This window comes from Citrobacter sp. Cb028, from assembly GCF_030336705.1.
Classification (GTDB): domain Bacteria; phylum Pseudomonadota; class Gammaproteobacteria; order Enterobacterales; family Enterobacteriaceae; genus Citrobacter; species Citrobacter braakii.
Map to the genome: position 1 here is coordinate 1,145,840 of NZ_JAOWCZ010000034.1, position 461,373 is coordinate 1,607,212.

At 51.7% G+C, this 461,373-nt stretch carries 432 protein-coding genes, 2 tRNA genes, 1 other RNA gene and 8 pseudogenes (2 of these 443 only partly in view); 191 read left to right on the forward strand and 252 right to left on the reverse strand.

Annotated elements, in window-relative coordinates; all coding sequences use genetic code 11:
• The 4 genes from OGV75_RS15155 to OGV75_RS15170 all read right to left on the reverse strand — a co-directional run.
• Positions 1 to 910, reverse strand: partial view of a nucleoside hydrolase gene (locus tag OGV75_RS15155; protein ID WP_286480849.1) — the 5' portion only. It extends 53 nt beyond the left edge of the window; the window shows 910 of its 963 coding nt (coding positions 1–910); its start codon is at positions 908 to 910; its stop codon lies off the left edge, out of view.
• Between the two features lie 17 nt (positions 911 to 927).
• Positions 928 to 1,662 (reverse strand): outer membrane protein OmpK, encoded by a 735-nt coding sequence (locus OGV75_RS15160; protein ID WP_016152869.1) that lies wholly within the window; start codon positions 1,660 to 1,662, stop codon positions 928 to 930.
• Positions 1,663 to 1,693: 31 nt separating this feature from the next.
• Positions 1,694 to 2,908, reverse strand: a complete 1,215-nt coding sequence (locus OGV75_RS15165) for a PfkB family carbohydrate kinase (RefSeq protein WP_046275865.1) — start codon at positions 2,906 to 2,908, stop codon at positions 1,694 to 1,696.
• A gap of 85 nt (positions 2,909 to 2,993) precedes the next feature.
• Positions 2,994 to 3,152: a DUF1427 family protein gene (locus OGV75_RS15170; protein WP_016152871.1), complete on the reverse strand. Its 159-nt coding sequence runs from the start codon at positions 3,150 to 3,152 to the stop codon at positions 2,994 to 2,996.
• 304 nt (positions 3,153 to 3,456) lie between these two features.
• Here OGV75_RS15170 and btuC point away from each other — a divergent pair, with 304 nt between their 5' ends.
• The 6 genes from btuC to selO all read left to right on the forward strand — a co-directional run bounded on the left by btuC (position 3,457) and on the right by selO (position 8,877).
• The gene (btuC, locus tag OGV75_RS15175) at positions 3,457 to 4,437 is read left to right on the forward strand and encodes a vitamin B12 ABC transporter permease BtuC (protein ID WP_032931198.1); all 981 of its coding nucleotides are present in this window, start codon (positions 3,457 to 3,459) and stop codon (positions 4,435 to 4,437) included.
• Positions 4,438 to 4,497: 60 nt separating this feature from the next.
• Positions 4,498 to 5,049, forward strand: coding sequence for a glutathione peroxidase (locus OGV75_RS15180; RefSeq protein ID WP_016152873.1), 552 nt, complete (start codon positions 4,498 to 4,500; stop codon positions 5,047 to 5,049).
• Positions 5,049 to 5,798 carry a vitamin B12 ABC transporter ATP-binding protein BtuD gene (gene btuD / locus OGV75_RS15185; RefSeq protein WP_016152874.1) on the forward strand — a complete coding sequence of 250 codons (750 nt, stop codon included), beginning with the start codon at positions 5,049 to 5,051 and terminating at the stop codon, positions 5,796 to 5,798. Before OGV75_RS15180 ends, btuD begins: the two co-directional genes overlap by 1 nt.
• Positions 5,799 to 5,875: 77 nt before the next feature.
• On the forward strand, positions 5,876 to 6,340 hold the full coding sequence (locus tag OGV75_RS15190; RefSeq protein WP_003832591.1) for an NlpC/P60 family protein: 465 nt from the start codon (positions 5,876 to 5,878) through the stop codon (positions 6,338 to 6,340).
• Positions 6,341 to 6,659: 319 nt separating this feature from the next.
• A complete protein-coding gene (locus OGV75_RS15195; RefSeq protein WP_016152875.1) occupies positions 6,660 to 7,373 on the forward strand; it encodes an EAL domain-containing protein in 714 nt (237 codons plus the stop codon).
• Positions 7,374 to 7,434: 61 nt separating this feature from the next.
• Positions 7,435 to 8,877, forward strand: a complete 1,443-nt coding sequence (gene selO, locus OGV75_RS15200) for a protein adenylyltransferase SelO (protein WP_286480850.1) — start codon at positions 7,435 to 7,437, stop codon at positions 8,875 to 8,877.
• On the opposite strand, the gene OGV75_RS15205 is transcribed toward selO, so the two are convergent.
• The 8 genes from OGV75_RS15205 to ppsR all read right to left on the reverse strand — a co-directional run bounded on the left by OGV75_RS15205 (position 8,874) and on the right by ppsR (position 16,956).
• Positions 8,874 to 9,653, reverse strand: coding sequence for a heme ABC transporter ATP-binding protein (locus OGV75_RS15205; protein ID WP_181635681.1), 780 nt, complete (start codon positions 9,651 to 9,653; stop codon positions 8,874 to 8,876). The genes selO and OGV75_RS15205 overlap by 4 nt on opposite strands.
• Entirely contained in the window at positions 9,646 to 10,638 is a 993-nt protein-coding gene (locus OGV75_RS15210) for a FecCD family ABC transporter permease (RefSeq protein WP_032947022.1), read from the reverse strand. The genes OGV75_RS15205 and OGV75_RS15210 overlap by 8 nt, the downstream gene beginning before the upstream one ends.
• Complete coding sequence (locus tag OGV75_RS15215; RefSeq protein ID WP_047417832.1) at positions 10,638 to 11,459, reverse strand: heme/hemin ABC transporter substrate-binding protein; 822 nt, start codon at positions 11,457 to 11,459, stop codon at positions 10,638 to 10,640. The genes OGV75_RS15210 and OGV75_RS15215 overlap by 1 nt, the downstream gene beginning before the upstream one ends.
• Complete coding sequence (gene chuS, locus OGV75_RS15220; RefSeq protein WP_103283873.1) at positions 11,456 to 12,487, reverse strand: hematinate-forming heme oxygenase ChuS; 1,032 nt, start codon at positions 12,485 to 12,487, stop codon at positions 11,456 to 11,458. The genes OGV75_RS15215 and chuS overlap by 4 nt, the downstream gene beginning before the upstream one ends.
• 47 nt (positions 12,488 to 12,534) lie before the next feature.
• Positions 12,535 to 14,520 (reverse strand): TonB-dependent hemoglobin/transferrin/lactoferrin family receptor, encoded by a 1,986-nt coding sequence (locus tag OGV75_RS15225; RefSeq protein ID WP_286480852.1) that lies wholly within the window; start codon positions 14,518 to 14,520, stop codon positions 12,535 to 12,537.
• 74 nt (positions 14,521 to 14,594) lie between these two features.
• A complete protein-coding gene (hemP, locus tag OGV75_RS23555; protein WP_072034386.1) occupies positions 14,595 to 14,825 on the reverse strand; it encodes a hemin uptake protein HemP in 231 nt (76 codons plus the stop codon).
• A 124-nt stretch (positions 14,826 to 14,949) separates the two neighbouring features.
• Entirely contained in the window at positions 14,950 to 15,996 is a 1,047-nt protein-coding gene (gene aroH, locus OGV75_RS15235; protein WP_286480853.1) for a 3-deoxy-7-phosphoheptulonate synthase AroH, read from the reverse strand.
• 126 nt (positions 15,997 to 16,122) lie between these two features.
• Positions 16,123 to 16,956 (reverse strand): posphoenolpyruvate synthetase regulatory kinase/phosphorylase PpsR, encoded by an 834-nt coding sequence (ppsR, locus tag OGV75_RS15240; protein WP_016152884.1) that lies wholly within the window; start codon positions 16,954 to 16,956, stop codon positions 16,123 to 16,125.
• A 328-nt stretch (positions 16,957 to 17,284) separates the two neighbouring features.
• Here ppsR and ppsA point away from each other — a divergent pair, with 328 nt between their 5' ends.
• Positions 17,285 to 19,663 (forward strand): phosphoenolpyruvate synthase, encoded by a 2,379-nt coding sequence (gene ppsA, locus OGV75_RS15245; protein WP_016152885.1) that lies wholly within the window; start codon positions 17,285 to 17,287, stop codon positions 19,661 to 19,663.
• A 95-nt stretch (positions 19,664 to 19,758) separates the two neighbouring features.
• On the opposite strand, the gene fadK is transcribed toward ppsA, so the two are convergent.
• From fadK to OGV75_RS15270, 5 genes are all read right to left on the reverse strand, one after another.
• Positions 19,759 to 21,405, reverse strand: a complete 1,647-nt coding sequence (gene fadK / locus OGV75_RS15250) for a medium-chain fatty-acid--CoA ligase (protein ID WP_094761876.1) — start codon at positions 21,403 to 21,405, stop codon at positions 19,759 to 19,761.
• Between the two features lie 83 nt (positions 21,406 to 21,488).
• Positions 21,489 to 21,782: a ferredoxin family protein gene (locus OGV75_RS15255; protein ID WP_016152887.1), complete on the reverse strand. Its 294-nt coding sequence runs from the start codon at positions 21,780 to 21,782 to the stop codon at positions 21,489 to 21,491.
• Complete coding sequence (locus OGV75_RS15260; protein ID WP_131345465.1) at positions 21,779 to 23,068, reverse strand: FAD-dependent oxidoreductase; 1,290 nt, start codon at positions 23,066 to 23,068, stop codon at positions 21,779 to 21,781. Before OGV75_RS15260 ends, OGV75_RS15255 begins: the two co-directional genes overlap by 4 nt.
• 53 nt (positions 23,069 to 23,121) lie before the next feature.
• Positions 23,122 to 24,057 (reverse strand): electron transfer flavoprotein subunit alpha, encoded by a 936-nt coding sequence (locus OGV75_RS15265; protein ID WP_019076670.1) that lies wholly within the window; start codon positions 24,055 to 24,057, stop codon positions 23,122 to 23,124.
• A gap of 21 nt (positions 24,058 to 24,078) precedes the next feature.
• Entirely contained in the window at positions 24,079 to 24,843 is a 765-nt protein-coding gene (locus OGV75_RS15270) for an electron transfer flavoprotein (RefSeq protein WP_047500317.1), read from the reverse strand.
• 505 nt (positions 24,844 to 25,348) lie between these two features.
• Here OGV75_RS15270 and OGV75_RS15275 point away from each other — a divergent pair.
• Positions 25,349 to 26,239, forward strand: coding sequence for an AraC family transcriptional regulator (locus tag OGV75_RS15275; RefSeq protein WP_286480854.1), 891 nt, complete (start codon positions 25,349 to 25,351; stop codon positions 26,237 to 26,239).
• A gap of 54 nt (positions 26,240 to 26,293) precedes the next feature.
• Here OGV75_RS15275 and OGV75_RS15280 read toward each other — a convergent pair whose 3' ends face one another.
• The 9 genes from OGV75_RS15280 to ydiK form a co-directional block, all read right to left on the reverse strand.
• A complete protein-coding gene (locus OGV75_RS15280; protein ID WP_003836610.1) occupies positions 26,294 to 27,445 on the reverse strand; it encodes an acyl-CoA dehydrogenase in 1,152 nt (383 codons plus the stop codon).
• Between the two features lie 13 nt (positions 27,446 to 27,458).
• Positions 27,459 to 29,054 carry an acyl CoA:acetate/3-ketoacid CoA transferase gene (locus OGV75_RS15285; protein ID WP_286480855.1) on the reverse strand — a complete coding sequence of 532 codons (1,596 nt, stop codon included), beginning with the start codon at positions 29,052 to 29,054 and terminating at the stop codon, positions 27,459 to 27,461.
• Between the two features lie 156 nt (positions 29,055 to 29,210).
• Positions 29,211 to 29,969: a type I 3-dehydroquinate dehydratase gene (gene aroD / locus OGV75_RS15290; RefSeq protein ID WP_286480856.1), complete on the reverse strand. Its 759-nt coding sequence runs from the start codon at positions 29,967 to 29,969 to the stop codon at positions 29,211 to 29,213.
• A gap of 36 nt (positions 29,970 to 30,005) precedes the next feature.
• Positions 30,006 to 30,872: a quinate/shikimate dehydrogenase gene (gene ydiB / locus OGV75_RS15295; protein WP_016156358.1), complete on the reverse strand. Its 867-nt coding sequence runs from the start codon at positions 30,870 to 30,872 to the stop codon at positions 30,006 to 30,008.
• Positions 30,873 to 30,893: 21 nt separating this feature from the next.
• Positions 30,894 to 32,129 (reverse strand): MFS transporter, encoded by a 1,236-nt coding sequence (locus tag OGV75_RS15300; RefSeq protein ID WP_053390159.1) that lies wholly within the window; start codon positions 32,127 to 32,129, stop codon positions 30,894 to 30,896.
• A 240-nt stretch (positions 32,130 to 32,369) separates the two neighbouring features.
• A complete protein-coding gene (locus tag OGV75_RS15305) occupies positions 32,370 to 33,590 on the reverse strand; it encodes an MFS transporter (RefSeq protein WP_286480857.1) in 1,221 nt (406 codons plus the stop codon).
• A gap of 48 nt (positions 33,591 to 33,638) precedes the next feature.
• Positions 33,639 to 33,995, reverse strand: a complete 357-nt coding sequence (locus tag OGV75_RS15310; RefSeq protein WP_286480858.1) for a YdiL family protein — start codon at positions 33,993 to 33,995, stop codon at positions 33,639 to 33,641.
• Between the two features lie 158 nt (positions 33,996 to 34,153).
• Positions 34,154 to 34,261, reverse strand: an RNA gene (gene rprA / locus OGV75_RS15315) — antisense sRNA RprA.
• 190 nt (positions 34,262 to 34,451) lie between these two features.
• The gene (ydiK, locus tag OGV75_RS15320) at positions 34,452 to 35,561 is read right to left on the reverse strand and encodes an AI-2E family transporter YdiK (RefSeq protein WP_016156362.1); all 1,110 of its coding nucleotides are present in this window, start codon (positions 35,559 to 35,561) and stop codon (positions 34,452 to 34,454) included.
• Between the two features lie 213 nt (positions 35,562 to 35,774).
• Here ydiK and ydiJ point away from each other — a divergent pair, with 213 nt between their 5' ends.
• The 3 genes from ydiJ (at position 35,775) to OGV75_RS15335 (ending at position 39,504) form a co-directional block, all read left to right on the forward strand.
• On the forward strand, positions 35,775 to 38,831 hold the full coding sequence (gene ydiJ / locus OGV75_RS15325; RefSeq protein ID WP_286480860.1) for a D-2-hydroxyglutarate dehydrogenase YdiJ: 3,057 nt from the start codon (positions 35,775 to 35,777) through the stop codon (positions 38,829 to 38,831).
• A complete protein-coding gene (menI, locus tag OGV75_RS15330) occupies positions 38,828 to 39,238 on the forward strand; it encodes a 1,4-dihydroxy-2-naphthoyl-CoA hydrolase (protein ID WP_016152900.1) in 411 nt (136 codons plus the stop codon). Before ydiJ ends, menI begins: the two co-directional genes overlap by 4 nt.
• A 77-nt stretch (positions 39,239 to 39,315) precedes the next feature.
• The gene (locus OGV75_RS15335; RefSeq protein ID WP_286480861.1) at positions 39,316 to 39,504 is read left to right on the forward strand and encodes a YdiH family protein; all 189 of its coding nucleotides are present in this window, start codon (positions 39,316 to 39,318) and stop codon (positions 39,502 to 39,504) included.
• A gap of 67 nt (positions 39,505 to 39,571) precedes the next feature.
• Here OGV75_RS15335 and OGV75_RS15340 read toward each other — a convergent pair whose 3' ends face one another.
• On the reverse strand, positions 39,572 to 40,423 hold the full coding sequence (locus OGV75_RS15340; protein WP_286480862.1) for a Vmh family MBL fold metallo-hydrolase: 852 nt from the start codon (positions 40,421 to 40,423) through the stop codon (positions 39,572 to 39,574).
• Positions 40,424 to 40,545: 122 nt separating this feature from the next.
• On the opposite strand from OGV75_RS15340, the gene OGV75_RS15345 reads away from it, so the two are divergent.
• From OGV75_RS15345 to ldtE, 9 genes are all read left to right on the forward strand, one after another.
• Positions 40,546 to 41,433 carry a LysR family transcriptional regulator gene (locus OGV75_RS15345; protein ID WP_115190640.1) on the forward strand — a complete coding sequence of 296 codons (888 nt, stop codon included), beginning with the start codon at positions 40,546 to 40,548 and terminating at the stop codon, positions 41,431 to 41,433.
• Between the two features lie 376 nt (positions 41,434 to 41,809).
• Entirely contained in the window at positions 41,810 to 42,586 is a 777-nt protein-coding gene (locus tag OGV75_RS15350) for a hypothetical protein (protein WP_284201865.1), read from the forward strand.
• A gap of 342 nt (positions 42,587 to 42,928) precedes the next feature.
• The gene (gene sufA, locus OGV75_RS15355) at positions 42,929 to 43,297 is read left to right on the forward strand and encodes a Fe-S cluster assembly scaffold SufA (protein WP_286480864.1); all 369 of its coding nucleotides are present in this window, start codon (positions 42,929 to 42,931) and stop codon (positions 43,295 to 43,297) included.
• A gap of 8 nt (positions 43,298 to 43,305) precedes the next feature.
• Positions 43,306 to 44,793, forward strand: a complete 1,488-nt coding sequence (gene sufB, locus OGV75_RS15360) for a Fe-S cluster assembly protein SufB (protein ID WP_286480865.1) — start codon at positions 43,306 to 43,308, stop codon at positions 44,791 to 44,793.
• A gap of 16 nt (positions 44,794 to 44,809) precedes the next feature.
• Positions 44,810 to 45,556 carry a Fe-S cluster assembly ATPase SufC gene (gene sufC / locus OGV75_RS15365; RefSeq protein ID WP_016152907.1) on the forward strand — a complete coding sequence of 249 codons (747 nt, stop codon included), beginning with the start codon at positions 44,810 to 44,812 and terminating at the stop codon, positions 45,554 to 45,556.
• Complete coding sequence (gene sufD, locus OGV75_RS15370; protein WP_286480866.1) at positions 45,531 to 46,802, forward strand: Fe-S cluster assembly protein SufD; 1,272 nt, start codon at positions 45,531 to 45,533, stop codon at positions 46,800 to 46,802. Before sufC ends, sufD begins: the two co-directional genes overlap by 26 nt.
• Positions 46,799 to 48,019 (forward strand): cysteine desulfurase SufS, encoded by a 1,221-nt coding sequence (sufS, locus tag OGV75_RS15375; RefSeq protein ID WP_286480867.1) that lies wholly within the window; start codon positions 46,799 to 46,801, stop codon positions 48,017 to 48,019. The genes sufD and sufS overlap by 4 nt, the downstream gene beginning before the upstream one ends.
• 12 nt (positions 48,020 to 48,031) lie before the next feature.
• A complete protein-coding gene (gene sufE / locus OGV75_RS15380; RefSeq protein ID WP_016152910.1) occupies positions 48,032 to 48,448 on the forward strand; it encodes a cysteine desulfuration protein SufE in 417 nt (138 codons plus the stop codon).
• Between the two features lie 118 nt (positions 48,449 to 48,566).
• Positions 48,567 to 49,571 (forward strand): L,D-transpeptidase LdtE, encoded by a 1,005-nt coding sequence (gene ldtE, locus OGV75_RS15385; protein ID WP_286480868.1) that lies wholly within the window; start codon positions 48,567 to 48,569, stop codon positions 49,569 to 49,571.
• 68 nt (positions 49,572 to 49,639) lie between these two features.
• On the opposite strand, the gene lpp is transcribed toward ldtE, so the two are convergent.
• The 3 genes from lpp to ynhH all read right to left on the reverse strand — a co-directional run bounded on the left by lpp (position 49,640) and on the right by ynhH (position 51,800).
• On the reverse strand, positions 49,640 to 49,876 hold the full coding sequence (lpp, locus tag OGV75_RS15390) for a murein lipoprotein Lpp (RefSeq protein WP_003029373.1): 237 nt from the start codon (positions 49,874 to 49,876) through the stop codon (positions 49,640 to 49,642).
• 309 nt (positions 49,877 to 50,185) lie between these two features.
• The gene (pykF, locus tag OGV75_RS15395; RefSeq protein WP_016152912.1) at positions 50,186 to 51,598 is read right to left on the reverse strand and encodes a pyruvate kinase PykF; all 1,413 of its coding nucleotides are present in this window, start codon (positions 51,596 to 51,598) and stop codon (positions 50,186 to 50,188) included.
• A gap of 7 nt (positions 51,599 to 51,605) precedes the next feature.
• Complete coding sequence (ynhH, locus tag OGV75_RS15400) at positions 51,606 to 51,800, reverse strand: protein YnhH (protein WP_242637968.1); 195 nt, start codon at positions 51,798 to 51,800, stop codon at positions 51,606 to 51,608.
• A 374-nt stretch (positions 51,801 to 52,174) separates the two neighbouring features.
• Here ynhH and OGV75_RS15405 point away from each other — a divergent pair, with 374 nt between their 5' ends.
• Genes OGV75_RS15405 through OGV75_RS15415 form a run of 3 tightly spaced genes read left to right on the forward strand, consistent with a single transcriptional unit; the run spans position 52,175 to position 54,692 of the window.
• A complete protein-coding gene (locus OGV75_RS15405; protein ID WP_286480869.1) occupies positions 52,175 to 53,197 on the forward strand; it encodes a methionine ABC transporter ATP-binding protein in 1,023 nt (340 codons plus the stop codon).
• Positions 53,190 to 53,858 (forward strand): methionine ABC transporter permease, encoded by a 669-nt coding sequence (locus OGV75_RS15410; protein ID WP_016152914.1) that lies wholly within the window; start codon positions 53,190 to 53,192, stop codon positions 53,856 to 53,858. The genes OGV75_RS15405 and OGV75_RS15410 overlap by 8 nt, the downstream gene beginning before the upstream one ends.
• A gap of 21 nt (positions 53,859 to 53,879) precedes the next feature.
• The gene (locus OGV75_RS15415) at positions 53,880 to 54,692 is read left to right on the forward strand and encodes a MetQ/NlpA family ABC transporter substrate-binding protein (protein WP_142417867.1); all 813 of its coding nucleotides are present in this window, start codon (positions 53,880 to 53,882) and stop codon (positions 54,690 to 54,692) included.
• Positions 54,693 to 54,766: 74 nt separating this feature from the next.
• Here OGV75_RS15415 and ttrA read toward each other — a convergent pair whose 3' ends face one another.
• From ttrA to ttrB, 3 genes are read right to left on the reverse strand one after another with little or no spacing between them, the layout of a single operon-like run.
• Positions 54,767 to 57,838, reverse strand: a complete 3,072-nt coding sequence (gene ttrA / locus OGV75_RS15420; protein ID WP_286480870.1) for a tetrathionate reductase subunit TtrA — start codon at positions 57,836 to 57,838, stop codon at positions 54,767 to 54,769.
• A complete protein-coding gene (gene ttrC, locus OGV75_RS15425; RefSeq protein ID WP_047417786.1) occupies positions 57,831 to 58,853 on the reverse strand; it encodes a tetrathionate reductase subunit TtrC in 1,023 nt (340 codons plus the stop codon). The genes ttrA and ttrC overlap by 8 nt, the downstream gene beginning before the upstream one ends.
• Positions 58,854 to 59,588 carry a tetrathionate reductase subunit TtrB gene (gene ttrB / locus OGV75_RS15430; protein WP_019076686.1) on the reverse strand — a complete coding sequence of 245 codons (735 nt, stop codon included), beginning with the start codon at positions 59,586 to 59,588 and terminating at the stop codon, positions 58,854 to 58,856.
• 227 nt (positions 59,589 to 59,815) lie between these two features.
• Here ttrB and ttrS point away from each other — a divergent pair, with 227 nt between their 5' ends.
• From ttrS to ydhT, 9 genes are all read left to right on the forward strand, one after another.
• Positions 59,816 to 61,549, forward strand: coding sequence for a tetrathionate respiration histidine kinase TtrS (ttrS, locus tag OGV75_RS15435; RefSeq protein WP_230675865.1), 1,734 nt, complete (start codon positions 59,816 to 59,818; stop codon positions 61,547 to 61,549).
• The gene (gene ttrR / locus OGV75_RS15440) at positions 61,524 to 62,108 is read left to right on the forward strand and encodes a tetrathionate respiration response regulator TtrR (protein WP_016156376.1); all 585 of its coding nucleotides are present in this window, start codon (positions 61,524 to 61,526) and stop codon (positions 62,106 to 62,108) included. Before ttrS ends, ttrR begins: the two co-directional genes overlap by 26 nt.
• A gap of 92 nt (positions 62,109 to 62,200) precedes the next feature.
• On the forward strand, positions 62,201 to 62,410 hold the full coding sequence (fumD, locus tag OGV75_RS15445; protein WP_003029345.1) for a fumarate hydratase FumD: 210 nt from the start codon (positions 62,201 to 62,203) through the stop codon (positions 62,408 to 62,410).
• Positions 62,411 to 62,892: 482 nt separating this feature from the next.
• Positions 62,893 to 63,519 carry a ferredoxin-like protein gene (locus OGV75_RS15450; RefSeq protein ID WP_053389347.1) on the forward strand — a complete coding sequence of 209 codons (627 nt, stop codon included), beginning with the start codon at positions 62,893 to 62,895 and terminating at the stop codon, positions 63,517 to 63,519.
• Positions 63,520 to 63,637: 118 nt separating this feature from the next.
• Entirely contained in the window at positions 63,638 to 65,740 is a 2,103-nt protein-coding gene (locus tag OGV75_RS15455; RefSeq protein WP_046274686.1) for an aldehyde ferredoxin oxidoreductase, read from the forward strand.
• 10 nt (positions 65,741 to 65,750) lie between these two features.
• The gene (locus OGV75_RS15460; RefSeq protein ID WP_016156378.1) at positions 65,751 to 66,416 is read left to right on the forward strand and encodes a YdhW family putative oxidoreductase system protein; all 666 of its coding nucleotides are present in this window, start codon (positions 65,751 to 65,753) and stop codon (positions 66,414 to 66,416) included.
• A gap of 64 nt (positions 66,417 to 66,480) precedes the next feature.
• Positions 66,481 to 67,149: a 4Fe-4S dicluster domain-containing protein gene (locus OGV75_RS15465; RefSeq protein WP_016152923.1), complete on the forward strand. Its 669-nt coding sequence runs from the start codon at positions 66,481 to 66,483 to the stop codon at positions 67,147 to 67,149.
• Positions 67,146 to 67,931: a thiosulfate reductase cytochrome B subunit gene (phsC, locus tag OGV75_RS15470; RefSeq protein WP_053389348.1), complete on the forward strand. Its 786-nt coding sequence runs from the start codon at positions 67,146 to 67,148 to the stop codon at positions 67,929 to 67,931. Before OGV75_RS15465 ends, phsC begins: the two co-directional genes overlap by 4 nt.
• 51 nt (positions 67,932 to 67,982) lie before the next feature.
• Positions 67,983 to 68,747 carry a protein YdhT gene (ydhT, locus tag OGV75_RS15475; RefSeq protein ID WP_394810099.1) on the forward strand — a complete coding sequence of 255 codons (765 nt, stop codon included), beginning with the start codon at positions 67,983 to 67,985 and terminating at the stop codon, positions 68,745 to 68,747.
• Positions 68,748 to 68,756: 9 nt separating this feature from the next.
• Here the strand turns inward: ydhT and OGV75_RS15480 are convergent, their stop codons facing one another.
• From OGV75_RS15480 to OGV75_RS15500, 5 genes are all read right to left on the reverse strand, one after another.
• The gene (locus tag OGV75_RS15480; protein ID WP_016156380.1) at positions 68,757 to 69,434 is read right to left on the reverse strand and encodes an amino acid ABC transporter permease; all 678 of its coding nucleotides are present in this window, start codon (positions 69,432 to 69,434) and stop codon (positions 68,757 to 68,759) included.
• Positions 69,424 to 70,209: an amino acid ABC transporter permease gene (locus tag OGV75_RS15485; protein ID WP_115190632.1), complete on the reverse strand. Its 786-nt coding sequence runs from the start codon at positions 70,207 to 70,209 to the stop codon at positions 69,424 to 69,426. Before OGV75_RS15485 ends, OGV75_RS15480 begins: the two co-directional genes overlap by 11 nt.
• On the reverse strand, positions 70,209 to 71,027 hold the full coding sequence (locus OGV75_RS15490; protein ID WP_016156382.1) for an amino acid ABC transporter ATP-binding protein: 819 nt from the start codon (positions 71,025 to 71,027) through the stop codon (positions 70,209 to 70,211). Before OGV75_RS15490 ends, OGV75_RS15485 begins: the two co-directional genes overlap by 1 nt.
• Before the next feature lies 1 nt (position 71,028).
• A complete protein-coding gene (locus tag OGV75_RS15495) occupies positions 71,029 to 71,862 on the reverse strand; it encodes an ABC transporter substrate-binding protein (RefSeq protein ID WP_016156383.1) in 834 nt (277 codons plus the stop codon).
• Positions 71,863 to 72,066: 204 nt separating this feature from the next.
• Positions 72,067 to 72,207: a hypothetical protein gene (locus OGV75_RS15500; protein WP_016152930.1), complete on the reverse strand. Its 141-nt coding sequence runs from the start codon at positions 72,205 to 72,207 to the stop codon at positions 72,067 to 72,069.
• 331 nt (positions 72,208 to 72,538) lie between these two features.
• On the opposite strand from OGV75_RS15500, the gene OGV75_RS15505 reads away from it, so the two are divergent.
• Positions 72,539 to 74,020: an APC family permease gene (locus OGV75_RS15505; protein ID WP_016152931.1), complete on the forward strand. Its 1,482-nt coding sequence runs from the start codon at positions 72,539 to 72,541 to the stop codon at positions 74,018 to 74,020.
• A 21-nt stretch (positions 74,021 to 74,041) separates the two neighbouring features.
• Here OGV75_RS15505 and OGV75_RS15510 read toward each other — a convergent pair whose 3' ends face one another.
• Both OGV75_RS15510 and OGV75_RS15515 read right to left on the reverse strand, forming a co-directional pair.
• On the reverse strand, positions 74,042 to 74,740 hold the full coding sequence (locus OGV75_RS15510; RefSeq protein WP_016152932.1) for a cache domain-containing protein: 699 nt from the start codon (positions 74,738 to 74,740) through the stop codon (positions 74,042 to 74,044).
• A 24-nt stretch (positions 74,741 to 74,764) separates the two neighbouring features.
• Positions 74,765 to 75,490, reverse strand: a complete 726-nt coding sequence (locus OGV75_RS15515; RefSeq protein WP_016152933.1) for a FadR/GntR family transcriptional regulator — start codon at positions 75,488 to 75,490, stop codon at positions 74,765 to 74,767.
• A 314-nt stretch (positions 75,491 to 75,804) separates the two neighbouring features.
• On the opposite strand from OGV75_RS15515, the gene OGV75_RS15520 reads away from it, so the two are divergent.
• From OGV75_RS15520 to OGV75_RS15535, 4 genes are all read left to right on the forward strand, one after another.
• Positions 75,805 to 77,232, forward strand: coding sequence for a gamma-aminobutyraldehyde dehydrogenase (locus tag OGV75_RS15520; protein WP_286480872.1), 1,428 nt, complete (start codon positions 75,805 to 75,807; stop codon positions 77,230 to 77,232).
• A gap of 11 nt (positions 77,233 to 77,243) precedes the next feature.
• The gene (locus OGV75_RS15525; RefSeq protein WP_016152935.1) at positions 77,244 to 77,717 is read left to right on the forward strand and encodes an ester cyclase; all 474 of its coding nucleotides are present in this window, start codon (positions 77,244 to 77,246) and stop codon (positions 77,715 to 77,717) included.
• 88 nt (positions 77,718 to 77,805) lie between these two features.
• Positions 77,806 to 79,698 carry a flavin monoamine oxidase family protein gene (locus OGV75_RS15530; protein ID WP_019076696.1) on the forward strand — a complete coding sequence of 631 codons (1,893 nt, stop codon included), beginning with the start codon at positions 77,806 to 77,808 and terminating at the stop codon, positions 79,696 to 79,698.
• A gap of 3 nt (positions 79,699 to 79,701) precedes the next feature.
• Positions 79,702 to 80,910, forward strand: a complete 1,209-nt coding sequence (locus OGV75_RS15535; protein WP_204565912.1) for a cytochrome c — start codon at positions 79,702 to 79,704, stop codon at positions 80,908 to 80,910.
• A 47-nt stretch (positions 80,911 to 80,957) separates the two neighbouring features.
• Here the strand turns inward: OGV75_RS15535 and pdxR are convergent, their stop codons facing one another.
• Positions 80,958 to 82,433 (reverse strand): MocR-like pyridoxine biosynthesis transcription factor PdxR, encoded by a 1,476-nt coding sequence (pdxR, locus tag OGV75_RS15540; RefSeq protein ID WP_286480873.1) that lies wholly within the window; start codon positions 82,431 to 82,433, stop codon positions 80,958 to 80,960.
• Positions 82,434 to 82,539: 106 nt separating this feature from the next.
• On the opposite strand from pdxR, the gene puuE reads away from it, so the two are divergent.
• The 4 genes from puuE (at position 82,540) to OGV75_RS15560 (ending at position 86,773) form a co-directional block, all read left to right on the forward strand.
• Entirely contained in the window at positions 82,540 to 83,802 is a 1,263-nt protein-coding gene (puuE, locus tag OGV75_RS15545; protein ID WP_019076699.1) for a 4-aminobutyrate transaminase, read from the forward strand.
• Between the two features lie 175 nt (positions 83,803 to 83,977).
• Positions 83,978 to 85,033, forward strand: coding sequence for an ABC transporter substrate-binding protein (locus tag OGV75_RS15550; RefSeq protein ID WP_181625960.1), 1,056 nt, complete (start codon positions 83,978 to 83,980; stop codon positions 85,031 to 85,033).
• On the forward strand, positions 85,020 to 86,024 hold the full coding sequence (locus tag OGV75_RS15555; protein WP_216424985.1) for a FecCD family ABC transporter permease: 1,005 nt from the start codon (positions 85,020 to 85,022) through the stop codon (positions 86,022 to 86,024). Before OGV75_RS15550 ends, OGV75_RS15555 begins: the two co-directional genes overlap by 14 nt.
• Positions 86,021 to 86,773, forward strand: coding sequence for an ABC transporter ATP-binding protein (locus tag OGV75_RS15560; RefSeq protein WP_286480875.1), 753 nt, complete (start codon positions 86,021 to 86,023; stop codon positions 86,771 to 86,773). Before OGV75_RS15555 ends, OGV75_RS15560 begins: the two co-directional genes overlap by 4 nt.
• Here OGV75_RS15560 and OGV75_RS15565 read toward each other — a convergent pair.
• From OGV75_RS15565 to OGV75_RS15590, 6 genes are all read right to left on the reverse strand, one after another.
• Complete coding sequence (locus OGV75_RS15565; RefSeq protein WP_286480876.1) at positions 86,742 to 87,482, reverse strand: substrate-binding domain-containing protein; 741 nt, start codon at positions 87,480 to 87,482, stop codon at positions 86,742 to 86,744. The genes OGV75_RS15560 and OGV75_RS15565 overlap by 32 nt on opposite strands.
• Before the next feature lie 201 nt (positions 87,483 to 87,683).
• A tRNA-Val gene (locus tag OGV75_RS15570) sits at positions 87,684 to 87,760 on the reverse strand.
• Positions 87,761 to 87,764: 4 nt separating this feature from the next.
• Positions 87,765 to 87,841, reverse strand: a tRNA-Val gene (locus OGV75_RS15575).
• Between the two features lie 199 nt (positions 87,842 to 88,040).
• The gene (locus OGV75_RS15580) at positions 88,041 to 88,523 is read right to left on the reverse strand and encodes a glutathione peroxidase (protein ID WP_016152944.1); all 483 of its coding nucleotides are present in this window, start codon (positions 88,521 to 88,523) and stop codon (positions 88,041 to 88,043) included.
• A 267-nt stretch (positions 88,524 to 88,790) separates the two neighbouring features.
• Positions 88,791 to 89,801, reverse strand: coding sequence for a type I glyceraldehyde-3-phosphate dehydrogenase (gene gap / locus OGV75_RS15585; protein WP_286480877.1), 1,011 nt, complete (start codon positions 89,799 to 89,801; stop codon positions 88,791 to 88,793).
• Positions 89,802 to 89,879: 78 nt separating this feature from the next.
• Positions 89,880 to 90,860 (reverse strand): GlxA family transcriptional regulator, encoded by a 981-nt coding sequence (locus OGV75_RS15590; RefSeq protein ID WP_275262099.1) that lies wholly within the window; start codon positions 90,858 to 90,860, stop codon positions 89,880 to 89,882.
• Between the two features lie 248 nt (positions 90,861 to 91,108).
• Between OGV75_RS15590 and OGV75_RS15595 the strand changes: the two genes are divergently transcribed.
• Positions 91,109 to 91,579, forward strand: coding sequence for a GNAT family N-acetyltransferase (locus tag OGV75_RS15595; protein WP_019076706.1), 471 nt, complete (start codon positions 91,109 to 91,111; stop codon positions 91,577 to 91,579).
• Between the two features lie 98 nt (positions 91,580 to 91,677).
• Here OGV75_RS15595 and OGV75_RS15600 read toward each other — a convergent pair whose 3' ends face one another.
• Together OGV75_RS15600 and OGV75_RS15605 are read right to left on the reverse strand one after the other, a co-directional pair.
• Positions 91,678 to 92,871: an MFS transporter gene (locus OGV75_RS15600; RefSeq protein ID WP_104651758.1), complete on the reverse strand. Its 1,194-nt coding sequence runs from the start codon at positions 92,869 to 92,871 to the stop codon at positions 91,678 to 91,680.
• 141 nt (positions 92,872 to 93,012) lie between these two features.
• Complete coding sequence (locus OGV75_RS15605; RefSeq protein ID WP_104651757.1) at positions 93,013 to 94,149, reverse strand: alpha/beta hydrolase; 1,137 nt, start codon at positions 94,147 to 94,149, stop codon at positions 93,013 to 93,015.
• A gap of 172 nt (positions 94,150 to 94,321) precedes the next feature.
• On the opposite strand from OGV75_RS15605, the gene OGV75_RS15610 reads away from it, so the two are divergent.
• A complete protein-coding gene (locus OGV75_RS15610) occupies positions 94,322 to 95,212 on the forward strand; it encodes a LysR family transcriptional regulator (RefSeq protein ID WP_016152950.1) in 891 nt (296 codons plus the stop codon).
• A 51-nt stretch (positions 95,213 to 95,263) separates the two neighbouring features.
• Here the strand turns inward: OGV75_RS15610 and OGV75_RS15615 are convergent, their stop codons facing one another.
• The 12 genes from OGV75_RS15615 to OGV75_RS15670 all read right to left on the reverse strand — a co-directional run bounded on the left by OGV75_RS15615 (position 95,264) and on the right by OGV75_RS15670 (position 107,643).
• Positions 95,264 to 95,776: a GNAT family N-acetyltransferase gene (locus tag OGV75_RS15615; protein WP_016156401.1), complete on the reverse strand. Its 513-nt coding sequence runs from the start codon at positions 95,774 to 95,776 to the stop codon at positions 95,264 to 95,266.
• 258 nt (positions 95,777 to 96,034) lie between these two features.
• On the reverse strand, positions 96,035 to 97,204 hold the full coding sequence (gene brnQ / locus OGV75_RS15620; RefSeq protein WP_286480878.1) for a branched-chain amino acid transport system II carrier protein: 1,170 nt from the start codon (positions 97,202 to 97,204) through the stop codon (positions 96,035 to 96,037).
• 85 nt (positions 97,205 to 97,289) lie between these two features.
• Positions 97,290 to 98,096 (reverse strand): PhzF family phenazine biosynthesis protein, encoded by an 807-nt coding sequence (locus tag OGV75_RS15625; RefSeq protein WP_047358845.1) that lies wholly within the window; start codon positions 98,094 to 98,096, stop codon positions 97,290 to 97,292.
• On the reverse strand, positions 98,083 to 98,739 hold the full coding sequence (locus OGV75_RS15630) for a helix-turn-helix transcriptional regulator (RefSeq protein WP_047358844.1): 657 nt from the start codon (positions 98,737 to 98,739) through the stop codon (positions 98,083 to 98,085). Before OGV75_RS15630 ends, OGV75_RS15625 begins: the two co-directional genes overlap by 14 nt.
• Positions 98,740 to 98,752: 13 nt before the next feature.
• Positions 98,753 to 99,115 carry a RidA family protein gene (locus OGV75_RS15635; protein ID WP_032947028.1) on the reverse strand — a complete coding sequence of 121 codons (363 nt, stop codon included), beginning with the start codon at positions 99,113 to 99,115 and terminating at the stop codon, positions 98,753 to 98,755.
• 822 nt (positions 99,116 to 99,937) lie between these two features.
• A complete protein-coding gene (locus OGV75_RS15640) occupies positions 99,938 to 100,993 on the reverse strand; it encodes an AbrB family transcriptional regulator (RefSeq protein ID WP_016152957.1) in 1,056 nt (351 codons plus the stop codon).
• Positions 100,994 to 101,028: 35 nt separating this feature from the next.
• Positions 101,029 to 102,261: an ATP-grasp domain-containing protein gene (locus tag OGV75_RS15645; protein ID WP_016156403.1), complete on the reverse strand. Its 1,233-nt coding sequence runs from the start codon at positions 102,259 to 102,261 to the stop codon at positions 101,029 to 101,031.
• Positions 102,262 to 102,269: 8 nt separating this feature from the next.
• Entirely contained in the window at positions 102,270 to 102,899 is a 630-nt protein-coding gene (locus OGV75_RS15650; protein ID WP_016156404.1) for a 2OG-Fe dioxygenase family protein, read from the reverse strand.
• Between the two features lie 146 nt (positions 102,900 to 103,045).
• The gene (locus OGV75_RS15655; protein ID WP_016152960.1) at positions 103,046 to 103,249 is read right to left on the reverse strand and encodes a tautomerase family protein; all 204 of its coding nucleotides are present in this window, start codon (positions 103,247 to 103,249) and stop codon (positions 103,046 to 103,048) included.
• A gap of 14 nt (positions 103,250 to 103,263) precedes the next feature.
• A complete protein-coding gene (locus OGV75_RS15660) occupies positions 103,264 to 104,604 on the reverse strand; it encodes a hypothetical protein (protein ID WP_047417697.1) in 1,341 nt (446 codons plus the stop codon).
• The gene (locus OGV75_RS15665) at positions 104,594 to 106,456 is read right to left on the reverse strand and encodes an FAD/NAD(P)-binding protein (protein WP_149380917.1); all 1,863 of its coding nucleotides are present in this window, start codon (positions 106,454 to 106,456) and stop codon (positions 104,594 to 104,596) included. The genes OGV75_RS15660 and OGV75_RS15665 overlap by 11 nt, the downstream gene beginning before the upstream one ends.
• The gene (locus OGV75_RS15670) at positions 106,453 to 107,643 is read right to left on the reverse strand and encodes an MFS transporter (RefSeq protein WP_046276354.1); all 1,191 of its coding nucleotides are present in this window, start codon (positions 107,641 to 107,643) and stop codon (positions 106,453 to 106,455) included. Before OGV75_RS15670 ends, OGV75_RS15665 begins: the two co-directional genes overlap by 4 nt.
• A gap of 108 nt (positions 107,644 to 107,751) precedes the next feature.
• Between OGV75_RS15670 and OGV75_RS15675 the strand changes: the two genes are divergently transcribed.
• Positions 107,752 to 108,624, forward strand: coding sequence for a LysR family transcriptional regulator (locus tag OGV75_RS15675; protein ID WP_016152964.1), 873 nt, complete (start codon positions 107,752 to 107,754; stop codon positions 108,622 to 108,624).
• Between the two features lie 917 nt (positions 108,625 to 109,541).
• On the opposite strand, the gene OGV75_RS15680 is transcribed toward OGV75_RS15675, so the two are convergent.
• The 5 genes from OGV75_RS15680 to OGV75_RS15700 form a co-directional block, all read right to left on the reverse strand.
• Positions 109,542 to 110,294: an SDR family oxidoreductase gene (locus OGV75_RS15680; RefSeq protein ID WP_286480879.1), complete on the reverse strand. Its 753-nt coding sequence runs from the start codon at positions 110,292 to 110,294 to the stop codon at positions 109,542 to 109,544.
• 290 nt (positions 110,295 to 110,584) lie between these two features.
• Positions 110,585 to 110,746: a hypothetical protein gene (locus OGV75_RS15685; RefSeq protein ID WP_016152967.1), complete on the reverse strand. Its 162-nt coding sequence runs from the start codon at positions 110,744 to 110,746 to the stop codon at positions 110,585 to 110,587.
• Between the two features lie 349 nt (positions 110,747 to 111,095).
• Positions 111,096 to 112,100 carry a tryptophan--tRNA ligase gene (gene trpS, locus OGV75_RS15690; protein ID WP_016156413.1) on the reverse strand — a complete coding sequence of 335 codons (1,005 nt, stop codon included), beginning with the start codon at positions 112,098 to 112,100 and terminating at the stop codon, positions 111,096 to 111,098.
• A gap of 218 nt (positions 112,101 to 112,318) precedes the next feature.
• A complete protein-coding gene (locus OGV75_RS15695; protein WP_286480880.1) occupies positions 112,319 to 114,103 on the reverse strand; it encodes a sensor domain-containing diguanylate cyclase in 1,785 nt (594 codons plus the stop codon).
• 119 nt (positions 114,104 to 114,222) lie between these two features.
• Positions 114,223 to 115,332: an AI-2E family transporter gene (locus OGV75_RS15700; protein ID WP_016156415.1), complete on the reverse strand. Its 1,110-nt coding sequence runs from the start codon at positions 115,330 to 115,332 to the stop codon at positions 114,223 to 114,225.
• Positions 115,333 to 115,535: 203 nt separating this feature from the next.
• Between OGV75_RS15700 and OGV75_RS15705 the strand changes: the two genes are divergently transcribed.
• On the forward strand, positions 115,536 to 116,495 hold the full coding sequence (locus OGV75_RS15705; protein ID WP_286480881.1) for a YbgA family protein: 960 nt from the start codon (positions 115,536 to 115,538) through the stop codon (positions 116,493 to 116,495).
• Positions 116,496 to 116,648: 153 nt separating this feature from the next.
• Here the strand turns inward: OGV75_RS15705 and OGV75_RS15710 are convergent, their stop codons facing one another.
• The 7 genes from OGV75_RS15710 to OGV75_RS15740 all read right to left on the reverse strand — a co-directional run bounded on the left by OGV75_RS15710 (position 116,649) and on the right by OGV75_RS15740 (position 123,170).
• The gene (locus OGV75_RS15710; protein WP_047417681.1) at positions 116,649 to 118,577 is read right to left on the reverse strand and encodes a putative bifunctional diguanylate cyclase/phosphodiesterase; all 1,929 of its coding nucleotides are present in this window, start codon (positions 118,575 to 118,577) and stop codon (positions 116,649 to 116,651) included.
• A 17-nt stretch (positions 118,578 to 118,594) separates the two neighbouring features.
• Positions 118,595 to 119,089, reverse strand: coding sequence for a putative pterin-binding protein (locus OGV75_RS15715; RefSeq protein WP_016152974.1), 495 nt, complete (start codon positions 119,087 to 119,089; stop codon positions 118,595 to 118,597).
• 541 nt (positions 119,090 to 119,630) lie between these two features.
• Positions 119,631 to 120,272, reverse strand: a complete 642-nt coding sequence (locus tag OGV75_RS15720) for a helix-turn-helix transcriptional regulator (protein WP_016152975.1) — start codon at positions 120,270 to 120,272, stop codon at positions 119,631 to 119,633.
• A gap of 124 nt (positions 120,273 to 120,396) precedes the next feature.
• Positions 120,397 to 121,365, reverse strand: coding sequence for a threo-3-hydroxy-L-aspartate ammonia-lyase (locus OGV75_RS15725; protein ID WP_016156418.1), 969 nt, complete (start codon positions 121,363 to 121,365; stop codon positions 120,397 to 120,399).
• A 27-nt stretch (positions 121,366 to 121,392) separates the two neighbouring features.
• On the reverse strand, positions 121,393 to 121,788 hold the full coding sequence (locus OGV75_RS15730) for a RidA family protein (protein WP_019076721.1): 396 nt from the start codon (positions 121,786 to 121,788) through the stop codon (positions 121,393 to 121,395).
• A 245-nt stretch (positions 121,789 to 122,033) separates the two neighbouring features.
• Complete coding sequence (locus OGV75_RS15735; RefSeq protein ID WP_016152978.1) at positions 122,034 to 122,342, reverse strand: monooxygenase; 309 nt, start codon at positions 122,340 to 122,342, stop codon at positions 122,034 to 122,036.
• 36 nt (positions 122,343 to 122,378) lie between these two features.
• Positions 122,379 to 123,170, reverse strand: a complete 792-nt coding sequence (locus OGV75_RS15740; RefSeq protein ID WP_286480882.1) for a PhzF family phenazine biosynthesis protein — start codon at positions 123,168 to 123,170, stop codon at positions 122,379 to 122,381.
• Positions 123,171 to 123,302: 132 nt separating this feature from the next.
• On the opposite strand from OGV75_RS15740, the gene OGV75_RS15745 reads away from it, so the two are divergent.
• Positions 123,303 to 124,001: an RluA family pseudouridine synthase gene (locus OGV75_RS15745; RefSeq protein ID WP_016156422.1), complete on the forward strand. Its 699-nt coding sequence runs from the start codon at positions 123,303 to 123,305 to the stop codon at positions 123,999 to 124,001.
• 38 nt (positions 124,002 to 124,039) lie between these two features.
• Here the strand turns inward: OGV75_RS15745 and mdtK are convergent, their stop codons facing one another.
• On the reverse strand, positions 124,040 to 125,413 hold the full coding sequence (gene mdtK, locus OGV75_RS15750; protein ID WP_016152981.1) for a multidrug efflux MATE transporter MdtK: 1,374 nt from the start codon (positions 125,411 to 125,413) through the stop codon (positions 124,040 to 124,042).
• A gap of 217 nt (positions 125,414 to 125,630) precedes the next feature.
• Here mdtK and OGV75_RS15755 point away from each other — a divergent pair, with 217 nt between their 5' ends.
• The gene (locus OGV75_RS15755; RefSeq protein ID WP_115190610.1) at positions 125,631 to 126,278 is read left to right on the forward strand and encodes a riboflavin synthase subunit alpha; all 648 of its coding nucleotides are present in this window, start codon (positions 125,631 to 125,633) and stop codon (positions 126,276 to 126,278) included.
• 41 nt (positions 126,279 to 126,319) lie between these two features.
• Here the strand turns inward: OGV75_RS15755 and cfa are convergent, their stop codons facing one another.
• Positions 126,320 to 127,468: a cyclopropane fatty acyl phospholipid synthase gene (gene cfa, locus OGV75_RS15760; RefSeq protein WP_016152983.1), complete on the reverse strand. Its 1,149-nt coding sequence runs from the start codon at positions 127,466 to 127,468 to the stop codon at positions 126,320 to 126,322.
• Positions 127,469 to 127,758: 290 nt separating this feature from the next.
• Complete coding sequence (gene punC, locus OGV75_RS15765; RefSeq protein WP_016156423.1) at positions 127,759 to 128,964, reverse strand: purine nucleoside transporter PunC; 1,206 nt, start codon at positions 128,962 to 128,964, stop codon at positions 127,759 to 127,761.
• A gap of 113 nt (positions 128,965 to 129,077) precedes the next feature.
• Here punC and punR point away from each other — a divergent pair, with 113 nt between their 5' ends.
• On the forward strand, positions 129,078 to 130,010 hold the full coding sequence (gene punR / locus OGV75_RS15770; RefSeq protein ID WP_049269567.1) for a DNA-binding transcriptional activator PunR: 933 nt from the start codon (positions 129,078 to 129,080) through the stop codon (positions 130,008 to 130,010).
• Here punR and purR read toward each other — a convergent pair.
• On the reverse strand, positions 130,007 to 131,032 hold the full coding sequence (purR, locus tag OGV75_RS15775; protein ID WP_003832757.1) for an HTH-type transcriptional repressor PurR: 1,026 nt from the start codon (positions 131,030 to 131,032) through the stop codon (positions 130,007 to 130,009). The genes punR and purR overlap by 4 nt on opposite strands.
• 297 nt (positions 131,033 to 131,329) lie before the next feature.
• On the opposite strand from purR, the gene cydH reads away from it, so the two are divergent.
• Together cydH and OGV75_RS15785 are read left to right on the forward strand one after the other, a co-directional pair.
• Positions 131,330 to 131,419, forward strand: a complete 90-nt coding sequence (gene cydH / locus OGV75_RS15780) for a cytochrome bd-I accessory subunit CydH (RefSeq protein ID WP_003029209.1) — start codon at positions 131,330 to 131,332, stop codon at positions 131,417 to 131,419.
• A 176-nt stretch (positions 131,420 to 131,595) separates the two neighbouring features.
• The gene (locus OGV75_RS15785) at positions 131,596 to 132,765 is read left to right on the forward strand and encodes an MFS transporter (protein WP_046276347.1); all 1,170 of its coding nucleotides are present in this window, start codon (positions 131,596 to 131,598) and stop codon (positions 132,763 to 132,765) included.
• 40 nt (positions 132,766 to 132,805) lie between these two features.
• Here the strand turns inward: OGV75_RS15785 and sodB are convergent, their stop codons facing one another.
• Together sodB and OGV75_RS15795 are read right to left on the reverse strand one after the other, a co-directional pair.
• Complete coding sequence (gene sodB, locus OGV75_RS15790) at positions 132,806 to 133,387, reverse strand: superoxide dismutase [Fe] (RefSeq protein ID WP_016152988.1); 582 nt, start codon at positions 133,385 to 133,387, stop codon at positions 132,806 to 132,808.
• A 127-nt stretch (positions 133,388 to 133,514) separates the two neighbouring features.
• Positions 133,515 to 134,345, reverse strand: a complete 831-nt coding sequence (locus tag OGV75_RS15795) for a C40 family peptidase (RefSeq protein WP_019076728.1) — start codon at positions 134,343 to 134,345, stop codon at positions 133,515 to 133,517.
• A gap of 333 nt (positions 134,346 to 134,678) precedes the next feature.
• On the opposite strand from OGV75_RS15795, the gene grxD reads away from it, so the two are divergent.
• On the forward strand, positions 134,679 to 135,026 hold the full coding sequence (grxD, locus tag OGV75_RS15800) for a monothiol glutaredoxin 4 (RefSeq protein ID WP_003832760.1): 348 nt from the start codon (positions 134,679 to 134,681) through the stop codon (positions 135,024 to 135,026).
• Positions 135,027 to 135,080: 54 nt separating this feature from the next.
• Here the strand turns inward: grxD and rnt are convergent, their stop codons facing one another.
• The 4 genes from rnt to OGV75_RS15820 form a co-directional block, all read right to left on the reverse strand.
• Entirely contained in the window at positions 135,081 to 135,728 is a 648-nt protein-coding gene (gene rnt / locus OGV75_RS15805) for a ribonuclease T (RefSeq protein WP_016152990.1), read from the reverse strand.
• A gap of 94 nt (positions 135,729 to 135,822) precedes the next feature.
• Positions 135,823 to 136,230, reverse strand: coding sequence for a lactoylglutathione lyase (gloA, locus tag OGV75_RS15810; RefSeq protein ID WP_046276345.1), 408 nt, complete (start codon positions 136,228 to 136,230; stop codon positions 135,823 to 135,825).
• A gap of 97 nt (positions 136,231 to 136,327) precedes the next feature.
• Complete coding sequence (locus OGV75_RS15815; protein WP_003029197.1) at positions 136,328 to 137,425, reverse strand: alkene reductase; 1,098 nt, start codon at positions 137,423 to 137,425, stop codon at positions 136,328 to 136,330.
• A 54-nt stretch (positions 137,426 to 137,479) separates the two neighbouring features.
• The gene (locus tag OGV75_RS15820; protein ID WP_016152991.1) at positions 137,480 to 138,079 is read right to left on the reverse strand and encodes a TetR/AcrR family transcriptional regulator; all 600 of its coding nucleotides are present in this window, start codon (positions 138,077 to 138,079) and stop codon (positions 137,480 to 137,482) included.
• 101 nt (positions 138,080 to 138,180) lie between these two features.
• Between OGV75_RS15820 and OGV75_RS15825 the strand changes: the two genes are divergently transcribed.
• The 3 genes from OGV75_RS15825 (at position 138,181) to sodC (ending at position 139,972) form a co-directional block, all read left to right on the forward strand.
• On the forward strand, positions 138,181 to 138,420 hold the full coding sequence (locus OGV75_RS15825) for a DUF1289 domain-containing protein (RefSeq protein WP_016156428.1): 240 nt from the start codon (positions 138,181 to 138,183) through the stop codon (positions 138,418 to 138,420).
• Between the two features lie 49 nt (positions 138,421 to 138,469).
• Positions 138,470 to 139,366 carry an aldo/keto reductase gene (locus OGV75_RS15830; protein ID WP_016152993.1) on the forward strand — a complete coding sequence of 299 codons (897 nt, stop codon included), beginning with the start codon at positions 138,470 to 138,472 and terminating at the stop codon, positions 139,364 to 139,366.
• Between the two features lie 81 nt (positions 139,367 to 139,447).
• Complete coding sequence (gene sodC, locus OGV75_RS15835; RefSeq protein ID WP_016156429.1) at positions 139,448 to 139,972, forward strand: superoxide dismutase [Cu-Zn] SodC; 525 nt, start codon at positions 139,448 to 139,450, stop codon at positions 139,970 to 139,972.
• Here sodC and OGV75_RS15840 read toward each other — a convergent pair.
• The 3 genes and pseudogenes from OGV75_RS15840 to OGV75_RS15850 all read right to left on the reverse strand — a co-directional run bounded on the left by OGV75_RS15840 (position 139,948) and on the right by OGV75_RS15850 (position 143,087).
• Positions 139,948 to 141,988, reverse strand: a pseudogene (locus OGV75_RS15840) (FUSC family protein). The gene sodC and the pseudogene OGV75_RS15840 overlap by 25 nt on opposite strands.
• Positions 141,985 to 142,848, reverse strand: a complete 864-nt coding sequence (locus tag OGV75_RS15845; RefSeq protein ID WP_016152996.1) for an efflux RND transporter periplasmic adaptor subunit — start codon at positions 142,846 to 142,848, stop codon at positions 141,985 to 141,987. The pseudogene OGV75_RS15840 and the gene OGV75_RS15845 overlap by 4 nt, the downstream one beginning before the upstream one ends.
• A gap of 2 nt (positions 142,849 to 142,850) precedes the next feature.
• Positions 142,851 to 143,087, reverse strand: coding sequence for a DUF1656 domain-containing protein (locus OGV75_RS15850; protein WP_016152997.1), 237 nt, complete (start codon positions 143,085 to 143,087; stop codon positions 142,851 to 142,853).
• Between the two features lie 192 nt (positions 143,088 to 143,279).
• Here OGV75_RS15850 and slyA point away from each other — a divergent pair, with 192 nt between their 5' ends.
• Positions 143,280 to 143,720 carry a transcriptional regulator SlyA gene (gene slyA, locus OGV75_RS15855; RefSeq protein WP_019076732.1) on the forward strand — a complete coding sequence of 147 codons (441 nt, stop codon included), beginning with the start codon at positions 143,280 to 143,282 and terminating at the stop codon, positions 143,718 to 143,720.
• A gap of 47 nt (positions 143,721 to 143,767) precedes the next feature.
• Here the strand turns inward: slyA and slyB are convergent, their stop codons facing one another.
• On the reverse strand, positions 143,768 to 144,235 hold the full coding sequence (slyB, locus tag OGV75_RS15860) for an outer membrane lipoprotein SlyB (protein ID WP_046276343.1): 468 nt from the start codon (positions 144,233 to 144,235) through the stop codon (positions 143,768 to 143,770).
• 274 nt (positions 144,236 to 144,509) lie between these two features.
• Between slyB and anmK the strand changes: the two genes are divergently transcribed.
• From anmK to pdxY, 5 genes are all read left to right on the forward strand, one after another.
• Entirely contained in the window at positions 144,510 to 145,631 is a 1,122-nt protein-coding gene (gene anmK, locus OGV75_RS15865) for an anhydro-N-acetylmuramic acid kinase (protein ID WP_286480883.1), read from the forward strand.
• A gap of 87 nt (positions 145,632 to 145,718) precedes the next feature.
• A complete protein-coding gene (gene mliC, locus OGV75_RS15870; protein ID WP_131405890.1) occupies positions 145,719 to 146,048 on the forward strand; it encodes a C-type lysozyme inhibitor in 330 nt (109 codons plus the stop codon).
• 58 nt (positions 146,049 to 146,106) lie between these two features.
• Positions 146,107 to 146,763, forward strand: coding sequence for a pyridoxamine 5'-phosphate oxidase (gene pdxH, locus OGV75_RS15875; RefSeq protein ID WP_047358433.1), 657 nt, complete (start codon positions 146,107 to 146,109; stop codon positions 146,761 to 146,763).
• A 126-nt stretch (positions 146,764 to 146,889) separates the two neighbouring features.
• On the forward strand, positions 146,890 to 148,164 hold the full coding sequence (tyrS, locus tag OGV75_RS15880; RefSeq protein ID WP_003836431.1) for a tyrosine--tRNA ligase: 1,275 nt from the start codon (positions 146,890 to 146,892) through the stop codon (positions 148,162 to 148,164).
• A gap of 64 nt (positions 148,165 to 148,228) precedes the next feature.
• On the forward strand, positions 148,229 to 149,089 hold the full coding sequence (pdxY, locus tag OGV75_RS15885; RefSeq protein WP_019076734.1) for a pyridoxal kinase PdxY: 861 nt from the start codon (positions 148,229 to 148,231) through the stop codon (positions 149,087 to 149,089).
• Between the two features lie 83 nt (positions 149,090 to 149,172).
• On the opposite strand, the gene gstA is transcribed toward pdxY, so the two are convergent.
• From gstA to blr, 12 genes and pseudogenes are all read right to left on the reverse strand, one after another.
• Entirely contained in the window at positions 149,173 to 149,778 is a 606-nt protein-coding gene (gstA, locus tag OGV75_RS15890; RefSeq protein WP_016153002.1) for a glutathione transferase GstA, read from the reverse strand.
• A gap of 104 nt (positions 149,779 to 149,882) precedes the next feature.
• Complete coding sequence (dtpA, locus tag OGV75_RS15895; protein ID WP_286480885.1) at positions 149,883 to 151,388, reverse strand: dipeptide/tripeptide permease DtpA; 1,506 nt, start codon at positions 151,386 to 151,388, stop codon at positions 149,883 to 149,885.
• Positions 151,389 to 152,001: 613 nt separating this feature from the next.
• Complete coding sequence (gene nth, locus OGV75_RS15900) at positions 152,002 to 152,637, reverse strand: endonuclease III (protein ID WP_016153004.1); 636 nt, start codon at positions 152,635 to 152,637, stop codon at positions 152,002 to 152,004.
• Positions 152,637 to 153,329, reverse strand: a complete 693-nt coding sequence (locus OGV75_RS15905) for an electron transport complex subunit E (protein ID WP_169330151.1) — start codon at positions 153,327 to 153,329, stop codon at positions 152,637 to 152,639. Before OGV75_RS15905 ends, nth begins: the two co-directional genes overlap by 1 nt.
• Positions 153,330 to 153,332: 3 nt before the next feature.
• A complete protein-coding gene (gene rsxG, locus OGV75_RS15910; RefSeq protein ID WP_286480886.1) occupies positions 153,333 to 153,953 on the reverse strand; it encodes an electron transport complex subunit RsxG in 621 nt (206 codons plus the stop codon).
• A 9-nt stretch (positions 153,954 to 153,962) separates the two neighbouring features.
• Positions 153,963 to 155,015, reverse strand: a complete 1,053-nt coding sequence (rsxD, locus tag OGV75_RS15915) for an electron transport complex subunit RsxD (protein WP_137397051.1) — start codon at positions 155,013 to 155,015, stop codon at positions 153,963 to 153,965.
• Positions 155,016 to 157,133: an electron transport complex subunit RsxC gene (rsxC, locus tag OGV75_RS15920; protein ID WP_286480887.1), complete on the reverse strand. Its 2,118-nt coding sequence runs from the start codon at positions 157,131 to 157,133 to the stop codon at positions 155,016 to 155,018.
• Entirely contained in the window at positions 157,126 to 157,704 is a 579-nt protein-coding gene (gene rsxB, locus OGV75_RS15925; RefSeq protein WP_006684670.1) for an electron transport complex subunit RsxB, read from the reverse strand. Before rsxB ends, rsxC begins: the two co-directional genes overlap by 8 nt.
• Positions 157,704 to 158,285 carry an electron transport complex subunit RsxA gene (gene rsxA, locus OGV75_RS15930; protein WP_003029144.1) on the reverse strand — a complete coding sequence of 194 codons (582 nt, stop codon included), beginning with the start codon at positions 158,283 to 158,285 and terminating at the stop codon, positions 157,704 to 157,706. The genes rsxB and rsxA overlap by 1 nt, the downstream gene beginning before the upstream one ends.
• 76 nt (positions 158,286 to 158,361) lie before the next feature.
• A pseudogene (locus OGV75_RS15935) lies at positions 158,362 to 158,802 on the reverse strand (DUF2569 domain-containing protein).
• 91 nt (positions 158,803 to 158,893) lie between these two features.
• Complete coding sequence (gene ydgT, locus OGV75_RS15940) at positions 158,894 to 159,109, reverse strand: transcription modulator YdgT (protein ID WP_003832804.1); 216 nt, start codon at positions 159,107 to 159,109, stop codon at positions 158,894 to 158,896.
• 293 nt (positions 159,110 to 159,402) lie between these two features.
• Positions 159,403 to 159,528 (reverse strand): division septum protein Blr, encoded by a 126-nt coding sequence (gene blr, locus OGV75_RS15945; protein WP_019076739.1) that lies wholly within the window; start codon positions 159,526 to 159,528, stop codon positions 159,403 to 159,405.
• A 241-nt stretch (positions 159,529 to 159,769) separates the two neighbouring features.
• On the opposite strand from blr, the gene OGV75_RS15950 reads away from it, so the two are divergent.
• Complete coding sequence (locus tag OGV75_RS15950; RefSeq protein ID WP_016153010.1) at positions 159,770 to 160,810, forward strand: oxidoreductase; 1,041 nt, start codon at positions 159,770 to 159,772, stop codon at positions 160,808 to 160,810.
• Positions 160,811 to 160,862: 52 nt separating this feature from the next.
• On the opposite strand, the gene add is transcribed toward OGV75_RS15950, so the two are convergent.
• The 3 genes from add to malX all read right to left on the reverse strand — a co-directional run bounded on the left by add (position 160,863) and on the right by malX (position 164,740).
• Positions 160,863 to 161,864 (reverse strand): adenosine deaminase, encoded by a 1,002-nt coding sequence (add, locus tag OGV75_RS15955; RefSeq protein ID WP_016153011.1) that lies wholly within the window; start codon positions 161,862 to 161,864, stop codon positions 160,863 to 160,865.
• Positions 161,865 to 161,964: 100 nt separating this feature from the next.
• Positions 161,965 to 163,137 (reverse strand): MalY/PatB family protein, encoded by a 1,173-nt coding sequence (locus tag OGV75_RS15960; protein WP_016153012.1) that lies wholly within the window; start codon positions 163,135 to 163,137, stop codon positions 161,965 to 161,967.
• 10 nt (positions 163,138 to 163,147) lie between these two features.
• On the reverse strand, positions 163,148 to 164,740 hold the full coding sequence (gene malX, locus OGV75_RS15965; protein ID WP_286480889.1) for a maltose/glucose-specific PTS transporter subunit IIBC: 1,593 nt from the start codon (positions 164,738 to 164,740) through the stop codon (positions 163,148 to 163,150).
• 169 nt (positions 164,741 to 164,909) lie between these two features.
• Here malX and OGV75_RS15970 point away from each other — a divergent pair, with 169 nt between their 5' ends.
• Positions 164,910 to 165,938 (forward strand): Mal regulon transcriptional regulator MalI, encoded by a 1,029-nt coding sequence (locus OGV75_RS15970; RefSeq protein WP_016153014.1) that lies wholly within the window; start codon positions 164,910 to 164,912, stop codon positions 165,936 to 165,938.
• Between the two features lie 45 nt (positions 165,939 to 165,983).
• On the opposite strand, the gene OGV75_RS15975 is transcribed toward OGV75_RS15970, so the two are convergent.
• Both OGV75_RS15975 and manA read right to left on the reverse strand, forming a co-directional pair.
• Positions 165,984 to 167,492 (reverse strand): YdgA family protein, encoded by a 1,509-nt coding sequence (locus OGV75_RS15975; RefSeq protein WP_200013712.1) that lies wholly within the window; start codon positions 167,490 to 167,492, stop codon positions 165,984 to 165,986.
• A gap of 106 nt (positions 167,493 to 167,598) precedes the next feature.
• A complete protein-coding gene (manA, locus tag OGV75_RS15980) occupies positions 167,599 to 168,774 on the reverse strand; it encodes a mannose-6-phosphate isomerase (protein WP_286480890.1) in 1,176 nt (391 codons plus the stop codon).
• Positions 168,775 to 169,036: 262 nt separating this feature from the next.
• Here manA and fumB point away from each other — a divergent pair, with 262 nt between their 5' ends.
• Together fumB and fumC are read left to right on the forward strand one after the other, a co-directional pair.
• Positions 169,037 to 170,683: a class I fumarate hydratase gene (gene fumB, locus OGV75_RS15985; RefSeq protein WP_016153017.1), complete on the forward strand. Its 1,647-nt coding sequence runs from the start codon at positions 169,037 to 169,039 to the stop codon at positions 170,681 to 170,683.
• Between the two features lie 141 nt (positions 170,684 to 170,824).
• Positions 170,825 to 172,228, forward strand: a complete 1,404-nt coding sequence (gene fumC, locus OGV75_RS15990; RefSeq protein ID WP_286480892.1) for a class II fumarate hydratase — start codon at positions 170,825 to 170,827, stop codon at positions 172,226 to 172,228.
• Here the strand turns inward: fumC and tus are convergent.
• Entirely contained in the window at positions 172,225 to 173,154 is a 930-nt protein-coding gene (gene tus / locus OGV75_RS15995; RefSeq protein WP_286480893.1) for a DNA replication terminus site-binding protein, read from the reverse strand. The two genes, fumC and tus, sit on opposite strands and share 4 nt — an antisense overlap.
• A 73-nt stretch (positions 173,155 to 173,227) precedes the next feature.
• Positions 173,228 to 174,529, reverse strand: coding sequence for a two-component system sensor histidine kinase RstB (gene rstB, locus OGV75_RS16000; protein ID WP_016153020.1), 1,302 nt, complete (start codon positions 174,527 to 174,529; stop codon positions 173,228 to 173,230).
• Between the two features lie 65 nt (positions 174,530 to 174,594).
• On the opposite strand from rstB, the gene OGV75_RS16005 reads away from it, so the two are divergent.
• A complete protein-coding gene (locus OGV75_RS16005) occupies positions 174,595 to 174,939 on the forward strand; it encodes a DUF1294 domain-containing protein (protein ID WP_049041453.1) in 345 nt (114 codons plus the stop codon).
• A 22-nt stretch (positions 174,940 to 174,961) separates the two neighbouring features.
• On the opposite strand, the gene OGV75_RS16010 is transcribed toward OGV75_RS16005, so the two are convergent.
• Positions 174,962 to 175,753, reverse strand: a complete 792-nt coding sequence (locus OGV75_RS16010) for an MBL fold metallo-hydrolase (RefSeq protein WP_200013710.1) — start codon at positions 175,751 to 175,753, stop codon at positions 174,962 to 174,964.
• 190 nt (positions 175,754 to 175,943) lie between these two features.
• On the opposite strand from OGV75_RS16010, the gene OGV75_RS16015 reads away from it, so the two are divergent.
• On the forward strand, positions 175,944 to 176,783 hold the full coding sequence (locus tag OGV75_RS16015) for an aminoglycoside phosphotransferase family protein (RefSeq protein WP_286480894.1): 840 nt from the start codon (positions 175,944 to 175,946) through the stop codon (positions 176,781 to 176,783).
• Between the two features lie 120 nt (positions 176,784 to 176,903).
• Positions 176,904 to 177,932, forward strand: a complete 1,029-nt coding sequence (locus OGV75_RS16020) for a HoxN/HupN/NixA family nickel/cobalt transporter (protein WP_200013708.1) — start codon at positions 176,904 to 176,906, stop codon at positions 177,930 to 177,932.
• A 148-nt stretch (positions 177,933 to 178,080) separates the two neighbouring features.
• Here OGV75_RS16020 and rstA read toward each other — a convergent pair whose 3' ends face one another.
• The gene (rstA, locus tag OGV75_RS16025; protein WP_016153025.1) at positions 178,081 to 178,824 is read right to left on the reverse strand and encodes a two-component system response regulator RstA; all 744 of its coding nucleotides are present in this window, start codon (positions 178,822 to 178,824) and stop codon (positions 178,081 to 178,083) included.
• A 117-nt stretch (positions 178,825 to 178,941) separates the two neighbouring features.
• Between rstA and OGV75_RS16030 the strand changes: the two genes are divergently transcribed.
• Positions 178,942 to 179,277: a GlpM family protein gene (locus OGV75_RS16030; protein WP_016153026.1), complete on the forward strand. Its 336-nt coding sequence runs from the start codon at positions 178,942 to 178,944 to the stop codon at positions 179,275 to 179,277.
• Here the strand turns inward: OGV75_RS16030 and folM are convergent.
• From folM to ydgH, 3 genes are all read right to left on the reverse strand, one after another.
• Complete coding sequence (gene folM, locus OGV75_RS16035; protein ID WP_019076752.1) at positions 179,274 to 179,996, reverse strand: dihydromonapterin reductase; 723 nt, start codon at positions 179,994 to 179,996, stop codon at positions 179,274 to 179,276. The genes OGV75_RS16030 and folM overlap by 4 nt on opposite strands.
• Before the next feature lie 36 nt (positions 179,997 to 180,032).
• Complete coding sequence (locus tag OGV75_RS16040) at positions 180,033 to 181,415, reverse strand: amino acid permease (protein ID WP_016153028.1); 1,383 nt, start codon at positions 181,413 to 181,415, stop codon at positions 180,033 to 180,035.
• Between the two features lie 244 nt (positions 181,416 to 181,659).
• Entirely contained in the window at positions 181,660 to 182,604 is a 945-nt protein-coding gene (gene ydgH, locus OGV75_RS16045; RefSeq protein ID WP_016156455.1) for a DUF1471 family protein YdgH, read from the reverse strand.
• A 525-nt stretch (positions 182,605 to 183,129) separates the two neighbouring features.
• Between ydgH and pntA the strand changes: the two genes are divergently transcribed.
• The 3 genes from pntA (at position 183,130) to OGV75_RS16060 (ending at position 187,414) form a co-directional block, all read left to right on the forward strand.
• Positions 183,130 to 184,659, forward strand: a complete 1,530-nt coding sequence (gene pntA / locus OGV75_RS16050; protein ID WP_029139532.1) for a Re/Si-specific NAD(P)(+) transhydrogenase subunit alpha — start codon at positions 183,130 to 183,132, stop codon at positions 184,657 to 184,659.
• A 10-nt stretch (positions 184,660 to 184,669) separates the two neighbouring features.
• Entirely contained in the window at positions 184,670 to 186,058 is a 1,389-nt protein-coding gene (gene pntB / locus OGV75_RS16055) for a Re/Si-specific NAD(P)(+) transhydrogenase subunit beta (RefSeq protein WP_286480895.1), read from the forward strand.
• Between the two features lie 159 nt (positions 186,059 to 186,217).
• Positions 186,218 to 187,414, forward strand: coding sequence for a multidrug effflux MFS transporter (locus OGV75_RS16060; RefSeq protein ID WP_131379293.1), 1,197 nt, complete (start codon positions 186,218 to 186,220; stop codon positions 187,412 to 187,414).
• Between the two features lie 25 nt (positions 187,415 to 187,439).
• Here OGV75_RS16060 and OGV75_RS16065 read toward each other — a convergent pair whose 3' ends face one another.
• Positions 187,440 to 188,474 carry an AI-2E family transporter gene (locus OGV75_RS16065; RefSeq protein WP_065554464.1) on the reverse strand — a complete coding sequence of 345 codons (1,035 nt, stop codon included), beginning with the start codon at positions 188,472 to 188,474 and terminating at the stop codon, positions 187,440 to 187,442.
• A 138-nt stretch (positions 188,475 to 188,612) separates the two neighbouring features.
• Between OGV75_RS16065 and OGV75_RS23645 the strand changes: the two genes are divergently transcribed.
• From OGV75_RS23645 to mdtI, 3 genes are all read left to right on the forward strand, one after another.
• Positions 188,613 to 188,783: a protein YdgV gene (locus OGV75_RS23645; RefSeq protein WP_085951052.1), complete on the forward strand. Its 171-nt coding sequence runs from the start codon at positions 188,613 to 188,615 to the stop codon at positions 188,781 to 188,783.
• A gap of 107 nt (positions 188,784 to 188,890) precedes the next feature.
• Complete coding sequence (mdtJ, locus tag OGV75_RS16070) at positions 188,891 to 189,256, forward strand: multidrug/spermidine efflux SMR transporter subunit MdtJ (RefSeq protein ID WP_161623250.1); 366 nt, start codon at positions 188,891 to 188,893, stop codon at positions 189,254 to 189,256.
• Entirely contained in the window at positions 189,243 to 189,572 is a 330-nt protein-coding gene (mdtI, locus tag OGV75_RS16075; protein ID WP_046276327.1) for a multidrug/spermidine efflux SMR transporter subunit MdtI, read from the forward strand. Before mdtJ ends, mdtI begins: the two co-directional genes overlap by 14 nt.
• A gap of 34 nt (positions 189,573 to 189,606) precedes the next feature.
• Here the strand turns inward: mdtI and OGV75_RS16080 are convergent, their stop codons facing one another.
• The 6 genes from OGV75_RS16080 to msrP form a co-directional block, all read right to left on the reverse strand.
• On the reverse strand, positions 189,607 to 190,428 hold the full coding sequence (locus tag OGV75_RS16080) for a trypsin-like serine peptidase (protein WP_016156459.1): 822 nt from the start codon (positions 190,426 to 190,428) through the stop codon (positions 189,607 to 189,609).
• Between the two features lie 100 nt (positions 190,429 to 190,528).
• The gene (gene ydgU / locus OGV75_RS23650) at positions 190,529 to 190,612 is read right to left on the reverse strand and encodes a small membrane protein YdgU (RefSeq protein ID WP_049259791.1); all 84 of its coding nucleotides are present in this window, start codon (positions 190,610 to 190,612) and stop codon (positions 190,529 to 190,531) included.
• Between the two features lie 86 nt (positions 190,613 to 190,698).
• A complete protein-coding gene (gene asr / locus OGV75_RS16085; RefSeq protein ID WP_003028934.1) occupies positions 190,699 to 191,094 on the reverse strand; it encodes an acid resistance repetitive basic protein Asr in 396 nt (131 codons plus the stop codon).
• Between the two features lie 137 nt (positions 191,095 to 191,231).
• Positions 191,232 to 192,719 (reverse strand): carboxypeptidase M32, encoded by a 1,488-nt coding sequence (locus OGV75_RS16090; RefSeq protein ID WP_016153037.1) that lies wholly within the window; start codon positions 192,717 to 192,719, stop codon positions 191,232 to 191,234.
• Between the two features lie 46 nt (positions 192,720 to 192,765).
• Positions 192,766 to 193,392 carry a protein-methionine-sulfoxide reductase heme-binding subunit MsrQ gene (gene msrQ / locus OGV75_RS16095; protein WP_019076758.1) on the reverse strand — a complete coding sequence of 209 codons (627 nt, stop codon included), beginning with the start codon at positions 193,390 to 193,392 and terminating at the stop codon, positions 192,766 to 192,768.
• The gene (gene msrP, locus OGV75_RS16100) at positions 193,393 to 194,397 is read right to left on the reverse strand and encodes a protein-methionine-sulfoxide reductase catalytic subunit MsrP (RefSeq protein WP_019076759.1); all 1,005 of its coding nucleotides are present in this window, start codon (positions 194,395 to 194,397) and stop codon (positions 193,393 to 193,395) included.
• 189 nt (positions 194,398 to 194,586) lie between these two features.
• Between msrP and OGV75_RS16105 the strand changes: the two genes are divergently transcribed.
• The 3 genes from OGV75_RS16105 (at position 194,587) to OGV75_RS16115 (ending at position 197,635) form a co-directional block, all read left to right on the forward strand.
• Complete coding sequence (locus tag OGV75_RS16105) at positions 194,587 to 195,309, forward strand: winged helix-turn-helix domain-containing protein (RefSeq protein ID WP_016153040.1); 723 nt, start codon at positions 194,587 to 194,589, stop codon at positions 195,307 to 195,309.
• Positions 195,306 to 196,796 (forward strand): sensor histidine kinase, encoded by a 1,491-nt coding sequence (locus OGV75_RS16110; protein WP_286480896.1) that lies wholly within the window; start codon positions 195,306 to 195,308, stop codon positions 196,794 to 196,796. Before OGV75_RS16105 ends, OGV75_RS16110 begins: the two co-directional genes overlap by 4 nt.
• Before the next feature lie 152 nt (positions 196,797 to 196,948).
• Positions 196,949 to 197,635, forward strand: coding sequence for a CPBP family intramembrane glutamic endopeptidase (locus OGV75_RS16115; protein ID WP_065554462.1), 687 nt, complete (start codon positions 196,949 to 196,951; stop codon positions 197,633 to 197,635).
• A gap of 33 nt (positions 197,636 to 197,668) precedes the next feature.
• Here OGV75_RS16115 and ynfM read toward each other — a convergent pair whose 3' ends face one another.
• A complete protein-coding gene (gene ynfM, locus OGV75_RS16120) occupies positions 197,669 to 198,922 on the reverse strand; it encodes a multidrug efflux MFS transporter YnfM/SxtP(Kp) (protein ID WP_047500485.1) in 1,254 nt (417 codons plus the stop codon).
• Positions 198,923 to 199,029: 107 nt separating this feature from the next.
• Here ynfM and ynfL point away from each other — a divergent pair, with 107 nt between their 5' ends.
• The 3 genes from ynfL (at position 199,030) to bioD (ending at position 202,098) form a co-directional block, all read left to right on the forward strand.
• A complete protein-coding gene (gene ynfL / locus OGV75_RS16125) occupies positions 199,030 to 199,938 on the forward strand; it encodes a multidrug efflux transcriptional activator YnfL/SxtR(Kp) (RefSeq protein WP_047358410.1) in 909 nt (302 codons plus the stop codon).
• A 118-nt stretch (positions 199,939 to 200,056) separates the two neighbouring features.
• A complete protein-coding gene (gene mlc / locus OGV75_RS16130) occupies positions 200,057 to 201,277 on the forward strand; it encodes a sugar metabolism global transcriptional regulator Mlc (protein WP_016153045.1) in 1,221 nt (406 codons plus the stop codon).
• Between the two features lie 125 nt (positions 201,278 to 201,402).
• Positions 201,403 to 202,098 (forward strand): dethiobiotin synthase, encoded by a 696-nt coding sequence (gene bioD / locus OGV75_RS16135; RefSeq protein ID WP_065554461.1) that lies wholly within the window; start codon positions 201,403 to 201,405, stop codon positions 202,096 to 202,098.
• Here the strand turns inward: bioD and clcB are convergent.
• The 5 genes and pseudogenes from clcB to OGV75_RS16160 form a co-directional block, all read right to left on the reverse strand.
• The gene (clcB, locus tag OGV75_RS16140; RefSeq protein ID WP_279267683.1) at positions 202,054 to 203,343 is read right to left on the reverse strand and encodes a voltage-gated ClC-type chloride channel ClcB; all 1,290 of its coding nucleotides are present in this window, start codon (positions 203,341 to 203,343) and stop codon (positions 202,054 to 202,056) included. The genes bioD and clcB overlap by 45 nt on opposite strands.
• A 119-nt stretch (positions 203,344 to 203,462) precedes the next feature.
• Entirely contained in the window at positions 203,463 to 204,077 is a 615-nt protein-coding gene (dmsD, locus tag OGV75_RS16145; protein WP_286480897.1) for a Tat proofreading chaperone DmsD, read from the reverse strand.
• Positions 204,078 to 204,119: 42 nt separating this feature from the next.
• On the reverse strand, positions 204,120 to 204,974 hold the full coding sequence (locus OGV75_RS16150; RefSeq protein WP_155574210.1) for a DmsC/YnfH family molybdoenzyme membrane anchor subunit: 855 nt from the start codon (positions 204,972 to 204,974) through the stop codon (positions 204,120 to 204,122).
• 1 nt (position 204,975) lies between these two features.
• Complete coding sequence (locus OGV75_RS16155; RefSeq protein WP_286480898.1) at positions 204,976 to 205,593, reverse strand: DMSO/selenate family reductase complex B subunit; 618 nt, start codon at positions 205,591 to 205,593, stop codon at positions 204,976 to 204,978.
• 10 nt (positions 205,594 to 205,603) lie between these two features.
• Positions 205,604 to 206,629 (reverse strand): annotated as a pseudogene (locus OGV75_RS16160) (molybdopterin dinucleotide binding domain-containing protein); the annotation flags it as partial.
• A 66-nt stretch (positions 206,630 to 206,695) separates the two neighbouring features.
• On the opposite strand from OGV75_RS16160, the gene OGV75_RS16165 reads away from it, so the two are divergent.
• The 5 genes from OGV75_RS16165 to OGV75_RS16190 all read left to right on the forward strand — a co-directional run bounded on the left by OGV75_RS16165 (position 206,696) and on the right by OGV75_RS16190 (position 212,816).
• A complete protein-coding gene (locus OGV75_RS16165) occupies positions 206,696 to 208,288 on the forward strand; it encodes a site-specific integrase (RefSeq protein WP_310796030.1) in 1,593 nt (530 codons plus the stop codon).
• A 453-nt stretch (positions 208,289 to 208,741) separates the two neighbouring features.
• Entirely contained in the window at positions 208,742 to 209,458 is a 717-nt protein-coding gene (locus tag OGV75_RS16170) for an HNH endonuclease (protein ID WP_052686864.1), read from the forward strand.
• Between the two features lie 812 nt (positions 209,459 to 210,270).
• Complete coding sequence (locus OGV75_RS16175) at positions 210,271 to 210,837, forward strand: hypothetical protein (RefSeq protein WP_259482657.1); 567 nt, start codon at positions 210,271 to 210,273, stop codon at positions 210,835 to 210,837.
• A 425-nt stretch (positions 210,838 to 211,262) separates the two neighbouring features.
• Entirely contained in the window at positions 211,263 to 211,754 is a 492-nt protein-coding gene (locus OGV75_RS16185; RefSeq protein WP_259482658.1) for a hypothetical protein, read from the forward strand.
• Positions 211,755 to 211,826: 72 nt separating this feature from the next.
• Positions 211,827 to 212,816 (forward strand): hypothetical protein, encoded by a 990-nt coding sequence (locus OGV75_RS16190; RefSeq protein ID WP_024262807.1) that lies wholly within the window; start codon positions 211,827 to 211,829, stop codon positions 212,814 to 212,816.
• A 541-nt stretch (positions 212,817 to 213,357) separates the two neighbouring features.
• Here OGV75_RS16190 and OGV75_RS16195 read toward each other — a convergent pair.
• Together OGV75_RS16195 and OGV75_RS16200 are read right to left on the reverse strand one after the other, a co-directional pair.
• Positions 213,358 to 214,782, reverse strand: a pseudogene (locus tag OGV75_RS16195) (molybdopterin-dependent oxidoreductase); the annotation flags it as partial.
• Positions 214,783 to 214,930: 148 nt separating this feature from the next.
• Positions 214,931 to 215,239, reverse strand: coding sequence for a DUF1161 domain-containing protein (locus OGV75_RS16200; protein WP_085951053.1), 309 nt, complete (start codon positions 215,237 to 215,239; stop codon positions 214,931 to 214,933).
• Positions 215,240 to 215,341: 102 nt separating this feature from the next.
• Between OGV75_RS16200 and OGV75_RS16205 the strand changes: the two genes are divergently transcribed.
• Positions 215,342 to 216,052 (forward strand): YnfC family lipoprotein, encoded by a 711-nt coding sequence (locus OGV75_RS16205; protein ID WP_029139534.1) that lies wholly within the window; start codon positions 215,342 to 215,344, stop codon positions 216,050 to 216,052.
• 7 nt (positions 216,053 to 216,059) lie between these two features.
• Here OGV75_RS16205 and speG read toward each other — a convergent pair whose 3' ends face one another.
• Both speG and OGV75_RS16215 read right to left on the reverse strand, forming a co-directional pair.
• Positions 216,060 to 216,620: a spermidine N1-acetyltransferase gene (gene speG / locus OGV75_RS16210; protein WP_286480900.1), complete on the reverse strand. Its 561-nt coding sequence runs from the start codon at positions 216,618 to 216,620 to the stop codon at positions 216,060 to 216,062.
• Between the two features lie 35 nt (positions 216,621 to 216,655).
• Positions 216,656 to 216,997: a DUF1283 family protein gene (locus OGV75_RS16215; protein WP_016153054.1), complete on the reverse strand. Its 342-nt coding sequence runs from the start codon at positions 216,995 to 216,997 to the stop codon at positions 216,656 to 216,658.
• 153 nt (positions 216,998 to 217,150) lie between these two features.
• Here OGV75_RS16215 and OGV75_RS16220 point away from each other — a divergent pair, with 153 nt between their 5' ends.
• The 5 genes from OGV75_RS16220 to OGV75_RS16240 all read left to right on the forward strand — a co-directional run bounded on the left by OGV75_RS16220 (position 217,151) and on the right by OGV75_RS16240 (position 222,897).
• Positions 217,151 to 217,477: a YnfA family protein gene (locus OGV75_RS16220; protein WP_016153055.1), complete on the forward strand. Its 327-nt coding sequence runs from the start codon at positions 217,151 to 217,153 to the stop codon at positions 217,475 to 217,477.
• Positions 217,478 to 217,584: 107 nt separating this feature from the next.
• A complete protein-coding gene (gene rspA, locus OGV75_RS16225) occupies positions 217,585 to 218,799 on the forward strand; it encodes a starvation-sensing protein RspA (protein WP_016153056.1) in 1,215 nt (404 codons plus the stop codon).
• A 13-nt stretch (positions 218,800 to 218,812) separates the two neighbouring features.
• Positions 218,813 to 219,832: a Zn-dependent oxidoreductase gene (locus OGV75_RS16230; protein ID WP_200084058.1), complete on the forward strand. Its 1,020-nt coding sequence runs from the start codon at positions 218,813 to 218,815 to the stop codon at positions 219,830 to 219,832.
• A 53-nt stretch (positions 219,833 to 219,885) separates the two neighbouring features.
• On the forward strand, positions 219,886 to 221,265 hold the full coding sequence (locus OGV75_RS16235; protein WP_286480901.1) for an MFS transporter: 1,380 nt from the start codon (positions 219,886 to 219,888) through the stop codon (positions 221,263 to 221,265).
• A 165-nt stretch (positions 221,266 to 221,430) separates the two neighbouring features.
• Positions 221,431 to 222,897: a mannitol dehydrogenase family protein gene (locus OGV75_RS16240; protein ID WP_131379314.1), complete on the forward strand. Its 1,467-nt coding sequence runs from the start codon at positions 221,431 to 221,433 to the stop codon at positions 222,895 to 222,897.
• Between the two features lie 74 nt (positions 222,898 to 222,971).
• On the opposite strand, the gene ydfZ is transcribed toward OGV75_RS16240, so the two are convergent.
• The 3 genes from ydfZ to ydfG all read right to left on the reverse strand — a co-directional run bounded on the left by ydfZ (position 222,972) and on the right by ydfG (position 224,883).
• Positions 222,972 to 223,175, reverse strand: a complete 204-nt coding sequence (gene ydfZ, locus OGV75_RS16245) for a putative selenium delivery protein YdfZ (RefSeq protein WP_003032393.1) — start codon at positions 223,173 to 223,175, stop codon at positions 222,972 to 222,974.
• A 188-nt stretch (positions 223,176 to 223,363) separates the two neighbouring features.
• Entirely contained in the window at positions 223,364 to 224,050 is a 687-nt protein-coding gene (locus OGV75_RS16250) for a GntR family transcriptional regulator (protein ID WP_016153060.1), read from the reverse strand.
• Between the two features lie 86 nt (positions 224,051 to 224,136).
• Positions 224,137 to 224,883 carry a bifunctional NADP-dependent 3-hydroxy acid dehydrogenase/3-hydroxypropionate dehydrogenase YdfG gene (ydfG, locus tag OGV75_RS16255; RefSeq protein WP_016153061.1) on the reverse strand — a complete coding sequence of 249 codons (747 nt, stop codon included), beginning with the start codon at positions 224,881 to 224,883 and terminating at the stop codon, positions 224,137 to 224,139.
• A 137-nt stretch (positions 224,884 to 225,020) separates the two neighbouring features.
• Between ydfG and dcp the strand changes: the two genes are divergently transcribed.
• Positions 225,021 to 227,066: a peptidyl-dipeptidase Dcp gene (gene dcp, locus OGV75_RS16260; RefSeq protein ID WP_286480902.1), complete on the forward strand. Its 2,046-nt coding sequence runs from the start codon at positions 225,021 to 225,023 to the stop codon at positions 227,064 to 227,066.
• A 166-nt stretch (positions 227,067 to 227,232) separates the two neighbouring features.
• On the opposite strand, the gene OGV75_RS23560 is transcribed toward dcp, so the two are convergent.
• Positions 227,233 to 227,406, reverse strand: a complete 174-nt coding sequence (locus OGV75_RS23560; protein WP_213083734.1) for a YnfU family zinc-binding protein — start codon at positions 227,404 to 227,406, stop codon at positions 227,233 to 227,235.
• Positions 227,407 to 227,805: 399 nt separating this feature from the next.
• Positions 227,806 to 227,901 carry a protein MgtS gene (mgtS, locus tag OGV75_RS16265; RefSeq protein ID WP_003032406.1) on the reverse strand — a complete coding sequence of 32 codons (96 nt, stop codon included), beginning with the start codon at positions 227,899 to 227,901 and terminating at the stop codon, positions 227,806 to 227,808.
• A gap of 486 nt (positions 227,902 to 228,387) precedes the next feature.
• Here mgtS and urtA point away from each other — a divergent pair, with 486 nt between their 5' ends.
• Genes urtA through urtE form a run of 5 tightly spaced genes read left to right on the forward strand, consistent with a single transcriptional unit; the run spans position 228,388 to position 233,855 of the window.
• The gene (gene urtA / locus OGV75_RS16270; protein WP_016156478.1) at positions 228,388 to 229,659 is read left to right on the forward strand and encodes an urea ABC transporter substrate-binding protein; all 1,272 of its coding nucleotides are present in this window, start codon (positions 228,388 to 228,390) and stop codon (positions 229,657 to 229,659) included.
• Positions 229,660 to 229,702: 43 nt separating this feature from the next.
• On the forward strand, positions 229,703 to 231,277 hold the full coding sequence (gene urtB / locus OGV75_RS16275; RefSeq protein WP_286480903.1) for an urea ABC transporter permease subunit UrtB: 1,575 nt from the start codon (positions 229,703 to 229,705) through the stop codon (positions 231,275 to 231,277).
• A complete protein-coding gene (gene urtC / locus OGV75_RS16280) occupies positions 231,277 to 232,350 on the forward strand; it encodes an urea ABC transporter permease subunit UrtC (protein WP_046276388.1) in 1,074 nt (357 codons plus the stop codon). The genes urtB and urtC overlap by 1 nt, the downstream gene beginning before the upstream one ends.
• Positions 232,350 to 233,147, forward strand: coding sequence for an urea ABC transporter ATP-binding protein UrtD (gene urtD / locus OGV75_RS16285; protein WP_016153067.1), 798 nt, complete (start codon positions 232,350 to 232,352; stop codon positions 233,145 to 233,147). The genes urtC and urtD overlap by 1 nt, the downstream gene beginning before the upstream one ends.
• 9 nt (positions 233,148 to 233,156) lie before the next feature.
• On the forward strand, positions 233,157 to 233,855 hold the full coding sequence (urtE, locus tag OGV75_RS16290; RefSeq protein ID WP_286480904.1) for an urea ABC transporter ATP-binding subunit UrtE: 699 nt from the start codon (positions 233,157 to 233,159) through the stop codon (positions 233,853 to 233,855).
• 40 nt (positions 233,856 to 233,895) lie between these two features.
• On the opposite strand, the gene ydeE is transcribed toward urtE, so the two are convergent.
• Positions 233,896 to 235,083, reverse strand: coding sequence for an efflux MFS transporter YdeE (ydeE, locus tag OGV75_RS16295; protein WP_047359042.1), 1,188 nt, complete (start codon positions 235,081 to 235,083; stop codon positions 233,896 to 233,898).
• Positions 235,084 to 235,281: 198 nt separating this feature from the next.
• Here ydeE and eamA point away from each other — a divergent pair, with 198 nt between their 5' ends.
• Positions 235,282 to 236,181, forward strand: a complete 900-nt coding sequence (gene eamA / locus OGV75_RS16300; RefSeq protein WP_019076776.1) for an O-acetylserine/cysteine exporter — start codon at positions 235,282 to 235,284, stop codon at positions 236,179 to 236,181.
• Between the two features lie 31 nt (positions 236,182 to 236,212).
• Here eamA and marB read toward each other — a convergent pair whose 3' ends face one another.
• The 3 genes from marB to marR are packed head-to-tail and all read right to left on the reverse strand — an operon-like array spanning position 236,213 to position 237,298.
• Positions 236,213 to 236,431 (reverse strand): multiple antibiotic resistance protein MarB, encoded by a 219-nt coding sequence (gene marB, locus OGV75_RS16305; RefSeq protein ID WP_016153071.1) that lies wholly within the window; start codon positions 236,429 to 236,431, stop codon positions 236,213 to 236,215.
• Positions 236,432 to 236,461: 30 nt separating this feature from the next.
• Positions 236,462 to 236,845, reverse strand: coding sequence for an MDR efflux pump AcrAB transcriptional activator MarA (marA, locus tag OGV75_RS16310; RefSeq protein WP_003032424.1), 384 nt, complete (start codon positions 236,843 to 236,845; stop codon positions 236,462 to 236,464).
• 18 nt (positions 236,846 to 236,863) lie between these two features.
• Positions 236,864 to 237,298: a multiple antibiotic resistance transcriptional regulator MarR gene (gene marR / locus OGV75_RS16315; RefSeq protein WP_016156485.1), complete on the reverse strand. Its 435-nt coding sequence runs from the start codon at positions 237,296 to 237,298 to the stop codon at positions 236,864 to 236,866.
• Between the two features lie 257 nt (positions 237,299 to 237,555).
• Here marR and OGV75_RS16320 point away from each other — a divergent pair, with 257 nt between their 5' ends.
• Positions 237,556 to 238,221 (forward strand): MarC family NAAT transporter, encoded by a 666-nt coding sequence (locus tag OGV75_RS16320; protein ID WP_016153073.1) that lies wholly within the window; start codon positions 237,556 to 237,558, stop codon positions 238,219 to 238,221.
• A 35-nt stretch (positions 238,222 to 238,256) separates the two neighbouring features.
• Here the strand turns inward: OGV75_RS16320 and OGV75_RS16325 are convergent, their stop codons facing one another.
• Together OGV75_RS16325 and ptrR are read right to left on the reverse strand one after the other, a co-directional pair.
• Positions 238,257 to 239,453, reverse strand: coding sequence for a sugar transporter (locus OGV75_RS16325; protein ID WP_019076778.1), 1,197 nt, complete (start codon positions 239,451 to 239,453; stop codon positions 238,257 to 238,259).
• Positions 239,454 to 239,674: 221 nt separating this feature from the next.
• Positions 239,675 to 240,550, reverse strand: a complete 876-nt coding sequence (gene ptrR / locus OGV75_RS16330) for a putrescine utilization regulator PtrR (RefSeq protein ID WP_047417518.1) — start codon at positions 240,548 to 240,550, stop codon at positions 239,675 to 239,677.
• Between the two features lie 102 nt (positions 240,551 to 240,652).
• Between ptrR and sad the strand changes: the two genes are divergently transcribed.
• The 6 genes from sad to OGV75_RS16360 all read left to right on the forward strand — a co-directional run bounded on the left by sad (position 240,653) and on the right by OGV75_RS16360 (position 246,792).
• Positions 240,653 to 242,041 carry a succinate-semialdehyde dehydrogenase gene (sad, locus tag OGV75_RS16335; RefSeq protein ID WP_075848226.1) on the forward strand — a complete coding sequence of 463 codons (1,389 nt, stop codon included), beginning with the start codon at positions 240,653 to 240,655 and terminating at the stop codon, positions 242,039 to 242,041.
• Positions 242,042 to 242,216: 175 nt separating this feature from the next.
• Positions 242,217 to 243,143, forward strand: coding sequence for a glutaminase B (glsB, locus tag OGV75_RS16340; protein ID WP_016153077.1), 927 nt, complete (start codon positions 242,217 to 242,219; stop codon positions 243,141 to 243,143).
• Positions 243,143 to 243,502: a DUF4186 domain-containing protein gene (locus tag OGV75_RS16345; RefSeq protein ID WP_279268004.1), complete on the forward strand. Its 360-nt coding sequence runs from the start codon at positions 243,143 to 243,145 to the stop codon at positions 243,500 to 243,502. The genes glsB and OGV75_RS16345 overlap by 1 nt, the downstream gene beginning before the upstream one ends.
• 81 nt (positions 243,503 to 243,583) lie before the next feature.
• Positions 243,584 to 244,111, forward strand: a complete 528-nt coding sequence (locus OGV75_RS16350) for a GNAT family N-acetyltransferase (protein ID WP_200046704.1) — start codon at positions 243,584 to 243,586, stop codon at positions 244,109 to 244,111.
• 106 nt (positions 244,112 to 244,217) lie between these two features.
• Complete coding sequence (locus OGV75_RS16355) at positions 244,218 to 245,669, forward strand: tagaturonate reductase (protein WP_016156489.1); 1,452 nt, start codon at positions 244,218 to 244,220, stop codon at positions 245,667 to 245,669.
• 208 nt (positions 245,670 to 245,877) lie between these two features.
• Entirely contained in the window at positions 245,878 to 246,792 is a 915-nt protein-coding gene (locus tag OGV75_RS16360) for a bestrophin family protein (protein WP_131345752.1), read from the forward strand.
• Here the strand turns inward: OGV75_RS16360 and OGV75_RS16365 are convergent.
• A complete protein-coding gene (locus tag OGV75_RS16365; RefSeq protein ID WP_016153082.1) occupies positions 246,789 to 247,166 on the reverse strand; it encodes a GFA family protein in 378 nt (125 codons plus the stop codon). The genes OGV75_RS16360 and OGV75_RS16365 overlap by 4 nt on opposite strands.
• 131 nt (positions 247,167 to 247,297) lie before the next feature.
• Positions 247,298 to 248,056, reverse strand: coding sequence for a trans-aconitate 2-methyltransferase (gene tam / locus OGV75_RS16370; protein ID WP_016157955.1), 759 nt, complete (start codon positions 248,054 to 248,056; stop codon positions 247,298 to 247,300).
• Positions 248,057 to 248,513: 457 nt separating this feature from the next.
• Here tam and OGV75_RS23655 point away from each other — a divergent pair.
• Positions 248,514 to 248,606 (forward strand): annotated as a pseudogene (locus OGV75_RS23655) (alpha/beta hydrolase); the annotation flags it as partial.
• 218 nt (positions 248,607 to 248,824) lie between these two features.
• Here OGV75_RS23655 and OGV75_RS16375 read toward each other — a convergent pair.
• Positions 248,825 to 249,541, reverse strand: coding sequence for a YebC/PmpR family DNA-binding transcriptional regulator (locus tag OGV75_RS16375; protein WP_016153084.1), 717 nt, complete (start codon positions 249,539 to 249,541; stop codon positions 248,825 to 248,827).
• Positions 249,542 to 249,996: 455 nt separating this feature from the next.
• Between OGV75_RS16375 and OGV75_RS16380 the strand changes: the two genes are divergently transcribed.
• Together OGV75_RS16380 and OGV75_RS16385 are read left to right on the forward strand one after the other, a co-directional pair.
• A complete protein-coding gene (locus OGV75_RS16380; RefSeq protein WP_016153085.1) occupies positions 249,997 to 250,284 on the forward strand; it encodes a VF530 family protein in 288 nt (95 codons plus the stop codon).
• A gap of 12 nt (positions 250,285 to 250,296) precedes the next feature.
• On the forward strand, positions 250,297 to 251,664 hold the full coding sequence (locus OGV75_RS16385; RefSeq protein ID WP_049271533.1) for a glycoside hydrolase family 10-like protein: 1,368 nt from the start codon (positions 250,297 to 250,299) through the stop codon (positions 251,662 to 251,664).
• A gap of 65 nt (positions 251,665 to 251,729) precedes the next feature.
• On the opposite strand, the gene OGV75_RS16390 is transcribed toward OGV75_RS16385, so the two are convergent.
• Positions 251,730 to 253,673, reverse strand: coding sequence for a methyl-accepting chemotaxis protein (locus tag OGV75_RS16390; protein ID WP_016153087.1), 1,944 nt, complete (start codon positions 253,671 to 253,673; stop codon positions 251,730 to 251,732).
• 155 nt (positions 253,674 to 253,828) lie between these two features.
• Positions 253,829 to 254,158 (reverse strand): acid-activated periplasmic chaperone HdeB, encoded by a 330-nt coding sequence (hdeB, locus tag OGV75_RS16395; protein ID WP_003019999.1) that lies wholly within the window; start codon positions 254,156 to 254,158, stop codon positions 253,829 to 253,831.
• A 400-nt stretch (positions 254,159 to 254,558) separates the two neighbouring features.
• Here hdeB and OGV75_RS16400 point away from each other — a divergent pair, with 400 nt between their 5' ends.
• The 7 genes from OGV75_RS16400 to OGV75_RS16430 are packed head-to-tail and all read left to right on the forward strand — an operon-like array spanning position 254,559 to position 261,476.
• Complete coding sequence (locus OGV75_RS16400) at positions 254,559 to 255,425, forward strand: MurR/RpiR family transcriptional regulator (RefSeq protein WP_220755801.1); 867 nt, start codon at positions 254,559 to 254,561, stop codon at positions 255,423 to 255,425.
• Between the two features lie 14 nt (positions 255,426 to 255,439).
• Positions 255,440 to 256,027 carry a D-alanyl-D-alanine dipeptidase gene (gene ddpX / locus OGV75_RS16405; protein ID WP_016156534.1) on the forward strand — a complete coding sequence of 196 codons (588 nt, stop codon included), beginning with the start codon at positions 255,440 to 255,442 and terminating at the stop codon, positions 256,025 to 256,027.
• A 15-nt stretch (positions 256,028 to 256,042) separates the two neighbouring features.
• Complete coding sequence (locus OGV75_RS16410) at positions 256,043 to 257,605, forward strand: ABC transporter substrate-binding protein (protein WP_181599248.1); 1,563 nt, start codon at positions 256,043 to 256,045, stop codon at positions 257,603 to 257,605.
• 44 nt (positions 257,606 to 257,649) lie between these two features.
• Positions 257,650 to 258,672 (forward strand): ABC transporter permease, encoded by a 1,023-nt coding sequence (locus tag OGV75_RS16415; RefSeq protein ID WP_016153091.1) that lies wholly within the window; start codon positions 257,650 to 257,652, stop codon positions 258,670 to 258,672.
• Positions 258,669 to 259,565, forward strand: coding sequence for a D,D-dipeptide ABC transporter permease (gene ddpC / locus OGV75_RS16420; protein WP_016156536.1), 897 nt, complete (start codon positions 258,669 to 258,671; stop codon positions 259,563 to 259,565). The genes OGV75_RS16415 and ddpC overlap by 4 nt, the downstream gene beginning before the upstream one ends.
• Positions 259,562 to 260,548, forward strand: coding sequence for an ABC transporter ATP-binding protein (locus OGV75_RS16425; RefSeq protein ID WP_016156537.1), 987 nt, complete (start codon positions 259,562 to 259,564; stop codon positions 260,546 to 260,548). The genes ddpC and OGV75_RS16425 overlap by 4 nt, the downstream gene beginning before the upstream one ends.
• The gene (locus OGV75_RS16430; RefSeq protein WP_016156538.1) at positions 260,541 to 261,476 is read left to right on the forward strand and encodes an ABC transporter ATP-binding protein; all 936 of its coding nucleotides are present in this window, start codon (positions 260,541 to 260,543) and stop codon (positions 261,474 to 261,476) included. Before OGV75_RS16425 ends, OGV75_RS16430 begins: the two co-directional genes overlap by 8 nt.
• 28 nt (positions 261,477 to 261,504) lie before the next feature.
• Here OGV75_RS16430 and OGV75_RS16435 read toward each other — a convergent pair whose 3' ends face one another.
• Positions 261,505 to 262,395: a LysR family transcriptional regulator gene (locus OGV75_RS16435; protein WP_016153095.1), complete on the reverse strand. Its 891-nt coding sequence runs from the start codon at positions 262,393 to 262,395 to the stop codon at positions 261,505 to 261,507.
• A 142-nt stretch (positions 262,396 to 262,537) separates the two neighbouring features.
• On the opposite strand from OGV75_RS16435, the gene OGV75_RS16440 reads away from it, so the two are divergent.
• Genes OGV75_RS16440 through OGV75_RS16465 form a run of 6 tightly spaced genes read left to right on the forward strand, consistent with a single transcriptional unit; the run spans position 262,538 to position 268,254 of the window.
• Positions 262,538 to 263,245, forward strand: a complete 708-nt coding sequence (locus OGV75_RS16440) for a CoA transferase subunit A (protein ID WP_016153096.1) — start codon at positions 262,538 to 262,540, stop codon at positions 263,243 to 263,245.
• Between the two features lie 2 nt (positions 263,246 to 263,247).
• Complete coding sequence (locus OGV75_RS16445; protein ID WP_053389799.1) at positions 263,248 to 263,904, forward strand: CoA transferase subunit B; 657 nt, start codon at positions 263,248 to 263,250, stop codon at positions 263,902 to 263,904.
• A 10-nt stretch (positions 263,905 to 263,914) separates the two neighbouring features.
• On the forward strand, positions 263,915 to 265,120 hold the full coding sequence (locus OGV75_RS16450) for an acetyl-CoA C-acetyltransferase (RefSeq protein WP_286480907.1): 1,206 nt from the start codon (positions 263,915 to 263,917) through the stop codon (positions 265,118 to 265,120).
• Positions 265,110 to 266,033, forward strand: a complete 924-nt coding sequence (locus tag OGV75_RS16455) for a 3-hydroxyacyl-CoA dehydrogenase family protein (RefSeq protein ID WP_218733807.1) — start codon at positions 265,110 to 265,112, stop codon at positions 266,031 to 266,033. Before OGV75_RS16450 ends, OGV75_RS16455 begins: the two co-directional genes overlap by 11 nt.
• Before the next feature lie 44 nt (positions 266,034 to 266,077).
• Complete coding sequence (locus tag OGV75_RS16460) at positions 266,078 to 267,472, forward strand: GntP family permease (RefSeq protein WP_196615732.1); 1,395 nt, start codon at positions 266,078 to 266,080, stop codon at positions 267,470 to 267,472.
• A gap of 11 nt (positions 267,473 to 267,483) precedes the next feature.
• A complete protein-coding gene (locus tag OGV75_RS16465; protein WP_049271553.1) occupies positions 267,484 to 268,254 on the forward strand; it encodes a 3-hydroxybutyrate dehydrogenase in 771 nt (256 codons plus the stop codon).
• Positions 268,255 to 268,301: 47 nt separating this feature from the next.
• On the opposite strand, the gene OGV75_RS16470 is transcribed toward OGV75_RS16465, so the two are convergent.
• Complete coding sequence (locus OGV75_RS16470; RefSeq protein ID WP_019076792.1) at positions 268,302 to 268,733, reverse strand: OsmC family protein; 432 nt, start codon at positions 268,731 to 268,733, stop codon at positions 268,302 to 268,304.
• A 227-nt stretch (positions 268,734 to 268,960) separates the two neighbouring features.
• Here OGV75_RS16470 and sra point away from each other — a divergent pair, with 227 nt between their 5' ends.
• From sra to OGV75_RS16485, 3 genes are all read left to right on the forward strand, one after another.
• Positions 268,961 to 269,101, forward strand: a complete 141-nt coding sequence (gene sra, locus OGV75_RS16475) for a stationary-phase-induced ribosome-associated protein (protein WP_006684530.1) — start codon at positions 268,961 to 268,963, stop codon at positions 269,099 to 269,101.
• Between the two features lie 179 nt (positions 269,102 to 269,280).
• A complete protein-coding gene (gene maeA, locus OGV75_RS16480; protein WP_016153104.1) occupies positions 269,281 to 270,978 on the forward strand; it encodes a malate dehydrogenase in 1,698 nt (565 codons plus the stop codon).
• A 309-nt stretch (positions 270,979 to 271,287) separates the two neighbouring features.
• A complete protein-coding gene (locus OGV75_RS16485; protein ID WP_286480908.1) occupies positions 271,288 to 273,003 on the forward strand; it encodes an ABC-F family ATP-binding cassette domain-containing protein in 1,716 nt (571 codons plus the stop codon).
• A gap of 69 nt (positions 273,004 to 273,072) precedes the next feature.
• On the opposite strand, the pseudogene OGV75_RS16490 reads toward OGV75_RS16485, so the two are convergent.
• From OGV75_RS16490 to fdnG, 5 genes and pseudogenes are all read right to left on the reverse strand, one after another.
• A pseudogene (locus OGV75_RS16490) lies at positions 273,073 to 273,673 on the reverse strand (inorganic diphosphatase); the annotation flags it as partial.
• A 187-nt stretch (positions 273,674 to 273,860) separates the two neighbouring features.
• Positions 273,861 to 274,319, reverse strand: coding sequence for an IS200/IS605 family transposase (tnpA, locus tag OGV75_RS16495; protein WP_286480909.1), 459 nt, complete (start codon positions 274,317 to 274,319; stop codon positions 273,861 to 273,863).
• A 194-nt stretch (positions 274,320 to 274,513) separates the two neighbouring features.
• Positions 274,514 to 275,170: a formate dehydrogenase-N subunit gamma gene (fdnI, locus tag OGV75_RS16500; RefSeq protein WP_016153106.1), complete on the reverse strand. Its 657-nt coding sequence runs from the start codon at positions 275,168 to 275,170 to the stop codon at positions 274,514 to 274,516.
• Positions 275,163 to 276,047, reverse strand: coding sequence for a formate dehydrogenase N subunit beta (fdnH, locus tag OGV75_RS16505; RefSeq protein ID WP_016156544.1), 885 nt, complete (start codon positions 276,045 to 276,047; stop codon positions 275,163 to 275,165). The genes fdnI and fdnH overlap by 8 nt, the downstream gene beginning before the upstream one ends.
• Before the next feature lie 13 nt (positions 276,048 to 276,060).
• Complete coding sequence (gene fdnG, locus OGV75_RS16510) at positions 276,061 to 279,108, reverse strand: formate dehydrogenase-N subunit alpha (RefSeq protein ID WP_286480910.1); 3,048 nt, start codon at positions 279,106 to 279,108, stop codon at positions 276,061 to 276,063.
• Between the two features lie 287 nt (positions 279,109 to 279,395).
• Between fdnG and yddG the strand changes: the two genes are divergently transcribed.
• The 3 genes from yddG to OGV75_RS16525 all read left to right on the forward strand — a co-directional run bounded on the left by yddG (position 279,396) and on the right by OGV75_RS16525 (position 282,340).
• On the forward strand, positions 279,396 to 280,277 hold the full coding sequence (gene yddG / locus OGV75_RS16515) for an aromatic amino acid efflux DMT transporter YddG (RefSeq protein ID WP_016156546.1): 882 nt from the start codon (positions 279,396 to 279,398) through the stop codon (positions 280,275 to 280,277).
• A gap of 459 nt (positions 280,278 to 280,736) precedes the next feature.
• Positions 280,737 to 281,816: a porin OmpD gene (gene ompD / locus OGV75_RS16520; protein WP_095715978.1), complete on the forward strand. Its 1,080-nt coding sequence runs from the start codon at positions 280,737 to 280,739 to the stop codon at positions 281,814 to 281,816.
• 83 nt (positions 281,817 to 281,899) lie between these two features.
• Positions 281,900 to 282,340, forward strand: coding sequence for a GFA family protein (locus tag OGV75_RS16525; protein ID WP_016153111.1), 441 nt, complete (start codon positions 281,900 to 281,902; stop codon positions 282,338 to 282,340).
• On the opposite strand, the gene OGV75_RS16530 is transcribed toward OGV75_RS16525, so the two are convergent.
• Complete coding sequence (locus OGV75_RS16530) at positions 282,341 to 283,828, reverse strand: MFS transporter (RefSeq protein ID WP_047417428.1); 1,488 nt, start codon at positions 283,826 to 283,828, stop codon at positions 282,341 to 282,343.
• Positions 283,829 to 283,945: 117 nt separating this feature from the next.
• On the opposite strand from OGV75_RS16530, the gene OGV75_RS16535 reads away from it, so the two are divergent.
• From OGV75_RS16535 to OGV75_RS16565, 7 genes are all read left to right on the forward strand, one after another.
• Entirely contained in the window at positions 283,946 to 284,524 is a 579-nt protein-coding gene (locus OGV75_RS16535; RefSeq protein ID WP_016153113.1) for a TetR family transcriptional regulator, read from the forward strand.
• Between the two features lie 212 nt (positions 284,525 to 284,736).
• Positions 284,737 to 286,122, forward strand: a complete 1,386-nt coding sequence (locus tag OGV75_RS16540) for a NarK family nitrate/nitrite MFS transporter (protein WP_047358146.1) — start codon at positions 284,737 to 284,739, stop codon at positions 286,120 to 286,122.
• Between the two features lie 113 nt (positions 286,123 to 286,235).
• Positions 286,236 to 289,976, forward strand: coding sequence for a nitrate reductase subunit alpha (locus OGV75_RS16545; RefSeq protein WP_181627397.1), 3,741 nt, complete (start codon positions 286,236 to 286,238; stop codon positions 289,974 to 289,976).
• Positions 289,973 to 291,517, forward strand: coding sequence for a nitrate reductase subunit beta (gene narH, locus OGV75_RS16550; protein WP_286480912.1), 1,545 nt, complete (start codon positions 289,973 to 289,975; stop codon positions 291,515 to 291,517). The genes OGV75_RS16545 and narH overlap by 4 nt, the downstream gene beginning before the upstream one ends.
• Positions 291,517 to 292,212 (forward strand): nitrate reductase molybdenum cofactor assembly chaperone, encoded by a 696-nt coding sequence (gene narW, locus OGV75_RS16555; protein ID WP_151222656.1) that lies wholly within the window; start codon positions 291,517 to 291,519, stop codon positions 292,210 to 292,212. Before narH ends, narW begins: the two co-directional genes overlap by 1 nt.
• Entirely contained in the window at positions 292,209 to 292,889 is a 681-nt protein-coding gene (gene narI / locus OGV75_RS16560; protein WP_003833047.1) for a respiratory nitrate reductase subunit gamma, read from the forward strand. The genes narW and narI overlap by 4 nt, the downstream gene beginning before the upstream one ends.
• A 135-nt stretch (positions 292,890 to 293,024) precedes the next feature.
• Positions 293,025 to 293,918 carry a PhzF family isomerase gene (locus tag OGV75_RS16565; protein ID WP_286480914.1) on the forward strand — a complete coding sequence of 298 codons (894 nt, stop codon included), beginning with the start codon at positions 293,025 to 293,027 and terminating at the stop codon, positions 293,916 to 293,918.
• 57 nt (positions 293,919 to 293,975) lie between these two features.
• On the opposite strand, the gene nhoA is transcribed toward OGV75_RS16565, so the two are convergent.
• Complete coding sequence (gene nhoA, locus OGV75_RS16570; protein ID WP_286480915.1) at positions 293,976 to 294,821, reverse strand: N-hydroxyarylamine O-acetyltransferase; 846 nt, start codon at positions 294,819 to 294,821, stop codon at positions 293,976 to 293,978.
• A gap of 157 nt (positions 294,822 to 294,978) precedes the next feature.
• Between nhoA and OGV75_RS16575 the strand changes: the two genes are divergently transcribed.
• Positions 294,979 to 295,551 (forward strand): flavin reductase family protein, encoded by a 573-nt coding sequence (locus tag OGV75_RS16575; protein ID WP_016156553.1) that lies wholly within the window; start codon positions 294,979 to 294,981, stop codon positions 295,549 to 295,551.
• 39 nt (positions 295,552 to 295,590) lie between these two features.
• Here OGV75_RS16575 and pptA read toward each other — a convergent pair whose 3' ends face one another.
• Together pptA and OGV75_RS16585 are read right to left on the reverse strand one after the other, a co-directional pair.
• Positions 295,591 to 295,818: a tautomerase PptA gene (pptA, locus tag OGV75_RS16580; RefSeq protein ID WP_016156554.1), complete on the reverse strand. Its 228-nt coding sequence runs from the start codon at positions 295,816 to 295,818 to the stop codon at positions 295,591 to 295,593.
• A 34-nt stretch (positions 295,819 to 295,852) separates the two neighbouring features.
• The gene (locus tag OGV75_RS16585) at positions 295,853 to 296,905 is read right to left on the reverse strand and encodes a LacI family DNA-binding transcriptional regulator (protein ID WP_502873976.1); all 1,053 of its coding nucleotides are present in this window, start codon (positions 296,903 to 296,905) and stop codon (positions 295,853 to 295,855) included.
• A gap of 271 nt (positions 296,906 to 297,176) precedes the next feature.
• Here OGV75_RS16585 and OGV75_RS16590 point away from each other — a divergent pair, with 271 nt between their 5' ends.
• Positions 297,177 to 298,373: an L-talarate/galactarate dehydratase gene (locus OGV75_RS16590; protein ID WP_016153126.1), complete on the forward strand. Its 1,197-nt coding sequence runs from the start codon at positions 297,177 to 297,179 to the stop codon at positions 298,371 to 298,373.
• Positions 298,374 to 298,446: 73 nt separating this feature from the next.
• Positions 298,447 to 299,757, forward strand: coding sequence for an MFS transporter (locus tag OGV75_RS16595; RefSeq protein WP_016156557.1), 1,311 nt, complete (start codon positions 298,447 to 298,449; stop codon positions 299,755 to 299,757).
• Between the two features lie 67 nt (positions 299,758 to 299,824).
• On the opposite strand, the gene OGV75_RS16600 is transcribed toward OGV75_RS16595, so the two are convergent.
• The 8 genes from OGV75_RS16600 to OGV75_RS16630 all read right to left on the reverse strand — a co-directional run bounded on the left by OGV75_RS16600 (position 299,825) and on the right by OGV75_RS16630 (position 307,142).
• On the reverse strand, positions 299,825 to 300,442 hold the full coding sequence (locus tag OGV75_RS16600) for a glutathione S-transferase family protein (RefSeq protein WP_016153128.1): 618 nt from the start codon (positions 300,440 to 300,442) through the stop codon (positions 299,825 to 299,827).
• An 83-nt stretch (positions 300,443 to 300,525) separates the two neighbouring features.
• Positions 300,526 to 301,299 carry an amino acid ABC transporter ATP-binding protein gene (locus OGV75_RS16605; protein WP_016153129.1) on the reverse strand — a complete coding sequence of 258 codons (774 nt, stop codon included), beginning with the start codon at positions 301,297 to 301,299 and terminating at the stop codon, positions 300,526 to 300,528.
• Complete coding sequence (locus tag OGV75_RS16610; RefSeq protein WP_016153130.1) at positions 301,283 to 302,209, reverse strand: amino acid ABC transporter permease; 927 nt, start codon at positions 302,207 to 302,209, stop codon at positions 301,283 to 301,285. The genes OGV75_RS16605 and OGV75_RS16610 overlap by 17 nt, the downstream gene beginning before the upstream one ends.
• Before the next feature lie 9 nt (positions 302,210 to 302,218).
• Positions 302,219 to 302,728: a GNAT family N-acetyltransferase gene (locus OGV75_RS16615; RefSeq protein ID WP_016153131.1), complete on the reverse strand. Its 510-nt coding sequence runs from the start codon at positions 302,726 to 302,728 to the stop codon at positions 302,219 to 302,221.
• A gap of 10 nt (positions 302,729 to 302,738) precedes the next feature.
• Positions 302,739 to 303,671 (reverse strand): ABC transporter substrate-binding protein, encoded by a 933-nt coding sequence (locus OGV75_RS23660; RefSeq protein ID WP_019076809.1) that lies wholly within the window; start codon positions 303,669 to 303,671, stop codon positions 302,739 to 302,741.
• A gap of 12 nt (positions 303,672 to 303,683) precedes the next feature.
• Positions 303,684 to 304,997 carry an LLM class flavin-dependent oxidoreductase gene (locus OGV75_RS23665; RefSeq protein ID WP_016153133.1) on the reverse strand — a complete coding sequence of 438 codons (1,314 nt, stop codon included), beginning with the start codon at positions 304,995 to 304,997 and terminating at the stop codon, positions 303,684 to 303,686.
• A 25-nt stretch (positions 304,998 to 305,022) separates the two neighbouring features.
• Positions 305,023 to 306,144 carry an amidohydrolase gene (locus OGV75_RS16625; protein ID WP_016153134.1) on the reverse strand — a complete coding sequence of 374 codons (1,122 nt, stop codon included), beginning with the start codon at positions 306,142 to 306,144 and terminating at the stop codon, positions 305,023 to 305,025.
• Entirely contained in the window at positions 306,144 to 307,142 is a 999-nt protein-coding gene (locus OGV75_RS16630) for an MsnO8 family LLM class oxidoreductase (protein WP_200100680.1), read from the reverse strand. Before OGV75_RS16630 ends, OGV75_RS16625 begins: the two co-directional genes overlap by 1 nt.
• A 516-nt stretch (positions 307,143 to 307,658) precedes the next feature.
• Here OGV75_RS16630 and OGV75_RS16635 point away from each other — a divergent pair.
• Entirely contained in the window at positions 307,659 to 309,200 is a 1,542-nt protein-coding gene (locus OGV75_RS16635) for a methyl-accepting chemotaxis protein (protein ID WP_286480917.1), read from the forward strand.
• 280 nt (positions 309,201 to 309,480) lie between these two features.
• Entirely contained in the window at positions 309,481 to 310,923 is a 1,443-nt protein-coding gene (ansP, locus tag OGV75_RS16640; protein ID WP_047358134.1) for an L-asparagine permease, read from the forward strand.
• Between the two features lie 41 nt (positions 310,924 to 310,964).
• Here ansP and OGV75_RS16645 read toward each other — a convergent pair whose 3' ends face one another.
• Both OGV75_RS16645 and yncE read right to left on the reverse strand, forming a co-directional pair.
• On the reverse strand, positions 310,965 to 311,186 hold the full coding sequence (locus OGV75_RS16645; RefSeq protein ID WP_003020157.1) for a YgdI/YgdR family lipoprotein: 222 nt from the start codon (positions 311,184 to 311,186) through the stop codon (positions 310,965 to 310,967).
• Positions 311,187 to 311,322: 136 nt separating this feature from the next.
• Positions 311,323 to 312,384: a 7-bladed beta-propeller protein YncE gene (gene yncE / locus OGV75_RS16650; RefSeq protein WP_046275590.1), complete on the reverse strand. Its 1,062-nt coding sequence runs from the start codon at positions 312,382 to 312,384 to the stop codon at positions 311,323 to 311,325.
• Between the two features lie 260 nt (positions 312,385 to 312,644).
• Here yncE and pqqU point away from each other — a divergent pair, with 260 nt between their 5' ends.
• Positions 312,645 to 314,756 (forward strand): TonB-dependent receptor PqqU, encoded by a 2,112-nt coding sequence (gene pqqU, locus OGV75_RS16655; protein WP_286480919.1) that lies wholly within the window; start codon positions 312,645 to 312,647, stop codon positions 314,754 to 314,756.
• Between the two features lie 30 nt (positions 314,757 to 314,786).
• Here pqqU and curA read toward each other — a convergent pair whose 3' ends face one another.
• Together curA and OGV75_RS16665 are read right to left on the reverse strand one after the other, a co-directional pair.
• On the reverse strand, positions 314,787 to 315,824 hold the full coding sequence (gene curA, locus OGV75_RS16660) for an NADPH-dependent curcumin/dihydrocurcumin reductase (protein ID WP_046275592.1): 1,038 nt from the start codon (positions 315,822 to 315,824) through the stop codon (positions 314,787 to 314,789).
• Positions 315,825 to 315,882: 58 nt separating this feature from the next.
• A complete protein-coding gene (locus OGV75_RS16665) occupies positions 315,883 to 316,458 on the reverse strand; it encodes a helix-turn-helix domain-containing protein (RefSeq protein WP_286480920.1) in 576 nt (191 codons plus the stop codon).
• A 37-nt stretch (positions 316,459 to 316,495) separates the two neighbouring features.
• Between OGV75_RS16665 and OGV75_RS16670 the strand changes: the two genes are divergently transcribed.
• Positions 316,496 to 317,014, forward strand: a complete 519-nt coding sequence (locus OGV75_RS16670; RefSeq protein WP_047358131.1) for a GNAT family N-acetyltransferase — start codon at positions 316,496 to 316,498, stop codon at positions 317,012 to 317,014.
• Complete coding sequence (locus OGV75_RS16675) at positions 317,011 to 317,460, forward strand: DMT family transporter (RefSeq protein WP_200047874.1); 450 nt, start codon at positions 317,011 to 317,013, stop codon at positions 317,458 to 317,460. Before OGV75_RS16670 ends, OGV75_RS16675 begins: the two co-directional genes overlap by 4 nt.
• A 66-nt stretch (positions 317,461 to 317,526) precedes the next feature.
• On the opposite strand, the gene OGV75_RS16680 is transcribed toward OGV75_RS16675, so the two are convergent.
• Both OGV75_RS16680 and OGV75_RS16685 read right to left on the reverse strand, forming a co-directional pair.
• The gene (locus OGV75_RS16680; RefSeq protein ID WP_016153143.1) at positions 317,527 to 317,760 is read right to left on the reverse strand and encodes a YdcY family protein; all 234 of its coding nucleotides are present in this window, start codon (positions 317,758 to 317,760) and stop codon (positions 317,527 to 317,529) included.
• A gap of 17 nt (positions 317,761 to 317,777) precedes the next feature.
• The gene (locus OGV75_RS16685; protein ID WP_016156573.1) at positions 317,778 to 319,376 is read right to left on the reverse strand and encodes an ABC transporter substrate-binding protein; all 1,599 of its coding nucleotides are present in this window, start codon (positions 319,374 to 319,376) and stop codon (positions 317,778 to 317,780) included.
• A 282-nt stretch (positions 319,377 to 319,658) separates the two neighbouring features.
• Here OGV75_RS16685 and OGV75_RS16690 point away from each other — a divergent pair, with 282 nt between their 5' ends.
• From OGV75_RS16690 to OGV75_RS16700, 3 genes are read left to right on the forward strand one after another with little or no spacing between them, the layout of a single operon-like run.
• Positions 319,659 to 320,966: an SrfA family protein gene (locus OGV75_RS16690; RefSeq protein WP_200103929.1), complete on the forward strand. Its 1,308-nt coding sequence runs from the start codon at positions 319,659 to 319,661 to the stop codon at positions 320,964 to 320,966.
• A gap of 4 nt (positions 320,967 to 320,970) precedes the next feature.
• The gene (locus OGV75_RS16695) at positions 320,971 to 323,952 is read left to right on the forward strand and encodes a virulence factor SrfB (RefSeq protein ID WP_046275606.1); all 2,982 of its coding nucleotides are present in this window, start codon (positions 320,971 to 320,973) and stop codon (positions 323,950 to 323,952) included.
• Entirely contained in the window at positions 323,949 to 326,108 is a 2,160-nt protein-coding gene (locus OGV75_RS16700) for a virulence factor SrfC family protein (protein ID WP_286480922.1), read from the forward strand. Before OGV75_RS16695 ends, OGV75_RS16700 begins: the two co-directional genes overlap by 4 nt.
• Positions 326,109 to 326,127: 19 nt before the next feature.
• On the opposite strand, the gene OGV75_RS16705 is transcribed toward OGV75_RS16700, so the two are convergent.
• Positions 326,128 to 326,301 (reverse strand): GhoT/OrtT family toxin, encoded by a 174-nt coding sequence (locus OGV75_RS16705; RefSeq protein ID WP_016153148.1) that lies wholly within the window; start codon positions 326,299 to 326,301, stop codon positions 326,128 to 326,130.
• Between the two features lie 192 nt (positions 326,302 to 326,493).
• On the opposite strand from OGV75_RS16705, the gene yncL reads away from it, so the two are divergent.
• A complete protein-coding gene (gene yncL, locus OGV75_RS16710) occupies positions 326,494 to 326,589 on the forward strand; it encodes a stress response membrane protein YncL (RefSeq protein ID WP_071524268.1) in 96 nt (31 codons plus the stop codon).
• Positions 326,590 to 326,708: 119 nt separating this feature from the next.
• Here the strand turns inward: yncL and OGV75_RS16715 are convergent, their stop codons facing one another.
• Positions 326,709 to 327,488, reverse strand: coding sequence for an AraC family transcriptional regulator (locus OGV75_RS16715; protein WP_046275598.1), 780 nt, complete (start codon positions 327,486 to 327,488; stop codon positions 326,709 to 326,711).
• A gap of 101 nt (positions 327,489 to 327,589) precedes the next feature.
• Here OGV75_RS16715 and OGV75_RS16720 point away from each other — a divergent pair, with 101 nt between their 5' ends.
• On the forward strand, positions 327,590 to 328,717 hold the full coding sequence (locus OGV75_RS16720; RefSeq protein WP_131350821.1) for a multidrug effflux MFS transporter: 1,128 nt from the start codon (positions 327,590 to 327,592) through the stop codon (positions 328,715 to 328,717).
• A gap of 194 nt (positions 328,718 to 328,911) precedes the next feature.
• Here OGV75_RS16720 and patD read toward each other — a convergent pair whose 3' ends face one another.
• The 8 genes from patD to OGV75_RS16760 all read right to left on the reverse strand — a co-directional run bounded on the left by patD (position 328,912) and on the right by OGV75_RS16760 (position 336,748).
• On the reverse strand, positions 328,912 to 330,339 hold the full coding sequence (gene patD, locus OGV75_RS16725) for an aminobutyraldehyde dehydrogenase (protein WP_016156580.1): 1,428 nt from the start codon (positions 330,337 to 330,339) through the stop codon (positions 328,912 to 328,914).
• Positions 330,340 to 330,360: 21 nt separating this feature from the next.
• The gene (locus tag OGV75_RS16730; protein WP_003020204.1) at positions 330,361 to 331,167 is read right to left on the reverse strand and encodes an ABC transporter permease; all 807 of its coding nucleotides are present in this window, start codon (positions 331,165 to 331,167) and stop codon (positions 330,361 to 330,363) included.
• The gene (locus tag OGV75_RS16735; RefSeq protein ID WP_016153152.1) at positions 331,157 to 332,101 is read right to left on the reverse strand and encodes an ABC transporter permease; all 945 of its coding nucleotides are present in this window, start codon (positions 332,099 to 332,101) and stop codon (positions 331,157 to 331,159) included. Before OGV75_RS16735 ends, OGV75_RS16730 begins: the two co-directional genes overlap by 11 nt.
• Positions 332,102 to 333,118 (reverse strand): ABC transporter ATP-binding protein, encoded by a 1,017-nt coding sequence (locus tag OGV75_RS16740; RefSeq protein ID WP_016156582.1) that lies wholly within the window; start codon positions 333,116 to 333,118, stop codon positions 332,102 to 332,104.
• A gap of 16 nt (positions 333,119 to 333,134) precedes the next feature.
• Complete coding sequence (ydcS, locus tag OGV75_RS16745; RefSeq protein WP_075848180.1) at positions 333,135 to 334,280, reverse strand: putative ABC transporter substrate-binding protein YdcS; 1,146 nt, start codon at positions 334,278 to 334,280, stop codon at positions 333,135 to 333,137.
• Between the two features lie 329 nt (positions 334,281 to 334,609).
• A complete protein-coding gene (locus OGV75_RS16750; RefSeq protein WP_286480923.1) occupies positions 334,610 to 336,019 on the reverse strand; it encodes an aminotransferase-like domain-containing protein in 1,410 nt (469 codons plus the stop codon).
• A 92-nt stretch (positions 336,020 to 336,111) separates the two neighbouring features.
• Positions 336,112 to 336,528 carry a type II toxin-antitoxin system HicB family antitoxin gene (locus OGV75_RS16755; protein ID WP_131341011.1) on the reverse strand — a complete coding sequence of 139 codons (417 nt, stop codon included), beginning with the start codon at positions 336,526 to 336,528 and terminating at the stop codon, positions 336,112 to 336,114.
• A 31-nt stretch (positions 336,529 to 336,559) separates the two neighbouring features.
• Positions 336,560 to 336,748: a type II toxin-antitoxin system HicA family toxin gene (locus OGV75_RS16760; RefSeq protein WP_049259794.1), complete on the reverse strand. Its 189-nt coding sequence runs from the start codon at positions 336,746 to 336,748 to the stop codon at positions 336,560 to 336,562.
• Positions 336,749 to 337,011: 263 nt separating this feature from the next.
• Between OGV75_RS16760 and OGV75_RS16765 the strand changes: the two genes are divergently transcribed.
• The 4 genes from OGV75_RS16765 to OGV75_RS16780 all read left to right on the forward strand — a co-directional run bounded on the left by OGV75_RS16765 (position 337,012) and on the right by OGV75_RS16780 (position 339,970).
• Positions 337,012 to 338,415: a cytochrome ubiquinol oxidase subunit I gene (locus OGV75_RS16765; protein WP_016153156.1), complete on the forward strand. Its 1,404-nt coding sequence runs from the start codon at positions 337,012 to 337,014 to the stop codon at positions 338,413 to 338,415.
• Positions 338,415 to 339,425, forward strand: a complete 1,011-nt coding sequence (cydB, locus tag OGV75_RS16770) for a cytochrome d ubiquinol oxidase subunit II (RefSeq protein WP_016153157.1) — start codon at positions 338,415 to 338,417, stop codon at positions 339,423 to 339,425. The genes OGV75_RS16765 and cydB overlap by 1 nt, the downstream gene beginning before the upstream one ends.
• Positions 339,425 to 339,550 carry a DUF2474 domain-containing protein gene (locus OGV75_RS16775; RefSeq protein WP_003020230.1) on the forward strand — a complete coding sequence of 42 codons (126 nt, stop codon included), beginning with the start codon at positions 339,425 to 339,427 and terminating at the stop codon, positions 339,548 to 339,550. Before cydB ends, OGV75_RS16775 begins: the two co-directional genes overlap by 1 nt.
• Positions 339,551 to 339,739: 189 nt before the next feature.
• Positions 339,740 to 339,970, forward strand: coding sequence for a DUF2554 family protein (locus OGV75_RS16780; RefSeq protein ID WP_286481018.1), 231 nt, complete (start codon positions 339,740 to 339,742; stop codon positions 339,968 to 339,970).
• Positions 339,971 to 339,973: 3 nt separating this feature from the next.
• On the opposite strand, the gene OGV75_RS16785 is transcribed toward OGV75_RS16780, so the two are convergent.
• A complete protein-coding gene (locus tag OGV75_RS16785) occupies positions 339,974 to 341,935 on the reverse strand; it encodes a peptidase U32 family protein (RefSeq protein ID WP_019076832.1) in 1,962 nt (653 codons plus the stop codon).
• A gap of 79 nt (positions 341,936 to 342,014) precedes the next feature.
• Positions 342,015 to 342,551, reverse strand: coding sequence for a helix-turn-helix domain-containing protein (locus tag OGV75_RS16790; protein ID WP_016153160.1), 537 nt, complete (start codon positions 342,549 to 342,551; stop codon positions 342,015 to 342,017).
• A 105-nt stretch (positions 342,552 to 342,656) separates the two neighbouring features.
• Between OGV75_RS16790 and OGV75_RS16795 the strand changes: the two genes are divergently transcribed.
• Complete coding sequence (locus OGV75_RS16795; protein WP_286480924.1) at positions 342,657 to 343,823, forward strand: benzoate/H(+) symporter BenE family transporter; 1,167 nt, start codon at positions 342,657 to 342,659, stop codon at positions 343,821 to 343,823.
• Here the strand turns inward: OGV75_RS16795 and OGV75_RS16800 are convergent.
• A complete protein-coding gene (locus tag OGV75_RS16800; RefSeq protein ID WP_046275602.1) occupies positions 343,806 to 344,675 on the reverse strand; it encodes an AraC family transcriptional regulator in 870 nt (289 codons plus the stop codon). The two genes, OGV75_RS16795 and OGV75_RS16800, sit on opposite strands and share 18 nt — an antisense overlap.
• A 184-nt stretch (positions 344,676 to 344,859) precedes the next feature.
• Here OGV75_RS16800 and OGV75_RS16805 point away from each other — a divergent pair, with 184 nt between their 5' ends.
• Positions 344,860 to 345,768 (forward strand): DMT family transporter, encoded by a 909-nt coding sequence (locus OGV75_RS16805; RefSeq protein WP_016153163.1) that lies wholly within the window; start codon positions 344,860 to 344,862, stop codon positions 345,766 to 345,768.
• Between the two features lie 34 nt (positions 345,769 to 345,802).
• Here the strand turns inward: OGV75_RS16805 and OGV75_RS16810 are convergent, their stop codons facing one another.
• From OGV75_RS16810 to tehA, 3 genes are all read right to left on the reverse strand, one after another.
• A complete protein-coding gene (locus tag OGV75_RS16810) occupies positions 345,803 to 346,477 on the reverse strand; it encodes a DUF3313 domain-containing protein (RefSeq protein ID WP_286480925.1) in 675 nt (224 codons plus the stop codon).
• Between the two features lie 155 nt (positions 346,478 to 346,632).
• Positions 346,633 to 347,229: a tellurite resistance methyltransferase TehB gene (gene tehB, locus OGV75_RS16815; RefSeq protein ID WP_049282403.1), complete on the reverse strand. Its 597-nt coding sequence runs from the start codon at positions 347,227 to 347,229 to the stop codon at positions 346,633 to 346,635.
• On the reverse strand, positions 347,229 to 348,230 hold the full coding sequence (gene tehA / locus OGV75_RS16820) for a dicarboxylate transporter/tellurite-resistance protein TehA (protein ID WP_049270261.1): 1,002 nt from the start codon (positions 348,228 to 348,230) through the stop codon (positions 347,229 to 347,231). The genes tehB and tehA overlap by 1 nt, the downstream gene beginning before the upstream one ends.
• A gap of 113 nt (positions 348,231 to 348,343) precedes the next feature.
• Between tehA and ydcK the strand changes: the two genes are divergently transcribed.
• Complete coding sequence (gene ydcK / locus OGV75_RS16825; protein WP_286480928.1) at positions 348,344 to 349,324, forward strand: YdcK family protein; 981 nt, start codon at positions 348,344 to 348,346, stop codon at positions 349,322 to 349,324.
• Here the strand turns inward: ydcK and rimL are convergent.
• The 5 genes from rimL to OGV75_RS16850 all read right to left on the reverse strand — a co-directional run bounded on the left by rimL (position 349,316) and on the right by OGV75_RS16850 (position 354,571).
• Entirely contained in the window at positions 349,316 to 349,861 is a 546-nt protein-coding gene (gene rimL, locus OGV75_RS16830; RefSeq protein WP_286480929.1) for a 50S ribosomal protein L7/L12-serine acetyltransferase, read from the reverse strand. The genes ydcK and rimL overlap by 9 nt on opposite strands.
• A gap of 102 nt (positions 349,862 to 349,963) precedes the next feature.
• Positions 349,964 to 350,188 (reverse strand): HP1242/YdcH family protein, encoded by a 225-nt coding sequence (locus OGV75_RS16835; RefSeq protein ID WP_003833168.1) that lies wholly within the window; start codon positions 350,186 to 350,188, stop codon positions 349,964 to 349,966.
• 167 nt (positions 350,189 to 350,355) lie between these two features.
• Complete coding sequence (locus OGV75_RS16840; protein ID WP_029139548.1) at positions 350,356 to 352,011, reverse strand: glucan biosynthesis protein D; 1,656 nt, start codon at positions 352,009 to 352,011, stop codon at positions 350,356 to 350,358.
• A gap of 193 nt (positions 352,012 to 352,204) precedes the next feature.
• Entirely contained in the window at positions 352,205 to 353,548 is a 1,344-nt protein-coding gene (gene hglS, locus OGV75_RS16845; protein WP_286480930.1) for a 2-oxoadipate dioxygenase/decarboxylase HglS, read from the reverse strand.
• Positions 353,549 to 353,668: 120 nt separating this feature from the next.
• Positions 353,669 to 354,571: a manganese-dependent inorganic pyrophosphatase gene (locus OGV75_RS16850; protein WP_286480931.1), complete on the reverse strand. Its 903-nt coding sequence runs from the start codon at positions 354,569 to 354,571 to the stop codon at positions 353,669 to 353,671.
• A 230-nt stretch (positions 354,572 to 354,801) separates the two neighbouring features.
• Here OGV75_RS16850 and OGV75_RS16855 point away from each other — a divergent pair, with 230 nt between their 5' ends.
• Positions 354,802 to 355,725, forward strand: coding sequence for a LysR substrate-binding domain-containing protein (locus OGV75_RS16855; protein ID WP_286480932.1), 924 nt, complete (start codon positions 354,802 to 354,804; stop codon positions 355,723 to 355,725).
• 45 nt (positions 355,726 to 355,770) lie between these two features.
• Here OGV75_RS16855 and OGV75_RS16860 read toward each other — a convergent pair whose 3' ends face one another.
• The 10 genes from OGV75_RS16860 to hrpA all read right to left on the reverse strand — a co-directional run bounded on the left by OGV75_RS16860 (position 355,771) and on the right by hrpA (position 369,935).
• The gene (locus OGV75_RS16860; RefSeq protein WP_016156598.1) at positions 355,771 to 357,459 is read right to left on the reverse strand and encodes a methyl-accepting chemotaxis protein; all 1,689 of its coding nucleotides are present in this window, start codon (positions 357,457 to 357,459) and stop codon (positions 355,771 to 355,773) included.
• Positions 357,460 to 357,628: 169 nt separating this feature from the next.
• On the reverse strand, positions 357,629 to 358,747 hold the full coding sequence (locus OGV75_RS16865; protein ID WP_016153173.1) for an S-(hydroxymethyl)glutathione dehydrogenase/class III alcohol dehydrogenase: 1,119 nt from the start codon (positions 358,745 to 358,747) through the stop codon (positions 357,629 to 357,631).
• Between the two features lie 32 nt (positions 358,748 to 358,779).
• Positions 358,780 to 359,055, reverse strand: a complete 276-nt coding sequence (locus tag OGV75_RS16870; protein WP_003833178.1) for a metal/formaldehyde-sensitive transcriptional repressor — start codon at positions 359,053 to 359,055, stop codon at positions 358,780 to 358,782.
• A 339-nt stretch (positions 359,056 to 359,394) separates the two neighbouring features.
• On the reverse strand, positions 359,395 to 360,696 hold the full coding sequence (locus OGV75_RS16875; RefSeq protein ID WP_286480934.1) for an AppA family phytase/histidine-type acid phosphatase: 1,302 nt from the start codon (positions 360,694 to 360,696) through the stop codon (positions 359,395 to 359,397).
• A gap of 278 nt (positions 360,697 to 360,974) precedes the next feature.
• A complete protein-coding gene (locus tag OGV75_RS16880; RefSeq protein WP_286481019.1) occupies positions 360,975 to 362,243 on the reverse strand; it encodes a Y-family DNA polymerase in 1,269 nt (422 codons plus the stop codon).
• 2 nt (positions 362,244 to 362,245) lie between these two features.
• A complete protein-coding gene (locus tag OGV75_RS16885; protein WP_016153176.1) occupies positions 362,246 to 362,665 on the reverse strand; it encodes a translesion error-prone DNA polymerase V autoproteolytic subunit in 420 nt (139 codons plus the stop codon).
• Positions 362,666 to 362,836: 171 nt separating this feature from the next.
• Positions 362,837 to 363,367, reverse strand: coding sequence for a cytochrome b561 (gene cybB, locus OGV75_RS16890; protein ID WP_019076843.1), 531 nt, complete (start codon positions 363,365 to 363,367; stop codon positions 362,837 to 362,839).
• Positions 363,368 to 363,516: 149 nt separating this feature from the next.
• The gene (gene aldA, locus OGV75_RS16895) at positions 363,517 to 364,956 is read right to left on the reverse strand and encodes an aldehyde dehydrogenase (RefSeq protein ID WP_286480935.1); all 1,440 of its coding nucleotides are present in this window, start codon (positions 364,954 to 364,956) and stop codon (positions 363,517 to 363,519) included.
• Positions 364,957 to 365,155: 199 nt separating this feature from the next.
• The gene (locus OGV75_RS16900; protein ID WP_016156603.1) at positions 365,156 to 365,947 is read right to left on the reverse strand and encodes a YdcF family protein; all 792 of its coding nucleotides are present in this window, start codon (positions 365,945 to 365,947) and stop codon (positions 365,156 to 365,158) included.
• A gap of 85 nt (positions 365,948 to 366,032) precedes the next feature.
• Positions 366,033 to 369,935: an ATP-dependent RNA helicase HrpA gene (gene hrpA, locus OGV75_RS16905; protein WP_286480936.1), complete on the reverse strand. Its 3,903-nt coding sequence runs from the start codon at positions 369,933 to 369,935 to the stop codon at positions 366,033 to 366,035.
• Between the two features lie 201 nt (positions 369,936 to 370,136).
• On the opposite strand from hrpA, the gene azoR reads away from it, so the two are divergent.
• Positions 370,137 to 370,742, forward strand: a complete 606-nt coding sequence (azoR, locus tag OGV75_RS16910) for an FMN-dependent NADH-azoreductase (protein ID WP_006684422.1) — start codon at positions 370,137 to 370,139, stop codon at positions 370,740 to 370,742.
• Between the two features lie 43 nt (positions 370,743 to 370,785).
• Here the strand turns inward: azoR and OGV75_RS16915 are convergent, their stop codons facing one another.
• The 4 genes from OGV75_RS16915 to OGV75_RS16930 all read right to left on the reverse strand — a co-directional run bounded on the left by OGV75_RS16915 (position 370,786) and on the right by OGV75_RS16930 (position 374,257).
• Positions 370,786 to 370,971: a hypothetical protein gene (locus tag OGV75_RS16915; RefSeq protein ID WP_016153181.1), complete on the reverse strand. Its 186-nt coding sequence runs from the start codon at positions 370,969 to 370,971 to the stop codon at positions 370,786 to 370,788.
• Positions 370,972 to 371,098: 127 nt separating this feature from the next.
• Positions 371,099 to 371,422: a YdbL family probable chaperone protein gene (locus tag OGV75_RS16920; RefSeq protein WP_016156611.1), complete on the reverse strand. Its 324-nt coding sequence runs from the start codon at positions 371,420 to 371,422 to the stop codon at positions 371,099 to 371,101.
• 7 nt (positions 371,423 to 371,429) lie between these two features.
• The gene (locus tag OGV75_RS16925; protein ID WP_016156612.1) at positions 371,430 to 371,621 is read right to left on the reverse strand and encodes a YnbE family lipoprotein; all 192 of its coding nucleotides are present in this window, start codon (positions 371,619 to 371,621) and stop codon (positions 371,430 to 371,432) included.
• On the reverse strand, positions 371,618 to 374,257 hold the full coding sequence (locus tag OGV75_RS16930; RefSeq protein ID WP_101700494.1) for a YdbH family protein: 2,640 nt from the start codon (positions 374,255 to 374,257) through the stop codon (positions 371,618 to 371,620). The genes OGV75_RS16925 and OGV75_RS16930 overlap by 4 nt, the downstream gene beginning before the upstream one ends.
• A gap of 690 nt (positions 374,258 to 374,947) precedes the next feature.
• Between OGV75_RS16930 and ldhA the strand changes: the two genes are divergently transcribed.
• Both ldhA and hslJ read left to right on the forward strand, forming a co-directional pair.
• Positions 374,948 to 375,937, forward strand: coding sequence for a D-lactate dehydrogenase (ldhA, locus tag OGV75_RS16935; protein ID WP_286480938.1), 990 nt, complete (start codon positions 374,948 to 374,950; stop codon positions 375,935 to 375,937).
• Between the two features lie 112 nt (positions 375,938 to 376,049).
• A complete protein-coding gene (gene hslJ, locus OGV75_RS16940; RefSeq protein ID WP_016153186.1) occupies positions 376,050 to 376,469 on the forward strand; it encodes a heat shock protein HslJ in 420 nt (139 codons plus the stop codon).
• Between the two features lie 13 nt (positions 376,470 to 376,482).
• Here hslJ and OGV75_RS16945 read toward each other — a convergent pair whose 3' ends face one another.
• On the reverse strand, positions 376,483 to 376,749 hold the full coding sequence (locus OGV75_RS16945) for a putative hemolysin (protein WP_003020360.1): 267 nt from the start codon (positions 376,747 to 376,749) through the stop codon (positions 376,483 to 376,485).
• A gap of 274 nt (positions 376,750 to 377,023) precedes the next feature.
• Here OGV75_RS16945 and nifJ point away from each other — a divergent pair, with 274 nt between their 5' ends.
• The 4 genes from nifJ (at position 377,024) to uspF (ending at position 382,922) form a co-directional block, all read left to right on the forward strand.
• Positions 377,024 to 380,548 carry a pyruvate:ferredoxin (flavodoxin) oxidoreductase gene (gene nifJ, locus OGV75_RS16950; protein ID WP_286480940.1) on the forward strand — a complete coding sequence of 1,175 codons (3,525 nt, stop codon included), beginning with the start codon at positions 377,024 to 377,026 and terminating at the stop codon, positions 380,546 to 380,548.
• A 366-nt stretch (positions 380,549 to 380,914) separates the two neighbouring features.
• Positions 380,915 to 382,048: a porin OmpC gene (gene ompC, locus OGV75_RS16955; RefSeq protein ID WP_016156616.1), complete on the forward strand. Its 1,134-nt coding sequence runs from the start codon at positions 380,915 to 380,917 to the stop codon at positions 382,046 to 382,048.
• Positions 382,049 to 382,193: 145 nt separating this feature from the next.
• Positions 382,194 to 382,406 (forward strand): KTSC domain-containing protein, encoded by a 213-nt coding sequence (locus tag OGV75_RS16960; RefSeq protein WP_016153189.1) that lies wholly within the window; start codon positions 382,194 to 382,196, stop codon positions 382,404 to 382,406.
• An 81-nt stretch (positions 382,407 to 382,487) separates the two neighbouring features.
• Complete coding sequence (gene uspF, locus OGV75_RS16965; protein WP_016153190.1) at positions 382,488 to 382,922, forward strand: universal stress protein UspF; 435 nt, start codon at positions 382,488 to 382,490, stop codon at positions 382,920 to 382,922.
• 329 nt (positions 382,923 to 383,251) lie between these two features.
• Here uspF and OGV75_RS16970 read toward each other — a convergent pair.
• The 4 genes and pseudogenes from OGV75_RS16970 to OGV75_RS16985 form a co-directional block, all read right to left on the reverse strand.
• Positions 383,252 to 384,307: pseudogene (locus OGV75_RS16970) on the reverse strand (IS3 family transposase).
• Between the two features lie 277 nt (positions 384,308 to 384,584).
• Positions 384,585 to 384,998, reverse strand: coding sequence for an aegerolysin family protein (locus OGV75_RS16975; RefSeq protein WP_065554835.1), 414 nt, complete (start codon positions 384,996 to 384,998; stop codon positions 384,585 to 384,587).
• Between the two features lie 568 nt (positions 384,999 to 385,566).
• Positions 385,567 to 385,902 (reverse strand): YecR family lipoprotein, encoded by a 336-nt coding sequence (yecR, locus tag OGV75_RS16980; protein WP_065554834.1) that lies wholly within the window; start codon positions 385,900 to 385,902, stop codon positions 385,567 to 385,569.
• A gap of 100 nt (positions 385,903 to 386,002) precedes the next feature.
• Positions 386,003 to 386,221, reverse strand: a complete 219-nt coding sequence (locus OGV75_RS16985; protein ID WP_200013674.1) for a hypothetical protein — start codon at positions 386,219 to 386,221, stop codon at positions 386,003 to 386,005.
• A 70-nt stretch (positions 386,222 to 386,291) separates the two neighbouring features.
• On the opposite strand from OGV75_RS16985, the pseudogene OGV75_RS16990 reads away from it, so the two are divergent.
• Both OGV75_RS16990 and ttcA read left to right on the forward strand, forming a co-directional pair.
• Positions 386,292 to 386,651: pseudogene (locus tag OGV75_RS16990) on the forward strand (tyrosine-type recombinase/integrase); the annotation flags it as partial.
• Between the two features lie 49 nt (positions 386,652 to 386,700).
• Positions 386,701 to 387,636 carry a tRNA 2-thiocytidine(32) synthetase TtcA gene (gene ttcA, locus OGV75_RS16995; protein WP_016153195.1) on the forward strand — a complete coding sequence of 312 codons (936 nt, stop codon included), beginning with the start codon at positions 386,701 to 386,703 and terminating at the stop codon, positions 387,634 to 387,636.
• A gap of 49 nt (positions 387,637 to 387,685) precedes the next feature.
• Here the strand turns inward: ttcA and dbpA are convergent, their stop codons facing one another.
• From dbpA to OGV75_RS17015, 4 genes are all read right to left on the reverse strand, one after another.
• On the reverse strand, positions 387,686 to 389,059 hold the full coding sequence (gene dbpA / locus OGV75_RS17000; RefSeq protein ID WP_016153196.1) for an ATP-dependent RNA helicase DbpA: 1,374 nt from the start codon (positions 389,057 to 389,059) through the stop codon (positions 387,686 to 387,688).
• A 28-nt stretch (positions 389,060 to 389,087) separates the two neighbouring features.
• On the reverse strand, positions 389,088 to 389,255 hold the full coding sequence (gene ynaL, locus OGV75_RS17005) for a proline-rich small protein YnaL (RefSeq protein WP_016153197.1): 168 nt from the start codon (positions 389,253 to 389,255) through the stop codon (positions 389,088 to 389,090).
• Between the two features lie 275 nt (positions 389,256 to 389,530).
• The gene (gene zntB / locus OGV75_RS17010; protein ID WP_016153198.1) at positions 389,531 to 390,514 is read right to left on the reverse strand and encodes a zinc transporter ZntB; all 984 of its coding nucleotides are present in this window, start codon (positions 390,512 to 390,514) and stop codon (positions 389,531 to 389,533) included.
• A 156-nt stretch (positions 390,515 to 390,670) separates the two neighbouring features.
• Complete coding sequence (locus OGV75_RS17015; RefSeq protein WP_286480941.1) at positions 390,671 to 391,780, reverse strand: methyl-accepting chemotaxis protein; 1,110 nt, start codon at positions 391,778 to 391,780, stop codon at positions 390,671 to 390,673.
• A 410-nt stretch (positions 391,781 to 392,190) separates the two neighbouring features.
• Here OGV75_RS17015 and OGV75_RS17020 point away from each other — a divergent pair, with 410 nt between their 5' ends.
• The gene (locus tag OGV75_RS17020) at positions 392,191 to 394,305 is read left to right on the forward strand and encodes a putative bifunctional diguanylate cyclase/phosphodiesterase (RefSeq protein WP_286480942.1); all 2,115 of its coding nucleotides are present in this window, start codon (positions 392,191 to 392,193) and stop codon (positions 394,303 to 394,305) included.
• A 67-nt stretch (positions 394,306 to 394,372) separates the two neighbouring features.
• Positions 394,373 to 395,605, forward strand: coding sequence for a GGDEF domain-containing protein (locus OGV75_RS17025; RefSeq protein ID WP_019076853.1), 1,233 nt, complete (start codon positions 394,373 to 394,375; stop codon positions 395,603 to 395,605).
• Between the two features lie 12 nt (positions 395,606 to 395,617).
• Here the strand turns inward: OGV75_RS17025 and smrA are convergent, their stop codons facing one another.
• Complete coding sequence (gene smrA / locus OGV75_RS17030) at positions 395,618 to 396,181, reverse strand: DNA endonuclease SmrA (RefSeq protein ID WP_049282427.1); 564 nt, start codon at positions 396,179 to 396,181, stop codon at positions 395,618 to 395,620.
• 213 nt (positions 396,182 to 396,394) lie between these two features.
• Between smrA and ogt the strand changes: the two genes are divergently transcribed.
• The 3 genes from ogt to uspE all read left to right on the forward strand — a co-directional run bounded on the left by ogt (position 396,395) and on the right by uspE (position 398,959).
• Positions 396,395 to 396,910, forward strand: coding sequence for a methylated-DNA--[protein]-cysteine S-methyltransferase (gene ogt / locus OGV75_RS17035; RefSeq protein WP_075848156.1), 516 nt, complete (start codon positions 396,395 to 396,397; stop codon positions 396,908 to 396,910).
• A gap of 194 nt (positions 396,911 to 397,104) precedes the next feature.
• Positions 397,105 to 397,857 carry a fumarate/nitrate reduction transcriptional regulator Fnr gene (gene fnr / locus OGV75_RS17040; RefSeq protein WP_003020397.1) on the forward strand — a complete coding sequence of 251 codons (753 nt, stop codon included), beginning with the start codon at positions 397,105 to 397,107 and terminating at the stop codon, positions 397,855 to 397,857.
• Between the two features lie 151 nt (positions 397,858 to 398,008).
• On the forward strand, positions 398,009 to 398,959 hold the full coding sequence (uspE, locus tag OGV75_RS17045) for a universal stress protein UspE (protein ID WP_286480943.1): 951 nt from the start codon (positions 398,009 to 398,011) through the stop codon (positions 398,957 to 398,959).
• Positions 398,960 to 399,007: 48 nt separating this feature from the next.
• Here uspE and OGV75_RS17050 read toward each other — a convergent pair whose 3' ends face one another.
• On the reverse strand, positions 399,008 to 399,268 hold the full coding sequence (locus tag OGV75_RS17050) for a DUF2534 family protein (protein WP_003020403.1): 261 nt from the start codon (positions 399,266 to 399,268) through the stop codon (positions 399,008 to 399,010).
• A 243-nt stretch (positions 399,269 to 399,511) separates the two neighbouring features.
• Between OGV75_RS17050 and OGV75_RS17055 the strand changes: the two genes are divergently transcribed.
• Entirely contained in the window at positions 399,512 to 400,543 is a 1,032-nt protein-coding gene (locus tag OGV75_RS17055) for a mechanosensitive ion channel family protein (protein WP_094169159.1), read from the forward strand.
• Between the two features lie 201 nt (positions 400,544 to 400,744).
• Here OGV75_RS17055 and OGV75_RS17060 read toward each other — a convergent pair whose 3' ends face one another.
• Complete coding sequence (locus OGV75_RS17060) at positions 400,745 to 401,152, reverse strand: cupin domain-containing protein (RefSeq protein ID WP_172864449.1); 408 nt, start codon at positions 401,150 to 401,152, stop codon at positions 400,745 to 400,747.
• Positions 401,153 to 401,367: 215 nt separating this feature from the next.
• Positions 401,368 to 401,751, reverse strand: a complete 384-nt coding sequence (locus OGV75_RS17065; RefSeq protein ID WP_080860668.1) for a VOC family protein — start codon at positions 401,749 to 401,751, stop codon at positions 401,368 to 401,370.
• Positions 401,752 to 401,868: 117 nt separating this feature from the next.
• Between OGV75_RS17065 and OGV75_RS17070 the strand changes: the two genes are divergently transcribed.
• Positions 401,869 to 402,639, forward strand: a complete 771-nt coding sequence (locus OGV75_RS17070; RefSeq protein ID WP_286480945.1) for a DeoR/GlpR family DNA-binding transcription regulator — start codon at positions 401,869 to 401,871, stop codon at positions 402,637 to 402,639.
• 107 nt (positions 402,640 to 402,746) lie between these two features.
• Here OGV75_RS17070 and mppA read toward each other — a convergent pair whose 3' ends face one another.
• Positions 402,747 to 404,360: a murein tripeptide ABC transporter substrate-binding protein MppA gene (gene mppA, locus OGV75_RS17075; protein ID WP_016153209.1), complete on the reverse strand. Its 1,614-nt coding sequence runs from the start codon at positions 404,358 to 404,360 to the stop codon at positions 402,747 to 402,749.
• Between the two features lie 184 nt (positions 404,361 to 404,544).
• Here mppA and mpaA point away from each other — a divergent pair, with 184 nt between their 5' ends.
• Positions 404,545 to 405,273: a murein tripeptide amidase MpaA gene (gene mpaA / locus OGV75_RS17080; RefSeq protein ID WP_046274548.1), complete on the forward strand. Its 729-nt coding sequence runs from the start codon at positions 404,545 to 404,547 to the stop codon at positions 405,271 to 405,273.
• Here mpaA and ycjG read toward each other — a convergent pair.
• On the reverse strand, positions 405,248 to 406,213 hold the full coding sequence (gene ycjG, locus OGV75_RS17085) for an L-Ala-D/L-Glu epimerase (protein WP_016153211.1): 966 nt from the start codon (positions 406,211 to 406,213) through the stop codon (positions 405,248 to 405,250). The genes mpaA and ycjG overlap by 26 nt on opposite strands.
• Before the next feature lie 115 nt (positions 406,214 to 406,328).
• On the opposite strand from ycjG, the gene tpx reads away from it, so the two are divergent.
• Positions 406,329 to 406,835, forward strand: a complete 507-nt coding sequence (gene tpx / locus OGV75_RS17090; RefSeq protein ID WP_016153212.1) for a thiol peroxidase — start codon at positions 406,329 to 406,331, stop codon at positions 406,833 to 406,835.
• 677 nt (positions 406,836 to 407,512) lie between these two features.
• On the opposite strand, the gene tyrR is transcribed toward tpx, so the two are convergent.
• The 4 genes from tyrR to pspE form a co-directional block, all read right to left on the reverse strand.
• Positions 407,513 to 409,057, reverse strand: a complete 1,545-nt coding sequence (gene tyrR, locus OGV75_RS17095; RefSeq protein WP_016153213.1) for a transcriptional regulator TyrR — start codon at positions 409,055 to 409,057, stop codon at positions 407,513 to 407,515.
• A 147-nt stretch (positions 409,058 to 409,204) separates the two neighbouring features.
• Positions 409,205 to 410,266 (reverse strand): YcjF family protein, encoded by a 1,062-nt coding sequence (locus OGV75_RS17100; RefSeq protein ID WP_016153214.1) that lies wholly within the window; start codon positions 410,264 to 410,266, stop codon positions 409,205 to 409,207.
• On the reverse strand, positions 410,263 to 411,660 hold the full coding sequence (locus tag OGV75_RS17105) for a YcjX family GTP-binding protein (protein WP_016153215.1): 1,398 nt from the start codon (positions 411,658 to 411,660) through the stop codon (positions 410,263 to 410,265). Before OGV75_RS17105 ends, OGV75_RS17100 begins: the two co-directional genes overlap by 4 nt.
• 142 nt (positions 411,661 to 411,802) lie before the next feature.
• On the reverse strand, positions 411,803 to 412,120 hold the full coding sequence (pspE, locus tag OGV75_RS17110; RefSeq protein ID WP_286480947.1) for a thiosulfate sulfurtransferase PspE: 318 nt from the start codon (positions 412,118 to 412,120) through the stop codon (positions 411,803 to 411,805).
• 228 nt (positions 412,121 to 412,348) lie between these two features.
• Here pspE and OGV75_RS17115 point away from each other — a divergent pair, with 228 nt between their 5' ends.
• The gene (locus tag OGV75_RS17115) at positions 412,349 to 413,359 is read left to right on the forward strand and encodes a LacI family DNA-binding transcriptional regulator (protein ID WP_286481021.1); all 1,011 of its coding nucleotides are present in this window, start codon (positions 412,349 to 412,351) and stop codon (positions 413,357 to 413,359) included.
• Between the two features lie 29 nt (positions 413,360 to 413,388).
• Here the strand turns inward: OGV75_RS17115 and OGV75_RS17120 are convergent, their stop codons facing one another.
• The 15 genes from OGV75_RS17120 to pspA all read right to left on the reverse strand — a co-directional run bounded on the left by OGV75_RS17120 (position 413,389) and on the right by pspA (position 427,808).
• Positions 413,389 to 414,294 (reverse strand): OmpG family monomeric porin, encoded by a 906-nt coding sequence (locus OGV75_RS17120; RefSeq protein WP_286480948.1) that lies wholly within the window; start codon positions 414,292 to 414,294, stop codon positions 413,389 to 413,391.
• 69 nt (positions 414,295 to 414,363) lie between these two features.
• Entirely contained in the window at positions 414,364 to 415,446 is a 1,083-nt protein-coding gene (locus OGV75_RS17125; protein WP_016153219.1) for an ABC transporter ATP-binding protein, read from the reverse strand.
• A 10-nt stretch (positions 415,447 to 415,456) separates the two neighbouring features.
• Positions 415,457 to 416,125: a beta-phosphoglucomutase gene (pgmB, locus tag OGV75_RS17130; protein ID WP_046274543.1), complete on the reverse strand. Its 669-nt coding sequence runs from the start codon at positions 416,123 to 416,125 to the stop codon at positions 415,457 to 415,459.
• Positions 416,122 to 418,398 (reverse strand): glycoside hydrolase family 65 protein, encoded by a 2,277-nt coding sequence (locus OGV75_RS17135; RefSeq protein ID WP_286480949.1) that lies wholly within the window; start codon positions 418,396 to 418,398, stop codon positions 416,122 to 416,124. The genes pgmB and OGV75_RS17135 overlap by 4 nt, the downstream gene beginning before the upstream one ends.
• Entirely contained in the window at positions 418,395 to 419,450 is a 1,056-nt protein-coding gene (ycjS, locus tag OGV75_RS17140; protein ID WP_016153222.1) for a D-glucoside 3-dehydrogenase, read from the reverse strand. The genes OGV75_RS17135 and ycjS overlap by 4 nt, the downstream gene beginning before the upstream one ends.
• A gap of 10 nt (positions 419,451 to 419,460) precedes the next feature.
• Positions 419,461 to 420,249, reverse strand: a complete 789-nt coding sequence (gene ycjR / locus OGV75_RS17145; RefSeq protein WP_047358100.1) for a 3-dehydro-D-guloside 4-epimerase — start codon at positions 420,247 to 420,249, stop codon at positions 419,461 to 419,463.
• A 16-nt stretch (positions 420,250 to 420,265) separates the two neighbouring features.
• Positions 420,266 to 421,318: a D-guloside 3-dehydrogenase gene (gene ycjQ, locus OGV75_RS17150; RefSeq protein WP_286480950.1), complete on the reverse strand. Its 1,053-nt coding sequence runs from the start codon at positions 421,316 to 421,318 to the stop codon at positions 420,266 to 420,268.
• Positions 421,319 to 421,345: 27 nt separating this feature from the next.
• Positions 421,346 to 422,188 carry a carbohydrate ABC transporter permease gene (locus tag OGV75_RS17155; RefSeq protein ID WP_003020474.1) on the reverse strand — a complete coding sequence of 281 codons (843 nt, stop codon included), beginning with the start codon at positions 422,186 to 422,188 and terminating at the stop codon, positions 421,346 to 421,348.
• Positions 422,175 to 423,056 (reverse strand): carbohydrate ABC transporter permease, encoded by an 882-nt coding sequence (locus OGV75_RS17160; protein ID WP_003840754.1) that lies wholly within the window; start codon positions 423,054 to 423,056, stop codon positions 422,175 to 422,177. The genes OGV75_RS17155 and OGV75_RS17160 overlap by 14 nt, the downstream gene beginning before the upstream one ends.
• Before the next feature lie 20 nt (positions 423,057 to 423,076).
• A complete protein-coding gene (locus tag OGV75_RS17165; protein WP_286480951.1) occupies positions 423,077 to 424,369 on the reverse strand; it encodes an ABC transporter substrate-binding protein in 1,293 nt (430 codons plus the stop codon).
• Positions 424,370 to 424,385: 16 nt separating this feature from the next.
• Positions 424,386 to 426,092: a sugar phosphorylase gene (locus tag OGV75_RS17170; RefSeq protein ID WP_286480952.1), complete on the reverse strand. Its 1,707-nt coding sequence runs from the start codon at positions 426,090 to 426,092 to the stop codon at positions 424,386 to 424,388.
• Between the two features lie 164 nt (positions 426,093 to 426,256).
• A complete protein-coding gene (pspD, locus tag OGV75_RS17175; RefSeq protein WP_047500373.1) occupies positions 426,257 to 426,487 on the reverse strand; it encodes a phage shock protein PspD in 231 nt (76 codons plus the stop codon).
• Positions 426,488 to 426,501: 14 nt separating this feature from the next.
• Positions 426,502 to 426,861, reverse strand: coding sequence for an envelope stress response membrane protein PspC (gene pspC / locus OGV75_RS17180; RefSeq protein ID WP_057101433.1), 360 nt, complete (start codon positions 426,859 to 426,861; stop codon positions 426,502 to 426,504).
• Complete coding sequence (pspB, locus tag OGV75_RS17185) at positions 426,861 to 427,085, reverse strand: envelope stress response membrane protein PspB (protein WP_016153227.1); 225 nt, start codon at positions 427,083 to 427,085, stop codon at positions 426,861 to 426,863. Before pspB ends, pspC begins: the two co-directional genes overlap by 1 nt.
• Positions 427,086 to 427,139: 54 nt before the next feature.
• The gene (gene pspA, locus OGV75_RS17190) at positions 427,140 to 427,808 is read right to left on the reverse strand and encodes a phage shock protein PspA (protein WP_016153228.1); all 669 of its coding nucleotides are present in this window, start codon (positions 427,806 to 427,808) and stop codon (positions 427,140 to 427,142) included.
• Between the two features lie 155 nt (positions 427,809 to 427,963).
• Between pspA and pspF the strand changes: the two genes are divergently transcribed.
• Entirely contained in the window at positions 427,964 to 428,953 is a 990-nt protein-coding gene (gene pspF, locus OGV75_RS17195) for a phage shock protein operon transcriptional activator (protein ID WP_029139556.1), read from the forward strand.
• A 105-nt stretch (positions 428,954 to 429,058) separates the two neighbouring features.
• Here pspF and OGV75_RS17200 read toward each other — a convergent pair whose 3' ends face one another.
• Positions 429,059 to 429,967 (reverse strand): SDR family oxidoreductase, encoded by a 909-nt coding sequence (locus OGV75_RS17200; protein WP_016156638.1) that lies wholly within the window; start codon positions 429,965 to 429,967, stop codon positions 429,059 to 429,061.
• Positions 429,968 to 430,751: 784 nt separating this feature from the next.
• On the opposite strand from OGV75_RS17200, the gene sapA reads away from it, so the two are divergent.
• Genes sapA through sapF form a run of 5 tightly spaced genes read left to right on the forward strand, consistent with a single transcriptional unit; the run spans position 430,752 to position 436,034 of the window.
• Positions 430,752 to 432,395, forward strand: coding sequence for an ABC transporter substrate-binding protein SapA (gene sapA, locus OGV75_RS17205; RefSeq protein WP_016153232.1), 1,644 nt, complete (start codon positions 430,752 to 430,754; stop codon positions 432,393 to 432,395).
• Entirely contained in the window at positions 432,392 to 433,357 is a 966-nt protein-coding gene (gene sapB, locus OGV75_RS17210; protein ID WP_003020545.1) for a peptide ABC transporter permease SapB, read from the forward strand. The genes sapA and sapB overlap by 4 nt, the downstream gene beginning before the upstream one ends.
• Positions 433,344 to 434,234, forward strand: coding sequence for a peptide ABC transporter permease SapC (gene sapC / locus OGV75_RS17215; RefSeq protein ID WP_053388556.1), 891 nt, complete (start codon positions 433,344 to 433,346; stop codon positions 434,232 to 434,234). The genes sapB and sapC overlap by 14 nt, the downstream gene beginning before the upstream one ends.
• Positions 434,234 to 435,226, forward strand: coding sequence for a peptide ABC transporter ATP-binding protein SapD (gene sapD / locus OGV75_RS17220; protein WP_016153234.1), 993 nt, complete (start codon positions 434,234 to 434,236; stop codon positions 435,224 to 435,226). Before sapC ends, sapD begins: the two co-directional genes overlap by 1 nt.
• A 1-nt stretch (position 435,227) precedes the next feature.
• Entirely contained in the window at positions 435,228 to 436,034 is an 807-nt protein-coding gene (sapF, locus tag OGV75_RS17225) for a peptide ABC transporter ATP-binding protein SapF (protein ID WP_286480953.1), read from the forward strand.
• A gap of 38 nt (positions 436,035 to 436,072) precedes the next feature.
• Here sapF and OGV75_RS17230 read toward each other — a convergent pair whose 3' ends face one another.
• Positions 436,073 to 436,762, reverse strand: a complete 690-nt coding sequence (locus OGV75_RS17230) for an EAL domain-containing protein (RefSeq protein WP_053388557.1) — start codon at positions 436,760 to 436,762, stop codon at positions 436,073 to 436,075.
• Between the two features lie 441 nt (positions 436,763 to 437,203).
• Here OGV75_RS17230 and fabI point away from each other — a divergent pair, with 441 nt between their 5' ends.
• The 7 genes from fabI to osmB all read left to right on the forward strand — a co-directional run bounded on the left by fabI (position 437,204) and on the right by osmB (position 445,317).
• Complete coding sequence (gene fabI, locus OGV75_RS17235) at positions 437,204 to 437,992, forward strand: enoyl-ACP reductase FabI (RefSeq protein ID WP_053388558.1); 789 nt, start codon at positions 437,204 to 437,206, stop codon at positions 437,990 to 437,992.
• A gap of 199 nt (positions 437,993 to 438,191) precedes the next feature.
• Complete coding sequence (locus tag OGV75_RS17240; RefSeq protein WP_286480954.1) at positions 438,192 to 439,337, forward strand: carboxymuconolactone decarboxylase family protein; 1,146 nt, start codon at positions 438,192 to 438,194, stop codon at positions 439,335 to 439,337.
• Positions 439,338 to 439,426: 89 nt separating this feature from the next.
• The gene (locus OGV75_RS17245; RefSeq protein WP_047358091.1) at positions 439,427 to 441,361 is read left to right on the forward strand and encodes an exoribonuclease II; all 1,935 of its coding nucleotides are present in this window, start codon (positions 439,427 to 439,429) and stop codon (positions 441,359 to 441,361) included.
• A 265-nt stretch (positions 441,362 to 441,626) separates the two neighbouring features.
• On the forward strand, positions 441,627 to 443,618 hold the full coding sequence (gene pdeR, locus OGV75_RS17250; RefSeq protein ID WP_047358151.1) for a cyclic di-GMP phosphodiesterase: 1,992 nt from the start codon (positions 441,627 to 441,629) through the stop codon (positions 443,616 to 443,618).
• A gap of 182 nt (positions 443,619 to 443,800) precedes the next feature.
• On the forward strand, positions 443,801 to 443,983 hold the full coding sequence (locus tag OGV75_RS17255) for a YciZ family protein (RefSeq protein WP_016153241.1): 183 nt from the start codon (positions 443,801 to 443,803) through the stop codon (positions 443,981 to 443,983).
• Positions 443,984 to 444,077: 94 nt separating this feature from the next.
• Positions 444,078 to 444,830: a DNA-binding transcriptional regulator YciT gene (gene yciT, locus OGV75_RS17260; protein WP_016153242.1), complete on the forward strand. Its 753-nt coding sequence runs from the start codon at positions 444,078 to 444,080 to the stop codon at positions 444,828 to 444,830.
• Between the two features lie 268 nt (positions 444,831 to 445,098).
• A complete protein-coding gene (gene osmB / locus OGV75_RS17265) occupies positions 445,099 to 445,317 on the forward strand; it encodes an osmotically-inducible lipoprotein OsmB (protein ID WP_003020583.1) in 219 nt (72 codons plus the stop codon).
• Between the two features lie 90 nt (positions 445,318 to 445,407).
• Here the strand turns inward: osmB and yciH are convergent, their stop codons facing one another.
• The 5 genes from yciH to pgpB form a co-directional block, all read right to left on the reverse strand.
• Positions 445,408 to 445,734, reverse strand: a complete 327-nt coding sequence (gene yciH / locus OGV75_RS17270; protein ID WP_016153243.1) for a stress response translation initiation inhibitor YciH — start codon at positions 445,732 to 445,734, stop codon at positions 445,408 to 445,410.
• A complete protein-coding gene (pyrF, locus tag OGV75_RS17275) occupies positions 445,735 to 446,472 on the reverse strand; it encodes an orotidine-5'-phosphate decarboxylase (protein WP_143329715.1) in 738 nt (245 codons plus the stop codon). It lies immediately after the preceding gene.
• Between the two features lie 189 nt (positions 446,473 to 446,661).
• On the reverse strand, positions 446,662 to 447,831 hold the full coding sequence (gene lapB / locus OGV75_RS17280; protein ID WP_016153245.1) for a lipopolysaccharide assembly protein LapB: 1,170 nt from the start codon (positions 447,829 to 447,831) through the stop codon (positions 446,662 to 446,664).
• Between the two features lie 6 nt (positions 447,832 to 447,837).
• Positions 447,838 to 448,146: a LapA family protein gene (locus OGV75_RS17285; protein ID WP_006684318.1), complete on the reverse strand. Its 309-nt coding sequence runs from the start codon at positions 448,144 to 448,146 to the stop codon at positions 447,838 to 447,840.
• Between the two features lie 149 nt (positions 448,147 to 448,295).
• On the reverse strand, positions 448,296 to 449,060 hold the full coding sequence (gene pgpB / locus OGV75_RS17290) for a phosphatidylglycerophosphatase B (RefSeq protein ID WP_080860080.1): 765 nt from the start codon (positions 449,058 to 449,060) through the stop codon (positions 448,296 to 448,298).
• 202 nt (positions 449,061 to 449,262) lie between these two features.
• Between pgpB and ribA the strand changes: the two genes are divergently transcribed.
• Positions 449,263 to 449,853 (forward strand): GTP cyclohydrolase II, encoded by a 591-nt coding sequence (gene ribA / locus OGV75_RS17295; protein ID WP_016153247.1) that lies wholly within the window; start codon positions 449,263 to 449,265, stop codon positions 449,851 to 449,853.
• A 50-nt stretch (positions 449,854 to 449,903) separates the two neighbouring features.
• Here ribA and acnA read toward each other — a convergent pair whose 3' ends face one another.
• The 5 genes from acnA to topA all read right to left on the reverse strand — a co-directional run bounded on the left by acnA (position 449,904) and on the right by topA (position 457,256).
• Positions 449,904 to 452,579, reverse strand: a complete 2,676-nt coding sequence (gene acnA, locus OGV75_RS17300; RefSeq protein WP_016153248.1) for an aconitate hydratase AcnA — start codon at positions 452,577 to 452,579, stop codon at positions 449,904 to 449,906.
• 267 nt (positions 452,580 to 452,846) lie between these two features.
• Positions 452,847 to 453,017 (reverse strand): YciX family protein, encoded by a 171-nt coding sequence (locus tag OGV75_RS17305; protein ID WP_019076874.1) that lies wholly within the window; start codon positions 453,015 to 453,017, stop codon positions 452,847 to 452,849.
• 3 nt (positions 453,018 to 453,020) lie between these two features.
• A complete protein-coding gene (locus OGV75_RS17310; protein WP_165500010.1) occupies positions 453,021 to 453,182 on the reverse strand; it encodes a YmiA family putative membrane protein in 162 nt (53 codons plus the stop codon).
• A 293-nt stretch (positions 453,183 to 453,475) separates the two neighbouring features.
• Positions 453,476 to 454,450 carry an HTH-type transcriptional regulator CysB gene (gene cysB, locus OGV75_RS17315; RefSeq protein ID WP_016153251.1) on the reverse strand — a complete coding sequence of 325 codons (975 nt, stop codon included), beginning with the start codon at positions 454,448 to 454,450 and terminating at the stop codon, positions 453,476 to 453,478.
• Between the two features lie 208 nt (positions 454,451 to 454,658).
• Complete coding sequence (gene topA, locus OGV75_RS17320) at positions 454,659 to 457,256, reverse strand: type I DNA topoisomerase (protein ID WP_286480955.1); 2,598 nt, start codon at positions 457,254 to 457,256, stop codon at positions 454,659 to 454,661.
• Between the two features lie 397 nt (positions 457,257 to 457,653).
• Between topA and OGV75_RS17325 the strand changes: the two genes are divergently transcribed.
• Positions 457,654 to 457,905, forward strand: coding sequence for a YciN family protein (locus tag OGV75_RS17325; RefSeq protein ID WP_003020616.1), 252 nt, complete (start codon positions 457,654 to 457,656; stop codon positions 457,903 to 457,905).
• Positions 457,906 to 457,958: 53 nt separating this feature from the next.
• Here the strand turns inward: OGV75_RS17325 and sohB are convergent, their stop codons facing one another.
• Complete coding sequence (gene sohB, locus OGV75_RS17330) at positions 457,959 to 459,005, reverse strand: protease SohB (RefSeq protein WP_016153253.1); 1,047 nt, start codon at positions 459,003 to 459,005, stop codon at positions 457,959 to 457,961.
• Between the two features lie 210 nt (positions 459,006 to 459,215).
• Between sohB and OGV75_RS17335 the strand changes: the two genes are divergently transcribed.
• Together OGV75_RS17335 and cobO are read left to right on the forward strand one after the other, a co-directional pair.
• Complete coding sequence (locus OGV75_RS17335; RefSeq protein WP_016156651.1) at positions 459,216 to 459,977, forward strand: YciK family oxidoreductase; 762 nt, start codon at positions 459,216 to 459,218, stop codon at positions 459,975 to 459,977.
• Entirely contained in the window at positions 459,974 to 460,564 is a 591-nt protein-coding gene (gene cobO / locus OGV75_RS17340; RefSeq protein ID WP_286480956.1) for a cob(I)yrinic acid a,c-diamide adenosyltransferase, read from the forward strand. Before OGV75_RS17335 ends, cobO begins: the two co-directional genes overlap by 4 nt.
• A gap of 83 nt (positions 460,565 to 460,647) precedes the next feature.
• On the opposite strand, the gene rluB is transcribed toward cobO, so the two are convergent.
• Positions 460,648 to 461,373 carry the 3' portion of a 23S rRNA pseudouridine(2605) synthase RluB gene (gene rluB, locus OGV75_RS17345; protein WP_006684306.1) on the reverse strand. 150 nt of this gene lie beyond the right edge of the window, so the window shows 726 of its 876 coding nt (coding positions 151–876); the start codon falls outside the window, past its right edge; it ends in the stop codon at positions 460,648 to 460,650.

Here is a 461,373-nt window from a genome sequence, read left to right on the forward strand (position 1 = left end):
CCCGCTCAATAAATTTTGCGACCTGAATGACGTGACGGCGGTTATCAAAACTCCAGCTCAGATTGTCATTGATCAAAGGGGATGTACGGTATTCACAGGTGAACCAGTCAGGATTCAGGACATAGCCAACCGTAGTGATATCCCAAATGACTTTGCGGGATGCAAAACCAATCCAGGGGCATCGCGGGGCAATTTCAGCAAAGTAGCTACCAATGCGGCTGGTCTCTGCAAAATAGTGCTGCATCTCTGGGACCGATGAGGCCATAGTGTTAGCCACGCCAAAGCAGGGGATTTGGGTGAGCGCTACGCCGCTATCAAAAAGTACCCGACTCGCCGCAATGTCCTGCATCAGGTTGAATTCATGATTATCTTTCCAGGCATAACTGTTACCCCCAAGCCAGATGACATGAATCTTTGTGACGATGTCCGGCGCGAGGAGCAGTGCGTTAGCGATATTGGTCGGCGCGGCGATTGAGAGTACATGTAATGTTTGCTCAGCCGTTCTTGCCCGGTTAATCAAATCCTGTACTGATGCTGACATCTCCGGCTGGTTGCTATCTTTCAGATAGCGTGTTGAACCCTGGAATATTTGCGGTATGTTTTCGCGGCGGGGGAGTTTGTTAAATACGCGATAGATCTCATCGACGCTCAGTTGCATGCCTACTGCGGGATCGTCAACATATGTGTGCGAGCCCTCTTTACCAAAATAGTGGTTGGTAAACGGAGCGGCGTAAACAGCTTGCAGATCGAGGCGCTCCGGGTGCAAGAATGCCCAGGCAATGGCCATCTGATCGTCAATTTCATTGTAGGTATCGCTGTCAATAACGATAGGCACTTTGCCATACTTAGGTGGCGTAATTAAGGTAATACGCTGCGCTGAAGTTAATTCAGGCCAGTGGATACTTAACATCGTTAATGTTCCTTAAGTTAGAAGTCGTAGGCCAGTCGATAAATGAGAATATCGCCATATCCATCCGCACCAAGTTTGTTATAAAAGTACCGATACATTAATGTGGTGGATATATGAGGCATGATTTTCCAGGTAATATTCAGGCCGCCGTTTAAACCATTGCTACCATGATTGTTAGCGGTATAGTCATCATTACGGTCAAGTTCTATTTCATTCCAATTGGACAGTAAGAAGTCCTGGTTGAGAAGATTGAAAGCATAACCAGCGTTCCATCCAATTGAGAAACCATTGAGTCCATTAATATCATAAGCTGGGCCAAAATTACTGTGCGCGGTAATATACTGACGAGCAATCCAGGGTTTAAACCACCATCCATCGCCTTTCAGGTCGGTATAGCCAAGCCCAATAAATTGATTCGTCTCTTTAAAATTGGGACTTTGCGAATTATAGACTTTTGTAAATAAGCTGGCACCTGTTTTCCAGAGGTAGGTATGGATTTCACCATTCGCAGTCTGCCCCTGATTTCCCTCGTCATCTAGAATATTTTCAAAATCATAAAAACCGTACATTTCACCCCAATCAAAACCAATACCTCCCTCAATACCAATTAAGGCTTGTTCATATTCGAGGTCTTTAACACCGGCATCCCAGGATTGATAGTCAAAATGTATATTTCCCCAACCGTATTGTTGTTCAGCTAATGAGGAAAAAGCTACGCACGATAATAAAGCCCCGAAGGCGATTTTTTTCATTTTATATCCCTATTTTTGTGGTGGGTTAATATCAGTATTTAGTACAAGCTAATCGTTTTAATACGAGTTCATGGGATGGCATATTGGCTGCGCCTTCACGCTCTACGGCCAGTGCTGCAAATACACAGGCGTAATGAATTGCGTTGGCAATATTTTCTCCACAGGCAAGTCGTGCAGCGAGTGCACCATTAAATGCATCACCGGCGCCGGATGTATCAATATTAACGGCGGGATATGCCGGGAACTGTTGGTGAGTAGAACCATCAAATAACCAGCACCCATCTTTGCCTAACGTAATTAGAATATATTGTGGTCCCATTTGGTGCATGGTTTCGGCGGCCTGACGAATATCGTCTGGCGTACGAATAGCCTTGCCAATTATCGCCTCTGCTTCTGTGAGGTTTGGGGTCAGGATGTGTGTCCAGCGGAGAAGATCTGTCACTTCCTTGCGCCATGGTGCTGGATTCAGGATTGTCATCACCCCGGCGGCATGTGCGAACTTAATAGCTTGAGCTGTAGCATCAGGATTGTTTTCCATCTGCGTCAAAAAAACATTGGCGGTGCCAATCTCGTCATAACAGGATATAATTTCTTCACTCGTTATTTCCTGATTAGCCCCTGGATTAATAACGATTACATTATCGCCAGCTTCTTCGGATATCATCACTACGGCACTGCCGGTTGGTGCATCATTTTTGGTAAAGATGGTTAGTTTTTCTAATCCTACGCCATTTAAAAAATGCTGGGCTTTGGTTGAAAACTCATCTTCACCTAATTTGACTGTAAAATAAGTGCGAGCATTGGCTTGTGCGGATGCTATCGCCTGGTTGCTGCCTTTCCCTCCGGGTAAACAACAGGAAAAAAGCGCGCGCGTGGTTTCTCCTGAAATAGGAAAGCGGTGAAGCCGATATACTAAGTCGGTATTAAATGAACCCAGAATGTAAACTTTCCCATTGTTTTCGTTCATTGATATTTCTCGTTCGATCTTTGATTGGTTAATGATGATGTTTTGGTGCAAATAAAGAGAGTTGTTCTCATATAATGGGAATGCATTGTCGTGATTATATACAGCACCTCCATAGCATGAGCGGACATGTCCTGTTTTTACGAGGTCATTGATGTCGCGGCGGAGTGTTCTTTCCGTAACATCAAGTACCTTAACAAGAGATGATATTTTTACACTTCCTTGTTTTTTGAGTAGTGTTAAAATATAGCGAAGACGCTGTTTTTTGTAACGACAGGGCATCTAATCCTCACTTTTCATGAATGTGATGAGAGGTCCATGTAATAAGTTTATTTTGTCTATACGTTAATTTCTTTGGTGAATGAATTTATTTGTTGAATAAATAATTAAAGATCTGATTACCACTAAGTACACCGATGATACCAAATACACCAGGCCAGGCAGCAGGGGCTGGAATGGGGAGTTTTATTAATGTAAATATGAAACCAATAATTGCACCGGCAATAAGCGAAAGAATTATATCCATAAGATAATTCCTGAGGGTGTTATGATGATATGAAGACTACACAATATATTTACGTATTGATGAGAAGACAATCACACAAAACTTCTGCAACCGGACATCTTGTCCGGTTGTGGTTATTTATTTAATCTCAGGAACGATATTAATAATGACAGCTACTACCTGGTATTGCTGCCAGCATTGCATTATGCAAAAGACTAAGGTTCATGCTGTTTTGGGCCATTGCCTCATTTGCGGTAGAGCTTCCTTCCATGTTTTTTGCTTTCATCGTAAAATTAATGAGATAACCCATAAAAAAAGTATAAACATGCAACCTTTTGCACAATTACAACGTCGGCGAGACCGATACTGGTTAGGCACTTTATCGCTGTTGCTATTGGTCATGCTCGTGATTAGCTTATGCGCAGGAGAACAGTGGATCGCCCCCGGCGACTGGTTCAGCGCCCGCGGCGATCTGTTCGTCTGGCAAATCCGATTTCCCCGTACCCTCGCCGTTTTGCTGGTAGGCGCTGCGTTGGCCTTATCTGGCGCAGTGATGCAAGCTCTCTTTGAAAACCCGCTCGCAGAGCCTGGATTACTGGGCGTGTCTAATGGTGCGGGGGTCGGGCTCATCGCGGCGGTGCTGCTGGGGCAGGGGCAGCTCCCCGGCTGGGCGCTGGGTTTATGCGCCATCGCTGGGGCGCTGATTATCACGCTTATTCTGCTCCGTTTTGCCCGCCGTCATTTGTCTACCAGCCGTCTGCTGTTGGCGGGGGTGGCGCTGGGGATTATCTGTAGCGCGCTAATGACATGGGCCATCTACTTCTCCACTTCTTTTGATTTGCGACAGCTAATGTACTGGATGATGGGGGGCTTTGGCGGCGTTGACTGGCATCAGGCCTGGCTCATGGTGGCGTTGATTCCGGTGCTGGTGTGGATCTGCTGTCAGTCGCAGCCGATGAATATGCTGGCGCTGGGGGAGACTTCTGCACGTCAGTTGGGATTGCCGTTATGGTTCTGGCGCAACCTGCTGGTGGTCGCCACGGGCTGGATGGTTGGCGTAAGCGTGGCTCTGGCGGGAGCGATTGGCTTTATTGGGCTTGTGATCCCACATATTCTGCGGCTGTGCGGCTTAACCGATCATCGCGTGTTACTGCCGGGCTGCGCGTTGGCTGGCGCTATCGTGTTACTGTTGGCTGATGTTGTCGCGCGTCTGGTGCTGGCCTCGGCTGAGCTGCCAATTGGCGTGGTGACGGCCACCATGGGCGCACCGGTATTTATCTGGCTATTGTTAAAAGCCGCGCGCTAGAACGCGTTGATTCGGTCTATGATTAAAAACTGAAAATCCACCTGTTGTTCTGGAGATGCTATGCAAAACACTATCCTCGATACAGACGTGACGACCATTGACGGCAAGGTGACCTCACTGCAGCCGTATGCCGGAAATGTGCTGTTAATCGTCAACGTTGCTTCAAAATGTGGGCTAACGCCGCAATATGAGCAACTGGAGAATCTGCAGAAAGCCTGGCATCAGCAGGGCTTTACCGTTCTTGGGTTCCCCTGCAACCAGTTTCTGGGCCAGGAGCCGGGCAGTGAAGAGGAAATAAAAACGTACTGCAGTACCACCTGGGGCGTTACCTTCCCGATGTTCAGCAAAATTGAGGTCAACGGCGAGGGACGCCATCCGCTGTATCAGAAACTGATTGATGCCGCGCCAACCGCCGTTGCGCCTGCGGATAGTGGATTCTATGAGCGTATGGCGAGTAAAGGTCGGGCGCCGCTCTACCCGGACGATATTCTGTGGAATTTCGAGAAGTTTTTAGTGGGTCGGGATGGTCAGGTACTGCAACGATTTTCACCCGATATGACGCCTGAGGATCCTGTTCTGGTGCAATCCATCAAGACGGCGCTGGCAAACTAATGTCTCGATTGATGCAGCTACAGGACGTAGCAGAATCGACCCGACTTGGCCCGCTTTCTGGTGAGATAAAAGCAGGGGAGATCCTGCATTTAGTGGGGCCTAACGGCGCAGGAAAGAGCACGCTGTTGGCGCGAATGGCGGGGCTGACGACCGGCAAGGGCAGCATCACCTTTGGTGATGTGTCATTGGATGAATGGCCGGCAGCAAAGCTGGCGCAATATCGTGCTTATCTTGCGCAACAGCAAAACCCACCGTTTGCGATGCCGGTCTGGCATTTTCTGACGCTGCATCAACCCGATAAAGCACGCACCGATCTGTTACAGGAAGTCGCCGATGCGCTTGGGCTTGGGGATAAGCTGGGACGCAGCGTGAATCAGCTCTCCGGCGGTGAGTGGCAGCGCGTGCGCCTGGCTGCGGTTATCCTGCAGATTTGCCCACAAGCGAATCCATTCGGCCAGCTTTTGCTGCTGGATGAGCCGATGAACAGCCTGGACGTGGCGCAACAAAATGCGCTGGACCGGATGCTGGGTCAGCTGTGTTTGCAGGGCATCGCGATTGTAATGAGCAGCCATGACCTTAATCATACCTTACGTCATGCGCACAAGGCCTGGCTCCTCAAACGCGGGAAGCTGCTTGCCAGTGGTGCTCGTGATACGGTACTAACGCCGGCCAATCTGTCTGCGGCTTATGGCGTGAACTTCCGTCGTTTGGATATTGAAGGCCACAGAATGCTCATATCAACCACTTAAGTTAAATGGGTTCTTGAAAATCATATAATTTCCACGCTAAATTGACATAAAAATATAATTCAGAGGATTCGTCCTGAATGCGCTTTTGGCTTCTTTTCATCACAGCATTGTTTTTGGCGGGCTGCAGCAGCCATCGTGCTCCTGCGCCAAATGCCCGCTTGTCGGATTCTATCGCCGTTATCGCCGGGCTTAATGACCAGCTACAAACCTGGCATGGCACACCCTATCGTTATGGCGGCATGAGCCGTAGCGGAGTGGATTGTTCTGGATTTGTATTGATGACAATGCGCGATAAATTCGATCTGCAACTCCCGCGTGATACGCGCACGCAATCAAAGATTGGTACCGAAATTGATAAAGATGATTTGCTGCCCGGCGATCTGGTGTTCTTTAAAACCGGTTCTGGGGAAAGCGGTCTGCATGTCGGAATTTACGACACCAATAATCAATTTATTCATGCCTCAACCAGCCGTGGTGTGATGCGCTCGTCACTGGACAACGTTTACTGGCGCAAAAACTTTTGGCAGGCGCGACGTATTTAATCCTCATCAGTCACGAGGCTGCCTACGGCTGAGCAGCCTCGACATTTCCATTTGTTAGTAACTTCTTATTTCTGCCGCCAGCCGGACAATACCCCTGAACATTAAGAGCGTATCTTGCTAAAAATATGATTTATTCCGAGATATTAAAAAGTGCAAAGCTGGATATTCGCTTATAATCAGGATAAGCTAAAAAAAAGGGATTCGATTTACTGGCTATAAAGGGAAAAATGAAAGGGCCTCTACTTGCATCAGCAATAACGTATTTCTCCATCCTTTGCTACAGGATGCCGGATAACACCTATGCAGAGGGGCTGGCACGATGATTGTTTCAATGGATACTCTTTACCATTCAGAGTTCTCTTTTCTCCCTGCGAGAAACGAAAAAGGCGATCTTGAATACGTAGATATCATTACCAGTTTTGCCAGTGCGCAGGGGGATGTGCGTATACCCACCGAGCTGGTCCTACCTCGGATGTCGGACGAAGAGCAATGTCGCTTATTTACCGAAAAGCTTGAATTAATCGAAACGTGCCAACATTTTTTTATTCAACGAAAGGTTTCTGCCTGGATTAATTTAACGCCGGCAATTGCTAATACTTTATTATCAGATACTAAATTTGCTTCACAAGTTGAACGATTGTCATTTCTGGAACTGGCTATTAATGAAAACTATCCAGAGTTAAATAATGGAAAAGCGAATCCAACGCTGGCAGCACTGGCGGCGCGATTTCCATTAGTACTGACAAACTATGGTGCTGGTGGCATATCAAATCGGGCAATTTTTGATGGGCTGTTCAAACGCGTCGTGCTCGATAAAAACTTTGTTCAACAAAGGATTACACATATTTCGTTTGAGCCCTTTATGCGGGCTATCCTGGCACAGCTATTTCCCAGCAGTGAGTCAATTATCATTAGCGGTATTGATACACCCGAGATGTTAGCGCGCGTACTGCCTCTGGGATTCAGCGCCATGCAGGGCGCGCTGTGGCCTGCTGTGCCCCCCGCGCAGATAATTTCGCTCGCGAAGATATAACCCTTATATTTGCTGGTGTTTAACAGGCTTTTAACAGTCTACACTAGAGACAGGAGGCCCTATGACCCTGTCTTTTACCACCCGCTGGCGTGATGAATTACCAGCAACCTATACAGCACTTTCACCCACTCCCCTGAAAAACGCGCGCCTGATCTGGCATAACGCTGCGCTGGCGGAGCAATTAGCTATTCCAGAGACGCTATTTGATATTCCGACCGGAGCCGGTGTTTGGGGCGGTGAATCGTTGCTTCCCGGGATGTCGCCGTTAGCGCAAGTTTATAGCGGACATCAGTTTGGCGTCTGGGCGGGCCAGCTTGGCGATGGACGCGGGATCCTGTTGGGCGAACAACAGCTCGCTGACGGCTCAACGTGTGACTGGCACCTGAAAGGCGCCGGACTTACGCCTTATTCCCGTATGGGGGATGGTCGCGCCGTACTGCGCTCGACAATTCGCGAAAGCCTGGCCAGCGAAGCGATGCATTACCTGGGAATACCGACCACGCGGACATTGTCGATTGTTACCAGCGACACGCCGGTGTATCGCGAAACGGTAGAATCAGGGGCGATGCTCATTCGCGTGGCGCAAAGCCATATGCGCTTTGGCCATTTTGAGCATTTTTACTATCGCCGTGAGCCGGAAAAAGTGCGCCAGTTGGCTGACTTTGCGATTCGCTATTATTGGCCGCAATGGCAGGAAGAAGCCGATAAGTATCAGCTGTGGTTTAACGATGTTGTCACGCGTACTGCGACGTTAATCGCGGACTGGCAGGCGGTAGGATTTGCGCATGGTGTCATGAACACGGACAACATGTCGATTCTGGGACTGACGATGGATTACGGCCCATTCGGTTTCCTTGATGACTACGTGCCCGATTTTATCTGCAACCACTCAGACAACCAGGGTCGATACAGTTTCGATAATCAACCGGCCGCGGCGCTTTGGAACCTGCAACGTCTGGCGCAAACTCTGTCGCCATTTATCCCGGTCGAGGCGCTTAATGATGCGCTGGACAGTTATCAACTGGCGCTGTTAACTCGCTACGGTCAGCGGATGCGACAAAAGCTTGGCTTCTTTAGCGAGCAAAAAAACGATAACGAACTGCTTAGTGAACTGTTTAACCTGATGGCGCGGGAAAGAAGCGACTATACGCGAACGTTTCGCATGCTCAGTCAGACGGAACAACACAGCGCGCAATCCCCGCTGCGCGATGAGTTTATCGAACGCGCAGCGTTTGATGACTGGTTCACACGGTATCGCTCACGCCTGCAGCAAGACAACATTGCCGACGCAGTCAGACAAACGCAGATGAAGGCGGCTAATCCGGCGATGGTATTACGTAACTGGTTGGCGCAACGGGCGATTAATCAGGCAGAGCAGGGGGATTACGCCGAGCTGCATCGGTTACACGAAGCGTTGCGTACCCCATTTGTCGATCGTGATGATGACTATGTCAGCCGTCCACCTGACTGGGGCAAACGGCTGGAAGTGAGCTGTTCAAGCTAAGGGGCCAGAAACACCTGCGGGGATCCGTTGGCCGGATGCTGCCCAACGTGTACCTGCGCGCCATACCAGCGCTTCAGGTCATCGGCCTGTAACACGGCCTCTGGCGTTCCCTGCGACACCAGCCTGCCGTTGTGCAGCAACACTATTCTGTCTGCCCACAGTGCGGCGAGATTCAGATCGTGAAGCACAATGCACACATGCAGCTCTTGTGAAGCGGTAAGCGTCTTCAGCAAGCGCAACAGATGCTGCTGGTGGTAAAGATCCAGCGCAGAGGTCGGCTCATCAAGGAATAACCAGCCGCGAGGCGCGCCGTCGCACCAAAGTTGCGCCAGTGCACGGGCTAACTGTACTCGCTGTTGCTCGCCGCCGGAAAGCGCGGCGTATTGCCGGCCCGCCAGCGGTGTACATCCGGTCATTTCCATCACCTGAGCGATAAGTCGAGGTTCCGACCGCGAGGTCCAGGGCGTACGCCCCATCGCTATGACGGCCTCTACCGGCCAGTCAAATCCCAGTTGTGTTTGCTGGCGCATCACCGCCCGATGCCGCGACAGTGTTTGGCTATGCCATTCATCCAGCGGTTTACCCGCCAGCACGCAGCGCCCTGTAGCCGGTTTCAGAAAACCGGTCAGCAGGCGCAGCAGGGTGGATTTCCCCGCACCATTTGGGCCGATGAGCGCCACCAGTTCACCTTTTTCGAGAGCAAGAGTGACGTCGTCAATCACCGCTCTGCCCGCGACGCGATAGTGAAGCCCTTCAGCGATGAAATGTTCAGCCATGCGGTCCTCGCTGACGAAAAATAAGCCATAAAAACCACGGTGCGCCCAGAAGACTGGTTAGCAAACCGACCGGCATTTCCGCAGGCGCAACCGCCGTACGGGCCAGCGTGTCGGCTATCAGCAATAAAAATGCGCCCGCCAGCACGGAACCTGGGATAACGGCCCGATGGTCTGAGCCGAGCCACATGCGCATCAGATGCGGGATAACCAGCCCGATAAAGCCAATTACGCCGCTTACCGCCACGGCTGCGGCAACCAGCAATGCGCTACAAAGTAGCAAAACACGCTGAACGGTACGCACATCTACGCCGAGGTAATGCGCCTCTTCCTCACCTAACTGCAGCAGGTTCAGCGCCGGTGCCAGACGCCAGATGATCAGCACCGTCGGGACAGTCAATGAAGTGACAGCCAGCAGCGTGGACCATTGCGCGGCCCCCAGACTGCCCATCCCCCATAGCGACAGCTGGCGCAGTTGCGCGTCATTACTGACCCACGACAGAACGCCAACCGCCGCCCCGCACAGCGCGTTGATGGCAATACCGACCAACAGCAGACGTGAGAGTGAAGCGTCGCGTTGTTGGCTAAGGATAAAAATAACCACCGTTGCCGCCAGCGCACCGAGAAAAGCGGCCAGCATGGGGGCGTACAGCATCAACAGCGCGGGCAAAGAGACCGGCAGCACTACCCACAGGGCGACGGCGCAGGCGGCTCCGCTGCTTATCCCCAGTAATCCCGGATCGGCAAGCGGGTTGCGAAACAGGCCCTGCATCACGCAGCCCGCGAGCGCCAGAGAACCGCCAATCACCAGCGCCAGCAAGACGCGGGGCAGGCGAATGGTGAGCCAGATTTGACGCAGTGCCTCATCGCCATCACGCCACAGCAGACTTACCGGCAGGCGCAACGCGCCAAAACCGGTAGCCATGATTGTCATCACGACCAACATGAGTGCGAGTGTCCATAAAGAACAACGGATACGTCGCGACATCAGGGCAATTGCTCAGCTTTAGCGCGAAGCTGCAAAATGGCCTGCGGGGTGCGTACGCTAAAGCCGAGCAGCGCCATATCGTCAACCCGCAATACCTGTTTATTCCGTCCGGCAGGCGTCTGCGCCAGGCCCGGCAGCGCCCACAGGTTATCTTCGCCACCCATCGCCTTAACGCCGTCCTGTGAAATCACCACCAGATCGGGCTGGCTGGCAATGACACCTTCCTGCGACAGCGGCTGATAGCGGTTAACACCCTGCATTGCGTTGCGCAAACCGGCGGCACGAATAGCTGCATCGGCTGCGGTTTGCTGGCCCGCTGCCATCGCGGTCATCCCGCCATGATTGAGAATAAACAGTACGCGTTTGTTAAGTTCAGATGACGGCAGCGCCGCCAGTTCCTGACGGAAGCGGGTGCGCAGCGTTTCGCCATCGGCTTCCCTATGGGTGGCTTCGGCGATGACGCGAATTTTTTCATCAATCACGTTAAGCGCGTTGCTTGCCGGGATCGTCACAACCCTGACGTTGCTCTGTTCGAGCTGTTTTAGCGCCAGAGAGGGCTGCGCCTGCGCGCTGGCAAGGACCAGCGTAGGACGGGTGGCAAGGATCCCTTCGGCGTTGAGTTGGCGCAAATAACCGACATCAGGTAGGGCGTTTGCTGCTTCAGGCCACTGGCTGGTGCTGTCTCGCGCCACAAGGGAAGACTGTGCTCCCAGTGCGTATACAATCTCGGTGACATCGCCACCGAGAGCAACAACCCGTTCCCTGGACGCAGCCATCGCGACGATGGGCAGTAGCGCAATCAGGACCAGCAGTTTTTTCATGCGGCCAGCCCCTTCGGCGTCAGTGCGTCAATTTGCGCGCGCCATTGCGTCTGCTCCGGTTCGCCTTCCGTTCGTTGACCATACAGCTGGGCGATTTGCGTGCCGTCGGCAGCAAACAGTTCCAGGCTGGTGACGTGGCCATCGGCGGTCGGTTTGCGCGTTACCCATGTTTCTGCCACGCTCTCTTCCAGCAGGTGTAAGGTAAATGTCGGGTTGAATATATTCAGCCAGCCTTTCATCGGCACCAGTTTTTCTATCACACCGGTAAAAATCTGTACGCAGCCACGATTACCCACAAAGACCATAATTTCATTGCCATCCTGGCGCGCGGTGTCGAGTAACTGCGCCAGAGCGCTATTTGCGACTTTACAGGCCAGATCGTCGCCCACCAGGTTAAACGCCTGTTGGCGGGTGAGATCGTAGCGTTTCAGCAGACCGAAGAACTGGTGTACATCGGTCATGGCTCGCCACTCTTGATCAACGGTCTGCGCATCGACCGTGACGGTGGCTGGAGCAGAAGGGGTGGCGGGTTGCAGCGCCAGAGGCGGGTTTTCAGCGAAGATGAAACGGGTCAGCAACGCAGCCCATTCCTCAATGAGGGTATTCTGTGTGGCATAGACCTTCAGCAGCGCATCCCCCTGATGGTCAAAGAACTGAATGCTCTGACGCTCGCCGTGGGCGGTTGTTTCGCTGATATGGAACACGCTTGCCCACTGATTGAGGAACAGGCGCAGGTCGAGGGCGCGCGGATTGAGTACCAGTCCGGCATGACCGTTCAGGTGCTGATTGGTAAACGCACCAACCTGCTCATGCACCGCATATTCGTTGCGGCATATACATTTGGTTTCGCCGACGGCTTCCAGTGCGCCGAGGATTTCACGCACTTCGCCACGTAAGCGCCAGGCGTCATGACCGACGCGCGCGAAGGTCAGTTCGGCTTCGCTAATATTCATCAATCCCGCAATATCACGTGCGTATTTGCCAGGATTTTCTTTCTTCAGTTCCAGCCAGCGCGTGTAATGATTCATTGTCTCTTCCTTCCAGATTGCTGCCCCGGCGAACCGGGGAAAAGTGATTACCACTGATAACTCACGAAAATTTTGCCATTACGACCATCCTGCGGAATGCCCTGCGGCGACCAGTACTCTTTGTCGAAGGCGTTGCCCAGTACCAGCGTGGTGGTCATGCCTTTCAGCGCTTGTTGGCCCTGATAGCTCACGTAGAAATCGTTTACCGCATAACCGGGCTGTTTCGTGTAGCTGCTGCTGATATGCGTTGAACGGTCAGCAAATGTACCTATCCAGCCAACGGAAAAACCGCTGTGCGCAACCGGTACGTTCAGTTTGCTGGTGACGGTATCCGGGTTAATGCTGGAAATGTATTCGCCGGTGTCTGTATCTTTGCCGCGCGTACGGTTATAGGCCATGTCGAGGCTGAACAGATCGGCGGAATATTTCGCCATCACGTCCCAGCCCCAGATTTTGGCGTTGGGTACGTTATAGGACATGGTTGTCGCGGCGGCGAAGTCGACGCTGGTGGAGATGTAATCTTTCGCTTTGGTGTCGAAATAGCTGGCTTTAAATTCGAGCGCATCGCTCGCCATCAACAGATCGTCAAAGCGCAGGCCAAATCCGTATTCCTGGGTTTCGTTGGTTTCCGGGCGTAGGTTAGGGTTCGGCACCCAGTAGTTGGTGTAAAAACGGCCAATCGAGAAGTGTTTCGCATCGTTATACATCTCGCCCATGGTCGGCGCACGGAAGGCCTGAGCGTATGAACCGAACAGCATCAGCCAGTCGGTTGGCGCAACGGTGAGCCCGGCGCGGGACGACCATTTATCGGCATCGACATCTTCATAGCCGTCGCTGCTGCCGCGATAAGAGTCATAACGGGTACCGCCCAGCAGCGTAACCGGCAGGTCGCGCAGGGTGATTTCATCTTGTAGCCAACCGGAGCTGAAATCGATTTTTGCCTCCGGGAAACCGGTGGTTGCGCCGCCTGGCTGTTGTTCCTGACGATAGTATTCCCCGCCATAGGTCAGCAGGTGAGATGCAAAAGAGTCGGTAAACAGGCGGCTGCGGTTGTCGATTTTGCCGCCTTTGATGGTTTGTTTGCGAAACTCGCCGGTGTTATCCGTGTTTTGCGCATTAATGCGTGCTTCGGACCAGTAGACGCGGGCATCCGCGTTCAACCAGTCATTGTCTGCTGGAGCAATCGAGTAGGTCAGTTGCGCGTCGCGCTGGATGGTTGAGCGATCGGTCATCGGGTTGCTGGTGGCATCCGCCGCGCTGGTTTGCGGGTTTTTAGGTTCACGGGCGTCATTGTTGTAGTAACGCAGCGAGCCGGCCAGCGTCTGGGCGCTGTCAATTTTCCAGCTGCCTTTCGCCAGCATATTGTTAATCGCTTCGTCGTTTGGTGCCGTAGTGCCGTTGCTCTGGCGCAAATCACCGCGATCGCGACTGGACCAGGCAAGCAGTCCGTCCAGCGTATCGGTGCGACCAAACGCGCTGGCGCCCATACCGAGGCTGTGATCGCCGGTTGCCGCGGTACCGAACACGCGATAACCGCTGTTTTGACCGGCTTCCAGCAGATCTTTGGCATCCGCAGTGTCATAGGCGATCACACCACCTAACGCGCCGCTACCGTACAGCAGTGCAGAAGGGCCACGGACGACCTCGATGCGTTTGATCAGCGCCGGATCGAGGAAGGTACTGTTCAGGTGTCCGGTGTCGGTTCCCTGACGAACGCCATCAACCAGCACCAGAACGCCACGTCGATCGTAGCCGCGCAGATTCACGTCCTGGCCGTTAGTACGACCGGTGCCGTCAAGGGTCAGGCCCGGAACCGTACGCAACAGGTCGGCTGCCGAGCTGGCGGTCTGGTTTTCCGGCGCGGTGGCATCAATCACGCTGACCATCATCGGCGCTTCAAAAGCACTACGGGCATTGCCGGTAGCGGTGACGGTCATATCTTCTACCGCCGCATACGCGACGGCGGGCAGGTTACTGATAATCGCCAGCGCCAAGAGCGAAGGGCGCAGGGATGCAGTGTGCAGGTGTGGCATAGCAACTCTCCATTAGGAAATCGAAAAGCGCTGGCTGCCTGGGTACTACCTGGGTGGCTGGCGAAAAGTGGTGTTTATTTGGTCAGAATGAGTTTTCCGGCTTGTGTCTGGCGCAGCAGATAGAGCTGACCATCGTGTTCTATGATCACGCGCCCCTCTTTGCCCAGCAGACTTTTACTGTCAATTCGGCGCTCGTTTGGCGCGACGGCAGGCGGTGTTTTTTCTTTTGCGGGCGTTGTTGTGTTATCCATACGTGAATAGTGTTTAAAAATAACAATCAATTTAACAATGATAATCATTATCATCAAACTGCAAAATTGCGGCAAGCCTTTTTGTGAAATAATTGTGACGAGAATAGATTTTGTACAATAAGGAGGGGGAAAACAAAGGATTAGCACCGGGCAACGTGATGTTACCCGGCGAACAGCATTAAAAACGGCTATCAACCGCAGAGGCGAGTTTTTCAACCAGCAGTTCAGTATCTTCCCAGTTCAGGCACGGGTCGGTAATGGACTGGCCGTAAACCAGCGGCTGGCCGCTAACGATTTTTTGCGTACCTTCACGCAGGAAACTCTCCGCCATAATCCCGGCAATCGCCGTCGAACCATTGCGAATTTGCTGGCACACATCATCACAAACGTCTAACTGACGACGATGCTGCTTCTGGCAATTGCCATGGCTAAAATCGACCACCAGATGTTCAGGCAGGGAAAATTCGTGCAGGGTATCGCAGGCGGCGGCAATATCTTCAGCATAATAATTCGGCTTTTTACCGCCGCGCATGATGATATGCCCGTAAGGATTACCGCTGGTCTGATAAATGGTCATCTGGCCGGTTTTATCCGGAGAGAGGAACATATGGCTGGCACGGGAGGCGCGAATCGCATCGACGGCAATACGCGTATTGCCATCCGTACCGTTTTTAAAGCCGACCGGGCAGGAAAGCGCAGAGGCCATTTCACGGTGGATCTGGCTTTCGGTGGTGCGCGCGCCAATGGCTCCCCAACTGATTAAATCGGCAATAAACTGACCGGTCACCATGTCGAGGAATTCTGTTGCCGTGGGTACGCCCAGTTCATTGACCTGCAACAGCAGTTTGCGCGCCAGTTCAATGCCGTGGTTCACGCGGTAGCTGCCGTTTAAATCTGGGTCGGAAATTAAGCCTTTCCAGCCCACTACGGTGCGCGGTTTTTCAAAATAAGTGCGCATCACGATTTCCAGACGCGCCTGATGTTTTTCGCGCAGCGCCTGTAAAGGCGTCGCGTATTCCATGGCGGCATCAAGATCGTGAATCGAGCAGGGACCTACGATCACCAGTAAACGAGCGTCTTCACCATTTAATATTTTTTCTATCCGGCGTCGGGAGTCCGTAACATGACGGGCGACGGAGGACGAAACAGGATGCCGTTGCGCAAGCTCTGCTGGAGTGACCAGGTTGTCAATACGCGCAGTACGGAGTTCATCGGTTCTGTTCATTACTTGTCTCAGAAATTTGTTGCTTCAACGGCAGGACTACCGGGAAGTGATGTATATCACAATATCATACTCATCCTGCCTGGTGGCGAGCATAATAACAAAAAATCGAACCAATGCACTAGCATTCTAGTACATGCGGCGATTCAGCCCCATGATGTCGAGGATCTTGGTAGCAATCTCTTCTACCGAATAATTGGTACTGTTCAGCCATGGGATCTGGTTTTTCCGGTACAGCGCTTCCACCTCAGCAACCTCCATCCGGCACTGGCGCATCGAGGCGTAACGGCTGTTTTCCCGGCGCTCTTCGCGGATGGCCGCCAGGCGCTCAGGGTCAATGGTCAGGCCGAACAATTTATGCTGTAACGGCTTCAGGGACGCTGGCAGCACCAGATTATCCATATCATCGGCAATAAAGGGGTAGTTGGCCGCGCGAATGCCAAACTGCATGGCCAGATACAAACTGGTCGGGGTTTTACCGCAACGGGAAACGCCAAGCAGGATCACCTGCGCCTGATCGAGGTTGCGCAACGAAATACCGTCGTCATGAGCGAGGGTATAATCAATGGCGGCAATGCGCGCGTCGTACTTGTTAAGGTTGCCGGGGTTCAGGCCGTGGGTACGATGGGCGATCGGCGTAGGGTCGAGCTTCATCTCTTGTTGCAGTGGGGCAACCAACGCCTGCACGATATCCTGACAAAATCCTTCGCTTTGCAAAATGATCGAGCGAATTTCCGGCAAAACGATAGAGTAAAACACCAGAGGGCGCACGCCAGTTTGTTGATAGATCGCGTCAATCTGGTCTTTAACCGCTCGCGCACGACTCTCATTTTCCACAAACGGCAGCGTAATGCTGCTGATCGTAACCGGAAATTGCGACATTACCGCGTGGCCCAATACCTCGGCGGTGATGGCCGTACCATCAGAAATATAAAATACGTGACGATCAACAGCATTATCCATTTTGCTCATCCTGGGGCAGACATAATTCTCTGAAAGCATAAATTAAAATTCGCCAGAAGCGAATATTGCTGCATCTATTTTGTAAAATGAAACGGTATTTTTATATTTAATGAAAAGTACATTTCATTTTTCGGAACAAATGTTTATACCGGTAGTTTTTGTGGTGATCCCCTGTGGCTCGCGGGTTTGCGCAAATGCGGAAACAATCTGAAAAAATAAAAAATAAAGTTGCTTGAACGATTCACCGTTTTTTTCGCTGAAGTAAATATGCAAAGATAATTACGCAAAATTGAGTTTCCTAACCTCGTTCATATATAAGGATTGTTCGATGTCCAACAATGGCTCGTCACCGCTGGTGCTTTGGTATAACCAACTCGGCATGAATGATGTAGACAGAGTTGGGGGCAAAAATGCCTCCCTGGGTGAAATGATTACTAACCTTTCCGGTATGGGTGTTTCCGTACCGAATGGTTTTGCAACGACCGCCGATGCGTTTAACCAGTTTCTGGACCAGAGCGGTGTAAACCAGCGCATTTATGAGCTGCTGGATAAAACGGATATTGACGATGTCACCGAGCTTGCGAAAGCCGGCGCACAGATCCGCCAGTGGATTATCGACACTCCTTTCCAGCCGGAGCTGGAAAATGCCGTCCGCGATGCCTACGCGCAGCTGTCAGCAGACGATGCCCATGCCTCTTTTGCCGTGCGCTCTTCCGCCACCGCAGAAGATATGCCAGATGCGTCATTTGCCGGTCAGCAGGAAACCTTCCTCAACGTCCAGGGATTTGATGCCGTACTGGTTGCTATCAAACACGTCTTTGCCTCGCTGTTTAACGACCGTGCAATCTCTTATCGTGTTCACCAGGGTTATGACCATCGTGGCGTGGCGCTCTCTGCTGGCGTTCAGCGGATGGTGCGCTCAGACCTCGCGTCTTCCGGCGTAATGTTCTCCATCGATACCGAATCCGGTTTCGATCAGGTGGTGTTCATCACTTCCGCATGGGGCCTGGGCGAGATGGTTGTGCAGGGTGCCGTTAACCCGGATGAATTCTACGTGCACAAACCGACTCTGGCGGCAAACCGTCCGGCGATCGTCCGTCGCACAATGGGTTCGAAAAAAATCCGCATGGTCTACGCGCCAACCCAGGAACACGGCAAGCAGGTGACGATTGAAGATGTACCGCAGGAGCAGCGCGACATTTTCTCCCTGACCAACGCAGAAGTGCAGGAGCTGGCGAAGCAGGCGGTACAGATCGAGAAGCACTACGGTCGTCCGATGGACATCGAATGGGCGAAAGACGGTCATACCGGCAAACTGTTCATTGTGCAGGCGCGTCCGGAAACTGTGCGCTCGCGCGGCCAGGTGATGGAGCGTTATACGCTGCATGCTCAGGGTAAAATTATTGCTGAAGGTCGTGCTATCGGTCACCGCATTGGCGCGGGTCCGGTCAAAGTCATTCAGGACATCAGCGAAATGAACCGTATCGAACCTGGCGACGTCCTGGTTACCGACATGACCGACCCGGACTGGGAACCGATCATGAAGAAAGCGGCGGCGATTGTCACCAACCGTGGCGGTCGTACCTGTCACGCGGCGATCATTGCCCGTGAACTGGGGATCCCGGCCGTGGTTGGCTGTGGTGATGCCACCGAGCGTATGAAGGACGGTGAGAAAGTCACTGTCTCCTGTGCCGAGGGTGATACCGGTTATGTTTACGCTGAGATGCTCGACTTCAGCGTGAAGAGTTCCAGCGTGGAGACCATGCCGGATCTGCCGTTGAAGGTGATGATGAACGTGGGTAACCCGGACCGGGCTTTCGACTTCGCCTGTCTGCCAAACGAAGGTGTCGGCCTGGCGCGTCTGGAATTTATCATCAACCGCATGATTGGTGTACACCCGCGTGCGTTGCTGGAGTTCGATGACCAGACGCCTGAGCTGCAAAACGAAATCCGCGGCATGATGAAAGGTTTTGATTCCCCGCGTGAATTCTACGTTGGTCGTCTGACGGAAGGGATCGCCACGCTGGGTGCGGCGTTCTATCCAAAACGCGTTATCGTGCGTATGTCAGACTTTAAGTCCAACGAATATGCCAACCTCGTCGGCGGTGAGCGTTATGAGCCGCATGAAGAGAACCCGATGCTGGGCTTCCGCGGGGCGGGCCGTTACATTGCTGATAGCTTCCGCGACTGTTTCGCGCTGGAATGTGACGCAGTGAAACGTGTCCGTAACGATATGGGCCTGACTAACGTAGAAGTGATGGTACCGTTTGTACGTACCGTTGCCCAGGCGAAAGCGGTAGTGGAAGAGCTGGCGCGTCAGGGGCTGAAACGCGGTGAGAACGGACTGAAGATCATCATGATGTGCGAGATCCCGTCCAACGCCTTGCTGGCCGAACAGTTCCTTGAGTACTTTGACGGTTTCTCCATCGGTTCAAACGACATGACGCAGCTGGCGTTGGGACTGGACCGTGACTCTGGTGTGGTTTCTGAACTGTTTGACGAGCGTAACGACGCGGTGAAAGCGCTGCTGTCGATGGCGATTCGTGCAGCCAAGAAACAGGGCAAATACGTGGGTATTTGCGGTCAGGGTCCATCCGATCACGAAGACTTCGCCGCCTGGCTGATGGAAGAGGGGATCGACAGTCTGTCGCTGAACCCGGACACCGTCGTGCAGACCTGGCTGAGCCTGGCTGAACTGAAGAAGTAACATCATGCCGGATGGTGGCGTAAATGCCTTATCCGGCCTACGGTTAGTATGCAACGTAGGCCGGATTAGAGGTGTTAGCATCGCCATCCGGTACTTTACCCTTCAACGCTTTCCACACTCTCCACGCTTAAACGCTGAATGATATCCTGACGCAGCTGGTATTTTTGTACCTTGCCTGACGCCGTGCGCGGTAACGTTTCGACAATGACGATGTGTTCCGGATATTTATACTTTGCCACCCGTTTGCGACTAAAAAAGGCCACCACTGATTCCAGCGACAGCGAATGATGCGGCGGTTTCAGCACCACATAAGCGCACGACCGTTCACCTAACCGATCGTCTGGCATAGCGACAACGCAGGCATCATGAATGCGCGGATGCTGCAATAAAATATCCTCCACTTCGCGGCTGCTGATGTTTTCCCCACCGCGCACAATAATATCTTTTTTACGCCCGGTAATTTTGATGTATCCCGCTTCGTCCATGCGGCATAAGTCGCCACTGTAATACCAGCCATCTTTGTCCAGCGCGCGGGCGGTCAGTTCCGGCTCATCGAGGTAGCCCATAAAAACATTGGGACCACGCGAGGCCTCTTCACCTTCGACCCCTGCAGGCAACGTATTGCGCGCTTCATCGACGACTTTAATTTCCACGCCTGCGGCGGCATATCCATCGGTGTTCATTATGCGTGAAAGTGAATCGTCGAGATTGACCAGCGCATGCGGCGAGCTCTCCGTCGAACCATAGATGCTTAACAATTTAATGCCGCGCTGTTGGCAGTCATGGGCAATCTTTTGCGGAATGGTGGTGCCACCGCATAAGAAAAAACGTAGTGATGTGAGATCACAGGGCCGTTTTTCCAGGCTACACAACATGTCGTAGACGAAGGGGGTTGCACCGAGCACGCAGGTACAGCGTTGTTGCTCGAGCAGTTCCAGACAGGCGGTTGGGGTGAATATATCCAACAAAACGCTGCGTGCGCCGATTAAAAACGGCGCGGTAACGCCATGCAAAAAACCGGTAGCGTGTCCCAGTGGGGCGGGCATCAAAAACACATCCTGCCAGGTGAGATTGAGTCGGGCACAGTAGGCGCGTTCGCTGGCAAGGATATTGTTGTGGGTTAACATTACGCCTTTCGGCATTCCCTCGGTCCCGGAGGTAAACAGCACGGCAGCCAGTTCATCGGCGTGAACGTTAATAACCTGGGTTAATGGCGGAGCCAGAAGCAGTTGGCTGAACGCCAGCGAGGCGGTGGCCGGTGCCAGTTTATCTACGGCGACAATCTGTTGCAGATGCGGCAACTGGTTTTGCAAGGGGAGGATCAGATCGACCGGTCGGGTCTGTTTAAACAACGTCGGTGCGAAAAAAATCTTCGCTTTGCATTTGTTCAGTACCCATACCAGTTCAGCTTCGCGCCAGGCAGGCAGCAGTGGTACGGAAACGGCCCCGGTTTTCAGGCAGGCCAGATAGATAATGGTGAACTCGCACCAGCCAGGCAACTGAAAGGCAATGCGATCGCCGGGTTGGATCCCGCAGGCTACAAACCAGGTTGCCAGACTGCTGGCAGCATCGTCGAGTGCAGCGTAGGTATATGAAGCGCCATGATTATCAACCACGGCGATTTTATCCGGCATGGCTCTGGCGGTTTGGTGCCAGTAATCGCCAAGCGAAGCATCTCCCCATAAACCCAGTTGTCGCCAGGCCTGGCGACGTTCGGCGTTAAACGTAAGTGTGATACTCATGAAGTTATTCCCAGGATTATTTCGGCATACATCTGACCGGATGGCCAGGCGGGGCCAATCCGGCGTACAACATGCAAAATCCGTTAGCCGTAGCGGAAATCAACGCCAAATGTTCCGAGCGGGTATTCCCATTGTGTGAGGATCGTGTCACCGCACAGCACCCGGCAGGTGCCGCACTCCAGGCAGCCTGCGGAATCAAAATGAATATTTCCACTCTCATCCTGTTTATACAGTCCGGCGGGGCAGGCTTTCAGCAACTTGCGAAATTCATTAAGGTCGGGATGTTCAGCCAGAATGATGTGCGGGTGGCCTTCATCAACATTAAATTTATTGACGCCCAGTTTGACGTCGACGTTAACGTTAGTGTCCTGATTCATAGTGCGGTGGCCCCCTTGATGCCGTCTTTCAGTAAGTTCATCAGCCCAATCTGCCTGGCATGGGACATGATCATCTTGCGAACGGGCTGATTTGGGCTTCCGTCGACGGTAAACATATCGTTCATGATATCGGCCACCATGCGGGGATATTGGGTAAACAGGCGCGGGTTTTCCATCAGCGCCGGGATCTTGCGAAAATGCTGCAAATCACGCATCACACAGCCCTGTTCGAGGGCGCGTTTGTAATCCATCAGGCTACTGGCCGAGTAATCCTGGCGCTCTTTTGCTGCAATGGCTGTTTGGGCGGCGGCTTCTGCGGAAGCTATCGCCAAATCCATGCCGCGCACGGTATAACCCAGATTCAGGCAGAAACCAGCGGCATCGCCGACGATCATTACCCCGTCATCAACCAGTTTCGGAACCATTGCCAGACCGCCTTCCGGTACCATATGTGCGGAATACTCCAGCAGTTCTCCGCCGGCAATCAGCGGACGAATAGTCGGGTGTCGCTTAAAGTCTTCCAGCATTTGCGGAATGCTTTTCGTGGCATGGGCAATATCCCCCAGACCACACACCAGGCCCAGAGAGATGGAATCCTGGTTGGTATACAGAAATCCGCCTCCCATCAGTCCATCAGACGGTGAGCCTGCGAACAGCCAGGCTGCACCTTCGTTGCCTGACAGATTGAACCGATCCGCAATCACCGCCGACGGTAAGCCGATCAGCTCTTTTACGCCAACGGCATAGTGCTGTGCAGAAGAGGGGGGAACCATCCCCAGCGACCGTCCCAGCATAGAATTAACGCCATCGGCAAGGATGACAATATTGGCTTCAAGGATATCGTCCCCGGCTTGCACACCGGTGACCTTATTGCCTTCGCGAATTAGCGCGTCGACGCGCACGCCGGGGATGAACTGCACGCCAGCCTGTTCCGCTTTTTCCATTAGCCATGGGTCAAGCCGGTTGCGCAAAACGGTATAAGAGTCCTGCTCTGGCACGTTGTCTTTTTCACGATGGAAGTCGAGGGTAACGGCGCTCTCTTCGGTCAGGAAGGAGATTTTTTCGCGGGTGACTTTACGTTCGAGAGGCGCTTCCTGCGCGAATCCGGGCATGATGCGCTCAAGGCTATGCGCGTAGAGTCTCCCGCCGGTCATATTTTTACTGCCCGCACTGTTGCCGCGCTCAATGACCAGTACGTCCAGTCCGGCCCGGGCCATAACGTAGCCTGCCATTGTACCCGCTACACCAGCACCGACCACAATGGCATCAAATTTTTCATCTGACATGCTTTATGCTCCTTTCCCGCCGCGAGGGCAGCGGGAGATGTGCGTTAACGGGATTAGCGGCTGAGATGGTCGATAAGGGCCGGAACCACTTTGTAGATGTCGCCCACCAGACCGTAATCGGCGTAATTGAAAATAGGGGCTTTTTTATCTTTGTTGATGGCGACAATGACTTTCGCGCCGTTACCGCCGACCATATGCTGAATTTGTCCTGAGATGCCCAGCGTGAGATACAGGTCTGATTTCAATAACACGCCAGAAACGCCAATGTAGCGTTCGCGTTCCATCCAGTTTTCGCCTTCGGCAATCGGTCGTGAACAACCCACTTCAGCACCCAGCACCGATGCCAGTTGGCGCACCATTTCCAGATCGTTTTGCGCCACCAGGCCGCGACCCACACCCACCACGCGCCTGGCTTTGCTGAGATCCACGCTGCTCACGGATTTGGCGCGACGCTCCAGGCACATCACTTCATGGTGCGGCGCGATGTACGTTGCTGAGACAACCGGGCAGTTGTGTGAGGCGTTTTCCGCGACCGGTTCAAGCTGGCCTGGAGCAAGCGTGATAATCGCCAGCGTACTTTTGATTTTTTCTTTGCCAAATGCCAGACCACCATACATCCGGTGTTCGGCGAACAAAATGCCTGCATCCAGCGTTACCGATGTGGCGTCGTTCACCATCGCTGCGTTGAGCTGAATGCTTAAGCGTGCGCCAAGGGATTTGGCTCGTTTAGTCGCGGACATCAGCAGCAGCCCGGCGTGTTCCTGCATCAGGGCGGCGATGGTCTCAGCGTAATTTTCAACACGCTGTAAACCGGAGGTTGCGTCGAGCACGACTATCTTATCGGCGCCCAGGGCTTGCAACTGATTGGCCTGGTCGCTGCCTTGTACGATAAGGTGAACCTGCTCACCCCACAGGCGAGCGCCGGCCATTAATTCTGCATAGCGTTCTACGTTATCGCTGAACACCCAGACGTTGGCTAATTTACTCATGATGATTTCTCTCCGTTGGGCTTAGTTCAGGGCTTTTTTCAGGTGTTCAGCCAGTTCGGCAATGGCTTCTGCTGAGTCATTTTCCAGAATGATGTGCTGACGTTCGGTTTGCGGCGGCACGGTGAGGCTCACCAGCTCCGCTAACGGTGACGCAGGTATCCAACCAATATCGCTGGCTTGCCACGGGGTGACCGGTTTTTTACCCGCGCCCAGAATCGCCTTCATCGAGGGAATACGCGGTGTGTTGATATCCGACGTCACGCACAGTACGGCGGGGAGCGGCAGATCAATTACTTCGACTTCATCTTCAAGCGTGCGCTCAACCACAAGGCGGTCGCCATTACGTTGGATGCTGCTGACGGCATTAATCACCGGGAGCTGTAATAGTTCCCCAACCAGTAAGCCGACCTGCTGCGCGTAGATATCCCCCGATCCTTCACCGAACAGCATCAGGTCGAAATCCATATTGTTGGCCGCACAGGCCAGCGCCTGAGCGGTATCCCGGGGTAATGAATGCTCCAGTTGTGGATCCTGCACCATATACAAACTGTCCGGCCCGCGGGACAGCACGTCTTTACGCACTTTGGAGTTTTGTAGTAGCGACCCGCCCACCGTTAAGGCGACGATTTCATCACCCTCCGCGCTAAGTTGCGCTGCGGCCTCTATCGCATTTAAGTCAAACTGGCTGATTTTGGCATCGGCCCGGTCAAAGTTAAGCGAGCGCTGTGGGGTAACAACAATGTCCTGTTCTTCAGGCACCAACTTAAAGCAGGTTATTATTTTCATGGCATCTCCAGTGATTCTCGTGTGGATGATGACGTGGTGCGTCATTATCGACAGTAGGGAAAATTGACTGAAAATAGTGTGCGACAGAGGGAGGGCTGTTTTCGACGGGGAAATCTGTTTTCATTGCCAACAATCTTGCAAAAAAAACGTCCCGGGAATGCCTGGTTTATCAGCAATAATCAGACGGTGCGTCCCAGAGGAAGAAACGGGAACACAAAGACAGTGAAAATAATTGCGAAATGCATCATGTTTTTAATCGCCTCTGCGCTGAATTTGTTTCTTATATGTAAATTATTAATGCAGGCTTAATAACATTTATTCTTTTTGATTATTATAAGACGCAAATAATCAATGGCAGCAATGTACCAAAGCAAAAGGTGTCATCTTGCAGACGGGGCAAATAATTTTGTTTCGCCGGGAAGGAATAACGTTGTATAACGTCATTATCATTTTTATTTTCTGATATTAATAATCCCCAAATTGCTGCCTTTAGGTGGAGGTTGTCATGTATCAACGCTGCTTTGATAATGCCGTGGAGACCCTTTTTGAACAGGGGAAAACCCCAAGATTCTCGCGATTCGTCATCAGTGATGACCCTAACTGGGAGTCGGGTCATCACGTTCACGATAATGAAACAGAGCTTATTTATGTCAAAAAAGGGGTCGCAAGATTAATTATCGATTCGTCGCTGTATGTCGCGCATGCCGGGGATATTGTGGTGATAGAGCAAGGGCGACTCCATGCGGTTGCTTCGGATAGTAGCGCACCTGCAACGACTTACACCTGCGCGCTCTACGGTTTTCGTTTCAACGGCTGGCAGGATAATCAGCTATTGCAGATGCACTCGTGTCCGGTGATTAGCGTTACTCTGGGGAAGGAGGTTATTAAGAGTATCTTTAATGAGTTGGGGGTTATGCTCCCCCAGAGCAAAAATAACCTGACATCTTCAGCCTACGACGCTTTTGCTTATGCTCTAACCGTTTTATTTTACGAAAACTTTAAAAATGCCTATCGTTCTGAGCAAGGTTATATTAAAAAAGATGTCTTAATTAAAGATGTGCTGGTTTATTTAAATAATAACTTCCGTGAAAAAATTACTCTCGATCAGTTATCCAAAAAATTCCGGGCCAGCGTGAGTTATATCTGCCATGAATTTACTAAGGAGTATCGAATTTCGCCGATCAATTATGTGATTCAGCGACGAATGACCGAGGCGAAATTTGCCCTGACGAATACGGAAGCTTCGTTAGCGGAAATCTCCTGGCGGGTAGGGTATGAAAATGTCGATCACTTTGCCAAACTCTTTCAGCGGCATGTAGGTTGTACCCCCAGTGATTATCGCAAGCAGTTTAAAAATAATCTGGTTGAGCAGGAGTGCTTGATGCCAGAGGTCTGATTATCCTGGCTCGTGCCGGAAAACGCTTGTGCGCTATCCGGCACGGATTATCGCTTACTTATTCTGATAATCTTTCAGGATTTGGCGTCCGGCGACGTAAATCATAATTTCGTCGGTGCCGCCGCCAATGCGCTCGCAGCGAACATCGCGCCAGAATCGGGAAACTCGCGCTTCATCGGTGTAACCCAGCCCGCCCATGATCTGAATGGCGTCATCAATCACTTCCATTGCCGTGCGGGCGCAATACAGTTTTGCCAACGCCGCGCTGGTCCGCAGCGACTGTTCCTGATCGGCCTGCCAGGCGACTTTCAATACCATATTGCGCATGTTTTCAATTTTAATCGCCATCAGCGCCAGTTTTTCCTGGATCATCTGGTTATGGCCAATCGGTTTACCAAATGCGATACGCTGGTTAGCATAACGGGCGGCATCTTCGAAGGCGCACTCGGCGAAACCGGTACTACGCGCGGCGTTGATTAACCGTTCCATCTCAAAGTTGTACATGACGTTGAGGAACCCCATGCCTTCTTCGCCGACCATATCGCTTTCGTCTACTTCAACATCATCAAGATAAACTTCGCAGGTGCTGAGCATGTGCCAGCCGATTTTATGCAGCGGATTAACCTTAATGCCGGGTTTCTTCGAATCCACCCACCACAGCGTAAAGGCTTTCTTCGGATCTTTCGGCTCCGGATCGCGAGCCAGTACCAGCATATAAGGATACTCTTTAGCGCCGGTGATAAAGGTTTTTTGCCCGTTGAGATATACCTTGCCGTTCTTGCGGGTGTAGCTGGTGGTAGCGCTGTTATTGTCTGAACCTGCTCCCGGTTCGGTTAATGCCAGCGCATAAGCCGGATCGCCCGTTTCCATGGTGCTTTCTGCCGTTTTACGTAACTGCTCGGCGGAGCCAAAACGACGCATACTGTGAATGCACTGACCGTTCGTGATTAAAAAAGCGGGTGCGCCGCATTTGGAAACTTCCATCAGTGCCAGCATCTGCGTGACGTAATCTGCCGGGATACCGCCGAATTCTTCCGGAACGCCCAGCATTGAAATACCGTTGTCCGCAAGGGCGCGCATAAACTCTTTCGGATAGGTAGCCGTCTGATCGCAGGTACGGAAATATTCCTCCGGGAAATTGCTGGTAATCAGTTCGCGAATGCTGGCAAGCAGCAGCTCTTGTTCTTCAGTTAATGAAAAATCCATCAGGGTACTCCTTTTAATTGGCGGCATCGGGCAATATAAAACCCATCGAAGCATCGATAAATAATCTTTCGTCCATCAGTTTCAGTTCCGGAGAAATAACCGGAGGGAAATCCATTTTGTCCAGAATGTCTTCCTGTAAAGAGACTCCTGGCGCAATTTCGACTAAATGAAGACCATCTTCTTTTAACGTAAATACAGCACGCTCGGTGATGTAACGCACATCCAGTCCGCGCTCGAGTGCAATTTTTCCGCTGAAAGTGACTTCAGGTAATGCGTTGACGAATTTTTTCACCCGGCCTTCCTGTACGATATTTAATTTGCCATTGGCAACTTCCGTTTTCAGGCTTCCGGCAGTTAACGTGCCGCAAAATATTATTTTCTTCGAGGTGGCGCTAATATCGATAAAACCGCCGGTCCCCATAATTTTGCCATTGAATTTATGTACGCCGACATTGCCGTGGCGATCCACTTCGGCGAAGCTTAAATAGCAGACATCCAGCCCACCGCCGTGGTAGAAGTCAAACTGGGAGGTCATATCCAGAATCGCGCGGGTGTTGACGTTGGCGCCAAAAGCGATGCCCTGGGAGGTAATTCCGCCAATCGGGCCGGTCTCGACCGTCAGAATAAAGTCGTCAGCGCAGCCTTCTTCGCGAGCAACGAGACCAATACCATCGGCGATACCCACGCCAACGTTGCCGACCGCGCCTTTACGCATTTCGAACAGAGCGCGTCGGGCCACCAGTTTACGCTGATTGAGCGGCAGGGCAGTCTGCTGGCTGTCATCAAGGACAAAATCGCCCGAGATAAAGCGGTTAACCGGCGCACCGCCGTACAATTGAGTTTGATCGGGATCGATGACCACAATATCGACCAGATAGCCCGGAATACGCACGGCTTTTGGGTGCAGTGTGGCTTTCTTCACCATTTTTTGCACCTGCATCATGACGATACCGCCGTTGTTGTGAACGGCCTGAGCAATCACCAACGCGTCGAGATACATAACTTCATCTTCAAACGTGGCGTAACCTTCGCTGTCGCAGGTGGTGGCGCGAATAAAGGCGATGTTTGGCGCAATGGCTTTGTAGTAGAGGTACTCTTTGTTATCAATTTCCACCAGCTTGATCAGATCTTCGGTGGTCACTTCATTCAGCTTTCCGCCCTGTTGGCGGGGATCGACAAATGTTCCGATACCGATCTCACTCAGAATACCCGGCTGGTGGGCTGCCGAGGCACGCAGAGTCTGGGTTAATACGCCCTGAGGATAGTTATAGGCGGCAATTTTATTCTGCTCAGCGAGGTCGGAAATTCGTGGTGATTGTCCCCAGTGGCCGCATAATGCCCATTTGACTAAACCTTCCTGAGCTAACGGGCTAATTCCACGGTCAGCACGGTCACCTAATCCCGTTGGGCTAATCAATGATAAGTTTCGGGGTGAATGTGCGTTTTTATATTTTTCAGCCAGCGCATTAATTAATGTTGTTGCTTCGAGAATACCGCCACCTGCGCCTAATACACAGAGCGTTGCCTCATCAGGAATATAATTAATGGCATCCACTGCGGATAATACGGGGACCCGACCATCAATGCGTTCTGGTCTTGATAATTTCATGTGAACTCCAGATTATATGCGTGCGACTACCTGTCGCTATATTCGACAATAATAATGTGAGTTATTTAATAATGTCCGGCCATCTGCCCGATATTCGTGATTAAGCGAATATCTGGGGCAGGGCATTACTGATATTAATATGGATAAACAGTACTATTACGCCTGATGCAATATGGTCAAAACGGTACGTAGGTCGGTGACCGAAATTTGCCCAGGGGCAGAGGCTTTTTTCACCGCGCCAAAGGTTGCCGCTGAACCGAAAACCTCACCGGACAGACGTGAAATCACCCCTGTTTTGGCCATCGACATGGTAATGATCGGGCGATCGGCATAGCGTTCCTGCATTTCCAGAGTTGCGCCAAGCAGGGTCAATACATCCATCTTGTTTTGCGGCATCAGGGCGATTTTCGGGATATCAGCGCCAAGCTCCTGCATTTTACGCAGGCGCAGGACAATCTCTTGTGCCGCTGGCGTCTTATGGAAATCATGATTCGACATAATGACGGCGACATTTTTTGCATGTGCATATTCGACGGTGGCTTTAATCAGTTCGTCACCGGTGAAAAGCTCCAGGTCAATCATATCGACCAGACCGCTATCTACCGCCGCACGGTTTAGCGCAATATAGTTTTCGACAGCCAGCGCCTGTTCACCACCTTCTTTGGCACTACGGAAGGTGAACAGCAGCGGTTTGTCAGCTATCACATCGCGGATGGCGCGTGCAGCTTCCAGTACGGCATCAACGGAGGACACCTCGGTGAAATGGTCAACGCGCCATTCCAGAATGTCGAAATCCGCCTCGCGATAGGCCAGCGCTTCGCTTTTTACCGTTGCGATGTCTTTACCCATCAGTGAGACAATGATCTTCGGCGCACCCTCGCCAATGACGAGGTTTTTTACGGTTACGGTTTTCATCGATTACCCTTTAAATATTTTACAAATGCTTGCCCATCAGGCTGCAAAACCCATAACCTGTTTCACATACTCAAGAGGAAAATCTTTCCCGGTCCAGAGTTTAAACTGTTCAGCCCCTTGCCATAACAACATGCCGTAACCATCAATCGTTTTGCAACCGGCAAGTTGTGCCTGTTGCAATAATTTGGTCATATGCGGGTTGTAGACGCATTCAGTCACCAGCAGATCTGGGCGTAGCAGGGAAACGTCGGTCACCAGAGATTCGTTCTCCAGCGGCTTCATTCCCACTTTCGTACCGTTAGTCAGAATATCCGCGCTGGCCAGTGCGTCCGCAAAAGCCTGTCGATCGTCGAGATCGATAACGGTGACCACGCAGTCGGTATTTTCATTAACACGTTTGGCGAATTCCTGCGCTTTGGCAAAGAACTCATCTTGACGGTTAAAGAGTTTGATTTCTTTGATGCCTTCAATCGCCGCCTGGGCGCCAATGGCCGTTGACGCGCCGCCTGCGCCCAACAGTACCATGGTTTTACCCCTGATATCGAAACCGCTTTCCTTGATGGCGCGAATATGCCCCGTGCCATCAGTATTGTAGCCGCGCAGGTAACCATCATCATTGACGATAGTATTAATCGCGCCGACCAGTTTGGCTGCAGGCGTTAATTCATCAACATATTCACATGCCAGTTGCTTGTTGGGCATTGAGACTCCGGTACCGCGCATTTTTAAGGCCTTCAGCCCGGCAATCGCATTAGCAAACGTGGAGTTATCGACTTCAAATGCCATGTAGGTAAAAGGTAATCCCGCTTTTTCTAATGCCTTATTTTGCATTTCAGGCGACAGGCTGTGTCTGATAGGGTAGGCCATCAGACCAATCAGTTCATATTTTGCAGTTACGTCCATTTGATACTCCTTCTAAGCAATTTATTGAAAATAACGTTCGCCCAACCGCACATCATTTTTGGGAATATCAAATACGCGGTAGTAACGAATAAAGACGATGATGGCGGTGATGAAGGCCAGCAAAGCAAATGCGAGGTCCAGCAAAATGATGTACTGCAGGCCAATGTTAGAAAGGTATCCGGTGATTAATGGGATAATAAAGTTGGCTACGCCCCCCATCATCATATAAATACTGGTGACCTTGGCTTTGCTCCTGGGGAAAAACTCTGACATCACCGAAACGCCGAGCTGTAAAATACCGCCTGCGGCAGAAAACCCGATAAGAAATGAACCGGCGTTACACACCAATGGGGATGGATATAAATAGATAACCGCTGCGGTGAGGGTTGCCAGCCCGGCGTTAAACACATTCGCCCAAATGGGTCGAACCATTTTCTTGAGCAGTACAGCAAAAATAAACACGCAGACCAGCGATCCCATACTGTAGTAAGAGATGGTTTTCAGCGCGTCGGCTTCTGCCATGCCGGCAAATGCCATCGCATATTTCGGCATCCAGACTACGATGACGTAAAAGGTAGAAAATGCGGCCACCCCAAACATAACGGAGGCTACACCTTCCAGCCAGACCAGCGGTTTACTGTTCATCTGTGGTAGCTCTTTTGCAATGCCCGCATCCACCATCTGGCTGGGGAAGCGGCTTTTGAGCAGCATCAACGTTATGACGACGAACAGTACCCCCGGGATAATGACCGCATAGCCATACCAGATATGGTTGAGCAGCATGGTGCTGACGACGATGGGGTAGATCATCTGCCCAAATGAGACCATCGCTTTAACCAGGATAACCGCTGATCCAGACGCCTTAGGGAAGCATTCCATCAATGCCGGATAGCCCCCTGTATCCAGGGCCGAGTTAGCGACGCCGACACAAACAGCGAGAATAAAGGCAATCATCAGATTCGGGCTGGCGGGAATGCCGAAGAAAAACAGCATGTACAGAATTGCCCCTAACAGAATGATAGCCCGTCTACCAAATTTATCTGAGAGCACGCCAAAGAATAAAATACTCACCAGGCGACCAAGACCAATGCCGGAAATTAAATAGGCTATCCCAGCATTGTCGGTGGAGAATTTTTCTGCAAGAGAACTCATGTTTTGCGCCAGTGTAATGACGCTAATGCCGTGTAAAAAATAACTTAAATAAATACAGATTATCGCCAAAAGAAATGGCGTATTAAAGGTCTTATTTTGAGACATGTTCACAACTCCTTGCGGATTTTAAAATTGTTCTGTGCTCGTCGATTTTGTTTAAATTGCGGCGACCTTGTGATTAATATACCGGGGTGCTGATATTGTGCCTACATAGCATGGCGTTTAAGTTACCAGGTATGTTGCATGCTCAACTGTGAAACTTAATTCTTTCAACCAACATTTTGCTGAAGTTTTAAAACCGCGACCAATTATTTTGCAACGGGGGAGAACAATATTGCATCCGCGTTATTTTACGACCGTCGCCATGTTTAGTTGCTGCTTTGTCGCGATACGGCTGCGATAGCCAATAAACAATGCTAACAGGAAGCCTACCGCGGCTATGCCGGTATCAAACCACATGATGTGAGCAATGCTGGTCTGCGAGAGTCTTGCCGTTATCAGTGGGATGGTGAAGGTCGCAATGCTGCCCGCGCTGTAGTAAATCCCGGTGGCTTTGCCCTTCGCATCGGGAAAGCGTGCGGCCATCAGCGTTAAACCGATTTGTACAACGCCTCCGGCTGAAGAGAAACCGATGACAAACGCGAAGACGATCACCATGTAGATCGACGGATGCAGGCAGACCATCAGCAATGCGATAAATGAGATAAAGGTGTACAGCATTAACAGAGAAGTTGCGCGCCCCGTCTTTCGTGCCAGTGGCGCGGTGATCAACACACACAGTAGAGAACCGCAGGTGTAAATGCTTAACAGCTTGATCGATAAAGTGTAGGACATCCCGGCGACAAACTGTCCGTATTGTGCTAACCACTGGCTTATCAGATAAAATGTCGCCATGGCGATGTAGCCGTACAGAGTGTAACTGGCGAGATCGAGAAGAGAACAACGATGTTCAGATTGTATGCTTTTCTGTTCAACGGGTAATGCCTTGAGGGGGGCTTGATGCCCAGGATGGGCCGGGAATCGACAGCGAAACAAAAATACGCCATTGATTAGCATTACCGCGGCCGCCACAAGGAAGGACCAGCCAAACCAAAGTTCTGCCCACACCAGCAGACTGATAATCATCGGCAGCAGAAACTGACCGATGGAAACAAACGCTTTAATTAAGATATTAGCCGTGCCGGGAGAGCGGGGAAACGCCTCCATCAGGCTGGGGTAAGTTCCGGCGTCAAGAAAACTGTTTGCCATTCCGGCTAAAAATCCAAAAGTATAGGCAATATAAATGCTGTGAGTATTGATGATGCCTACAAAGAACAGCAGGTAGCAGACCATACCGAAAATAATAAACGGTCTGCGGCCATAGCGATCGGAAAGCATGCCCGCCACCAATAACACGCTTAAACGGCCAATGCCGAGTGAGGAAATAACAATTGAGACGCCTGCGGCATCGGTGTGCCACTGTTGTTCCAGTGAAGACATATTGAGGCTCATCAGAATGACCCCCATGCCGTGTACCAGGTAATTAAAGTACAGCCCTATCGCAGTGGAGAAATAGGTGTTTTTCATAATATGTTACTCAGCGAAAAGGCTAAATGAGTGTGGCGCTGCGGTCTCTTAACACAAACGCTCAAGGTCGTGGGCATACAGTTCAACAGCGGCCGATTGATAGATTTTCCAGTCGAGAAAATCATCGTGCTGATAAACCGCCTGAAAAGAGATCAGATCGGGAAAGAAACGCATGGTGTTATTACCGATACGGTTATTTATTTTTTCGATAATGGCGTTAATTCTTAACTTTCGTCTGGCTTTCATTTCTGCACAAATGCGCGTGATGTCTTCCGGGATTTCCCTTTCGCCATTCTCCCATTGTTGCCAGGCGGCAACATTGTGATTCCGCGAGATATACATAGCGCTTTCTTCTACCGTCATAGCAAAAATATGGCGGATAGCCTGGAGTTCTAATGCGTTCATTATTTGATCACCTCATAAAAGACGGTGGAATAGTAATAACATTGCTGTGGATATTTCGGCTTGAAGAGAGTCACAGTATCTTGTGCAATATTATTTGTTTATCAACGGGGAAGAGCGGAGCTGTGGTGCGGTAAGGTTGGTGGCGAGGCGCGCCAAGGACAAAAAAAAGCCCATCGTGGGAGATGGGCAAAGACTACACACAGCAATTCGTTGTTTCACTCAGGGGATTTCCATGCTTATAAATCAATGTGTTGATCTAAAGCCATGGGCTAATAGTAGGCATACTGATTTTTTACGTCGATCAGATTCATCTCAATAGTTTAAAAACTGTAAATAATTTGCGAAGCAAATGAGTATTTAAAGAAGGATAACGTTGGGTCTTATTCAGTAAGCGGGCGGAATTGATTAGTATTGTTAAACAATCAGGCGGCGGTGCCGCCTGACGAGGGATTGGGATTACTTATTGCGTTCGATTTCAGCAATTTCTTCGAGGATTTCGTCGGGATCGCTACCTGGCGCAGGGGCTTCGTTTACCCAGGCGGAGAACAGACGCCAGGACACGGCCAGTACCACCGGGCCGATAAACAGACCAATCATGCCGAAGGCAATCAGTCCGCCGATGACCCCTGAGAGAATCAGGATCAGTGGCAAATCGGCCCCCATGCGAATCAGCATCGGGCGAATAACGTTATCCAGCGTTCCGACCACGCCGCTCCACACCAGCAGCACCGTGCCCCAGGTTGAATCGCCCGTCCAGTACAGCCAGATAATGGCCGGGACCAGCACCGGCAATGGTCCCAGTTGCACCAGACAAGACAGGATCATCAATACCGCCAGCAGCGTGGCGTACGGCACGCCGGTTACCGCCAGACCAATGCCACCGAGCACTGCCTGCACCAGCGCGGTGACCACAACGCCTAATGCGACGGCGCGAATGGCTTGTGCTGCCAGCAGAATGGCGGCATCGCCACGTTTGGATGCCAGGCGACAAGCGAAGTGGCGAATACCTAACGCCACCTGTTCACCGCGCCAGTACAGCAGGGCGCTGAACAGCAGCATCAGACCACAGTGCATCATAAAGCGGCCAAGATGTGCAGCCTGGCCAACAAACCAGGTCGTCGTTGTGCCGATATAAGGACGAACCTTGGCCATGATGGCCGCGCCGCCCATATCCAGCAGACTGTGCCACGCGGCATACAATTTTGCGCCGACCAACGGAATACTGTTCAGCCACGCCAGATCCGGCAGGGTCATATCGCCTGCGGTTACGGCATGGATCAATGGCCCGCTGCCATCAACAATGCTATTGACCAGTAGCGCGATAGGAATGATGAACAACAGCACCAGCAGCAGGGTCATCACCAGCACAGCCAGCGAGCGACGGCCCCAGAGCAATTTTTGTAAGCGTAGCAGGATCGGCCAGGTCGCAATGACCACCGTCCCCGCCCATGCAAAACCGAGGATAAAGGGCTGAACAATCCAAAGACAGGCCACAATCATGACGGCTAAAAACAGCGCCGATAGCAGCACTTGTGCAATATCCTTGGGCTGGCGGAAATTTACCATAAATACTTTTCACCTTTGTCTTTGCGCCAGAACGTTGACGCGACGTGAACACTTAAATGACACCCTGTAATGATGAGCAATTTCAGCGGTTTTTAACAGGCGGATTCTGCCTGTAAATCTGCTGAGCGTATTAGAAAAAAATGTGATACAACAAACAAAGCAACACGCAAACGATTAAATTCACAACACAGACCGCAGGAAAGGGTCACTATAATGATTCCACAAATTTCTCAGGCGCCAGGTGTCGTTCAACTGGTGCTCAATTTTTTGCAGGCACTGGAGCAGCAAGGATTTACGGGCGATACGGCAACGAGCTATGCCGATCGTCTGACAATGTCGACGGATAACAGTATTTATCAGCTGCTTCCTGATGCTGTCGTATTCCCTCGTTCAACCGCAGATGTGGCGCTCATCGCTCGTCTGGCGGCGGAACCTCTTTTCTCTTCGTTGATTTTTACCCCACGCGGCGGCGGCACCGGGACCAACGGTCAGGCGCTGAATCAGGGCATTATTGTTGATATGTCCCGCTATATGAGCCGCATCATTGAAATCAATGCGCAGGAAGGTTGGGTGCGGGTCGAAGCCGGGGTGATAAAAGACCAGCTCAACCAGTTTCTGAAGCCTTACGGCTATTTCTTTGCCCCCGAGTTATCCACCAGTAACCGGGCAACGCTGGGTGGGATGATCAATACCGACGCATCCGGACAAGGCTCGTTGGTTTACGGTAAAACCTCCGATCACGTGCTGGGTATCCGCGCGGTGCTGATGGGCGGCGATATTCTTGATACCCAGCCAATGCCGGTCGAACTTGCCCAAACGCTGGGTAATAGCAACACCACTATTGGCCGCATTTACAAGACGGTTTATGAGCGTTGCCGCGACAACCGACAGCTGATCATTGATAAATTCCCGAAACTTAATCGCTTCCTGACCGGTTACGATCTGCGGCACGTCTTTAACGATGAGATGACCGAATTTGATTTAACCCGCATTCTTACCGGCTCTGAAGGTACGCTGGCGTTTATCACCGAAGCCCGTCTGGATATCACGCCGCTACCCAAAGTCAGACAACTGGTTAACGTTAAGTACGACTCTTTCGACTCGGCATTGCGTAATGCCCCGGTGATGGTGGAAGCGCGCGCGCTGTCGGTAGAAACCGTCGACTCCAAAGTGCTTAACCTGGCACGGGAAGATATTGTCTGGCACTCGGTAAGTGAATTGATTACCGATGTGGCGGATAAAGAGATGCTGGGTCTGAATATTGTGGAGTTTGCCGGTGACGATGAAGCATTGATTGATTCGCAGGTCAGCGCACTGTGCGAACGGCTGGATGGCTTAATTGCGCGTCAGGAAGCGGGTGTTATAGGCTGGCAGCTATGTACCGAGCTGGCAGGCGTCGAGCGCATTTACGCGATGCGTAAAAAAGCTGTCGGTCTGCTGGGGAATGCGAAAGGGGCCGCGAAGCCGATTCCGTTTGCTGAAGATACCTGCGTTCCGCCGGAACATCTGGCTGACTATATTGCCGAGTTCCGCGCGCTGCTCGATAGCCACGGCCTGAGTTACGGCATGTTTGGTCACGTAGATGCAGGCGTGCTGCACGTCAGACCGGCGCTGGATATGTGCGACCCGCAGCAGGAAGTGCTGATGAAACGCATTTCTGACGATGTTGTCGCGCTGACGGCAAAATATGGCGGTCTGCTGTGGGGCGAGCACGGGAAAGGTTTTCGTGCAGAATATAGCCCGGCGTTCTTCGGTGAGGAATTGTATCGCGAACTGCGTAAAGTGAAATCGGTGTTTGATCCGCAAAACCGGCTCAATCCGGGCAAAATCTGTCCACCGGAGGATGTTGATGCGCCGATGATGAAAGTGGACGCGGTGAAGCGCGGAACGTATGACCGTCAGATCCCGCTGGCCGTACGCCAGGAGTGGCGTGGGGCGATGGAGTGTAACGGCAACGGGTTATGCTTTAACTTTGATGCGAAAAGCCCGATGTGTCCGTCGATGAAAATCAGCCTCAACCGTATCCATTCACCGAAAGGGCGAGCTACGCTGGTGCGTGAATGGCTGCGTCTGTTGGCAGATCGCGGGATTGACCCGCTACAGCTGGAAAAAGAGCTACCGGAAAAACGTGCCAGTTTACGTACGCTGATTGCCCGTACCCGCAACAGCTGGCATGCGCGCAAGGGCGAATACGATTTCTCGCACGAAGTGAAAGAGGCAATGTCGGGTTGTCTGGCGTGTAAAGCCTGTTCCACACAGTGTCCGATTAAAATCGATGTGCCGGAGTTCCGCTCACGCTTCCTGCAGTTGTATCACACGCGTTATCTGCGGCCGTTGCGCGATCACATGGTGGCGACCGTTGAGAGCTATGCGCCGTTAATGGCGCGGGCGCCCAACACGTTTAACTTCTTCATCAACCAGCCGCTGGTGCGTAATCTGGCTAAAAAGCACATCGGCATGGTCGACTTACCGCTGCTGTCTGCGCCGTCGCTTCAACGTCAGTTAGTTGGCCATCGTTCCGCTAATATGACGCTGGAACAGCTCGAATTACTCAGCCTTGAGCAAAAAGCCCGTACGGTGCTGGTGGTGCAGGATCCGTTCACCAGCTATTACGATGCACAGGTGGTGGCTGATTTTATACGTCTGGTTGAAAAGCTGGGTTTGCAGCCGGTACTGCTGCCGTTCTCGCCAAACGGCAAGGCTCAGCATATTAAGGGCTTTTTAAACCGTTTTGCTAAAACCGCAAAGAAAACATCTGAGTTTCTCAATCGGGTGGCGAAGCTGAATATTCCGATGGTGGGTGTCGATCCGGCGCTGGTGCTTTGCTATCGCGATGAATACAAACTGGCGCTCGGGGAACAGCGGGGCGATTTCCATGTGTTACTCGCCAACGAATGGTTATCGACAGTTGTGGAGTCACAGCAGTCAGTCGCTGTGGGCGGTGAACCGTGGTACTTCTTTGGACACTGTACCGAAGTGACGGCCCTGCCGGGCGCGCCTGCTCAGTGGGCGGCTATTTTTGCCCGCTTTGGCGCAAAGCTGGAGAACATCAGCGTAGGGTGCTGTGGCATGGCGGGCACCTATGGCCACGAAGTGAAGAATCATCAGAACTCACTGGGGATCTATGAGCTATCATGGCACCAGGCAATGCAACGATTGCCGCGTAACCGTTGTCTGGCTACCGGATACTCCTGTCGCAGTCAGGTTAAACGCGTTGAAGGCACGGGCGTTCGCCATCCATTACAGGCACTGCTGGAGATTATAGGATGATCTGGAAACGTGAAGTCACACTCGAAGCGCTCAACGCCATGGGTGAAGGAAATATGGTTGGGCTGCTTGATATTCGTTTTGTGCACATTGGCGATGACACGCTGGAAGCCACAATGCCGGTAGACCACCGTACTAAACAACCATTTGGTTTGCTGCACGGCGGCGCGTCCGTAGTGCTGGCTGAGAGCATTGGTTCGGTGGCTGGCTACCTGTGTACTCAGGGTGAGCAGAAAGTGGTGGGCCTGGAGGTCAACGCCAACCATATTCGCTCGGCGCGGGAAGGGCGCGTCAGAGGGGTATGTCGCGCGGTGCATACTGGCTCTCGTCATCAGGTATGGCAAATCGAAATCTTCGATGAGCAGGGACGATTGTGCTGCACGTCGCGTCTGACGACAGCAATTTTGTGATGCATATTGCTTTTGGTCATTATCTGCACAGGGAATGGTGTTATACTGTGCAGGTTTTGAACACAAGCGAGGATGATATGTCTACCCAATTAGACCCGGCCCAACTGGCAATGGAGTTTTTACGTCGTGATAAAACCGATCTTTCACCAGCTCAGTACCTGAAAAGACTGAAACAGTTAGAGCTGGAGTTCGCGGATTTATTGACGCTTTCTTCGACTGAACTAAAAGAAGAGATCTATTTTGCCTGGCGCATGGGCGTTCATTGATTCCGGTATGCTTATCGTAATGAAACCCCGACACGCGTTCGGGGTTATTTTTTGCGTTAAATCTCAATCACCACTTCATCTCACCAGTATTAACCTTCGCACTTAGCTCCAGAGAACTTGCGTCTGCAAGACCTGGCCATGTCGCGGTAATGGTTTTAATCACATAATCCGAACCTTTCTTCGCCCCTAACGCCTGCTCAAACGATTGCAGATAGTCCTGTGTGAAGCGAATCGCTTTATCGCCCGCAGGGCGTTCGCCGATGTAATGCCCCGGGACCACCTGGGTGGGTTGTAACTTCTGCATTTCGCTCAGTACGCTACGCCACGCGCTACGCTGTTCTGCAGATTGCGTATCCGCCGTCCAGACGTGTATACCAGACGCCACTCCGGTACCGCCAATAATGGCACGGTTCGCCGGGATCCAGACGTAGGCTGCATAATCATTAGGGTGGCGCAGTTCCAGCGCTTCACCATCAACTGTGAAATACGTTTGCGTTGTCGCTTGCGGAACAGTGAGCGATGTTGGTGCGCCATCCTTCATTTGCGGACCCCAGAATTGCAGTTTGGCCTCTTTGGTGGCACGGATATGGTCTACTACGTGCGGTGTTGCCAGGACTTTTACCTGTGGGAAGGCTTTGACGATAGGCTGCAGTCCGAAATAGAAATCCGGATCGCCGGAGGTGATCACGATGGCCTTCAGCGTTTTACCGCTGGCGCGAATCATCTGCACCAGCTGTTCACCATCTTTAGTACTGAACTGTGCGTCAAACAATATTGCTTCTTTCGGTCCTGAAACCAGCGTTGAAGAGACCGGGAAAATAGCCTTGTCCTGTGGATTGTAGACGTCCAGCTGTAGCGTCGCGGCAAAGGCTGAAGAGGCGAACAGAGGTAACAGCAGGGCCAGCGTTTTAACTTTCATGCCAGGTATCCTTGTGCAGGAAATTGTCTTTTGATAGTTCCTGTATTTTAAGGAAATTCGGATCTGTTAGAATTCCCTTATTAGGACATGCTGAGTTTCATAAAACGATCGGATGGGATGCAATGGACAGAGTGATGGCGGCAACGGTATTCAACCATATCTGTGATTTGGGCAGTCTGAGCGCCGCCGCGCGTGCGCTGGGGCTTTCCCGTCCGATGGTCAGTCGTTACCTCGACGAGATGGAAAAATGGGCGGGTGCAAGGCTTATCCATCGCTCGTCGCGCCGTCTGACGATCACGCCAGCGGGTGAAGAGGCATTAGTGAAAACGCGTTCTCTGGCGCAGCTTTCGCTGGATATTGGTGCCGCCAGCGCCGCGCAAATTCCTTCTGGCACGCTACGCGTGGCCTGTGCGCATTTTACAGCTATGCATATTTTAGCGCCGGTACTGCCCGCGTTTCTGACGAAGTATCCGCAACTGCGTATCGAGGTGGAGATCAATAATCAACCGGTAAGCCTCGTGGGAGAACGCATTGATGTGGCGATCCGTATAACGGAAAACCCTGAACCTGGAACTATCGCCCGTCGCCTTGGCGACTGTAAATCGGTACTGTGCGCGTCTGTAGAGTACCTGCATCAACATGGCACTCCTGAGACTATCGACGACCTTACGCGGCATAATTGTCTCTACTACAGCGGGTTTGCCGGAAAATCCTGGCACTTTCTGGATGCCCAGGGACGGGCTGCCGCTGTTGCGATTAAAGGCAATTTGAGCGCCGGGATCTCTTCGTTGCTCTGTGAGTCGGCGTTGGCGGGAACGGGCATTGCGCTGGTGCCGGAACTGGAGGCGCGGGAAGGGCTGGCACAGGGAAAACTGGTTAGACTCTTGCCCGAGCTTCAACCAAAAAGCCTGCCAATTTATGGTTTATATCTTTCGCGGGAGCATCAGCCTGCAGGACTGCGCCTGTTGCTGGACGCGCTCAGTGAAAAACAGCGCCTAATAATTGATTGAATACGCTTATAAAATAGTCAAATCGCAATTTGTGTTAAACAAAACATATCCGGAAGTGAGATTATTCTTATCGCCCCTTCAAGAGCTAAGCCATCGTGAGTGCCGGAGATAAGCGCCGGATGGGGCCGGAACCCTTAAGCCTGCCAGCAAGCAGCCTTAAGGGTTTTTTGTTGTCTTCACGTAGTGCCCGAACGGGATTGTACCTACTTGCCGTGAGTCTGCAGACCGATGTTGTCAAAAAATAGCCGTGGTGACATTTAAGTTTAAAGAATCATAACCGCTTTATATCGCACAGAGAATGCAGAACAGACCCTTTGGTAAATCATTACTGTGTGCGCTGTTCTGGTCACCGTGAAACGTTAACCGGGTTTAAATAATGGTAGAGAATCTTGTTTTCAATTATAAAAATCAGACACCGATTCACTATCGATTCAAACCGGCCTCCAGAGATTGTCGGCATTTGTTGATTGTCATGTCTGGATTTAATATCCCGGATGCTACCATCTATGATTTTGTCATGCTTGACCATTGCCATTCTGCAATTCTATGGATTAAAGATGATTTTGGCGGTCTGCCAGCTTATTACTTGTGTAATAAAATGAATTTCGATATTGAGCAGGGAGTTAGTCTACTCATGCAGGGGGTGATTGATTTTGTAAAACCCTCTAACACGACTATTCTTGGTGCTTCCAAAGGCGGGTCGATGTCGATGTATTACGGCATTAAGCACAACATTCGGAACATCATTACAGCAGTCCCCCAGTTTTACATCGGTAGCTATGTTGCAAAAGGATATTGGACGCACGTCGGACAAGAGATGATGGGCACCATCTCGCCAGCGAATATTAATAAGCTGGATAATATGCTGCAGGATGTTATCTACAGAGATAAACATAAAACTGCGAATATCTATCTTTTCACCTCACCAAATGATAAGCAGTTTCCTGTTGAGATTGCGCCAAATTTAGCACTGTTGCAGGAATATAATCATTTCAATCTTGTGGAAACCAGTTCATCCTTTGCAACCGAACATAATCAAATAACACGATATAACTTAAATGTTATTTTATCCATCATCTATCAGCTTGAAAATAATATAACCCCTGCCTACGGGCGAGTGAAAAATGGCAATGGGTGGTTAGCCAGTCGTTAACTTTTGTCCGTTCACCGCTCTGCGAATCTCATCTCTGATAACTCCTTGGTTAGGTATAGCCTGACAGAGGAAGTTACCCCTTCTATCACAGAAATAGTCATTTTCTATACATCTTTTGATTATCGACCTGTCTCGCCGATTGAAATTACTTAATCCATTATTAATCAATACATTGAACAAAAAAATCCATCCCTGTTAACCCACGCAGCAGGGTCTATGCTTAGTAAAAGGGGTCAAAAAGGGCGATTAACCCGAATGCCCCTGCTGTTGAGGGGTTGAAGTGATAATCATTATCACTAACATGTTGTTATAGCTTGAAAGCTAGTGACTCGAGGTAACCCTATGGAATTGCATTCAGGAACATTTAACCCGGACGATTTTGCCTGGCGAGGTCTGACGTTAACGCCAGCGGCTGCGGCGCACATCCGCGAGCTGATGGCAAAGCAACCCGACATGTTAGGCGTGCGTTTAGGCGTGAAGCAAACGGGATGCGCGGGATTTGGCTACGTGCTGGACACCGTTCGCCAGGCTGAAAAAGACGATCTGCTGTTTGAAACGGAGGGGGCCAGACTTTATGTACCGTTACAGGCGATGCCGTTCATCGACGGCACAGAAGTCGATTTCGTGCGCGAAGGATTAAATCAGCTATTTAAATTTCATAACCCGAAAGCCCAGAACGAATGCGGCTGTGGCGAAAGTTTTGGGGTATAGGCGGTACTATGTCTCGTAATACTGAAGCAACTGACGATGTCAACACCTGGGCTGGCGGGCACCTTAATTACAAAGAGGGCTTCTTCACCCATCTACAAACCGATGAGCTGGCGAAAGGGATCAACGAAGATGTCGTGCGCGCGATTTCGGCAAAACGTAATGAACCCGACTGGATGCTGGAATTTCGCCTGAATGCCTTTAAAGCGTGGCTGACCATGGAAGAGCCGCACTGGCTAAAAGCGCATTACGATAAGCTGAACTACCAGGAGTACAGTTATTACTCCGCGCCGTCCTGCGGTAATTGCGATGAAACCTGCGCGTCTGAGCCGGGCGCGGTGCAGCAAACGGGGGCGAATGCGTTTTTAAGTAAAGAAGTTGAGGACGCATTTGAGCAGCTTGGCGTGCCGGTCCGCGAAGGCAAAGAGGTGGCGGTTGATGCCATTTTTGACTCGGTGTCGGTGGCGACAACTTATCGCGATAAACTGGCGGAAAAGGGCATTATTTTCTGTTCGTTTGGTGAGGCGATTCACGATCACCCTGAGCTGGTAAAACAATATCTGGGTACGGTTGTCCCGGGTAATGACAATTTCTTTGCGGCGCTGAATGCGGCGGTGGCCTCCGACGGCACGTTTATTTATGTCCCGAAAGGTGTACGTTGCCCAATGGAACTGTCGACCTATTTCCGTATAAATGCGGAAAAAACCGGTCAGTTTGAACGCACCATTCTGGTTGCGGATGAGGGCAGTTACGTCAGCTATATCGAAGGCTGTTCAGCCCCGGTACGCGATAGCTACCAACTGCATGCCGCGGTGGTGGAAGTCATTATCCACAAAGATGCCGAAGTGAAATACTCGACGGTACAAAACTGGTTCCCTGGTGATGGTAACACCGGCGGCATTTTGAACTTCGTCACCAAGCGCGCTCTGTGCGAAGGCGAAAACAGCAAAATGTCGTGGACGCAGTCGGAAACCGGCTCGGCCATTACCTGGAAATACCCAAGCTGTATTCTGCGCGGCGACAACTCTATCGGCGAATTCTACTCCGTCGCGCTGACCAGTGGTTATCAGCAGGCCGATACCGGCACCAAGATGATCCACATCGGCAAGAACACCAAATCGACCATTATCTCGAAAGGGATCTCCGCGGGACACAGTCAAAACAGCTATCGCGGCTTAGTGAAGATCATGCCGACCGCAACCAACGCCCGCAACTATACCCAATGCGACTCGATGCTGATTGGCGCGGATTGTGGAGCGCACACCTTCCCGTATGTGGAGTGTCGTAACAACAGCGCCCAGCTTGAGCATGAAGCTACGACCTCGCGCATTGGTGAAGACCAGCTGTTTTACTGTTTGCAGCGCGGCATCAGCGAAGAGGATGCCATTTCGATGATCGTTAATGGTTTCTGTAAAGACGTGTTCTCTGAACTGCCGCTGGAATTTGCCGTTGAAGCGCAAAAACTTCTCGCCATAAGTCTTGAACACAGCGTCGGTTAAAATTTAAGGAAAGCACATGTTAAGCATTAAAAATTTACAGGTCAGTGTGGAAGATAAGGCGATCCTGCGTGGGCTGAGCCTGGATATTGGCCCCGGAGAGGTACACGCCATTATGGGGCCGAACGGTTCCGGGAAAAGTACGCTTTCCGCAACGCTCGCCGGGCGCGATGACTACGAAGTCACCGGCGGGACGGTAGAATTCAACGGTAAGGATTTACTGGAACTGTCACCCGAAGACCGGGCCGGTGAAGGGATCTTTATGGCATTTCAGTATCCGGTAGAAATCCCCGGCGTCAGTAATCAGTTTTTCCTGCAAACGGCACTGAATGCGGTGCGCAGTTACCGTGGCGAAGAGTCGCTGGACAGGTTTGACTTCCAGGATCTAATGGAAGAGAAAATCGCGTTATTGAAGATGCCGGAAGATTTGCTAACGCGTTCGGTCAACGTTGGTTTCTCAGGTGGCGAGAAAAAGCGTAATGACATTTTGCAAATGGCGGTGCTGGAACCTCAGCTGTGCATTCTTGATGAGTCGGACTCCGGGCTGGATATCGACGCGCTGAAAGTCGTTGCGGATGGCGTGAACTCGCTGCGCGACGGGCAACGTTCATTCATTATCGTCACCCACTATCAGCGCATCCTGGATTACATCAAACCCGATTATGTGCACGTTCTCTACCAGGGGCGAATTGTGAAATCCGGTGATTTCACGCTGGTCAAACAACTGGAGGAGCAAGGTTATGGCTGGCTTAGCGAACAGCAGTAACGTGCTGCAACAGTGGCATCATCTGTTTGAAACGCAAGGGGAGACGCGCTCGCACCATGCCCAGCAGCACCTGCAGCAGATGCTGCGTTTGGGACTGCCAACGCGTAAGCATGAGGACTGGAAATACACGCCGCTGGAAGGATTAACCAACAGCCAGTTTGTCAGTCATGTCACTGAGATAACGTCCGCCCAGTGTGAAGCGTTAGCGCCAGCTATTGATGCTGTCCGCCTGGTGTTTGTTGACGGGCAATTCTGTCCAACGCTCAGCGACAGCGTGGAAGGTAGCGGTTTTAACATTACCGTTGATGATGTGCGCCAGTCGCTACCGGCGGCTATCCAACCGGAAGTCTTTCTGCACCTGACCGAAAGCCTCTCCCGCAGCGTAACGCACATTCAGGTGAAGCGTAACCAGCGACCGGCAAAACCATTGCTGCTGCTGCACATTACCCAGGGGCTGGCGGGCGAAGAGGTGAACACGGCGCACTATCGCCACCATCTGGACCTGGCAGAAGGCGCAGAAGCCACCGTCATTGAACACTATGTCAGCCTCAGCGAATATCGCCATTTTACCGGTGCACGATTAACGATGAACGTCGCGGCAAACGCACACTTGCGCCACATCAAACTGGCGTTTGAGAATCCGCTCAGCCACCACTTCGCGCATAATGATATTCAGTTGGGCGCTGATGCCACGGCCGCCAGCCACAGCTTTTTACTCGGTGATGCGGTGTTGCGCCATAACACCAGCACCCAGCTTAACGGCGAAAACACCACGCTTCGGCTTAACAGCCTGGCGATGCCGGTGAAAAATGAAGTCTGCGATACCCGCACCTGGCTTGCGCACAACAAGGGATATTGCAACAGTCGACAACTGCATAAAACGATTGTCAGCGATAAGGGGCGCGCGGTATTCAATGGCCTGATCAACGTCGCTCAGCACGCCATTAAAACCGACGGTCAGATGACCAACAATAATTTGCTGCTCGGAAAACTGGCGGAAGTGGATACCAAGCCGCAGCTTGAAATTTATGCCGACGACGTGAAATGCAGCCACGGGGCGACGGTAGGGCGGATCGACGACGAGCAGATGTTCTATCTGCGTTCGCGCGGGATCGGCCAGCAAGATGCCCAACAAATGATTCTCTATGCGTTTGCCGCTGAGCTGACTGAAGCCCTGGGCGAGGAAACGCTGAAACAACAGGTCTTGGCACGGATCGCCCAACGCTTGCCGGGAGGCGTAGCATGACATTTCCCATTGAAAAAGTGCGGGCTGATTTTCCGGTCCTGACGCGTGAAGTGAACGGTTTACCGTTGGCGTATCTGGATAGCGCCGCCAGCGCGCAAAAGCCCAACCAGGTGATTGATGCCGAAGCCGAGTTTTACCGTCATGGCTATGCCGCGGTCCACCGCGGGATCCATACGCTGAGCGCGCAGGCCACGGAAAAAATGGAGAATGTGCGCAAGCTCGCCTCGCTGTTTATCAACGCCCGTTCAGCTGAAGAACTGGTGTTTGTTCGCGGCACAACGGAAGGTATCAACCTGGTGGCTAACAGCTGGGGCGGCAGCAATGTGCGGACGGGCGATAACATTATCATCAGCGAAATGGAGCACCACGCCAATATTGTGCCCTGGCAGATGTTGTGCGCCCGCGTAGGTGCAGAACTGCGCGTTATTCCGCTCAATACAGAGGGGACGTTGCAACTGGAAACGCTGCCGACGCTGTTTGACGATCGCACGAAACTGCTGGCGATTACCCATGTGTCTAACGTGCTGGGCACGGAAAACCCATTGGTTGAGATGATTGAGCTGGCGCATCAATACGGCGCGAAAGTGCTGGTGGATGGCGCACAGGCAGTTATGCATCATCAGGTTGATGTGCAGGCGCTGGATTGCGACTTCTATGTTTTCTCTGGGCACAAGCTCTACGGGCCAACCGGTATTGGCGTTCTGTATGCCAGAGAGTCGTTGCTGCAGGAGATGCCGCCGTGGGAAGGCGGTGGGTCGATGATTGCGACGGTGAGCCTGAGCCAGGGGACGACGTGGGCCAAAGCCCCCTGGCGGTTTGAAGCCGGAACGCCAAACACCGGGGGAATTATTGGACTCGGCGCGGCTATTGAATATGTTTCCGCGCTGGGGCTTACTGAAATCAGCGAATATGAACAATTCCTGATGCGCTATGCGCTGGAACAGCTGGCGGATGTGCCGGATTTAACGCTCTACGGGCCGGATAATCGTCTGGGGGTGATTGCGTTTAACCTCGGCAAACATCACGCCTATGACGTCGGGAGTTTTCTTGATAACTATGGCATCGCCGTGCGGACAGGGCATCACTGCGCTATGCCGCTGATGGCCTACTATAACGTTCCTGCGATGTGTCGGGCGTCGATTGCCATGTACAACACCCACGAAGAAGTGGATCGCCTGGTAACGGGACTCAAGCGTATTCATCACTTACTGGGATAACAGGGAGGCGTTATGGCTGCGCTACCGGATAAAGAAAAGTTGTTGCGTAATTTTCTGCGTTGCGCTAATTGGGAAGAGAAATACCTGTACATTATTGAACTGGGTCAGCGTTTGCCGGAATTAAACGACGACGATCGTAATACGGAAAATAGCATCCAGGGCTGTCAAAGTCAGGTATGGATTGTCATGCGTCAGAATGCTGAAGGAATTATTGAATTACAGGGCGACAGCGATGCGGCAATTGTGAAAGGGCTTATCGCTGTCGTATTCATTTTATATGACCGCATGACGGCCCAGGATATTGTGAATTTTGATGTGCGTCCGTGGTTTGAAAAAATGGCGCTCGCACAGCATCTCACACCGTCTCGTTCACAAGGGCTGGAGGCGATGATTCGGGCTATTCGCACCAAAGCCGCAACTCTTAGCTAAACTGATAAAACACGTCAATTTTCAGCTCGACGTGAAAGAGTGAGGTAGTGCAACGCAGTGACTCGTAGGCCGGATCGGGCGCTCGACGCCGTCCGGCAGGAACGCCAGGGGGGTGAGTATGAAACGCGCGTCTGTTATTACGTTAATGCTAATCGGCGCTTACAGCGCTATTCAGGCCGCATGGGCGGTCGATTATCCTTTGCCTCAGGCGAACAGCCGTCTTGTTGGGCAAAATCAAACTTACACCGTGCAGGAAGGCGATAAAAACCTACAGGCGATTGCCCGTAAGTTTGATACCGCCGCAATGCTGATCCTTGAAGCCAATAATACGATTGCCCCCGTACCTAAACCCGGAACGCTGATTACTATTCCCTCGCAATTACTGCTACCGGATGCACCCCGAGAAGGCATTATTGTGAATCTGGCGGAACTGCGTCTGTATTACTTCCCGCCGGGAGAGAATATTGTTCAGGTTTTCCCAATTGGTATCGGTTTGCAGGGGCTGGAAACGCCGGTAATGGAAACCCGGGTTGGGCAGAAAATCCCGAATCCGACCTGGACCCCTACAGCAGGCATCCGTAAACGCTCTTTGGAGCGCGGCATAACATTACCGCCGGTAGTACCTGCCGGGCCAAATAACCCGTTAGGACGCTTTGCACTGCGTCTGGCGCATGGAAACGGTGAATATCTGATCCATGGCACCAGTGCGCCTGACAGCGTGGGACTGCGCGTAAGTTCTGGGTGTATTCGCATGAACGCGCCGGACATCAAAGCACTGTTTGCTCAGGTCCGGACAGGAACGCCGGTTCGGGTGATTAATGAGCCGATAAAATATTCGATAGAGCCGAACGGAATGCGCTATGTCGAGGTGCATCGACCGCTGTCGTCGGAAGAGGAGCAAAACGTCCAGACCATGCCGTATGTGCTGCCAGCCGGTTTTACCCAGTTTAAAGACAATAAAGCCGTGGATAACAGTTTGGTGGAAAGAGCCTTGTATCGTCGTGCGGGCTATCCGGTCACCGTAACGGCCGGGCAAGCGTCGGTCGTAAGCAATGGCGCGGAAGTGAAGTCTGCACAGAATGGCGTGCCGGGAGAGGATGCAGAGGTGCGCGCTACGCAATAACAGGGAAGGGAAATTCAGAGCAAAAAAAATGGCGCACAATGTGCGCCATTTTTATTACACAGATACTATTACTTGCGGTATTTAGTAGCTGCGTTGTCCAGACGCTGGTTAGCGCGAGCTGCGTCATCTTTAGCAGCCTGAACGTCGGAACGCATTGCGTTCACGTCGTTGCTCAGCTGGTCAACTTTAGCGTTCAGAGTCTGAACGTCAGAAGACAGCTGATCGATTTTAGCGTTGCTGGAGCAACCTGCCAGCAGAGTAGAACCCAGGATTACCGCGCCCAGTACCAGTTTAGTACGATTCATTATTAATACCCTCTAGATTGAGTTAATCTCCATGTAGCGTTACAAGTATTACACAAAGTTTTTTATGTTGAGAATATTTTTTTGATGGGAATGCACTTATTTTTGATCGTTCGCTCAAAGAAGCATCGAATTGTGCAAAAACGGCTAAAAACCCGAGTGAAAACAGAAAGCTTCCATCGGATTCATCTTAGATAATCACGGATTAGATAGTGAAATCCGATTTGATTTTTTATTAATTGTAGCTATCGATAAAATAAAAAAAGCGCCACCAGGGCGCTTTTTTAAGCAAATTAATTCGCGTTGGAATTATTACAGCACGTGAACGGATGCCGTGTTGGTCGTGCCGCTCGGAACCAGTGCACCGGAAACCATCACCACAACGTCACCTTTCTGAGCCAGACCGCTTTCCAGAGCGACTTCTTTACCCAGACGATAGAAATCATCGGTAGAGCTGATTTCTTTAACCACCTGTGCAACAACGCCTTTGCTCAGCACCAGCTGACGCGCGGTAGTTTCGTTGGTGGTCAGCGCCAGGATGGTGGCATCCGGGAAGTATTTACGTACTGCGCGAGCAGATTTACCGCCCTGGGTTGCTACAACGATCAGCGGAGCATCCAGTTTTTCTGCAGTTTCAACCGCGCCACGGCAAACGGCTTCGGTGATGCGCAGTTTACGGCTGTCGTTGTTGAAGTCCAGACGGCTGGTCATCACGCGGTCGGTACGCTCACAGATGGTTGCCATGATGGTGACGGCTTCCAGCGGGTATTTACCTTTTGCAGACTCGCCAGACAGCATGACTGCATCGGTACCGTCGAGGATGGCGTTCGCTACGTCACCGGCTTCAGCGCGGGTCGGACGCGGGTTTTTGATCATGGAGTCCAGCATCTGGGTCGCAGTGATAACGACTTTACGTGCACGGATACATTTTTCGATGATCATCTTCTGCGCGAAGATAACTTCTTCAACCGGGATCTCAACGCCCATGTCGCCACGAGCAACCATGATGCCGTCAGATGCTTCGAGGATTTCGTCGAAGTTGTTCAGGCCTTCCTGGTTTTCGATTTTGGAGATGATCTGGATGTTTTCGCCGCCGTGCGCTTTCAGGTGCTCACGGATTTCAACGACGTCAGAACGTTTACGGATAAAGGATGCTGCAACGAAGTCAACGCCTTGCTCGCAACCGAAGATCAGGTCCTGTTTGTCTTTTTCAGCCAGTGCTGGCAGCGCGATGGAAACGCCCGGCAGGTTAACGCCTTTGTTTTCGCCCAGGTCGCCGTTGTTCAGCACTTTACAGATAACTTTGTTACCTTCGATAGCGGTAACTTCCATGCCGATCAGACCATCGTCAACCAGAACGGTATTGCCGACGGACAGATCTTTAGTGAAGCCTTCATAAGTAACAGCAACGATTTCGTTGTTGCCGACAACGGATTTGTCGGTGGTGAAGGTGAAGGTCTGGCCCGCTTTCAGGGAAACGTCGTTACCGCCTTCCAGTTTGATGGTACGGATTTCCGGACCTTTGGTGTCGAGCAGGATTGCGGCTTTCTTGCCGGTTTTGCTCATGACGTTGCGCAAATTCTTGATGCGCTGACCGTGTTCTTCATAGTCCCCGTGGGAGAAGTTCAGACGCATGACGTTCATGCCCGCGTCCAGCATTTTGGTTAACATCTCTTCGGATTCGGTTTTCGGACCGATGGTGCAAACAATTTTCGTCTTTTTCATGACAGTCTTAGTCTTTAAGTTGAGAAGGATATGGAAATCTGGCTCCCGCCGCGCACGGACGGGAAGCTAAACCTGAGTTACGAAAGTTGTGATGCCTCGCTCTAAGGATAGGTGACATCGAAAGAGCGTGCAGAGGAATGTGTGCTTGTGTTTCAGCCCAACGGGATGGTGAGTTTTGTAGTCGTTGAGTTTTACAGGTCAATGTGCTGAAACCATTCAAGAGACAATTGGCGCGCATTATACGCTGAAAATTATCAAAAAGGAAAATGGAAACAGCGTTTCAAAACACTTCTGTGCAGTTTTACAGAAAATATTCATTAATTTGTTTCCAGGTATGGATAAAGAGGTTGTTCGCAGCAGCATTTGTTGCGCAACAAGGTGTAATTGTCATCCCAATCCCTGACTTTTTGTGTATAACGCCGAGCAAACCGACATATTTCTAAAAGTTATATCAAATGCGTTTTAATTCATTTTAAAAGCCAATCTCACTGATTACACTCGTTTGGACATCCATACTGCTAAACAGCCAAAAGCGCTAGCAGCAGAACAATAAGCAGCAGCGGATACCTAAACGACATGATTGTCCTGAAAAATATTTCGAAAGTGTTTACGCCAGGCAGGCTTGCCATTACCGCTGTCGATAACGTCAACCTGACGGTTGAACAGGGACAGATTTACGGAATTATTGGTTACAGCGGGGCGGGGAAAAGCACCTTAATACGCTTACTTAATGGTCTGGAAAAACCGACTTCAGGCAGCGTAACGATTAACGGCCACGATATCTCTGCCGCCCGTGGGGAATCTTTACGTCAGGCGCGACTGAAAATCAGCATGGTGTTTCAACACTTCAATTTGCTGTGGTCACGAACGGTTAGTGAAAATATTGCGTTCTCTATGCAAATTGCTGGAGCGCCAAAAGCATCAATTAAAGCGCGAGTTGCTGAACTGATTTCGCTGGTGGGGCTGAGCGGTCGTGAAAATGCGTATCCGTCCCAGCTTAGCGGTGGGCAAAAACAGCGGGTAGGAATTGCCCGTGCGTTGGCGAACAATCCTGACGTTCTGCTGTGTGATGAAGCCACTTCGGCGCTGGATCCGCAAACTACCGATCAAATCCTCGATTTGCTGCTCGATATTAATCGCCGCTTCAAATTAACCATTGTGCTGATCACGCATGAAATGCACGTGGTACGCAAAATCTGCGATCGCGTCGCGGTAATGGAAAACGGCAGGGTCGTTGAGGAAGGCGACGTGCTCAACGTCTTTACCCATCCCCAACTGCCGATCACCCGACAGTTTGTTCGTCAGGTGAGTCAGTACACCGAGGAAGACGAGTTTAACCCACAGTTGGCCAGCGAGCTGGGCGGTGTGGTGATCAAGCTAACGTTTACCGGGCAACGTACGCATCGGCCTGTGGTTGGCGAATTGACCCTGCGCTATGGCCTGCCGTTTAACATTTTACACGGCAAGATGACGCAAACCGCGCACGGCGTGTTTGGTCAGCTTTGGGTGCACGTTGTGGCTTCTGAGGAACAATTGAACAATATTTTGGCCGATCTGCGCCAGAGCGACATTGAAGGCGAGGTAATCAACCATGGCTGAAGAACTGTTTCCTCATCTGAAGTGGGAGCAACTGCTGGCAGCAACCCAGGAAACGCTCTATATGACGGTCCTTTCTGGCGCAGCGACCTTTGTCCTGGGCGTTGCACTTGGTCTGGCGCTGTTCCTGACCGCACGCGGCGGACTGTTTCACAATCGCGCGGTGTATAGCGTTATTTCGCTGGTGGTGAATATCTTTCGTTCCATCCCGTTCATCATTCTGATCGTGCTGCTGATCCCGTTTACCAAAGCGATGGTTGGCACCATTCTCGGCGCTAATGCCGCGTTGCCTGCGCTGATTGTAGGGGCCGCACCGTTTTATGCGCGTCTGGTCGAAATTGCCCTGCGTGAAGTCGACAAAGGGGTTATTGAGGCGACGCGTTCGATGGGCGCACGGCTAAGCACGCTTATTTTTCGGGTTTTACTGCCGGAATCCTCTCCTGCTCTGGTGTCCGGGATCACCGTGACGCTGATTGCGCTGGTCAGCTACAGCGCGATGGCAGGGGTGATTGGCGCCGGTGGTTTAGGGAATTTGGCTTATCTGGAAGGATTCCAGCGCAACCACAGCGACGTCACGCTGGTGGCGACGGTGACGATTTTGCTCATTGTCTTCATCATCCAGCTTTGCGGCGATGTGATCACCTCTCTGTTAGATAAACGCTAATAAAATACGGAAACCATTATCATGAAAAAATCACTGACGTTACTCGCCGCAGCAACCTTAAGCGCCCTGAGCTTTGCCTCCTGGGCAGATACTCTGACCGTTGGCGCCTCAAACGTGCCGCACGCGGAGATCCTTGAGCAGGCTAAGCCTATTCTGGCGAAGCAGGGGATCGATTTAGAGATTAAACCGTTCCAGGATTACATTCTGCCCAACACCGCGCTGGCTGGCCGTGAGATTGACGCTAACTACTTCCAGCATATTCCGTACCTGAACAGCGTGATTAAAGATCATGCGGGCGATAAAACCTATGATTTCGTCAGCGCCGGAGCGATTCACATCGAGCCAATTGGGATCTATTCGAAAAAAGTGAAATCGCTTAAAGATCTGCCGGAAGGCGGCAAGGTCATCATGCGCGATGCGGTATCTGAAGAAGGCCGTATTCTGTCGATTTTCGAAAAAGAGGGCGTAATCAAGCTGAAGCCGGGCGTGGATAAAGTCACCGCGCGCATTAGCGATATCGTCGAGAACCCGAAAAAACTGAAGTTCCTGCCTAACGTGGAAGCCGCGCTGTTACCGCAGATGTATAAGAATGACGAAGGCGATGCGGTGGTGATTAACGCCAACTACGCCATCGACGCCGGGCTGGATCCGGTGAAAGATCCTATCGCCGTCGAAAGTGGTGAAAACAACCCGTATGCCAACATCATTACCGTGCATCGTGGCGACGAGAAGAAAAAAGATATCGTGGCGCTGGTTGATGTCCTGCACTCAAAAGAGATCCAGGACTGGATCCGCACCAAATATAAAGGTGCGGTGATCCCGGTAAATAACTGATCCGCTGGCGTTGCCTTATCCGGCCTACGACGTTCTGTAGGCCGGATAAAACGCGTTGGCGTGGCCATCCGGCGCTAGAGTTTCACTCGCTCAATCCTCGCTGGTAAACCCTGGCGCACCGCTGCACCTGACACCCAGTCAAGCCAGGTATTGGCTACCTGCCGGGTAGGATCCGCAAAGCCCAAATCGTTGAGATTAATCCCCGACCTTATTTGTGCGTCAAACGCCATCGGCTTGCCGTCGAGCGTATGCTGCGCCGCGCCCATTTCTTTATGCCCATAACCGTGTTCAATGGCGATCACGCCCGGCATCACGCCATTAAGCAGGCTTATCTGCGCCTGCGCCTGACCGCCAGGCGTGGTGATACGCACCATATCGCCGTGCGCTAAACCATATCGTTGACCATCCTGCGGATTAAGCGCCACCAGATTAACCGGCTTCAGATGATGCAAACGTGGGATCACCGCCGTGGCGCTGGACATGGTATTGGATTTAAAAGAAATCAGTTTCAGCGGCCACTCTTGTTCCGGGAACAACTCCTCGACCGCACGCCCATCTGACAGGCGTGAAGGATACCAGGCCGGGCAGCCGCTGTAGCGCTCGCCGGTAATTGCATGGCGGTGCGCGGCGACGTCCGCATTCCAGATTTGTAGCGGTTTTTCCCACGCATTGCCTATCCGATTCTCAACCCGCCCGCTGTTGTCTGGCGCAAAACGCCCACCGCGGGAGTAGATAAACGCCACCCGGCTGATTTCATCGGCTTTCAGCGTTTGGGTCATCACTGGCACGATCCGCTGTACCCCAGTCAGCGCTATGTCTTCCGGTTGCGCTTCAGCGACTGGCGCTTTGCCCATAAACGCAATATTGGCGGCGAGTCGCAGGTAGTAATCTTCCGCACGATTCAACGGATAGTGATTGCCCTGCGGATCGGTAATCGCATTGTCACCAAATCCGGGGAGCCCGATACGTTTTGCCACTGCGATACAGAAAGATTCCATCGAGGCGGGTTGACCATCAGCGGTACTGCTGGTTGCCGCTGTCACTACCGGCCAACGCGCGGTGGTGGCTTTACTGGCAACGCCGGCCCACGGGGCGCTGAATCCCCAACTTTCGAAGTTGTGGGTATCCGGCACGATGTAATCAGCCAGCGCCGTGGTTTCGTTCATAAAGGCGTCAATAGCGATAAACAGCGGCAGACGCGCAGGATCCTTGAGCTTTTCTTCCGCCACGCCGCGCAACCCTGCGATGCCGTAGAACGGGTTAGTCATGTTGGAGATCCAGGCTTTCAGTGGATAAGGGTAGCCTTCCAGCGCCGAGACGAGGAGTTCGGTAAGCTGGCCTGCGACAAACGGATACCACGGAGCTTTGGCCGGGAAGGGCGATTGTCCGGCCGCCACCTTATTGCGATACTCTTCGGAAGACTCATAAGCAGTTTTACTGCGCGCGATGCTTAATCCTTTTGGTTTTACCTTCCCGGAGAAGCTGTCCATGTTGTAGCGCGGACCGTCGGTGGCGCCATTGAACTTGCCGCCGCCGACAAATACGCCGCCTTCAAGACTGAGATTGCCAATCAGCGCATTGAGCATCATCACCGCCCAGGCGTTATAAAATCCATTGCCTGCCATCATTCCACCGTGCGTAATCACCGCTGCCTGGCGGCCATGGCGGGTAAACGCGTCGGCCAGGGCGCCAATGTCAGCTTCAGACACACCGCATTGCTGGCTGTACTGCGTCAGCGTTAGTTTCCCGGCGGACTCTTTCAGACACTGGAAGCTGCTTTTTACCGTCACCGTCTGACCGTCTGCCAGCGTGACCTGGCGGGTGACGAACAGCTGCGCGCGTGGGCAACTGCTGGCGGCGACAATTTCGCCGGCCTCGTTAATGACCACCGGCTCCTGGGCGGCGTTTGCACTCAGGTGCGCGAGGGTTAAATGCTGTCCGGCAAGGGTTGGAAGCTCATCGGTAATCACCAGATGCGTGGCGTTAGTCCAGCTTTTTTCCCCGGCCTGCTGCATGGCCTGTACGCCGGGAATGGTGAGATAATCGGCGTTATAACGCTGTTTTTCGATAATCCAACGGATCATCCCCATCGCCAGCGCGGAGTCACTTCCCGGTCGTACAGGCTGCCAGTGGCCGCGATTGTCAGCCTGCACCGTGGTCAATGGCAGGGCCGGTGCCACCACCACGTAACGGAAGTCGTCGCGTAAACGGGCGCTGGCCAGTTGGCGAGCCTGGCGCTTAAACGGGTTACCGGATTGCGCCGGAGACGTTCCCATAAATAGCGCGAATTTGACATTGTCCCAGTCGGGCTTCACATGGGTATTTTTATCCAGATCGCCCATTAACGCACCGGAACCGGCCCGGTATGCCAGACCACAGTAAGCGCCATGAGCGCCGAAGTTTTTACTGCCAAAACTATTTAATGCAAAGCGGCGCAAAAATGAATCACGTCCTTCATCGCTGGTATTGGTGACCAGCAGTTGATTGGATTTAGGGCCATAGCCGGGATGCCTGGCATCAAGTGGCGTGTTGGTGTCATGGATTGCCCGCAAGCCGTCAACGTGGCCTTCACCAAATAAGTCGCCGCCTTCCACCACCTCTTTGATCAGCTGTTCGAAGCTGATGCTCTGCCATTTTCCCTCACCGCGTTTGCCGACACGTTTCATGGGCTGGAGAATGCGTAACGGGCTGTATAAACCTTCAAGTAAGGTTGCGCCACGGGCGCAGGCCGTGGAACGCGCGTCAAGACCCGTTTCGCCCGCCAGTTGTTCCATTGCGGTGGCAAAGGGGACGGAGGCGTCAATATGGTGCTCGTGAGACAATGGGTGATAGGGGTTGCCCGCAATGCGCAACACCTTGCCTTGTTCGCTGTCAACGCGCACCCGCACGCCACACTGCGTCCAGCAGCCGAAGCACTGTGTCATGGAGATAACCTGCTGCGGGTTCTGCTGCCAGCGCGGCTGGGCATTGGCTTCGGGGATGAGGGCGTTACCAAAGATGCGGTCTCGGGTAATTTTGCCCGAGGAGCCGTCCAGCAAACCGTCTATCGCGCGCTTTGCCACATCCCGATAACTCAGGCCAAAAGTCACCATGCCACCTACGGCAAGGCCTACTTTAAGCCACTGACGACGGGTTAAATTAGCCATGTTGCATTCTCCTTGCGATCGCGTTCAGGGCTTCACGAACAATAATGATCAGTGCTATCCACAGGCCGAAGGTGCCCACAATGGCCAGCCAGCCATCGGTACCACCGGGCAGGGTGTAAGGATTAAACAGCGCGTTAAATTTCGGTACGGTCTGCACCTGGATAAGTAACGTCCAGCGCATCAGCCAGCACAGCGCCATCGCGCTAAATGCAAGTAATATGCGCAGCGGCAGTGATAAGGGGTTACGGAGCACCAGCCCGCACAGGACAAGCGAAACAAGCCATAGCGCAACCCAACCGATAGCGTAGTGTCGTGCTAACGGGGCAACGTTCAGCCATTGGCGAATAGCCGAACCGGAAAGCGTGTTGCCGCTCACCCATATCACCACGACTAAAGCCAGTACCATCAGGGTGACTGTCTGCCCCCACGCCAGTTTGCGGGTCAATGTTCCTTCGCGTTTTGTCGCGGCGATGAGCAGGGCGAGAAACGTTTGCAGCGCGCTGAGGAACATCGCAACCGGAAAGGCGTAGCTGAACCAGACGGGACGCGCCTGCACTACCGACACTTCGCGGCCGGTGTATACCAGCAACCCGATGGCTGACAAGGCGCTACCTATCGCCAGCCACTTAGTGACGCTGTAACTTTTAAGCGTTAACCGTTTAACATGCTGCGCCAGAAACCACAGACCTAAGAAGCCGGTAAATAGCGGTAAAAACAGCGCGCCCCAGGGCATCCAGGACCACGGCGTCGGCCAGGCGTAGAAATGCCAGACGCGGGCGGTTTGGTGTAAGTCAGCGGTCAGCGCCAGCGGCGCGGTAATCGCGCAGGTCAGGGCGATTAACAGCGTCAGATTTTCCAGCTCCGGCATCTCTTGTTTACGCCAGTGAAGTACGCAGGCGAACAGCGCGGCGCAGGCGGCAATGCCGATGAAAAAGAAATATTGTACGGCCCAAGGTAACCAGCTTACGTCCTGGGGATGGGCCAGAACCTCTTCAATAACCAGTGAATGGTTCATTTAAACCTCCTGCCAGAGAGCGGGTTGAGCACGTCCCATCAACGGGGTTACGAACGCTTCGTCCAGACCCAGATAGAACACGTGCGGTGATGTCCCGTTTTCCGGTTTCAGGACTTTGATGGCGTCATGGTGTTCACGCAGCATTTGAGAAATCCGGCTGTGCGGATCTTTGATATCGCCTATGATGCGCGCGCCGCCGACGCAGGATTCCACGCAGGCCGGGAGCAGGCCAGCTTCGAGGCGATGAACGCAAAAGGTACATTTATCGGCGGTTTGTGTTTCATGGTTGATGAACCGCGCATCATAAGGGCAGGCCTGCACGCAGTAGGCGCAGCCCACGCAGCGCGTGTTGTCGACCACCACAATGCCGTCTTCGCGTTGGAAGGTAGCCTGTACCGGGCAAACGGGCACGCAGGGAGGATTATCACAATGGTTGCACAGCCGCGGCAGCAGGACGTTGGTGACGCTCTGCTGACCTTCAATCTGCACCTGGTACTGGTTAACGAGGGTGCGAAATTCACCCTGCGGCGTCTGGTTTTCAATGGCGCAACTGACAGTACAGGCCTGGCAGCCGATACAGCGTCGCAGGTCAACCAGCATGGCGTAGCGATGCTGAAGTGAGCCTTCATGGCGTTCAGGCGAGAAGGGAAATTGCGCCTGAGCCAAGGGTACCAGTGATGCGCCAGCGGTCAGGACGCCCAGTTGCTGGAGAAACTGCCGTTTACTGCTGTCCATATTTTCTCCCGTCACGATGCAACAACGAAACATTGGTCACGCCGTTGGTTTGCGTGTGATGAATAAAGAATCTTGATGATTTACAGTGTAAAAATCGTGACGGGGGGTACTCTATTGTGGTTAACCACATACCCGGCTTGTTGTTGATCTAAAACAACATAATTGACAGGGATAATTGAGTGGGACTCAACGTAGCAAAATGTCTGACGGTGCTGGTGTCGCTATGGATGCTAAGCGGTGTGGTCAGGGCTCAGACATGGAACATTGGCGTTTTGGCGATGCGTGGGGAGGTCTCCACGCGTAATCACTGGCAGCCGCTGGAAACCCTGTTGAATCAGCAAATTCCCGGCGAACAGTTTCATATTCAACCGCTGGACCTGCGGCAGATGCAGGAGGCGGTGAATCGTGGAACGGTACAATTTGTGGTCACTAATCCGGCGCAATTTGTTCAACTAAACAGCCGCGCTGCGCTACGCTGGCTGGCGTCACTCCGTTCTACTCGCGGGGGGAAAGCCACCAGTAATGTGATTGGCAGCGCGATCCTCGTCAGGCGCGATAGCGGGATAACCTCCGCACACGATCTGATCGGCAAAACGGTGGGTGCCATTGATGCTCAGGCATTTGGCGGCTATTTGCTGGGATATAAAGCGCTCAGCGATGCCGGGCTGCGCCCGGAGCGCGATTTGCGCCTGACGTTTACCGGATTTCCCGCCGATGCCTTACTCTATTTATTACGCGAAAAAGCCGTGCAGGCGGTGATTGTGCCGGTGTGCCTGCTGGAAAAAATGGACGAAGAAGGGCTTATTCGTAAAACAGATTTTACGGCCGTGCTTAACCATCCTACGTCGATTCCCTGTTTAACCAGTACGCCGCTCTATCCTGACTGGTCATTTGCGGCACTGCCTGCGGTAAGCGACGAGCTGGCCGATCGCGTCACGCGGGCTCTGTTCAACGCGCCGCAAAACGCGACGTTTCGCTGGGGGGCGCCCGCCTCGACCCGCGAGGTGGAAGCGTTACTGCGCGATGTCCGCCAGCATCCGCAGCAGCGCCAGCTGTGGCTGGATGTCAAAAGCTGGTTTATTCAACATCGGCTGGCGATGGGGGCCGCGGCTCTCGTACTGTTGTTGCTGACGCTCAATTACATCTGGGTGATGCTGCTGGTCCGCCGACGCGGCAGGCAATTGGAGCGAAACAACGTATTGTTGCGCAAACAGGAACAGGAGCTGGAAACCGCTCGCCAAATGAGCGTGCTTGGCGAGATGACGTCGGGTTTTGCCCACGAGCTCAATCAGCCGCTATCGGCTATCCGTCATTATGCGCAGGGCTGTCTGATCCGCCTGCGTAGTCAGGATCAACAGCATCCACTGCTGCCCGCGCTGGAGCACATTGATACCCAGGCGCAGCGGGGGGCTGATACGCTGCACAATCTTCGCCAGTGGGTCAGCCAGGCACAGGGCAATCCGGTGATGACCGATGACTGGCAGGTCGTCAACGTTCATGATGCTATTCATCACGTCTGGCAATTATTACGCATGCCACAGCAATTCCCGGCGGTAGCGCTGCAAACGCAGATCGGTAAGGCGTTAACATTAACGTTGCCAAGTGTTCTCCTCGAACAGGTACTGGCCAATGTGGTTCTCAACGCCGCCCAGGCGGGGGCAACCACCGTGTGGTTTAGCGCTCAGCGTGAGGATGGTGATGTGAGTATTCAGGTGCAGGATAACGCCGGAGGTATTGATGAGGTGCAGCTGTACCAGGCTTTTCAACCGTTTATGACCACCCGTAAAGAGGGCATGGGGCTGGGGTTAGCCATTTGTCAGCGGCTGGTGCGCTACGCAAACGGAGACATTGAGATCAAAAATCATCAGGCTCCAGATGAAAAAGCGGGCGTGGTAGTGACATTACATTTTAAGCAAAACCCGGAGGGAGGCCGTCGTGGCAATCATTCATCTGCTGGATGACGATATTGCCGTCACCCAGGCTTGCGCGTTTTTACTGGAAAGTCTGGGATATGAGGTGTGTTGCTGGGAGCAAGGCGAAACATTCCTCACCGAGGCAAATCTGCATCAGGTGGGCGTACTTTTGCTGGATATGCGTATGCCTGTACTGGATGGGCATGCTGTGCATGAAGCCATGCGCCAGCGTGAGAGTACGCTGGCGGTGGTATTTCTCACCGGGCATGGCGATGTGCCGATGGCGGTTGAGCAAATGAAACGCGGTGCGGTCGATTTTTTGCAAAAGCCGGTTTCCGCCGCGCCTCTGCAAGCGGCGTTAGAGCATGCAGTGCAGATTTCTCACGCCGCCTTTTCGCGACAAGAGATCGTGGTTTGCTATCAGCAGCTTACGCCAAAGGAGCGAGAACTGGCGCAACTGGTAGCAAAAGGGTTAATGAATCGGGAAATTGCTGATGCTATGAATATTGCCGTGCGCACGGTTGAGGTTCATCGGGCCCGGGTGATGGAAAAAATGCAGGCGGGGAGTCTTGCTGAACTGGTTAATCGACTGCAGAGGATTCAGTAAATTTATGACATTTATTTGATTTTCATTGAATTTTGTCTAATCCGTCAGACTGATATATGCTGTTGGTTTGAGTTAATGACGAGCGGGAAAAAATGGGAAATCAGACCAAAGACGATGAGTTGTACCGTGAAATGTGCAGAGTAGTCGGTAAAGTAGTGCTGGAAATGCGCGATCTGGGACAAGAGCCTAAGCATATCGTCATTGCGGGAGTACTGAGAACCACCCTCGCCAACCAGCGCGTGAAGCGCAGCGAGTTAGAAAAACAGGCTATTGAGACCGTAATTAAAGCATTAGCCGGTTAATCCACAAAAAGAGGATGGTGGTCTCGTTCGCCGTCCTTTTATTCTCGTCACGTTAATTTATCAATATATATAATTTAGTGCTGCAATTAGAGGCGTAATCTTCGCTGTATATTAAGTTATATTCCGAGTGATATATTAAAATATATATGCGAGTAGAGTCACAAATATTTGCAAAGCATGTGAAATATTATTTCAACTTATCTTAATGATAATAAATCTCACTCCACATTAATTATTTCCCTTCCGTTTTTTAATTGATGACGATCAAAACTATGAGCGCTGAATAACCACATTATCTTTACGCCTAACCCTAAAGGATTAGATTCATTCAGTTTAACCACCGTCATTTTACGCGATCAGGTTAGGGCAAAAATTTACGTGTTGTTGGCAACATTAACCGCCCGAAATGGCTTGAGCTGCACGGGTTTAATTTAGCCTGGAGGTGTTGCTAACACAGCGTTTGCGAAGAGGATGCGAAATAAATGAATCAGGTTGATCGTCAATTTTTAGATTGTGGTTTAACGCGGCTTGAATTTCTGCGGATATCAGGAAAAGGTTTGGCGGGATTAACCATCGCCCCTGCACTGTTATCACTTTTTGGTTGTAAGCAGGAAGATATCGACAGCGGTACCGTGGGGCTTATCAATACGCCGAAAGGGGTGCTGGTGACCCAGCGAGCGCGCTGTACTGGCTGCCACCGCTGTGAAATTTCCTGTACCAATTATAACGATGGTGCCGTGGGGACTTTCTTTTCCCGTATAAAAATCCATCGCAACTTCTTCTTTGGCGATGATGGCGTCGGGTCCGGTGGCGGACTGTATGGCGATTTAAACTATACCGCTGATACCTGTCGTCAGTGCAAAGATCCGCAATGCATGAAGGTCTGCCCCATTGGCGCTATTACCTGGAAACAGGAAGACGGCTGTATTGCGGTGGATCATAAACGTTGTATTGGCTGCAGTGCTTGTACCACCGCCTGCCCGTGGATGATGGCGACCGTGAATACCGAAACAAAAAAATCCTCAAAATGTGTGTTATGTGGGGAGTGCGCCAATGCTTGTCCGACTGGGGCATTAAAAATTATCGAGTGGAAAGATATTACTGTTTGATAGATAGCAGGTATGCCTGATACGCGCCATTAATTGCCAAAAATATCGCAGTTTTGCAAAAAAACTGCCTGAAGGATGGCGGGTATATCTATTAAACCTTCTTGCAAAGGAAAACATGATGGCTAATGGTTGGACAGGTAATATTTTACGGGTCAATCTCACCACGGGGAATATCACCCTTGAAGATTCCAGTAAATTTAAAAAATTTGTCGGCGGGATGGGCTTTGGTTATAAAATTATGTACGACGAAGTTCCGCCAGGCACCATGCCTTTCGATGAAGGGAATAAACTGGTTTTCGCCACCGGGCCATTAACGGGCTCTGGTGCCCCTTGTAGCTCCCGCGTCAATATCACCTCCTTATCGACTTTTACCAAAGGCAATTTAGTGGTGGATGCTCATATGGGCGGCTTCTTTGCTGCGCAAATGAAATTCGCCGGTTACGACGCCATTATTATCGAAGGCAAGTCCGCGACGCCTGTCTGGATCAACATTAAAGACGAAAAGGTCAGCATCGAAAAAGCCGATTTCCTGTGGGGTAAGGGAACGCGCGCCACAACCGAAGAGATTTGCCGCATTACCAGCCCGGAAACCTGCGTCGCCGCTATTGGTCAGGCGGGTGAAAATCTGGTGCCGCTCTCCTGCATGATCAACAGTCGCAACCACAGCGGAGGCGCAGGTACTGGCGCGGTAATGGGGTCGAAAAACCTGAAGGCTATTGCGGTAGAAGGGACCAAAGGGGTCAATATTGCCGATCGTAAAGAGATGAAGCGGCTCAATGATTACATGATGACCGAGCTCATCGGTGCCAACAACAACCACGTTGTGCCAAGCACCCCGCAGGCCTGGGCAGAATACTCTTCGCCAAACTCGCGCTGGACGGCCCGTAAGGGACTGTTCTGGGGCGCGGCAGAAGGGGGACCAATCGAAACCGGGGAAATCCCGCCGGGTAACCAGAATACCGTGGGTTTCCGTACCTATAAATCCGTGTTCGATCTGGGGCCAGCCGCTGAGAAATACACGGTCAAAATGAGCGGCTGCCATTCATGCCCCATTCGCTGTATGTCGCAGCTCAATGTCCCGCGGGTGAAAGATTTTGGCGTGCCAAGTACCGGCGGTAACACCTGCGTGGCGAACTTTGTCCACACCACCATTTTCCCCAATGGCCCGAAAGATTTCGACGATAAAGACGATGGGCGCGTGGTGGGAAATCTGATTGGTCTGAACCTGTTTGATGATTATGGCATCTGGTGTAACTACGGGCAGTTGCACCGTGATTTTACTTACTGCTATTCGAAAGGCGTCTTTAAGCGCGTACTGCCAGCTGAAGAGTATGCGGAGATCCGCTGGGATCAGCTGGAAGCGGGCGATCCTCATTTTATTAAGGATTTTTACTACCGGTTGGCGCATCGCGTGGGGGAACTCAGCCATCTTGCGGACGGATCGTATGCCATTGCTGAACGCTGGGATTTGGGCGAAGAGTACTGGGGTTATGCCAAAAATAAACTGTGGTCGCCGTTTGGTTTCCCTGTCCACCATGCAAACGAGGCCTCTGCACAGGTGGGGGCTATCACCAACTGTATGTTTAACCGTGACTGTATGGCGCACACCCATATCAACTTCATCGGTTCCGGTTTACCGCTGAAATTACAGCGCGAAGTGGCGGGCGAGCTATTTGGTTCGCAGGATGCATACGACGAAACCAAAAACTACACCCCGATCAATGCCGCCAAGATCAAATACGCCAAATGGACGCTGCTGAAAGTCTGCCTGCATAACGCGGTTACGCTGTGCAACTGGGTGTGGCCGATGACGGTTTCACCACTCAAGAGCCGTAACTATCGCGGAGATTTGGATCTGGAAGCAAAATTCTTCCAGGCGGTCACCGGCGATGAAACCACGCAGGAGAGTCTGGACCTGGCCGCTGAACGCATCTTTACCCTGCACCGTGCCTATACGGTCAAATTGATGCAAACCAAAGATATGCGCAATGAGCACGATCTCATCTGCTCCTGGGTGTTTGATAAAGATCCGAAGATCCCGGTCTTCACTGAAGGGACCGACAAGATGGACCGGGAAGATATGCGTCAGTCGCTGACGATGTTCTATCAGGAAATGGGCTGGGATCCAGAGCTGGGTTGCCCAACGCGTGAAACCCTGAACCGACTCGGACTTGAAGATGTAGCCGCTGATTTGGCTGCACAAGATCTGTTGCCGGCGTAAGGAATGCGAGATGACTAACGTGAGCGACGTTCTGACCCCCGTTGAGGCGTTTCCTGACGAAGTGGATAGCCGAAAGAGACAGTGGCTGCAGGCGTTTCACCCGCCTGTAGAACAGATGAATGCGCCCCAGGTTCAGGAACCAGCCAGCCCGGAGTTGATTGTGGCAGATTTTATCCGTCAGCATTCAGCATCGGGGCAACTGGTGGCGCGCAGTGTCTTTTTGCTGCCGCCTTATTCGGTTCCTGAAACCGATCTTTCCGCGCTGCTGGATGTGCTGGGCCAGGACGCGAATGGTGCGGATATCACCTGTGTGCAGGGTGCGGAAGAAGCATATTTCTATTCGACGCAAACCATGACGGCAAATTACGCCGACATGTGTGTGCAGGTGGTGGAAAACGACATCTGCCGTGCGATTGCCGAGGCGGTACGCTTCGACTGTCGAACGTATCCTCGCCCTTATAAGGTCGCCATGTTGACGCAACCGCCGTATCGCTTTGAGTCTCAACAGATTGCCGCTGCGCTCACGGCCATGGAAACGCATCCCGATTATGCAGATATACGGACTGTGGAATCGTCAAATGCGGAGCCTTATTTGTTCAGCGAACGTTTTATGAGTTATGGCAAAGCGTACGGCCTGTGCGAATGGCTTGAGGTTGAGCAGTATCAGAACCCCTGAATTATTCAGGTTGATGTCATGGAACGTGTGGACGACCACTGTCACAGTATTAGAGGATAACCCGATGTCCTTCACCCGACGAAAATTTGTCATTGGCATGGGGACGGTGATTTTTTTCACTGGCCCAGGTCAAAATCTGTTAGCGAGTACCAGGAGTTCTAAAGACGTACATTACGTCATGATTCACGATGAATCACTGTGTAACGGATGTAATATCTGCGCCCGCGCATGCAGGAAAACCAACCATGTTCCTGCGCAGGGTAGCCGTTTGTCGATAGCTCATATTCCGGTTTCGGACAACGACAACGAAACGCTGTATCACTACTTCCGTCAGTCCTGCCAGCACTGTGATGATGCTCCCTGTATTGAGGTGTGTCCGACCGGCGCCTCATGGCGAGATGACAACGGCATTGTGCGGGTAGACACGTCTTCCTGTATCGGCTGCAGTTACTGTATTGGCGCGTGTCCTTATCAGGTGCGCTATCTCAACCCGCAGACCAAAGTGGCGGATAAATGCGACTTCTGCGCTGAATCTCGTCTGGCGAAAGGTTTCCCGCCGATCTGTGTTAACGCCTGCCCGGAACATGCGCTGATTTTTGGTCGCGAAGATAGCCCGGAAATTCAGACCTGGTTGAGAGAAAATAAGTATTACGAGCATCAACTTGCAGGCGCCGGGAAACCCCATCTGTATCGTCGGTTCGGTCAACATTTGATTAAAAAGGAAAATGTATGAACGCGTCGCAGAATGCCGAACAGTTTCACGCCCAGCTTGCGCAGTATGTTCCCCTGTTTTCACCGGACTACTGGCCTGTGTGGTTGGTCATCGCCGGGTTAATGCTGGTGGGGATGTGGCTGGTGCTGGCGCTACACGCCATGCTGCGCTTTCGGGCCGCGCATAAAGTGTCGGCAGGGCACGGTGAGAAAGTCTATTTATACTCGAAGGCCGTTCGTTTGTGGCACTGGTCGAATGCGCTGCTATTTCTGCTACTTCTGGTCAGTGGCCTGGTCAATCACTTCTCCGCTGTCAGTGCGTCGGTGATGAAAAGCCTGCTTACCGTGCATGAGGTCTGCGGCTTTTTGCTGCTTGCCTGCTGGATTGGCTTTGTCCTGATCAATCTGATTGGCGGCAACGGGCATCACTATATTATTCAACGTCAGGGCTGGATCGGACGAGCGCAAATACAAACGCGTTTTTACCTGTTTGGCATTATGCAGGGCGAGTCACACCCATTCCCGGCATCAAAGCGTTGTAAATTCAACCCGCTACAGCAGGCGGCCTATGTTGGCGTGATGTACGGCTTACTGCCACTGCTGCTGATCTCAGGGTTGTTATCGCTCTATCCGACGGTTGTCGGTGACCTGTTCCCCGGCGTGCGTTACTGGTTGCTCCAGGCGCACTTCGCGCTGGCAATAATCAGTCTGTTTTTCATTTTTGGGCATCTTTATCTCTGCACGACAGGTCGTACGCCGGGCGAAACCTTCAAGTGTATGGTGGATGGCTATCACCGGCATTAAGCGATGATGATTACGCGAAGTGACTTACGGGCCTGGCGCGTTGGGCCCGTAATGTATCGCTGGTTTCTACGCGCGTTTCCAACTGGCGGAAGCTATGCTGATGTCCATCGTGCGCTCCAGCGGGATGGGTATACAGACTGGGCAAATAGCCTGGTGGAATACGGTTGGTCAAAATGGCGGGAAGAGGCGAGTTTTGCCCAGCAGGATATTCGCGCGATGGGGAATATTTCCCGTGTGCAAACGGCGGGGGAAATCAGCCCTCCGCTGGCGAGTGCGGAAGATAATGCCCGATTCAGTTGTGCAGGCGATAACGTTAAAATCACCAGCGCCGGGTATGCCGCACAGATCGCCAGCGCAGGTTACAGCGCACGTATTGGTAGCGTAGGCTATAACGCGCATATCGGCAGTTCAGGCGATCGCGGGCGAATTGCGGTTGCGGGAAATTCGGCACGTATCAGTAGCGTGGGTGACGGGACGCGTATCGCCAGTACCGGCATGCGCGTACGCATCAGTTCGCTCGGCGACAGAAATCGGATTGCTTGCGGTGGTGATTTAACTCAGTTGGCCTGTTTTGGCGCAGAGTCTAAAATCGCCAACTGCGCCGACAACATCCACATTATTGCCAGCGGAGAGAACGCCGTTGTTGCCAGTACCGGTGTTGTCGATTCGATAATACTCGGTCCCGGCGGCTGCGCGGCGCTAGCCTATCACGATGGCGAGAGAATGCGTTTTGCGCTTGCCGTTGAGGGGGAAAATAACATTCGGGCGGGCGTGAAATATCGGCTCAACGAAGACCACCAGTTTGTGGAATGTTGAGCCGTGATCTCATTTTAACGCGAAGCGGCGTTGGGTGATTTTCTCCAGACTCAGGCACAGTAGGTAATAGACCAGTCCCGTAAAAATAAAAATGGCTGCCGGATAGATTTGTACCCGGCTGTTAACCTGACCCGCAACCGTTGTGAGTTCCGGCACGTTAACGATAAACGCCAGCGATGTGTCCTTCAGTAATCCAATAAAAATCCCCGTCAGCGATGGCAGTACGTTACGCAGCACCTGCGGCAATAAGATAAGCCACAGGGCCTGATACGGGCGAAAACCCTGAACCACGGCAGCATCATATTGCCCGCCAGGCAGCGCGCTAATTCCTGCATACACTGAGTGCATGACCGAGGCGGCGGTGAACCATGCCAGCGCCAGCGTCACGGTAACGGCTCCGGGGAGATCGCTTCCGGTCAGCATGGGTAGCAAATACCACATCCAGAAAATCACAAAGATTAGCGGAATGCCGCGAATAAACTCCGCCCAGATAAACAACCCGTTGCGAACCGTGCCAGGAAAACGCCAGGCGCAGCAGGCAAGAACTATCCCACCAGGCAAGGCCAGCAGCGCCGCGCCGAGAGCCATCAACAAAGTGAGCAGAACGCCGCCGGGTTGTCCCTGGGCCACCCGTCCCCACAGGAGATAATCAAGATTGTCGGTAATGACCGAAATGTTAGCGATCATGCAGTGTGCTCCTGACGCTGAAGATACGCGTTTTAACCTTGGACGATTTACCCGATGCAGGCCGTGGGCCAAGACGCGTAAGCAGCATACCCAGAATGATGCCGGTGAACAGATAGAGCGCAGTGCCAACAGCAAAGGCTTCCAGCGCGTGCGCGTTGTAGCTCTCAATTTGCCTCACCTGGTAGGTTAGCTCAGCAAATCCAATACCACTGGCAAGCGAGGAAAGTTTCATCAGGTTAAGGTATTGCCCAACAATGGGTTGCCAGGCGTTCGCCAGTCCCTGAGGAAGCAGAATGTGACGAAACGTCGCCCAGGATGAAAAACCCTGCGCCACGGCAGCCTCACGTTGTCCGGCATAAACCGCCTGTAAACCAGAGGCGATCTCCTCGACCAAAAATGCCGAGGTAAATATGCCCAGCCCCCATGCTGAACAGATAAACTCTGGTGTTAACCACCAGACATCGCCTGGCAGAATAGACCAGGGATGCTCTGCATTGATGAAGGTAATGACGTTGCGGGGCAGCCAGTTCCATGCGGCAAAATACCAGAACATCAGTTGCACCAGTAAAGGCGTGTTGCGAAACACCGAAACCCATACACTGACCACCGCTTTGTTGAAGCGATGGCCCGTCAGACGCAGGCCGAGTAGGAAGATGGCAATGAGCGTGGCGAGTACGACACCTGCCAGTGTCACCCAGAGCGTGGTGAGAAAACCGGAAATTATCCATTGCAGAGGTTGCCCGCTCAGCACTCCCTGCCAGTCCATTGCAAGCATTATAGCGATGACTCCTGGTGTAACGGGTCGAGCACTTTTTTCAGGAAACGCTGGGTTCTCGGGTGCTGTGGTCGGGTGAAAAAATCCTCCGGCGCGGCCACTTCAAGAATTTCTCCGCCATCGATGAATACCACGCGATCGGCAATCTCACGGGCAAAATGCATTTCATGGGTCACGACGATCATGGTGATACCGCTGTGGGCCAGGTTTTTCATCACCTGTAATACCTCGCCGATCATTTCCGGATCCAGCGCGGAGGTGGGTTCATCAAACAGAAGGATTTGTGGCGATGAGGCCAGCGCGCGGGCGATGGCCACGCGCTGTTGCTGCCCACCGGACAACTGTGCGGCATAGGCGCTCGCTTTTTCTGCCAGTCCCACCTGATCCAGCAATTCGAGTGCCCGACGCGCGGCTGCCGCCTTGTTCCAGCCGTGAACATATTCCAGCGCCAGCGAGATGTTCTGATGCGCTGTCAGATGCGAATAGAGATTGAATTGCTGAAAAACGAAACCGATACGGCTGCGTAACTGGCGTAATGCTGCCCCGCGCAACTGACTAATTGGTTTGTCATCAATGAAAATCTCGCCACCGCTGAGCGACTCAAGCTGGTTGATAAGGCGTATAAGCGTGGATTTTCCCGAGCCAGAAGGGCCCAGAATAGTCACCACTTCACCGGGTTCAACTGACAGGCTGACGCCGTTAAGTACGGTGTGAGTGTCAAACTGTTTGATGACATTGCGCAGTTCGACGCTTGCCTGGCGCAAATGGTTAAAATCCGCCGCGGAAACTGCACAACGATGAAACAGGGCTGAGAGCATATTACTTCGCTTCTATTTTAAAGGCGCGGGGTTGCGGATTTTTGGTTTCAGGGCCAAACCAGACATCATAAATTTTTGCCGCCTGCCCGGTAGATTCCAGCCTCAAAAGCTCATCATTGACGGCTTTTAACAGCGCTGGCTCACCTTTTTTCACTCCCACGCCAATCTCTTCTTTGCTCAACAGGTCAGGCAGAATTTTGAAATCTGCTTTATCCGGCGCACCGCTTAATAGACCGGCCAGAATCGTACTGTCTTGGGTGATGGCCTGAACATTGCCATTGCGTAGCGCGGTTAACGCCAGTGGAATATCGTCGTAGGCCAGCACACGTGACTGCGGGAAGCGCTGATGTAGCGCCTGCTCACCGGTAGTGCCTTTCACCGCACCGATTCGCGCTTTGCTGTATGCATCGAGCTGGTCCGGGGATTTGGCCGGTACCAGGAACTGCTGCCCGGTAACAAAATAGGGGACGGAGAAGTCAATGACCTGCGCCCGCTCAGGCGTAATCGTGATATCCGCCACGATTAAATCGGCTTTACCGGATTGTAATAATGGAATGCGGTTTGCCGGATTAGTCGCCACCAGTTCCAGTTTTACGCCGAGGGATTTTGCCAGCGCTTCAGCAAAATCAACGTCATAGCCGACAATCTTATGCGTTTTGGCATCGATGGAGCCAAACGGCGGATTCGCGTCGAATGTCGCAACTTTTACTACACCTGCGGCTTTGATATCGGCCAGTTGGTCAGCCTGAGCCTGCGAGGCGGCAATGCCGGTGGCCAGCAGCACACCGAGTGCAAGCAGTGTTTTTTTAGCGCGGTAAGTTTTCGTTGCCATCATGATGTAAATCCCTGTCGTTTTTGGTTTGTGCTTTTTACGCTCCCATAACTTACGTTCAGGACAAAATAAGAAAAAATTCTTATCTATTTACAAAATGTTATTAGTGAAAGCGGTGTTAACAATGGGTAAACGCAATGGGAAATGTAGATAAGAGGAGGGGCATAGTCTGGCGGTAAAAAAACCGGCATTGCGCCGGTTTGGAAATCAGATTTTACAGGCGTCGCCGCAGTCATTATCAGCAATAATGTCCTGCGCTTTCTTGTCAGCATCTTCCAGACGTTCAGCATTACGCTCTTGCGCTTCTTCCAGTCCATCAAAGACCAGATTATCGAGATCAATTTCCATCATTCACCTGCTCAGGTTCAGCGTTTAACATCACATTATTATATTGCAAAAATGTTGCTTAACAGCAGCGATTCTTGCTACTTAGCGTCGAACTCAATTCGGGGTGCCTGTTTACCCGTCAATTGACCAACAGTTCGCCATTGCTAAAGAACCGTGAAGCGTAAATACCGAAAAATGCTTGTGCCCTCGACTGTTCTACTCCCACTTTTTCATTAACGTGATGCGCGATCATTTTTAACAAATTAGCGACAAAATCACTATACATATAACTTAATATCTTTTATACATTAATTGTTCAACCCTGCGACTATTCCACAAAAGAGAAAGCTATATGGAACAGACACCTGATAAGAAAAACGATAATTTTCAAAAAGATGGCAAAGAACAGTTCAATCGCTCGATCGGTCTTATTTCAAACTTTGCGTTGGGTTTTACCTACCTTTCGCCGCTTACCGCCGTCTATTCGCTGTTTGCACTGGCCGTAACGCTGGCGGGGCCGCCCGCAGTCTGGTGGATTTTAATCGTCGCATGTGGACAACTTTTAGTGGCGTTGGTGTTTGGTGAGGTCGCTTCCCAGTATCCGATAACCGGCGGGCTTTATCCGTGGGCCAGAAGGTTATGGGGCAAGAAATATGCGTGGATCGCTGCCTGGATTTACCTGTGGGCACTGGTGGTCACCATTACGTCAATCGCGGAATATACTTCAACATTTGTTGAGTCGCTCTTTCACTATGGTCAGACGCCAGCCACTATGTTGGCGACTTCCGTCCTGCTGCTGCTTTTGATGATGGCTGTTAATATGTCCGGGACTAAAAATCTGGCTCGGGTCGCAAAAATTGGCTTCTGGTGTGAAATCGTTAGCGTGATTGCGCTGGGAATTTATCTGCTGATATTCCACCGTTCGCAGCCATTCTCCGTAATTTTTGATTCGATGGGCGTGCTGGCGCATGACGGCAGCTATTCCACCGCATTTATGTCTGCCGCGCTGATGGGGCTGTTTATGTTCTTTGGCTTTGAGGCCTGTGGTAACGTTGCGGAAGAGGTACAGAATCCAAGTAAAAAGATCCCGGTTGCGATGATTTTAAGCATCGTATTTGGTGCGATTTCGGCGATTATTTCCGTCATGGGATATCTCCTGGCTTCACCAAATCTGGTCAGTATCGTGAATGGCAAAACGTCTGATCCCATTCCGGCCATCCTTAATGAAGCACTTGGTGAAACTGGCGCAACTATCTTTATCATCGTCGCGATTGTGGCGATGCTGTCGTGCATTTTGTCTCTGCAGGCTGCGTTAAGCCGTCTTATCTTTTCTTTCTCCCGCGACAGAATGCTGCCGGGAAGTGAGTGGATGTCAAAGATCTCTAAAAATGGCGTTCCGGATAATGCGATGGTTGTTAGCTGTCTGCTGCCAGTCATCATCTGCGTTTGGGTCTATTTCCAGCCAGACAATCTGTCGCGTATTACCGCGTTTGCCGTCATCGGTATTTATATCTCGTTCCAGATGGTTGTGCTTGCCGCACTGCGCCAGCGCCTGAAAGGCTGGAAACCGGCAGGGGAGTGGACCATTGGCGGTTGGGGCGTGATTGTGAACGTGCTGGCGCTAGCCTATGGATTGTGTGGGATCTGGTTGTTGGCGCAACCGGCAGACAGCAGCGATTTCATCGACCGTTGGACGGTACTGTTCGGCCTGGCGATTGTCGTTGGCTCCGGGCTTATCTATATGTTCCTGACCCGACCGTTTGGTCGCTCTGCGGCTCCGGAAAACGACGCCATTGCCTACGCTAACAAGCTGAATATGGGGCAGGATAACTAAATACTAAGGGCCTTCGGGCCCTTAGTTTTGATAGTGATAAAGGATAAAGTAGTCGCTCTGATAAACAACGGTACTGTTTGCGGGAGAGAGTAATTCACCCACGCGAAAACGTGGCCAACTGGAAAAGATAATTCTGTTTTCCAGATTGGTCAGAATGACATAGTCAGGATGAGCGCAGGAAAGCAGTTCGGCCTCTATCTGACTGACCAGCAGATCGACGGCGGCAACGCCAAGAAACTGATCGTTGTAGTAGATCGGCACTGCCGAGGTCAGGGTGTAGGAAATATTGCAGATATAGTCGACGTAGGGACCGTGGATATAGGCTTTTCCTGCCGGAGGTGAGTGCTTAAACCACTCGAAGGTTCTGAAATCCAGACGTTGCTGGGTGGCCTGATCTAAATCGAGGTGCGCCTGACTCAAACCATTATCTTTCTTATACCACCATTCCAGCAGCCAATACTCTTTTGTGGTGGCAGTGCTCTCAATATGGCTGGCGAACCCGGCCCCTGAACAGTAATGATTGTTACTGAGGGTGCGCTTGATGTGTTGCTGAACGGTAGATCTCACCGATGGATCGAGGACAACTTCTGCTGAGGCCTTTTGCACCCCGGAAATCGCCTCATGGATGCTCCTCGCCAGCGCAACGGTAGAATCTACGGTAGAGGCGGTAATATCATCAATCTTACGAATTAATGCGCTTAAGGATGTCGAAGAGCTCATTGTCTGTCCTGCCTTCACTGATTGTCAGTTCGAGTTATATTTCAGCTTTTTTTCAATAAGGTAATAGGTAAACGAGTCGATGATCCGTGTGGCAAGCTGCACGGATTCTGCCTCGTTGTGAGCCGCCAGCGCATCGGCCAGTGCCGAGTAAAGCGCAATAATTTCGGCATGAATGTTGTCTGCGCGATAAAGTATCGCCACCAGCGATGCCCATTCAGCCTGGACCTGCAGCTCCTGATTGGCCAGTCGCGCCGAATGTGAACTGGCAGCTATCGCCAGTAGACAGCGCATATCGGCCTGGGTCATCAGCTCTGGTGAGTTTGCCTTGCTGAGCACCTCAACAAACTCGCGAAATTTGGCGATATCCGCGCCGGTCATCCGTCTGGAAGCCAGCCTTGCGCTATGGCTGATAATGGCGCAATGCATTTCGCCCAGGTCAGAAAGATAATCCGTACTGATCGCTTTGAACGGATGCAGGGCGCTGTTTTTGCCATCAATATTTTCGCAAACGAAGCTCCCGCCATTACGACCACGAACCGTATGGATAAGATTATTAGCCCGAAGCGTGTTTAGCGCTTCTCTGATAGTGATATGTGAGACACCCATCATTTTTGCCAAATCAGTTTCGTTGGGGAGCTGTTCTTTTGGCTCCAGCAACCCCGTGATAATGGCGTTTGACAGGCGCTGCACTATCTGGTCTGAACGACTGACCTGCCCGATAGGCGCAAATATGACCGCGTGAGTAATCATAATCTTTTCTGCACTCAATTCCCTGAAACAACGACCATTTTTAACACATGCCCGTCAGGCAAGGAAGGTAAGAATGGCCGAGTTATTTTACATGCCTATGCGCAACGTCACTGCACAAGCGGATGTGTGTCCCGATAACCTCATGATGAGCTGAGCAAACGCGTTGGCTAACGATGAAAAGCCTTATCTCGAAAATGTAAAAATTAAGTTAAAAATGCGAGGCTTATCATAGTGTCAATGTTGCGCATTTGAAAATCTTTTACAATATATATATTACATAAGATTCTTTATGTATTAACGGGCAGGAGACAGACATGAAAACCCTGAAGCATTTTATTAATGGGCAATATGTAGCAGGTCGTAGCGAAGATACCTTCGAACTGGTGAGTCCGGTCGACGGCGAAACGTACGCATTATCACCCAACGCCAATGCGGAAGAGGTGGAGCAGGCCTACTCGGCGGCAGAGGCGGCGTTTAGCATCTGGCGAAAATCGACGCCGGCACAGCGGCAAAAGGCGTTATTGCAGCTGGCAGATGAGATTGAACGAAACGTTGAGCGGCTGGTGAACGCGCAGAGTCAGGAGACCGGTCAGCTTCGCCATTTTATTGAGAAGGAAGAGATCGCGGCATCCTGCGATGCCATCCGCTTTTTTGCCGGTGCGGCGCGCTGTCTTGAAGGGAAAGCGGCAGGGGAATATTCCGCCGGGTTTACCTCGACTATCCGCCGTGAACCGCTGGGTATCGTTGGACAAGTCACGCCATGGAACTACCCGTTCATGATGGCGGTATGGAAGATTGCGCCAGCGCTGGCAGCAGGCAATACGGTCGTATTAAAACCCAGCGACACCACGCCGGTCAGCACGCTGCTGTTAGCTGAACTGGCCGCGCCGTTGTTCCCAAGAGGGGCGTTTAACGTCGTATTAGGTAAAGCCAGCACCGGTTCGCTGGTGGTTTCAAACCCGAAGGCCTCACTGGTTTCGATTACCGGTTCGGTCCGCGCGGGTCTACAGGTTGCGGCTTCGGCAGCGGCGAACCTGACCAAGGCACATCTGGAATTGGGCGGGAAAGCGCCTGCGGTGGTGTTTGCTGATGCAGATATGGACAAGGCGATCGCGACGATCACCACGGCAGGCTTCTTCAATGCCGGCCAGGATTGCACGGCGGCTACGCGTATTCTGGTCGAACAATCCATCTACGCTGAATTCCTGGAAAAGCTGGTTCAGAAAACGAAGAGTATTAAATTTGGACCGCCAGCGGATCAGGCTGCGCTATATGGCGCATTGAACAGTAAAAACCAACTGGAGCAGGTGAAAGGCTTTATTGCGCGTTTACCGGCACATGCAAAAATTGAAACGGGTGGGCGTGCCGGGCCAGGTCCGGGCTTCTATTTTGAGCCGACGATCGTCTCCGGATTGCATCAACATGACGAATCTATTCAGCATGAAGTATTTGGACCGGTAATGACTATTCAGCCGTTTTCGACTGATGAAGAGGGTCTACACAAAGCGAATGATGTGGAATATGGTCTGGCCGCCAGCGTCTGGACCAGTAACCATGGTCGCGCACAGCGCTTCAGCATTGACCTCGATTTTGGCACCGTGTGGATCAACAATCACATTCCTCTGTGCGCCGAAATGCCGCACGGCGGGTTCAAAAAATCGGGTTATGGCAAAGATCTCTCATCCTATTCGCTCGAAGAATATACCCGGGTGAAACATATCATGTGTGACATTTCTGAATAGAGAGGATGTCGATGAAAACATTAAACATAGCGGTGCTTTCATTCGTGATGTTCTCGGGCTATAGCCTGGCAGAAAGCACATCGCTGAATACCGTTAAAGAGTACATGGCGGCCTGGAATGCACACGATGCTTCGCGAGCCGCGCAATATCTTGCTGATGACGCAGTCTATTATGATGCCGCCGCTGGCGAACCGATAAATGGCAGAGAAAAAGCTGAAAAAGAGGTTATCGGTGCCTTTATTAAGGCGGTGCCAGATCTGAGCTGGAAAATGGTCGGCAAACCCGTTTACGACGAAGATACCGTGGCGTTTCGTTGGGAATTTTCAGGCAAAAATAGTGGCGAATGGGCAGGGAGTCCGCCGACAAATAATCCGATAAAATTTGAAGGTGTCAGCTATATTCATGTTAAAGCAGGTAAAATCACCTGGCAAGGCGATTATTATGATTCTAAAAAACTGGATGAAGAGTTAAAGCCAGGGAAATAGTCGGCTGTACCCCTTTATTACTATTAAGGGGGACATCTCTTATTTGTGTCGTATTTAGGGCAGTGTGTAGCAATAAGGAAAAAAGTTAATGGCAATTACCAGACGTGATTTTCTCAACGGCGTCGCGGTGACTATTGCGGCGGGGCTTACCCCGCTGGAATGGGTCAGGGCGGCAGGAAAGGGAAACGCATTTATAGATGGAAATTATTATCCGCCAGGGCTGACGGGGCTGCGGGGTAATCATCCTGGATCGTTTGAAATGGCGCATGCAGTAGGCCGCGAGCATAAACATTTTGATTTAAACGCTCTGCCCGTTGAGGAAGAGTACGATCTGGTGATTGTGGGCGGCGGTATTAGCGGGCTGGCTGCCGGTTGTTTCTGGCGCCAGCTTGCCGGTCAAAATAGCCGGATCCTGATCCTCGATAACCATGACGATTTTGGCGGGCACGCCAAACGTAACGAATTTACGAGCTCAGGTAAGAAATTACTCGGCTATGGCGGTAGCGAAGCATTCCAGTCGCCCGCGCACAATTTCAGCCCTGAGGTGCAAAAACTGATGGAAACCGTGGGCGTCAGCGTCACGCGGTTAAAAGAGAGTTTTGACGTAAACTTCTACCCCGACTGGCAGCTCAGTCGTGGCGTGTTCTTCGACAAAAAGAATTTTGGCGAGACAAAAATCGTCAGCGGCGATCCGGGGCGCGCGGTATCTGATGATATCCCGCCGAACAGGCTCAATGGCCGTAAAATTGAAGACTTTATCAATGATTTTCCGCTAAGTGAGCACGACCGAAAGGCGTTGATCGACCTGCACGTCCATCCTGGCGACTATCTTCCGGGCATGACGGTCGATGAGAAAATGGAATGGCTGGATACCCACAGCTACAGTGAATTTTTGGCCACAAAAGTTGGTTTGAGCAAAATGGCGCTGCTCTATTTTCAGCAGCGTTCTAATGACTTCTTTGCCATCGGCATTGAAGGCATTTCCTGTAGCGATGCCAGGGCGTGCGCATTACCCGGCATGGAGGCGCTGGGAATACCGCCGTTGGACGGTGAGTCGCTGGCCGACCTCGAAGAGCCGTATGTTTACCATTTCCCTGACGGTAACGCCGGGCTGGCCCGACTGTTAGTCAGGTATATGCTGCCGGATGCGCTACCGGGTAACACGATGGAAGACTCTGTCCTTGCCAGACTGCATTACGAAAAGCTGGATCTGCCGGAAAACACCACGCGCTTGCGTCTGAATAGCACGGTGATTAATGCGGCCAACACAGAGGATGGCGTGGTGGTGACCTATCTGCGTGACGGCAAAATGCATCGCGTGCGCGGTAAAAACACCATCATGGCGGGCTATAACATGATGATCCCGTATCTGGTGCCTGAGATGCCGGAACAGCAGCAGGCGGATCTCAAACTGAACGTGAAGGCACCGCTGGTGTACACCAACGTGGTGGTCAAAAACTGGCAGGCGTTCAAACAGCTTGGCGTGCATGAATTTTACTCTCCGGCGGCACCTTACAGCCGGATTAAGCTCGACTATCCGGTCAGCATCGGCGGGTATCAACACCCGGCCTCACCGGACGATCCGATGGTCATTCACATGGTCTATGTGCCTACTTATCCGGGCAGTAATTTGTCGGCCAGAGAACAGTTCCGTCTGGGGCGAGCGTATTTACTGGGGACCACATTTGCGACGCATGAGGAGATGATTCGCTCCCAGTTACAGGAAATGTTTGGCTCAACGGGCTTTGATAATCAACGCGATATCTCCGCCATTACGGTTAACCGCTGGGCGCATGGCTATGCGTATTACGCCAACGCGTTGTTCGATGATATGGATAAAATGCCAGAAATTATCGAGCGGGCGCGTCAGCCAGTTGGTCGCATTGCCATCGCTAATTCCGATTCTGACTGGGGCGCTTATGCCCATACGGCCATCGACCAGGCATGGCGTGCGGTTAATGAACTCAAGGATATGGGGTGATCTATGCGTAATGTAACCGTTCTTGCCGCCTGTTTGTTTACCGCCTCTGTGAGTGCAGCGGAATCTAATGGCGAATATATCGCCCGTATCTCTGACTGTGTGGCCTGTCATACCACCGAAGGGGGGGCGGCGATGGCGGGTGGCAAAAAGTTTCCTACTCCGGTAGGGGATATTTATTCGACCAACATTACCCCAGACAAAGCCCAGGGTATTGGTAATTACTCATACGAGGATTTTGACAAGGCCGTACGTCAGGGAATTGCCAAAGATGGTCATCCGCTCTATCCGGCCATGCCTTATCCCTCTTACGCGAAACTTTCTGATGACGATGTACAGGCGTTGTATCGCTATTTTATGCATGATGTCACCCCCTCTGCGCAGCCCAATAAAGAGAATGCCATTCCGTGGCTACTCTCCGCCCGCTGGCCGCTGCATATCTGGAACTGGCTATTTACCGACGCGCCAGCGACGGCTGTAGAACGTGCAAAAACGGATGACAACGCTGCGTTAGTAAAACGGGGCGCTTATCTGGTGGAAGGTCCCGGACACTGCGGTTCTTGCCATACCCCGAGAGGCATGGCGATGAACGAAAAAGCGTATACCAATGCTGATGCCGAGTACCTGAGCGGCGCGATGATCGACGGCTGGTATGCGCCTTCGCTGCGCGGCACGGGAATGTCTGAGCAGGAATTAAAATCGCTGTTGCTGACCGGTAAAAGCAAGCATGCCGCGGTTTCAGGTTCGATGGCTGAAGTCGTTACGCAGAGTACACAGTACCTGACCGATGACGATGCCACGGCGATCGCGCAATATCTGCTGAGCCTGAAAAGCGTGAAGCCTGAAACGGTGCGCGCAGCGGCAACTACGGTGTCCTGGTCGAATTCACCCGAGGCGGGCAAAGTGACCTATAACAGCTACTGCTCAACCTGTCACGGTCTGGAGGGGAAAGGTACGGATGATAACGCACCTTCTTTGATCAACAATCCGCTGGTGATGGTTGATGACCCGACGCCGCTATTCAGAGTGATTGCCCACGGCGCAGAAACACCGACAACGCGTGGCAGCGTCTCCTTTAAGATGCCGGCTTACGGTGGCATGTTAAGCGACAACGAAATGCGCGACGTGATTAATTACGTGCGTAAAAGTTGGGGAGAAGGGAATGGCGAAGTGAGCCAGGAGGACCTGGCAGGGATTAAAAAAGCGTCACATTAAACAGCATGTCGGATGGACAAGGTGCTTGCAGCGCCATCCGGCAGTGCTTAAACGGTGTTTACTCTGATAATACCCACCAGTCGGGTAAACGCCGCCGCCATTTCATGCTCTTCGATACTGGCAAATCCCAGCAGCAGGCCGCTGCGTTTCTCTTCATTCACGTAGTAGCGAGACAGCGGGCGCACCAGCAGCCCTTGCGCATTTGCCTGTTGGGCAATGACAACGTCATCGCTCCCGACGGGCAACTGTAGAATCATGTGCAGCCCGGCGTTGCTGCTGAAGGAGCCAAGATACTGCTCGCCCAACTGGCGACTGATAAGCTCCACCAAGGTTTGGCGGCGACGACTGTACAACTGGCGCATTTTACGAATGTGCGCCGCGTAGTAACCCTCGCGGATAAACTCCGCCAGCGCTGCCTGAATCAACAAATGTCCACCACGATAGAGGTCGTTATGAACCTTCTTCAGCGGCGCGGCGAGCGGTTTGGGCAGTACCACATAACCGAGCCGCAGTGCGGGATAGAGTGTTTTACTGAATGTCCCGATATAGATGACCGGCGTCTCTTCTTCCAGACCCTGCAATGATGGAATTGGCTGGCCGGAAAAGCGAAACTCGCTGTCGTAGTCATCTTCCACTATCCAGCTTCGCGTTTCACGTGCGCGAAAGAGAAGTGCCCGACGGCGGTTGAGGCTCATTACCGAACCGAGCGGATATTGATGTGACGGTGTCACAAAAATCAGCTTTGGCGCAGATTCGCCAGCCTCCAGCGGCACCATACCTTGTTCATCAACCGGGATCGCCGAAAAGTTAACCGCATTGATGCGCAGAATATTTTTGATTCCCCAGTAGCCCGGCTCCTCAATCCAGGCGTTATCCCCCGGGTTGCATAGCGTCCGGGTCACCAGATCCAGCGCCTGGTGAATACCTTCAGTAATCAGAATTTGCTCCGGTGAACACCGCACCCCGCGTGCGGTGCGCAGATAGTCTGCCAGCGCTTCTTTCAGCTCAGTCACGCCGCCTGCGGCATCGTACGTGAGAAACTCCGGGCGCAACCGTCTCGCCAGCCGATCCTGAATTTTTTTGAGCACCCGGTGAGGGAAATGCTCCACATCAGGCACGCCTGGAATAAATGCGCCCCATTGACGGGGGCTGGCGCTGGCATGGCCCAGCAGCTCAAGGCAGCGGGCAGATAAGCGGGTGTGATCCTCCAGTGCGGCGGCAACGGGCTCTTTGTGGGGGCGCAGGTCGAGATTGTCCAGCACGCTGTCGGTGACAAATGTGCCGCTGCTGGTGCGCGCGGAAATATAACCTTCGGCCTGCAATTGCTCGTAAACCCGCAGGACGGTATTGCGTGATAGCGTCAGTTCGCCTGCCAGGTCACGCGACGGAGGCATTCGGGTCGCCGGTTTCAGGCTACCTTCGAGGATGCAACTGCAGATGGCGGCATACAGGCGACGATGCAGCTTTTCATCGGTCTGCTGGCTAAATGCCTGCTTGATCACATCTCCGGCAAGTGAACGCATTTGGATCCTTAAAATAAAACGATTTGGCTCTCGATTAAAGTACCAGATGGCGTCTAAATTTAAAGGGTAATTCAACCTAAATGTATTAATGGACAAGGTGTAGAGAATGAACAATAAAAACCTGCAACAACGTCGTCTGGATGCCACCCCGCGTGGCGTGGGTGTAATGTGTGATTTTTATGCCCAGTCAGCAGAAAACAGCACAATTACCGATATCGAAGGCAATCAGTACATTGATTTTGCCGCCGGGATTGCCGTGCTGAACACCGGACACCGTCATCCTCGCCTGGTGCAGGCAGTCGAAGCGCAACTGCAGGCTTTTACCCATACGGCTTATCAGATTGTCCCGTACGAAAGCTATGTGTCTTTGGCTGAGAAAATCAACGCCGTTGCGCCAATCGACGGCAAGCGCAAAACCACATTCTTCACCACCGGGGCTGAAGCGGTCGAAAATGCGGTGAAAATTGCGCGCGCACATACCGGCCGTCCTGGCGTTATTGCTTTTGGCGGCGGTTTTCATGGGCGTACCTACATGACGATGGCGTTAACCGGCAAGGTGGCGCCGTATAAAAAAGGGTTCGGCCCGTTCCCTGGCTCCGTCTACCACGCACCGTATCCTTGCGAGTTGCAGGGGATTTCTACGGCGGACTCCATCAAAGCGATTGAGCGCCTGTTTAAAGCCGATATCGATCCCACCCAGGTCGCGGCGATTATTTTCGAACCCGTCCAGGGTGAAGGGGGCTTCGTGGTGGCGCCGCCGGAGTTTGTGGCTGCCATCCGCCGTATTTGCGACGAGCATGGCATCGTGATGATCGCCGATGAGGTGCAAAGCGGGTTTGCCCGTACGGGCCAGTTGTTTGCGATGGACCACTACGCTGACAAAGCTGACCTGATGACTATGGCAAAAAGCCTTGCAGGCGGCATGCCGCTGTCTGGCGTCGTGGGCAAAGCTGAAATTATGGATGCGCCTGCGCCGGGTGGTCTGGGCGGAACCTACGCCGGAAACCCGCTGTCAATTGCGGCAGCTCATGCGGTGCTGGATATTATTCGTGATGAACAGCTGTGCCAGCGTGCGGCAGCTCTTGGCGAACAACTGCGCGCCACTCTGACTGACGCGCAAACCGGGTGTCCTGAACTGGCCGAAGTGCGCGGCTTAGGCTCTATGATCGCCGCTGAATTCTGTGATGCAGCGACGGGAGAACCCAACGCAGCCGCCGCACAACGCGTGCAGAAGAAAGCCCTTGAGCAAGGATTACTGCTGCTGACCTGTGGTCAGTATGGCAACGTTATTCGTTTCCTTTATCCGCTGACGATCCCGCAGGATCAGTTCGTCAAAGCGCTCGATATCATTAAAGCGGCAACCAAATAATCCGTTAGTCCTGGTGTTACCCACAGCCGACGGTGGTCATCACCGTCGGCTTTTTTGTCGGCATAAATTGATCTTCCTCGTGTGTCGTGCGGTATTTATCGCGAATGGGTTGCCTGTTATATCGTTATATAATTTAATACACATCGTTTTTACTCCGCTATCCAGATGGTATCCCATGTTAACTTTCCGCTCTTTTGTGCTGGTATGCGCCAGCATGTTGTTTGCGTTTTCTGCCCAGGCCGACCGTACGATCACCGACCAGCTTGGTCGTCAGGTCACGATTCCGGACCACGTCGACAAAGTGGTCGTGCTGCAACACCAGACGCTGAATATTCTGGTCCAGCTTAATGCTCAGCAGGACATTATTGGCGTGATGTCGAGCTGGAAAAAACAGCTCGGGCCTGAGTTTGCGCGCTTTATGCCGGCAATTGCCACATTGCCGACGCCGGGCGATCTCACCAGCGTGAATATCGAAAGCCTACTGGCGATTCATCCACAGGTGGTTTTTGTCGCCAACTATGCGCCTGCGGAGATGATCCAGCAGATTCAGAACTCCGGTATTCCGGTCGTGGCAATCTCATTGCGCAAGGATGCAGCCGGGCAACAGAATAAAATGAACCCGACAATGGCCGATGAAGAGCAGGTCTACAACGAAGGGTTAAAGCAGGGGATTCGCCTGATTGCGGACGTCGTGGGGCGCAAACCGCAAGCTGAGACGTTAATCGACTACGTTTTTGCGGCGCGGGCAAAATTCAATGCGCCGGTCGCAAAAATCCCGGATGCGCAAAAAGTCCGTATTTATATGGCTAACCCCGACCTGATGACTTACGGTTCCGGGAAGTACACGGGACTCATGATGCAGCACGCGGGTGGGCTAAACGTGGCGGCTGCCAGTGTAAAAGGCGCCCGTCAGGTTGCGCTGGAACAGGTATTGGCGTGGAACCCGCAGGTAATTTTTGTTCAGGATCGCTACCCGCAGGTGGTAACGGAGATCCAAAACGATCCTAACTGGCAGGGGATCGATGCGGTAAAAAATCATCGCGTCTGGTTGATGCCTGAGTACGCCAAAGCCTGGGGCTATCCGATGCCTGAAGCGTTGGCGATTGGTGAGCTGTGGATGGCCAAAAAACTGTACCCGGACGCCTACAAAGACGTGGATGTTGATGCGCAGGCGCAAGACTACTATCAGCGTTTTTATGGTGTGAACTGGCAGCCTGATGCAGTTAAGTAAGCGCATTTTACTCCAGCAACCACTCTTAATCGCGACGGTCCTGTTGCTGGGCCTTGGTTCGTTGTGCCTCGGACAATATCCGCTGTCGTTAAGCGAAGTCTTTTATCACCTGATGCACTATAGCGACGCTGAAGGGATTGCCGGTCAGGTTATCTGGACGGTCAGGCTACCGCGAATTCTGATGGCGCTGCTGGCGGGTGGGGCGTTAGGGTTATGTGGCGCGACGCTGCAAGGGGTATTTCATAATCCGCTGGTCGACCCGCATATTATTGGCGTGACGTCCGGGGCCGCTTTTGGCGGAACGCTGGCTATTCTGCTCGGCCTGTCGCCGTGGTTGATGATGGGTTCAACGTTTTTCTTCGGTCTGACGGCGCTGGTCCTGGTGTATGCCATTGCTGCGCTGCAGGGGCTGGAGAATACGCTGGTGCTGATCCTGTCGGGTATCATTTTGAGTGGTTTTTTTGCCGCGCTGGTGAGCCTGATTCAGTATCAGGCTGATACCGAAGAAACGTTACCCAATATCGTGTTCTGGCTGCTCGGCAGCTTTGCGACGGCTAACTGGCATAAAGTTCTGCTGTTGGCGATTCCAGTCGGTATCGCTGCGACAGTTTTGTACCAGCTACGCTGGCGGATAAACCTGTTATCACTCAATGATAAAGATGCCCGATCGCTAGGCGTCGCGGTGGTTCCTCTGCGACGCAGCGTTTTGCTGTGCTGCGCTTTTTTAGTTGCCGCTCAGGTAGCGGTCAGCGGCAGTATCGCCTGGGTTGGGCTGGTTATTCCGCATCTGGCGCGTTTGCTGGTGGGGGTTGATCATCGTCGTCTACTGCCGTGCGCCTTCTGGATGGGAGGCGGTTTTATGATTGTGGTGGATGATATTGCGCGTACCCTGATGCACGCGGAGATACCGCTTGGGATCATCACCGCATTATTCGGCGCGCCGCTGTTTGCTTTTTTACTCATCCGCTCCAGCCGCCGGGAGACATCATGAAACCTGCCGCATTGCGTGTAAATACGCTTACCTATGGGTATCGCGCGCCGCTATTTGAGCCGCTTACATTCAGTTGCCAGAAAGGTGAGATCTGGGCTGTGCTGGGACGTAACGGCCTGGGTAAAAGTACGCTGCTCGATACGCTAACCGGCACGCTACCAGCTTTGGACGGCAGCATTGAAATTGACGGCGGGATAGGGATTGTGGCGCAGCATTGCCACCTGCCATTTCCTTATACGGTGAGCGACGTGGTGCTGATGGGGCGGGCACAGCACGTGAAGCTTTTTGCGCAACCCAGCCAGCAGGATCAACAAAGAGCGACCCAGGCGCTGGAGCAGTTAAATATTGCCCAGCTTGCTTCCCACTCGTTTAGCTCACTTTCCGGGGGGCAACAGCAACTGGTGATGATAGCCCGGGCGCTGGTGACGGAGTGTCAAACGCTGCTGCTTGATGAGCCGTGCTCCGCGCTGGATCTCGCCAATCAGCAGGTGGTGCTTCAGCTCATCAGCGATCTGGCCCATCTACAGGGATGCAGCATTCTTTTTTCGACCCACGATCCGCTGCATGCGTTACAAATAGCCACCCATACTTTGCTGCTGCTCACCGAAGGAAAATGGCGGGCAGGGCCAACGGACAGCATTGTGACGGAAGAGAATCTGTTCCAGGCCTATGGCTTACCGCTGCGAAAACTCAGTCTGGAGAACCACCCGACGCCGTTTATCGCACCGCTGTTTTCTGTTCGTCGTTAAGAGGTAAAAACCCGGCGGCGGTAAGAAACGCCTGACCGCCGTCGGAGAGCATGAATTTAACCAGCGCCATCACCTCGTTGGATGCGTCGAGCACCGCCAGTTGGTATTCGCAGCGAATATTGTGCTCATCAGGGATAGCTACATAATGCACGTCGGGTTGGGCGCGCAGCGTATTCGCGTAATGCGCGTAGCCGATAAACAGATCGGCCAGTCCCTGGCGAAGGATCCAAGCGCTCGCCAGTTCACCAGACGGGATTTTCACCGTATCACGCCCACCAACCAGCGGGATGGCGCGCGCCCTAAGCTGTTGTCCGAGTCCTGGCTCCAGTACATCCATATTGTCGAAAAATGCCCAGGTATAGTCTCCGGAAGGGTCGCAGCCGGGCGTGGATGTACCTATTCGTAGCGTTGGGTCGCGGAGCAAATCCAGCCAGGCGCCGTTTCGGTTGCTGACCAGACTCAGTTGATTCCAGCTAAAGGTTTGCGTGAGGACAGCTTTTTGCAAAGCCAGCAGGCGTTGCGGGTGCTCCCGATTGGCTGAGGCAAAGAGCGCACACGGTTCACCGGCTTCAATACGCTCGCGTAATAAACCGGCCGGACCATATTCCACCTTCACGTCTATTCCGCTATGGCGCGAGAACTGGCTTATCAAAGGGGCAAATGCCAGGCGTAAACTGCCCGCGGCAAACAGAAGAATGGAAGAGGGCATGGTATCCGATCTCTGGCGAAAAAGGGTTTGCGAAGAGGATAAATGATACGCGCTGAGCATAGAGTTTAGAAGGCTTTGGCGCATCGCTTTGTGCCAGCATCATACGGAGTAATGATTAAGCTTAAGGTTACGAACAGGAGGCAATAAAAAGAAATTATGAGGTGTAGCGAAGGGAAATAGCACCAAATCATAGAAATAATTTGGTGCGTCCGAGTGGACTCGAACCACCGACCCCCACCATGTCAAGGTGGTGCTCTAACCAACTGAGCTACGGACGCAAGATGGTGCGTTCAATTGGACTCGAACCAACGACCCCCACCATGTCAAGGTGGTGCTCTAACCAACTGAGCTATGAACGCAATGTTGTAGGTGACAACGGGGACGAATATTAGCGGCACAGACCGAATGAGGCAAGAGGGAAATAGCATTTTTCTTCCTGAACTCACGCGATTGCAGAGTAATTAAGCAAGTTGATTATATTTTGTTGATTTTGCAGCGTGTTTTTTATTCAGACAGTGCGCTGGGGCATAATGGGGACGGTTTGAATGACAGGTGCGCTCAGACTTTAAGCGCAGCAAGGATCGCGGTTTCTATTTTCTCAGGGGTAGTGAACGGCGCAAAACGCTTGAGCGGTTTGCCGTCACGCCCGATCAGGAACTTAGTGAAATTCCACTTGATACGCCCACCCAGCACGCCGGGTAATTCGTTTTTCAGGTAACGAAACACCGGATGCGTAGCCGCACCGTTGACTTCCACTTTCTCAAATATCGGGAAGCTCACACCGTAGTTGATGTGACAGGTTTGCGAGATTTCGTCGGCCCCGCCGGGCTCCTGATTACCGAACTGGTTGCAGGGGAAACCAAGCACCACCAGACCCTGCGCGGCGTACTTCTTGTAAAGCGCTTCGAGGCCTGCATATTGCGGCGTGAAGCCACAATGGCTGGCAGTATTGACCACCAGAACCAGTTTGCCAGCATAGTCGGCCATAGAGACGGGCTCACCATGCAGACGGGTGGCTGTAAGTTGATAAAAGGTGATCATGCCGGAATCCTCAAATAAGATCGCATTACTCATTTTATTATGGTCGCAACTGTCTGATTAATAAACTGACCGTTGAAGTGCTGGCGATTTATTATTTTGTCGGGTTATCGCTAACGTTTTTAAACGCGTCACCCTAGCAGCATCGTAAGGTGACGACTAAAAATGGGGGACGTGACGTTGTGGGCGATTGTCACTGGGACAAACACGTAACAGATATAAAAAAATCCACGCCTGGCGTGGATTTAGAGAGAGTGTGAGAGCAGGGGATTAACGTTCGTGCCTTGCCATTAGCAATACCAGGTCGACGAGGCGATTAGAGAATCCCCATTCGTTGTCGTACCACGCCAGAATTTTGACCATATTGCCGCCAATCACCAGCGTTGACAGGCCGTCGATGATGGATGAGCGCGGGTCACCCTGGTAATCGCTTGAGACAAGCGGTTCATCGCTATAGCCGAGGATCCCTTTCAGTGGCCCTGTCGCAGCGGCGTCACGAAACGCATTATTGACCTCCTCTGCTGTTACATCCCGCTCAAGCGTTACGGTCAGGTCGACAATGGACACCACCGGAACCGGTACGCGCAGCGAGTAACCGGTTAAGCGACCATCCAGCTCCGGGATGACTTTGCCAAGCGCCTTCGCGGCACCGCTGGAGTAGGGGACAATCGACAATGCAGCGGCGCGGGCACCACGAAGATCTTTTTCCGGCTGGTCGTGCAGCGCCTGGCTGTTGGTATAGGCGTGGGTGGTATTCATCAAACCATGCTTAATGCCGAAATGTTGGTGCAAAACCTGTGCGGCAGGTGCCAGACCGTTAGTGGTGCAGCTACCGTTGCTGACGACAAAGTGTTTATCCGCGGAGTAGAGGTGATCGTTAACGCCCATCACGATGGTTAAATCATCGTTCTTACCGGGGGCGGAGATAATCACTCGTTTTGCGCCACCGCTGTGGATATGCACCGCCGCCTTGTCACGTTCAGTGAAGAAGCCGGTTGCTTCAATGACAATATCGACTTCACGCTGACGCCATGGGATGTTGGCTGGGTCGCGTTCGCTGAACACGGTAATGGATTTACCGTTAACCACCAACTGCCCCTCACCGGCGGTGACGTCGGCGTCGAGTTTACCGAGCAGCGAGTCGTATTTCAGCAGATGCGCCAGCGTTTTCCTGTCTGTCAGATCGTTGATTGCCACGATCTGGATCTCCGGGTTACCCAGTGCAGCACGCAGTACGTTACGTCCGATACGGCCAAAACCGTTAATACCGACCTTTACCATGATGAGCTCCTTATCTGTTGTCTCTGGAGTAAATTTAGGCCGGTCACGTGTTGGCGTAAATGACAAAAAAGGATCACTTTACGCCATTTTACGACAGTGAAAGCGCTGGCGATATTCACCAGGCGTCAGGTGAAGCTGTTTTTCAAACAGCCTTCGCAGGTTAATGCTGCTACCAAATCCTGTTTGTTCGGCGATACGCTCCAGCGTCTCGTTGGTCTGCTCCAGACGCTGTCGGGCAGCGGCCAGACGGGCTTCGGCCACGTAGCGTGCCGGTGATGCGCCCGTTTCTCGGGTAAACACGCGGGTGAAATTACGCGGACTCATGGCGACTTTTTCCGCCAGTTTATCCACACTGAGATCGGCGGTGAGGTTCTCAAGCAGCCAGGCGAGCAGATCGTTAATCGGGCCCAGGGTGCTGGTCTGCTGAAGGTTGTAGCGGCTAAACTGGAGTTGTCCCCCGGGACGGCGCAGGTACATGACGAAATCCTGAGCGACGTCGCGCGCCAGACTGAAGCCGTAATCTTCTTCAACTAACGCTAACGTCAGGTCAAAGCCGGAACTGACGCCACCTGATGTCCAGATATGTTCGTCCTGGATATAGAGCGGACCGCTTTCGACGCGCACCTTTGGGAATTCTGCCTGCATGGTTTCCAGTAGCTTCCAGTGGGTGGTGGCTCGTCTGCCGTCCAGCAGCCCGGTTTCTGCCAGCAGCATCGCGCCGCCGCAAATGGATGCAATGCGGCGGGCGTGGGGAGCGGCAAGGCGTAGCCAGTCAACCACCGCAATCCCTTCCTTCGGGTTTTGACCTCTGCCAGTGATGATGATGGTATCGAGAGGTTCGCGAGGATCTATCTCATGCAGTCGATGATCTGCCAGTAGATTTAGGCCGGACTGACCATGGATCACCTGATGCGGTTGCGTTGTCGCTAACTGAACCTGGTAACACGTCTCCGTAGCGCCTTTGGGATGCAGGCGGTTGGCCTGCATCAGAATGTCGGCAATACCGGCGGACTCAAACAGCATACCGCCATCGGGAACAATAATGAGTATCTTCTTCATGTCCTGAAAAGTAATCTTTTTACACAATAAGTCAATGTTACATACTCAAATGGAAAAAGTCTTACCCGTGGCGCAGCGACATTACCGCCACAGGCCGATGGTTTGATGTTGACTCAACGGCGTTGCCTGAGCATCTCCCTTGATTAAGAATGGCGTTGCATTGACCCATTAAAATCACCGCGAGGAGCTGACGCTCCGCTGCACCAAAAATGGACTTGTTCTACAAGTCACTCTCCTGACGAGGTCTTATGAAAATCAGAAGGTTTAGTAATGGAGATGAAATTTCGTTATTCAGCGTCTTTTTATCTTCTGTACATACCCTCGCATCACATTACTACACACAGGAACAAATAGATGCGTGGGCCCCAACGGATATCGACCCGGAACAATGGGCCAATCATATGAAAGAATTACGCCCCTTTGTTGTTGAAGTGGATGGTGAAATAGCTGGATATGCAGATGTTCAGCCAAATGGGTACATTGACCATTTCTTTGTCTCGGGAACCTACCCGAGACAGGGAGTAGGGACACTATTGATGAATCGCATTCATGAAGAAGCCAGACAACGTGGAATTGGCGAACTGACTTCAAATGTCAGTAAGGCTGCGGAGGCGTTCTTTCTACGACACGGTTTTCATGTTGTGGAACGTGGGTTTCCTGCCTGTCGCGGAGTGACATTACAAAATGCACTGATGCGAAAATATTTGGTGAAAAAATAGAAGATAACTGGGCTAAAGGTCCGCGATCAGCGAGGGCGGACACTCGGCTCTCTGCCCTATGCCATGACAGAGAGCACGCCAGAAATGAATGGATAGTTCTAGTTTGCTTTGCTGTTTTGACGGGATGTGACAATCGTCATTGCTGCCGCCGCCAGAAGTAAGAAACCACTCAAGCCAAAAGTACTGCGCCATCCCAGAGTGTCGAATACCAACCCACCTGCCGTTGAACCCAGTGCAATTGATAGCTGGATCACCGCAACCATTAAGCCACCACCCGCCTCTGCATCTTCGGGTAGTGCCCGCGCTATCCATGTCCACCATCCCGTTGGCGCAGCCGTTGCTAGTAGTCCCCACAGGCTGAGCAATACGGCAACAGCCCAGATGCTGTGTCCAACCAGCAGTAACGCCCCGGCTGTCGCTGACATAAGCAGGGGGATCATGATTAAAGTTTTATAAAAACATGTGTTCAGGAATATTGATACGGCCAGTGTGCCGACAAAACCCGCCACGCCTATTGCGAGCAAAATCAGAGAGAGACCAGAAGGGCCTACGCGGGTTACGGTTTCAAGAAAGGGGCGCACGTAGGTAAATAAGGCAAACTGCCCCATGAAGAAGAGCCCGCAGGCCAGGAGTCCCGCAGGGACAATGGTGATGCGGAACAGATGATGCATAGATTTCTGGGATTTTTGTTTTTTATCGTTTTCCATCGATGGCAGGCTGACCCACTGCCAGATGAACGCGGCTATAGCCAGGGGAACGAGGCATAAAAAAGCCCCTCGCCAGCCCACGGTCGTCCCCAGATAGCTGCCAAGCGGTGCCGCTACAACGGTAGCCAGCGCGTTCCCACCGTTAAAAATCGCCAGCGCGCGGGGAACCTGATGCTGCGGAACGAGCCGAATGGCGGTTGCAGCAGACATGGACCAGAATCCACCAATGACCACCCCAAGCAGGGCCCTCCCCAGGATATAAACCGGGTAGCTGGGTGCCAGGGCGACGACTATCCCCGATATGGCCATTAAAACCGTCAGCCCCTGCAGGAGATGTTTTCGGTTCAGATCTCCGGCAATATGGGAGATAGTCAGGCTGGTAATGACCGCCAGCGCGCCAGAGATTGCAATTCCCTGGCCAGCCAGCCCTTCGGTAATGTGTAAATCACTGGCAATAAGCGTAAGCAGGCTGACCGGCATAAACTCGGAAGCGATCAGCACAAACACGCACAGCGTCATGGCAAACACGCCCCCCCAATGCGCATGCTTTTTTTCGTAATGCGGTTTTAGTCTTACTGTGGACATTATCAGATCTCTTAATATCGAATCGGCCAGGTTCAGGCGCAGTCCGGACAGACGTCATTCAGGAAATCACGTCAAAACATGGATGAAAATGATCTGCAGGCGATTTACAGCCGCCTGCAAATATCAGGCGGCTTGGGGCGGTTATCTTAGGTTGGTATTGAAAAACTGCTCAAATTTAGCAAACGGAATCTTACCCGCAACGTTGTCGTACAGATCAACATGATTTGCCCCCGGCACAATCACCAGCTCTTTCTCATTGCTGCCGATCGCCCTAAAGGCATCTTCAGCAAAATAGCGTGAATGGGCTTTTTCGCCGGTCACGATAAGCGTGGGGATAGTGACTTCATTGGCGTAGCTCAGCAGTGGCATATTCATAAATGACAGCGGCATCGTCGCATTCCAGGCCCCGGTTGAGTTGACCGAACGCGCATGGAAACCACGCGGCATGCGATAATAATCAAAGAATTCTTTCAGAACCGGATTAGAATTTGCGGGTAACGTTTCTGGCAGAATACGTTTCGACGTACTGACGTCCCCCTTTTCATCAACATAAATGTCATGCCCGCCGGGCGCGAAAGCTCCGTTCTTCGCATCTTCCCAGCGCTGTGCGTTCAGATACTGTAATACGGCGCGACGATCCGCAGTGGTATAACGGTCTTTACCATCACCTACGCCATGCCCCATCGCACGGCTCATGTCATACATCACGCTGGTCGCCACTGCTTTCACGCGGGTATCCATCGTGGCGTCGTTTAAGGCCATCCCGCCCCATCCGCAGATACCCAGTAATCCGATACGATTTCGATCAACCTCATTTTGCAGGCCAAGGAAATCAACAGCCGCGCTGAAATCCTCGGTGTTGATATCCGGAGAGGCAACGTTACGCGGATAGCCACCGCTTTCCCCCGTATATGAAGGGTCAAAAGCCAGGGTAACAAATCCCTGCTCAGCCAACGTCTGCGCATACAGACCGCTGGACTGCTCTTTCACCGCGCCGAAAGGCCCGCTGATGGCAATGGCCGCCAGTTTGCGCTCGCCGCGATCCTTTGGAATGTAGAGATCACCGACCAGGGTGATCCCGAAGCGGTTCTGAAAGGTTACTTTACGGTGATTAATTTTCGTACTTTTAGCGAAGGTTTTATCCCATGTCTCGACCAGTGAAACTGGCGCGTTCGGATTGGTTGTATTGGCATAACTCATCGTTGTAACTCCACTTAATGATGCGCAGAGCAGCATGGCTGGTATCGCGGCTGTCAGTTTTTTGGTGAAGGCAGTCATCAAAATCCCCTCATAAAACGTGATAGATACAGGTTTCATACGGACAACACTGCTGTGCTTTGTTGCAATGCGAGCATTATAGTGAGCAGTAATAGTGCTTATTAGAGGGGTAAAATTGCTAGAATTAATACCATATTGTTCTAAATAGTGATGCGATAGCGAGGGAAACGTGATGGCGAAACGGGAAAACTATAATGATTTATACCTGTTCATGCAGGTGGTGCGGGAAGGGAGTTTTACCGCTGCGGCGCAACGACTCGGCCTGGCACAATCAGGTATAAGCCGTTCTGTACGCGAACTTGAAGAAAGACTGGGCGTTCAGCTTCTGGCTCGCACTACGCGTAGGCTATCGCTCACCCATGCCGGCGAACAACTCTACCGTACTATTGAGTCAGGATTCGACGCTTTAGATATGGGGCTTGCCACGCTGGCCCATTATCGCCAGTCCCCGTCAGGTACGGTACGGATTAATGCCAGTCAGCACGCTATTGATAAACTGCTCCTGCCAAAGCTTGCGGTGTTTAAGCAACGCTATCCTGACATCCGGCTGGAACTCATCAGCGAAAGTCGGTTTGTCGATATTATTGCGGAAAGATTCGATGCCGGTGTACGTCTCGGACCGGAAGTTGGCGGTGGCATGATAGCGGTCCGTATTTCCCCCGATATGGAGATGGCCATTGTTGGTACGCCAGAACACTTTCGCCGTTATGGCTTTCCACAAGTCCCGGCAGATTTGGCGGTTCATCCCTGCATCGCTTATCAATTTGGCGATGGAAGCCTCTATACATGGGAGCTTCAACAGGATGGTAAAAAAATAACGCATCAGCCGCAGGGACAATGGGCTTTTGCTGACAGTTATATGGAAGCCAAAGCCGCCAGACTGGGGCTGGGGCTGGCTTATGTTCCGGAAGAACTGGTGTCCGATGATTTAGAAGAGGGTTCACTCATCAGAGTTTTACAACGTTACAGTCAACGCCTGGAAGGCTCATTTCTCTATTATCCGCACCGCAATGTGTCACCCGCTCTGCGAGCAGTTATCGATACACTGAGAATTTATGAATGAAGGCCAGGCTGCACACGTGTCAGGGTAACGGGTCTTAGCGAGGAGCGGGCCTTATATACACATCCCCATTAACTTGAGTATGCTCCTCTGTGAATTTGTTTCGAAAATGATGTCGCTGATGTGTTTCATTCCCTGCTTTTTATAGAATTTTTGAGCACGTTCATTTTGTTCAAGAACCTCCAGCCATAAATATTTTTTCCCCTGACTTCGGGCAAGATCTATGACTTTATTAAACATTAGTTGACCGTAATGCTGATTCGTTTTGGTTGGGGCAAGGTAGAGTTTATTAAGTAAAACACCGCTGATGTCTGTATTCGGGATAGTTGCTTGCCATGTTAGCTTCACAAAACCAATCGGCTGCTCGATTTCAACTATATACCAGCTAATGTTTTTATCATTAATACTCTGCTCAATAACAGGAAGTGAATATTCACCCTCCAAATAATTATCAAATTCTGATTCTGACTTCCACATATGCTTAAAGTGCGCAGTATAGAAGCGGTAGCCAAGCTCATTTAGTAATCCCGAATCGGCTAATGTTGCTTGTCGTATGATTAAAGACATGGGATAGGCCCTTACTTTATGAGAGAAAAGTGATATTAAATTTGTAATATATACGGCCTGTTAAGTCTACATGTCCGTTGTGACTGTCTTACCCTCAAACTTTGAATACGCAATCTAAGGTCTGAAGTTGGTGGAGCTCGACCATTAAGTTATTTTTTATCGATGTTAGCTTCTGGCTCGAAGCAGACAGGCCAACTGATTGCCTGGTCTGCTTTGAGCGAAAATGAAAAGACATCTTCCGAACTTGCGGCTGTTCATTCAGGATTTTACAAACAAGCTCATTATTCCCACTGCCAGGGCGCTATAGAAAAGCAACTGATACAGATTCGTCGGCACTTCTGTCCATTTTCTAACGATGCCCAGCGCGACCACGACCAGCGCAGCCGGGTAAATGGCGCACAGCACGGGAACCGCCATTGCGGTGAGGGAATTCAGTCCCAGCACGGCAAGTGCTGCTGACACCATCAGGGAGAGCGTCACCAGCAGCCCATAAGACGCACCGGTTGTCTGGTTGAAATAGCGCGCCGTTCCGGTTGTCAGACCAATGGCCGTGACCAGACAGGCGAGGGTAATGATCGCCGCCAACAACACCCGGCCATAAACGCCAAAAACAGTCTCGACATAGGCGCTCATCACCTGCATACCATTCGTTGCGCCCCGCACCGGGCTGTGGGACCCCATCGACAGATAGCAGATATAAATCACGGCCAGACCTGCAGCGGCAATAAAGGCTGCAGCGGTGGAATGGGTGAAGATGCCCCGCGGATGGTGGATCCCGCGCTGCTTAAGCGTGTGGGTGATAATGGCGCCAAAGCACAGCGCACTGATCACATCCAGGGTCTGATAACTGTTGACGAACCCTGTATCGAACGCGCGAGTTTGATACGCGGTTGTGGCGGTCGTGAGGTCACCAATCGGATGTAACCAGGCACATATGCCGATAAAAATCAGGGCACTAATTTTAATGGGCGAAAGGAAGAAACCGACGATTTCCAGCAGTTTTCCCGGCTTAGCCAGCGTCGCGCCAGCAAGGCCAAAGAACGCGGCGGAAAATATAATCTTCTGCATCAGGGAACTAGCTGCGCCATCGGTGATGACTTCGTAGCTAATCGTCGCGGTGCGTGGCGTACCAAATAAAACCCCCAGCGTTAAAAAGCAAATGCCAATAAAAATCAGGCTCGGCCATTTGCCTAAGGGTTTCGTTAATTCCGCGATATCACCGCCATTAATGGCAAGGGAAATAATCGCCAGCGCCGGGAACAGAACCGCTGTGATGATAAAGCCAAAGCCTGCATTAAAGGCGTTTGCGCCAGCCTGCATGCCGACCAGCGGCGGGAATATAATATTGCCTGCACCCAAAAAAAGCGCAAGGGTCATCCCGCCAAGAGCCATTGTCTCTGGCAATGAAAGTCTGGTGTTTGCTGTCATTATTAACTCTTATTTTATATAAACATCATGCTTTGGAAGGCGTGGTCATTATATGCCTGGTTACCGTTCCGGTCATACATCGTCATTACAACTGGAATATTCCTTCGATGGTCATACGAGCGAAGCCATGCAATTCCACGCGCCCGTCATCCCGAACCACGCAGCGCAACGCCCCTTTACGCTTCCCGCCTTGTTGAGCGGTCAGGACATTTTTACCCGTACGCGCCGCCCAGAACGGGGCGAGGAAAGTGTGTGCCGACCCGGTGACGGGATCTTCGTTCACGCCGACCTGCGGGCCGAACCAACGGGACACAAAATCAAACTGGTTATCAGCGGCGGTCACGATCACGCCGCGGGTGTCGAATACCGCCAGCTTGTTGAAGTCAGGATTAAGCCCGTCGATGATGGTTTTGTCATCGACCAGTACAATCAGATCGTCCGATTTCCACACCCCGATAACACCGTCGGTAATGCCGAGGGCTGCCAGCAGCCCATCAGGAGTATCAATCTTTATGGCCGATTTAGCCGGGAAGTCCATGCAGAGTTCGTCCCCGTTCTTACTCACCGTCAACAGGCCGCTGCGGGTGTGGAAGCTGATAGTTTCTTGTTGGTAGCCAAGCTTGTTGAACAGCACCCAGGATGCAGCGAGAGTGGCATGACCGCACAAATCCACTTCAACCGCAGGCGTACACCAGCGCAGTTGATAACCCTCCTCGAACGGCACAAAAAACGCGGTTTCAGAAAGATTATTCTCCGTGGCGATGGCTTGCAGAACAGCGTCAGGCAGCCACGCAGTTAACGGACAAACGCCCGCCGGGTTGCCGCCAAAAGGTTGAGAGGTGAAAGCATCAACCTGATAAAAAGGAATTACTGTGGTGTCAGACTTTGTCATTTAATTTATCCAGATAGTTGTAAACGGTGTATCGGGTGACGCCCAGCGCTTTAGCGACATGATTAACGCTGCCTTTAATCTTGAAAAAGCCCTGAGCATGTATTTCAGAAATAACCCGTTTTCTGAAATCAATTTTATTTTCTGAACCCGTGGGTCTGAATTTCGAAATAACGTCATCCAGAGATTTATCCTGAATATCACCTAGCGGATTTTCCGGCGTTTCAGCCGCGGCGGCCGGATGGAGTAAATAGTCCAGGTCGCGTTTGAGTTTTGATACCACATCCATATCGACGTTAATGCAAAAAGCCACTAACGGCACGCCGTCCTTGCTGTAATAAATCGTCGATGCGCTATTCAACGTGGTGCCAGAGAGAGTGGTGGTGGTATATCCACTGAATACCTGACTGGGAACACGCTGCGAAGCATCCAGTAAACCTAAAAATCCCGTGTCATTTTCCGGGCCGGACAACAGCGCATCACCGGGTTTCCTGCCGCTGACGTGTCCATTAATGATGTTTATCACGGACGATTCGGGGCGGGTAAGGTCATGCAGAACCGCTTCTGTGTTTAAGGGAAGCGTGGTTCTCAATGCCTCAAGCGAAGCCGTCAAAATAGTGATTAAACGTTCACGTTCGTCTTTCATTTTGCTCTCTCCATCAGACAACGGCCTGGACTTCTATTTCGACGTCTAAATCAAATGCAAGGTGGCTGGTGACGACGCTCCTTGCGGGGAAACCTTCCGGGAAGAACGCGCTGTAAGCAACATTGAATTCGCTAAAGTGCTCCATGCTGCTTAACCAAACCTGGACTTTCACAATGTGGTTCAGCGTCGTATGCGCCCGCGCCAGAGTTTCCCGGATGGCGTGCATGATATGCCGGGTCTGCTGGGTGACAGATCCATACAACGGTTCACCTTCGGGGCTCATGGCGACATGGCCTGAAAGAAAAACAAACCCGTTCACCTGCACGGCGTCTGAAAAGGGAAAAGGCTTGGTCGTGGGGTAGCGTACGATAGACATGTGTCAGATTTGCCCTAAAGAAAGTGTAGTAGCACGGTAGCATGACTTTATTTTAAATTAAACAAAATTATTATTTTAAACATTTGTTGATTTTGTGGTTTTCCTGCATCTCCACTAGCTGAGCATCGACAGATGCTTTGTTGACGTGATGGGACATGTTCTGACCCGCGTTTAAGTTCTGTAAGGACAAGCTCGTCTGTTTCTGGTACTGATCGGATAAGCTAACTGAGCGAATGTCCGTAGTGGGCGAGGAGCGGAAGTTAGTCTCGTAAGCACAAAAGCAGTCAGTCGGAAGCTCTATAAAAGTGAATGATTCGTTTTGCAGGAATACTTACACCGCCAGTTAGTTTGAAAATGGTGCAATTTCTCAACACAGGGTTTACCCAGATGGCTATGTCACCACCTCCTATTTTTGAAGGCAACGACTATTACAGCGTCTCTGAAGAATTTTTTAGCAAATTACCAGCTGATCTAAGAGCGCCTTTTGAACAAATAATGAAGAAAGGGGCGGAGATTATTAGCGGTTGCGATAAAGAGATTGAAAGTCTGATTAGACTTATAAAGGTAATACCTACTACAACAAGCCTTAGTTACATTTATCGTCGGCTTCGTACGACCAAGTTTGAAATAACTACTGAATCGATGATGGAACAGGAGATGTTAACAACCGCTTTTGTGGTCAGCTACGCACGTTTGTTCGCCAAAAGCAATGGCACTTGCGTTCTCCAGCGGAATGATCTCCCTGTCCACCTACGGGCTGTTCATGATGAGCTGTATAAAATTCGCAACGAACGTTATGCTCATAACGGAGGTCATAACCCCCTACAGCGGCCTCGTCGGCTTACTGGTTTTAGCGCTATTACCTTCTATAACCTCTCTTTTGCGGTAGATAACTATTGCAGGGATCGTTTGGATGAGCAACATGCGTATAATATGGCTTGCCATCACAAAACTCGCATTCGCGTTAAGCGCCAGTGCCGCAAAGGACATTGATTCCACGCTCCCGGGAACCCAGGAGAGCATCAATACATAAAATGGATAATCCAGAAGATGCGCCGCTGTAAATGCCATCATGACCGTCACACCCAGTCCAATAGCAATGAGCTGTATTGAAGACCAAAGATGACGCAAAAATGCAGTCAACGTAAACGCAATAAAATGATGCCCCAGTAATATGCCCATCAGGATCATACTGAACTGATTGAAAATATCGGGAAAAAACACAGTCTGAGATGACAAAGGGTGCAGGAGTGCTGCACAAAGCAACGACGTGATCATAAAGGGCGCAGGAAAGTGGAAGCGTTCAAGGCATTTGCCCAACACATAGCCCGCAAAGACAATGCCCAATAGCCAGAGCACATTAGTCGTTGCAAACAATACAGGCGGCATGGCCATATGGGTTTGCGCACCGCCGGTAATATATCCGGCAAATAAGGTCAATGTGATGAGCCGAAGCGAGTGCGAAATGATAATTTTTTGCGGCGGCGTTTTAACATGGGACGCTAGCGCTAATACCGCTGCCATTGCCCCCGGAACGGCGCCCAATAACGCCTCTTCCTTACTCCAGCGTAATCGGTGAATACACCACAAGTAGCATGCGGTGAATTGCAGGGATAAGCATACTAATAACAACACCAGTAAAAATGCGATATTTCCTTGCGCCCCAAAAGAAAAATCGCGAAATAAAAGACCAATTGACGTACCAAGAGAGAGTTGAATCACCGTCAGGCTGCCCGGCAGTACTGGCACAGAAAGACCGGTACGTTTTAACACCAGCACGGTAATAAGGGGGCCAAACATCATACCTAACGGAACGTTGCAATAGGTAAAACCCAACCCAGCCAGGATACAAAGAGCAAAACCTAACAATAATTTCATACACCTTTCTCCTGGCTACCGGGAGTGTTAAATACTCAGTGAACGGTTTCGTTAACCCAAAGGGTATTTTCAGCAACCCATTGGGTCAATGCATCAAGACGTTCGTGTATTTCCCGGCTGGACTCCGCTTGAACAATAGCACTCACGATCTCGCCATTTGTTAATTTCATCGCGTCATATTGGCGGCCGACGACACCTGTTGCCCGATATTTAACCACAAAAGGCAATGGACATTTTTCCGCAATAGAGAGGAGCGTGCCCTGTGCAGGCGGCACATTTAATTGGCCAACCCGTAAAACGGGTTGTCTTTGCGATAAATCCTGCGGATAGATTTCGCATAAACTGGCTTTAAGCCAGGTCATTCGAGGATCAAGACCAAAAGCGGCCCCTAATTCTTCATTGACAAAGCAGCCACCTAATCGGCAAGCAAGCTCGCCAAAAATAATGTTGTTATCTTTATCAACAAAAACTTCAAGGTGAAGCAATGCGTTTTCTTCCGTTGGAAAAACCTCTTCAGCAAGATATTTGGTGTAGGCAATCAGTTTACGATGCAGCGGCGTGTCATCTTCCATAACCAGACCTAATGTTTTCCCGGATAGAAAATCCAGGCAGGAGACGGTTGCACGAGATGCAGAAACAAATATCGCCTTTCCTTTTAAATACAACGCATTAATTTGATAAGCTTCGCCTTCGATAAATTTTTCAATGAGCAGATTGTGATACTCTGGCGGCTTAACCTGCGCCAGATATTTATAAAGCTGGCCTTCATTTTTAAGAACCACCACGCCCTGTGATCCACGCCCATCATTAGGTTTGATGACGCAGGGATATCCCTGTTCGGCAATGAATCGCGCCATCGCAGTCGCACTGTCGACGCGTGCCATAGCAGGAACCGGTAACTGATGAGACTGAACAAGCGATTTCATCATAAATTTATCACGGAAGAACATGGCCTTTTTTTCACGGTCGTGTGTCAAACCCAGACGATCGCTGATTCGCGCGGCCCTCAGAACATCGATTTCGGCGAGGTAAAAGATACCCGTTGCTTTATTGTCCTGGGCGTAGTGGTAAATATCCATTTCCACGAAGGGATTATCATTAAAGTTTTCATAAAAAAGGAAAGAAAAACCTGCCCCCATATGATCAAGAATATTATCGATCTGGCTTGCGCACGTTGCAATCAGAACCGGGGCCACTGATTGCAATGACTGCCACTCTTCACGTGAGTGCTGAAAAATAATTTTTGGTGGACACAGCAAGATATTCATTGTTTTTCTCATTCAATATCAAATGTAATGACAAATACATCCCGATAACCTTTTCCTGGCAACAAAGGAACCACTGCCGCGGTATAATGCTGATAATTCACATCATTGAATATTACTGCATCGCCCGCATGCAGTTTGAACGTAGAGGCATCATTGCCCCCATCATGATTAGGAATAAGCGTGGTTTCTCCACCAGTCACATTCTCAATTTCGCTGCAATAGATTGCAATGTACTTAAAACCATCTTTATGAATACCCTCTGGAGCGGGATATCCAGGCCTTCGGTCATCTGTCGTTATTCTTATTTGATGAATGCCAATATTGTAAGTCGTGTCTGGAAGCAATGGCAAAAGCTTACGAAACACCAGATTCATCACTTCTTCAGCAACGTCTTGTTTTATTTCTGGGTATTTTCTTGCAATACCGCCAGCGTAATTGTTCAGTTTTTCCGCTTGAAAAAACTCACCCACTGCGCACAGATCAAAATACTTTTCACGTCCGGCCCTGGCCTGCATGTAACTTCTGAACCGAAAAATACCATCTTCAGCCTTAAGCCACGGATCGGGTAGTAATTCATCAAAACTATTTTTGACTTTCGCTGAAGTCTTCCCCAGTCGAATATGATGATAGGCGTGCATAGATAACGTCCTTAATACGGTAGTTTGAGCAGTCTACTTATAAGATATGAAATGCATATCCAACAATAAATAATATTGCAGACTCTTTTATACTGATAATCTATGGGCAAAAGTAAGGAGGCAGGCTCCTTACTTTTTAAGTCACTCTACTTGCTTTTTTTACGTAACTCCGTCACTGGCACGCCACCAATTCCCCAGTTATCAGTCTCCACTTCATCAATGACCACGATGGTTGTGCTGGGGTTTTTATTCAGGACATCAACCAATAGTTGTGTCACTCCCTCCATTAATTTTTTCTTTTGCTGATCGGTAGCACCTTCATTAGTAATTTTAATATTTACGTAGGGCATATGAACTCCTTTTATTAGATGATTTTTGACATTGCACCAAGATAAACAAGTGCAAAGAGATTAAACGATAGAACATAACCGTAGTGCATTTTAAAACTGGTGTTACTGGGTGATACATTCAGACTGTTTGCGGCGAAAATAGCATTGATCGATACGGGAGAAATAAGCTGAGTTGCAATAAATAAGCAAATCCATATCTGATAATCAACCATCCCCCCCGTAAGATAATCAGAAAATATCGACCATGCGATACTAAAGATAATCAGTGGATGGATACCTAATAAACCAAAAAGCGGTACGATGAACAAAATAATCGCGTAGATCTGCAACGTTGTCAGCCCGCCAACATAAGCAGTGATACCCTCAGGTACATGGGAAAAAAGCAGCCAACAAACTGAGGTCAACACACTACAGCTTAAAAGCAACAATACCTCACCGGATATATTCTGTGCTGATTCAGTTAATTGCTCAGCCCAGGGTTTATCCTTTTTAACCAGATGATCGACAACAAAGAGCACGACTGCTGTAAAGGCAATACTTTGCAGTGAATTAAGATTCAGTACCGTTAATGAAAAAATGAATACTCCCCAGAACAGACCTACACATAGCAGGATATACCGCATCCCATCACGGCTGGGTGTCACCGTCTCGTTTTCAGCGATTACCGTCACTTTTGCGCTTTGGTTGAACAAGATACTGAATAAAAAGAGAGGGATACCCACCAGCATCGCCTTAAGATGCGGTACGTCAGGCATTGCCGCCCAAACGGCAGCAGCGCCGATGGTGGTTGGCATCAGTACCATCGTAATGCATACGGTGCGCGTAATAATCTTTGCCAGGTTGAATCTTGGCCCAATAACTGACTTGAGGCCATCGAGCAGCAATGATATTGCCCCCAGACTCATTGGCCATGTTAAGAACGCCGTCAATAACGTAACCCCAAAAGTCATGTTCGATGTTTTTCTACGCGAAAAATATCCTCCCAGAACAGCTGTAAAATTAAGAGAGGCCATGACTTGTCGTAATAAGGCAATACCAACAAGCAGTAAAATCACATCAAAATATCGCGAAAAAATTGCAGGGAGCACAATGCCTTTCAGGTTGTTTGTAGCAAGAAGAAACATCATCGAGCAGAGAAAAATAATCACACCACTTCTGGCGGATGATTTTTTTGACCAGAAAGCAAATGTCGATGCGAAGTAGAGCACGGCGGTAACTCCCGCAATAGCCGACATCGCCGCATGTTTATCCGTCAACGCACAAGCGAACAGAAATACCAGCAATGATGTTATCGCTAACGCAGGTTGCAATGATTGCCACGCCTTGCCACGGGCCTGGATTTGCTCAGTCTGCATTTATCGCTACCTCTGGCTGAGCCTGCCGCACCATCATTTGATGATACATATCTGCGACACAACGGCCTGCATCAACCAGGAATCTTGAATTAACCAGCGGACGTGGCAGGACGTAGGTGTAAAAATTCGCGCCTTCCGCAGGATTGCCCAGCACCCAAAAAGTCGTCTGCGCTTCCCCCATGCGATTAATAGGATGCTGGCATTGATCGATATCCAGCCCACCCGGGTGATACCCCTCATTCATAAATGGACGAACAATACCATTGGCTGTCATATTTCTGATTAACGGTGAAGCGTCATGTAGTGGCGAAAAACTGGCAATTTTCGCCTTGATTAAAACATCAGCCTGAATCTCAGTACTCTCTTCTTTAAAAGGTGAGTGAACTTCGAATTTTCCTTCGCAGTCGTTCAATACTAACCTTGAATCTTTACCACCGGCCAGACTCACCACATTCGCTTCCATTAATGCTAATAGTTGTTCATTTCTTAACTTCGGCGGGCCAACGGCAATGCGGTTAAAAATAGGATTAAAATGCTCAAGGAAATACTGATGTGACCGCGATTCAAGCCCTGAATTATCAATCGCTTCTCGTAAAATATCCCTGACATCACGAATAATGTCTGTCGCCGCTTTGATCGGGCCATGGACATTGCCCTCCTCAGACTCCTGGAGATCTTTACGCAGGAAATACATAAACCATTGAGTATAATCCTTTAAACTCAGATGTTCCTGCGATTGATGTGGATAAAGCACACTGTCAATTACCGCGATGTCTTCAGCGCTCGGTTCATAAGAGCCAGCATCTAACCACTGCCCATTTAGGGTTGAACGATAGGCATAACACATTTCTTTATGCAGTAAGGGGAAAACTTGTTCAAGAAAATCGATTTTTGAAGATCCTTTCTCAAACACATTTTTCAACCGCAATTCTCTGATAGCCATTGCCGTTAAGAAGCGTGGGGAGTACTGCCCAGAAACGCCTTTTTGATTCGCGCCGCGACTGCTAAAAGGTAGAGCCTTACGTGAATAGATAAAAATACCCGGTTCTTTTCCGGAAGGATGATAGCGAAGTTCACCCTCTTCCCGGCTAAATTTTCCACCCCTGCCGATAGTGAGTTGCGAAATGACATCATAGGCAGTCAGACCAATACCCTGAACAATCACATTTGATTCCGCTGTTATTTTATTCAAATTATTTATTGGATAAGGAGTCGAATAGTAGTCCAGGCGTTCATTTTTCTTATAATTATTGGCAATAAATCGTTCAACAAGATGATCGTCAAACGTTTTGGCGTTGTCGCTGTGACCAGTGGTTAAATAGACGTAATCGGCCACCACACGCTGACTGTCTTCCAAGACAATAATAGACTTCGCATCGTCCTGAATCAGAATGTTGTTGGCCTGCTGATTTATCTGTGTAACCGAGATATTGTCAGGCAAACTTTTGATAATTTCGTGATAAAACCAATTTAAGTATTCACCTAATAATCGACGAGGTAAATAATCGTTGGCGTCAATTGGTTTGCCAGCCACGTCTTTTAAATAACGGCCATCAACATTTTTATAGCCCTGCTCATTAGCCCACTGATGAAAACATGGCCCTGAACGGAAAGATCCGGCATTTTTTACCGTTGCATCACCAAATAATGTTATCTGGCAAGCAACGGTGTTAACCAATAAATGGTCGGGCTGCGATAAACTGTGCGCACCTACACCCATCGCATTTTTATCAACGATAACAATATTAATATGTTCATTCTGTTTACGTTGTGCATGCTGAGCACAAATCCTTTCCAGAATACTAAGCCCCCGAGGTCCCATTCCTATAATAGCAACGGTTGTCTTTTTCATTCTTTGCTCCAACTTTGAGAGTATTTAACTTTGCTGTGTTGAACATAGCTAATCCCTGCTGCGATAAATAACGCACAAGCGCCAGATAATATTGAAATAGTCATCCCGTTTTTATTGTTCTGAAACGCACTCACGATTAATGGCCCGGCAATTTGCCCAATGCCATATGTTAACGTCACCAGACCCAGAAGATTAATTTTCTGTGGTGCAGAAATCTTTTTCGCGAGTGGCATAACGAGAGAACTGGTTCCCATGAAAGTTGCACCAAAGCCAATACAACTCAAGGTCAATAAAAGCGGGGAATGGATAAACGAGGCCATCACAACGCAGCTCGCCTGCACAATTAAGTTAACACTCAGGCAGGACAATATGCTCCACTTGCGTGCAGCCCATAACCAACCATAGCATCCTGGGATAACGGCAAGGCCAACAATAGACCAGATATGGTTGGCCAGAAATTCATTACCCACTCCCCGGGCCATTAAAGGGAGATAAGTAGCTACAATGATATAACCGAAGCCTGCCAGTCCATATAACAATGCTAAATTCCACCACTGGATGTTCGGCTCGGATGACGAAGCTTTTTTCTGAGGAGGTAGAACGTGTTTATTTGCAGGCAGCAATATAATCAGCGCGATGAAGAGTACAGCTGAAATGATTGACGCGCCGATCCATAGTAGCTTTGAATTTAATGCATATGCGATACCGGCTATAACATATTCATTGCCTATAAAAATACCCACCCCGACGCCGGCAAACAAAGAAGCAATGACAAACGGATTATGGGTATGCTGTAGCATAAGCATCGACCCGAATATCATCATGCCTGCGCTGGCAACACCGGCGAAAAATCGAATAACAATTACTATATCAGGGTGCGTGACTACTGCCATCGCAAAAATAAGCAGGCCGGTGACTAATGCAGCACAAATTAACATCGTTTTGATATTCTTCAGGCCACCAAAAATACCAAACGAGAACAGGAGGCTGCCAACCAGGTATCCGGCGTAATTCGCGCTTGCGATTAACGATAATTGCGAAAAATTAAAAATGCCTTCATGCAACATGACCGGCAGCATCGGAGTATATAAAAACCGACCAATTCCCATCCCCAGCGTTAAAACAATCATACCGAAGACAGCCGTGCTCAACTGGCGATGGCCAATAACATTGTGATCAAGATCCATTTTTCAGGCTCAATATGTCAATCAGATTTGATTGTTATGTTACATAAAGAAATGATAATAAAAAGTTAATAAAAATGACGAAAACCTTCACTTTGAGTGACAGACACGATGAACAGTACCTCATTAAATTTGTTTAAAACCGTCGCGGAAACCGGCTCTATCACCGCAGCAGCCCGTAATCTGCACTGCGTTTCTTCAAACGTCACGACGCGGCTCAAGCAACTGGAGTCCAGCCTGGATGTTTCGTTGTTTGTTCGCGAGAAGAATCGTCTTCACATCACCCCTGAAGGTGAACTGCTTCTGCGTTACGCTAACAAAATCCTCGCGCTTTTAGACGAAGCCGAGTTGTCTATGCAGGGAACGAAAGCGGCTGGCCCTCTGCGCATTGGCGCAATGGAAACCACTGCCGCCGTCCGACTTCCTGCTTTGCTGGCAAACTTCCACCGTGAAATGCCCTCCGTAGAATTAAACTTAAAAACGTCACCGACAGATGTGTTAGTTCGTCAGATCCAGAATAGTGAACTTGAAATTGCCTTCGTCGCTGACCACAAGGCGTTGCACGTAGACAATTCAAGGCTACAAACGCAGGTGCTGTGTCAGGAAACCCTGGTTCTGGTTACGGCCGCAGAGCATGGTGATGTCGTGACGGGAGCCGATCTGGAGGTGACAAGGCCGCTCGTCTTTGTGAAAGGATGTAATTATCGTTCCCGGCTTGGGCAATGGTTACGGCTACAAAATGTCGATTATGACGACCCGCTGGAGTTTGGTTCTTTTCAGGCAATACTTGGTTGCGTAAGTGCCGGAATGGGCATTGCATTATTGCCTGAGAGCGTCGTCAAACAGTATGAAACGAGCTTCCCCATACGGTGCCACTCTATTACTCCTCACATTGGTAATGTCAATACTATGATGATATGGCTTAAAAATCGTGAGGTTAGCCGGGTATTGAATTGCTTTGTTTCCTTTGTTTCATCCCACTGAGGTATTCCACAACCATATTGTGCCGTTAGGACTTTTGGGCTGGTAAATACTCTATATGGATCTATTATCGATGCAGGCTTTCAGTTTCAGGATTGACTAATGCAATTTAATAGAGTTGCTGAAGATTTCTTTCCTGGGATTGGTCAAGAAATTTGACCACTGTTTTGTAGTAAGAACGGCATCTGCTCTCTGATTCGTTCGTTGCCAGTCTGCCATTGCCACAGAGCTGCTGTTGCAGCCCTGACAACCTTAGACTTCAATCGATTCAGAGATCTCTAACGCATCATCGACTTCAATGCCCAGATAACGGCGATCCTGTTGTGCTCCAGCATCCTGCACGGCAATTTACCCTGACGGGGAATAACATGTTGATATGCAAAAATGTTCCTAACAAAATTGATTTCAGTTACATCGAGGCTAACGGCTACGATCCCTTTATGCGTGATTTCATCAAAGGTAAAACCTATCCGTATGGTGAGTGGTAGGACATAACGATCAGAAAAATCATAAGGATCTGCTTGAGATCCTTTTGAGCATCAATCTGATTGTTTGACGGGTTAGACTTCTATATTTTTTTAAATGTTTCATTTTGCAAGTTCGCTCCCACCAGGTCAGCTATGACCGATTTTGGCATGGAACGGCTACGCTGACAGACCCAAGGACTGCCACGAGTAAGACTGGCAGTAATACTTTTCGACGCTTGTCATATCGCTTGTGGTAATAGAGGCGCAAAATCCCTCAAGTCAGGGGCTAATGTGTTTTATTACTTTTGGATTTCATCATTTCATAGCCAAACTATTCTAATCATTTTCAGCTTCCTGCCAGAAAGCGGGAAAAGTACTATTGTTCAGGCTTTAACAAAACAGTTAAACGCTCTGTACTTGAGAAGAGCTCCAATGATTATTATCTTGGGGGAGTTAGCAACGCCAGCCCCTGGCACTCAGTTTCTCGCGAGTTGGACCTTGAAAGTAGATACTACCTATATGGCAACTACGCGGTTGAGCGAGCACAAAACGAATTGTTTCCCAGACTGAGCGTCCATTTAATAAACGTTCCCCCATTCTGGATTGACTATCAACAAACGTATCTAACCCGGTAAGTTCGAAATCCGGTGGATACAACCCGGTCACACGTATATTTTCTTCGGACAACTGGTGTGACAGTTTAGATGTGAATCCGCTAAGCCCGTGTTTGCTGGCAAAAAAAGCGGGATGCGCAATTGAATCCGTAAAATTCGGAATCCCACATGAAGATATTATTGAGACGACATCCGCGCTTTCTGAACGTCTTAACCCAGGCAACAATGCATGAGTCAGTAAAATCGCACCTGTCAGTCCTGAACTGACGGTATTGATAATTTCTGCGTCTGGTTGATCGTCTAACGTTCCTGACAGCCACTGGGCGGCATTGAGGATTAAAATGTCGATGGGCTTGTCTGAAGTTAACAACTGTGAAGAAAACTGCGAAAGGGATTCAGGCTGGGTTAAATCACAGATATATCCTTTTGCAATCCCGCCTTCAGCCGCGATGATACTGCAAGTTTTTTGAATATCATCAGCACGCCGCGCGCAAAAATCCACCTCGACGCCTTCTCGCGCCAGCCACACGCACAGCGCCTGGCCAAATCCTCCGCCTCCACCCGTAATTACAGCTCTTTTACCTCTTAGCATCTTCATCCATCCTTTTCTTTATGACTATGTGTGGATATAGATATACATGAGGAGGTGGATTGGCATCTTTCAATTAGTGCCATTTTTACATGAGGAATAGGGATAGGGGACTTGCAAAGCCAGCGTCTGGCGCGGAGCGGACTGAGCGTTAGGTTATTATATTCTCTGCAAGGATATGTATGCGCTGTAAACCAATTTTAATTGTGCTATTTAGTCAGTAAATTTGCTTAAAATACCATTCATCTTCTGTTTATAAAGACAAGAAGATGGATGTATTAATCATTTAGATATCAGTAGCCTGCAGCCCTGTTGGCTTCTTTGATGCGATTGTTTCTTGCGTCTTTATCGTGTTGGTCTTTTGCCTGCATTATCCCACTTGCAGCATCCACCCAATCATTTGCGGTACAACCTGATAATACCATACTCAACATTAATGCAAACGCATACTTCATTTTAACTCCATCATTCATTATTGTATAAATAGCGTCTGTGTAATGCTCAATGTATTTAACGCTAATGCGGTTAATTTAACAAATAATCATATCTCAGGCAAGGTGAGGATTTCGAACCCGTACATGTAATGGGTAATTCATAATGATTAGCTGAAATAATTGAAGGGGCAGGGTAGAAATAGCACTGCATAAAAAACGACATATCGTCTTGAGTGGATTATTAAACAGCGAATTAATTAGCCTCTGTGACAGAGGTTATCTTTACGCGTCAACGCATAGCTGCGCCACTCCCGGCGATTGTCATTCGTCGGGAGCTATCTTTAATTATCGAACCTGTAGTGCTTCGAGTTCAGAACACCGGCAAACCCAGTCCTTGCTTTACTTCTTTTAATGTCTGCTGCGTGACCTCGTGCGCCTCTTCGCTTCCTTTTTTGAGCATCGCCATCAGCATTCCTTTATCCTGGATGTAGGTTGCCCGCCGCTCGCGCATCGGGGCGATAAGCTCCTGCAAGCACATCTCCAGCTCGTTTTTGCATGTCCGGTCACCCAGCCCGCCGCGCTGATAATGCGCTTTCATCTCCGCCACTTTTGCTTTATCCGGATGAAAAGCATCGAGGTAAGTAAATACCATATTGCCGTCAATCTGCCCCGGATCGGACACTTTTAGATGATTGGGATCGGTGTACATTGCGCTGACCGCATGATGAATAGCCTCTTCGCTGGCAGACAGGAGTAGTGTGTTGCCGAGCGATTTTGACATTTTGGCATTACCGTCGATCCCTGGAAGACGGCTGGTCTCACTCAGTAGCGCTTTACAATGCGACAAGACAGAGGTCGGTAACAGACTATTCATCTTATGCACGATCTCATTGGTCTGTTCGATCATGGGCAACTGATCGTCGCCGACGGGAACCACCTCGGCTTTGAAGGCGGTAATATCTGCCGCCTGGCTGATGGGATAAACCAGAAAGCCAACCGGTAACGAGCGGGCAAATCCTTTCTGCGCAATTTCGTTTTTGACCGTAGGATTTCGCTCCACGCGAGCCACGGTAACAATGTTCATATAAAGCGCGGTCAGCTCAGCGAGGGCGGGCAGGGCCGACTGCAGACAAATGGTGGTGAGTGACGGGTCGATTCCTGCGGCGAGGTAATCAGCCAGCACTTCGGGAATATTGTTGCGGATCTTTTGTGGTGTGCTGCCGTTATCGGTTAGCCCTTGCAGGTCAGCAACCAATATAAACTGCTGATAATCATGTTGCAGCGTGGCGCGCTGGCGCAGAGAGCCAACATAGTGGCCGAGATGCAGCGGGCCAGTGGGACGATCGCCAGTGAGGATGATAGTTTTGTTGTTCATGTAAGACTCCTTAATCAAAAAACCGAAAGGGGTCTTTAAATGCAAATAACCGCCTTTCGGCGGTTATTTAAAATGGGGAAAACACATTCTGACCGCCTTTAAGAAGGCAGCCACCACAGGTTGTGATTAAACGCGGTGATATCGTGTTTTGTGTTCATCCAGTCAACATATCACCGCCTGGCGCAGAGGTAAAGCAATGCACGGCGTACTGACGTATCTTAGCTCGCTTCCAGCATGCCAAAGCTCACGATGCGCGAACGGCCTAACTCTTTCGCGCGATACAGCGCCACGTCTGCGGCGCGCAGAAGATTGTCGCTCTGGGCGTGCTGCGGATAGCTGGCAACGCCGATAGAGACATCAACGTGACCAATCTCTGAAAGTCCAAAGCGCAGCGACAGTTCGCGTACACCATTATAAATATCTGTCGCAAAGCGGTTGGCGGCCTGCTCATCCGTATTGGCCAGCAACACCAGAAACTCTTCACCGCCGTAGCGGAAGGCCATGCCGCTGTCATGGACAACGCGCTGAATAGTGGTGGCGATACTTTTTATTACGCTATCGCCCGCCTCATGGCCAAAGCGGTCGTTAATATTTTTGAAATGATCGATATCGATCATCAGGCAACTGATCGGCTCTTTGTTACGCACTGCCTGGCTCATCTGGGTACGCAGCGTATCTTCCAGATGGTGACGGTTGCGCAGGCCGGTTAGCGGGTCGTAGAGCGCTTTCTCCAGCAGCGCATCACGCAGGCGCTGGTTGGCTAACGCCAGACCGAGTGCTTCCGCCATCAGTTCCAGATACGCGCGAGAGGGAGCGGAATCATTGCTGAGGTTCTGGAATGAGAGCAGGCCGATGGCTTCACCCTGGGCAATCAGTGGCACGCACAGGGTATGCTGCTGGCATGATTCCGGTAGATGGTAGCAGGCGATATCGGGTTCGCCTTGCACCGGTGGATGGCTCTGACCGCGGCGCACTGCCCAGCATTCGTCCGGGTGGAAAGCATCCGCTTTGCCCTGCGGTGAAAGCCATTGCGCAACGCAGCGCATCTGCCAGGGCTCTCGATCCAGTATGTAAAGTCGCCCGGCAATACCGGGAGCAACATTCGGCGCAAACAGCTCTGCCACATTAATGACATCGGCAAAATTCTCGCAGCCTTGCAAACGTTGAGTCATACGTGCGAGCAGCTCGCGGATTGCCCAGTCGGCGTCTCGTTCTTTCTCCAGTCGCTGACGTGCCAGGCCGTTCTCGCGAAAAATGCGGATCGCATGCGCCATATCGCCGATTTCGTCGATCTGATTAAAGCTGGGTGTCTCAACGGCGTAATCCTGCGACGCCAGACGGTTAACCACATCGCTCAAACGCACCACGGGACGCAGTACGCGGCGTTTTAAAATAAAGCCGAGAACGAACAAAAATAGCAGCGCCGTCAGCCCGACCATCACTTCCGAAGCCGTACGTAGCGTGCGCGAAGTCTGAGTGGCATCTTCAATGGTGTTGCGTACGCGGCTGTCGAGTAACTGACGGAAATGATCTATCCGGTCCTGGGCTCGCTCCAGTTCCTGTTCATAGGATTTGCCATACAGCAGGGCGATGGCCTGCGACTCTTCTCCGCGCGTGACGCTGGCAAGCGCCGCAGCTTGCTCATCCTGCAGGGCATCAACAATCTGTAGCCCTTCATGCAATAGCGCCAGCTCTTCATCCGTCGCCCCAATGTCTTTTAGTTTCGACAGTCGCTGTTCAACGGCTTTCAGCGACGCTTCTTTCTGGCGGTAGGCGTTAAGCGCTTCCGGGTCTTTTGCAATAACATATTCGCGTGCCAGACTGGACAGCGACCAGGCATCGAGCTCGACTTCTTCGGTCAGTTGATCGAATTGATAACGCTGCTCCACCACCTGGCGTTCGGTGTTATCGGCGCTGGAGGCCATCAACATGACAACGCCGGAGGCAATGGTCAGACACACCGTCGCGCTGTAGGCCCAGTTGGTGATTGTGGCAATTCGCACTGATTAGTTCCTTCTGCGACGATTAATGAATAAGCATGATTGAAATTATAGGAAACGTATGATTTTGCGTGAAAATAAAAAAGGCGGTCTCAGGACCGCCTTCTGTTATCGTCCTGCCATCATAAATCTGGAGGATTTTTTCCTTCTTCCATAAAGGCTTCGTCGATTCCTTCCACGTTACCTTCATGATCGCGCCCGGAAAACAGGTTCCAGCAGGTAATGAACAGTGCGGCAATCAGGGGGCCAATCACAAAGCCGTTAATGCCGTAGATCTCCATTCCGCCGAGAGTGGAAATCAGAATCAGATAATCCGGCATTTTGGTGTCTTTACCCACCAGCAGCGGGCGCAGGATATTGTCCACCAGCCCGACGATAATCACGAAGAAGCCAACGATAAACAGCCCTTGCCACAGCTGGTGCGTGGCGAAGAGGAATATTGCCGCAGGTACCCAGACGATCGCTGAGCCGACCGCGGGCACGAGGGAGAGAAACGCCATCAGCGCGCCCCACAGGACGCTGCCGTCGATGTCGACAATTGCAAACGCGATGCCGCCAAGAATACCCTGAACCAACGCCACGACCGCCGTGCCCTTGACCGTTGCCCGCGTCACGCCGACGAATTTGGCAAACAGGTGCTGTTTGGCAAAATCAGAAAGCGGTAATGAGTCCAGAATCTGGCGCACCAGGTACGGCCCGTCCTTCAGTAAGAAAAACAGCAGATACAGCATGATGCCAAAGCTAATAGCAAAGCCGAATGTCCCTTTACCAATCAGGAACGCGCTGCCGGCGAGGTACTGTCCACCCTGCAGTACAACGTCGGACAGTTTTTTCTGGATCTGCGCGACGTTATCCAGATTATGTTCTGCGAGGAATCCTCTGGCCCAGTCAGGAAGATACGAAATAATGGCGGTGACCACTTCCGGGAACTGAGTGTCGTTTTGTTGTAATTTGGCATACACCACGTTCAGCTCAATAGCCAACGAGGAGAAGATCACCATCAGTGGGATAAAAACAATCAGACAGATGATGCCGATGGTGAGCAGTGACGCCAGCCCGTTACGTTCGCCAAGCGCGCTGCGCAGTCTGTTTTTCACCGGGTTAAAGATGGTGGTTAAGATTGCGGCCCACAAAATGGCAGAGAAATAGGGAGACAACACATCGAAGAACGCCCAGGTCACAAGGGCAAGTATGAAAATGAAGAAACCTTTAGTCAGTCCGTTAAATCGCATTAGTGAACCCTGTAATGAGAAGCAGTCCCGACTATAGAACCGTTCAGGGGAATTACCAACTTTCGCTGCGCATATTTACTTAAATTGGTTAACCTGTTTTTCGTAGGGAGCCTGCTACAGATAAATAACGTACGCTATGATTTATTAGTGAAACAGTCATACTTTTCTTCCCGAAAAAGGGCGTCAAAAAAAGAGGGGGCGTTATGAACACTCAACCTGTCATCGGGATTAGTGGATGTTTAACCGGCTCAGCCGTGCGATTCGACGGCGGGCATAAACGGATGGGGTTTGTGATGGACGAGCTGGCTCAGTGGGTGACTTTTAAACCTGTCTGCCCGGAGATGTCCATCGGTTTGCCTGTACCACGCCCCGCGTTGCGTTTGGTTCAAACCGCCCAGGGGAATATCCGCATGTGTTTTAGCCATGCGCCTGGTGAGGATGTCACCGATAAAATGTCCGATTTCACCGCTTCATATATCAATGGGCTTGGCGGTCTGTCGGGTTTTATCGTCTGTGCTAAATCACCGAGCTGCGGAATGGAGAGAGTGAGGCTGTATGACGAAAAGGGAAATCGCGGGCGAAAAGAGGGAACCGGTCTGTTTACCGGCACCTTAATGGAAACCTACCCGTGGTTGCCGGTCGAAGAAGATGGCCGCTTGCACGATCCGGTGCTGAGGGAGAACTTTGTCGAGCGAGTGTTCGCGTTACATGAGCTTAATATACTGCGAGCCTCTGGTCTTACTCGCCACGGTTTACTCAACTTCCACAGCCGCTATAAGCTCCAGCTTTTGGCTCATCACCAGGCGGGTTACCGGGATATTGGCCCTTTCGTGGCCTCGCTCCATCAGTGGGATAATTTGGACGCTTTTTTCGTGGTATATCGCGAAAAGCTAATGGCGATCCTCAAAAAGCCCGCCTCACGGAAAAATCACACCAACGTACTGATGCATATTCAGGGCTACTTCCGCGATCGGTTGAACACCCGCCAGCGCGGAGAGTTGCGTGACGTTATCCTCAACTATAGCGGCGGACTGCTGCCAATATTGGCGCCACTGACTCTGCTCAAGCACTACCTTGCTGAATACCCAGACAGCTATTTGCTCACCCAGAACTATTTTGATCCTTATCCGAAGGATTTAGCCCTACGGTTAATGATTAATTAGCCTGATGGCGAGTAAATCTGGGGCAGAAATATCCGTTGTTCGCGAAGGTTATCCCTGCCGTTTTCTGATGCGTTTAAGCAGGGATAATTTTCACGGTGTGTAATCGATGAGAAAATGCGGCCCGCACCCACGGGCAAATGTGCCGACCGCGATTTAACCGTTTCTGATTTCCTCATCGATACAAGGCTGAGGTTTGCCAAACAGATATCCTTGCGCGAAATCGCAGCCCAGAGCCTGAAGTCTTGTCAGTTGCTCCTGCGTTTCAACACCTTCTGCAACAGCCTTCATATTGAGAGATTTCGCCATACCCGTGATAAGTTTGATGATAGTCAGGGCGTCTTCCTGTGTAGATATCGAATGCACAAAGGACTTGTCTATTTTAATTTTATCGAAGGCAAGTCTGCTGAGGCGCGAAAGAGAAGAGTATCCGGTACCAAAATCATCGATGGAGATTTTTACCCCCAGGGTCCGGAGCTTATTAAGCGTATTTATCGGTGTAGCACTCTCGGTAAAGAGAGAGGATTCAGTCACTTCCAGTTCGAGGCGGTCAGGTGGAAGTCCAGTTTCTTTCAGAATGGTTAACACGATTCCTGCAAAGGCCTTGCTGCTTAGCTGGACAGGGGAGACATTGACTGAAATTTTAGCCGGAACCGCCCAACCCGCGGCTTCCCTGCAGGCAATTTCCAGTACCGCTTTCCCCATCTCATTAATCATCCCTGTTTTTTCAGCAACAGGAATAAAGCTATCCGGCGACAGGAGGCCCTTGAGAGGATGGACCCAACGAATTAGCGCCTCATAGCTGTATATTTTCTGACTGAAAGAATCGACAATAGGCTGGTAATACACCACGAACTCTTTGTTCACTATTGCTAATGCCATATCATGCTCAAGCGTTCTGCTTTCCTGCAGTTTTTCTAACATTCGTTGCCGGAAGACTTTTATCTTGCCAGAGCCTTCATTTTTGGCTTCATAAAGGGCCAGATCGGCAAATTTATAAAGATAGTCAGAGCGACGCTCATTTTCTGAGATAACAATGCCAACACAGGTGGTTATGTTGATAATTGTGTTGTAAATGGTGTAGGGCTGGCTGATAAACTCACATATTTTCTGGGCTCGCGAAACGGCCCGACTTTCTGTCAGACCACTTGAGAGAAACGCAAACTCATCCCCGCCTAAGCGATACAGCGTATCCGACGTAAGGCTTGTCGAAATCAGACGATCCGATATCTGGCGCAGTAACATATCACCGGCATCATGACCATACGTATCATTGACCTCTTTGAATCGATCTAAATCAAACAACATCACAGTCACAGCATCGTTATTTTTCTCTGCCATTTCGATTGTTTTATTTAAATCGCTCCAGAATAGCTGGCGGTTATTCATCTCGGTGAGCGAGTCATGGTAGACGTCATATTCCAGTTTGGCATTCTGAATTTGTAGCTTTTCCTTCGATTTCTGCAGTTCTTCGGCAAGACTCTTGACCTGAAGGTGCGCCCGCAGAATATTTCTGTTTTGATAAAAAATGAGTACACCCAGAATCGCACTCAGTATTATTAGCAGTACAGATGTCGTTGAGTAAATATAGTACAGCGTTTGAATTTTTTGGTTGGCGTTATTAATCGAGTTAACATCTTTGTTTAATGCGCCGGATGAAAGACGTCCAAGTTGTGCATCCAGGGTATGCATTTTTTTCAGATACGCCTGGAGTGCTGGACGGTTCATTTTCTCGAGATTATCATCCAGATAACTAAGGGTATTTTCAAGTGTTACCGCTAGCTCACGGTGGGCTATATTGCTTTCTATGTAGCGCCCCAAATCACCTTCTTTTATCAAATCACTCTGGCTGAGCATAATGTCGAGACGCATGCGTACATCATCAAGATTCATCGTATCATCGATAGTGTAAAGACCAAGCAACGATTCAAATCGGTAATATTGAGATACCAACTGAGCGGCAGACCAGGAATCGGTGTAGTGAGTCAGTTTCTGTAGCTCTTGTTGCCTTTCATGCACGAGGAAAGAGATATATCCGGTCGATATAAAAAGAAAAAAGATGATGCCAGCCAGTATTCTGTTCATGATGTTCCTCTGAACGCTTACTCAATATCCATACTACTGACCTGCCATGCAGACCTTGAATAATAAATCTGATTATTTAGTTCCGGCATGCTGTCATAGGGGTACACAATGAATAATGGGCCCTTATCACGGATGCGCATATATTTTCCGTTGATTTTTAAAGCAAGGATGGCATTGTATTTTTTGAAATCACTGAGAGGGATAACGGTGGTGTAGTCATTAAGCGCAGTAACCTTTACAACGGAGCCGCTCGCTCCAACATAATCCATGAGTTTTTGTAGTGGAATACCCGTAAAGGTCGTACGTCCATTATACCAGGGGGAGGTGGTCTGAAAACTTACCATGCCCAGCTTCTCAAGGCTGGCGGTATCAAAAACCGCTTTCCCGTCTTCATTTGTATTTTCAATATTACCGGATAACGTTAAAAGAACTTTACCGGTGGGCCTGGAAAGTTCACCCGCCCAAAGCTGGGTGGAGAGCACAACGCTTACCAACATGACTATTAACCGCATTCTAACCTCACCAATCAGCCGGATGTAAAAGAATTATAATTTAGATATCACGCTATTTATATATTCCGCCTGTCTATTATTGATGATGTGAAGTTGTCTGTATTTTAATTCATTTAAATCAATGGGTTGCCATGCTTAATGGTTATGAATATTTATTAAATCAGGCGAAGTCTGTTATTAACGGACGGTGATTTTTGTTGTGTCTGTACAAAAAACACTCACTCTGTGGTTGTTAAAAAATCACACGATCATAAAGGTTTATTTTTTTGTGCAGCGACAGGGAATCGTTGTTTTATCGGCGGGTAACCTTGTTGAATAAATCGAACTTTTGCCTATTCCCGGGATTAGATTACACAGGCGTAGCAGACGTTCAAAAATAGTCAATTATCAGGAATTCAAAATATGCAAAATCACCTACGGGATCGTCAGCAACTTAATGAACTTATCAATGGCTGGATACACCGAGATTGGGGGAATATGCCGCGCTGGCTTGCTGCATGAGCCAGGCGGATAAACCTTGCTGAGCGCCGCATAACCGGGTTTATTCGCCAGCCTGAGCCGACTGGCGGGCATACAGATACGCGGTCGCTCTGGAGACGCCCAGATGCTGCGCCACAGTGTCCATAGATTTTCGTACGTTCAGCAAACCGTCTTTGCGTAATTGTTGAATCAGTCGTTTACGGTCTTCAGGTTTCAGGGCGCGGGCCGTCGTTGCGCATTTAGCGGCAAAGTCATCGATACGCTGGCGGATGACTTCGTTACTGCCGGGATCGATATGTTCCTTAATGGGAGAGTCAGCGGTTTCAGTAAAACGCGCAAGGGCACTCTGCATGCCACGAAACAGCGTCATATCCACGTTCAGACAGAGTGCTGCTACGTATTTGCCTTCATCATCCTTGATGCCGATGGAGGTACTTTTCACCGGGCGGCCATCGGCAAACTGGTTGCTGTAGTTGGCTATAATGCTGGGGAATTCAGGCGATGCGATTCGCGCCAGACCCAGTTCTGTTGCCGGTTGGCCGGGTTCTCGTCCGGACAGGTTATTATGGATGGATAAAATGGCATGTTCAGGATTTTTGAGATCATGAACCACCACTTCGCAAAACGGAGAGAAGGTCTCGCTCAAGCCCCTGGCGATAGTGTCAATTTGGCTGAGAAGTGAGTTGTTATCGGTTTTTGGCATGCCAGTCTCCTGCGGTGATGCCTGTTGCCATGATTGCGGGCAGTTTACAGTGAGCAGGGTTCGCTTTTCCAGACGCGAGTGTTCAGACGGTAATAAGGTATCCGCATGGCAGATACCTTCTTGATTACCCGGCAAGGAATTCACTGTAGCGGCTGATATCCACGTTCCCACCGCTGATGATAATGCCGATTTTTTTGCCGCGAAGTTCAGCTTTGCGCGCTCTGGCGGCGGCAAAACCCAGACAGCCAGTCGGCTCCACGACAATTTTCATTCGCTCAGCGATAAATTTCATCGAGGCGACTAATTCATCGTCTGAGACAGTCAGAATATCGTGCACATTTCGCTGGATAATCGGAAACGTAATATTCCCGAGATGTTGGGTCTGAGCACCGTCAGCAATGGTTTTCGGCGTATCGATATGAACAATCTTTCCGCTGCGAAACGATTGTTGACCATCGTTTCCTGCCTCCGGCTCGACACCATAGATGATGCAGTCAGGTGACAGATGTCTGGCTGCCAGTGAGGAGCCCGAAAGCAGGCCGCCACCGCCCAGACACACGAAAAGAACGTCTAGCTGACCCACTTCTTCAATCAGCTCTTTTGTGGCGGTACCCTGGCCCGCAATCACGTGCGGATGGTCGTATGGCGGGATCAGCGTCAATCCTTGTTTCTCTGCCAGCTCCCGCCCGATTTTTTCACGATCTTCGGTATAGCGATCGTAAATCACCACATTTCCACCATAGCCTTTTGTGGCTGCAACTTTAGCCGCCGGGGCATCATGCGGCATGATAATCGTCGCCGGGATCCCCAACAATTTTGCCGACAGGGCAATGGCCTGCGCATGGTTGCCGGACGAAAAGGTGACGACGCCCGCAGCGCGTTGTTCTGGCGTGAACTGGCGTAACGCATTCATGGCTCCGCGAAATTTAAACGCGCCCATTCTCTGGAAGTTTTCGCACTTGAAGAAAACTTCAGCACCAAATTCGTCATTAACCGTTCGGGAGGTCATCACCGGCGTTTTGTTGGCATAGTCTGCGATGCGCTCTGCCGCGGCGGCAACATCGTTATAATCAGGCAGTGTCATTTCAGTCATTGTTGTTCACCTGTATGTCGTTAAACGTCATGCTTGTGGGGCCAGGGCAATAGCTTCAACTTCCAGCGCGAAACCATAATGAAGCTCTGCAACGCCCGCTACCGCGCGGGAGGGCCGGAAATCACCGATCCACTCCCCATAGATTTTGTTAAACGTTGGCCATTGGTTGATATCTGTTACATAGACGCGTACTGACACCAGGTGCTGTCGAGAAACCCCAGCGCCAGCCAGGCAGGCATCAATATTCTGCAGTACCAGCCGCGTCTGCTCTTCAAAAGAGGCCTCGGTTTTTTTTTCGCCATCACTTGTGACCGGCAACTGACCAGAAATGAAGACGAATCCGCCAGCCGTTGTACTGTGTGAGTAATGACCTGCAGGCGGAAAACCTCCTGCAGATGAGTTCAATGTAATGTCCACGGACATAAGAGAATCTCCTGTAGTTAGTGGTAATTCATTTTGTATAAAATAATACTGTTTGTATTATTTTATACGCTTTCAAACCGCGTTCGGCTAGTGATAGTTTTCACAGGTGATGATTTTGTGAACTATGGCAAACGTGACCCACGTTATATAGCTATCCTGGCGCGGTGAAAGAGGGGGAACGCTTTTGATGAGGGTAAAGCAGGGGAGTGAAGAAGCGCCCCGGGGCGGGGCGTTAAAGCCAAAAATTAGCCGATATGGCCGTGGTTAATCTTACTTAACGGTTCATTGATATCGAAGATTTTGCACGTCACGTCTTCCACACCCAGGTGCTTCAGGCGGGCCGTGTGTTTTTTGATATAGGCCAGAGCGCTGTCTTCATCCTGAAACAGGTAGATGCCACCCGCTTCGTGGTTTGCTGCGTTCTCGGTCCAGATTTTCCAGATGAAACCCGGTTCCTGGTTGATGGATTCGGCCAGTTCAACAAGCTGATGTGACATCTCAGCGCCAAACGGACCAGGAAAATCAAAGTGTATCTGCACGAGTTTGTTTGCCATAAATCCTCCATGGATTGGTTAATTTGGGTAAGGCTGCTAGCGTAACAGCACTTTACCCGTCAGATAAGTTACTGCTTGTCCACCAATATAAACACGCGTTCCTGTCAGCTGGCAGCGTAAATCGCCGCCGCGTTCAGAGACCTGGCGCGCCAGCATCTGCGTTTTATTCAGTTTTGCAGCCCAGTAAGGAATCAGCATGCTATGCGTCGAACCGGTAACCGGGTCTTCCGCGACCGCTTCACCCGGGCAGAAGAAACGGCTGACGAAATCGTATTCCCCGTCACCCGGCGCGGTGATACATACCATTTTCCCGAGGGGAATCATGGCGTGGATATTCGGGCGCACAGCCTCAACCTGCTGTTGATTCTCCATCACGACCATGTAATCGCGCGCGACGCGCACTTCTTTATATTCGGTGATGCCCAATGTTTCCAGCAGTAAGGCGGGCGGTTGGGCAGGTTCGCTTTGCCAGGCAGGAAAATCAAGCGTCAGCCAATCACCGCTGCGCGTGACCGTCAGTGGACCCACAAAACGGGTGGCAAAATGGATGGTCGCTTCCGGGAAATCCAGATGTTCAAAGATGACATGTGCGGCGGCAAGCGTGGCGTGCCCACACAGATTAATTTCGCCTTGCGTGGTAAACCAACGCAGCTCGAAGCCATTCTCATTGGCGACAAAAAAAGCGGTTTCCGACTGGTTATGCTGCTGTGACATTTTTAATAATATTTCATCGGGCAACCAGTCATCGAGCGGGCATACTGCTGCGGCATTACCGCCAAACGTCGTAGTGGTAAAGGCATCTACCATGTAGAAATCGATTTGTTGCACGGTGTAACCTCTCATCGCACTCAGGATATCCCACACTCTATCATGCAATGATTGTCATTGGTTAAGCGCCCTGATTCGCCAGTGTGGTAAAAATTCGCTATCATCCGTTTCCACACTTCATCCTGGCCGCTCATGTCTACGATCCTCGATACCTTTATTGCCCCGCCTTGTCATGAGGAGATAGCGATCCTCTATCAGGACGAGCATCTGGTGCTTATCAATAAACCCACCGGACTGCTTAGTTTGTCGGGGAAAAACCCGCAGAATCTCGATTCGGTACATCACCGGCTGGTACAGATTTACCCCGGCTGTACGCTGGTACATCGGCTTGATTTTGGGACGTCAGGGCTGATGGTGATTGCCCGTAACAAGGCTATCAACGCCGCGCTTTGCCAGCAGTTCAGTCAGCGCGCGGTAAGCAAGGTGTATAGTGCGTTGCTGTGCGGGCATCTGAAAAACGATGAAGGCGTTATAGACGCAGCGATTGCCAAAGACCCGGCGCTGTTTCCACTGATGTCGATTTGCGCCATTAACGGTAAACCCGCGCGCTCGCGCTATCAGGTTATTGAGCGTTTTCATCATCGCCAGCAAGATGGGACATTACTCGCTTTGACGCGGGTACGGCTGACACCTGAAACCGGGCGTACCCACCAGTTGCGGATCCACTGTCAGCAGTTGGGGCATCCCATTTTGGGGTGCGATTTATATGGTGGGCGTCTGCTGCCAGGCACCGAACGGACGTCGAGACTGATGCTGCATGCCAGTGAACTGCATTTCAGGCATCCGGTCAGTCAGGAATGGATGACGGCCCAAAACGCCAGCCCGTTTTGAGGATATAAAAAAGCCGCCAGATGGCGGCTATTTGGGGATTATCGTGCGGCGCGTTGTAAAATAACCGCTGACGGCTGGCGCTGCAGAAAACGCATCCGCAGCATCATCAACACTGCCGCAGAGGTCAGGCCGATAATAAAGCCCATCCAGAATCCTGCCGGTCCCATCCGGTCAACCACCAGATCGGTCAGCGCCAGAATATAGCCGCTCGGCAGACCCAGTACCCAGTATGCCGTAAAGGTAATAAAGAAAATGGAACGCGTATCTTTATAACCACGTAGGATACCGCTGCCAATAACCTGGATAGAGTCCGATATTTGATACACCGCGGCCAGTAACATGAGCTGCGCTGCCAGAGCGACAACTTCCGGGTTATTGTTGTAGAGCAGGGCAATGTGCTCACGGAATGTCACGGTGAAAATCGCCGTCACAACCGCCATGCAGACGCCGACGCCCAGACCTGTTCTGGCTGCGGTTTGCGCATCCAGCGTGGAACCCTGGCCCAGACGATAACCGACTCGAATGGTGACGGCCGCAGCCAGAGACATCGGCAGGACGAACATTAACGAGCTGAAGTTGAGCGCGATCTGGTGTCCGGCCACGTCGACAATCCCCAGCGGGGAAACCAGCAGCGCCACCACAGCAAACAGCGTCACTTCGAAAAATAACGCCAGCGCGATAGGTAAACCCAGCTGTACCAGGCGCTTCATTACGGCGGTGTCCGGTTTCTGGAAACCACGCTCATTACGGATATCACGCATCGAGCGTGCGCGTTTAACGTATGACAGCATGGCGATAAACATCACCCAGTAAACCGCCGCCGTTGCCACGCCGCAGCCCACGCCGCCAAGTTCCGGCATGCCAAAATGCCCATAAATGAAAACATAGTTAACAGGAATGTTCACCAGCAGGCCGAGAAATCCCATCACCATCGCCGGTTTGGTTTTGGCCAGACCTTCACACTGGTTACGGGCTACCTGGAAGAACAAATACCCCGGCGCGCCCCACAGCAACGCGCGCAGGTAGCCGACGGCTTTATCCGCCAGCGCTGGGTCGATGTTATGCATGGAGCGAATAATGTATCCCGCGTTCCAGAGCACGATCATAATCAGAATGGAGACGCTGCCCGCCAGCCAGAAACCCTGGCGTATTTGATGGGCAATGCGATCGCGGCGCCCGGAACCATTGAGTTGCGCAATCACTGGCGTCAAGGCCAGCAGCAGTCCGTGACCAAACAAAATGGCCGGCAACCAAATAGATGTGCCAATGGCGACGGCCGCCATGTCCGTGGCGCTGTATCCGCCCGCCATGACGGTATCAACGAATCCCATTGCGGTTTGAGCGATTTGCGCAAGAATCACCGGAATTGCCAGAGCTAATAACTGACGCGCTTCACTTACATACTTTTGCACGTGTACACCACTATATTGTTGTTATTTGAGAGACTAAAAAAGCCGCCTTATATGGCAGCAAGGAGAAAAAGCAGGGGAAATTTCAGTCTATTGTAGCGAGGAATACGTAATTCTCCAGTGAAAAAACAGGCAGTAGCGGCGCATTGCTGGCAACCTGAATTTCCACCTGCTATTGTGCTGTGCAGAGATGTCTTAATTCAGTTCAGGAGTTAGAAGTATGTTTACGGGTATTGTGCAGGGCACCGCGAAATTGGTGTCCATTGATGAAAAACCAAATTTTCGTACGCATGTTGTGGAGTTACCTGAATATATGTTGGATGCGCTGGAGACCGGCGCATCGGTTGCCCACAATGGGTGCTGCCTGACGGTAACCGAAATCAACGGTAACCAGATAAGCTTTGATCTGATGAAAGAAACGCTGCGTATCACCAATCTGGGTGACCTGAAGGTTGGGGATTTGGTCAACGTTGAGCGTGCGGCAAAATTCAGTGATGAAATTGGCGGACATTTAATGTCGGGCCATATTATGACGACCGCCGAAGTGTCGAAAATTCTGACCTCGGAGAACAACCGCCAGGTGTGGTTTAAAGTTCAGGATCCGTCGCTGATGAAATACATCTTGTACAAAGGATTTATCGGAATTGATGGCATCAGTCTGACGGTCGGTGAGGTGACTCCGACGCGTTTCTGTGTGCATTTGATCCCGGAAACGCTGGAACGTACGACGCTGGGTAAGAAAAAGTTAGGCGCGCGGGTCAATATCGAAATCGATCCTCAAACCCAGGCGGTGGTTGATACCGTTGAGCGCGTACTGGCGGCGCGTGAAAGCGCCATCAGTACCGTAACGGGTGAGGCGGGAGCCTAAGCCAGAGTGTAAAACCCCCGTTGGCACGGGGGTGATAACGATTAGCGGGGAACGCGCAGGCCGTGTTCAACGCCGCGGGAAAAAACCACCTGCCACAGCTGAATGTCGCGAGCACGAAACGCACCGGCGCACGCGTTCAGGTAATAGCTGAACATCCGTTTAAAGCGTTCGGTATAGTTATCGGCGATTTCAGGCCAGGATCTCATGAAACGCTCGTGCCATGCCATCAACGTTGTATCGTAATCCGCGCCAAAATTATGCCAGTCTTCCATCACAAAATGCGGCTCGCTGGCGTTGGCAATCTGGCGAACTGACGGTAAACAGCCGTTCGGGAAGATATATTTATTGATCCACGGATCAACGTTATTGTCGGTCTTTTTAGAGCCGATGCTATGCAGCAAAAAGAGGCCGTCGGGTTTTAAATTACGATCAACCACTTCAAAATAAGTCGCGTAGTTCTTCGGCCCCACATGCTCAAACATGCCGACGGAGACAATGCGATCAAATTTGTCGTTAAGGTCGCGATAATCCTGCAGCAAAATTGTGACATCCAGCCCCGCACAACGCGCCTGCGCCATTTTCTGCTGTTCTGCCGAAACGGTCACGCCCACCACGCTAACGCCATATTGTGACGCCATAAACTGGGATAAGCCGCCCCAGCCGCAGCCAATATCGAGCACCCGCATGCCTGGCTTCAACTGCAGTTTTTCGGCAATCATTTTTAGCTTCGCCTGTTGGGCAGATTCCAGGGTATCGGCATCTTTCCAGTAGGCGCAGGAATACTGCATATAAGGGTCCAGCATGCGGGTAAAGAGATCGTTGCCCAAATCGTAGTGTTCTTTGCCGACGACCCACGCACGTTTTTTGGTCTGTAAATTGAACAGGCGAGCCGTGGCGATACGTAGCGTGTCTTTAAAGTGGCGGGGGAGTTGGTTTTCAAGACCGGCGCGCAGGACTTTACAAAAAAACATGTCCAGCCGGTCGCATTCCCACCAGCCATCCATATAACTTTCACCCAACCCTAACGATCCTTCCTGCAATACGCGTTTGAAAAAATCGGGGTTCGTTACGCGAATATCTGCCGGTGCCGGACCATTAATGGTAATACCTGCACGGCTTAATAATTCATTGGTGATGCGGTACCAGTCATCATCCGGTACGCTGACGTCTTCTATACACGATGAACTCATAGCTTCTCCATCACTGGTCGGTGATCAGAACCTTAAAATAGCGTAGACGCTTTTTTGGGCTTTGTGAGAACTCTCACGGAATTAATCCGCGAATCTATAATCCGACGTAGAACAGAGGAAGGGAGGAACCCTTGCCGAAAAGACCATCCATGGGAAAACGGGAACGTTCTTGTCCCCGTTAACACATAACAATTATCGTTTTTTTAACAACCGGAAATCAGTATAGGCCTGAATTTTTGACGATTCAACCAATAAATATTAGCAGGCTAATCAATTATTCGTGGCGATTACTAGTGAGACTCACCGTGGGCAATTTGCGCCCGATCATCTGTGTGCGGGGCGTTAGCCTTCTGCGACTGCATTTTGTAACCCGCGGCCGCCAGCAGCACCGTTGTCAGCATCACGCTGGTGGTGGTGAGCAGCGGGGTGGCGATCAACCAGGAAACCACAAGGCTTGCCAGGAAGCATAAACCCAGTTGCAGTGTGTTCTGCAATGCTGCTGCGCGTCCCGTAGCTTGTGGGAAAGGACGTAACGCCTGAGCCACAACAATAGGGTAGATTGCTCCATTGGCAATCGCCATAACGCAGAATGGGATGAGGATTTCAGCCAGCGCAACATGGTGAATAAAGCCGGTTGCCCAGGTGGCCACTACGCTAAAGGCATACAGAATGAGTAACCAGGGCAGCAACTGACGGCCCTGCCATTTTTGCAGCGCAGCGCGGCAGCCGTAACCACCAATTAAGAAAGCGATGGTTTGCGGAACATAACTCAGGCCAATCACCGCCGGACTGTAGCCCATTTCGCTGAGGATGAACGGGGAACCCGTCAGCCACGCGAAGAAGCTCGCGGAGCAGGCGGCATAAATCAGCACGTTTCCGCGGTAAACTTTTGAGCGCAACAGGGTAGCGAAAGTCAGTTTATCCTGGCTGTCGTCGCGTGCTTTAGCTGTTGGTTTTAAGCGCAGAGCCGGAAGCATCAGGATTAGAGTAATGGCAAACAGGGTGGCGAAAATGGCCTGCCAGGAAAAATGTACCAGGATCCAACTGCCTAATAACGGCGCTAATGCCGGGGATAACCCGACCAATGGCATAATGGTGGCAAAGATGCGGTTTACTTTTTGTGAAGGATAATAATCGGTGACCAACGCCTGCCAGATAACCGATGCCGCACAAACGCCAACGGCCTGAACAAAGCGCAGTACCAGCAGACCGGTGGCATTTTCAACCCACAGCATGCCCAAACTGCCCAGCGCGAAGATGGATAAACCCAGCAGCAAAACAGGCTTGCGACCATAATGGTCAGAGAGCGGTCCCCACAGAAGTTGCGCGACGGCAAAACCCGCTAAGAATAAGCTAAGGCTGGCGCTGACGGCAGATGCAGGCGTCTGCAGATCGGACTGAATTGCGGCGAAGGCGGGCAGATACATATCCGTTGCCAGAAAGCCGAGTACGCTAAGACCCGCCAGCCAGACTAAAAATCCTTTCCCAGGTTGCATCATCATTTCTCTTTTTTTAGCAGTAGTACAATGCCGCTGAGTGTAGTGAGTGTAATTCTTGCTGTGAAACGCTAATATTTGCTTACTGATTTCAAATTTTTTGTAGGCAGAACATGTGGTCGGAATATTCACTTGAAGTTGTGGATGCGGTTGCGCGTAACGGTAGCTTTAGTTCGGCCGCGCAGGAGTTGCACCGCGTACCCTCGGCGGTAAGCTATACCGTACGTCAACTGGAAGAGTGGCTGGCGGTGCCGCTTTTTGAGCGACGCCATCGGGACGTGGAATTGACGCCTGCCGGTGCATGGTTTCTCAAAGAAGGCCGCTCTGTTATCAAAAAAATGCAGATCACCCGCCAGCAATGTCAGCAAATTGCCAACGGCTGGCGCGGGCAGTTGGCGATCGCGGTAGATAACATTGTCCGCCCGGATCGTACCCGACAGATGATCGTGGATTTCTATCGTCATTTTGATGATGTGGAGCTGCTGGTTTTCCAGGAGGTGTTTAACGGTGTCTGGGATGCGCTGTCCGATGGGCGCGTTGAGTTGGCAATCGGCGCCACGCAGGCGATTCCGGTGGGGGGGCGCTATACCTTCCGCGACATGGGAATGCTGAGCTGGAGCTGCGTGGTGGCAAGCCATCATCCGTTGGCGTCAATGTCCGGACCGCTAAGCGACGACACGTTGCGCAACTGGCCGTCGCTGGTGCGTGAAGACACGTCGCGGACGCTTCCTAAGCGTATTACCTGGCTGCTGGATAACCAAAAGCGCGTCGTGGTGCCTGACTGGGAATCTTCTGCTACCTGTTTATCTGCAGGTCTGTGCGTGGGCATGGTACCGACGCATTTTGCCAAACCGTGGATTGATAGCGGCAAATGGGTCGCGCTACAGCTGGAGAATCCATTTCCTGATGCCGCATGCTGCCTGACCTGGCAACAGAACGATACGTCGCCGGCATTGAGCTGGCTGCTGGACTATTTAGGGGATAGTGAAACACTGAATAAGGAGTGGTTGCGGGAGCCCGATGAGGCTCCCGCACAACAGTCTTAACGACGGTAATCGCGGAACGGGCCGTCGGCAACGGAGCGGCGTTCTACCAGGCGCGGATGAACCTCGATAGACTGCGACTCTTCACGTTTATTCACGATACGGTCTAACAGCATGTTGAAGGCCGTTTCCCCCAGTGAATCTTTAGGCTGGTGAATGGTCGTCAGAGCCGGCGTGAAGAAGCGGGCGTTGCGCACGTTGTCGTAACCGATGAGCGAAACATCCTGCGGTACGCGCAGTCCCATCTCGTCAGCGGCGCACAGCGCACCCATCGCCATGATATCGCCACCGCAGAAGACGGCGGTCGGACGATGCGACTGTGACAGAATTTGCTGCATGGCGCGATAGCCCGATTCAGGCTCAAAATCGCCCTGCACAATCCAGTTTTCAGGAACTTTAATCAGCGCTTCTTCCATCGCTTTCATAAAGCCTGCCAGACGCCCGGCTCCGGTATTACGCTCCATTGGGCCTGGGATCACGCCAATCTCACGATGACCGCGTTCTACCAGATACCGACCCGCCATGTAACCGCCTTCGAAGGCGTTATCAATGACCGTATCGGTAAAGTCGGCTTTAGCTTCGCCCCAGTCCATGACGACCATCGGAATATGGCGGTACTCTTCGAGCATCGAAAGCAGCGACTCCGGATACTCAGAACACATCACCAGCAGACCATCAACACGCTTTTGCGCCATCATTGACAGATAAGCCTGCTGTTTTTCGAGACTGTTCCATGCGTTACCCAGAATCAGGGTATAGCCTTTCTGGAAACAGTTTTTCTCAACGGCTTCGATAATTTCAGCGAAATAGGCCGCTTCGCTGCTGGTGGCCAGCAAGCCAATAGACTTGGTGTGATTCACCTTCAGGCTGCGCGCCACGGCGCTCGGAGAATAGTGCAGCTCTTTGATCGCCGCCCAGACAGCATTACGCGTTTCTTCCGCGACAAAGCGCGTCTTGTTAATTACGTGTGATACGGTTGTAGTGGAAACGTTTGCTCGCTTCGCTACATCTTTAATTGTTGCCATTACATCTCACTCCAGACCATATCCTAAGCTCCTGAGAATACTCCAGGTAAACGTTTGCCTTAACACACCCTTAGCGCAACGTAAGGGTTGCGGCACGCCGGGAAAACGACACGGAACGTCAGGAAGGGGTCAATGGCCGGTACGCTAATCAAGTAAGCGTGGAATTTTGTCTGATCTTAACGAAAAGGGGAAGAGTTAAAAGCAGTTATCAATATAAATCGTGAGAGATTTTTGCTTTCAAGTGTGTAAAAATGCGCAATATCACTTTTTGTGTGGGAATAAAAAGGAGAAAACTTGATGAGCACCGATCTGAAATTTTCGTTAGTGACTACCATTATTGTTCTGGGTTTGATCGTCGCGGGTGGCCTGACCGCAGCGCTGCATTGATTTCCCCCGAGGGAGTTCGCTCTCCCTCATCCTTTCCGCTTGCCTTTCCCGTCGATTGTTTGCGAATAAGCAAAAGTCTTTTGCAATTTTGTTAACTTTATTAATTTTGCGATCAATGTCATGCTTTTGACTCTTATTTTATGTCGCGCCCCGGCTCGACGTTACGGAGTCGAAATATGAAACTCAATTATCCTTTACTGGCGCTGGCGATCGGCGCGTTTGGCATTGGCACCACTGAATTTTCGCCAATGGGATTATTGCCCGTCATTGCCAAAGGTGTGGATGTCTCGATTCCCGCGGCCGGAATGTTAATCAGCGCGTATGCGGTTGGGGTGATGGTGGGTGCTCCGCTGATGACATTACTGCTGTCCCATCGTGCGCGACGTAATGCGTTGATATTCCTGATGGCGATTTTCACGCTGGGCAACGTGCTTTCGGCTATCTCGCCGGATTACACCACCCTGATGTTATCGCGTATTTTGACCAGTCTGAACCATGGGGCATTTTTTGGTCTTGGCTCCGTTGTCGCTGCAAGCGTAGTACCCAAACATAAGCAGGCCAGCGCCGTGGCAACCATGTTTATGGGGTTGACCATTGCCAATATTGGCGGCGTTCCTGCGGCGACCTGGCTTGGTGAAACCATCGGTTGGCGTATGTCATTTATGGCAACGGCGGGTCTGGGCGTCATCGCCATGGTCAGCCTGTTCTTCTCATTACCCAAAGGTGGGGCGGGAGAGCGCCCGGATGTCCGTAGCGAACTGGCGGTACTTATGCGTCCGCAGGTGCTGTCGGCGCTGCTGACGACCGTTCTGGGAGCCGGGGCGATGTTCACGCTTTATACCTATATCTCACCAGTGTTACATACAATCACCCATGCCACACCGGCGTTTGTGACCGGTATGCTGGTGCTGATTGGCGTTGGCTTCTCAATCGGTAACTATCTTGGTGGCAAACTGGCTGACCGTTCCGTCAACGGTACGCTGAAAGGCTTTTTACTGCTGCTGATGGTTATTATGCTGGCCATTCCTTTCCTGGCGCGTAATGAGCTGGGTGCGGCAGTTAGTATGGTGGTCTGGGGGGCAGCGACGTTTGCGGTCGTTCCGCCGTTGCAGATGCGCGTGATGCGTGTTGCCAGCGAAGCGCCTGGATTATCATCGTCAGTCAACATTGGCGCGTTTAATCTGGGGAATGCTCTGGGTGCCGCAGCCGGTGGGGCGGTGATTTCCGGTGGGTTGGGCTACAGCTTTGTTCCGGTGATGGGGGCAATTGTGGCGGGGCTTGCGCTACTGCTGGTCTTTATCTCGGCGCGCAAACAGCCTGAAGAGGCTTTCACTACCGCAAATTAATGCTAAAACGCAGAAGGGTTCTCCTTCTGCGTCATCTTTTTTATGCTGCGAAGTTCTTCGCAACAAATTCCCAGTTCACCAGCGCCCAGAAGTTTTCCAGGTAGCCAGGACGGGCATTGCGATAATCGATGTAGTAGGCGTGTTCCCATACGTCAACGGTCATCAGCGGCGTCGCGTCGGTGGTCAGCGGTGTACCTGCATTGGAGGTGGAAACGATAGCCAGTTTGCCATCCGTTCCTTTTACCAGCCAGGTCCAGCCAGAACCGAAGTTTTTAATAGCGGCATCGGTGAACTGCGCTTTGAAATCCGCAAAGCTGCCAAAGGAGGCGGCAATTGCTTCGGCCAGTTTACCGGTAGGTTCGCCACCTGCGTTCGGTGCCAGGCAGTTCCAGTAGAACGTGTGGTTCCATACCTGTGCTGCGTTATTGAATACACCGCCTTCAGAGCTACGTACGATCTCTTCCAGTGATTTGCCTTCAAACGCCGTGCCTTTAATCAGGTTGTTCAGATTAGTCACGTAAGTTTGATGGTGTTTGCCATAGTGATATTCCAGCGTTTCGGCAGAAATGTGCGGTGCCAGAGCATCTTTGGCATACGGTAATGCAGGTAATTCAAACGACATTGCTTCTCTCCTTATTATTTGTATTGAGTACACACAATAGCCTCATTGTGAGTAAGGATAGGGTAGCAAATTGAAAGGTTATGCAAAAGAAGAACTTACCCTACAGCATGTACTGTAGGGTAAGTTTTTAACGAATTGTTTTTGGCGTCATTACCCGACGAGCGCCCACATAGTGGCGCTGCCAGTAATCTTCACTCAGAGAGGTGATTTGAATTTCCTGGCCGCTGCGCGGTGACTGAATAAACTTACCGTTGCCAACATAAACGCCAACGTGATCGGCAGTTCCACGCCCCTGGGTACGGAAAAATACCAGATCGCCATTTTTCAGTTCGCCACGTTCAATCGGCGCGGCATCGCGCAGATGATACATTTCGTTCGCTGTACGTGGAATGCGGAATTTCACCAGATCTTTATAGGCGTAATAGACCAGACCGCTGCAGTCAAACCCGGTTCTTGGTGAGGTGCCGCCCCAGCGATAAGGCTTGCCGATTTGGTTCATCAGCGTGGACATGGCGGTTTTAGTGGCTTTCTGCACTTTCACTTTATGCGCGTCAGCCAGCGTCGTTGGTGCGGTGGTTTTCACTTTTACACAGCGCGGCTTATGGCCTTTGCGCGGCGTGCATTTTTCAGTCCAGGTAACGGCAGCGGTTTGTGCTGCGGTGTTTTTACCACGACGGTTTGCTGTTTTAGTCGACTTTGCCGGAGCGGCAGTACGATGTTTAGAAGAGGAAGCGGTTTTGGTGCTGGTTTTGCTGGTGGTCTTTGTCGCCGTTTTCTTGCTGGTCTTTGTTGTTTTTTGGCTGGTTGTTGCGCTTTTCTTTTTATCTACCGTTTTGATGGTGTGAGAATGGGTAGGTGTCGTCCTGGCCTGCTTGGAAGCATGAGCCATGGGCGTAAAGGGCAGTGTAGTAAAAAGTAAAGCACAGAGCGTGATCGAGATTCGGTTTATCCGCGCCACTGAGCAATCCTCTGGTAAGGCAGGTCTATCATGCCTGCGTGTGATTTTCAAAACTTGATGATTCTAATCTATAGAAAGAGGGAAAGTTAATAGCTTTTTTGTTTAAAACTACGTTTCGTAACCGACCGCAAAAAAAATCAGCAATTAAAGTTGGCGTTGGTGAACGAATAATCAAATCCACAGGCTTTAAAGGGCTAAGTGAGATTGTGAATGCAACTTTTGGCGTCAGGGGATAAAATAATAACGCGTAATGAAAATGTTATTTTCCGTTGCCTGTCTGACCCGCTACAATGTCAGACTACTGCCGTAAAAGAAGTTTAAGGAAGCAAGATAATGAGCACCACTATCGAAAAAATCCAGCGCCAGATCGCTGAAAACCCGATTCTCCTGTACATGAAAGGTTCCCCTAAACTGCCAAGCTGCGGTTTCTCCGCTCAGGCTGTGCAGGCGCTGTCCGCCTGTGGTGAACGCTTTGCTTATGTTGATATTCTGCAGAACCCGGATATTCGCGCCGAGCTGCCGAAATACGCAAACTGGCCAACCTTCCCGCAGCTGTGGGTTGATGGCGAGCTGGTTGGCGGCTGTGACATTTTGATCGAAATGTACCAGCGCGGTGAGTTGCAGCAGCTGATTAAAGAAACAGCGGCGAAATACAAAACCGAAGAGCCGGACGCTGAATAATATCAGCGTAAATAAAAAAGCGACCTCGTGATGGTCGCTTTTTTTATCGGTCCGTTATGCCTCTTCAGGTACGGGAAGAGGCCAGCCGCCGAGACGTTTCCAGCGGTTAACAATTTCGCAAAACAGCACGGCCGTCCGTTCGGTGTCATACAGCGCCGAGTGCGCCTGAGTCCCGTCAAATTCCATTCCTGCCGCCAGGCACGCTTTCGATAACACAGTTTGCCCCAGAGACAGGCCGCTTAAGGCCGCAGTATCAAAGGTAACGAACGGATGAAATGGATTACGTTTGAGCGAGGCGCGTTCTGCAGCGGCCATCATAAAACTGTGGTCGAACGTAGCGTTATGCGCCACCATGATCGCCCGATTGCAGCCGCTGTCTTTAATGCCTTTACGCACCATTTTAAAGATGGCATGCAGAGCGTCATATTCGCTGACCGCTCCGCGTAGCGGATTGTTAGGGTCAATTCCGTTAAAGGCGAGGGCTTCCGGCTGCAAATTCGCGCCTTCAAATGGCTCTACGTGGAAATGTAACGTCGTGTCCGGCATCAGCCAGCCTTGTTCATCCATTTTCAGTGTGATGGCTGCGATCTCAAGCAGCGCATCGGTTTTGGCATTGAACCCTGCGGTTTCGACATCAATGACGACAGGATAAAAACCACGAAAACGGTCACACAGACCGGAAAGTTGAGCGTTATCGGACATCTGGGTCTCTTAATACGGGAAAATTGCAGCGCGTATTATGGCAAAATGATGAGTATAAAACTACGGGCACAGACGATCTGCGCCCGTGGGGAGGTTAGTCGCCCAGGCCGCGCCCGGCGTCTTTCTCTTCGATCAGTTCAATTTTGTAACCGTCTGGATCTTCAACGAACGCGATTACGGTGGTGCCGCCTTTTACCGGACCGGCTTCACGCGTGACGTTACCGCCATTCTGACGAATACGTTCACAGGCTTCGGCTGCGTTGTCTACGCTCAGGGCGATATGGCCGTAGGCAGTGCCCAGCTCATACTTGTCGACACCCCAGTTATAGGTCAGTTCGATCACGGCTTCGCTGGTTTCAGGGCCGTAGCCGACAAAGGCCAGGGAGTATTTGTATTCAGGGTTTTCGCTGGTACGCAGCAGCTTCATGCCCAGCACGTTGGTATAAAACTCGATGGAACGCTGCAGGTTACCCACGCGCAGCATGGTATGAAGTAAACGCATCTTTTTCCCCTTCGAAAATGGCTAATACATTCAAAATGTTGTTTTAGTATAGCGGCGTTGTTACGCCGCTATCAATGGCAGAACGGAGTTTGTGACGTTAGAGGGTAGGATAATCGGTGTAACCTTCCGCGCCGCCGCCGTAGAAGCTTTCGGCACGTTGCGGATTCAGCTCCGCTTTACGCTGCAGGCGCGCAACCAGATCCGGGTTTGCGATATAGGCGCGACCAAAAGCAACGGCGTCGATCAGGCCTTTCTCGATCAGTGCTTCTGCTTTTTCAGGTGTGTAGGCACCCGCACCAATGATCGGACCGTGGAAACGTGCACGAACTTTTTCGCGAAACGCATCGGAATACGGCTCGCCGCCAGCCCAGTCCGGCTCAGACATATGCAGGTAAGCGATTCCGCGCTTGCCCAGTTGTTCAATCAGATACAGCGCATCGGCTTCTTCGTTCGGGCCGTTGTCAACGTTCTGGAATGAGCCAATCGGAGAGACGCGAATACCAATACGGTCGGCACCCCATTCTTTAATACCGGCATCGACAACTTCCAGCACCAGACGCGCACGATTTTCGACGCTACCGCCGTATTGATCGGTACGCTGGTTAGACGTTGGCGACAGGAACTGGTGCAGCAGATAGCCGTGAGCGGAGTGCAGTTCAACCATGTCGAAACCCGCTTCGCGCGCGTTGGCAATCGCCTGACGGAAGTCATTAACGATGCCGGGAATTTCTTCCGTTTCCAGCGCACGCGGCATTGAGGTATCCGCACGCGTTGCCAGACCATTTTCATCACGAAGTGAGGTCCGGGTACCGGCGCTAATCGCGGAAGGTGCGACCGGTGCCTGACCGTTGGGCTGCAGACTGGCGTGAGAGATGCGCCCGGTATGCCACAACTGGACCGCAATATGACCTTGCTCCGCATGTACGGCAGCGGTGATTTTTTTCCATGCGGCAATTTGCGCTTCGCTGTGTAAGCCGGGGGCCCCCGCATAGCCTTTCGCCTGTGCGGAAATCTGTGTAGCTTCACTGATGATAAGACCCGCGCTGGCGCGTTGACGGTAATACTCGGCCATCAGCGGAGTAGGGATGTCGCCAGGCTCAATGCTGCGCAGACGCGTCAGTGGCGCCATGAATACGCGGTTTGCTGCCGTAATAGCACCCACTTTCAGTGGGGAAAAAAGTTTTTCAGATGACATATGGCACTCCTGAATAGACCGGTCGTCTAGTAATAAAAGAAATAAAAACGCCTGTTAAACGGCAGGCGTAGTAATGATGGTTTTAACGTGCGCCAGCGCATTTTCCAGCGGGGTGGCGCTACGAGAAATCTTGGCCTGCAGGTTGGCGCCCAGCCACAGAGCATACAATACCTGCGCCTGTTGTAACGGCTCGCCAACAAAGGACAGACAATGATTTGCCTGACCTTTCTCCAGCGCCTGCGCTAACAGCGCAATAATGTGCCGCGCGCCTTTATCCATCGCCGTGCGCATATCTTCTGACAGATCGCACACTTCGGCGGACAGTTTTACGGTTAAACAACCGCTGATAATGCCGTGCTGGCTAAACTGGTTCAGTGTTTCCTGATAGTAGGCCAGAATGCGGTCGCGATAGTTTCCTGCCCCCGTATCAAAGTGCGTAGCCAGTCGCTGATGATAGGCCGCATAGTGGCGTTCCAGCATCGCAACACCGAACGCTTCTTTAGAGCGAAAATAGTGATAAAACGAACCTTTGGGGACTTCAGCGGTTTTCAGTAGTTCGCTTAAGCCCATACCGGTGAAACCGCGCTGCATGCACAGCAGTTCGCCAGTCGCCAGCAGATGTTCGCGTGTATCGTGTTCAGTGATTTTGTTCATGGAAAGGAGTGTAATAGACCAGTCGGTCTAATGCAATAGCGCTTGCGAGAAATTCAGTTAACGTCTTCAATAGGTATATCAATCTTACGAAAGGAGGGGATGTGGCCGAACAGCTGGAGTTTTTCCCCGTCCAGAGCCCATGCCGTGGAATATGTCAGTCTGACGAGCGCGGTTTTTGCCGCGGCTGTTTTCGCAGTCGGGATGAGCGTTTTAACTGGCAAAAGATGAGCGATGCCGAAAAGCAGGAAGTGCTACGGCTTTGTCGTCAGCGCCTGATGCGTAAATTACGAGCAAACAAAGCCAACCCTTCGGAAGAACCGCAACAACCTTCACTCTTTTAAAAGCGTAATTGCGTATACTCGATGCACATTCACTTATAAGGAAGCTGCTATGGTTCAGCGTATTACTATTGCGCCGCAAGGTCCGGAATTTTCTCGCTTTGTAATGGGGTATTGGCGCCTGATGGACTGGAATATGTCCGCGCGCCAGCTAGTCAGCTTTATTGAAGAACATCTGGATCTGGGTGTTACCACCGTCGATCACGCCGATATTTACGGCGGATACCAGTGTGAAGCGGCGTTTGGTGAGGCACTGAAGCTGGCTCCGCATCTGCGTGAAAAAATGCAGATTGTTACCAAGTGCGGGATCGCCACGACGGCACGCACGGAAAATGCGCTGGGTCATTACATTACCGACAGCGCGCATATCATTGCCAGTGCGGAAGCATCGTTGAAGTTACTGGCGACCGATCATATTGATTTGCTGCTCATCCACCGTCCCGATCCGCTCATGGATGCGGACGACGTAGCCGACGCGTTCAAAAAATTGCACCATAGCGGAAAAGTGCGTCACTTTGGCGTATCTAACTTCACCCCGGCACAGTTCTCACTGCTGCAATCGCGTCTGCCGTTCACGCTGGCGACTAACCAGGTTGAGATCTCACCGGTACATCAGCCGCTCCTGCTGGATGGTACTTTAGATCAATTGCAACAACTGCGCATTCGTCCGATGGCCTGGTCCTGCCTCGGCGGTGGTCGTCTGTTTAATGACGATGCGTTCCAGCCATTACGTAATGAACTTGCCACAATCGCAGAAGAGTTAAACGCGCAGTCCATTGAGCAGGTGGTGTACGCCTGGATTTTACGTCTGCCGTCTCAGCCGCTGCCGATTATTGGCTCAGGGAAGATAGAGCGTGTACGCGCCGCCGTTGAGTCTGAGTCATTGAACATGTCTCGCCAGCAGTGGTTCCGTATTCGCAAAGCTGCGCTGGGTTACGACGTACCGTAATCGCGTTTTTGACGCTTCTCCGTTCAAATTTGTGTCACTGGTTTACACTTATCAATCAGACACCTTTTGGACGGAGGTCTTATGAAGCGTTTGAGTTTGGCCATTATTACTCTACTCGCCTGTGCAGGTGCGCAGGCTGCCAGTGAAGAAAAAGTGACAATGAATCTGGTAACGTCGCAAGGCGTCGGCCAGGCGATTGGTACGGTCACTATTGCTGAAACCGGGAAAGGGCTGGAGTTTACGCCCGATCTGAAAGCGCTGCCGCCGGGTGAACATGGCTTCCATGTGCATGCGAATGGCAGTTGCCAACCGGCGATTAAAGAAGGAAAAGCCTCAGCCGCGGAATCGGCTGGAGGCCATTATGATCCGCACCAAACCGGCAAGCACGAAGGTCCGGAAGGCGCAGGCCACATGGGCGACCTGCCGCTGCTGGTGGTGAATAACGACGGTAACGCCACAACACCGGTCATTGCGCCGCGGCTGAAAACGCTCGATGAGGTTAAAGGCAAAGCGCTGATGATCCATGTCGGTGGCGATAATATGTCCGATCAACCAAAACCGCTTGGCGGTGGTGGAGCGCGCTACGCCTGTGGCGTTATCAAATAATCAATTGCCTAGCGTACCCGGCGGAGGCGCCTGTTCGAGCTGCGAAAGCGAGCAGTGTAGTCGCCAGATAAGCGCCGACAGTTCCTGCGCCGCAGGTTGATGATGGTGGGCGAGCGTGTCGCAAATACGCTGTAGCTCACTCAGCGTGGCATTCAGCGGTCGTTGCTGGACGCCGCGCTCACTCATTACGTCGCGAAGCAACGAAATACACACGTCTCTGACGCGAGCCAGAGGATCTGAACGCACCTCCCAGGTGCGCAGTTGCCACACCACGTGTGAGCAGTTCAGCAAGACAACCCCCCAACGCAATAGCCAGCGTCGCGCCAGGGCATCCTGACTGTTGCTGAGCTGGCTGACGTGGTGATAGGTCAGCGACTCAAATTCGTTTTCACTGAGCGAGGGATGTCGGCTGAGCTGATCAACAAAATCCCGGCGCAGGGCGCGAATATGGCGGCGACCTTTCCGCGCATCCGATCCAGGCCGCAGAATGGCGAATGCCAGCCACGATAGCGCCACGCCGGTGATTTTCGCCATATTGTCATTCAGGAAATCAGCAAAATCATAAACCGGCGGATTAGTCACCGCGATAAACGATCCCATAAACACGATTAGCTGTCCCCAAAGACCCGCCAGCGCTGGCATTTGCAGTTTCAGGAGTTGCATGGTAGCGAGCAGCGGGAAGAGAAACAGAATGAATTGCCAGAGGTCAGAGATTTGCACCATCAGGCCAAACTTAACCACAAAGCTAAACAGCGACAGCAGAACCAGCGTGCGCATCAGCAAAGAAAGCGACTTAAACGGCGTGGCTACGGCGGAATAGAGCACGCTGCTGATGGCCGCGAGCGTTAGTGCGCCAGAGCCTGATTCCCATTGCGCGCCAATGCTCCATGCGCCGATAAGCATCAGGGTACAGAACGTACGCAATCCGCTCCAGAGGGCTTCCGCATTATCGGTATGACGGGCAAGTCCTGGCGTGCGGGCGATAGTAATACGCTCGGCGGTAACGCCATTTTCCAGTAAATGCAGATAATGACTGCTGCGTAAGTACAGCCGACAAAAATAACGCAGTCGTTGCCAGAAGGCGACGTGCCGATAGTCGCGCGCATCGAGAGGACGCAGGGGGGCGATAATACGCGCGACGGTGTAGGTGTCGGTATTGGATTTGACCAGCTCGCTGAGCAGTTGTTCGATGATTTGCCGGGTATTAGCCGGGGGAGTGGGCCAGTTCAGGAGCATCCTGCGCAGACTGGATATCACGCTGGTCATACGTAACTGCTGATGCAACAGCGAATTGAGCAACGCATTTTGACGGCGAAAACGGTAGTGACTCCAGAACGCCTGAATACGCAGCAGGTTCATGGTCAGAATCTGACCGATAACACCTTCATGGGCTGTGCGAATCGCATCCGTTGTCTCCGGTTGCCAGAGTAAGCTGGCATGCTCCAGTAAACGCGAATGCATGTTTTTCAGCGCGGTAAGCAATGTGGTGCCATCGGAGGTGCTGGGGAGGATCATCATCATCATGCCGCCGCACAGGATACCGACGATGACCTCGCATACGCGGGCCTGAGCGATATCCCACAACTGCGTAATCTCTATGGTATTGACCATGGGAAAAGCAATGATCGCCGCCGTATAACCGGCCAGCTGAAAGGCGTAGGCGACGTTATTGGTGAAGTGCGCGCAGGCCCAGGTACAAAAACCGATCCACACTGACATGCTCAGCAAAAACAACCACGGCTCATTGAGGGTATGACCGGCAATAATCAACGCGGCGGTGGCACCCAGTAAGCTACCCGCAACACGACCCAGACTTTTGCTGATAACCCCGCCGACGGTGGGAAAGCTGACCACTGCCGCCGAGGTCATCGCCCAGTAGGGCTCATCCAGATTCAGGTAATAGGCGAACGTTAACGCCAGACACATCGCAATGGTATTTCGCAACGCATAACGCCACTGCGCTACCGTGGCTTTAAACCACGGCCAATGGCCTGGCATCAGGTGGGACAGTTTCATTTACGCTGGCCGATAGACACGCTGCAGGTCGTACCAGAAACCAGGGTGACATCCTGCGGCAGAGCGTCGAATTCGATGCGGACCGGAACGCGTTGGGCCAGACGCACCCACGGCACATTGGGTTTGATGTCGGGAATCAGGCCGGAATCGCTTTCCACACTTTGGTCGTAGATGGCGCGACCAATACTGGATACGTGACCCTGTAACTTTATGTTGCCGCTGTAGAGCGTGATAACCGCAGGAGCACCTTCACGAATGTGGCGCAACTTGGTTTCTTCAAAATACCCCATCACATAGAAAGAGTGGCTGTCGACAAGGGCAAACAGGGGCTTACCGGTTGAGGCGTAGTCTCCAGTACGAGTTGAAAGGTTGGTGACCCAGCCCGCTACGGGCGCTTTGACCACCGTCTGCGTCAGTTGCCACTGTGCCTGGCGCAGGCTGGCCTCGGCTGCTTCAACGCTGGCCTGCATGGCTTTCACGTTGAGGTTAGCAGTATCCAGATCTTCGGCTGAGATATAATTTTGCGATAAATGACGGCGGCGGTTGGCTTCGTTATTGGCTTTCGCCAGATCGGACTGTGCCTTCGCCAGCTGCGCTTGCGCATTCAGTTCAGCAATGTGAAACGGCGTCTTGTCGATGATAAAAAGGACATCGCCTTTGTTCACAAACTGGTTATCTTTTATATTGAGTTCGCTAATGCTGCCTGAGACCTGCGGCGTGATGCTGACCTGCTCAGCACGCACTTTGCCATCACGTGTCCAGGGCGATTGCATATAGTAATTCCACATCCACCATCCGGCGAAAACTGCGATGGCAGCGACTATAATGGTGGAGAAGTATTTAATGGTTTTAAGCGACATAATCACCACACAATCAGCATTACAAAGGCCAGACATACGCAAAGCGTAAAGAGTGACAGATCCATTAACAGGGGATGCCAGATTTCGCCGGAGTAAATCCAGTCGCGTAGCAGGCGATGAACAATCAGCCAGAGAATAAATCCTGCTACAAACGCCTTGAAAACAGGAGGGAAGTAGACAGATGCTCCGATCATTAAATCTTGTAGGGGCAATCCTGTTGCATTAAACATAAACTTCACGGGCAAAATCCTTGGCGGAAGAGAGCATTGCTATAGGTTTAGCAAAAAAGAGACAATGAGTCTCTGTAACGCATAATGTCTGAAAAAATGTCAGCCGGTAAGCAAATTTGGCAATACATTTGTTTTGGGAATACAAATGCTGCACACTATTCTAAAATCAGCATAATAACTTAGCAAGCTAATTATAAGGAGATGAAATTGGAATCGCCATTAGGTTCTGATCTGGCACGGTTGGTGCGCATTTGGCGTGCTCTGATTGACCATCGCCTGAAACCTCTGGAGTTGACGCAGACGCATTGGGTTACGCTGCACAACATTCATCAATTGCCGCCTGATCAATCGCAGATTCAGTTGGCTAAAGCGATTGGCATCGAGCAGCCTTCGTTGGTACGCACGCTTGACCAGCTGGAAGAAAAGGGACTCATTTCACGACAGACTTGCGCCAGCGATCGTCGGGCAAAGAGAATTAAACTGACAGAAAAAGCAGAGCCGCTGATTGCAGATATGGAAGCGGTTATCAATAAGACGCGTGGAGAAATTTTGGAAGGGATTTCAGCTGAGGAAATTGATCTGCTGATTAAACTGGTCGCCAGACTGGAACACAATATTATTGAACTGCAGTCACAGGGCTGAAACGATAAGATGACGTGTGGCCAGAGCCTGACCACACGTGTATTCGATTAGCGTGGAGACACGGTAACCTGGCTGCCGTTGTTAGCCATAACAACGCGCTGGCCAGCTGAGAACTTGGTTGCACCCTGTTTCTGAACCACCATGATGGTATTACCGTCGTCCTTACGGATTTCCAGTTCTACACCCTGGGTTTTATTCATCGCACCTTGTACGCCTTGACCCGCTACGCCACCGGCAACTGCGCCAGCCGCCGTGGCTAATGAACGACCCGTACCGCCGCCGACGGTGTTACCCAGGAACCCGCCGAGTACCGCACCACCAATGGCGCCAATCACGTTTGCGTCATCGCCACCCTGGATTTGCACCGGACGAACATGAACAATTGTACCGTAGGTAACGTTCTGAACTTGTTTCGCTTCGGATGCGGTGTATACGTCGCCTGAAAGGCTATCATTGTTAACGCAGCCCGCCAAAGACACACCCATTAATGCAACAATCAGCACACGTTTAATCATTTACAAATCTCCTTTAACACCACGAAACGCTAATAAAGCACCCTTCATGGCTAAATTATATGGCACTTGTGAGCCTAAGGTCACATGTTCTACTGGAACAATATGAAAATCTTAACCGAAATCGGATATACCGAGTATAAACGAATCATTCATATAATTGATGTAATAAAGCGTCCATTGTAATGATTAGCCCTCAAAAATCATTAAGGAAGCATGGCATTAGTCGGCACTTTATGGTTGAGTGTCAAGGCTAATTTGCTTAAAAGGATGACATATGAAATCGGGCCGTTTTATCGGTGTAATGTCTGGAACCAGCCTTGATGGCGTCGATGTTGTGCTGGCGACAATAGATGAAACGATGGTTGCGCAACAGGCGAGTCTGACCTGGCCTATCCCTCTCCATATAAAGCAGGCGATCCTGGATATCTGCCAGGGGCAGCAGCTTACGCTATCGCAGTTTGGCCAACTCGACGCACAGCTCGGTTATCTGTTTGCCGAGGCGGTGAATGCACTGTTGGCACAGGAAAAATTGAAACCGCAGGAGATCGTTGCGATTGGCTGTCATGGGCAAACCGTGTGGCATGAACCGACGGGAATCGCGCCGCACACGCTGCAAATTGGCGACAACAATCAAATCGTTGCGCGTACCGGGATAACGGTGATCGGCGATTTTCGTCGCCGCGATATCGCTCTCGGCGGGCAGGGCGCGCCGTTGGTTCCCGCTTTTCATCAGGCGCTGTTGACTCATCCAACGGAGCGGCGGATGGTGCTAAACATCGGCGGAATTGCCAATCTGTCTCTGCTTATCCCACAGCAACCCGTTCGCGGTTACGACACCGGGCCGGGCAATATGCTGATGGATGCCTGGATCTGGCGGCAATGCGGCCAACCCTACGACAAAGATGCGCAGTGGGCCACATCGGGAACGGTGATCCTGCCTTTACTGCAAAATATGCTTAACGATCCTTATTTTTCTGCGCCTGCGCCGAAAAGCACTGGCCGCGAGTATTTCAATTATGGCTGGATAGAACGTCATATGGCGCAGTTCCCGGGAATAAGCCCGCGGGATGTGCAGGCGACGCTTGCCGAACTGACGGCCGTGACCATTTCCGAGCAGGTCTTGCTAAGCGGAGGCTGTGAACGGCTAATGGTATGCGGCGGCGGCAGCCGTAATCCGCTGCTGATGATGCGTCTGGCGGCGTTATTGCCAGGGACAGAGGTCACCTCAACCGATGAGGCTGGGATCAGCGGCGATGACATGGAGGCCCTTGCTTTTGCCTGGCTGGCGTGGCGAACGCTGGCGGGATTACCGGGAAATCTGCCTTCCGTGACCGGCGCATCAGAACCGAGCGTTTTAGGGGCGATTTATCCTGCTAACCCACGAACTCAGAGTTAACTGAAATTATTCAGCGCCATATGTCGATAAACTAGGGATATTAGGGAGGGTGCCATTACCCTCCAGGACCAGGAAAGTCTTCAGGATATGGCTATGAAAAAACTGTTGTTAGTGTGTCTGCCGGTACTGCTTAGCGGGTGCAGCGTGTACAACCAATTTGTCGAGCGTATGCAAACGGATACGCTTGAATACCGCTGTGACGAAAAACCGCTTTCCGTGAAGCTGAACAATACCCGTCAGATGGCGAGTTTTGTTTATGATAATCAGCTATTGAACCTCAAACAGGGCGTGTCGGCATCAGGTGCTCGCTATACCGATGGTATTTACGTCTTCTGGTCTAAAGGCGATGAGGCAACGGTCTATAAACGAGACAGAATTGTGCTAAATAACTGTCAGTTACAGAACCCGAAGCGTTGAGATTTTCACCTGGGCGGCGCACAATAGCGTCACCCACTGACAATCCGTAGCCAACATCATGTCTGATAACGACGAATTGCAGCAAATCGCGCATTTGCGCCGTGAATACACGAAAGGCGGTCTCCGCCGCCGCGATCTTCCCTCCGAACCCCTTGCGCTGTTCGAGCGCTGGCTGGGGCAAGCCTGTGACGCCAAACTGGCCGATCCCACAGCGATGGTCGTTGCTACCGTCGATGAAAACGGTCAGCCTTATCAGCGTATCGTGTTGCTCAAACATTATGATGACAAAGGGCTGGTGTTCTATACCAACCTCGGTAGCCGTAAGGCACATCAGATTGAGAAAAACCCACGCATCAGCCTCCTGTTTCCCTGGCATACGCTGGAACGGCAGGTGATGGTGATCGGCAAGGCTGAGCGCCTTTCCACGCTGGAAGTGGTGAAATACTTCCACAGTCGCCCACGTGATAGCCAGATTGGCGCCTGGGTCTCTAAGCAATCCAGTCGGATCTCCGCGCGCGGTATTCTGGAAAGCAAATTCCTCGAACTGAAGCAGAAGTTTCAGCAAGGGGAAGTTCCACTGCCCAGTTTCTGGGGAGGCTTTCGCGTGAGTATTGAGCAGATGGAGTTCTGGCAGGGTGGCGAAAACCGTCTGCACGATCGTTTTTTATACCAACGCGAAGATAACGCGTGGAAAATTGATCGCCTGGCCCCCTAAAGATGCAAAATTCTTGTTTTAAGCGCTGGTGCTGAACAATCCGGCGCTTTATTCTATGTTTCTTTCGCATCAGGCGAAAAGTCGTGTACCGGCTAAGGTGCAGTCGTTTTATACATGGAGATTTTGATGGCAAGCAGTAACTTGATTAAACAATTGCAAGAGCGGGGGCTGGTGGCCCAGGTGACGGACGAGGAAGCGTTAGCAGAGCGACTGGCGCAAGGCCCGATCGCGCTCTATTGCGGCTTCGATCCTACCGCTGACAGCTTGCATTTGGGGCATCTGGTTCCATTGTTATGCCTGAAACGCTTCCAGCAGGCAGGCCATAAGCCTGTCGCACTGGTGGGTGGCGCAACCGGTCTGATTGGTGACCCGAGCTTTAAAGCCGCCGAGCGTAAACTGAATACCGAAGACACCGTGCAGGAGTGGGTGGATAAAATCCGCAAACAGGTTGCGCCGTTCCTCGATTTCGACTGTGGCGACAACTCGGCGATTGCTGCGAACAACTATGACTGGTTTGGCAGTATGAATGTACTGACTTTCCTGCGTGATATCGGCAAACACTTCTCCGTTAACCAGATGATCAACAAAGAAGCGGTGAAGCAGCGTCTGAACCGTGACGATCAGGGGATCTCGTTTACCGAGTTTTCTTACAACCTGCTGCAGGGTTATGACTTTGCCTGCCTGAACAAACTGCACGGTGTTGCGCTGCAGATTGGCGGTTCTGACCAGTGGGGCAATATTACTTCGGGTATCGATTTGACCCGTCGCCTGCACCAGAACCAGGTGTTTGGTCTGACCGTTCCGTTGATCACTAAAGCTGACGGCACGAAATTCGGTAAGACGGAAGGCGGCGCTGTGTGGCTGGATCCGAAGAAAACCAGTCCGTACAAATTCTACCAGTTCTGGATCAATACCGCCGATGCGGATGTTTATCGCTTCCTGAAATTCTTCACCTTCATGGACATTGAAGAGATCAATGCGCTGGAAGAAGAAGATAAAAATAGCGGTAAAGCGCCGCGCGCCCAGTATGTTCTGGCTGAGCAAGTAACGCGTCTGGTTCACGGCGAAGAAGGGCTGGTAGCGGCAAAACGTATTACCGAAAGCTTGTTCAACGGTAATCTGAGCGATTTGAGCGAAGCGGATTTCGAACAGCTCGCGCAAGATGGCGTGCCGATGATCGAGATGGACAAAGGTGCCGATCTGATGCAGGCGCTGGTGGACTCCGAGCTGCAACCTTCTCGCGGCCAGGCACGTAAGACTATCGCGTCTAATGCGGTGACCATCAACGGTGAGAAGCAATCCGATCCGGAATATTTCTTCCAGGAGAGTGATATCCTGTTCGGGCGCTACACCTTACTGCGCCGTGGCAAGAAGAACTATTGTCTGATTTGCTGGAAGTAAGATTTAGTTAGCAGGGGCGTGGGAAACTACGCCCCTTTATTTTTTCAGGGTTGTGGTAAGTAAAATGAAGAATATCCTCGCCATCCAGTCCCACGTTGTTTTTGGTCATGCGGGCAACAGTGCAGCAGAATTTCCAATGCGTCGTCTTGGCGCAAATGTCTGGCCGCTGAATACCGTTCAGTTTTCTAACCACACACAGTACGGCAAATGGACCGGTTGCGTTATGCCGCCGAGTCATCTGACTGACATTGTCCAGGGCATTGCCGATATCGATAAACTCCAGACTTGTGACGCAGTACTGAGCGGCTATCTTGGCTCGGCTGAACAGGGCGAGCACATTCTGGGTATTGTACGCAAAGTAAAAGCGGCCAATCCGCAGGCGAAATATTTTTGTGACCCGGTGATGGGCCATCCGGAAAAAGGGTGTATCGTCGCGCCGGGCGTAGCGGAGTTTCATGTGCGCCATGCGCTTCCGGCCAGCGATATTATCGCCCCGAATTTGGTTGAGCTCGAAATTCTGTGCGAGCATGCGGTGAACAATGTCAATGAGGCCGTGGCGGCAGCGCGTGAGCTCATCGCTCAGGGACCAGAAATTGTGCTGGTGAAGCATCTGGCTCGCGCGGGTATCAGCGCAGATCGTTTCGAGATGCTGTTAGTTACTGCTGAACAGGCATGGCATATCAGCCGACCGTTAGTCGATTTTGGTGCTCGTCAACCGGTTGGCGTGGGTGATGTCACCAGCGGCTTGTTGTTGGTTAAACTGCTGCAGGGCGCGTCTTTACAGCAGGCGCTGGAGCACGTGACGGCGGCGGTGTACGAAGTGATGATTGCCACCAAAAAAATGCACGAGTATGAGCTGCAGGTTGTGGCTGCGCAGGATTGTATCGCGAAACCTGAACACTACTTCAGCGCGACGCAGCTGTAACCAATGCCCGATGGCGCTCACGCTTATCGGGCCTGCGTTTGGCTGAAGGCCGGGTAAGCGCAAGCGCTACCCGGCAACAACAATTAATTTAACCCTTCTGCTTTCAACGCCGCGGCAACCGCCGGACGTTCAGCCATACGCGCCATATACGCATCGATATTGCTTAATCCTGCCATATTCAGCTTAACCGCATAGGCCCAACGCAGCACGGTGAACAAATAGGCGTCCGCAATGCTGAAGCGCGAACCGCAGATCCATTGGTTATCTTGCAGCGCGTCGTTCACATACTGCATTTTTTTCTCCAGCAGCGCGCGAACGGTTGGCTTGAAGTCTTCCGGCGTATCGGGACGGAACAGTGGGGTAAAGCCTTTATGCAGTTCTGTCGCAATGTAGTTAAGCCATTCAATGGTTTTGTAACGGGAGAGGCTGCTGGTCGGGGCAAGGAGTTGACGGTCTGGAACGGTGTCCGCCAGGTATTGCATGATGGCGACGCCTTCGGTCAGTAGCGTACCGTCATCCAGCAGCAGCGCGGGAACTTGCCCTTTTGGGTTTACCGCGAAAAAATCATCGCCGTTTTCCAGACGCTTCTTCATCAGATCAACACCATCCAGCGTGAAATCTTTACCGCTCTCACGAAGTGTGATGTGGGAAGCAAGAGAACAAGCGCCCGGTTTGTAGAACAGTTTCATCGGTAACTCCTTTTGGCTGAGGTATATCGTATGGTAGTGCTAGCTCAGGCAAAAAAAAAGCCGCTAACACCAGTTAGCGGCCTGAAAAAGAGTTTCCCTGAGAATTACGCTGTCGCGGCCTTAGAGGCTTTCTCATTGACGTCATCGTCCTGAGTCATACGATTCAGTTTCGGTGCCGTCAGTAGCATCAGAACAGCGATAACAGCCGTAGCAACACCAATCTGCAGGAACACACGACCGTAGACTTCAAGGGACATCAGCGGGTCAGTGACGTTCTCTGGTACAGCCATCATGTTGGCTACGTAACCACCGATGATGTTTGCACCGGCAGTGGTCAGGAACCAGCTACCCATGATGAAGCCCATCAGGCGTTGCGGAACCAACTGAGCCACCATTGCCAGACCCAGACCGGAGATCATCAGTTCACCGATACTTTGCAGACCGTAGCAGATGATCAGCCAGTTAACGGAAACGATGCCCGCATCGGTAGCGAATTTAGCACCCAGAGGCAGGATCAGGAACGCACCGGAACACAGCACCATACCAATCGCAAACTTGGTTGGCATCGGCAGGGTATCGCCCATCTTGTTATAGATAGCGGCGAGGATTGGGCTACCAATGATGATCCAGAACGGGTTCAGTGCCTGGTACTGCTCAGGTTCGAAAACAATGCCAAGAATAGAGTGCTCAACGTTACGAATCGCGAAGAAGTTCAGTGAGGTCGGCATCTGGCTGTACAGCACGAAGAAGATAATCGCTTCCAGCATCAGAATGAAGGCGACGATCATTTTACGACGCGCAGCACCGTGCATGGTGAATGCTTCTTTACCGAAGATAAACACGATACCCAGAGCAATGACGCCCAGAACCATACGAGCGATCTGCTGGTTGTGCAGCAACCAGGTTGCAATAGCGATCAGTACCACGACGCCAACAATAGTCAGCAACAGGTTACGGAAGTTGATCGGCTCAAAGTCAGGTTTAGAACCGTACTGTTTAACCCAGCGCTGACAGAATGCGAAGTTAACAACGGTAATCAGCATACCCACGACGCTCAGAGCGAACGCGGTGCTCCAGCCGTAATGCGCAGCCAACCACGGTGTTGCCAGCATAGAGAAGAATGAACCGATGTTGACGGACATGTAGTACATGGTAAATGCACCATCAAGACGCGGGTCATCTTTGGCATAGCAGGTAGAGAGCAGGGATGATGGGTTTGCTTTAAACAGGCCGTTACCGACCGCGATGGCCGCCATGCCCATATAAACGATACCTGCATCGTGACCAGACCATGCTACCAACGCATAACCGATGGCCAGGACAACGGCACCCAGCATAATGACACGTTTTGTACCCAGAACTTTATCACCTAACCAGCCGCCAATGGCAACCAGACCGTACACCAGGGCGCTAAAGGACGAGAAAAGGGTGATGGAATCCGCTTCTGACATACCCAGTTGTTTAACCAGGTAGACGGCCATAATTCCTTGCAGGCCGTAATAACCAAAACGCTCCCACAGCTCAATAGAGAAAATGAGATAGAACGCTTTTGGTTGTTTGAAGGCGTTTAAACTTACGCTTTCTGTTGGTTTATTGTTTGCAGTAGACACTTTTACCTCTTTTTTTACATCCCATATCAACGGGGGTGTTCAGGCACGTGATGAGTCAAGTTCATCCGTCCGATTGTTATAGTGGGAGGGGAAACGGCAAGTAATGTTCACTATCTTGACCATTCAGACAAGTGGTTTGTAATAATCTGTTACATATATCATGACTGGTGAAATCATCGGGACTGTGAAATGTTATCTAGCGTTAAATTTCTTCATTTGAAAAATGGCAGATTTTTACACTGTTTAATCAGGGTAAAAACCGCAATGTGGCGATATGTTCTGCTATTAGCGCTTGAATCCAGTGATATAGGCCATTATCTGAAAAATAGCCAGTGTAATGTTTTGTTTAGAAACTGTTCAGTTAGGTCATCTGATTGTCACTTTAACTAAAAAATAAATATTTTTTAACATTGTGTTATCTGGATGATCTGGATCACGTATAGATAGAAATTTCTTTTACTAAAAAAACGATTAACCTGCTCAGGTGTTAATTAACAAGAATATTGCATTAGATATGCGCGGTTGAACGGCATCATTGTCGGGAAAATAAACTCAGGGGAGTGCATAACTAATCGTTATGTTTGCGAGGGGCAAGCAGTATGCCCCGGCAGCATCAGATATCGACTTTCTCTTTGAATTCGCAAAGATCTTCGATAATGCAGGAACCGCATCGCGGCTTTCTGGCTATGCAGGTATAGCGGCCATGAAGAATTAACCAGTGATGGCAATCGACTTTAAATTCACTGGGTACGACTTTCAGCAGCTTCTCTTCAACCTGCTCTACGTTTTTACCCGGGGCGAACTGGGTACGATTACAAACGCGAAAAATATGGGTGTCTACGGCAATAGTGGGCCAGCCAAAGGCGGTATTTAACACCACATTAGCCGTCTTTCGCCCAACCCCGGGCAGGGCTTCTAATGCGGCCCGGTCTTCAGGCACTTCACCATTATGTTGCTCCAGCAGAATGCGGCAGGTTTTAATCACGTTCTCCGCTTTGCTGTTAAACAAACCGATTGTCTTGATGTAGGACTTAACCCCTTCAACGCCAAGCTCCAGCATCGCGGCTGGCGTATTGGCGATGGGGTAGAGCTTAGCCGTCGCTTTATTGACGCTGACATCGGTGGCCTGCGCGGAGAGCAAGACTGAAATCAGCAGTTCGAACGGCGATGTAAAATTTAGCTCGGTTGTCGGATGCGGATTGTTCTCACGCAGGCGCGTCAGTATTTCCAGCCGTTTTGCTTTGTTCATTACACATTCCCTGTTTCACCGACCGGACTGTCCGTGACAGCGGCCTCGGCACGACGTTTCTTCATTTTCTCATCAATCAGATACTTAACAGCCAGCATCAGACCCAGGCCAATAAACGCGCCTGGTGGCAGCATGGCCAGCAGAAACGGCGTATCGGTATGAAAGATCTCAACGCGCAATACTTTGGCCCAGCTACCCAACAAACCGTCTGCGCCATCAAAGAGTGTACCGTTACCAATTATTTCACGTAGCGAGCCCAGAACAAACATGGCGCCAGTTGCGCCCATGCCGATGGAAAAACCATCGAGTGCGGATAGCGCAGGGCCTTTTTTGGCTGCGAAGGCTTCAGCGCGGCCAACAACAATACAGTTGGTCACAATCAGCGGGATAAAGATGCCCAGAGACTGATACAGGCCAAAAGCGTAGGCATTGATCAACATTTGCACCGCGCTCACCACGGAGGCGATGATCATGACATAAATCGGAATACGTATTTCAGGCGGTGTCCAGCGACGAAGGGCAGAAATCGTCAGGTTCGTCAGCGTCAGGACGAGCGTAGTCGCGAGTCCCAGGCCCAGCGCGTTAGTGGCGGTCGAGGTGACGGCCAACAGCGGACACATCCCGAGTAACTGCACAAGCGCGGAGTTATTTTTCCATAATCCTTGGACAATAACGTCTTTAATTTCGCTCATGGTTTATTCTCCACAGGCGCTAAGTTGAGGAAGTTGCGTGGGCAGCGTCTGCGCATACAAACCGGCGCGTTTTACTGCATTAACTACCGCACGCGGCGTAATGGTTGCGCCAGTAAACTGGTCAAAGTCGCCGCCGTCTTTTTTCACCGCCCAGTGAGCGTCGTTACCCGCAGCGATCGTTTTGCCGCTAAAGTGGGTGATCCAGTCGGACAGTCGCAGTTCGATTTTATCACCCAGCCCTGGCGTTTCATGATGTTCGGTCACCCGCGTACCCAACACGGTTCCCGAAAAATCGATACCAACCAGCAGTTGAATCGCCCCGGAATAACCATCTGGCGCCGTAGCTTCAAGAATTGCTGCAACAGGACGATCGTCCTGGCGGGCAATATACACTCGGTGAGTGCCTTTGCCCAACGCCTGCGCATCGACCAGATAACAACTTTCGGACAAGTTATTATTGTAGCGATCGCCTGGCAGAACCTGATCGAACAGCGTTTTTTGCTGCAGCGCGGCCTGTTCATCAATGGTGGACTTGGTTAATTGATTGATTGCCGCGGTTAACCCCGTCGAGCCCGCTGCAAACAGCGCCAGAGTAATACCGTGTTTACGAATCGTTTTCAGCATAGGGAGTCCTTAGCGATGTCCGTACACGCGAGGGCGGGTGTAATAATCAATCAGGGGAACCGTGATATTTGCCAGCAATACGGCAAAAGCCACGCCATCAGGATAACCGCCAAAACTGCGAATCAACCACACTAACAGGCCCGCAAGTGCGCCAAAAATCAGGCGGCCACGGTTGGTTGTTGATGCTGTAACGGGATCGGTAAGAATAAAGAAGGCACCCAGCATGGTCGCGCCGGAAAGTAGGTGCAACTGAGGCGAGGCCAGCGAATCTGGCGAGAAAATCCAGCCTAAAGTGGCACAAACTGCGAGCGACAGCAGGAAGCTAACCGGGATATGCCAGCGAATCGCTTTCTGCCATAGCAACACGACGCCGCCCACCAGCCAGGCAAGGTTAACCCACTGCCAGCCAGCGCCTGCAAGCATGCCGCTGTAGATTGGGTATTGCATCACCTGCTCAACAGTACGTCCCGCATGCAGCGACGTCTTAAAGGTATCGAGAGGTGTTGCCTGACTGATACCATCAATACCCATACGCAGCGTGTTCATATCCCCGCCGCTGGCGGTATGTCCGCTAAAGATAACGTTCAGGGCGTCAAAAAAACCAGGCACAGTCGCCGCAATTTCATGCGGCGGCAGCCAGCTTGTCATCTGTACCGGGAATGAGATAAGCAGCACCACGTAACCAATCATGGCGGGGTTAAACGGGTTCTGACCGAGGCCGCCATACAGCTGTTTAGCAATGATAACGGCGAATACCGTGCCTAAAACTACCATCCACCAGGGGGCGAGCGGGGGAATACTCACGGCCAGCAGTAACCCGGTGAGCAACGCGGAGTTGTCTTGTAAAATCGCGACAATGGGTTGTTTGCGCAGTTTAAGCACGCCCGCTTCGGCGGCGATAGCGCTGATGGCGGCCAGAACTATCTGGAACAACGTACCCCAGCCAAAGAACCACAGCTGAGCGGCGATCCCCGGCAATGCAGCCAGTAACACCAGCATCATGATACGCGATGTCTGGCGCTGGTTATGGGTATAAGGAGAGCTTGCTATTCTGAATACCATTTATTCCTCGTTTACAACCTGCTGCTGGGCGGCTTTCTTTGCCTGAGCGCGTGCAATAGCGGCCGCGACGGCGGCTTTACGCGGATCCACCGGTTCGGCTGTTTCCGTAACCGTCTGCTGCTCGAGCTTGCGAGCTTTGGCGCGGGCGATAGCCGCTTCCACGGCGGTTTTACGCGGATCCACCGGTTCGGCCGTTTCCGTTACGGCTTCCTGCTCAAACTTGCGGGCTTTGGCGCGGGCGATAGCCGCTTCCACGGCGGCTTTACGCGGATCCACCGGTTCGGCTGTTTCCGTTACGGCTTCCTGTTCAAGCTTGCGGGCTTTGGCGCGGGCGATAGCCGCTTCCACGGCGGCTTTACGCGGATCCACCGGTTCGGCTGTTTCCGTTACGGTTTCCTGTTCAAGCTTGCGGGCTTTGGCACGAGCGATTGCCGCTTCCACTGCAGCTTTACGCGGGTCGACCTCTGTGCTGCTGCCTCCAGCTTGGGGAGGGTTTTCCATCCGGGTTGCGCGAGCTTGCGCCTTACGCGCCTCGCGTGCGGCAATCACGGCACTATTGTCAGGTTTTTCGCCAGCCTGAATGACTACCGGCTGCATTGCCTGAGCCTGCTTTTCTTTTACGCGAGCCAGCGCGGCGGCAATGGCATCATGATCTTTAGCCGCAGGCTGAACGGCAGCGCTTTTGTGACGTTCAAGACGAGCTGCTTTTTCACGTTCTAGTCTCGCCTGTCGGGCTTCAAATCGCGCTTTCGCTTCAGCGGCACGTTTTTCTTCCTGACTAATGGCATAAATCTCGGCTTTTTCCTGACGGAAATACTGCACCAGTGGAATATTGCTTGGGCATACCCAGGCGCAGGCACCGCATTCAATGCAGTCCGCGATATTGTGCGCTGTTGCTTTGTCGTGCTGCTGCCCTTTACTGAACCAATAAAGCTGTTGCGGCAGGAGATCGGCCGGACAGGCATCGGCGCATGCGCTACAGCGAATGCAGCCTTTCTCTTCCGGCGTTTCTCCCATTTCACTGGCAGAGGGCGCCAGAAGACAGTTGGTTATCTTCACCACCGGTACATCCAGCCACGGCAGCGTAAAGCCCATCAGCGGCCCGCCCATAATCACCATCTGGTCGGCGGAAGGGCAGAAGCCCGCGTCGTTGAGCAGATGACGAACCGGCGTGCCTAAACGCGCCCAGACGTTGCCCGGACGGCTGACGGCTTCGCCGGTCAGCGTCACGACACGCTCGGTAATCGGTTCTCCGTCAATCACCGCACGTTTAATCGCGTAGGCGGTTCCAACGTTTTGCATCAGCACGCCGATATCTGAAGAGCGTCCCCCGTGGGGAACCTGCTTGCCGGTCAGGATTTGCGTTAACTGTTTGGCCCCGCCTGACGGGTACTTGGTGGGGATCACGCGTAAGCTGATATCGTGTGAATCAGCCAGCACCGCGCGCAGCATGGAAATTGCCTGTGGCTTGTTATCTTCAATGCCCAGTAGAATTTCGCGTGGCTGAAGAATATGCGCCAGGATGCGGATACCTTCGACGACCTGCGCCGCGCAGTCCTGCATCAGGCGGTCATCAGCCGTAATGTACGGCTCGCATTCAGCAGCGTTAATGATCAGCGTTTCAATTTTATCTCCGCCGCCCTGCAGCTTAACGCCGGTGGGAAAACCCGCGCCACCCAGTCCGGCGACGCCGAACTGGTGAATACGTGTGATCAGCTCTTCCCGGCTGCGGGAACGGTAATCGGCCCAGCCGTCTCGCTCAATCCAGCGATCTTCGCCATCGGCGTCAATAATAACGCTCAGCTCAGCTAATGCCGATGGATGTGCAGTAGAATGCGGCGCAATAGCAACAACGGTGCCTGACGTTGGCGCATGTACCGGAAGCATTTTACCACGCCCAAGGGTTAACGCCTGACCACGCAGCACGGTGTCGCCAACGTTTACGCACAGCTCACCCTCCGCGCCAATATGTTGTTTCAGCGGAATAACAAAGCGTGGCGCCAGCGGAACCTGTCGCAGCGGCGTACCGTTCGACTGGGTCTTCATTTCTGGTGGATGAATGCCGCCATCAAAGTCCCAGATTTTGTTTTTTCTGAATGCAGAGAATAACTTAAACATGTTGTTCCACGGGAATGATGCGCACAGGGATGGTGTTTAAATCCCATTTCCAGCTATCAGGTGTCTCGGCCACCGGGCGTAATTCGATACATTGCGTCGGGCACGGATCAACGCACAGGTTGCACCCGGTGCAGAGATCGCTCATCACCGTGTGCATGGCGCGGGTCGCGCCCACGATCGCATCAACCGGGCAGGCCTGAATGCACTTTGTACAACCGATACAGTTATTTTCATCAATGACCGCCAGCATACGCACGGGGGTAACATCGTGTTCATCACCATCAATCGGCTGCGGGTCGACGTTCAGCAGGGCGGCAATTTTTAACATCACCGCTTCGCCTCCGGGTGCGCAACGGTTGATTTTTTCGCCCTGAGAGCCGATCGCTTCAGCGTAAGGATGACAGCCCGGATAGCCGCATTGTCCACACTGGCTTTGCGGGAGAATTTCATCAATTTTCTCCACGACAGGATCATCTTCGACGGCAAAACGTCGTGAGGCGTAACCCAAAATAGCGCCGAACGCCAGACCCAGTAGACTCACTGCGGCAACGGCAATCCAGATAGCATTCATTACAACTTCACCAAACCACTAAAGCCCATAAAGGCCAATGACATTAAACCAGCGGTAATCAGCGCAATCGCATTACCGCGAAACGGAGCAGGCACGTCCGCCACGGCGAGGCGTTCGCGGATGGCGGCGAACAGTACCATCACCAGCGAGAAACCGACGGCGGCGGAAAAACCGTATAGCGCCGACTGTAAAAAGTTATGACCGAGATTGATATTCAGTAACGCCACGCCTAATACCGCGCAGTTAGTGGTGATCAGCGGTAGGAAGATCCCCAACAGGCGGTAAAGTGCAGGGCTGGTTTTGCGTACAACCATCTCGGTAAATTGCACGACGACGGCGATGACCAGAATAAAAGCCAACGTGCGCAGATAGATGAGATTGAGTGGAATGAGGATCCAGGTGTCAATCAGCCATGCGCAGATGGATGCCAGTGTCATGACAAACGTCGTGGCAAGGCCCATACCCATTGCGGTTTCCAGTTTTTTGGAAACGCCCATAAACGGGCAGAGCCCCAGAAACTTGACCAGTACAAAGTTATTGACCAGTACAGTTCCGACAAACAGCAGCAGGTAATCAGTCATTTTTCGGCCTGAAATAAAAAAGCCGCCTATTATCTGACAATCTACAACAGGCGACAACAGGTTAACTGTAGGGTTATTACGGATTCACAAACGTCGATTTAACGCGTTGCGAGCGTTTGAAATAGGGCACCAGCAGTGCTGCAGCCAGCAATGGGAACAGCAGTTGGCGCACGGCAAAGGCGTCCGGAACCGGTGAAAACGCAAACGCTTTAATCGCCAGTAACACGGAGATCAGCAGCCATAGAATATAATGCTTAGGCACACAGGCTCTGCGTTTGAAAAACGCAATCGTCAGCCACAGCGTGTAATACCACATGGCAATCGCGGTAATAAAAGAGACGCCCCATAACAGCAAATTTGCCGTACTTTACGCACCCAGCGTTTGGAAGGTTTGCGGTGTAGCCAGCGCAGTGACATAAAGTAATAACGCCAGCGAAGCGCTCAACAATGCGACTAACAGCCAGGCCAGTGGCCCAAGTAGCCAGCCCCCGATACGTTGTGCCGGTGTGGTAGTCATCTCTTCTCCAGGTTTACGCGCGCAATCAAACATGCCATTCATTTTGGGGCAATTATTATAAAGCTTTTAACGTTGAGCGCTACTTTCTTCTTTATTGCACGTAATGCCAGACTGATTTGGGTACCTGACCAACATCAAACAGACGACCTCCTGAGATAAGCTCGGCACGGCGATGGTCTGCAGCGCGATACATATTGATAATGTCGCTATCGTCGGTGAGCGTGTAGTTAAGATGGTCGAACAGTTTTTCCAGACTTTCGAGTGAACTGATTTTGCGGAATTTTAATAAGTAATCCTGAACAGTCATAAATGGAAATCCATATTAATAAAATAATACCAACGGAGTAGTAAATATAAATAATAAACAACATGCACAGGTAAAAGCGGATTGACGCGCAAATGTGAGAAGAGTGTTCATACCTGTGGAAAAGCAGGCGCTATGCGCACCTGCGGTAAGGGTAACGCGCTTCGCTACAGCAGGCAATATGCACCGGAGTGGGATGCGGCATTATTCTCTTTTTTTGACAAAATTCGATCTTTTGCAGCCAAACCCTGCCGTTACTCGATGTTAATTGCCGGGTTATAAGGGACTGCAGATGCTTATTTCTTCTGAACAGCAGCAACGGGCTCCGGTGGCTGGTAATTGTCAATATGATTGGCAACACCCAGCAGGATCACAGAGACGGTGAGAACAATCCAACCTGCTAATTCAATAAGACGATTCATTACTGATGACATTTGCTTTGATTTATCCATAAACACAGGCTGCAAATGTTACTAATCTCTCAATAATACAGCAAGATAATTGGGAACGATTTCTCCCTCTTTTTCGCTGCAAGTTAAGCATAAGTGGCATATGTTTGACTTAAGTTAATAAACAACCTTTGTAGCGCAATGGTTATTAAACTATTGAGACGTTGCAGGGTATGGTGTGAAATAGGTCAGTCCTGAATTGAGAGGCTATAACATGAGTGACAACATCCGCGTTGGGCTAATTGGCTATGGTTACGCCAGTAAAACCTTCCATGCCCCCCTGATTGTGGGCACACCGGGCCTCGAACTGGCTGCGGTTTCCAGTAGTGATGAAGCAAAAGTGAAGGCAGACTGGCCAACGGTGGCGGTTGTTGCTGAGCCTAAACACCTTTTTAACGATCCGAATATCGACCTGATTGTGATCCCCACGCCTAATGACACTCACTTCCCGTTAGCGAAGGCTGCACTGGAAGCGGGCAAACATGTGGTTGTTGATAAGCCTTTTACCGTGACACTGTCACAAGCACGCGAACTGGATGCGTTGGCGCGTAGCCTTGGCCGCGTGCTGTCCGTTTTCCATAACCGCCGCTGGGACAGTGATTTTCTGACGTTGAAAGCCCTGCTGGCGGATGGCGTTTTGGGGGAGGTGGCGTATTTCGAATCCCATTTCGATCGATTCCGCCCGCAGGTTCGTGATCGCTGGCGTGAACAGGGGGGGCCGGGAAGCGGCATCTGGTATGATTTAGCACCGCATCTTCTGGATCAGGCGATTAACCTGTTTGGTTTGCCCGTCAGCATGACGGTAGACCTGGCTCAGCTCCGCCCAGGTGCGCAAGCGACGGATTACTTCCATGCCATCCTGACTTATCCGCAGCGTCGTGTGATTCTGCACGGCACCATGCTCGCTGCCGCTGAGTCGGCCCGTTATATCGTGCACGGTTCGCGTGGCAGCTATGTGAAGTATGGTCTTGACCCGCAGGAAGAGCGTCTGAAAAATGGCGAGCGACTGCCTCAGGAAGACTGGGGTTACGACATGCGCGATGGCGTGTTGACGCGAATAGAAGGCGAAGAGCAGGTTGAAGAGACCTGGCTGACTGTACCGGGTAATTACCCGGCGTACTATGCTGGCATTCGTGATGCGCTAAATGGTCACGGTGAAAACCCGGTACCGGCGAGACAAGCTATTCAAATCATGGAGCTGATTGAGCTGGGTCTTGAATCGGCGAAACATCGCTCGACGCTGTGCCTTGCCTGATTAGGCAAATGCCGGATGGCGATGCTCAGCATCTCATCCGGCACTTTAACCGTCACGCTGCGGCGACTTTCTCGCGCAGGGCACGTTTTTCTTCGTTACTCAGAAATGCCATTTCCAGGCCGTTGATTTGCGCCTGACGGATCTGTTCGCGCGTGAGTCCTGCTGCTGGCGCGGCAATGGTGTACTCGTGAATAATATCCACACCCTGTACCGCCGGATCGTCCGTATTCAAGCTGGCTAAAACGCCATGCTCAAGGAATGTTTTCAGCGGGTGGGTTGCCAGAGAGGCGACGGTGCTGGTCTGAATGTTCGATGTCAGGCAGGATTCGATGCCGATACGGTGTTCGGCGAGGTAATCCATCAATGCACGATCTTCAACGGCTTTTACGCCGTGACCAATACGTTCTGCGCCCAGCTCTTTAATGGCCTGCCAGATACTTTCTGGTCCCGCGGCTTCGCCCGCATGCACGGTAATACGCCAGCCGGCGTCGCGCGCCTGATTGAAATGCGACAGGAACAGACTGCCCGGGAAACCCAGTTCGTCACCCGCCAGATCCAGTGCCGTAATATGGTCTCGGTGGGCTAACAGCGCATCCAGTTCCTGCAGGCAGGCGGCTTCGCCGAAGGTACGGCTCATAATGCCAATTAAGCGAGCTTCGACGCCAAAGGTCTTGCAGCCCTCGCGTACGCCGGCAATGACGGCTTCAACCACGCCCGCAACCGGGAGCTGATGCGCCATCGCCATATAGCCGGGTGAAAAACGTAATTCTACATAGTGCAGACCGTTACGTGCTGCATCCTCAATATTCTCAAATGCCACGCGGCGACACGCATCCAGCGAGGCCAGTACCTTCACGCCCCAGTCAAGCTTGGATAAAAAGCTCACTAAATCCGGCTCAGTTGATGTGACTTGCACATGAGGGATCAGCGTCTCCAGCGTTTGTGCCGGAAGCGTTAAATTGAACTGACGACCCAGATCCAGGATCGTTTGGGCACGGATGTTACCATCAAGGTGGCGATGGACGTCGGTCAGGGGGAGGGAAGTATCAATCATGGTCGCACTCGTGTATTTAGGTAAAGTGCGTCGTATTATATGAAAAAATCGGGATAAAAAGCTATGTTGCGCAATGAATAATTTCATTGCGCAAACTTAATTAACGTACAGAACGGATGGCGTTAATCAGCCCCTGAACGCCTTTTTCAAGCTTGGATCTTGGGCATCCGGCATTGAGGCGTACAAAACCGCGACCTTCTTCTCCGTAGGTATATCCCGGCATGATAGCGACTTTCTGCTGGTGGATGAGAACATCCTGCAAGGCATGGTCATCAATATTGAGCGGACGCAGGTCAATCCATGCCAGATAGGTGGATTGCGGAATCTGCCAGTTGAGTTCGGGGAATGCGGCATTAAGCTCACACGCAACGTAATGCAGATTGCTGGCAAGATAATCGCGCAGCGCATCAAGCCAGCTTGCACCCTGTTGATAAGCGGCAATATGTGCGCTAAGCGCCAGCACCGCAGGCGAGGAAAGACCATCGCGGCCTTTTAACGCGCTGAGGTAATCGTTGCGGCTTTGAGCATCTTCAATGAGTCCGTAAGCCCCGGTTAGTGCCGGAATATTAAAACTCTTTGAGCCGGAAGTGAGCAGTGCCCAACTGCCACGCGCGACGTTACTCCACGGGATGTGCGGTCGGTCTGACCATACCATATCCATATGAATCTCATCAGAGATGACTTTTACACCATGGCGCTGACACAGTTCCGCCATGGTTTCCAGCTCGTCGCGCGTCCACACTTTACCCGTTGGGTTTTGTGGGCTGCAAAGCAGAAGAATTTTGCTTTCAGGTCGAGACAGGGCTTTCTCCAGCGCAACCATGTCACAAAACCAGCCGTCGGCGCGTTTTTCCAGTCCGACTGCGCGTACCTGGCGCTGATTACCTTCAATCGCTTTGTAAAACGCATCGTACGCCGGAGTATGGATAACCACCGCATCGCCCACGGATGACCACTGGCGGATCAACTCCGACACCATATAGATGACCGAGGGGCCATATACCAGTGACTGAGGATCTATTTGAGTGTTATGCCGCGAAAGAAACCAGTGGCTTATCGCCGCCAGAAACTCATCGTTTTTCCAGCGGCTGTAACCCAGCACGCCATGTGACAGGCGCTGAGTCAGCGCCTCCAGAATGCAAGGTGCGGTGGCAAAATCCATATCGGAGATGGTGAATGGCAGCAGGTCGGCTGAACCAAAACGGTCGGCAACGTAATCCCACTGAGTACACCAGGTACCGTGCCTGTCCACAACCTTTGAAAAATCAAACATATTTTTGTCCTTAAGCCTGTACGGTGTTCATCAGAACCGCGATCTCGTCTTTCACTGACTGGACCTGCGGACCGATAACGACCTGAAGGTTATGCTGATTGAGTTGTACTACGCCAATGGCACGATTGTCCTTCAGAGCCTGTACGTTAACAAGCGACATATCTTTCACTGACAAGCGCAGACGGGTGATGCAGTTATCGAGGCTGACAATGTTTTCCGCGCCGCCCAGCGCCGCCAGAATAGCAGGGACGTTGTAACCTGATTTACCAGGCGCTCCGGCCATTACTTTTTCGATATTGCTGGCAATTTCGACTTCACGGCCCGGCGTCTTCAAATTGAAACGCGTGATGGCGAAGCGGAAGATCACGTAGTACACCGCAAACCAGATAGCCGCGACAACAGGGACCAGGTACCACTTGGTGGACAATCCGTGCAGGATGCCGAACACCACGAAGTCAATCAGGTTACCGTCAGTGTTACCGATAGTGACGCCAAGCACTGCCATCACGGTGAAGCCAAGACCGGTTAGCAGGGCGTGGATTACATACAGAACCGGAGCGACGAACAGGAATAAGAACTCGAGTGGTTCGGTTGTACCGCCTATGACACAGGCAATCAGACCAGAAATTAATAACCCTTTAATTTTATGACGATTTTCAGGACGTGCGCAGTGGTACATGGCTAATGCTGCACCCGGTAAACCGCCGAGGAACGTCGGCATTTTACCCTGGGACAGGAAACGTGTTGCGCTTTCAGAGAAACCTTGCGTTGTCGGGCAGCTCAGTTGGGCCTGGAAAATAGTCAGTGCGCCGCTCACGCTATGGCCGCAGACTTCCTGTGTGCCGCCAGCTTCGGTGAAGCGAATGAGTGCCACCAGAATATGGTGCAGGCCAAAAGGCAGCAACAGACGTTCACCGGTACCAAACAGCATAGGACCAAATTCCCCCGCGCTATTGATGATGTGACCGAGTCCGGTAATGCCCATGGCGAAAACTGGCCAAATCAAGGGAATGACCAACCCGACCAATCCCATCACCACCGAGGAGATGATAGGCACAAAGCGCGTACCACCGAAAAACGCCAGCGCATCCGGCAGACGAATGTTGTGGAAGCGTTCATGCAGCATCCAGACAATGATCCCGGCAATAACGGCACCGAGGATCCCGGTGTCGATCGACTGGATCCCCAGAATGTTTTGCACGTTGTTGGCTTTCAGGATCGCCGCATCTGTGGTGGGTAAGATACCTTTGGCGGTTAACCAGAAATTGACGGCGAGGTTCATGACCGCATAACCGACAAAACCGGCAAACGCCGCAACGCCTTTGTTCTCGCGCGCCAGGCCCAGAGGAATGGCAATACAGAACATGACTGGCAGGAAGCTAAACGCAAATGAGCCAACTTTACTCATCCAGGTAAAGATGGCCTGAAGCACCGGATTCCCCAACGCCGGGATCAGCGTCAAGACATCATGGCTACTCAACGAGCTGCCGATCCCCAACATGATCCCGCAAAATGAGAGCAGCGCTACAGGCAGCATAAAGGTTTTGCCCAACTGCTGGAAAAATTCCCATAACGTTATTTTTGGTGTGGTTCTCGCCGTCATCAAACGACTCCTTGTAAAGGCTAGCTGACTAATGATGGCGAGAAGATAAAACGTTTTACCTAATTTTAGTGCGGTATAAATCACATTATCGAACGATAATAGGGGGTATAAATATAAGTGATTGATAAAACGTTTTATCCGTCACGTTATCAGGGAGTTTTCTGTTTTTATGGCTATAGCCAAAAAAATAACCATCCATGATGTTGCGCTGGCTGCGGGGGTTTCGGTCAGCACCGTCTCATTGGTGCTCAGTGGAAAAGGGCGAATTTCATCAGCGACTGGGGAACGGGTGAATGCTGCTATTGAGCAACTGGGGTTTGTGCGTAACCGCCAGGCATCAGCGCTGCGCGGCGGGCAGAGCGGAGTAGTTGGTTTGATTGTACGCGATCTTTCAACGCCGTTTTACGCCGAGCTGACGGCGGGTCTGACGGAAGCGTTAGAAGCGCAGGGGCGCATGGTCTTCTTACTGCACGGCGGTAAAGATGGGGAGCAGCTGGCGCAGCGTTTCGCGATGTTACTCAACCAAGGGGTAGATGGCGTGGTCATTGCCGGGGCCGCTGGCAGCAGTGATGCACTGCAACAGTTGGCCGCTGATAAAGGGATCCCGGTGGTATTTGCATCACGCGCCAGCTACATGGATGACGCAGACACCGTCAGGCCCGATAACATGCAGGCTGCACAGTTACTGGTTGAACATCTTATCCGCCACGGACACCAGCGTATTGCCTGGCTGGGCGGGCAGAGTTCTTCATTGACTCGCGCAGAGCGCGTCGGCGGTTATTGTGCAACCTTACTAAAATATGGTTTACCGTTTCATAGCGACTGGGTGCTGGAGTGTTCATCCAGCCAGAAGCAGGCCGCAGAAGAGGTAACGGCGCTGTTACGCCGCAATCCCACGATCAGCGCGGTGGTGTGCTACAACGAAATAATCGCCATAGGCGCCTGGTTTGGCTTGATGAGAGCAGGACGTCAGAGTGGCGAAATTGGTGTCGATCGCTATTTCGAACAGCAAATATCGTTGGCCGGATTCGCTGATGTGGCGGAAAACGCGTTGGACGATATCCCGATTACCTGGGCCTGTTCGCCCGCGCGTGAAATGGGATACACCCTTGCTGAACGTATGCTACAACGCATTGCCCACGATGAAGGTCATTCACGCAATCTGACGCTTTCCGCTCGTCTGGTGGCGGCGAAATAAAAAAGCCCGATAAACACTGTTATCGGGCCTGTCACTGACGAGTGATTATTGTTGCGGGATGGCAGGGGCATCCGGCTGTGTAAGAGAAGGCATACCGAACATACCAACAAACTCATCCAGCGGCATTTTTTGTCCGTTCAGCGTCACCTGGCCGTTTGCGTATTGCAGGCTGGTACCGATAACGTTGTCCTGCAAAGTCGTAATGCGGAACATCTGCCCCATCGCCGCCAGGCCATTAACCTGTTGCTTCGCCAGACCAGCCGCTTCTTCCTGCTGATATCCTTCCAGTTTGGCAATTTGCGTCATGAACTCAGTCGCCATATCGACAGGGATGGTCAGTTTCGCATCCAGCGATTTGACGGAACGATCCACTTCCTGGGCCAGCGTTTGCGGCTCCACCGTGTTTGCGGTCGGATCTTTTAGCAGCAGTGACAGATTAAATGTGGTTTCACCTTTTGCATTCTTCCAGCTCAGTGGAGCAATGGTGACAACCGGTTCGCCTTTCATCAAAATCGGTAGCGCACTAAAGAAGGCTTCGGTGACTTTCTGCTGATAAAGCTCAGGATTTTGGACCACATCAATCTGCGCCATCAGCGCTTTGGTTTGGGCGCTGTACTGCTGGCTGAACTTGTGCAGTGCTTCACCGTCAATCTGGCCAACTTTCAACGTCAGCTTACCGCTCCCCATATCCTGGCCCTGCAATTTAAGGCTGTTCAGGGTGTAATCCAACTGGCTGTTGACGGTTTTGCCATCGTTAATCAGATCGGATTTGCCATCGATACCCATGCCTTCCAGCACCGCCAGCTCTTTGCCCTCGACTGAAATCGACAGTTTTTCGAGGGACAATTTCTGATCGCCGATGCGCTCACCAAAGCTTGCGATACTGCTGGAACCTTCAGTTTTCAGGTTATTGAAAGTAACTTGTACTTTCTGATCATACTCATTGACGGCATTGACCAGGCCACTTTGCGCCTCGCCAGTCAGCGACACCGCATTACCATCCTTATCTGCCGTAAACTGGAACTCCCCGCCACTAAAGGCCACTTTTTCGTCGCCTTTCTCGTAGTTCAGCGGTTTGAGGGAGAGATCGGAACGGGTATCCCCACTGTAGCCAATACGGGAATTAATGATGAATGGCGTCTCACCTTTGGCAATATCAAACAGCGGTTTCGTCACGTCGTTATTGACCAGCGTCGTTTTCACGGAGGCCATTGCCGGAACAAGATTCAGTGATTTCAGCTGAGCCAGCGGGAAAGGACCGTGATCAACGGTTTCATTCAGGACGATGCTTTGTCCCGGTTTCAGCCAGGAATCTGCCTGCCCGGCAACAGGTTTCACCACCAACTGCAGTTGGCTATTGAACACGCCGCGCTGGTAGTTTTGATAACTCAGTTCAATGCCCGCCTCTGGGGAGTAGCGTTTTAACTGATCGTTTGCCTGCGTCACCATCTCGGCGAGATGCGTTTCGAGTTTCTTTCCTGTGTACCAGGCGCCGCCCGTCCAGACGATACCCAGTGCAACCACCACACCCGCAGCTACCAGCGATTTTTTCATTTTGATATCCATAAAATAAAACCAGGCGTTTGAAGACGCCTGGAGGAGTGACATGTCTTTAACTCACTACAGCTTAGCAAGAGTTGTTAAAAATATCAGTATCTTGCTACAGCTTGTTATAAACCCGAGCTAAACGGCCCGTGCCGCTGATGTTTACCGGCGATTCATTCGCGCTAATAAAGGCCGACTCACCCGGCTGCAGCACCAGACGCTGCTCGCCCTTGCTCAGCACGGCTTCACCTTCGATGCAGAACAAAATGGCCGCACTTTGCTGGCTGATATCTGCGCCATTGGCGGTCAGTTCATGTAAGGAGAACGCGAAATCGTCGACCGGAATGGGGAAGTCCAGTTCGCTGTCAGTCTTAACTGGCGTGGTCAGCAGTTGATTGGCTGGCTTGGCGATAAACTTAACGTTGGCGACCAGCTCCGGGATATCAATGTATTTTGGCGTCAGTCCGGCGCGCAGCACGTTGTCCGAGTTAGCCATTACCTCCAGCGCCACACCTTGCAGGTAGGCGTGTGGGGTTTCGGCAAATAAGAACATCGCTTCTCCAGGATTGAGTTTCACCACATTGAGCAGCAGCGGGGAGAAGAGCCCGCTGTCATTCGGATAGAAATCGGCGATCAGGCGAATGGTTTGCCACGGTTCACCCTGCTGGCTGTTCAGCGCCGATTTCAGGATCGCCAGCGCATGGGATTTCTCCTCATCCTGCATATTCAGCAAGCTGGCGAAAAGATAGCTCAGACGTTCCGCGCTCGGTTCCTGCAGGAAATGCGCAATAGCCGGATGCGCGGCGGAAACCGGTTGTAACAATGCGACAATGTCAGAGAACTCGCGGAATGCGTTCATCGCCAGGAACGGTGTCAAAGCAAAAACCAGTTCCGGTTTGTGGTTAGGATCTTTGTAATTGCGCTCGGCGGCATCCATCGGGATCCCCGCCGCGTTTTCTTTGGCAAATCCGATTTCAGAGTTGTGCTTGTTAGGATGAACCTGAATCGAAAGAGGTTGCGCGGCGCACAGCACTTTAAACAGGAAAGGCAGTTCACCAAAGCGTTTCGCAACGGCATCGCCTAACAGTGCGGATTTATCGTGTTCGATGACATCACGCAGAGCGACCGTCTGGCCGTTAGCGTCCAGAACCTGCGAACTGCTTTTCGGATGCGCGCCCATCCACAGCTCAGCCATCGGTTGCTGAGTGGGGTTGGCAATCCCATAAAGTTCCGTTAACGCAGTTTTACTTCCCCAGGCGTAGTTCTGCACTGAGTTGATGAGTTTTTGCATTCTCAAGCCCTGTTTCAATGTGGAATTTTCTACGGCTATTAAACCAAGAAACCCTGAGCGAAGTAACCTGCACATGTAAAAAGTCGTACTTGTCTCAGTTTTTGTTAAAAAATTGTGTAGGATATGGTGACTCGCTTTTAATACCCTGAGTAATTCCGGTTGCAGAAAGCCTTTCCTTCTACAACCCGACCTGCGGCAGGGAAGCAGGGCAATGGAACATCTGCCCAGAGAATAACCAGACCGAGCAGTAAGTGAGAGCACAATGTCAAACAAACCCTTTCATTATCAGCATCCTTTCCCCCTCAAAAAGGATGATACCGAATACTATCTGCTGACCAGCGACCATGTCTCCGTTGCCGAATTTGAAGGGCAGGAGATCGTTAAAGTCGCGCCGCAAGCCTTAACGCTGCTGGCTCGTCAGGCCTTCCATGATGCATCGTTTATGCTGCGTCCAGCGCATCAGCAGCAGGTGGCCGACATTCTGCGTGACCCGGAGGCCAGCGAAAACGACAAATATGTGGCCCTGCAATTCCTGCGGAATTCTGATATTGCGGCAAAAGGTATTTTGCCGACCTGTCAGGACACCGGCACCGCGATTATCGTGGGTAAAAAAGGTCAGCGCGTCTGGACCGGCGGCGGGGATGAAGCTGCGCTGGCGCGCGGTGTGTATAACACCTACATCGAAGACAACCTGCGCTATTCACAAAACGCCGCGCTGGATATGTATAAAGAGGTGAACACCGGTACCAACCTGCCGGCACAGATAGATTTGTATACCGTTGATGGCGATGAATACAAATTCCTGTGTATTGCCAAAGGCGGTGGTTCGGCGAACAAAACCTATCTGTACCAGGAGACCAAAGCGCTGCTCACGCCGGGCAAATTAAAAAATTACCTGGTTGAGAAGATGCGAACGCTGGGAACAGCGGCTTGCCCGCCGTATCACATTGCGTTTGTGATCGGTGGAACCTCAGCGGAAGCCACGCTGAAAACGGTGAAACTGGCGTCGGCTAAATATTACGATGAGCTGCCGACCGAAGGTAACGAACATGGTCAGGCATTCCGCGATGTGGAGCTGGAAAAAGAGCTGCTGATTGAGGCACAGAATTTGGGGCTGGGCGCGCAGTTCGGCGGGAAGTATTTCGCTCATGATATCCGCGTGATCCGCCTGCCGCGTCACGGTGCGTCGTGTCCGGTTGGTATGGGCGTTTCTTGCTCAGCCGATCGAAATATCAAAGCTAAGATCAACCGTGAAGGTATCTGGATCGAAAAACTGGAGCATAATCCTGGCAAATATATACCAGAAGAGTTGCGCCAGGCGGGAGAAGGCGAAGCGGTACGCGTTGACCTCAATCGTCCGATGAAAGAGATCCTGGCTCAGCTGTCGCAATACCCGGTTTCTACACGTCTGTCGCTTAACGGTACCATCATTGTTGGCCGTGATATTGCGCATGCGAAACTGAAAGAACGGCTGGATAACGGCGAAAGTTTGCCGCAGTATGTTAAAGATCATCCGATCTATTACGCTGGCCCGGCAAAAACGCCGGAAGGCTATGCCTCTGGTTCGCTTGGACCAACCACGGCAGGGCGTATGGATTCGTATGTTGACCAGCTTCAGTCCGCAGGTGGCAGCATGATCATGCTGGCGAAAGGCAACCGCAGCCAGCAGGTGACCGATGCCTGTCATAAGCATGGCGGCTTCTACTTAGGCAGTATCGGCGGCCCGGCAGCGGTGCTGGCCCAGGGCAGTATCAAGAGTCTGGAGTGTGTGGAATACCCTGAACTGGGGATGGAAGCCATCTGGAAAATTGAAGTGGAAGATTTCCCGGCGTTTATCCTGGTGGATGACAAAGGCAACGATTTCTTCAAGCAGATTCAGACGTCGCAGTGCGCACGCTGCGTTAAGTAACGTCAGCCGCCCTTCGGGGCGGTTTTTTTTACCGCACGAACCACCAAACGACAGATTAATCCTCGTTAATACTCATAAGACCAATGCAAATGGGCAATGTCGAAACATAACCTAATCAATTGTTAATGTAAGGAGCAGGTAATGGTAACGGTACGCCGCGAGAATGATTCAATGGGGGCGATTGATGTTCCAGCCGATAAGCTTTGGGGCGCGCAAACTCAACGTTCGCTGGAGCATTTTCGTATCTCTACGGAGAAAATGCCGGTCTCGCTGATCCATGCGCTGGCGCTGACGAAACGCGCTGCAGCAAAGGTTAACCAGGATCTCGGGCTACTGGCGGAGGATAAAGCCAGGGCTATTATGCAGGCCGCAGATGAGGTGTTGGCGGATAAACACCGCGATGAGTTTCCGCTGGCCATCTGGCAAACCGGGTCAGGTACGCAAAGCAATATGAACATGAACGAGGTGCTGGCAAACCGGGCCAGCGAGTTGCTGGGCGGCGTGCGGGGGATGGAACGGAAAGTTCACCCCAACGATGATGTTAATAAAAGCCAAAGCTCGAATGATGTGTTCCCGACCGCAATGCACGTTGCCGCGCTGCTGTCACTGCGTAACTCACTGATCCCGCAGTTAAATGTGTTAACCAAAACGCTCAGTGATAAATCACACGCTTTCGCGGATATCGTCAAAATTGGTCGTACACATCTGCAAGATGCAACCCCGCTTACGCTCGGCCAGGAGATTTCCGGCTGGGTGGCAATGCTTGAACATAACCTCAGACACATTGAAAACAGCTTACCCCACGTGGCGGAACTGGCGCTGGGAGGAACCGCGGTAGGGACCGGACTGAACACGCATCCGGAATATGCCCGTCGGGTCGCGGATGAATTGCGGGACATTACCTGTGCGCCGTTCGTTACCGCACCGAATAAATTTGAAGCGCTAGCTACCTGCGATGCACTGGTTCACGCCCACGGCGCGCTAAAAGGGTTGGCGGCATCGCTGATGAAAATCGCCAACGATGTGCGCTGGCTGGCATCCGGTCCACGTTGCGGGATTGGCGAAATTTCGATTCCTGAAAATGAACCGGGCAGCTCCATTATGCCGGGTAAGGTCAATCCTACCCAGTGTGAAGCGCTGACCATGCTTTGCTGTCAGGTAATGGGCAACGATGTCGCCATCAACATGGGCGGAGCGTCAGGTAATTTTGAGCTCAACGTTTACCGACCAATGGTCATCCACAATTTCCTGCAGTCGGTGCGTCTGCTGGCTGACGGTATGGAAAGCTTTAACGAGCACTGCGCGACAGGAATCGAGCCTAATCGTGAACGAATCGATCAACTGCTCAACGAGTCGCTAATGCTGGTGACCGCGCTCAATACCCATATCGGTTATGATAAAGCCGCTGAAATTGCCAAAAAGGCGCACAAAGAGGGGCTGACGTTAAAAGCCTCCGCCCTGGCGCTGGGGTATCTAACCGAAGCGGAGTTTGACAGCTGGGTACGCCCGGAACTGATGGTTGGCAGTATGCGGTCAGGCAGTTAATCCGCAACGTACAGGTGCAGCCGGGGAATAATCAATCTCAACGGCTGCGCCTGAGGTTTAAAACGATGCTGAACATTGTCGGCATCATAATTCAGTAACTCGCCGATATCTGGTACGGTCATGCCGTTTTCATTGTTGAGCAACGCGATCAAGGGCGTCGGGCAGGCATATTGCACCTGCTTTTGTTCTCCTTTGTACCAGACGCGGGCGATGGGCTGCACCTTTACCGGCCGTTTAATCTTCAGGCGCGCCTGCTGGCCCAGGGCGGCGACATCCTGATATTCCCGTTCAAGCTTCGCCTGCCACTCTTCCCGCGTCCAGGGATGTACGCTGCGCGGCGACGTCAGGCTTTTTTCCAGTTGTTGCAGTACTTCATCGCGTTTCAGATTTTTAATAATGTGTTTGTTGGCCCAGCCAAATCGCAGGGTGGCAGGCTCTCTGACAAGGGTGAGCGTACGATAGGCATTCAGCGTAATCAGTCCCGGCAGGTGGCGATGCACCCATTCAAAACGCGCTGCCGGTGCCAGCCCTGATTCCACCGTGACAATGCGCTCGAAGGTGGTTTTTAGCTGGTTAATACGCTGTATTTGCTCTTCCAGAGCGTGCTGAACTGCGTTATCTACCTGATAACACAGTACGCCTGGCAGGCGGACGGCCGCTTTGCTGCTACGATTCTCGGACTGTTGCTGGATAAACAGATGACGATAGTGGCGTAGCGCCAGCGTTTCAGCCTCTTTACCTAAATGTTGCTTAACATCAATGTTCTGCAGTGGGGCATGCTCTGCCTCTTTGGCCACTTCCGGTAACGAGAAGACGCGCGCAATCAGCAGCGTCTGCTGCAAAAGATTGTCGTTCAGAAGCGCCAGCTCTTGCTCCATCTGGCGGAAGGTGCCGTTCAGGCGGTCGACGAGATCGTAACGGGCCATAGATTTACCATTTTAGTTACAACATACTTTTTTATAGCACAACCTACACCATTTGACCACCGAGCCGAATGGGTCAGGCAGCTGAAATTTCAGGAATGTTATGCCAGACGGGCCAACTGAAACAAAAGCGGGCGCCGCCGAGTTCACTTTCATCACAAACGACCGTACCGCCCATAGCCAATGCGATCGAGTGAACAATGGCTAGCCCAAGCCCGCAACCACCGGTCGCCCGGTCACGGCTGGGGTCAAGGCGTACAAACGGTTCAAAAACCTGTTCGCGAGCGTCTGGAGCAATACCGGGACCGTCATCTTCCACAACCAGCGTCGCCTGATTGCCGTTCAATAACAGGCTTGCTTGCACCGTAGACTGGCAATAGCGCAGGGCGTTATTCAGTAGATTATCCAGTACGCGCTCCATCAGGCGCATATCCAGCGCGCCGTAGTCGCCAATATTAAGATGGCGTAAGCGCACCGCACGCTCAGGGTTTACGCTTTGCACATCCTCCAGATGGGTTGTCAGCCAAACGGCCAAGTCCGGTACGCTGAGCTTCAGTTCATTTTGCGGGCGGTCCAGCCGGGCATAGGTCAGTAATTCTTCGATTAACCCTTCCAGTTGACCAATATCGCGATTCAGCGCCTGGGATTCCTGCGCGGTGAGGTTATCACTCATTTCCAGACGATAACGTAGGCGTACCAGTGGGGTACGAAGCTCATGGGCAATGCCATCGATAAGTTGTTTCTTACTGGCGATTAGCGCATTGATATTGTCTGCCATCTGGTTAAACGCGATACCCAATCGCTCAAAGCTGGAACCGCTGTCAAAATGGAGGCGTTCGCCCAGATGTCCTTCCCCAAAACGCTGTGCAGCAGCTTCCAGTCGCAGCATTTCCTGCCAGTGCGGTCGCATCCAGATAAGTACCGGAAAGGCCAGCGAGATGGCAATAAACGCCATCAACGCGATGTCCAGCAAGCGCATTTGATGGAGAAAATAGAGATAGGGAAGCGGGCCGACGGCCAGCACGTAATGGCTGCGTGGGATCCGTTGAATAAATGTGTACTGATCGTCAAGCGCCACGATATCGCCTTCGCGCAAACGTTGCATTGTTTGAACGTCCAGCGTGTACTTATTTAGCGGTTCAACGCGCAGGTCAAAGGAGAGGTTCAAATCCATCTCCTTCAGCGTTTTACCCCAGTCACGTGGCGGGATCTCGCGAAGCTCGCTGCGCATCAGGTATAACGAGCTTTTCATTAAATCGTCGAGCGATTGTCTGCCTGCGCGCTCTGCGGTGAATTTATAGACCAGGCCGACCAGCAGGGTCATCACCAGAAAGCAGACAAACAGCAGGAGATAAAACTGTACAAACAGCTTCTTCATAAAAAATCACCGAATACATAATATAATGCTCACCGATACTCTCAAAATTGCTGTGATATAAAAATATGAATTTCAATCGCTGTTGTTATTTACTACTTATTTTCGCAGCGTTAGGCTGCATTTTCACCTCGCATCCCTTTGTTATATGGTTTTTGCTCGCCAACATACTGACGTTGGCAATGTACGGTGCGGATAAAATGGCAGCGCGCAGGGCCTGGCGCCGAGTACCAGAGTCCACTTTGCTGCTGTTTGGCGTTGTTGGCGGGTGGGGGGGCGCGATAGCCGCTCAACAACTCTTTCGCCATAAAACACAAAAACAGCCATTCAAAACCTACTTCATTATCAGTGTGATAGTGAATGTGTCTGTCATCGGAGCGGCCTATCATTTCTATCCCATTTCATCCTGGTGAACGTCAGTGACAGGCAGCCTGCTTACTTGAGACAGGAAACGTACTTTTCACCTGAGCGCTGCACGATGTCATCGGCATTTTTCGTTATGTCTTTCCCTTCAAACGCGCCATAGAGTTGCTTAAATTTCACCGTACTCAGGCGGTGGGTAATGTCGCTGACCGTTGCGGCTGGCAATGGCAACATATTGGGGTAGCTCCACATAAAGGAGACGGCATGCGCCCCAGGGGTGACCTGAACGATATCGCCGGAAAGCACCACGCCTTCATCTCGCGCCCAGTGCAGAACGCAGCCGCCAGCAAAGTGTCCGCCGAGGCGTATCACACTGACGTCGCGTGTCAGTTCCAGGGTGTCGCCATCCCAAAATTTAATCCATGGGCTGTCGCGCATTACCCACTTGCGGTCGTTGGTATGGAGATAAATGGGAGCGTTAAATTCGTCAGCCCAGTCTTGCATGGTGGTGTAGTAATGAGGATGCGAAATCGCGATGGCCTTAAGCCCGCCCAGGGACGTTATTAGCATTTTTGTGGCGTCGTCGAGCGTGGCAATGCAGTCCCATAAAATATTGCCTTCCGGAGTACGCAGAATAAACGCCCGTTGATCAATTGCAAAACCAGGAACGGTGCGGATGCTGAGGAGGGCGCTGTCATGCTGCCGCCACTTATTTGTGTGCGAAGCACAAAGTGCGACAAAATCGACCCATTCCTGCCCGGTCGCGGGAACATACTGACGTTCGTCCTGGCAGATATCGCAATGTTCAGGAAGGGCGTCTGCCACCTCATAGGATGTTCCACAGGCTTTGCATAACGTGATCATCGTGTCTTCCTCTCTTGAAAAAACACAGTCAGCATGGCACACCGATACGCAAGGGTGTGGTCTTTCGTGCTCTACACGATAAGCCAGGAATGGTGGGCGTGGGTCGTTGTGGCCCAACCAGCAGAAAGCAGGAATAATGTCTACACCGTCCCTGTCGAGAGTCATTTCCGGCGAAAAATGAGGATAATGTTTGGAAAATAGTCTGTTCAACACCTGGCTCAGCCGTTGGGGACTTACTCCTGATGGCCAACCGTTTGAGACGCACACATCACAGCTTTTGCCCGTGGTGACCAAAGATGGTCAGAAAGCCATACTCAAACTCACCGACGATGACAGTGAACGAAACGGCTGCGAACTAATGGTCTGGTGGAACGGGAATGGTGCTGCGAAAGTGCTTGCTCATGCAGCAGGGGCGATTCTGTTAGAACGTGCAACAGGGGCGGGGTCTTTAGCGGACATGTCCTGGTCTGGCAATGATGCGCAGGCCTGTCGCATTATTTGCCATGCAGCCAGTCGACTCCATCTCCCCCGGAATGCGTCAACGCCTGCGTTAACACCGCTACTTTATTGGTTTCGCGATCTGGCTCCTGCCGCGAAAAAGCATGGCGGCATCCTGACGCATTGTGCAGAGGTGGCAAACGTATTGCTCTCCTCTCCCCAGAATGAAGTCGTATTGCACGGTGACTTACACCACGGCAATATTCTTGATTTCGGAACGAAAGGATGGCTGGCTATCGATCCTAAAGGGCTGGTGGGCGAGCGTGGCTTTGATTACGCCGATATTTTTACTAATCCCGATCTTGCCGATCCCACCAAACCTGTCGCCATTGAGCCAGAAAGATTCGCACAACGGGTAAATATTGTGTCTGAAATCGCGAGGATTGAACGGCAACGTTTGCTGATGTGGATTATTGCCTGGTGTGGGTTGTCGTCTGCCTGGTTTCTGCAAGAAGGAGACTGCGCCACGATACCCCTGCGCATCGCAGAGTTAGCGAGCGCGGAACTCGCTTTTGGGGGTAATCAATTTTGATCTACGACACTGGGCTGGTAATTCTTTAGAGTTATCATTAGCCTGGTAAATGTTTTATTAATCAATCAGTGAACGGCGGTGTAATGTGTTTTTTAGCGCAAATTTGACAGGCTGTGAGCAATGAACGCATTGTTTTTATTATTAAAAAAACGCCCGAACATTATTTTGTTGATGGTCTTACTCATCGGGGCAAACATCGTGGCGTGGCTGTGGGCTTACAGCGCGTTTAGCAACAACACGTCGTTACTGGCGCTTAGTTTGATCGCGTGGTGCTATGGTTTGCGCCATGCTGTTGATGCCGATCATATCGCCGCGATAGATAGCGCTACGCGTAAACTCATGCAGCAGAAAAAACGCGCCCTGACGACGGGAGCCTGGTTTTCTCTGGGGCATTCTACCATTGTGGTACTGGCAAGCATTGGCATTGCGTTGACCACCAGCGTGTTTAAGCAACACATGGCATGGTTTCAGAATGTCGGCGGTCTGATAGGTACCACGGTCTCTGCCGTATTTCTGCTGATTCTGGCTACCATTAATCTCGTTATATTCTGTCATGTCTGGAAGGCTTTTCGTCATCTAAAACGCACCGGTACTTACGATGGCACCACAGAGGAAATGACAGTTTCAGGCCCGCTGAACTGGCTTTTCCGCTCGGCGTTTCGGCTGGTAGGCAAAGACTGGCATATGTATTTTGTCGGCTTTTTGTTTGGCCTGGGTTTTGATACCGCTACTGAAATTTCTCTGCTCGGAATTTCTGCTTCAAGCGCGTCCAGTGGCATGTCGGTGTGGTCAATTCTCGTGTTCCCGACGCTGTTTACCTGCGGCATGGCGCTGATTGACTGCCTTGACAGTATCCTGATGGTTGAGGCCTACGGATGGGCATTCAATAAGCCGCAGCGTAAGCTCTATTACAATATGACCATCACCGGGACCTCGGTAATTGTTGCGCTTTTTATTGGCGGGCTGGAGGCGCTGGGGCTTCTCTCTGACGCATTTTCGCTCCAGGGAGGTTTGTGGGATACCGTCAGCGAGTTGAGTGACCATATGGGGAATGTCGGGTTTGCGATTATTGGCGTCTTTATCGGCTGCTGGATTATTTCTGCAATAAATTACCGTTGGAAAAAATACGACGGGCTGACGTTTAGTTGACACAAAAGAAAGCCTTCCGTGCAAGGGAAGGCTTGGATCTTACTTGAGGGCTGACTAATTCGCGGTGATGATACTCACCATCTTCATCACCCAAATCTGGATGATATTAAAAGTGACGGTGTAACGTATAATGGTCGGCCCGGAGGGATTACATTTGAGGTTCATCGTCCCAGGCGTGCGGTGCGAACAGATAACCTTTGTTGCGCACCGTTTTGATTCGATAGGGTTCAGTCGCGTTATCGAGCAGTTTTTTGCGTAACCGGGAAATCGCGACATCAACGCTGCGATCCATGCCGTCATAACTTACGCCGCGCAGGTTCTTCAGCAGCGCATCGCGGTCCATAATTTGCCCGGCATGGGTTGCCAGCTCCCACAGTAATTCAAAATCTGCGGTGGAGAGTGAGACTTGCTCGCCGCCGAGCAGCACCGAACGATTGGTTGGGTCGATAGTGAGTGTGCCAAAGCGCAGCGTTGTGTGCGGCGTGATGGTTGCCGCCTGAATGCCTTTAGACTGGACTGAGTGTTCATTCTGGCGCAGATGCAGACGCAGGCGAGCAAGCAGTACAGCTGGCGGCGTTGTCTTCAGAATATAGTCACAGGCACCCATTTCCAGCGCCAGAATATGGTTCATATCGCTGTCCAGCGAGGTGAGCAGGACAATTGGACCCTGCCAGCGTCCGCGCAAATCGCGGCAGATAGTCATCCCATCTTTGCCCGGCAGCATGATATCTAATAACACCAAATCGGGTTGAACTTGCAGGATTTTCTCCTCGGCCAAATCACCTCGAGGCTCAACGATAACCTCAATATCATGCCGGGCCAGATAGGCTGCAATCAGCGAGCCAACTTCGGGATCATCTTCAACAAATACGATGGTGTTCATATCATTCATTTTGAATATAAAACGCCAACATACACCGCCCCGGTTTTTCCTTCCATTAATCTTTTCTAAACAAGAACGCTTCCGTTATGCTAGGGGCTGATGTTATTGATGTGTTAAGGCAGAGTGATGGGACTCGTTATAAAAGCGGCGCTCGGTGCGCTGGTGGTGGTGTTGATTGGTGTGCTGGCGAAAACAAAGAACTACTATATTGCCGGATTAATTCCGTTGTTCCCGACCTTTGCGTTGATTGCCCACTATATCGTGGCCAGTGAACGTGGGATCGAAGCGTTGCGTACAACCATTGTCTTCAGCATGTGGTCGATTATTCCCTATTTTGTCTACCTCGTTTCGCTGTGGTATTTCACCGGATTTATGCGCTTACCCGTTGCGCTCGGCGGTTCAGTGGTGTGCTGGGGCCTGAGCGCATGGTTGCTTATTTTTTGTTGGATTAAACTGCACTAACGCAGATGACGTCCGCCATCAAGGGCAAAACTACGCCCGGTGACAAAACAGCTGGTCAACAGATAGTCAATTAAATCAATGACCTCTTTTTCACCCGGCGCTGTTTTCATCAGTGATTTGTTCAATGCCTGCTGACGATACTCTGCATCGTCACCCTCGTTAAACAGGATTAGCGAGGGGGCAATCGCGTTCACTTTCACTTCCGGTGCCAGTTTGCGCGCGAACGAGCGGGTCATGTTGTCCAGCGCCGCTTTGCTGGCAGCATAAGCAATGTGCTTATCGCTGCCACGCTCTACAACATAATCCGTAAAATGGATAATATCGCTGGCCGCGTGTCCATGCCCGCGCAGCAATCCTTCCAGCGCGTGGTTGAGCAGGTAGGGGGTATTGACGTGAATCTGCATCATGGCTGACAGCACTTCGGTTAACGGCGCACCGGGCTTTTCTGCAAGCCAGGCACTGGCATTATGCACAATACCGCGCAGGCCATCCGTCTGTGCTTTGACCTCATCCGCAAAGGCCAGTACGCCTTCATCGGTGGAAAAATCAGCCTGGATACACAGCGCCCCCGCATCTCGCAGGCCATCAATAGCCGGATAATGCGTGCGGTAGCTAACGATAACTGGCTGTTTTTGATTAATAAAGTGCCATGCGACGGCGAGGCCGATACGTCGACCTCCTCCGGTGATAAGAATTGGCAAAGGGGGTTTTTTACCCATCGTAATCTCCATGTGTCGCGAACGATGGGGACAATGTTACCCCATCAACATCCAGGTCGCCGGAACAGCAGCAACAAGCAGCAGGCCGATCAGCGCCATTTCCTGGCGTTTTAATACGTTTTCATGCGCGTGTGTTTTACGGGCATAAAGGAAGACCAGCAGCCCTGGCGCATACAGCACCACAGACAGCAGCAGGTGCATCGGACCTGACGCATACAATAACCATATGCCATAAATACTCGCTCCGATACCGACAGCCTTATGAATTGGACGAGTGGCAATTTTCAGCAGAAATGCGCCGACCAGTAAATAGGGCACCAGAATCATTTCTGAGGCGATGGTTAATAACGTATTGTAGTCGGAACCTGTGAGCCAGATCAGCACCAGGCAAATCTGTACGCAGATGTTGGTCAGCCACAGCGACGCCGATGGCGCGCCTTGCGCGTTCTGCCGCGCAAAAATGCGTGGAAACGCTTTGTGCGTGGAGGCGAGGAACGGCACTTCCGCCGCCATAATCGTCCAGCTTAAATAAGCACCGCACACGGAGACAATCAGACCTGCGGCAATAATAATTTCCCCCCATGGCCCCATCATTTTCACCATCAGACCGGCCATTGACGGGTTGCGGATCTCCGCCAGTTCGGGACGTGCGACAACGCCCAGAGACAGCAGGGTGACAAGCAGGTAAACGCCCAGCGCGGCGAGTACCGCCAGCAGCGTAGCGCGTCCGACGTCGCGTTTGTTTCTGGCACGAGCTGAAACCACCACCGCGCCTTCCACACCGATGAAAACCCACAGGGTGATGAGCATGGTGTTTTTTACCTGCTCCCAGACGGGAACGCCCAACGCTACGCCGGTAAAATCGAGGGTAAAGGTGTCGAGCTTAAACAGCATAAACGCCAGCACGATAAACAGACCAAGCGGCAGTAATTTCGCCAGCGTCGCCACCAGGTTAATACTGGCTGCCGTTTGCACACCACGCAGCACCAGAAAATGGACTACCCACAACAGCACCGATGCGCCAACAATCGACTGCCAGGTATTACCGTCGCCAAACAGACGTAACTCCGGCGTGTCGGTAAAGAAGCTGAGCGCAGAGAAAACGATCACCAGATACGAAACGTTAGCGATAACAGCACACAGCCAGTATCCCCACGCGGAGCAGAAGCCAATCAGCTCACCGAAACCTTCACGTGCATAGGTAAATATGCCGCCATCCAGTTCAGGACGGATACGCGTCAGAATCAGCATGGCAAAGGCGAGCAAAAGGATACCCGCACCGGTAATCGCCCAACCAATCAGTAATGCAGCCGGGCTTGCTACCGCCGCCATATTTTGTGGCAGGCTGAAAACACCAGCGCCGAGCATTGAGCTTAAAACCAGCGCGGTGAGTGCGCTCAGACCCAATTTCTTTTCCATTTGTATCCAGTGACAAAAACGAGAGTGAGAGAATAATTATTTTGGCAAACCGCATAAAAATGGTGAAAGCCACTAAGGCGCGGGATTTTACGGAGAGAAGAGAACGCATGCAATGGGGATAGAGAGATTTGTGACTAATAGTGTGAAAAGTAGTCTTAATACTGCTGTTTTTGTTTCGCCCGAGGGGAGGATGGCGGGAAATTATCAGGTCTACAAGGCTGTAGACCTGATAAGGTACTGAGTATTACTTATACAGGTCAGCGCTGATGGTCATGTTATTACCACGTTCAGACCACTGGCGGGTGATGTGATAATACTTAGCGCCTTTCTTCGCTGCGCGTTTGGCAACCTGGTAAGAGATTTCAGTCATGTTGCCATAGTTACCGGTGAACTTGATGCTGTCGAACGGCACCATCATAGCGGCGGTTGCTTTGTTCAGTTCTTCAACTTTGGTTCCATCCGGCAGCGTGACAGTGTAACGCCCACCTTTGGTGGATTGCGTTTCGAAGAAACGACCGACTTCAGCGCTCGGAGACGCGGTAGTCGCAACGCCTGGGATCTCAACTTTCTTCGCGGCTTCGCCACCGGCAGCTAATGCGGCACGTCCGGCATCTGAATCTGCTGGGATCGCATCAGGGCTTTGTACTACGCGTTTTTTCGCATCAGCTTTATAGATAAATGCGGTAATACGCTGGTTGCCGCCCTGGTTGGCATCGACCTGGCGCACGATGTAGAAGGAGTAAGCGCCTTTCTCTTTCGCTGCTTTGGTGATGGCATCGTTCACTTCAGGCTGGCTGCGGTAGAAACCCTGCACCGTAACGGTATCGAATGGTTCTATCAGAACGGCTTGATCTTTCGGTAATTCCATAACGCCGTTAATGACACGGTTTTTGGACGCTTCCGCTTTTTCAGCATCGGCTTTATAGATGTCGGCTACAACGCGCCAGTTACCGCCGCTGCCAAAATCTGAGGTATCAACAACATAAAAGGAGGCTGCACCGTCTTTATCTGCACGGCGTGATACGGCGGTCACCGCGTCACCGATAGCATTAAAACGACCGGTAACCACAATGCGGTCATAGGGTTTCAGGGCAGCCGCTTGCTCCGGCGTCAATTCTGTCGCTGCATTTACAGAAAAAGCAGTCGCAGAAATAAGTGCGGACGCCAGGAGAGTGTTCTTAAGCTTCATAAAAATAATCCTTCGCCTTGCGCAAACCAGGTACTGGTATTGTTATTGACTAGAAACGTCGCTGATTATTGCATTTAAATTGTGTCAGTGTCTGCGTCATTTTTCACTCATCGTGCCACGTGACGTAACAACACAGATAACATTTTGTGATATGTCGAAAATTTCGGCGTTTGGCGACCAAAACTGATAAAGCAGTTGAATTTCATAAGTTAATTTAATGTTAATCAATTGTTTTTGGCAGGCACGTAATCATGTTTTGCCGCTTCGCTTGAGCGAATTATCAGCCTTTGTGGGCTATTTTTAGGGTATTTTATCTGCCAGCGGTTCGATTCATCTCTATTTCGCGAATTTCATAATAAATACTGTTTTTTGGCGCTAGATCACAGGCGTCATTTTCAGTAGGTTATACAGAGTTTGTTACTGTTTTATTTTATTGGGGTAACACTGACCTCTTTCGAGAGTGCGCGCATGCCTCGTGCGAACATTGATAAACCATCATCACAAATACAGATGGAAGGGAACATTATGCGAATTGGCATACCAAGAGAACGGTTAACCAATGAAACCCGCGTCGCAGCTACGCCGAAGACGGTTGAGCAGCTGCTTAAGTTGGGTTTCAGCGTCGCGGTTGAAAGCGGTGCAGGTCAACTGGCAAGTTTTGACGATAAGGCGTTTGTACAAGCAGGCGCAGAAATTGTTGACGGAAATGCCGTCTGGCAGTCAGAGATCATCCTGAAGGTCAACGCGCCGGAAGAGGCGGAAATCCCGTTGCTCAACCCGGGCACGACGCTGGTGAGTTTTCTTTGGCCCGCGCAAAACCCTGAGTTATTGCAAAAGCTGGCAGAGCGCAACGTGACGGTTATGGCGATGGACTCCGTGCCGCGTATTTCGCGCGCGCAGTCGCTTGATGCCTTAAGCTCGATGGCGAATATCGCCGGGTATCGGGCCATTGTTGAAGCCGCTCATGAATTTGGCCGCTTCTTCACCGGCCAGATCACCGCCGCGGGCAAGGTTCCACCTGCCAAGGTCATGGTGATTGGTGCGGGTGTGGCTGGTCTGGCAGCTATCGGTGCGGCAAACAGCCTGGGCGCTATCGTTCGTGCTTTTGACACTCGTCCGGAAGTGAAAGAACAAGTTCAGAGTATGGGCGCTGAGTTCCTCGAACTGGACTTTAAAGAAGAGGCCGGCAGCGGCGACGGTTACGCCAAGGTGATGTCCGAAGCGTTCATCAAAGCTGAAATGGCGCTCTTCGCCGCACAGGCGAAAGACGTTGATATTATCGTTACCACCGCGTTGATTCCGGGCAAACCGGCACCGAAACTGATCACCCGTGAAATGGTCGATTCGATGAAGGCGGGCAGCGTGATTGTCGATCTCGCCGCGCAAAACGGCGGTAACTGCGAATATACCGTGCCCAACCAGGTGACCACCACCGAGAACGGGGTGAAGGTTATCGGTTATACCGATCTGCCAGGCCGACTGCCGACGCAGTCTTCCCAGCTTTATGGCACGAACCTTGTTAACCTGCTCAAGCTGTTGTGTAAAGAGAAAGACGGCAATATCACCGTCGATTTTGACGACGTGGTCGTACGTGGCGTTACGGTGGTTCGCGAGGGTGAAATCACCTGGCCTGCGCCGCCGATCCAGGTTTCTGCTCAGCCGCAGGCTGCGCCAAAAGCCGCGCCCGCGCCGAAAGAAGAGAAAAAACCGGCCTCACCGTGGCGCAAATATGCGTTGATGGCGCTGGTCGTCATACTGTTTGGCTGGCTCGCTGATGTCGCGCCGAAAGAGTTCCTGGGTCACTTTACGGTGTTTGCGCTTTCCTGTGTAGTGGGTTACTACGTGGTCTGGAATGTGTCGCACGCGCTACACACTCCGCTGATGTCCGTGACGAACGCTATCTCCGGGATCATCGTTGTCGGGGCGTTATTGCAAATTGGCCAGGGTGGCTGGGTGAGTTTCCTGAGCTTTATCGCGGTGCTTATTGCCAGCATTAATATTTTCGGTGGCTTCACCGTGACTCAGCGCATGCTGAAAATGTTCCGGAAAAACTAAGGGGTAACATATGTCTGGAGGATTAGTTACAGCTGCATACATTGTTGCCGCGATCCTGTTTATTTTCAGCCTGGCGGGGCTTTCGAAACACGAAACCTCTCAACAGGGTAACAACTACGGTATCGCCGGGATGGCGATTGCGCTGATTGCCACGATTTTTGGCCCGGAGACCGGCAACGTTGCGTGGATCCTGGTGGCGATGATCATCGGCGGCGCGATTGGTATTCGTCTGGCGAAGAAAGTCGAGATGACCGAGATGCCGGAGCTGGTGGCGATTCTGCACAGCTTCGTCGGTCTGGCGGCGGTGCTGGTGGGTTTCAACAGCTACCTGTATCACGACACGGGCCTGGAACCGATTCTGGTGAACATTCACCTGACGGAAGTGTTCCTTGGTATCTTCATCGGTGCGGTGACCTTTACCGGTTCCGTGGTGGCGTTTGGCAAACTGCGCGGTAAGATCTCCTCTAAACCGCTGATGCTGCCGAATCGTCACAAAATGAACCTGGCGGCGCTGGTTGTTTCTTTCCTGCTGCTGGTGGTGTTTGTTCGTACCGAAAGCGTGGGTCTGCAGGTTCTGGCGCTGCTGGTGATGACCATTATTGCGTTAGCTTTTGGCTGGCATCTGGTGGCGTCCATCGGCGGTGCGGATATGCCGGTCGTCGTTTCAATGCTTAACTCCTATTCAGGATGGGCGGCGGCGGCGGCGGGCTTTATGCTCAGCAACGATCTGCTGATCGTCACCGGTGCGCTGGTCGGTTCTTCCGGTGCGATCCTGTCTTACATCATGTGTAAGGCGATGAACCGTTCGTTTATCAGCGTGATTGCCGGTGGCTTTGGTTCTGACGGTTCTTCTACGGGGTCTGATGAAGAAGTCGGTGAGCATCGTGAGATTAATGCGGAAGACACGGCAGAAATGCTGAAGAATTCGCACTCCGTGATAATCACCCCGGGCTATGGCATGGCCGTGGCACAGGCGCAATACCCGGTTGCTGAAATCACCGAGAAACTGCGCGCGCGCGGCATCAAGGTACGTTTCGGTATTCACCCGGTAGCAGGGCGCTTGCCAGGTCATATGAACGTGCTGCTGGCGGAAGCCAAAGTACCCTATGACATCGTGCTGGAAATGGATGAAATCAATGATGATTTCGCCGATACCGATACCGTGCTGGTGATTGGCGCCAACGATACGGTAAACCCGGCGGCGCAGGACGATCCGCGTAGCCCAATGGCCGGTATGCCGGTGCTGGAAGTATGGAAAGCGCAGAACGTTATCGTGTTCAAACGCTCTATGAACACCGGCTATGCTGGCGTGCAGAACCCGCTGTTCTTTAAAGAAAACACCCATATGCTGTTTGGCGATGCCAAAGCCAGCGTGGATGCGATCCTGAAAGCGCTGTAATCGTCAGCGCAAACCAAGACGGCCTCTGCGGAGGCCGTCTTTTTAATACTCCGCTATTCATGATTACCGCTCATAAACCCATACGGTTTTAACCGTCTAATCACCGTAAAACGCCGTGTATATACTGCTTCCTGACTTTTTAGAACATAACAGGGCGCTATGAGTACACGTAAACATGCCTCGTCGGCGGCTATAGCAAGCCAGACTGGTCTTACTTTTATTCTGATCCTCAGTGGCCTGATGGCCTTTGCCTCGCTTTCCACCGACATTTATCTTCCGGCAATGCCGACAATGGCAGAGGATTTGCATGGCAATGTAGAACTGACGATCACCGGTTTTTTGGTAGGTTTCGCCATTGCGCAATTGATTTGGGGGCCGATAAGCGATCATCTGGGACGGCGTAAACCGCTGTTTATTGGCATGGTGCTTTTTATCATCGGCTCCGCAGGATGTGCGATGTCCACGAGTATTACGCAAATTGTTTTCTGGCGAGTTTTTCAGGCGTTTGGGGCCTGTACCGGACCTATGCTGGCGCGGGCGATGATCCGCGATCTCTTTGCACGTACTCGCGCGGCGCAAATGCTTTCAACTCTGGTGCTGGTCATGGCGATTGCGCCAATAGCAGGACCGTTGATTGGCGGACAAATTATTCGCCTGAGCACCTGGCACTCTGTTTTTTGGCTGCTGGCGGTGATAGGGGCGCTGATGTTTATCTCCTTAAACTGGCTGCCGGAAACATTGCCGGAAGAGAAACGGGTGAAAGCTTCTTTAGCTGGCGCATTTCGTAATTATCGTTCGTTATTCGCCAATGGACGTTTTATGCGCTACACCCTGAGCCTGACGTGTTATTACGTTGCCGCGTATGCGTTTATTACCGGTTCGCCGTTTGTTTATATTAGCTATTACCATGTTGAACCACAGCAATACGGCTGGCTGTTTGCGCTCAATATTGTCGGAGTCATGGTCATGAGCGTAGTAAACCGTCGTCTGGTGCAACGGCATTCTCTGGAGCAACTGCTAAAGTATGCGACGATGCTGGCGGCGCTGGCTGCAGTGGCGCTTGCGGTGCTGGTTAAGCTGGAGTCAGGTGGCGTTGAGGCCATTATCATCACCGTTTTTCTGTTTTTCTCAATGAATGGCATTATTGCTGCTACTTCAACCGCTGCTGCGCTGGACGCAGTACCGAGCATCGCCGGTTCAGCCTCCGCGCTGATTGGCGCGTTACAATACGGTAGCGGCATTATCTCGTCATTGCTGCTGGCCGCCTTCAGCGACGGAACGCCATGGACTATGGCCTGGATAATTGCGTTATTTACGTTGTGTAGCGCCGTTCTGGCGCTACGGGCTAAACGATAAAAATGCCCGCAATGGCGGGGCGAATTCACTCTTTATTGAGATCGCTCAGCAACACGGCAATGCTTTGACCACCGTTGGTTTGCTCAAGCGCGATTTTCACGATGATGGTCAGCGGCACAGAAAGCAGCATCCCGACAGGCCCCAGTAACCAGCCCCAGAAGATTAACGACAGAAACACCACCAGCGTAGACAACCCAAGTCCACGTCCCATAATCCGCGGTTCGAGGATATTCCCGAACACCAGGTTAATGACCAGATAACCTGCGAAAACCACTAGGGCGTCATAAAGGCCGCTAAATACCAGCACCTGAGCAATAGGGGGAATGGCGGCCAGCACCGAACCGATATTAGGAATATAGTTGAGCGCAAAGGCCAGCAGTCCCCAGACAAAAGCGAAACGCACGTCGAGTGCGGCGAGCATGCCCCAGGCCACCAACCCGGTCACAATGCTGATCGCCGTTTTGAGCACCAGATAGTGGGAAACACTGTCGATGGCGCGTTGAATCGCCGCCATTCCCTCAATGGGACGACTCATCATTTGTTTGAGTTTGTTGGGTAACTGCGGTACTTCCAGCAGCATAAAAACCACCGTCAACAGCAGTAAAAATATCGATGACATGGCATTAGACAACTGCGCCAGTAAATTGGTCACCAGCGTCATTGCCGCGTTCGGGTCGATATATTTGACGAGTTCATCCACGGAAACGCCGATCCCTACGCGCTGTAACCACGGCTCAAGGTTTTTGAGTGGGATAACCAGTGAAGAGCGATACTGCGGCAGCGTTCGCGCAAGCTCATTTAAGGATGTACCTAAATACGCTAATAGCAACACCATTAGCATCACAATAATAACAATGAGCAATGATACCGCTATTACGCGCGGTATGCGAAGTTTGACCATCCGCTGCACCACGGGGTTAAGCACGACGGCAATAAATAACGCCAGAATAAATGGGACGATGATATCTGCGGCAACGCGGATGCCGCTCAGGATGATAACCAGCATGCCCAGCATAATGACTATTTTTAGGCCGTTAAGCGTGATGATCGGTTTCGCCATGTGTATTCCTGCATTTTTCATTTTTGAATCTGAATAATAATGTGATTTGCGTCGAGCCGTTATAACAAAAATCAAATGGGGCAGGTAAAGAAGTGAAAAGACTTTGAGTTCGCATTGAAGCTATGGTACAAATCATCTGTGTTTAACTACCGAGGACAATTATCATCCGCGATGATGAGAAGCAACACTGCGGATAATTGTAATATTATGGACAATATGTTCAGGATGTTTTTGCGTTTACCTTCACTTCTTCGTACCTCCTCCACTTTCTTGCTTGCGGGTGAGCAACACTGGCGCAACGCGCTTTAGTCCCTTCTTCTGCCTGAGCTGGCGCTGTGCGCTGAGCTAACTAATTTTATTTTTTGGTTTACTGCATGCAGTAGGCCCAAAGGACTATATTCTCAAGCAGGAGAAGCATTATGTTTTACTGGATATTATTAGGTCTGGCCATCGCGGCTGAAATTACTGGTACGCTGTCAATGAAATGGGCAAGTGTCGGTCATGGTAATTCGGGCTTTATTTTAATGCTGGTAATGATTGCCTTATCGTATATTTTTCTCAGTTTTGCCGTTAAAAAAATTGCCCTTGGTGTGGCCTATGCCTTATGGGAAGGTATCGGTATTTTATTTATTACGCTGTTCAGCGTGCTGTTATTTGACGAAACCTTGTCCACGATGAAGGTGGCTGGACTGGTCTCGCTGGTGTTAGGTATTGTGCTGATTAAATCCGGTACACGAAAACCGACAAAGGCGGGCAGAGAGGTGAGCCATGCAGCAGTTTGAGTGGGTTCACGGCGCATGGCTTGGCATAGCCATTGTGCTCGAAATCGTCGCTAACGTCTTTTTGAAATTTTCAGATGGGTTTCGCCGCAAGACTTATGGCGTGCTGTCGCTGGTAGCCGTGTTAGCGGCCTTTAGCGCGCTGTCCCAGGCGGTAAAAGGTATCGACCTTTCTGTTGCCTACGCCTTGTGGGGCGGCTTTGGGATTGCTGCGACGTTAGCGGCAGGTTGGGTATTGTTTGGTCAGCGCCTGAATCATAAAGGCTGGATCGGTTTGGCGCTGCTGCTTGCCGGAATGGTGATGATTAAACTTGCCTGATCTCAGTGCTGCCCGTTACTACGGGCAGCATAGGTTATTCGTTCGCCAACTCATCCAGCTTATCGCGAAAACCGGTCACGGATATGGCGCGATTATCGGCCCGCCAGCGATCTTTCGCCGCCGGAGCGGAGCTTTGTACGCCAATCAACTGCCAGCCAGTATCTGTCTTCAACATCAATGGTGAACCGCTGTCGCCCGGGAGTGTGTCGCACTGGTGCGACAAAACGGTATTCTGCGCCCAACCGGTCACCACGCAATCCTGATGCGTGTACAAGTCATCGAGATGATCTTCCGGGTAACCCGACTGCGTAACTTTACGATCTGCGGTTTTCAGCGCCGCGGTTAATGCCGCTTTATCACCTTCAAATAATGGCAGCGGTGTGATGCCAGAAGGTGGGTAACGCAGCACCACCAGACCAAAATCCCACGGGGCCGCGGAAGGCGGCACAATCCAGCCATCGCCATCGGCTTTTAAACGTTTTCCGAGCGAGGGATCAACCCGTCCTTCAATGCCGTGGATCTCGTAGCGCCAGACACCCTTTTTCGACACGAAGCGTAATGCCACGGCTTTATCCGGCTTGCCTTTCGGGGGGGTGAGTAGGCAGTGTCCGGCAGTCAGTGCCAGTCGTGGTGAAATGAGCGTGGCAGTACACAGGTTACCGCTGGCGGTTTCCAGTTGCCCGATAGCGTCCCAAGGAGATTGCGTTGGGTCAGTCACTTTTATGCGATCGTCATGACCAAAAAACAGCGTTTTTACGTTTTCTGCTTCAGCGCTGGCCGTTGCAGGCTGGTCCGCATGCGCAACGACAGGAAGTAAACAAATTGAACCCAGTAACACAGCAATGGTTTTATGCATATCACACTCTGGTGGGGAATTATGATTTTTAACAGCAAACCCTCAGTTAATACTATAGACGGGACGGCGGGAAAGTGGGAGCAAAATCAGATAACTACACTCAGGATAGATAAAAATGCATGGCAATGAGGGCGCAAATTATCAGGGTAATAAGAATGAACTCAAAGCGGTAATGTGACACCATTTTACCCTCCAAAAGGCGGCGCTAAATCAGGTCGATTTAGCGCCGTATGCTATGGCGTGGGGGACGCCATAGTAACTACAAATGTGTTATGCAGCAGGTTGAGCAGCGGGTTTAGCGGTGTCGTGTTTTACGGCTTTTTTGGTGTGTTTTTTAGCTGCCTGAGCTTTCTGCTCTGGTGCTTTTTGTTCTGCAGCGGGTTTGGTCGCTGCTTTTTTGGTGTGTTTTTTAGCAGCCTGAGCTTTCTGCTCTGGCGCTTTCTGTTCTACAGCCGGTTTTGTGGTGGATTTTTTAGCGTGTTTCTTGGCAGCCTGCGCTTTCTGCGGCGCTGCTTTGTGCTGTTTTTTATGATGAGTGGTTTTTGCCGGAGCTGCTTTGGTGGTTGCAGCAGCAGCCGGAGCGGTGGTAGCAGTTGTTTCAGCAGCAAATGCAGCAGAAGACAGACCCATAGCAGCGGCAACAACCAGAGCTAATACTTTTTTCATTCTCATACCCTCGATTTGGTTTTTCATTCAACCCCACTGCGGGGCCGTTGAAATAACTATATCGCTGTAATCACAGGGCTTCCGTGAGTCATTGGTTTCGGCGTGTAACGATATGTACAATGACTCACGGTATGAGATTACAAATAGCGGGCTTCCAGGTGAGCGCGGAAATAACGGCTGCTGAGCGGCTCTCCGGTGGCCTGGGTAATAAGCTGTTCAGTGGTGAAACGGCTGCCATGCTGCCAGATATTCTGACGTAACCAGTCAAACAGGGCACCAAACTCACCTTGCGCAATAGACTGCTCTAAATCAGGCAATGCGCGCTTAGCGGCACTGAATAACTGCGCCGCATACATGGCGCCTAAAGTATAGGAAGGGAAGTAGCCAAAGCCGCCATCGGTCCAGTGAATATCCTGCATACAACCGTTACGATAGTTGCCGATGGTTGACAGCCCCAGCCAGGACTGCATTTTCTCATTCCACAATGCCGGGATATCATCCACTTCAATATCGCCATTAATGAGCGCGCGTTCGATTTCATAACGCAGGATAACGTGAGCAGGATAGCTCACCTCGTCGGCATCAACACGGATAAAACCGGGTTTAACCTGCTGGTTCCAGGCGATGAAATTGCTTTCTTCAAACGCAGCCTGATCGCCAAAGTGGCGCGTCACAGCAGGAATTAACCGCGTCAGAAATGCTTTACTGCGCCCCAGTTGCATCTCAAAGAACAGACTCTGGGACTCATGAATGGCGGTTGAGCGTGCCAGGGCGATAGGTTGCCCTGACCAACTGTGCGGCAGATTTTGCTCATAGCGGGCGTGACCGGTTTCATGGATCACGCCAAACAGCGCGCTAAGTAATTCGTTTTCATCATAGCGGGTGGTGATACGCACATCTTCAGGTACGCCACCACAGAAGGGGTGCGCACTGATATCCAGTCGACCAGCCGTAAAATCGAATCCCAACTGCGCCATCGTTTCAAGGCCCAACTCTCGCTGGATTGCGGTTGGGAAAGGCCCAACCGGGGCGATGAGCGACTGCTGAGACTGCTTTACCACCACCTTGTTGAGCAGATCCGGTAACCAGCTTTTAACGTCTGCAAACAGGACATCCAATTGGGCACTGGTCATCCCTGGTTCGAATATGTCCAGTAGCGCGTCATAAGGCGAACAGCCTGTGGCTTCCGCACGCAGCCGGGCTTCTTCACGACTGTGCTTCACGACCTCTTTCAGGTTTTCGGAAAATCCCTCCCAGTCATTGGCTGGTCGCTGGCTGCGCCAGGCATGCTCGCAGCGGCTACCCGCGAGTGATTTCGCTTCTACCAACGATTCAGGTAGTAAGGATGCCTGATGATGCAGTCGCGACATTTCGCGCAGGTTGGCTTGCTCAACATCGTTAAGGTCTTCCTGTTGGGCTGCGGCGATCCACGTTGCCACCTTCGGGTCGGTTAACAACTGGTGCTCAAGCACGCTCAGCTCGGCCAGTGCTTCGCCGCGAGCTTTGCTGCCGCCAGATGGCATCATGGTAAACATGTCCCAACTGGCGATTGCCGAGAGGTGGGAGAAGCGAGAGAGCCGCTGGAACGTGCGGGTGAGCTGATGGTAATTATCATTGTTACTCATTTTTTGTTCTCGTTCTGTTTAGGTGTGATGAGAAGTTTACCGTGATTCATTCACTTTTCATAAACACACCTTTGTACCCGACTTTGCGTAACAGCTTTTTATAGCGAAAAGCCAGTAGCACGAGAAAACAGAGGGCATAAATAATGGGGAGCGGTGATAACACTTTTACCGACCACAGATAATGCAGCGGAAGCAAAACGGCCGCCAGGTAGACGTAGTTGTGCAACGTTTGCCAGCGTTTGCCCATTTTACGCTGCGCGGCTTGCGTGGAGGTCAGCGTCAGCAGGAATAAGATTATCCAACCAGTCATGCCCAACGTTAGCCATGGGCGTGAAACCAGTTCACGTCCCAATAATCCCAGATTTTGTATACCCAACTCCAGCAGTGCATAGCTGGTCATATGCAGCGTGGCCCATGCAAAACACCATAACCCTAATAATCGACGGGTGCGATACAACAACGGCTGCTTTGCGTAGCGGGCAAGCGGTGACACCAGCAGGGTAGCAAGCAGAAACTTCAGCGCGGTGATGCCCGTAAAGTGCTGGATATCTTTACCCGGGTCGGCCCCCAACTCACCATGCTGCGCGGCCCAGAAGAGCCATAGCAGGGGTAATAAACCGGCGAGATGCAGCAGTACTTTCAGGCCGGTTATCTGTTTTGCGGTTAACCTCACTTAAAAATACTCCCGTAGATCCATGCCCTGATATAAAGAAGCCACCTCATCGGCATAACCATTAAAAGGCAACGTGGGCTGTCGCTGCACATCGAGAATGCCACCCGAACCGATAAAACGTTCCGTGGCCTGAGACCAGCGGGGGTGATCGACTTGCGGATTTACGTTGGCGTAAAAACCGTATTCGTTAGGTGCCGACATATTCCAGGTCGTCGGCGGCTGTTCACGCGTCAGCTTAATACTGACTATCGATTTAATGCCCTTGAAGCCGTACTTCCAGGGTACGGTCAGGCGTATTGGCGCTCCGTTTTGCGGCGGCAACGCTTTGCCATACACGCCCACGGTCAGAAGGGTAAGCGGGTGCATGGCCTCATCCAGACGTAAACCTTCAACATAGGGATACTTCAACCCGCCACCAATGAAGCGATCTTTCTGGCCGGGCATTTCATCAGGCGCGTAGCGTGTTTCAAAGGCGACGTATTTGGCGTGGCTGGTGGGCTCAACCAGCGCCAATAATTTATGCAAAGGAAAGCCGACCCACGGTACAACCATCGACCACGCCTCAACGCAGCGCATCCGGTAAATACGCTCTTCTAATGGAAAACGAGTCGTCAGCGCATCATGATCCAACGTTAAAGGTTTGTTCACTTCACCGCTGATGGTTAACGTCCAGGGATCGGTTTTCAGGCTACCGGCATTCGCGGCAGGATCGGCTTTATCCAGACCAAATTCGTAGAAATTGTTGTAGCCCGTTACCTTGTCTTCCGGCGTCAAGGGCAGATTGTTTTGCCAGATCTCTGGTTTTGTGAACTCGAGCGGTTTGCCCGCTGGTGCAGACGGGCGATCGTTGCCTTTAAACCAATTCAGCAGACCGGCCTGTGTCGGGGAAGAGAACGAAGCCGCCGCCGCACCTATCCCAAGAGCTTTGAGGATCTGTCGTCGTTGCATAAAAAAAACGGACTCGGCGGTAACATCAGCTTCCCGAAGTGGATGTTTTTTTTGCATAACTTTTCCTTTTTATTTTCATGTTAAGGAAAACAAATCGACGTTTCCCTGTTGATGCCTGACCTATCTATAACGACATACTGGACGCATGCGTATCCCTGATTCCTCACGAAAAGTTAAAAATTTTGTGATAACTTCCGCCCCTTGCCTGAGGTAAGCTTTCAGCATGACGAGAGGGGGATGACACTGATGGCTGGCGCGAAAAAGATATTTTTGGTGGAAGATGACAGCGATATCGCCTCACTTTTGCAACTTAGCCTGAAGGATGAGGGGTACGAAATTATTCATGAGGCTGATGGGGCACGTGCGGTCGAGCTACTGGAGAAGCACGTCTGGGATGCCGTTATCCTCGATTTAATGCTGCCGGGCGTGGACGGTCTGGAGATATGTCGTCGCATTCGGCAAATGAGCTTCTATCTACCTGTCATTATTATCAGCGCTCGCACCAGTGAAACTCACCGTGTACTGGGGCTGGAAATGGGCGCCGATGATTATTTAGCCAAACCTTTCTCGGTGCTGGAATTGATGGCCCGGGTGAAGGCGTTGTTTCGCCGTCAGGAGGCGATGAGTCAGAACCTGCGTATGGAGGCGGGGATTATCACCGTCCATGGTGTGGAGATTGATCCATTAGCCCGGGAAGTCCGCCTGCAGGGTAAATCCCTCGATTTAACGCCGCGTGAATTCGATCTGCTCTATTTTTTCGCCCGCCATCCCGGGGAGGTCTTTTCGCGTCAGGCGTTGTTAGACCAGGTGTGGGGCTACCAGCACGAAGGATATGAGCATACGGTGAACAGTCATATTAATCGCCTGCGCACCAAAATTGAAAAAGATGCTGCGGAGCCGGAAATTATTCTTACCGTTTGGGGACGAGGCTATAAGCTTGCTGCGGTTAACGCGGAGCATCAACCATGATTTATCGATTGTCGCTGAGCCAGCGTCTGACGCTGGTCTTTACCGCTATTATGTTGATTTGCGCGGTTGCGGTCAGCGTTGTCCAGATCCGCAGCAGTAAACAGTATGGCGACGCCATGGTGCAAAGGCTCTCGCTGGAATTGGCGAGCAAGATTGTCAAAAGTGAGTCGCTTATTGATGCCAGCGGGCAGGTTAATCGGCAGACCTTAAAAGGACTGTTTAATCACCTGATGACGCTCAACCCTAGCGTGGAGCTGTATCTGGTTTCACCGTCAGGCGAGATACTTGCTGATGCCGCTCCGCCTGGGCATATTCAGCGCCAGAACATTAGCGTACAGCCGATCCAGGTTTTCCTTAATTCGGACGAGTTGCCCGTCTATGGCAATGATCCGCGCAGCAGCCTGCAAAAGGTATTCAGCGCCGCGCCAGTTTTATTTAACGGCAAGCTGCATGGCTATTTATACATTATTCTCCAGGGCGAAGATCTCAATATGCTGGCGAATACCGCCTGGCAAAAAACGCTTTGGAACACCGTGACCGGGACGTTAATACTGGTTTTATTAGCCGGTGCAATCGCGGGGTACCTGGTGTGGAGATGGGTGACGAATCCGGTGAAAAGGCTGACCGGACAGGTGGTTAATCTGGAGCAGGACAGCATTAGCGTCATAAAACAGCTGGCGCAGAAAAAGCCCGATTTAACTCCGGCGAATGAAATTGCGTTGCTGAACAATGCATTTATTGAGTTAGCACAGAAAATTGCCCACCAATGGGATTTATTAGCTGACAGCGATCGTCAGCGCAGAGAGTTTATCGCCAATATTTCGCACGATTTACGTACGCCGCTCACTTCACTGCTGGGGTATCTGGAAATGCTGTCGCTGAAAGCCGATACGATGACGCCGGAGGAAAACCGGCATTATCTAAGCATTGCACTGCGCCAGGGGCATAAGGTTCGTCATCTGTCACAACAGCTTTTTGAGCTGGCGAGACTTGAGCATGGCGGCATAAAACCACAGCGTGAACGTTTTGCTATTGGCGAGCTGATCCAGGATGTGGCACAGAAATTTGATCTACCCGTTGCCACGCGTCATTTGCAGTTGCATCTTGACGTAATTGGTCCGTTGCCGCTGGTGAATGCCGATTTATCGATGATGGAAAGAATCGTCACTAATTTGCTGGATAACGCTATCCGTCATACGCCTGACGGGGGCGAAGTGTGGCTAAAAGTCTGGCGTGATGAAGACCGCTTGTTAGCAGAAGTGCAGGACAGCGGGCCTGGCGTCGAAGAGGCTGTTCGCGAAGTATTATTTCAGCGCCCGACGGCGTTACTACCCCGTGAGCAGCGGGCTGAGCGTGGTGGTCTGGGCTTACTGATCGTGCGCAGAATGCTCGAACTGCATGGGGGAGATATCCGCCTGATTAATTCAACGGCAGGGGCCTGTTTCCGTTTTTCGTTGCCGCTGGCGGAATCCCCACTGAGTAGCTGATGAGAATGTTCCGCTGAAAAGAGTCTGTAACGCTATACGCGTTGTAAACCGTGGGCATTGCGTAAAAGTTGGTAGGTTGTCAGTGATAATGAGAATTTTTATCATATATTGATAATTCATCAAGTTATCTTTGATAAGCGCAAGGAGATCGTATGTCACAGGATGCCGACAACCTGTATATCGTCAGGACCAAAGCGGTTGCTGGCTGTTTTACCATGTTTTTGCTGATGTTTGGCCTCACGTTTATTCCGTTGTTTTTCCCCGCCAGTCAGGTTCTGCTTGCCAAAGGGCTACTTTTTCCGCTGCTGTTTGCGCTGGAATTTGTTGTGCTGGTCCCGCTGTATTACTTCTTCTTCAGAAAAAGAGAGGGGCTGGGAAAGGGAATTTTCAACGCCAGGTGGTTTGCCATTTTGTTCGTGGTGCTGCTGTTTATTCAGCTTATCCTGCCATGGTTTCTGGGCCTCAGACAAACCGAAGCGTGGGTAACCAGCCAGATATCCCTAAACAGCTACGCGCTGTGGTTATCCACTCTGACCCTGATATTTATTGCGCCAGTGTATGAAGAGATTGTTTTCAGGGGCTGTTTATTCAACGCATTCCAGTATTGGTTCAATAATAAAACCTGGCTGTCGTCGGTGGTGGTATCGGTCATTTTTGCCATCATGCATACGCAGTATGTGGATCTGCGCACGTTGCTGATGCTGTTTCTTGTTTCGCAGGTTTTGATCATCGCCAGACTGAAAAGCAACGGCCTGCTGATGCCGGTTATGCTGCATATAGCGATGAACGGGACGGTTATTGCCCTGCAAATGGGGGCTCAGACGTTACAGCATGGCTGATGAAGGCGATGCCCGGAACCCGGGCATCGTGGATTATACGTGCAGACGATGGTGCAGACGTGCACCGACCAGCAACGCCAGCACCAGCATCAGGGCGATAAATCCGCCCACGCCGTTCCAGCCGTAGCTGTGCCAGAATACGCCACCCAGCGTACCGGCAATACTGGAACCCAGATAATAGCTGAACAGATACAGGGAAGATGCCTGGCCTTTAGCGCGTTTTGCCCGTGGTCCAATCCAACTGCTTGCCACAGAGTGCGCGGCAAAGAACCCGGCTGAAAAGAGCAGCATCCCGGCGAAGATCAGCCACAGCGACGTGAACAGGGTCATCAACAGTCCAATCAGCATCACGCCGGTTGAAAAGAGCATTACCGGACCACGTCCATAGCGGGTGGTCATCGACCCCGCTTTCGGTGAGCTCCAGGTCCCGGTCAGATAGGCCACGGACAACAGACCGACAACCGCCTGGCTGAGTTCCCACGGCGAGAGCATCAGACGGTAGCCGATGTAATTAAACAGCGTGACAAACGACCCCATCAGTAAAAAACCTTCCGCAAACAGCAGCGGCAACCCTCTGTCGCGCCAGTGCAAACGAAAGTTGATAAACAGCGTTTTCGGTCGCAGCGACGTTGGTCTGAAATGACGAGATTCCGGCAAGATTTTCCAGAACATCAGCGCGGAGGCGAGGGCAAAACAACCGATCGCCGCCAGCGCGATACGCCAGTTAAAAAAGTCGGTAAACACGCCGCTTATTAAACGGCCACTCATACCACCAATCGAGTTACCGCTGATATATAAACCCATTGAGAAGGCGACGAAGCTGGGATGTATTTCCTCGCTCAGATAGGTCATTCCCACTGCCGCCACGCCGCTGAGCGAAAGTCCTATCAGCGCACGCATGATTAAAATACCGTGCCAGCTGGTCATCATCGTCGAAAGCAACGTACAGCAGGACGCGAGCAGCAGGGCGGTCACCATCACCGGCTTGCGGCCTATCGCATCGGAAAGTGGACCGGTAAACAGTAAACCGATCGCGAGCATCGCCGTTGAGATGGAAAGCGAAATACTGCTGCTGGCGGGAGAGACCCCAAACTCGTGCGAGAGCACTGGCAGTATGGGTTGCACGCAATAGAGGAGAGCAAATGTCGCCAGCCCGGCAGAAAACAGCGCCAGCGTGACGCGCATAAATGGGGATGTTCCGCGTTTGATAAAACTATCCGGCGGGGTAACTCTCTGTTCATCAACATCGCTTGTCGGCGCAGTATCGACAGTGGTTGTACGGCTCACTTGAAATCCTTGCTCAATCAATTACCTCTACATGACTAGCTTTAAGAGTATGAAAATCACATTATTCTGTCTAATATATTAATAATCTCAAATGATATCTTAAAAATATGAATATCGAGCTGCGTCATTTACGTTACTTTGTAGCGGTTGCCGAAGAATTGCATTTTGGCCGGGCGGCGGCACGGCTGAATATTTCGCAACCGCCGCTGAGCCAGCAAATCCAGATCCTCGAGCAGCAGGTCGGCGCCCGACTTCTGGCGCGCACTAACCGCAGCGTGGCGCTGACCTCAGCCGGAAAGCAGTTTCTGGCAGACAGCCGGCAGATCCTGGGGCTGGTTAATGAGGCCGCTGCCAGGGCTGAGCGTCTGCATCTGGGTGAAGCGGGGGAATTGCGTATCGGCTTTACGTCATCGGCACCGTTTATCAAAGCGGTTTCAGATACGTTATCCCTCTTTCGCCAGAGCTACCCCGCTGTACATATGCAAACCCGTGAAATGAACACGCGCGAGCAAATTGCCCCGCTCAATGAAGGAACGCTGGATTTGGGACTTCTGCGCAACACGCAGCTTCCGGAAACGCTGGAGCGTGAAATCATTCTGCATGAGCCGCTGATGGCGATGATCCCGCGCGCGCATCCGTTGGCGCAAAAGCCCGTGGTCACATTGGCGGAGTTGGCCAATGAGCCATTTGTCTTTTTTGATCCGCATGTGGGGACGGGGTTGTATGACGATATTCTTGGCCTCATGCGTCGCTATGGACTGAAGCCGACCATCACTCAGGAGGTTGGCGAGGCGATGACTATCATCGGGCTGGTGGCCGCAGGATTAGGCGTTTCCATTCTTCCCGCTTCCTTTAAACGGGTGCAATTGTATGAAATGTGTTGGATCCCGATAGCGGAAGACGATGCCGTTTCGGAAATGTGGCTAGTGTGGCCAAAACATCATGAGCAAAGTCACGCCGCGCAACGCTTTCGCGAGCAACTGCTGGCGGCCGTTCAGGCGATTAATTTAGTTTAAAAATGGGCGAAAATGTGCAGTAAATCACAAGGCTAAGTAAAAAGTTGACGGAAGCCATTGAAGTGCTTCACCATAGCCCGCAGATTATTTCGGAGCGCGAAAATAAAGGGAGTAAGTGGTGGTTGCTGATAGTCAGCCTGGGCATATCGATCAAATTAAGCAGACCAATGCGGGCGCGGTTTATCGCCTGATTGATCAGCTGGGTCCGGTATCGCGTATTGATCTCTCTCGCCTGGCACAATTGGCGCCTGCCAGTATTACTAAAATTGTCCGCGAAATGCTCGAAGCGCACCTGGTGCAAGAGTTGGAAATCAAGGAAGCGGGCAGCCGTGGACGTCCGGCCGTTGGGCTGGTTGTGGAAACGGAAGCCTGGCACTATTTATCCATTCGTATCAGTCGCGGCGAGATCTTTCTGGCGCTGCGCGATCTGAGCAGCAAACTGGTGGTTGAAGATTGTCTTGAAATGGCGCTGGTCAGTGAAACACCATTGCTGGAACGCGTTATTACCCAGGTCGATCAGTTTTTCATCCGCCACCAGCAAAAGCTGGAGCGCTTAACCTCCATCGCCATTACTTTACCCGGCATTATTGATACTGAAAACGGTATCGTTCATCGCATGCCATTCTACGACGATGTCAAAGAGATGCCGCTGGGTGAAGCGCTTGAAAATCATACCGGCGTGCCGGTCTATATTCAGCACGATATCAGCGCCTGGACTATGGCCGAGGCGCTTTTTGGCGCATCGCGCGGCGCACGCGACGTCATTCAGGTGGTGATCGATCATAACGTGGGGGCCGGAGTAATCACCGACGGTCATCTACTGCATGCCGGCAGCAGTAGCCTGGTGGAAATTGGTCATACCCAGGTGGACCCCTACGGCAAACGCTGCTATTGCGGCAACCATGGTTGCCTGGAAACGATCGCCAGCGTCGACAGCGTGCTCGAACTGGCACAGGTACGCTTGAAGCAGTCAATGAGTTCTTCTCTACACGGGCAACCGTTAACGGTAGACGCGCTGTGTCTGGCGGCGATGCAGGGGGATTTATTGGCGAAAGATATCATTAGCGGCGTCGGGACCCATGTCGGACGGATTCTTGCCATCATGGTGAATTTGTTCAACCCGCAAAAGATATTGATTGGTTCGCCGCTCAGTAAAGCGGCGGATATTTTGTTTCCCACTATTGCTGACAGCATTCGTCAGCAAGCGCTCCCGGCCTACAGTCAGCATATTGTCGTCGAAAGTACGCAGTTCACCAATCAAGGGACGATGGCAGGGGCGGCGCTCGTGAAGGACGCGATGTATAACGGTTCTTTGTTGATTCGTCTATTACAGGGTTAACATTTTTTAACTGTTGTACGAAAAATTGCGCTATCTCAAGCCGATTCTCGTCGTCATACCTTAGACTTTCTCCACTGTATTATTTTCCTGACTTATATTTTCAAAGCATAACGGTGGAGTTAGTGATGCTGAAGCGTTTCTTTATTACAGGTACAGACACTTCTGTTGGGAAGACCGTGGTTTCCCGCGCATTACTACAAGCGTTAGCGTCAGGGGGTAAAAGCGTTGCGGGCTACAAACCCGTGGCTAAAGGAAGCAAAGAGACACCTGAAGGTCTGCGCAACAAAGATGCGCTGGTGCTGCAAAGCGTGTCCACTATCGAACTGCCCTACGAGGCGATCAACCCGATTGCGTTGAGTGAGGATGAAAGCAGCGTAGCGCATAGTGGTCCGGTCAATTACACCCTGTTATCCAACGGCCTCGCAAGCCTCAGCGAAAAAGTGGATCACGTTGTCGTGGAAGGCACCGGAGGCTGGCGGAGCCTGATGAACGATCTGCGTCCGTTATCTGAATGGGTGGTGCAGGAACAACTGCCGGTGCTGATGGTGGTGGGTATCCAGGAAGGCTGTATTAATCATGCCATCCTCACCGCACAGGCGATTGCCAGCGACGGACTGCCTTTGATTGGCTGGGTCGCGAACCGAATCAACCCAGGGCTAGCGCATTATGCGGAAATCATTGATGTGCTGGGCAAAAAATTACCCGCACCGCTGATCGGTGAACTGCCTTATCTGCCTCGCGCAGAGCAGCGCGAGCTGTCTCAGTACATCCGTCTGTCAATGCTCGGCAGCGTGTTGTCGGTAGATAGAGTCCTGGCGTAACGTTCGCGACAGCACAGACGCCACCACACAGGCAATCAGCAATCCGGGGAGCAGACGATACTCCCCGGTCATTTCACAAACCATCAGTGTCGACATTATTGGCGCATGCGTGGTCGCTGCCAGCAGCGTGGCCATCCCCGTTAATCCCAGCAGAATGGCAATCTCATCCGGACCCGGAAGCCATAATCCCCACACTCGTCCCAGCAGCATACCCACCGAAAGACCGACAAACAGCGTTGGCGTAAATACACCGCCAGGCGCACCGGAACCACTGCTGGCAAGCACCGCCAGTAATTTGCAGATGAAGATCCCGCTCACCACGGCCAGCAGCGGTGGGGAGAGTAAATATGACTGCACCACGCTGTAGCCGTTACCCCAGACCGCAGGCGTGAGCAATGACAGCAGGCCAACGATCAGCCCGCCGAGCGCCAGTTGCCACGGGGGCGAGAGTTTTAAGCGCAAAAACCCATTATGGCTGGCGGTCATCAACCACATGAATAGCGGTCCGCAAACGCCGGCAGCCAGACCGGTGCTGATGATCATGACGTATTCCAGCGCATGCAGTTCCCGTGTGAAGTGCACGGCATACAGCAGCGCATTGCTGGCGCTCAACATATTGGTGGTGAGCAAGGCGACGACGGCGGATACCACCACCGGTCCCAGTGAAGCGAGGATCAGCGTGCCAAACAACACTTCAGCAATAAATAGACTGCCCGCCAGTGGGGCATGATACGCTCCGGCCATACCCGCAGCGGCTCCGCAGGCAATCCATAACTTCCATTCCGTGCGCGGGGTGAAGCGTTGAGCAAAGCTGGAGGCTGCCAGCGCTGCCAGTAAAATCATGGCACCTTCGCGCCCGATGGCGCTCCCGCTGGCGACGACCAGTAACGAGGCCAGCGATTTCACCAGGCTTGCACTGACGTCAAATTGTCCGTTAGTTTGCAAGGCTTCCATGTAATCAGTGGGAGCCTGCGGGCGTAACCGGTTGAACGTTTGCCATCCCCAAAGCAGCAAACCCGCCGCCAGCCCTCCTAACGCAGGTGTCAGCATGCGTCTTACAGGGGAAAGGTTTGTTGCCGCGTTGACCAGACTCCCTGTGTCATTGCTCAGGAACAACCATTCAAGAAGGAGCATGGCGTGGCGAAATCCTGCGACGGCCAACGCAGCAAGGATACCAATCAGCGCAGCAATCAGCAGGCGGCGGAACATGGCGCGCAGGTCAGGATAAGCATGTAAATGATGCATGAGTGGCCAGACAGGAAATTTCAGACGCTTTATTTTGCGGCTATTTGGCAACAGAAGCAAAAGCTCAGCGTGCGCAACAGGATGCTACACAGGCAGGACAAATCCTGCCTGTGGTGAAACTAACGAAAAAGTGGCTTATCGGCTATCGGGATCAGTAACTGCGACTGCCATTGCGCCAGCGTCAGACGGGCCAGCTCCCCCAGCGCCTGGTAAAACGGGTGATCAGCTTTTTCGATAAACACATCAAGGAAGCGGGATGACCACGGGAACAGATGCCAGGCCAGCAGCTGTTCGCACTCGGTGTGGCGTTCATTTTCAGCAAGCCAGGCCGTCAGCAACAGCAGTGCACCAAAGTGATCTTCTGGCTCATTTTGCTGCATGGCAAACTGGATGCCGTTGTTCCGCATCCACTGACGGAGTGCCAGCGTAGAGTCGCCAAACAACACGTTTTCACGATCCAGCCAGACGGATCCCCAGGGCGGAGAGGGTAGCGCATATGGACCGACAAACAGGCGTTGCCAGGCCTGCGGGAGAGGCTCATCGACCTCGGCTTGTAGCCGTGCAGCCAGCGGGAAAAGCATTGCCTGATCGAGCGGCCACTGCGCCTGCCAGCCATCGGCTCTTAACGCGCTGACTAATGCAGAGGCTTCCGCGCTATCTGGCGCATAGTAAAACAGTGCGCCGAGTACACGCGCCGCGGTAGAAAAGTTGTCACCTTGCGAAAAATGGGTCATGCAAACAATCCTGAACAGTGCGGGTTGCCCCGCACCCGAAAGTTAACCTGCAACAGCCATTCCGACTGTCATATGTAAACCGTAAAACAATCCGCGGCCAATGATTTCACCGGCGAGGACTAACACTAAGCCCAGCGCCAGGCCGCCGACGGACGGTGCTTTACGACGAATAAGCGGGCATATCCAGCAGCCCAGACCGGCGGCCAGCAGAATGATGCGCCAGACCTGCAAGCTTCCGTAGTCGGGAACCAGCGCGCTGGCGGATTGCACCGAACTGTGGATCCCGCCGAGAGATAGCCCCTGCAGAACAATAACCACCACGATCACCAGTAGGGCCAAAACGCTTACGTAGGCGAATCTGGCGGTGCCAAAGGAAACACCCGCAGCACGCAGCAGCAGGGCGGCAAACAGCGGTCCGCTTAGCAACATCGTCATAAAAAATGCCACCGTAGTGTAGCCGTTATACCAGGTCGGGACAGTGTCTATCTGGTAGACGCTGGTCATCGCCAGCACAAATACCAGACCCAGCAGCATGCCCACCAGCAGCCAGATTTTACCTAACGCTGCGGGCATTTTACCGAGAAACGCCACCAGCCACCACAGGCCACCGACGGCGAAAAACAGTGAACCACTGGCGATTTCGTTACTCAGCGCAGATGCGCCAACTCTGTTCAGCGAGTTAAAGGCGCGCAGTGGCGAACCCAGGTGCATTACCGAGGCGAGAAAGGCGATGCCCATCACCAGCCACAGAAAAAACATGCTGCGCACGATACGTTGTTTTGCCACCTCGTCTTTAGCGGTCAGCCAGCCATAGCCACTCACTATCAGCGCCCCGGCCACGCACTGGCCCAGCACCGTAAACAGGACCAACGGCCATTCATGCCATCCATTGCCCATGTTACACCTCCTGCGGATTCGCCAGATAACCCGTGGTATCCCCGGTCGGGCGGCTATTGGCGTTGGGTTTGATCACAATACTCGGTTTGGTGAAGTGCGCACCTGGCAGCGGAGCGACCGCCGCCAGCTCACCGTGCTTTTTGCGCAGCTCATCAATTGGACCAAAGTCCAGCGCGCGCAGCGGACAGGACTCGACGCAGATGGGCTTTTTGCCGTCGGCCACGCGGTCATGACAGCCATCGCACTTGGTCATATGACCTTTGGCGGCATTGTACTGCGGTGCGCCGTACGGGCAGGCCATGTGGCAGTAGCGACAGCCTATGCATATGTCTTCATCCACCACCACAAAACCATCTTCACGCTTATGCATAGCGCCGCTGGGGCAAACCTTGGTGCAGGCCGGATCTTCGCAGTGATTACAGGCAATGGAGAGGTAGTAGGCGAAGACATTCTGTTGCCAGACGCCGTTATCTTCCAGCCAGTCGCCTCCAGCGTATTCGTAAATACGCCGGAAACTGACGTCGGGATTGAGATCCTTGTAATCTTTGCAGGCCAGCTCGCAGGTTTTACACCCCGTGCAACGGCTGGAATCAATAAAAAATCCATACTGAGTTGTCATGGGTTAGTCCTTATGCCTTCTCGATCTCGACCAGGTTAGTATGCTGTGGGTTGCCTTTTGCCAGCGGCGACGGGCGCTGAGTTGTCAGCGTATTGACGCAGGCGCCATGGTCAATCTTATCGCCAGCCATATCGGCATCATGCCATGCCCCCTGGCCCATTGCGCTTACTCCGGGCAAAATTCGTGGCGTTACTTTTGCCGGGATACGCAGTTCACCGCGATCGTTAAAGACTCGCACCATATCGCCATTTGCAATCCCCCGTTTTTGGGCATCGACGGGATTGATCCATACTTCCTGACGACAGGATGCCTGGAGAACATCGATATTGCCGTAGCTGGAGTGGGTGCGGGATTTGTAGTGGAAACCAAACATCTGCAGCGGGAATGAACTGCGTTTCGGGTCATCCCACCCTTCAAACGTGGATGCATAAACGGGAAGCGGACTGATTACCTCGTCCTTTTGCAGTTCCCATGTACTGGCAATTTTCGCCAGTCGGCTGGAGTATATTTCAATCTTGCCAGACGGCGTTTTGAGCGGGTTGGCCTGTGGATCCTCGCGGAATTTTCTATAGGCGACAAAGTGCCCATTAGGATCTTTGCGTTTATAGATCCCCATTTTTTTCAGCTCGTCATAAGTCGGGAGCGCGGGGTCTTTAGCCAGCATTTTTGCATACAGATACTGAAGCCACTGCTCCTGTGTTCGGCCTTCAGTAAACCGTTGATAGACATCATCGCCAAGACGTTTTGCGACTTCACTCATTATCCAGTAGATCGGTTTGCGCTCGAACTTAGGCGACGTCGCGGGTTGAATAAAAATGAGGTAACCCATGTTGCCTGCATAATCGTTAGGAATGATGTCTTCCTGTTCGACGGTCATTAAATCAGGCAGCAGAATATCGGCATATTTGGCCGAAGAGGTCATGAAGTTTTCGATGACCACAATCATTTCGCATTTCGTGTCGTCCTGAAGGATCTCATGCGTTTTATTGATATCTGAGTGCTGATTGGTGATGGTGTTGCCCGCGTAGTTCCAGATAGACTCCATTGTCAGACGGATGGATGGACTTGAAGTAGTTGACTCAATGCTACTTAAGGTCCTGATATGACTGACATTAATCATGATAATACTGTATTTCCATCCAGTTCTTTCTCTGGGTCTCCCTATCTGTATCAGCAAGTCTACACCTCAAGTCCTGACACAAGGCTGACACAAATCAATCTACTCGGCGTAGCTAAGCCTCAGTTAGTCCGTAGAGCCAATGGTCGATATACTATCCGCTTCAGACTCAAGGGACAGACCACACCGTTTCTTTCAGTATCGACCCGCAGCACAGACAGGAGAGTAGCCAAAATGCGTCAGAGAGAGCTTGCAGCCACAGCTAAGGCCTTCATGTTGGATAGACCTGAAGTCTCGCTACAGGAGCTTACGGACCACCTCCGGTCTATGGCTGAGCAGTTCCTGACAGACGCTAGTGATGACTACTGGAATGGACTTGAGGTCGCTACTCTGGTGGACGAGAAGTCGAACCTGAAGGAGCTAGCAGCTACGCAGGCTCTGAGTCTGGACCAGCAGAAGGGCATAAGGTTAGCGCTTGAAGTCCTGACCGCAGCACAGCAGAGGGTAGACACTGGTGATACCTCTGGCCTGATTGATATTGTGATGAATAACCCTACGGATTACTCAACTATATGCGACTCTATGGCAATTCTGAGTAACGAGCAGGGAGTCAGCCCAGAAGTATTCACGCAGGAGCGCCAACCTGAGGTCGCTATCTGTAGTTTTTCTGAGCTTGTGTCCTCACTGCTGGCTGAGAAGGTCCAGACCCTGAAGTCCTCCAGCTACAAGGACCTCTCGTCCTCACTAAATACTGTCTCCCGGTTCCTGCCTGAAGACATGGACCTGATGTCTCGCTCTGAGTGGCTGGCTGTCAGGGACGCTATGCTGGCTTCTGAGGTGAGACCATCGACAATCAACAAGCTGCTGACCAAAGCGAAGATGTGTCTCGATTATGGCCTGATGAATGGGCAACTTGAGGGCCGCAACCCTATTGAACGGATGAAGCTGACCAAGGATATCGACTCCAAGCGTAGAGCATTCACTGACGAGGAGCTGGAGAGACTTCTTGTCCGGGTAGAGGCTGAGTATCAGTTCACACGACATACCGCTCACACGACCTCTGAGGCTCGCAGGTGGGCGACTCTGGTCTCTGTGGTCACTGGTGCTCGGTCTGCTGAGGTCTGCCACCTGACTAAACGTGACATTGTAACCTTGGACAATGGACTGGTCTGTATCGACATTAATGAAGATGGGGACGGGAAGTCCGTAAAGAACAAGCATTCAGTCCGACTTGTACCGCTGACCGATGGCGCTTATGGGTTTGACCTGACGTCCTTCCTGTCGTGGGTAGACGCTCAGCCTGATGATGGTCCTCTCTTCGGGATGACACCGAGCGCCTACTCTAACTGGTTTAACTCAAGGGTCCTGACTGAGGCCCTGCCAGACGCTGATAACGTCTCGCTTCATAGTCTGAGGCATTGGCTGGCGACCCGTATGAAAGAGCGTGGAGTCAATCTGGTGGACGCTCAAGGCATCTTAGGTCATAGCTCGCAGTCAATCACTTACGACCTGTACGGGAAGGGACACGCGGTAGGACGTCTGGCTGATGCGCTGGCTGTAGCGTTGTCGACCCCGTAGTCCTTGAGTGGGCGGTAAGCGATGGGTCGTTAAGGTGGGCGACCCTTAGTCCCTAGCGGTAAGCTCACTTTTCAGCTTTTCATTTTCTGCTGATAACCGCCAGTTGTTCCATTCCAGCTTTTCTATTCTTTTTGTCTGGGACCATATATGCCCAAGTAACGCTAGCAGGATGACACCCAGCCCAATTATTGTCGCCATGTTGAACTCGCTTAGTGTTTGAAATAAAAGTCATCTTAGGTCTCTCTACATGATTTATATGCTTTTGTCAAGGGAATCTATAAGGAGGGGCTTAACTATCACAGTAGGATGGATTACATCCTCACTATCAGGAGATTAACGTTAGCTGCTCGCCACCTCACAGCCTCGCCTCTGGTCCTTTGCGGAGCGTCCATGCGGGAAGTCTTCCACACTTAATCTAATCACATCGTTAACCTTTCCACGGAGGGACATCACATGTCTAAACGCTACGAGTCCGACACTTTCCGCACTCGCCTGTACGACTATCTAACTTTCGACTCAACCATACCGGAGCTACTCCGAGTTAAGAAACCTTACGGCAAATCCAGGCGTGCAACCGGAGAGCCTGTGAGTTTCGCTGTAAGTGAGCAAGGCTACGCCAATGTGAATGTACTGGGTAAGACCTATCGTCGCTCCAGAGTCATCTACAGCCTGTGTAAAGGCCGCATCCCTGACGGGTACGTGGTAGACCACATCGACGGTAATCGTCTCAATGACCATCCTGACAACCTACGGGTCTGCACGTATCAGGAGAACCGATGGAACGCAGATAGTCACGGCGGTAAGCGTCAGAACTATTTGCCTAAGGGCATTAGCTACTACGCCAAAGCTGACCAATATCGGGCTATGCTTCGTCTTAGCGGTCGACACTACACGCGGTTGTCGCCTTCAGTCTCCGACCTGATTCTCTTCCTTCAGGAGCTGCGTCAAGAACATCACAAGGAGTTTGCTTTTGATGGTTGGACCGAGTGGACGGAGAAGGACCAGAAGGCTGCGGACATCAAGTACCAGACTGGACCTGTCCTCGGTAAGGTATTGACTGGCGGTAAGCCAGCTCACGTCCGACTAAACCGCGCTACTGGTCAAATGTACAGGCAAACAGCCGATGGTAAGCGACATTCGGTAGCTGAGTCTGACCTTATTCAACTGTGAGTCATTAGGCTGAGAGCGGCGCCTGCTCTGGCCTGTAATAAACTCTCACTAGTAGGAAGAACGGGCAGACACTGAGACCAGACCAACCAGCGATGGGGGGTAGGGGGGCAGACCAATAGATGCCGACTTAAGGTTAGACTTAAGTTAAGACCTAAGGAGGCAGACTGAAGTTAGTACCTTAGGCTCATCCAAAGTCATTATTATGATTGTGGTAACACAATTCCTATTACTACCTACAGTCCAGACTTCAAGCATCGGGACCCTGTATACATTGGGTCGTTGCTTGCGGTTGGGTATGTATGTATGACCAGTGGTAGGGCTTAACTATCACTGTTAGAAAGATTACACCCTCACTATCGGGAGACCATACATTCCGCCTCTGGTCTTGATGCGTCAAGTTATGCGGAAGCTCTCCCGACATTAAGTCTTTCTCCTAAGTAAGCAAGGCCAGCAGTCCGCCTCTGTCAGACCTCCTGTATCGACCTCCAGCTCGTTAGCGTTCTTTAGTCGTCTCATTGGCTTAAGTCTATCACTGCTCACCATCTGGAGTCCTTACAGCTCGTCCTGACATGCGGCCTGCAACCTTCGTCTCTATGGTCGAAGAACTTAACGCGCTCAAAACTGAGCAGTCCTCAAAAGAGGAAAATTTCCTTTTATTAGCCGCTATGGTCATCTCTGGTTTTCACACGACCTCATCAATCCTCAAGTCTTTCTGTATGTCTCCTGTTGCCTGTGAGTCTCCCTATCGTTGGGGGCTTGAGTAGGCTTTCAGGGTGTGACTTCAGGAGACATAACAAAAGGAGTACAACGATATGTCAAAGCTTAACGCTAACCACATCATCTACATCGATGGTCAACCATTCAAAGCGAATGAGGACGGGATGTGGAACCTGACCGAAATCTGGAAGACCCTGGAGCTGCATCGCGGGAAGTCTCCCTCCGAGTGGAGGACCAAAGACGCTAAGCGTTTCTCTACCGTCCCGCAAAAAATGCGGTCCGCTCGTAATGAGCTGGGTCATGATTATATTCTGGCTGACAAGCAAGTGACCATGAAGTATGCCGGATGGGTCTCTCATGATTTCGAGGACATGGTCTACGCTGCCTTTGAAGCTGTTCTGGCAATGCCTGAAGTCCAGACCGTTGTCGTTAACAAGATGGTTGAGCTGGGCTATCACGCCGAAGTTGAGCTACTGGAGCGACACTCTAACGCTGACCGAGACTACGCCCATCACCAGATGTCTACCCTGTTTAGCAAAGCGGACGGACGCAAGCCTGAGCGACTGTATAAGGCTGTTAAAGCTGGTCACATGACCAAAGGTATGGCGCTGAGTCTCATCCCTACAGGGAGCGTCTGGGCGTCCCGAGTGGAGGGACTCTAAGATGATTGACCCTCGTACACCTATCGGCAAAGCGACCCTTCGTTACCGTGGTCTGCCTACACGTCATCTGCTGTCCCTGCTGAGACTTGGAGTCGAAGACCCCGAACGCCCGTACTACAGTCGAGACGAGCTGATAGCTATGTTGGTGGACCGTGATTTAGACAATCAGTTACGCCGAGCCTTTGCGAAGTCTAGCGCAGCTAGTGAACTGGAGTCTTGAACCTTATGGGGCAGAAAAACCGCCGCATAAACCTATCGTCTGCTGACCGAAGTTTCGACGCATTGAGCCAGACGGAAAAGTTTTCCTGCTGGTAAACCACCTTAATTTAAACACCTTTTGAGAATGACCGATGCGGGGAGACCCGTAGGCATAACTGTGTCTGCGATACCGATAGTTCTCACCTTCTCAATAGGAGTACTACCTTATGTTATTCAACAACAACGACTGGACACTATCAGTCACCGACATCAATCCCTATGAAAATACTGTGAGTCTGGACGGTCAGTCCTATCCGCTGTCTCTGGCGATTAAGACCCTGATTCCGGGCTACCTGTCAGGCTTACCGTCCACCAGCCGCGAGGCGATGGAGTTACTGGAAGCTCTGGCTGAAGCTGGCGTGACCATTGGCAACTTCTTCAGTAATGACCTGATGACCGCCTATGGTCGCCGCCAGCAGAACAAGCGAGCCGAAGCTGAGCGTATTGCTAAAGAGCAGCGCATTCAGGCTGAGCGTATGCGTGAAGAGAACATGACTGATGCAGAGTGGCAGAAAGAGCTACAGCGCCGTGAACAGGTCAAAGCTGAACGCCGGACCTATGGTGAGCACCTCCGCAGTGCTACCCATTCCGCTGGGCGCTCCCGTGCTTCTATGGTCGCTGACATTGAGTCCACGGACAACTGGATGGACAGCCTCTAAGACACAGACACACAAGTGGTCCTGACCTGATGTCGGGACCCACAGTATCCAAACTTATTCAGGAGATTGATTATTATGACGATTAAAGACGCTTTTCAGTTCGGCATTGAGCCAGTACGTATCACCGACACCGACAACATTCAGATTAACGAAGGTTTGCCAACTAACGCAGACCCTCAGGTCTACGCCTTTGAGCTGGCTAAACTGGTTAAGACAATGCTGAATGGTGTGCTGAAATCCGCTCAGGAGAACATCCCGTTCCCTGTAGAAGTCCTGCCTACCCGCAATAGCCTGCCTACTCCAATCATTGCTCACACTCTGGCTGACCGCTCTGTGGTCGTTCCTGTCCGTGGTGGTAAGCGACCTGAAGTCGTGACCGTTCCGTCTGGACAAGAAATCGTGGTCGAACCAATCGAGCAGGCTATTCTCATCTCTGAGCAGACCAAGCTCTGGGACGCCAAGTCATCCACCGGATTCACTCAGGGCACACTTCAGCAGGACGCTATGAACATCTGTGAGAATGTGGTCCGTACCATCAACGCTCGCATGGTCGACGTTCTGGAGTCCTCCAAACTGTTGAAGACCGTAGAGCTTCCGGTCCTGACTGGCAGCCTGACCGCTAAGGCAGACACTATCATGGACGCTCTGTATGACAACACCGAATCTTCTTTCGGTTCTGAGGTTACTGATTACGGTATCATCGCCCATGAGTCACACCTCAAGGCTCTCTCCCGTCTGGCTGCTAAGCAGGGCTTCGGTGGTGAAGACGCTATCGTCGATATGCTGGGGACTGATATTGCGTATTACAACGGTGAAGACCGTGGCGTGTTCATGATGGCTAAGCGTTTTACGGCTCTGAGCTTCGGTTGCTTCCGCCACGATGGCGAAAACATTACGGCGGTCCTGTCCCGTGATGGTGACTCTCAGTCTCACTCTCTGGAAATCCTCGGTAAAGTGTTCGTTGTCGCTGAAGCTGCTACGACCGTCAAGATGGGCACTGGCTCAGCTACTGCCGTCCTGCCTGTAGTCAAACGCCTGAAGTTCACCAAGACCGAAGCGTAAGACCAATGGGTAAGAGGTAAGTCTGGACTGAATATCAGCAGGACTTCAGGTGGTGGGTTATCACTGTGATTAACTAACTATGGTCTGGACCAATGGTCTGGACCTGTTGTTAATGTAATGATATAACATAACAGATAAGGGGGCTTTATGTCTATGACTTCCGCAGACCTGAAGTCCCTCCTGACTCTGGTCTATAAACTCGTGTTCCTCTCTGTGGGTCTCTACATGGTCCTCTCTGGTCGACTCGGTGTGGATGTGTTCGACACTCTGTCTAAGGCTGTGGGTGGACTTCTAGGTCCTTAGGTTTGGACTCACAGTGGGACCGATGGTTTCTGACAGAAAAATGTGAATGACCATCTAATACATTAAGCCAGCAGACTTCCCCCCATAGTCCCGCCTCAAGTCCAGACCGAGGCCACCGGGGGTCCTGACCAGCCGTCTAGACATCCCGTCTAATGACACAAGTCTGGCACAAAGAATGACACAAGGTCTTGACTCAATGCAGGACCTCAGGCCTACTAAGGGTCCGCTTCAAGTCCTTGAAGTTCCAGATAAATTTAATCGGCACGTCGAGCTTATCTTTCCCACGTACGCCATCGCGGGTAGCGGTCATTTCCGGGCCCCGGACGATTGCGTCGGTCCAGCTAAAGCAGGATATCTGGGTCTTAATGGGATTTTCTGGCAGCGGCATACGCTCAATCGTGATGGTGTAGGTTGATTCTCGTGCACCGCTATTGCCGCCGTTGATGCCAACGTTGCCGGTCAGGATCGGCAACATCGCGATTGCGCGTGAGGTCAGCTCGCCGTTAGCCTGGCGTTGCGGACCCCAGCCCTGACAAATATATGCAGGTTTGGTACTGCCGATTTCCCGAGCCAGTTTGATAATGCGCTCGGCTGGAATCCCGGTAACATGTGAGGCCCACTGGGGAGTTTTAGCGATACCGTCATCGCCGTTGCCCAAAATATAGGCTTTGTAGTGCCCATTAGCGGGTGCGTCGGCGGGCAGGGTTTTCTCGTCGTAACCAATGCAGTATGTATCCAGAAACGTCTGGTCAACGAGATCTTCGTGAATCAGGACCCAGGCGATTCCGGCTACTAATGCAGCATCGGTGCCTGGACGAATAGGGATCCATTCATCTTCACGACCCGCTGCGGTATCGGTATAACGCGGGTCGATGACGATCATCCGGGCATTAGAGCGCTCCCTGGCCTGTTCCAGGAAGTAAGTTATTCCACCTCCGCTCATACGCGTTTCGGCGGGATTATTGCCGAACATCACCACCAGCTTCGTGTTTTCGATATCGGAGGTGCTGTTGCCTTCGTTTGAACCATAGGTATATGGCATTGCCGCCGCGATTTGTGCGGTACTGTAGGTGCCGTAATGACTCAGGAATCCGCCATAGCAGTTCATCAGGCGAGCGACCAGCGAGGCATAAGGGGAGGAGCGAGTAATGTTACCGCCTACAATGCCAGAGGTGTAGTTGATATACACGGCCTCGTTACCGTATTTGTGCACGGTATTTTTCAAACTGGCACTGATGGTGTCCAGTGCTTCCTGCCAGGTTATACGCTCAAATTTACCTTCACCGCGTTTGCCCACGCGCTTCATGGGGTAATTCAGGCGATCCGGATGATTGATCCGTCGACGGATTGAGCGCCCACGCAAACAGGCGCGAACCTGGTGTTGACCATAGATATCGTCCCCGGTCGTATCGGACTCCACCCAAACGACTTCATTATCTTTAACGTGGAGTTGCAGGGCACAACGGCTGCCGCAGTTTACGGAACAAGCGCCCCAAACCACTTTTTCTTCAACGGGTTGTATCGCCTGCTGTACCGCTGCGGCGGCAGTGCGCATTCCGAAAGGTAACGACAGCCCACCCGCGGCAAGCGCCAGCGAACCGATTGCCGAGGATTTCACTAACGTCCTGCGGCTAATGCCTCCATATTGCTCAGTTTTTGACATTACTCACCCCATTATAGTTATCGCTATATATTAATTTCTATAACGAAATTAATAGCATGCTAATAATGGTTTGAGTTTACCCACTTATGGGTATGTCATCTTAATGCATATCAAACTGGAGTGACCCTCCGCGTACGGAGGGCGTGATTTATTGCGGTTCGGCGACGTGCCCGTCCTGGGCAGGGGTGCTATTGGCAGGGGCGTTGCCACTGTTGGTTCGGGTATAGAGAATTTTGTGCGTATCGTTTGCACAATGTCCCACGACCAGTGAATCAGGCTGATCGGCCTGATCGTTGGGGACAATGTTCAGCGTAAAGCTGGATTCAGCAACGCCATTATTAATGATGCGCTGTTCGATATCACTTTTCACACGTTCACATGACGCCGGTGCCGCCAAAACCTGCGGGGACGCGACGGCCAGTAAGAGCGCGGCAATTCCTGTTATGTATTTCATCATCAGCTCCTTTATGATCGACCTGGACTAAGATTAGCATTTCTGGTGTAAATAACTGTATTTGCTAATATGATTGAGAATTATCTTCTTATCCCGGTGAAAAATGTGAAGAAAAAGATCTTATTAGGTTTCCTGTGCGTCGTGCTGGCCGGGTGTGATAACGCCAAAGGCCTGGATTCCTTTACGCCGGAAATGGCCAGTTTTTCCAATGAATTTGATTTCGATCCGCTGCGCGGGCCAGTAAAAGATTTCAGCCAGACGCTGCTTAATGACAAAGGTGAAGTCACCAAGCGCGTTGTCGGTACGCTCTCACAGGAAGGGTGCTTCGATACGCTTGAATTGCATGATATCGAAAGCAATACCGGCATGGCGCTGGTCCTGGATGCTAACTATTACCGGGACGCCAAAACGCTGGAAAAACGGATCCGCTTACAGGGTAAATGTCAGTTAGCAGAACTGCCTGCGGCGGGCGTGGTATGGGATACCGACGATAACGGTTTTGTCGTTTCCGCCACGGGAAAAGAGATGAAGGTGCAATATCGCTATGATGCGGAAGGCTACCCGCTGGGTAAAACCACCGTCAATAAGGACAATACCTTGCAGGTTGATGCCAAACCGTCGGTTGACCCGTTGAAGAAGCTGGATTACACCGCGGTAAGCCTGCTCAATAACCATCCGTTAGGTAATGTAAAACAAACGTGCAAGTATGATGACTATGCTAATCCGGTCAACTGCCAGCTTGTTATCGTTGACGAGAGCGTGAAGCCGGCAGTTGAACACCATTACTCGATTGAAAACACCATCGATTACTATTAGTCAGTCTTTATTGAGCGGTAGGTTGCAGCAGGTTGGGACCTGACGTTTTATGTTCTACCAGATACTGCTGCTGGAAGATACACATGCGGATTGTGTTGCGGTATTGACCGTTGATAAAGAATTCATGAATCAGTTCGCCTTCGACCATAAAGCCGAGTTTACGGTAGATGTGGATGGCTTTTTCGTTCTCTTTATCAACGATCAGATACAGCTTATATAAGTTAAGTACGGTAAAGCCGTAATCCATCGCCAGCTTAGCAGCCCGGGAAGCCAAGCCTTTGCCCTGATACTCCGGCGAAATAATGATCTGGAATTCTGCCCGGCGGTGCACATGGTTAATTTCAACCAGCTCCACCAGTCCGGCTTTTTCACCGTCGCATTCCACAACAAAGCGACGTTCACTTTGGTCGTGGATATGCTTGTCATACAGATCTGACAGCTCAACAAATGCTTCGTAAGGTTCTTCAAACCAGTAACGCATTACGCTGGCGTTGTTATCAAGCTGATGGACAAATCGTAAATCTTCACGCTCCAGCGGGCGCAACTTAACACTGAGGGCGCTAGTCATATCGTATCCTTTCAATATCTTTCAAAGTGCAATCATTATGGGGCAACGGTGCGGCCAGTGCGGCGGTCGAGGCAGCGCAGGGTGTTGGGCTCCCAGTACGCATTAATATTAGCGCTCTGTTCGCATTTATCACGGCTATCGAAAGCTGCGTCGGTTTTGTCCCACTCTTTCTCTGCACGCTTGTTGACCTTCTGGCGTAACTGACGCGTATCGTTCCATTGTTCCTTTTCCATTGCTGCCTGTTGACGACTTTGCGCACTGTCCCCGGATTCAATGATCAGTTTACTGGTTTCAGCAAATGCGGAAGAGGTGTACACAGCCGCAGCCAGCGTCAGCATAGCCGTCAGGCACAGGCGTTTGGTCAGTGTAATATTCATGGTGAATTCCTTTTATGGGAAAGGGGAAAAACAATAAAACAGGGTTAAATTCTACACTATTCCGGCTTGCGGGCATACCCACTCAGCGGAGATGGATACGCTAACGACATTCTGTCGTATCATGGTTAAACCGAAGGTAACTGAATAACATCAATGCTTAAGACCACATTCCTTTTTTTCATCACTGCGTTATGCGAAATCATTGGCTGCTTTTTACCTTGGCTCTGGCTTAAGCGAGGGGCTACGGCCTGGCTGCTGATACCCGCCGGGATGTCACTGGCCTTATTCGTCTGGTTACTGACGCTACATCCGGCAGCAAGCGGGCGTGTGTACGCGGCCTATGGTGGAGTTTACGTGGTGACAGCGTTGCTTTGGCTACGTATTGTTGACGGCGTAAAACTTAGCCTGTACGACTGGTCAGGCGCGCTGGTGGCATTGTGCGGCATGCTGATTATTGTGGCTGGGTGGGGGCGCGCATAGCGCCTTTTTTGTGATCAATCAGCGTTTTTTTGATCTTCATACTTGTATGGTAGTAGCTCAGTTGGGTAAATTTCCTGCATCACAAGAACAAATGCAAGGAATAAGAAATGAAGATTGTTGGGGCTGAAGTGTTTGTCACCTGTCCGGGGCGTAATTTTGTCACGTTGAAAATTACGACAGACGATGGGATCACTGGGCTGGGAGATGCCACGTTAAACGGACGCGAGTTATCCGTAGCGTCCTATCTGAAAGATCATGTTTGTCCGCAACTGATTGGTCGCGATGCGCACCGAATTGAGGACATCTGGCAGTTTTTCTACAAAGGCGCGTACTGGCGTCGTGGTCCGGTCACCATGTCGGCGATTTCCGCGGTGGATATGGCATTGTGGGACATCAAAGCGAAAGCGGCGAATATGCCGTTGTACCAGCTGCTCGGCGGTGCATCTCGTGAAGGCGTTATGGTTTACTGTCACACCACAGGCCATACCGTTGATGACGTACTCGAAGATTATGCGCGCCATAAAGAGATGGGCTTTAAAGCAATTCGCGTGCAGTGCGGCGTGCCGGGTATGAAAACCACTTACGGTATGTCTAAAGGCAAAGGACTGGCCTACGAACCCGCCACCAAAGGGCAGTGGCCAGAAGAGCAGTTATGGTCAACGGAGAAGTATCTCGATTTCACACCAACACTGTTTGAAGCCGTGCGCGACAAGTTTGGTTTCAACGAACATCTTCTGCACGATATGCACCACCGTCTGACGCCAATTGAAGCGGCCCGTTTCGGCAAAAGCATCGAGCAATACCGTCTGTTCTGGATGGAAGACCCAACCCCGGCTGAAAACCAGGAATGCTTCCGCCTGATCCGCCAGCATACGGTCACGCCGATTGCGGTAGGGGAAGTTTTCAACAGCATCTGGGACTGCAAACAGCTTATCGAAGAGCAATTGATCGACTATATCCGCACCACCATCACCCATGCGGGCGGTATCACTGGCATGCGTCGAATTGCCGATTTCGCGTCGTTGTATCAGGTACGTACCGGTTCGCATGGACCTTCCGATCTGTCTCCAGTATGCATGGCCGCCGCGTTGCACTTTGATCTGTGGGTGCCGAACTTCGGCGTACAGGAATATATGGGGTATTCCGAGCAAATGTTGGAAGTGTTCCCGCACAACTGGACCTTTGATAACGGCTATATGCATCCTGGAGACAAACCAGGTCTTGGGATCGAGTTTGATGAAAAGCTGGCGGCGAAATATCCGTATGACCCTGCATATCTGCCTGTTGCTCGTCTGGAAGATGGCACGTTGTGGAACTGGTAAGGAGTGATTTGCTATGAAAAGTATTGTGATTGAAAAACCAAATACGCTGAATATTGCCGAGCTACCGGTACCAGAACCCTCTGTAGGCGAAGTCAGGGTTAGGGTGAAACTGGCGGGAATTTGTGGTTCTGACAGCCATATTTATCGCGGACACAATCCATTTGCAAAATACCCACGTGTGATTGGCCACGAGTTTTTTGGCGTGATTGATGCGGTAGGTGAAGGTGTTGACCGTTCGCGAATGGGCGAGCGAGTATCCGTTGATCCGGTTATCAGTTGCGGACATTGTTATCCCTGTTCAATTGGTAAACCTAACGTTTGCACATCGCTGGTGGTGCTGGGCGTGCATCGCGATGGCGGTTTTAGCGAGTACGCTGTCGTGCCAGAGAAAAATGCCTGGACGATCCCCGATGCCGTGCCTGATGAGCATGCCGTTATGGTTGAGCCTTTTACCATCGCCGCAAACGTAACCGGGCAAATAAATCCAACAGAAAACGATATTGCGCTGATTTATGGCGCGGGTCCTATGGGGCTGACCACCGTACAGGCGCTTAAACGTGTCTATAAAGTAAAAACCGTGGTGATTGCTGACAGAATCGATGAACGCCTTAGCATGGCGAAGCAGTGCGGTGCAGACTGGGCAGTCAATAATAGTCAGCAATCGTTGCAAGATTTCCTGACGGAAAAAGGGCTAAAACCGACCATCATCGTGGATGCCGCTTGTCATCCATCTATTTTACAGGAGGCTATCACGCTGGCATCGCCAGCCGCGCGGATTGTTCTGATGGGCTTCTCCAGCGATCCTTGTCAGATTGTTCAACAAGGCATTACCGGGAAAGAACTTTCAATTTATTCCTCAAGATTAAATGCGAACAAATTCCCGGTTGTTATTGATTGGTTAGTCAACGGACTTATCGATCCTAACCAACTTATTACCCATACTTTTGACTATCACCACGTTACCGACGCAATTGAATTGTTTGAGAAAGATCAGCAGCACTGCTGCAAAGTTTTACTCACATTCACTGAATAATATAAATAACTGCGAGTAAGTGGTACGCATCTTACCTCTTAGAGATAGCCAATATGAATCAAGAAAAACACGAAAGATCAACGAAGGATCTGGTCAGAGCCGCCGTATCCGGATGGTTAGGTACTGCGCTCGAATTTATGGATTTCCAATTATATTCTCTGGGGGCCGCGCTGGTATTCCATGAGATATTTTTCCCGGAACAGTCTGCAGCGATGGCGCTCATTTTAGCAATGGGTACCTATGGTGCAGGATATATTGCTCGTATCGTCGGAGCATTTATATTTGGCAAAATGGGAGATAGCATTGGGCGTAAAAAGGTGCTGTTTATTACCATCACCATGATGGGGATCTGCACAACATTAATCGGCGTACTGCCAACGTATGCACAAATCGGTATCTTTGCTCCCGTATTGCTGGTGACGCTGCGTATCGTACAAGGGCTTGGCGCGGGGGCTGAAATCTCGGGCGCAGGGACTATGCTTGCTGAGTATGCGCCAAAAGGCAAACGCGGCATCATTTCCTCGCTTGTCGCCATGGGGACAAACTGTGGAACCCTTAGTGCAACTGCTATCTGGGCGGTGATGTTCTTTGCTCTTGACCGGGAAGAACTGTTAGCCTGGGGCTGGCGAATTCCGTTCCTGGCAAGTGTTGTGGTAATGATTTTTGCCATCTGGTTACGTATGAATCTCAAAGAAAGTCCGGTATTTGAGAAAGTTAATGATGAGGAAAATTCTCCAGCATTAAATAATTCGTCGGAAAATACACTAGGGGCGATGTTTACCAGTAAATCCTTCTGGCTGGCAACCGGTTTACGGTTTGGACAGGCGGGTAACTCTGGGTTAATCCAAACCTTCCTTGCTGGGTATTTAGTGCAGACGTTGTTATTTGATAAATCAATACCCACCGATGCTTTAATGATTAGTTCGGTACTAGGATTTATTACGATACCGCTGCTCGGTTGGTTGTCTGATAAGTTTGGTCGCCGGTTGCCTTATATTATTCTGAATATTTCGGCAATTATTCTGGCTTACCCAATGCTCTCAATCGTCGTGGATAAAACGTATAGTCCGGGCGTTATTATGACGGCACTGATTGTTATTCATAACTTTGCCGTATTGGGATTATTTGCTCTCGAAAATATTACCATGGCTGAAATGTTCGGTGCCCGTAACCGATTCACACGCATGGCGATTTCAAAAGAGGCGGGTGGGCTGGTTGCCGTTGGTTTTGGTCCGGTTCTGGCTGGTATCTTCTGTAACATGACTAACTCCTGGTGGCCAATTCTGGTGATGGTCATTGCCTACTCACTGATCGGTTTGTTTTCCGCGCTGCTGATGCCAGAGGTGAAAGACCGCGATCTGAGTGCGCTTGAGGATGCTGCCGAGGTGAGTAAAGCCGATAAGGTGCGATGTTCAGCGACCCAGGCAAGCTAATCCACAGCAGCAGCATGAACGGAGGCGCTCGTTCTCCGTTTATGCTGGTACACAGCTTTAAGTGATGTCATACCAATCATAAAAAGCTTAATGCAAATCAAAACATACAACCATACAGGCGTTACTCTGAATCAATCCTGATTTCATTGATAAGTAGGTCATACCATGCAAAACAAGCTCTTAACGGCAAAGGCTGCAGTTCCCGACTACGATCGTACAAAACTGGTTCCGCGTATTGTTCATCTGGGGTTTGGCGCATTTCACCGCGCACATCAGGGGGTTTACGCTGACATTCTCGCTGCAGATCACGGCAGTGACTGGGGCTATTGCGAAGTGAACCTGATTGGCGGCGAGCAGCAGATTGCCGATCTGAAACAGCAAGATAACCTGTATACCGTTGCAGAAATGTCTGCGGATGCTTGGACTGCAAGAGTCGTGGGCGTGGTGAAAAATGCGCTGCATGCGCAGGTTGATGGTCTGGAAAGCGTACTGGCTGCGATGAGTGAACCGCAGGTTGCGATTGTTTCCCTGACCATTACCGAGAAAGGGTATTGCCATTCTCCGGCGACCGGTCAATTGATGTTAGACAACCCGATGATTGCCGCCGATCTACAAAATCCAAAACAGCCAAAAACTGCGCCAGGCGTTGTGGTTGAGGCGCTTGCACGCCGCAAAGCTGCGGGTTTGGCCGCCTTTACCGTGATGTCCTGCGACAACATGCCGGAAAACGGTCATGTGATGCGCAATGTTGTCACCGCGTATGCCCGGGCGGTAGATGCGGAACTGGCTGCGTGGATCGAACAACATGTCACATTCCCGTCGACAATGGTTGACCGCATTGTCCCTGCAGTTACCCAGGATACGCTGGACAAAATTGAACACATCACCGGCGTACGCGACCCGGCAGGCGTGGCATGTGAACCGTTCCGTCAGTGGGTTATAGAAGATAACTTTGTCGCTGGTCGCCCTGAATGGGAGAAGGCGGGAGCGGAGCTGGTTGCTGATGTCATTCCGTTTGAAGAGATGAAACTGCGTATGCTCAACGGCAGCCACTCTTTCCTTGCTTATCTGGGGTATCTGGCGGGATATCAGCACATTAACGATTGCATGGGCGATGAAAATTATCGCCTCGCCGCGCGCGCGCTGATGTTGCAGGAACAAGCGCCCACGTTAAAAGTGAAAGGTGTGGATCTTCCGCACTATGCCGATCTGTTAATTGAGCGCTACAGCAACCCGGCACTGCGTCATCGCACCTGGCAGATCGCGATGGACGGCAGTCAAAAACTGCCGCAGCGTATGCTGGACTCCGTTCGCTGGCACATTGTGCACGGTAGCCACTTTGAACTGCTGGCGCTGGGCGTGGCTGGCTGGATGCGTTACGTCGGCGGTGTGGATGATCAGGGCCAGGCGATTGAAATCAGCGATCCGCTGTTACCGGTGATCCAGAAAGCGGTGCATAGCAGTAACGAGGGCGAAGATCGTGTCCAGGCGCTGCTGGCGATCGATGCTATTTTTGGTCGTGAACTGCCGCAGGTAGAATTGTTCAAGAATCAGGTCACACAAGCCTATCTTGCTTTACTGGCTGAAGGGGCGAAAGCAACCGTTGCGAAGTATGCAGCAAAACTGAAGTAACGAGAACATCATTTAAGTCGCCATCTGGCTATAAACGGGCCAGATGGCGCATTGTTTTCTGGCATTCACACCAATTAGTTCATGCCCAAACGAATCAGTTCGAGGGGAGCATATTTACCTTCACACCCTTCGATTTCCACTGTTTTCCCGCGGCGAATTTGCTCAGCGGTCAGGCCATCGGTATCTATCGCTGTAATGCGGCCTGTAAGTCCGGTGTCGCTAATCATGACGCGGCTGCCAGTGGTGATTGCGTTACGGTTACGATCGTATGTTTTCATGGTGTTTTCTCCTTTCCAACTTACCGTCAAAGCCCGTGGGCTCTAGTCCCACGTAACGGGCGCAATATAAATACGCTTCTCGTTAATGATTTTTTTTGTTTTCGATCAAAATCACAGCTTTTTTTGTGCAGATGTGCGGGAGAGGGGAAGGCAGGAGAAACTCACCTCGGTGTGAGGTGAGCGTAATATTAATCTTCGCTGAACCAGTCGCTATTTTCCTGACGGATTAGCTGAACGGACTCACCAATTTCCTGGAGATGCAGCATCATTGCGCGCTCTACGGCATCGCCATCATGTTTCTCAAGTGCGGTAAAAATATCGTGATGCTGACGCAGCAGCATTTCAGGCGGAGAGATATGATCCAGGCTCATATAGCGAACGCGGTCAATCGTGGCCTTAATATTCTCAACGGTGTCCCAGGCGAGCTGGCACTCGGCGATTAAAGCCAGTTTCTGATGAAATTCGTCATCTAGCTGGAAGAAATCATTGATTTGTTTTCGATCAATCGCGATGCGTTGCTGATGCAGATTTTGTTCGAGCTGATAGCACTGTTTATCAGTGATCAGTGATGCGGCGCGGCGGACCACGGCACATTCAATTGCCTGGCGAACAAAACAGCCGTTCTGCACCTGCGACAGCGAAATTTTGTTTACGTAGCTGCCACGCTGCGGGCGGATCTGAATCAGACCGTTCTCTGCCAGTTTGATGAATGCTTCTCGTACCGGCTGGCGTGACACATTAAAGCGTACGGAAACCTCTTTCTCCGACAGCGGCGTACCGGGTGCAATCAGACAGTGCACGATATCTCGACGAAGAATACGGTAAATCTGTTGATTTACCGGTTGTGTAGGGTTGAGCTGCGTTTCTACGGTCATTCATTCTTACTTTTTAGAGAGTTAACCCGGAGATCTTATCACTTATTTCAGGCTATCTATACCCGGCGCAAGGCCGGGCAGAGAAATTAGCTCCGATGAATACTCAGTCCGGCAAAAGACTGTGTGACAGGCATCATTTCAAGGGTGTTAATGTTGACATGAGCGGGTAAAGACGCCACCCACCATACCGCTTCTGTAACATCTTGCGGGGTCAGCGCAGTGGTATTTTCGTAGGCTTTTTCAGCTTTAGCGTCATCGCCTTTGAAACGTACGTTAGAGAATTCCGTACCGCCAACCAGACCCGGTTCAATGTCGGTAACGCGAATCGCAGTGCCGTGTAAGTCAGTACGTAAATTCAGGCTAAACTGGCGAACAAACGCTTTGGTCGCACCGTAGACGTTCCCGCCAGCGTATGGCCAACTACCCGCGGTAGAACCGATATTGATAATATGACCGCGGTTGCGCTCAACCATGCCTGGCAGAACGGCACGGGTCATATAAACCAGGCCTTTGTTGTTGGTGTCGATCATATTTTCCCAGTCTTCAACGCTGGCCTTGTGGGCTGGCTCAAGGCCCAGCGCCAGACCCGCGTTGTTGACCAGAACATCAATATCGCGCCATTCAGCGGGTAAGGCGTTCAGCATCTCTTCAATTGATGCACGATTACGTACGTCCAGTTGCGCGGTATAGAGGCGGTCACCCAGCTCATCTTTGAGTTCCTGCAGGCGCTCCTGGCGGCGTCCGGTGGCAATAACTTTATGCCCATTCTCAATAAAACGACGCGTAATGCACTCACCAAAACCTGCGGTTGCTCCGGTTACTAAAACGATCATCTCACTGTTCCTCAACGCTTTTTATGTAGTACTACCATAGCACGTCATTTCCGTTCAGAGCTATTCCTGCTTAACGCGATTGCGGTCGATTCCCGGGAAGTCTACTCTGGTAAACAAATCGTTTTCAGGAGTGAAAGATGTCGTTAACGAATCCATTTTTACACCACAGCACATTGCCGTATCAGGCGCCGCAGTTTGATCAGATCGACGTGCAGCATTATCGTCCAGCGTTTGATGAAGGCGTGCGGCAAAAACGCGCCGAGATCGACGCTATTGTGCAAAACTCACAGGTTCCTGATTTTGCTAATACGTTGTTGGCGCTTGAACAAAGCGGGGGGCTGCTCACGCGCGTGACCAGCGTTTTCTTCGCGATGACGGCGGCGCACACCAACGATGAACTACAGCGCCTTGACGAAGAGTTTTCCGCAGAGCTGGCGAACCTTGCCAATGATATTTATCTCAATGGCGCGCTTTTCGCCCGTGTCGAAGCCGTCTGGCAGAGGCGTGGTACGTTAAGTCTGGATAGCGAATCAATACGTCTGCTGGAGGTTGTGTATCAGCGTTTTGTACTGGCCGGCGCCCGTCTGAACGAGACCGATAAAGCCAAACTTAAAGCGCTCAATACGGAGTCAGCCACGCTGACCAGCCAGTTCAATCAACGGTTGCTGGCAGCAAACACGTCAGGTGCTATGGTGGTGGATGATATCCGGCAGCTGGAGGGGCTGAGCACAGAAGAAATTGCCGTTGCTGCCGAAGCTGCAAGGACGAAAGGGCTTGAAGCGCGTTGGGTTATCCCGCTATTAAACACAACACAGCAACCGGCGCTTGCGGTTTTACGCGATCGTCAGGCCCGCGAAAAACTGTTCACCCGCGCATGGATGCGGGCTGAAAATGATGATGGCAACGACACGCGAGCTATTATTCAGCGACTGGTAGCAATCCGGATGCAGCAGGCGCAACTGCTTGGTTTTGCCAATTACGCAGCCTGGAAAATTGCCGACCAGATGGCAAAAACGCCGGAAGCGGCACTGACATTTATGCGATCTATTGTTCCAGCCGCGCGGGCGCGGGCGTTGGATGAGCAGGCTGAAATCCAGAACGTTATCTTTCAAGAACACGAGTCGTTTAGCGCCGAGGCCTGGGACTGGTCGTTTTATGCCGAGCAGGTCCGTCGTGAGAAATATGACCTTGATGAGGCACAGCTCAAACCTTACTTTGCCCTGGATTCGGTGCTGAACGAGGGCGTTTTCTGGACGGCCAATCAACTCTTTGGCATCAAATTCGTTGAGCGATTCGACATTCCGGTTTATCACCCGGATGTTCGGGTATGGGAAATATTCGATCATGATGGCGTAGGGTTGGCGCTATTTTACGGTGATTTCTTTGCCCGGGAATCAAAAAGCGGCGGAGCCTGGATGGGCAATTTTGTTGAGCAATCGCTGCTTAACGAAACCAAACCGGTTATTTACAACGTCTGTAATTATCAAAAACCTGCGCAGGATCAGCCTGCATTGCTGCTGTGGGATGATGTTATTACGCTATTTCATGAATTTGGACATACGTTGCACGGTCTGTTCGCCACTCAGCGTTATGCCACGCTTTCTGGGACCAACACTCCGCGTGATTTTGTCGAGTTTCCTTCACAGATCAACGAACACTGGGCGAGCCATCCTCAGGTCTTTGCCCGTTTTGCCCGACATGTTGATACCAGGGAGCAAATGCCGCAGGCATTGCGGGATAAAATGCAGCGGGCCAGTCTGTTTAACAAAGGTTACGACATGACCGAACTGCTCAGCGCGGCATTGCTGGATATGCGCTGGCACTCTCTGGAGTTGAGCGAGTCATCTCATCCGGTCGATCAATTTGAACTGCAGGCGCTGGCGGCGGAAGGTTTGGATCTCAAGGCCGTGCCGCCGCGTTATCGCAGCAGTTATTTTGCCCATATCTTCGGTGGCGGTTATGCCGCAGGTTATTATGCCTATCTGTGGACGCAAATGCTGGCCGATGACGGCTACCAGTGGTTCGTAGAGCAGGGCGGATTAACCCGTGAAAACGGACAGAAATTCCGCGAAGCAATTTTGTCCCGCGGAAACAGCACTGATTTAACTGAACTTTATCGCCAGTGGAGCGGGCGTGAACCGCGCATGGAACCCATGCTGGAACATCGTGGCTTGAGCGCTTAAGACAGGTCAGCCAGAAAATTGAACCGGGCGTGGTGCCCGGTTGTTAGCTGGATTTTTTCTTCAGCAAAATGAATCGTTGTTGGGTATTGATGCCTTGCATCTCATAGAGACGCTCGGGTAGGGAGTGCTGCTGGTGAAAGGTCGGCATTGTTTTCCTGTCCTTACGTTACTTGACTGGTTTGCTTTGGGAAGGAAGGTAGGTATTGCCGCAGTTGGGGCAGACTAACGTTATGTTGTTTTTTATTCTCGACAGGCTGTGCATTGACTGGCGGCAGCAGTGAGGACAGGTACTTTTCACTGGTCGTAAAGTACGCATCTTAATATCTTTGAGTATCGACATATTGATTGTCCTTGTGATGGGGTGCTTACCATACACTATGAAGCAATAAATAGCTCATTTTATAACCATGGCGATGACATGGATTACTGTACGGTTTGCAAGAATCTCATTAGCGGCCAACATCACTTATAGAAGGTAGTTACGTTTCGTTTAACGTTCATTGGGGTTGTCGATGATAGATTAGCCAACTATCCGTTATCTTCGCAGGGAATTGCCAGGTAGCGTATAAAAGCAAAACACAAATCTATCCATGCAAGCATTTACCGCTGGTTTATCCGGCGGTTTTTTTTATCTGTACATCAGGGAAAAGGTGCCGGGAGGGGGAATTCAGGTAAAAAAATGGCCCCTTGTGCAGCTACGCAGCAAGGGGCCGGGTCGGTTCAGGACTATCTCCGTTCATCAATCATCCCATCTGTGGCTAAAATACGCGGCCAGGAAACCGGAAAATAAAATAATTCCCAGAACAGCCATAAAAATATTCATATTACCCAGCATAGTAAATGCTCCTTTATTTGTGAGTTTCCTCTCTTACCTTAAGTTCACCTCGCTTATGACTATAGTAGCAATTCAATCTTAAACAAAGGCTGAACTGTGTGATTATTTCGGCGGAAAAGTAAAATTTTGACGTGATTACGTCGGGAAAAATAAATAATAGTGACAAGGCACGGTTATCTGCGAACAAATAACCACGTTTTTATACTGGGGCACGCCGTTATGACCGTGTGTGACAGACACAGATTGTTGCACGTTTATAATGCAGAGTTGTCTCATTGTGGTTCAATCTTTCACGCGATTAATCCTTCTGGCGGCAAAAATTAATACTGATTTTTGTGCCTAAAATTCTAATTCATTGATTTTATATGATGTTTGAATATCTGGCATCGTTTTTGCCTTATCACTTCTGAATACCCTTAATTTGCACCGTTTTGTCTGCCCGGCTGCACCGGAGCTTTCAACAAGACTAATTTCAGGAGTGAAACTATGCAGCGTCGTACATTTTTAAAAGCTTTTGCGCTTTCCGCCTCTGTTGTCGCAATGGGAATGAGTTTTAGCGTTCAGGCGGCCGACACTATTAAGGTTGGCATCATGCATTCGTTATCCGGCACCATGGCTATTTCCGAAACGCCGCTGAAAGATGTGGCGTTGATGACTATTAATGAAATCAATGCGCAGGGCGGTGTGTTGGGCAAAAAGCTGGAACCGGTGGTGGTTGACCCGGCTTCGAACTGGCCGTTATTTGCTGAAAAAGCACGTCAGTTACTGAGCCAGGACAAGGTAGCGGCGGTTTTCGGCTGCTGGACATCGGTTTCGCGTAAATCGGTTTTACCGGTATTTGAAGAATTGAACGGTCTGCTGTTTTACCCGGTGCAATATGAAGGTGAGGAGATGTCACCTAACGTCTTCTATACCGGCGCTGCGCCTAATCAGCAGGCGATCCCGGCGGTTGAGTATCTGATGAGTGAGGACGGCGGCAGCGCTAAGCGCTTCTACCTGCTGGGTACGGACTATGTCTATCCGCGTACGACTAACAAAATTTTACGCGCCTTTTTGCATTCGAAAGGCGTGGCCGATAAAGACATCGAAGAGGTGTATACCCCATTCGGACACAGCGATTACCAGACCATTGTTGCCAGTATTAAAAAATTCGCCGCAGGGGGAAAAACGGCGGTGGTATCGACCATCAACGGGGATTCTAACGTTCCATTCTATAAAGAGTTAGCGAACCAGGGCCTGAAAGCCACGGATGTACCGGTGGTGGCATTCTCTGTGGGTGAGGAGGAGTTGCGCGGTATCGATACTAAACCGCTGGTGGGCAACCTGGCTGCGTGGAACTACTTTGAGTCCGTAGATAATGCGGCCAACAAGAAGTTCGTCGCGGATTACCGGGCGTATGCCAAAGCGCATAAGCTGCCGAATGCTGATTCGGTGGTGACCAACGACCCTATGGAAGCCACTTATGTTGGCCTGCATATGTGGGCGCAGGCAGTAGAAAAAGCCGGAACTACCGACGTGGATAAAGTCCGGGCGGCTATGGCAGGACAATCATTCGCGGCACCATCAGGCTTTACCCTGACCATGGATGCGACCAACCATCACCTGCATAAACCCGTCATGATTGGCGAGATTGAAGGCAACGGCCAGTTTAACGTGGTGTGGCAAACCGAAGCGCCGGTTCGCGCCCAGCCGTGGAGTCCGTATATCGCCGGTAATGATAAAAAATCTGAACAGCCCGTTAAAACCGCCAGCAACTGATCTTACGCCCTCCTGCGGGAGGGCTACGCTTTGGAGAATGCTCATGAAAGCCATGCGCTTTATTCGTGGTGTGTTGTTGCTGACGTGGCTTTTGCCGTGGATAGCGCAGGCCGCAGATGCCGATACCTTTACCGTCGCCAACCGGACTCAGCAGGCCGCCTTGCTAGAACAATGGTCGGTAAAACCCGACGTTCAACGCTTGCCGGTGCTCAAAGCGCTGAGTGATGAGAACCTGCTGACAGATAACGCGAAAAACGCGTTCATCATGAACGGGTCGCACGTACAACCGCTAGGAACGGCGGCAGGTCCGAACGGCGAGCTAAAAAAAATCCGCCTGACTAACCGCCTGCGTAATCTGGTTGCCGGAACCTTGGCCGTCCACCAGCTATTAAGTGACAGCGTCACGCAAAGGAGCGGGGCAGCGCGTACATTACAGCGTGAGGCCCAGCCGGGGATGCTGCCGTTTTTGCAGCAACGACTGGCCCAGGAGCCCGATGCTGGCGTGAAATCTTTACTGGCTATTGCACTGGCAAACCTGCAACTGACCAGTACTTCGCCTGAGATCAGACGTCAGGCAATCGAACTGCTAGGGGCGTCGAACGATCCTGAAACCCAGGCGCGCCTGCAGCCATTCACCCATGCTGAACATGAACCTGATGCCCGCGTTCGTGCTGCCGCTGACGAAAGCCTGAATGCCATCGCGCATCGCATGAAGGTTGGCGATCTTCTTGGACAGGCATTTATGGGATTGTCGCTGGGCTCCATTTTGCTGCTGGCGGCATTGGGTCTGGCGATAACCTACGGCTTACTTGGCGTCATTAATATGGCGCATGGTGAGATGTTAATGCTCGGCGCTTACGGTACCTGGATGGTGCAACAGCTGATGGGCCAGTTTTTCCCGCAATGGTTGGCCTGGTATCCGGTTATTGCGCTTCCGGTCGCCTTTTTGCTTACCGCTGGGGTCGGAATGCTACTCGAGCGCGGAGTGATCCGCCATTTATACGGGCGTCCGCTCGAAACCCTGCTGGCAACGTGGGGGATCAGTCTGATGCTTATCCAGTTAGTGCGTATGTCCTTCGGCGCGCAAAACCTTGAAGTCGCTAATCCGGAATGGCTTTCCGGGGGCATTCAGGTTTATGCCAATCTGATTTTGCCGTGGAACCGAATTGTGGTGTTTGGCTTTGCCATTCTGGTGCTGTTCTTCACCTGGCTGTTGTTGAATAAAACCCGTCTCGGACTGCGCGTACGTGCGGTGACGCAAAATCGCAATATGGCGGCCTGCTGCGGCGTACCTACCGGACGTGTGGATATGCTGGCCTTTGGTCTTGGTTCAGGGATTGCCGGACTGGGGGGCGTAGCGCTCTCGCAGTTAGGCAACGTAGGACCGGAGCTGGGGCAAAGCTACATTATCGATTCGTTTCTGGTGGTGGTGCTGGGCGGCGTGGGACAACTCGCGGGGAGTGTAGCCGCTGCGTTTGGGCTTGGGATTTTCAACAAAATTCTTGAGCCTCAGGTGGGAGCTGTTCTCGGTAAGATTATGATCCTGGTGCTGATTATTTTGTTTATTCAGAAACGTCCTCAGGGGCTGTTCGCGTTGAAAGGGAGGGTTATTGACTGATGACGATGCCAATGACATTAACGCTGGCGCGTAAAGCGCCGCGCGCGACACGTATCCTGGGGCTGGGTTTACTGCTGGCGCTGATTATTCTGCCGTTTCTGGCGCTGTTACCTGCGGATCATCCGCTGGCCATATCGGTGTGGACATTGACTCTGGCCGGGAAAATTCTCTGCTATGCCATTGTGGCGGTGGCACTGGATCTGGTGTGGGGCTATGCGGGAATGCTCTCGCTGGGCCACGGTATTTTCTTTGCGCTGGGGGGATATGCGATGGGAATGTATCTGATGCGCCAGGCTTCCGGCGAAGGATTACCGGCCTTTATGTCGTTTCTGTCGTGGACCGAGCTGCCCTGGTTTTGGTGGGGAACGCAACATTTTATCTGGGCGATGTTGCTGGTTGTGCTGGTGCCGGGCCTGCTGGCGCTGGTATTTGGCTGGTTTGCCTTCCGTTCAAAAATCAAAGGGGTCTATTTCTCCATCATGACTCAGGCCCTGACTTTCGCCGGGATGTTGCTGTTTTTCCGCAACGAAACCGGCTTTGGGGGAAATAACGGTTTTACCGGTTTTACCACCATTTTGGGATTTCCGGTAACCGCGACCTCAACCCGTATCGCGCTGTTTCTGGCGACGGTCATGCTGCTGGTGCTGGCAATATGGCTGGGACTGGCGCTGGCCCGCAGTAAGTTTGGTCGAATTCTCACTGCCGTGCGCGACGCCGAGAACCGTCTGATGTTCTGTGGTTACGATCCGAAAGGTTTCAAGCTGCTGGTGTGGACGCTTTCCGCCGTGCTGTGCGGCCTGGCGGGGGCGTTGTATGTTCCGCAGGTGGGAATCATTAACCCCAGCGAAATGTCGCCGACCAACTCGATAGAAGCGGCGATTTGGGTTGCCCTTGGCGGGCGTGGAACCCTGATTGGCCCGGTATTTGGCGCCGTACTGGTGAACGGCGCTAAAAGCCTGTTTACCGTCATTATGCCGGAATACTGGCAGCTGTTTCTTGGCCTGATCTTTATTGGCGTTACGCTTTTTTTGCCTCGTGGCGTGATGGGTCTGTTTCGCAAGGGAGACAAATAATGCAGCCAGATGAAGGGCTTTTTACTCGCCAGATGCCAGGCGATCGGTTTCGCAACCAAACGGACCCGGTGCTCCAGTTGGAAAAAATTAACGTTAACTTCGATGGCTTCCAGGCGTTAACGGATCTCACGCTCAATATTGGCGTTGGGGAGCTGCGTTGCATCATTGGTCCCAACGGTGCCGGAAAAACGACGCTAATGGATGTTATTACCGGCAAAACCAGGCCGCAAAGTGGTCGGGCGATATACGATCAGTCGACCGATTTAACAACGCTGGATCCCATCGCTATTGCACGTCAGGGAATTGGGCGGAAGTTTCAGAAACCCACGGTATTTGAAGCGTTAACGGTAGAGGAGAATCTGGAGCTGGCGCTGAAAAGCGATAAATCTGTCTGGGGCTCTTTACGGGCGCGCCTCACCGGCGAACAACGGGATCGTATAGATGAAATACTGGCGCTGTTGCGGCTGGGCAACGAGCGGGCCCGCCGCGCCGGGCTGCTTTCTCACGGGCAAAAACAGTTTCTCGAAATTGGCATGCTGTTGGTACAGGAGCCGCATTTACTGCTGCTGGATGAACCCGCGGCGGGTATGACGGATGCGGAGACGGAATACACTGCGGAGCTGTTTCGTAAGCTTGCCGGGAAGCACTCGCTGATGGTTGTTGAGCACGATATGGGATTTGTCGAAACCATTGCCGATCGCGTCACGGTCTTACACCAGGGACGCGTTCTGGCTCAGGGAAGTCTGCGCGAAGTGCAGGCCAACGAGCAGGTTATTGAAGTTTATCTCGGGCGTTAAGGAGCACAGATGTTGCAGGTGAAAGAACTGAATCAATATTATGGTGGCAGCCATATTCTGCGAGGTGTGAACTTTGAGGCGCATATCGGCGAGGTGACATGTCTTCTGGGGCGTAACGGCGTGGGGAAAACGACGCTTCTGAAGTGCCTGATGGGGCTTATTCCTGCCCGCAGTGGGAGTGTGTTCTGGCAGGAGAAAAATGTCACTCACTGGAAGCCGCATCAGCGGGTCAGGGCCGGTGTGGCGTATGTACCACAGGGTCGCGATATTTTCCCGCGTCTGACGGTAGAAGAGAACCTGCTGCTCGGCCTTTCCCGTTTTTCAGCACAGGAGGCCAGACGTGTGCCGGATGATATCTATGCGCTCTTTCCGGTTCTACAGGAGATGAAACATCGGCGGGGCGGAGATTTGTCCGGCGGGCAACAGCAGCAACTGGCGATTGGACGAGCGCTGGCCAGTCGCCCGCAGTTGTTGATCCTCGATGAGCCCACGGAGGGGATCCAGCCGTCAGTGATTAAAGAAATTGGGCAGGTGATTTCTCAACTGGCGCACCGGGGTGACATGGCCATTTTGCTGGTGGAGCAGTTCTATGATTTTGCGCAGCAACTGGCCGACAAATACTTACTCATGTCGCGAGGCAGCATTATTCAAAGCGGTGACGGTAAAAATATGGAATCCGAAGGCGTTCGAGGGCTGGTCGCCATTTGAGATTCGCGACAGAGCGGCTTTGGCTCTGTCGCGATCATCATTAGCAGACCGCCGTCTGGCCCCAGGGTTTGGCGCGCATGCCTTTTATCATTAGCGCCCAGGCAAGAACGATCGCCACCATCAGCGCCACAAACAGCGACCACGGCGGCAATGTGGTTAAAATGACGCCGCTGACTAATGGGTTTACCGCTGCGCCCAACCAGCCTAACGACTGGGCGGAAAAATAGCTGGCTTTCATTCCTGCAGGCGCGATGTTGTCGATGAGCATGTATTCACCCGGCGCGTAAATGACCTCACCGATAGTGAAAAAGGCCGCAGAAATGCCCCATAACACCAGGTTGTTGCCGGAGAAGGTGAAGCCAACCAGACCGACCACAAAGAACAGCGTGCCTACAGTCATTAGCGGGCGGATATTGGTGGCGGTGAGCCTGCGCCCGAGGGCATATTGCAGTGATACCACAATGGCGGCGTTAACAGGCAGGACGACTGCCACCACTTTCTCGGCAAAATCGCCGTCTGCAACCACCATAACGTATTGCGAAATACAGGACGCAAAGGCACCACCAACGAATGACGCCAAAAATGCTGACAGCGTAAACCAGAATAATGCTCTGTCGCGCAGCAGTACCGAGGGGGACCAAACTGCGGCGTTCAAACCTTCTGATGCTGCTGGTGAACGTTTTACCCAGGTCTGGATAAACACCAGAGGGAGTGCTGAACATGCAGCAGCGAGCCAGAACGGCAGGTTAATGCTTTGCATCACCAGTAGCGTGCCCAGCGGTGGGCCTACGGTCCAGCCGATGTTCAGCACGGTATAGTTAAGCGAGAAAATTTTTGTCTTGTTGGTCGCCGAGAGATTATCGGCAAACCAGGCTTTCAGCACCGTGGCGAAGACGGAGTAGGCGCAGTTGATCAGGGCAAAGAGCAAAACCACTACCACTACGTTATGCACCAGTGGAATAGCAATAAAGCCAGAGGCAAAGCCGCAGATAGCCAGCAGCATATAGCGTTTTTTATCAAACTTGTCGGCCAGAATACCAAAGCCAAGGCTGAACACGACGCCAATGGTCAGTGCGACCGTCATCGCATAACCGATCAGGTCGACGCTCAGATTGTACTGTCGGCTGAGGTAGATCGTCATAAAGGGCAGCGTGGCGCCACGCCCAATCGTTAATAACAATGATGACGCGAGTAACGCGAGAGTGGACCTTCTCAGAGAGATATTCATTTTCCTGCCCGACAATGCATGTTGTTATGTTTTTTTTAGATATCAGAAACAAATAGCATGCTAAAAGTGTGATGTACACTCAATAAGTTGTCCGAAAATGCCCTGTGTGGCCTACCTGAATTAATGATCTGTTACGGCACAACGATTTCCGTTACTTTAATTTGTTTACAAAAATTTAATATTCGCAGGGGCGGTGGTATGTCGCGTAAAGACGGGTTATTAGCGTTACTGGTCGTTGTGGTTTGGGGGCTGAACTTTGTCGTCATCAAAGTGGGGCTACACAATATGCCACCCTTAATGCTGGCTGGGTTGCGTTTTTTACTGGTGGCATTTCCGGCGATTTTCTTTGTTGCCCGGCCGAAAATTCCGCTTTCACTGCTGCTCGGCTATGGGCTGACCATCAGTTTTGGGCAGTTCGCGTTTCTCTTTAGCGCCATCAAATTCGGTATGCCTGCCGGGTTAGCTTCTCTGGTATTACAGGCTCAGGCGTTTTTCACCATCATTCTGGGGGCATTCGCCTTTGGTGAACGTCTGCAAGGTAAACAACGGGTAGGAATTGCGCTGGCCATATTTGGCGTGCTGGTGCTGATTGAGGCCAGTCTGAACGGACAGCATGTTGGCATGCTCGGTTTTATGCTGACGCTGGCGGCGGCACTAAGCTGGGCCAGCGGTAATATCTTTAATAAAAAAATCATGCAGCATACGTCACGCCCGGCGGTGATGTCGTTGGTGGTATGGAGTGCGTTGATTCCTGTTGTCCCATTCTTCCTCGCCTCAATACTTCTCGATGGCCCAACGCAAATTATCCAAAGTCTGGTGACGATAGATATGACCACCATTCTGTCACTGGTTTATCTGGCGTTTGTGGCAACCATTGTGGGTTATGGCATCTGGGGATCTTTACTCGGGCGTTATGAAACCTGGCGTGTCGCGCCGTTGTCGCTGTTGGTGCCGGTTGTTGGACTGGCGAGCGCGGCCGTGCTGCTGGATGAAACGCTTACCGGATTACAACTGCTCGGTGCGCTGCTGATCATGGCTGGATTGTACATCAATGTGTTTGGCTTTCGGTTGCGTAAGACTGCGCAGGCGAGAGGGTAAAAAAAAGCCCCGCAGTGACGGGGCAAAAAAATTACAGGTTGCGCATATTGTAATAAGGCACACCTAATTCGTCGGATTTGTCGCTGCCTGCACCCATATGATTAAAATCGAACGGGGACCGATCGTGCGCAGGCGGCATAATCATCGCGTCACGACTGTTTTGTGTGGCAGGCTGCGCGGTCTGTTCCGCCATGCTCTGGCCCGAAACAACATACAGCAGGGCCAGCATCGCATAAGACAGAAGTTTCATGATTTCCTCGGTTACGTCGTTAACTGGCGATTAGCAATTACATTGATTGAGTGGCAGCAAATAGCGTGATTCGCCGTGCATATTCGTCATACGGTATTTATGCGGCGGAACATCAAAATAGTTTTTGAATGTCCGGGTCAGCGTTTGCTGGGACTCAAAGCCGTAACGCTCCGCCAGATAAAGGATCGGCTCGTTACTCTCTTTTAATTTTTGCGCTATTTCAGTCATTTTACGGCTACGGATGTATTGGCCCAGTGAATGACCGGTTTCTTTTTTAAACATCCGTTGCAGGTGCCATTTGGAGTAACCTGAACGCTCTGACACCTTTTCCAGCGAGAGCGGCGATTCAAGGTTATTTTCGATCCAGTCCAAAATGCTATGAATAGTGATTGTGTCAGTATTGCGTCTGGACATCGTCATACCTCTTTCTGTTTACGGCAGGATTTTCTTCAGCAAATGCTCAAGCGTGGTCACTTCATCCGCCGTTAAGTTTTTTGTTAGTTCCTGGTGCAGGTCTTGCCCTACTAATTGATGACACTGCTCGCAAATTGCCGCGCCATGCTCGGTGAGTTTCACCAGCACGCCTCGCTTGTCATGTGGATTCGGAAGCCTTTCTATCCAGCCTTTACAGGCCAGCCTGTCCAGCATCCGCGTCAGGGCGCCGAGATCGACAGACAGCACTTTTTTCAATTCGACAGGGGTAATACACACCGCGCAACGGATGGAGCAGAGCACCTTGAACTGTGATGCCGTGATATCCAGCGGTGACAGATAGTCGTTTAGCAAACGATCTTTTTTCTGATTAACCATGTAGATCAAACGACCCAGTGGGATGATTTCGTTAAACAGATCACTGGTGCTTTTCACAATGGTTGCCCTGGCAAGTAGTTAGTCACGGCTGATATTATTGCTTAGGCAAATATAAGTCAAATGAATGGGTCAGCAAATGCCACGTTTTGCTAAATCATCAGACTCAATTTTTGGCGAGTGGAATTTTAACGGTTTGAAAATTATGGCTTATACGTGCGGATGAAAAATGAATCCTTACACCGCGAAAATGGCTTATCTCCCGGATTTCACCGTATACTTGCCGTTGACGATTAACGCACAGGAAAGATGACATTATGATGGACTTGTTTAAAGCAATAGGACTGGGGCTGGTAGTCCTGTTACCGTTGGCAAACCCGTTAACCACCGTGGCGTTGTTCCTCGGCCTTGCCGGCAACATGAACAGCGCAGAGCGTAACCGTCAGTCACTCATGGCGTCCGTTTACGTGTTTGCCATCATGATGGTGGCGTATTATGCCGGACAACTGGTGATGAATACCTTCGGGATTTCGATTCCCGGGTTACGTATCGCGGGTGGGTTAATCGTTGCATTTATCGGCTTTCGAATGTTGTTTCCACAGCAGAAGGCACATGACTCTCCGGAAGCGAGAAGCAAATCAGAAGAACTGGAAGATGAACCGACTGCCAATATTGCATTTGTTCCGCTGGCCATGCCAAGCACCGCGGGTCCGGGTACGATTGCAATGATCATCAGCTCGGCGTCCACCGTGCGTCATGGGGCTGAGTTTCCGGACTGGGTGATAATGGTCGCACCGCCGATTATTTTTGCGGTGGTCGGGGTTATCCTGTGGGGCTGTTTGCGCAGTTCTGGCGGGATCATGCGCCTGGTCGGCAAAGGCGGTATTGAGGCGATCTCCCGTCTGATGGGCTTCCTGCTGGTATGTATGGGCGTGCAGTTTATTATTAACGGCGTGCTGGAAATCATTAAAACTTACGCTTAAAACAACGTGCCCGGTATTGTCTACCGGGCACGCTTTTATGAATGCTGAGGCTGCTCTTCCAGTGATACTGGCCATTTACGGAAGATAATCACCGACCATATGAACGCAACAACCGCAGGCACTGCACCTACGTAACCAATCGTAGACATTGACCAGTGCAGACTCACCTGATTTCCCACCAGTGCGCCAGCGCCTATCCCGATATTAAAGATACCTGAGAAAAGGGCCATTGCGACGTCGGTGGCATCCGGGGCCAGCGCCAGCACTTTCACCTGCATACCCAGGCCTATCAACATAATGGCGATGCCCCAGAATATACTCAGGACGGCCAGATGCATTTCGCTGTCCGCTGCGGGCAGTAACAGCACCAGGCACACCGTCAGCAGAGCAATGGCGCTACTAATCAATACGGAAGCATGTTGATTACCCAGCTTGCCAAAAATGACGCTACCGACAATACCCGCGCCACCCAGAACCAGCAGCAGCACGGTGGCAAAGTTTGCGCTCAGCCCGGCGACGGTCTGTACAAACGGTTCGATATAGCTGTAGGCCGTGTAATGTGCGGTGACCACAATCACCGTCAGCAGATACAGGCTCATCAATGCCGGACGGCGGAATAAAACCGGCAGGCTTTTTAATGAACCGGAATGCTCACTGGGTAATTTTGGCAGGAGCTTAATCAAGCAAAGTAGGGTGACTAACGCCCCCATACCGATGGCGAAGAAGGTGGTACGCCAGCCAAAATACTGACCAACGATGCGCCCGATAGGCAGGCCCAACACCATCGCCAGCGCGGTACCGGTCGCAATCAGGCTGAGAGCCTGCGCGCGTTTCCCGGCTGGAGCGAGGCGAATCGCCAGCGATGCGGTGATCGACCAGAAAATAGCGTGGGCAAAAGCAATACCGATACGACTGATCACCAGCACGGTAAAATTCCATGCCAGGAAAGAGAGAACGTGGCTGGCGATAAAAACGACAAACAGGCAGATCAGAAGTTTGCGGCGTTCTACCTGGCTGGTAAGCAGCATGAAAGGCAGCGACATCAGGGCGACAACCCAGGCGTAGATCGTCAGCATGATCCCGACCTGAGCGGTCTGCATATTAAAACTTTGTGCGATGTCGGATAACAAACCGACAGGGACAAACTCAGTGGTATTGAAAATAAAACCGGCAATGGCAAGCGTAACTACCCGAAGCCACGCGACCTTGCGGGAAACAGTGTCTGTTGTCATATCAATTAGGTGGATTAGCTGCGAAAAGGTAAGGCCACGATCTTAAAACTTTTGCTGGCTAAAATACAATCATTTCGTGATGCTGATCTCATTTCATTGACTAGGTGGCAAAATTGACTGCCGAACATTCCGCGTAATTTTAACTGTTTCATTATTAATGAAATTCCGGGCGTGTGAATTCACCCGGAACGCTATTGATGGCGTTGTTTGAGAATCGCGAATTATTCCGCGCTTTTCGACAACTGAGGGTTCAATACCTCAATAAACGCTTCCAGTTGCCTCGTCATTGCCCCTCTGCGCCAGACCAGCCACGTATTCAGCCAGCGCCAGTTTTCGCTTAGCGGCCAGGCGTGGACCTGATGGTGTCCTGGCATGCTCTCCAGCATCGAACGCGGGATCAGCGCGATACCCGCACCGGCAATGACGCAAGCCAGCATGCCGTGATACGACTCCATTTCATGAATGGTGCCGGGCATTGCGCGATCGGCATGAAACCAGCTTTCAAAATGGCGACGATAGGAACAGTTGGCGCGAAAGGCGTAAATGCTGCAACCGTTAACATCGCTGGCCCGCTGGATAGGGGGATGACCGTGCGGAGTGACTATCATCATCTCTTCACGGTAGACCGGCATTCCTTCAAGACCTGGATGAGTAATTGGGCCGTCGACAAAGGCGGCGTTCAGCGTCCCGTCGAGCACGCCGTCCAGCATCGTGCCTGAAGGACCTGTCGCCAGTGCAAACTGAATTTTGGGGTAACGCTGATTGTATTCAGCCAGCGTGGCGGGGATCCGCACAGCGGCAGTACTTTCGAGCGAGCCAAGAGAGAACAACCCCTGCGGTTCATCGCCGGCGACGACCATTCTCGCCTCGTCAACCAGGGCGAGGATCCGCTGGCTGTAGCGTAAAAAATTGTGCCCGGACGGGGAAAGCCGCAAACGCTGATTTTCACGAATAAACAGATCGACGCCAAGGTCGGCTTCAAGCTGGCGAATACGGGTGGTGAGATTGGATGGCACGCGATGCACCTTCGCGGCGGCCTGCGTAATACTGCCTGTCTCCGCGACGGCGTTAAACATTTCCAGTTGCGTCAGATCCATAATATTCTCTATTCGTGAATGGTGTGGTTAATATTATTCATTTTTCAGAAAGAGTAAATATGCGCATGATATGACCATACCCTGCGATAAAGAGAGGCACTTATGACTATCACAGCAGCAACACATGCGATTTCCGTTAACCCTACCAACGGTGAAAGGTTGGCGGCAATGCCGTGGGCCAGTACTGAAGAGATTGCACATGCGCTGAGCCTTGCCGCGAATGGCTGCCGCGAATGGAAACACACTGCCGTTGAGCACCGTGCGCAAACGCTGCGTCATATCGGGCAGGCTCTGCGTCATCGCGCGGAAGAGATGGCGCAGTGTATCTCACGTGAAATGGGGAAACCCATCAAGCAGGCGCGTGGTGAAGTTGCCAAATCAGCCGCATTGTGTGACTGGTACGCCGAACATGGACCGGCGATGCTCAACCCGGAACCTACGCTGGTGGAGAACAACCAGGCGGTGATTGAGTATCGCCCCGTTGGAACTATTCTGGCGATCATGCCGTGGAACTTCCCGCTCTGGCAGGTACTTCGCGGCGCCGTTCCAATTCTGCTGGCCGGAAATGGCTATCTGTTAAAGCATGCACCAAACGTAACCGGCTGTGCTGCGATTATCGCGCAGGTTTTTGCTGATGCGGGCGTTCCCGCGGGTGTTTATGGTTGGGTGAATGCCGATAACGCCGGGGTAAGTCAGATGATCAATGACCCGCGTATCGCGGCGGTAACGGTGACGGGCAGCGTTCGAGCCGGTGCGGCGATTGGTGCTCAGGCGGGTGCGGCGCTGAAAAAATGCGTGCTTGAACTGGGGGGTTCCGATCCGTTTATTGTTCTTAATGATGCTGACCTCGATCTGGCCGTTAAGGCGGCGGTCGCCGGTCGTTATCAGAATACCGGGCAGGTTTGTGCGGCAGCAAAGCGCTTTATTATCGAAGAAGGAATTGCGGCAGAATTTACGGCTCGTTTTGTGGCGGCCGCGAGCGCGCTCAAAATGGGCGACCCGCTGAACGAAGAAAACGATCTGGGTCCGATGGCAAGATTTGATCTGCGCGATGAGCTGCATCAGCAGGTCGAAGCCTCCCTTGCCGAAGGCGCGAGGCTACTTCTCGGCGGGGAAAAAATCGCGGGTCAGGGCAATTACTATGCCGTGACGGTTCTGGGTGATGTCACCCCGGAGATGACGGCTTTTCGTCAGGAGCTGTTTGGCCCTGTTGCAGCGATTACCGTTGCAAAGAATGCGGAACATGCCTTAGCGCTGGCTAATGACAGTGATTTCGGCTTATCAGCCACGGTGTTCACCGCGGATGAAGCTCTGGCGCAGAAGATGGCGTCACGCCTGGAGTGTGGGGGCGTATTTATCAATGGTTACAGCGCCAGCGATGCCCGCGTTGCTTTTGGCGGCGTGAAGAAAAGTGGTTTTGGCCGCGAGCTTTCACACTTTGGTCTGCATGAGTTTTGTAATGTACAGACCGTCTGGAAAAACCGCCTCTGATGTTGTGGGTGCCTCCGACGGGGGCACCGGCCTTAATTCTGCAATGTTTCTGTCTACGGCATGAATCTCACCCGCTCATGCAGACCGTGGGCAGATTCCGCCTTCCGGCCTGACGCTGCGTATTCAGCTCTGTTATACTCGCAGGCCTTTCATACCTGCGAGCAAGGAGCATGTTGTGGCCAGGGCCATGGACAATTCAATTTTAGAGACCATTGTGCAGCAGGTTCGTCCGCTGATTGGTCAGGGTAAAGTCGCTGATTACATTCCTGCCTTAGCTTCTGTCGACGGTTCAAAACTGGGTATTGCTATTTGCACCGTCGATGGACAGCACTATCAGGCGGGGGATGCGCAAGAGCGCTTTTCTATTCAGTCAATTTCAAAGGTGCTCAGTCTGGTCGTGGCGATGCGTCACTATCAGGAAGATGAGATCTGGCAACGCGTCGGCAAGGATCCTTCCGGTCATCCTTTCAACTCCCTGGTGCAGCTGGAAATGGAGCAAGGGATCCCACGCAATCCCTTTATCAACGCCGGGGCGCTGGTGGTTTGCGATATGCTGCAAGGACGTCTGAGCGCACCGCGTCAACGGATGCTGGAAGTGGTACGGGCGCTAAGCGGCGTTTCGGATATCGCCTATGATGCGACGGTGGCGCGTTCTGAGTTTGAGCACTCGGCGCGTAACGCGGCTATTGCCTGGTTAATGAAGTCCTTTGGCAATTTTCACCACGACGTGACCACCGTTTTGCAAAATTACTTTCACTACTGCGCACTGAAAATGAGCTGTGTGGAGCTGGCGCGCACGTTCGTCTTTCTGGCGAATCAGGGACATGCTTTTCATCTTGCAGAGCCCGTGGTTACGCCTATGCAGGCCCGGCAGATCAACGCGCTGATGGCGACCAGTGGCATGTATCAGAACGCAGGGGAATTTGCCTGGCGAGTGGGCTTACCGGCGAAATCTGGTGTGGGGGGCGGTATCGTGGCTATCGTGCCTCACGAGATGGCGATTGCCGTCTGGAGTCCGGAACTGGATGCGGCGGGAAATTCGCTGGCGGGTATCGCCGTGCTGGAGCAATTAACGCAACAACTGGGGCGCTCGGTTTACTGATGAACACGCTCGATCCTCTTTTTGCCCGGCTGGCGAAATCAACGTTTCGCTCGCGGTTTCGCCTTGGCCAGAAAGAAAGGCAGTATTGTCTGGATAAAGGCGCGCCGGTTATCGAACAACACGCCACGGATTTTATTGCCAAACGGCTGGCGCCCGCGTTTCCTGCCAATGACGGTAAGCAGACACCCATGGGCGGGCATCCGGTATTTATCGCTCAACATGCCACGGCGACCTGTTGTCGGGGATGTCTGGCGAAATGGCATGATATCCCTCAGGGTGTGGCGTTAAACGATGAACAGCAGCGTTACGTTGTCACGGTTATCTACCACTGGCTAGTGATCCAGATGAACAAGCCATAGATAACATAATCCTATGATATGACTCCTTGTGTTGTGCAATTGTTAAAAGCAGTATGAAGGGGTCATTCTAAGGAGAAAAAAATGGCTTCCTGTAAACCCTGTTTTGTGCTGAGCTCGGCCCAGATTCTGTCGAGAATCGATGAATTCAGCGACATCCTTGAAACATGCGTCAATGATGGCGCCTCTGTCAGCTTTATGCTCCCTTTTAGTGGTGATAAATCACGGCCTTTCTGGATAAGTGTCGCGCAAAGCGTTGACCGTGGAGAAAGGATTGTTCTGGGTACGCAGAACGCACAGGGGGTGCTTGTCGGTACCGTCCAGCTCATTATCGATCAACCCGAAAACCAACCTCATCGTGCTGATGTCGCCAAGCTGCTGGTTCACCCCTCAGCGCGGCGCGGTGGTGTTGCCCGGACGTTGATGAACGAACTCGAAAACTGCGCGCGTCAGCAAGGGAAAACGCTGCTGGTGCTTGATACAGCGACGGGGAGTGACGCTGAGTTGTTCTACCACAATTGTGGATGGCAAAAAGTAGGGGTGATACCGGACTATGCAAAAATGCCTGACGGGAAGCTGACCGGGACCACACTTTTCTACAAAACTCTCTAATTTGTCGCCGGGGATTGATCAAAACAGGGTTTCAATGTATTAAAGTTTGCTAACCTATTGGACCAATTCAATCAGGTTGTATGACTAATTAAAAAGGGAACCCATTGTGCAAACACTAAATCGTCGCGATTTCCCCGGTGCTCAGTATCCTGAACGCATTATTCAGTTTGGTGAAGGAAACTTCCTGCGCGCCTTTGTTGACTGGCAAGTCGATTTGCTGAACGAACATACCGATCTGAACGCTGGTGTAGTCATTGTTCGTCCTATCGAAAGTACCTTCCCGCCATCGCTGAGTACGCAGGATGGTCTCTATACCACCATCATTCGTGGTTTGAATGAGAAGGGCGAGGCCGTAAGCGATGCCCGTTTGATCCGTTCGGTTAACCGCGAAATCAGCGTCTATAGCGAATACGATGAGTTCCTGAAGCTGGCGCATAATCCAGATATGCGTTTTGTGTTCTCCAACACGACTGAAGCGGGCATCAGCTACCACGCGGGCGATAAGTTTGAGGATGCACCGGCGGTGAGTTATCCGGCTAAACTGACCCGACTGTTGTTCGAACGCTTCAGCCATTTTAATGGCGCGTCGGATAAAGGCTGGATTATCATTCCTTGCGAACTGATTGATTACAATGGTGATGCGCTGCGTGAACTGGTCCTGCGCTACGCTCAGGAGTGGGCGCTGCCGGAGGCATTTATTCAGTGGCTGGATCAGGCCAACGCATTTTGCTCCACGCTGGTGGACCGCATTGTTACCGGTTATCCGCGTGACGAAGTGGAGAAACTGGAAGCTGAGTTGGGCTATCACGATGCCTTCCTCGACACTGCAGAACACTTCTATCTGTTCGTTATTCAGGGACCGAAGTCATTAGCTGCAGAGCTGCGTCTGGATAAATATCCGCTCAATGTCCTGATTGTTGATGACATCAAACCGTACAAAGAACGGAAAGTGGCGATTCTCAACGGGGCACACACCGCACTGGTTCCCGTTGCCTGGCAGGCAGGGCTGGACACCGTGGGTGAGGCGATGAATGACGCAGAGATTTGCGCCTTCGTTGAAAAAGCGATTTATGAAGAGATCATTCCGGTACTGGATTTACCCCGCGATGAGCTGGCGTCTTTCGCCAGCGCGGTGACCGGTCGATTCTGCAATCCGTACATCAAGCATCAGTTGCTGTCGATTGCCCTGAACGGCATGACTAAATTCCGTACCCGTATTTTGCCGCAGCTGCTGGCAGGGCAACAGGCCAGCGGTAAGCTGCCGGCGCGCCTGACGTTTGCGCTTGCCGCGCTGATTGCTTTCTATCGTGGAGAGCGTAACGGTGAGGCTTATCCGGTCCAGGATGATGCGCACTGGGTGGCACGTTTTCAACAGCTGTGGTCCCAGCATCATGACCGCCAGATAAGCACTGAAGAGTTAGTCAAATCGGTACTGGGCGTTAAAGAACACTGGGAACAGGACCTGACTCAGGTTTCCGGACTCGTGGAGCAGGTTTCAGCCGATCTGGATACCATTCTGGCCAAAGGCATGCGTGAAGCCGTTAAGCCATTGTGCTAAGAAGACAACCCGGCTCAGGCCGGGTTTTTTATAGAACATTCTTTAGTTACAACATACTATTGTTTATTAATAACTACACCGTTCTGTAACTCCGGTGCGTGGTGGTTCTGGCAGAGCAAAAGTTGTTTAGTTAATGTTGCGATTAACTTGCAACATTGATCATGATCGCGTCTAATGTGATGGATTTCACACTTTCCCGAAGAAAACCATGATCGTTCGCCCCCAACAACACTGGCTACGCCTGATATTCGTCTGGCATGGGTCGGTATTATCTAAAATCTTTTCACGACTGCTGCTGAACTTCCTGCTCTCCATCGCCGTTATTATCATGCTTCCGTGGTATACGATGCTGGGAATCAAATTCACCCTGGCGCCATTCAGCATTCTCGGCGTGGCGATTGCAATCTTTTTAGGTTTTCGCAATAACGCCTGTTACTCACGTTACGTTGAGGCCCGACACCTGTGGGGGCAGTTGATGATTGCTTCCCGATCGCTACTGCGTGAGGTAAAAACCACCTTACCGGACGACGCCGAATTAGGGCAGTTTGTTCGTCTGCAAATCGCGTTTGCCCACTGTTTACGCATGACTTTACGTCGAAAGCCACAGGCAGAGCCGTTGGCGAAGTACCTCAGCGAGAAAGATCTGCAGACGGTATTTGCCTCACAATCTCCAGCAAACCGCATTTTGTTGTTGATGGGAGAGTGGTTGGCCGTGCGCAGGAGTAATGGTCAACTGTCAGACATATTATTTCATAGTTTAAACAATAGGTTAAACGATATGTCTGCGGTACTGGCTGGTTGTGAGCGGATTGCGAATACGCCGGTCCCGTTTGCTTATACTTTGATCCTTCATCGCACGGTATACCTGTTTTGTATCATGCTGCCATTCGCGTTAGTGGTGGATCTGCACTACATGACACCGTTTATCTCGGTGCTTATTTCCTATACGTTTATCTCGCTCGACACGCTTGCAGAAGAGCTTGAAGATCCGTTTGGCACAGAGAACAATGACCTGCCGCTGGATGCGATTTGCAATGCGATCGAAATCGATTTGCTGCAGATGAACGATGAAACAAATGTGCCAGCAAAACATATGCCTGATAAGCATTACCAACTAACTTAGTTTCGTTCGTTTTGCCACCAGGCTGGCTGCATATCGGAAAACGAATGAAACTCTGGCGCCAGGTCTTCATCGTTAGGGTCATCAAAAGCCCCGGCTAAAAGTGCAATTACTGGGGCATCATCAATAGCGCCCACGGAACTGCCGCACTGAGGGCAAAAGGCTCGACAACTCGTTTCTGATGAGCGCCAGGTTGTCGGTTTTCCGGCTTTTCCCGTCCATTCTACATTTTCTGCATCAAACTCAATCCAGACGACGGTCGGTGCGCCCGTATGTTTCCGGCATATATCGCAGGAACAGGTATGGGAATTATTAGGACTGCTGGCCGTGAAGCGGATCGAACCACAAAGACACCCACCAATGTAGACTTTAGACATAACAACTCCCGTCAGAAACACGTGGCAAGACACTAGCAGATGCCTCGCATTGTCACTAGATCCTTATGTTAAAAAGGCGAGGGCGCTCATAGGCGATCCTCTATTCCTGTGATCTATCTGATGATAAATGCTTAATTATTGCGTCGCGCAACAATAAACAATCGGGGAAATGCCAGTAAAATTTTGCCATTTTCCTGCAGTGGATATTGCTCCTGAAGTAGTTCGTGGTAGCGCGCCAGATACTGACGTTGCTCGCTTTCTCTCAAATCCTGCAACCAGGGGCGCAGGCCTGTAGAACTTACCCAGTCGATAATTGCTTGATGAGAATCCATAATGTGATAATACGTGGTGCGCCAGATATCCACCTCACAGCCAGTTTCGGTCAAAATATCATAGTAGGCATGTACGCCAGGAAGTGGCGCACGACCCCGGTCCGGGAAACCCTGTTCATAAGCCACTTCGCGCATCAGAACATGCGTGGGTTCCAGCCAGTTATCCGGCATTTGTACGGCCAGAACGCCGTTGCGACCCAGCAGCGATACCAGGTTCGGCAACAGTTCATAGTGATCGGGTACCCATTGTAAAGACGCATTTGCGTAAAGCAGATCCACAGGATGCTCGGGCTGGAACTGACTGATATCCGCTTCAATAAAATGGCATTGCGGTAATGCGTTGCGCGCTTCATTCAGCATGGCGGGTGAGGAATCAACCCCGGTTATTACAGCCGAAGGCCAGCGCTGATGCAGTAATGCCGTGCTGTTTCCCGGACCACAGCCAAGATCAACAACTGAACGAACACTCTCTAACGCCACTCTGTTGAGTAATTCCGCTGCGGGTCTTGAACGTTCAGTTTCATATTGCAGATAAAGCGAAGGGTTCCAGTCAGCCATGAATGAATCTCCAGTATGAGAGAAAAAGGCAGAAAGGACCGCATAAGTCCTTGCCGGTGAGCCATTTCATTTAGAAGATTATATGAAAATGAATGATAAGGGCAGAAATATGCCAGGGAGACAGATTGGCATGTCTGTGGTTTGCCTGCGTGAAATACAGTTATCGATTTTGATGTTCAGTGAGTGATGCGGCACAGGTCGAAAATGGTTAGCGCTGGTAACGGCATTTTAAAAGAGGTTTGGCCATCATTATCGAGCAGCACAAGGATTACTATAAAGCATCAGATTCTACCTTACTCAATGCCAGTGCGCATAATGTATATTATGTTAAATGCAATTTGGTATTTGATGGATGCTTAGTTCATACCCCTTAGCTGACGCCGTTCCATCAAATCCTTACCCTTCCCTTATCTGCTACGGTAACAAGTTTTCGTCAGATGACCCCGAATGCAGATCCCTCTTTAGCCATTCTCAGTTTGGCGGTTCCGGTTGGTACACAGTGATGAAAAACGATAAGGTCAGAGCTGTTGTCGCCTTCGAGTCAGGAAGCCAGGAAGCAGTTTTTTTCATTCCTGGAAAAGCTCCCACTGCTAATCCTGACTGAAAACTGCTGGACATGACTGTCTGCCTTGAGCAAAAGCAGACAGTCACTTTGATTTTCTACCGTAAATTTTTTCTTTTTTTATAATCAATGTATCGGGCTAGATATTTTTGTAACAACTTTATAAGTTAAAGATCTGCCGCAATAACAGATTCCTTTATTTATAATTAGAGGTTTGCAACGTTGTGATAGACTTTTTGAACATCATCGTCATCTTCAAGGGCATCAACGAGTCCTGCAAAGATTTCTAAATCTTCTGGCGAAAGTTCAACTTCTGATTGAGCAATCATTTCTAATTCTGTCGTTGAGAATTCAGTAATCCCTGCGGCTTTCAGGGCTGCAATTCCTTTATGAAGGTCTGTAGATTCAGTATAAATAACGATGTTTCCCTCTTCTTCGGTTACATCGCGAACATCTACATCAGCATTAAGCAAAATTTCAAAAATATGGTCAGGATCTGTTCCTGCAAATACAATCACCCCGGTATTGTCAAACATATAGCTGACAGCACCTGCCGCTCCGATATTCCCGCCTTTTTTATTGAAAATTGAGCGGACATTAGCAATCGTACGGTTAACATTTGACGTCAACGTTTCAGCGATAATCAGTGAACCACTTGGACCAAAGCCTTCATAGCGCCCTTGCACGAACGTTTCATCGCTGCCGCCTTTGGCTTTATCAATTGCTTTATCAATAACGTGTTTGGGAACCTGTGCTTGTTTCGCACGTTCAATAACGAATTTTAAAGCTGAGTTTGATTCTGGGTCTGGTTCACCTTGTTTGGCAGCAGCATAGATTTCTACACCGAATTTTGCATATATATTAGACGTTGCACCGTCTTTAGCAGTTTTTTTAGCAACAATATTTGCCCATTTACGTCCCACTGGAATAGTCTCCTCAGAAATTCATTTACATTACATGCAGATTAATAGCCTGCAAATTTTTCCGCAATATTATATCATGATATGTAAACTCTCGTCCATGAAAAACAAAATATCCATGTTTTACTAAATGTTACTTTAATTTTATCAATAGTTAACATTATGGATATGTTATTTTCGTTTTTTTTAGATCTTTTGTTTTTTTTATTTTAATAGTCGAATGACAGCGATAATACATAAATAAAGAGAAACTGGAGTAACAATCCAGGTATAAATACCCACTTAAGATTAATGAATGCATCTAATCCAGATCTTTTCTTCAGCAATGTTTGGCTGATGTTTACTTCTTAATCATGAAAGCCTGAGGAACAGATGCCATTGCTGGTCGCCCCGCTTTCTTGTAACCTTCTTCCCGTTGCACTACTGACAAAATCTGGAACCACTGAACTGGACTTCATATGAATGCTCATATTTCTAAAGACCCTTTACATGGCGTAACGCTTGAAATGCAGGTCAATGCACTGGTTGATCGTTATGGTTGGGCTGAGCTGGCGCAACGCATTAATATCAACTGCTTTAAAAATGAGCCGAGCGTTAAATCCAGTTTGAAGTTTCTGCGCCGCACGCCGTGGGCGCGGGCAGAAGTTGAAGCGCTGTACCTGGATTCTCTGCATGATCTGGCCTCAAATAACACCACCGAACCGGCGTTCGATCCCTGGGCTAACAGCCGCAACAAGAAGAATTAAGAGCAAAATCTGATGTCAGCATCCGGTTTTATTTCAGCAAATTATCAGAAAAAACTGGCGAATATTCTCGCCCGTTCCCGAGCCTGGCTGCCGCGAACCAACCTGAAATGGTTCGCGCTGCTCGTAGGCAGTATGTTGCTACTTGGCAGTTGTTCTTCACAGCCGCCCGGTTCAAAAATCACCCCACTGCCCCCGGTGGGCAATCCACAGCAGAGCAAGGAGCCGGTACGCGGTATATGGCTGGCAACGGTTTCGCGTCTTGACTGGCCGCCGATTTCATCCGTCAACATCAGCTCGCCTGCCGTTCGTATCAGCCAGCAGCAAAAGGCGCTGACTGACAAGCTGGATAACCTGAAACGTCTTGGTATTAACACCGTTTTTTTCCAGGTGAAGCCCGATGCCACTGCGTTGTGGCATTCTACAATCTTGCCGTGGTCAGATACCCTGACCGGTAAGATTGGTCAGGATCCTGGTTACGATCCGTTACGGTTTATGCTCGATGAAGCGCATAAACGCGGAATGAAAGTCCATGCCTGGTTTAACCCCTACCGCGTGTCCGTTAACACTAAACCGGCAACGGTTACCGAATTAAACAACACGCTGTCACAGACGCCTTCCAGCGTTTATGTCCTGCATAGGGACTGGATCCGTACCTCGGGCGAGCGTTTTGTGTTAGATCCCGGTATTCCCGAAGTGCGTGACTGGATAACCAGCATCGTGGCTGAAGTGGTTGAGAATTACCCGGTTGACGGCGTGCAATTCGATGATTACTTCTATACCGAGTCTCCCGGCTCTGCGCTCAACGACAGCCAAACCTTCAGAAGATACGGCCAGGGATTTGTCTCCAAAGCTGACTGGCGGCGCGATAACACGCAACGCCTGATCGCTCAGGTTTCACGAACCATTAAGAAACTCAAACCTGAAGTTGAATTTGGCGTCAGCCCTGCGGGCGTGTGGCGCAACCGTTCGCACGATCCGGCGGGCTCCGACACGCGCGGCGCGGCAGCCTATGATGAATCGTATGCGGACACCCGCCGCTGGGTGCAACAAGGCTTGCTGGACTACATCGCCCCGCAGCTGTACTGGCCTTTTGCCCGCGACGCGGCGCGTTACGATGTGTTGGCGAAATGGTGGGCCGATGTCGTCAAATCAACCAACACCCGCCTGTATATTGGCGTGGCGTTGTACAAAGTCGGTGAGCCGTCGCGAAAAGAACCTGACTGGACGGTCAAAGGCGGTGTGCCGGAGCTGAAAAAACAGCTCGATCTGAACGAGTCTGAACCGCACATTAACGGCACAATTTTGTTTCGCGAAGATTACCTTAATCAGCCGCAAACGCAGGAAGCCGTGACCTATATTCGCAGTCGTTGGGGGCGTTAATGGTCGTCCGTATTGGATTTTTAACGCAAGAGCGTCCGGTAATACGGACGCTCTTAACCGATCCATCAGGCAACTGAAGGCTCAGGCAATCTGAATGATGAGACCAGCATCGCCAGCTGTTCCGCCTCCTCTTTCAGCGCCTGCGTTCGCGCGGCGGCATCATCTATTAACGAGGCGTTTTGCTGAACGGTGCTGTCCATTTCGGTAACAGCCAGCGTAACTTCGGAAACGCCCTTGCGTTGTTCTTCACCCGCAACGCGTATTTCCCCCATTAACTGACGTACCTGACGTACATTACTGACCAGTTCTCCCAGACGTTCGCCCGCATTGTGAATTTGCTGACTTCCGCTACCTACATGAGAAACGGATTCATCAATCAACGCCTTTATTTCCTGCGCGGCGGTGGCGCTGCGCTGGGCCAACGTGCGCACTTCGGAGGCCACAACGGCAAACCCTCTCCCGGCATCACCTGCTCTGGCTGCTTCAACCGCGGCATTCAGGGCGAGAATATTGGTCTGGAACGCAATGCTGTCGATAACCGCGACAATTTCCACCATTCTGCCGGATGAGGCACTGACGTTATCCATTGTAGAGATAACACCCTGCATAACATCGCCGCAGCGGTTGGCCGTTTGCGCGGTGCTATCAGAGAGTTCATCCGCCAGTTGTGTATTACTGGCATTTTGATGAACGGTCGCATTTAACTGTTCCATCGCCGCCGAACTCTCTTCCAGCGCAGCGGCCTGTTGCGTCACGCGAGATGAAAGTTCCATATTACTGTCTGCCAGGCTGACAGCGTTATTCGCCACCACTACGCTACTGCTTCTGACGGTGATCAGGATGGCTGAGATTTTATCGACGAACAGGTTAAACGCTTCGGCGATAGCGGAAATCTCATCTTTGCCACGGACATCCAGGCGACGGGTAAGATCGCCTTCTCCCTGCGCAATGTCATCGAGAGCCTGACGGGTATCATCGAGACGTGAAATCAGTCGGCGAACCACCAGCCAGGATCCCACCAGCAACAGGGTCATGATCGGGATCAACACTTCCAGCACGTCCTGCATCATCACTTTGGCAAGGCCGACGATACGCGATTCAGGCGTCGCAAGACCAACAACCCAACCGGTATCCGCCATCGGGAACAGCATCACCCGTGAAGCCGAATTCAGGACGTTATCATTTGCAAGCGTAATCGTTTTCACCCCGTCCGCTGGGCGCAGAGATTTCAGACCGTTTTCCACCGGGATAAGCCATTGCGCGCTTTGCGCCAGATCGTTAATGGTTTTATATTTCGCCAGATCGGCCTGCGGGAAATAGAGAATTTGTCCCTGCTTGTCCACCACAAACGCGTAACCACCGGTGCTGTTTCCCTGCTGCTGCATGAAAGTGGCGACGTTATCCAGGCGAATATCGGTGGTGGCGACACCGGCAAACTTGCCCGCCAGTTGATAAGGTACGCTGCACGTCACCATGTTGACGCCTGAACTGGCGTCCTGGTAGACATCAGACCATAAGCAACTGTTTTGTGAATGTCCTTTAGCATGCTGATACCAGTTTTCATTGTGGTATCCGCTTGACCCTTCGACGTTATAGTCGTTGGAATACACCAGTTTACCTTCAGCATTACGCGCCCAGAAAAAGCTTCTTTTCTCCACACCTGCGGTGAAAGCGTCTGGTTCTGGCCAGATACCGCCGCCGGTAATAATCGAATCTTTATCTTCACCAATCAGATGCGGAACGACGCTTTGGTAAAGAGATTCATCATTTGGCAGCACCTCAGCCAGTCGTGACAGGCTAACGGTCTCACCTTCAATTCGGGACAATACGGTACTCAACTGGCGGGTTAAACCTTGCCCTGTTTCTTCGATCAGGGCGGTGTTGATTTCAACGACGCGCGGTTGACCACGCCAGAGCATAATCACCACAATAACAAGGGTCGTGACTGCAAGCAGCAGAATGCCGCCGATGGTTAAACGCGTTGAAATACGAGTAGGATACCAGGCCATACAAACTCCTTCTGCAAAAGGCTAACTTTTATCCAGTATCGGCACAGGCGTTTATATCTTTATAAAGTTTTCTTAAGTATCACAAAATAAATAGGTGACATTGTCACAAATAGCAAAACCCAGCACTTTGGCTGGGTTTTAATAATGACTTAATCTTATTTGGATAATTCTTTTTTGATTTCGTCTTTTATTTTACTTAATTCGCTCTGCGGATGTTTTTTACAAAGTTCAACAGTCAGAGGAACTGCAGTCGTCACGGTTTCGTTATAGTCTACGTAATCGCCACCCTTGAAATCTTCGTCTTCATTGAGCACCCAGAAAGCCACCGGGGCCATAGTTTGCGGGTTCAAATCAATAAACTCCTGGCAATTCATGCCTTTTGGAGTCACTTCAGTTTTAGCGTTATCAGTTGCTGCATTGACGCTGACACTGGTTAACAGCGCTGCGACCAGAATACCTGCTGTAGAAAGGGAGAATTTATTCATTGTAGTACTCCATTTATAATATAAATAATATCTACACTTGCGCTTCAAACCGTTAATGTAGTTCGCAAAAAATAATACCCCTAACGTCATAAGAATAAAGATTGCCACCATTGATATGGCTGAAATTTATATTTCACATTACTGATTCTGATGTCTGGGCGTAAAACGTGACCACAATGTGATCGTTCCGACGAAATCAGCAGATTCATACCCCTCTTCCCCTGTCCCTGCACCAAAACTGAACTACGCTGCACAAATGTTGATCATTAGTTAACGGACATGGGCTGATTTTTAACAAAAATGGTCAGCGTGCCGCTGTTACCAACATGGCACGCGTCCTGCATTGTTAATTTGCTAACAGTGAACCGTACTCTGACAAACAATTAACAGCGAGAAGGTAATGACAGCGAAACCGGAGTTATTTACCCGTATAGAGCAGACCTTTAGCCAACTGACGCCCAGCGAAAAGCGCGTGGCCGGGTGGCTGTTAGCCCATGCTGTGCAGATCCCTTTTGAAACCGCGGATGGTATTGCTAAAGCGACCGGAACCAGCGGCATTACCGTTGGACGCTATCTGCGTAAACTGGGTTTTCGCAATCTGGAAGATGCAAAAGCCAGCCTGCGGGAGCTACCCGTCGTCGCCTATCAACCTTGGGGGATGAACGAGCGGCTGGACTCCTGGCACCAGCAACAAAGCCTGCCAGATCGCGCGCAGCAGTCGCTGTTACTGGAAATCGACGCCATTACCTATGTCTATCAACTCGCGCAAGGCGAAACGTTTTTACGCATAGCGCAGCGGCTGGCGCATGCGGAAGCCGTGTATATCCTTGGGATCCAGTCCACCCGCGGGATCGCTAACGCCTTTTTCAGTCACCTGGAATACCTGCGGCCTAAAGTCAGCTACTCCGAAGGGCTTTCCGGCAGTTGGGTCGAGTCGCTGAATTCAGGATTCACCCAGCCTTACGTGGTGATCACCGATATGCGCGCCTATTCCGCTATCTCGCGACAATATTGCCGCGTTGCCACAGAACGCGGCATTCCGCTGGCGTTAATCACCGATGTGTGGTGCCCGTGGGCCAGAGACTATTCCATTGACTTACTTCAGGTGAAAACTGACACCGGACATTTCTGGGACTCACTGGCTCCGGTGAGCTGTCTGTTCAACTTATTACTCTCTGCGGTGGTGGCACAACTGGGTGACTCCCTCGCAGAACGCCTGCAAACCAATCGCCAGTTACAACAACAATTTGGTCAATTCGAACAATAAACAGGAAACGTGCTATGTCAGAAACCCCAGAACTGGTCGATCTGTCGGTGATATTCCCGTCGCTGCATATCGATCTTAAATACGCTACGGCAGACAACATTACCGGCGCCCCTATCTACCGGGAAGCTCGTTGCCTGTTGCACACCGAGGCGGTCACTGCGCTGGCGAAAAGCATCAGTATTGCGCAACTGGCAGGCCTGAAACTTGTGGTATACGACGCGTATCGCCCGCAGCAGGCGCAGGCGGTGCTGTGGAATGCGTGTCCGGATCCTCAGTATGTTGTCGATGTGGCGATAGGATCCAATCACAGCCGCGGGACGGCCATTGACGTTACGCTAATGGACGATCGTGGCAATCTTCTCGATATGGGCGCCGGCTTTGATGAGATGCACGACCGTTCCCATGCCTGGCACCCTTCTGTTCCTCCGGCTGCGCAGCGCAACCGCCTGCTGCTCAATGCCATTATGTTCGGCGGCGGTTTTGTCGGTATCACCAGCGAGTGGTGGCATTTTGAATTACCTGATGCCGCCCGCTATCCGCTGCTTGACGATCAGATAGATTGTTACACTGTCACACCCATAACAACACAACATTCCCTTTAATTCTGGAGCCTGGTTATGAAGACTACACCTGCGTTAAACGCGTTTTTTCGCCCCGCTCTGATAGCCGTTGCGCTGGCGTTTGCCCTGCCCGCTGCGCAGGCCGCCGTTCCCAAAGATATGCTGGTGATCGGCAAAGCTGCCGACCCGCAGACGCTCGATCCCGCCGTGACCATCGATAACAACGACTGGACGGTCACCTATCCCTCTTATCAGCGGCTGGTTCAGTACAAAACGGATGGCGGTAAAGGCTCCACGGAAGTTGAAGGCGATTTGGCCAGCGGCTGGAAGGCCTCTGACGACCAGAAAGAGTGGACGTTTATCCTGAAAAACGATGCCAAATTCGCCGACGGAACGCCGGTGACGGCTGATGCGGTAAAGCAATCTTTTGAACGCCTGCTCAAAATCGGCCAGGGGCCTGCAGAAGCGTTCCCAAAAGATCTGAAGGTCGAGGCTATCGATAACAATACGGTGAAGTTTACCCTCAGCCAGCCATTTGCGCCGTTCCTGTATACGCTGGCCAATGATGGGGCTTCAATTATTAACCCGGCCGTCTTAAAAGAGCATTCCGCAGACGATGCCCGCGGATTCCTGGCGCAGAATACGGCAGGCTCCGGTCCCTTCATGCTCAAAAGCTGGCAAAAGGGACAGCAGTTGGTGCTGGTTCCTAACCCATATTATGCCGGTGCAAAACCTGCGTTTAAGCGGGTTTCGGTAAAAATCATCGGTGAAAGCGCCTCTCGCCGTCTGCAATTGTCGCGGGGTGATATCGACATTGCCGATGCGCTTCCGGTTGACCAGCTTGCCGCCTTAAAACAGGAAGGCAAAGTTAACGTGGCGGATTATCCCTCGTTGCGCGTGACCTATCTGTATCTGAATAACAGTAAAGCGCCGCTCAATCAGGTGGATTTACGCCGCGCCATCTCGTGGGCCACCGATTATAAAGGCATGGTAAACGGGATCCTGAGCGGCAACGGTAAGCAAATGCGAGGTCCGATCCCTGAAGGCATGTGGGGTTTTGACGACAAGGCCATGCAGTACAGTTTCGATGAAGCCAAAGCGAAAGCGGCGTGGGAGAAAGTTGCCACCAAACCTGACAGTCTGAGCTTCCTGTACTCGGATAATGACCCCAACTGGGAACCTATCGCGCTCGCGACCCAGGCAAGCCTTGGCAAACTGGGCATTAAGGTGAAGCTGGAAAAACTGGCGAACGCCACCATGCGTGACCGCGTGGGCAAAGGAGATTACGACATTGCCATTGGCAACTGGAGCCCTGATTTCGCCGATCCGTACATGTTTATGAACTACTGGTTTGAGTCAGATAAGAAAGGCTTGCCGGGTAACCGTTCGTTCTATGAAAACGGTGAGGTCGATAAGCTGTTGCGTAGCGCGCTGGCCACGACCGATCAGGTTGCCAGAACCAATGACTACCAGCAGGCGCAAACTATCGTGATTGATGAAGCCGCCTACGTCTATTTATTCCAGAAAAACTATCAGTTGGCGATGAACAAAGACGTCAAAGGATTTGTATTCAACCCCATGCTGGAACAGGTCTTCAATATCTCCACCATGAGTAAATAAGCCACGTTAATGCGGAGCCGCTCTGGCTCCGCAAGGGGAAGCTAATGACGTTCTGGAGCATTTTACGCCAGCGATGCTGGGGACTTATTCTGGTGGTTATCGGTGTTTGCGTAATCACTTTTATTATTTCGCACCTGATACCTGGCGACCCCGCGCGGTTATTGGCGGGCGATCGCGCCAGCGATGAAATTGTCGAAAATATTCGCCAACAGTTGGGGCTGAACCAACCGCTGTATGTCCAGTTTTTTCGCTATGTCAGCGACATTTTTCACGGCGATTTAGGCACCTCTATTCGCACCGGACGTCCGGTGCTGGATGAGCTGCGCATCTTCTTCCCCGCCACCCTTGAGCTGGCTTTCTGCTCATTGTTGCTGGCGCTGGTTATCGGTATTCCTTTGGGCATTTTATCTGCGGTCTGGCGCAACCGCTGGCTAGATCACCTCGTTCGTCTGATGGCAATCACCGGTATCTCCACGCCAGCATTCTGGCTGGGGCTGGGGGTTATCGTGCTGTTTTATGGTCATCTGCAAATTTTACCCGGCGGTGGACGTTTAGACGACTGGCTGGATCCGCCAACTCACGTCACCGGGTTCTATCTGATTGATGCACTGCTGGAAGGCAATGGCGAGGTCTTTTTCAATGCGCTTCAGCACCTGATCCTGCCATCACTGACGCTGGCCTTTGTGCACCTGGGGATCGTTGCCCGCCAGATTCGCTCCGCCATGCTGGAGCAACTGAGTGAAGATTACATTCGCACCGCTCGCGCCAGCGGGTTGCCGGGCTGGTACATCGTGTTGTGTTACGCGTTGCCAAATGCGCTTATCCCCTCGATAACCGTTCTCGGCCTGGCATTGGGCGATCTGCTCTACGGTGCGGTGCTGACTGAAACGGTCTTCGCCTGGCCGGGAATGGGCGCCTGGGTGGTGACGTCGATTCAGGCGCTCGACTTCCCGGCGGTAATGGGATTTGCCGTGGTGGTCTCTTTCGCCTATGTGCTGGTTAACCTGGTGGTGGATTTACTCTACTTGTGGATCGATCCACGAATTGGACGCGGAGACGCACAATGATGCTCACACAAGAAACGCCAGCCGCGCCTCAGACAACACGCCGTCGCACGGACTGGGCTAAACTGTTCTGGATGATGAAAAGCAGCCCGCTGACGCTGGTTGGCGGGGTCATCATTGTGTTGATACTGCTGCTGATGGTGCTGTCGCCGTGGATAACCCCTCACGACCCTAATGCCATCAATTTGAGTGCGCGCCTGCTGCCCCCGTCAGCCGCTCACTGGTTTGGTACCGATGAAGTCGGCCGCGATCTGTTCAGCCGCGTTCTGGTGGGTAGCCAACAATCGGTCGTTGCGGGGCTGGTCGTGGTGGGTATCGCCGGGGGATTGGGTTCGCTGCTGGGCTGTTTGTCTGGCGTCATGGGCGGACGCGCCGATGCAATTATTATGCGAATAATGGACATTATGCTGTCCATTCCCTCGCTGGTGCTGACGATGGCGCTGGCCGCCGCGTTGGGTCCAAGCCTGTTTAACGCCATGCTGGCGATTGCTATCGTACGTATTCCGTTTTATGTACGCCTCGCACGCGGTCAAACGTTAGTAGTGCGCCAGTTTACCTATGTGCAGGCGGCGCGGACCTACGGCGCATCACGCTGGCATCTGATTAGCTGGCACATTTTACGTAACTCTCTGCCCCCGCTAATTGTGCAAGCGTCGCTGGATATCGGCAGTGCGATCCTGATGGCCGCTACGCTCGGATTTATCGGTCTGGGCGCACAGCAGCCCAGCGCTGAATGGGGAGCGATGGTCGCAATAGGCCGTAACTATGTGCTTGATCAGTGGTGGTATTGCGCTTTCCCCGGCGCCGCCATTCTGATTACCGCCGTGGGCTTTAATCTCTTTGGCGATGGTATTCGCGATCTGCTTGACCCGAAAGCCGGAGGAAAACAGTCATGACACAACCCGTGCTGGAAATCGAAGATTTGCATTTGAGTTTTCCCGGCTATAAAGCTGACGTGCATGCGCTTAACCATGTATCGCTGCATATCAACCGCGGAGAAATCGTTGGCGTGGTTGGCGAGTCCGGTTCCGGTAAGTCCGTGACGGCCATGCTCACCATGCGTCTGCTGCCGGAAGGCAGTTATCATATCCACCAGGGACGCGTTTCGCTGCTGGGGGAAGATGTGCTCAATGCCAGCGAGAAGCAAATGCGCCAATGGCGCGGCGCACGCGTAGCGATGATCTTTCAGGAACCCATGACGGCGCTGAATCCGACCCGACGCATCGGTCAGCAAATGGTGGAGGTTATCCGCCATCATCAGGCGTTAAGCCGCACGGATGCCCGTCAGAAAGCCATCGCTTTACTCCAGGAGATGCAAATCCCGGACGCGGCGGAAGTCATGAAGCGTTTCCCGTTTGAGCTTTCCGGCGGGATGCGCCAGCGCGTAATGATAGCGCTGGCCTTTTCGTGTGAACCGGAGCTTATCATTGCCGATGAACCGACCACCGCTCTGGACGTCACGGTGCAACTGCAGGTGCTGCGTTTGCTGAAGTTAAAAGCGCGAGCCAGCGGGACAGCCGTGTTATTTATCAGCCATGATATGGCGGTGGTTTCACAGTTATGCGACCGGTTGTACGTCATGTATGCCGGAAGCGTGATTGAGAGTGGCCCAACGCAAACCGTTATTCAACGCCCGACGCATCCCTATTCCATTGGTCTGCTGAAATGCGCGCCGGAACACGGCGAGCCGCGCGCATTGCTGCCCGCCATTCCCGGCACCGTGCCGAACTTAACCTGCTTACCGACGGGATGCGCGTTTCGCGAGCGCTGCTTTGCCGCTGGCCCCCGTTGTGAAGAAACACCTGCGTTACGCAGTCAGGGAGGCGGGGATCAACAATCTGCCTGCTGGTATCCGCAACTGGAGACAACACATGTCTGATTTTTTACTGGCGCTGCAGAATGTTCATGTCAACTTCCCTGCGCGTAAAAACTGGCTCGGCAAGGTAACGGAACGGGTGCATGCACTCAATGGTCTGGATTTACAGATCCGTCAGGGGGAAACACTGGGGATTGTTGGCGAGTCCGGTTGTGGAAAGAGTACGCTGGCGCAACTGCTGATGGGGATGCTGAAACCCAGTCAGGGCAACTATGCGCGCCGTGGTGACAAGCAGCATACCGGTATGCAAATGGTCTTTCAGGATCCCCTTTCATCGCTGGATCCGCGCTTACCGGTATGGCGGATTATCACCGAACCGGTGTGGATCCAAAAACGTCCTGCAGAACGTGAGCGCCGTATGCTTGCTGAAGATTTGGCGCGACAAGTGGGGATTCGTCCTGAATATCTCGACCGCCTGCCGCATGCGTTTTCCGGTGGACAGCGCCAGCGTATTGCCATCGCCCGGGCGTTGTCATCAGAGCCGGACGTGATTGTGCTTGATGAACCTACTTCGGCGCTGGATATCTCCGTGCAGGCACAAATTCTCAATCTGCTGGTGTCATTGCAGGCGCGCAGAAACCTGACCTACGTGCTGATCTCGCACAACGTGTCGGTGGTCCGCCATATGAGCGACCGCGTGGCGGTGATGTACCTTGGGCAAATTGTTGAGCTGGGCGATGCGCAGCAGGTACTCACGCAGCCCGCCCATCCCTACACGCGGTTATTGCTGGATTCGGTCCCTAAAACGGGAGCACCGCTGGCGGAGGATTTGGTGTTACGGAAAACCGAACTACCGGGGAACCGAACGCTGCCCCAGGGTTGTTTTTTCCGTGACAGATGCCCACTGGCGACCAGCGGCTGTGAGAAGAAACAGGCATTGCTGAAAAGTGATAGCGGTGGTGAAGTTCGCTGCTGGCGGGCGGTTGCATGAGCTGAGCGGTTGGCGTATTGCGTTCGAGTCAGGTGCAATACGCCTTTTTCAGTGAATCCACCAGCACTTCAGAAGCGGTAGATAACTTATGATGCGCCGAACGCAAAACGCCGATCCGACGCTGGATCACCGGCGTATCCAGATCGATACAGGTTGCGCCCAGCTCTGTCATTTGCGTGCGGCACAATGCGGGCACGGCGCTGCCGCCCAGTCCGCTCGCCACCAGGCGACCAACCGTCACCAGTTGATGGCTCTCCAGCGCCACTTCCAGCGTATGCCCACTTTGCACCAGCTGTTCTTCCAGCATCAGGCGCACGGCGGAAGGACGTTGCAGGGTGATAAAATCCAGCGTCAGCAATTCGCGCCACGCAATACGATCCCGGCCCGCCAGTTTGCATGTCGGCGGAACAATCGCGATAAAACGATCCACGCCGAGCGGGGTGAAATGCAGATGCCCTGAAGAGTCCGGCTCAAAGGCAATGCCCATCTCCACCCGCCCTTCACTGACCATCTCAATCACTTGTTCGTTAATCACGTCATGTACCGTTACGTTGATCCCGGAGTAGGAATCACGAAACGTTTTCAATACCGATGGCAGGACGTTAGCGGCGAATGAGGGCATGGCGGCAATAGAAATTTTCCCGCGCTGCAGCGTAAAGCGCTGACGCATTGCCTCTTCCGTATTCTCCCAGTCCGCCAGCAGCTGTCGCCCCATGTTGAGCAGCGTTTCTCCCTCCTGCGTCAGGGTCACTTTGCGGGTGGTTCTCAACAGTAACGCCCCGCCCAGTGAATCCTCCAGTCCTTTAATCGCCAGGCTTAAAGCGGGTTGCGACATATTCAGTCTTTCACTGGCATGAGCAAAATTCAGAGTGTGAGCTACCGCTAAAAACGCGCGTAACTGTTTGATGCTCATTCCCATTTCGCATTCCTTTAACTTGTTGAATACCTTTAATTAACATTAAATTGATAAAAAAACCCAATGAGTGAGTCACAAATTTAAAATTAACAAATCATTTTTCACCCCCAATGATGTCGGCAAGGACAACAGGAGGGGCAAGTGTATGGCTGGACTGGATAAACGGGTTGCCACCTATCAAGAGGCGCTGGAAGGACTGACCGATAACATGACGCTGCTGGCGGGCGGTTTTGGCTTATGTGGGATCCCTGAGAACCTGATTGCCGAAGTACGCCGTCGGGAGGTTCAGGGGCTTACGGTTGTGTCAAACAACTGTGGCGTGGATGGTTTTGGCCTTGGCGTTCTGCTGGAAACGCGCCAGGTACGCAAAGTGGTCGCATCTTATGTAGGTGAAAACGCCCTGTTTGAGCAGCAGGTTCTCAGCGGTGAACTGGAAGCTATCCTGACGCCGCAAGGCACGCTGGCTGAGCAGCTGCGCGCGGGCGGCGCGGGGATCCCGGCATTCTTTACCGCGACCGGATACGGAACCCCGGTCGCGCAAGGGAAAGAGGTTCGCGAGTTTGCCGGACGCCCTTACATCTTAGAGCAGGCGATAACCGGTGATTTTGCGTTGGTTAAAGGCTGGAAAGCCGACTGGTACGGCAACGTTATTTATCGCCACACCGCACAGAATTTTAATCCGCTGATGGCTGCCGCTGGGCGTATTACCGTCGTGGAAGTTGAAGAAATTGTCCCTCCCGGAGAGCTGGACCCCGCCGCAATTCACACCCCCGGAATTTACGTTAACCGCATTATCCAGGGGCAGTTTGAAAAACGTATTGAACAACGCACCCTGCGCCAGAAAGGAGCCTGACCATGTTAACGCGTGAACAAATGGCGATGCGTGTCGCCCGCGAGCTGCGAGACGGTTATTACGTCAACCTCGGGATTGGTATTCCTACTCTGGTGGCGAACTACATTCCTGAAGGCATGGACGTAATGCTGCAATCGGAAAACGGCTTGCTGGGTATGGGCCCGTTTCCCACGGAAGACGAAATTGATGCTGACATGATCAACGCCGGGAAACAGACCGTGACGGCGCGCAAAGGCGCGGCGATCTTCGACTCGGCGCAATCCTTCGCCATGATCCGCGGCGGTCATGTCGACCTGACGGTGCTCGGCGCGTTTGAAGTGGATGTTAACGGCAATATCGCCTCATGGATGATCCCCGGAAAAATGGTGAAAGGCATGGGCGGCGCGATGGATTTGGTTGCCGGAGCCGACAACATCATCGTAGTGATGACGCATGCCTCTAAAAGCGGCGAGTCGAAACTGCTTCCCGCCTGCACCCTGCCGCTGACCGGCGTGGCCTGTATTAAACGCGTGCTTACCGATCTGGCGCTGCTGGAGATTGCCGATGGGGCGTTCATTCTGCGCGAGCGAGCGCCGGGCATCAGCGTGGATGAGATTGTCGCCAGAACCGCCGGCAAGCTGATCGTTCCCGAAAATGTCCCCGAAATGCAATTTAGCTGAGGAGCTGACCATGCAGGATGTTGTTATTGTCGCGGCAACGCGCACCCCAATTGGCAGTTTTCATGGCGCGCTGGCTCCGCTTTCCGCGGTTGAACTAGGTTCAGTGGTGATCCGTTCGCTGCTGGAAAAAACCGCAGTGGCACCTGAGCAAATTGATGAAGTGATCTTCGGCCAGGTTCTGACGGCAGGCTGCGGCCAGAACCCTGCCAGGCAAACGGCGTTACGCGCAGGACTGCCGGTCACCACGCCCGCGTTAACCCTGAATCTGGTGTGCGGCTCGGGCATGAAGGCGGTGCATCAGGCGGTCCAGGCGATTCGCTGCGGCGATGCGCAAATTGTGATTGCCGGTGGGCAGGAGAGCATGAGCAATGCGCCCTATTTCCTCGACGGCGCCCGGGCGGGACTGCGGCTCGGTCATGCCAGCATGAAAGACAGCGTGGTGCATGACGGTCTGTGGGATGCGTTTAACGACTATCACATGGGGATTACCGCGGAAAATCTGGCGGATAAGTTCGTGATCGGTCGCGAGCAGCAGGACGCCTTTGCCCTGCGCTCACAGCAAAAAGCGGCCGCCGCCATTGAAGCCGGTCGTTTTAGCGCGGAAATCACGCCAGTCAGCGTCCCGCAGGGCAAAAAACCGCCGCGTGTCGTGGATCGTGACGAACAGCCTCGTCCGGATACGCAGGCCGAAAAGCTGGCGCAGCTCAAACCAGCATTTCGCCCAGGTAACGGCACGGTGACCGCCGGGAATGCCTCTTCAATCAACGATGGCGCCGCCGCGGTGATGTTGATGAGCGCCGCCAAAGCAGCAGAACTCAATCTGCCGGTTCTTGCCAGAGTGGCAGGTTACGCCGTCTCCGGCGTCGACCCTGCGATTATGGGCATTGGGCCGGTAGAGGCATCACTTCAGTGCCTGAAGCGAGCTGGCTGGACGTTGAATGATATCGATCTCATTGAAGCCAACGAAGCCTTTGCCGCGCAAGCGCTGGCGGTTGGCGAATCCCTGAACTGGGACAGCAATCGGGTGAACGTAAACGGCGGCGCGATTGCGCTGGGCCATCCCATTGGCGCGTCAGGTTGCCGAATTCTGGTGACTTTGCTGCACGAAATGGCTCGCCGTAACGCCGCCAAAGGGCTGGCTACGCTGTGCGTAGGCGGCGGTCAGGGGGTGGCGCTGGCGGTTGAGCGCCCGCAGGAGGTATCTCATGAAAAGTAAGCATATCTGCGTACTGGGCGCGGGTTTAATGGGTGTCGGTATTGCCACCCACTTCGTCCGTTATGGTCACGATGTCTGGCTGTACGACACTGATAGCAACCGTATTGCAGACATTGGCGCAGTTGCCAGCGGTATTCTGGATGAACTGATTGCCACCGAACAGTTTCCTAAAAACGACAAAGCACAGGCTGTGAGTCGTCTGCATGGTACTACCTCGCTGCACGATATTGCCGCGTGCGGGTTACTGATCGAAGCCATTCCGGAGCGACTCGAACTCAAGCACGCGTTGTATGCACAACTGGAAGCACTGATCGCGCCTGAGGCCGTCATTGCCAGTAACACCAGCGGCCTGCCGCCGGATGCGCTGGCAGAGAAGCTCGCCCATCCTGAGCGGTTGTTAATCGCCCATTTCTGGCACCCGCCGCATTTTATTCCACTGGTTGAGATTGTACCCGGCACGGCCACGAAGCCGGAATATCTGCAGGAGCTGCAACAACTGCTGCTTTCGATGCAGTTGGAAGCCGTCGTGCTCGACCGCGCCGCGCCGGGGTTTGTCGGTAATCGCCTGCAGTTCGCTCTGCTGCGTGAAGCGTTGCATATCGTAAAAAGCGGGATCGCCAGCGCAGAGGTGGTGGATCAGGTAATGCGCGCCTCGCTCGGTCGCCGCTATGCGATGGTCGGTCCGCTGGAGGCGGCGGATATGACCGGACTTTCTACGGTACAGGACATTTGTCGGCATCTGCTACCGGAGCTGGCAACCGGGAGCGACATGATGTCTCTGGTCGCTGACAAGGTTGCTAACGGTGATACCGGTTTGCGCAGCGGTCAGGGATTTTATCGCTGGGATGATTCGCGCAAGGAATATATCCAGCAACGCAGAGAGCATCAACTGCGCTTTGCCCTGAAACCGTAACTTCTCTTTCTGTACCCCCACTATAACAATGATATTGAGGAGTCATGATGAGTGTATTAATCGCCCTGGCAGCGTTGGGCCTGCTGATGCTGGCAGCCTATCGCGGATATAGCGTCATCCTGTTTGCCCCCATCGCGGCATTAGGTGCTGTATTGCTCACCGAACCCAGCGCCGTCGGCCCTGCCTTCACCGGCCTGTTTATGGAAAAAATGGTCGGTTTTGTGAAGCTTTACTTCCCGGTGTTCTTACTGGGCGCTGTGTTTGGCAAGTTAATCGAGTTATCGGGTTTTTCTCGCTCCATCGTTGCCGCCGCCATCAACATTCTCGGGCGTCGTCACGCCATCCCTGTGATTGTGCTGGTGTGTGCACTGTTGACCTACGGCGGCGTATCGTTGTTCGTGGTGGCATTTGCGGTGTATCCGTTTGCGGCGGAGCTGTTCCGTCAGAGTAATATTCCGAAGCGCCTGATCCCAGCCACCGTTGCGCTGGGCGCGTTTTCCTTCACCATGGACGCTCTGCCAGGCACGCCGCAGATCCAGAACATTATTCCGACCAGCTTCTTTGGAACTAATGCCTGGGCCGCGCCCTGGCTGGGTTTGATCGGCTCTCTGTTTATCATCGTTGTCGGTCTGGTTTATCTCGAGCGCCAGCGTCGTAAAGCGCAGGCAAAGAATGAAGGGTACGGCACTGAACTGTTAAACGAGCCGGAAACGCCGGATAACATTAACCTGCCGAACCCGATAATTGCTATCTCTCCGCTGATCCTGGTTGGCGTTTTTAACCTACTATTTACCCACTGGATCCCGCAATGGTATGGCGCTACGCATCAACTGGAACTTCCGGGCCTTGCCAAACCGATTACCACCGAAGTCGGTAAAATCACCGCTATCTGGGCGGTAGAAGCGGCGCTGATTTCTGGGATCCTGCTGGTGGTGCTCTTCGGCTATCGCAACATTAAAGGTCGCCTGGCGGAAGGGAGCCGAACGGCGGTTGGCGGCGCGATCCTCGCGGCCATGAACACCGCATCAGAATACGGTTTTGGCGCAGTGATCGCCGCCCTGCCAGGTTTCCTCGTGCTGTCAAAAGCGCTGGCGGCCATTCCCGACCCGCTGCTCAATGAGGCTATCAGTATCACTACGCTTGCCGGGATCACCGGTTCAGCGTCTGGCGGGATGAGTATTGCCCTCGCCGCCATGTCTGACACTTTTATTGCCGCCGCCCATGCCGCCAATATTCCCCTCGAGGTCTTCCACCGCGTGGCGTCAATGGCCAGTGGTGGTATGGATACCCTGCCACATAACGGTGCGGTCATTACCCTGCTGGCCATAACCGGTCTTAGCCATCGTCAGGCGTACGGCGGGATATTCGCCATTACCGTAATTAAAAGTCTGGCCGTGCTGTTTGTTATCGGCGTCTTCTACACCACCGGAATTGTTTAAGGAGAATCATCATGAACTTAACGGGAAAAACCGCTCTGGTTACCGGCTCTACCAGCGGCATTGGATTAGGCATCGCACAGGTGCTGGCGCAAGCGGGCGCTACCCTGATCCTTAACGGATTTGGTGATGTGGAAGCCGCCAAAGATGCCATTGCGCAGTATGGCAAAACGCCAGGCTATCATGGCGCGGACCTGAGCGATGAAGCGCAAATTGCCGACATGATGCGCTATGCCGATAGCGAATTTGGCGGGGTGGATATTCTGGTCAACAATGCCGGGATCCAGCATGTTTCACCGGTGGAGACCTTCCCGGTTGATAAATGGAACGCGATTATCGCCATTAACCTCTCTTCTGTCTTTCATACCACGCGCCTGGCGCTTCCCGGCATGCGTGCGCGTAACTGGGGACGCATCATCAATATCGCTTCTGTTCATGGCCTGGTGGCTTCAAAAGAGAAATCCGCCTATGTGGCGGCGAAGCACGGCGTGGTGGGATTAACCAAAACCATTGCGCTGGAGACCGCGCAGACGGGTATCACCTGCAATGCGCTGTGCCCCGGTTGGGTGCTTACGCCGTTGGTCCAGCAGCAAATCGATAAACGTATTGCCGAAGGCGCTGAGCCTGACGCCGCGCGTGACGCCCTGCTGGCGGAAAAACAGCCGTCGCGCGAATTCGTCACGCCGCAACAGTTGGGTGAGCTTGCGCTATTTTTGTGCTCAGACGGGGCGTCGCAGGTGCGTGGTGTGGCGTGGAATATGGATGGCGGCTGGGTGGCACAATAAAGATATCTGGTGCCGGATAAGACCCCGTCGCATCCGGCACACCATCTTTACGATTTTAACTGATAATCCAGCGTGATTTCCGCGTTCAGTACCTGTGATACCGGGCAGCCGGCTTTTGCTTTCTGGATGATGCCGTCAAACGTGGCGGCATCTATCCCCGGGACGCTCACCTGACTGTGTAGCGCGACTTTGGTGATAGCAAATCCGGCATCCACTTTATCCAGAGAAACATCGGCAGTGGTATCAATGGCATCTGGGGTAAAACCCGCTTCGCCCAGCATGAGCGAAAGCGCCATTGAGAAGCAGGCTGCATGCGCCGCGCCAATCAACTCTTCAGGATTGGTGCCTTTCGCCCCTTCAAATCGGGTATTAAACCCATACGGTTGCTGATTCAACACCCCACTTTCGGTCGACACGGTACCTTTACCGCGCTTAATATCGCCTTCCCAGTGTGCCTGACCTTTCTTATGGATAGTCATTACCGCTCTCCTGTGTTGTCGTTGGAGTTACAAGTATAGGACGGCTGAGAAAAAGCATGGCACATACGGGATAGTTCTCATTTGCCGCTTAAGCATTGACCTTTCAGCTGAAATGACCGACCATCCAGAAAGCCGCTATTTTTAACATCGGCTTTCTATCAGGTTGTATTTCGTCCGTTCTCATACGGACTCGCCCTTGAAACCAGTAACAGGATTAAGGAGTTAGAATGAAATCGAACCGTCAGGCCCGTCATATTCTCGGACTGGACCACAAAATCTCAAACCAACGCAAAGTCGTGACCGAAGGTGACAAAACCAACGTGGTCAATAATCCTACCGGAAGAAAGCGCCGCGCTGACGGCAAATAGCCTTTCGCACGTCTGACTGAATAACGAGATAAACACCATTGCAACCGCAGTGGTGTTTTTGCTTATAAAACCCCTTAACCCATTCACAATGCTTTATACTTCGGCCGTTTCCCTGGCGGACAGGCCACATACGATCATAAAGAGTGCCAGGGACGGTTATTCAAAAAAGAGTGAGTGACATGGAAAACGAAACTAAAAAACTGCGTTCCCTTTACATCCCCTACGCTGGCCCGGTTCTGCTGGAATTCCCTTTACTGAATAAAGGGAGTGCTTTCAGTGCGGAAGAACGCCGTAACTTCAACCTGCTGGGGTTACTGCCGGAAGTGGTCGAGACGATTGAAGAACAGGCTGAACGCGCCTGGATCCAATATCAGGGATTCAAAACCGAAATCGATAAACATATTTACCTGCGCAACATCCAGGACACCAACGAAACCCTGTTTTACCGGCTAGTGCATAATCACCTTGATGAGATGATGCCAGTTATCTATACCCCAACGGTCGGCGCGGCCTGTGAGCGTTTCTCCGAGATTTATCGTCGCGCGCGCGGCGTGTTTATCTCTTATCAGAACCGCCACAATATGGACGATATCCTGCAAAACGTTCCTAACCACAATATCAAGGTCATCGTTGTCACCGATGGGGAACGTATTTTGGGTCTTGGCGATCAGGGGATCGGCGGGATGGGTATTCCAATCGGTAAACTGTCGCTGTATACCGCGTGTGGTGGGATCAGCCCGGCCTACACCCTGCCGGTGGTACTGGACGTCGGAACCAACAACCAGCAACTGCTCAACGATCCGCTGTATATGGGCTGGCGTAATCCGCGTATCACCGATGATGAATACTACGAATTTGTCGATGAATTCATCCAGGCCGTGAAGCATCGCTGGCCGGACGTGCTGTTGCAGTTTGAAGACTTCGCACAGAAAAACGCCATGCCGCTGTTGACCCGCTATCGCGATGAAATTTGCTCGTTTAACGACGATATTCAGGGTACCGCTGCGGTAACCGTTGGCACGCTGATTGCGGCCAGCCGTGCTGCCGGTAGCCAGTTAAGCGAACAGAACATTGTCTTCCTCGGGGCAGGTTCCGCCGGTTGCGGAATTGCCGAGCAGATCATCGCGCAAATCCAGCGTGAAGGTTTAAGCGAAGAAGCGGCGCGTCAACGCGTGTTTATGGTCGATCGCTTCGGCCTGTTAACCGATAAGATGCCGAACCTGCTCTCTTTCCAGACCAAACTGGTGCAAAAACGCGAAAATCTGCAGCACTGGGATACGCAAGAAGATGTGCTGTCGTTACTCGATGTGGTACGCAACGTTAAGCCGGACATCCTGATTGGTGTTTCCGGACAGACTGGCCTGTTTACCGAAGAGATCATTCGCGAAATGCATAAGCATTGCCCGCGTCCGATCGTCATGCCGCTGTCTAACCCGACTTCCCGCGTAGAAGCCACGCCACAGGATATTATCGCCTGGACCGAGGGTAACGCGCTGGTTGCGACCGGTAGCCCGTTTGCACCGGTACTGTGGAAAGAGAAAATCTATCCCATTGCCCAATGTAACAACGCCTATATCTTCCCGGGTATTGGTCTGGGGGTCATTGCTTCTGGCGCATCGCGTATCACCGATGAAATGCTGATGTCGGCCAGTGAAACGCTGGCGCAGTATTCACCGCTGGTGCTCAACGGCGAAGGACTGGTGTTACCTGAGCTGAAAGATATTCAGACCGTTTCCCGCGCCATCGCGTTTGCCGTCGGTAAAATGGCCCAGCAGCAAGGCGTGGCGGTGAAAACCTCCGCCGAAGCGCTGCAACAGGCGATTGACGATAATTTCTGGCAGGCAGAATACCGCGACTACCGTCGTACCTCTATCTGACGGTTTGCCCGGCGGCACTCTGCTGCCGGGCGCTCAGAACTTGCGCGACTGCGTGACTTACGATTACACTTTCACCATCGATTAACATTTGGAAAATAATAAGGAGGATACTTATGCTGTACTGTGAACGTTTTATCGTTTCACATGCTTTTGGCGATCGCCAGTGCTCAAGCGTTATCGGTATCGTGCTGCGATAACTTCTGCTTGAGCGAAGCTAACTTCTAAATCCCCTTCTCTCGGGCTTACCGGGTTATCGTCAGCGATGTTTGACGAGGCGTTTTTACGCCTGTAACTCTTGAGTAAGCAACAATGAGCACATTACTAACCGCACAATCCTTACACGTTGATACGGCATTCGGCACGCTATTCGACGATCTTTCCTTTACCCTGAAAAAAGGCGACCGCATCGGGCTTATCGGCTACAACGGCTGCGGCAAAAGCACGCTGTTAAAACTGCTCGATGCCACAATTTCGCCGACCAGTGGGGTTATCGCGCAGGCAAATCACTGCCATCTCGCCCGTGTAGAACAACATCTGCCTGACGAAATACTGCCGCTCACGCTGCAGGAAGCCGTTCTGGCTCAACTGCCCGAGCATGAACGCGCAGGTCAGCAGTGGCGAGTTGAAGCACTGCTCGCCGAAATGGGGTTCACGCCGGAGAATTTATCTCTGACAGCACACACGCTGAGCGGCGGCCAACACACGCGTCTGTTATTGGCGCGGGCGCTGATGCGAAACCCTGACCTGCTGCTGCTGGATGAGCCGGGTAACCACCTGGATCTGCCAACATTACTGTGGCTGGAACAGTTCTTACAAAACTGGTCTGGCAGTTTTGTGGTGGTTTCCCACGACCCGCAGCTGTTAGACGCGGTGACTCACGGAACCTGGATCCTGCGCGATCGAACTCTTCATGCCTTCGATCTGCCCTGTAGCGCGGCGCGTCAGGCTCTGGCAGAAAGAGACACCAGCGATGCTCTGCGCCATAAGGCTGAGCAAAAGGAGATAGACCGGGTGACCGCCAGCGCCAAACGGCTGGCTACCTGGGGGCGGGTCTACGACAACGAAGATCTTTCCCGCAAGGCCAAGCAGATGGAAAAACAGGTACAGCGCCTGAAAGAGGTACAGACTGAAGTGACGTCAGGAAGTCAGTGGACACTAACATTGCAGGGAGATGCCCTGCGTGCGGATCGTTTGCTGGAGATGACTAATCTGTCCGTGGCCCCTGCTCCCGACGCTGATACGCTGTTTTCCATTGCCGGTCTCCGGTTAAAAAGCGGCGATCGCGTGGCGATTGTCGGGCGCAACGGTTGTGGGAAATCATCGTTGTTAAGGCTTATCTGGCAACAGTTTCACTCACAACTGGCATCACCTTCACTGGTGTTGCACCCGCGCGTTACGTTGGGGTATTACGACCAGACGCTGCACCAACTCGCAGATAACGATTCGTTATTTGACGCGCTGGAGCCGTTTGCTCCGCAGCCTGATATCCGCAAAATGGCGCTGATTAGCGCGGGTTTTCCGTGGGTTCGTCACGCGCAGCGGATCAGTTCCCTAAGCGGCGGTGAGCGCTCCCGGCTGCTGTTTGTTGGGCTAACGCTTGCGCGCTACAGCCTGCTGATGCTCGATGAACCGACCAACCATCTGGATCTGGAAGGTAAAGAGGCGTTAGCAGAAACGCTGCAAAGCTATAACGGCGGCGTGTTGTTGGTCAGTCACGACCGTCAGCTTATCAGCCAAAGCTGTAACCGGTTTTGGCTGATTGACAAGGGCGAACTCAGTGAATGGCACGATCTGGACGCGGTCAATGCGCGTATTCGGGAAACATCCTCGGAGATAACCGTTCCCAAAACGGTGGTCGATGCTAGAGCCGAAATAAGCGGTGACAGCGATGGATTGCTGGAACAACTTCTTGAGCTGGAGCAGCGTCTGGCTGACGATCTTGCCCGCAAGCCGAAACATCAAAAGCCGCTGTTACAGGCGCAATGGCGTGAGGAGATTGAGCGCCTGAACTCACAACTGGAGTAAACCGTATTGCCGGATGGCAGCCTACATCAGCAAAATGCGCGTGTAGGCCCGTCATCCGGCTTATCTTTTGTTATTGCGGTTTTTTCTCTTTCCAGGCATCCCAGGCCTGCTTGATCTCTTGCTTTGCCGTAGCGGCGTCATTGAAACCGTTTAATTCGACCTTCTTGCGCCCTTCCGGCAGATCTTTGTATACGCGGAAGAAAGATTCCAGACGTTGAACTTCAATCTTGGGCAGGTCGCTTAACTCTTTGATGTTGTCATAAGTGGGGTCAATTTTGCTGGCCGGAACGGCGACAATTTTATCGTCCTTTTCACCGCCGTCGATCATCTTCAGTACGCCTATAGCCCGCAGCTTAATCAACGTTCCCGGGGCCAGCGGCGCGCGGGTATAAAAGATAACATCCAGCGGATCGCCGTCACCGGCTAAAGACTGGGTTAGTGAACCGTAGTTGGCGGGATAGGCAACCGGCATTGACTGGAAGCGATCGGCCACGATAAAACCGGTTTTGGCGTCGGTTTCATATTTAATCATTCCACCTGCCGGGATTTCGGTTACGGCATAAAACTCTTCCGGGTTATTTTCCGGCTGAGGAAATTCGAGGATGTTCTGCGCCTGAGCGGACGCACAAAGAAACGCGCTGACTGCGAGTAATTTTTTCACCAGATGCATTGTCTTTTAACTCTTCTATTATTGGAAAGACAATACCTTACGTTCAGCAGATGACAGAAACATGACGTTTTTTTGGCAAATAAATATCCTCCGGCATAGCCGGAGGTTTTTCGGATGCGCCTATAAGGCTCTGTTACCAGCCGCGCCCTAACAGGCGCATACGATCTGACATTTGCATCAGACTTCGTTACTTACGGCCCGTAAACGGGCTACCCGCATAAGGGATCGATAACTGCTCACCCATTTTATCTTCTGCAAGCTGGTGCTTTATGTATTCCTGTATCTTCACCGTGTTCTTACCCACCTTATCTACGTAGTATCCCCGGCACCAGAACTCTCTATTCCTGTACTTGAATTTCATATCCCCAAACTGTTCATACAGCATCAGACTGCTTTTCCCTTTCAGATACCCCATAAAGCCGGATACGCTTATTTTGGGTGGGATTTCCACAAGCATATGGATATGATCCGCACAGCATTCCGCTTCCAGGATCCGCACGTTTTTCCACTCACACAGCTTTCTTAAGATGCTGCCTATCGCCCTGCGTTTCTCCCCGTAGAATGCTTGTCTTCGGTATTTGGGCGCAAAAACTATGTGATATTTACAGTTCCATCGGGTGTGCGCTAAGCTCTTTTCGTCCCCCATTGGGACCCCCTTTTGATTTCTTGTTAAACATTTGCAGTTGCCAGACCGCAATGTGTTTTAACAAATCAAAAGGGGTTTTAATAACTGGCCCAAAGCTGAAAGCTTTCCGGAACCCCCAGCCTAGCTGGGGGTTTTCTGTGCACAAAAAATGGCGCTACAGGTGTAGCGCCATTACGATCAGGGCACGTCAGGAGTTAGTTAACCCCTTCCTCGCTCTCTTTTTTCGCTTCTTGTCGTTCAACTTCGCGATACCAGCGTGGGTGATGTTTCTTCGCCCAGCGACGGCTCACTTTCCCTTCAACCATGCCTTTAATCGATCCTTTCACCCAGAATGCCATATACATGTGGATGAGGATGGCGTGCATCAGGATAATCCCCGCAGCCGCATGGATAAGCAGGCTATAGCGCACGACCTGCATCGGGAAGAACTGCGCAAAGTACGGACGCCAGATAATGATGCCGGTGATCAGCAGCACGAAAATCATGCTCATGATCGACCAGAACATCATTTTCTGCCCGGCATTGTATTTACCCACGTCCGCCACTTTGTGTTCATTGCCTTTCAGCACTTCCACAATGTTTTTCAGCCACGGGATATCTTTTTTATCCGGGATGTTGTGGTGAACAAAGCGTACAAACATGAACATCAGCGCCACAAAGATCAGCAGTCCGAAGAACGGGTGCAAAATGCGCCCCATCTGCGGCGTACCGAAGGTCTGCGTCAGCCATTGCAGAGTCGGGAAGAAAAACGAAATCCCCGACAACGCCACCAGGAAGAAGCAGATCACCACCGTCCAGTGACAGGCGCGGTCGATAAACTTCGTGCGCACAATCATTTTCGACTTACTCATGATGATCCTCCTCGTCGTCGTCCACTTCCTTATTCGGACCGATACCAATGTAGTGGTAAATCAGTCCGGCGAAGGTGGCGATAAATCCGGCAGCGGCCAGCGGTTTCAGCGCCCCTTTCCACAGATTGATAGAGGTATCGATCTGCGGTTCTTTCGGCAGGCCGTGATACAGCTCCGGCTGGTTGGCATGATGCAGAACGTACATCACGTGCGTGCCACCCACACCTTCCGGGTTGTAGACACCGGCATGTTCATAACCGCGTGCTTTCAGTTTTGCCACACGCTGTTCGCCCATTTCCAGCATTTCCTGCTTGGTGCCGAAATGGATTGCCCCGGTCGGACAGGTCTTCACGCAGGCAGGTTCCTGCCCGACGCTGACGCGGTCCACACAAAGCGTACATTTATATACGCGGTTATCCTCTTTATTGAGGCGCGGAATATTAAATGGACACCCGGCAATACAGTAGCCGCAGCCAATGCAGTGCTCTGACTGAAAATCAACAATCCCGTTGGCGTACTGGATGATAGCCCCGGCAGACGGGCATGCCTTCAGGCAGCCCGGATCTTCACAGTGCATACAGCCGTCTTTACGAATCAACCACTCGAGTTTGCCGTTCTGTTCGGTTTCGGTAAACCGCATCACCGTCCAGGACTTGGCGCTAAGATCGGCAGGGTTGTCATACACCCCGACGCAGTGGCCGACTTCATCGCGGATATCATTCCACTCTGAGCATGCCACCTGACAGGCCTTACAGCCTATACAGGTGGAAACGTCGATCAGCTTTGCGACCTCAGCTTTGTAATCACGGGCCTGAGGCGGCGGCGTGATGGCGTTTGTTGCGGACCGTTTGATGATGTCCTGCGTTTCCATAGACATATGTTCGCCTCCCTTACGCCTTCTCGATGTTAACTAAAAACGCTTTGTATTCCGGCGTTTGCGAGTTTGCATCACCGACATTCGGCGTCAGGGTGTTGGCGATATAGCCTTTACGCGCGACTCCTTCAAAGCCCCAGTGGATCGGGATCCCAACCGTTTCAACCTGCTGACCGTTGACGTGCAGAGTACGCAGACGACGGGTAACCACGGCAACTGCGCGAATAAATCCACGCTTGCTGCTAACTTTGACGTGATCACCGTTGGAGATCCCCTTCGCTGCCGCCAGCGTTTCGCTGATTTCCACAAACTGCTCTGGCTGGGCAATCGCATTCAGCAATGCGTGCTTGGTCCAGGTATGGAAATGTTCGGTCAGACGATAGGTCGTCCCGACGTACGGGAAGTCCTGTTTCGTGCCCATGCGTAACTTATCCGCTTCGTACAGACGCGCTGCCGGGTTGGAGATCACGTTCGGATGCAGCGGGTTCGTACCCAGCGGCGTTTCCATCGGCTCGTAGTGTTCCGGGAACGGACCTTCCGCCATCTTATCGATAGCGAACAGACGACCCAGCCCTTCCGGCTGCATAATAAACGGATTGGTGCCACTGCCCGGTGCTGCGGTGTTGAAGTCCGGGATATCGTTCCCCGTCCACTTCGTGCCGTTCCACTGGATCAGCATGCGTTTTGGATCCCATGGCTTACCTTGCGGGTCCGCCGAAGCGCGGTTATACAACACGCGACGGTTTAACGGCCATGCCCAGGCCCAGCCCAGCGTATTACCGAGACCTGACGGGTCGGCGTTATCGCGATTGGCCATCTGGTTGCCCTGCTCGGTCCAGCTACCGGTATAAATCCAGCAGGACGATGACGTAGACCCATCATCGCGCAGAAGCGCAAAGCTGCTGAGTAACTGGCCTTTCTTCGCAACCAGCACACCGTTGGCATCATAGAGATCTTCCAGCGCATAGCCGTTGTTCTCTTTTGCCACTTCCTCGGAGTGCGGTTCGTCCGGCTGCTTATAGTTCCAGCTCATTTTCAGCACGGGTTCTACGGCTTTACCGCCTTCAGTGCGATACATGTCGCGCAGACGGTGATAAATACCGGCCAGAATTTCGCCGTCGTTGCGGGCTTCACCCGGGGCATCCTGACCTTTCCAGTGCCACTGCAGCCAGCGACCGGAGTTGGCGATGGAGCCGTCCTCTTCCGCAAAGCAGGTGGATGGCAAACGGAAGACTTCGGTCTGAATAGAAGCCGGATCAACGTCGTTTGATTCACCGTGGTTCTGCCAGAACGTAGAGGTTTCGGTCACCAGCGGATCGATAATCACCAGATACTTCAGTTTGCTCAGGCACTGCACCACTTTGTTTTTGTCCGGGAAGGACGCGACCGGGTTAAAGCCCTGACAGATGTAGCCGGTGACTTTCCCGCTATCCATCATGTTGAAGTATTTGATGACGTCGTAGGACTGATCCCACTTCGGCAGCCACTCAAAGCCCCAGTCGTTTTCTTTCTGCGCCGCATTGCCGTAGAAAGATTTCATCAGGCTGACGAAGAATTTCGGGTAGTTGCCCCAGTAGTTCACCTGATCGGCCAACGTCGCTTTTGGCGTGTTAGCAGCCAGATAGGTTTGCAGATCGGCCTGTTTCTCTGACGGCAGCGTCAGGTAGCCTGGCAGACTGGTAGATAGCAGCCCTAAGTCGGTTAAACCCTGAATGTTGGAGTGACCGCGTAAAGCGTTGACCCCGCCACCTGCCATCCCCATGTTGCCGAGCAGCAACTGGATCATCGCCATGGTACGGATGTTCTGCGCCCCGACGGTATGCTGTGTCCAGCCCAGCGCATACAGGAACGTGGTGGTGCGATCCGCTGCGCTGGTGGAAGCCAGCACTTCGCAAACTTTCAGGAAGTCTTCTTGTGGCGTACCGCAGATGTTTTCCACCACATCCGGCGTGTAGCGGGAAACGTGCTGTTTTAGCAGATTCCAGACACAGCGAGGATGGCTTAACGTTTCATCGCGTTTCGCGTAGCCGTTTTCATCGAACTGGTAGTTCCAGGACGATTTATCGTATTGGCGTTTTTTCGCGTCGTAACCGCTGAACAGGCCGTCTTCAAAAGCAAAATCATCCCGCACCAGCAGGCTGGCGTTGGTGTAATGCTTAACGTATTCAGCGTTGATTTTTTTGTTTTCAATCAGATACAGCAAGACGCCGGACAGGAACGTAATGTCCGTGCCGGAACGAATTGGCGCGTAAATATCCGCTACCGAGGCTGTACGTGTAAAACGGGGGTCAACAACAATTAGCGTGGCATCATTGTTGTTTTTAGCTTCCATCGCCCAGCGGAATCCCACCGGATGTGCTTCAGCGGCGTTACCGCCCATCACCATCACGACGTTGGCGTTTTTAATATCAACCCAGTGGTTGGTCATCGCACCGCGACCAAATGTTGGAGCAAGACTTGCTACCGTTGGTCCGTGTCAGACGCGCGCCTGGTTGTCTACTGCCAGCATGCCGAGTGAGCGCACAAATTTTTGCGTCAGCATGCCGGTTTCATTACTTGCCGCAGATGCGCACAGCATCCCGGTAGAAAGCCAGCGGTTTACCGTTACGCCCTGCTCATTCTTCTCAATAAAGTTGGCGTCGCGGTCAGTTTTCATCAGCTTCGCGATACGGGTGAAAGCCTCATCCCAGCTGATACGCTGCCATTTGTCGGAGCCTGGAGCGCGATATTCCGGGTAACGCAGACGGTTTTCACTGTGCACGTAGTCCAGTAATCCTGCGCCCTTAGGGCATAATGCCCCACGGCTCACCGGATGATCCGGATCCCCTTCAATATGGTAAATCGACTCTTTGGCGTTTTTTGCTCCATCTCCCAGGCTATACATTAATAGCCCGCAACCTACGGAACAGTATGTGCAGGTGTTTCGGATCTCTTTGGCGCGCAACAGCTTATAGTTTCGCGCCTGAGCCAGTGCCATTTTGGGTGCAAAACCCAGAGCGGCTACTGTTGTTCCCGCCATACCGCCCGCGCAGATTTTAAAAAATTGTCTGCGGCTGACGTCCATTGCTTTCCTCTTTTTTGCAGGGATTCGTACAGGAAATCTCTCAAATTGCGCCAGCGCGGCATGATTGAAAGATGACATGTACAACTTCGCGACGAAACTATCAGCTATATCCATATTTTTTTTGCGTCAAATCAATAACGAAACGGTTCCGCTACTAAATAGTGCACTTCGCTTAACCTTTGTACCCATAAGGGAGTAGACAAAAGGGAATTAATTAGCGCGCTACGGTGTAAAGGTGCTATACATTTCAGCTTAATTTTTGCCAGTACCATGGACAGACAATCAGCATGACAAAACAAAAAGCAACGTTAATTGGGCTTATTGCCATCGTGCTCTGGAGCACGATGGTCGGGCTTATTCGTGGGGTAAGCGAAGGACTGGGGCCGGCAGGCGGCGCGGCGATGATTTTTACATTAAGCGGCCTGTTGCTGATATTTACCGTCGGATTCCCAAATATCAGAAAAATTCCTGTGCGATATTTAATCGCCGGTAGCGTGCTTTTTGTTAGCTATGAAATATGCTTAGCGCTGGCCCTGGGCTATGCCGCCACTCGTCACCAGGCTATTGAAGTCGGTATGGTCAATTATCTCTGGCCAAGTCTGACAATATTATTCGCCATCTTATTTAATGGCCAAAAAACAACCTGGTTGGTGATTCCCGGATTAATCATCGCATTGACCGGGGTTTGTTGGGTGTTGGGGGGCGAAAACGGCCTCAATCCTGGAGAAATTATCAGCAATGTTGCCAGCAGTCCGCTTAGCTATTTCCTCGCCTTTCTCGGCGCTTTTATCTGGGCAACGTATTGCACGGTGACCAATAAATATGCAAAAGGTTTTAACGGCATCACCGTGTTCGTTTTACTAACGGCGGCAAGTTTGTGGGTTTACTATTTTATTACGCCTCAACCGGAAATGGTTTTCAGCACTTCGGTGACGATTAAAATGTTCACTGCAGCATTAACGTTAGGATTTGCCTATGCCGCGTGGAATATTGGCATTTTGCATGGCAACGTGACCGTTATGGCCGTCGGATCTTATTTTACTCCAGTGCTGTCCTCTGCGCTGGCGGCAGTGTTGCTCAGTGCCCCGCTGTCACTATCCTTCTGGCAAGGAGCGCTGATGGTCTGCGCGGGGTCTCTGCTTTGCTGGCTGGCAACACGCCGTGCCTGAAAAAAAGTCGGGTTTTATCACAAACAAATAAAATCCGGCTATACTTTAGACAATTTAATGAATAATAATTGTTCATTCCACTGCGGTTTATGTTTATATTTGTTTAATTAAATGTTAAATGCATGGAAATTAATTAACACCCGAAAGTATTACTCGGTCATCTATATCTCTTCACATGTATATATTACACCTGCGAAACTAACGCCATTTAAATCATAGCCTGCACAATAGTTCCCCATGTAAATATACCCATTCCGATCTGTCACATATTAAGATTAATACAATCAGCTATATTATGTAGATCTGGATCACACAACTTCAAATATTTCGCAATATTATGAAACTTATTATTGAACTTATACCACTGCGTCATTTAAAAATGGTTTGCCATTGACGAACCCCTTCGTTTAGCAATGGTTTAGGAAACACACCAAGAAATAATTATAAGGATTATTTAGAATGAAACTTAAATTAGTTGCAGTGGCAGTGACTAGCCTGTTGGCGGCAGGTGCGGTAAACGCAGCTGAGGTATATAACAAAGACGGTAACAAACTGGACCTGTACGGTAAAGTTCACGCTCAGCACTACTTCTCTAACGATACCAGCAGCGATGGCGACAAAACTTACGCGCGTCTGGGCTTCAAAGGCGAAACTCAGATCAACGACCAACTGGTTGGTTTTGGTCAGTGGGAATATGAATTCAAAGGCAACCGTTCTGAAGATCAGGGTTCCGACAAAGATAAAACCCGTCTGGCATTCGCTGGCCTGAAATTCGCTGAATACGGTTCTTTCGACTACGGTCGTAACTACGGCGTAGCTTACGACATCGGCGCATGGACCGACGTTCTGCCAGAGTTCGGTGGCGATACCTGGACCCAGACTGACGTCTTCATGACTGGTCGTACTACTGGCGTTGCAACCTACCGTAACACCGACTTCTTCGGTCTGGTTGAAGGTCTGAACTTTGCTGCTCAGTACCAGGGCAAAAACGACCGTAACGACGTTCAGGAAGCTAACGGCGACGGCTTTGGTCTGTCTACTACCTATGAGTACGAAGGCTTCGGCGTAGGTGCAACCTATGCGAAATCTGACCGTACCGACGAGCAGAACAACCATAACAGCATCTTCAAAGCTAACGGCGCAAACGCTGAAGTATGGGCTGCTGGCCTGAAATATGATGCGAACAACATCTACCTGGCAACCACCTACTCCGAAACTCGCAACATGACCACCTATGGCTCTAAAGTTGCTGGTATCGCTGAGAAAGCACAGAACTTTGAAGCAGTTGCTCAGTACCAGTTCGACTTCGGTCTGCGTCCGTCCGTTGCTTACCTGAAATCCAAAGGTAAAGACATTGCAGTCTTCGGCGACCAGGATCTGGTTGAATACGTAGACCTGGGCGCGACCTACTACTTCAACAAAAACATGTCCACCTTCGTTGATTACAAAATCAACCTGCTGGATGCCAACAACTTCACAAGAGCTGCCGGTGTAAGCACTGACAACATCGTTGCTGTTGGTCTGAACTACCAGTTCTAATTTTGTTGTAGTCTGAATACAAAGCCAGTCCTTCCAGGGCTGGCTTTTTCTCTTAATGTAGACTCGGTCATAAGGAGTATGCCGTGCAGACATTCACTGGTCGTTGTCTTTGCGGACAGAGTCATTTTACCGTCGACGTCGAAATGCTGGATGTCTATGCCTGTCATTGTACGCTCTGCCAGAAGTGGTCAGGTGGCATCGCTATGTATCTGGAAGCCAGCGCTCAGCCGCTGATGTCGCCAGATTCAGCAGAACCTTCGCACTTCCCTTCTTCAAATCGTGGTGAACGTTTCTTCTGTTCCGGTTGCGGGTGCCCGCTGTGGTTTACCCTAACGGGTAGCGATCGTTATTTTGTGCCGTGGACGCTGCTGGAGCTGAATGAGGTGGATCGCCGCCGCCTGGTTTTAGCGGCAGAGATCTATACGGAAACACAGCCTGCGTTCTGGAGGCTGACGGGGCAATACGCTCGACTGAGTGGGAAAGAAGTCGAAGAGATGGATTACCCCTGTCATTTAGCCCATTAGTTATTGACGCTGTACCTTTGCCAGACTGAACCACATTCCTACCGCTAATACGATAAGCATGCTGCCGGCGCTGCTTAAGGCCACGCTGTGCGACCAGGTAAAGGCTTCTTTAGCAGCCGACAGCAACGCCTCACTCAGCGACGACGGGAGCGAGTGCGCCAGTTGCACCGCCTCACCCATTGACGATGAGGCTCGTTCTATCTCCTGTGGATTAAGTCCGACAGGCGGCAGAATCGAGGCTGAAAAGCTGCGGCTCAACAACAAACCAAAGATAGCGATCCCAAGCCCGGCCCCCAGTTCATAAGCCATTGTCTCAATGGCGCCCGCGGCTGCGGCTTTTTCTGCCGGGGCTGCCGCCATGATAGCCGCCGTTGAGGCCAGCAGCGCACTGGCGGCGCTGAAACCGAGCAAAGCCATTAATATCCAGGCTTGAATCTGCTGAGTACTGAAATCTGTCATCGCCAGGCCGTAAAAACTGACGGCGCTAAGCGCCATACCCGCCGTTGCCACACAACGTAATCCCAGGCGTGACACCAGCATACCTGCAATGGGGCCGCTGAAGCCGCTTGCCAGCATCACCGGCAGCATAAACAGTCCCGCCTGATACGGTGTTAAACCATGAACAAACTGTAGCTCCTGAGCCATCAGTAACTCGAAACCCACCAGAGTTATCATCGCGGTCATCGCCATCACAACGCCGCTTAAGATGATGCGATGCGTGAACAGCCGCATATCTATCATCGGGCGGGAAGCGGCAAGCTGGATGCGGACAAACTGCCACAACAGTAACGCGCCGGTTAACAGCGTCAACGCAATGGCAGCGGTCGCCGTATGCCCTTTCAGCGCGGTTTTAGCGCTGTAAACCAGCAGCAGAATGGCGACAATCAACATTACCGCATGACCGAAATTTAACGACTGATCGCGACGTCCGGCCTGGCGCGGCACTAAGCGTGCGGTTAAGGCCATTACCACCAGGACAATCGGCACATTAATTAAGAACACGGATCCCCAGTAGAAGTGCTCCAGCAGCATTCCACCAACCAGTGGGCCAAATGCCGCACCGCCGGAACCCACGGCCGCCCAGACACCGAGCGCCATATTGCGATGCCGTTGCTCAGCGAATGTGGCGCGAATACCCGCAAGCGTTGCCGGAACAATCATCGCCGCCCCAATCGCCAATACGGCCCGAGTGGCAATCAGCCAACCCGCGCTGTGGGCAAAGGCAGCGGCCAGCGATGCGAGGCCAAATAATCCGCCCCCTAACAGCAGCAAACGTTTAAAGCCGATACGATCGCCCAGCGCGCCCATTGGCAATACCATTCCGGCCATTACCAGAGAATAAATATCAATGATCCACAGCAGCTCGTTACCACTGGCACCCAGCGTCATACTCAGCGTGGGCGCGGCAACGTGCAGCACCGTTGCATCAATCGCAACAGGGATGTAGACCAGTACAATAATGACTAACGTTAACCACTGACGAAACATAAAACTCCCTAACGAAACTGAAACTGGACACGTGTCCAGCTTTAGCGATCCTACGGAAATTTGAACGTATGTCCAACTTTTTGTTAGACTGCGTGCTATACGGGTACAGGAGGAAAGATGAGCTATCTGAATCGGGACGAACGTCGGGAAGTCATTTTGCAAGCGGCCATGCGTGTCGCGCTTGAGGAAGGATTTACTGCGATGACGGTGCGGCGTATTGCCACGGAAGCTCAGGTGTCCACCGGGCAGGTACACCATCACTTTACCTCTGCGGGTGAGTTAAAATCCCTCGCGTTTGTGCAACTGATACGGACCCTTCTGGATGCCGAACAGGTCAGTGATAACGCCAGCTTCCGCGAACGACTGCATGCTATGTTGGGCAGCGAAGATGGCGGGTTCGAACCCTACATTAAACTGTGGCGCGAAGCGCAGGTCCTGGCGGATAAAGATCCGGAAATCAAAAGCGCCTACCTGCTAACCATGCGGATGTGGCATGAAGAAACCGCCGCTATCATCACTCAAGGACAGAGTGCAGGTGAATTCTCAGCAATACCGGATGCGGCCGAGGTGGCCTGGCGCTTAATCGCATTGGTTTGCGGCCTGGATGGCATCTATGTCTTAGGCATTGAGGAAATGGCCGACCCTGCATTCGAACGCCATTTGGATCGTATGATTACGTTAGAGTTAGTTAATTGATGTTATAGATGAATTAATAATACATCTTTTATTTTTACAATTGGTAACACTTAAGCAACATGTAATTCCCTCATCACGCCGCGTTATTGCGCTTTTTTATCTATTCTTTCAGTCAATATTCCCAAAACTTTTCAATAGTTTCTAAAAAGAACTCGCGCGGCGCTGTATGCGTTTATTTCTTTTTCATGAACGGCATGGGCATGGAGAATAATATGTCAGCATCAAATGAGAAAAATAATCGTTATCTTTTAACTGACTGGAAACCGGAGAACCCCGCCTTTTGGGAAAACAAAGGTAAGCATATTGCACGCAGAAACCTCTGGATATCAGTAAGTTGTCTGTTGCTGGCGTTCTGCGTCTGGATGTTGTTTAGCGCCGTGGCCGTCAATCTGAATAAAATTGGTTTTAATTTCACCACTGACCAACTGTTTTTATTAACGGCATTGCCTTCTCTTTCTGGCGCAATATTGCGCGTTCCCTACTCCTTTATGGTACCTATATTTGGTGGGCGCCGGTGGACCATTTTTAGCACGATTATTCTGGTTATTCCCTGCGTCTGGCTCGGTTTTGCCGTGCAAAATAACGCTACTCCGTTTGGCGTATTTATTATCATTGCGCTGATGTGTGGTTTTGCTGGCGCAAACTTTGCCTCCAGCATGGGTAATATCAGCTTTTTCTTCCCCAAAGCTAAACAAGGCAGCGCATTAGGCGTTAACGGTGGTCTCGGCAACCTTGGCGTCAGCGTGATGCAGTTGATCGCGCCGCTAGTGATCTTTCTGCCTATCTTTACCTTTTTGGGCGTACAGGGCGTACCGCAAGCCGACGGCTCGTTATTGTCGCTGGCCAATGCCGCATGGATTTGGGTTCCGTTACTGCTGATAGCCACCTTAGCAGCAGGCATGGGAATGAACGATATTGCCAGTTCGAAGGCCTCAATTGCTTCCCAGTTGCCGGTCCTCAAGCGTTTTCATCTGTGGTTATTAAGCCTGCTGTATCTCGCCACCTTCGGTTCATTTATCGGCTTTTCGGCAGGCTTTGCCATGCTGGCGAAAACTCAGTTCCCGGACGTGAATATCCTGCAACTGGCGTTCTTCGGCCCCTTCATCGGCGCTCTTGCGCGATCGGCAGGCGGCGTGATCTCTGACAAATTCGGCGGTGTGCGCGTCACGTTAATTAACTTCATCTTTATGGCGTTGTTTAGCGCCCTGCTGTTCCTCACCCTGCCTGGGTCAGGCGAAGGAAACTTTGTCGCCTTCTACCTGGTGTTTATGGGCTTGTTCCTGACTGCGGGTCTGGGAAGCGGCTCAACCTTCCAGATGATCGCGGTGATCTTTCGCAAAATCACCATATACCGGGTGAAGCTGCACGGTGGTACTGAAGAACAGGCCCAACGTGAGGCGGTAACCGATACCGCTGCCGCGCTGGGATTCATCTCTGCTATTGGCGCTGTGGGGGGCTTTTTCATCCCCAAAGCGTTTGGTTCATCGCTGGCGCTGACCGGCTCTCCGGTGGGCGCAATGAAAATATTCCTCGTGTTTTACATCGTCTGCGTGCTGGTGACCTGGCTGGTCTATGGCCGTAAATCACAAAAAAAATAACAAAATGGATACCGCAGGATTGGACAGTTCGATAGGCCGGATAAGGCGTTAACCGCCATCCGGCCTACCGTTCGATTCACCGTCGGCAATATTCTCAAAGCAGGAGTTATGTCATGAGTAAACTGTTCGATCGCTTTCGCTACTTTAAACAAAAGGGCGATACGTTTGCCGATGGGCACGGGCAAGTGATGCACACCAACCGGGACTGGGAAGACAGCTATCGTCAGCGCTGGCAGTTCGACAAAATTGTGCGTTCTACCCACGGCGTTAACTGTACCGGCTCATGCAGTTGGAAAATCTACGTCAAAAACGGACTGGTGACCTGGGAAACGCAGCAAACCGACTACCCGCGTACCCGCCCTGATCTGCCAAATCATGAACCCCGTGGCTGCCCGCGCGGTGCCAGCTACTCCTGGTATCTTTACAGCGCCAACCGTCTGAAATATCCCCTGGTGCGTAAACGTCTGATCGAACTGTGGCGCGACGCCCTGTCCCGCCAGCCCGATCCGGTGCTGGCCTGGGAATCCATTATGAACGACCCGCAAAAATGCCAGAGCTACAAGCAGGTACGCGGGCGCGGTGGTTTTATCCGTTCCAACTGGAAAGAGCTTAATCAGCTCATTGCTGCCGCCAACGTCTGGACGGTGAAAACCTATGGGCCGGATCGCGTGGCCGGTTTCTCCCCGATCCCTGCTATGTCGATGGTCTCCTATGCCGCAGGCACACGTTATCTTTCGCTACTGGGCGGAACCTGCCTGAGCTTCTATGACTGGTACTGCGACTTACCGCCTGCATCACCGATGACCTGGGGCGAACAGACCGATGTTCCAGAATCCGCCGACTGGTATAACTCCAGCTACATCATCGCCTGGGGGTCAAACGTGCCGCAGACCCGTACCCCGGATGCGCACTTTTTTACTGAAGTACGCTACAAAGGCACCAAGACGATTGCCATTACGCCGGATTACTCGGAAGTCGCCAAACTGTGCGACCAGTGGCTGGCCCCCAAGCAAGGGACAGACAGCGCGTTGGCGATGGCGATGGGCCACGTCATTCTGAAAGAATTCCACCTCGACAATCCCAGCGATTACTTCATCAATTACTGTCGTCGCTATACCGATATGCCGATGCTGGTTTTGCTGGATGCCCGGGAAGATGGCAGCTACGTGCCAGGGCGCATGATGCGCGCCTCAGACCTTGTCGATGGTCTGGGCGAAAGTAACAATCCGGAGTGGAAAACCGTGGCCTTTAACACTGCTGGCGAACTGGTGGTCCCGAACGGGTCTATCGGTTTTCGCTGGGGCGAGAAAGGTAAATGGAACCTGGAGCCACTGGCGGCTGGCGCTGAAACAGAACTTTCCCTCTCGTTGCTTGGTCAGCATGATGAAGTGACCGGCGTGGCATTCCCCTACTTCGGCGGCAACGAAAACCCACATTTTCGCAGCGTGAAACAGGAACCCGTGCTGATTCGTCAACTGCCGGTAAAACATCTTACCCTCGCCGACGGCAGCCGTTGCCCGGTGGTAAGCGTCTATGATCTGGTGCTGGCGAATTACGGCCTCGACCGTGGTCTGGATGACGCTCATAGCGCGCAAGATTACGGCGAAGTGAAAGCCTACACCCCGGCCTGGGGAGAGCAAATTACCGGTGTCCCTCGTCGTCATATCGAACAAATCGCCCGTGAGTTTGCCGATACGGCGCACAAAACGCATGGCCGTTCGATGATTATCCTCGGGGCTGGCGTCAACCACTGGTATCACATGGATATGAACTACCGTGGAATGATTAACATCCTCGTGTTCTGCGGTTGTGTGGGACAAAGCGGCGGCGGCTGGGCGCACTATGTGGGTCAGGAGAAACTGCGTCCGCAAACCGGTTGGTTGCCGCTGGCCTTTGCGCTGGACTGGAACCGCCCGCCGCGTCAGATGAACAGCACCTCGTTTTTCTACAATCACTCCAGCCAGTGGCGTTATGAAAAACTCACCGCTCAGGAACTCCTCTCTCCGCTGGCTGATGCGTCGAAGTTTAGCGGACATTTGATCGACTTTAACGTACGTGCAGAAAGAATGGGCTGGCTGCCGTCCGCGCCGCAGCTCAACCTCAACCCTCTGACCGTCAAAGCAAAGGCAGAACAAGCGGGAGTGTCGCCTGCGCAATACACTGCACAGGCGCTGAAATCGGGTGAAATTCGTTTTGCCTGCGAGCAGCCGGATAGTGGTAACAACCATCCGCGTAATCTCTTCGTCTGGCGCTCTAACCTGCTCGGCTCCTCCGGTAAAGGGCATGAATACATGCTCAAGTATCTGCTGGGTACCGAAAGCGGGATCCAGGGGGAAGCGCTCGGTTCAAGCGAAGGTATTAAACCTGAAGAGGTGGAATGGCAGTCCGCGGCGATAGAGGGCAAGCTTGATCTGCTGGTAACGCTCGATTTCCGTATGTCGAGTACCTGCCTGTTCTCCGATGTCGTTTTGCCGACCGCCACCTGGTATGAAAAAGACGATATGAACACCTCGGATATGCATCCGTTTATTCACCCGCTGTCGGCGGCGGTCGATCCTGCGTGGGAATCGAAGAGCGACTGGGAAATTTATAAAGGCATCGCCAAAGTCTTCTCTGAGGTTTGCGTCGGGCACCTTGGGCAAGAAACGGATGTGGTATTGCAACCGCTGCAACACGACTCCCCGGCAGAGCTGGCGCAGCCGTTTGACATTCAGGACTGGCGTAAAGGCGAATGCGATCTCCTCCCGGGGAAAACGGCGCCCAATATTGCCGTCGTGGAACGTGACTATCCCGCCACCTACGAACGCTTCACTTCGCTCGGTCCGCTAATGGACAAGCTCGGTAACGGCGGGAAAGGTATTACGTGGAATACCCAGGCGGAGGTCGATTTCCTCGGCAAGCTGAACTACACCAAACGCGAAGGCCCGGCGAAAGGCCGACCACTGATAGACACCGCGCTGGATGCGTCTGAGGTTATCCTCGCCCTGGCACCGGAAACGAACGGTCAGGTGGCGGTGAAAGCCTGGGAAGCGCTGGGAGCGATGACCGGACGCGACCATACGCATCTGGCGTTGAACAAAGAAGACGAGAAAATCCGTTTTCGCGATATTCAGGCGCAGCCGCGCAAAATCATCTCCAGCCCCACCTGGTCCGGGCTGGAAAGTGAACATGTCTCCTATAACGCAGGCTATACCAACGTCCACGAGCTGATCCCGTGGCGTACCCTGTCCGGTCGCCAACAGTTGTACCAGGATCACGCGTGGATGCGAGCCTTTGGTGAAAGTCTGGTGGCATATCGTCCGCCTATCGATACCCGTAGCGTCAGCAATATGCGCGAAGTTCCACCTAACGGCTTCCCGGAAAAAGCGCTCAACTTCCTGACTCCGCATCAGAAATGGGGGATCCATTCTACCTACAGCGAAAACCTGCTGATGCTGACGCTGTCGCGCGGCGGCCCCATTGTCTGGATCAGTGAGACCGATGCTAAAGAGCTAGGCATTGAGGATAACGACTGGATTGAAGCCTTTAACGCCAACGGCGCGCTCACCGCGCGGGCTGTGGTAAGTCAGCGCGTGCCGCCGGGAATGACCATGATGTATCACGCTCAGGAGCGAATCATGAATATCCCTGGCTCGGAAGTCACCGGTATGCGCGGCGGGATCCATAACTCAGTCACCCGCGTCTGCCCGAAACCCACGCACATGATCGGCGGCTATGCGCAACTGGCATACAGCTTCAACTATTACGGCACGGTCGGCTCTAACCGCGATGAGTTCATCATGATTAGAAAAATGAAAAATATTAACTGGCTGGATGATGAAGGTCGCGATCAGGTACAGGAGGCGAAAAAATGAAAATACGCTCACAGGTAGGCATGGTTCTTAATCTGGATAAGTGCATCGGCTGCCACACCTGCTCCGTCACCTGTAAAAACGTCTGGACCGGACGTGAAGGGATGGAATATGCGTGGTTTAACAACGTTGAGACCAAGCCAGGCATTGGCTATCCGAAAAACTGGGAAGATCAGGACGAGTGGCAAGGCGGCTGGGTTCGCGATGTTAACGGGAAGATAAGGCCGCGCCTGGGCGGCAAGATGGGCGTTATCACCAAAATTTTTGCTAACCCGGTGATCCCGCAAATCGATGATTATTACGAACCCTTCACCTACGATTATCAGCATCTGCATAGCGCGCCGGAAAGCAAGAATCAGCCCACCGCACGTCCGCGTTCGCTGATAGATGGCAAACAGATGGACAAGATTATCTGGGGCCCTAACTGGGAAGAGTTGCTCGGCGGTGAGTTCTCAAAACGTGCCCGCGACCGTAACTTTGAGAAAATGCAAAAGGAGATGTACGGGCAATTCGAAAACACCTTCATGATGTATTTACCGCGCTTGTGCGAACACTGCCTGAACCCAAGCTGTGTCGCCACCTGTCCGAGCGGTGCCATCTATAAGCGTGAAGAAGACGGCATCGTGTTGATCGACCAGGATAAATGTCGTGGCTGGCGCTTGTGCATCAGCGGTTGTCCGTACAAAAAAATCTACTTTAACTGGAAGAGCGGTAAATCAGAAAAGTGCATTTTCTGCTACCCGCGTATTGAGTCCGGCCAGCCGACGGTATGTTCGGAAACCTGCGTGGGACGCATCCGCTATCTTGGCGTATTGCTGTATGACGCCGACCGCATCGAAGAAGCAGCCAGCACCGAGCATGAGACCGATCTCTACGAGCGTCAGTGCGATGTGTTCCTCAATCCACACGACCCGGCGGTCATTGAAGAGGCGTTAAAACAAGGTATTCCGCACAACGTCATCGAAGCGGCCCAACGTTCGCCCGTTTACAAGATGGCGATGGACTGGAAGCTGGCGCTGCCGCTGCACCCGGAATACCGCACCCTGCCGATGGTCTGGTATGTACCGCCGTTGTCGCCGATTCAGTCGGTCGCTGACGCGGGGGGACTGCCGCACAATGGCAACATTCTGCCAGCGGTTGAATCACTGCGAATTCCGGTTCAGTACCTTGCCAACATGCTTAGCGCGGGCGATACCGGTCCGGTACTGCGGGCGCTAAAACGAATGATGGCCATGCGCCATTATATGCGTTCTCAAACCGTAGAAGGCGTAACGGACACCCGCGCGATTGAGGAAGTGGGTCTGACCGTTGAGCAGGTTGAAGAGATGTATCGCTATCTGGCCATCGCCAACTATGAAGACCGCTTCGTGATCCCGACCAGCCACCGTGAAATGGCGCGTGATGCGTTCCCGGAGAAAAACGGTTGCGGATTTACCTTTGGCGACGGCTGCCATGGTTCAGATACCAAATTCAACCTGTTTAACAGCAGCCGTATTGACGCCATCGACATCACCGAAGTGCGCGATAAAGCGGAGGGTGAATAATGCAAATCCTGAAGGTTATCGGCCTGCTGATGGAATATCCCGACGAGTTGCTGTGGGAGTGTAAAGACGAGGCGCTGGCGCTTGTGGCCAGCGATGCCCCAATGCTTACCGAATTTAGCCAGGGGCTGCTCAATGCGCCATTACTGGATAAACAAGCCGAATGGTGTGAGATATTTGACCGGGGCCGGGCCACCTCTCTGCTGCTGTTTGAGCACGTGCACGCCGAGTCTCGCGATCGGGGCCAGGCGATGGTTGATCTGTTGTCTCAGTACGAAAAGGTCGGACTGCAGCTCGACTGCCGCGAACTGCCGGATCATCTGCCGCTGTATCTTGAGTACTTAAGCGTGTTGTCGGAAGCGGAGGCCAAAGAAGGATTGCAGAACGTCGCACCGATTCTGGCGCTGCTAGGGGGGCGTTTGAAACAGCGTGATACGCCGTGGTATCAACTGTTTGACGCCCTGCTACTGCTTGCCGGAAGCCCTCTTTCAAGTGACAGCGTCACTAAACAGGTTGGCACGGAAACCCGCGACGATACCCGACAGGCGCTGGATGCCGTCTGGGAAGAGGAACAGGTGAAGTTTATCGAGGATAACGCCACCGCCTGTGACAGTTCACCGTTACAAAACTATCAACGACGCTTTAGCCAGGACGTGGCACCTCAGTATGTCGACGTCAGCGCGGGAGGCCCGAAATGATACAGTACCTGAACGTCTTTTTTTACGATATCTACCCGTACCTGTGTGGCACGGTGTTTATCCTCGGCAGTTGGCTACGCTATGACTACGGGCAATACACCTGGCGAGCCTCTTCCAGCCAGATGCTGGACAAACGCGGCATGGTGTTATGGTCAAACCTGTTCCACATCGGCATTCTGGGGATCTTTTTCGGGCACTTGTTTGGCATGTTAACCCCGCACTGGATGTATGCCTGGTTCCTGCCGATTGCGGTGAAGCAGCAGATGGCGATGATCGCCGGTGGGCTCTGTGGCGTGCTGACGCTGGTCGGTGGCGCTGGCTTGCTAGTACGTCGTTTGACCAATCCGCGCATTCGTGCAACCTCCTCCACTGCCGATATCCTGATCCTCTGCGTTCTGCTGATTCAGTGTATCCTCGGCTTAACCACCATCCCATTCTCTGCGCAGCATCCCGACGGCAGTGAAATGCTGAAACTGGTAGGTTGGGCGCAGTCGGTGGTGACCTTCCAGGGCGGCGCGTCTGCACATCTGGATGGCGTGGCGTTGATTTTCCGTGTGCATCTGGTTCTGGGGATGACTATCTTCCTGCTGTTCCCGTTCACACGCCTGGTTCACGTGTGGAGCGCGCCGTTTGAGTACTTTACCCGCCGCTATCAAATAGTGCGTTCACGCCGATAAATTCGCATTGAAATGTCGGGTGACGACACGCCTTATCCGGCCTACAACCAGGCACCGTAGGCCGGATAAGATAGCGATCATCGCCATCCGGCATTTTGCACGTTATGATGCTTCTCCATTCCAGGGAGAACGTTAATGAAACCACAGGTTTACCACGTCGATGCCTTTACCTCGGTACCCTTTCGCGGCAATTCAGCAGGTGTGGTTTTGCATGCTGACGGACTGAGCGAAACACAGATGCAACTCATTGCTCGCGAGCTGCGTCATTCGGAAACCGCTTTCCTGCTGACCAGCGACGACAGCGATGTTCGCATCCGCTATTTCACGCCGACGGTCGAAGTTCCTATCTGTGGGCATGCTACCGTCGCTGCACATTATGTGCGGGCAAACGTGCTTGGCTTGGGCAACAGTACAGTCTGGCAAACCTCGCTGGCTGGTCGTCATCGGGTGGATATCGAAGCTACCGGGAATGACTATCGTATTAGCCTTGAACAAGGCGTACCCGGATTTGAACCTCCGCTGGAAGGGGCTATTCGTAGTGCGATTATCGAGGCCCTATACCTGAGCGAAGACGATATGCTGCCAGGCTTGCCGATTCAGGTTGCTACCACCGGGCATTCGAAAGTGATGATTCCGCTCAAGCCCGAGGTGGACCTCGACGCCCTTTCCCCTGATTTGCAGGCTTTGACAGCCATCAGCCAACAAATTGGCTGTAACGGCTTCTTTCCTTTTCAAATCCGCCCGGGCGAAAACGCCACCGATGGCCGCATGTTTTCGCCTGCAATTGGGATTGTGGAAGACCCGGTTACCGGCAATGCCAACGGTCCAATGGGCGCGTGGTTGGTTCATCATGGGCAGATGGCGCATGATGGGAAAACGTTACGTGTTCAGGGACATCAGGGCCGTGCGCTCGGGCGCGACGGTATTGTTGATGTGACGGTGACTATCCGTGATAACCAGCCAGAAAAAGTCACCATTACCGGTTCGGCGGTGATCCTGTTTCACGCAGAATGGGCGATAGATTTTTAATTGTTCCCGTAGGCCGGATAAGGCGATTACGCCGATCCGGCACTAATCCCGATGCCCCTATTTCCCCGCCTCCGGATGCGTATCAAACGCCGCCATTACCGTCGCCAGCTCATCCTGGGTAAACCCATGCTTCACGTCATCCACGCCCAGGCCAAACCGCTCATGCAACAAAGCATACAGACTGGGGACGTCAGGCAGATTAATCTGTTCTACCGCGTGTCCATCCTGATAATGGGTGAAATGAAAATTGGTTAACGTTAATTTCCCGCCGTCGGGCAGATGACGACACATCAGCAAATGATGGCGAAAATGTGATTGCGGCCAGTGAGCGGACCAGAAGTTGCCTATCAGATAATCGCTCTGATGCTGTACGACAAGGTCGAAACGGTACATTGATTGCCAGTGTTCGTGATGACAGAACTGTAGGATCCAGTCTTCACCTTCCTGAATCAGCCGATATTCGCCGTGTGGTGTCTTCTGCTCAATGTTCGCCTGTAGACGAATCGGCGCCGTCAGCGTCTGCCCGCCGAAACCAACGTCGGCGATCCACTGCTCTCCCTGCAACTCAACCAGCAACAGACGATGCGTGCGTGGTGGCAGGCTTGACGGGTTCGCCAGTACCACACGTCCGAGCAGACTGCGTACGGTAAAACCGATTTCGCGTAGCGCTCGCTCAAATACTCCGTTCTGTTCAAAACAATAGCCACCGCGACGCGCCGTCACCAGCTTCTCCTCCAATGACAAATCGTCAAGCTGCATCTCTCTTGGAAGCAATACATCCAGGTTTTCAAAAGGTATGGCGGCGTTGTGCAGTAAATGCAGCGCCCGTAAGGTTTCAATGTTGACCCTGGCCAAATCTGACCAGCCAATACGGGCAAAATAAGCGGTTAAAAAAGGCGTCATACGGAGTTCCTGTTCAATTAATGCAGTACTTATAACGCATTTTTAATTTTGCGCCGTCGATTTTGTGCGTTGTTCCTCCAGACGAGGCGACAAAATCGCTAATACCGTTAATATCTATGTTTATTGTGGTGTGTTATCTCTCAGCCAAGGAGCATCCATGAGCCATTTTCGTCCGATCGAATTAAAACATGCCAGTCGGTTGCTAAATCACGGCCCAACGATATTAATCACCAGCCGGGATGAGCATACCGAGCGGCGAAATGTGATGGCTGCCGCGTGGTCAATGCCCGTGGAGTTTGAACCACCGCGGATCGCTATTGTTGTCGACAAGACCGCCTGGTCACGTGAGCTCATTGAACGTAGCGGCAAATTCGGCATCGTTATTCCGGGCGTTGCCGCCGCCAACTGGACCTGGGCCGTAGGCAGCGTTTCCGGTCGTGTGGAAGATAAATTCAACTGCTACGGCATTCCCGTGGTGCAGGGACCGGTACTGGGTTTACCGCTGATTGAAGCAAAATGTCTGGCCTGGATGGAGTGTCGCCTGTTGCCTGCCACTGCGGCACAGGAAAAATATGACACGCTATTTGGTGAAGTGGTCTCGGCTGCCGCTGATGAGCGAGCCTTCGTGGAAGGACGCTGGCAGTTTGATGATGGCAAGCTCAATACCCTGCATCACCTTGGGGCCGGAACGTTTGTCTCCAGTGGAAAACTCATAACAGCAGCTGAATAATGGCACGACAAAACGGGCGGAAAATCCGCCCGTTTTGTCTTACATGCTGTAGCCGGGTTTTTTAATCAACCTGGCCATCTGCGGCGCAATCTCCGCATCCCACACGCCCTGCCACGCCTCGGGTTCAATTTCATTAAGCGCCACGCTCACTGAACTGTCTTTGCTTTGCAAATGACGAATAATGACGTCGGTAATATCCGCCGCCAGCGCGGATTTTTGTTCGTCGTTCAGGTCGCGAGGAAAACATTTGATATCGACGTGCGGCATAGCAGATTCCTTATTGTTTTGGGATGCAGGTAACTTATGCGGATTCTCGTTCCACCAGGTGAAATCCAACATCAATGATATCGTCTTCACGCGGAATTTGTTCGATACGATCGGCAAGCAGAGAGGCGGCGCGTTGTCCAATAGCCCGTCTGTCGACGCTGACGGTGGTGATGGCAGGTCGGTTACTGGCGGCAAAGTCGAGATCGCCAAAACCGATTACCGCTAATTCCTGCGGCACGCGTAGACCACGGCTTTCGGCTTCCATGATCGCCCCCTGGGCTAACATATCTGAGCTACAGACGATGACATCAAACGCGCGTTCAGCCAATAGCTGTGCCAACCCGCTACGCCCCAATGCCAGAGAGGCAGGAAGCGGGACATCCACCTGTGTGCAAGCCGCGATACCATGACGACTCAGCGCATCGCACAGTCCTTGTTTACGCTGGCCTGCCCGGCGATCGGCGGTCCATAGCAAACCAGGACGGCGATACCCTTTGTCCAGCAAATAGTCTGCTACCGCCTGCCCGACTTTTTCATGCGAAAACCCCACCAGCATATCGATGGGCGTTGGCGTTAAATCCCATATTTCCACGACCGGGATGGCCGCATTAAGAATCACCTTTTTCAGCTCGGCGGTATGATGGATACCGGTGAGCACTACACCATCCGGGCGACGAGAAAGCAGCGTCGCCACCAGCTCAGCCTCTGTTTGCGGCGTATAACCCGACACGCAGAGCAAGATGTGGTATCCGCGTTCAGCCAGTTCATCGCTTAATGACTGGATGGTATCGACAAACATATTGTTGTTAATTTGTGGGACAACCACAGCAATAAGCTTACTGCGACGCGACGCCAGCCCCCCGGCCAGCGCGTTGGGAATATAGCCAGTGGCGCGTACCGCCTGCATCACTTTTTCTACTGTTCTCGGGCGCACCAGTTGCGGGGTATTCAACGCCCTGCTCACCGTCATGGGCGACAACCCCGCGGTACGGGCAACATCTTCCAGCGTGGGTGCGCGCGGAGGTCTGGGATTTTTCACTGTCGATGCCCTTGTCAAAAATCGCTGATTTATCCTGGCATTATTCATCATGATTTCGGCTATTGCCAGCGCCCCTCTACGATAACGCTGAGAAAACAGCAGCTTAGTTAATTAGCGTCATCTGAAATGATAGCGCCATCATAATGACTTGTGCATTTACCCATAAAGTATTGGAATGTGATGCTGTTTACAAGTTACTGCCCTTTTGTCTCAGTATTTGTGAGCGATTGTTCAAAACGCATTCAATTCGCTGGCGCAATGATTGCGCTAACACTAAAAATGTTAGCGCAATCATTTGTTATCACCAGGAGAGATTAAAATGTCATTAAGTGCGAATTCCGATGCCGTAACGTATGCCAAATCAGCCAATGCAAAAACCGCGGCTGAAACCGGCGACCGTATCGAGTGGGTTAAGCTGTCCCTGGCTTTCCTTCCCCTGGCAACACCCGTGAGCGATGCCAAAGTGCTGACCGGTCGCCAGAAACCCCTAACCGAAGTTGCCATTATTATCGCGGAGATCCGCAGTCGCGACGGGTTTGAAGGCGTTGGATTTAGTTACTCCAAACGGGCTGGCGGCCAGGGAATCTATGCTCATGCCAAAGAAATTGCCGATAACCTGTTAGGCGAAGATCCAAACGATATCGACAAGATCTACACCAAGCTGCTGTGGGCTGGCGCTTCCGTAGGGCGCAGCGGCATGGCGGTTCAGGCTATCTCCCCTATCGATATCGCCTTGTGGGATATGAAGGCCAAGCGTGCAGGGTTGCCGCTGGCAAAACTATTGGGTGCACACCGGGACTCCGTGCAGTGTTACAACACCTCCGGCGGATTCCTGCATACGCCGCTGGATCAGGTGCTCAAAAACGTCGTTATTTCCCGTGAAAACGGCATTGGCGGCATCAAACTCAAGGTTGGTCAGCCAAACTGCGCCGAGGATATTCGCCGCTTAACCGCGGTGCGTGAAGCGCTGGGCGATGACTTCCCGCTGATGGTCGATGCCAATCAGCAGTGGGATCGAGAAACCGCCATTCGTATGGGGCGAAAAATGGAGCAGTTCAATCTGATCTGGATTGAAGAGCCGCTGGATGCCTACGATGTGGAAGGTCACGCCCAACTGGCCGCCGCGCTTGATACCCCGATTGCTACCGGTGAAATGCTGACCAGCTTCCGCGAACATGAACAGTTGATCCTCGGTAATGCCAGTGATTTTGTGCAGCCCGATGCACCGCGTGTGGGGGGAATTTCACCGTTTCTGAAAATTATGGACCTGGCGGCGAAACACGGTCGCAAACTGGCTCCGCACTTTGCCATGGAAGTTCACCTGCATCTGTCCGCCGCTTACCCGCTTGAGCCATGGTTGGAACATTTCGAATGGCTGAACCCGTTATTTAATGAACAGCTTGAGCTGCGCGATGGGCGGATGTGGGTTTCCGACCGTCACGGTCTGGGATTCAGCATCAGCGAGCAGACACGCCGCTGGACGCAATTAACCTGCGAGTTTGGTAAACGTCCTTAATTTATTTGGCGGGTAAGTAATACCCGCCCTCTTCCCTACAGAAACGCTCTCAACCTTATGAAAGGAGTGGGTGATGAACACAATAATAAAGCGCACAAAAGTGCGTTACGGTATTTTGATATTTCTGTTTCTTGCCACCGTATTTAATTACGCCGATCGCGCGACGTTATCCGTCGTGGCTCCGATTATGAGCAAAGAATTAGGTTTTGATCCCGAAGCAATGGGGCTGGCCTTTTCTGCCTTCGGTATTTCTTATGTCATTATGCAATTGCCTGGCGGCTGGCTACTTGATCGCTACGGTTCTCGTCTGGTATACGGCTGCGCCCTGATTGGCTGGTCACTGGTGACCATGTTTCAGGGCACCATTTATCTGTATGCCAGTCCACTTGTGGTATTGATAATCTTACGTTTACTGATGGGTGCCATTGAGGCTCCGGCCTTTCCTGCCAACAGCCGATTAAGCGTGCAGTGGTTTCCTAATAATGAACGAGGATTTGTCACCTCAGTTTACCAGGCCGCGCAATATATCTCGTTAGGGGTAATTACACCGTTAATGACGATTATTTTGCATAATCTCAGCTGGCACTTTGTTTTTTATTACATCGGGGCGATTGGCGTTATTCTTGGCATCTTCTGGCTGGTAAAAGTCAGAGATCCTATGCATCATCCGAAGGTAAACCAGCAGGAAATTGACTATATCCGGGAAGGCGGTGGCGAACCGTCGCTGGGAAATAAAAAAGAGCCACAGAAGATTACCTTTGCGCAAATAAAAAGCGTCTGCGTCAACCGCATGATGATTGGCGTTTACATCGGGCAGTTCTGCGTGACGTCAATCACCTGGTTCTTCCTGACCTGGTTTCCTACCTATCTGTATCAGGCTAAAGGAATGTCGATCCTTAAAGTGGGGTTTGTCGCCAGTATTCCTGCTATTGCCGGTTTTATCGGTGGATTGTTAGGGGGCGTTTTTTCAGACTGGCTATTAAAACGCGGCTACAGCCTGACGGTTGCTCGTAAGCTACCCGTTATCTGCGGAATGTTACTTTCCTGTGTCATCGTTATCGCTAACTACACCTCGTCAGAATTTGTGGTTATCGCGGCGATGAGTCTGGCATTTTTCGCCAAAGGCTTTGGCAATCTGGGATGGTGCGTACTTAGCGATACTTCACCAAAAGAAGTGCTCGGCATTGCTGGCGGCGTATTCAATATGTGCGGCAATATGGCGAGTATTATCACGCCGCTGGTGATCGGCGTCATTCTGGCGAATACCCAGTCATTCGATTACGCCATTCTGTACGTCGGTTCGATGGGGCTGATTGGCCTGATTTCTTATCTGTTTATCGTGGGGCCGCTGGATCGTATTACGCTGAGCCCGTCCGTCGCGTAATGTAAGCTTATGGCGATAGTTCGCCCGCTGTTCCGGGATTTGCACTCCTGCGGAACAGCGTTTTTTTTTAAATAATCTTATTATTTTTCAGTACAGTACGCAGTCGCGGGTGCTGGCAAACCGCGTCAGCGATGGCGCTGATATTGGGCGTGTTGTCCTGAAACCAGTCATGCCCCGGCCCCCAGGTGCGCATAACGGCAATATAAACGTCCAGCAGTGTTAGCTGATCGCCAAACGCGTACGGCTCAGCGCTTAGCTGGTCGTTCAGCCACATATAAAGCGATTTGCGGTACTCAATACAGTTCTTTTTTAACTGCGCCGCGGCGTCTGGTACCCAGCGTTGTGGATAATCGGCATAGGTAAACGTTGGATAGACATTTGCCACCAGCCATATCAACAGACGCTGAAACTGCTGGCGCTCAGCGTGCCCAACGGGTGGCGCAAGTTCAGGACAACGATCGAGGATCATCAGGGCGATCGCCGCCGTTTCCGTCATCACGTTACCATTTTCCAGTATCAGTGTGGGCACCTGGCACAGCGGATTCATTTTTTTAAGCAACTCCCGCGAAGGCCCGTCGCGGTCAAAACCATCAACATCAATAAAGCTGTAAGGGATCTCCGCCAGTGTGAGCATCACTTCACTGATGGCCGATCCCCAGCCCGGCACCCCATAGACCTTAATCATGCTGCAACCCCCCAAAGTTAAAACCCTAAGTGTAGAGCAGCATTCGTCAGTCTATGCAGACCAGCCTATCTTTCCCTTGAAGTTCACAGCACTTTCGACAAGAACTGCTGGGTGCGCGTGTGGCGTGGATGATTCAGCACCTGCTCGCTGCTGCCCTGTTCGACGATTTTGCCATCGACCATAAACACCACCTGATCCGCCACTTCCCGGGCGAACCCAATCTCGTGCGTCACCACAACCAGCGTGGTTCCCGACTGCGCCAGTGCTTTGATGACATCCAGAACTTCGCCTACCAGTTCAGGATCCAGCGCTGAAGTGGGTTCATCAAACAGCATAACGCGTGGATTTAGCGCCAGCGCACGGGCTATAGCGATACGCTGCTGCTGACCGCCGGAGAGATGACGCGACCAGGCATCGGCTTTATTACGCAGGCCAACGGCATCAAGCAGAGTTAATGCCCGCTCGGTGGCGGCTTTACGCGATGCCAGACCGTGCGCAATGGGCGCTTCAATCAAATTCTCCAGCACCGTTAAGTGCGGAAACAGATTAAAATTCTGGAACACATAGCCGACGTTAACGCGCTGGCGCAAAATTTCCGCCTCTTTCAGCTCATACAGTTTGTCTCCCTGCCGACGATAACCAATGTAATCGCCATCGATTTGAATAAACCCTTCATCGACGCGCTCCAGATGGTTGATCGTCCGCAAGAGTGTGGATTTTCCTGAACCGGACGGGCCAAGAATAACCGTTACCGTTCCGGGAGGGATCTCCAGCGACACATTATCCAGCGCTTTGTGGCGACCGAAGTATTTGCTGACGCCGGTAATGGAAATATGGCCTTCAGGCGAGTGGGACATGGACGGCCTCCTGCTGCGGACGTTGACGGTTGCGTTTTTCTGCACGACTCACCCGGGCGGTATTGATTGCTGAACGTCGCTCGCTGCGGGCCAGCGCGCGTTCGACCAGGTGCTGAATTAACGACAGGACGCTGGTGATCACCAGATACCACACCGCACCCACCATCAACAGCGGGATCACTTCCTGCGTGCGGTTGTAGATCATCTGGATGGTGTAGAACAGCTCTGGCATTGCCAGCACGTATACCATCGCCGTCCCTTTCGCCAGACTGATGATTTCATTGAAGCCAGCAGGCAAAATAGTACGCAGCGCCTGCGGCAGAATAATCCGCAGCGTACGTCGCCATGCGGGTAAGCCCAGCGCTGCCGCTGCCTCGTACTGGCCATGGTCAACCCCTAAAAATCCACCACGAATAATTTCAGCGGTATAGGCGCTTTGCACCAGCGTCAGGCCAACCACCGCGGTGGAAAACTGGCCGAGCACATTGATGGTCTCAAAACTGCCCCATTGAATGGGAGTAAACGGAATACCAATCGCCAGCGTGTCGTACAAATAGGAGAAGTTGTACAAAACGATGAGCACCACAATCAGCGGTAACGAACGAAACAGCCAGATGTATCCCCATGCCAGACCGTTCAGCAACCAGGAAGATGAAAGCCGTGCCAGCGCCAGCAGACCACCGATGATAATACTTAACAGCGTACCGATAAGCGTCAGTAGCAGAGTTTGCCCAAGGCCGGACAAGATAACTGGATCAAAGAACCAACGGGCAAACACGCCCCATTCCCAGCGCGGATTAAACGCCACGGACTGGATAATCACCGCCAGGACAAACAAGGCAATGACTGCTCCTGCGGTGCGCATCGGATAGCGCGCCGGTACGACTTTAATACTCTCCGTCGTTTTCATCTTCTCTCCTCAGGCTATTCTGGCCTGACCGGCGATGGTCAACAGTTTGGTAAAGCGCAGCCGGCCATCAAACGGTGGCAGGCTGTACTCTTCGGGATCGCGCGCTGTATCAAATTGCGGATCGTAGCCCTGGCTTAAATAAAGTCGCACGGCCTCCGGCTGGCGAAATCCCGTGGTCAGATAAATCCGGCTGTAGCCCGCCAGCAGCGCCCTGCGTTCCAGCTCCTGCACCACGCGCGCCGCCAGCCCCTGCTGACGCAGGCTGCTTTTCGTCCAAATGCGCTTAATCTCGGCGGTGTCTTTGTCGTAAGGTTTGTAGGCCCCGGTGGCGATAATCTCGCCGCTGCGCTCCAGTACCACGAAAAGTCCCTGCGGTGCCAGATACCATTCGGTCAGCTCCACTTCAGCGTCGCGAGAAAAATAATCGCCATAGCGAGCGGCATATTCACCGAACAGACCGTTCAAAATTGGCTGCAGCTCGCTGGCTTCAGGTGAGACCACGCGAAATTGATCGCTCACGATGACCTCCTTAGTCGCCTAAACCGGCTGGATTGATTTCAGATTGCGGAATACGTTCCACCCCTTCTCCCCAGCGGTTCAGCACCTTGTCATAGTCGCCGTTGCCAATTACGCCGTTGAGGGCGGTTTGTACCGGCAGAACCAGACCGCTGTCCTTTTTCAGCGTCACAGCGATGTGTGCCGCTTTTGGCCAACCGCCATCAACGCTGCCCACCCGTTGCGTTTTACCGTTGAGTGCAGCTTTCCACGCGCCGATAACGTTAGGACCGAAGTAAGCATCGGCGCGGCCTGACTGCAGAGCCAGGGTTTGCGCGGCATCATCTTTGGTATACACCGGCGTAAACGGCTGCAACCCTTTCTTCACGTTCTCATCGTTCCAGGCGAGCAGGATGGCTTCCTGATTTGTCCCCGAACCGACGATGATGCGCAGACCGGCGATATCTTCTGCCTGCTCGATTTTCTTCAGCTTACTGCCGGTTTTGACATAGAAGCCAAGGGAGTCCTTACGATACGTCGCGAAATCGAATTTCTCTTTGCGGGCTTTGGTGACGGTAATATTGCTGATCGCGGCATCATATTTGCCGGACGTGACGCCCAGCGGCCAGTCTTCCCATGACGTGGGCACGACGTTGAGTTCCAGCCCCAGACTGTCAGCCACCAGACGAGCGATGTCCGCCTCGCTGCCGATCAGTGTCTTATTGTCATCGGCAAAGACGGTCAGCGGCGGCTGGCTTAACCCGGCAATCGCCACGGTGAATTTACCCGGCACGGCCAGGTGCAGGTTCGCGGGCAACTGCGCAATCGCCTGCGGATTTTTTGCCGTATTGATTGGCGTTTTATTGGCTTCCAGGCTTACGCCCGTACCGTTAATAGTCACATCATTTGCCCAGACGTTAGCGCTGAAAGCCAGTGACAGCGCGAGGAAGACTGATTTTTTCTGCATAGCGTTTTTCTCTTATTGTGTGAATTGGTTTGCAGGTGTCGCGAGTCCCAGGCTTGCGCGCAGGGTCGTACCGGGATATTCATGGCGGAACAGGCCACGCGCCTGAAGCACGGGGACAACCTGTTCGACAAAACGTGGGAAGGTATCTGGCGTTCCACCCTGGATGATAAAACCGTCTGCGGCTTTTTCGTCGAACCACTGCTGAAGACCATCGGCAACCTGTTGCGGCGTACCGCTGAAACGTGGGCGTGGACTGGCCGCTTCCAGAGCAACCTGGCGTAGCGTTAAGCCACGCTCACGCGCGTTGCGTTTGATCTCATCAGTCGTACTGCGAAAGCTGTTTTGTCCAAGGGAACCCAAATCCGGGAACGGTGCGTCCAGTGGATATTGGGCGAAATCATGATGTTCAAAATAGCGGCCCAGGTAGTTCAGCGCGTCGGTAATAGAGACCAGCGCAGCGGTAGTCTGATACTGCTGCTCAACATCCTCTGCGCTGTCGCCAACAATCACGCTGACGCCCTGGAATATATGCAGTTGTTCGGGATGTCGCCCGGCGTAGGCCAACTGGCTTTTTACATCCTGATAGAACTCTTTGGCCTCCGCCAGCGACTCCTGATGGGTAAAAATAGCATCGGCATGCTGCGCCGCCAATTTCTTACCATCCTGTGAGGCGCCCGCCTGGAATATAATCGGACGGCCTTGTGGCGTGCGCCCAATATTTAACGGCCCTGCGACCTGAAAATAATCTCCATGATGGTTAAGCGTATGCAGTTTTTGCGGATTAAAAAATTCTCCGCTTGCCTTATTACGGGTAAAAGCATCATCTTCCCAGGAATCCCACAGTCCTTTCACCACCTGTAAATATTCATCGGCGATACGATAACGCAGGGCATGTTCTGGATGCTGGGCACGGGAATAGTTTTTTGCCGAACCCTCCAGAGGTGATGTGACCACGTTCCATCCGGCTCGCCCCTGGCTGAGATGATCAAGGCTGGCGAACTGCCGTGCGGTAGTAAACGGCTCGCTGTATGACGTGGATACCGTGCCAACCAATCCCAGATTCTGGGTAATGCTGGCCAAAGCAGATAATACCGTCAGCGGCTCAAAGCGATTTAAAAAGTGTGGAATTGATTTTTCATTAATATACAGACCATCGGCGACAAAAATAAAATCCAGCTTCCCTTTTTCCGCAATAAGCGCCGTCTCTTTGACAAAATCAAAATTAATACTGGCATCGGCCTGCGCCGCCGGATGACGCCATGCGGACATATTTCCCGCTGCGCCATGCAGAATAGTGCCGAGCCGTAGTTGCCGATTTTCAGCCATAATAACCCCTACCCAACAGGTAAACTTAAAGATGTGCGAATGCCGTTTTTGCTAACTGTGCAAAGTAATGCGCGGCAGGTTCAATTAAACGTTCGTCCGGATTAAAGCCCGGGTGATGTAATCCGTATTCACTGGCGCTGCCAATACTGACAAATGCGCCAGGCGTATTTTGCAGATAGACGGCAAAATCCTCGCCGCCCATATGCAGGTCGGCATGATGGGTGGTGTAGCCTGATTGTTTCGCCACGGCGGTGGCGATATCGGCCCAACGTGCATCGTTTACCAACGCGGTCGGCCCCGCATGCCAGATAACGTCGATTTGTGCGCCAAAGGCGTGGGCAAAACCGGCGGCGATGTCATTAACCCGTGCTTTAACCTGCTGCTGCACCGAAGTCCGGTGCGTTCTGAGCGTCCCTTCCAGCTCAACGGATTCTGGCAACACGTTCCATGTATTTCCTCCCTGAATACGGGTCACGCTAAGCACCACTGAATCCAGTGTGTTAACGTCGCGACTGGCAACGCTTTGCAACACCGTGACCAGTTGGCTGGCGAGCAGGATGGCATCTCTGCCTTCATGCGGACGCGCCGCATGTGCGCCCTTGCCATTAATACGCAGCACGAAGCGATCGACGTTGGCATAGAACGCACCGCCGCGTGTGGCAAATTCCCCCACCGGTAAACCTGGCTCATTGTGCATGCCAAAAATAGCCGCAACGTTGTGCAGCGCACCGGCGCGGATCAGCGTTTTTGCGCCACCGAAACTCTCTTCAGCGGGCTGAAACAAAATACGTACTCGACCCGGTAAGTGTGTTTCCTGTTGTTTAAGCAGCAGCGCGGCGCCCAGCATGACGCTGGTGTGGACGTCATGCCCGCAGGCATGCATCACTCCCGGCGTGAGGGAGCGAAACGGCACATCGGCGCTTTCTTCTATCGGTAGCGCATCGATATCCGCTCGCAGCGCGATGACATCTTCTCCCTGCCCGATTTCCGCGACCAGACCGGTTTTCAGGTCGAACGGCAAAATCTCGACGTCCGCTGCGTGCAGCCAGGCGTGAATGCGCGCCGTCGTTGCCGACTCTTGCAGGGAAAGCTCCGGGTGCTGGTGTAATTCACGACGCCAGTTGATAAGCGTTGAGGCCAGAGTCATCAGAGCACCTCCACGGCGTTATGGGCTTGCGCCAACAACCGCAGCGATGTCAGACGCGCGTGACCTTCCGCCACTGGCGTGTCGATAATGAACTCCTCAATGCCAAATTGCGTATGCAGGGCATTCAGCTTCGCCATCACCTCCTGAGCCGTGCCGTGTAACAACGCCTGCTCACGACGCGCGATTTTGCGTGGCGGACTGCCGGCCTGCGCGGCGAATGCCAGCGCCTGCTCTTCGCTGGCTACCGTGACACGTTGACCATTCTCCAGCTCCACGCCCCAGATTTGCACGTTTTCCGCAAGCTGCGCGGCGGTATCGCTACTGTCAGCCACAATCACCTGGACGGCAACTATCGTCGGACGTGCGCTGTGGGTCTGCCAGAAGGACAAAACGTCACGCAATAACGCGCGGTCACCGTTGAGGTGTGCCGCGAAGATAAAATGCCAATTGAATTGCGCTGCTAACTGTGCGCTTTGCACACTGGCTCCCAGGACAAATCCTTCCGGCGGTATCGGTGGGATTGGCGTCGGAAATACCGTTTCCCCGCTTTCCGTGCCGCTCAGCGTCAGCCAGTCGTTAAGCTGGGAAAGTTGGTCGGCAAAACTGCCTTTTTCATCCTGATGCACTCCTTGCTGTAGTGCCTGAGTCGACAGTGGTAAGCCGCCAGGGGCTTTCCCTACGCCGAGATCGACACGCCCGGGTGCCAGCGAGGCCAGAAGATTGAAGTTTTCCGCCACTTTGTACGGGCTGTAATGTTGCAGCATCACGCCACCGGAGCCTACGCGAATACGCTGGGTTTGCCCGAGGATCCAGGCAATCACCAGCTCCGGTGATGGGCTGGCCAGCTGTGGCGTATTATGGTGTTCAGCGATCCAGAAACGATGGTATCCCCACTCTTCTGCCCGCTGCGCCAGACGTAACGTCCGGGCAAGCGCCATCGCGGCGGTTTCACCTTCCCCGAGGGGGCTTTTATCCAGAATACTCAGGCGATATGACATCTTACGGGCCTATGCTTGTTAACATGTCATTATTATTAAATTATCAGATAACCATGCAGAAACATTTAATTCACATTTGCTCAGCTAAAAAGTAGATAACCAGCCCTGACGCTGTCAGGGTTAAAATTCGGATCGCCTTGTACTGGTCGGAACACGAAACTGAAAACACGCGGAATGTATGGCCTACAAAATATAATAGGGTCGTTGGTCTCACGGGAATAACATCCAAATCATTTCATGCCAGTTTTCTTTTTGCGAAAACGTTTTTTAACGCGATTTACGTTAAGTCAGGTTAAATGACTTAAAACGTTATGCGGTTGTATAAAATGTTTCAGTTTTATGACCCTGAATGAATATTCCACAGAGATTTTTTAATTTAAATACTTCCACAGAAATGATGATTAGTAGAGAATGCAGCGTTTCTTATTAAAACGGTTTAAAACGGCTTTTTAATATTCCTCCCGATTTTATTGCGGGGATTTTTGTATGGATTATACATATCATTATGGGGCCTCTATGAAAAGTAACATGCCCGTTACACAAATTGAGCACGCACTTAACGACAAAGCGACGCTGCTTTCAACGACGGATAAAGAAAGTCATATTACCTACGCTAACTCTGCTTTTATCGATGCCAGCGGATTTAACGAAGATCAATTAATGGGCGAAGCGCATAATATTATTCGCCATCCTGACATGCCTCCCGCTGCATTCGCCGATATGTGGTACACGCTACAGCAGGGAGACAGCTGGACGGGTATGGTGAAAAACCGCCGCCAAAATGGTGACCATTACTGGGTTCGCGCCAACGTTACGCCGGTCTGGCACAATGAAAAACTCACCGGTTACATCTCAGTGCGTACCGTTCCTTCGCGTGATGAAATAACTCACAGCGAAAGTTTATACCAAAAAATGAATAGTCAGCAGTTTAAAGGCTTTCGACTTTTTAAAGGGATTATCATTCGTCGCGGCTTATTGGCATGGACTTCCATGTTTAAATGGCTGAATATCAGCCAGCGCGTCAATTATTCTTTAGGGGTGACGGCCCTGCTCGCTTTGCTATTTATCTTCGCACCGTTTAATCCATTTATTGAGTCGGGTGGCTTGCTGGTGTTATTTCTGGCGTTAGCTATTTACCTTAAGTATCAAATTTGTCAGCCAGTTAATACGCTCCTGACGCAAATGAAGAAAGTGGTGTCCGGTCGTAAACCTGATAACTGTCATTTAAATCGGGTGGATGAGATCGGAATGCTAATGCGACTGGTTAATCAGTCCGGGCTTAATCTGAATTCTCTGGTCGATGACGTCAGTACGCAAATTTCCGGTATTCGCGCTATCAGTCAGCGGGTGTCAAAAGAAGGTACGGCGCTGCATCAGCGTTCAGAAGAAACCTCTGCCGACCTGCAACAAACCGCTGCGGCCATTGAAGAAATTGGTAGCGCGGTACAACAAACCGCTGAGACGGCAGCACATACCATGACCATGGCCGATAAAACCAGCGCCAACGCTGCAGAAGGCGGCGATATCATGAAACAAACTATCGCCATGATGCAGGCGATATCGCGTGACAACGGGCAGATCGTTGACATCATTGGCGTGATCGACAGCATTGCCTTTCAGACCAATATTCTGGCGCTCAATGCCGCGGTTGAAGCCGCGCGAGCCGGGGAATCCGGGCGTGGCTTCGCCGTTGTCGCGGCAGAAGTCCGCAATCTGGCCCAACACTCGGCGTCTGCGGCAAAAGAGATCAAACAGCTTATTGAGAAGAACGTCGCCAATGTTAATAGCGGCGTCAAAATGGTGGAGCAAACAGAAACGCATCTCACCGGGATGATTGGGGATGTACTGCAGATGTCGATGATGATCAAAGACATTAGTCTGGCCACGCGTGAGCAAACCCAGGCTTTGGATCTGATTAACGATTCAATTTCACGCGTTGGCACCATGACACACAATAATGCCGAGATGGTGGAGCGCGTCACCGACGCCACCGCCGATCTGACCCAGCGTTCATCACGCTTACAGCAGGCCGTTCAGGTCTTTGGCGTATCGGCATAACGTTACGGCGCTTATTGGGTGAATGTCTCGATAAGCGCACTCCTCTACAGGTATAAACGCCCTTCTCCTTTATTGGCTGAATCGAGGCCACACCGCGCCAGTACCGGCTGCATAAAAATGCTGAATTCTTGTTACCGGGGCTTTGCGGAACCAATCAATTGAATGTAGGATGCTCGGCCGGCAGTTTTCCCCCGTAACACAATGAAGGGTAAGGCTGTTTTCGCCGCAGCAGGTGCGGCAAAAAGGATGTTGTATTTTTGTCAGGTCAACAGGAATCGTAATGAACACAAACAACACGCAAGCCGCGGAACAACATGCGGCGAAACGACGCTGGTTGAATGCTCACGAAGAGGGGTATCACAAAGCGATGGGCAATCGACAGGTACAAATGATCGCCATTGGCGGCGCAATTGGTACCGGGTTGTTTTTAGGGGCAGGCGCACGCCTGCAGATGGCCGGCCCGGCTTTGGCGCTGGTCTATCTGGTATGCGGTATTTTTTCGTTCTTTATACTGCGCGCGCTCGGCGAACTGGTTTTACATCGCCCTTCCAGCGGTAGCTTCGTTTCCTACGCCCGTGAATTTTTAGGTGAGAAAGCCGCCTATGTGGCTGGCTGGATGTACTTCATCAACTGGGCGATGACCGGCATTGTCGATATCACCGCGGTGGCGTTGTATATGCACTACTGGGGCGCATTTGGCGACGTGCCGCAGTGGGTGTTCGCCCTCGGCGCGCTGGCTATTGTCGGTACCATGAACATGATCGGCGTGAAGTGGTTCGCGGAGATGGAGTTTTGGTTTGCGCTGGTTAAGGTACTGGCAATTGTGATCTTCCTGGTGGTGGGTACCGTTTTTTTAGGTACCGGAAAGCCGCTGGATGGTAACGCCACGGGTTTTCACCTGATTACCGACAACGGCGGCTTCTTCCCGCATGGCCTGTTGCCTGCGCTGGTACTGGTACAGGGTGTGGTTTTCGCCTTTGCCTCTATTGAACTGGTGGGTACCGCCGCCGGTGAGTGCAAAGATCCGCAAACGATGGTGCCGAAAGCAATCAATAGCGTTATCTGGCGTATTGGTCTGTTTTATGTGGGTTCTGTCGTGCTGCTGGTTCTGCTACTGCCCTGGAACGCCTATCAGGCGGGGCAAAGCCCGTTTGTGACCTTCTTTTCCAAACTGGGCGTGCCGTACATTGGCAGTATCATGAATATTGTGGTGCTCACCGCGGCGCTTTCCAGCCTTAACTCAGGGCTGTACTGCACCGGGCGTATTTTACGCTCCATGTCGATGGGCGGTTCGGCACCGAAATTCATGGCTAAAATGAGCCGTCAACAGGTGCCCTGGGCCGGGATCCTCGCCACGCTGGTCGTGTATGTCGTCGGGGTATTCCTGAACTATCTGGTGCCGTCACAGGTGTTTGAGATCGTGTTGAACTTCGCGTCATTGGGCATTATTGCGTCGTGGGGATTTATCATGGTCTGTCAGATGCGTCTGCGCCGGGCCATAAAAGAAGGTAAAACGGCAGACGTCAGCTTTAAACTGCCGGGCGCACCGTTTACCTCGTGGTTAACGCTGCTGTTCCTGGTGAGCGTACTGGTATTGATGGCGTTTGACTATCCAAACGGCACCTATACCATCGCGTCATTACCGCTGATTGCCATCCTGCTGGTCGCGGGCTGGTTCGGCGTGCGTAAACGCGTTGCAGAGATCCACCGCACCGCGCCATAACGGCAGAAGGCCTGACAGGTTAATCCTTCAGGCCTTCTTTTTTAGTTCGCTTCAATCAACTGCGCTACGTCGTTGCTGTTAATTTCCCGCGCATTCCCATCCTGATCGGTATAGCTGGTCATTCCCGTGTCTTTATCCAGTTTTGGCTTACCCTGGGTGGTGATGGTTTGTCCGCTTTTGGTCGTCATGACGTAATCGGTGGTGCATCCTGCCAATGTAAACAGCATTACGCCTGCACAAAGACAGATAAATGGCTTTTTCATGGTATTCCCGTGTTATTCAGTTAGCCGTTGAGGGCGTAGTGTAAGTCCCTGAAGTAGGTCAGGCTACTGGCGGGGTGTAACGAGGCGTATCGGGGGATTTACAGAAGTGACAGGAGGGGTTTCCCCCTCCGGTTAATTACAGCGCAATACGAATAACATCGTCCGGCTGGGTGGCTTCCTGCTCGCGGGTGGACTTCTGTTTCACGCTCACGTACAGGGTTTTACCGTCGGCGGAGAGCGCCAGGCTATTCGGGAATGTTGGGGTCTCGAACGTTTTAACGACTTTATAGCTTTTCGCGTCGATCACGCTCACTTTGCCGGCCTGACGATGGGTCACGTAGGCCTCGTTACGCGCCGGGTTAAACAGCACGGCCAGGGATTCCGGCGCGGCGACTTTTGCCAGGACGTTGCCATTACGGGTGTCGATTACCAGCACTTCCGCCGCTTTAGAGTCGGTGACAAAGGCGCGGTTGCCCGCCGTGTCCAGGCTCAGGTTGATGAAGAAATGCTCTTTTCCATCATCCAGCAGCTTTTTACGGCTGAGAATTTTGTTGGTGGTGGTATCGATGGTGATGAATTCACCGTCCGCATTGGCGGTGTACAGGCGTTTAGCCTTGCTGTCGACAGCCAGAGCGGTGCTCATTTTGCCGGTATTTTGAATGGTGTCCTTCAATGTAATGGCATCACCGTCCACCACCCAAATCACGCTCTCTTTACCAATACCGCTAATGTATACCGTGTTGGTGGCGTCATCGGCGACCAGCTCACGCGGCTGCAGTGGGCGAACGTCTTCGGAACGCTTACGCGCATCCAGCACCAGACGTCCTTTCACCGCGCCCGTTTTGGCATCCATTGCCGTCACCGCGCTGTTTACCGTGTTGCCGAACCACAGCGTTTGCGTGGCGTTGTTGATGGTGGCGCCAAACGGTTTGAGATCGTTATGAATAACCTGAGTCACTTCGAGGGTGACCGGGTCAAGACGGTAAACCACCCCGCCGGTATCCAGTTTGCGGCTCTGCGAGGTCGCCAGCCACAGCGCGTTCTCTTGCTGGCTGTATGCCATTTCATAGGCGCCTTTGCCCACGGCTTTGCGCAGCAGTTCTTCTGCAGCCTGCGTAGTAAAAGATGATGCAACGAGCAGTGAACCTAACAGTAAAGAACCACGCAGACGCGGCGAAAACAGATGACGTAAAGACATGACGACTCCCTTTGATAAATTCGTTTGTTACTGCTTCACATAGCTTCAATGAGCAAAATCATGGTTTTGCCTTTTTTAAGAATGAGAATAGTAATCATTATTCATCTCAAAGTGGAGCACTTCTTTACATATTGACTACAATCGTTGTCATTGCCCGAAAAACTAGCGCAATCCAGCAGCGCTGAAATTCATCTTTTATAAAAAAATTCACGCGCTTATCGCCGGTATTACGGCGTAAGCATCATTAACTGGCCTTGTTCATGACGATTTTTGCATTCCGCTACACTGCACTTCCTGTTTCTTTACTGCCTGTCTTCCTCTCGCCTTATGCCGTGGCAGAAAGTGATCAAACGCTGATCGTTAGCGCGACACCACAGTCCGTTTCTGAACTGGACACCCCTGCCGCCGTCAGCGTCGTTGACGGAGAAGATATGCGTCTGGCAACGCCGCGAATTAACCTGTCTGAATCCCTGACCAGCGTCCCTGGGCTACAGGTGCAAAATCGGCAGAACTACGCTCAGGATCTCCAGTTGTCGATTCGCGGATTTGGTTCGCGAACCACTTATGGCATCCGCGGCATTCGTTTGTATGTCGACGGGATCCCGGCAACCATGCCGGATGGGCAGGGTCAAGCATCCAATATTGATATCAGCAGCGTACAAAATATTGAGGTTTTACGCGGCCCCTTCTCTGCTCTGTATGGCAATGCGTCTGGTGGAGTGATGAATGTCAGCACTGAAACGGGACATGAGCCGCCAACCATTGAAGCCAGCAGTTATTACGGCAGTTTTGGCAGTTGGCGCTACGGGTTAAAAGCAACGGGCGCACTGGGAGATGGTACACAGCGAGGGGATGTGGATTACACCGTTTCAACAACCCGGTTTACTACCCATGGTTATCGCGATCGCAGCAGCGCACAAAAAAATCTGGCCAATGCCAAACTGGGCGTGCGCATGGACGATACGAGCAAACTAACCCTGATTTTCAATAGCGTAGAGAGTAAAGCTGACGATCCTGGTGGTCTTACCGAGTCGGAGTGGCAGGCCAATCCGCAGCAATCTCCCCGCGCTGAGCAATACAACACGCGAAAAACCATCAAGCAGACCCAGGCGGGGTTGCGCTATGAACGCCAGCTTAGCGCGAAGGATGATATCAGCATCATGACTTATGCGGGCGAGCGTGAAACCACTCAGTATCAGTCGATCCCGATGGCCCCGCAGTTAAAACCCTCTCATGCCGGAGGCGTTATTACCCTGCAACGTCATTATCAGGGGATAGACAACCGCTGGACTCACCGTGGCGAGCTGGGCGTACCCGTGACCTTCACCACCGGTCTGAATTACGAAAACATGAGCGAAAACCGTAAAGGCTATAACAACTTTCGCCTTGATGATGGCGTGCCAGAATATGGTCAGAAAGGCGACTTACGACGTAACGAACGTAACCTGATGTGGAATGTCGATCCCTATCTGCAAACCCAGTGGCAATTAACGCAGAAACTCTCGCTGGATGCCGGGGTTCGCTACAGTTCGGTGTGGTTTGATTCTAACGATCGCTATATTACGCCCGGTAACGCAGATGACAGCGGTGACGCCAGCTATCACCAGTGGTTACCTGCCGGATCGTTAAAATACGCCATCACCGATGCCTGGAACGTCTACCTGGCCGCGGGACGTGGGTTCGAAACGCCCACCATCAACGAGTTGTCTTACCGCTCCGACGGCCAAAGTGGGATGAATTTTGACCTACAGCCTTCCACAAACGATACCGTGGAAATCGGCAGTAAAACGCGTATCGGCGATGGGCTGTTTACCGCAGCGCTATTCCAGACCGATACCGATGACGAGATCGTGGTTGACAGCAGTAGCGGCGGGCGGACAACCTACAAAAACGCTGGAAAAACCCGCCGTCAGGGAGGTGAGTTATCCTGGGACCAACGCTTTGCCGCAAGCTGGCGCGTAAAAGCTGCATGGACCTGGCTGGATGCGACCTACCGCAGCAACGTCTGTGGCGATCAAAACTGCAACGGCAACCGCCTGCCTGGCATTGCGCAAAACATGGGATTTGCTTCGCTGGGCTACGTGCCTGATGAAGGTTGGTATGCGGGAACTGATGTTCGTTATATGAGCAACATTATGGCCAATGATGAAAATACGGCGCAAGCCCCGTCCTATACCGTAGTGGGTTTAAATACCGGCTATAAATTTTATTATCGCAGTCTGATGATCGACCTGTTCGGTCGGGTGGATAATCTGTTTGATAAGTCCTACGTCGGTTCGGTGATAGTGAATGAGGCAAATGGTCGATATTACGAACCGGCGCCAGGACGAAACTATGGCGTAGGGATTAATCTGGCCTGGCGTTTTGAGTAACACTGGCGGGAATGACTCCCGCCATCCGTTTTACGCATCGTCTGCAAGACGAATCACCACTTTACCGAAGTTTTTGCCGGTCAGCAGGCCGATAAAGGTCTGCGGCGCATTTTCCAGACCGTCGGTGATTTGCTCGCGGTAATGGATTTTGCCCTCTTTAACCCAGCGCCCCATCTCCCGCTGAAACTCCTGAATGCGGTGACCATAATCCTGACCAATGATAAAGCCCTGCATCCGGATTCGCTTTTTCAGCAGCGTTGCCATCAGCAAAGGTAATCTATCGGGTCCGCCAGGAAGTGTTGTGGCGTTGTAACCGCTGACCAGTCCGCACAGCGGAATGCGCGCAGAGGTATTGAGTAATGGCAGAACGGCGTCAAATACCTTGCCGCCGACGTTTTCGTAGTAAATATCGATCCCCTGCGGACAGGCTTTTGCCAGCTGTTGCGCAAAATCTTGCGCATGGTGATCGAGGCAGACATCAAAGCCTAATACCTCGGTGGCATGTCGGCATTTCTCTGCCCCGCCTGCAACCCCGATCACCCGGCAGCCTTTGAGCTTACCAATCTGCCCTACCGTTGCGCCAACCGGGCCGGTGGCGGCGGCCACAACCAGCGTTTCCCCTGCTTTTGGCTGACCAATATCCAGCAGCCCCATATAAGCAGTAAACCCTGGCATCCCCATCACTCCCAGCGCCCAGGAGGGATGTTCAGGATTATCGCCAAGCTTCACCAGCCCGTTACCGTCGGAGATGTCATAGTCCTGCCAGCCGCTGTAGCTCAGCACCCACTCGCCTGGCTGGTAATCAGGATGGTTGGATGACACCACGCGACTCACGGTCCCGCCAACCATCACGCCGCCAATCTCTACCGGCGGGGAGTAAGACGGCTCATCGCTCATGCGTCCACGCATGTAGGGATCGAGGGAAAGAAAAATGGTGCGCAGTAAAACCTGGCCTTCACCCGGCGTTGCCACCTCATCGTCTTCAAGACGGAAGTTTTCCGGGACCGGCGCGCCATGCGGGCGGGAAGCCAGTACCCAGCGGCGATTGCGATTAGTCTGTTGACCCATGATGTGCTCCTCTGCTTTTGGCATGATTCCATCAATAGTAGCAGCCTGTGCCCGCCAGTTAGCTGACGACATGATTTAACCGCACAACCAGGTAAACGCAGGGTTGTGCGGTTTCATTGATAAACCGACAATCATTCGGCGGACCAAGCTCCAGGCAATCGCCAGCCCGCATTTCATGACGCACGTTCCCTTCCACAAAGACCAATTCCCCCTGCTGTAGCCAGATAAGTTGTCTTGCCTGCACGTAGGAAGAGGCTGGCATCGGGATATCGCTTCCGGCGGGCAATTCTATCTGCACCAGATCAATAGGCAGATCGCTGCGCGGTGAAACGTGGCGGCGCAGATAGTGGCTTTGCGGGTCGTGCCAGACAGGCTGATCAGCGAAGCGCAGCAGCTTGCCCTCCTGCATTTCGGCCCGCGCTATCAGCATAGACATGCTGATACCAAAGGCACCGGAGAGCCTGCCCAGCAGCGTGGCCGTTGGGCTGCTCTCACCGCGCTCTATTTTATGGATCATCGCCCGCGACACGCCTGCGCGTTCAGCGAGTTCCGTCAGAGACCACCCTCGAGACTCCCGCTCAATGCGAATTCTTGCACCGATCCGTTGATTTATGCTGTCTTCAATAGTATTCATATTGTAATACTATAGTGAACAATCCCTGAGGTTCAACATGTCCATTCGATTTGCCAGCAAAGAAGACTGTGCCGCCATTGCAGAAATCTACAACCACGCGGTACTGCATACGGCGGCTATCTGGAACGATCAAACGGTCGATGCCGAAAACCGTATCTCATGGTATCAAGCCCGCCAGTTGATGGGCTATCCGGTGCTGGTGAGTGAAGAGAATGGCGTGATTACAGGGTACGCCTCCTTTGGCGACTGGCGTAACTTTGATGGATTCCGTCATACCGTTGAACATTCGGTGTATGTCCATCCTGCTCATCAGGGTAAAGGTCTGGGACGAGCGCTGCTCAGCAGGTTAATAGAAGAAGCCCGCGCGTGCGGCAAGCATGTGATGGTTGCGGGCATTGAGTCTCATAATCAGGCGTCGCTGCATCTGCACAGCACGCTGGGTTTTAAAACCACCGCGCAAATGCCACAGGTTGGCACGAAATTTGGGCGCTGGCTGGATCTGACTTTTATGCAGTTGCAGTTAGACGATCGCCGCGAACCGGATGCCAGCAGATGAACCAGACGCTAACCCTCTCCTTTCTGATTGCCGCAGGTATTGGTCTGGTGGTGCAAAATACCTTGATGGTACGCATCACGCATACGTCCTCGACGATTCTCATCGCCATGTTACTTAACTCGCTGGTCGGGATCGTGCTGTTTGTCAGCATACTGTGGTTTAAGCAAGGTATGGCGGGGTTTGGGGAACTGGTTTCCAGCGTGCGCTGGTGGACGCTAATCCCTGGCTTGCTGGGATCGTTCTTTGTTTTTGCCAGCATCAGTGGATACCAAAATGTGGGTGCAGCAACCACTATCGCGGTGCTGGTGGCCAGCCAGTTAATCGGCGGACTGGTGCTGGATATTCTGCGCAGTCATGGCGTGCCGCTGCGGGCGTTGGTGGGGCCGGTCTGCGGCGCGGTGCTGCTGGTCGTTGGGGCCTGGCTGGTGGCGAGACGTTCGTTTTAATTGCGCTTATCCGGCCTGAACATGCAGGCCGGATAAGATGTTACTTCGCCATCTGGCCACAACGAATTAAAGGATTGTGCCGCCTTTGGTCAACTGTTCGCGACGGGTTTCCATATCCTCTTTATGCTGACGGCCATGATGTGCGATAGCCGTACGCAAACGCTGTTGCTGGGTGTAACGTTCTTCCCGGCTCAGCACGACATCATCGCTGAGTTCAATCAGCAATTCATTCATATGCGTAATGACGCTCTCTTCAATGGCGGCATCAACACGTGCGCTGACCTCATCCAGATGCGACATAACCTCTCCTTAACTCATTAATTTAATTTTGCTTTTGAAAAATCGCTGCCCATCAGGCTAACGCTGTATCCGCTGACGTTGCTGCGCGTCGCGTAAAACGTTTTCCCGTTTGCCAACGCAATCCACGGAGCCTGCTGGTAGAAAATCTCTTGCGACTGCTGGTAAAGCGCGGCGCGTTCTTCCGGTTTACTCACCAGTTTCGCCTTTTGAACCAGCGAATTATACTCTTTATCGCACCAGCGCGCGGCGTTAGATCCGGTTTTAATGCTGTCACAACCCAGCAGTACATCGGCGAAGTTGTCCGGATCGCCGTTGTCTGACATCCAACCGAACAACGCGGTGTCATGCTCACCTTTACGCATTCCGGAGAGATATTCGCCCCACTCGTACGACACAATTTTCGCCTTCACGCCAACCTTCGCCCAGTCGCTTTGGATCATCTCGGCAATCCGTCGGGAGTTCGGGTTGTATGGGCGCTGAACCGGCATTGACCACAGCGTCGCTTCAAAGCCGTTTTCCAGTCCCGCCTGTTTCAGCAGATCTTTCGCTTTTTGCGGGTCATAAGCGTAATCCTGCAGATCTTTATTGAACCCCAACATATTCGGCGGAATTGGCGATTTTGCCACCGTACCGGAACCTAAAAAGACGGCGTTAATAATGGCCTTTTTGTCTGTCGCGTAGTTAAGCGCCTGACGCACCAGCACGTTATCAAACGGTTTTTTCTCGGTATTAAACGCCAGATAGCCGACGTTCAGCGCTTCAACCGAATGCAGCGTCAAATCTTTATTCTTCTTAATCTCGTCAAACTGTACGGGCGCAGGCGCCGGAATTATCTGGCATTCATTGGTTTGCAGTTTCGCCAATCGGGTCTGAACGTTTGGCGTGATTGAGAAGATCAGGTGCTTCGTGGGGACGGCGCCGTCCCAGTAGTTGGGGTTGGCGAGATAGCGGATTTGCGAATCCTGCTTGTACTGCTGCAGCACGTATGGCCCGGTGCCAATTGGCCAGTTATCGACGTTTTCCGGAGTGCCTTTTTTCAGCATCACGTCGGCATATTCCGCAGAGAGGATGGAGGCAAAATCCATTCCCCAGTCGGCAAGAAACGCGGCGTTAGGTTCATTAAGGATAAACTGAACATGATAATCATCGACCTTCTTCACTTCTTTAATCAGTTTATCCAGACCGACATCGTTGAAGTATTCGTAGCTTCCCTGAGAAATTTTGTGGTATGGATGATCGGCATCTTTCTGTCGTAATACCGAGAAAACCACGTCATCAGCGTTGAAGTCACGGGTTGGTTTGAAGAATTTATTACTGTTGAATTTCACGCCCTGACGCAGGGTAAAAGTGTAGGTCTTACCGTCCGGCGAAATCGTCCAGTCCGTTGCCAGAGACGGAACTGGCGTATTTTTTACCGGATCAAAGTTGATGAGTCGGTTGTAGAGCACCTGTGAGCTGGCTACAAACGATGGACCGGAACTGGCGATTTGCGGGTTAAATGACTCTGGCGACGCTTCTGAGCAGTAAATGAGAGTGTCAGTATTGGCCGCGAACGCCGCGCCTGATGGTAAGACGGCGCTGAGCGCCAGCGCGAGTAACGTTTTCCTTGCAATCATGGTTATAAGCCTTCTTATTTTATTATTAACCGGGATATCAGAGCATAGCTGACAAAAACTGACCAATAACAAATCACTATCAGGTTATTCTAATCCGGTGTATTTCGCTGAATAATTCATCACCCTAAGCGAATTAATTTCCCTTAAGTCTTTTTCAAAACGTCAAGATTTTTCCCGGCACTCTATGCCATGAAAATTCGCCCCTTTTTGCCTCTCTTCCACCGTTTGCTCGTTTTTATAAAACGTAAAGTAGATACGTGAAGAAGTCTAAGGGGTAACAACGTGGCAAAAACTCTCTTGCGCAGCGGCAATTTGGATGACTATCAGGCCGTGGGCGGCGGTGGTCAGGCCGTGTTTGATTCAGCATTGCAAATTCGTGAAACGCTTCGCCTGCGTAAACAGCAGGCGATGGTGGATTGTCTGGCGATCCCACAAATTAACGACAACGGCGATCGCGTTGACTGGTATTCGCCGATTGAAGGGAAAGCCGTTGCATGGAAAGCCGCTGATGAAGAGGCCCGTTTTCGTGCGCTGCGCTATCTGGGAAGCACGCTGGAAAATGCGGCGGCGCTGAGCCGTAAAAGTCTGCAATCGGGTAAAACCTCCCTGCAACTGTTTGGCTCACTGCTGGAAAAAGCCATCCAGTTTCCTGGTGAGAATCACGTGTTTCTGGTTGAAGGTAAACCCGTTATTACGTTCTGGGGTTTCGTCAATCTGAATGAAAATCCTCGCGACGATGTGCTCGATTGCCTGCGCCTTGCCGATATTCCTCCGGTCGTCACCGTAGCGGAGCCTGAGCCGGAAGAGGAAATCACTGCCCAAATCACCTTCGCCGAGGCCGAGGCGCCTTTGTTGACTCCAGTGGTTGAGCTACCTAAACCGGCTGAACCTGAACCACAACCCCCGGTCGTTGTTAACGAACCTGAAGTCTCGCCGCCGCTCGCACAGAAGAAACCCGCACGCCGCCTGCCGCTGTGGAGCCTGCCCGTTGCCGCGGTGATCATTGCAGCCATGGTTGGGCCGCTGCTGTGGAAGCAACAGCCCACCCCGCCCGTACCCGCTGTTCCCCCTGCAGACGTCGCTAAGTCAGATATAGCACCGCTGCCAGAACTGACATCTGCACTGCCGCTGCATCGGGCTGAAGTGGTTCCGGCTGCGAAAAAAGAAAAACCTGTCGAGGGACCGGTCGTGATCGCCGCGATTCCAAAAGATGCGCTGGTGATGGATGCCAACCAGATGAAGGCAGGAACGACGCGTTTTCTCAACGGTAACTGGCGCGTAATGGTTGATGTTAAAGATCCGGTTAGCGGTAAAGCGCCGTCGCTGCGCTATCAGATCCAGGCCAATAAAGGCACGGCGCGCGTGGTTCATGGCGACAATATTGTTTGTCGTGCCGAGATTTTCTCCGGTTTGCATCAGTCAGGTGAATTAATGATTAAGAGTCGCGGGAATGCCCGTTGTACGGACGGGTCACGTTATCCGATGCCGGAAATTACCTGCAAAGCGGGAACCAATGACGTCGCCGCCTGTACCGCACGTTATGACGATCACGCGGAAATCCCTCTGACGATCAAAAAGATAGGTGCCTGATTTTATGTTGGTGAATCTGTGTGACTACAAACAAAGCGTGACGCTCATCGCCAATAGCGGTGTGCAATTTCTGGATTTTGGCCTGACGCCGCAGGAATCTGCGCATCATGGCCGCTTTGTGCGCAAAACGGCAAATGGTCCCCTGCTGCGGCTGGATTTCGATCTGACAACCGGGCGTTATACCTTACCAGGCAGCACCGGCGGTCAGCCCGAAGTGGTGAAGCCGGAAAGCACCCAGAAGCTGCATTATTCGCTGGACGTGCTCGACGGTGTCTGGCTGCCGCTGCCGTTCCTGCGCTTTAATCCGCCGCGTACGTTCGTTGAAGGCCCGGATAACTGGGCGCGCGTACAGGTGCGAAAGCTGGCGCAACCTGACAGCGCGGGCAACACCCACCGCGTCACCGTGGCGCTGGACAGCCAGCTCACTGAAAATGCCCCTGCGGCGTTAACCCCCAACGAAAATGACCTGCTGAACGGTACGCGATTTGCGCTGGCCTGGCATGACAACGAAATTGCCGATTTCCTCGACCAGACCTGGATTGACGGCTGGTTGCGCGAATCCTTTATGCATCATGTCACACAGCATGAGAACCGCTCAGAACAAGAGATCCAGCAGGCACTGCGTAACTTTGAATATCAGGCGCACTGGCTGAATGTGCTGACCCTGTTAGGCGAGCAGCTTTCCGTCCCGGAAGTGAAACTGGTCACGCATACCCTCAGCACGCCCGCCATTCCCGTTGATCTTATCCTGGATATCGGTAACACCCATACCTGTGGCGTCCTGATTGAAGATCACGGGGATGCCAATGACGGACTGCGCCAGACAGCCGAATTGCAGGTGCGTTCGTTAAGCGAGCCACAGTTTCTCAACGATCCGTTGTTCACCAGCCGACTGGAGTTTTCCGAAGCGCGTTTTGGTAAGCAACACTTTTCCGTGGAGAGCGGTCGTGATGATGCCTTTATCTGGCCGTCGATTGTCCGCGTTGGCGATGAAGCCCGAAAGCTGGCGATGCAGCGCATGGGCACTGAAGGCAGCAGTGGGATCTCCAGCCCGCGCCGTTATCTGTGGGACGAAACGCCGGTGTTGCATGACTGGCGCTTTAGCCAGATGAATGGCAAAACCCAGCGCGAACCACTGGCTACCGCCTTCCCGCTGATGAACCTGATGAACGATGACGGGCAACCGCTGTTCAGCCTGCCGCAAGATGATCGTCTGCCGGTATTCTCACCGCAATACAGCCGCAGTACGCTGATGACGCATATGTTGTGCGAAATACTGGCCCAGGCGCTGGGGCAAATTAACAGCGTAGCGACGCGTTTGCGCCTCGGATTCCCGGCATCTCCTCGTCAGTTGCGTACGCTGATCCTGACCCTGCCGTCGGCGATGCCCAAACAGGAGCGTGAGATTTTCCGCCTGCGCATGTTTGAAGCTATTGCGTTGGTCTGGAAAGCGATGGGCTGGCACCCGCAGGATGAAGACTTCACCACCCGTAAACAGCAGGAAAAGAGCGTGGTTCCCGTACCTGAGATCCAGATGGAATGGGATGAGGCCAGCTGCGGGCAACTGGTGTGGCTGTATAACGAAGCTATCTCTCACTACGATGGCCACACCGAATCGTTCTTTAACGCCCTTGCCCGCCCGGACCGTCTGCCGGAGCCTGGTGAGACTAAAGGTCGTGCGCTGCGCGTGGCATCGATCGACATTGGCGGCGGGACAACGGATATGGCCGTCGTCCATTACCAGCTTGATGACGGCGTGGGTACAAACGTCAAAATTACCCCGCATCTGCTGTTCCGTGAAGGCTTTAAGGTTGCGGGCGATGACATGCTGCTGGACGTGATTCAGCGTTGCGTGTTGCCTGCGCTGCAAACCCGCCTGCAACAGGCTGGCGTGACCGACGCCGCCGCATTGCTGGCTACGCTATTTGGCGATTCCGGGCGCATCGACACCCAGGCGATTTTGCGTCAACAAACGGCGTTACAACTCTTTATGCCGCTCGGTCATGCGGTACTTTCAGCCTGGGAACAAAGTGATATTAACGATCCGGTAGCGGGTCTGCATGCCACCTTTGGCGAACTCCTGAGCCAGCAACCAACGCGCAACGTACTGAATTACATCCAGCAGGCTATCGATCATGCGTTGCCTGCGGGATCGCCAGCGTTTGATGTGTTGAGCGTGCCGTTACAGGTGCAGTTCCGGCAGTTACAAGAAGCGTTACTGGCGGGCCAGTTTACCCTGACCTCCCCACTGCACGCGGTCTGTGAGGCCATTTCACACTATCGCTGCGATATTTTATTAGTGACCGGCAGACCCGCCTGTTTACCTGGCGTACAGGCGTTGATCCGCCATCTGCAGCCCGTTCCGGTTAATCGTATGATCTGGATGGATAACTACCGCGTACATGAGTGGTATCCGTTCAGCCAACAAGGGCGGATTGGTAACCCCAAATCCACCGCAGCAGTTGGTGCCATGTTGTGTAGCCTGGCGCTGGATCTACGCTTGCCGCGTTTCAACTTTAAAGCTGCCGATATCGGCGCTTACTCGACCGTACGTTATCTCGGCGTGTTGGATAATACGGTCAATACGCTGCGTGATGAGAACATCTGGTATCACGATATCGATCTGGATAAGCCCGGCGCGAAGCTGGATGCCCGCCTGCACTTCCCATTGCGCGGCAACGTTACGTTAGGTTTCCGTCAACTGGCCAACAGCCGTTGGCCTGCCACACCGCTGTATACGCTCAGCATAAATTCTGCCGAACTGGCAAAAACCATCGCCGGAGATGGCGTGTTGAATGTACGGCTGCAGCTACGCGGTGGTAGCAAAGAAAGCGGCCCGGAATTTTTCGTACTGAGCGATGCGTGGTTACAGGATGGCACTCCCGTTGCCGCCAATGCCTTAACGTTAAAACTGAATACGCTGGCAGACCGACGCCATAGCGGGAGCCATTACTGGATTGATAGCGGGAGCGTGTACCTGAAATGAGTAAGATGTTAAACACCGCGCAGGCCGCCATCGAGTGGGTAACTGATACCCGTCAGCGTGCGGCGCGTCTTGATGATGAAGCGGATGCCCTGTTGGCACAGCTCACCCTGGCCGCCGTTAATGAGTCTGCATTGAAGACAACCTTTTCATCGCGAGGATGCGTTGGGCTTTACGGACATTCGCAATCGGCAAAAGCGCACCTGCTCACAGCATTGTGCAGCAACGCCAATGGCAAAGTGAATATCGTTACCCCGGATCGCAGCTTTGATTACTTTTCACATATTAATCCTGGTCATGCGCCAACCAATATGGCGATCCGCTTTACGCGTGATGAAAATCCGCTCGATGGTGAATGGCCGTTGCGCCTGCGGCTACTCAGTGAAGCCGAACTGGTACAGCTATTTATTACCCAGTTCTGTGCGCTTGCGGACAACCGCCAGGTCGAGAAATCGATTATTGAGGCGCGCCTGGAAAAATGGCAAACGTTGCGCCAGCGTCATCCGGTGCCGGGCATTACCGCGCATGATGTCGCGGCAATTGGTCGTTTCTGGCGCGCCTGCGTACCGGCCAGACAACAGCAATTTGACGACGCGCTATGGCATCAGTTTGCCACGCTGCTACCCGCTCTGGATCTGACTACCCGGGCAAACGCCTGGGCGTTACTGTGGGGAGAACAACCAGAGTTGACGCAACAGTGGTTGGCGCTGGCGCATACGCTGCAACAAACCGGGAGCGCGCAAGAACTCGCGGCTCCGCTGAGCCTGCTGGTTGACCATTTTGGTTTACCTGCCGAGAGTTTCCTGACTCAGGTAGCATTGAACGGGAATGAGGCGCAAAGCGATGTGGTGGTTCATCCAATAGAAAATGATCAGTTGCTCAATGCGGTCAGCCTTTCTCAGGCTTCGCTGGCGCTGCTCACGCGCGAGCTGGTCCTGACAGTTGAAGACGCGGTACTGGAAAATGTCGATCTGCTGGATATTCCCCTCGCCCCGGATGTTCATCCCCATCCATTGTGGCAGGCCAAATTAGGCTGGATGCTGGAACATTATCGCCAGCATCTGCAACCGGATGTACTTTTAATCTGTAATGCGGTATCTACCCGCTCCCAGACGCCCGCCATCACCCGCAAACTACTGGGCTGGGTTAACGACACTCAGCCCGTACATGACGCCGCATTGCCGGGAGTGGTCTGGGCCATTACTCCGCAGGATGCGCGGTTTAGCACTCAGCAAAATCTTGATGAATCTGTGCAGCAATTAATGGGCAAGCCCGGACTGCACTGGGGCACGCTGCAGGCGCTGGATAAACACAGCTTACAACGCCTCGTCGAATGGCTGACTCAGGCAACCTCGCCCCAGCAACGCTGGGCGAGATTGACCTCCCTGCGTGAGCAGCACCAGCAGCGCGTACGCGAAACCCTGATCGGCTGGATTAATCCCGTTGAAACCGAATCGGGTAGCAATGAGTCGGTGATCCGCCAGCTCCAGGCCCAGGCGGCAAAGCATGGCGAACTCCTGGACGGTTTGCTCCCGCCGATGCGCCTATTTGAGTCGCTGCTGCGTGTTCAGCAGCCGCGCGAGGAACAGGTGAGCGGATTATTTAATGAAGAGATTGACCTGTTTGCCGAGGTGCGTGACACACCGCACTCGCCGGAAAGCAAAGAGACCGGGTATCAGGCGCACAAAATGTGGGTTAACCACGTGCGCCAGTGGTGTCGCGATGAAAATAATGCGCGCCGTTTACGCCTTGAGCCGCGTACGCTAAGGCAGGTTGCTGATATCCTCGTTACCACCAGCTATCGGCTGGAGATGCCGCAACGCTTACAGCGCATTATGCAGCGAGAAAACGTCTGCGCCGCGCAGCTTCACGCCGATATTGGGGATTTTATTACCTGGCTTGGATTTGCCAGCGTGGCAGAGGAACAGCGTCCGGCCAGCAGGATCCAAAAAGGATCGGCTATTTTTAGTGCCCCGGCGCAACAGCCGATGTTACGGTTGACGAAACTGGATGAACAACCTTCGCATGGCGCAAGCCGTTACGTTTACGACTGGCTGGTTGCTTTGTATACCCGCGCCAATGAAAACGTGGGATATCAGCATCCGCAGGATGTTTGCGCAGCCGACAAAAAACGATTAGATGCCCTGCTTTCCTCCTGAAACGGCGTTTACGCCGTCATCAGAAGAGAGAAAACATTAACGCGACGGGAAAACTCATCGGCCAGGTCGCCCCGACTAATACCGCGCTGAGAAAACGAATCCGCTTTTTATCGCGGGAAAGAAACCAGGTGATGATTGCCGTGATAGCGGCCATCACCGCATAAAAAACCAGCATTTTTTGGTACAGAGACATGTCAGGCATCCGGGCCGAAAGGTAAAATCGCGCGCAATATGCTCTTTTTCATGACCCACATCAAGTTTTATTAATTATTTTAAGAGAAACGCCGGTAAAACAAGCCGTTTTCATTATGTTCAGAATCCGTACTATTGCGGATAGTTATAACCCGTACTATACCCATAAGGGTTAAAACGAAAGGTGGCACAAATGAATGTTTCCAGTAAAACTGTGGTGCTGATAAATATATTTGCTGCTGTAGGACTTTTCAGTCTGATTTCCGCAAGGTTTGGCTGGTTTGCTTGATGTCGTTCTTCTTGATTAATTGCAGCGTCCGCTGGCAGAGAGGCTCTTCTCTCTGCCATTAGTACACGATTTTCCCACTCTCCTGCCACCCGGTAAATTATCCTTAGTATGTAATACCCCTAATCCTTCTGCGGCATTATATTGCCCGCATAACGGCTCGGTGTTGTGCCGGTATGCTGATGGAAAAAAGCGATAAAAGCACTGTCACTGACAAATTCCAGATATTGCGCCACCTGGCTGATCTGCCCCCCGTCAGCCAGCATCTCCATGGCTTTTAATAGTCTAAATTGCTGCCGCCAGCTCTGATAATTCATCCCGGTATCCCTGGTAAATATTCGACTGATCGTCCTCTCGCATGCCCCAACCCGTTGGGATAATTGATTTAGTCGTGGTGGCAATTCGCCCATACGAACTCCTTCAAGCCACACGTTCAGCCGTGGATCTGAGGGAAACTGCAACGTCCAGTTTTCACTGCGGGCGGCCCGCATTTCCTCACAGAAAACGGTGATAAGACTGGCCTGCTGCGCGGCAGGCATTTCCCATGGCCAGAAAGCCATACGTTCTATTACTTCAAAAAAGAGAGGATTAACGTCGACTATCTGCAGCGGTAATTTAGATAACGGCAATGTAGTTGAAAAATACAACGAACGATAAGCCATCACGCCACGCATTATGGCGCGATGTACCGTACCAGCCGGGATCCAGACCGCGCGCCGTGGCGGTAGCAGACACAGGGCATGCTCCAGCTCAATCGTAATGCTTCCCGCTGCCGAAAAAAGTAGCTGATGACGAAGATGGCTATGCCGGCCGGAATCGTGTACGCCCATCTCGGAGGCAATCCCGATTACCGGTTTATCAAAGCTATCCGCATCGAAATCATCATCCGGGGCAATTTCCATTATCTGTCCGATATTTGATATTTAAAGTCTTGATAATGGTAATGCGACACCTCCCTTTCAGCAATAATGCCCGCCAGTTTTCTGTCTCTCTGGATATTGCTATGAACACTCTTCGCCGCCCGCCGCTATGGCTTCTTACTTTGCTGATTATGTTTCCACAACTGGTGGAAACCATTTATAGCCCGGCATTGCCAGGAATCGCCACGTCTTATCACGTAAGCAGTGAGCGCGCGGCGCAAACACTCTCCGTTTATTTTATTGCCTTCGCCATCGGCGTGGCGATGTGGGGTTGGCTGAGCGACTGCATCGGTCGACGTTGGGCGATGCTGGCAGGACTTATCTGCTATGGGTCAGGTTGTGCCCTGGCCGTGGTTGCCACTGACTTCAGCGTTTTGCTGCTGGCGCGGATGATCTCAGCCATCGGCGCGGCTGCCGGGTCAGTGGTGGTACAGACCATGTTACGGGACACGTATGAATCAACCGCGCTATCCCGCGTCTTTTCCGTGATGGGCGCTGCGCTGGCATTGAGTCCCGTTTTCGGCCTGCTAAGCGGAGGTTGGCTGGTCAGCCTATATGGTCATACCGGTGTATTTATTGCCCTTGTGCTGCTGGCGCTGCTACTGCTACTACTGACTGCGACCATGCTGCCAGAAACCCGGCCCGAAAATACGCTCAGCCCCAGCCTTGCTGCACTGCTCTCCCGCATGATGCGTGACCGCGAACTGTGGAAAAATACTATGCTGGTTGCGCTGCTGAACACCATGCTGTTTAGCTATTACAGCCTGGCTCCGTTTCTTTTCGGGCAATTGGGATGGAGTTCCAGAGCCTTTGGCTGGACGGGGGGATTACTTGCGTTTGCTTCGCTGTCGGGCAGCCTGCTGAACCGGAGATTATTGACGACGGACCTGACGTCGGAACAGAGGGTACGTTATGCCTGTGCGCTGGCAGCATTGTCAGGCCTCGCCGCGTGGTGGTTACAGCACTCCGCGTGGATTCTGATACCGGTTTTCGGCGCGGTGATTGCCTATGGCATCGCGATCCCTAATGTGCTGAGTCAGGCCCTACGCCACTATCGTGAACAGGCCGGGGCCGCCGGTGCATTATTCGGATTAAGCTATTACCTGTTGCTGGGAATGATGCTGGGGGTGGCAGGCATGGTGCAACAACTGGGGCTGGTTCTGAGCGTCTGTGCGCTACTCGCCTGGATTTGCAGCTTGCGCCGCGGATAACCGGATGACGATCCTGAAAGCACAAAGCCCTGACATTAATAAGCCGGGGCTTTGTTGTATTAATAGCCTGACCTCGCGGATATTTCCAACTTACCGCCGTCCGATGGCGACGAGGCCAGTGGCGCGAATAATATAGACACACGTTTGCCAGTATTTAGCTATCCGTGCCGCATTTATTGCTCGCGCTTCAGATATTACTCATGCTTGATCATGACATGGCGAACAATCGTGTAATCTTCCAGCCCGTATACCGACATATCCTTACCATAACCAGACTGTTTTTGTCCGCCGTGCGGCATCTCGCTGACCAGCGTGAAGTGGGTATTGACCCAGGTGCAACCATACTGCAGGCGGGCGCTAAATCGATGCGCGCGCCCCACATCCCGAGTCCAGACGGAGGATGCCAGGCCGTATTTTGAATCGTTAGCCCACGCCAGTACCTGATCTTCATCCTCAAATACGGTGACGCTGACCACCGGACCGAAAACTTCCCGCTGCACGATAGCATCTTCCTGCTTCGCCCCGGCCAGCAGCGTCGGAGCAAAATAGTAGCCTGCGCCGTCCACTTTTTTACCACCGGTGATGACTTTGATATGCCCCAGTGCTTTAGCTTCATCGACCGCTTTAGTCACGCGATCGAGGTGCGCCTGCGAGCTTACCGGCCCCAGCTCCGTCGATTCGTCATTCGGTGCACCGATTTTCAGGCTGGCAACCGCGGCCCCCAGTTTCTCAACCAACGCGTCATAAATGCCTTTCTGGGCATAGATTCGACAAGCGGCGGTACAGTCTTGTCCGGCGTTGTAATACCCAAAGGTTCGCACGCCGCTCACCACCGCATCCAGATCGGCATCATCAAAAATGATGACCGGGGCTTTGCCGCCCAGCTCCATATGTGTGCGCTTAATCGAAGGCGCGGTGTGCTGGATAATGTGTTCACCTGTCGCAATGGAGCCGGTCAGGGAAACCATCCGGACTTTTTCATGACCGGTCAGCGGGTCACCCACCGTTTTGCCACGGCCAAACAGCACGTTGATAACGCCAGGCGGATAAATATCTTTGGCAAATTCAGCCAGTTTAAGTGCCGTTAGCGGGGTAATTTCTGACGGTTTAATCACCACACAGTTACCCGCCGCCAGCGCCGGTGCCAGTTTCCACGCCGCCATCATCAGCGGGTAGTTCCACGGCGCGATAGAGGCCACCACGCCCAGCGGATCCCGACGAATCATCGACGTATGCCCTTCCAGATACTCTCCGGCCGCCTGTCCTTGCAGGGTACGAGCTGCCCCGGCGAAGAAGCGGAAAACGTCGACGATTGCCGGAATTTCATCGTTAAGGACACAGTGCAGCGGCTTACCACAGTTAAGCGATTCCAGCTCAGCGAAGGTTTGCGCGTTATCGGCGATAGCATCCGCCAGTTTCAGCAGCAGTTCGGAACGGACTTTCGGTGTGGTTTGTCCCCAGGTGGCAAATGCGCTGTCTGCTGCACGTACCGCCGCATCAACCTGCCCGGCTGACGCCTCGGCAATCTCCAGAATGCGTTCTCCAGTGGCAGGGTTATAGACTGGCTGCTTTTCACCTTCACCGTTGACCAGCTCGCCATTAATCAGTAATTGATGTTGCATAGCAATTTCCCATATCGTCGTTTATTTACCGTTTCCGGCGAGAGTGTCGCCTTCACGCGTTAGCCACCAGGCCCCTAAAATTGGCAGTGTTGTCACCAGCATTACCAGCAATGCCACAACGTTGGTGACAGGCACATCTCGTGGTCGACCCAGTTGATTGAGCAGCCACAAAGGAAGTGTTCTTTCATGTCCGGCGGTGAACGTTGTCACGATGATTTCATCAAACGACAAAGCAAACGCCAGCATCCCTCCCGCCAGCAGTGCCGATGCCAGGTTTGGCAGCACGACATAACGAAAGGTTTGCCAGCCGTTGGCGCCAAGATCCATAGACGCTTCAACCAGACTCCATGAGGTACGGCGAAAACGCGCCACGACGTTGTTAAATACCACCACCACGCAAAACGTCGCATGGCCGACCACGATGGTGAGAAAACCGGGTTCCAGGTTGATAGTTTTAAACGCCGTCAGTAGCGCCAGACCGGTAATAATCCCCGGCAGCGCGATCGGCAACAGCAGCAACAGCGATATTGCGCTTTTACCAAAAAAGTCCCTGCGCCACAGTGCGGCAGCGGCCAGCGTCCCCAGAACGAGAGCAATGGCCGTCGACAATGCAGCGATTTTAAGTGACAACGTCACCGATTCCAGAATGTCGCTACGTTGCGCCGCAACGCTAAACCACTTCAGCGTTAACCCCTGCGGTGGAAAACTAAAAGCAGCCTCCTCAGTATTAAAAGCATAGGTGGCGATGATGAGGATGGGAAAGTGCAGGAAAATAACCCCGCCCCATGCCGCCAATTTGAGTAACCAGGGCGCGCGTTCAGAGTGCATCGAAAGCTCCCAGACGCTTCACGAACGCCAGATACAGTGCGATTAACACAATCGGCACCAAAGTAAATGCCGCCGCCATCGGCATATTGCCGATCGCCCCTTGTTGCGAATACACCATATTGCCGATGAAATAGCCTGGCGGCCCCACCAGTTGCGGCACGATAAAATCGCCCAACGTCAGAGAAAAAGTAAAGATCGACCCTGCCGCGATACCGGGTATCGCCAGTGGCAGGACCACATAGCGGAAAGTCTGATGCGGACGAGCGCCCAAATCAGCGGAGGCCTGTAAGAGCGAAGGCGGAAGTCTCTCCAGCGCGGCCTGTACCGGCAGGATCATAAACGGCAGCCAGATGTAGACGAACACCAGAAAACGCCCTAACCCTGAAGTCGACAACGTATTGCCGCCGACCGCAGGCAGCGTCAGGAACGAAAGCAGCAGAGGCTCCAGTCCCAGATGAGTTAAAAACCACTGCGCCACCCCGTCTTTAGCCAACAGTAACGTCCATGCGTAGGCTTTAACAATGTAGCTGGCCCACATCGGCAACATCACAGCAATGTAAAAAAAGGCTTTCATTTTGCCACTGGTATATCGCGCCATATACCACGCCATCGGAAACGCCAGAATCGCGCTGGCAATGGTGACCGCCACCGCCATCGTCAGGGTACGCAAAATGATGTCGTAGTTGGCGGGATTAAACAGCGCCTGCAAATTCGCCAGCGTCAGGTCGGGCGTGACCGACATGGTGAAATCATCGAAGGTATAAAAACCTTGCCACAACAGCGTCAGTAATGAGCCGAAGTAGACGATCCCAAACCACATCAGCGGTCCGAGGAGCAGCAAAAACAGCCCCAGACCTGGATTACGCCAGAAGAACCCTGAGATCCGGTTCAGACTTGTCGACTGTGGAGGCGAATGTAAGACATTCATAGCCATTCACCTCTCCTCAACCAGCGGTACCATCACGTCGCGTGACCACGATGCCATCACCTGTTGACCCGGCGACAGCGTTGTCGGCAGCATTTCTCCCGTCAGGTTCGCCTGGCTAACCAGCAATTTTTCACCGCCGACAAGTTTCAGCTCAAAACGTGTCGCGGCACCCTGGTACTGCACCGCCTGGATAACCCCCCGGGCCTGGACTTCACCACTGGTATCATTCAAGCGAATGTGTTCCGGACGCAGGGAAAACATACCCTGTAGCCCGCAAACGTTCGCTGACATCGTTTCATCAAAAACATTTGACGTCCCGACGAAACTTGCCACAAACGGTGTGCGCGGACGCATGTACAGTTCACGCGGAGAATCCACCTGTTCGATGCGACCATTATTAAACACCGCCACACGATCGGACATCGACAGGGCTTCACCCTGATCGTGGGTGACAAAAATGAAGGTGATACCCAGGGATTGCTGTAGCTTTTTCAGTTCCAGCTGCATCTGCTCACGCAGCTTAAGATCCAATGCCCCGAGCGGTTCATCCAACAGCAGGACCCGCGGTTCATTGACCAGCGCGCGGGCAATCGCCACGCGTTGCCGCTGACCACCGGAGAGTTGCGATGGTTTGCGTTCATAAACAAAACCGAGCGCAACCTTATCCAGTGCTTCACGTGCTTTAGCGTGACGCTGTTTTTTATCAATACCTTTGACCATCAGCCCGTAGGCGACATTGTCGAGAATCGACATATGCGGGAATAGCGCATAATCCTGAAATACCGTATTGACGTCCCGTTCCCAGGGCGGCAATTCGCTGGCCTGCTTACCAAAAATGGTGATTGCGCCGCCTGACAGTTGCTCAAACCCTGCAATAAGGCGCAGACAAGTGGTCTTGCCGGAGCCGGATGGCCCCAGCATAGAGAAAAACTCACCGTCGTTAATCGCAATACTCACCCCATCAACTGCACGAACATCCCCGTACAGACGCGAGACGTTATGAAACTCCACTGCGTACGTCATAAAACCCCCAGCGGAATTAACGACCGCCCATAATGGCGATGTAATCCTGCGTCCAGCGACTGTAAGGAACGAATTTGCCACCTTCTGCGATCGGCGTTTTCCAGAAGGCAATTTTGTCAAAGTAGCTATAGCCGTTGGTTTCACAGCCCTTTTCACCCAGCAGCGGGCTGGCTTTACAACCTTCAGGCACGACTGGCAGAGAACCAAACCAGGCTGCGACGTCGCCCTGAACTTTCGGGGTTAATGACCAGTTCATCCATTTGTAAGCGCACACCGGGTGTTTGGCTTCGCTGTGCAGCATGGTGGTATCTGCCCATCCGGTAACCCCTTCTTTTGGGAAGACCGTGGCAATAGGCTGGCCTTCTCCTTTCAGGGCGTTCGCCTGATAAGGCCAGGCGCTGGACGCCACCACACCTTCGTTTTTAAAGTCGCTCATTTGCACGGTGGTATCGTGCCAATAGCGATGGATCAGCGCGTGTTGATCGCTCAGGACTTTGATCACCGCCTGATACTGTTGTTCGGTGAGCTGATAGGGATCGGTAATGCCCAGTTGCGGCTGAGTCGCCTTAACGAATAATGCAGCATCGGCAATATAGATCGGGCCATCGTAGGCTTGAACGCGCCCTTTATTGCTTTTTCCGTCCCCAAGTTTTTGCTCAACAAATACCACGTTCCAGCTATCCGGCGGTGTTGGGAAAATTTTGGTGTTGTACATCAGCAGGTTTGGCCCCCACTGGTACGGTGTGCCGTAAACTTTTTCGCCAACGTTAAACCACTCGCCTTTTACCACGCGCGGATCGATGCTTTTCCAGTTAGGGATCAGCGCGGTATTAATCGGCTGAACGCGTTTTCCCATAATCAGACGCAATGAGGCATCACCGGAAGCGGTAACCAGGTCGTAGCCGCCTTTTGCCATCAGGCTGACCATTTCATCAGAAGTGGCCGCTGTTTTAACATTGACCGCGCAGCCGGTCTCTTTCTCAAACTGCGAGACCCAATCATATTGTTTATCGGTCTGTCCACGTTCGATGTAGCCCGGCCAGGCAATAATATCCAGACGGCCTTCCGGTTTATCTAAGGATGTCGGGGGTTCGGCTGCTTGTGCAGTCATCAGCGTCATACTGAGTGCGCACAGGCTACTGAGGGCAAACTGCTTGCTCATAACGTCTTACTCCTGTCTAAAAAATATTGAGCGGCAGCCTTGCCGTAAATATATGTCCTTTCCTAAAAATAGTCGGGGTGTTGTAAGCGTTCCTGCTGGCGCAAGGAAATTTAATCAGGTTGTGAGCTAACGCTCATTACGCTACTGATGCTGAACGGGAGCTTTAATCTTCTGGAGTATAGACAAGGAGTTAGGTGCAACGGTGGCAATAGTAAGAACTATTGATTTTTTGTATGGTAGCACCCGATATAAATAACATCGGGGTTAGGTATTCTCTATTTCGAAAATAAGAACGCGCTATTCTTTTATATTGAATAGCGCGTTACGTTTTATTTCATCATCTCGCGAATTAATTTTCCCAGCTGTTTCACAGCCTGTTCCTCACGCTCTCCCCAGTGCCATGCGGTATTAAAGCGAAAAAAACGAGTCCAGCTCCCCGAGGTCGAAAACATTTTTCCCGGTGCAATGCTGATATGGTGCGCCAGTGCCTGGGTGCTGAGCACGCCTGCATCAAGCGGTTCAGGCAGTTCCAGCCACAGAAAATAGCCGCTGTCGTTATGGTGAATTTTGACTTCCGCCGGAAGATGGCGCAGCAACGTTTGCCAGGCCTGCTGTTTGCGTTCCGCCAGTTGACGGCGTAAGCGGCGCAGATGCGCGTCATAGCGCCGGGTTGACAGATAATCCACGAGCGCAAGCTGCATGGGGGAACTGGTGGATAACGTGCTCATGAGCTGGAGTCGCTGAATACGTCGAGCATGCTTCCCGGCCGCCACCCAGCCCACGCGAAATCCGGGCACCAGGCACTTCGAGAAGGATGAACAATGCAAAACGCTGTCGGCGCGATCCCAGGCTTTGGCAGGCAGTGGTTTTTCGCGACCAAAGTACAGCTCGCTGTAGACATCATCTTCTATCAGCATTACATGATATTTTTCCAGCAATGCGACCAGGTGCGCCTTTTTCTCTGGGCTGAGCGTAAAACCCAGCGGATTTTGGCTGTTGGTCATCAGCCAGCAGGCTTTTACCGGATACTCCTGCAACGCTTGCTCCAGCGCGGTAAGATCGATCCCCTCTTTCACGTCGGTGGCAATCGAAAGCGCCTTCAGCCGTAATCGCTCCAGGGCCTGCAACGCCCCATAGAAACAGGGATTTTCGACAATCACCCAGTCTCCCGGTTCGGTAACCGCCTGCAGGCTCAGGTTGAGGGCATCCAGCGCACCGGTAGTGATGACAATTTCATCAGGTGAAATGGTCATCCCCTGTTGAGCATAGCGGCGGGCAATGGCATGGCGCAGCTCATCATTTCCCGGCGGCAGGTTTTCTATCACGCTCATGGCGGTCGCGGTTTTACTGACCTGCGCCAGCGAGCGGTTCAACTGCTGGAGGGGAAACAGACGCGGGTCGGGGAATGCAGAGGCAAATGGCATCACTGACGCATCCCGGCTGGCCTGCAGCATATCAAAAATATAGGTGTTGATATCCACCGCTTCATCGCGCATCACCTGCGCCTGCGGCGCTGCCAGCTCACGTTCAGGGCGCGCGGCAACATAGTAACCCGACTGCGGCCGGGCGATAATCCGGCCCTGACTTTCCAGCAACTGATATGCATGTCCGACGGTCATAAAACTCATGCCGCTGCTGACCACCTGCTCGCGCAAGGATGGCAAGCGATCGCCGGGCTGCCATACGCCAGACGCGATTTGAGCGCGAATTTGCTCAGCCAGTCGCAGGTATTTTTTCATTTTTCGTCCTGATAATTGGTGTCGGTGACACGCACTGTATATATCAGTTTACATAATCAGGGCATTTTTTATAACTGTTATATTTAACAGTTTTACAACATTGTTACTGACAGCTCCTTGCCTAAGGCGCGTGCAGCTATTTGCACAGCATCAATTTTTGTCGCGTGTTTTAAATCGAACAAACGGGTAATTTCCTGCTTAGGCCTGCCGATCCTGTTTGCCAGCTCCTGCTGGGTGATTTTTGATTCAAGAAAGGCATTTAACAAAAGAACCTTCGACGCAATGCTCAGGGGGATTTCCACATAGTCACCTTCAGCGCCAACCGCCGAAGGTAAAGGAATCGGTTCGTTATCGTCGAAATAGAATTCAAAAGCGGTCACCAATGCAGACTGCGCAGCCTGCAAAGCCCCATGACGGGTTTCGCCCTGGGTTAATGCTTCAGGAATATCCGGGAAAGAAACCACGAATCCACCTTCCACGGCGGGGATTAGATTAACGGGATAACGCATGATTTTTTCGAAATCTCTCATATAATTAACCTCATATAGATGATGACTGTAAACCAAGCTGCTTCAGGATCGATTTTCGCAAGGCTTCTTTTATTTCATCACCAGGATGCCTGGGCATAACGCTACGCCTTCCCTGATACCTCAACTTCAGATGATTTGAGCCGTTTGTAACAGCCACTCCCTGAGATTCAAGCCAGCGTCTGAACTCACTTTGCTTCACTGCGCCTCCCTGTCGTCTATTATACGCACAAAGTAAACATTTATGATTACCTTTTCATTACCTCGCTAGTGATAGCGTAAAATCACTCGCATGGGGAGGACGCGATTCAATAACAGGAATCCAGGTTCCAGATTTCATATCAGCCAGGCCAACCTATAACAGCGCGACAACTGTTATGGTTAAAAAGAACTGTTCTGTTTCTGCCTTCCATTGCTTCGCAGCCTTAGAATTGCGCTAAATCAATTTTGCCTGCGGAGCTAAGCATGTTCGGTCTTGACGCGTTTCACCTGGCGAGGATCCAGTTCGCGTTTACGGTATCCTTTCACATCATCTTTCCGGCGATTACCATTGGCCTCGCCAGTTATCTGGCGGTGCTCGAAGGGTTATGGTTAAAAACGAAAAATCCGACCTGGCGCTCGCTATACCATTTCTGGTCGAAAATATTCGCCGTAAACTTTGGTATGGGCGTGGTTTCCGGGCTGGTGATGGCTTATCAGTTCGGCACGAACTGGAGTGGTTTTTCCGAGTTCGCCGGTAGCATCACCGGGCCGCTGCTGACCTATGAAGTATTAACCGCCTTCTTCCTCGAAGCGGGCTTCCTTGGGGTAATGCTGTTTGGCTGGAATCGGGTTGGCCCAGGACTTCACTTCTTCGCGACCTGTATGGTTGCGCTGGGTACTATTATTTCTACCTTCTGGATCCTCGCCTCCAACAGCTGGATGCAAACGCCACAGGGCTATGAAATTGTTAACGGGCAAGTTGTTCCCGTCGACTGGTTCGCCGTGATTTTCAATCCGTCATTCCCTTATCGTTTGCTGCATATGTCCGTTGCCGCCTTCCTGAGCAGCGCGCTGTTTGTCGCGGCATCAGCCGCATGGCATTTATTGCGCGGTAATAGCACGCCAGCAATTCGCGCTATGTTTTCAATGGCGCTGTGGATGACGTTAATCGTCGCTCCGCTGCAGGCCTTAATTGGCGATATGCACGGGTTGAATACGCTGAAGCACCAGCCTGCAAAAATTGCGGCGATTGAAGGACACTGGGAAAATCCGCCCGGTGAACCGACCCCGCTGCTGTTGTTCGGCTGGCCGGATATGGAGCAGGAGCGCACCCGCTATGGGCTGGAAATCCCGGCGCTGGGCAGCCTGATCCTGACTCATAGTCTGGATAAACAGGTCCCGGCGTTAAAAGAATTTCCGAAGGAAGACAGGCCCAATTCCACCATCGTGTTCTGGTCGTTTCGCATTATGGCAGGGTTAGGCATGCTGATGATCCTGCTGGGCGCGTTTGCCCTGTGGCTGCGTTATAAGGAGCGGCTATACACCTCACGTCCTTTCCTGCGTTTTGCATTGTGGATGGGGCCCTCCGGTCTGATTGCCATCCTTGCTGGCTGGGTGACCACCGAAGTTGGCCGTCAGCCGTGGGTGGTTTACGGTTTGCAACGTACGGCGGATGCGGTTTCCGCACATGGTGATTTACATATGAGCATCAGCCTACTGTCTTTCTTTGTGGTGTATAGCTCGGTGTTTGGCGTGGGTTACAGCTACATGATCCGCCTGATCCGTAAAGGACCACAGGAAGATGAGCCGACCATTCCACCAACAGGCACGCCGGCGCGGCCGCTTTCTGCTGTCGTTCTCGATTCTCAACCGGAGGCACACCGCTAATGGGTATCGATTTATCAGTTATCTGGTTTGTAATTATCGTGTTCGCCACGCTGATGTATATCGTGATGGACGGTTTTGATCTCGGGATCGGTATTTTATTCCCTGCGATTTCGGATGCGGATGACCGCGATGTGATGGTCAACAGCGTCGCCCCGGTATGGGACGGTAATGAAACCTGGCTGGTGTTGGGTGGCGCCGGATTATTCGGCGCTTTTCCCCTGGCCTATGCGGTGATTGTCGATGCGCTGACGATCCCATTGACCCTGATGCTCATCGGCCTGATATTTCGCGGCGTCGCGTTTGAGTTTCGCTTCAAAGCCACGCCGGCGCATCGACCATTCTGGGACAAAGCTTTTCTCGGCGGTTCAATCCTCGCGACATTCACTCAGGGTATTGTGGTCGGTGCCGTACTCAACGGGTTTTCCGTCACCGGACGCAGCTACAGCGGCGGTCCTTTCGACTGGCTGACCCCCTTTACCCTGTTCTGCGGCGTGGGCCTGGTTGTAGCCTACGCCCTGTTGGGGGCAACATGGCTGGTGATGAAAAGCGAAAATCCGTTGCAGGATAAAATGCGCTGCGTGGCAAGAAAACTGCTGCTGGCGATGCTGGTTGTCATTGCCATTATCAGTCTGTGGACGCCGCTGGCGCACAGCGCCATTGCCGAGCGTTGGTTTAGCCTGCCTAATCTGTGGTTCCTGATGCCGGTTCCGCTCCTGGTTGCGCTGATTAGCCTCTGGCTGTGGCGCTCGCTGGGTCAGCAAAACAGCCATACGCTGCCTTTTGTATTGACGCTGGGGCTGATTTTTCTCGGGTTCAGCGGGCTGGGGATCAGTATCTGGCCCCACATCATTCCACCGTCCATTACGCTGTGGCAGGCGGCAGCTCCGGCGCAGAGTCAGGGCTTTATGTTGGTTGGCGCGCTGCTGATTATCCCGATAATCCTGGTGTACACCTTCTGGAGCTACTACGTTTTCCGCGGCAAAGTTCAACATGGTGAGGGGTATCATTGATGCAACAAACAATCTGGAAACGCCTGATGTGGCTGGTGATCCTCTGGGGCGGCAGCGTGCTGGCCCTGGCCGCCGTTGGTATGTTCTTTCGTCTCCTGATGACGGCCGCCGGATTTAAATCCTGATTCTCTCTCTGATAACAACCGGGCAGCGCTGCACTGCCCGGTTGTGACAAATCCCAACGTTATCTAAACAAAAATGTAAAAAACATCGAAATGACAAAACAGAGATTGTCATTAACCCGATTAAAATATTGAATAGTCACATGGCGAAATTATCGTCAATTCCGCAGCTAACGTACCAGAGGGTGCATGATGTTTAAGAAAGGGTTAACGGTGTTATTGCTGGCCAGCGCGCTTTTTTCCGGTCAGCTTCTCGCTACTAATCAGGGAAATGAATATCTTCAGGTGCAGGATGCCGATCACTTATTACGACACACGGCCGACAGCGATGAACTACGAATGACGGCGGAAGAATCCGCCGCCGATCTTCGCGAACACCATTACTGGCAAAAATCACGCAAACCCGATACACATCAGAGCTAACCGTTAGCTTTTACGCTTTGGCAACGTTTTCAGCAGTTCTTCAGGGCTGACGGAAGCCACCACGCTGCCCGGCAACGGCATCTTCAGAATGTGATGTTTCATCTTGCCGATCACGTGCATTTCGCACGGTCGGCAATCAAATTTCAGCGTCAGGACCTCATCGCCGTTAACCAGCTGCATCGGCGTGGCTTTCCAGCTTTTGATATTTCCTTTCGCCTGTTTCGGACACAGGTTAAACGCAAAACGCAGGCAATGTTTGGTGATCATCACCGGCACATCGCCCTTTTCTTCATGCGCCTCATAGGCGGCATCAATCAACTGCACGCCATAACGGTGATAAAACTCTCGCGCTTTATGGTTGTAGACGTTAGCCAGAAAGCTCAGATGCGTTTGCGGGTAAACCGGCGCCGGCTGGGCAACCGGTTTACGGCGACCGCGCTGATAGTTTTGCAAACGAGCTGCATCCAGCATGTCGACCGCTTCACGTCGCAGCTGATTCAGTTGACCGTTCGGCACGAACAATGCTCCCGGCAGATTCACCTGAATATTACGGGCGTAATACAGCGTTTGTCCCAGTTTTGCCAGGCCATCCTGCAGGTTGCTCAACGCTTTTTCTGCATTGTTCGCTTCCTCAAACTGGCCGTCCAGCGTATGGGTGATACTCACCCCCTCCTCACTGGTGAGCGTCAGGATCAACTGTTCCTGCCAGCCGCCCAGCTCAATATCGACCGCGACGCGGCGTTCGCTGGAGGTTTTGGTCAACGCTTGCTGCCAGTTATGATCGAGATTGCGGTTCAGCGGATGGTTGGCGCGCACTTTGTGCAGGTCGGCGGGCATTTCATTCGGCCACACCCGATAACGATTGTGCCCCGTTTTTTCAACGGTGTTGGCGCGAAATCCGACGACCTCACGCTTGATTAACACGTTCAGACCATCCCCGTTGGCCAGCGGTTCTGTTACCTCAACATCGAGATGATCTTTTGCCACCTTCAGGACTTCGCCAACCGGCAGACCGATGAACTTTGGTGAGTCGAATGCGCCGATATCCCCCTTACGGGCATTCACAAAATAATCGGTGCTGCCGCGATGGAAGGTCTTTTCCGTGGATGGAGTAAAGAAATGTTCGGTACGCCCGGCTGAAGAACGGGCAAGATCGCCGCGCTCTTCAATAATGGCGTCCAGCATCTGACGATAATGCGCGGTAATATTCTTCACATAGCTCATGTCTTTATAGCGCCCTTCAATTTTGAAGGAGCGCACGCCTGCGTCAATCAACGCGCCGAGGTTGGCGGTCTGATCGTTATCTTTCATCGACAGCAGATGTTTTTCATAGGATACGACGCGCCCCTGATCGTCTTTCAGGGTATACGGCAGGCGACAAGCCTGAGAACAGTCACCGCGGTTAGCGCTACGTCCGGTTTGCGCATGTGAAATATAACACTGGCCTGAATAGGCGACGCACAGCGCACCGTGAATGAAAAATTCAATAGTCGCATCCGTAGCCTGATGGATGGCGTTTATTTGCTCAAGGCTCAGTTCGCGCGCGAGGACAATTTGGGTGAATCCGACGTCAGAAAGAAACTTCGCCTTCTCGACGCTGCGAATATCACATTGGGTGCTGGCGTGCAGCTCAATGGGAGGAATATCCAGCTCCAGAATCCCCATATCCTGCACAATCAGGGCGTCAACGCCGGTCTGATACAGATCGGTAATTAATCGCTGTGCGGGCTCCAGCTCATCATCATGCAAGATTGTATTCAGCGTCACAAAGATTTTCGCCCCGTAACGATGCGCAAACGGCACCAGTTCGGCGATATCTTTCAGACTGTTACTGGCGTTATGACGCGCGCCAAAACCCGGTCCGCCAATGTAAACGGCGTCAGCACCGTGCAAAATGGCTTCACGTGCAATGGCGGTATCCCGGGCCGGGCTTAACAATTCAAGGTGATGAGGCTGCTGGCGCATACAGTTGTTACCATCCACAAGTGGTAAAAATGGCGGCTATTGTAGTCACAAGCGCGGCTTTTCGGAATAGTTTTCCCGATTAACCGCGCGGGTAATGGATCAGGGAATGAAAGTGAACCGTTTGTTCGCTACTGTTACGGTAGCTATGCGCCCTGTCTCCCGCAAAACGCACCCCCTCGCCGGATTTCATGGTGCGCCACTGCCCCTCAATACACATATCCAGCAGCCCATTTATCACCACCACGTGCTCTATAACGCCGGTTTCATGCGGAGTCGATTCACTGAGTGCGCCGGGTGCCAGCTGTATCGAAAAATGATCGAAGCACAGCTGTGGGTCCCACGGAAACAATGGCGTGACGACCATCGCCTGCTGCTGGGGATCGAATGTTGGCGCGCCGTCTGACTCTGGCGGTGAAATAAACGTCGAGAATGGCACGTTCAGTCCGGTAGCAATTTTCCACAATGTCGCCACCGTTGGGCTGGATTCGTTGCGCTCAATCTGCCCCAACATGGCTTTTGACACGCCGGTTTCCTCCGCTAAACGTGACAGGCTCCATTCCCGCTGGTGACGTAGCGTGCGGAGCGTTGTGGCCAGATAGTGGGTTAAGTTTTCCATTTTTCGCCTTCCTGACTCTCCTTTCTCAAGGCTACAGCTTAGCACTTGTACGCTATAACGCACAGTGCTACATTGATTGACCGTTATAACGCACACGGAGTGACTATGCGCGCATTTTCCATCCCACTACCCACCGTATTATCGGGGTTTGTGGCCGTCCTGGTCGGTTACGCCAGCTCGGCTGCCATTATCTGGCAAGCGGCCCTGGCCGCAGGTGCGACCACCGATCAAATCGCGGGCTGGATGACCGCGCTGGGGATTGCAATGGGCGTCAGTACGCTGGCGCTGACGTTATGGTATCGCGCTCCTGTGCTCACGGCCTGGTCAACACCTGGCGCCGCGCTGCTGGTTACGGGTCTGCACGGGGTATCGATTCAGGATGCTATCGGCGTTTTTATCGTAGCTAACGCGTTGATTGTGCTGTGCGGCATAACCGGATTGTTTGCCCGTCTGATGAAAATAATCCCCCACTCACTGGCATCAGCCATGCTGGCCGGGATCCTGCTGCGCTTTGGTCTGCAGGCCTTTAATAGCCTCAACAGTGAGCTTATTTTGTGCGGTAGTATGCTGGTGGCATGGCTGGTATTTAAAGTCACAGCCCCACGGTACGCGACGATCGCCGCGATGCTGGCGGGTATCGCTATCGCGCTAATAAAAGGTGACATTGTCACAAACGGAGTGGATTTGTCGCCGGTCATGCCTGCGTTTATAGCCCCACACTTTTCATTTGCCCACAGTATCAGCATTGCGCTACCGCTGTTTCTGGTTACTATTGCTTCGCAAAATGCCCCAGGTATTGCCACTATGAATGCGTCGGGCTATTCATTACCCGTTTCACCGCTCATTATCTTTACCGGCCTGCTGGCGCTGATTTTTTCGCCGTTTGGCGTCTACTCCATCTGCATTGCCGCCATAACCGCCGCAATTTGCCAAAGTCCCGAAGCGCATCCTGATGCCAAACGACGCTGGCTCGCCGCCGCCGCGGCTGGCGTCTTCTATCTTCTGGCTGGGGTGTTTGGCGGTTCAGTCACAGGACTAATGGCGGCACTGCCCGTAAGCTGGATCCAGATGCTGGCCGGTCTGGCCTTGCTCGGGACGATTAGCGGTAGTTTGTATCAGGCGTTGCATAATGAAGCGGAACGCGACGCAGCCATCGTTACGTTTTTGGTCACGGCCAGTGGCCTGACGTTATTGGGGATTGGATCTGCATTCTGGGGGCTGGTCGTAGGCGGTATCTGCTACGCCGTGTTGACGTTATTTCGCCGCACGTAGCTGCGTTGGCGTTTTACCGGTTACCTGTTTAAATCGGTTACTAAAATGGCTTGCCGAACTGAATCCGCAGGTCATCGCAATATCTGACAAACTGCGTGAAGTGTAACAGACCAGATGCTGCGCCAGCGCCATACGACGTTGCATCACGTACTGATGCGGTGCCATATTCATCGACTGGCGAAACATTCTGGCAAAATGGAATTCGCTAAGCGCCGCCTCGCTAGCCAGATCGTTCAGGGTGATTGGGTACGCCAGATGCGCGTCAATATAGGCCAGCACGTTACGCAAGGTGACGGGCGCGAGTCCCCCGGTGACGGTGGGCAGTCGCCATTGGACGTTGCTGTAATGCTGGATCAGATGCGTTAACAGTAGCGAAGATGCCGCGCTGAGCGTGAGGTGATTGGCCGGTTGCTGCCAGTCGTTATCAAGCAGAAACTGACGGTAAACCGCCGTGATCCCCGGGTCACTGCCAAACGTGTGCTCGTCCAGCGTGAAGCTATAGGGGCTTTTATCCCAGACTTTTTCACCCACTTCGCGTAGATGTTCGTCGGTACAATAGAGATGAACAAAGGAAAGATCGTCGCGGATATCCCAACTTGACTCGCTCTCTTTCGGCATCAGGCAAAAACGGTCCGGTCCGCCGCCATTCTTCCAGCCCCCCGCCGTTTTGTGGTAACTCTCGTAGCCATCCGCGATATATAAACTGAGCGTATGGTGATCGCAATACTGGGTGATGGTATCGCGCTTGTTTGACCAGGCCGCCAGTTGGATCCCTGAATGTAACGCAACCGATTCATGCAGCACGGCATTATGTTTGCGTAAGTTTTCAAAGGCATCGTAGGGCTGAGGCATACCATCACATTCAAAATAAGTTAGCAGGCTTTCAGTCTATAACAGCCACATATTGTTAACAGCTTCCTTTTCGCTTTTACGCTAAAAAAGCGCAAGATTTTGCAAGTCCGCCGCAAACCGATGAAAGCCTCCTGCCGCCAGACATGACACAGTGTGAACCTGAATCCAAAAAAGAGAGAGTTGTATGAACGCACTGTTGTACTGCCTGGTGGTGGTAATTTGGGGAACGACATGGATTGCGATTTATTTGCAGCAGGGCCCGGTTTCTGCGCCGGTTTCTATCTTTTGGCGCTTCGCCGTTGCCAGTTCGCTGATGATAGTGATCCTGCTGGTTAGCGGTAAATTACGCAAACTGTCTGGTCGCGATCATCTGTTTTGTCTGTTACAGGGTGGATGCGTTTTTTGCTTCAACTTCTGGTGTTTTTATACGGCTGCGGCCTGGATTAATACCGGCCTGGAGTCGGTGATTTTCTCAATGGCCGTCCTGTTCAATGCGGTCAATAGCTTCATCTTTTTTGGGCAAAAACCACCGCTGCGTTTCTATATCGCAGCCGGTCTCGGACTGACGGGCATTGTGACTCTGTTCTGGCAGGATTTGCTCAACAGCGGATTCAATCATTCCTTGCTGCTGGGTATCGGCTTAAGCGCCCTTGGAACCTTCGGTTTCTCATTGGGTAATATGATCAGCATGCGTCACCAGAAAAAAGGGCTGGAAGTGTTAACGACCAACAGTTGGGCCATGCTGTACGGCACGCTGTTGATCGCTGCCATTGCGCTGATGCGCGGGGACAATTTTACGCCACAGTGGACATTCAGCTATCTCAGCGCGCTGTTATATCTGGCTATTTTTGGCTCAGTGATTGCTTTCGGCGCTTATTTCACACTGGTAGGGCGCATTGGTCCCAGTAGGGCGGCATACAGCACCCTGCTTTTCCCGCTGGTTGCGCTAACGCTGTCAACATTGTATGAAGGATACGTCTGGCAAGTTAACGCTATTGCCGGATTAGTGTTGATTTTACTGGGGAATATGGTGATGTTTGCCCGACCAGAAGTGCTGATGGGTAAACTATTCTATCGACGCCGGGTGGCATAAAAAAACGCACCATCCTGAGATGGTGCGTTGATTATTATTGTGGTTTTTTGTTCGCGTCAAACATGGTGGCATCCGTCGCCATGTCATCAACAACTTTCTTCAACGTTTCGAATGTCATCGGCGTATTTTCGTTGCTCAGATCTTTACCTTCACCCTTACGTACAACTTTAACTACCGGTTTATTGGTCGCCGCATCAATCAACTCACCCTCGAAATAGAGGTTGGTATCCATGGTACGGTGACCCGTTGCCATTTGTGTTCCCGCAACGAGTAGCGCAACCGGGATCACTTCATAGAACTGCAGTCCTTCTTTGCTCGTTGCAACACCGGTAATCGCTCCGCGGAAAATCAGGCTACGTGGCCCAGGGGTAGTAACCAGGGGCTTACGCTTGCTGATGGCGGATTTCAACTGGGTATTGGTGTAGGTCAGCAGTTGATCAAGAACCTGCTGCCCTACCTGCGTGGTAGGTTTAGGAACCGGATAATACGTTACCGGGTTATATACAATGTTGTCATATTTGGATTCGTTGTAGCTCGGATCAACCCAACGGAGTACGGTTTGTCCCGATGCTGATTGTGTTTCCTTCAAATCAGAGTAATTTTTTAAAAACCCAGAATATTTATCCGGCGCAGTCACTTTTGACGCACAGCCGGATAATGCCAACAAGCCAGTAAGCACTGCAACTTTAAATAAAGTTTGAGTACGCATGAAACGATCCCTTTAGTTTTCGCAATGATGCTTAAAAAGGATAGCAAAACCGTTTCATTTTGGATGTACTAAAAATGGTAAACACCGCACAATTTTCTCTCTACGCCCGGCACAAAAAATGCTGAGCGCAGAAAGAGTTAACCCAGGCGGGAGGTTCAGGCAGTTTTGCGTGCCAGCATTGTGGCAAAGCGCAGTTTAATTCGATTACCGTTTTCATCCGTACGATGAAGTTCACCCACGTCTTCGTTATATTTCAGCAGATCCCATCCGCTGTAATAATTGCGCAATTCTCCGGTTTTAAACGCGAACGGGAAACCCACGGTACAAGGAAAATCATCGGTATCCATCGCCGCGACGATTAAGTTATATCCGCCCGGTTTAGTGCAACGCTGCATATTTTCAATAAGGCCAGGGATAGTTTTGGCTTCAAGGAACATCAGCACAACGGTAGAAAGAATAAAATCATATTCGCCGTCAAAGCGTAATGCGTTGAGATCCGCGACGTTCGCGTGCAGATTGGTCAGCCCTTCCGCCGCTTTGATACGCTCAAGGTTAGCGATGCTCATGGGATTTTTATCCAATGCTGTCACGTCATAACCGTTTGCCGCAAGGTACAGGCTGTTACGACCGTTACCGCAGCCCAGGTCTAACGTTTTACCTGGCTTAACAATTTTTGCCGCTTCAACAACATCGGAATGCGTACGAGTTAAATCATATTTCTCAGTAAAGTAGTTTTCGTCGCAAAGGGTCATTATTTATCCTCAGATTTCAGTAATGCAGCACGCTCCGTGCGGATGAGCAGTTTCCCCTGCATCAGCAATGCAAACGTACGTACCAGTAATAATGCAATGATAAAATTGGTAAAAATAAACAGTGGGATCGCCAGCGTATGAAAAAATCCTGACTCGCTACCGTGGCCCAGATGCAGCCCTGTTGTCGCCAGAGCCGACACGCCAAACGAGAAGCTCCAGAAAGATGCATTAAATGGCTGTGACAAATACCACGGCATGAGCCGTAGCATGAACAGCAGTTGCAGCAGACCATAGCCGAACAGCATTTTGGCTAACGTATCGCCCTCGCCACCGTTAACGCTAAGCCAGGCGCTGCAGGCGACCAGCGCAGGCGCCAGTTGAATGCCAAGTGAAGTACGTAACACCGCAGGCAACTCACCGCAGCTACGTAAACGTTGCAGAATCACCGGCTCCAGACTGAGCCAGGAAAAAACCCCGGCGCCCAAAAACACCAATCCTGCGTCGTTGAAACCCAGTGCGCCACAGGCCATTGCACTGATAAAGTTATTGGCGACGGTCGGTAGATACAGACCCGGCGTGGTGGCTTCCTCTGGATGCGATCCACGCCACAACCCTGCCGTTTGCCAGGCGGCGTAGGCCAGCTGTATCACCACGCCAATGCTGAACAACCCAATCGCCAGCGCTCGATACCACGGGACAAAACCAATCGCGACCAGCATCGTTGTGGCCGGAAACAGACTGACAAAGCTGCTCATCACCGGGTGACGAATTTCCGCCAATACGCTATGCGGAAAACGTAGTAAACGGCTCAGAAAAGCCAGCGTCAGCAGCCCCCAAATGACCATTGCGAGGATCACTAAACCGTCGCCAATCAAGTGACTCACTGGCCACACCTGACTGGCATAACGCCACGCAAACCCCATCCCAATGATGCCCAGTACCATGCCAAAATAACCGGCCGGAAGATTGAGGACCCGCTCACTCTGCTTGTTCTTACTCATTTTGTTTATTTTTTAAAGTATATTTGAAATGCATTTTATGGAATTTCCGCTGATTTAGCCAGTGCGGAAAACTTTGCTACGTTTAACTAAGGTGCGCAACATGGAAATGAGCTATGACCAAATATCGTCTCAGCGATGAGTCTCGATCCTTTAGTTACCAGGATAATGGCAATAAAAAAAGCGTATTACTACGCCAAATCATTGCGCTCACTGATTTTAATGATGTCCAGGCCAGCACGCCCGGTGGCTGGATCGACAATGAAAGCGTGCTGTCACAAAGCGGTGATTGCTGGATTTACGATGAAAACGCGCTCGCATTTTCCGGCGCGACGATTACAGGAAACGCCCGCATTACTCAGGCAAGCGTGGTCAGAGATGGCGCGCAAATTAGCGATGACGTGTGGATTGACCGGGCTGAAATCAGTCATAACGCGCAAATACGTGACAACGTCACCATTCAGGATTCTGTGGTTCGCGGCGAGTGCCTTGTCTTTGGTGATGCGCGCGTGGTGTGTGACTCTGAAATCATCGCCGCCAGGGGGCTAACCCGTGAAAACGACCAGCTCCTGCAAATTTATGATCGGGCTTTTGTCAGCCACTCACGAGTGGTGCATCAGGCGCAGATCTATGGCGATGCGAAAATCAACTATGCCTTTATTGAACATCGGGCGGAAGTTTTTGATTTCGCACAGGTGGAAGGTAATGAAGAGAACAATGTCTGGATTTGCGATTGCGCCAAAGTCTATGGATATGCGCGCGTCATCGCCGGGAGCGAAGAAGATGCCATACCTACCCTACGCTACAGTTCGCAGGTGGCGGAGCACGCGGTAGTTGAAGGTAACTGCGTGCTGAAACACCACGTGCTGGTCGGCGGTCATGCGCAATTACGCGGTGGACCGCTCCAGTTAGACGACCACATCCTGATTGAAGGCCACGTCTGCGTGCTGGGCGAAGTGCTGATCGAGCATCACATTGAGATAGCCGGTCAGGCGCATATCCAAGCGTTTGATGGCGATACCATTCACCTACGCGGACCGAAAGTGATTAACGGTGAACAGCGCATTACGCGCACGCCTATCGCAGGTTTATTCTGAAGAGCCATCAATGATGCGGGCGTAGAGATTCACATCATAGTAATCACCATTAAGGAATTCCGCCTGTTGCATACATCCTTCCAGTTGGAAGCCATTACGCAGCGCCACCTGATTGCTCTCAACGTTTTCTACGCGACATTTAATCACGAAGCGGCGAATCTCCTGACGCTGCGCATAATGATGAATTAAGGACTGTAGCGCCTGGGACATGATGCCTTTACCCTGATGCTCCTCATCCAGCCAGTAGCCGATATAAGCCGCTTTGTTCAGCGGTTCTATCTGGTTAAACGAGATAACCCCGACCACATTTTCTTGCGCAAAAATCAGGAACATTTTGGCGTAACCGCGCTGGTGCAACATCATATTGCCCTGCACATTCTTGCGGGTGTCCTCCTCAGACGCAACAAACTGCGGCCAGTTAAGCGACTGCTGGAGCCAGCTTTTATTTTTAAGCACCAACTGATGCAGAGGCGTGACGTGTTGCTCTTCTACGGCACGCAGTTCCAGCGTGTCATTGATGGTAATCACTTCTGACATTTTCATTCCATTATGATGGTTAAGCAGGCCACCCTGCTCATCAAATAAAAACAGGAAGGGCTCCCTTTTGGAAGCCCTTTTACACAGCAAGCGCCGTTTTACTTAGCTCTCACTGACACTCTCTTTTTGCAATATTTTGAGCAGATCTTCCTTCAGGTGGAGTTTCTGTTTCTTAAGGCGAACAATGTCCAAACTATACCCCCGACCATCCGAACCTTCCAGTCTGGAGATCTCATGATCAAGGCTGTTGTGTTTTTCGAATAAGGACAGAAAGCGAGGGTTCTCGGATTTCAGTCGGGAAATAAGGTCTCTGTATTCTGGAAACATACTTTCTCCCTGTTAGTGGAAAAGAACGTGTATAAGAAATACACACCTCCAGAGTACCCACTTGACTTACAGAAAAATGCGAACGGGATCGAGTAAATAGTGTACAGAATGGTTGTGAAGAGGATTACAGATACGGCTCCCCATTCGGAGAGCCGTAAAGGGAGTGATTAACGCATCTCGCGGTCGTCAACGTACTGACGTTTATCCGGCGCTGGCGGGAAGTACTGATACAGCCAGGTTTCACTGATGGCGTCGCCCTGACAACGCAGGAACATACGCATATCTACCGGATCGGTTGAGTCAGAGGTCGGATACCAGTCAAACTGAATGCGATAACCGTCGATAGGTTCCACGTAAAGGATCTCAATCTGTTTCGCTTCACCGCTGGAGAGCGTAATCACCGGTTCAATACCCTTCGGCGCGGCGGCTTTTAGATCGCCACCGACGAAATCAACAGCAAAACGTCGCGCCCATTTTTCCGGGTAGTGCTCGCCCGGCGCCCATCCTTCCGGGAAGCCGCCCATGCCTGTTCGGGTCGCCATCACGCGAGCCAGCGGTGAACGCACCGGCGGCTGAGCGCTCCAGTACAGGCGATATTTGAATTCCAGATCATCGCCCGCTTTGATCGACCTTTCAGGCTGCCAGAAGCAGACGACGTTATCCAGCGTTTCGCCGGTCGTCGGGATCTCCATCAGGCCGATAGTCCCCTTGCCCCACTGGTTACGCGGTTCGACCCACAGGCTCGGACGCTTGTTGTACCAGCCCATGATATCCTGGTAATGGGAGAAGTCGCGATCGAGCTGCAGCAAGCCAAACCCTTTCGGGTTGTTATCGGTATAGGCGTTGAACTGCAGTTTTTGCGGGTTATTCAGCGGGCGGCAGATCCACTCGCCATTGCCCCGCCACATCGCCAGACGGTCGGAATCATGAATTTGCGGGTGAATGGTGTCACACATCCGACGTTCGTTGTTGCCGCAGCTAAACATGCTGGTCATCGGTGCAATACCGAGCTGCTTGATGTCTTTGCGCGCATAGATGTGGTTTTGTACATCCATGATCACCTGCGTTTTCTCGCAGTGGATCACGAACTTAAATGCACCGGTTACGCTGGGGCTGTCGAGAAGCGCATACACGGTAAAGGAGGTTGCGCCCGGTTTGACCGTTTCGAACCAGAAAGAGGTGAAATCAGGAAACTCTTCTTTGCTGTCGGTGTAGGTATCTACCGCCAGACCGCGGGCCGATAAACCGTACTGATAGGTGTCATCCACGGCGCGGAAATAGCTGGCGCCCAGGAAAGAAACGATATCGCGACGGGCTAATTCTGGCGCTTTAAACACGCGGAACCCGGCGAACCCGAGGTCAGTCTGCCCTTCCAGCTGTTTGGTATCCACGCCCGCATCATTGTATTTAAACAGTTCCGGGCGGAAGTGGATTTCGCGCGCCATATGCGTGCTGCCATCAACCGAGAACATGCGTACGCGGCGACGAAAGCCCATCCCCACGTGGAAGAACTGCGCATCAAGCTGACGATTTTCAACATTGTTCCACAGAGACTGCTCTGCGTCATATTGAATGCTGTTGTAGGCCTGAGGCGTCAGTTTGGCCAGCGTGTCAGGTAACGCGCGCGGTGCGCCGCCCCAGGGCTTCTGTGCTAAGTCATGGGCCATCGATTGCAGAACGGAAAAATCAAAACGTACGGTTTTTCCGTCTGCAATGTCAGACTCTGCCGCAAAGGCGGCGCTGGAAAAGAGTGATGCAATACCACTGGTTCCGCACACGGCGGCCATTGCCATTGAACCTTTAATAAATCGTCTGCGATTCATGCCTGAAAGTGAGTCCTTCTGGTCGTGTAAATGGTCCCGCGCCGGCCATAATCAGCGGCAAGAGAGTGCACATTTCTGACCGCTCACTCTAGACAAAATTCATTAATAATCCAATTGTTGGTCGCCGATTATCTGTACAAAATCGAAAATATTTTATGTCGATGGGAACAGACCGAATCCCATGTAAATTCAATTAAAGTAAACCACACCGCCGTTTACTGCGATCTTGCGCCTCCTGATACAACGCAAACTCATCATAAACCGCACAACCCAGCGCCTGTTCAAACGCGTCGTGGCTGGAATTACCGTGGCTACGGGCCTGAGTTTCATTCCCCAGATTAGACTGGAAAATCCCCGCGGCGCTCACCGGTAAAAAATCTTCGTAGGTAATGGGCTGAGCAACCAGCCAGCCCCGCTCAATGAGCGGTTGCGGGTCGTCATCCGGGCGAATCGCCTGTCGATGCGCCTCGCCCGACGGCGTCAGCCGGTAGCGGAACCAGGCAAGCCCCTGCTGGCGCAGCAGAAATTCGCTGTCCGGGAATGCTTTGAACACCTCCTGCAAATGCAGCTGATGCGTCAGGTTGTCTTTTCCCGTTCCCGCTTTATTCAGCAATTCGTCGTACAATGCTCTGCCTTTCGGCGTCAGGGCCACGCCGCGCTGTTCGATTTCACCAAAACGCGCCGTGTGAGTGCCACGCATTTCACCGGCAAATAACACCGGCTCTTCCAGCGCTTTAAAACTGGTCTGACGCAATAAAATGGGCACCTCGCGGCGCGGTGGCCCTTCAATCAGTATTTTGGGTTCAATGCCACACTTCGGCATCATCGACTGAACCCGGTCGATATCCAGCGTACGCGGCGTCAGATGGTTGATATGACACCCAGGGAAACACACCACATCAGCAATCAGCCGGTGCTCATTGTGCAATGCGTGATAGGTCGCCTCATCGACCGTGGCATGCTGATGCCAGCGGAAAGTTTCCAGCGCTTCTTGCACAAACTCCTGCGCCTGCTCAGGCGTAAAACTGCCCTGCACATCAAACTCATCCAGCAGTTCGTGACAACGACGGGTGAAAATATCGCGTTTCGCGAGGATCTCCGCGGCTTTTTGCCGTAGCGCGGCGTTTTCGATTAATTCGAGGCGCAATAACGAGGTGAATACCCGAAACGGGTTGCGCGAAAGCGACGCATCGTCAATGGGACGAAACGCGGTGGAATGCACGGGAACACCGGCCTGGGAGAGATCGTAATAACTCACCGGATACATGCCCATAATGGCAAACATCCGGCGTAGCGTAGAAAGCTCCTGCGCAGTGCCCACCCGAATGGCGCCGTGGCGCTCAACGTTTAGCCGGGCCAGCTCATCTGCATTCGCCAGTTTTTCATGCAGCGTAGGATTATTTTCCAGTACCGCCAGATTCACATCAGCGACAAGTTCCAGCAACGTGCCATATTGCGGGACTTCCTGCTGGTACATTGCTGACATTGCCTGCGAAAATTGTTCCCGAATCTCATCTGCCGTGATGGTGTTCGCCATAATGTCATGCCTCCAGTGAATATTACCTGGAGTGTAGAAAACGCCGCTGACTCCGGTGGGAAGAATTTACAAAGTGTGACCCCGCGTAAATTTCCCACCCCTACAGACGCTGAACAGAACCTACTGGCGTGGTTTTAAATGACTTTCCAGCCAGGGCAACATCTGTTTTTTACGGCTGAGCATCCCCTCCACCTTACAGGGTTGCGGGATGTCTGACAGCTCTGGGCCGGCAAACCACAGGCTGGTGTCGCCCAGATTGATATCGGTGAGCATCATTACAACCAGCGCGGCATTCTTTTCCTCTGCATAGCACGCCATTTCCAGACGGAGAGCGTCCAGCACCGCATCCACCTGTTGCAGCGCATACAGTTCAAGCTGCGCCACACAAACAGAATGTCCATGAATGGTGAAGGTTTTAATGTCTTTCTGCAGAAGCTCGCGAGCGCTCATGCCTTCCACGCTTGTTTTAGCAGACAGCAGGTCGCGACTAAACGCCTCGAGATCCACACCGGTTTTTTGGGCCAGGGCCTCCACCGCCAGGCGATCGTCAGAGGTGGTCGTTGGCGAACGAAGCGTGACAGTGTCACTCAATGCGGCACCCAGCAATAAAACGGCCTCAGCGGCAGACAACTGGCTGCGCTCCTCTTCCGTCATCAGTTGCCATAACAGCGTCGCGCTACTGCCGACTGGCTTCACCCACACTTCAGGTGGCAGACGAGTGACTAATCCACCGAGTCGGTGATGATCGATAATTCCCACGACGTTACTTTCTGCCAGCGATGCCGGCCCCTGGGCAGGCTCGGTGAAATCGACCAGCCACACATCACGATCGGTCAGTTCAAACGTCAGCCGTTCGGGCATCGTCAGTCCTGCATGCTCAAAGATAAATTGCGTTTCGCGGTTAGGTTCGCCCAGACGCCATGCCGTCGCCTGCTGGCCACGTAAAGTAAGCCAACGCGCCGTCATGGCGGCGGTACAAATGGCATCGCTATCGGGGTTAAGGTGCCCTATTACATCTATCATTAATCAGTACCTTGTGAAGAGAATGGTTCAAAAGCAAACAATAACGAAAGTATATCGACTGGACGGATTCTCTTCCATGATCCCACCACCCGGTGGCGCTGTACAAAACATAAGCAAAATAAATCAGTTGTAAGTAAAATAGGATAAATGTTAATAATATTTTGCTATCAAGTTATCAAAATCGAACAACTTCACTTGTCACCGATACGACTCTGTTTTTAACATCGCTTATGGAAAAAAATGTTCTGTTCAATCAGCGCATTCGCTTGCGCCACCTTCATACTTTTGTCGCCGTTGCACAGCAGGGAACGTTGGGCCGCGCGGCTGAGACCCTTAACCTGAGCCAACCAGCCCTCTCCAAAACGCTGAATGAACTGGAGCAACTGACCGGTACCCGGCTCTTTGAGCGTGGCCGCCTTGGCGCACAATTAACGCTGCCCGGAGAACAGTTTCTTACCCACGCAGTCAGAGTGCTGGATGCGCTCAACACCGCCGGACAAGCCTTAAACCAGCGCGAAGAGTCACAGACGGATGTTGTACGGATTGGCGCCTTACCCACCGCGGCCCTGGGCATTCTGCCGGCGGTCATTGGCCCGTTCCATAAGCAGCAAATGGAGACCACGCTGCAGGTTGCCACCATGAGCAATCCCATGATCCTGGCGGGTTTAAAGTCAGGGGAAATTGATCTCGGCATTGGCCGTATGGCCGATCCGGAATTGATGGTTGGTCTGAACTACGAGCTGTTATTTCTGGAATCGCTCAAACTGGTCGTGCGCCCTAACCACCCGTTGTTGCAGGAAACCATCACGCTGAGTCGGGTGATGGAGTGGCCGGTGGTGGTTTCACCAAAAGGAACCGCCCCTCGCCAGCACGCAGAGGCGTTGTTGCAAAGTCAGGGCTGCAAAATGCCGCCGGGCTGTATTGAAACGCTGTCAGCATCGCTCTCCCGCCAACTGACGGTCGATTACGACTATGTGTGGTTTGTCCCTTCAGGCGCGGTTAGAGAAGATTTACGCCAGGCGACGCTGGTGTCGTTGCCGATACCCACCCACGGTGCGGGTGAACCCATCGGTATTCTTACCCGTGTCGATGTGCAGCTCCCTCAGGCCGCGCAGATCCTAATCGCCGCAATACGCAAAACCGTGCCGTTTTGATGCCTAAAATTAAGGGACCATCAGGTCCCTTAATTGATTTTATTGTTAAAACGTTTCCCAGTTATCGCCACTGGCAGTTGCCGCCTGCGGGCGTGAATGGTCAGGCTTTGTCGTCACAGGCGCGCGTTTAATAGCACTTGTCCCTGTTAAACGGAATGTGCCAACAGCTTCCGTTAAGCGCGCCGCCTGCTCTTCCAGCGATGCCGCTGCGGCAGAGGCTTCTTCAACCAGCGAGGCATTTTGCTGCGTTACCTTATCCATTTCTGAAATTGCCTGGCTCACCTGGACGATACCCCGGCTCTGCTCATCAGAGGCCGCCGCAATTTCCAGCATAATGTCGGTGACGCGTTTTACCGCATCGACAATATCCGTCATCGTATTGCCCGCGGCGACCACTTCTCCGGAGCCCTGGTCAATCAGTCGGACTGATTCGCTGATCAATCCTTCAATCTCTTTTGCCGCCTGAGCGCTGCGGCTTGCCAGCGTGCGCACCTCACTGGCAACCACGGCAAATCCTCGGCCCTGCTCTCCTGCCCGCGCCGCTTCAACCGCTGCGTTCAGCGCCAGAATATTGGTCTGGAAAGCAATGCTGTTAATAACGGCTGTGATTTCGGAGATTTTCTTTGAACTCGTTGAGATATTGCCCATGGTTTTGACCACGCCAGAAACCATCTGACCGCCCCGACTGGCCTTACCGGAGGCATCTTCTGCCAGCTTGCTCGCATGATGCGCGTTGTCGGCGTTTTGCTTCACCGTCGCCGTCAACTCTTCCATGCTGGCCGCCGTTTGTTCAATCGCCGCAGCCTGTTGTTCGGTACGTGAAGACAGATCGGTGTTCCCCGCCGAAATCTCACTGGTACCGCGATAAATCTCTTCCGCGCCCTGACGCACCGTGCCTACCGTTGTCCCCAGCGAACGTTGCATTGTTTGCAGATGGCGGCTCAGGCGACCAATTTCGCTGCGCCCGGTCGGTTCCTCCGGCATGGTCAGATCCCCCGCTGAAATTTGCTCAATACGCTGGGCGGCACGCAACAGAGGATGAATGACGGTACGGCGCAGAACAATGAACGTCATCACGGTCAGCGCCAGCGCAAGAACAAATGCGCCCAGCATAAAAGCCATACCAAGCTGTGTACGCTGATGCGCCTGTTCGCTTAACTGATTCGCCCTGGTGGTACGAATGTCGATCGCCTTTAACAGCACCTTGTTGTAAGCAGAGTCCAGCGGTCTGGCCTGTTCATTTTCATGGTTGATGATCGCCTCAAACATGCCGTTTTTAGCGTACTTCAGCATCGGCTGTAAGCCGTCGGTATAGGCTTTGAAGCTGGCGCTCAGTTCAGCGTCTAACGCTTCATCGGCAGACGTTTTTACCGCGCGTGACATATAAGCATTGAAACCGTCCTGCGATTGCTTAATCCGTTTTTCTGCCTCGGCGATATTGGCCTTCATGTCATCCATTTCGGCAATACGGCTCGCCGCGCCGGCGTGGATCATGTTGATACGCGCGGTACGCAAGTGGTTAGAGCTGTTAGATAACCCCATCCTGACCTGAATCTCATCGGTCACGTCGCGCTGATCGCGATCGGCCTGCATAAGAAAATAGCTTGCCAGCCCGGAACTTAAGGCGAACAGCAGAAGGATGCCACCGAGAATGGAGGAAAACAGCGGAACCAGCCGGATTTGATGCAGAAAGCCCAGTTTATGCTGGGCTTGCATCGATGTAGTGTTGTCCATGACCGTCGACTCTCTTGTAGGGTTTATGCGTGAAAACACGCCCGTTAGATAGTCATCGGCAATCCGGGAAGTTTACTTACCGTGAAAAGCGCCGGATTCGTCACACTTTCACAACATAATTCTAAAAAATTCAGGAAAGTGCCAGCGGAGAAATCCGCTGGCCAATGAATCAGTTATCGCCAAAGTGGATAACGGTACGGATGGATTTACCCTGATGCATTAAATCGAACGCGTCGTTAATCTGCTCCAGCGGTAAACGGTGGGTAATAAACGGATCCAACTGAATTTTCCCGCTCATCGCATCTTCAACCATACCAGGAAGCTGAGTACGCCCCTTCACGCCGCCAAACGCGGAACCGCGCCAGACACGCCCGGTAACTAACTGGAACGGACGTGTTTTGATCTCTTGTCCGGCTCCTGCCACGCCAATAATGATGCTTTCGCCCCATCCTTTATGGCAGCATTCCAGCGCCGCGCGCATCACGTTAACGTTACCGATACATTCGAAACTAAAGTCCACGCCGCCATCGGTAAGCTCGACAATCACATCCTGAATCGGTTTGTCGTAATCCTTCGGATTGATGAAATCGGTCGCGCCCATTTCACCTGCCAGCGTAAATTTTTCCGGATTGGTATCTACGGCCAGAATACGCCCGGCTTTCGCCTGCGCCGCGCCCTGAATCACCGCCAGGCCAATGCCGCCCAGACCAAATACGGCGACGGTATCACCTTCTTTCACTTTTGCGGTGTTATGGACCGCTCCGATACCGGTGGTCACGCCACACCCCAGCAGACACACTTTGTCCAGCGGAGCCTGCGGGTTAACCTTCGCCAGAGAGATCTCCGCGCAAACGGTGTATTCGCTGAAGGTGCTGGTGCCCATATAGTGATAAATCGGCTCGCCGTTATACGAGAAACGGGTTGTGCCATCCGGCATCAGACCTTTACCCTGGGTCGCACGTACGGCCTGACACAGGTTAGTTTTACCCGATTTACAGAACTTACACTCGCCACATTCTGCGGTGTATAGCGGGATCACATGATCGCCCGGTTTCAGGCTGGTAACGCCTTCACCCACTTCAACCACAATGCCGCCACCTTCATGGCCGAGCACCGCCGGGAAAACCCCTTCCGGATCGTCGCCTGAGAGCGTAAAAGCATCAGTATGGCACACGCCTGTGTGGGTAATTTTAACCAGCACTTCACCTTTCTTTGGCGGTGCGACATCGATTTCGACAATTTTTAACGGTTGGCCAGGGCCGAATGCAACTGCTGCACGTGATTTCATTTGTCTCTTCCCATTATTGCGAGGTGATGGTGTTATTTTAGATAAGCACGCAGAAGATGGCCGATTTCAGCCATGCGCACGGCACGCTGGTCTGGGGTTGTTTCCCCGCTGACCAGTTCGTCTTTTAGGTGGATCTCAACCATTTCGCCCATCAGGCCATTGGATGCGCCGCGCACGGCGGCAATTTGTTGCAGGATAGCCAAACACGGCTCGCCGGACTCCAGCGCGCGCTCAAGCGCATCAACCTGACCGCGAATACGGCGTACACGGGTGAGAATGCGTTTTTTATCTTCGGGTGAATGCGGCATACGCCCTCCAAATACTATAGGGGGGTATACTATCAGTATTTTTAACTAATTGTAAAATAAATAACTTGTTATTATTTAATACGTTGTACAAACAGCACATTTAGACATATGTGGACATATCACCGTGTAAAGCGGTTTTAGAGCTACAACACCGAGCGCTTTGTCGATGTATTCTGCATCGCTGAACAGTCCGGATTTTTTCTGGAGCAGCGTAACTGGATTGTCACTCGCAAAGAACAGGCAATTGAAAGACTCATGTAATTATGATCAATACGAATACCCCCGACTACAAACCGGGGGTTTCTATTTTTTAATACGCTATATATAATAATTAGTTACTTATTCCGTAACTGCACACTCTGGCACGCGAATTTCCTTAATGAGCCTGGAAAAACTTTTTAACGAACACATTCCCTGACTATTTTTCTCTTCACATGCAATTAATTTTAAATCAACTTTTCCAGCAGGTTTTTCTAATGACAACGGTTGTATATCCCTCATATCTCTCAGCGTCTGATAAACAAATGAAACCTGAACCCAATCCGTATTATCACTGGTTCTTTTCCACTTTTCGAATACAAGCTCCCCACCAGGAGGGGTATTATCGGGTTGACCGGGCAGCGACCAGTTAAGATCTAAAACCCCGCTTAAATTTGCAAGATTGGTATCATGACCAGCAATAAACAACAGAGATACGGGTAATTTTATGCCATACCTGTTTTCTGTTGTACCATTTGTCAATAATGCAGTGTCTATCATATCGAGTAATGGTGTGGCTCTACTACGGGCAACTTCTGGAGTTCTTTGCAAAAGATCAAACTGAGCGTTATGCAGACTTAACAAATCTCTCCATTCTTTTTCCCCCGTAATACGCCCCCAGGCTACCTGTGGCATTCCCTGGGCCTCTTGCAACAGAAATATCTCAGTCAGCGTGGAAGAAAGACTCCAGGCACCAGGTAATGATACATTGTCAGGAGTTACCTTAAGTTCAGACGGTAAAGCCTCTGGTAATGTGCATTTCGTAGACTTTTCTGTAGTCTTACATGTCTCCGATTGTGAGAAATTTAAAACATTTTCCAGGGTCCGAAATGAAGATTGATAGCGTTGGGTATACAGTTCAATATTTCCTCCGGCCCGTTCCAGAATAGCGTTTTTAACCTTCAATGTGTTAAACGAACATTTCCCCATTTTTACCGGATTAAAAAGAGGATCAGTTTTTTCTTCATCCTTCTGATAATGCACTTGAATTTGACATTTTGGTGCTAACCCAGCCAGAAACGCCTCACCCGTTTTACGGGTGCGTTGATCCGTGTCTGCAATAACAGCAACCTGCCCTGGAGATGGGCACGTTTGATTATTCAACAGACCTTTGCTCGTGAACCATAAACGTTGATACTGACCTAATTCAGAAACAAGTTCTCCCCCACGAGGCGTTAGCCATCCTAACGGCACATCCCATTGTGGCCATTGGTCGGGTGTGACATCTTTCATTATTGGAGTGAACTTCGTAGGTGCTCTTACTCCATGACGACTCACTATCACAACCCGCTCAAGTTTCATACCGTTCGGCTCTTCAGCATGTATTGAGAAAGAACCGCATAAGAGAGAAAAAAATAATAAACGAATGATGAATGTACTCATTACCAGCACCACCTTTTCGTAAGTGAAAAACAAACAACTCGTATAAGCCAGTTCGATAACTGGTTCTATCAGATAGAAATAATCCTACTCCTGAGTTCACAACAATCCAACTTTTTGAATATCAACTTTGTCTCTTATCGAAGTATTAAAGGAGCGCTAATTTAGCCGCACTGGAAAGGTATCCAAGGTTATGGAATCGTTGGCAATTTACAACGTCCTGTCATTGAAAGGATAATTGATCCGGTATAAATAAGGTGGGCGGAAGCCTTGTTTGGCTATCAATTTACCCGCAGCAAATCACTGTATCTCGTTGTATAACGTGGTGAAAGCATGTCTCGCTTCATCGCCCACGGCTGCTGTATCCCTTGCCCGGCAAAGTAGAGCGTTCCTATCCCCTTTTCAGCATTAAGAGTATCCAGTAGGTCCATCAATTTATCGCTGTTACGCCGCGGGGCGTTATTATCAAAAAGATTCAGCTGTGCAACGCCAGAGCTAAAAAAATCCCCCAGCATAACGCCCGCTTTTTGATAACGTAGCCCCTCTCGCCAAACGGCGTCCAGGCTGCGCGTGGCTGCTGTAATAATGTCCCGGCTATCCTGAGTTGGCGTCAGCAGTTTTATCGATGCGCTGTTACCGTAATAAGGTTCATTCAGGGCAAACGGACTGGTTTTGATAAACGTAGAGATAAACCGGCAGTACTGGTGTTCTCTGCGCAGCTTTTCCGCAGCACGTGAAGCATAGGTGCAAATGGCCTCTCTCATGGCGTTGTAATCCGTGAGTTTTTCACCAAACGATCTTGAGCAGATAATTTCCTGCTTATCCGGCGCAAACTCTTCCAGCGCCAGACAAGGCTCACCGCGCAATTCCCGGACGGTTCGCTCAAGCACGACGCTGAAATGTTTACGAATGAAGCGAATATCGGTATCCGCGAGGTCGAGAACCGTTTTAATGCCCATGACGTCCAGTTTCTTGCCGATACGGCGTCCGATGCCCCAGACTTCATCAACCGGGAGTGCTGCCATCAGCTTACGCTGGCGTTCAATATTTGAGAGATCCACGACTCCGCCCGTCTGTTCCTGCCACTTTTTGGCCGCATGGTTCGCCAGTTTGGCCAGGGTTTTGGTCTGAGCGATGCCGACCCCAACCGTGAGACGTGTTTTCTGCAAAATAGTTGCTCTGATTTCCTGACCAAAATCCGTAAGATCCCTGCAGTTTCGCACGCCCGTTAAATCACAAAAGGCTTCATCAATACTGTATATCTCCACGCGTGGCGATAACTCCTCCAGAATCGACATCACCCTGCTGCTCATATCCGCATACAGTTCGTAGTTCGAACTAAAACAGAACACGCCATAGCGCCTGAACAGATCTTTCTGTTTGAAGTACGGAGCGCCCATATTAACGCCAAGCGCCTTTGCCTCTACGCTGCTGGCAATAACGCAGCCATCGTTATTTGAAAGAACGACAACGGGCTTCCCTTTCAGATCAGGCCGGAATGCCGACTCACAGCTGGCATAAAACGCGTTAACATCCACCAGTGCAAACATCATCAGCCCGCTGCTTTAATGATAAATGTCACCACGCCAAATATATCCAGCGTGTCCTCGCTGCTAATCATGATCGGCGCGTAGGCGCTGTTCTCTGGCTTCAGCATCACAACCGGATGTAATTGCAGGCGTTTAACGGTGAATTCGCCCTCAACGGCGGCAATAACGATGTCTCCATGGGCAGGTTTTCTGGCGCTGTCGACAATCAGTAAATCACCCTCGCCGATCCCTGCTCCCCTCATAGAGTCGCCAGATGATTTAACAAAATAGGTTGCGCTGGGATGCCGTACCAGCAGGTCATTGAGGTCGATACGTTTCTCAACGTAGTCCTGCGCAGGAGATGGAAAACCGCAGGGCACAAGATCGCTAAATAACGGAAAGTGTTTAATTTCGCGGCGTTCCGCAGGCTGGAAAAACAACATAATAATCTGCCCCTCATTTACTGTATTTATATACAGTAGTTTTAATAAGAGCAGCAATCAAGTAGCGAGTGTGATGAACTGGACGTTGTTTAACCATCTTGTCGGTAAGTTTTTATGATGTCTGGAAAAATAATCGGCTAAAAAAATACCCCGCATTTGCGGGGCATTACATCAGGAGCGTTTTCGCGGCATCATGCGCAGCAGCGTATTGTCCTTCCAGAAATAGTGGTGCATCAGAGCCGCAGCGGCATGCAGAGCAATAACAAAATAGCCCAGATTTGCCAGCGTCACGTGCCAGGACTTCAGCATATCCACTACATCAAAATTGGCCTCTGCCGCATGCGGCATAACGATGCCGAATGCAATCCACGGGTTACCCCGGTTGTACATCATCACCAGTCCAATAATCGGCAGAACAATAAACAGCAGATAGATAACCAGATGCCCCAGATGCGCCATTCCGGTCATCATCGGCTTCGGTTTTGGCACAATCGGCGGTGCCGGATATTTTAGCCTGACCAGCAGACGCGCCACCATCAGCGTTAAAATAGTGATGCCACAGGATACGTGCACCATGTTAAATAAGGGACGATAGCTGCGCGGGAAAAATCCGCGAAACTCCATGGCGCTGTAGGCCACAATGACCAACAAAAAGACCAGCCAGTGAATGCCAATTTGCAGGCCAGAATACTTATTCCCCATAACACTTCCTGAATAAAAACAATAATGCGTCACCATAACGGGCTTTTGTTAAAAATTCATTAACTTTTGCTCACCCGGCTTATTCTTATGGATCGCCAGCAAAGTGTGAGAATTGCGCCGGGTGGCGTACTGGCTCACCCGGCGAAAACTTAGGACTGCAGATACACCACCTGCGTTTGCAGATATTCGTTCAGACCGTGTTTACCGTCAGCTCCGCCAATCCCGGACTTGCGCCAGCCAGCATGAAAGCCCTGCATCGCCTCGAAGTTTTCACGATTAATATAGGTTTCGCCAAACTTCAGCCCTTTAATCGCTTTCATCGCCGTATTCAGATTCTGCGTATAGATCGATGAGGTCAGACCGTAATCGCTGTCATTGGCCATCGTCAGCGCCTGTTCCAGCGTATCAAACGCTACCACCGGCAGCACCGGACCAAACGTCTCCTCGTGCATAATCGCCATCTCCTGGCGCACGTCTAACAGTAACGTCGGTGGATAGTAATACCCTTTGCCGGAAACGGTCTTACCGCCCAGCACCACTCTGGCGCCTTCCTGCACCGCTCGTGCAACTTTCTGCTCTACACGCTCCAGCGCAGCGGCGTTAATCAGCGGCCCCATTGCAATATCATTGCGCTCAGCCGGATTGCCAAACTGCACGGCTTTCATCGCCTCGCCCAGACGATTGACGAATTGGTCATAAATACCTTTCTGAACGTACACGCGCTCGGCACAGTTGCATACCTGTCCGGTGTTGATCACCCGCGAGTCAACAATTGCCTTTACGGCCAGTTCAAGATCGGCATCATCCATCACGATAGCCGGGGCCTTGCCGCCCAACTCCAGACAAACTTTGGTGATATTTTTAGCCGCCGCAGCCATAATTTTCTCACCCGCCCCGACGCTACCGGTCATGCTCACCATGGCCACCTTCGGGTTTGCGGCCAGCGCCTGACCGACCGTTTCACCACGTCCCAGTACCAGATTAAATACGCCGCGCGGCAAGCCAATATCATCAACAATTTTGGCAAAGGCGATGGCGTTATTCGGTGTAAATTCACTCGGCTTAATGACAATGGTATTACCCGTCAACAGTGCGGGAGCCAGTTTGCGGGCAATCAGGAAAAACGGAAAGTTCCACGGCAGAATGCCCGTAGTCACGCCCAAAGCGCGCTTAAACAGCAGAATATTCTCGCCCGGACGATCGCTTTGCAGGATCTCGCCTTCATAGCGACGCGCCCACTCCGCCATGTAATCGATATAATCGGCGGTAAACGAGACTTCGACCTCAGCCAGTTGCTGTATTTTTCCACCCTCCGCCACAATCAGCGCGCTGATTTCACTGGCTCGCTGGCGGATACCCGCAGAAATTTTGCGTAACCAGTTCGCCCGTTCAATGGCGGGCAGCGCTTCCCATTGCGGCTGAGCGCGCTGTGCAGCATCGATCGCTTTACACGCATCCTCGGCACGTCCATCGGGAATACGCGAGATCACCTCTTCCGTGGCTGGATTGACGACATCAATCCAGGCATCATCGTGCCAGGTCACAAACTGCCCATCGATATACATAGGATGTTGTACGGGTACTGACATGCGGCTCTCCTGTGATTGATTTGTTTTTAACAAGTAAAACTATTGTTAATTAATATCAATCATGCAGGTCGTATTATGGCTGGAGTGGCTGTTCTGTGAGCGGCTTCATAAAAGCGTCTGGCAAAGTGATGATGAAGGGAAAAAACAGGTGTGATTTTTGCCCGTTTGCCGCAAAACGCCGACAAACGGGCAGCAGGAATTACAGAGAGCGGCTCTCCAGTAAGTCAGTCAGCACGATGTCATTTTGCAACTGCTGCCAGGCTTGCTCAACGTTCTGAGGAATATCAACATGGGCGATAAAATCGCGGCCGCACGGCCCATAACCGGTGGCATCATCACGCAGGCGAGGAAGTTCACCGGTTATGAGAGACAGATAGCGATCCACTGACCACAAACCTTCTGCTGCTGGCACAAAATCCACGCCGTCTTGCTGTGGGGCCAGCTCAGGGATGAATCCAGGGAAACTCAACCAGCGCGGCGCATGCGGCTCATCGCGGGTTACGCGCTGAAAGGTTGCCATCGTGCGACGTTGCATAGTGGGATCCTGTACCACAATGACGGTATGAATACTTTCCGTCGCCTGATTCAATAATGCACAGCTAAAACGGGCATTCTCACCGCAGTTTGTTGACTGGTCTTCCACCCAAATCTTCTCACCTGGGATTTGCCAGAACTGATGTGCGATATCGGCAAGGATCGCCGCTTCCGCACGTCCGGTGGTACGAATGATGTTGTAACGAGGATGCTCTGCAATCGCGTCATACAGAAATCGTGTGGAGTGACCGATGCCACCGCTAATCAACAAGGGAACCTGTTGCTCTTTCGCGATCCGGCAGGCGGCGTCGATGGTCGGAATAACCGCGTTCCCTGCCAGAATCACGCAATCTGACTGAACGGTGATATTCCCCGTAAAATCATTCTGCGCCAACCATCGCCCTACGGTATTGATCGCCGCAAGCGTGGTTGCGGAAAGTGTCGGAAACTGGCTCATACTCATGACTCCTGATCTTAATACTTTATCGGGTTGCATACCGGGCGGTGACGTCACCTTACCCGGTATGCTGTCTGGTACCGATTTATCCCGAAATCTGCTCCATCGCCTGCAAAATACGTTTATCGGAAATCGGATACGGCGTACCAAGCTGCTGGGCAAAATAGCTGACGCGCAGCTCTTCTATCATCCAGCGGATCTCTTTGACATCGTCATCTTCACGGCGAGCGGGAGGCAGTTTATTGAACCACTGCTGCCAGGCTTGCTGCACGCTATCCACTTTCAGCATCTGCGCACGGTCACGATGCGGGTCGATAGCCAGTTTTTCCAGACGCTTTTCGATAGCCTGCAAATAACGCAGCGTATCGCCCAGACGCTTGAAACCATTGCCGGTAACAAATCCACGGTACACCAGCCCGCCCATCTGCGATTTGATATCCGCAAGCCCCAGCGCCATGGTCATATCCACGCGCCCTTTCAGACGTTTGTTGATATTAAACACCGCGGTCAGAATTTGTTCGACCTGCTTAGCAATATCCACCACCGTATCGTTCAGTTCAGCCCGCACTTTCTCATGCAGCGCCGCAAAGCCTTCTTCGGTCCACACCGGACCACCGTTGGCGTCGATCAGTTGATCCACACCACAGGATATACAGTCGTCAATCAAATCCAGCACTTTACCGTACGGGTTAAAATACAGCCCCAGCTTGGCTTTGTTGGGCAGTTTCTCATGCAAATATTTGATTGGTGAAGGAATATTCAGTAACAACAGGCGGCGTAAACCGCACCACATCGCCTGCTGTTGCTCCAGCGGGTTATCAAACAGTTTGATGGCAACGCTGTCACGCTCATCCACCAGCGCTGGCCAGGCTTTTACCTTATAGTTGCCGCGTTTTTGCTCGTAACTCTCCGGAAGCTGACCGAAGCTCCAGATGTGCAACCCGCTCTGTTCGATACCGTCATCCGCCACCGCAGACAATGTTTCCTGAACTTTACCCTTCAATGCGTCTTTCAGATCCTGCAGCGAACGTCCTTCCTGCAGCTTTTTGTTCTTATCATCCACTACCCGGAAGGTGATTTTTAGGTGATCGGGCACCTGATCCCAATGCCAGTCTTCACGGTCAACGGTCACGCCGGTCATGCGGCGCAGTTCACGCTCCAGCGAGTCGAGCAGCGGCAGTTCCAGCGGCGTGACGCGGCCTAAAAACGCTTCCGCATAGTTCGGCGCGGGCACAAAGTTGCGTCGTACCGGTTTCGGCAGAGACTTAATCAGGGCGATAACCAGTTCACGGCGCAGCCCCGGAATTTGCCATTCAAAACCGCTCTCTTCGATCTGATTGAGCAGCGGGAGCGGAATATGTACGGTCACACCGTCCGCATCGGCTCCGGGTTCGAACTGGTAACTTAACCGTAGTTTGAGATTGCCCTGATGCCAGAAGTTCGGGTAATCCAGCTTACTGATTTTTTCCGCACCCTCTTTGATGAGCATGCTCTTTTCAAAGTTGAGCAGATCCGGCGTTTCACGGCTGATCTTTTTCCACCAGCTGTCAAAGTGACGCGCGGAGACTACATCATGGCTGATGCGTTGGTCGTAAAACTCAAATAGCGTCTCATCATCAACCAGAATGTCGCGACGGCGCGATTTGTGCTCTAACTCTTCCACCTCTGCGCGTAACTTCAAATTGTCACGGAAAAACGCATGGCGCGTTTGCCAGTCGCCTTCCACCAGAGCATGGCGGATGAACAGTTCACGCGACAACGCGGGATCGATCTGGCTGTAGTTCACCTTACGAGCTGCAACAATCGGTAAACCGTAGACGGTAACCTTTTCTGTTGCCATCACTGCGCCCTGCGCACGTTCCCAGTGCGGTTCACTGTATGAACGTTTGATCAGATGCTGGGCAACCGGTTCGACCCACTCAGGATCGATGCGTGCAGCAATACGTCCCCACAGGCGGCTGGTTTCCACCAGCTCCGCTACCATCGTCCACTTCGGCGGTTTTTTAAATAGAGCAGAGCCTGGGAAGATCGAGAAGCGAGCGTTACGCGCCCCGGTAAATTCCTGTTTATCGGCATCTTTCATCCCGATATGTGACAGTAAACCGGTCAGCAACGCGACGTGGATCTCTCTGTATTCAGCGGGTTCGCTGTTAACAGGAATCCCTAACTCTTTCACCACCTGACGCAGTTGCGTGTAGATATCCTGCCATTCACGCACGCGCAGGTAGTTCAGAAAATCAAGTTTGCACTGACGACGGAACTGGTTTGACGACAGCGCTTTCTGCTGCTCGCCGAGATAGTTCCACAGATTCACAAATGCGAGGAAATCAGACTCTTTGTCGTGGAAACGGCGATGTTTCTCGTCGGAGGCCTGCTGCTTGTCCATCGGGCGCTCGCGCGGATCCTGAATAGACAGCGCCGAGGTGATAATCATCGCCTCACGTACGCAGCCATGTTTTTGCGCTTCCAGCACCATGCGCGCCAGGCGTGGATCCACCGGCAGTTGCGAGAGCTGACGGCCCAATGGCGTCAGTTTGTAAGCGGTTGCCTGTTCGTCGGTGGTTATCGCCCCCAGTTCTTCGAGCAGGCGTACACCGTCCTGAATGTTACGTTTATCCGGCGCTTCAACAAACGGAAACGCCGCGATATCGCCCAGCCCCAAGGCAGTCATCTGCAAAATAACTGACGCCAGGTTGGTACGCAGGATCTCCGGGTCGGTAAACTCCGGGCGCGACAGGAAATCGTCTTCGGAATACAGACGAATACAGATCCCCTCCGAAACACGACCGCAACGGCCTTTACGCTGGTTGGCAGAGGCCTGCGACACCGGTTCAATCGGCAAGCGCTGAACTTTGGTGCGGTAACTGTAACGGCTGATACGCGCAGTACCCGGATCAATCACATACTTGATCCCCGGAACGGTCAGCGAGGTTTCCGCCACGTTGGTCGCCAGCACGATACGGCGACCGCTGTGCGACTGGAACACACGGTTCTGCTCGCTGTTGGAAAGACGCGCATATAGCGGTAGCACTTCGGTATGGCGCAAATCCAGCTTATTCAGCGCATCGGCGGTATCGCGGATTTCGCGCTCGCCGCTCATGAAGATCAAAATGTCGCCCTGACTTTCACGGCCTAACTCATCTACGGCATCAAAAATTGCCTGCAATTGGTCACGCTCGGTGTCATCTGCGTCTTCAACAATTGGACGATAGCGAACTTCCACCGGATAGGTTCGACCAGAGACTTCGATAATCGGTGCATTATTGAAATGCTTTGAAAAACGCTCCGGATCGATGGTCGCCGAAGTGATGATAATTTTTAGATCCGGACGGCGCGGCAGGAGCTCTTTCAGATAACCGAGCAGAAAATCGATATTCAGGCTGCGCTCATGCGCTTCATCGATGATGATGGTGTCGTACTGCATCAGCAGCCGATCCTGCTGGATTTCCGCCAGCAGGATACCGTCCGTCATCAGCTTAACCATGGTGTTGTCGCTGACATGATCGCTAAAACGGACTTTATAACCGATACAACCGCCCGGCTCGGTTTGCAGCTCTTCTGCAATACGGTTCGCCACGGTACGCGCCGCCAGACGACGCGGCTGGGTATGGCCGATCAGCCCTTTTACCCCGCGCCCGAGCTCCATACAGATTTTGGGTAACTGAGTGGTTTTCCCTGACCCCGTTTCCCCGGCGACAATCACCACCTGGTTATCGCGGATCGCTTCCAGAATATCCTGTTTTTTCTGACTGACGGGCAGGTTTTCCGGGTAGCTGATGACCGGACGCGCGGCTTCACGCAGCACAACTTTACCTGCAGCGTGATCAATCTCTTTTGCCATCTCCTGGTAAATGGCCTGTTGTGCATCAGGATTTTTAACCTTCTTCACGCCCTGCAGGCGGCGGGCAAAACGCTGTCTGTCACGCAGCATCAGTGAATCCAGCTGTTGCTGCAACATGTTGAAGGTTAATTTTTGTTGTTCTGTCATAGCGTTAAAAGGCAGTGCTCTGCCGGGTTAAATCTCTTTTAGATGATAGGTATAGAGTACCACATCAGCGCTTTTCATGTGTTGTTCAATAATTTCGAACATAGGATTCGATATATTGCGCTATCACTGCGACAGGATTGTGAATAAAGTGTCAACAAGCAACGGGGCACTCCCCCTTCAAACACATAAAAGGAAACACCCATGAGCAAGGTATTAGTTCTTAAATCCAGTATTCTGGCAGGGTACTCTCAGTCTGGTCAGTTGTCTGATTATTTTGTTGAACAGTGGCGTGAAAAGCACTCCGCTGATGAAATCACCGTCCGTGACCTGGCTGCAAATCCTGTTCCGGTACTGGATGGCGAACTGGTGGGTGCGCTGCGCCCGAGCGATGCACCGCTGACACCGCGTCAGCAGGAAGCGCTGGCGTTGTCCGATGAGCTGATTGCTGAGCTGAAAGCGCATGATGTGATTGTTATCGCCGCGCCGATGTATAACTTCAACATCCCAACCCAGCTGAAAAACTATTTCGATCTGATTGCCCGTGCAGGTGTGACTTTCCGTTATACCGAGAAAGGTCCGGAAGGTCTGGTGACGGGTAAACGCGCAGTCGTGTTGACCAGCCGTGGTGGTATCCATAAAGATACGCCGACCGACCTGATCACGCCGTATCTGAACGTATTCCTGGGCTTTATCGGCATCACCGACGTGAACGTCGTCTTTGCTGAAGGCATTGCGTACGGCCCGGAAGTGGCGTCCAAAGCGCAGTCCGATGCGAAAGCCGCTATCGACAGCGTCGTCGCTGCCTGATAATTCCCCCTCTCACCATCCGGTGGGAGGGTTTCTCCAGCATTTACTTCTTTACCTGCACCTGTTTGCCGTGAATGCGGTTAATATCACGCCAGATGGTTGCATAATCTCTGCACTTCGCCAGATTCTCTTCCCAGCAATGCAGCAAAAATTGTTCTGGCTCGGCAACATCCCGGCTTAACAGCTTGAATATCCAACGATTCCAGACATACCACTTGAAAAGCCACATGATTTCACTCCGCAACGCGACCGGTGTTGAACTATATCAGCCTCAGTTTGATGCCGTGTGGCAACTATTGCGATGTCGATGAATAAGTCAGCGTCGTGCCTCTCTGGTTGTGTGCAGAGAAGATTTATTATTTTCTCAACCACTTACCATTGATGCCCTGGACGTACTCCCCTGGTTTAGCCCGAGCGACCAGCTTTTGTCCGGCCATTTTCGCCACTTCATCTGGAGGAATGTTATTGCTCTCAGCCAGTTGCTGATAGCTGGCGCTGCGTGCTTTATTAATCTCACTCACCAGCGCCTGCGTTTCGGCGTCGGTTTGCAATGCCACCAGATAACCATTAAGCGTTTCGCCCACCCGCCCCTGGGATCTGGCTTCATTCAAGGTCAATGCCCACCCATTGCCACTGAATAAACTCAATGCCACCAGGATCACTGCAAGCTGTTTTTTCATCGTGACCTCAGAACAAATCGCTGCGCGATTTTAATAAGCTCTCAACGTCTTTATCGACTTTGATATGGATCTCATGCTCGATCTTGACGTTCATATTAATAGTGATCGGCTCTTTAGGCGCAGCCACTTCGATTCTGGGTGTGCACCCGATCAGCAGAGATGAAGCCAGCAGACCCAGCATGGCAGCTATCGTTTTCATTGTTGTTCCTCACATTCCTTGCCTTCCGGGCAATGGGATTCCGGCAGCGCTGCATTTTGTTCAAGCCATGCCTGTAAATTGTCGCCAAAACGCAAACTACGCCATAGCGTAAAGACGTTTTCCTCATGGGTGTAATTCAAATTAACCGTCCCCACTTTGCCATCCACCCGGCTATTGCCAGTTACGGTTGCCTGCATGGTTAAGACACCGAGATTATCCAAATTTATTTTCGTCCAGGAATGGCTTATTTCCATATAACGCAGCCAGTTAATGGCCGCACCAGCTGCCATATTATCTTTGACGACGGCATCCGCCGTGTCTTTATCAATACGCAGCGTCATAGGCCCCGGGTTGGTCAGCCAGCCGTCTTTAATGATCCACTTTTCGTTATCCAGCCATAACGGCAACGCACCGCTGACCGGGCCAGACATGGCGAATTGCTTGGGATTAACCGCGCTGATAAGCTCGCTGGAAGAGATATTTTGCACCCGTAATAATGCCGGATCGTGCTGCGGCATCCGCAGTTGTTGCATGATGACTTTGCCCCCCAGCAGTTCGGCGCTGACATCGCTTAACAGTAACGGATTGTCTTCACTCCAGGGATACGCCCCCTGTAGATCGGCGGCGATATTTTTCACCGTCACCTGATTCACCACTTCCGCAATACGCAGTGAAATAGGTCCACGCGTACCCAGTTGCCATGCGCCTTCACTAAACCGGAAAGGCAACACAAAATCGACGCCATTAATTTGGTTATCGGGCATCCAGGCGCTACCGCCTTTTAATACCCCATGGCCGCCCGCTTCAAAGCCCTGTTCCGGGGCAGCCGAAAACGCAACCTGCGCATACAGTTCACCTTCACGTAGCTTCATTTTCCAGTCTGGTGGGATGAGCGGTTGGAATACGGTGAGCGATTGTTTTGGCCACCAGGCCTGTCCGCGCAGGCGGATCCCGTCCCAACGTCCATTTACCTGTACTGGACCTATCGCGCCCGCGTGAAGCTGGCCTTTAAACTGGAAAATCGTCGGGTCGGTACCTTCCACGCTGAACTTCAGGGTTGACGGTGGTAACACGCTCCCCCCGGTAAAGGTGGTGTTCCCTGCGTCCAGCGACAGCGCGCCGCTAAACGTCGGCTTGTTGGCATCCCGTACCCAGACGATCGGCTCGTCCATCACCAGGCGTGGGGTTTCCACCTTCATGGTGCCGTATTGCAGGTGGTCAAATCCGGTGGAGAGATCAAAAAGCTTCAGGGTGTTGTCATGCCATTCGCCCTTACCCGCCACGTCCCAACGCGCATGCATTGGCGTAAAGCTGCCTTTGCCCCAGTACCGCCACTGCCAGCGACCCGCGTCAGGGAGAAAATCATTTGCCAGACCATCCAGATGCAATTCAAAACCGCCCATCTGGTTTTCATGCGCGCGCAATATAGCCTGCAGACGGCCATCTACGCCGCGCTGTGTTACTTTTACGCCCGCCAGCGGCCAGCGAATTTCGTCAATATCCAGCGAGTCAATCACCCGTCCACGCGAACGCAGCAGCGCTCCTGGCTCGAAAGCCAGCTGCGGGTCGTTCAGGCTTCCGGTGAGTCTGGCGGGTAATTTGGCGTAGAAGATCAGGTCACCCTGTTTCGCCTCGCCTATCAACTGTAACGGCATGTCGCTACTATCCACACCCAGCTTACCCGGCCCCAGCGTTAATACGGCGTTTCCTTTACCTGCATCGCCTTGGGTCAGTATGTTCAGACGCCCGCTCACCACCGCATTTTCCAGCCCGGCCTGCCAGTTTTCAACTTTCATGCCCAACCGCCCGCTGAGCGGGAATCCCTGATAAGGCCAGTTCCAGCGACCGTCGCTGATGGTTAATTGCTGACGGGTTATTTCCCACGGAAGATCGAGCAACGGATCGGCATTATCCCGCGCCATGACGATCAGTTGTCCGCTGTTTTCTTGCCACTCCAGTTCGGCGTCCACCAGTGAGGGCTCCTGCGGCAAGCTCAGAGTAGCAACCGCATGACCGCTCACCGGTAGTCCATCAGGAACCAGTGGCATGGTAAATTCACCGACCAGTTTTACCGGCGGTTGCCCTTCAAACGCGGCTATATCCAGCTCATTTACCGTGAGATTTTGCCCGTGCAGACGCCCCTGGAATTTCACTTTTTCACCCTGGTAGCGCAGCTGCTGGGTCGATGGCGTTAGCGAGAGAGACAGTTTTCCCTGCCACTCCTGCCAGGGGGAGAGAATAACTTTGTCGATGTTAATCCAGGTATTGGGCAGCATCGATTGCCATTCAGCCAGCGTTTTGGGCGCTGCCGGAGACGCTTCTGTCTGCGGTAATTTAGCCAGGCAAGCGGAATCCAGCTCAATAGTCCCGACATTGAGCAACCAGCGGCTGGGATGGGAAAGATCGGCCTGAGTAATGCGCGCTAGCGGGCAATCATCGACCAGATAGCGGAGTTCCGGGATATGCAGCCCATGCCGTGTCAGCCGTGGGCTCTCATCCAGCGCGATGCGCGTGCCAACAGGTAACCAGACGCCCACCAGCGTAGGAACCCACAGGCCAAGCGTCATGACCAACGTCAGCGGCACGAGAATCAATAATAAGAGAAGTGCCAGAGCGGCTTTATATTTACCCTTCATGGGTAGTTAATATCCTGATTTAGCGAAAATTTAAGCCGGTTTAGGCCAGTATTGTGGCATGTTTAACAGGATATGCCCACATTAAGAATAAATTCCCATGAAGTATATGCACTATTTACCAATCAACGAGAATTAATAAAATAATAATAAATTCAATAAGATAGTGCGTTATTTTATATGGCACGCTGTTACACGTGCCGTCGGGAATATAAAGAACTCAGACTCAATGAGGCCTCAGTTCTCCATCGCTATGTTTAGGTCCTAAACGACCAGCTTCTATCAGAATTTCCTCAATGAGCTCTTCGAGGCACTCCCTACCATGATGATCGCAGACCAGATGTACCTGCCGGGAAATCTCCTCAGGTTTCATACCATCACATAATGCCGCCTTAAGCATTAAGGTGGCCCATCGCTTTGCTTCAGAGTGAGTTAACATGACCCCTCCCGATATTTGCTACCTGTATAAGCGTAGCTGTCTGGATGTGATTCGGCTGGCTTTTTACCTGCATCGATTACGGGTATTGAGTTGGACGGAAAAATATCCAGTTGTTGAAATTGAGTAACCTGCCCACACTAACAACAGATGCGCTGAAATTATTCATTACGCCTATGACTATCAATAACTTTTTAGATTTTGTAAAATAATTTGAATTGGATTAATGTGACGTCAAAATCACTGGAGAAAGTCTTATGAAACTCGCCATCTATAGTACAAAACAGTACGACAAGAAGTATCTGCAGCAGGTTAACGAGGCTTTTGGTTTTGAACTTGAATTCTTTGACTTTCTGCTGACGGAGAAAACAGCCAAAACAGCCCATGGCTGTGAAGCCGTCTGTATCTTCGTCAACGACGATGGCAGCCGCCCGGTTCTGGAAGAGCTGAAAAAGCATGGCGTGAAATATATTGCGCTGCGTTGCGCCGGCTTCAATAACGTCGATCTCGACGCGGCAAAAGAACTCGGCCTGCAGGTCGTCCGTGTGCCAGCCTATTCACCGGAAGCCGTCGCTGAACATGCGATTGGCATGATGATGACGTTGAATCGCCGTATTCACCGCGCCTATCAGCGTACTCGTGATGCCAACTTCTCTCTTGAGGGGCTGACCGGCTTTACCATGTATGGCAAAACGGCTGGGGTGATCGGTACCGGTAAGATTGGGATTGCGGCACTGCGGATCCTGAAAGGTTTTGGGATGCGCCTGCTGGCGTTTGATCCCTACCCAAGCGCTGCCGCACTGGAGTTAGGCGTTGAATATGTCGATCTTAAAACGCTGTTCGCGGAGTCCGATGTCATCTCCCTGCACTGTCCGTTAACGCCGGAGAATTATCACCTGCTCAATCACGAAGCCTTTGAGCAAATGAAAAATGGCGTGATGGTTATTAACACCAGCCGCGGGGCATTGATCGATTCACAAGCCGCTATCGATGCGCTGAAAAACCAGAAAATTGGTTCTCTGGGTATGGACGTGTATGAAAACGAACGCGACCTGTTCTTTGAAGATAAATCCAATGACGTGATTCAGGATGATGTGTTCCGCCGCCTGTCGGCCTGTCATAACGTGCTGTTCACCGGTCACCAGGCGTTCCTGACGGCCGAAGCATTGACCAGCATTTCTGAGACCACGCTGCAAAATCTGGCACAGCTCTCTAAAGGCGAAACCTGTCCAAACGCCCTCTTCTAATCCCTGTGCTCCCCTGGATTCAGGGGGGCATTTTCAGATAATCACCGATGCTAAAATCTTCAGTATCATTATTATATTGAATGTATTCCCGTCACAAACGTAGAGAAATTGAATGAAAAAAGTTGTCACGTTGATTGCGCTCAGCATGCTGATGGCTGGCTGTGTGAGCAATGGAAAAGTTTCCGTCAATCGCGAACAGTTGCAGCATCACCGCTTCGTTTTGCAGAGCGTGAATGGTAAAGCCGTCACCGTCGCTAATAACCCACCCGAATTGAGTTTTGGCGAAAACATGACGGTATCGGGAAAGATGTGTAATCAATTCCACGGTCAGGGCAAACTGTCCGACGGCGAGTTGAAGGTTAAAGATATGGCGATGACCCGCATGATGTGCGCCGATCCGCAGCTTAACGCGCTCGACGGGATCGTCAGCGACATGTTTAAGCAAGGCGCACAGGTCGATCTGACTGCTGACCAGTTAACACTGGCGACAGCAGAACAAACGCTGACGTATAAACTCGCGGATTTAATGTAGGAAACGCGGTGGCTTAATAGTTGCCACAGCTTCCGGCGGCAAGCGACTGCTCACTACAGCGTTTGCCGTTGGGTAACGCACACATTCCGATAGCTGAACCATCCAGCTGACGGGCAACGGAGAGCGAACCACCAATCATGGCGCAATTAGCTTCTCCAGAACTGGACATTGCGGCCTTCATCCCCGGTGCGACATGCGCGGCGGTTGCCTGCTGAACAGGTTCACTACTACAAGCCGATAATAATAACGCGGCACATCCTACCCAAAACGCTGCGCGCATCTTACTCCCCTCTGAATATTAACCAAACGACACAGCCATAAATAATAGGCAGCGGAAACACCGCCGTCGAGAGGCAATATGCGCATTTATGCGCACTGTTTACATTTTCTGGCAATTTTTTGGCTGCTCCTTTGATCAAACCATTCATTCTGTTTATTCGGGGGACACAAAAGCGAAAATCTGTCTTTAGCGCTTTTGCTAAACTAAAAGGATAACTACAGGATTCGCCGCTGTTACGCGTGTCCCTTTTTTTGCGCAATGTAAGGGTGTCAGTATGATCACAATTGACGGTAATGGTGCGGTTGCTTCGGTCGCATTTCGTACCAGCGAGGTTATCGCCATCTACCCGATTACGCCCAGTTCGACGATGGCTGAACAGGCGGATGCCTGGGCCGGGAACGGGCTTAAAAACGTGTGGGGGGATACCCCTCGTGTCGTAGAAATGCAGTCGGAAGGCGGTGCGATAGCGACCGTTCACGGCGCGTTGCAGACCGGTGCGCTCTCTACGTCGTTTACTTCATCGCAGGGCCTGTTGCTGATGATCCCGACGCTGTACAAACTGGCCGGTCAGTTGACTCCGTTTGTGCTGCACGTTGCGGCGCGTACGATTGCCACTCACGCATTATCCATCTTTGGCGATCATTCCGACGTGATGGCGGTGCGCCAGACGGGATGCGCAATGCTGTGCGCCAGCAGCGTTCAGGAAGCACAAGACTTTGCGCTAATTTCGCAAATGGCCACCCTGAAAAGCCGGGTCCCGTTTATTCATTTCTTTGATGGTTTCCGCACATCGCATGAAATCAATAAAATAGTGCCGCTGGCCGATGACACAATCCTCGGGCTGATGCCGCAGGCAGAAATTGATGCTCACCGCGCGCGCGCGCTCAACCCGGAGCATCCGGTTATTCGCGGTACGTCTGCGAACCCGGACACCTACTTCCAGTCACGCGAAGCAACAAACCCGTGGTACAACGCGGTTTACGATCACGTAGAACAGGCGATGAACGATTTCGCTGCTGCGACGGGCCGTCAGTACCAGCCATTTGAATACTACGGTCACCCGCAGGCAGAACGCGTCATTATTTTGATGGGCTCGGCGATTGGAACCAGTGAAGAAGTCGTCGAAGAGCTGCTGGCACGCGGCGAGAAAGTTGGCGTTCTGAAAGTGCGTCTGTTCCGCCCATTCTCTGCCAAACATTTACTGCGCGCCCTGCCGGAAACGGTACGGAGCATCGCCGTCCTGGATCGCACCAAAGAGCCCGGCGCGCAAGCTGAACCGTTGTATCTGGATGTAATGACCGCGCTGGCGGAAGCCTTTAACTGCGGCGAACGAGAAACGCTGCCGCGCGTGATTGGCGGGCGTTATGGACTTTCTTCTAAAGAGTTTGGCCCGGACTGCGTCATGGCGGTCTTTAATGAGCTGAATAGCGTGAAGCCGAAATCTCGCTTTACGGTCGGTATCTATGATGATGTCACCAACCTGTCGCTACCGTTACCGGAAAACACCCTGCCCGGTACCGCGAAGCTCGAGGCACTGTTTTACGGGCTGGGCAGTGACGGTAGCGTGTCGGCCACCAAAAACAACATCAAGATTATCGGTAACTCTACGCCGTGGTATGCGCAGGGTTATTTCGTCTATGACTCGAAAAAAGCAGGCGGTCTGACGGTTTCTCACCTGCGCGTTAGTGAACAACCTATTCGCTCAGCGTATCTGGTGTCGCAAGCCGATTTTGTTGGTTGTCACCAGTTGCAATTTATCGATAAGTATCAGATGGCCGAGCGCCTGAAACCTGGCGGTATATTCCTGCTTAATACCCCGTACAGTGTGGATGAAGTCTGGACACGTCTGCCGCAGGAAGTTCAGGCTGTTCTGAATCAGAAGAAAGCGCGTTTCTACGTGATTAATGCGGCCAAAATCGCCCGCGAGTGCGGTCTGGCTGCACGTATTAACACCGTTATGCAGATGGCGTTCTTCCATCTGACGCAAATCTTACCAGGCGACAGCGCTCTGGCTGAATTGCAGGGTGCGATTGCGAAAAGCTATAGCAGTAAAGGGCAGGATCTGGTTGAACGTAACTGGCAGGCGCTGGCCCTGGCGCGTGAATCCGTCGCCGAAGTGGCGCTTCAGCCGGTTGACTCACATAGCGCTAATCGCCCACCGGTGGTTTCTGATGCCGCACCTGATTTCGTGAAAACCGTCACCGCGGCAATGCTCGCCGGTCTGGGCGATGCCCTCCCCGTTTCAGCGCTGCCGCCAGACGGCACCTGGCCGATGGGCACCACGCGTTGGGAAAAACGCAATATCGCTGAAGAGATCCCCATCTGGAAAGAAGAGCTGTGTACCCAGTGTAACCACTGCGTAGCCGCTTGCCCGCACTCGGCTATCCGCGCCAAAGTGGTTTCACCAGAAGCGATGGAAAATGCCCCTGCCAGCCTGCATTCTCTGGATGTGAAATCACGCGATATGCGCGGTCAGAAATATGTCCTGCAGGTTGCGCCAGAGGATTGCACCGGGTGTAATCTGTGCGTTGAAGTATGCCCGGCGAAAGATCGCCAGAACCCGGAGATCAAGGCCATCAATATGATGTCGCGCCTTGAGCACGTGGAAGAAGAAAAAGTTAACTATGACTACTTCCTCAATCTGCCGGAAATCGATCGCACTAAACTGGAACGCATTGATATTCGTACCTCGCAGTTGATAACACCGCTGTTTGAGTACTCTGGGGCCTGCTCTGGCTGTGGTGAAACGCCGTATATCAAATTGCTTACGCAGTTGTACGGCGACCGTATGCTGATAGCCAATGCGACCGGCTGTTCATCAATTTATGGCGGTAACCTGCCCTCAACGCCTTATACCACCGACGCCAATGGTCGCGGGCCTGCGTGGGCAAACTCCCTGTTTGAGGATAACGCCGAGTTTGGGCTGGGCTTCCGCCTGACGGTGGATCAGCACCGTGTACGCGTCATGCGTTTAGTGGAACAGTTTGCTGATAACATTCCGGCTGAACTGAATGACGCCCTGCACGCTGAAGCTACGCCAGAGGTGCGCCGTGAGCAAGTTGCAGCACTGCGCCAGCACCTGAAAGATGTCGACGGCGCACAGCAGTTGTTAACCGATGCCGATGCGCTGGTCGAGAAATCTATCTGGCTGATTGGCGGTGATGGCTGGGCTTACGATATTGGTTTTGGGGGACTGGATCACGTCCTGAGCCTGACCGAGAACGTCAATATTCTGGTACTGGATACTCAGTGTTACTCCAATACAGGTGGACAAGCGTCGAAAGCTACACCGCTCGGGGCCGTCACTAAATTTGGTGAGCATGGCAAGCGCAAAGCTCGCAAAGATCTTGGCGTCAGTATGATGATGTACGGGCACGTGTATGTTGCACAAATCTCTCTGGGCGCGCAGTTGAACCAGACGGTGAAAGCTATCCAGGAAGCGGAGGCCTATCCAGGTCCGTCGCTGATTATCGCGTATAGCCCATGTGAAGAGCATGGTTACGATCTCGCACTAAGCCATGATCAGATGCGTCAGCTCACGGCAACCGGGTTCTGGCCGCTGTACCGCTTTGATCCACGTCGAGCAGATGAAGGTAAGCTGCCGCTGGCTCTGGACTCTCGGCCACCGTCAGACGCCCTGGCCGAAACATTGCTTAACGAGCAGCGCTTCCGTCGCCTGAATGCCCAACAGCCAGAAGTCGCAGAACAGCTCTGGAAAGACGCCGCAGCCGATCTGCAAAAACGCTACGACTTCCTTGCGCAGTTGGCTGGAAAAGCGGAAAAGAGCGGTACCGAGTAATGCGTTTATCTCAGTATTAACCTGGAACCCAAAAAAAAGCCCGAACAGTTGTTCGGGCTTGTCAATTTATTCGCTGGCTAATTAATAATAGCTATCAATACGTCAACGAAAAATAAAACGTGACAATAAAGGCATATAACAGGCGCAGAATAGCCCAACACACTTCACTTGTATAATTTTTATTTTATATATTTACCATCCATACATTCACCACAATTATCATCATTTCCGTAGAATTATTTCTTTAAGGTTTTACTTAAGGCGTAACAATTCATATTTATCCCTTTACGGAACTTCTCCTTTAGCATGCTTTTACTCCCTACATGGGTAGTCACAGGTTAATAAAAAAACTAAAGGATTATTTCAATGAACAGAAAAGTACTGGCTCTCGTAATTCCTGCCCTGCTGGCTGCAGGCGCTGCTCACGCTGCTGAAGTTTATAATAAAGACGGCAACAAATTAGATCTCTATGGCAAAGTAGACGGCCTGCATTATTTCTCTGATGACGCTAACAGTGATGGCGATCAGACTTATATGCGTATGGGCTTCAAAGGCGAAACTCAGGTTAACGATATGATCACCGGTTACGGCCAGTGGGAATATCAGGTTCAGGCTAACGGCACCGAAGGTGATAAAGGCGACTCCTGGACTCGTCTGGCATTCGCAGGTATTAAAGTCGGCGACTACGGCTCATTCGACTACGGCCGTAACTACGGCGTAATGTACGACGTTGAAGGCTGGACCGATATGCTGCCGGAATTCGGTGGCGACTCTTACACCAAAGCAGACAACTTCATGACCGGTCGTGCGAACGGCGTGGCGACCTACCGTAATACCGACTTCTTTGGTCTGGTTGACGGTCTGAACGTGGCGTTGCAGTACCAGGGCGCGAACGAAAATCAGTCACCAGAGCAGGAAGGCACCAATAACGGTGGCGACGATCGTAACATGAAGAACTCTAACGGTGACGGCTTCGGTATCTCCTCGACCTACGATTTGGGTATGGGTGTAAGCTTCGGTGCAGCATACACCTCTTCTGACCGTACTAACGAGCAGGTTAACGATTCTACCGCGGGCGGTGATAAAGCTGACGCGTGGACAGTCGGTCTGAAATACGACGCGAACAACATCTATCTGGCAACCATGTACTCCGAAACCCGCAACATGACCCCTTATGGTGGCTCAAACGGTAGTGATAATACGATTGCCAACAAAACTCAGAACTTTGAAGTGACTGCGCAATACCAGTTCGACTTCGGTCTGCGTCCGGAAGTTTCTTTCCTGATGTCTAAAGGTAAGGATCTGGGTGTAAACGGATCTGATGGCGACCAGGATCTGGTGAAATATGCATCCGTTGGCGCTACTTACTACTTCAACAAAAACTTCTCCACCTACGTTGATTACAAAATCAACCTGCTGGATGAAGATAAAAACTTCTACAGCCAAAACGACATCTCTACCGATGACGTAGTAGCACTGGGTATGGTTTACCAGTTCTAATCCGTCAGCCCGCTGGCAACAGCGGGCTCTCTTTATGTTCTAACAATTCTGTTTTATCCAGATCAAAACATTATATCTGTTGCGCTAAAATACATCTTTGATAGATGATATCTTGCATTAAGACCTGTAGTAGAGGATACCTGCAATGAATCATCATCCTGTAAAATCATCCCGTATTGCATCCGTCGGCTATGACGAATCCTCCCGCACGCTAGAAATTCGCTTTCACCAGTTGTCTACTCTGCAATATCAGCATGTCCCTGCTCGTATTTTTCGTGATTTCCTGAGCGTCGTTTCTAAAGGTCGATTTTACGATGGAGTAATAAAAGGAAAGTTTCCTGAAATAAAAATAAAGTGATGCCAAAATGTGATCTTTGTCATTGTACATAAAGTGCCATTACGCGGTAAGCTTTGGGTGGATACTTAAACAGGAGGTTTTATGAACAGAACGATTCTTGTACCCATCGATATTTCAGACTCAGAATTAACTCAACGTGTTATTGCCCATGTTGAAGCAGAGGCAAAAATTGACGATGCACAGGTTCATTTTTTGACCGTAATTCCGTCACTGCCCTATTATGCTTCCCTGGGATTGGCCTACTCGGCAGAGTTACCGGCCATGGAAGATCTGAAAGCCGAAGCAAAATCTCAACTGGAAGAGATTATCAAGAAGTTCAATATCCCAACGGACAGAGTGCACGTTCATGTCACAGAAGGTGCGCCAAAAGATAAGATTCTGGAGATGGCCAAAAAATTACCGGCTGATATGGTCATTATTGCCTCACATCGACCTGACATCACCACCTACCTGCTGGGGTCTAACGCCGCAGCCGTGGTGCGTCATGCGGAGTGTTCGGTACTGGTAGTCCGCTAAGCTGTCTGGCCCGCACATCGCTGCGGGCTTTTTGTTTCTACCTGTTATACCCCACGATTCCTGTCCTAAATGTGCTGACATTTTTCCCGCTTATCCGTACCATACACGCCACAGTTTTTATATCAGACTTCTTTTGCCGGACTATCCGGCGTGATGCATACTCTTCTGATGCCACACTATGAATTGAGCCTCTATTAAATGTCGCAAAATCAAGATATTAGCAAGAAAGAGCAATACAACCTGAACATGAAGGATTAAAAAACGTAGCTAATTGATAAGACTATTTTTTATCGAATAATCAAAAAGATAAGCGTGTAAATAGACCCGTTTTAGTTCCATACTTTTTTTGAGATCCCGGCCAAATAATGGTGTTGTCGATATTCCTCCGGTGTCATATTGTTCAGTGATTCATGCGGGCGTTCACAGTTATATTCTGATTACCATTTCTCCGTGATTTCCCGCACTTCATTCAGCGTTCTGAACAGATAAAAATCGAGTATTTCTGTACGGTATGTCCGGTTAAAACGCTCAATAAAAGCGTTCTGCGTCGGCTTACCCGGCTGAATAAACTCCAGTTTTACGGCATGTTTCTCTGCTCATTCAGCCAGTGCCAGAGAGATAAATTCCAGACCATTATCCATGCGCAGCATGACCGGATAGCCGCGATTTGCGGCTATCCAGTCGAGCTCGCGGACCACTTGCAGAGCTGGCAGATTCAGATCGATTTCAATCGACAATGCCTCACGGTTAAAGTCATCAACAACATTGAATGTGCGAAAACGATGGCCACAGACCAGAGCATCATGCATAGAATCGACAGACCAGCTCTGGTTCAGCGCTTCAGGCGTGGCCAGTGGCGAGGGATTACGCACCGGCAACCGTTGTTTGCTCTTACGGCGAAAATTCAGCTCCAGCAGAAAGTAAATATGTGATTCCACGGGTATCCCTGCCGCCGCAGAACCTGGAAAAGTTTCGGAAAACCGTATCGTGGGTATCGCTCTGCCACTTCCTGCAACGCGACAATAACGGGTTCGTCACGCGTGGTATCTGGGCGGTAATGGTAAACCGTTCTGCTCAGGTTCAGACTCCGGCAGGCCTGACGGATACTGAGTCCAAACGTCGTTATCAGATGAGTGACCAGCTCACGCTTAAAGGCTGGTTTTAAAGCTTTTTTTCGATAACGTCTTTCAGCGCCCGGTTCTCATCCTCAAGATCCTTGATTTTTTAATATCAGAAGCCTCCATACCGCCGTATCTGGACTTTCAGTTGTAGTAGGTGGCTTCAGAGATACCGGTCTCCCGGCAGACATCCTTAACAGTTCGTCCGGCTTCAACCGACTTAATCACGGCGATGATCAGATGCTCAGTAAAACGGGCTTTACGCATAGCGATCTCCTTTGTTGGCAGATTGATTATGCCGGAGGATCTCTAAATGTGAATGGCACGATTATGCGGGAGACTTACAGGCAGACGCGTATTTGAATAAAAACCCCGTCAGCGCGGGGAGTGGATTGCTACTTTGTTTTTCTGCAAATCCCACAGATTGGATTTAACGACCAGACTAGAAAGTTGATGGTTAACTATGGGGTTTACGGAAAGCAGATATGAAAAAGCCCCGGCGAATACCAGGGCCTATATTAATTTAATCAAGTTAAAGATAGTATTATCTAATTTTCACAACAGTAAGCGTTATATTACCTAACGCACCAGAGTCAACGTTACCGCCTTCAACTTGTACAACATATTTATTAGAGGCACTTGTATATTCTTTCTTATTGGTCTTTTTCCCCCAAGGGCAATCCCAATAAAAGCGGCCAATTTTTTCAGGGCCATTATACATAACGAAACTGCCCTCAGTGCCAACAGCAGCATCTGAACGCCCACATGCGCAGATCGTGGCCTCATCGGCAGTCGAAGAGCTGGTAATCACCATTGCATTTATTCTATCTGGTGATAACTCCTGATCTTTATTTCCTAGTTTATAAAATTTTCCACTATCGTGTGATGCGTTTCTAATGGATACGGATTGTCCTTCAGCGACAACTATTTTAATTTCTGCCCATTGAGCGTAAGCCATAATTCATCCTTAATTTTCATTGGAATATAAAATAATTTATCGTTACTCGACTGTATCGACGAATAATTAGTACCATTTAGATGGTGTTAAATTTGTGACAAATCACTCAATTCCAGACTTAACCAAAAATATCTGCCAGCAATTTATACATATATTGGCAAAAAGCAACCTGTAAATTTTGAACATAAAACAACCACATTTATTGATTTCAAAAATATAACAATAGATTCAATTAATATTGTGAATAACTATATCAAGTCAAGCCACATTATATTTAACATGGTATACATGAAGAATAACTCTCTGAAAAAAAACTGAAGCCAGGAGTTTTTTGCGCACCCTGTAAACCGACGATGTGACAGGGGTACTGGTGCAATGCACCTCGCGAATACCCCTGTCGTATCGCCGGAAAGCAAAAACCCCGCGCTGGCGGGGTTCTAGTTGTGTTTAAATTGTTCGCTTATCGTCGCTGCCATCGTGGCGCAGCTCTGCCAAGCATATATAAATCATCCACTTTACTGGCCCGTTTTCAACGTTTTTTCTAGAATAAACACTTATTACTAATTTTTTAGTTCTGCGAGGCCTTGCCTCCCGTGCACTGATACTCAATATAGACATCCGCCTGCCTGCACCCCATAGGGACAGGATCTGTGCATTGTGACGTTTGGCCACCGAATGCCTCGGCCCCCTCGTACCCCCAAATCCTGCACTTTTGTGCCGCCAGGGATTGCCCCTGCGTCATATCAACATTCGCCTTTTCAAATGCTCCGTAGCTATCACCAACGTGATAGCCCATTCTAATTGTCCCGTCGGCTTTGCTCCCACCGACAGGCGTCATCTGTTTTTGAACGGTGCAGCCGGATAGCGCTAAAACACACAAACAACACAATGATATTTTTTTCATGATAAACCCTATTCATTTTAGGTTTTTTCATGATGAGCCATGAGTTTAGGGAAACATACTGCTACTCGCTGTTTTAGGATTACGTTTACCCGGTTCCTGGTTAGCGTTTATCAGTACGCAACTGACGACGGGCCTCCAGATACACCCGCGCTCCGAATATCTCAACGCACCAGCGCACGCGCTTGCGGGCCTCGTCTGCTGTCAGCCAGGGCGCAATATGCTGAATATTCCGGGTCAGGTCCGAAATTTTTTTTCTCGTCGTGTAGTAGCTCGCACCAATAATATAAACCGGATCATTCTGTTCGAACGCCTCCAGCACGCAATGCTCCATAAAATCTGCATCATCGTCCGCTAACGCCTCGTTGAGAATACTAACTAGCGCTTTTGCGCACCCTAAGACAAAAATAATCTTTCACCATCGTGAATATGGCGCTACCGGGATCCAGAAAGTGCACTTTGTTTTCATGCCCAGGATGCGCAAGGGAGAACAAAAACCCAACTACTCTATGAGTAGCATAGGTGCCAGATGGAACGCTGCTGTAAAACGTGCTGGTATTCGTCGCCGTAATCCGTACCATACGCGGCATACTTTTGCTTGCTGGCTGTTATCGGCTGGAGCGAACCCATCATTTATAGCTAATCAGATGGGGCATGAAAACGCGCAGATGGTATACGAAATTTACAGTGCATGGATTGAAGAACTGAACGGCGAACAGGTGAAAATGCTCAACGCCAAACTTGCCCTGTAAAAAAATTTTGCCCCTTATATGCCCCTTTTGGAGTCAGAGACAGTAAATAATGCAGGAAAATCAACAAGTTACAAAGAAAGAACAATACAACCTGAACAAATTACAAAAACGTCTGCGCCGTAACGTGGGCGAAGCCATTGCCGACTTCAATATGATCGAAGACGGCGATCGCATTATGGTGTGCCTTTCTGGGGGGAAAGACAGCTATACCATGCTGGAGATCCTGCGTAATTTGCAGCAAAGCGCCCCAATCAGTTTTTCCTTAGTTGCGGTTAACCTCGATCAGAAACAACCTGGCTTCCCGGAGCATATTCTGCCGGAATATCTGGAACAACTGGGCGTGGAGTATAAGATTGTCGAAGAAAACACCTACGGGATCGTCAAAGATAAAATCCCTGAAGGCAAAACGACCTGCTCGCTCTGTTCTCGCCTGCGTCGCGGCATTCTGTACCGCACGGCAACTGAGTTAGGCGCCACCAAGATTGCGCTCGGTCACCATCGCGACGACATCCTGCAAACGCTGTTTTTAAACATGTTCTACGGCGGGAAGATGAAAGGTATGCCGCCGAAGCTGATGAGCGATGACGGTAAACATATCGTTATCCGTCCGCTGGCTTACTGCCGTGAGAAAGATATCGAGCGTTTCTCCGAAGCGAAAGGTTTCCCGATTATTCCATGTAATCTGTGCGGCTCACAGCCTAACCTGCAGCGCCAGGTCATTGCCGATATGCTGCGCGACTGGGACAAACGCTATCCAGGGCGTATTGAAACCATGTTCAGCGCAATGCAGAACGTTGTACCTTCACATCTTAGCGATATCAATCTGTTCGATTTCAAAGGTATCAGGCACGGTTCAGAGGTTGTGGACGGCGGTGATTTAGCGTTCGATCGTGAAGAGATCCCGTTGCAGCCTGCGGGCTGGCAGCCAGAAGAAGATGATGCTCAACTGGATGAGCTGCGCCTGAACGTCGTGGAAGTGAAGTAAGTCGATAGTTCCGGATAAGCGGAGCGCCATCAGGCGCTCCGACGAGTGGTTATTTCAATAACCGAACCCGGCAAGTCTTGCCTTTTATCTTACCGTTTTGCAATTGCTTCCATGCCTTATGCGCTACAGTCTGGCGAACAGCGACATAGACATGCGCCGGATGAACGGCAATTTTGCCGATATCGGCGCCTTCCAGACCAATATCACCGGTCAGCGCGCCGAGAACATCGCCGGGACGCATTTTAGCCTTTTTACCGCCATCAATGCATAACGTCGCCATCTCAGCTTCCAGCGGCAGGATTGGGCCGTTAGCTGGGGCTGGCAGCCAGTTCAGCTTCAGTTGCAGCATTTCAGAAAGAATATTGGCCCGCTGCGCTTCTTCCGGTGCACAGAAGCTAATCGCCAGACCACTGTTGCCGGCACGCGCGGTACGTCCGATACGATGGACGTGGACTTCCGGATCCCACGCCAGTTCGAAGTTAACCACCAGCTCAAGTGATTTAATATCCAGACCACGCGCGGCCACATCGGTAGCAACCAGAACGCGCGCGCTGCCGTTGGCAAAACGGACCAGCGTTTGATCGCGATCGCGCTGCTCAAGATCGCCATGCAGTGAGAGAGCGCTTTGCCCCGCCGCATTCAGTGCGTCACACACGGCCTGACAATCTTTTTTGGTATTACAAAAAACTACGCATGATGCAGGTTGATGCTGACTGAGCAATTTTTGCAGCAGCGCAATTTTGCCGTGGCTGGAAGTTTCGAAAAACTGCTGCTCAATCGCCGGCAGCGCGTCAACGGTATCAATTTCGATCGTTAATGGATTTTGTTGCACCCGGCCACTAATGGCGGCAATGGCTTCCGGCCAGGTCGCAGAAAACAGTAAGGTCTGACGCGAAGCCGGCGCAAAGCGAATGACATCATCAATCGCATCGCTAAAGCCCATATCCAGCATGCGATCGGCTTCATCCATCACCAGCGTATTCAGGGCCTCCAGAGAAACAGTGCCTTTTTGCAGATGGTCGAGTAAACGCCCCGGCGTGGCGACAATAATATGTGGCGCATGCTGCAGGGAGTCACGTTGTGCGCCAAAGGGCTGCCCACCGCACAACGTTAAGATCTTGGTGTTAGGCAGAAAGCGCGCTAAGCGACGCAGCTCACCCGCCACCTGGTCAGCAAGCTCGCGCGTTGGGCACAGCACCAGGGACTGCGTCTGAAACAGCGCGACATCAACATGCTGTAATAATCCAAGACCAAAAGCCGCCGTTTTGCCACTGCCGGTTTTAGCCTGCACGCGAACATCTTTCCCCGCCAGAATTGCCGGTAACGCAGCAGCCTGAACAGGCGTCATTTCAAGATAACCCAGCTCGTTAAGATTCTCGAGTTGGGCAGCAGGTAAAACATTCAGGGTTGAAAAAGCGGTCACAATTTAATCTCGCGGTAAAAACTCACAATCAGCAGGCGCGTATCCTCGCAGATCTGCGCCCGCGATGCGACAATTTAATCGGCTCTTCATCCGGTGGGGGATCCGGCATTGGCTGCGGACGAGGTATGGGATCGGGAATGGGAACCGGGTCGGTCGGTAGCGAATCAGTGTGCGGCGTTGCAATCAGACAGTTCATATACCCCTCCAGTTATTCAGGTTGGCTCTTTTAGGGTAGACGCTGATTTCCTGCAGGCAAAAAAAAGCCGACTAATCTAAGTCGGCATCGTACGAATCAATTGTGCTATGCAGTAATTCAAAAAAGGAAGTAAGACAATATGGAGCGCAACGCCCATCGCTTGACGTTGCATTCACCTGCGAGAGAGATATTGCCCCGAATAGGTAGATGGTTTATTGACTTCGCTCAAAAACCAGGACGTTTTCATGCGCAAAAGTCACTAAAAAACGTTGTTGTTACAACCATTTACTACGATGCAACCATAAAGTAACACCACCAATCAGGACCACTAACAGAATACAAAAAAGTGAGAAGCCAAACTGCCAGCCGCCGCCAGGGATACCGCCGAGGTTAACGCCAAACAGCCCGGTTAAAAATGTGCTGGGAAGAAAAACCATTGCCATCAATGACATTGTATACGTTCGGCGAGCCAGAGACTCCTGCATAACCTGCGCAATTTCATCCGCCATAATACCGGTCCTGGCAATACAGGCATCTATTTCATCCAGCCCTCTCCCTAGCCTGTCAGCGATATCCTGCATCCGCCGCCGATGGTCGTCGGTCATCCAGGAAAAACGTTCGCTCGCCAGTCGGGAATAGACATCGCGTTGAGGCGCCATATAGCGGCGCATCACAATTAACTGCTTACGTAGCAATGCCAGGAAACCACGCGGCGGAATTTGCTGATCGAGCAGGTTATCTTCCAGATCGATAATCTTATCGTGCAGTTGTTCGATAAACTCACTGGCATGATCGGTTAGTGCATCGCAAACATCCACCAGCCAACTACCACAATCAGCCGCTCCCGTGCCTTCCTGGAGATCGCTGACCACATCATCCAGCGCCAAGACTTTACGCTGACGCGTTGAGACAATCAAACGTTCATCCATATATAAGCGCATCGCAACCAGTTGGTCAGGTCGCTCGTCGGTGCTGCCGTTAATACAGCGCAGCGTAATCAACGTACCTTCCCCTACCCGGCTTACGCGTGGGCGCGTGCTTTCACCCGCCAGCGCATCACGCACGTTATTGGGAAGTAAAGGCGTTGTCGCCAGCCATTGCGCACTTTCAGGATGGGTATAATTAAGATGCAGCCAGCAGGGATGTTGACTGTCGATAACATCGTTATCTTCCAGTGGCTTCACCCCACCACGGCCATCCAACAGCCAGGCAAACACGGCATCCGGCACATTAACATCCGTTCCCTTAATGGCTTCCACAGCGCCTCCACAAACATTCAGCTTTTTTCGTTAGTCTAGCTGTCAGAATATGTTAAGCAATATCTCATTGTCCCATTGTGCTGAAATGATTCATAAAAAGTATCTGATAATAAGAAAAGCGCCGACGAATGCGGCGCTGGTTACGAGATGCCCCTCTCAGGCCCGCTGGCGTCCCTCTGATTCAAGCGCATGACTTAAGCGAAATTTATGCGTTCGCGATTGAAGGTCAATCACCTGGTTTTTCAGGATACCTGAGGAGTCAGAAAGCTCATCAACCATAATGGCATTACTTTGGGTGACGTTCTCCAGTTCGGCCAGAGCATGGGTAATTCTGATAATTCCTTTCTCCTGCTCCTGCGTAGTGGTTAATATCTCGCCCATCAGTTGGTTTAATTGCCCGGCTCCCCCGACAATATCATGCATGTTTTTCTCAGCTTCACGCACAATAGCAGCGCCTTGCTGAACATTTTGATGGGTTTGGGCAATCAGTTGCTTAATATTCTTAGCAGCATCTGCACTGCGGTGTGCAAGCATTCTTACCTCACCGGCCACCACGGAAAACCCTTTGCCATGTTCACCGGCCCTTGCAGCTTCCACAGCAGCATTCAATGCCAGAATATTGGTCTGGAATGCAATACCATCTATCAGCGTAATAATTTCTGTCATTTGCTGTGCGCATTCGGTGATTGAACGCATATTTGTCGCAACCTGCACCATTAATTCGCCACCCTGACGGGCGCATTGCGTGGCAATTGTTGCCTGGGCGCTGGCTATTTGCGTGTTATCAGCATTATTTCGCGTATTAACCGCTATTTCATCCATGTTGGCAGCCGTCTGCATTAATGCTCCGGATTGCTGTTCTGTTTTCACTGAAAGCTCGGCGCTGCGTTCCGCTAGCTGTTCAGAAAGCGTCATCGCCGTTTGCGAGGATGTTCTGATCTCATTAACGAGTGCTGAAATATTACTTGATAAGCTATTGATGCCAGGAATTAGTCTACCCGCACAGTTATTACCAAATTCGGGAATACTGATTGCCAGATTCCCGGATGTTACCTCTTCAATGCTTCTTTTAACCGTATTAATCGGCATGACCAGATATTTCGTCATGTACCACCACAAACATAATATAGAAATAATGCTTACCGCATTAGTGCCAATAATAATTTCTGGGGTAGCCGAAAAAATCATTTCAACAACATTGAGCGCAACCGCCGTAATGAGCAGAAATAAAATAATAAAAGTTCTGACGCTAATATCATTTAACATTTTAACCCTGTGCACCAAGAAATAACGTGGATGTTATTTTTATAGCATCTGCAATACAGATTTCCATTGCTCTGTGACGAAAGCTGAACTTTCAATGAGAGCCAACAGACCTTTTACTTAAGTCAATAAATTACACTGGCCATTCATAATAGTTCAGCACTTTATCCCGCCAATGGCGGTAATGTTCCCCACCATCAGATTATTGTGATGGCGAGCACGTGACGAGCATAAAACACACAGAAACATAGTTTTTATGAATGTTTATATAAGTAAAGGCTTGTCATTTTCAATATCTTGCCCTTCGCTCTAATACTCATTGTAAAAACACAAGAACATTCCTGGTTTTATCAGGTTAACTGGACAAAACCTGCTAGATTTATCATCACGGCTTTTTTTCGATAGGTAGTAAGATGTTGCACGTGTCGTGGGACCCTGTATTGATTGGGATTTCCTTTGTTGTCGCGTTTATTGCCTCCTTTATTGCCCTCGACAGTGCGGGTAAGGTAGCAATCTCCAGCAAACGTGAATCTACCTTCTGGCGGCTATCTGGCGGCGCTACGCTGGGTATGGGGATCTGGTCGATGCATTTTATCGGTATGCTGGCCATGAAAATGACTATGCCGATCAATTATCACCTATCACTCACCGCGTTTTCGTTCTTTATTGCGCTCATTTCTGCAACCCTCGCCATCAATATCGCTATTTCCGGTAATACGTTATCAACAAAACGACTGGTCATTGCCACCAGCATATTGAGTGCCGGCGTTGTCACGATGCACTACGTTGGCATGTATGCCATTATCGAACATGTGGCCATCTCATGGGATCGCTCGCTGATATTGCTCTCTGTAATTATTGCCGTCGTTGCGTCTGGCGTAGGTTTATGGCTCGCCTTCCATTTACGCCAAAACACCCGTCGCGTGCTGATTAACCGACTTATTGCTGCCCTTATTATGGCGCTGGCAATTGCTTCTATGCATTACACCGGTATGGGAGCGGCAACGTTCACCCATTTTGGACACACTGCGCACGATGGGCTCAGTACGCTGGAACTCTCTGTCTGGGTCTGCGCCGTCACGCTGATTATTTTGGGTATCATGCTGGTCGTCTCGATGGTGGATTCACAACTGCGCACTTCCCGACTGGCTGACAACCTGCATCAGTTGAACTGCCAGCTTGAACATCAGGTCCACTTCGACGCGCTGACCGGACTAGCTAATCGAACGCAAATAGATACCCGCTTACAGGCCTGCCTGCGGCATTCCAAATTGCATCAACAGCATTTCGCGTTGGTATTTATCGACCTCGATCGTTTTAAAGTCGTTAACGATACCTGGGGGCATCACATCGGTGATCAACTGCTGATTGCCAGTACACAGCGTATCTACAGTTGCCTTGATGATTCAATGACGCTGGCAAGACTGGGGGGAGATGAATTTATCTTGCTGGTTCCAGACTGCAACCAGCAGGCTATCTCCGCCTTGCTTGCGCGAATTTCAGATGCGATCGGTGACCCCTTTACCTTATTCGGTCATACCATTCGGGTTTCGTTAAGTGCGGGGAGCAGTATTTATCCCGAACATGGCTCGACACTGCATGAGCTAAAAGTGAAGGCCGATATGGCGATGTATCATGTCAAACAGGCGGGCAGAAACGGCTGGGCTATTTATAGTCCCCAGATGGAAGCTATCGCTGATACGCCGCCGACATTTCTACAGGAACTTTCACAAGCGCTTGAACGCAACCAGTTTGAGCTATGGTATCAGCCTAAATATACCGCCGGAGATCATTCCCTGACTGGTTTTGAAGCGTTATTACGCTGGCATCATCCGGAGCGCGGCATGCTGCTACCGGCTGAATTTCTGCCTGCGCTGGAAGAAACGGGCCTGATTATTCCCGTCGGCAGATGGGTTATCCAACAGGCATGTTTGCAGTTGCATCAGTGGACATTACAAGGGAATAAAGAATGGACGCTCGCCGTTAACCTCTCACCCGCCCAGTTTGAACAGCATGATATTATTGATGTTGTTTGCAACGCCCTGGCGCAATACCAAATTTCACCTGCCTGTCTCACGCTGGAGCTCACGGAGAGCACTGCACTTAAATATTTAAAACGCAGTATTGAAATCCTGAATGCTTTTTCGGCTTTGGGGATCACCGTTTCTATTGATGATTTCGGCACTGGTTATTCAAATATATTGATGTTGAAGTCACTTCCGGCACGGGAATTAAAAATCGACAGGATATTTGTCAAAGATATTAGCGAGAACAGTAAAAATACAAAAATTGTGTCTACCATTATTGACATAGCTCACTCCATGAATATGCGCGTGGTGGCTGAAGGAATAGAAACCCAGGAGCAGGAATTACTTCTTACCCAGATGGGATGTAGCATGCTGCAAGGTTTCCTGTTTGCAAAACCGCTGCCAGCGCATAAGATTCATGAACTGATCCAATCAGAAAACAGCATCAAACAAAAGCCAGTCGTACAACCCTTGTCTCACCGACAATCAATAACTTTGTGAGACTGTAATATCTAAAATATTCGCCATTAAACGGGCAACACAGCAGATAAAGATAACGGGATTATCGATGAGCACAACCGAGCTGCATTCACTGGATTTGTTAACCTTTCCGGTGTGGATTGTTTCGCCACAAACCGAAGAACTGGTGTTCGCTAATATCGTTGCACGTGAGTTAATGCAGGATCTCTGTTTTTCCCCACTGCGCAAGGGCATATTCTCAACGCATTCTCAAAATGATTTAACCATGTATCTCAGTGACTTGAGCAATCATCATCACGTTGTTGAGATCCTCACGGTTTACCGCGATGGTGAGGAAATCGCGTTGGCCAGCCGCCTGTCCATTAAATCTCTGCCGGGCGTGGGGGATGTTATCCTTTTCGAAGGCATTGAAACGCCAACTGCGCAAGGTCTGAAAGCCAGCCGTTCAGCAACTTATCAACGAAAAAAACAGGGCTTTTATGCGCGTTTTTTCCAGACCAACTCCGCGCCAATGTTACTGATTGATCCGTCCCGCGATGGCCTGATCGTTGATGCAAACCTCAGTGCCCTGAATTTTTATGGTTACAACCTTGATGTGATGTGCCAGAAACATACCTGGGAGATCAACATGCTGGGCCGCCATATATTGCCGGTAATGCATGAAATCGCCCATCTGCCCGGCGGCCATAAGCCTTTGCACTTTGTCCATAAACTGGCAGACGGCACCTCACGTCATGTACAAACCTACGCCGGACCGATTGAAATTTACGGTAATAAACTCATGTTGTGCATTATTCATGACATTACCGAACAAAAACGGCTGGAACAGGAGCTTGAGCATGCCGCTCTGCGTGACCCTTTAACGGGATTACTTAATCGCCGACATTTTTATCAGGTAACCGAGCCGGAGCAGACGCATGCGGTATCATTGACGCAGGACTACAGTCTGTTGTTGATCGACATCGATCGTTTTAAAAGCATTAACGATCTCTTCGGTCATTTAAAAGGCGATGAAGTGCTTTGCGCTCTGGCCCGCACGCTGGAATCCTGTGCACGAAAAGACGATCTTATTTTTCGCTGGGGTGGTGAAGAATTTGTGCTGCTGCTACCGCGAACCTCGCTGGATGTCGCCCTCAATCTTGCAGAAGTGATCCGCGCGACGGTAGCCAAGGTTACTCTCCCTGGTCTTCCCCGCTTTACCGTCAGCATTGGCGTTGCGCGGCACGAAACGAACGAAAGTATTGATGAATTATTCAAACGCGTGGACGACGCGTTGTACAAAGCCAAGCACGAAGGCAGGAACAGAGTACTGGCCGCCTGATGAATACGTTGATCAGCGGCTGCGCTTAGCGTGACGCTCCCAGTTTTCCTGTTTTGCCTGCGCGGTTTTACGTAATGCCACATAGCATGCCCCGCTGCCGCCGTGATGCGGCAAAGCGGCGCAGTAGGCCTGGACGTCATCAAATTCTGTCAGCCAGCGCGCCACATAGCTGCGAACAATATTGGCATGAGCGTTATCATCACGCCCCTTACCGTGTATCACCAGCACGTTACGTAATCCATCTCGCTGTGCCTGCAGAATAAAACTGAATAGCATCTGGCGGCATGTTTCTACGGGCTGGCGGATGAGATTAAGGCTCGCCTGCTGCGGATATTTTCCGGTTCGCAGTTTGTCAGTCACGCCGTGCTGTAAACCTTCGCGACGAAACTCCAGCGGCTCGTTCAACGGGATAATATCGAGAAACCCCGTCGTGAGAAAGTTATCCAGTTGAAGCGTATCGATACGCGCCGGAGTGCGGATATTACGCGTTGGCTGCCAGTGTACATCGGCGCAGCCCTTCAGCGGTTGGACATCCCCCATAGCATCCAGAAACAGCGAAGCATCATCAAGATTCATGTTTCTTCCTCCAGCGAATTACGACGAGCATTATCATAACCGCGCACTATTATACCGACAACGGTTTACGATTATTTCCAATAATTCACCCGGCTCGCTCCGCTGAAAAGATCTACTCACGACATACAGATATCCGTTTTTAGGGGTATAGCTGCGACTGTCGCTGGCGTGATAATGTGTAACCTCGCCTGAACGCTGTAATGAGAGAAACGGATGCTGAACTTACTGGAAGATACCATCGACACGCCGCTGGGCCCGCTGTGGGTTATTTGTGATGAGCAATTTCGCCTGCGCGCGGTGGAATGGGATCAGCACCGCGATCGCATGGAACAATTGCTGGATATTCATTACCGCACAGAAGGTTATCAGCGTATTACAGCCAAAAACCCTGGCGGATTAAGCGATAAACTGTCGGAGTATTTTGCCGGGAATCTCAGCATTATTGACACGCTGGAAACGGCAACGGCTGGCACGCCTTTCCAGCGTGAAGTCTGGCAAGCATTACGCACTATCCCGTGTGGGCAGGTCATGCACTATGGTCAACTGGCCGAACAGTTAGGGCGCCCCGGTGCTGCAAGAGCCGTCGGTGCGGCCAATGGCGCCAACCCGGTAAGCATTGTGGTCCCCTGCCATCGCGTCATTGGGCGTAACGGCACCATGACTGGATATGCTGGCGGCGTACAGCGAAAAGAGTGGTTATTGCGTCACGAAGGCTATTTGTTACTCTAGATTCCAGGCAATTAATGCCTTATTCGTCACACTTTCGCATAATGTGACCACAAATTAAATGCGGTTAATCAAGGAGATACAAACATTCATTCCGGTTATACCTGAATTATTCTCTATTGGGAGTAGCTCAGGCTTACGTGCTCACCAAAAAGATGTTAAAATTGACAAATATCAATTACGGCTTGAGCAGACCTATGATCCCGGAAAAGCGAATTATACGGCGCATTCAGTCTGGCGGTTGTGCTATCCATTGCCAGGATTGCAGCATCAGCCAGCTTTGCATCCCGTTCACACTTAACGAGCATGAGCTTGACCAGCTCGATAACATCATCGAGCGCAAAAAGCCTATCCAAAAGGGGCAAACGCTCTTTAAAGCAGGTGATGAACTTAAATCACTCTACGCTATCCGCTCCGGAACGATTAAAAGCTATACCATTACCGAACAAGGCGACGAGCAAATTACCGGCTTCCATCTGGCAGGTGATCTGGTCGGTTTTGACGCGATCGGCAGCGGACATCACCCGAGCTTTGCCCAGGCGCTGGAAACCTCAATGGTTTGCGAAATTCCTTTCGAAACCCTTGATGACCTGTCCGGAAAAATGCCGAATCTGCGTCAGCAGATGATGCGTCTGATGAGTGGCGAAATCAAAGGCGACCAGGATATGATCCTGCTGTTGTCGAAGAAAAATGCAGAAGAGCGCCTGGCGGCCTTTATCTACAACTTGTCTCGCCGCTTTGCCCAGCGCGGATTCTCGCCTCGTGAGTTCCGCCTGACCATGACCCGCGGCGACATCGGTAACTACCTGGGTCTGACGGTTGAAACCATCAGCCGCCTGTTGGGTCGTTTCCAGAAAAGCGGTATGCTGGCAGTGAAAGGCAAATACATAACTATTGAGAATAGCGACGCGCTGGCAGTTCTTGCTGGCCACACGCGTAACGTTGCGTAATCTTTCCGCAAGCATTTCTGTTATCCTTCTGTCAAATCGCTAAATTTTCCCGATTTATTGATCTGGCAGGAGGTTCTCCCCTGTTTCAATCCACATTATTGGGTTACTCTTTTAATTACAAACTGCGATGACAGTTGTAAGGAGACCCTGTATGGCTATGTATAAAAATATGCTGGTCGTCATCGATCCAAACCAGGACGATCAACCAGCATTACGGCGAGCTGTTTATTTGCATCAACGGATTGGTGGCAAAATTAAAGCCTTTTTGCCAATCTATGACTTTTCCTACGAGATGACTACCCTGCTGTCGCCCGATGAGCGTACGGCAATGCGTCAGGGGGTCATCAGCCAGCGAACAGCATGGATCCGTGAACAAGCAAAATACTACATCGAAGCAGGGATCCCTCTTGAAATTAAAGTGGTATGGCATAACCGTCCCTTTGAAGCCATCATCCAGGAAGTCATTAGCGCTCAGCATGACCTGGTCCTCAAAATGGCACACCAACACGACCGCCTCGAAGCCGTAATTTTCACGCCTACCGACTGGCATTTATTGCGCAAATGTCCAAGCCCGGTATGGATGGTTAAAGATCAGCCATGGCCTGAAGAGGGTAAAGCGCTGGTTGCGGTGAACCTCGCCAGTGAAGAGCCTTATCACAACGCGCTCAATGAAAAACTGGTCAAAGAGACGCTGCAACTAGCAGAACAGGTTAACCATACTGAAGTGCATCTGGTTGGCGCCTACCCTGTTACGCCAATCAATATCGCAATTGAACTACCTGAGTTTGAACCCAGCGTTTATAACGACGCGATCCGCGGACAGCATCTGCTGGCCATGAAGGCGTTGCGCCAGAAATTCAGTATCGATGAGAAAGTGACGCACGTTGAAAAAGGATTGCCTGAAGAGGTCATTCCTGATTTAGCCGAGCACTTGCAGGCGGGTATTGTAGTACTGGGTACCGTCGGTCGTACCGGTATTTCTGCCGCGTTCCTTGGTAACACCGCTGAACAGGTTATCGATCACCTACGCTGCGACCTGCTGGTCATCAAGCCGGATGAATATCAGACGCCAGTTGAACTGGATGATGAAGAAGACGATTAACCACACAACTCAATGCCGGATGGCGATCTCATCCGGCATAACAAACGCTTAGTGTTGCTCTTCGCCGCCGAGGAAATAGATTCCCAGCGGGATAGCCAACAGAATCGTAAACACCATGCTGTAGACACAAATCATTGCCGATTGAATGGCGTACATTGAAGCGGTCCAGTCGGATAGCGGAATGTCATACTGTTCAATCACACCACCGATCGTCGCTCGCGTCACGACCGACGCTGCGATAATAAACACCCCAAGCAGGCACAACAGAAACTTCCGTCCCTTCGCTGTCTTCAGCTTAGCCATGATCATAGTACTGTCCTTTTGCAGATGAAAACCTTGTTACTTTGCGCCAACAATACCATGACATCAACTGACTGTCTGCTACATAAACCGCTTTCAGGGTGGATACCAGCGCTATTTCGCCGAAAATAGCGCTAATTGCATTATATATCTCCCCTATGGATTAATGATCTGACCGCCAGAACTGAGTAAAATATTCGAGGATTAGGATATCAGAAGATATTTCACTACCACGGAGCTGTTGGAAGAATCATGATCGCTGAACTGTTTATAAATAATGCGTTTAATTTGACCGTAATTCTCAGCTGCTGTGCCGCGCTGGTTCTGATGAGCGTCTGGTATCATCGTGGAGAGCGTCGCTGCAAAGGATTCATATTTCATGCCGCGCAATTTTTTGTCTATGCCATTATCATCGGGACGTTAGGCAGTATTGCTAATAACGTTATCGAAAATTACAGCCTGAAATTTATCTCCTCCAGCGTGGTCGACTTTATCTGCACCTCGTTGATTGCGCTGATCCTTACCATCAAACTTTTTCTGGTAATTAATCAGTTTGAAAAGACGCAGATTAATAAAGGCAGAGATATCACCAGCGCGAGGATCCTGTCGCGCATCATCAAAATTACCATCGTGGTTGCCATCATTTTGCTGTATGGCGAACATTTCGGTATGAGCTTATCCGGCCTGTTAACCTTCGGCGGCATCGGCGGTATCGCTGTAGGTATGGCAGGCAAAGACATTCTGAGCAACTTTTTCTCAGGGATTATGCTCTACTTCGACAGACCCTTTAGCATCGGCGACTGGATCCGCTCCCCGGACCGCAATATTGAAGGTACAGTTACGGAAATCGGCTGGCGAATGACCAAAATAAACACCTTCGATCATCGTCCGTTATATGTCCCGAACTCGATTTTCTCCTCTATCAGCGTAGAAAACCCAGGAAGGATGACGAATCGCCGCATCAAAACGGTGATCGGGTTACGATATGAAGATGCTGATAAAGTCAGTGCCGTTGTCGAGTCGGTCAGAGAAATGCTGCAAAACCATCCGGGAATAGACCAGAAACAAACCCTGCTGGTTTATTTTAATGAATTCGCCGATTCATCGCTGAATATCATGGTGTATTGCTTCACGAAAACCACCGTGTGGCAGGAATGGCTTGCGGTACAGCAGGACGTTTATTTAAAGATTATTTCGATAGTCAAGGCACACGACGCCGACTTTGCGTTCCCCAGCCAGACGCTGTATATGGATAATCCTGAAGTATCGCCATCGACACACTAACAAAAGAAAAGGCGCGGAAATCCGCGTCTTTTTTCTGCACTTATTTCAATGAGGCAATATCAATGACAAAGCAGTACCAGCACCAGCGTTGGAATATACGGATTCAGGTCATGTAGATACAGGACTGTATCAATAATCAGCTCAAACTGATTCACTTCGGGCATCGGATTCTTTACCTGCAGAACGCGTGCCCCGCACAGCTCAGGGGAGCAGGTTGTACTCAGTGTCGCTTACCGGTTCAAGCCACTCGTTCGATGCGCCAGCTGCCGGGATTTCCACAGCGATATGGGCAAACCAGCTATCACGCGCAGCACCGTGCCAGTGTTTCATTCCCGCCGGGATGTGTACGACATCACCAGTTTTCAGTTCGCGCGCCGGTTGATTCCACGCCTGATACCAGCCTCTGCCGCCGGTCACCAGCAAGATTTGTCCCCCTTGATGATGGATATGCCAGAAGTTACGACAGCCCGGCTCAAATGCTACGTTACCAATGACCACGCCTTCCATGGAGAGCATGGTCAGATAGCTGTCGCCAGTGAAATATTTCGCATACGCTTCATTTTTCTCTCCGCGAGGAAAGACGCTGTTACCATCAAATTGTTGATTCATAATCTCCGCGCCGGCGCTAGAGACGGTATTCCGTTGATTTTGCATTTAGACTCTCCAAAACGGTGGCAGCACGCGCCACCGATGCTGAAAACTATAAAAATTATAGAGACTCGACAGGCGGGTGATTAGAGGTGAAAAGAAGGACAACCTTATGAATCATGCTCATCAATAGTCGGTAACACGTACAACATTTCTACTGGAGATGGCGTGAAGCCTTAGGCCACAATTTCAATCAAATTGCCGTCAGGATCGCGTATCACCGCTTCGTAATAGCCATCACCGGTGGTGCGCGGGTCAGAAACTAATATCCCCTGTTCTTTTGCACGCATCGCCAAGGCATCAACGTTTTCACTGCCGCCAACTGAAATGGCGAGATGCACCCATCCTGAGGTGTTATTGTCGGGAGCATGTTTTGTCAGTCCAGGCTTAGTCATTAACTCAATCGCGATATCCTCACCAATTTTGACAAAATAGGATTCAAATCCAGGATTGGTTTTACTGCAGTATTTTTCGTTGATCCTTGCGTCAAAAAACGTGACCCAGAATTGAGCTTGTTGCTCAAGATCCCGTGTCCATAACGCCACATGCGCAACCTTCATAGCTAACCTCTTCTTGTTGTATCCAAACAATAGGTTCCCTAAAGGGATGTTGACATCGTGAACCATAATGCACAATTATGCTTGTTATTGCTCGATGTTTATTTCACTGGAGTATTGATGCTCGATTACGCAGCATTCCCTGAACAGCGCCAGGCGCTTATCTATCAGATCCTGCAGGAAAACGGCAGAGTCATCTGTTCCGAACTCGCCAGCAGGTTAGGCGTTTCGGAACATACAATCCGCCGCGATCTGCATGAACTGAGTAAAGATGGCGTGTGTAAAAAAGTCTATGGCGGCGCGGTCATTGCACTCCCTGAATCCGCAGACATCACCGTGCGCAAGAGTATTAATGTGGCGAAAAAGAGCAATATCGCGCAGAGATGCGCCCGGATGGTCAAATCCGGAAGCTGCATTTTTATCGACACGGGCAGTACTAATCTGGCGATGGCTGAAGCCCTACCCGCCGAGCTGGCGTTAACCGTGGTAACAAATTCCCCGGAGATTGCCGCCGTTTTACTAAAAAAACCACTGTTTGATGTCATTATGCTGGGCGGCGCGGTGCAACGATCTTCTGGAGGGTGCGTGGGTGCCACCGCTATCTCGCAGGTGCAGGGCATTTTATTCGATCAGGGATTTATTGGCGGCTGCGCGATGTCGCCTGAATCCGGCTTAACCGGATTTGATTACGCGGATTGTGAGTTCAAAAAAGCGGTGATCAAACAGTGTAATGAAACCATTGTCGCGCTGACGGCTGAAAAGATCCCGGCCGTCGCCCGTTATGTCGTTACCGAAAGTAGCAATATCGATGTAATTGTCGTCGAGGAAAATATCAGCAAAGAGTATGCCACGGCGTTTCAGGCGCACGACATTCGTATTTATACAGTGTAACCCATTCTATTGGGTGATACTTTTCCATTGCTTTCATGACCCACCTTCCCTACAGCCTTGTCTGTTCGGGAAATCGCCAATGCAATGTCCCGAACAGGCCAGCTATATCAGTGCTTCACAATATACATTGTGCGGCTATAAGCCACATCTTCAGGGTTAGTAATCGGATACCCTTTCAGCCACGGTTTAATTAAACGCCCGTTGGTGTACTGATAAATCGGCGCAATGGGAGCCTGTTCCATCAGAATGTTCTCCGCAGCGTTATAATCAGCATTGCGTGCTTTCTGCGTATTCTCCAGGGTTGCCTGGGTCAACACTTTATCGTACGCCGGATTATTAAAGCGGGAGATATTGCCCGTATGGGTTGATGTTAATAGCGACAGGAACGTAGATGGCTCATTGTAATCGCCCACCCACGAGGCGCGGATCACATCAAAATTGCCGGTATTGCGGCTATCGATATAAGTTTTCCACTCCTGGTTTTGCAGTTTCACGTCAACGCCGAGATTTTTCTTCCACATAGACGCGACAGCAATAGCAATCTTCTGATGATTTTCAGAGGTGTTATACAGCAGCGTCAGTTTAAGTGGTTTCTGTGGACCATAGCCCGCCGCACGCAGCAGCGTTTTCGCCTGCGCGTTCAGCTCTTCCTGACTCATTTGCTCAAACGGTGAAGGTTCCGGCACAAACCCTGCCGTTACATCCGGCGTAAAATGCCATGCGGGCTTTTCGCCGGTACCCAGAACCTTCTCCGCCATCAGGCGGCGATCGATAGTCATGCTGAGCGCCAGGCGCACGCGTGAGTCGGCAGTCGGTCCCTTCTGGGTATTAAAGGCATAGTAGTAAGTGCCAAGCTGCGGCGGGGTGTAAACCTGGCCCGGGATGTCCTTCAACAGTTTCTGATACATGTTTTTCGGGAACGACTCGGTAATATCGATATCACCAGCAAGATAGCGCTTGGTCGCTGCCGATTCCTGGTTAATAGGAAGGAAGGTGACTTTTTGCAGCACCGTTTTGGCGTTGTCCCAATAATGCGTGTTCGGCACAACGTCCAGTTTTTCGTTCACCACGCGATCTTTGAGCACATAAGCGCCGTTACCAATTAGATTACCCGGTTTGGTCCAATCTTTACCGCTCTCAACATTAGCTTTTTGTACTGGATAGAAAGCAAAACTCGCCGTCAGATTGGCAAACCATGGCAGCGGTTTATCAAGTTGGACCTTCAATGTACGCGCATCGATCGCGCTAACGCCGAGCTTATCTGGCGAGGCTTTTCCATCGATGATCGCCTGTGCGTTGTTAATACCCGCCAGCGCAGCAAACCAGGCAAACGGCGACAGCGTTTTCGGGTCAACCAGACGCTGCCAGCTATAGACAAAATCCTGCGCCGTTACCGGCGTACCATCTGCCCATTGCGCATTGTCGCGCAGCGTAAACGTCCAGATACGGTTATCGTTGCTTTTCCACTGAGTGGCAACACCGGGCACAATCTCGCCCTTCTCATTCTGGTTGACCAGCCCTTCAAATAAATCACGAATAACCTGAATTTCAGGAAGCCCGACGGCTTTTGCCGGATCCAATGACGCCGGTTCGTCTTTGATATGACGCACCAGTTCTTGTTTTTCTGCCAGTACCGTTCCGCTGGGAACATCAGCAGCCCAGGATAATGAAATGCTGCTTACCAATAGCGCACAACAGGTTACTGAAACAGAATGCTGCATAAAATACCCTCAATTCCGGCTACTAAGTGAATGTGTAATTATTTGTATCGCCAGCAGGAAATGCAATTAACTTTCGACAAGGAAATAATATTACATCTGAAAAGATAAGTGTGTGAAAACGATTTGATTATCCATACATTTTGCACAACACTGCGAGTAACAATCCACGCATTCAGAGATGACTATGACCGTTACCCGACCCCGTGCCGAGCGCGGCGCATTCCCACCTGGAACCGAACATTACGGACGTTCATTATTAGGCGCGCCGCTAATCTGGTTTCCCGCAATGGCGGCCGATCGTGAAAGCGGTCTGATACTGGCAGGAACGCACGGCGACGAAAACGCATCGGTTGTCACCCTTTCCTGCGCATTGCGTACGCTTAATCCTTCCCTACGTCGTCACCATGTGGTGCTGGCGGTTAACCCTGACGGTTGCCAGCTCGGGCTGCGCGCAAATGCGAACGGAGTGGATCTAAACCGTAACTTTCCCGCTGCCAACTGGAAAGCGGGTGAAACGGTGTATCGCTGGAACAGCAGCGCAGAAGAACGCGATGTGGTGTTGTTGACCGGCGAAAATCCGGGCTCAGAACCAGAAACCCAGGCGCTGTGCCAGCTTATTCACCGAATTCATCCTGCGTGGGTGATCTCTTTTCACGATCCGCTGGCCTGTATTGAGGATCCCAGGCGCAGCGAATTAGGCGCGTGGCTGGCGCAGTCGTTTGAATTACCTCTCGTCACCAGCGTAGGTTATGAAACGCCCGGCTCATTTGGAAGCTGGTGCGCAGACCTGAACTTACACTGTATAACCGCCGAATTTCCGCCCATCTCTTCAGATGAAGCGAGCGAGAAATACCTGCTGGCCATGTCCAATCTCCTGCGCTGGCATCCTAGAGATGAAGTTGTCCGGTCGTAAAATGCAGGGCCGGCTCGGCGTCGCTGGCAAGCCAGGTAGGGCCATCAAGATCGGCAAAGTTAACCTGCGGCGTAAGGGGTAACGCCGCGCCAATCGCCCGGGAAGTACACAACATGCAGCCCAGCATTAGCGCAAATCCCTGCTCGCGGGCTTCGGTTGCCAGCGCCAGCGCCTCCGTCAGGCCGCCTGTTTTATCCAGTTTGATATTGACCATTTCATAGCGCCCGTGCAGCGCTTTCAGGCTGCTGCGGGTGTGGCAGCTTTCATCTGCGCAGATCGGCAGCGGATGCACAAAATTTTCCAATGCGGCATCGTCCTGCGCTGGCAGCGGCTGCTCCAGCATCGCCACCCCTAAATCAGCCAGAAGCTGGCAGCGCGCCGCCAGACCTTCTGCCCGCCAGGATTCATTGGCGTCGACAATAATCGTGGCATCAGGCACCGCAGCACGAATAGCGACCATCCGCTCGCTAATCAAGCGCGCATCCAGTTTAACTTTTAGCAGTTTCGCGCCATTTTCCCACAGTGCAGCCGCACTCACCGCCATTTGTTCCGGCGTGCCAATTACCACGGTTTGCGCCGTCGTCACCACTTCCGCCAGTTCACTTCCCACCAACTCTGCCAGTGACAGTTGCTGTTGACGCGCACTCAGATCCCACAACGCGCAGTCCACAGCATTACGCGCGGCTCCCGCTGGCAGCAGCTTTTGCAGCTCTTCACGCGTCAGTCCATTTTCCAGTTGTGGGGCAATGCTCATAATTTGCGCCAGCACTGAGGCATCGCTTTCACCATAGCGCGGATACGGTGTGCACTCGCCGATACCCGTGACGCCGTTTTCTGCCACTTCAACCACCACCACATGCGCTTCGGTTCTGCTCCCACGGGCAATAACAAAGGGAGTGTGCAGCGGCCAGGCTTCCTCATATACCTTAACTGTTCTCATTTGCTTTCCTTAATGCAGTCCCTGAAGCGGATATCCGCAAATAGCGTTTGCCGTGTTAACTGCTGATGGCATAAACTAGCCTCGACGTTAACTATATGTAAACAGGAAGATAACCATGTCACAAACCGTTCATTTCCAGGGCAACCCGGTTACAGTTGCCGGCTCAATTCCTCAGGCTGGAAGCAAAGCTCAGGCTTTTACCCTTGTGGCTAAAGACCTGTCTGACGTTACGCTGGGCCAGTTCGCAGGCAAGCGCAAAGTGCTGAATATTTTCCCAAGCATCGATACCGGCGTTTGTGCGGCATCGGTACGTAAGTTTAACCAACTGGCGACAGAAATCGACAATACCGTCGTACTGTGCATTTCGGCCGACCTGCCATTCGCCCATTCACGTTTTTGCGGCGCGGAAGGTCTGAGCAACGTTATCACGCTGTCCACCCTGCGCAACGCAGAATTTCTGAAAAACTACGGCGTAGAAATCGCTGAAGGCCCACTGAAAGGTCTGGCCGCACGTGCCGTGGTCGTTATTGATGAAAATGACAACGTCGTTTTCAGCCAACTGGTCAATGAAATCACCAACGAGCCAGACTACACTGCTGCGCTGGACGTACTGAAAGCTTAAACCACGTCTTGCACATACGGAGGTAATGAATCTGTTGCCTCCGGCGTATTGCTACGTTCACCTTATGTTTGTCACTTCTCTGAGGCAATACGACCTGTGAACGTGTTAAGGGTACTATCGCCGTACCCTTAACAATCCCGGCTCCCGGCTGGAAAATTGCCGCTCCGCGGTTCCCTCCGTTTATTCCTCCAGGCTACCGGGCCGGGCGCGAGGTAGCATCCCTGCAAAACGCGCCCTGAACCCGCATCCCTGCGGGTTCTCCCGGCCTTACGGAAACACGTCGGCAATTTTCAGCCGGACCAGCCCACACCTGACCTCCTGCACTTTTATTGGAATATATCTGAACAGCAAAACAGATTTAACTGGAAGTCAGTGCGCAGCAGCGATGACCCCGGTCCGGCTGAAAATCGATGAGGCGTTGACGGCTGACCGGGTCTGCCCGCAGGGATGCGGGCAGAGGGCATAAGACGAATGAATCGCACAGCGACGATTTTCCCGCCGGGAGCCTGGGTTGCAAGGGAGGCGGCGGTGAGCCTCCCTTGCACGTTCACAGATATCTGCGCTTCAGAAAAGTGATACCACTGAGGTGAACGGAACCCTGAGCCGAAATCACATGTTCTCCATAATGCTTAACTGACAAGCATTACTCCGGCCAGGAGGCATTTTCATTTACCGCGTTACTCTTCGCTTTTTTTCTGCTGGCTCAGGCCGTATTCACGCAATTTGTTGGCAATCGCGGTATGCGAAACGCCGAGGCGTTTGGCCAGTTTGCGCGTGCTGGGATAATTCATATAAAGCTGCGTCAGCACAGAGCGTTCAAAGCGGCTGGTAATTTCATCCAGCGATCCTTCCATCACCTCTTCTCCGACCGCAACCGTTGCCGCATCGTAATCCGGCAGTAAAATATCCTGCGGCCGCAGCTCATAGCCTTCAAGCTGGGTCAGCGCCCGGTAGATGGCATTTTTAAGCTGACGCACGTTGCCCGGCCAACCGTAGCGGGTTAACACCGTGCTGAGATCGGCAGATAGCTTCGGACGCGGCACGCCCTGCTCGTCGGCGAAGCGCGCCACAAACAGTTCGGTAAGCGGCATAATATCCTGCGGGCAATCGCGTAGCGGCGGCAGATTTAGCGTCAGTACATTCAGTCGATAATAGAGATCTTCACGGAAAAGCCCTTTCTGCACCATTTCCACAAGGTTCTTTTGCGTCGCGCAAATCACGCGGACATCAACATGAACTTCGTGATCTTCTCCCACGCGGCGGAACGTGCCGTCATTGAGAAAACGCAGCAATTTGGTCTGCATACGCGGCGACATTTCGCCAATTTCATCTAACAGAACCGAGCCGCCATTCGCCTGCTCAAAGAAGCCTTTTTTGCCTTCCGGGGCATGGCCAAACAGCTCACTTTCGACCGCATCCTCAGGAATTGACGCGCAGTTCAGCGCCAGATACGGCTTCGACGCACGCGGGCTTGCCAGGTGGCAGGCATGGGCAAAGAGATCTTTGCCGGTGCCGGTATTACCAGTAATCAGCAGCGGCGCACTCAGTGTCGCCAGCTTACGCGCCTGTTCCACTACGTGTTTCATTTTGGCGCTGACGGCAATAATCTGGCTAAACGCGCTCAGATCCTGCGTAGTCATATTTTGCAGCTGACGCCCCATCCGGATGGTGGAGCGCAGCATGACAACAGCACCGGTCAGCATCTGCTCCTGATTTTCACCCTGCAAATGGACAGGCGTAATCTCCATCAGGAAGTTCTGTCCGTTAATTACGACATGCTCGCTATGAGAATCCTGCGGATTGCTTTCGAGCCAGCGCTGGAAGTTAAACCCATTGATTAACTGGGCGGCGGTATGATTGCGCATCCGATCCTGAGTGTGCGCGAAAAGCTGACAGCTCGCAGGGTTCGCCATCTCGATTTTGCTTTTCATATCCAGAGAAAGGACCGGTTCTGGTAACGCCTCAAGCAGCGCACTCAACGCAAGATGTTCTCGTTCGGAAGGCATCCAGGGCACGGTACGCACATCCGTAACCCCTGAAATACGGCGGATTTCAGCCATCAGGCTACTGAAGTTGGTGAACTCCAGTTCCGCAAAATTGAGGTAAATCCGCCCGATGGGGTCAATCTCGATACCGCGTAAATCAATGCTTCTCAGCACCAGTAAATCGAGCAATTCGCGGGTCAGACCAAGTCGGTCTTCACAAAAGACTTCCAAACGCATAGGAACCTTCACCTGGATAAGGGATTATGTATTAAATGATAAGACAGTATTGGGTTTGCAGGAAGAACTCTGTCAACAAATATTGACAGCTCGCTGGAAAATCAGGCGCCGGGACGTAAAGTTAAACGACTGGCGCCCAATTTTTAGCTAACTTTCGCGCGGTGATTTGTTCTTTTGTAAGGTTTCTTTCACCTGACCAATCAGTTGACGGCGAAAATCGCCCAGTCGTGGCTTATCGTCATCGATCCACGGCAACGGTCGGCAAAGTTCCATGGCTTTAATACCCAGACGCGCCGTTAATAATCCCGCGCCAATACCCTGCGCGGCACGCGTCGATAAGCGGGCGGCTAAATCCTGCGACATCCAGTCCATTCCCACTTCCCGCACCAGCTCACTGGCCCCGGCAAAAGCGATATTTAGCAGCACCAGGCGGAACAAACGCAGGCGGCTGTAATAACCGAGTTCAATGCCATACAGCGATGCGATGCGATTAATCAGCCGCAGGTTTCGCCAGGCAATAAACGCCATATCCACCAATGCCAGCGGACTGACGGCAATCATCAGCGTGGACTCCGCCGCTGAACGGCTAATCTCACGTCGGGCCTGCGCGTCCAGCACCGGCTGCACAAGATGGGCATACAGGCTGACGACTTCGCGATCGTTCTGCGTTTCATGAATTGAGGCATACCAGCGCTGTAGTGCCGGATGGGACTGATCGATACCCGCCTGCTGCGCCAGCTTTTCACAAAATGCGCGACCTTTTCCGGTTCCATGGCTGTGGAGCAGATCACGCGCTTCATCGCGCTCGTGCGCACGCTGGCGCAAACGCCATAGCCGACGCCACTCGGTCGCAACCGATCCGACACCTGCGCCGATAATCAATGCGCCAGCGGCACATCCTCCCAGCGCGACCCAGTCCTGAGTTTGCCAGGCGTTCATGGTCCATTGTACGCCCTGAGCGACAACGCTCGCGCCAAACAGCGCCAACCCGCCCATCACCATTTTGCGCCACAAACTGCGTTTGGGGCGTAGGGCCGCATCAATGACGGCTTCTGCCTGACCTTCGTCTTGCAGAGGTTCATCCACTGTCGCCGGAGAAAAAGTCTGCGCCTCCGTTTCGTTGAACATCTGCTGCGCTTTAAACGCCGCGTTTTGTTCCACGTCCAGCGGACCTGAGAAATCGATACGCGGTTTTAACGGCTCGCTCATCGCAATTTATCTCCTATTAAAAACTCCATCGCGGCATCAAGACGAATATGCGGTAAGGGTTTATCAACATCCATAACCTGCGGGCGAAACGCTTCAAACTGAAAGCCCTGGCTGTCCCAGAATGCTTGTCCAGGTAAACGCGCGGGCACTTCCCCCGGATAAACGGTTAGCGGTTCACCATCGCTCAGACGATGACCACGCAGCGCCGGGATCTTTTCGCCCTTCACATCGATCAGGCCGCTGGTGGTTGCCTGTACTGATGCCAGTCCCAGACAATCCATGCTGATACCTTCAAACGCGGCGTTTTGCCAGGCGTCCTGGATCAACTGCTGCAATAACGACACCATATTGGCGTGCTGATCGACCGTGACGTGGTCGGCTTTGGTGGCGGCAAACAGCAGTTTGTCGATCACCGGGGAAAACAGCCGACGAAACAGCGTACGCTGTCCGTAATGGAAGCTTTGCATCAGTTGGGTGAGTGCCAGACGCATGTCGTTAAACGCCTGTGGCCCGCTGTTGAGCGGTTGCAGACAATCGACCAGCACAATCTGACGGTCAAAGCGCAGGAAGTGATTCTTATAAAATCCCTTCACGACTTTTTCACAGTAATAATTAAACCTGTCGCGCAGCATGCCCGCATTGGTGTGTTTGTCTGCCTGCGCCAGCTTCGATTCCCCCCAGGCATCAACGTCCGGCCACGGGAAGAACTGCAGCGCAGGCGCGCCCGCCATATCTCCGGGCAGAACAAAACGGCCCGGCTGAATAAAATGCAGTCCCTGCTGCTTGCACTGGTGCAGATACTCCGTCCAGGCGGCAGCGATTTCCGCCAGACGGTTTTCATCAGCAGGCGCCAGCGGATCCAACCCCTGGCATAACTGCCGCCATCTTGCCGACCATTCGCCCCGCTGTCCCTGTAATAATCCGGTCATTTGCCGCGACCAGCTGAGATAATCCTGGGCCAGCATCGGTAAATCGAGCAGCCACTCCCCCGGATAATCGACGATTTCCAGGTACAGCGTGGAGGTGTCTTTAAAGTGGCGCAGTAAAGAATCATTGGATTTGTAGCGCAGCGCGAGCCGTATTTCACTCACACCGCGCGTAGGTGTCGGCCAGGTCGGCGGAGAGCCATACAGCTGCGCCAGTCCCTCATCATAGGTAAAGCGCGGAATACCAAAATCGCGTTGTGGAACCCGTTTAACGCCGAGCAGACGCTCTTCGCGCACGCAACTGAGCAACGGCAGACGCGCACCGGCATGAATATTGAGTAACTGGTTTACCATCGCGGTGATAAATGCCGTCTTACCGCTACGGCTAAGTCCGGTGACAGCCAGGCGCAAATGCCGGTCTACGCCGCGATTAACCAGCGAATTGAGTTCATTTTTAAGTCGCTTCATCGCCATCCCGTTTTGCTGAAGGAACCGAAGAAATTATAACAAACAGGAAGTAAAGATAGGGGTCAATTCTTACTTATCAACTACCTGAGCTGTAACAGGCGGCATTATTCTTACCGCCTGAAGCAGAAGGAATGCGAGCGGTTTATTGATTCTCGACTTTAGGAAGCGCTATCTGATTGATGCCACCTTCGTTGGTCACCTGCGTGTAGCCCATTTCCGTCAACATATCCTTCGCCTGCCCCGATTGACGCCCGGAGTTGCAGTACAGCTTCACAGTGTCGGTCTTATCAGGAACTTCAGCAGCGATCCGCGCCTTCATCTCTTTTAATGGAATGTTGACCGCTCCCTGAATATGCTGCTGTTGATACTGTTCAGGAACGCGAACATCAATCCAGTGCTCGGCTGCAAAAACCGGCATGCTGATGACCAGTGCCAACGCTAATACGCCTTTTTTCAACATAATATCTTCCTGACTGATAGTTGGATTTAACCAACACACTATACGCCAGTTCTTAAGAAAATATTGCGACCGCATTATCACCCTCTGCACCCGTGGACGAGACTTCCTCTGGTTGCGCATACTGCAGTTAGTTTTTTGATTTTTCTGCCCGCATTCCGATATTGTTGTCATTCGCCAATTAACTCCATAATATGTTCGCCATTGACTCTCGGACGGAGCTTGGGATCTATGTCTCCTACCATTTATGATATTGCACGAGCCGCTGGCGTATCAAAATCCACGGTATCGCGCGTGCTTAATAAGCAAACCAATATCTCGCCGGAAGCGCTTGAAAAAGTGCTGCGTGCTATTGATGAGTTACAGTACCAGCCCAATAAACTTGCTCGCGCACTCACCTCTTCCGGGTTTGATGCAATAATGGTGATATCTACCCGTTCAGCAAAAACAACTGCCGGTAATCCGTTTTTCTCTGAAGTGCTGCATGCTATTACTGCCAAGGCTGAAGAGGTCGGTTTTGATGTCATATTACAGACGTCGCGAAGCACTGAAGATGATTTACAAAAATGTGAGAGCAAAATTAAGCAGAAATTGATCAAAGGTATCATTATGCTGAGCTCTCCCGCAGATGAATCTTTTTTTGCAAGGCTGGATAAATACAACGTACCGGTCGTGGTTATTGGAAAGGTTGAAGGCGATTACGCCAATGTCTATTCTGTAGACACCGATAATTATCGCGACAGCATTACACTAACTGATGCGCTGATTGAGAGTGGACACCGTAATATAGCCTGTTTGCACGCGCCGCTTGATGTTCATGTTTCTATCGATCGCGTTAACGGATATAAAGCCAGCCTTCAGGCGCATAATATTAAAATGCGCGATGAATGGATTGTTGACGGGGGCTATACCCATGAAACAGCCCTGCTTGCTTCACTAAAATTACTGAGTCAGCAGCCGTTACCCGATGCCATATTCGCCACCGACAGCTTGAAATTAATGAGCTTATATCGCGTGGCGGCTGAGAAAAATATAACCATCCCACAACAACTTGCCGTTGTGGGCTACAGTAATGAGCTGTTGTCTTTTATGCTCACGCCCGTTCCTGGGGGAATTGATGTGCCTACCCAGCAGTTGGGTGAACAAAGCTGTAATTTATTATTTAACCTGATTGCGGGCGAGAAAGGATTACAAAATATCACGGTGAGCACACAAATATCGCTGGCAGACTCACTGGTGTAAAAACTGGGGCATAAATGCCCCAGTATATTTTAGAATGCGTAGTTCACGCCTATACCAGCATAATGGAATCTGTCGCTTTCGCCTTCGTCGTGATCTTCCCACTCATAGGCATACTCCAGTGACATTGATAAACCATTCTGGAAATCATATGCATACAGTAAACCGAGACGATTGAAATTATGGCCTTCACGTTCCGGATCATCTCGCCAGTCCCAGTTTGACCAGCGTTCAAGCCCCAGACGGGTATACGGCGTCAGGGTGGTATTGCCTAAAGACAACGGTAAATATGCACGAATTTCCTGGGTAGAGAACTCACCATTATTGCGCGAATCAGCCAGGTTAAAGCCGCGCTCAAGGTAATAGTTGACCGTTAAGCCCACCGTTTCGTTAAACCTGTAATTCAGACCGGTCTCGCTTTCGACACGACTATCGGAGTAGCCAGTAGTATTCAAATCATTAACGAATTGATACATCGACAGCCAACCGCTAAAGCGCAGGTCGTCGGTCAGTTTAACATCCCAATCCGGCTGAACTTTCCAGCGCTGCATATTAGCGGTGTCGTTTCCTGGTTCATTGACATAGTGATAACCGTAATTACGGAAGCCACCGGTCAAACCGAAATTAACATCCTCACTTTCCAGAAATTGATAGCGAATTTCCAGTTCCGGACGATCAAACCAGGTACCACGCTTACCTTCGCTGTAATCAACCGGTCCTTCCTGATAATAGGCCAGCGATATTTTCCATGGCCCATTAGATGCGTTGAAATAGACGGACGGCTCAGCCAGTCCATCCATATCTTCGCCCTGACCTTCAACGTTTTCTATTTCGTACATAGCACCAATATTAAAGTGCCAGTCATTATTTTCAGCAGCCTGCGCGCAGGCCATTCCTGCGCTCATAATCAGCGCAGTAGCGGACAGTAGGGTTTTCATTATTATTCCTTGTTAAAATACTCGCAAAAATGCCCCAAGGCTTGGGGGGGATTTATTCCCCCCGGAATTTTATTGAATAGCCACTTCAGTTTCAGCATCAAAGAAATGGCATTTCGCCATATCAAAATGAATAGTGATATTTTCTCCTGCATGATAATCATTCACTGCCCCAGCACGGACCACCAACTCATGCCCCCCAACAATGGTATAAAGCATAAATTCAGCGCCGGTTAATTCTGCAACGCTAATTTTTGCCGATATACTATTTTCGTTATTAAGCTGCGGGTGTATATCTTCAGGACGAATTCCCAGAGTGACCGCCTGATGTTCATAACCCTGAGCTTTTAATTGTGCTAATTTATTTTGTGGAATCGTTAATTTCAGTGTTTCAGTAACAAACTTATCACCATCAATCGCGCCACGAATAAAGTTCATGGCCGGTGAGCCAATAAATCCGGCGACAAACATATTAGCCGGGTGGTTATAAACCGTTTTCGGCGCACCAACCTGCTGAACGATGCCATCTTTCATAATCACAATACGCGTCGCCATAGTCATGGCTTCGGTTTGGTCGTGGGTAACATAGATCATGGTGGTATTGAGTTTCTGATGCAGTTTGCTAATTTCAGCCCGCATCTGAACGCGAAGTTTGGCATCGAGATTCGATAAGGGTTCATCCATCAGGAAGACCCCCGCTTCACGTACAATCGCACGCCCCAGCGCCACACGCTGACGCTGACCACCGGATAACGCGCCGGGTTTACGCTGCAGATAATCGCGCAGACCAAGGATCTGCGCCGCCCAGTTGACGCGCTCCTCAATCACAGCAGGCGCTATTTTCTGCATTTTCAGACCAAACGCCATGTTGTCATAGACGGTCATGTGTGGGTACAACGCGTAGTTCTGAAAAACCATCGCAATGTTGCGTGATTTCGCCGGCACATCGTTCATCCGTTTACCGTCAATCAGCAGATCGCCGCCGCTGATCTCCTCCAAACCGGCGATCATGCGCAACGTAGTTGACTTCCCGCAGCCGGAAGGTCCAACAAAAACAATAAACTCTTTATCTTCAATTTCCAGATTGAAGTCTTTAACGACGTGTACCTGGTTGTCGTAAATTTTTTGAATGTGTTGCAACGAAAGCTGTGCCATGTTGAATCCTTTACTTGTCGTGTTGCCAGAAAGCCGATAAGCACGGCCACGTCAGAAATTCGGTTGCCGGAAGCAGCAAGTCTGCCCCATTCAGCCCTTTACCGATGCCGACAGAAAGCATGCCGCAGGCGTTGATTGCATCAATTCCCGCTTGTGCATCTTCTATGCCAATACATTGTTGCGGGTCAACGCCAAGACCCGCGCAGGCTGCCAGGAAAATTTCCGGATCCGGTTTCGAGCGGGTGAGCAATGCCGCATCCGCACAAAAATCAAAGCAAGAGCTAAGATTAAGCGCTTGTAAAATAGCCGGGGCATTGCGCGACACAGAGGCCAATCCCACCGGAATCCGTTCTTCCCGCAACGTCATCAACAGCTCACGTATTCCCGGTAATACCGAGTTAACCGTCAGCTGGCGCAAAGAATGGACATACAGTCTGTTTTTTCTCTCGGCCAATTGTGCGCAGGCCTCGGGAGAAAACGCCCCCGCCTTCCCACCATGGTGCAAAATACGCTGTAGTGATTCGCCGCGACTAATCCCTTTCAGGCTGTCATTAAATGCTTCGTCGATCACAATCCCTATTTCATCGGCTACCTGCCGCCAGGCCAGAAAATGCAGATGCGCGGTATCGGTAATCACGCCATCCAAATCAAAAATGATGGCCTGTGGTTTGAGTATCATTCATCGCCCCTTTCTGTGGTAGCGGTCCCATAAGTGGGCGAAATAATGGCGTCATTGCGGATTACGGTTTCCCCCTGCACGGAGACCTTTTCACCATTGACCCAAAGGACAATCTGCTCAGTGCTGTTAATACGGATTTCAGCCGCATTAATGATTACCTGCATATCGATGCCCTGCCAGCGCAGCGGGAAAGACAGCGTTTGCCAATGAGCCGGTAAGGCAGGAGCAAGGTGTAACTCCCCGTGGCGAATATTCACGCCAGCAAATCCCTGGATTGCGCCCAGCCAGATGGCGCCCGTTGCCGCAGCATGAATGCCGTCATCGCAGCTATGTGGGTCCTCCCCGAGATCGATAAGCGATCCTTCACGCCAGAACCGATAGCCCTGTGCCGGATCACCGCAACGCGCTGCCACAATCCCGTGGATCGCTTTACTCAACGAGGAGTCATGAATTGTGCGCGGCTCGTAAAAGCGCAGGTTTGCCAGACAGGTTTGCGGGCAAAATTGCTCCGGTAACATGTAGGTCAGCATCACCACATCGGCCTGTTTGAGAATTTGCATCTCATTGACTTCTGCACGGGAGTAATCGAGCAAAATCGTCTGCTTGCCCGCTTTGGCTTTGTACTGTGACAGATCGATAGTCGGTTTGCTCAGGAAGGTATCGTCCTGAGGTAGCACGCCATCGGGCTGAATTTGCGGTCGCCAGAGATGCTGTAAAAAATACTCTGCGCGGTGAATAAACGTCTCATCACCGCAGCCCAACCGACGGGCAAAGCCCAGCGCCTGTTCCACGTTGTACCAGGCCATGTAGTTGGTGAACGCGTTGTTGTTCACATGCTCAGTGTATTCATCCGGGCCAATCACATCGTGGATCTCTAAACGATCATTAACCATGACCGCCCTGCTGATCCAGAACTTCGCCGTTTCCAGCAGCAACGTCATTCCCTCACGGGACATGAAGTTTAGATCCCCTGAAGCATGCCAGTAATTGATTACCGCCCAGGCAATATCCGCCACGAGGTGATGTTCAGCCTGCGCGGAGGCCACTTTCTGACGCAGTCCGGTACGGATGTTGATCGCCGCAAATTCAGGCGTTTCCTCATCACCGCTGCGAGCGCTTTCCCAAGGGAAAAGCGCTCCCTGCCAACCGTTACGGCGGGCTTTCTCACGCGCCCCCGACAGATTATGCCAGCGGTAACGCAACAAACTTCTCGCGGTTTTCGGCTCGGTAAAGAGATGAAACGGTAACAGAAAGACCTCGGTATCCCAGAATATGTGGCCTTTATACCCTTCCCCCGTCAGACCTTTGGCCGCAATACTGCTGCGCTCATCGTGGTCAGGAGTCATCACACGCAGATGATAGAGCGCATAGTCCAGCGCTCGCTGATCGCTGGCATCAGTGCTGGTGACCTGAACGCGACGATTTTGCCACCAGGCATGCCAGTTAGCAGCCGACTCCGCCAGCAGAGCGTCATAGCCCTGCTGCGCGCACGCTTCCAGGTTGCGCAGCGACTGGCGTCCCCAGGTCTCAAGCGACAGGCTGCGTTCGCTCGCCCAGTCTACCCAGCTAATTTTTGTCAGCGTGACGCGCTGTCCGGCTTTCGCCTGCACGCTGTTGTGTTGTAACAACCGACGTTCTTTCGCAGTGAAGCAGCGCTGCGCTGCACCGTCTACATCGCAATACGTGGTGATAGCGATATCATTGCGGTTGTCCTGGGTGGTGTAAATCCCTTGCATAAGATGCTGGCCAAAGACCCGAACCTGCGTTTCATCCAAATGCTGACGACCATGATTGGTCATCGTGGCGTCAATTCCGGTCGAGATACCAATGCTGGCATCGCCATCCAGTGGCGTGACGACAACTTCCATAGCAAACAGCGGCAGTTTTTGTGCCGAGACAAATCGCCGGCTCTCAATGGCAAAACGCGCCCCGCCAGACGCACGCCAGGTAAGCGCACGGCGTAATTCCCCACTGGAAAAATCCAGTTCACGTTGCCAGCTTTCGATAACGCCGCTGGTGAGCGAGAAAATCTCACCATTGAGTGAAATCTCCACCCCCACCACATCAGGCAGATTAACCAGTTCATTAATCTCACCTTTCCCTGCCCGGTGATACAGTCCAGCAAGGTACATGCCGCGAGTTTGTAAGGTGTAGGCTTCCTCGTGGCTGGCGCGAATCCCCATATAACCGTTACCGGTCGTCATGAGTGACGCATATTTATTCAGGTTGTGTGGGCAAAAAGCCGGTTCAGTTAGCATTACTGGCCTCGTCATAAGTCTACGTAGGTCCCTGTTTCAGCCGATTGATACAGTGCGGCAACCAGTTGTTGAATAACGACGCCTTGCTCTGCGTCAGCAATAGTGACAGGCTCGCCCTGGACATGATTCACAAAAGCTTCCATGCTGCGATAATGTCGATTGTCATCGGCCATTTCACGCTGAAGCAGTACGTCAAGCGTACCCTCACGATCGGTATAAACCTGGGCCGGGAATAACGTCGCCCCTGCCAGATCGCCGCAGAAATTTACGTTCATAATCGATTGTTCCGGGATATTCAGCGCGAAAGAGGTTTCCAGTCGCAGGATACCGCCGTTATGAAATTCAATCGTCCCGAACAGAGAATCCTCCACGGTATACGTCTCGGGATCCCATTTCCCAAACTGGCCGCTGTTTTTACGCGTGCCAATGCGTTGATAACTGTGTGCGTTAACACGCTTTACTGCCGGAAACCCCAGCACATACATGGCGGCATCAAGCATATGGATGCCGAGATCAATCAGCGGCCCGCCGCCCTGCAGTTCTTTGTTGGTAAATACCCCCCAGCCGGGCACGCCGCAGCGGCGCAAAGCGCGGACATTGGTGACATAGATTTCACCCAGCACGCCGGCCATCACCTGCTCACGAAGCAGCTGCGTATCCAGTGCGAAACGATGATGAAAATCATAAGCCAGAACTTTCCCCCTTCGACGCGCCGTGTTACACATTTCCAGCGCCTCGGCTGGCGTCATCGCCGGAGGTTTCTCACACATCACATGGCATCCGGCGTTCAGCGCCAACATAGTGTGTTCATAATGAAAACGATTGGGTGAACAGATGCTGACGATATCTGGCTTAGCCTCGCGTAGCATCGTCTGAGGATCGTCCCAAACCTGCGGATTGCCGTATTTCTCTGCCAACGCCTGCGCCTGTGACAGGCGGCTGTCACAGACAGCCACCAGTTCCAGATCGTTGCGGGTGCAGTAGTACGAAGCGTGAACTTTATCCGCCACCTGCCCGGCGCCGATAATGGCGATGCGTAGCGGAGAGCTTGTCAGTGCACTTTTCACAGAAATCCTCTTAGCAGGTACGCAGCCAGGCCAGTGACTGACGGTACGCTTCCGGCAGGTTCTCTGCCCGTACACGCCCTTCGTACACGACGTAACCCTGATAATTATCTTCACGCAACTGATCAAACAGCGCAGTGAAATCCAGCGTACCGCTCCCCGGCTGATAACGATGGTTATCCGCAATATGGACGTGTCCCAGCAGATCGCGATTGTCATGCAGCGCCTGAGCCATATCGTCTTCTTCGATATTCATATGGTAAAAATCACCAATGATTTGCACATGCTTCAGGTTGTTTTCCACGATATAGCGACGGGCATCCGCCAGGGTGTTGATCATATGATCCTGATAGCGATTAAGCGGCTCCAGATACACCACCGTCCCCGTACGCTCGGCAACTTTATCGAGATAAATCAATGAATCACTTACTGCTTTACGATCGCCTGCCAGGCTGCGCGGAGAGGTCATCGGCGGTAAGCGGAAGGTAAACATGCCCCATGCAGCGGGTACAATAATGCCCTGCCCACCGACTTCGGCCAGCGCTTCGAGAATGTGGGTAATCTGCTGTAAGCCATTCAAACGACGCTCTTCGATAAAATCACCGATCCAACCGTCATATCCTCCACAGGCGGTGGTGACGGGCAGGCCTGTTTCTTTGATTGCTGCTTTCACTTCTGCCAGGTTGTTAACCAGCAGCTTGCCGTCAATTTCAAAACCGTCAAACCCCATCTCTTTGATGTAACGGAATTTCTCGAGAATATTTTCCGGAAAAAAAACCTGGTTCTGTGTTCCAATTTTCATCTTCTGCATTCCTTAATTAAAACGTCACGCCCATTTTGATGCTCTTTTCCGGATGGCGATCGACATACTGCATATAGCTTTCCGGGCTGCTGGCAAATGTCACTACCGGGTCAATAAGTTCTTCACAGTTCAGGTAACCGTTCATCAACAGTTCCCAACAGGTCTCCTCAATACGCTTGCGGCTCCAGCGCGGATAATCCGGATTTGGCTCACTGCAGGCACGGGAGAAGACAATTTTGGCGTTGTTGAAGTGCGCTTCACGCCCCAGGTTGAAGCCTTCTGCAAAAGGTTTCGCGAAAGCAACATAGGAGATGGTTCCACCATAGGCCAGGCCGCGTAACGCCGATTGCAACGCATCCGCATAGCCGCTGGTTTCGATAATCACATCCGCGCCCTGCTTGCCGGTCAGCTTCTTAATTTCCATGCCGACATCGGTGCCAATAGGATTCAGACAGAAATCCGCGCCATGGCGACGCGCGATATCGCAACGATGGGCAATCGGATCCACGCCAATGACCACCGAGGCTCCCGCTTTCTTAGCCAGTTGGACGGCAATCTGGCCAATCGCCCCTAAGCCGACGATGACAACAAAGTCGCCGACACGCACATTGGCGTCGCGCACGCCACTCATGGCGAACTGTGCCGGGTCATAGCACACGGCATTTTTCCACGAACTACCTTCCGGCATTTTGCGCAGTTTGTAGTTGTTTACCGCACTAAAGAAAACCGTTTCGGCCAGTGGACCGTAGCCGCAAACTGAATCGCCAACCGCGTATTCGGTCACATCGCTGCCACACTCAATAACATCGCCCACCACCATGTTGCCAAGCTGGAACTTGCCGAATTCAATCCCGCGCGGCGCCCCTTCCGGACGCGGCATGAACATTTGCCATTCGCCGTTGAAATCTTCGTCAATAAACGGACTGGCAGCGCGAAAATCGACCACTTCCGTGCCATGTTTTGGCGCACCAAAGCGAACGCGAACTTTCACTTCATTGGCGGATACAGCTCTGTCTTCATATTCCACCAGCGCCGCAACACGCGGTTCTGTGGCAACTAACTTCTTCATTTACAACTCCTTAATTAAACTGGCCGCTTAGCCTTTCACGCCGCCTGCGGTCAAACCACTTTTAATAAAACGTTCGGAAAGCGCATACATAATGACGACCGGCAATGCGGTGACTAACGATGCCGCCATCATGCGTCCCCAGATATAGTCAGGCGTACTGAACAGCGCGTTCAGACCGACCGGTAAGGTAAAATTGCTGGCGCTGGAGAGGAAAATCGAGGCAAACAGATAGTCATTCCACGCCACCATAAAGCAGTACACAAAGACCGAAACCAGACCGGACATCGCCAACGGCACGGTAATGCGAAAGATGATCTGCAGACGGTTCAATCCATCCATCATCGCGGCTTCTTCTATCTCATCCGGAATGGTGTCGAAGTAGCTTTTCAGCATGAACACCGCGGTCGGCAGCGTCTGGGTGACCATGGTGATAATCAACGCCATTTCGGTGTCATAGATGCCAAGTGCCGTAATGATTTTGAATAGCGGCACCACCAGCAGAATCCCCGAAAACATGTACACCGTGTAAAAGCTGGCATTGATGGTCATTCGCCCCTTAAAACGCAGGCGGGAAAGCGCATACGCTCCGAGTACGCCGAGAAATACCGCCACCACCGAAGAAGTGACCGATACCACCAGGCTATTACGGAAGTAGTCAACAAACGGGAAAATCATCGGGTTGAAGATGTCGATGTAATGTTCCAGCGTCCATTGCTGCGGTAACAACGTCGGATGCAGCGAGATCGCCTCTTTGGCGCTTTTAAATGAGGTCATCAGCATCACAAAAAATGGGAATAGCGTGATGCCCAGGAAGACAATTAATCCACAGTAAAAGCCGATGCGGCCAAGTGTGCGCTTATTTGTTGCCATTGAGGTTCACCCGTTTTCTGGTCAGCAGGATAACAGCGAAAATAATGACGAAGAGGACGACAGAAATAGCGGCCGCTTTGCCTAAGTCGTTAAATGCAAATGCTGTTTTATAGAGATAGACCCCGAGAATATCGACTTTAGTGGTCAGCAGATAAACATCGGCGAACATGTAAAACATCCAGATCGTGCGCAGCGTGACCACGGTTGCCAGCACCGGCATAATCGCTGGCAGCGTGACGATACGAAACCGTTGCCAGGCATTCGCGCCGTCCATTTCTGCCGCCTCATACAACGATTTATCAATCGTCTGTAAAATCGCCAGAAACGAGATAAAGGCATACGGGAAGTAGCGCCAGATGGCGAACAGCACGACCAGCGCGAAGCTGCTGCCGGGATTGTCGAACCACAGCGGTGCCTGATCGTAGAGATGCAACAGATCCACACCGAGGTAGTTCACAATGCCGTAGCCGTTGTTGAACATGTATTTCCAGGCAAACACCAGCGAAATTGATGGCGTCACGTAAGAGAGGATGACCAGTGAGCGCGCCGTTTTCCGCAGACGAAACTCACGGTTAAAAAACATCGCTACGCCCAGCCCCAGTACCGTGCTTCCTGCCACAACCAGCGCGGTATACCAGACCGTCATCCACAGCGAATGCCAGAATCCGGGATCGGATAAGATACGGATATAGTTGCTCAGCCCGACAAACGTAGACTCAATTTGCGGATTCAGCGGCAGTCGCATAAAGCTGATTTCGATGTTTGATATCATCGGCCACGCCACTAAACCGCCCAGCAACAGCAAGCTGGGCGCCAGCAGCAGCATGGCGAATGGCATATCAGATCGACCTGAAAAGAACTTATTCATCACGGCTTTCCATTTCCCCATTAGCGCTGTTCAACGAGGTCATCCAGTTTTTTCTGGCTCGCTTCAATCGTGGTGACGAGGTCGGCTTTGCCTACCGTCACGTTGTGCACCATTGAGCTCACAACACCGGAGCCTGTGACGTCGCCCATGCGGGTGAAGTTCTTATCGCCGACGGCACCAAACACCTGGATATTCGGCAGTTCGGCAATCAGCTGATCGGGTAATTCACCCAGCGCTTTGATGACAGTGTTATCTTTCCACGTCGGGGTATTCACCACTGCTTTGTTGACCGGCAGCGCCGCCCCTGGCGACATCATGACCCAGTCCGCGATGTTGTCGGCCTGCTCCATAAAGGTGACAAATTTCTCTGCCGCTTCTGTCTCTTCAGACTTTTGACCCGCGGTAATGGTTAACGACGTCAGCATGCCGTAAACAGCAGAGTTTTTTTCCGTCGGCACCATAAAGCCCACATTTTTAGGATCGCCCTCTTTAATCACCGCCGGGAGGATATAGGTGGAATAAATCGCCATCGGCGCCGTGCCGTTCATGAACGCGTCTTTGACTTCCATGATGTCGTTTGAGCCCGGCATGGTGTTCATTGCCAATTGGCGGTAATACTGCAGCGCCTGTGCCATTTCAGGTGTGTTGAGCGTTATCTTTCCTTGCGCATCAAAAACGTTGGCCTGGTTTGAGAGCGCGAACTGGGAAAATGACTGTTCGGTCAAAACGCTTTCCGCCGTGGGCAGCGCAATACCATATTTCTTACTACCCGGATTGTTTAGCTTCTGCGCCACGCTCAGCAGTTGTTGCCAGTCTTTTGGCTCTTCCAGCCCAGCTTTTGCCAGCACATCTTTGCGATACCAGATCCCGCCAATCCAGGCGCTAACCGGAACCCCGGTCCAGGCGGTACCGTCTTCAGTGCGCACAATACGCAGCACGCCATCATAAAAAGTACCTTCACCTACAGCGTTGATGACCTGCGTAACGGCTTTACGATCGATAAGTGATTCTTTATCCATAACTTTCGCGTAGTCATGGCTGGTTTCAATGACTTCAGGCAGTGAACCGCTCCGCGCCAGGGTGATGACCTTGGTGTTGTACGCATCTTCTTCTACAGGAACCTGTTTGACACTGATCCCCGGGTTCTCTTTTTCAAAACGCTCAATCAGTTTTGCAATAACCGCCTGCCGCTCCTGTTCAACAGAAGAGTGCATAAATTCAATCGCAACAGAGGACGTTTTATCATCCTTACACCCGGAAACCAGGGCGCAGGAAACCAGTGCTGAAATCAGCACAATTTTAGTTTTAAGCATGAAATGTTCCTTTTTATTACTTAACCCACATGACCTGCCAGGCGTTCAACGTTAATTCTTTACCTGAAATAGTTTTACCGCTAATCAAATCAAATCCATTTTCAACATCAATACTAATGGTTTGCGTATGACCGCTGACATTAAATAATCCGGTAATTTTTTCGCCTGTTTCCGCCGTACGTTTAATTTGCATTACAGCCGGTGTAACACTGCTAATCTGAAAATCACTATCAGGGTGAAATGCTTTATTACTACGACGTATTACAATTAATCGGGATAATTCATGATAAATAGCGTGGCGCAAACTGGTTTCATCTGCCAGCTCCGTTTCGATTTGGCTTATTTGATATTTTTTGCGGTTGATCGCACGGTTATAACCTAGCGCCTCGACACCTTTATAATCATTGCGTGACCCAAGAATGCTTTGAATGTAAACCGCAGGTACACCCGGAAAACTCAGCAAAATGGCATGTGCGAGAATAAAGCGGGAAAAACGTTCGGCATCACTACAACTGCCTGGCGTCAGTGCGTCCATATATGTGACGTTAATTTCATACGGACTGCGACTACCATCAGGGTTATTTTTCCAGTTAACCAGCGCGCCTTCCTGTTGTAATTCCGTCACCAGGCGCACGATCTCGTCTTCAGGTAACAAACCACGTAATGGGTTGAGACCAATGCCGTCATGCGATGCGAGGAAATTAAACCAGGTGGTCTCACTGGACGGCAGTTCCAGTGATTGCGCCCACTGGCACAAGGTTGAGGTATCCTGGCGTTGTACCGCATGCAGCACCAGCGGCGGTAACGAGAACTGGTACACCATATGCGCTTCATCACGGCCATTTCCGTAGTAGGACACATTATCCTTATGCGGAACGTTTGTTTCAGTAATAATCGCCGTACCAGGCGCCGCACAGTCAGCAATAGCGCGAAATAGTTTGATAAGCTGATGCGTTTTTTCCAGGTGAATACAGGTCGTTCCTGGCTCTTTCCACATAAAGCCAACCGCATCCAGGCGGACATAATCAGCGCCCTGCTCAAGATAACTCAATAGCACATCGACCATCGCCAGTAACACTATCGGGTTGGCATAGTTGAGATCGATCTGGTCGTCGCTGAACGTCGTCCATAAATAGCGTACGGTGTTATCTTTCAGCGTAAAAGGCGTCAGTAACGGTAATGCGCGTGGACGCGTTACGTTGCTCAGGTCCGTATCAGGATCCATCGCAATAAAGAAATCTTCATAACCGTCAAGCTGTTGCAAATAGTTATTAAACCATTCGCTTTTCGCTGACATATGGTTACAAACAAAATCAAACATCAGTCGACTGGATTTACCCAATTGCTTAATATCATTCCAGTCACCGGTTTCTTCGGCAACCTGATGGTAATTAATTACGGAAAAACCATCATCCGATGACCACGGATAAAACGGCAAAAGATGCACATGAGAAAATGTCGACTTAAGCCATTCATTATAAAACTGATTAAACATCGGCAGTGGTTTTTTGCCTGCCCCGTGGAATTGATCGGCGTAGGTAATAAGAACCACATCGCCCTCGTCCCAATGCGCTTTACGGATTTTTTTAATTAATCCCTGTGATTTCTCTAAACGTGCAATCAGCGCTTCATAGTGGCATGAAGTAAACGTATCACCATAAACTTCTGCCAGGCATTTTTGGATTTTTTGGTTCACCTTCAATTCTCGTGGTAGCGGTCCCATGAATCAAGAGACTACTCTGCGGGAAATAAGCTGTCAATCGGCTGAGGTGGCCAGGAGGGGGATAATAAAAGAATTTTGGCAGCCAAAAAATCGTATTTGTGAGCTGCCGCAAATTAACAGTGGGAATGTTGATTAATTGTTGCTTGCTTTTGCTGAATCGGATATCAGCGTTGATTACCTGAATAGCGTTTCGATAATTTTGCCGCTGCCCGACTCAAAACCGGCTCCAGGACCAACGCCAGCAGCATTTTAAGCGGGCGTCGGGCGACGGACTTCACCGCCCACCCTGCTACCCCCGCCGGGCCGTAACGAAGCGCAGTTAAAAGCACCAGCTTACCTGCTATTTTAAAGCCCGGCTTAACCCTTTGCCCGGCACGTTGCCAGCGATTGTTCATTTCTATTTCTATCCTCACAATTGGCGGAAACGGCTGCGCAATGAAAAGGTATCAGAGGTGACATAACGCTCCATTTCACGCAAACGCTTTTCACTTGCCGCCAGCTCGCGATCGACGGTATCTAACAGCTCGCCGCTTGATGGCTGCTGCTCACCGGAAACCACATTGTCCGGCATCGGGTCCAACACAAACGTCAGCACGATGTAAGCGACGAAGGTGAAAAAGGCCAGGCCAAAAAAGACGGACAACACCACCAGGATCCGCACCAGCTTCACAGGCACATCGAGATAATGCGCTATACCTGCGCAAACTCCCTTCACCATGCCCTGCTGCGGAATACGCCACAGTTTTTTGTTCAGATTAACGCCTCCCATTAGCGGTCCCTCCAGTTTGGATGTTCAGCATCAAGGATGTCTTCCAGCGCCTGAATGCGCTCGCGCATCCGCTGTGCGTCATCGTTGAGTTCTACCAGACGTTGCTGTTCACTTTGCGCCAGTTCGCCACGACTGGAACGGTTGCTGTAATGCAGCCAGAGCCAAATCGGTAAAACGAACAACACAAAGATGGTTAATGGGATAGCCAGAAATAGCGCGCTCATGAGTACTCCTTACAGGTGATGAGCGGCGGCGCGTTCGGGCGCCGCCAGATGTTATTATTGCTTATCTTGCTGCATTTTGGCTTTAAGTTGCGCCAGTTGCTCGCTGATTTCATCATCTGCTTTCAGGTCAGCAAATTGCTGATCCAGAGACTGCTGTTTACCGAAGTTATGGCTTTCAGCCTCAGCTTCCATCTGATCGATACGACGCTCGAAAGATTCAAAGCGTGCCATCGCTTCATCCAGCTTACCGCTGTCCAGTTGACGACGAACATCACGCGAAGAGCTCGCAGCCTGATGGCGCAGCATCAATGCCTGCTGACGAGCACGGGTTTCACTGAGTTTATTTTCCAGCTCACCGATCTCTTTTTTCATTCGCGCCAGCGTATCGTCAACCAGCGTCACCTCATGCTCCAGAGAAGCAATCAGATCAGTCAGTTTCTGTTTTTCGATTAAGGCAGAACGCGCCAAATCTTCTTTCTCTTTACGCAGCGCCAGCTCGGCTTTTTCTTGCCACTCTGCCTGTTGTGCGCTGGCCAGTTCGATACGGCGAGATAATTGTTTCTTTTCTGCCAGAGCGCGTGCGGAGTTTGAGCGTACCTCAACCAACGTGTCTTCCATTTCCTGGATCATTAACCGCACCAGTTTCTGCGGATCTTCAGCCTTTTCCAGCAACGCATTAATGTTGGCGTTCACGATGTCGGCAAAACGAGAAAAAATACCCATAATGTAATCCTCACTTACTGTTCTGATATCGGGCTATGCCCTGCTGTTTTCGTAATGCACTTGGCGTGCCAACTTTTTAACTAATTGATTTTAATGTAAATATCCAATTTTACCTGACGGGAGAATTAGGGTAAATTGGTGAATAACACTAACAAGTGGTGAATTTCATCATGGCAGGATACAAAGACAATATTCTGGGCGAAGCGAATAGCTTTATTGAAGTGCTGGAACAGGTTTCTCATCTGGCGCCGCTGGATAAACCTGTACTGGTTATCGGTGAGCGAGGTACGGGGAAAGAGCTTATTGCCAACCGTCTGCACTACCTCTCCAGCCGTTGGCAGGGCCCATTTATTTCGCTTAACTGCGCGGCCCTCAACGAGAACTTACTTGATTCCGAACTGTTTGGTCACGAAGCCGGTGCGTTTACCGGTGCACAAAAACGCCATCCAGGACGTTTCGAACGCGCCGACGGCGGCACGCTGTTTCTTGATGAACTGGCGACCGCGCCAATGTTGGTACAGGAAAAACTGCTGCGCGTAATTGAGTATGGCGAGCTGGAACGCGTCGGCGGCAGCCAGCCCTTGCAGGTTAACGTGCGACTGGTCTGCGCGACCAATGCCGACCTGCCACGTATGGTCAGCGAAGGCACTTTCCGCGCGGACCTGCTGGATCGTCTGGCCTTTGACGTGGTGCAACTTCCCCCACTACGCGAGCGTCAAAGCGACATCATGTTAATGGCCGAACACTTTGCCATTCAGATGTGCCGCGAGATCGGGTTACCGCTTTTTCCGGGATTTAGCGCCGAGGCCAGAGAAACCCTCCTCCATTACCGTTGGCCGGGTAATATTCGTGAACTGAAAAACGTCGTGGAGCGCTCCGTTTACCGGCACGGTACCAGCGATTACCCGCTGGATGAGATCATCATTGACCCCTTCCGCCGCCACGTTGCGCAGCCACAGGCAGCACCACCAAAGCAGACATCTGTAGCATTACCGCTGGATCTGCGTGAATTCCAGCAGCAACAAGAGAAAGACTTTCTACAAACCAGTTTGCAGCAGGCAAAATTTAATCAGAAAAAAGCCGCTGAATTACTGGGTCTGACTTACCATCAGCTACGCGCGTTGCTTAAGAAACACCAGATTTAGCGCGCCTCTGCCAACGTTATATTGGAGGGTTTGACGCTTTATTGTCAGCACTCGTCCATTAAAGTCACTTTCCCCTCTGACTTTTCGACTCACGGAGCATAAACGTCAGAGGGTCCCTGTCCCCCCATCAGAGCACCAAACCTGGCCGGATGTATAACTGTTCTCTTCAGCGGCCAAAGTGACATAAAGCGGCGCAATTTCCACTGGTTGACCCGGACGACCCAGCGGTGCATTTGCCCCAAACTTCTCCACTTTTTCCTGTGGCTGACCGCCACAGCATTGCAGTACAGTCCAGTATGGGCCTGGCGCTACGGCATTAACCCGTATCCCTTTCGGTGCCAGCTGTTTCGCCAGCGATTTAGTAAATGCCACGATCGCCGCTTTGGTCTGAGCATAGTCAAGCAGGATTTCACTAGGCTCATAAGCCTGTACCGAGGAGGTATTAATTATCACGCTGTCTCGTGAAAGATGGGGGATAGCCGCTTTGGTGATCCAAAACATAGCGTAGACATTAGTCTTGAATGTGGCATCGAAATCTTCTGTGGTGAGCGCCTCAATAGACTCGCAAAATTGCTGACGACCCGCATTATTGACGAGGATATCCAACCCACCCAGCCCTTTTACCGCCTGTTTAACCAGTTGGCCGCAAAAAGTTTCATCTCGAATATCTCCGGGGATAGCCACGACATTTCTGCCTGCTTTTTTTATCAAGTCGACCACTTCACGCGCATCGTCTTCTTCATCAGGTAAATAGTTGATCGCAACATCAGCGCCTTCACGGGCATAAGCGATGGCAACAGCACGGCCAATCCCTGAATCCCCCCCGGTAATTAATACCTTGCGCCCATTCAATCGACCGCTTCCCTGATAGCTCTCCTCTCCATGATCGGGACGCGGTTGCATTTTTCCGGCCAGCCCTGGGAAGGGTTGCTTCTGCTGTGGAAAAGGCGGTGCCGGAAAACGCGCAGAATGAGTTTTATTGATGGTCTTTTTTTCATTGTTTAAGTCAGCCATTTAAATACCTCTCATTTTTTATCACAAAGATTATTAAGCGTAGACCAAAATGAGTGATATGACCTTTATAATTCACCGCAGTTTAATATTTCGCGTAATATCACCTCTACCGATAAACTAATCACCGCATCGCGCTTTCGAGTATTTCATGAGATTAAACCCTGCTTAACTCATGACTTTTATATCCATATATATCAATTAGATACATAAAAAACCTTAACAGGCCAGACAATTTCATTGAGTAACGAGATACCACTCAGAAGCGAGACGTTAATAAATCCCTATGCAACTGTTTTTCCTGTGTTCATCTACCTACGTCGCCTCGCTTATATTTTACCAACGTTATGATTCATTACTCTTTATCATTTAAGAATTATCTAACGCTCAGCATGAATAAATAGCAACCAAACTTAACATCTCAACCCTATCGAAATGGAGAACGAATGAAATTATCCATAGCACCATTATGAGATTATTTTTATATTTCACTTTCCCCGCGATATTGCTGATGCTCTCTCCTGGCGGTCATGGTCACTTTCCCCCACGTCCCCCTCACATTGTTCTGTCAGCCAGCGAATCCCGCGTTTTAACGAGTCAGATGGGTCATGAAAATGCTAAGATAGTTAACAGAGTAAATTCAAAGTGGATAGCGGGTATGAAGGGTGACCCTGTCGCGATGTTGAATTCGCGGTTATCACCTCTACGGCCCCCAAACACAAACGGTAATGGCAAATGTCATTAAATATTAGTAAGATAGCCTCTTTATTTATAATCCTTTAAAATTATGCGCCTGGTTTTATCATCTCTGATCGTGATGGCTGGATTTCTGAGTGGTCAGGCTGCTGCCGCGCCTGAACAGGCTTCGCATGCTGATATTCGTGACAGCGGCTTTGTCTATTGCGTTAGCGGGCAGGTCAATACGTTCAACCCGCAAAAAGCGAGCAGCGGTCTTATCGTCGACACCCTGGCAGCCCAGCTGTATGACCGACTGCTCGATGTCGATCCGTACACCTATCGACTGGTGCCTGAGTTGGCTGAAAGCTGGGAGGTGCTGGATAACGGCGCAACCTACCGCTTCCATCTGCGTCGTGACGTCCAGTTTCAGAAGACGGCCTGGTTCACCCCCACCCGCAAACTGAATGCAGACGACGTGGTGTTTACCTTCGAGCGCATCTTTGATCGCCAGCATCCGTGGCACAATGTAAACGGTAGCAGTTTCCCCTACTTCGACAGCCTACAGTTCGCCGATAACGTCCAAAGCGTACGCAAGCTGGACAACAACACCGTTGAGTTCCGCTTAACTCAGCCCGACGCCTCCTTCATGTGGCACCTCGCCACGCATTATGCCTCCGTGATGTCAGCAGAATATGCGGCTAAATTGGCAAAACAGGATCGTCAAGAGCTGCTCGACAGACAACCCGTCGGCACCGGACCGTACCAGCTTTCGGAGAATCGCGCAGGGCAATATGTTCGACTGCAGCGCCATGAAAAATTCTGGCGTGGTACTCCTCTGATGCCGCAGGTGGTTGTGGACCTCGGCTCTGGCGGCACCGGACGTCTATCGAAACTCCTGACCGGTGAGTGTGATGTTCTGGCCTGGCCTGCCGCCAGTCAGCTCAGCATTTTGCGTGATGACCCGCGCCTGCGTCTGACCCTGCGCCCGGGGATGAACATCGCCTATCTGGCATTCAACACCAATAAACCACCGATGGATAATCCCGCCGTGCGGCATGCGCTGGCGCTGGCCATCAATAACCAACGGCTGATGCAGTCCATCTACTACGGGACGGCGGAAACCGCAGCATCTATTTTGCCTCGCGCCTCGTGGGCTTATGACAACGAAGCTAAAATTACAGAGTACAATCCGGCAAAATCGCGCGAGCAGTTAAAAGCACTGGGGCTGGAGAACCTGACATTACAGCTTTGGGTACCCACCAGTTCTCAGGCCTGGAACCCCAGTCCACTGAAAACCGCCGAGCTGATTCAGGCTGACATGGCTCAGGTGGGTGTGAAAGTTAAAATCATTCCGGTAGAAGGTCGTTTTCAGGAGGCGCGATTAATGGATATGAACCATGATCTAACGTTATCCGGTTGGGCGACGGACAGTAACGATCCTGACAGTTTTTTCCGACCGTTGCTAAGCTGCGCCGCCATCAACTCGCAGACTAACTTCGCCCACTGGTGTAATCCGGAATTTGACAGTGTTCTGCGCAAAGCCCTCTCTTCGCAGCAACTCTCATCGCGAATTGATGCCTATGACGAAGCGCAAAATATTCTCGCGAAAGAGTTACCGATCCTGCCGTTGGCCTCTTCACTGCGTCTGCAGGCTTATCGTTACGATATCAAAGGACTGGTGCTGAGTCCGTTCGGCAATGCATCTTTTGCCGGGGTTTCCAGGGAAAAGAAAGATGAGGTGAAAAAGCCATGATTATCTTCACCCTGCGTCGTTTTTTATTGCTGCTGGTCACCCTTTTCTTTCTGACCTTTATTGGTTTCAGCCTGAGCTACTTCACGCCTCATGCGCCGTTACAGGGTGCATCGCTGTGGAACGCCTGGGTATTCTGGTTCAATGGCCTCATTCACTGGGATTTTGGTGTATCCAGTATTAACGGCCAGTTGATTTCAGAACAGTTGAAGGAGGTGTTCCCGGCGACGATGGAACTGTGCATTCTTGCCTTTGGTTTTGCGCTGATGGTTGGGATCCCCGTTGGTATGCTGGCAGGGATCACGCGGAACAAATGGCAGGACCGCTGCATCAGCGCCTTAGCGTTGATGGGCTTTTCCATTCCGGTTTTTTGGCTGGCGCTGTTGCTCACGTTGCTCTTCTCACTGACTCTCGGCTGGCTTCCCGTTTCGGGACGCTTTGATCTTCTCTATGAAGTGAAGCCCGTTACCGGATTTGCCATTATTGATGCGTGGATCTCCGACTCGCCCTGGCGCGATGAAATGCTGGTCAGCGCAATCCGTCACATGGTGCTTCCGGTGTTGACGCTTTCCGTCGCCCCTACCACGGAAGTTATTCGCCTGATGCGAATCAGCACCATTGAGGTCTTTGATCAAAACTACGTTAAGGCGGCCGCCACGCGCGGTCTGTCACGCTTAACCATTCTGCGCCGTCACGTTCTGCACAACGCCCTTCCGCCGGTGATCCCGCGTCTGGGCTTACAGTTTTCCACCATGCTGACGCTGGCGATGATCACCGAGATGGTCTTTAGCTGGCCAGGTCTTGGCCGTTGGCTGATTAACGCAATTCGCCAGCAGGATTACGCGGCAATTTCGGCGGGCGTCATGGTGATTGGCTCACTGGTTATCATCGTTAACGTCATCTCTGATATTTTGGGTGCTATGGCTAACCCTCTGAAACATAAGGAATGGTATGCCTTACGATAGCGTCTACAGCGAAAAGCGCCCGCCGGGTACGCTGCGCACCGCATGGCACAATTTTTACGGCGATGCGACTGCAATGATCGGCCTGTATGGCTGCGCAGGATTGGCGATTCTGTGTATTTTTGGCGGTTGGTTTGCCCCTTATGGCATCGACCAGCAATTTCTCGGCTATCAGCTTTTACCGCCGTCATGGTCGCGCTATGGCGAAGTCTCATTTTTCCTCGGAACTGACGATCTCGGGCGTGACGTGCTAAGTCGCCTGCTCAGCGGCGCGGCCCCGACCGTTGGCGGCGCGTTTGTCGTCACCCTCGCCGCCACACTATGTGGCCTGTTACTGGGCGTGGTTGCCGGCGCAACGCACGGTTTGCGCTCCGCGGTGCTGAACCACATTCTGGACACCCTGCTCTCGATCCCTTCGCTGCTGCTGGCGATTATTGTGGTGGCCTTTGCCGGACCGCATCTGACACACGCGATGTTTGCCGTCTGGCTGGCGCTGCTGCCGCGCATGGTACGCTCCGTCTACAGCATGGTGCATGACGAGCTGGAAAAAGAGTACGTTATCGCCGCTCGCCTGGACGGTGCAACCACGCTCAATATCCTGTGGTTTGCCGTTCTGCCCAATATTACCGCCGGACTTATCACTGAAATCACCCGTGCGCTGTCGATGGCGATTCTGGACATCGCTGCGCTGGGTTTTCTCGACCTTGGCGCACAGTTGCCGTCACCAGAATGGGGAGCCATGCTTGGCGACGCGCTGGAGCTGATTTATGTCGCACCCTGGACGGTTATGCTGCCAGGTGCGGCGATTATGATAAGCGTGCTGCTGGTTAACCTGCTGGGTGATGGCGTGCGCCGGGCAATTATTGCGGGGGTGGAATAATGCCATTACTGGATATCCGCAACCTGACCATTGAATTCAGAACCGGCGACGACTGGGTGAAGGCGGTTGACCGCGTCAGCATGACCCTCAATGAAGGTGAAATCCGCGGACTGGTTGGCGAGTCTGGATCCGGCAAGAGCCTGATCGCCAAGGCCATTTGCGGCGTCGCTAAAGATAACTGGCGCGTAACCGCAGACCGCATGCGCTTTGATGATATCGATCTGTTGCGCCTTTCCGCGCGTGAACGACGCAAGCTGGTCGGCCATAACGTTTCCATGATCTTTCAGGAACCGCAATCGTGTCTCGATCCGTCTGAGCGCATTGGACGACAACTGATGCAAAATATTCCGGCATGGACTTATAAAGGCCGCTGGTGGCAGCGTATCGGCTGGCGTAAACGCCGCGCGATTGAACTCCTGCACCGCGTCGGGATAAAAGATCATAAAGATGCGATGCGCAGCTTCCCGTATGAGCTGACCGACGGCGAATGCCAGAAGGTGATGATCGCAATCGCCTTGGCTAATCAGCCGCGTTTACTGATTGCCGACGAACCAACGAACGCGATGGAGCCAACCACTCAGGCGCAAATTTTCCGCCTGCTGACCCGTCTGAACCAAAACAGCAATACCACCATTTTGCTGATCAGCCATGACCTGCAAATGCTCAGCCAGTGGGCTGACAAAATTAACGTGATGTACTGTGGGCAAACGGTGGAAACTGCGCCCAGTAAAGAGCTGGTGACTATTCCGCATCATCCTTATACCCAAGCGTTGATTCGCGCCATTCCTGATTTTGGTAGCGCAATGCCGCACAAAAGCCGCCTGAATACCATGCCAGGAGCCATTCCATTGCTGGAACAATTACCTATCGGCTGTCGTCTGGGGCCGCGCTGCCCTTATGCTCAGCGCGAATGTATCGAAACCCCAAGACTGACCGGAGCAAAGAATCATCTCTACGCCTGTCATTTCCCGCTGAACATGGAGAGAGAGTGAGATGGTAGAAACCCTGCTCGAAGTTCGTAATCTGAGCAAAACCTTTCGCTACCGGACGGGATTATTCCGCCGTCAGACCGTTGAGGCCGTTAAGCCACTGAGCTTTACCCTGCGCGAGCGTCAGACGCTCGCCGTCATAGGTGAAAATGGTTCCGGTAAATCTACGCTGGCGAAGATGCTGGCCGGTATGATTGAGCCCACCAGCGGTGAGCTGCTGATTGACGATCACCCGTTAAAATATGGTGATTATTCATTCCGTAGTCAGCGTATCCGTATGATTTTCCAGGATCCGTCAACGTCGCTTAACCCACGGCAACGTATTTCGCAGATCCTCGATTTTCCGCTACGTCTGAACACCGACCTCGAGCCTGAACAGCGCCGCAAACAGATCATCGAGACCATGCGCATGGTCGGTCTGTTGCCTGACCATGTGAGTTATTACCCGCATATGCTGGCTCCGGGACAAAAACAGCGTCTGGGCCTTGCCCGAGCGCTCATTTTGCGACCCAAAGTCATTATCGCCGACGAAGCCCTGGCCTCTCTGGACATGTCGATGCGTTCGCAGCTCGTCAATCTGATGCTGGAATTACAGGAAAAACAGGGGATTTCATATATCTATGTGACTCAGCACATCGGCATGATGAAGCACATCAGCGATCAGGTATTAGTCATGCACCAGGGTGAAGTGGTTGAACGCGGCAGTACAGCAGATGTTCTGGCCTCGCCGTTGCATGAGCTGACCCGTCGCCTGATCGCCGGTCATTTCGGCGAAGCGCTTACCGCTGACGCGTGGCGTAAAGATCGCTAGCAGATGCAGCCCTCCTCAACCGGAGGGCAATTTTGCAATCAGTGACAAACATTTGGTAAGAGCAGTGTATCAACCTCGCTAAACGCGACCGAAGGGAAAAGAGATCCCTGCATCACCCAAACACCAGCCGCGCCTACTTCGTCGATAAGCTGTTTGGTTTCCACGCCCTCCACCGCAATGCGGTCGCAATATTCGCGGATGTTTTTAATTAGCACCGGGAACATCGGTTTTTCAGCCTGATCCAGGAAAAAACCACGATCCAACTTTACAACATCAAAACGACCGCAAACCAGCGGACTGGCCCCAATGTTGCCGGAGCCCAGATCGCCCAGCCATAATGCGTTTGGACCGTCGCAAAGTGAATTAATCAGCAGATTATTCAGACATACGGTATTCGTCAGAAAACGCTCTGAAAGTTCCAGGGCGACAAAAGGCATGGCATGTAGCGCCGATTTGACGCTCGGGTCGCCAATTGCCAGCAGCGCCATTTCATCAATGAGGTTCAGAGTACAGAAAAGGTTGTGGCTCTCAAACCAATTACGCTTTTCGGCAATTAATCGAATTTGCTCGAGCATGAAATTACGTTTTTGTTCGCTATTCCACGCTGAAATGATGAACTCTGGATGTATCGGCGAAACCGTATCTGAAGCAAACCGGACGCTCATCTCAACACCCAGTAACGTATCAGTTGTGTCTCTCATCGGTTCCGCGATGAAATGATAGTGCATAAGACCACTCCAATTGATCATAACTTCCTGATAATGCACTTTTAATCACAATCAATCAATAATAACGATCAATGTATCAATATCGATCGATAAAAACAATATATCATAACGAACTGAATACGGTCATATTTTTTGTTTTAAGAAAGTTCCTACATTGCTATGTTTTAAAACATAAGCTAGCAGTTAATAATACCATTGAGATGCCTTCAAAGCCTTGTATTTTCTCCATCCCCCCGCGCTTCGCAGAATGAATGAGACTTAACCAGGGAAAGTGTTATAACCCTCATGTGTAATGAAAAGTGATTATCAGTAAGGGATGATAACTATTCTACAAGGCACAAAGAGTGGGATATAATTGCTGCCCCATTTCGAAACACCTTCAAATTGTGATCATAACTCATTGATTGCTAAAAATAAGCAATGACCATAAGGATTAAAGCTATGGGTTTTCTTTCCGGTAAGCGCATTCTGGTAACGGGTCTTGCCAGCAAACTGTCCATCGCCTGGGGTATCGCTCAGGCCATGCATCGCGAAGGGGCTGAACTGGCGTTCACCTACCAGAATGACAAACTAAAAGGCCGCGTCGAAGAATTTGCAGCTCAACTGGGTTCCAGCATCGTACTACAGTGTGATGTGGCGGAAGACGCCAGCATTGATACACTGTTTACCGAACTGGGCAAAGCCTGGCCGAAATTCGACGGTTTCGTGCACTCCATTGGTTTTGCGCCCGCAGACCAACTGGATGGCGACTATGTGAATGCAGTCACCCGCGAAGGCTTCAAAATTGCTCATGACATCAGTGCTTACAGCTTTGTGGCGATGGCAAAAGCATGCCGTTCCATGCTGAACCCAGGCTCAGCGCTGCTGACGCTATCCTATCTGGGCGCAGAGCGCGCCATCCCTAACTACAACGTGATGGGCCTGGCAAAAGCCTCACTGGAAGCGAACGTCCGCTATATGGCTAATGCGATGGGTCCTGAAGGCGTGCGTGTGAACGCTATTTCTGCCGGTCCAATCCGTACACTCGCCGCTTCCGGCATTAAAGATTTCCGTAAAATGCTGGCGCATTGTGAAGCGGTTACGCCGATTCGCCGCACTGTAACCATTGAAGATGTGGGCAACTCCGCAGCATTTTTGTGCTCCGATCTTGCTGCCGGCATCTCGGGTGAAGTCGTTCACGTCGATGGTGGCTTCAGTATCGCGGCAATGAACGAGCTGGAACTGAAATAATCGTAAGTCTTCTATGGGCGGTCTTGCCCCGCCCATGACTCTCCTCTGCCCGCCGCCATATATGCTTTTCTGATATTTATTATCACGGAACAATCTTTCATCCCCTCTTCTGCTTACGTCAGGATATTGCAGCGCAAACGATCCGGCGTAGTAGTAGACGACGTGTCCGGGTCGCCACTTTTTAGACCAAGGACCGCCCATGGAACAACGCCGAATTGAAGGCAAAAGCCACTGGTATCATGAGACGCAATCCAGCAAGCATCCGCAAGATATTCTGCCGCTGGTGCCGGAAGCCGCTCATGTCGACGACTGCTTTTTACTGGATCTGGTGATACCTGATGACGCCCTTTTGCCTTTTCAATCCTGGTTAACCCCTGCCCGTAAACTTGCCCAGGTTCTCTTCCCGGTTCACGTAAACCTGAATCAGATGCACACATTCAGCGCCTATGAGCGGATGAGTACGGCGCTAACCGTCGCTCAGGTGTATGGCGTCCAGCGATTGTGCAATCACTATGCCGCGCGGTTAACACCGCTTCCTGGTCCTGACTCGTCACGGGAAAGTAACCATCGGCTGGCGCAAATCACCCAATATGCTCGCCAACTTGCCAGCTCTCCTGACGTGATAGGCGCACGCGATCGCCAGCATCTGGATGCGGTCGGGCTGACTACCAGCGATAGTATTTTGATGAATCAGATCATCGGCTTCGTCGGTTTTCAGGCCCGGACCGTGGCCCTGTTTCAGGCCTGGTTTGGACATCCGGTACGCCGAATACCGGGGCTGGATATACAGCAATTCGCTCACGCTTCGCCATTTAGTGCAACAAACGCTACCTGGCACGCTGCGCCATTCCCAATCGAAAAATATCCTGCTCAGGACGAGACGACGGCCAGACATTTTCCCGATGAGCTGCAAGCGTTGGTGCCATTACTGATTCATTCACCGGTCATTTTAGATTTATTCACGACACTGATTTCCAGTACCCGGCGCAGCGCTGTGCCGGTGCGGGCATTTTCACTGGCGGCGCTAATGACGTCACGGATTAACGGCAGCGTGGCCTGCTTTAATGAACAGGCACATACAGCCAATGAATTAGCCAACGTTATCGCCCTGCTTCGCCAGGAGGAACGTGAATTACAGCGTTGGGAACAGCGACATCCGGTTGAGCGCGTCACCCTGCAGGCGGTACAATGGCTAACCCGAGCGCCCGACCGTTTTAGCGCCGCGCTGTTAACCCCTTTGTTCGATCAGGGCATCTCTTCTGAACAAGCGATTAACCTGCTGGTCTGGAGCGGATTGTGCGGATGGTTGAATCGCTTGAAAATCGCGCTGGGCGAGACTTATTAACCGATCCACTTACTGAAAGAGCGCTTGCCGCAACTGAGAGAATCGCGTAAAACTGTCAGCCGCTCTTTTAGCCACGAAAATAGACAATTATGCTTCAGGACAACCCGCTGCTAGCGCAGCTTAAACAGCAACTGCATTCCCAGACGCCACGTGCTGAAGGGGTGGTAAAAGCCACGGAAAAAGGCTTTGGCTTCCTGGAAGTCGATGCACAAAAAAGCTATTTCATTCCACCGCCGCAGATGAAAAAAGTGATGCATGGCGACCGCATTGTTGCGGTTATCCATACAGAAAAAGATCGTGAATCTGCCGAGCCGGAAGAACTGATCGAACCCTTCCTGACGCGCTTCGTGGGTAAAGTTCAGGGCAAAAATGATCGTCTGTCCATTGTGCCGGATCATCCGTTACTGAAAGAAGCGATCCCTTGCCGTGCCGCCCGCGGCGTTGAGCACGACTTTAAAGAAGGTGACTGGGCCGTCGCTGAAATGCGCCGCCACCCGCTGAAAGGCGATCGCACCTTCTATGCCGAGTTAACCCAATTTATCACTTTTGCTGATGACCACTTTGTCCCGTGGTGGGTCACGCTGGCACGCCATAATCTCGAAAAAGAAGCGCCGGACGGTGTGGCAACTGAGATGCTGGATGAAGGTCTGGTTCGTCAGGACTTAACCGCCCTCAACTTTGTCACCATCGACAGCGCCAGCACCGAAGATATGGACGATGCGCTGTATGCTGAAGAGCTGGCCGACGGCAAACTGCAATTAACTGTCGCCATTGCCGACCCTACGGCCTGGATTGCAGAAGGCAGCAAGCTGGATAAAACGGCAAAAATTCGCGCGTTTACTAACTATCTGCCGGGGTTCAATATCCCGATGCTACCACGCGAACTGTCTGACGATCTGTGCTCTTTACGCGCGAACGAAGTGCGTCCGGTTCTGGCTTGTCGTATGACCATCACCGCGGATGGCGCGATTGAAGACAACATCACCTTCTTCGCAGCGACGATTGAGTCGAAAGCGAAGCTGGTCTACGACAACGTCTCCGACTGGCTGGAAGATGCCGGTGACTGGCAGCCTGCAAACGACGCGATTGCTGAACAAATCCGTTTGCTGCACCGTATTTGCCTGAGCCGCGGTGAATGGCGTCATAACCATGCTCTGGTATTTAAAGATCGCCCGGATTACCGTTTTGTTCTTGGTGAAAAAGGTGAAGTCCTGGACATCGTCGCTGAGCCACGCCGCATCGCAAACCGAATCGTGGAAGAATCCATGATTGCGGCAAACATTTGCGCCGCCCGCGTGCTTCGCGACAAGCTCGGCTTCGGTATTTATAACGTCCATATGGGATTCGACCCGGCCAACGCCGACGCTCTGGCCGCGCTGCTAAAAACCCATGGTATGCACGTTGATGCCGAGGAAGTCCTGACGCTGGAAGGTTTCTGCAAACTGCGCCGCGAGCTGGATGCGCAGCCTTCTGGTTTCCTCGACAGCCGAATTCGCCGTTTCCAGTCTTACGCTGAAATCAGTATCGAGCCAGGGCCGCACTTTGGGCTGGGTCTGGAGGCTTATGCCACCTGGACCTCTCCTATTCGAAAATATGGCGATATGATTAACCACCGCCTGCTTAAGGCCGTCATCAAAGGTGAAACCATCGCCCGCCCTGGGGATGATACCACGGTGCAAATGGCGGAACGTCGTCGCCTGAACCGGATGGCTGAGCGTGATGTGGGCGACTGGTTATACGCCCGTTTCCTGAGTGACAAAGCCGGGACCGATACCCGCTTTGCGGCCGAGATAATTGACGTCAGCCGCGGCGGTATGCGCGTACGTTTAGTTGATAATGGCGCAGTCGCATTTATTCCTGCCCCATTCCTGCACGCCGTTCGGGACGAGCTGGTATGCAGCCAGGAAAGCGGCACGGTGCAAATTAAAGGTGAAGTGGTTTACAAAGTCACGGATGTGATTGACGTAACCATCGCCGAAGTTCGCATGGAAACCCGCAGCGTTATCGCGCGTCCAGCCGCGTAACACGTATCAATCCAGCGACCTTTCTCATTTTGTGAAAGGTCGTTTCTTTTTCCCGCCCAAATTCCCACCACCGCACTACACTTCTTTCATTCGGTCAATTTTATTTTTTTACTTTTTTCAGTTCCGCTGGCTTTGCTTTTTACGGATTCTGGATTAAACATAAATATATAAAAAAAACAATACGTTCAGCCATAATCACCCCGAATGAATCATGGCTACCCATACTTTTGAGGCTCTATGCGCTTTAAACGGGATAGTACACATGATGAAAGACGTCCGGGAGCTGGTTACGTTGTATAGCTATGTGGGCACTCATAACCCCTACTGGCGTTTGTCAGAGGATTGCAACATCCTGCATTTCTCTATCGACGAAGCGTCAGAAGCTGATCAGACCATCGAATTATTACCTGAACAAGCCGATCGCATTCGCGAGATGACGGTGATCACGTCAAGTCTGTTAATGACGTTGCCCATTGAAGATGACGACATTCCCGTGCATCTGGTCGGTCGAAAAATCAATAAGCGCGAATGGGCTGGTAGCGCATCCGCCTGGGATGACACCCCCTCCGTCGCCCGCGATCTGGCCCACGGCCTCTCTTTTGCCGAACAAGTCGTTTCCGAAGCCAATTCCGTTATTGTCATTCTTGACCGCATGGGCAACATTCAGCGGTTTAATCGCCTGTGCGAAGAGTACACCGGCCTCAAAGAACGTGAAGTCATTGGTCAAAGTGTATTCACATTATTTATGAGCCGTCGTGAAGCGGCGGCTTCACGGCGCAATATTGAGGTCTTTTTTCGCGAAGGTAACTCGTATGAGGTTGAACGCTGGGTCAAGACCTGCAAAGGCCAGCGTCTGTTTCTTTTTCGCAATAAATTTGTGCATAACGGTAGCGGCAAGAACGAAATTTTTCTGATCTGTTCCGGGACCGATATCACTGAAGAACGCCGCGCGCAGGAACGACTGCGGGTGTTGGCAAATACCGACTCCATCACTGGATTACCAAACCGCAACGCAATTCATGAACTGATCAGTAATGCGATTGAGAACGCGGGCGATACGCAGGTCGGTATTGCGTACCTCGATCTGGATAACTTCAAAAAGGTAAACGATGCCTACGGGCATATGTTTGGCGATCAGCTACTACAAAGCGTGTCGCTGGCAATCCTCAGTTGCCTCGAAGACAACCAGATCCTGGCGCGATTTGGCGGCGATGAATTCATTGTTCTTGCCACCGAAACATCCCAGGGCACACTGGAAGCCACCGCATCACGCATTCTGACGCGCCTGCGCCAGCCCTTCCGCATCGGTCTGATTGAAGTCTATACCGGATGCTCTATTGGTATATCCCTCGCGCCTCAGCATGGCCAGGACTGCGAGAGCGTCATTCGTAACGCGGATACAGCCATGTACACCGCGAAAGAAGGTGGCCGTGGGCAGTTTTGTGTTTTTTCTCCGGAAATGAATCAGCGGGTATTTGAATATCTGTGGCTGGATACTAATCTGCGTAAGGCACTGGATAACGATCAACTGGTTATCCATTATCAGCCAAAGATAACCTGGCGCGGTGAAGTGCGCAGCCTGGAGGCGCTGGTTCGCTGGCAATCTCCGGAACGCGGCCTCATTCCACCGCTGGAGTTTATCTCCTACGCCGAAGAATCGGGGCTCATCGTCCCGCTGGGGCGTTGGGTTATTCTCGACGTTGTGCGCCAGGTCGCGAAATGGCGCGACAAGGGAATAAACCTGCGCGTGGCGGTAAACGTTTCTGCCCGCCAGCTCGCCGACCAGACGCTGTTTACCGCACTTAAGCAGGTACTTCACGAGCTCAACTTTGAGTATTGCCCCATCGATGTTGAATTAACGGAAAGCAGTTTGATAGAAAATGAGCAACTGGCGTTGTCAGTCATTCAGCAGTTTAGCCAGTTAGGAGCGCAAATCCATTTGGATGATTTTGGTACCGGTTATTCGTCGCTGTCTCAACTGGCCCGCTTCCCGCTAGATGCCATTAAACTGGATCAGACCTTTGTCAGAGAGATCCACAAACAATCCATTTCACAATCGCTGGTACGGGCCATAGTTGCGGTAGCACAGGCGCTCAACCTGCAGGTCATCGCCGAAGGCGTGGAAAGCGCGAAAGAGGATGCGTTTCTGACCAAAAATGGCGTCAATGAACGTCAGGGGTTTTTATTCGCCAAACCAATGCCAGCCGCCGCATTTGAACGTTGGTATCGCCGCCATCTGAGTAAAAAAATGCGCTAATGCAGAGGGAATGAAGGTGATGAATAGCCATAAATGGACATTACATGACGACGCTATCCGCATGTAATCACAGAATATATAATATTCTTCAATCGTTCAGGTTAATACTATTTTTCCCTTCTCTTTTGCCATGAAATTCTGCATCATGAAATTCAAACTCTATTGCCATTAGGATGACGACCATGTCTGATATCGACGCTCAGCGTCTGGCCGAACGTATTGATACTGTGCTGGATATCCTCGTTGCAGGTGATTACCACTCAGCCATCCACAATCTTGAAATTCTGAAAGCTGAACTGTTAAACACGGTCAAAGAAGATGCCGAATCTTTGGCGAAAAAGCAGAAGGCGCCATGGGAGATCTGATGACAGTGATCTTTTGATGTCGCTGCTATCAGCAAGTGCAGATAATGCAGTTTCCGTTTAATTTCCGATACGATATCGCAATAAAATTAATACTATGAATTCCCGACAACAATCTATTTTGCAGATGGTGACCGATAAAGGTCAGATGAGCGTCGCCGATCTGGCAAAAGTCACCGGTGTCTCCGAAGTGACGATTCGACAGGATCTGAACACGCTGGAAAAACAGAGTTACTTACGCCGAGCCCACGGTTTTGCTGTTTCATTGAACAGCGATGATGTTGAAACGCGCATGATGACCAATTTCACTCTGAAACGTGAACTGGCTGAATTCGCTGCATCTCTGGTCAGTCCAGGCGAATCCGTATTCATTGAGAATGGCAGCAGCAATGCACTTCTGGCCAGAACGCTGGCAGAGCAAAAAGATGTCACCATCATAACCGTGAGCAGCTACATTGCTCATCTGCTCAAAGAAACGCCCTGTGAAGTGATACTTCTCGGTGGAATTTACCAGAAAAAAAGTGAGAGCATGGTCGGCCCCTTAACTCGCCAGTTTATCCAGCAGGTACACTTCAGTAAGGCCTTTATCGGCATTGACGGCTGGCAGGCTGATACCGGTTTTACCGGACGCGATATGATGCGTTCCGACGTGGTTAACGCGGTGCTGGAAAAAGGCGCAGAAGTTATTGTGTTGACCGACAGCTCAAAATTCGACGCCATTCACCCTTACACGCTGGGTCCATTAGAGCGATTCAGCCGCGTAGTAACGGACTCCAGACTCAGCGCCAGCGTACAAATGCAGCTCGAACATTCAGGATTAATCGTCAATATCATTGATGCCCACGCATAAAATCTTCAGTAGATGGTTTGTCAGCAGACAAATCATCTGCTCTCTGAGAGTTATCTGACAATCCAATTAAGACTTTTTACCTGTCGTTAACAGGATAAAGTCGTAAAATTAATGTTAGCGATATAACAGGAACGAACCTCCAACTTCAGGATAGTGTTTGTAATGACTTCGCTAAACGGTTTCACGGAAATATCTTCGATAGTCTTAATTTGACGCTATCCTTAAAGAACACTGGATTCCGTGAATCAATAATTCAGGAGAAAGTATTATGTTAGTAACGAGCAAAAAAATGACCGCTGCCATTCTGGCGATTACTCTGGCAATGTCGCTGAGTGCCTGCTCTAACTGGTCCAAACGAGATCGTAACACCGCAATCGGTGCTGGTGCAGGTGCAATAGGTGGTGCAGTCCTGACTGACGGTAGCACGCTGGGTACGCTGGGTGGTGCTGCAGTAGGTGGTATTATTGGCCACCAGGTGGGTAAATAATCTACGGTTAAACGGCTCGATATAATAATACGTTTACTTTTTCAGGTCTGTATTATTAAAAAGCCACGGAAATTTTCCGTGGCTTTTTTATTAACCGCCAGCCAGTTTAACTTTCATTCCTTTAGCTTCCAGCAGCGATTTAATCAGGTCGCGTTTATCCCCCTGAATTTCAATCACACCATCTTTCACTGCTCCACCGCAACCACACTTTTTCTTCAGTTCTGCGGCTAATTTGGTCAGTTCGGCATCGTCTTGATCAATACCGGTAATCAGGCACACGCCCTTCCCTTTGCGACCACTGGTCTGGCGCTGGATACGAACAATGCCATCGCCTTTTGGACGCTCAGGCGCTGTTTTCGGTTCATCAATACGCCCGGAGTCGGTTGAGTAGACCAGACGAGAGTTTGAGTCGTTCATTTACGCACCTCGTTTCAGGGAAGCATTGATCATCTTCAGCGTCTGCGCGGGATCGGCCGACTGGGTGACCGGACGACCAATCACCATGTAATCCACACCTGCTAATTGCGCCTGTTCCGGTGTCATAATACGACGCTGATCGCCCGCCTCGCTGCCTTCTGGACGAATACCCGGTGTCACCAGCTTAAATGCCTGGCCCAACGCCTGCTTGAATCGCACCGCTTCCTGAGCTGAGCATACGACACCATCCAGACCACAATTCTGGGTTAAGCGCGCCAGTCTTTCAGCATAATCCGCAGGTGACAACGTCACGCCTAGATCGGCGAGGTCGCTGGCTTCCATACTGGTCAGAACCGTCACGGCAATCAGTAGCGGCGCGTCCTGGCCAAAAGGCACTAAGGCTTCACGGGCTGCAGTCATCATACGCGCCCCGCCAGAAGCGTGAACGTTAACCATCCAGACGCCAAGTTCGGCAGCAGCGGCAACTGCATGTGCGGTGGTATTGGGAATATCATGAAATTTCAAATCAAGAAAGATGTCAAAACCACGCTGTTGTAGATCGCGAACCAACTGAGGTCCAAAAAGCGTGAACATCTCTTTGCCCACTTTCAAACGGCAATCACGAGGATCAATTCTGTCAACAAAAGCTAATGCTTTATCACGATTAGGATAATCGAGAGCGACAACGACAGGGGAATCGGTAACAGCACGAGAAGAAGATGAAGCAGTAAACGTCATGACCAGACCTTCTTGAGGATGGGCGCCCACGGCGGCGCGAAATGGGTAAACGGCGTGCATTCTACCTGCGGTAATAGAAAATTAACAGGCGCGATTACATTTCTGCCAGGCGAACCGGCAACGGAGGTTGAGGATGGATCGATTACACACCAACAGTATGTTGTAACTAAAATGAGGTTTTTTTAAAAATTACAGCCCATCAAGTCCGCGAATGGGCTTAATGGTTGACCATGAACGGCAGGATGGACAGTGCCAGTACAGCGTATACGCCGTAAAACCGCACTTCTGGCAGCGGTAGCGCGGTTTACTGCGTACCTGCTCTCCGACCATATCGCGCAGAACCATCAGGCTCTCTTTGGCACGCCCTTCTTCGGCTTCGTGGAGATGATAATCCATCAGCTTGTGGAACACGCGCATCGTAGGATGACGTTGCAGCTGACGAGTGATATAGACCTGAGCGGTATCAGCCCCCTCACGCGCCTCAAGAATATCCGCCAGCATCAGTTCGGCGGCGGCACCAGTATTCTCCTCGACGGCCCGACGTAAAAACTCCGCCCACTCATCATTTTTCCCCAGATGCTGGTAGCAGCTTTGCAGCATTTCCAGCGTTTCGCTGACCAGCTCTTTATCCTGGGAAATGACCCGTTGCAGGCTTTCAACCGCCTTCGCGTAATCACCTTTTTCCATGTACACGCGACCCATCATGATGGATACCCGTGCACTGTTTTTGTCTGCCGCGGCGCCTTTTTTCAACAGCGTCATAGCGCGATCCATATCGTCGCTACCCATTTGCTGTAAGGCCAGTTCGCAGTAGAAGTGGGCTATCTCATTACGCTGTTTGTCTTTGCCGAGTTTTACCAGACGCTCTGCTACATCAATGGCTTTTTGCCATTCGCTGGTGGCCTGATAAATTTGCAACAGTTGCTGTAATGCGCCAACCCGAAAATCAGTTTCATCGGTAAGCTGATTGAACATGTCTTCCGCGCGGTCGTACAGTCCCGCGGCCATGTAGTCGCGCCCCAGCTGTTGCACGGCCAGCAAACGCTGCTCGTAGGTCAGCGAGGCACTTTCCATTAACGTTTGATGGATGCGGATTGCGCGATCGACTTCACCGCGAGAGCGGAACAGGTTTCCGAGGGTGAGATGAGCCTCAACGGTGCCTGTGTCCTCTTTTAGCATATCAAGGAACAGATCTACCGCTTTATCTTGTTGGTTGCTCAGGAGGAAGTTAACCCCGGCGACATAGTCACGAGAAAGGCGGTTAGCTTCATCCTGCTTGGTTTGTTGCGCACTTCTGCGACCCATATACCACCCATAGGCAGCGGCTACAGGTAAAAGCAGAAACAACAACTCCAACATAAATAATTATTCCTTCACAACCGACGAATCGGCAGATACCGCAACGTCGGTCGCAGGCGCAAGCTGGTTTTCCAGTCGTTTGATTTTACGTTCGGCGCGCGCAAGAGACACACGAACCTTCAGCCAGAAAAGGCCGCAAATTAGCCAACCAATCGCAAACCCTGCGGCAAACAATACAGCAAGCAGCGTAGAGATACGATACTCACCCTGAGCCAGCAGGTAATTAAACGTAACCTGTTGATCGTTTTGCGCACCCAATGTCACCGAAATAACAAAAATCGCCAACACCAGTAAGAAAATGAGTAAATATTTCACATTACTTCCCGTTATGTGGTTTGAGCGAATAAATCGTGTCCAACTTACCGCGTTGAGCCCTTTAAATTACCATTTTCACAACGAGTGCGAAACGGAAAAGCGCTTTCCACTTTCTGATTTAAGGGCAAAATTTGAAAAATCAATCATCGCTAGCTTTCTTGTTCTCGCTGCGCGATTTCTTTTTCCTCCTGCACTGGTGGGGTTAATGGTCCGCATACCCGCTGTGCAAGCCAGGTTGCCAGCGTCACCAACAGCCACGAAATCAGCGTTGCCACCACCAAATCACGGGGCCAGTGCATGCCTAACAGCAAGCGGCTGCCCATCACGCCGGTCGCCCAGATCAGCAAAAACACAATCGTCAGCATACGTCTACGCGGCCATAACAGCCCTACGCCCAGTAAAGCCCAACTGGCGGCAAACATCGTATGTCCGGACGGAAAGGCAAACCCCGTTTCTTTTTGCCAGTGCTTGCGTAAAAACGTTGGAATATCCTGCTGTTCGGCCAATTGTTCTTTGACTAAATGCCCACGATCTTTACGTTTTAAAGTGTAGAACTCATCAACCGGAATATGGTGCGTTTTTTCCAGCCACACGACAAAAGGTCGCGGTTCTTGCACCCTATCTTTTACCCAGGACTTCACGCCCTGTCCCACTAAAATCGCCGCTGCCAGAATAGCAAACAGCATTACCGCGGCTTTAAGTCGAAAACGCAAGCACCACAGAAACCATGCACAAAGCGCAACGTGAGTGATAATTCCCCACGGCTGCGTCACCGTTTCCGTTACCCAGTACAAGGACTTTAACCACCAGACATTGTGCCCCGGCTGCCAGCTCCAGCCTGATACCCATACGGCAACCGGCATGATAAGTAGCAGTCCGGTCCCCACTGCGGTGCGCTTTGCAATAGACAGCATTGCCTCTCCTTTCGTCGATAAGTATCACAATCATAACTGAAAAATTCACACGTCGGGAAAATTGACAATTTTGTGCCATTCCAAAAGCGAATCCGTGGTCGCGATTAGGTGAACGTCGTTGCCTTATGGCAAAATAGTGTAATACAGAACAGAAGCCGACAGGCGAAGGCACGACAAGTGCCAGCATAATCTGGAGAATTACATGCAGCTTAAACGTGTGGCAGAAGCCAAACTGCCAACCCCCTGGGGTGATTTCCTGATGGTGGGATTTGAAGAACTGGCAACCGGACACGATCATGTCGCACTGGTTTTTGGCGATATCACAGGCCAAACACCTGTCCTGGCACGCGTCCACTCCGAATGTCTGACCGGCGATGCGCTGTTTAGTCTGCGTTGCGATTGCGGTTTCCAGCTTGAAGCGGCCCTCACCCACATTGCTGAAGAAGGGCGTGGCATTCTGCTTTATCACCGTCAGGAAGGACGCAACATTGGCCTGCTCAACAAAATCCGCGCTTACGCGTTGCAGGACCAGGGTTATGATACCGTTGAAGCGAATCATCAGTTGGGATTTGCGGCAGACGAGCGCGATTTCACGCTGTGTGCCGATATGTTCAAGCTGCTGGGCGTGGATGCGGTACGTTTGCTGACCAATAACCCGAAAAAAGTAGAAATCCTGACCGAAGCGGGAATCAATATTGTTGAACGCGTACCGCTGATCGTGGGCCGTAATCCAAAAAATGAACATTATCTGGACACCAAAGCCGCCAAGATGGGACATTTGCTGGGCAAATAATCGTTGTCACCGCCTATCAAAAAGCCTGCTCTCGCAGGCTTTTTTGCATTTTAATTCAACATATTACGAATCACGTAGTGCAGAATGCCGTCGTTTTGGTAATACGTTAGCTCCGTCGCGGTATCAATGCGACAGCGGCATAGAATCACCTCTTTACGCCCATCTGCGCGTACCATACTCACCGGAACTGTCGCCCCCGGTTTAATGTTTTGTAGGTCCGTAATATCGATCGCCTCCTCACCGGTTAATCCCAGCGTTTTACGCGTGACGCCCTGCGGGAATTCCAGCGGTAAAATGCCCATGCCAATCAGGTTAGAACGGTGAATTCGCTCAAAAGACTCTGCGATAACCACGCGAACGCCCAGCAAACGTGGGCCTTTCGCCGCCCAGTCGCGGCTGGAGCCGGATCCATACTCTTTCCCGGCAATCACCGCCAGAGGCACGTTCTCCTGCTGGTATTGCATGGCCGCATCATAAATAGCTACCACTTCGGTTCCCGGCAAATGACGCGTCATACCACCTTCCACGCCGGGTACCATCTCATTGCGAATACGAATATTGGCAAAGGTACCACGCATCATCACTTCATGATTCCCGCGTCGTGAACCGTAGGAGTTAAAATCTTTACGCTCAACGCCATGGCTTTGCAGATAACGCCCCGCCGGACTGTCTGGTTTAATACTGCCGGCAGGAGAAATATGGTCGGTGGTAACAGAATCTCCGAGCATCGCCAGAATACGCGCACCGTGAATGTCCTGAACCGGATCCGGCGTAGCCTGCATACCATCGAAGAACGGTGACAAACGGATATAGGTCGAGTCAGACTGCCAGCCATAGGTATCAGCGCGATCAACCTGGATTGCTTTCCATTCTGGCGTGCCTTCAAAGACTTCAGCATACTCTTTATGGAACATGGCGGTAGAGACCTGCTCAACGGCGCGGGCAATTTCCTTGGCTGTCGGCCAAATATCTTTCAGATAAACAGGATCGCCTTTTCTGTCATGGCCTAACGGATCTTTCGTCAGGTTGATATTCATATTCCCCGCCAGCGCATAGGCCACCACCAGCGGCGGAGACGCCAGCCAGTTGGTCTTCACGAGCGGATGGATACGACCTTCAAAGTTACGGTTTCCAGAAAGCACTGCCCCAACCGTAAGATCGCCTTTTTTGATGGCTGTTTCGATAGGATCGGGTAAGGGTCCAGAGTTGCCAATACAGGTGGTACAGCCATAACCCACAAGATTAAATCCCAGCTCATCAAGGTACGGAGTGAACCCAGCCTTTGCCAGATAATCGGAAACCACCTTCGATCCTGGCGCCAACGAGGCTTTCACCCATGGCTGACGTTTCAAACCAAGCGTTACGGCTTTTTTCGCCAGCAGCCCCGCCGCCATCAATACGCTTGGGTTTGAGGTGTTGGTACAAGAGGTGATAGCGGCTATCACCACCGCGCCGTCCGGCAGCTTATACTGCTGACCGCTCATGGTATAGTCCACTGGCTGACGGTCTTTCAGCGAGCTATTCACCTCGAGTTCATTACTCGCCGAAAAGGCTTTCGGCACATCAGCCAGCGCCACCCGATCCTGCGGGCGCTTCGGTCCAGCAAGGCTTGCCTCTACGCTGCCCATATCCAGCTCCAACGAACTGGTAAACACAGGTTCATCCCCTGGGTTACGCCACATTCCCTGCGCTTTGGCATAGGCATTGACCAACTCAACCTGTTCCTCACTGCGCCCGCTCAGACGCATATACTCAAGGGTAATGTCATCGATCGGGAAGAAACCGCAGGTTGCGCCGTATTCCGGTGCCATGTTCGCAATGGTTGCTCGATCGGCCAGAGGTAAGGTGTCCAGCCCATCACCGTAGAATTCAACGAATTTACCGACTACACCGTGCTTACGCAGCATCTGGGTGACGGTCAGAACCAGGTCGGTGGCAGTGATGCCTTCCCGCAGTTTACCCACCAGTTTAAAGCCCACAACATCCGGGATCAGCATTGAGACCGGTTGACCCAGCATTGCCGCTTCAGCTTCAATGCCTCCAACGCCCCAGCCCAGCACACCGAGACCATTAATCATCGTGGTATGGGAATCGGTACCGACCAGTGTATCGGGATAAGCCACCCACTCACCGTCCTGTAACTCGCTCCAGACAGCTTTGCCAAGATATTCAAGGTTAACCTGGTGGCAAATCCCCGTACCCGGCGGTACAACGCTGAAGCGACTAAATGCCTGCTGTCCCCATTTCAGGAACACATAACGTTCATGGTTACGTTCCATTTCCAGGCGCACGTTTTCTTCGAAAGCATCATCATCACCGAAACGATCCACCGTTACCGAGTGGTCAATGACAAGATCCACTGGCGAAAGCGGATTCACTTTTGCCGTATCCCCACCCAGACGTTTTACCGCTTCGCGCATGGCGGCGAGATCGACCACCGCCGGCACGCCGGTAAAATCCTGCATCAGAACACGAGCAGGTCGATAGGCAATTTCTCGATCGGCATGGGCGGTCTTCAGCCAATGCGCAAGCGCATGAATATCATCTTCGGTAACGGAATTACCGTCCTGCCAGCGAAGCAGGTTTTCCAGCAAAACTTTTAGCGATTTCGGTAAACGGGTGATATCACCCAGTGATTTAGCGGCCAGCGGCAGACTGTAGTAACGGTAGGTTTTATCTTTAACCTGCAATGTGTCCTTACTGGCTTCTCGTAGGGTCGACGACATAGCTCCTCCTTAATGACAGGGTTGGATCCCCTGATTTTCCTCAGGGTTAGTATTAAAGATAACACAAACAAAATGTAACGCTTTGATAACAACTCAAATTGATAAAAGTGGAGGGCTACAAAAGGGGCAACTGAAGTATCTGGCGAGGAGAAAGGTTTAAGCGGTCAAGGTTAATACGGTGATAAGCATGGCTCATCACGATTGCCCGGAATAAAATATTTGCAGTACAAGACAACGGACTAATAATAATTATAAAATTCGTATCAATTATTGTTTCTGTTCATCATCATCCGCAAACAGATCGATAAACGCCCGTTGTTCAGGAGAGAGTTTCCAGGTCGCTGGAATATTCGGCTTATTCTCTGCGCTGTATTGACTCTCTTGTTCAGGGTCATCCGGAGATGGCATCACGGTGGAGCGTTGTTCCAGTGTGGACATGACCTATCCCCACACGTTCCAGGCCACGAGCGCGACAATAACCCAGAACACGGCAGAGCCAAGAAACACAGCGAACCAGGCTTTACGTTTCATCACGGGATCCCGGCGTGCTGGCTGGTTTCCTGAAGGCATCGCTAACCTCATACTATCGAAATCACTTATCATTTAAGCACCAAACAATCGGTACAATTAATCATCAGATAGGAGGAATCCTAATAAAAAAGGTCAAAAAAAGCCAGATAATTTTCATACTCGACCTGATAAATAAATTAATTATTTGATCGGTTATAAATATTTGAGAGGGATTTTTGGCGACCTTACTAATTTGAAACTACTTTAGCAAGTGTTTACCATAAACAATATATGGTTAATATATAGAGGAAAAATATTGAATAGATTCAGACTCTGCCGTCGGTATCGCTTTATGTTTGAGGATACCGACGAGGTAACAGCCGTTATTATTTCTCAGGCAATTTAATATCTTTAAACATGGCTTCAATATCGTCGTTGGAACGTAGCGCCACCGCCGTATCCACCACATCACGCGTCAGATGCGGCGCGAAACGTTGAATAAAATCATACATGTAACTGCGTAAAAAAGTGCTGCGACGAAAACCAATCTTGGTGGTGCTATGGCTGAAGATATCATGGGCATCAACGCGCACCAGGTCAGGGTCGGAGACAGGATCAACCGCCATACTGGCAATTACCCCCACGCCGAGGCCCAGGCGTACATAGGTCTTAATGACATCGGCATCGGTCGCGGTAAAAACTATACGCGGCTCCAGACCCGCACGGTTGAACGCGGTGTCCAGTTCCGAACGTCCGGTAAATCCGAACGTGTAGGTCACCAGTGGATACTGCGCCAGTTCTTCAATGGATACGGCGGATTTGCCCGCCAACGGATGGTCCGGCGTAACGACAATCGAACGGTTCCAGTGGTAGCAAGGCAGCATCACCAGATCGTCATACAGGTGCAGGGCTTCCGTCGCGATAGCAAAATCTGCATTCCCTTTCGAGACGGCTTCGGCGATTTGCGTCGGCGATCCCTGGTGCATATGCAATGAGACGCGAGGATAACGCTCAATAAAGCCTTTAATAACGTTCGGCAAAGCGTAACGCGCCTGAGTGTGCGTGGTGGCGATATACAGTGAGCCTTTGTCCGGCCAGGTATGTTCGCCAGCAACGGACTTAATGGCATCCACCTTCGACAAAACTTCTCGCGCGATTCGAATGACTTCCTGGCCCGCTGGCGTAACCTGGGTCAGGTGCTTACCGCTACGGGCAAAAATCTGGATGCCAAGTTCATCTTCCAGCATACGAACTTGCTTACTGATACCTGGCTGAGAGGTATAAAGCCCTTCCGCCGTTGAGGAGACATTAAGGTTGTGGTTCACCACCTCAACAATGTAGCGAAGCTGCTGTAATTTCATGTTAAGCCATCCCGATTTGCGCCATCAAATCATCGTTTCAGAGCAGGCTCGTTGGCGCTGCTAATACGATTTAATAATAAAAAGTGTGTTAACTATAACCACTATATCATTTCTATGTGAGCTGTATAGGGATGACAAAAAATAATACGCCAGAAACAAAAAGGGCCGCTTACGCGACCCTTTGAGGAGAAATTCAGCCGCAATGCTGTTATTTCTTCCCTTCTACCCATTTACCGTCAACGAAGAACGCGGACCAGCCGGTCGCCTTACCGTCTTTCTCCGCAGCAACGTATTGCTGCTTGGTTTTACGGCTGAAACGAACCATCGACTTGTTGCCGTCCGGGTCAGTCTGCGGCGCATCTGCCAGATAGCGCAGTTTTTCCGGCAGACGATCGCGGAAGCGGTACAACTCTTCAACCAGCGGCGCACGTGTCTCACGTGATTTCGGGAACGTATTTGCCGCCAGGAAGATACCTGCAGCACCATCACGTAACACGAAATACGCATCAGATTTTTCACACGGCAGTTCTGGCAACGGAACCGGATCCTCTTTCGGTGGAGCAACTTCACCGTTACGCAGGATCTTACGGGTATTTTTGCACTCGTCGTTGGTACACGCCATGTACTTGCCGAAACGTCCCATTTTCAGGTGCATTTCAGAGCCACATTTCTCGCACTCAACGATAGGACCGTCATAACCCTTGATGCGGAATTCGCCTTCTTCGATCTCATAGCCGTCGCAGGTAGGGTTATTACCGCATACATGCAGCTTGCGCTTAGGATCGATAAGGTAGCTGTCCATCGCCGTGCCGCACTTCTGGCAGCGACGTTTGGCGCGCAAAGCGTTGGTTTCCGCATCGTCGCCTTCCAGCACGTTCAGCACTTCGTTTTCCGGCACCAGGTTAATGGTAGTTTTGCAACGCTCTTTCGGGGAAAGCGCATAGCCAGAACAACCCAGGAAAACGCCGGTGCTGGCGGTACGAATACCCATCTTACGTCCGCAGGTTGGGCAATCAATGCTGGTCAGCACCATCTGGTTCGGACGCATACCGCCCTCTTCAGGATCTTTCTCGGCTTTATCCAGTTGCTGAGTAAAATCAGTGAAGAAGTTGTCGAGTACGCCCTTCCATTCGGCTTCGTGATTTGCCACCTGGTCGAGGCTGTCTTCCATCTGCGCGGTAAAGTCGTAGTTCATCAGTTCGCGGAAGTTTTCTTCCAGACGATCGGTGACGATTTCACCCATTTTTTCAGCGTAGAAGCGACGGTTCTCAACGCGAACATAACCGCGATCCTGAATCGTAGAAATGATCGACGCATACGTGGATGGGCGACCAATACCACGTTTTTCAAGCTCTTTAACCAGCGAAGCTTCACTGAATCGCGCAGGCGGTTTGGTAAAGTGCTGAGCAGGTGTCAGTTCGATGAGCGTCAACGTATCGCCTTTATCCACCGCAGGTAAAATGCGGTCTTCATCGCCCTTACGCAGCGCAGGCATCACTTTCGTCCAGCCATCGAAGCGCAGAATACGACCACGCGCCTTCAGACGGAAATCACCCGCGCCCACCGTCAGCGTGGTGGAATCATATTTAGCAGGCGTCATCTGACAGGCAACAAACTGGCGCCAGATCAGCTGATACAGTTTTTGCGCATCGGCTTCCATATCTTTCAGCGATTCCGCCTGAACGGCGACATCGGAAGGACGGATAGCTTCGTGCGCTTCCTGCGAGTTCTCTTTGCTGGCGTACTGGTTCGCGCTCTCCGGCAGATACTTTTTGCCGAAATTATCGCTGATGTAATCGCGAACCATGTTCACCGCATCCTGACTCAGGTTGGTTGAGTCAGTACGCATATAAGTGATGTAGCCCGCTTCATACAAGCGCTGCGCCATCATCATGGTTTTCTTCACGCCGAAGCCCAGACGCGTGCTGGCGGCCTGCTGTAGCGTGGAGGTGATGAACGGCGCACCCGGCTTGCTGCTGGTCGGCTTATCTTCACGTTCCAGAACGCTGTAGCGCGCTTTTTCCAACAGGCTAACGGCGGCAAGCGTTTGTTCCCGGTTGACCGGACGGAACGGTTTATCATTCTGATGCGTCACCTCAAGCGGTAACGCGTCGCCGCCTGGCGTCGCCGTGTTAGCATCAATTTCCCAGAACTCTTCTGGAACGAATGCTTTGATTTCGCGTTCACGCTCAACCACCAGACGCACGGCAACCGACTGTACGCGGCCTGCTGACAGGCCTCGCGCAATTTTTTTCCACAGCAGCGGCGACACCATATAGCCCACAACACGGTCCATAAAGCGGCGCGCCTGTTGCGCATTGACGCGGTCGATGTTCAGCTCGCCCGGTTTTTCAAACGCCTGACGAATAGCGTTTTTGGTAATTTCGTTAAACACCACGCGACTGTAGCGGGTGTCGTCGCCGCCGATCACTTCCCGCAGGTGCCACGCAATGGCTTCCCCTTCGCGGTCAAGGTCGGTTGCGAGATAGATGTGGTCGGCTTTTTCAGCCAGTTGCTTCAGTTCAGAAACAACTTTTTCTTTACCGGGCAGCACTTCATAGCGCGCATCCCAGTTGTGCCACGGGTCAACACCCATACGATTGACGAGAGCGCCACGTTCATCCTTTTTGGGCTTTTTAGCCGTTTTGGTGGAGGTTGAGTCGGCGCTCTTTTTAGTTGCTGAGCCACTGGTCGGCAAATCACGGATATGACCGACGCTGGATTTCACCACGTAGTCATTACCCAGATACTTGTTGATCGTTTTGGCTTTTGCCGGGGACTCAACGATGACAAGAGCTTTACCCATATTCACCTTTACCTAATTTGATTCTTCCAGAATGCGTCGCACGTTGATTCACCTTCCACTGGCGACGAGACATCGATATGGTCTCTGCGTCGGCGGATATCAACCCTTAAACTGATTCGCGCTTGTAATGTAACTCTCATGTAACTGAGTTAACAGGCTTTTTCGCTCACAAACGCTATAGCACGACGGAGTATTGGTCGAATGTCAAGCAAATCTGTTGCCAGATTGACGAAAGCGTCACACTGTACCTGATAAAATGCGTTACGCAACTTTATTAGCATGCAAAAACAAATCTCGCCACTTGCAACACTGTCGTAAGACCTTCATTTAAGTCAGGGAATATTTGCCCATAAGCCGGGCTCGGCGTAGACTAATGTCCTTGTTTAAGGAGTAAATAATGCATAAAGACACTCAACCCATCGATCGCGAAACACTGCTGATTGAAGCCAACAAAATCATTCGTGAGCATGAGGACACGCTGGCGGGGATTGTCGCCACCGGCGTAACGCAGCGAAATGGCGTGCTGGTTTTCAGCGGAGATTACTTTTTAGACGAGCAAGGGCTACCGACGCCAAAAAGTACGGCGGTGTTTAATATGTTTAAACATCTGGCGCACGTACTTTCTGAAAAGTATCACTTGATCGATTAACACGAGAAATGATTTGCCGGATGACGGCTGCGCCTCATCCGGCAATTACAATTTTACATCAGCGGTTTTTGTCCTCGCTGCCACCAACGCATCAGTAGACGATCGGCGCTCTCGGCGGCACTGCCGGTAAAACGGTCCATCAGTTTTTTACGCTGCAGATAACGTACGTTCAATACGTCACGACCGTCCATCAGTCCGAGGATCACCTCATCACTGGTATTGATCTCATCCACCAGCCCGTTGGCCAGCGCCTGTTGACCAAACCAGTGTTCACCCGTGGCAACCTGCTCAATGTCCAGAGCCGGACGCATGCGCTGTACAAAATCTTTAAACAGATGATGGGTTTCGTTCAGGTCTTCGCGGAATTTCTGCCGCCCTTCTTCCGTGTTTTCACCAAGTAAGGTCAGCGTACGCTTGTACTGTCCGGCGGTGTGCAGTTCGATATCAATATCTTTCCCTTTCAGGAAGCGGTGAAAGTTCGGGATCTGTGCCACAACGCCAATAGAGCCGACAATAGCAAACGGCGCCGAGACAATTTTATCCGCCACGCAGGCCATCATATATCCGCCGCTCGCAGCGACTTTATCTACCGTAACGGTCAGCGGGATCTGCTTATCGCGCAGACGTTGTAACTGGGACGCGGCCAGTCCATAGCCGTGTACTACGCCGCCCGGACTTTCCAGACGAACCACGACCTGATCCTGGGGTTTAACGACCGCCAGCACTGCCGTCACCTCTTCGCGTAATGCGCTGACCTCATGGGCATCCATACTGCCTTTAAAATCAAGTACCCATACCCGTGGTTTATCAGATGACGTACTGTCTCCCAGTTTCGCTTTTGCCTTAGCGGCCTTCGCCTCAAGCTTGTGTTTCTTTTTCTGCGCCTTATGCCAGAATTTTTGCTGATGCCCATCCAATAAGGCCAGCGACAGGTCTTCTTTCATCTCTTTATATTGATCGCTGAGATTAATAACCCGCAATTCCCCACGCTGACGTTTGCGTTGTGTCGCGTTTACGATCAGCATAACTACCACCGCAATAGCCACCACGACAGTGACAATTTTTGCCAAAAACAACCCATATTCAGACAACAATTCCACGTGACCCACCTTGGTTAAACAACGCTACTTTCGCTCAGTGTACAACAGCCTTGTTAACCCGTCTTGCTTCATCCATTCAGTAAAAAGCATGACAACGCGTTCATTTTGCGGTGTTATTGCCTTTGGCTGATTGAAAAAGAACAGGGTTTAAGGCATAAAGCCCAAAAGTTATCGCGAACGAGATGGCCAGGACGTCGCCGAGGAGTAGCCGTGCATTATCAACCGAAACAAGATCTTCTACAGGACCGCATTATTCTGGTCACCGGTGCCAGCGATGGTATCGGGCGTGAAGCCGCACAGACCTACGCGCGTTACGGCGCGACCGTTATTCTGTTAGGGCGTAACGAAGAAAAACTGCGTCAGGTTGCCCGCTCCATCGCCGAAGAAAAAGGTACGCAACCACACTGGTTCACGCTGGATCTGCTCACCTGTACGTCTGACGAATGCCACCAGCTCGCACAGCGCATTGCCGCGCATTTCCCGCGTCTGGATGGCGTATTGCATAATGCCGGATTGCTCGGTGACATTTGCCCGATGAGCGAGCAAAACCCGCAGGTATGGCAGGACGTGATGCAGGTAAACGTGAACGCCACCTTTATGCTGACTCAGGCATTGCTGCCGTTGTTGCTCAAATCCGATGCCGGATCGCTGGTCTTTACCTCCTCCAGCGTCGGTCGCCAGGGGCGCGCCAACTGGGGGGCATACGCCACCTCCAAATTTGCTACCGAAGGAATGATGCAGGTTCTGGCTGATGAATATCAGAACCGCCACCTGCGCGTAAACTGTATCAATCCTGGTGGAACGCGTACCGGCATGCGAGCCAGCGCGTTCCCGACGGAAGATCCGCAAAAATTGAAAACCCCCGCCGATATTATGCCGCTCTACCTGTGGCTGATGGGCGATGACAGCCGCCGTAAAACCGGTATGACTTTCGATGCCCAGCCGGGCCGTAAACCAGGAATCGCCCAATGAGTGAAGAACGCTATCAGCAGCGCCAGCAGCGCGTAAAAGACCGGGTTGACGCCCGTGTTGCCGCCGCCAGAGACGAGCGCGGGATTATTATTGTGTTCACCGGAAATGGTAAGGGTAAAACCACCGCCGCGTTCGGTACCGCCACGCGCGCAGTAGGCCACGGTAAAAAAGTTGGCGTAGTGCAATTTATTAAGGGGACGTGGCCGAACGGTGAACGAAACTTACTCGAACCCCACGGCGTTGAGTTTCAGGTCATGGCGACAGGATTTACCTGGGAAACGCAGAACCGCGAGTCCGACACCGCAGCCTGCATGGCCGTATGGGAACACGGCAAGCGGATGCTGGCCGACGCTGAGCTGGATATGGTGATACTGGACGAGCTGACCTACATGGTTGCATACGACTATCTGCCGCTCGACGAGGTCATCAATGCCCTAAACTCGCGCCCTGCCCATCAAACGGTCATTATCACCGGTCGTGGATGTCATCGCGATATTCTGGAGTTAGCGGATACGGTCAGCGAGCTGCGGCCGGTTAAGCACGCCTTTGAAGCGGGTGTGAAAGCCCAGATGGGGATCGATTACTGACAGTAGGCCGGATAAGGCGCTTACGCCGCATCCGGCTCCACGCTAACGCCTGATGGCGCGTTGCTTATCAGGCCTACTCATGATTAACCGTTGTTGCTGCGACCGCCCGGACGACGGCTGCCGCCAACCTGAGAGTGGCGCTTCACCGCACGGCGGATCTGGTTTGCCTTCATACGGCGACGATCTTTCTCGACGGCAACTTTAGAGGTGGTTTCCGGCTTCAGTTCCACCAGTTCACGTAAATAGTTGGTCTGCGCGAGGTCAAGTTCCGTCCAGCCGCCACGCGGCAGGCCCTTCGGCAGTGGGATATCACCGTAACGTACACGGATAAGACGACTTACCTGCACGCCCACGGCTTCCCACAGGCGACGGACTTCACGGTTACGCCCTTCGGTCAACGTGACGTTATACCACTGGTTGATCCCTTCACCGCCGCTGAACTTGATCGTTTTAAATGCGGCCGGACCATCTTCCAGCTGCACGCCACGACTCAGATCGCGCAGTTTTGCGTCATCAACCTGACCAAACACACGCACCGCATATTCACGTTCAACTTCGCGGCTTGGGTGCATCAGACGGTTCGCCAGTTCGCCATCGGTGGTAAACAGCAGTAAACCACAGGTATTCACGTCCAGACGTCCCACGGCAATCCAGCGCGCATCGCGCAGTTTTGGCAGACGATCAAACACGGTCGGACGACCTTCCGGGTCGTTACGGGTACACAGTTCACCTTCTGGCTTGTAATAAGCCAGAACACGGCAGATTTGCTCCGCAGATTCTTTCACCGAAATCAGATGACCGTCGATACG

Excerpts from the sequence above, each read along its gene's own strand:
- OGV75_RS15160 (WP_016152869.1), bottom strand. The coding sequence starts at position 1,662 with ATGAAAAAAATCGCCTTCGGGGCTTTATTATCGTGCGTAGCTTTTTCC.
- OGV75_RS15165 (WP_046275865.1), bottom strand. The coding sequence starts at position 2,908 with ATGCCCTGTCGTTACAAAAAACAGCGTCTTCGCTATATTTTAACACTA.
- OGV75_RS15170 (WP_016152871.1), bottom strand. The coding sequence starts at position 3,152 with ATGGATATAATTCTTTCGCTTATTGCCGGTGCAATTATTGGTTTCATA.
- btuC (WP_032931198.1), top strand. The coding sequence starts at position 3,457 with ATGCAACCTTTTGCACAATTACAACGTCGGCGAGACCGATACTGGTTA.
- OGV75_RS15180 (WP_016152873.1), top strand. The coding sequence starts at position 4,498 with ATGCAAAACACTATCCTCGATACAGACGTGACGACCATTGACGGCAAG.
- btuD (WP_016152874.1), top strand. The coding sequence starts at position 5,049 with ATGTCTCGATTGATGCAGCTACAGGACGTAGCAGAATCGACCCGACTT.
- OGV75_RS15190 (WP_003832591.1), top strand. The coding sequence starts at position 5,876 with ATGCGCTTTTGGCTTCTTTTCATCACAGCATTGTTTTTGGCGGGCTGC.
- OGV75_RS15195 (WP_016152875.1), top strand. The coding sequence starts at position 6,660 with ATGATTGTTTCAATGGATACTCTTTACCATTCAGAGTTCTCTTTTCTC.
- selO (WP_286480850.1), top strand. The coding sequence starts at position 7,435 with ATGACCCTGTCTTTTACCACCCGCTGGCGTGATGAATTACCAGCAACC.
- OGV75_RS15205 (WP_181635681.1), bottom strand. The coding sequence starts at position 9,653 with ATGGCTGAACATTTCATCGCTGAAGGGCTTCACTATCGCGTCGCGGGC.
- OGV75_RS15210 (WP_032947022.1), bottom strand. The coding sequence starts at position 10,638 with ATGTCGCGACGTATCCGTTGTTCTTTATGGACACTCGCACTCATGTTG.
- OGV75_RS15215 (WP_047417832.1), bottom strand. The coding sequence starts at position 11,459 with ATGAAAAAACTGCTGGTCCTGATTGCGCTACTGCCCATCGTCGCGATG.
- chuS (WP_103283873.1), bottom strand. The coding sequence starts at position 12,487 with ATGAATCATTACACGCGCTGGCTGGAACTGAAGAAAGAAAATCCTGGC.
- OGV75_RS15225 (WP_286480852.1), bottom strand. The coding sequence starts at position 14,520 with ATGCCACACCTGCACACTGCATCCCTGCGCCCTTCGCTCTTGGCGCTG.
- hemP (WP_072034386.1), bottom strand. The coding sequence starts at position 14,825 with ATGATAATGATTATCATTGTTAAATTGATTGTTATTTTTAAACACTAT.
- aroH (WP_286480853.1), bottom strand. The coding sequence starts at position 15,996 with ATGAACAGAACCGATGAACTCCGTACTGCGCGTATTGACAACCTGGTC.
- ppsR (WP_016152884.1), bottom strand. The coding sequence starts at position 16,956 with ATGGATAATGCTGTTGATCGTCACGTATTTTATATTTCTGATGGTACG.
- ppsA (WP_016152885.1), top strand. The coding sequence starts at position 17,285 with ATGTCCAACAATGGCTCGTCACCGCTGGTGCTTTGGTATAACCAACTC.
- fadK (WP_094761876.1), bottom strand. The coding sequence starts at position 21,405 with ATGAGTATCACACTTACGTTTAACGCCGAACGTCGCCAGGCCTGGCGA.
- OGV75_RS15255 (WP_016152887.1), bottom strand. The coding sequence starts at position 21,782 with ATGAATCAGGACACTAACGTTAACGTCGACGTCAAACTGGGCGTCAAT.
- OGV75_RS15260 (WP_131345465.1), bottom strand. The coding sequence starts at position 23,068 with ATGTCAGATGAAAAATTTGATGCCATTGTGGTCGGTGCTGGTGTAGCG.
- OGV75_RS15265 (WP_019076670.1), bottom strand. The coding sequence starts at position 24,057 with ATGAGTAAATTAGCCAACGTCTGGGTGTTCAGCGATAACGTAGAACGC.
- OGV75_RS15270 (WP_047500317.1), bottom strand. The coding sequence starts at position 24,843 with ATGAAAATAATAACCTGCTTTAAGTTGGTGCCTGAAGAACAGGACATT.
- OGV75_RS15275 (WP_286480854.1), top strand. The coding sequence starts at position 25,349 with ATGTATCAACGCTGCTTTGATAATGCCGTGGAGACCCTTTTTGAACAG.
- OGV75_RS15280 (WP_003836610.1), bottom strand. The coding sequence starts at position 27,445 with ATGGATTTTTCATTAACTGAAGAACAAGAGCTGCTGCTTGCCAGCATT.
- OGV75_RS15285 (WP_286480855.1), bottom strand. The coding sequence starts at position 29,054 with ATGAAATTATCAAGACCAGAACGCATTGATGGTCGGGTCCCCGTATTA.
- aroD (WP_286480856.1), bottom strand. The coding sequence starts at position 29,969 with ATGAAAACCGTAACCGTAAAAAACCTCGTCATTGGCGAGGGTGCGCCG.
- ydiB (WP_016156358.1), bottom strand. The coding sequence starts at position 30,872 with ATGGACGTAACTGCAAAATATGAACTGATTGGTCTGATGGCCTACCCT.
- OGV75_RS15300 (WP_053390159.1), bottom strand. The coding sequence starts at position 32,129 with ATGTCTCAAAATAAGACCTTTAATACGCCATTTCTTTTGGCGATAATC.
- OGV75_RS15305 (WP_286480857.1), bottom strand. The coding sequence starts at position 33,590 with ATGAAAAACACCTATTTCTCCACTGCGATAGGGCTGTACTTTAATTAC.
- OGV75_RS15310 (WP_286480858.1), bottom strand. The coding sequence starts at position 33,995 with ATGAACGCATTAGAACTCCAGGCTATCCGCCATATTTTTGCTATGACG.
- ydiK (WP_016156362.1), bottom strand. The coding sequence starts at position 35,561 with ATGGTAAATTTCCGCCAGCCCAAGGATATTGCACAAGTGCTGCTATCG.
- ydiJ (WP_286480860.1), top strand. The coding sequence starts at position 35,775 with ATGATTCCACAAATTTCTCAGGCGCCAGGTGTCGTTCAACTGGTGCTC.
- menI (WP_016152900.1), top strand. The coding sequence starts at position 38,828 with ATGATCTGGAAACGTGAAGTCACACTCGAAGCGCTCAACGCCATGGGT.
- OGV75_RS15335 (WP_286480861.1), top strand. The coding sequence starts at position 39,316 with ATGTCTACCCAATTAGACCCGGCCCAACTGGCAATGGAGTTTTTACGT.
- OGV75_RS15340 (WP_286480862.1), bottom strand. The coding sequence starts at position 40,423 with ATGAAAGTTAAAACGCTGGCCCTGCTGTTACCTCTGTTCGCCTCTTCA.
- OGV75_RS15345 (WP_115190640.1), top strand. The coding sequence starts at position 40,546 with ATGGACAGAGTGATGGCGGCAACGGTATTCAACCATATCTGTGATTTG.
- OGV75_RS15350 (WP_284201865.1), top strand. The coding sequence starts at position 41,810 with ATGGTAGAGAATCTTGTTTTCAATTATAAAAATCAGACACCGATTCAC.
- sufA (WP_286480864.1), top strand. The coding sequence starts at position 42,929 with ATGGAATTGCATTCAGGAACATTTAACCCGGACGATTTTGCCTGGCGA.
- sufB (WP_286480865.1), top strand. The coding sequence starts at position 43,306 with ATGTCTCGTAATACTGAAGCAACTGACGATGTCAACACCTGGGCTGGC.
- sufC (WP_016152907.1), top strand. The coding sequence starts at position 44,810 with ATGTTAAGCATTAAAAATTTACAGGTCAGTGTGGAAGATAAGGCGATC.
- sufD (WP_286480866.1), top strand. The coding sequence starts at position 45,531 with ATGGCTGGCTTAGCGAACAGCAGTAACGTGCTGCAACAGTGGCATCAT.
- sufS (WP_286480867.1), top strand. The coding sequence starts at position 46,799 with ATGACATTTCCCATTGAAAAAGTGCGGGCTGATTTTCCGGTCCTGACG.
- sufE (WP_016152910.1), top strand. The coding sequence starts at position 48,032 with ATGGCTGCGCTACCGGATAAAGAAAAGTTGTTGCGTAATTTTCTGCGT.
- ldtE (WP_286480868.1), top strand. The coding sequence starts at position 48,567 with ATGAAACGCGCGTCTGTTATTACGTTAATGCTAATCGGCGCTTACAGC.
- lpp (WP_003029373.1), bottom strand. The coding sequence starts at position 49,876 with ATGAATCGTACTAAACTGGTACTGGGCGCGGTAATCCTGGGTTCTACT.
- pykF (WP_016152912.1), bottom strand. The coding sequence starts at position 51,598 with ATGAAAAAGACGAAAATTGTTTGCACCATCGGTCCGAAAACCGAATCC.
- OGV75_RS15405 (WP_286480869.1), top strand. The coding sequence starts at position 52,175 with ATGATTGTCCTGAAAAATATTTCGAAAGTGTTTACGCCAGGCAGGCTT.
- OGV75_RS15410 (WP_016152914.1), top strand. The coding sequence starts at position 53,190 with ATGGCTGAAGAACTGTTTCCTCATCTGAAGTGGGAGCAACTGCTGGCA.
- OGV75_RS15415 (WP_142417867.1), top strand. The coding sequence starts at position 53,880 with ATGAAAAAATCACTGACGTTACTCGCCGCAGCAACCTTAAGCGCCCTG.
- ttrA (WP_286480870.1), bottom strand. The coding sequence starts at position 57,838 with ATGGCTAATTTAACCCGTCGTCAGTGGCTTAAAGTAGGCCTTGCCGTA.
- ttrC (WP_047417786.1), bottom strand. The coding sequence starts at position 58,853 with ATGAACCATTCACTGGTTATTGAAGAGGTTCTGGCCCATCCCCAGGAC.
- ttrB (WP_019076686.1), bottom strand. The coding sequence starts at position 59,588 with ATGGACAGCAGTAAACGGCAGTTTCTCCAGCAACTGGGCGTCCTGACC.
- ttrS (WP_230675865.1), top strand. The coding sequence starts at position 59,816 with ATGCTAAGCGGTGTGGTCAGGGCTCAGACATGGAACATTGGCGTTTTG.
- fumD (WP_003029345.1), top strand. The coding sequence starts at position 62,201 with ATGGGAAATCAGACCAAAGACGATGAGTTGTACCGTGAAATGTGCAGA.
- OGV75_RS15450 (WP_053389347.1), top strand. The coding sequence starts at position 62,893 with ATGAATCAGGTTGATCGTCAATTTTTAGATTGTGGTTTAACGCGGCTT.
- OGV75_RS15455 (WP_046274686.1), top strand. The coding sequence starts at position 63,638 with ATGGCTAATGGTTGGACAGGTAATATTTTACGGGTCAATCTCACCACG.
- OGV75_RS15460 (WP_016156378.1), top strand. The coding sequence starts at position 65,751 with ATGACTAACGTGAGCGACGTTCTGACCCCCGTTGAGGCGTTTCCTGAC.
- OGV75_RS15465 (WP_016152923.1), top strand. The coding sequence starts at position 66,481 with ATGTCCTTCACCCGACGAAAATTTGTCATTGGCATGGGGACGGTGATT.
- phsC (WP_053389348.1), top strand. The coding sequence starts at position 67,146 with ATGAACGCGTCGCAGAATGCCGAACAGTTTCACGCCCAGCTTGCGCAG.
- ydhT (WP_394810099.1), top strand. The coding sequence starts at position 67,983 with ATGTATCGCTGGTTTCTACGCGCGTTTCCAACTGGCGGAAGCTATGCT.
- OGV75_RS15480 (WP_016156380.1), bottom strand. The coding sequence starts at position 69,434 with ATGATCGCTAACATTTCGGTCATTACCGACAATCTTGATTATCTCCTG.
- OGV75_RS15485 (WP_115190632.1), bottom strand. The coding sequence starts at position 70,209 with ATGCTTGCAATGGACTGGCAGGGAGTGCTGAGCGGGCAACCTCTGCAA.
- OGV75_RS15490 (WP_016156382.1), bottom strand. The coding sequence starts at position 71,027 with ATGCTCTCAGCCCTGTTTCATCGTTGTGCAGTTTCCGCGGCGGATTTT.
- OGV75_RS15495 (WP_016156383.1), bottom strand. The coding sequence starts at position 71,862 with ATGATGGCAACGAAAACTTACCGCGCTAAAAAAACACTGCTTGCACTC.
- OGV75_RS15500 (WP_016152930.1), bottom strand. The coding sequence starts at position 72,207 with ATGGAAATTGATCTCGATAATCTGGTCTTTGATGGACTGGAAGAAGCG.
- OGV75_RS15505 (WP_016152931.1), top strand. The coding sequence starts at position 72,539 with ATGGAACAGACACCTGATAAGAAAAACGATAATTTTCAAAAAGATGGC.
- OGV75_RS15510 (WP_016152932.1), bottom strand. The coding sequence starts at position 74,740 with ATGAGCTCTTCGACATCCTTAAGCGCATTAATTCGTAAGATTGATGAT.
- OGV75_RS15515 (WP_016152933.1), bottom strand. The coding sequence starts at position 75,490 with ATGATTACTCACGCGGTCATATTTGCGCCTATCGGGCAGGTCAGTCGT.
- OGV75_RS15520 (WP_286480872.1), top strand. The coding sequence starts at position 75,805 with ATGAAAACCCTGAAGCATTTTATTAATGGGCAATATGTAGCAGGTCGT.
- OGV75_RS15525 (WP_016152935.1), top strand. The coding sequence starts at position 77,244 with ATGAAAACATTAAACATAGCGGTGCTTTCATTCGTGATGTTCTCGGGC.
- OGV75_RS15530 (WP_019076696.1), top strand. The coding sequence starts at position 77,806 with ATGGCAATTACCAGACGTGATTTTCTCAACGGCGTCGCGGTGACTATT.
- OGV75_RS15535 (WP_204565912.1), top strand. The coding sequence starts at position 79,702 with ATGCGTAATGTAACCGTTCTTGCCGCCTGTTTGTTTACCGCCTCTGTG.
- pdxR (WP_286480873.1), bottom strand. The coding sequence starts at position 82,433 with ATGCGTTCACTTGCCGGAGATGTGATCAAGCAGGCATTTAGCCAGCAG.
- puuE (WP_019076699.1), top strand. The coding sequence starts at position 82,540 with ATGAACAATAAAAACCTGCAACAACGTCGTCTGGATGCCACCCCGCGT.
- OGV75_RS15550 (WP_181625960.1), top strand. The coding sequence starts at position 83,978 with ATGTTAACTTTCCGCTCTTTTGTGCTGGTATGCGCCAGCATGTTGTTT.
- OGV75_RS15555 (WP_216424985.1), top strand. The coding sequence starts at position 85,020 with ATGCAGTTAAGTAAGCGCATTTTACTCCAGCAACCACTCTTAATCGCG.
- OGV75_RS15560 (WP_286480875.1), top strand. The coding sequence starts at position 86,021 with ATGAAACCTGCCGCATTGCGTGTAAATACGCTTACCTATGGGTATCGC.
- OGV75_RS15565 (WP_286480876.1), bottom strand. The coding sequence starts at position 87,482 with ATGCCCTCTTCCATTCTTCTGTTTGCCGCGGGCAGTTTACGCCTGGCA.
- OGV75_RS15580 (WP_016152944.1), bottom strand. The coding sequence starts at position 88,523 with ATGATCACCTTTTATCAACTTACAGCCACCCGTCTGCATGGTGAGCCC.
- gap (WP_286480877.1), bottom strand. The coding sequence starts at position 89,801 with ATGGTAAAGGTCGGTATTAACGGTTTTGGCCGTATCGGACGTAACGTA.
- OGV75_RS15590 (WP_275262099.1), bottom strand. The coding sequence starts at position 90,860 with ATGAAGAAGATACTCATTATTGTTCCCGATGGCGGTATGCTGTTTGAG.
- OGV75_RS15595 (WP_019076706.1), top strand. The coding sequence starts at position 91,109 with ATGAAAATCAGAAGGTTTAGTAATGGAGATGAAATTTCGTTATTCAGC.
- OGV75_RS15600 (WP_104651758.1), bottom strand. The coding sequence starts at position 92,871 with ATGTCCACAGTAAGACTAAAACCGCATTACGAAAAAAAGCATGCGCAT.
- OGV75_RS15605 (WP_104651757.1), bottom strand. The coding sequence starts at position 94,149 with ATGACTGCCTTCACCAAAAAACTGACAGCCGCGATACCAGCCATGCTG.
- OGV75_RS15610 (WP_016152950.1), top strand. The coding sequence starts at position 94,322 with ATGGCGAAACGGGAAAACTATAATGATTTATACCTGTTCATGCAGGTG.
- OGV75_RS15615 (WP_016156401.1), bottom strand. The coding sequence starts at position 95,776 with ATGTCTTTAATCATACGACAAGCAACATTAGCCGATTCGGGATTACTA.
- brnQ (WP_286480878.1), bottom strand. The coding sequence starts at position 97,204 with ATGACAGCAAACACCAGACTTTCATTGCCAGAGACAATGGCTCTTGGC.
- OGV75_RS15625 (WP_047358845.1), bottom strand. The coding sequence starts at position 98,096 with ATGACAAAGTCTGACACCACAGTAATTCCTTTTTATCAGGTTGATGCT.
- OGV75_RS15630 (WP_047358844.1), bottom strand. The coding sequence starts at position 98,739 with ATGAAAGACGAACGTGAACGTTTAATCACTATTTTGACGGCTTCGCTT.
- OGV75_RS15635 (WP_032947028.1), bottom strand. The coding sequence starts at position 99,115 with ATGTCTATCGTACGCTACCCCACGACCAAGCCTTTTCCCTTTTCAGAC.
- OGV75_RS15640 (WP_016152957.1), bottom strand. The coding sequence starts at position 100,993 with ATGAAATTATTGTTAGGTTTTGCTCTTTGTATCCTGGCTGGGTTGGGT.
- OGV75_RS15645 (WP_016156403.1), bottom strand. The coding sequence starts at position 102,261 with ATGAATATCTTGCTGTGTCCACCAAAAATTATTTTTCAGCACTCACGT.
- OGV75_RS15650 (WP_016156404.1), bottom strand. The coding sequence starts at position 102,899 with ATGCACGCCTATCATCATATTCGACTGGGGAAGACTTCAGCGAAAGTC.
- OGV75_RS15655 (WP_016152960.1), bottom strand. The coding sequence starts at position 103,249 with ATGCCCTACGTAAATATTAAAATTACTAATGAAGGTGCTACCGATCAG.
- OGV75_RS15660 (WP_047417697.1), bottom strand. The coding sequence starts at position 104,604 with ATGCAGACTGAGCAAATCCAGGCCCGTGGCAAGGCGTGGCAATCATTG.
- OGV75_RS15665 (WP_149380917.1), bottom strand. The coding sequence starts at position 106,456 with ATGAAAAAGACAACCGTTGCTATTATAGGAATGGGACCTCGGGGGCTT.
- OGV75_RS15670 (WP_046276354.1), bottom strand. The coding sequence starts at position 107,643 with ATGGATCTTGATCACAATGTTATTGGCCATCGCCAGTTGAGCACGGCT.
- OGV75_RS15675 (WP_016152964.1), top strand. The coding sequence starts at position 107,752 with ATGAACAGTACCTCATTAAATTTGTTTAAAACCGTCGCGGAAACCGGC.
- OGV75_RS15680 (WP_286480879.1), bottom strand. The coding sequence starts at position 110,294 with ATGCTAAGAGGTAAAAGAGCTGTAATTACGGGTGGAGGCGGAGGATTT.
- OGV75_RS15685 (WP_016152967.1), bottom strand. The coding sequence starts at position 110,746 with ATGAAGTATGCGTTTGCATTAATGTTGAGTATGGTATTATCAGGTTGT.
- trpS (WP_016156413.1), bottom strand. The coding sequence starts at position 112,100 with ATGAACAACAAAACTATCATCCTCACTGGCGATCGTCCCACTGGCCCG.
- OGV75_RS15700 (WP_016156415.1), bottom strand. The coding sequence starts at position 115,332 with ATGCGATTTAACGGACTGACTAAAGGTTTCTTCATTTTCATACTTGCC.
- OGV75_RS15705 (WP_286480881.1), top strand. The coding sequence starts at position 115,536 with ATGAACACTCAACCTGTCATCGGGATTAGTGGATGTTTAACCGGCTCA.
- OGV75_RS15710 (WP_047417681.1), bottom strand. The coding sequence starts at position 118,577 with ATGAACAGAATACTGGCTGGCATCATCTTTTTTCTTTTTATATCGACC.
- OGV75_RS15715 (WP_016152974.1), bottom strand. The coding sequence starts at position 119,089 with ATGCGGTTAATAGTCATGTTGGTAAGCGTTGTGCTCTCCACCCAGCTT.
- OGV75_RS15720 (WP_016152975.1), bottom strand. The coding sequence starts at position 120,272 with ATGCCAAAAACCGATAACAACTCACTTCTCAGCCAAATTGACACTATC.
- OGV75_RS15725 (WP_016156418.1), bottom strand. The coding sequence starts at position 121,365 with ATGACTGAAATGACACTGCCTGATTATAACGATGTTGCCGCCGCGGCA.
- OGV75_RS15730 (WP_019076721.1), bottom strand. The coding sequence starts at position 121,788 with ATGTCCGTGGACATTACATTGAACTCATCTGCAGGAGGTTTTCCGCCT.
- OGV75_RS15735 (WP_016152978.1), bottom strand. The coding sequence starts at position 122,342 with ATGGCAAACAAACTCGTGCAGATACACTTTGATTTTCCTGGTCCGTTT.
- OGV75_RS15745 (WP_016156422.1), top strand. The coding sequence starts at position 123,303 with ATGTCTACGATCCTCGATACCTTTATTGCCCCGCCTTGTCATGAGGAG.
- OGV75_RS15755 (WP_115190610.1), top strand. The coding sequence starts at position 125,631 with ATGTTTACGGGTATTGTGCAGGGCACCGCGAAATTGGTGTCCATTGAT.
- cfa (WP_016152983.1), bottom strand. The coding sequence starts at position 127,468 with ATGAGTTCATCGTGTATAGAAGACGTCAGCGTACCGGATGATGACTGG.
- punC (WP_016156423.1), bottom strand. The coding sequence starts at position 128,964 with ATGCAACCTGGGAAAGGATTTTTAGTCTGGCTGGCGGGTCTTAGCGTA.
- punR (WP_049269567.1), top strand. The coding sequence starts at position 129,078 with ATGTGGTCGGAATATTCACTTGAAGTTGTGGATGCGGTTGCGCGTAAC.
- purR (WP_003832757.1), bottom strand. The coding sequence starts at position 131,032 with ATGGCAACAATTAAAGATGTAGCGAAGCGAGCAAACGTTTCCACTACA.
- cydH (WP_003029209.1), top strand. The coding sequence starts at position 131,330 with ATGAGCACCGATCTGAAATTTTCGTTAGTGACTACCATTATTGTTCTG.
- OGV75_RS15785 (WP_046276347.1), top strand. The coding sequence starts at position 131,596 with ATGAAACTCAATTATCCTTTACTGGCGCTGGCGATCGGCGCGTTTGGC.
- sodB (WP_016152988.1), bottom strand. The coding sequence starts at position 133,387 with ATGTCGTTTGAATTACCTGCATTACCGTATGCCAAAGATGCTCTGGCA.
- grxD (WP_003832760.1), top strand. The coding sequence starts at position 134,679 with ATGAGCACCACTATCGAAAAAATCCAGCGCCAGATCGCTGAAAACCCG.
- rnt (WP_016152990.1), bottom strand. The coding sequence starts at position 135,728 with ATGTCCGATAACGCTCAACTTTCCGGTCTGTGTGACCGTTTTCGTGGT.
- gloA (WP_046276345.1), bottom strand. The coding sequence starts at position 136,230 with ATGCGTTTACTTCATACCATGCTGCGCGTGGGTAACCTGCAGCGTTCC.
- OGV75_RS15815 (WP_003029197.1), bottom strand. The coding sequence starts at position 137,425 with ATGTCATCTGAAAAACTTTTTTCCCCACTGAAAGTGGGTGCTATTACG.
- OGV75_RS15820 (WP_016152991.1), bottom strand. The coding sequence starts at position 138,079 with ATGAACAAAATCACTGAACACGATACACGCGAACATCTGCTGGCGACT.
- OGV75_RS15830 (WP_016152993.1), top strand. The coding sequence starts at position 138,470 with ATGGTTCAGCGTATTACTATTGCGCCGCAAGGTCCGGAATTTTCTCGC.
- sodC (WP_016156429.1), top strand. The coding sequence starts at position 139,448 with ATGAAGCGTTTGAGTTTGGCCATTATTACTCTACTCGCCTGTGCAGGT.
- OGV75_RS15845 (WP_016152996.1), bottom strand. The coding sequence starts at position 142,848 with ATGTCGCTTAAAACCATTAAATACTTCTCCACCATTATAGTCGCTGCC.
- slyA (WP_019076732.1), top strand. The coding sequence starts at position 143,280 with ATGAAATTGGAATCGCCATTAGGTTCTGATCTGGCACGGTTGGTGCGC.
- slyB (WP_046276343.1), bottom strand. The coding sequence starts at position 144,235 with ATGATTAAACGTGTGCTGATTGTTGCATTAATGGGTGTGTCTTTGGCG.
- anmK (WP_286480883.1), top strand. The coding sequence starts at position 144,510 with ATGAAATCGGGCCGTTTTATCGGTGTAATGTCTGGAACCAGCCTTGAT.
- mliC (WP_131405890.1), top strand. The coding sequence starts at position 145,719 with ATGGCTATGAAAAAACTGTTGTTAGTGTGTCTGCCGGTACTGCTTAGC.
- pdxH (WP_047358433.1), top strand. The coding sequence starts at position 146,107 with ATGTCTGATAACGACGAATTGCAGCAAATCGCGCATTTGCGCCGTGAA.
- tyrS (WP_003836431.1), top strand. The coding sequence starts at position 146,890 with ATGGCAAGCAGTAACTTGATTAAACAATTGCAAGAGCGGGGGCTGGTG.
- pdxY (WP_019076734.1), top strand. The coding sequence starts at position 148,229 with ATGAAGAATATCCTCGCCATCCAGTCCCACGTTGTTTTTGGTCATGCG.
- gstA (WP_016153002.1), bottom strand. The coding sequence starts at position 149,778 with ATGAAACTGTTCTACAAACCGGGCGCTTGTTCTCTTGCTTCCCACATC.
- nth (WP_016153004.1), bottom strand. The coding sequence starts at position 152,637 with ATGAACAAAGCAAAACGGCTGGAAATACTGACGCGCCTGCGTGAGAAC.
- OGV75_RS15905 (WP_169330151.1), bottom strand. The coding sequence starts at position 153,329 with ATGAGCGAAATTAAAGACGTTATTGTCCAAGGATTATGGAAAAATAAC.
- rsxG (WP_286480886.1), bottom strand. The coding sequence starts at position 153,953 with ATGCTGAAAACGATTCGTAAACACGGTATTACTCTGGCGCTGTTTGCA.
- rsxD (WP_137397051.1), bottom strand. The coding sequence starts at position 155,015 with ATGGTATTCAGAATAGCAAGCTCTCCTTATACCCATAACCAGCGCCAG.
- rsxC (WP_286480887.1), bottom strand. The coding sequence starts at position 157,133 with ATGTTTAAGTTATTCTCTGCATTCAGAAAAAACAAAATCTGGGACTTT.
- rsxB (WP_006684670.1), bottom strand. The coding sequence starts at position 157,704 with ATGAATGCTATCTGGATTGCCGTTGCCGCAGTGAGTCTACTGGGTCTG.
- rsxA (WP_003029144.1), bottom strand. The coding sequence starts at position 158,285 with ATGACTGATTACCTGCTGCTGTTTGTCGGAACTGTACTGGTCAATAAC.
- ydgT (WP_003832804.1), bottom strand. The coding sequence starts at position 159,109 with ATGACTGTTCAGGATTACTTATTAAAATTCCGCAAAATCAGTTCACTC.
- blr (WP_019076739.1), bottom strand. The coding sequence starts at position 159,528 with ATGAATCGTCTTATTGAATTAGCAGGTTGGATTGTTCTCACCGTCTCT.
- OGV75_RS15950 (WP_016153010.1), top strand. The coding sequence starts at position 159,770 with ATGAGTGACAACATCCGCGTTGGGCTAATTGGCTATGGTTACGCCAGT.
- add (WP_016153011.1), bottom strand. The coding sequence starts at position 161,864 with ATGATTGATACTTCCCTCCCCCTGACCGACGTCCATCGCCACCTTGAT.
- OGV75_RS15960 (WP_016153012.1), bottom strand. The coding sequence starts at position 163,137 with ATGTTTGATTTTTCAAAGGTTGTGGACAGGCACGGTACCTGGTGTACT.
- malX (WP_286480889.1), bottom strand. The coding sequence starts at position 164,740 with ATGACGGCGAGAACCACACCAAAAATAACGTTATGGGAATTTTTCCAG.
- OGV75_RS15970 (WP_016153014.1), top strand. The coding sequence starts at position 164,910 with ATGGCTATAGCCAAAAAAATAACCATCCATGATGTTGCGCTGGCTGCG.
- OGV75_RS15975 (WP_200013712.1), bottom strand. The coding sequence starts at position 167,492 with ATGAAAAAATCGCTGGTAGCTGCGGGTGTGGTGGTTGCACTGGGTATC.
- manA (WP_286480890.1), bottom strand. The coding sequence starts at position 168,774 with ATGCAAAAACTCATCAACTCAGTGCAGAACTACGCCTGGGGAAGTAAA.
- fumB (WP_016153017.1), top strand. The coding sequence starts at position 169,037 with ATGTCAAACAAACCCTTTCATTATCAGCATCCTTTCCCCCTCAAAAAG.
- fumC (WP_286480892.1), top strand. The coding sequence starts at position 170,825 with ATGGTAACGGTACGCCGCGAGAATGATTCAATGGGGGCGATTGATGTT.
- tus (WP_286480893.1), bottom strand. The coding sequence starts at position 173,154 with ATGGCCCGTTACGATCTCGTCGACCGCCTGAACGGCACCTTCCGCCAG.
- rstB (WP_016153020.1), bottom strand. The coding sequence starts at position 174,529 with ATGAAGAAGCTGTTTGTACAGTTTTATCTCCTGCTGTTTGTCTGCTTT.
- OGV75_RS16005 (WP_049041453.1), top strand. The coding sequence starts at position 174,595 with ATGAATTTCAATCGCTGTTGTTATTTACTACTTATTTTCGCAGCGTTA.
- OGV75_RS16010 (WP_200013710.1), bottom strand. The coding sequence starts at position 175,753 with ATGATCACGTTATGCAAAGCCTGTGGAACATCCTATGAGGTGGCAGAC.
- OGV75_RS16020 (WP_200013708.1), top strand. The coding sequence starts at position 176,904 with ATGAACGCATTGTTTTTATTATTAAAAAAACGCCCGAACATTATTTTG.
- rstA (WP_016153025.1), bottom strand. The coding sequence starts at position 178,824 with ATGAATGATATGAACACCATCGTATTTGTTGAAGATGATCCCGAAGTT.
- OGV75_RS16030 (WP_016153026.1), top strand. The coding sequence starts at position 178,942 with ATGGGACTCGTTATAAAAGCGGCGCTCGGTGCGCTGGTGGTGGTGTTG.
- folM (WP_019076752.1), bottom strand. The coding sequence starts at position 179,996 with ATGGGTAAAAAACCCCCTTTGCCAATTCTTATCACCGGAGGAGGTCGA.
- OGV75_RS16040 (WP_016153028.1), bottom strand. The coding sequence starts at position 181,415 with ATGGAAAAGAAATTGGGTCTGAGCGCACTCACCGCGCTGGTTTTAAGC.
- ydgH (WP_016156455.1), bottom strand. The coding sequence starts at position 182,604 with ATGAAGCTTAAGAACACTCTCCTGGCGTCCGCACTTATTTCTGCGACT.
- pntA (WP_029139532.1), top strand. The coding sequence starts at position 183,130 with ATGCGAATTGGCATACCAAGAGAACGGTTAACCAATGAAACCCGCGTC.
- pntB (WP_286480895.1), top strand. The coding sequence starts at position 184,670 with ATGTCTGGAGGATTAGTTACAGCTGCATACATTGTTGCCGCGATCCTG.
- OGV75_RS16060 (WP_131379293.1), top strand. The coding sequence starts at position 186,218 with ATGAGTACACGTAAACATGCCTCGTCGGCGGCTATAGCAAGCCAGACT.
- OGV75_RS16065 (WP_065554464.1), bottom strand. The coding sequence starts at position 188,474 with ATGGCGAAACCGATCATCACGCTTAACGGCCTAAAAATAGTCATTATG.
- mdtI (WP_046276327.1), top strand. The coding sequence starts at position 189,243 with ATGCAGCAGTTTGAGTGGGTTCACGGCGCATGGCTTGGCATAGCCATT.
- OGV75_RS16080 (WP_016156459.1), bottom strand. The coding sequence starts at position 190,428 with ATGCATAAAACCATTGCTGTGTTACTGGGTTCAATTTGTTTACTTCCT.
- ydgU (WP_049259791.1), bottom strand. The coding sequence starts at position 190,612 with ATGGTGTCACATTACCGCTTTGAGTTCATTCTTATTACCCTGATAATT.
- asr (WP_003028934.1), bottom strand. The coding sequence starts at position 191,094 with ATGAAAAAAGTATTAGCTCTGGTTGTTGCCGCTGCTATGGGTCTGTCT.
- OGV75_RS16090 (WP_016153037.1), bottom strand. The coding sequence starts at position 192,719 with ATGAGTAACAATGATAATTACCATCAGCTCACCCGCACGTTCCAGCGG.
- msrP (WP_019076759.1), bottom strand. The coding sequence starts at position 194,397 with ATGCAAAAAAAACATCCACTTCGGGAAGCTGATGTTACCGCCGAGTCC.
- OGV75_RS16105 (WP_016153040.1), top strand. The coding sequence starts at position 194,587 with ATGGCTGGCGCGAAAAAGATATTTTTGGTGGAAGATGACAGCGATATC.
- OGV75_RS16110 (WP_286480896.1), top strand. The coding sequence starts at position 195,306 with ATGATTTATCGATTGTCGCTGAGCCAGCGTCTGACGCTGGTCTTTACC.
- OGV75_RS16115 (WP_065554462.1), top strand. The coding sequence starts at position 196,949 with ATGTCACAGGATGCCGACAACCTGTATATCGTCAGGACCAAAGCGGTT.
- ynfL (WP_047358410.1), top strand. The coding sequence starts at position 199,030 with ATGAATATCGAGCTGCGTCATTTACGTTACTTTGTAGCGGTTGCCGAA.
- bioD (WP_065554461.1), top strand. The coding sequence starts at position 201,403 with ATGCTGAAGCGTTTCTTTATTACAGGTACAGACACTTCTGTTGGGAAG.
- clcB (WP_279267683.1), bottom strand. The coding sequence starts at position 203,343 with ATGCATCATTTACATGCTTATCCTGACCTGCGCGCCATGTTCCGCCGC.
- dmsD (WP_286480897.1), bottom strand. The coding sequence starts at position 204,077 with ATGACCCATTTTTCGCAAGGTGACAACTTTTCTACCGCGGCGCGTGTA.
- OGV75_RS16150 (WP_155574210.1), bottom strand. The coding sequence starts at position 204,974 with ATGGGCAATGGATGGCATGAATGGCCGTTGGTCCTGTTTACGGTGCTG.
- OGV75_RS16155 (WP_286480898.1), bottom strand. The coding sequence starts at position 205,593 with ATGACAACTCAGTATGGATTTTTTATTGATTCCAGCCGTTGCACGGGG.
- OGV75_RS16165 (WP_310796030.1), top strand. The coding sequence starts at position 206,696 with ATGACTGACATTAATCATGATAATACTGTATTTCCATCCAGTTCTTTC.
- OGV75_RS16170 (WP_052686864.1), top strand. The coding sequence starts at position 208,742 with ATGTCTAAACGCTACGAGTCCGACACTTTCCGCACTCGCCTGTACGAC.
- OGV75_RS16175 (WP_259482657.1), top strand. The coding sequence starts at position 210,271 with ATGTCAAAGCTTAACGCTAACCACATCATCTACATCGATGGTCAACCA.
- OGV75_RS16185 (WP_259482658.1), top strand. The coding sequence starts at position 211,263 with ATGTTATTCAACAACAACGACTGGACACTATCAGTCACCGACATCAAT.
- OGV75_RS16200 (WP_085951053.1), bottom strand. The coding sequence starts at position 215,239 with ATGATGAAATACATAACAGGAATTGCCGCGCTCTTACTGGCCGTCGCG.
- speG (WP_286480900.1), bottom strand. The coding sequence starts at position 216,620 with ATGACTAGCGCCCTCAGTGTTAAGTTGCGCCCGCTGGAGCGTGAAGAT.
- OGV75_RS16215 (WP_016153054.1), bottom strand. The coding sequence starts at position 216,997 with ATGAATATTACACTGACCAAACGCCTGTGCCTGACGGCTATGCTGACG.
- OGV75_RS16220 (WP_016153055.1), top strand. The coding sequence starts at position 217,151 with ATGCTTAAGACCACATTCCTTTTTTTCATCACTGCGTTATGCGAAATC.
- rspA (WP_016153056.1), top strand. The coding sequence starts at position 217,585 with ATGAAGATTGTTGGGGCTGAAGTGTTTGTCACCTGTCCGGGGCGTAAT.
- OGV75_RS16230 (WP_200084058.1), top strand. The coding sequence starts at position 218,813 with ATGAAAAGTATTGTGATTGAAAAACCAAATACGCTGAATATTGCCGAG.
- OGV75_RS16235 (WP_286480901.1), top strand. The coding sequence starts at position 219,886 with ATGAATCAAGAAAAACACGAAAGATCAACGAAGGATCTGGTCAGAGCC.
- OGV75_RS16240 (WP_131379314.1), top strand. The coding sequence starts at position 221,431 with ATGCAAAACAAGCTCTTAACGGCAAAGGCTGCAGTTCCCGACTACGAT.
- ydfZ (WP_003032393.1), bottom strand. The coding sequence starts at position 223,175 with ATGAAAACATACGATCGTAACCGTAACGCAATCACCACTGGCAGCCGC.
- OGV75_RS16250 (WP_016153060.1), bottom strand. The coding sequence starts at position 224,050 with ATGACCGTAGAAACGCAGCTCAACCCTACACAACCGGTAAATCAACAG.
- ydfG (WP_016153061.1), bottom strand. The coding sequence starts at position 224,883 with ATGATCGTTTTAGTAACCGGAGCAACCGCAGGTTTTGGTGAGTGCATT.
- dcp (WP_286480902.1), top strand. The coding sequence starts at position 225,021 with ATGTCGTTAACGAATCCATTTTTACACCACAGCACATTGCCGTATCAG.
- OGV75_RS23560 (WP_213083734.1), bottom strand. The coding sequence starts at position 227,406 with ATGTCGATACTCAAAGATATTAAGATGCGTACTTTACGACCAGTGAAA.
- mgtS (WP_003032406.1), bottom strand. The coding sequence starts at position 227,901 with ATGCTGGGTAATATGAATATTTTTATGGCTGTTCTGGGAATTATTTTA.
- urtA (WP_016156478.1), top strand. The coding sequence starts at position 228,388 with ATGCAGCGTCGTACATTTTTAAAAGCTTTTGCGCTTTCCGCCTCTGTT.
- urtB (WP_286480903.1), top strand. The coding sequence starts at position 229,703 with ATGAAAGCCATGCGCTTTATTCGTGGTGTGTTGTTGCTGACGTGGCTT.
- urtC (WP_046276388.1), top strand. The coding sequence starts at position 231,277 with ATGACGATGCCAATGACATTAACGCTGGCGCGTAAAGCGCCGCGCGCG.
- urtD (WP_016153067.1), top strand. The coding sequence starts at position 232,350 with ATGCAGCCAGATGAAGGGCTTTTTACTCGCCAGATGCCAGGCGATCGG.
- urtE (WP_286480904.1), top strand. The coding sequence starts at position 233,157 with ATGTTGCAGGTGAAAGAACTGAATCAATATTATGGTGGCAGCCATATT.
- ydeE (WP_047359042.1), bottom strand. The coding sequence starts at position 235,083 with ATGAATATCTCTCTGAGAAGGTCCACTCTCGCGTTACTCGCGTCATCA.
- eamA (WP_019076776.1), top strand. The coding sequence starts at position 235,282 with ATGTCGCGTAAAGACGGGTTATTAGCGTTACTGGTCGTTGTGGTTTGG.
- marB (WP_016153071.1), bottom strand. The coding sequence starts at position 236,431 with ATGAAACTTCTGTCTTATGCGATGCTGGCCCTGCTGTATGTTGTTTCG.
- marA (WP_003032424.1), bottom strand. The coding sequence starts at position 236,845 with ATGTCCAGACGCAATACTGACACAATCACTATTCATAGCATTTTGGAC.
- OGV75_RS16320 (WP_016153073.1), top strand. The coding sequence starts at position 237,556 with ATGATGGACTTGTTTAAAGCAATAGGACTGGGGCTGGTAGTCCTGTTA.
- OGV75_RS16325 (WP_019076778.1), bottom strand. The coding sequence starts at position 239,453 with ATGACAACAGACACTGTTTCCCGCAAGGTCGCGTGGCTTCGGGTAGTT.
- ptrR (WP_047417518.1), bottom strand. The coding sequence starts at position 240,550 with ATGGATCTGACGCAACTGGAAATGTTTAACGCCGTCGCGGAGACAGGC.
- sad (WP_075848226.1), top strand. The coding sequence starts at position 240,653 with ATGACTATCACAGCAGCAACACATGCGATTTCCGTTAACCCTACCAAC.
- OGV75_RS16345 (WP_279268004.1), top strand. The coding sequence starts at position 243,143 with ATGAACACGCTCGATCCTCTTTTTGCCCGGCTGGCGAAATCAACGTTT.
- OGV75_RS16350 (WP_200046704.1), top strand. The coding sequence starts at position 243,584 with ATGGCTTCCTGTAAACCCTGTTTTGTGCTGAGCTCGGCCCAGATTCTG.
- OGV75_RS16360 (WP_131345752.1), top strand. The coding sequence starts at position 245,878 with ATGATCGTTCGCCCCCAACAACACTGGCTACGCCTGATATTCGTCTGG.
- OGV75_RS16365 (WP_016153082.1), bottom strand. The coding sequence starts at position 247,166 with ATGTCTAAAGTCTACATTGGTGGGTGTCTTTGTGGTTCGATCCGCTTC.
- tam (WP_016157955.1), bottom strand. The coding sequence starts at position 248,056 with ATGGCTGACTGGAACCCTTCGCTTTATCTGCAATATGAAACTGAACGT.
- OGV75_RS16380 (WP_016153085.1), top strand. The coding sequence starts at position 249,997 with ATGAATGCTCATATTTCTAAAGACCCTTTACATGGCGTAACGCTTGAA.
- OGV75_RS16385 (WP_049271533.1), top strand. The coding sequence starts at position 250,297 with ATGTCAGCATCCGGTTTTATTTCAGCAAATTATCAGAAAAAACTGGCG.
- OGV75_RS16390 (WP_016153087.1), bottom strand. The coding sequence starts at position 253,673 with ATGGCCTGGTATCCTACTCGTATTTCAACGCGTTTAACCATCGGCGGC.
- hdeB (WP_003019999.1), bottom strand. The coding sequence starts at position 254,158 with ATGAATAAATTCTCCCTTTCTACAGCAGGTATTCTGGTCGCAGCGCTG.
- OGV75_RS16400 (WP_220755801.1), top strand. The coding sequence starts at position 254,559 with ATGACAGCGAAACCGGAGTTATTTACCCGTATAGAGCAGACCTTTAGC.
- ddpX (WP_016156534.1), top strand. The coding sequence starts at position 255,440 with ATGTCAGAAACCCCAGAACTGGTCGATCTGTCGGTGATATTCCCGTCG.
- OGV75_RS16410 (WP_181599248.1), top strand. The coding sequence starts at position 256,043 with ATGAAGACTACACCTGCGTTAAACGCGTTTTTTCGCCCCGCTCTGATA.
- OGV75_RS16415 (WP_016153091.1), top strand. The coding sequence starts at position 257,650 with ATGACGTTCTGGAGCATTTTACGCCAGCGATGCTGGGGACTTATTCTG.
- ddpC (WP_016156536.1), top strand. The coding sequence starts at position 258,669 with ATGATGCTCACACAAGAAACGCCAGCCGCGCCTCAGACAACACGCCGT.
- OGV75_RS16425 (WP_016156537.1), top strand. The coding sequence starts at position 259,562 with ATGACACAACCCGTGCTGGAAATCGAAGATTTGCATTTGAGTTTTCCC.
- OGV75_RS16430 (WP_016156538.1), top strand. The coding sequence starts at position 260,541 with ATGTCTGATTTTTTACTGGCGCTGCAGAATGTTCATGTCAACTTCCCT.
- OGV75_RS16435 (WP_016153095.1), bottom strand. The coding sequence starts at position 262,395 with ATGGGAATGAGCATCAAACAGTTACGCGCGTTTTTAGCGGTAGCTCAC.
- OGV75_RS16440 (WP_016153096.1), top strand. The coding sequence starts at position 262,538 with ATGGCTGGACTGGATAAACGGGTTGCCACCTATCAAGAGGCGCTGGAA.
- OGV75_RS16445 (WP_053389799.1), top strand. The coding sequence starts at position 263,248 with ATGTTAACGCGTGAACAAATGGCGATGCGTGTCGCCCGCGAGCTGCGA.
- OGV75_RS16450 (WP_286480907.1), top strand. The coding sequence starts at position 263,915 with ATGCAGGATGTTGTTATTGTCGCGGCAACGCGCACCCCAATTGGCAGT.
- OGV75_RS16455 (WP_218733807.1), top strand. The coding sequence starts at position 265,110 with ATGAAAAGTAAGCATATCTGCGTACTGGGCGCGGGTTTAATGGGTGTC.
- OGV75_RS16460 (WP_196615732.1), top strand. The coding sequence starts at position 266,078 with ATGATGAGTGTATTAATCGCCCTGGCAGCGTTGGGCCTGCTGATGCTG.
- OGV75_RS16465 (WP_049271553.1), top strand. The coding sequence starts at position 267,484 with ATGAACTTAACGGGAAAAACCGCTCTGGTTACCGGCTCTACCAGCGGC.
- OGV75_RS16470 (WP_019076792.1), bottom strand. The coding sequence starts at position 268,733 with ATGACTATCCATAAGAAAGGTCAGGCACACTGGGAAGGCGATATTAAG.
- sra (WP_006684530.1), top strand. The coding sequence starts at position 268,961 with ATGAAATCGAACCGTCAGGCCCGTCATATTCTCGGACTGGACCACAAA.
- maeA (WP_016153104.1), top strand. The coding sequence starts at position 269,281 with ATGGAAAACGAAACTAAAAAACTGCGTTCCCTTTACATCCCCTACGCT.
- OGV75_RS16485 (WP_286480908.1), top strand. The coding sequence starts at position 271,288 with ATGAGCACATTACTAACCGCACAATCCTTACACGTTGATACGGCATTC.
- tnpA (WP_286480909.1), bottom strand. The coding sequence starts at position 274,319 with ATGGGGGACGAAAAGAGCTTAGCGCACACCCGATGGAACTGTAAATAT.
- fdnI (WP_016153106.1), bottom strand. The coding sequence starts at position 275,170 with ATGAGTAAGTCGAAAATGATTGTGCGCACGAAGTTTATCGACCGCGCC.
- fdnH (WP_016156544.1), bottom strand. The coding sequence starts at position 276,047 with ATGTCTATGGAAACGCAGGACATCATCAAACGGTCCGCAACAAACGCC.
- yddG (WP_016156546.1), top strand. The coding sequence starts at position 279,396 with ATGACAAAACAAAAAGCAACGTTAATTGGGCTTATTGCCATCGTGCTC.
- ompD (WP_095715978.1), top strand. The coding sequence starts at position 280,737 with ATGAAACTTAAATTAGTTGCAGTGGCAGTGACTAGCCTGTTGGCGGCA.
- OGV75_RS16530 (WP_047417428.1), bottom strand. The coding sequence starts at position 283,828 with ATGTTTCGTCAGTGGTTAACGTTAGTCATTATTGTACTGGTCTACATC.
- OGV75_RS16535 (WP_016153113.1), top strand. The coding sequence starts at position 283,946 with ATGAGCTATCTGAATCGGGACGAACGTCGGGAAGTCATTTTGCAAGCG.
- OGV75_RS16540 (WP_047358146.1), top strand. The coding sequence starts at position 284,737 with ATGTCAGCATCAAATGAGAAAAATAATCGTTATCTTTTAACTGACTGG.
- OGV75_RS16545 (WP_181627397.1), top strand. The coding sequence starts at position 286,236 with ATGAGTAAACTGTTCGATCGCTTTCGCTACTTTAAACAAAAGGGCGAT.
- narH (WP_286480912.1), top strand. The coding sequence starts at position 289,973 with ATGAAAATACGCTCACAGGTAGGCATGGTTCTTAATCTGGATAAGTGC.
- narW (WP_151222656.1), top strand. The coding sequence starts at position 291,517 with ATGCAAATCCTGAAGGTTATCGGCCTGCTGATGGAATATCCCGACGAG.
- narI (WP_003833047.1), top strand. The coding sequence starts at position 292,209 with ATGATACAGTACCTGAACGTCTTTTTTTACGATATCTACCCGTACCTG.
- OGV75_RS16565 (WP_286480914.1), top strand. The coding sequence starts at position 293,025 with ATGAAACCACAGGTTTACCACGTCGATGCCTTTACCTCGGTACCCTTT.
- nhoA (WP_286480915.1), bottom strand. The coding sequence starts at position 294,821 with ATGACGCCTTTTTTAACCGCTTATTTTGCCCGTATTGGCTGGTCAGAT.
- OGV75_RS16575 (WP_016156553.1), top strand. The coding sequence starts at position 294,979 with ATGAGCCATTTTCGTCCGATCGAATTAAAACATGCCAGTCGGTTGCTA.
- pptA (WP_016156554.1), bottom strand. The coding sequence starts at position 295,818 with ATGCCGCACGTCGATATCAAATGTTTTCCTCGCGACCTGAACGACGAA.
- OGV75_RS16585 (WP_502873976.1), bottom strand. The coding sequence starts at position 296,905 with ATGAATAATGCCAGGATAAATCAGCGATTTTTGACAAGGGCATCGACA.
- OGV75_RS16590 (WP_016153126.1), top strand. The coding sequence starts at position 297,177 with ATGTCATTAAGTGCGAATTCCGATGCCGTAACGTATGCCAAATCAGCC.
- OGV75_RS16595 (WP_016156557.1), top strand. The coding sequence starts at position 298,447 with ATGAACACAATAATAAAGCGCACAAAAGTGCGTTACGGTATTTTGATA.
- OGV75_RS16600 (WP_016153128.1), bottom strand. The coding sequence starts at position 300,442 with ATGATTAAGGTCTATGGGGTGCCGGGCTGGGGATCGGCCATCAGTGAA.
- OGV75_RS16605 (WP_016153129.1), bottom strand. The coding sequence starts at position 301,299 with ATGTCCCACTCGCCTGAAGGCCATATTTCCATTACCGGCGTCAGCAAA.
- OGV75_RS16610 (WP_016153130.1), bottom strand. The coding sequence starts at position 302,209 with ATGAAAACGACGGAGAGTATTAAAGTCGTACCGGCGCGCTATCCGATG.
- OGV75_RS23660 (WP_019076809.1), bottom strand. The coding sequence starts at position 303,671 with ATGCAGAAAAAATCAGTCTTCCTCGCGCTGTCACTGGCTTTCAGCGCT.
- OGV75_RS23665 (WP_016153133.1), bottom strand. The coding sequence starts at position 304,997 with ATGGCTGAAAATCGGCAACTACGGCTCGGCACTATTCTGCATGGCGCA.
- OGV75_RS16625 (WP_016153134.1), bottom strand. The coding sequence starts at position 306,144 with ATGACTCTGGCCTCAACGCTTATCAACTGGCGTCGTGAATTACACCAG.
- OGV75_RS16630 (WP_200100680.1), bottom strand. The coding sequence starts at position 307,142 with ATGTCATATCGCCTGAGTATTCTGGATAAAAGCCCCCTCGGGGAAGGT.
- OGV75_RS16635 (WP_286480917.1), top strand. The coding sequence starts at position 307,659 with ATGAAAAGTAACATGCCCGTTACACAAATTGAGCACGCACTTAACGAC.
- ansP (WP_047358134.1), top strand. The coding sequence starts at position 309,481 with ATGAACACAAACAACACGCAAGCCGCGGAACAACATGCGGCGAAACGA.
- OGV75_RS16645 (WP_003020157.1), bottom strand. The coding sequence starts at position 311,186 with ATGAAAAAGCCATTTATCTGTCTTTGTGCAGGCGTAATGCTGTTTACA.
- yncE (WP_046275590.1), bottom strand. The coding sequence starts at position 312,384 with ATGTCTTTACGTCATCTGTTTTCGCCGCGTCTGCGTGGTTCTTTACTG.
- pqqU (WP_286480919.1), top strand. The coding sequence starts at position 312,645 with ATGACGATTTTTGCATTCCGCTACACTGCACTTCCTGTTTCTTTACTG.
- curA (WP_046275592.1), bottom strand. The coding sequence starts at position 315,824 with ATGGGTCAACAGACTAATCGCAATCGCCGCTGGGTACTGGCTTCCCGC.
- OGV75_RS16665 (WP_286480920.1), bottom strand. The coding sequence starts at position 316,458 with ATGAATACTATTGAAGACAGCATAAATCAACGGATCGGTGCAAGAATT.
- OGV75_RS16670 (WP_047358131.1), top strand. The coding sequence starts at position 316,496 with ATGTCCATTCGATTTGCCAGCAAAGAAGACTGTGCCGCCATTGCAGAA.
- OGV75_RS16675 (WP_200047874.1), top strand. The coding sequence starts at position 317,011 with ATGAACCAGACGCTAACCCTCTCCTTTCTGATTGCCGCAGGTATTGGT.
- OGV75_RS16680 (WP_016153143.1), bottom strand. The coding sequence starts at position 317,760 with ATGTCGCATCTGGATGAGGTCAGCGCACGTGTTGATGCCGCCATTGAA.
- OGV75_RS16685 (WP_016156573.1), bottom strand. The coding sequence starts at position 319,376 with ATGATTGCAAGGAAAACGTTACTCGCGCTGGCGCTCAGCGCCGTCTTA.
- OGV75_RS16695 (WP_046275606.1), top strand. The coding sequence starts at position 320,971 with ATGTTGGTGAATCTGTGTGACTACAAACAAAGCGTGACGCTCATCGCC.
- OGV75_RS16700 (WP_286480922.1), top strand. The coding sequence starts at position 323,949 with ATGAGTAAGATGTTAAACACCGCGCAGGCCGCCATCGAGTGGGTAACT.
- OGV75_RS16705 (WP_016153148.1), bottom strand. The coding sequence starts at position 326,301 with ATGTCTCTGTACCAAAAAATGCTGGTTTTTTATGCGGTGATGGCCGCT.
- yncL (WP_071524268.1), top strand. The coding sequence starts at position 326,494 with ATGAATGTTTCCAGTAAAACTGTGGTGCTGATAAATATATTTGCTGCT.
- OGV75_RS16715 (WP_046275598.1), bottom strand. The coding sequence starts at position 327,488 with ATGGAAATTGCCCCGGATGATGATTTCGATGCGGATAGCTTTGATAAA.
- OGV75_RS16720 (WP_131350821.1), top strand. The coding sequence starts at position 327,590 with ATGAACACTCTTCGCCGCCCGCCGCTATGGCTTCTTACTTTGCTGATT.
- patD (WP_016156580.1), bottom strand. The coding sequence starts at position 330,339 with ATGCAACATCAATTACTGATTAATGGCGAGCTGGTCAACGGTGAAGGT.
- OGV75_RS16730 (WP_003020204.1), bottom strand. The coding sequence starts at position 331,167 with ATGCACTCTGAACGCGCGCCCTGGTTACTCAAATTGGCGGCATGGGGC.
- OGV75_RS16735 (WP_016153152.1), bottom strand. The coding sequence starts at position 332,101 with ATGGCTATGAATGTCTTACATTCGCCTCCACAGTCGACAAGTCTGAAC.
- OGV75_RS16740 (WP_016156582.1), bottom strand. The coding sequence starts at position 333,118 with ATGACGTACGCAGTGGAGTTTCATAACGTCTCGCGTCTGTACGGGGAT.
- ydcS (WP_075848180.1), bottom strand. The coding sequence starts at position 334,280 with ATGAGCAAGCAGTTTGCCCTCAGTAGCCTGTGCGCACTCAGTATGACG.
- OGV75_RS16750 (WP_286480923.1), bottom strand. The coding sequence starts at position 336,019 with ATGAAAAAATACCTGCGACTGGCTGAGCAAATTCGCGCTCAAATCGCG.
- OGV75_RS16755 (WP_131341011.1), bottom strand. The coding sequence starts at position 336,528 with ATGCGTTATCCCGTTAATCTAATCCCCGCCGTGGAAGGTGGATTCGTG.
- OGV75_RS16765 (WP_016153156.1), top strand. The coding sequence starts at position 337,012 with ATGTTCGGTCTTGACGCGTTTCACCTGGCGAGGATCCAGTTCGCGTTT.
- cydB (WP_016153157.1), top strand. The coding sequence starts at position 338,415 with ATGGGTATCGATTTATCAGTTATCTGGTTTGTAATTATCGTGTTCGCC.
- OGV75_RS16775 (WP_003020230.1), top strand. The coding sequence starts at position 339,425 with ATGCAACAAACAATCTGGAAACGCCTGATGTGGCTGGTGATCCTCTGG.
- OGV75_RS16780 (WP_286481018.1), top strand. The coding sequence starts at position 339,740 with ATGTTTAAGAAAGGGTTAACGGTGTTATTGCTGGCCAGCGCGCTTTTT.
- OGV75_RS16785 (WP_019076832.1), bottom strand. The coding sequence starts at position 341,935 with ATGCGCCAGCAGCCTCATCACCTTGAATTGTTAAGCCCGGCCCGGGAT.
- OGV75_RS16790 (WP_016153160.1), bottom strand. The coding sequence starts at position 342,551 with ATGGAAAACTTAACCCACTATCTGGCCACAACGCTCCGCACGCTACGT.
- OGV75_RS16795 (WP_286480924.1), top strand. The coding sequence starts at position 342,657 with ATGCGCGCATTTTCCATCCCACTACCCACCGTATTATCGGGGTTTGTG.
- OGV75_RS16800 (WP_046275602.1), bottom strand. The coding sequence starts at position 344,675 with ATGCCTCAGCCCTACGATGCCTTTGAAAACTTACGCAAACATAATGCC.
- OGV75_RS16805 (WP_016153163.1), top strand. The coding sequence starts at position 344,860 with ATGAACGCACTGTTGTACTGCCTGGTGGTGGTAATTTGGGGAACGACA.
- OGV75_RS16810 (WP_286480925.1), bottom strand. The coding sequence starts at position 346,477 with ATGCGTACTCAAACTTTATTTAAAGTTGCAGTGCTTACTGGCTTGTTG.
- tehB (WP_049282403.1), bottom strand. The coding sequence starts at position 347,229 with ATGACCCTTTGCGACGAAAACTACTTTACTGAGAAATATGATTTAACT.
- tehA (WP_049270261.1), bottom strand. The coding sequence starts at position 348,230 with ATGAGTAAGAACAAGCAGAGTGAGCGGGTCCTCAATCTTCCGGCCGGT.
- ydcK (WP_286480928.1), top strand. The coding sequence starts at position 348,344 with ATGACCAAATATCGTCTCAGCGATGAGTCTCGATCCTTTAGTTACCAG.
- rimL (WP_286480929.1), bottom strand. The coding sequence starts at position 349,861 with ATGTCAGAAGTGATTACCATCAATGACACGCTGGAACTGCGTGCCGTA.
- OGV75_RS16835 (WP_003833168.1), bottom strand. The coding sequence starts at position 350,188 with ATGTTTCCAGAATACAGAGACCTTATTTCCCGACTGAAATCCGAGAAC.
- OGV75_RS16840 (WP_029139548.1), bottom strand. The coding sequence starts at position 352,011 with ATGAATCGCAGACGATTTATTAAAGGTTCAATGGCAATGGCCGCCGTG.
- hglS (WP_286480930.1), bottom strand. The coding sequence starts at position 353,548 with ATGGCGAACACCATCACGGCAGATGAGATTCGGGAACAATTTTCGCAG.
- OGV75_RS16850 (WP_286480931.1), bottom strand. The coding sequence starts at position 354,571 with ATGATAGATGTAATAGGGCACCTTAACCCCGATAGCGATGCCATTTGT.
- OGV75_RS16855 (WP_286480932.1), top strand. The coding sequence starts at position 354,802 with ATGGAAAAAAATGTTCTGTTCAATCAGCGCATTCGCTTGCGCCACCTT.
- OGV75_RS16860 (WP_016156598.1), bottom strand. The coding sequence starts at position 357,459 with ATGGACAACACTACATCGATGCAAGCCCAGCATAAACTGGGCTTTCTG.
- OGV75_RS16865 (WP_016153173.1), bottom strand. The coding sequence starts at position 358,747 with ATGAAATCACGTGCAGCAGTTGCATTCGGCCCTGGCCAACCGTTAAAA.
- OGV75_RS16870 (WP_003833178.1), bottom strand. The coding sequence starts at position 359,055 with ATGCCGCATTCACCCGAAGATAAAAAACGCATTCTCACCCGTGTACGC.
- OGV75_RS16875 (WP_286480934.1), bottom strand. The coding sequence starts at position 360,696 with ATGAGTACATTCATCATTCGTTTATTATTTTTTTCTCTCTTATGCGGT.
- OGV75_RS16880 (WP_286481019.1), bottom strand. The coding sequence starts at position 362,243 with ATGTTTGCACTGGTGGATGTTAACGCGTTTTATGCCAGCTGTGAGTCG.
- OGV75_RS16885 (WP_016153176.1), bottom strand. The coding sequence starts at position 362,665 with ATGTTGTTTTTCCAGCCTGCGGAACGCCGCGAAATTAAACACTTTCCG.
- cybB (WP_019076843.1), bottom strand. The coding sequence starts at position 363,367 with ATGGGGAATAAGTATTCTGGCCTGCAAATTGGCATTCACTGGCTGGTC.
- aldA (WP_286480935.1), bottom strand. The coding sequence starts at position 364,956 with ATGTCAGTACCCGTACAACATCCTATGTATATCGATGGGCAGTTTGTG.
- OGV75_RS16900 (WP_016156603.1), bottom strand. The coding sequence starts at position 365,947 with ATGAGCCAGTTTCCGACACTTTCCGCAACCACGCTTGCGGCGATCAAT.
- hrpA (WP_286480936.1), bottom strand. The coding sequence starts at position 369,935 with ATGACAGAACAACAAAAATTAACCTTCAACATGTTGCAGCAACAGCTG.
- azoR (WP_006684422.1), top strand. The coding sequence starts at position 370,137 with ATGAGCAAGGTATTAGTTCTTAAATCCAGTATTCTGGCAGGGTACTCT.
- OGV75_RS16915 (WP_016153181.1), bottom strand. The coding sequence starts at position 370,971 with ATGTGGCTTTTCAAGTGGTATGTCTGGAATCGTTGGATATTCAAGCTG.
- OGV75_RS16920 (WP_016156611.1), bottom strand. The coding sequence starts at position 371,422 with ATGAAAAAACAGCTTGCAGTGATCCTGGTGGCATTGAGTTTATTCAGT.
- OGV75_RS16925 (WP_016156612.1), bottom strand. The coding sequence starts at position 371,621 with ATGAAAACGATAGCTGCCATGCTGGGTCTGCTGGCTTCATCTCTGCTG.
- OGV75_RS16930 (WP_101700494.1), bottom strand. The coding sequence starts at position 374,257 with ATGAAGGGTAAATATAAAGCCGCTCTGGCACTTCTCTTATTATTGATT.
- ldhA (WP_286480938.1), top strand. The coding sequence starts at position 374,948 with ATGAAACTCGCCATCTATAGTACAAAACAGTACGACAAGAAGTATCTG.
- hslJ (WP_016153186.1), top strand. The coding sequence starts at position 376,050 with ATGAAAAAAGTTGTCACGTTGATTGCGCTCAGCATGCTGATGGCTGGC.
- OGV75_RS16945 (WP_003020360.1), bottom strand. The coding sequence starts at position 376,749 with ATGCGCGCAGCGTTTTGGGTAGGATGTGCCGCGTTATTATTATCGGCT.
- nifJ (WP_286480940.1), top strand. The coding sequence starts at position 377,024 with ATGATCACAATTGACGGTAATGGTGCGGTTGCTTCGGTCGCATTTCGT.
- ompC (WP_016156616.1), top strand. The coding sequence starts at position 380,915 with ATGAACAGAAAAGTACTGGCTCTCGTAATTCCTGCCCTGCTGGCTGCA.
- OGV75_RS16960 (WP_016153189.1), top strand. The coding sequence starts at position 382,194 with ATGAATCATCATCCTGTAAAATCATCCCGTATTGCATCCGTCGGCTAT.
- uspF (WP_016153190.1), top strand. The coding sequence starts at position 382,488 with ATGAACAGAACGATTCTTGTACCCATCGATATTTCAGACTCAGAATTA.
- OGV75_RS16975 (WP_065554835.1), bottom strand. The coding sequence starts at position 384,998 with ATGGCTTACGCTCAATGGGCAGAAATTAAAATAGTTGTCGCTGAAGGA.
- yecR (WP_065554834.1), bottom strand. The coding sequence starts at position 385,902 with ATGAAAAAAATATCATTGTGTTGTTTGTGTGTTTTAGCGCTATCCGGC.
- ttcA (WP_016153195.1), top strand. The coding sequence starts at position 386,701 with ATGCAGGAAAATCAACAAGTTACAAAGAAAGAACAATACAACCTGAAC.
- ynaL (WP_016153197.1), bottom strand. The coding sequence starts at position 389,255 with ATGAACTGTCTGATTGCAACGCCGCACACTGATTCGCTACCGACCGAC.
- OGV75_RS17015 (WP_286480941.1), bottom strand. The coding sequence starts at position 391,780 with ATGTTAAATGATATTAGCGTCAGAACTTTTATTATTTTATTTCTGCTC.
- OGV75_RS17020 (WP_286480942.1), top strand. The coding sequence starts at position 392,191 with ATGTTGCACGTGTCGTGGGACCCTGTATTGATTGGGATTTCCTTTGTT.
- OGV75_RS17025 (WP_019076853.1), top strand. The coding sequence starts at position 394,373 with ATGAGCACAACCGAGCTGCATTCACTGGATTTGTTAACCTTTCCGGTG.
- smrA (WP_049282427.1), bottom strand. The coding sequence starts at position 396,181 with ATGAATCTTGATGATGCTTCGCTGTTTCTGGATGCTATGGGGGATGTC.
- ogt (WP_075848156.1), top strand. The coding sequence starts at position 396,395 with ATGCTGAACTTACTGGAAGATACCATCGACACGCCGCTGGGCCCGCTG.
- fnr (WP_003020397.1), top strand. The coding sequence starts at position 397,105 with ATGATCCCGGAAAAGCGAATTATACGGCGCATTCAGTCTGGCGGTTGT.
- uspE (WP_286480943.1), top strand. The coding sequence starts at position 398,009 with ATGGCTATGTATAAAAATATGCTGGTCGTCATCGATCCAAACCAGGAC.
- OGV75_RS17050 (WP_003020403.1), bottom strand. The coding sequence starts at position 399,268 with ATGATCATGGCTAAGCTGAAGACAGCGAAGGGACGGAAGTTTCTGTTG.
- OGV75_RS17055 (WP_094169159.1), top strand. The coding sequence starts at position 399,512 with ATGATCGCTGAACTGTTTATAAATAATGCGTTTAATTTGACCGTAATT.
- OGV75_RS17060 (WP_172864449.1), bottom strand. The coding sequence starts at position 401,152 with ATGAATCAACAATTTGATGGTAACAGCGTCTTTCCTCGCGGAGAGAAA.
- OGV75_RS17065 (WP_080860668.1), bottom strand. The coding sequence starts at position 401,751 with ATGAAGGTTGCGCATGTGGCGTTATGGACACGGGATCTTGAGCAACAA.
- OGV75_RS17070 (WP_286480945.1), top strand. The coding sequence starts at position 401,869 with ATGCTCGATTACGCAGCATTCCCTGAACAGCGCCAGGCGCTTATCTAT.
- mppA (WP_016153209.1), bottom strand. The coding sequence starts at position 404,360 with ATGCAGCATTCTGTTTCAGTAACCTGTTGTGCGCTATTGGTAAGCAGC.
- mpaA (WP_046274548.1), top strand. The coding sequence starts at position 404,545 with ATGACCGTTACCCGACCCCGTGCCGAGCGCGGCGCATTCCCACCTGGA.
- ycjG (WP_016153211.1), bottom strand. The coding sequence starts at position 406,213 with ATGAGAACAGTTAAGGTATATGAGGAAGCCTGGCCGCTGCACACTCCC.
- tpx (WP_016153212.1), top strand. The coding sequence starts at position 406,329 with ATGTCACAAACCGTTCATTTCCAGGGCAACCCGGTTACAGTTGCCGGC.
- tyrR (WP_016153213.1), bottom strand. The coding sequence starts at position 409,057 with ATGCGTTTGGAAGTCTTTTGTGAAGACCGACTTGGTCTGACCCGCGAA.
- OGV75_RS17100 (WP_016153214.1), bottom strand. The coding sequence starts at position 410,266 with ATGAGCGAGCCGTTAAAACCGCGTATCGATTTCTCAGGTCCGCTGGAC.
- OGV75_RS17105 (WP_016153215.1), bottom strand. The coding sequence starts at position 411,660 with ATGAAGCGACTTAAAAATGAACTCAATTCGCTGGTTAATCGCGGCGTA.
- pspE (WP_286480947.1), bottom strand. The coding sequence starts at position 412,120 with ATGTTGAAAAAAGGCGTATTAGCGTTGGCACTGGTCATCAGCATGCCG.
- OGV75_RS17115 (WP_286481021.1), top strand. The coding sequence starts at position 412,349 with ATGTCTCCTACCATTTATGATATTGCACGAGCCGCTGGCGTATCAAAA.
- OGV75_RS17120 (WP_286480948.1), bottom strand. The coding sequence starts at position 414,294 with ATGAAAACCCTACTGTCCGCTACTGCGCTGATTATGAGCGCAGGAATG.
- OGV75_RS17125 (WP_016153219.1), bottom strand. The coding sequence starts at position 415,446 with ATGGCACAGCTTTCGTTGCAACACATTCAAAAAATTTACGACAACCAG.
- pgmB (WP_046274543.1), bottom strand. The coding sequence starts at position 416,125 with ATGATACTCAAACCACAGGCCATCATTTTTGATTTGGATGGCGTGATT.
- OGV75_RS17135 (WP_286480949.1), bottom strand. The coding sequence starts at position 418,398 with ATGACGAGGCCAGTAATGCTAACTGAACCGGCTTTTTGCCCACACAAC.
- ycjR (WP_047358100.1), bottom strand. The coding sequence starts at position 420,249 with ATGAAAATTGGAACACAGAACCAGGTTTTTTTTCCGGAAAATATTCTC.
- ycjQ (WP_286480950.1), bottom strand. The coding sequence starts at position 421,318 with ATGAAGAAGTTAGTTGCCACAGAACCGCGTGTTGCGGCGCTGGTGGAA.
- OGV75_RS17155 (WP_003020474.1), bottom strand. The coding sequence starts at position 422,188 with ATGGCAACAAATAAGCGCACACTTGGCCGCATCGGCTTTTACTGTGGA.
- OGV75_RS17160 (WP_003840754.1), bottom strand. The coding sequence starts at position 423,056 with ATGAATAAGTTCTTTTCAGGTCGATCTGATATGCCATTCGCCATGCTG.
- OGV75_RS17165 (WP_286480951.1), bottom strand. The coding sequence starts at position 424,369 with ATGCTTAAAACTAAAATTGTGCTGATTTCAGCACTGGTTTCCTGCGCC.
- OGV75_RS17170 (WP_286480952.1), bottom strand. The coding sequence starts at position 426,092 with ATGGGACCGCTACCACGAGAATTGAAGGTGAACCAAAAAATCCAAAAA.
- pspD (WP_047500373.1), bottom strand. The coding sequence starts at position 426,487 with ATGAACAATCGCTGGCAACGTGCCGGGCAAAGGGTTAAGCCGGGCTTT.
- pspC (WP_057101433.1), bottom strand. The coding sequence starts at position 426,861 with ATGGGAGGCGTTAATCTGAACAAAAAACTGTGGCGTATTCCGCAGCAG.
- pspB (WP_016153227.1), bottom strand. The coding sequence starts at position 427,085 with ATGAGCGCGCTATTTCTGGCTATCCCATTAACCATCTTTGTGTTGTTC.
- pspA (WP_016153228.1), bottom strand. The coding sequence starts at position 427,808 with ATGGGTATTTTTTCTCGTTTTGCCGACATCGTGAACGCCAACATTAAT.
- OGV75_RS17200 (WP_016156638.1), bottom strand. The coding sequence starts at position 429,967 with ATGGCTGACTTAAACAATGAAAAAAAGACCATCAATAAAACTCATTCT.
- sapA (WP_016153232.1), top strand. The coding sequence starts at position 430,752 with ATGCGCCTGGTTTTATCATCTCTGATCGTGATGGCTGGATTTCTGAGT.
- sapB (WP_003020545.1), top strand. The coding sequence starts at position 432,392 with ATGATTATCTTCACCCTGCGTCGTTTTTTATTGCTGCTGGTCACCCTT.
- sapC (WP_053388556.1), top strand. The coding sequence starts at position 433,344 with ATGCCTTACGATAGCGTCTACAGCGAAAAGCGCCCGCCGGGTACGCTG.
- sapD (WP_016153234.1), top strand. The coding sequence starts at position 434,234 with ATGCCATTACTGGATATCCGCAACCTGACCATTGAATTCAGAACCGGC.
- sapF (WP_286480953.1), top strand. The coding sequence starts at position 435,228 with ATGGTAGAAACCCTGCTCGAAGTTCGTAATCTGAGCAAAACCTTTCGC.
- OGV75_RS17230 (WP_053388557.1), bottom strand. The coding sequence starts at position 436,762 with ATGCACTATCATTTCATCGCGGAACCGATGAGAGACACAACTGATACG.
- fabI (WP_053388558.1), top strand. The coding sequence starts at position 437,204 with ATGGGTTTTCTTTCCGGTAAGCGCATTCTGGTAACGGGTCTTGCCAGC.
- OGV75_RS17240 (WP_286480954.1), top strand. The coding sequence starts at position 438,192 with ATGGAACAACGCCGAATTGAAGGCAAAAGCCACTGGTATCATGAGACG.
- OGV75_RS17245 (WP_047358091.1), top strand. The coding sequence starts at position 439,427 with ATGCTTCAGGACAACCCGCTGCTAGCGCAGCTTAAACAGCAACTGCAT.
- pdeR (WP_047358151.1), top strand. The coding sequence starts at position 441,627 with ATGAAAGACGTCCGGGAGCTGGTTACGTTGTATAGCTATGTGGGCACT.
- OGV75_RS17255 (WP_016153241.1), top strand. The coding sequence starts at position 443,801 with ATGTCTGATATCGACGCTCAGCGTCTGGCCGAACGTATTGATACTGTG.
- yciT (WP_016153242.1), top strand. The coding sequence starts at position 444,078 with ATGAATTCCCGACAACAATCTATTTTGCAGATGGTGACCGATAAAGGT.
- osmB (WP_003020583.1), top strand. The coding sequence starts at position 445,099 with ATGTTAGTAACGAGCAAAAAAATGACCGCTGCCATTCTGGCGATTACT.
- yciH (WP_016153243.1), bottom strand. The coding sequence starts at position 445,734 with ATGAACGACTCAAACTCTCGTCTGGTCTACTCAACCGACTCCGGGCGT.
- pyrF (WP_143329715.1), bottom strand. The coding sequence starts at position 446,472 with ATGACGTTTACTGCTTCATCTTCTTCTCGTGCTGTTACCGATTCCCCT.
- lapB (WP_016153245.1), bottom strand. The coding sequence starts at position 447,831 with ATGTTGGAGTTGTTGTTTCTGCTTTTACCTGTAGCCGCTGCCTATGGG.
- pgpB (WP_080860080.1), bottom strand. The coding sequence starts at position 449,060 with ATGCTGTCTATTGCAAAGCGCACCGCAGTGGGGACCGGACTGCTACTT.
- ribA (WP_016153247.1), top strand. The coding sequence starts at position 449,263 with ATGCAGCTTAAACGTGTGGCAGAAGCCAAACTGCCAACCCCCTGGGGT.
- acnA (WP_016153248.1), bottom strand. The coding sequence starts at position 452,579 with ATGTCGTCGACCCTACGAGAAGCCAGTAAGGACACATTGCAGGTTAAA.
- OGV75_RS17305 (WP_019076874.1), bottom strand. The coding sequence starts at position 453,017 with ATGTCCACACTGGAACAACGCTCCACCGTGATGCCATCTCCGGATGAC.
- OGV75_RS17310 (WP_165500010.1), bottom strand. The coding sequence starts at position 453,182 with ATGATAAGTGATTTCGATAGTATGAGGTTAGCGATGCCTTCAGGAAAC.
- cysB (WP_016153251.1), bottom strand. The coding sequence starts at position 454,450 with ATGAAATTACAGCAGCTTCGCTACATTGTTGAGGTGGTGAACCACAAC.
- topA (WP_286480955.1), bottom strand. The coding sequence starts at position 457,256 with ATGGGTAAAGCTCTTGTCATCGTTGAGTCCCCGGCAAAAGCCAAAACG.
- OGV75_RS17325 (WP_003020616.1), top strand. The coding sequence starts at position 457,654 with ATGCATAAAGACACTCAACCCATCGATCGCGAAACACTGCTGATTGAA.
- cobO (WP_286480956.1), top strand. The coding sequence starts at position 459,974 with ATGAGTGAAGAACGCTATCAGCAGCGCCAGCAGCGCGTAAAAGACCGG.